491 protein-coding genes, 2 tRNA genes, 2 other RNA genes, 1 pseudogene, 4 riboswitches and 4 other annotated features (2 of these 504 running past the window's edge) are annotated in these 461,373 nt (G+C 33.2%); of the genes and pseudogenes, 360 read left to right on the top strand and 136 right to left on the bottom strand.

The annotated features are described in order from the left end of the window. The 7 genes from pnpS to HT586_RS08635 all read left to right on the top strand — a co-directional run. Positions 1-29, top strand: the final stretch of a protein-coding gene (gene pnpS / locus HT586_RS08665; RefSeq protein WP_238999218.1) for a two-component system histidine kinase PnpS. 1,660 nt of this gene lie to the left of the window's left edge; only the last 29 of its 1,689 coding nucleotides appear in the window; its start codon lies beyond the left edge, outside the window; its stop codon occupies positions 27-29. Positions 30-259: 230 nt separating this feature from the next. Further along, positions 260-2,881 carry a DNA polymerase I gene (polA, locus tag HT586_RS08660; protein WP_203545604.1) on the top strand — a complete coding sequence of 874 codons (2,622 nt, stop codon included), beginning with the start codon at positions 260-262 and terminating at the stop codon, positions 2,879-2,881. Positions 2,882-2,889: 8 nt separating this feature from the next. Beyond that, entirely contained in the window at positions 2,890-3,807 is a 918-nt protein-coding gene (gene mutM, locus HT586_RS08655) for a DNA-formamidopyrimidine glycosylase (protein WP_096076178.1), read from the top strand. Next, positions 3,795-4,403, top strand: coding sequence for a dephospho-CoA kinase (coaE, locus tag HT586_RS08650; RefSeq protein WP_203545603.1), 609 nt, complete (start codon positions 3,795-3,797; stop codon positions 4,401-4,403). The genes mutM and coaE overlap by 13 nt, the downstream gene beginning before the upstream one ends. A gap of 119 nt (positions 4,404-4,522) precedes the next feature. Next, positions 4,523-5,533 (top strand): glyceraldehyde-3-phosphate dehydrogenase, encoded by a 1,011-nt coding sequence (locus HT586_RS08645; protein WP_111744677.1) that lies wholly within the window; start codon positions 4,523-4,525, stop codon positions 5,531-5,533. Between the two features lie 177 nt (positions 5,534-5,710). Next, positions 5,711-6,031 (top strand): DMT family transporter, encoded by a 321-nt coding sequence (locus HT586_RS08640; protein WP_203545602.1) that lies wholly within the window; start codon positions 5,711-5,713, stop codon positions 6,029-6,031. Further along, positions 6,031-6,345, top strand: a complete 315-nt coding sequence (locus tag HT586_RS08635) for a DMT family transporter (protein ID WP_188017635.1) — start codon at positions 6,031-6,033, stop codon at positions 6,343-6,345. The genes HT586_RS08640 and HT586_RS08635 overlap by 1 nt, the downstream gene beginning before the upstream one ends. 42 nt (positions 6,346-6,387) lie before the next feature. On the opposite strand, the gene HT586_RS08630 is transcribed toward HT586_RS08635, so the two are convergent. Further along, positions 6,388-7,098 carry an SGNH/GDSL hydrolase family protein gene (locus tag HT586_RS08630; RefSeq protein WP_133353435.1) on the bottom strand — a complete coding sequence of 237 codons (711 nt, stop codon included), beginning with the start codon at positions 7,096-7,098 and terminating at the stop codon, positions 6,388-6,390. 131 nt (positions 7,099-7,229) lie between these two features. Here HT586_RS08630 and nrdR point away from each other — a divergent pair, with 131 nt between their 5' ends. The 20 genes from nrdR to HT586_RS08530 all read left to right on the top strand — a co-directional run bounded on the left by nrdR (position 7,230) and on the right by HT586_RS08530 (position 26,399). Then, the gene (gene nrdR, locus HT586_RS08625) at positions 7,230-7,694 is read left to right on the top strand and encodes a transcriptional regulator NrdR (RefSeq protein WP_096076184.1); all 465 of its coding nucleotides are present in this window, start codon (positions 7,230-7,232) and stop codon (positions 7,692-7,694) included. An 8-nt stretch (positions 7,695-7,702) separates the two neighbouring features. Continuing rightward, a complete protein-coding gene (gene dnaB, locus HT586_RS08620) occupies positions 7,703-9,058 on the top strand; it encodes a replicative helicase loading/DNA remodeling protein DnaB (protein WP_133353434.1) in 1,356 nt (451 codons plus the stop codon). Continuing rightward, positions 9,058-9,978: a primosomal protein DnaI gene (gene dnaI, locus HT586_RS08615; protein ID WP_165958590.1), complete on the top strand. Its 921-nt coding sequence runs from the start codon at positions 9,058-9,060 to the stop codon at positions 9,976-9,978. Before dnaB ends, dnaI begins: the two co-directional genes overlap by 1 nt. 348 nt (positions 9,979-10,326) lie before the next feature. After that, complete coding sequence (gene thrS, locus HT586_RS08610; RefSeq protein ID WP_203545601.1) at positions 10,327-12,255, top strand: threonine--tRNA ligase; 1,929 nt, start codon at positions 10,327-10,329, stop codon at positions 12,253-12,255. Between the two features lie 123 nt (positions 12,256-12,378). Next, positions 12,379-12,549: riboswitch (Lysine riboswitch) on the top strand. Positions 12,550-12,623: 74 nt separating this feature from the next. Beyond that, the gene (locus HT586_RS08605) at positions 12,624-14,114 is read left to right on the top strand and encodes an amino acid permease (RefSeq protein ID WP_096076188.1); all 1,491 of its coding nucleotides are present in this window, start codon (positions 12,624-12,626) and stop codon (positions 14,112-14,114) included. Between the two features lie 37 nt (positions 14,115-14,151). After that, positions 14,152-14,277, top strand: a sequence feature (ribosomal protein L20 leader region). An 18-nt stretch (positions 14,278-14,295) separates the two neighbouring features. Next, entirely contained in the window at positions 14,296-14,832 is a 537-nt protein-coding gene (infC, locus tag HT586_RS08600) for a translation initiation factor IF-3 (protein WP_096076189.1), read from the top strand. A 12-nt stretch (positions 14,833-14,844) separates the two neighbouring features. Then, positions 14,845-15,045 (top strand): 50S ribosomal protein L35, encoded by a 201-nt coding sequence (rpmI, locus tag HT586_RS08595; protein ID WP_012657249.1) that lies wholly within the window; start codon positions 14,845-14,847, stop codon positions 15,043-15,045. A 30-nt stretch (positions 15,046-15,075) separates the two neighbouring features. Beyond that, a complete protein-coding gene (gene rplT / locus HT586_RS08590) occupies positions 15,076-15,435 on the top strand; it encodes a 50S ribosomal protein L20 (RefSeq protein WP_096076190.1) in 360 nt (119 codons plus the stop codon). Positions 15,436-15,705: 270 nt separating this feature from the next. Next, positions 15,706-16,437 carry a sirohydrochlorin chelatase gene (locus tag HT586_RS08585; RefSeq protein WP_203545600.1) on the top strand — a complete coding sequence of 244 codons (732 nt, stop codon included), beginning with the start codon at positions 15,706-15,708 and terminating at the stop codon, positions 16,435-16,437. Then, complete coding sequence (locus HT586_RS08580) at positions 16,418-16,843, top strand: precorrin-2 dehydrogenase/sirohydrochlorin ferrochelatase family protein (RefSeq protein ID WP_157742163.1); 426 nt, start codon at positions 16,418-16,420, stop codon at positions 16,841-16,843. The genes HT586_RS08585 and HT586_RS08580 overlap by 20 nt, the downstream gene beginning before the upstream one ends. Positions 16,844-16,871: 28 nt before the next feature. After that, positions 16,872-19,274, top strand: a complete 2,403-nt coding sequence (nirB, locus tag HT586_RS08575; RefSeq protein ID WP_111744687.1) for a nitrite reductase large subunit NirB — start codon at positions 16,872-16,874, stop codon at positions 19,272-19,274. Between the two features lie 2 nt (positions 19,275-19,276). Continuing rightward, entirely contained in the window at positions 19,277-19,591 is a 315-nt protein-coding gene (locus HT586_RS08570; protein WP_096078070.1) for a nitrite reductase (NAD(P)H) small subunit, read from the top strand. After that, positions 19,579-20,601: a uroporphyrinogen-III C-methyltransferase gene (cobA, locus tag HT586_RS08565; RefSeq protein ID WP_203545599.1), complete on the top strand. Its 1,023-nt coding sequence runs from the start codon at positions 19,579-19,581 to the stop codon at positions 20,599-20,601. The genes HT586_RS08570 and cobA overlap by 13 nt, the downstream gene beginning before the upstream one ends. A gap of 31 nt (positions 20,602-20,632) precedes the next feature. After that, on the top strand, positions 20,633-21,997 hold the full coding sequence (locus HT586_RS08560) for a hypothetical protein (protein WP_203545598.1): 1,365 nt from the start codon (positions 20,633-20,635) through the stop codon (positions 21,995-21,997). A gap of 103 nt (positions 21,998-22,100) precedes the next feature. After that, entirely contained in the window at positions 22,101-22,733 is a 633-nt protein-coding gene (locus HT586_RS08555; RefSeq protein ID WP_188017642.1) for an MOSC domain-containing protein, read from the top strand. Between the two features lie 74 nt (positions 22,734-22,807). Next, positions 22,808-24,013 carry a DUF819 family protein gene (locus HT586_RS08550; protein ID WP_203545597.1) on the top strand — a complete coding sequence of 402 codons (1,206 nt, stop codon included), beginning with the start codon at positions 22,808-22,810 and terminating at the stop codon, positions 24,011-24,013. Positions 24,014-24,068: 55 nt separating this feature from the next. Further along, on the top strand, positions 24,069-25,136 hold the full coding sequence (locus HT586_RS08545; protein ID WP_203545596.1) for a M42 family metallopeptidase: 1,068 nt from the start codon (positions 24,069-24,071) through the stop codon (positions 25,134-25,136). Positions 25,137-25,194: 58 nt separating this feature from the next. Next, positions 25,195-25,398 (top strand): hypothetical protein, encoded by a 204-nt coding sequence (locus HT586_RS08540; RefSeq protein WP_203545595.1) that lies wholly within the window; start codon positions 25,195-25,197, stop codon positions 25,396-25,398. 37 nt (positions 25,399-25,435) lie between these two features. Further along, positions 25,436-25,843: a hypothetical protein gene (locus HT586_RS08535; protein ID WP_203545594.1), complete on the top strand. Its 408-nt coding sequence runs from the start codon at positions 25,436-25,438 to the stop codon at positions 25,841-25,843. Positions 25,844-25,859: 16 nt separating this feature from the next. Further along, positions 25,860-26,399 carry a histidine phosphatase family protein gene (locus HT586_RS08530; protein ID WP_203545593.1) on the top strand — a complete coding sequence of 180 codons (540 nt, stop codon included), beginning with the start codon at positions 25,860-25,862 and terminating at the stop codon, positions 26,397-26,399. Positions 26,400-26,629: 230 nt separating this feature from the next. Here HT586_RS08530 and HT586_RS08525 read toward each other — a convergent pair whose 3' ends face one another. Beyond that, entirely contained in the window at positions 26,630-28,276 is a 1,647-nt protein-coding gene (locus HT586_RS08525) for an alpha-keto acid decarboxylase family protein (protein ID WP_203545592.1), read from the bottom strand. A 138-nt stretch (positions 28,277-28,414) separates the two neighbouring features. Between HT586_RS08525 and HT586_RS08520 the strand changes: the two genes are divergently transcribed. The 9 genes from HT586_RS08520 (at position 28,415) to HT586_RS08480 (ending at position 36,167) form a co-directional block, all read left to right on the top strand. Beyond that, a complete protein-coding gene (locus tag HT586_RS08520; protein WP_203545591.1) occupies positions 28,415-28,858 on the top strand; it encodes a MarR family winged helix-turn-helix transcriptional regulator in 444 nt (147 codons plus the stop codon). A 30-nt stretch (positions 28,859-28,888) separates the two neighbouring features. Then, the gene (locus HT586_RS08515) at positions 28,889-29,626 is read left to right on the top strand and encodes a TrmH family RNA methyltransferase (RefSeq protein WP_203545590.1); all 738 of its coding nucleotides are present in this window, start codon (positions 28,889-28,891) and stop codon (positions 29,624-29,626) included. A 25-nt stretch (positions 29,627-29,651) separates the two neighbouring features. Continuing rightward, positions 29,652-30,017, top strand: coding sequence for a hypothetical protein (locus HT586_RS08510; protein ID WP_096076209.1), 366 nt, complete (start codon positions 29,652-29,654; stop codon positions 30,015-30,017). Positions 30,018-30,124: 107 nt separating this feature from the next. Next, positions 30,125-30,613: a hypothetical protein gene (locus HT586_RS08505; RefSeq protein WP_203545589.1), complete on the top strand. Its 489-nt coding sequence runs from the start codon at positions 30,125-30,127 to the stop codon at positions 30,611-30,613. After that, positions 30,613-31,146 carry a hypothetical protein gene (locus HT586_RS08500; protein WP_203545588.1) on the top strand — a complete coding sequence of 178 codons (534 nt, stop codon included), beginning with the start codon at positions 30,613-30,615 and terminating at the stop codon, positions 31,144-31,146. The genes HT586_RS08505 and HT586_RS08500 overlap by 1 nt, the downstream gene beginning before the upstream one ends. Next, positions 31,130-31,336 carry a hypothetical protein gene (locus HT586_RS08495; RefSeq protein ID WP_133353413.1) on the top strand — a complete coding sequence of 69 codons (207 nt, stop codon included), beginning with the start codon at positions 31,130-31,132 and terminating at the stop codon, positions 31,334-31,336. The genes HT586_RS08500 and HT586_RS08495 overlap by 17 nt, the downstream gene beginning before the upstream one ends. A 45-nt stretch (positions 31,337-31,381) precedes the next feature. Next, positions 31,382-31,577, top strand: a binding site (T-box leader). A gap of 51 nt (positions 31,578-31,628) precedes the next feature. Beyond that, the gene (pheS, locus tag HT586_RS08490; RefSeq protein ID WP_203546567.1) at positions 31,629-32,699 is read left to right on the top strand and encodes a phenylalanine--tRNA ligase subunit alpha; all 1,071 of its coding nucleotides are present in this window, start codon (positions 31,629-31,631) and stop codon (positions 32,697-32,699) included. Next, entirely contained in the window at positions 32,686-35,088 is a 2,403-nt protein-coding gene (pheT, locus tag HT586_RS08485; protein WP_203545587.1) for a phenylalanine--tRNA ligase subunit beta, read from the top strand. Before pheS ends, pheT begins: the two co-directional genes overlap by 14 nt. Before the next feature lie 86 nt (positions 35,089-35,174). Next, complete coding sequence (locus HT586_RS08480; protein WP_203545586.1) at positions 35,175-36,167, top strand: nuclease-related domain-containing protein; 993 nt, start codon at positions 35,175-35,177, stop codon at positions 36,165-36,167. Positions 36,168-36,651: 484 nt separating this feature from the next. Here HT586_RS08480 and rnhC read toward each other — a convergent pair whose 3' ends face one another. Next, positions 36,652-37,584 (bottom strand): ribonuclease HIII, encoded by a 933-nt coding sequence (rnhC, locus tag HT586_RS08475; protein WP_188017656.1) that lies wholly within the window; start codon positions 37,582-37,584, stop codon positions 36,652-36,654. 107 nt (positions 37,585-37,691) lie between these two features. On the opposite strand from rnhC, the gene zapA reads away from it, so the two are divergent. The 9 genes from zapA (at position 37,692) to sdhB (ending at position 48,445) form a co-directional block, all read left to right on the top strand. Further along, the gene (gene zapA / locus HT586_RS08470) at positions 37,692-37,967 is read left to right on the top strand and encodes a cell division protein ZapA (protein WP_096076217.1); all 276 of its coding nucleotides are present in this window, start codon (positions 37,692-37,694) and stop codon (positions 37,965-37,967) included. Next, complete coding sequence (locus HT586_RS08465) at positions 37,960-38,511, top strand: CvpA family protein (protein ID WP_133353410.1); 552 nt, start codon at positions 37,960-37,962, stop codon at positions 38,509-38,511. The genes zapA and HT586_RS08465 overlap by 8 nt, the downstream gene beginning before the upstream one ends. A 45-nt stretch (positions 38,512-38,556) precedes the next feature. Beyond that, the gene (polX, locus tag HT586_RS08460) at positions 38,557-40,263 is read left to right on the top strand and encodes a DNA polymerase/3'-5' exonuclease PolX (protein ID WP_238999216.1); all 1,707 of its coding nucleotides are present in this window, start codon (positions 38,557-38,559) and stop codon (positions 40,261-40,263) included. A 5-nt stretch (positions 40,264-40,268) separates the two neighbouring features. Continuing rightward, positions 40,269-42,605 carry an endonuclease MutS2 gene (locus HT586_RS08455; RefSeq protein ID WP_203545584.1) on the top strand — a complete coding sequence of 779 codons (2,337 nt, stop codon included), beginning with the start codon at positions 40,269-40,271 and terminating at the stop codon, positions 42,603-42,605. Positions 42,606-42,823: 218 nt separating this feature from the next. Next, entirely contained in the window at positions 42,824-43,138 is a 315-nt protein-coding gene (gene trxA, locus HT586_RS08450; RefSeq protein ID WP_096076221.1) for a thioredoxin, read from the top strand. A gap of 104 nt (positions 43,139-43,242) precedes the next feature. Next, positions 43,243-45,054 (top strand): excinuclease ABC subunit UvrC, encoded by a 1,812-nt coding sequence (gene uvrC / locus HT586_RS08445; protein ID WP_096076222.1) that lies wholly within the window; start codon positions 43,243-43,245, stop codon positions 45,052-45,054. A gap of 219 nt (positions 45,055-45,273) precedes the next feature. Then, positions 45,274-45,885, top strand: coding sequence for a succinate dehydrogenase cytochrome b558 subunit (locus HT586_RS08440; RefSeq protein ID WP_096076223.1), 612 nt, complete (start codon positions 45,274-45,276; stop codon positions 45,883-45,885). Between the two features lie 29 nt (positions 45,886-45,914). Beyond that, positions 45,915-47,678 carry a succinate dehydrogenase flavoprotein subunit gene (sdhA, locus tag HT586_RS08435; protein ID WP_203545583.1) on the top strand — a complete coding sequence of 588 codons (1,764 nt, stop codon included), beginning with the start codon at positions 45,915-45,917 and terminating at the stop codon, positions 47,676-47,678. A 2-nt stretch (positions 47,679-47,680) separates the two neighbouring features. Further along, positions 47,681-48,445, top strand: coding sequence for a succinate dehydrogenase iron-sulfur subunit (sdhB, locus tag HT586_RS08430; protein WP_096076225.1), 765 nt, complete (start codon positions 47,681-47,683; stop codon positions 48,443-48,445). Between the two features lie 217 nt (positions 48,446-48,662). On the opposite strand, the gene HT586_RS08425 is transcribed toward sdhB, so the two are convergent. Further along, a protein-coding gene (locus tag HT586_RS08425) for an IS3 family transposase (protein ID WP_203546551.1) occupies positions 48,663-49,810 on the bottom strand; the annotation gives its coding sequence in 2 pieces (ribosomal slippage) (positions 48,663-49,540 and positions 49,540-49,810; 1,149 coding nt in all). Between the two features lie 159 nt (positions 49,811-49,969). On the opposite strand from HT586_RS08425, the gene HT586_RS08420 reads away from it, so the two are divergent. The 5 genes from HT586_RS08420 to HT586_RS08400 all read left to right on the top strand — a co-directional run bounded on the left by HT586_RS08420 (position 49,970) and on the right by HT586_RS08400 (position 52,548). Then, positions 49,970-50,404 (top strand): MarR family winged helix-turn-helix transcriptional regulator, encoded by a 435-nt coding sequence (locus HT586_RS08420; protein WP_133353407.1) that lies wholly within the window; start codon positions 49,970-49,972, stop codon positions 50,402-50,404. Further along, positions 50,404-51,210 (top strand): glutamate racemase, encoded by an 807-nt coding sequence (gene racE / locus HT586_RS08415; protein WP_133353406.1) that lies wholly within the window; start codon positions 50,404-50,406, stop codon positions 51,208-51,210. The genes HT586_RS08420 and racE overlap by 1 nt, the downstream gene beginning before the upstream one ends. Beyond that, positions 51,207-51,791, top strand: a complete 585-nt coding sequence (locus HT586_RS08410; protein ID WP_203545582.1) for an XTP/dITP diphosphatase — start codon at positions 51,207-51,209, stop codon at positions 51,789-51,791. The genes racE and HT586_RS08410 overlap by 4 nt, the downstream gene beginning before the upstream one ends. Further along, positions 51,791-52,294: a YfcE family phosphodiesterase gene (locus HT586_RS08405; protein WP_203545581.1), complete on the top strand. Its 504-nt coding sequence runs from the start codon at positions 51,791-51,793 to the stop codon at positions 52,292-52,294. Before HT586_RS08410 ends, HT586_RS08405 begins: the two co-directional genes overlap by 1 nt. 180 nt (positions 52,295-52,474) lie before the next feature. Further along, positions 52,475-52,548 (top strand) — tRNA-Arg (locus tag HT586_RS08400). Between the two features lie 20 nt (positions 52,549-52,568). Here the strand turns inward: HT586_RS08400 and HT586_RS08395 are convergent. Beyond that, positions 52,569-53,306, bottom strand: coding sequence for an NAD-dependent protein deacylase (locus HT586_RS08395; RefSeq protein WP_133353388.1), 738 nt, complete (start codon positions 53,304-53,306; stop codon positions 52,569-52,571). 208 nt (positions 53,307-53,514) lie between these two features. Between HT586_RS08395 and HT586_RS08390 the strand changes: the two genes are divergently transcribed. The 51 genes from HT586_RS08390 (at position 53,515) to HT586_RS08140 (ending at position 107,359) form a co-directional block, all read left to right on the top strand. Further along, a complete protein-coding gene (locus HT586_RS08390) occupies positions 53,515-54,135 on the top strand; it encodes an NUDIX domain-containing protein (RefSeq protein WP_096076232.1) in 621 nt (206 codons plus the stop codon). A gap of 1 nt (position 54,136) precedes the next feature. Beyond that, the gene (locus HT586_RS08385; RefSeq protein ID WP_096076233.1) at positions 54,137-55,096 is read left to right on the top strand and encodes a hypothetical protein; all 960 of its coding nucleotides are present in this window, start codon (positions 54,137-54,139) and stop codon (positions 55,094-55,096) included. A 157-nt stretch (positions 55,097-55,253) separates the two neighbouring features. Further along, on the top strand, positions 55,254-56,537 hold the full coding sequence (gene tig / locus HT586_RS08380; protein WP_188017667.1) for a trigger factor: 1,284 nt from the start codon (positions 55,254-55,256) through the stop codon (positions 56,535-56,537). A gap of 208 nt (positions 56,538-56,745) precedes the next feature. Further along, positions 56,746-58,002, top strand: a complete 1,257-nt coding sequence (clpX, locus tag HT586_RS08375) for an ATP-dependent Clp protease ATP-binding subunit ClpX (protein ID WP_096076235.1) — start codon at positions 56,746-56,748, stop codon at positions 58,000-58,002. A gap of 106 nt (positions 58,003-58,108) precedes the next feature. After that, positions 58,109-58,699 carry a ribosome biogenesis GTP-binding protein YihA/YsxC gene (gene yihA / locus HT586_RS08370; RefSeq protein ID WP_096076236.1) on the top strand — a complete coding sequence of 197 codons (591 nt, stop codon included), beginning with the start codon at positions 58,109-58,111 and terminating at the stop codon, positions 58,697-58,699. A gap of 97 nt (positions 58,700-58,796) precedes the next feature. Further along, positions 58,797-60,137, top strand: a complete 1,341-nt coding sequence (gene hemA / locus HT586_RS08365) for a glutamyl-tRNA reductase (protein ID WP_133353385.1) — start codon at positions 58,797-58,799, stop codon at positions 60,135-60,137. A gap of 8 nt (positions 60,138-60,145) precedes the next feature. Continuing rightward, positions 60,146-60,979: a cytochrome c biogenesis protein CcsA gene (gene ccsA / locus HT586_RS08360; protein WP_096076238.1), complete on the top strand. Its 834-nt coding sequence runs from the start codon at positions 60,146-60,148 to the stop codon at positions 60,977-60,979. A gap of 15 nt (positions 60,980-60,994) precedes the next feature. Then, positions 60,995-61,927: a hydroxymethylbilane synthase gene (hemC, locus tag HT586_RS08355; protein ID WP_096076239.1), complete on the top strand. Its 933-nt coding sequence runs from the start codon at positions 60,995-60,997 to the stop codon at positions 61,925-61,927. A gap of 12 nt (positions 61,928-61,939) precedes the next feature. Further along, a complete protein-coding gene (locus HT586_RS08350) occupies positions 61,940-62,623 on the top strand; it encodes a uroporphyrinogen-III synthase (RefSeq protein WP_157742166.1) in 684 nt (227 codons plus the stop codon). After that, complete coding sequence (hemB, locus tag HT586_RS08345) at positions 62,623-63,606, top strand: porphobilinogen synthase (RefSeq protein WP_133353384.1); 984 nt, start codon at positions 62,623-62,625, stop codon at positions 63,604-63,606. Before HT586_RS08350 ends, hemB begins: the two co-directional genes overlap by 1 nt. A 1-nt stretch (position 63,607) precedes the next feature. After that, the gene (hemL, locus tag HT586_RS08340; RefSeq protein WP_096076242.1) at positions 63,608-64,894 is read left to right on the top strand and encodes a glutamate-1-semialdehyde 2,1-aminomutase; all 1,287 of its coding nucleotides are present in this window, start codon (positions 63,608-63,610) and stop codon (positions 64,892-64,894) included. Positions 64,895-65,210: 316 nt separating this feature from the next. After that, positions 65,211-65,666 carry a hypothetical protein gene (locus HT586_RS08335; protein ID WP_096076243.1) on the top strand — a complete coding sequence of 152 codons (456 nt, stop codon included), beginning with the start codon at positions 65,211-65,213 and terminating at the stop codon, positions 65,664-65,666. Positions 65,667-65,786: 120 nt separating this feature from the next. Further along, positions 65,787-66,863 carry an AbrB family transcriptional regulator gene (locus tag HT586_RS08330; protein ID WP_133353383.1) on the top strand — a complete coding sequence of 359 codons (1,077 nt, stop codon included), beginning with the start codon at positions 65,787-65,789 and terminating at the stop codon, positions 66,861-66,863. Between the two features lie 35 nt (positions 66,864-66,898). Continuing rightward, positions 66,899-67,098, top strand: a binding site (T-box leader). Between the two features lie 52 nt (positions 67,099-67,150). Beyond that, on the top strand, positions 67,151-69,784 hold the full coding sequence (locus tag HT586_RS08325; protein WP_096076245.1) for a valine--tRNA ligase: 2,634 nt from the start codon (positions 67,151-67,153) through the stop codon (positions 69,782-69,784). Between the two features lie 4 nt (positions 69,785-69,788). After that, complete coding sequence (locus HT586_RS08320; protein WP_096076246.1) at positions 69,789-71,051, top strand: bifunctional folylpolyglutamate synthase/dihydrofolate synthase; 1,263 nt, start codon at positions 69,789-69,791, stop codon at positions 71,049-71,051. A gap of 98 nt (positions 71,052-71,149) precedes the next feature. Next, positions 71,150-72,535, top strand: coding sequence for a YfcC family protein (locus HT586_RS08315; RefSeq protein ID WP_096076247.1), 1,386 nt, complete (start codon positions 71,150-71,152; stop codon positions 72,533-72,535). 93 nt (positions 72,536-72,628) lie between these two features. Continuing rightward, positions 72,629-73,456 (top strand): prepilin peptidase, encoded by an 828-nt coding sequence (locus HT586_RS12615; RefSeq protein ID WP_133353382.1) that lies wholly within the window; start codon positions 72,629-72,631, stop codon positions 73,454-73,456. Then, the gene (gene radC, locus HT586_RS08305; protein ID WP_133353381.1) at positions 73,456-74,127 is read left to right on the top strand and encodes a RadC family protein; all 672 of its coding nucleotides are present in this window, start codon (positions 73,456-73,458) and stop codon (positions 74,125-74,127) included. Before HT586_RS12615 ends, radC begins: the two co-directional genes overlap by 1 nt. Beyond that, the gene (locus HT586_RS08300) at positions 74,127-74,489 is read left to right on the top strand and encodes a hypothetical protein (RefSeq protein WP_096076250.1); all 363 of its coding nucleotides are present in this window, start codon (positions 74,127-74,129) and stop codon (positions 74,487-74,489) included. The genes radC and HT586_RS08300 overlap by 1 nt, the downstream gene beginning before the upstream one ends. Positions 74,490-74,833: 344 nt before the next feature. Beyond that, complete coding sequence (locus HT586_RS08295) at positions 74,834-76,570, top strand: ABC transporter ATP-binding protein (protein WP_096076251.1); 1,737 nt, start codon at positions 74,834-74,836, stop codon at positions 76,568-76,570. After that, positions 76,571-78,310, top strand: a complete 1,740-nt coding sequence (locus HT586_RS08290; RefSeq protein WP_096076252.1) for an ABC transporter ATP-binding protein — start codon at positions 76,571-76,573, stop codon at positions 78,308-78,310. Positions 78,311-78,323: 13 nt separating this feature from the next. Continuing rightward, positions 78,324-78,803, top strand: a complete 480-nt coding sequence (locus HT586_RS08285) for a GNAT family N-acetyltransferase (RefSeq protein WP_165958578.1) — start codon at positions 78,324-78,326, stop codon at positions 78,801-78,803. Positions 78,804-78,854: 51 nt separating this feature from the next. Beyond that, positions 78,855-79,271 (top strand): DUF4930 family protein, encoded by a 417-nt coding sequence (locus HT586_RS08280; protein ID WP_188017676.1) that lies wholly within the window; start codon positions 78,855-78,857, stop codon positions 79,269-79,271. Between the two features lie 293 nt (positions 79,272-79,564). Further along, positions 79,565-80,551 (top strand): glycoside hydrolase family 3 protein, encoded by a 987-nt coding sequence (locus HT586_RS08275; RefSeq protein ID WP_203545580.1) that lies wholly within the window; start codon positions 79,565-79,567, stop codon positions 80,549-80,551. A gap of 23 nt (positions 80,552-80,574) precedes the next feature. After that, positions 80,575-81,444 carry a rod shape-determining protein MreC gene (gene mreC / locus HT586_RS08270; RefSeq protein WP_232508224.1) on the top strand — a complete coding sequence of 290 codons (870 nt, stop codon included), beginning with the start codon at positions 80,575-80,577 and terminating at the stop codon, positions 81,442-81,444. Next, a complete protein-coding gene (mreD, locus tag HT586_RS08265; protein WP_203545579.1) occupies positions 81,444-81,947 on the top strand; it encodes a rod shape-determining protein MreD in 504 nt (167 codons plus the stop codon). Before mreC ends, mreD begins: the two co-directional genes overlap by 1 nt. A gap of 54 nt (positions 81,948-82,001) precedes the next feature. Beyond that, positions 82,002-82,074, top strand: a sequence feature (ribosomal protein L21 leader region). Positions 82,075-82,087: 13 nt separating this feature from the next. Further along, the gene (rplU, locus tag HT586_RS08260; RefSeq protein WP_096076258.1) at positions 82,088-82,396 is read left to right on the top strand and encodes a 50S ribosomal protein L21; all 309 of its coding nucleotides are present in this window, start codon (positions 82,088-82,090) and stop codon (positions 82,394-82,396) included. Further along, on the top strand, positions 82,396-82,716 hold the full coding sequence (locus tag HT586_RS08255; protein ID WP_096076259.1) for a ribosomal-processing cysteine protease Prp: 321 nt from the start codon (positions 82,396-82,398) through the stop codon (positions 82,714-82,716). The genes rplU and HT586_RS08255 overlap by 1 nt, the downstream gene beginning before the upstream one ends. A 10-nt stretch (positions 82,717-82,726) precedes the next feature. Then, positions 82,727-83,011: a 50S ribosomal protein L27 gene (gene rpmA / locus HT586_RS08250; protein WP_096076260.1), complete on the top strand. Its 285-nt coding sequence runs from the start codon at positions 82,727-82,729 to the stop codon at positions 83,009-83,011. Between the two features lie 107 nt (positions 83,012-83,118). Then, positions 83,119-83,601 (top strand): Spo0B domain-containing protein, encoded by a 483-nt coding sequence (locus tag HT586_RS08245; RefSeq protein ID WP_096076261.1) that lies wholly within the window; start codon positions 83,119-83,121, stop codon positions 83,599-83,601. An 11-nt stretch (positions 83,602-83,612) separates the two neighbouring features. Next, on the top strand, positions 83,613-84,902 hold the full coding sequence (obgE, locus tag HT586_RS08240) for a GTPase ObgE (protein ID WP_096076262.1): 1,290 nt from the start codon (positions 83,613-83,615) through the stop codon (positions 84,900-84,902). Positions 84,903-84,913: 11 nt separating this feature from the next. After that, a complete protein-coding gene (locus HT586_RS08235; RefSeq protein ID WP_099580096.1) occupies positions 84,914-85,363 on the top strand; it encodes an ACT domain-containing protein in 450 nt (149 codons plus the stop codon). Between the two features lie 9 nt (positions 85,364-85,372). Beyond that, on the top strand, positions 85,373-85,963 hold the full coding sequence (gene ruvA, locus HT586_RS08230) for a Holliday junction branch migration protein RuvA (RefSeq protein ID WP_096076264.1): 591 nt from the start codon (positions 85,373-85,375) through the stop codon (positions 85,961-85,963). Between the two features lie 14 nt (positions 85,964-85,977). After that, positions 85,978-86,991, top strand: coding sequence for a Holliday junction branch migration DNA helicase RuvB (gene ruvB, locus HT586_RS08225; protein ID WP_096076265.1), 1,014 nt, complete (start codon positions 85,978-85,980; stop codon positions 86,989-86,991). 2 nt (positions 86,992-86,993) lie between these two features. Then, positions 86,994-88,016 carry a tRNA preQ1(34) S-adenosylmethionine ribosyltransferase-isomerase QueA gene (gene queA, locus HT586_RS08220; protein WP_203545578.1) on the top strand — a complete coding sequence of 341 codons (1,023 nt, stop codon included), beginning with the start codon at positions 86,994-86,996 and terminating at the stop codon, positions 88,014-88,016. Positions 88,017-88,029: 13 nt separating this feature from the next. Further along, positions 88,030-89,169: a tRNA guanosine(34) transglycosylase Tgt gene (tgt, locus tag HT586_RS08215; RefSeq protein WP_203545577.1), complete on the top strand. Its 1,140-nt coding sequence runs from the start codon at positions 88,030-88,032 to the stop codon at positions 89,167-89,169. Between the two features lie 10 nt (positions 89,170-89,179). Further along, a complete protein-coding gene (yajC, locus tag HT586_RS08210) occupies positions 89,180-89,452 on the top strand; it encodes a preprotein translocase subunit YajC (RefSeq protein WP_379875001.1) in 273 nt (90 codons plus the stop codon). A gap of 179 nt (positions 89,453-89,631) precedes the next feature. After that, positions 89,632-91,923: a protein translocase subunit SecDF gene (gene secDF, locus HT586_RS08205; protein ID WP_188017683.1), complete on the top strand. Its 2,292-nt coding sequence runs from the start codon at positions 89,632-89,634 to the stop codon at positions 91,921-91,923. A 110-nt stretch (positions 91,924-92,033) separates the two neighbouring features. After that, complete coding sequence (locus tag HT586_RS08200) at positions 92,034-93,137, top strand: mandelate racemase/muconate lactonizing enzyme family protein (RefSeq protein ID WP_203545576.1); 1,104 nt, start codon at positions 92,034-92,036, stop codon at positions 93,135-93,137. Between the two features lie 69 nt (positions 93,138-93,206). After that, positions 93,207-94,319, top strand: a complete 1,113-nt coding sequence (locus HT586_RS08195; protein WP_096076270.1) for an amidohydrolase — start codon at positions 93,207-93,209, stop codon at positions 94,317-94,319. A gap of 66 nt (positions 94,320-94,385) precedes the next feature. Next, a complete protein-coding gene (gene recJ, locus HT586_RS08190) occupies positions 94,386-96,635 on the top strand; it encodes a single-stranded-DNA-specific exonuclease RecJ (RefSeq protein ID WP_188017237.1) in 2,250 nt (749 codons plus the stop codon). 40 nt (positions 96,636-96,675) lie between these two features. Next, positions 96,676-97,197, top strand: a complete 522-nt coding sequence (locus HT586_RS08185; RefSeq protein ID WP_096076272.1) for an adenine phosphoribosyltransferase — start codon at positions 96,676-96,678, stop codon at positions 97,195-97,197. A 119-nt stretch (positions 97,198-97,316) separates the two neighbouring features. Further along, positions 97,317-99,506, top strand: coding sequence for a RelA/SpoT family protein (locus tag HT586_RS08180; protein ID WP_203545575.1), 2,190 nt, complete (start codon positions 97,317-97,319; stop codon positions 99,504-99,506). Positions 99,507-99,516: 10 nt separating this feature from the next. Beyond that, a complete protein-coding gene (gene dtd, locus HT586_RS08175; protein WP_133353370.1) occupies positions 99,517-99,969 on the top strand; it encodes a D-aminoacyl-tRNA deacylase in 453 nt (150 codons plus the stop codon). Beyond that, a complete protein-coding gene (locus tag HT586_RS08170; RefSeq protein ID WP_133353369.1) occupies positions 99,966-100,826 on the top strand; it encodes an N-acetylmuramoyl-L-alanine amidase in 861 nt (286 codons plus the stop codon). Before dtd ends, HT586_RS08170 begins: the two co-directional genes overlap by 4 nt. Before the next feature lie 303 nt (positions 100,827-101,129). Next, positions 101,130-102,392, top strand: a complete 1,263-nt coding sequence (gene hisS / locus HT586_RS08165) for a histidine--tRNA ligase (protein ID WP_133353368.1) — start codon at positions 101,130-101,132, stop codon at positions 102,390-102,392. Between the two features lies 1 nt (position 102,393). Beyond that, positions 102,394-104,199: an aspartate--tRNA ligase gene (gene aspS, locus HT586_RS08160; protein ID WP_203545574.1), complete on the top strand. Its 1,806-nt coding sequence runs from the start codon at positions 102,394-102,396 to the stop codon at positions 104,197-104,199. A gap of 41 nt (positions 104,200-104,240) precedes the next feature. Continuing rightward, a non-coding RNA gene (gene ssrS / locus HT586_RS08155) (6S RNA) lies at positions 104,241-104,431 on the top strand. Positions 104,432-104,533: 102 nt separating this feature from the next. Next, positions 104,534-105,298 carry a tRNA threonylcarbamoyladenosine dehydratase gene (locus tag HT586_RS08150; protein WP_111744811.1) on the top strand — a complete coding sequence of 255 codons (765 nt, stop codon included), beginning with the start codon at positions 104,534-104,536 and terminating at the stop codon, positions 105,296-105,298. A 149-nt stretch (positions 105,299-105,447) separates the two neighbouring features. Further along, a complete protein-coding gene (locus HT586_RS08145; protein WP_203545573.1) occupies positions 105,448-106,377 on the top strand; it encodes an ABC transporter ATP-binding protein in 930 nt (309 codons plus the stop codon). Then, a complete protein-coding gene (locus HT586_RS08140) occupies positions 106,370-107,359 on the top strand; it encodes a DUF2705 family protein (protein ID WP_203545572.1) in 990 nt (329 codons plus the stop codon). The genes HT586_RS08145 and HT586_RS08140 overlap by 8 nt, the downstream gene beginning before the upstream one ends. 22 nt (positions 107,360-107,381) lie before the next feature. On the opposite strand, the gene HT586_RS08135 is transcribed toward HT586_RS08140, so the two are convergent. Continuing rightward, the gene (locus HT586_RS08135) at positions 107,382-108,629 is read right to left on the bottom strand and encodes a replication-associated recombination protein A (RefSeq protein WP_133353486.1); all 1,248 of its coding nucleotides are present in this window, start codon (positions 108,627-108,629) and stop codon (positions 107,382-107,384) included. Positions 108,630-108,734: 105 nt separating this feature from the next. On the opposite strand from HT586_RS08135, the gene cymR reads away from it, so the two are divergent. Together cymR and HT586_RS08125 are read left to right on the top strand one after the other, a co-directional pair. Continuing rightward, entirely contained in the window at positions 108,735-109,154 is a 420-nt protein-coding gene (gene cymR / locus HT586_RS08130) for a cysteine metabolism transcriptional regulator CymR (protein WP_096076281.1), read from the top strand. Positions 109,155-109,241: 87 nt separating this feature from the next. Further along, positions 109,242-110,794 (top strand): IS3 family transposase gene (locus HT586_RS08125; RefSeq protein ID WP_238999212.1). Its coding sequence is split into 2 segments (ribosomal slippage): positions 109,242-109,916 and positions 109,919-110,794, totalling 1,551 coding nucleotides; the frame shifts between segments, so codons are not numbered across the junction. Positions 110,795-110,847: 53 nt separating this feature from the next. Here the strand turns inward: HT586_RS08125 and HT586_RS08120 are convergent. Next, positions 110,848-111,849 (bottom strand): LLM class flavin-dependent oxidoreductase, encoded by a 1,002-nt coding sequence (locus HT586_RS08120; RefSeq protein WP_096076282.1) that lies wholly within the window; start codon positions 111,847-111,849, stop codon positions 110,848-110,850. A 332-nt stretch (positions 111,850-112,181) separates the two neighbouring features. On the opposite strand from HT586_RS08120, the gene HT586_RS08115 reads away from it, so the two are divergent. The 29 genes from HT586_RS08115 (at position 112,182) to HT586_RS07975 (ending at position 137,935) form a co-directional block, all read left to right on the top strand. Next, positions 112,182-113,321 carry a cysteine desulfurase family protein gene (locus HT586_RS08115; RefSeq protein ID WP_203545571.1) on the top strand — a complete coding sequence of 380 codons (1,140 nt, stop codon included), beginning with the start codon at positions 112,182-112,184 and terminating at the stop codon, positions 113,319-113,321. Between the two features lie 6 nt (positions 113,322-113,327). Continuing rightward, positions 113,328-114,446 carry a tRNA 2-thiouridine(34) synthase MnmA gene (gene mnmA / locus HT586_RS08110; protein WP_188017243.1) on the top strand — a complete coding sequence of 373 codons (1,119 nt, stop codon included), beginning with the start codon at positions 113,328-113,330 and terminating at the stop codon, positions 114,444-114,446. Positions 114,447-114,524: 78 nt separating this feature from the next. Then, positions 114,525-115,184 (top strand): tetratricopeptide repeat protein, encoded by a 660-nt coding sequence (locus HT586_RS08105; protein ID WP_096076285.1) that lies wholly within the window; start codon positions 114,525-114,527, stop codon positions 115,182-115,184. A gap of 2 nt (positions 115,185-115,186) precedes the next feature. After that, positions 115,187-117,607 carry an SF1B family DNA helicase RecD2 gene (recD2, locus tag HT586_RS08100; RefSeq protein WP_188017244.1) on the top strand — a complete coding sequence of 807 codons (2,421 nt, stop codon included), beginning with the start codon at positions 115,187-115,189 and terminating at the stop codon, positions 117,605-117,607. A 250-nt stretch (positions 117,608-117,857) separates the two neighbouring features. Continuing rightward, the gene (gene alaS, locus HT586_RS08095; protein ID WP_203545570.1) at positions 117,858-120,482 is read left to right on the top strand and encodes an alanine--tRNA ligase; all 2,625 of its coding nucleotides are present in this window, start codon (positions 117,858-117,860) and stop codon (positions 120,480-120,482) included. A gap of 61 nt (positions 120,483-120,543) precedes the next feature. Then, positions 120,544-120,813 carry an IreB family regulatory phosphoprotein gene (locus tag HT586_RS08090; RefSeq protein WP_096076288.1) on the top strand — a complete coding sequence of 90 codons (270 nt, stop codon included), beginning with the start codon at positions 120,544-120,546 and terminating at the stop codon, positions 120,811-120,813. Beyond that, positions 120,806-121,225 carry a Holliday junction resolvase RuvX gene (gene ruvX, locus HT586_RS08085; RefSeq protein ID WP_203545569.1) on the top strand — a complete coding sequence of 140 codons (420 nt, stop codon included), beginning with the start codon at positions 120,806-120,808 and terminating at the stop codon, positions 121,223-121,225. Before HT586_RS08090 ends, ruvX begins: the two co-directional genes overlap by 8 nt. A gap of 14 nt (positions 121,226-121,239) precedes the next feature. Next, positions 121,240-121,569: a DUF1292 domain-containing protein gene (locus HT586_RS08080; protein WP_096076290.1), complete on the top strand. Its 330-nt coding sequence runs from the start codon at positions 121,240-121,242 to the stop codon at positions 121,567-121,569. An 18-nt stretch (positions 121,570-121,587) separates the two neighbouring features. Continuing rightward, the gene (mltG, locus tag HT586_RS08075) at positions 121,588-122,721 is read left to right on the top strand and encodes an endolytic transglycosylase MltG (protein ID WP_238999210.1); all 1,134 of its coding nucleotides are present in this window, start codon (positions 121,588-121,590) and stop codon (positions 122,719-122,721) included. A 153-nt stretch (positions 122,722-122,874) separates the two neighbouring features. Next, complete coding sequence (locus tag HT586_RS08070; protein ID WP_096076291.1) at positions 122,875-123,501, top strand: O-methyltransferase; 627 nt, start codon at positions 122,875-122,877, stop codon at positions 123,499-123,501. Positions 123,502-123,512: 11 nt separating this feature from the next. Next, positions 123,513-124,436 carry a peptidase U32 family protein gene (locus tag HT586_RS08065; RefSeq protein ID WP_096076292.1) on the top strand — a complete coding sequence of 308 codons (924 nt, stop codon included), beginning with the start codon at positions 123,513-123,515 and terminating at the stop codon, positions 124,434-124,436. Positions 124,437-124,447: 11 nt separating this feature from the next. Then, a complete protein-coding gene (locus HT586_RS08060; RefSeq protein WP_203545568.1) occupies positions 124,448-125,707 on the top strand; it encodes a peptidase U32 family protein in 1,260 nt (419 codons plus the stop codon). After that, positions 125,707-126,330: a uridine kinase gene (udk, locus tag HT586_RS08055; RefSeq protein WP_203545567.1), complete on the top strand. Its 624-nt coding sequence runs from the start codon at positions 125,707-125,709 to the stop codon at positions 126,328-126,330. The genes HT586_RS08060 and udk overlap by 1 nt, the downstream gene beginning before the upstream one ends. A gap of 19 nt (positions 126,331-126,349) precedes the next feature. Then, the gene (gene greA / locus HT586_RS08050; RefSeq protein WP_099578553.1) at positions 126,350-126,826 is read left to right on the top strand and encodes a transcription elongation factor GreA; all 477 of its coding nucleotides are present in this window, start codon (positions 126,350-126,352) and stop codon (positions 126,824-126,826) included. A gap of 60 nt (positions 126,827-126,886) precedes the next feature. Further along, positions 126,887-127,579 (top strand): 5'-methylthioadenosine/S-adenosylhomocysteine nucleosidase, encoded by a 693-nt coding sequence (mtnN, locus tag HT586_RS08045; RefSeq protein WP_203545566.1) that lies wholly within the window; start codon positions 126,887-126,889, stop codon positions 127,577-127,579. A 211-nt stretch (positions 127,580-127,790) separates the two neighbouring features. After that, positions 127,791-128,315, top strand: coding sequence for a YqeG family HAD IIIA-type phosphatase (locus tag HT586_RS08040; protein ID WP_203545565.1), 525 nt, complete (start codon positions 127,791-127,793; stop codon positions 128,313-128,315). Between the two features lie 148 nt (positions 128,316-128,463). Next, a complete protein-coding gene (locus HT586_RS08035) occupies positions 128,464-128,769 on the top strand; it encodes a hypothetical protein (RefSeq protein WP_096076298.1) in 306 nt (101 codons plus the stop codon). After that, positions 128,735-129,583, top strand: coding sequence for a prohibitin family protein (locus HT586_RS08030; protein ID WP_203545564.1), 849 nt, complete (start codon positions 128,735-128,737; stop codon positions 129,581-129,583). Before HT586_RS08035 ends, HT586_RS08030 begins: the two co-directional genes overlap by 35 nt. Before the next feature lie 128 nt (positions 129,584-129,711). Continuing rightward, positions 129,712-129,782 (top strand) — tRNA-Gly (locus HT586_RS08025). A 111-nt stretch (positions 129,783-129,893) separates the two neighbouring features. Next, the gene (gene yqeH, locus HT586_RS08020) at positions 129,894-130,991 is read left to right on the top strand and encodes a ribosome biogenesis GTPase YqeH (protein WP_203545563.1); all 1,098 of its coding nucleotides are present in this window, start codon (positions 129,894-129,896) and stop codon (positions 130,989-130,991) included. 13 nt (positions 130,992-131,004) lie between these two features. Continuing rightward, positions 131,005-131,808 carry a shikimate dehydrogenase gene (aroE, locus tag HT586_RS08015; protein ID WP_203545562.1) on the top strand — a complete coding sequence of 268 codons (804 nt, stop codon included), beginning with the start codon at positions 131,005-131,007 and terminating at the stop codon, positions 131,806-131,808. After that, entirely contained in the window at positions 131,802-132,095 is a 294-nt protein-coding gene (yhbY, locus tag HT586_RS08010) for a ribosome assembly RNA-binding protein YhbY (RefSeq protein WP_203545561.1), read from the top strand. The genes aroE and yhbY overlap by 7 nt, the downstream gene beginning before the upstream one ends. Next, on the top strand, positions 132,092-132,667 hold the full coding sequence (nadD, locus tag HT586_RS08005) for a nicotinate (nicotinamide) nucleotide adenylyltransferase (protein ID WP_203545560.1): 576 nt from the start codon (positions 132,092-132,094) through the stop codon (positions 132,665-132,667). The genes yhbY and nadD overlap by 4 nt, the downstream gene beginning before the upstream one ends. After that, positions 132,648-133,211, top strand: coding sequence for a bis(5'-nucleosyl)-tetraphosphatase (symmetrical) YqeK (yqeK, locus tag HT586_RS08000; protein WP_096076304.1), 564 nt, complete (start codon positions 132,648-132,650; stop codon positions 133,209-133,211). Before nadD ends, yqeK begins: the two co-directional genes overlap by 20 nt. An 18-nt stretch (positions 133,212-133,229) precedes the next feature. Beyond that, on the top strand, positions 133,230-133,583 hold the full coding sequence (gene rsfS, locus HT586_RS07995) for a ribosome silencing factor (protein ID WP_096076305.1): 354 nt from the start codon (positions 133,230-133,232) through the stop codon (positions 133,581-133,583). Continuing rightward, complete coding sequence (locus tag HT586_RS07990; protein WP_203545559.1) at positions 133,583-134,323, top strand: class I SAM-dependent DNA methyltransferase; 741 nt, start codon at positions 133,583-133,585, stop codon at positions 134,321-134,323. Before rsfS ends, HT586_RS07990 begins: the two co-directional genes overlap by 1 nt. 68 nt (positions 134,324-134,391) lie before the next feature. Further along, complete coding sequence (locus tag HT586_RS07985; RefSeq protein ID WP_203545558.1) at positions 134,392-135,075, top strand: helix-hairpin-helix domain-containing protein; 684 nt, start codon at positions 134,392-134,394, stop codon at positions 135,073-135,075. 79 nt (positions 135,076-135,154) lie between these two features. Beyond that, positions 135,155-135,616, top strand: a complete 462-nt coding sequence (locus tag HT586_RS07980) for a ComE operon protein 2 (RefSeq protein WP_203545557.1) — start codon at positions 135,155-135,157, stop codon at positions 135,614-135,616. A gap of 15 nt (positions 135,617-135,631) precedes the next feature. Further along, positions 135,632-137,935, top strand: a complete 2,304-nt coding sequence (locus HT586_RS07975) for a DNA internalization-related competence protein ComEC/Rec2 (protein WP_203545556.1) — start codon at positions 135,632-135,634, stop codon at positions 137,933-137,935. A gap of 29 nt (positions 137,936-137,964) precedes the next feature. Here HT586_RS07975 and HT586_RS07970 read toward each other — a convergent pair whose 3' ends face one another. Continuing rightward, positions 137,965-138,099, bottom strand: coding sequence for a YqzM family protein (locus HT586_RS07970; RefSeq protein WP_096076310.1), 135 nt, complete (start codon positions 138,097-138,099; stop codon positions 137,965-137,967). Between the two features lie 94 nt (positions 138,100-138,193). Here HT586_RS07970 and holA point away from each other — a divergent pair, with 94 nt between their 5' ends. After that, complete coding sequence (gene holA / locus HT586_RS07965; protein ID WP_203546565.1) at positions 138,194-139,165, top strand: DNA polymerase III subunit delta; 972 nt, start codon at positions 138,194-138,196, stop codon at positions 139,163-139,165. A gap of 48 nt (positions 139,166-139,213) precedes the next feature. Here holA and HT586_RS07960 read toward each other — a convergent pair whose 3' ends face one another. From HT586_RS07960 to rpsT, 4 genes are all read right to left on the bottom strand, one after another. Then, on the bottom strand, positions 139,214-140,077 hold the full coding sequence (locus HT586_RS07960) for an IS3 family transposase (protein ID WP_232618444.1): 864 nt from the start codon (positions 140,075-140,077) through the stop codon (positions 139,214-139,216). Positions 140,078-140,088: 11 nt separating this feature from the next. Continuing rightward, a complete protein-coding gene (locus tag HT586_RS07955; protein WP_203545555.1) occupies positions 140,089-140,616 on the bottom strand; it encodes a helix-turn-helix domain-containing protein in 528 nt (175 codons plus the stop codon). Positions 140,617-140,760: 144 nt separating this feature from the next. Then, a complete protein-coding gene (locus HT586_RS07950) occupies positions 140,761-142,059 on the bottom strand; it encodes an IS1182 family transposase (RefSeq protein ID WP_111744502.1) in 1,299 nt (432 codons plus the stop codon). A gap of 175 nt (positions 142,060-142,234) precedes the next feature. Beyond that, the gene (rpsT, locus tag HT586_RS07945; protein WP_096076311.1) at positions 142,235-142,483 is read right to left on the bottom strand and encodes a 30S ribosomal protein S20; all 249 of its coding nucleotides are present in this window, start codon (positions 142,481-142,483) and stop codon (positions 142,235-142,237) included. A 175-nt stretch (positions 142,484-142,658) separates the two neighbouring features. Here rpsT and lepA point away from each other — a divergent pair, with 175 nt between their 5' ends. From lepA to recO, 20 genes are all read left to right on the top strand, one after another. After that, complete coding sequence (lepA, locus tag HT586_RS07940) at positions 142,659-144,482, top strand: translation elongation factor 4 (RefSeq protein ID WP_203545554.1); 1,824 nt, start codon at positions 142,659-142,661, stop codon at positions 144,480-144,482. Between the two features lie 60 nt (positions 144,483-144,542). Then, positions 144,543-145,658: a radical SAM family heme chaperone HemW gene (hemW, locus tag HT586_RS07935; protein WP_203545553.1), complete on the top strand. Its 1,116-nt coding sequence runs from the start codon at positions 144,543-144,545 to the stop codon at positions 145,656-145,658. 124 nt (positions 145,659-145,782) lie between these two features. Next, positions 145,783-146,730, top strand: a complete 948-nt coding sequence (gene hrcA / locus HT586_RS07930) for a heat-inducible transcriptional repressor HrcA (RefSeq protein WP_096076314.1) — start codon at positions 145,783-145,785, stop codon at positions 146,728-146,730. Between the two features lie 13 nt (positions 146,731-146,743). Beyond that, positions 146,744-147,325, top strand: a complete 582-nt coding sequence (gene grpE / locus HT586_RS07925) for a nucleotide exchange factor GrpE (RefSeq protein WP_188017257.1) — start codon at positions 146,744-146,746, stop codon at positions 147,323-147,325. A gap of 70 nt (positions 147,326-147,395) precedes the next feature. Beyond that, entirely contained in the window at positions 147,396-149,222 is a 1,827-nt protein-coding gene (gene dnaK, locus HT586_RS07920) for a molecular chaperone DnaK (RefSeq protein ID WP_096076316.1), read from the top strand. A gap of 91 nt (positions 149,223-149,313) precedes the next feature. Next, positions 149,314-150,432 (top strand): molecular chaperone DnaJ, encoded by a 1,119-nt coding sequence (gene dnaJ / locus HT586_RS07915; protein ID WP_096076317.1) that lies wholly within the window; start codon positions 149,314-149,316, stop codon positions 150,430-150,432. A gap of 2 nt (positions 150,433-150,434) precedes the next feature. Next, the gene (gene prmA / locus HT586_RS07910; protein WP_203545552.1) at positions 150,435-151,370 is read left to right on the top strand and encodes a 50S ribosomal protein L11 methyltransferase; all 936 of its coding nucleotides are present in this window, start codon (positions 150,435-150,437) and stop codon (positions 151,368-151,370) included. Between the two features lies 1 nt (position 151,371). Further along, positions 151,372-152,109: a 16S rRNA (uracil(1498)-N(3))-methyltransferase gene (locus HT586_RS07905; protein ID WP_203545551.1), complete on the top strand. Its 738-nt coding sequence runs from the start codon at positions 151,372-151,374 to the stop codon at positions 152,107-152,109. Between the two features lie 136 nt (positions 152,110-152,245). Beyond that, positions 152,246-153,601, top strand: a complete 1,356-nt coding sequence (mtaB, locus tag HT586_RS07900) for a tRNA (N(6)-L-threonylcarbamoyladenosine(37)-C(2))-methylthiotransferase MtaB (protein ID WP_203545550.1) — start codon at positions 152,246-152,248, stop codon at positions 153,599-153,601. A 118-nt stretch (positions 153,602-153,719) separates the two neighbouring features. Next, on the top strand, positions 153,720-153,896 hold the full coding sequence (rpsU, locus tag HT586_RS07895; protein WP_041636032.1) for a 30S ribosomal protein S21: 177 nt from the start codon (positions 153,720-153,722) through the stop codon (positions 153,894-153,896). A gap of 174 nt (positions 153,897-154,070) precedes the next feature. Beyond that, positions 154,071-154,703 carry an NfeD family protein gene (locus HT586_RS07890; RefSeq protein ID WP_096076321.1) on the top strand — a complete coding sequence of 211 codons (633 nt, stop codon included), beginning with the start codon at positions 154,071-154,073 and terminating at the stop codon, positions 154,701-154,703. Positions 154,704-154,718: 15 nt separating this feature from the next. Then, a complete protein-coding gene (floA, locus tag HT586_RS07885) occupies positions 154,719-155,711 on the top strand; it encodes a flotillin-like protein FloA (protein WP_096076322.1) in 993 nt (330 codons plus the stop codon). Positions 155,712-155,722: 11 nt separating this feature from the next. Next, complete coding sequence (locus HT586_RS07880) at positions 155,723-156,304, top strand: hypothetical protein (RefSeq protein WP_096076323.1); 582 nt, start codon at positions 155,723-155,725, stop codon at positions 156,302-156,304. Positions 156,305-156,382: 78 nt separating this feature from the next. Then, the gene (locus tag HT586_RS07875) at positions 156,383-156,811 is read left to right on the top strand and encodes a PH domain-containing protein (RefSeq protein ID WP_096076324.1); all 429 of its coding nucleotides are present in this window, start codon (positions 156,383-156,385) and stop codon (positions 156,809-156,811) included. A gap of 66 nt (positions 156,812-156,877) precedes the next feature. Beyond that, a complete protein-coding gene (locus HT586_RS07870) occupies positions 156,878-157,822 on the top strand; it encodes a PhoH family protein (RefSeq protein WP_111744838.1) in 945 nt (314 codons plus the stop codon). Beyond that, complete coding sequence (gene ybeY / locus HT586_RS07865; protein ID WP_096076326.1) at positions 157,822-158,286, top strand: rRNA maturation RNase YbeY; 465 nt, start codon at positions 157,822-157,824, stop codon at positions 158,284-158,286. Before HT586_RS07870 ends, ybeY begins: the two co-directional genes overlap by 1 nt. A gap of 2 nt (positions 158,287-158,288) precedes the next feature. Next, the gene (locus tag HT586_RS07860; RefSeq protein WP_096076327.1) at positions 158,289-158,633 is read left to right on the top strand and encodes a diacylglycerol kinase family protein; all 345 of its coding nucleotides are present in this window, start codon (positions 158,289-158,291) and stop codon (positions 158,631-158,633) included. 10 nt (positions 158,634-158,643) lie between these two features. Continuing rightward, positions 158,644-159,057, top strand: coding sequence for a cytidine deaminase (cdd, locus tag HT586_RS07855; protein WP_096076328.1), 414 nt, complete (start codon positions 158,644-158,646; stop codon positions 159,055-159,057). After that, complete coding sequence (era, locus tag HT586_RS07850) at positions 159,047-159,949, top strand: GTPase Era (RefSeq protein WP_203545549.1); 903 nt, start codon at positions 159,047-159,049, stop codon at positions 159,947-159,949. The genes cdd and era overlap by 11 nt, the downstream gene beginning before the upstream one ends. Continuing rightward, the gene (gene recO / locus HT586_RS07845) at positions 159,949-160,701 is read left to right on the top strand and encodes a DNA repair protein RecO (RefSeq protein ID WP_203545548.1); all 753 of its coding nucleotides are present in this window, start codon (positions 159,949-159,951) and stop codon (positions 160,699-160,701) included. Before era ends, recO begins: the two co-directional genes overlap by 1 nt. A 43-nt stretch (positions 160,702-160,744) precedes the next feature. Here recO and HT586_RS07840 read toward each other — a convergent pair whose 3' ends face one another. After that, positions 160,745-162,133: a glycine--tRNA ligase gene (locus tag HT586_RS07840; protein ID WP_096076331.1), complete on the bottom strand. Its 1,389-nt coding sequence runs from the start codon at positions 162,131-162,133 to the stop codon at positions 160,745-160,747. A 270-nt stretch (positions 162,134-162,403) separates the two neighbouring features. Here HT586_RS07840 and ccpN point away from each other — a divergent pair, with 270 nt between their 5' ends. The 7 genes from ccpN (at position 162,404) to HT586_RS07805 (ending at position 169,048) form a co-directional block, all read left to right on the top strand. Continuing rightward, positions 162,404-163,051, top strand: coding sequence for a transcriptional regulator CcpN (gene ccpN / locus HT586_RS07835; protein WP_096076332.1), 648 nt, complete (start codon positions 162,404-162,406; stop codon positions 163,049-163,051). 14 nt (positions 163,052-163,065) lie between these two features. Beyond that, entirely contained in the window at positions 163,066-163,875 is an 810-nt protein-coding gene (locus tag HT586_RS07830) for a pyruvate, water dikinase regulatory protein (protein ID WP_096076333.1), read from the top strand. A 23-nt stretch (positions 163,876-163,898) separates the two neighbouring features. Further along, positions 163,899-165,659, top strand: a complete 1,761-nt coding sequence (gene dnaG, locus HT586_RS07825; RefSeq protein ID WP_203545547.1) for a DNA primase — start codon at positions 163,899-163,901, stop codon at positions 165,657-165,659. Between the two features lie 20 nt (positions 165,660-165,679). Continuing rightward, positions 165,680-166,783: an RNA polymerase sigma factor RpoD gene (gene rpoD, locus HT586_RS07820; RefSeq protein WP_096076335.1), complete on the top strand. Its 1,104-nt coding sequence runs from the start codon at positions 165,680-165,682 to the stop codon at positions 166,781-166,783. A 93-nt stretch (positions 166,784-166,876) separates the two neighbouring features. Beyond that, positions 166,877-167,227, top strand: a complete 351-nt coding sequence (locus tag HT586_RS07815) for a c-type cytochrome (RefSeq protein WP_111744846.1) — start codon at positions 166,877-166,879, stop codon at positions 167,225-167,227. A 56-nt stretch (positions 167,228-167,283) separates the two neighbouring features. Beyond that, entirely contained in the window at positions 167,284-167,973 is a 690-nt protein-coding gene (locus tag HT586_RS07810; protein ID WP_203545546.1) for a tRNA (adenine(22)-N(1))-methyltransferase, read from the top strand. Then, positions 167,963-169,048: a Nif3-like dinuclear metal center hexameric protein gene (locus tag HT586_RS07805; RefSeq protein ID WP_203545545.1), complete on the top strand. Its 1,086-nt coding sequence runs from the start codon at positions 167,963-167,965 to the stop codon at positions 169,046-169,048. The genes HT586_RS07810 and HT586_RS07805 overlap by 11 nt, the downstream gene beginning before the upstream one ends. 172 nt (positions 169,049-169,220) lie before the next feature. Here HT586_RS07805 and HT586_RS07800 read toward each other — a convergent pair whose 3' ends face one another. Continuing rightward, complete coding sequence (locus tag HT586_RS07800) at positions 169,221-170,189, bottom strand: 4-hydroxy-3-methylbut-2-enyl diphosphate reductase (RefSeq protein ID WP_203545544.1); 969 nt, start codon at positions 170,187-170,189, stop codon at positions 169,221-169,223. Between the two features lie 146 nt (positions 170,190-170,335). On the opposite strand from HT586_RS07800, the gene HT586_RS07795 reads away from it, so the two are divergent. The 5 genes from HT586_RS07795 (at position 170,336) to HT586_RS07775 (ending at position 174,647) form a co-directional block, all read left to right on the top strand. After that, on the top strand, positions 170,336-171,664 hold the full coding sequence (locus HT586_RS07795) for a DEAD/DEAH box helicase (protein WP_203545543.1): 1,329 nt from the start codon (positions 170,336-170,338) through the stop codon (positions 171,662-171,664). Positions 171,665-171,673: 9 nt separating this feature from the next. Continuing rightward, entirely contained in the window at positions 171,674-172,570 is an 897-nt protein-coding gene (locus tag HT586_RS07790) for a deoxyribonuclease IV (RefSeq protein WP_096076341.1), read from the top strand. A gap of 64 nt (positions 172,571-172,634) precedes the next feature. After that, positions 172,635-173,402, top strand: a complete 768-nt coding sequence (locus HT586_RS07785) for a metal ABC transporter ATP-binding protein (RefSeq protein ID WP_238999207.1) — start codon at positions 172,635-172,637, stop codon at positions 173,400-173,402. Next, on the top strand, positions 173,399-174,250 hold the full coding sequence (locus tag HT586_RS07780; protein WP_096076343.1) for a metal ABC transporter permease: 852 nt from the start codon (positions 173,399-173,401) through the stop codon (positions 174,248-174,250). Before HT586_RS07785 ends, HT586_RS07780 begins: the two co-directional genes overlap by 4 nt. Then, positions 174,240-174,647, top strand: a complete 408-nt coding sequence (locus HT586_RS07775) for a Fur family transcriptional regulator (RefSeq protein ID WP_096076344.1) — start codon at positions 174,240-174,242, stop codon at positions 174,645-174,647. The genes HT586_RS07780 and HT586_RS07775 overlap by 11 nt, the downstream gene beginning before the upstream one ends. A gap of 16 nt (positions 174,648-174,663) precedes the next feature. On the opposite strand, the gene HT586_RS07770 is transcribed toward HT586_RS07775, so the two are convergent. From HT586_RS07770 to HT586_RS07760, 3 genes are all read right to left on the bottom strand, one after another. Further along, complete coding sequence (locus tag HT586_RS07770) at positions 174,664-175,254, bottom strand: LNS2 domain-containing protein (RefSeq protein WP_203545542.1); 591 nt, start codon at positions 175,252-175,254, stop codon at positions 174,664-174,666. Beyond that, entirely contained in the window at positions 175,247-176,362 is a 1,116-nt protein-coding gene (ispG, locus tag HT586_RS07765; RefSeq protein ID WP_188017483.1) for a flavodoxin-dependent (E)-4-hydroxy-3-methylbut-2-enyl-diphosphate synthase, read from the bottom strand. Before ispG ends, HT586_RS07770 begins: the two co-directional genes overlap by 8 nt. Positions 176,363-176,458: 96 nt before the next feature. After that, positions 176,459-177,193, bottom strand: coding sequence for a DUF1189 family protein (locus tag HT586_RS07760; protein WP_203545541.1), 735 nt, complete (start codon positions 177,191-177,193; stop codon positions 176,459-176,461). Positions 177,194-177,350: 157 nt separating this feature from the next. Between HT586_RS07760 and HT586_RS07755 the strand changes: the two genes are divergently transcribed. The 13 genes from HT586_RS07755 (at position 177,351) to HT586_RS07695 (ending at position 188,627) form a co-directional block, all read left to right on the top strand. Then, positions 177,351-177,950, top strand: coding sequence for a superoxide dismutase (locus tag HT586_RS07755; protein WP_096076348.1), 600 nt, complete (start codon positions 177,351-177,353; stop codon positions 177,948-177,950). Positions 177,951-178,138: 188 nt separating this feature from the next. Beyond that, positions 178,139-180,217 (top strand): peptidoglycan D,D-transpeptidase FtsI family protein, encoded by a 2,079-nt coding sequence (locus HT586_RS07750; RefSeq protein WP_203546563.1) that lies wholly within the window; start codon positions 178,139-178,141, stop codon positions 180,215-180,217. 178 nt (positions 180,218-180,395) lie between these two features. Next, positions 180,396-181,367 carry a PstS family phosphate ABC transporter substrate-binding protein gene (locus tag HT586_RS07745; protein WP_096076349.1) on the top strand — a complete coding sequence of 324 codons (972 nt, stop codon included), beginning with the start codon at positions 180,396-180,398 and terminating at the stop codon, positions 181,365-181,367. Positions 181,368-181,451: 84 nt separating this feature from the next. After that, on the top strand, positions 181,452-182,384 hold the full coding sequence (pstC, locus tag HT586_RS07740; protein WP_096076350.1) for a phosphate ABC transporter permease subunit PstC: 933 nt from the start codon (positions 181,452-181,454) through the stop codon (positions 182,382-182,384). Position 182,385: 1 nt separating this feature from the next. After that, on the top strand, positions 182,386-183,279 hold the full coding sequence (gene pstA, locus HT586_RS07735) for a phosphate ABC transporter permease PstA (RefSeq protein WP_111715180.1): 894 nt from the start codon (positions 182,386-182,388) through the stop codon (positions 183,277-183,279). A gap of 25 nt (positions 183,280-183,304) precedes the next feature. Then, entirely contained in the window at positions 183,305-184,204 is a 900-nt protein-coding gene (pstB, locus tag HT586_RS07730; protein ID WP_219497453.1) for a phosphate ABC transporter ATP-binding protein PstB, read from the top strand. Then, positions 184,197-184,835 carry a phosphate signaling complex protein PhoU gene (gene phoU, locus HT586_RS07725; RefSeq protein WP_096076352.1) on the top strand — a complete coding sequence of 213 codons (639 nt, stop codon included), beginning with the start codon at positions 184,197-184,199 and terminating at the stop codon, positions 184,833-184,835. The genes pstB and phoU overlap by 8 nt, the downstream gene beginning before the upstream one ends. A gap of 88 nt (positions 184,836-184,923) precedes the next feature. Continuing rightward, the gene (gene rpmG, locus HT586_RS07720; protein WP_096076353.1) at positions 184,924-185,073 is read left to right on the top strand and encodes a 50S ribosomal protein L33; all 150 of its coding nucleotides are present in this window, start codon (positions 184,924-184,926) and stop codon (positions 185,071-185,073) included. A gap of 91 nt (positions 185,074-185,164) precedes the next feature. Beyond that, positions 185,165-185,731, top strand: coding sequence for a 5-formyltetrahydrofolate cyclo-ligase (locus tag HT586_RS07715; protein ID WP_203545540.1), 567 nt, complete (start codon positions 185,165-185,167; stop codon positions 185,729-185,731). After that, the gene (locus HT586_RS07710) at positions 185,728-187,152 is read left to right on the top strand and encodes a rhomboid family intramembrane serine protease (protein ID WP_203545539.1); all 1,425 of its coding nucleotides are present in this window, start codon (positions 185,728-185,730) and stop codon (positions 187,150-187,152) included. Before HT586_RS07715 ends, HT586_RS07710 begins: the two co-directional genes overlap by 4 nt. A gap of 4 nt (positions 187,153-187,156) precedes the next feature. Continuing rightward, entirely contained in the window at positions 187,157-187,348 is a 192-nt protein-coding gene (locus HT586_RS07705) for a YqgQ family protein (RefSeq protein ID WP_096076356.1), read from the top strand. Next, complete coding sequence (locus tag HT586_RS07700; RefSeq protein ID WP_203545538.1) at positions 187,345-188,316, top strand: ROK family glucokinase; 972 nt, start codon at positions 187,345-187,347, stop codon at positions 188,314-188,316. Before HT586_RS07705 ends, HT586_RS07700 begins: the two co-directional genes overlap by 4 nt. Next, positions 188,316-188,627: an MTH1187 family thiamine-binding protein gene (locus HT586_RS07695; protein ID WP_188017274.1), complete on the top strand. Its 312-nt coding sequence runs from the start codon at positions 188,316-188,318 to the stop codon at positions 188,625-188,627. Before HT586_RS07700 ends, HT586_RS07695 begins: the two co-directional genes overlap by 1 nt. Before the next feature lie 36 nt (positions 188,628-188,663). On the opposite strand, the gene HT586_RS07690 is transcribed toward HT586_RS07695, so the two are convergent. Continuing rightward, positions 188,664-188,903, bottom strand: a complete 240-nt coding sequence (locus tag HT586_RS07690) for a DUF2759 domain-containing protein (RefSeq protein ID WP_188017275.1) — start codon at positions 188,901-188,903, stop codon at positions 188,664-188,666. A gap of 92 nt (positions 188,904-188,995) precedes the next feature. Here HT586_RS07690 and HT586_RS07685 point away from each other — a divergent pair, with 92 nt between their 5' ends. After that, entirely contained in the window at positions 188,996-189,625 is a 630-nt protein-coding gene (locus HT586_RS07685; protein WP_133353337.1) for an MBL fold metallo-hydrolase, read from the top strand. Between the two features lie 25 nt (positions 189,626-189,650). Here the strand turns inward: HT586_RS07685 and HT586_RS07680 are convergent, their stop codons facing one another. Beyond that, positions 189,651-189,899 (bottom strand): DUF2626 domain-containing protein, encoded by a 249-nt coding sequence (locus HT586_RS07680; RefSeq protein WP_099578437.1) that lies wholly within the window; start codon positions 189,897-189,899, stop codon positions 189,651-189,653. A 209-nt stretch (positions 189,900-190,108) separates the two neighbouring features. On the opposite strand from HT586_RS07680, the gene comGA reads away from it, so the two are divergent. From comGA to gcvPB, 9 genes are all read left to right on the top strand, one after another. Further along, positions 190,109-191,077: a competence type IV pilus ATPase ComGA gene (comGA, locus tag HT586_RS07675; RefSeq protein WP_188017276.1), complete on the top strand. Its 969-nt coding sequence runs from the start codon at positions 190,109-190,111 to the stop codon at positions 191,075-191,077. Further along, positions 191,064-192,101: a competence type IV pilus assembly protein ComGB gene (gene comGB / locus HT586_RS07670; RefSeq protein WP_203545537.1), complete on the top strand. Its 1,038-nt coding sequence runs from the start codon at positions 191,064-191,066 to the stop codon at positions 192,099-192,101. The genes comGA and comGB overlap by 14 nt, the downstream gene beginning before the upstream one ends. An 11-nt stretch (positions 192,102-192,112) precedes the next feature. Beyond that, complete coding sequence (gene comGC / locus HT586_RS07665; RefSeq protein ID WP_096076364.1) at positions 192,113-192,472, top strand: competence type IV pilus major pilin ComGC; 360 nt, start codon at positions 192,113-192,115, stop codon at positions 192,470-192,472. Continuing rightward, positions 192,438-192,890, top strand: coding sequence for a hypothetical protein (locus HT586_RS07660; protein WP_203545536.1), 453 nt, complete (start codon positions 192,438-192,440; stop codon positions 192,888-192,890). Before comGC ends, HT586_RS07660 begins: the two co-directional genes overlap by 35 nt. Before the next feature lie 179 nt (positions 192,891-193,069). Beyond that, a complete protein-coding gene (locus HT586_RS07655) occupies positions 193,070-193,516 on the top strand; it encodes a competence type IV pilus minor pilin ComGF (RefSeq protein ID WP_188017278.1) in 447 nt (148 codons plus the stop codon). A 180-nt stretch (positions 193,517-193,696) separates the two neighbouring features. Beyond that, on the top strand, positions 193,697-194,203 hold the full coding sequence (locus tag HT586_RS07650; RefSeq protein ID WP_188017279.1) for a shikimate kinase: 507 nt from the start codon (positions 193,697-193,699) through the stop codon (positions 194,201-194,203). Next, positions 194,190-194,273, top strand: a riboswitch (glycine riboswitch). Its footprint overlaps the gene before it by 14 nt. Before the next feature lie 66 nt (positions 194,274-194,339). Further along, positions 194,340-195,425 (top strand): glycine cleavage system aminomethyltransferase GcvT, encoded by a 1,086-nt coding sequence (gcvT, locus tag HT586_RS07645; RefSeq protein ID WP_203546562.1) that lies wholly within the window; start codon positions 194,340-194,342, stop codon positions 195,423-195,425. A gap of 12 nt (positions 195,426-195,437) precedes the next feature. Then, positions 195,438-196,781, top strand: coding sequence for an aminomethyl-transferring glycine dehydrogenase subunit GcvPA (gene gcvPA / locus HT586_RS07640; RefSeq protein ID WP_096076368.1), 1,344 nt, complete (start codon positions 195,438-195,440; stop codon positions 196,779-196,781). After that, positions 196,774-198,243, top strand: coding sequence for an aminomethyl-transferring glycine dehydrogenase subunit GcvPB (gene gcvPB, locus HT586_RS07635; RefSeq protein ID WP_096076369.1), 1,470 nt, complete (start codon positions 196,774-196,776; stop codon positions 198,241-198,243). The genes gcvPA and gcvPB overlap by 8 nt, the downstream gene beginning before the upstream one ends. 104 nt (positions 198,244-198,347) lie before the next feature. On the opposite strand, the gene HT586_RS07630 is transcribed toward gcvPB, so the two are convergent. After that, complete coding sequence (locus tag HT586_RS07630; protein ID WP_096076370.1) at positions 198,348-198,731, bottom strand: rhodanese-like domain-containing protein; 384 nt, start codon at positions 198,729-198,731, stop codon at positions 198,348-198,350. Positions 198,732-198,852: 121 nt separating this feature from the next. Here HT586_RS07630 and HT586_RS07625 point away from each other — a divergent pair, with 121 nt between their 5' ends. After that, positions 198,853-199,695, top strand: coding sequence for a lipoate--protein ligase family protein (locus HT586_RS07625; RefSeq protein WP_203545535.1), 843 nt, complete (start codon positions 198,853-198,855; stop codon positions 199,693-199,695). Positions 199,696-199,783: 88 nt separating this feature from the next. On the opposite strand, the gene HT586_RS07620 is transcribed toward HT586_RS07625, so the two are convergent. Together HT586_RS07620 and HT586_RS07615 are read right to left on the bottom strand one after the other, a co-directional pair. Beyond that, complete coding sequence (locus tag HT586_RS07620; RefSeq protein ID WP_203545534.1) at positions 199,784-200,374, bottom strand: hypothetical protein; 591 nt, start codon at positions 200,372-200,374, stop codon at positions 199,784-199,786. Between the two features lie 251 nt (positions 200,375-200,625). Continuing rightward, positions 200,626-200,874, bottom strand: a complete 249-nt coding sequence (locus HT586_RS07615; RefSeq protein WP_257790039.1) for a DUF4372 domain-containing protein — start codon at positions 200,872-200,874, stop codon at positions 200,626-200,628. A gap of 184 nt (positions 200,875-201,058) precedes the next feature. Here HT586_RS07615 and HT586_RS07610 point away from each other — a divergent pair, with 184 nt between their 5' ends. From HT586_RS07610 to HT586_RS07535, 16 genes are all read left to right on the top strand, one after another. After that, positions 201,059-202,114 carry a M24 family metallopeptidase gene (locus HT586_RS07610; RefSeq protein ID WP_203545533.1) on the top strand — a complete coding sequence of 352 codons (1,056 nt, stop codon included), beginning with the start codon at positions 201,059-201,061 and terminating at the stop codon, positions 202,112-202,114. 24 nt (positions 202,115-202,138) lie between these two features. Then, on the top strand, positions 202,139-202,696 hold the full coding sequence (gene efp, locus HT586_RS07605; protein WP_096076375.1) for an elongation factor P: 558 nt from the start codon (positions 202,139-202,141) through the stop codon (positions 202,694-202,696). A gap of 127 nt (positions 202,697-202,823) precedes the next feature. Further along, positions 202,824-203,303 (top strand): acetyl-CoA carboxylase biotin carboxyl carrier protein, encoded by a 480-nt coding sequence (gene accB / locus HT586_RS07600; protein WP_096076376.1) that lies wholly within the window; start codon positions 202,824-202,826, stop codon positions 203,301-203,303. A 1-nt stretch (position 203,304) separates the two neighbouring features. Further along, positions 203,305-204,651 carry an acetyl-CoA carboxylase biotin carboxylase subunit gene (gene accC / locus HT586_RS07595; protein WP_203545532.1) on the top strand — a complete coding sequence of 449 codons (1,347 nt, stop codon included), beginning with the start codon at positions 203,305-203,307 and terminating at the stop codon, positions 204,649-204,651. A 163-nt stretch (positions 204,652-204,814) separates the two neighbouring features. Further along, the gene (locus tag HT586_RS07590; protein WP_111744502.1) at positions 204,815-206,113 is read left to right on the top strand and encodes an IS1182 family transposase; all 1,299 of its coding nucleotides are present in this window, start codon (positions 204,815-204,817) and stop codon (positions 206,111-206,113) included. Between the two features lie 181 nt (positions 206,114-206,294). Continuing rightward, positions 206,295-206,642 (top strand): Asp23/Gls24 family envelope stress response protein, encoded by a 348-nt coding sequence (locus HT586_RS07585; protein WP_203545531.1) that lies wholly within the window; start codon positions 206,295-206,297, stop codon positions 206,640-206,642. A gap of 44 nt (positions 206,643-206,686) precedes the next feature. Next, positions 206,687-207,079: a transcription antitermination factor NusB gene (nusB, locus tag HT586_RS07580; protein ID WP_203545530.1), complete on the top strand. Its 393-nt coding sequence runs from the start codon at positions 206,687-206,689 to the stop codon at positions 207,077-207,079. Positions 207,080-207,086: 7 nt separating this feature from the next. Then, the gene (xseA, locus tag HT586_RS07575) at positions 207,087-208,412 is read left to right on the top strand and encodes an exodeoxyribonuclease VII large subunit (RefSeq protein WP_203545529.1); all 1,326 of its coding nucleotides are present in this window, start codon (positions 207,087-207,089) and stop codon (positions 208,410-208,412) included. Positions 208,413-208,427: 15 nt separating this feature from the next. Then, on the top strand, positions 208,428-208,622 hold the full coding sequence (gene xseB / locus HT586_RS07570) for an exodeoxyribonuclease VII small subunit (RefSeq protein WP_379875025.1): 195 nt from the start codon (positions 208,428-208,430) through the stop codon (positions 208,620-208,622). Then, the gene (locus tag HT586_RS07565) at positions 208,615-209,475 is read left to right on the top strand and encodes a polyprenyl synthetase family protein (RefSeq protein ID WP_203545528.1); all 861 of its coding nucleotides are present in this window, start codon (positions 208,615-208,617) and stop codon (positions 209,473-209,475) included. Before xseB ends, HT586_RS07565 begins: the two co-directional genes overlap by 8 nt. A gap of 94 nt (positions 209,476-209,569) precedes the next feature. Then, on the top strand, positions 209,570-211,456 hold the full coding sequence (dxs, locus tag HT586_RS07560; RefSeq protein ID WP_096076383.1) for a 1-deoxy-D-xylulose-5-phosphate synthase: 1,887 nt from the start codon (positions 209,570-209,572) through the stop codon (positions 211,454-211,456). Continuing rightward, positions 211,443-212,276 (top strand): TlyA family RNA methyltransferase, encoded by an 834-nt coding sequence (locus HT586_RS07555; RefSeq protein ID WP_133353249.1) that lies wholly within the window; start codon positions 211,443-211,445, stop codon positions 212,274-212,276. Before dxs ends, HT586_RS07555 begins: the two co-directional genes overlap by 14 nt. 97 nt (positions 212,277-212,373) lie before the next feature. Next, entirely contained in the window at positions 212,374-212,826 is a 453-nt protein-coding gene (gene ahrC / locus HT586_RS07550; RefSeq protein WP_096076385.1) for a transcriptional regulator AhrC/ArgR, read from the top strand. Between the two features lie 14 nt (positions 212,827-212,840). Beyond that, positions 212,841-214,508 carry a DNA repair protein RecN gene (gene recN, locus HT586_RS07545; protein WP_203545527.1) on the top strand — a complete coding sequence of 556 codons (1,668 nt, stop codon included), beginning with the start codon at positions 212,841-212,843 and terminating at the stop codon, positions 214,506-214,508. Between the two features lie 16 nt (positions 214,509-214,524). Continuing rightward, positions 214,525-215,217: a response regulator gene (locus HT586_RS07540; RefSeq protein ID WP_096076387.1), complete on the top strand. Its 693-nt coding sequence runs from the start codon at positions 214,525-214,527 to the stop codon at positions 215,215-215,217. Continuing rightward, entirely contained in the window at positions 215,210-215,944 is a 735-nt protein-coding gene (locus HT586_RS07535) for a glycerophosphodiester phosphodiesterase family protein (RefSeq protein WP_203545526.1), read from the top strand. The genes HT586_RS07540 and HT586_RS07535 overlap by 8 nt, the downstream gene beginning before the upstream one ends. A 31-nt stretch (positions 215,945-215,975) precedes the next feature. Here the strand turns inward: HT586_RS07535 and HT586_RS07530 are convergent, their stop codons facing one another. Then, a complete protein-coding gene (locus HT586_RS07530; RefSeq protein WP_096076389.1) occupies positions 215,976-216,227 on the bottom strand; it encodes a DUF2627 domain-containing protein in 252 nt (83 codons plus the stop codon). 317 nt (positions 216,228-216,544) lie between these two features. On the opposite strand from HT586_RS07530, the gene HT586_RS07525 reads away from it, so the two are divergent. Next, on the top strand, positions 216,545-217,645 hold the full coding sequence (locus HT586_RS07525; protein WP_203545525.1) for a Glu/Leu/Phe/Val dehydrogenase dimerization domain-containing protein: 1,101 nt from the start codon (positions 216,545-216,547) through the stop codon (positions 217,643-217,645). A gap of 54 nt (positions 217,646-217,699) precedes the next feature. On the opposite strand, the gene HT586_RS12610 is transcribed toward HT586_RS07525, so the two are convergent. Both HT586_RS12610 and HT586_RS07515 read right to left on the bottom strand, forming a co-directional pair. Then, positions 217,700-218,008, bottom strand: a complete 309-nt coding sequence (locus HT586_RS12610) for a DUF418 domain-containing protein (RefSeq protein ID WP_407943986.1) — start codon at positions 218,006-218,008, stop codon at positions 217,700-217,702. An 837-nt stretch (positions 218,009-218,845) separates the two neighbouring features. After that, on the bottom strand, positions 218,846-219,280 hold the full coding sequence (locus HT586_RS07515) for a LytTR family DNA-binding domain-containing protein (protein ID WP_203545523.1): 435 nt from the start codon (positions 219,278-219,280) through the stop codon (positions 218,846-218,848). 176 nt (positions 219,281-219,456) lie between these two features. On the opposite strand from HT586_RS07515, the gene HT586_RS07510 reads away from it, so the two are divergent. After that, positions 219,457-219,966, top strand: a complete 510-nt coding sequence (locus HT586_RS07510) for a GrpB family protein (RefSeq protein ID WP_203545522.1) — start codon at positions 219,457-219,459, stop codon at positions 219,964-219,966. 27 nt (positions 219,967-219,993) lie between these two features. Here HT586_RS07510 and HT586_RS07505 read toward each other — a convergent pair whose 3' ends face one another. The 3 genes from HT586_RS07505 to HT586_RS07495 are packed head-to-tail and all read right to left on the bottom strand — an operon-like array spanning position 219,994 to position 220,840. Next, positions 219,994-220,179 (bottom strand): helix-turn-helix transcriptional regulator, encoded by a 186-nt coding sequence (locus HT586_RS07505; protein WP_133446754.1) that lies wholly within the window; start codon positions 220,177-220,179, stop codon positions 219,994-219,996. Between the two features lie 6 nt (positions 220,180-220,185). Then, entirely contained in the window at positions 220,186-220,515 is a 330-nt protein-coding gene (locus tag HT586_RS07500; RefSeq protein ID WP_203545521.1) for a hypothetical protein, read from the bottom strand. Positions 220,516-220,528: 13 nt separating this feature from the next. Then, entirely contained in the window at positions 220,529-220,840 is a 312-nt protein-coding gene (locus HT586_RS07495; RefSeq protein WP_203545520.1) for a hypothetical protein, read from the bottom strand. 176 nt (positions 220,841-221,016) lie between these two features. Between HT586_RS07495 and HT586_RS07490 the strand changes: the two genes are divergently transcribed. The 5 genes from HT586_RS07490 to HT586_RS07470 all read left to right on the top strand — a co-directional run bounded on the left by HT586_RS07490 (position 221,017) and on the right by HT586_RS07470 (position 223,995). After that, a complete protein-coding gene (locus HT586_RS07490) occupies positions 221,017-221,766 on the top strand; it encodes a nucleoside phosphorylase (RefSeq protein ID WP_203545519.1) in 750 nt (249 codons plus the stop codon). 294 nt (positions 221,767-222,060) lie between these two features. Next, positions 222,061-222,486 carry a hypothetical protein gene (locus HT586_RS07485; protein WP_096076397.1) on the top strand — a complete coding sequence of 142 codons (426 nt, stop codon included), beginning with the start codon at positions 222,061-222,063 and terminating at the stop codon, positions 222,484-222,486. Between the two features lie 459 nt (positions 222,487-222,945). Beyond that, positions 222,946-223,344, top strand: a complete 399-nt coding sequence (locus HT586_RS07480) for a GNAT family N-acetyltransferase (RefSeq protein ID WP_203545518.1) — start codon at positions 222,946-222,948, stop codon at positions 223,342-223,344. 79 nt (positions 223,345-223,423) lie between these two features. Next, positions 223,424-223,666, top strand: a complete 243-nt coding sequence (locus tag HT586_RS07475) for an AbrB/MazE/SpoVT family DNA-binding domain-containing protein (protein WP_164942242.1) — start codon at positions 223,424-223,426, stop codon at positions 223,664-223,666. After that, entirely contained in the window at positions 223,660-223,995 is a 336-nt protein-coding gene (locus tag HT586_RS07470) for a type II toxin-antitoxin system PemK/MazF family toxin (protein WP_203545517.1), read from the top strand. The genes HT586_RS07475 and HT586_RS07470 overlap by 7 nt, the downstream gene beginning before the upstream one ends. A 120-nt stretch (positions 223,996-224,115) precedes the next feature. On the opposite strand, the pseudogene metG reads toward HT586_RS07470, so the two are convergent. Then, positions 224,116-225,753: pseudogene (gene metG, locus HT586_RS07465) on the bottom strand (methionine--tRNA ligase). A 605-nt stretch (positions 225,754-226,358) separates the two neighbouring features. Here metG and HT586_RS07460 point away from each other — a divergent pair. Beyond that, positions 226,359-226,988 (top strand): FusB/FusC family EF-G-binding protein, encoded by a 630-nt coding sequence (locus tag HT586_RS07460; protein ID WP_203545516.1) that lies wholly within the window; start codon positions 226,359-226,361, stop codon positions 226,986-226,988. 282 nt (positions 226,989-227,270) lie between these two features. Here the strand turns inward: HT586_RS07460 and HT586_RS07455 are convergent, their stop codons facing one another. After that, positions 227,271-228,557, bottom strand: a complete 1,287-nt coding sequence (locus tag HT586_RS07455) for an RtcB family protein (RefSeq protein WP_203545515.1) — start codon at positions 228,555-228,557, stop codon at positions 227,271-227,273. Between the two features lie 457 nt (positions 228,558-229,014). Between HT586_RS07455 and HT586_RS07450 the strand changes: the two genes are divergently transcribed. The 4 genes from HT586_RS07450 (at position 229,015) to HT586_RS07435 (ending at position 232,297) form a co-directional block, all read left to right on the top strand. After that, positions 229,015-229,686: a type 1 glutamine amidotransferase domain-containing protein gene (locus HT586_RS07450; RefSeq protein WP_203545514.1), complete on the top strand. Its 672-nt coding sequence runs from the start codon at positions 229,015-229,017 to the stop codon at positions 229,684-229,686. A gap of 154 nt (positions 229,687-229,840) precedes the next feature. Beyond that, complete coding sequence (locus HT586_RS07445) at positions 229,841-230,755, top strand: hypothetical protein (protein WP_203545513.1); 915 nt, start codon at positions 229,841-229,843, stop codon at positions 230,753-230,755. 14 nt (positions 230,756-230,769) lie between these two features. Further along, positions 230,770-230,979, top strand: a complete 210-nt coding sequence (locus HT586_RS07440) for a hypothetical protein (protein WP_203545512.1) — start codon at positions 230,770-230,772, stop codon at positions 230,977-230,979. A gap of 145 nt (positions 230,980-231,124) precedes the next feature. Further along, complete coding sequence (locus HT586_RS07435; protein WP_203545511.1) at positions 231,125-232,297, top strand: MFS transporter; 1,173 nt, start codon at positions 231,125-231,127, stop codon at positions 232,295-232,297. Positions 232,298-232,307: 10 nt separating this feature from the next. Here the strand turns inward: HT586_RS07435 and HT586_RS07430 are convergent, their stop codons facing one another. After that, positions 232,308-232,796, bottom strand: a complete 489-nt coding sequence (locus HT586_RS07430) for a CHAP domain-containing protein (protein WP_203545510.1) — start codon at positions 232,794-232,796, stop codon at positions 232,308-232,310. Continuing rightward, the gene (locus tag HT586_RS07425; protein ID WP_407943972.1) at positions 232,793-233,278 is read right to left on the bottom strand and encodes a GNAT family N-acetyltransferase; all 486 of its coding nucleotides are present in this window, start codon (positions 233,276-233,278) and stop codon (positions 232,793-232,795) included. The genes HT586_RS07430 and HT586_RS07425 overlap by 4 nt, the downstream gene beginning before the upstream one ends. Positions 233,279-233,622: 344 nt before the next feature. Here HT586_RS07425 and HT586_RS07420 point away from each other — a divergent pair, with 344 nt between their 5' ends. Together HT586_RS07420 and HT586_RS07415 are read left to right on the top strand one after the other, a co-directional pair. After that, positions 233,623-234,060, top strand: coding sequence for a BrxA/BrxB family bacilliredoxin (locus HT586_RS07420; RefSeq protein ID WP_111744886.1), 438 nt, complete (start codon positions 233,623-233,625; stop codon positions 234,058-234,060). Positions 234,061-234,067: 7 nt separating this feature from the next. Continuing rightward, a complete protein-coding gene (locus HT586_RS07415) occupies positions 234,068-235,036 on the top strand; it encodes an aromatic acid exporter family protein (protein WP_096076407.1) in 969 nt (322 codons plus the stop codon). A 48-nt stretch (positions 235,037-235,084) separates the two neighbouring features. Here the strand turns inward: HT586_RS07415 and HT586_RS07410 are convergent, their stop codons facing one another. From HT586_RS07410 to prli42, 3 genes are all read right to left on the bottom strand, one after another. Next, the gene (locus tag HT586_RS07410; RefSeq protein WP_232618444.1) at positions 235,085-235,948 is read right to left on the bottom strand and encodes an IS3 family transposase; all 864 of its coding nucleotides are present in this window, start codon (positions 235,946-235,948) and stop codon (positions 235,085-235,087) included. Between the two features lie 11 nt (positions 235,949-235,959). Further along, positions 235,960-236,487, bottom strand: coding sequence for a helix-turn-helix domain-containing protein (locus tag HT586_RS07405; RefSeq protein ID WP_203545509.1), 528 nt, complete (start codon positions 236,485-236,487; stop codon positions 235,960-235,962). A gap of 61 nt (positions 236,488-236,548) precedes the next feature. Continuing rightward, positions 236,549-236,650 (bottom strand): stressosome-associated protein Prli42, encoded by a 102-nt coding sequence (gene prli42 / locus HT586_RS07400; protein WP_157742174.1) that lies wholly within the window; start codon positions 236,648-236,650, stop codon positions 236,549-236,551. Between the two features lie 126 nt (positions 236,651-236,776). Between prli42 and HT586_RS07395 the strand changes: the two genes are divergently transcribed. Beyond that, positions 236,777-237,880 carry a M20/M25/M40 family metallo-hydrolase gene (locus tag HT586_RS07395; protein WP_203545508.1) on the top strand — a complete coding sequence of 368 codons (1,104 nt, stop codon included), beginning with the start codon at positions 236,777-236,779 and terminating at the stop codon, positions 237,878-237,880. A gap of 60 nt (positions 237,881-237,940) precedes the next feature. Further along, positions 237,941-239,344, top strand: a complete 1,404-nt coding sequence (gene gndA, locus HT586_RS07390; protein WP_096076409.1) for an NADP-dependent phosphogluconate dehydrogenase — start codon at positions 237,941-237,943, stop codon at positions 239,342-239,344. A 48-nt stretch (positions 239,345-239,392) separates the two neighbouring features. Here the strand turns inward: gndA and HT586_RS07385 are convergent, their stop codons facing one another. From HT586_RS07385 to zwf, 4 genes are all read right to left on the bottom strand, one after another. Continuing rightward, complete coding sequence (locus HT586_RS07385; protein WP_203545507.1) at positions 239,393-240,229, bottom strand: effector binding domain-containing protein; 837 nt, start codon at positions 240,227-240,229, stop codon at positions 239,393-239,395. A 25-nt stretch (positions 240,230-240,254) separates the two neighbouring features. Continuing rightward, entirely contained in the window at positions 240,255-240,890 is a 636-nt protein-coding gene (locus HT586_RS07380) for a hypothetical protein (RefSeq protein ID WP_133353232.1), read from the bottom strand. Between the two features lie 310 nt (positions 240,891-241,200). Further along, positions 241,201-242,409, bottom strand: coding sequence for an IS110 family RNA-guided transposase (locus HT586_RS07375; protein WP_238999205.1), 1,209 nt, complete (start codon positions 242,407-242,409; stop codon positions 241,201-241,203). A 296-nt stretch (positions 242,410-242,705) separates the two neighbouring features. Next, positions 242,706-244,184, bottom strand: coding sequence for a glucose-6-phosphate dehydrogenase (gene zwf, locus HT586_RS07370; protein ID WP_096076412.1), 1,479 nt, complete (start codon positions 244,182-244,184; stop codon positions 242,706-242,708). Positions 244,185-244,292: 108 nt separating this feature from the next. Here zwf and rnz point away from each other — a divergent pair, with 108 nt between their 5' ends. Next, on the top strand, positions 244,293-245,213 hold the full coding sequence (rnz, locus tag HT586_RS07365) for a ribonuclease Z (protein ID WP_096076413.1): 921 nt from the start codon (positions 244,293-244,295) through the stop codon (positions 245,211-245,213). Positions 245,214-245,290: 77 nt separating this feature from the next. Here the strand turns inward: rnz and proC are convergent, their stop codons facing one another. After that, positions 245,291-246,094, bottom strand: a complete 804-nt coding sequence (proC, locus tag HT586_RS07360) for a pyrroline-5-carboxylate reductase (protein ID WP_096076414.1) — start codon at positions 246,092-246,094, stop codon at positions 245,291-245,293. A 106-nt stretch (positions 246,095-246,200) separates the two neighbouring features. Here proC and HT586_RS07355 point away from each other — a divergent pair, with 106 nt between their 5' ends. After that, on the top strand, positions 246,201-246,956 hold the full coding sequence (locus HT586_RS07355) for an SDR family NAD(P)-dependent oxidoreductase (RefSeq protein ID WP_203545506.1): 756 nt from the start codon (positions 246,201-246,203) through the stop codon (positions 246,954-246,956). Between the two features lie 33 nt (positions 246,957-246,989). Here HT586_RS07355 and HT586_RS07350 read toward each other — a convergent pair whose 3' ends face one another. Both HT586_RS07350 and HT586_RS07345 read right to left on the bottom strand, forming a co-directional pair. Continuing rightward, positions 246,990-247,979: an alpha/beta hydrolase gene (locus HT586_RS07350; RefSeq protein WP_096076416.1), complete on the bottom strand. Its 990-nt coding sequence runs from the start codon at positions 247,977-247,979 to the stop codon at positions 246,990-246,992. Continuing rightward, positions 247,976-248,893: an aldo/keto reductase gene (locus tag HT586_RS07345; protein ID WP_133353229.1), complete on the bottom strand. Its 918-nt coding sequence runs from the start codon at positions 248,891-248,893 to the stop codon at positions 247,976-247,978. The genes HT586_RS07350 and HT586_RS07345 overlap by 4 nt, the downstream gene beginning before the upstream one ends. 64 nt (positions 248,894-248,957) lie before the next feature. On the opposite strand from HT586_RS07345, the gene HT586_RS07340 reads away from it, so the two are divergent. From HT586_RS07340 to xerD, 3 genes are all read left to right on the top strand, one after another. Next, entirely contained in the window at positions 248,958-249,491 is a 534-nt protein-coding gene (locus HT586_RS07340; protein ID WP_096076418.1) for an NUDIX hydrolase, read from the top strand. 103 nt (positions 249,492-249,594) lie between these two features. Then, positions 249,595-250,074, top strand: a complete 480-nt coding sequence (gene fur / locus HT586_RS07335; RefSeq protein WP_096076419.1) for a ferric iron uptake transcriptional regulator — start codon at positions 249,595-249,597, stop codon at positions 250,072-250,074. 92 nt (positions 250,075-250,166) lie between these two features. After that, entirely contained in the window at positions 250,167-251,054 is an 888-nt protein-coding gene (gene xerD, locus HT586_RS07330) for a site-specific tyrosine recombinase XerD (protein WP_188017316.1), read from the top strand. 162 nt (positions 251,055-251,216) lie between these two features. Here the strand turns inward: xerD and HT586_RS07325 are convergent, their stop codons facing one another. Beyond that, on the bottom strand, positions 251,217-251,726 hold the full coding sequence (locus HT586_RS07325) for a DUF309 domain-containing protein (RefSeq protein WP_203545505.1): 510 nt from the start codon (positions 251,724-251,726) through the stop codon (positions 251,217-251,219). Between the two features lie 29 nt (positions 251,727-251,755). Between HT586_RS07325 and HT586_RS07320 the strand changes: the two genes are divergently transcribed. The 9 genes from HT586_RS07320 (at position 251,756) to HT586_RS07280 (ending at position 260,472) form a co-directional block, all read left to right on the top strand. Next, positions 251,756-252,481: a segregation and condensation protein A gene (locus tag HT586_RS07320; RefSeq protein WP_188017317.1), complete on the top strand. Its 726-nt coding sequence runs from the start codon at positions 251,756-251,758 to the stop codon at positions 252,479-252,481. Continuing rightward, complete coding sequence (gene scpB, locus HT586_RS07315; RefSeq protein ID WP_111744901.1) at positions 252,471-253,016, top strand: SMC-Scp complex subunit ScpB; 546 nt, start codon at positions 252,471-252,473, stop codon at positions 253,014-253,016. Before HT586_RS07320 ends, scpB begins: the two co-directional genes overlap by 11 nt. Position 253,017: 1 nt before the next feature. Next, positions 253,018-253,755, top strand: coding sequence for a pseudouridine synthase (locus HT586_RS07310; protein ID WP_096076424.1), 738 nt, complete (start codon positions 253,018-253,020; stop codon positions 253,753-253,755). 80 nt (positions 253,756-253,835) lie between these two features. After that, positions 253,836-254,366, top strand: coding sequence for a thiol-disulfide oxidoreductase ResA (gene resA, locus HT586_RS07305; protein WP_096076425.1), 531 nt, complete (start codon positions 253,836-253,838; stop codon positions 254,364-254,366). 13 nt (positions 254,367-254,379) lie between these two features. Then, complete coding sequence (gene resB, locus HT586_RS07300) at positions 254,380-256,017, top strand: cytochrome c biogenesis protein ResB (RefSeq protein WP_133353225.1); 1,638 nt, start codon at positions 254,380-254,382, stop codon at positions 256,015-256,017. Next, positions 256,010-257,218 carry a c-type cytochrome biogenesis protein CcsB gene (ccsB, locus tag HT586_RS07295; RefSeq protein ID WP_203545504.1) on the top strand — a complete coding sequence of 403 codons (1,209 nt, stop codon included), beginning with the start codon at positions 256,010-256,012 and terminating at the stop codon, positions 257,216-257,218. Before resB ends, ccsB begins: the two co-directional genes overlap by 8 nt. An 18-nt stretch (positions 257,219-257,236) precedes the next feature. Beyond that, positions 257,237-257,944, top strand: a complete 708-nt coding sequence (locus tag HT586_RS07290) for a response regulator transcription factor (protein ID WP_096076428.1) — start codon at positions 257,237-257,239, stop codon at positions 257,942-257,944. Continuing rightward, positions 257,944-259,692, top strand: coding sequence for an ATP-binding protein (locus HT586_RS07285; protein ID WP_096076429.1), 1,749 nt, complete (start codon positions 257,944-257,946; stop codon positions 259,690-259,692). Before HT586_RS07290 ends, HT586_RS07285 begins: the two co-directional genes overlap by 1 nt. 38 nt (positions 259,693-259,730) lie before the next feature. Further along, positions 259,731-259,849, top strand: a riboswitch (FMN riboswitch). A 59-nt stretch (positions 259,850-259,908) separates the two neighbouring features. Next, the gene (locus HT586_RS07280; protein ID WP_096076430.1) at positions 259,909-260,472 is read left to right on the top strand and encodes an ECF transporter S component; all 564 of its coding nucleotides are present in this window, start codon (positions 259,909-259,911) and stop codon (positions 260,470-260,472) included. Between the two features lie 66 nt (positions 260,473-260,538). Here the strand turns inward: HT586_RS07280 and HT586_RS07275 are convergent, their stop codons facing one another. Next, positions 260,539-260,790, bottom strand: a complete 252-nt coding sequence (locus HT586_RS07275; protein WP_096076431.1) for a ferredoxin — start codon at positions 260,788-260,790, stop codon at positions 260,539-260,541. Positions 260,791-260,896: 106 nt separating this feature from the next. Here HT586_RS07275 and HT586_RS07270 point away from each other — a divergent pair, with 106 nt between their 5' ends. From HT586_RS07270 to HT586_RS07250, 5 genes are all read left to right on the top strand, one after another. Continuing rightward, entirely contained in the window at positions 260,897-261,850 is a 954-nt protein-coding gene (locus HT586_RS07270; protein ID WP_203545503.1) for a helix-turn-helix domain-containing protein, read from the top strand. Continuing rightward, positions 261,847-263,277 carry a RecQ family ATP-dependent DNA helicase gene (locus HT586_RS07265; RefSeq protein WP_203545502.1) on the top strand — a complete coding sequence of 477 codons (1,431 nt, stop codon included), beginning with the start codon at positions 261,847-261,849 and terminating at the stop codon, positions 263,275-263,277. The genes HT586_RS07270 and HT586_RS07265 overlap by 4 nt, the downstream gene beginning before the upstream one ends. A 62-nt stretch (positions 263,278-263,339) precedes the next feature. Continuing rightward, complete coding sequence (locus HT586_RS07260; protein ID WP_203545501.1) at positions 263,340-264,509, top strand: LysM peptidoglycan-binding domain-containing protein; 1,170 nt, start codon at positions 263,340-263,342, stop codon at positions 264,507-264,509. Between the two features lie 23 nt (positions 264,510-264,532). Further along, the gene (locus HT586_RS07255; RefSeq protein ID WP_096076435.1) at positions 264,533-265,174 is read left to right on the top strand and encodes a CBS domain-containing protein; all 642 of its coding nucleotides are present in this window, start codon (positions 264,533-264,535) and stop codon (positions 265,172-265,174) included. A gap of 51 nt (positions 265,175-265,225) precedes the next feature. Beyond that, on the top strand, positions 265,226-266,200 hold the full coding sequence (locus HT586_RS07250; RefSeq protein ID WP_096076436.1) for a YpdA family putative bacillithiol disulfide reductase: 975 nt from the start codon (positions 265,226-265,228) through the stop codon (positions 266,198-266,200). A gap of 24 nt (positions 266,201-266,224) precedes the next feature. Here HT586_RS07250 and HT586_RS07245 read toward each other — a convergent pair whose 3' ends face one another. Continuing rightward, positions 266,225-267,187, bottom strand: coding sequence for an asparaginase (locus HT586_RS07245; protein ID WP_096076437.1), 963 nt, complete (start codon positions 267,185-267,187; stop codon positions 266,225-266,227). Positions 267,188-267,262: 75 nt separating this feature from the next. On the opposite strand from HT586_RS07245, the gene cmk reads away from it, so the two are divergent. From cmk to HT586_RS12415, 12 genes are all read left to right on the top strand, one after another. After that, positions 267,263-267,919 carry a (d)CMP kinase gene (gene cmk, locus HT586_RS07240; protein ID WP_096076438.1) on the top strand — a complete coding sequence of 219 codons (657 nt, stop codon included), beginning with the start codon at positions 267,263-267,265 and terminating at the stop codon, positions 267,917-267,919. A gap of 81 nt (positions 267,920-268,000) precedes the next feature. Further along, on the top strand, positions 268,001-269,161 hold the full coding sequence (gene rpsA / locus HT586_RS07235; RefSeq protein WP_203545500.1) for a 30S ribosomal protein S1: 1,161 nt from the start codon (positions 268,001-268,003) through the stop codon (positions 269,159-269,161). Between the two features lie 127 nt (positions 269,162-269,288). Further along, complete coding sequence (der, locus tag HT586_RS07230) at positions 269,289-270,599, top strand: ribosome biogenesis GTPase Der (protein WP_203545499.1); 1,311 nt, start codon at positions 269,289-269,291, stop codon at positions 270,597-270,599. A 12-nt stretch (positions 270,600-270,611) separates the two neighbouring features. Continuing rightward, entirely contained in the window at positions 270,612-271,610 is a 999-nt protein-coding gene (locus tag HT586_RS07225; RefSeq protein WP_133353220.1) for an NAD(P)H-dependent glycerol-3-phosphate dehydrogenase, read from the top strand. Between the two features lie 9 nt (positions 271,611-271,619). Next, positions 271,620-271,826: a DUF2768 family protein gene (locus tag HT586_RS07220; RefSeq protein ID WP_096076442.1), complete on the top strand. Its 207-nt coding sequence runs from the start codon at positions 271,620-271,622 to the stop codon at positions 271,824-271,826. After that, positions 271,819-272,532, top strand: a complete 714-nt coding sequence (locus HT586_RS07215; protein ID WP_096076443.1) for a hypothetical protein — start codon at positions 271,819-271,821, stop codon at positions 272,530-272,532. The genes HT586_RS07220 and HT586_RS07215 overlap by 8 nt, the downstream gene beginning before the upstream one ends. 120 nt (positions 272,533-272,652) lie before the next feature. After that, positions 272,653-272,925 carry an HU family DNA-binding protein gene (locus tag HT586_RS07210; RefSeq protein ID WP_096076444.1) on the top strand — a complete coding sequence of 91 codons (273 nt, stop codon included), beginning with the start codon at positions 272,653-272,655 and terminating at the stop codon, positions 272,923-272,925. Between the two features lie 118 nt (positions 272,926-273,043). Then, positions 273,044-273,439, top strand: a complete 396-nt coding sequence (locus HT586_RS07205) for a hypothetical protein (protein ID WP_203545498.1) — start codon at positions 273,044-273,046, stop codon at positions 273,437-273,439. 40 nt (positions 273,440-273,479) lie between these two features. Further along, positions 273,480-274,187: a demethylmenaquinone methyltransferase gene (locus tag HT586_RS07200; RefSeq protein WP_096078079.1), complete on the top strand. Its 708-nt coding sequence runs from the start codon at positions 273,480-273,482 to the stop codon at positions 274,185-274,187. Between the two features lie 21 nt (positions 274,188-274,208). Then, the gene (gene hexs-b / locus HT586_RS07195; protein WP_232508226.1) at positions 274,209-275,180 is read left to right on the top strand and encodes a hexaprenyl-diphosphate synthase large subunit; all 972 of its coding nucleotides are present in this window, start codon (positions 274,209-274,211) and stop codon (positions 275,178-275,180) included. 72 nt (positions 275,181-275,252) lie between these two features. Further along, positions 275,253-275,699 (top strand): nucleoside-diphosphate kinase, encoded by a 447-nt coding sequence (gene ndk, locus HT586_RS07190; RefSeq protein ID WP_111744917.1) that lies wholly within the window; start codon positions 275,253-275,255, stop codon positions 275,697-275,699. Between the two features lie 146 nt (positions 275,700-275,845). Beyond that, positions 275,846-277,441 (top strand): SNIPE associated domain-containing protein, encoded by a 1,596-nt coding sequence (locus HT586_RS12415; protein ID WP_238999204.1) that lies wholly within the window; start codon positions 275,846-275,848, stop codon positions 277,439-277,441. Between the two features lie 168 nt (positions 277,442-277,609). Here the strand turns inward: HT586_RS12415 and HT586_RS07180 are convergent, their stop codons facing one another. From HT586_RS07180 to HT586_RS07170, 3 genes are all read right to left on the bottom strand, one after another. Next, positions 277,610-278,251 carry a hypothetical protein gene (locus tag HT586_RS07180; RefSeq protein ID WP_203545497.1) on the bottom strand — a complete coding sequence of 214 codons (642 nt, stop codon included), beginning with the start codon at positions 278,249-278,251 and terminating at the stop codon, positions 277,610-277,612. Positions 278,252-278,908: 657 nt separating this feature from the next. Next, complete coding sequence (locus HT586_RS07175) at positions 278,909-280,159, bottom strand: tyrosine-type recombinase/integrase (RefSeq protein ID WP_203545496.1); 1,251 nt, start codon at positions 280,157-280,159, stop codon at positions 278,909-278,911. Between the two features lie 28 nt (positions 280,160-280,187). After that, entirely contained in the window at positions 280,188-281,009 is an 822-nt protein-coding gene (locus HT586_RS07170; protein WP_238999203.1) for a helix-turn-helix domain-containing protein, read from the bottom strand. Positions 281,010-281,163: 154 nt separating this feature from the next. Between HT586_RS07170 and HT586_RS07165 the strand changes: the two genes are divergently transcribed. The 29 genes from HT586_RS07165 to HT586_RS07025 all read left to right on the top strand — a co-directional run bounded on the left by HT586_RS07165 (position 281,164) and on the right by HT586_RS07025 (position 301,162). Beyond that, positions 281,164-281,385, top strand: a complete 222-nt coding sequence (locus HT586_RS07165; RefSeq protein WP_203545495.1) for a helix-turn-helix transcriptional regulator — start codon at positions 281,164-281,166, stop codon at positions 281,383-281,385. A gap of 13 nt (positions 281,386-281,398) precedes the next feature. Then, positions 281,399-281,563 (top strand): hypothetical protein, encoded by a 165-nt coding sequence (locus HT586_RS07160; RefSeq protein ID WP_203545494.1) that lies wholly within the window; start codon positions 281,399-281,401, stop codon positions 281,561-281,563. Continuing rightward, positions 281,564-281,833, top strand: coding sequence for a helix-turn-helix domain-containing protein (locus tag HT586_RS07155; protein WP_203545493.1), 270 nt, complete (start codon positions 281,564-281,566; stop codon positions 281,831-281,833). It abuts the gene before it with no gap. A gap of 15 nt (positions 281,834-281,848) precedes the next feature. After that, complete coding sequence (locus tag HT586_RS07150) at positions 281,849-282,076, top strand: type II toxin-antitoxin system toxin TscT (protein WP_203545492.1); 228 nt, start codon at positions 281,849-281,851, stop codon at positions 282,074-282,076. Positions 282,077-282,153: 77 nt separating this feature from the next. Then, positions 282,154-282,426, top strand: a complete 273-nt coding sequence (locus HT586_RS07145) for a hypothetical protein (protein ID WP_203545491.1) — start codon at positions 282,154-282,156, stop codon at positions 282,424-282,426. 166 nt (positions 282,427-282,592) lie between these two features. Beyond that, entirely contained in the window at positions 282,593-283,528 is a 936-nt protein-coding gene (locus HT586_RS07140) for a DnaD domain-containing protein (RefSeq protein WP_203545490.1), read from the top strand. Positions 283,529-283,542: 14 nt separating this feature from the next. Further along, a complete protein-coding gene (locus HT586_RS07135) occupies positions 283,543-284,355 on the top strand; it encodes an ATP-binding protein (RefSeq protein WP_203545489.1) in 813 nt (270 codons plus the stop codon). 127 nt (positions 284,356-284,482) lie between these two features. After that, complete coding sequence (locus HT586_RS07130; RefSeq protein WP_203545488.1) at positions 284,483-284,755, top strand: hypothetical protein; 273 nt, start codon at positions 284,483-284,485, stop codon at positions 284,753-284,755. 154 nt (positions 284,756-284,909) lie between these two features. After that, positions 284,910-285,350, top strand: a complete 441-nt coding sequence (locus HT586_RS07125) for an ArpU family phage packaging/lysis transcriptional regulator (protein WP_203545487.1) — start codon at positions 284,910-284,912, stop codon at positions 285,348-285,350. Beyond that, complete coding sequence (locus HT586_RS07120) at positions 285,347-285,895, top strand: tyrosine-type recombinase/integrase (RefSeq protein ID WP_203545486.1); 549 nt, start codon at positions 285,347-285,349, stop codon at positions 285,893-285,895. The genes HT586_RS07125 and HT586_RS07120 overlap by 4 nt, the downstream gene beginning before the upstream one ends. Positions 285,896-286,469: 574 nt before the next feature. Continuing rightward, complete coding sequence (locus HT586_RS07115; protein ID WP_203545485.1) at positions 286,470-287,381, top strand: hypothetical protein; 912 nt, start codon at positions 286,470-286,472, stop codon at positions 287,379-287,381. Between the two features lie 732 nt (positions 287,382-288,113). Further along, positions 288,114-288,809: a hypothetical protein gene (locus HT586_RS07110; protein WP_203545484.1), complete on the top strand. Its 696-nt coding sequence runs from the start codon at positions 288,114-288,116 to the stop codon at positions 288,807-288,809. Beyond that, positions 288,802-289,188: a hypothetical protein gene (locus HT586_RS07105; RefSeq protein WP_203545483.1), complete on the top strand. Its 387-nt coding sequence runs from the start codon at positions 288,802-288,804 to the stop codon at positions 289,186-289,188. Before HT586_RS07110 ends, HT586_RS07105 begins: the two co-directional genes overlap by 8 nt. Positions 289,189-289,212: 24 nt before the next feature. Next, a complete protein-coding gene (locus HT586_RS07100) occupies positions 289,213-289,881 on the top strand; it encodes a head maturation protease, ClpP-related (RefSeq protein WP_203545482.1) in 669 nt (222 codons plus the stop codon). Between the two features lie 96 nt (positions 289,882-289,977). Further along, positions 289,978-290,199, top strand: coding sequence for a hypothetical protein (locus HT586_RS07095; protein WP_203545481.1), 222 nt, complete (start codon positions 289,978-289,980; stop codon positions 290,197-290,199). A gap of 114 nt (positions 290,200-290,313) precedes the next feature. Beyond that, a complete protein-coding gene (locus HT586_RS07090) occupies positions 290,314-290,853 on the top strand; it encodes a pathogenicity island protein (protein ID WP_203545480.1) in 540 nt (179 codons plus the stop codon). Then, positions 290,850-291,197 (top strand): hypothetical protein, encoded by a 348-nt coding sequence (locus HT586_RS07085; protein ID WP_203545479.1) that lies wholly within the window; start codon positions 290,850-290,852, stop codon positions 291,195-291,197. The genes HT586_RS07090 and HT586_RS07085 overlap by 4 nt, the downstream gene beginning before the upstream one ends. Then, positions 291,194-291,523 (top strand): hypothetical protein, encoded by a 330-nt coding sequence (locus HT586_RS07080; protein ID WP_203545478.1) that lies wholly within the window; start codon positions 291,194-291,196, stop codon positions 291,521-291,523. The genes HT586_RS07085 and HT586_RS07080 overlap by 4 nt, the downstream gene beginning before the upstream one ends. Positions 291,524-291,887: 364 nt before the next feature. After that, positions 291,888-293,045, top strand: a complete 1,158-nt coding sequence (gene aroC / locus HT586_RS07075) for a chorismate synthase (RefSeq protein ID WP_203545477.1) — start codon at positions 291,888-291,890, stop codon at positions 293,043-293,045. Beyond that, positions 293,046-294,170 carry a 3-dehydroquinate synthase gene (locus tag HT586_RS07070; RefSeq protein ID WP_096076449.1) on the top strand — a complete coding sequence of 375 codons (1,125 nt, stop codon included), beginning with the start codon at positions 293,046-293,048 and terminating at the stop codon, positions 294,168-294,170. Next, positions 294,157-295,464 (top strand): 3-phosphoshikimate 1-carboxyvinyltransferase, encoded by a 1,308-nt coding sequence (gene aroA / locus HT586_RS07065; protein ID WP_188017344.1) that lies wholly within the window; start codon positions 294,157-294,159, stop codon positions 295,462-295,464. The genes HT586_RS07070 and aroA overlap by 14 nt, the downstream gene beginning before the upstream one ends. After that, positions 295,464-296,678: a tetratricopeptide repeat protein gene (locus HT586_RS07060; protein WP_133353215.1), complete on the top strand. Its 1,215-nt coding sequence runs from the start codon at positions 295,464-295,466 to the stop codon at positions 296,676-296,678. The genes aroA and HT586_RS07060 overlap by 1 nt, the downstream gene beginning before the upstream one ends. Next, positions 296,678-297,235 carry a YpiB family protein gene (locus HT586_RS07055; protein WP_203545476.1) on the top strand — a complete coding sequence of 186 codons (558 nt, stop codon included), beginning with the start codon at positions 296,678-296,680 and terminating at the stop codon, positions 297,233-297,235. Before HT586_RS07060 ends, HT586_RS07055 begins: the two co-directional genes overlap by 1 nt. Next, complete coding sequence (locus HT586_RS07050; protein ID WP_111744940.1) at positions 297,225-297,650, top strand: DUF2487 family protein; 426 nt, start codon at positions 297,225-297,227, stop codon at positions 297,648-297,650. Before HT586_RS07055 ends, HT586_RS07050 begins: the two co-directional genes overlap by 11 nt. A 118-nt stretch (positions 297,651-297,768) precedes the next feature. Next, complete coding sequence (locus HT586_RS07045; protein ID WP_099578198.1) at positions 297,769-298,272, top strand: QcrA and Rieske domain-containing protein; 504 nt, start codon at positions 297,769-297,771, stop codon at positions 298,270-298,272. A gap of 11 nt (positions 298,273-298,283) precedes the next feature. Then, complete coding sequence (gene qcrB / locus HT586_RS07040; protein WP_086042577.1) at positions 298,284-298,958, top strand: menaquinol-cytochrome c reductase cytochrome b subunit; 675 nt, start codon at positions 298,284-298,286, stop codon at positions 298,956-298,958. A gap of 32 nt (positions 298,959-298,990) precedes the next feature. Continuing rightward, a complete protein-coding gene (locus HT586_RS07035) occupies positions 298,991-299,779 on the top strand; it encodes a menaquinol-cytochrome c reductase cytochrome b/c subunit (RefSeq protein WP_111744942.1) in 789 nt (262 codons plus the stop codon). 48 nt (positions 299,780-299,827) lie between these two features. Next, entirely contained in the window at positions 299,828-300,412 is a 585-nt protein-coding gene (locus HT586_RS07030; RefSeq protein WP_407943971.1) for a DUF1405 domain-containing protein, read from the top strand. Positions 300,413-300,466: 54 nt separating this feature from the next. Further along, on the top strand, positions 300,467-301,162 hold the full coding sequence (locus tag HT586_RS07025) for a zinc metallopeptidase (RefSeq protein WP_096076457.1): 696 nt from the start codon (positions 300,467-300,469) through the stop codon (positions 301,160-301,162). Positions 301,163-301,275: 113 nt separating this feature from the next. On the opposite strand, the gene HT586_RS07020 is transcribed toward HT586_RS07025, so the two are convergent. Beyond that, on the bottom strand, positions 301,276-302,154 hold the full coding sequence (locus HT586_RS07020; RefSeq protein WP_203545474.1) for a YitT family protein: 879 nt from the start codon (positions 302,152-302,154) through the stop codon (positions 301,276-301,278). A 60-nt stretch (positions 302,155-302,214) separates the two neighbouring features. On the opposite strand from HT586_RS07020, the gene HT586_RS07015 reads away from it, so the two are divergent. The 11 genes from HT586_RS07015 (at position 302,215) to HT586_RS06965 (ending at position 313,123) form a co-directional block, all read left to right on the top strand. Beyond that, positions 302,215-302,541 (top strand): nucleotide pyrophosphohydrolase, encoded by a 327-nt coding sequence (locus HT586_RS07015; RefSeq protein ID WP_096076459.1) that lies wholly within the window; start codon positions 302,215-302,217, stop codon positions 302,539-302,541. Next, positions 302,538-302,906 carry a methylglyoxal synthase gene (gene mgsA, locus HT586_RS07010; RefSeq protein ID WP_096076460.1) on the top strand — a complete coding sequence of 123 codons (369 nt, stop codon included), beginning with the start codon at positions 302,538-302,540 and terminating at the stop codon, positions 302,904-302,906. The genes HT586_RS07015 and mgsA overlap by 4 nt, the downstream gene beginning before the upstream one ends. Positions 302,907-302,915: 9 nt before the next feature. Then, positions 302,916-304,037, top strand: a complete 1,122-nt coding sequence (gene bshA / locus HT586_RS07005) for an N-acetyl-alpha-D-glucosaminyl L-malate synthase BshA (RefSeq protein WP_096076461.1) — start codon at positions 302,916-302,918, stop codon at positions 304,035-304,037. 19 nt (positions 304,038-304,056) lie between these two features. Further along, a complete protein-coding gene (locus tag HT586_RS07000) occupies positions 304,057-305,280 on the top strand; it encodes a CCA tRNA nucleotidyltransferase (RefSeq protein WP_203545473.1) in 1,224 nt (407 codons plus the stop codon). Continuing rightward, positions 305,273-306,241: a biotin--[acetyl-CoA-carboxylase] ligase gene (locus tag HT586_RS06995; protein ID WP_096076463.1), complete on the top strand. Its 969-nt coding sequence runs from the start codon at positions 305,273-305,275 to the stop codon at positions 306,239-306,241. The genes HT586_RS07000 and HT586_RS06995 overlap by 8 nt, the downstream gene beginning before the upstream one ends. Before the next feature lie 9 nt (positions 306,242-306,250). Next, on the top strand, positions 306,251-308,845 hold the full coding sequence (locus HT586_RS06990) for a helicase C-terminal domain-containing protein (protein ID WP_096076464.1): 2,595 nt from the start codon (positions 306,251-306,253) through the stop codon (positions 308,843-308,845). Positions 308,846-308,918: 73 nt separating this feature from the next. Beyond that, a complete protein-coding gene (locus HT586_RS06985; RefSeq protein ID WP_133353211.1) occupies positions 308,919-310,103 on the top strand; it encodes a pyridoxal phosphate-dependent aminotransferase in 1,185 nt (394 codons plus the stop codon). A gap of 2 nt (positions 310,104-310,105) precedes the next feature. Next, complete coding sequence (gene asnS, locus HT586_RS06980; RefSeq protein WP_133353210.1) at positions 310,106-311,401, top strand: asparagine--tRNA ligase; 1,296 nt, start codon at positions 310,106-310,108, stop codon at positions 311,399-311,401. Positions 311,402-311,488: 87 nt separating this feature from the next. Then, positions 311,489-312,166, top strand: a complete 678-nt coding sequence (locus HT586_RS06975; RefSeq protein ID WP_096076467.1) for a DnaD domain protein — start codon at positions 311,489-311,491, stop codon at positions 312,164-312,166. Then, positions 312,156-312,809 (top strand): endonuclease III, encoded by a 654-nt coding sequence (nth, locus tag HT586_RS06970; RefSeq protein WP_188017352.1) that lies wholly within the window; start codon positions 312,156-312,158, stop codon positions 312,807-312,809. The genes HT586_RS06975 and nth overlap by 11 nt, the downstream gene beginning before the upstream one ends. Continuing rightward, positions 312,806-313,123 (top strand): YpoC family protein, encoded by a 318-nt coding sequence (locus HT586_RS06965; protein WP_096076469.1) that lies wholly within the window; start codon positions 312,806-312,808, stop codon positions 313,121-313,123. Before nth ends, HT586_RS06965 begins: the two co-directional genes overlap by 4 nt. 21 nt (positions 313,124-313,144) lie before the next feature. Here the strand turns inward: HT586_RS06965 and HT586_RS06960 are convergent, their stop codons facing one another. Both HT586_RS06960 and recU read right to left on the bottom strand, forming a co-directional pair. After that, on the bottom strand, positions 313,145-315,604 hold the full coding sequence (locus HT586_RS06960) for a transglycosylase domain-containing protein (RefSeq protein WP_238999202.1): 2,460 nt from the start codon (positions 315,602-315,604) through the stop codon (positions 313,145-313,147). A 25-nt stretch (positions 315,605-315,629) separates the two neighbouring features. Then, a complete protein-coding gene (gene recU / locus HT586_RS06955) occupies positions 315,630-316,232 on the bottom strand; it encodes a Holliday junction resolvase RecU (RefSeq protein ID WP_096076470.1) in 603 nt (200 codons plus the stop codon). A gap of 76 nt (positions 316,233-316,308) precedes the next feature. Between recU and HT586_RS06950 the strand changes: the two genes are divergently transcribed. The 6 genes from HT586_RS06950 (at position 316,309) to HT586_RS06925 (ending at position 320,356) form a co-directional block, all read left to right on the top strand. Next, complete coding sequence (locus HT586_RS06950; RefSeq protein WP_096076471.1) at positions 316,309-316,647, top strand: DUF1798 family protein; 339 nt, start codon at positions 316,309-316,311, stop codon at positions 316,645-316,647. Positions 316,648-316,657: 10 nt separating this feature from the next. Then, positions 316,658-317,209 carry an SLOG family protein gene (locus HT586_RS06945; RefSeq protein ID WP_203545472.1) on the top strand — a complete coding sequence of 184 codons (552 nt, stop codon included), beginning with the start codon at positions 316,658-316,660 and terminating at the stop codon, positions 317,207-317,209. A 10-nt stretch (positions 317,210-317,219) separates the two neighbouring features. Further along, positions 317,220-317,534, top strand: coding sequence for a cell division regulator GpsB (gene gpsB, locus HT586_RS06940; RefSeq protein ID WP_099578161.1), 315 nt, complete (start codon positions 317,220-317,222; stop codon positions 317,532-317,534). A 52-nt stretch (positions 317,535-317,586) separates the two neighbouring features. Continuing rightward, an RNA gene (gene rnpB / locus HT586_RS06935) (RNase P RNA component class B) lies at positions 317,587-317,953 on the top strand. Between the two features lie 130 nt (positions 317,954-318,083). Then, positions 318,084-319,202, top strand: coding sequence for a THUMP domain-containing class I SAM-dependent RNA methyltransferase (locus HT586_RS06930; protein ID WP_111744955.1), 1,119 nt, complete (start codon positions 318,084-318,086; stop codon positions 319,200-319,202). A 143-nt stretch (positions 319,203-319,345) separates the two neighbouring features. Continuing rightward, positions 319,346-320,356, top strand: coding sequence for an MsnO8 family LLM class oxidoreductase (locus tag HT586_RS06925; RefSeq protein WP_238999201.1), 1,011 nt, complete (start codon positions 319,346-319,348; stop codon positions 320,354-320,356). A 41-nt stretch (positions 320,357-320,397) separates the two neighbouring features. On the opposite strand, the gene HT586_RS06920 is transcribed toward HT586_RS06925, so the two are convergent. The 3 genes from HT586_RS06920 to HT586_RS06910 all read right to left on the bottom strand — a co-directional run bounded on the left by HT586_RS06920 (position 320,398) and on the right by HT586_RS06910 (position 322,781). Further along, positions 320,398-322,053: a b(o/a)3-type cytochrome-c oxidase subunit 1 gene (locus HT586_RS06920; RefSeq protein ID WP_203546557.1), complete on the bottom strand. Its 1,656-nt coding sequence runs from the start codon at positions 322,051-322,053 to the stop codon at positions 320,398-320,400. 68 nt (positions 322,054-322,121) lie between these two features. Beyond that, on the bottom strand, positions 322,122-322,601 hold the full coding sequence (locus tag HT586_RS06915) for a cupredoxin domain-containing protein (RefSeq protein ID WP_198337217.1): 480 nt from the start codon (positions 322,599-322,601) through the stop codon (positions 322,122-322,124). A gap of 12 nt (positions 322,602-322,613) precedes the next feature. Further along, positions 322,614-322,781: a cytochrome c oxidase subunit 2A gene (locus HT586_RS06910; protein WP_096076475.1), complete on the bottom strand. Its 168-nt coding sequence runs from the start codon at positions 322,779-322,781 to the stop codon at positions 322,614-322,616. Positions 322,782-322,916: 135 nt separating this feature from the next. Here HT586_RS06910 and HT586_RS06905 point away from each other — a divergent pair, with 135 nt between their 5' ends. From HT586_RS06905 to HT586_RS06890, 4 genes are all read left to right on the top strand, one after another. Beyond that, complete coding sequence (locus HT586_RS06905) at positions 322,917-326,312, top strand: dynamin family protein (protein ID WP_203545471.1); 3,396 nt, start codon at positions 322,917-322,919, stop codon at positions 326,310-326,312. A gap of 2 nt (positions 326,313-326,314) precedes the next feature. Beyond that, a complete protein-coding gene (locus HT586_RS06900) occupies positions 326,315-327,211 on the top strand; it encodes a sulfurtransferase (protein ID WP_203545470.1) in 897 nt (298 codons plus the stop codon). Then, complete coding sequence (locus tag HT586_RS06895) at positions 327,208-328,080, top strand: 5'-3' exonuclease (protein WP_203545469.1); 873 nt, start codon at positions 327,208-327,210, stop codon at positions 328,078-328,080. Before HT586_RS06900 ends, HT586_RS06895 begins: the two co-directional genes overlap by 4 nt. A gap of 116 nt (positions 328,081-328,196) precedes the next feature. Then, complete coding sequence (locus HT586_RS06890) at positions 328,197-328,373, top strand: hypothetical protein (protein WP_157742179.1); 177 nt, start codon at positions 328,197-328,199, stop codon at positions 328,371-328,373. A 269-nt stretch (positions 328,374-328,642) separates the two neighbouring features. On the opposite strand, the gene HT586_RS06885 is transcribed toward HT586_RS06890, so the two are convergent. Further along, on the bottom strand, positions 328,643-329,167 hold the full coding sequence (locus tag HT586_RS06885; RefSeq protein ID WP_096076479.1) for a hypothetical protein: 525 nt from the start codon (positions 329,165-329,167) through the stop codon (positions 328,643-328,645). Between the two features lie 196 nt (positions 329,168-329,363). Here HT586_RS06885 and HT586_RS06880 point away from each other — a divergent pair, with 196 nt between their 5' ends. Continuing rightward, positions 329,364-330,302 (top strand): Fic family protein, encoded by a 939-nt coding sequence (locus HT586_RS06880; RefSeq protein WP_188017360.1) that lies wholly within the window; start codon positions 329,364-329,366, stop codon positions 330,300-330,302. Positions 330,303-330,332: 30 nt separating this feature from the next. After that, positions 330,333-331,109: an HAD family hydrolase gene (locus tag HT586_RS06875; RefSeq protein WP_203545468.1), complete on the top strand. Its 777-nt coding sequence runs from the start codon at positions 330,333-330,335 to the stop codon at positions 331,107-331,109. Positions 331,110-331,115: 6 nt separating this feature from the next. On the opposite strand, the gene HT586_RS06870 is transcribed toward HT586_RS06875, so the two are convergent. Both HT586_RS06870 and HT586_RS06865 read right to left on the bottom strand, forming a co-directional pair. Continuing rightward, positions 331,116-331,505, bottom strand: a complete 390-nt coding sequence (locus HT586_RS06870) for a ribonuclease HI family protein (protein WP_096076482.1) — start codon at positions 331,503-331,505, stop codon at positions 331,116-331,118. A gap of 44 nt (positions 331,506-331,549) precedes the next feature. Continuing rightward, positions 331,550-332,233, bottom strand: coding sequence for a queuosine precursor transporter (locus HT586_RS06865; RefSeq protein WP_133353204.1), 684 nt, complete (start codon positions 332,231-332,233; stop codon positions 331,550-331,552). A gap of 134 nt (positions 332,234-332,367) precedes the next feature. Between HT586_RS06865 and HT586_RS06860 the strand changes: the two genes are divergently transcribed. From HT586_RS06860 to brnQ, 26 genes are all read left to right on the top strand, one after another. Beyond that, positions 332,368-332,550, top strand: a complete 183-nt coding sequence (locus HT586_RS06860) for a zinc-finger domain-containing protein (RefSeq protein ID WP_096076484.1) — start codon at positions 332,368-332,370, stop codon at positions 332,548-332,550. 9 nt (positions 332,551-332,559) lie between these two features. Further along, complete coding sequence (locus HT586_RS06855; protein ID WP_203545467.1) at positions 332,560-333,675, top strand: conserved virulence factor C family protein; 1,116 nt, start codon at positions 332,560-332,562, stop codon at positions 333,673-333,675. Position 333,676: 1 nt separating this feature from the next. After that, positions 333,677-334,111 (top strand): BrxA/BrxB family bacilliredoxin, encoded by a 435-nt coding sequence (locus HT586_RS06850; RefSeq protein ID WP_096076486.1) that lies wholly within the window; start codon positions 333,677-333,679, stop codon positions 334,109-334,111. Further along, the gene (locus tag HT586_RS06845) at positions 334,098-334,907 is read left to right on the top strand and encodes a class I SAM-dependent methyltransferase (protein WP_096076487.1); all 810 of its coding nucleotides are present in this window, start codon (positions 334,098-334,100) and stop codon (positions 334,905-334,907) included. Before HT586_RS06850 ends, HT586_RS06845 begins: the two co-directional genes overlap by 14 nt. Positions 334,908-335,141: 234 nt before the next feature. Further along, entirely contained in the window at positions 335,142-336,095 is a 954-nt protein-coding gene (locus HT586_RS06840) for a thymidylate synthase (RefSeq protein ID WP_111744967.1), read from the top strand. A gap of 8 nt (positions 336,096-336,103) precedes the next feature. Further along, positions 336,104-336,586: a dihydrofolate reductase gene (locus HT586_RS06835; protein WP_096076489.1), complete on the top strand. Its 483-nt coding sequence runs from the start codon at positions 336,104-336,106 to the stop codon at positions 336,584-336,586. Then, positions 336,583-337,302, top strand: coding sequence for a lysophospholipid acyltransferase family protein (locus tag HT586_RS06830; protein WP_111744968.1), 720 nt, complete (start codon positions 336,583-336,585; stop codon positions 337,300-337,302). Before HT586_RS06835 ends, HT586_RS06830 begins: the two co-directional genes overlap by 4 nt. A 21-nt stretch (positions 337,303-337,323) precedes the next feature. Then, on the top strand, positions 337,324-338,169 hold the full coding sequence (locus HT586_RS06825) for a DegV family protein (protein ID WP_111744969.1): 846 nt from the start codon (positions 337,324-337,326) through the stop codon (positions 338,167-338,169). Continuing rightward, positions 338,162-338,713, top strand: coding sequence for a DUF2140 family protein (locus HT586_RS06820; protein WP_219497430.1), 552 nt, complete (start codon positions 338,162-338,164; stop codon positions 338,711-338,713). The genes HT586_RS06825 and HT586_RS06820 overlap by 8 nt, the downstream gene beginning before the upstream one ends. A 4-nt stretch (positions 338,714-338,717) precedes the next feature. Next, positions 338,718-339,245 carry a peptide-methionine (S)-S-oxide reductase MsrA gene (gene msrA, locus HT586_RS06815; protein WP_203545466.1) on the top strand — a complete coding sequence of 176 codons (528 nt, stop codon included), beginning with the start codon at positions 338,718-338,720 and terminating at the stop codon, positions 339,243-339,245. Beyond that, positions 339,238-339,663, top strand: a complete 426-nt coding sequence (msrB, locus tag HT586_RS06810) for a peptide-methionine (R)-S-oxide reductase MsrB (protein ID WP_188017367.1) — start codon at positions 339,238-339,240, stop codon at positions 339,661-339,663. The genes msrA (HT586_RS06815) and msrB overlap by 8 nt, the downstream gene beginning before the upstream one ends. A gap of 61 nt (positions 339,664-339,724) precedes the next feature. Beyond that, the gene (locus HT586_RS06805; RefSeq protein ID WP_133353198.1) at positions 339,725-340,225 is read left to right on the top strand and encodes a PTS sugar transporter subunit IIA; all 501 of its coding nucleotides are present in this window, start codon (positions 339,725-339,727) and stop codon (positions 340,223-340,225) included. Continuing rightward, positions 340,225-340,446 (top strand): YozE family protein, encoded by a 222-nt coding sequence (locus HT586_RS06800; protein WP_096076496.1) that lies wholly within the window; start codon positions 340,225-340,227, stop codon positions 340,444-340,446. Before HT586_RS06805 ends, HT586_RS06800 begins: the two co-directional genes overlap by 1 nt. A gap of 80 nt (positions 340,447-340,526) precedes the next feature. Then, positions 340,527-342,008, top strand: a complete 1,482-nt coding sequence (locus HT586_RS06795; RefSeq protein WP_203545465.1) for a S41 family peptidase — start codon at positions 340,527-340,529, stop codon at positions 342,006-342,008. A gap of 13 nt (positions 342,009-342,021) precedes the next feature. Beyond that, a complete protein-coding gene (locus tag HT586_RS06790; protein WP_133353196.1) occupies positions 342,022-343,086 on the top strand; it encodes an undecaprenyldiphospho-muramoylpentapeptide beta-N-acetylglucosaminyltransferase in 1,065 nt (354 codons plus the stop codon). A 10-nt stretch (positions 343,087-343,096) separates the two neighbouring features. Then, the gene (locus HT586_RS06785) at positions 343,097-343,717 is read left to right on the top strand and encodes a phosphatase PAP2 family protein (protein WP_096076499.1); all 621 of its coding nucleotides are present in this window, start codon (positions 343,097-343,099) and stop codon (positions 343,715-343,717) included. Between the two features lie 220 nt (positions 343,718-343,937). Continuing rightward, complete coding sequence (locus HT586_RS06780; protein WP_096076500.1) at positions 343,938-344,537, top strand: GNAT family N-acetyltransferase; 600 nt, start codon at positions 343,938-343,940, stop codon at positions 344,535-344,537. 18 nt (positions 344,538-344,555) lie between these two features. Beyond that, positions 344,556-345,236 (top strand): response regulator transcription factor, encoded by a 681-nt coding sequence (locus HT586_RS06775; protein WP_133353194.1) that lies wholly within the window; start codon positions 344,556-344,558, stop codon positions 345,234-345,236. Continuing rightward, entirely contained in the window at positions 345,233-346,609 is a 1,377-nt protein-coding gene (locus HT586_RS06770) for a HAMP domain-containing sensor histidine kinase (RefSeq protein ID WP_203545464.1), read from the top strand. The genes HT586_RS06775 and HT586_RS06770 overlap by 4 nt, the downstream gene beginning before the upstream one ends. Before the next feature lie 94 nt (positions 346,610-346,703). Next, on the top strand, positions 346,704-349,490 hold the full coding sequence (locus HT586_RS06765; protein ID WP_203545463.1) for a 2-oxoglutarate dehydrogenase E1 component: 2,787 nt from the start codon (positions 346,704-346,706) through the stop codon (positions 349,488-349,490). Positions 349,491-349,504: 14 nt separating this feature from the next. Continuing rightward, positions 349,505-350,782, top strand: coding sequence for a 2-oxoglutarate dehydrogenase complex dihydrolipoyllysine-residue succinyltransferase (gene odhB / locus HT586_RS06760; RefSeq protein WP_188017370.1), 1,278 nt, complete (start codon positions 349,505-349,507; stop codon positions 350,780-350,782). A gap of 81 nt (positions 350,783-350,863) precedes the next feature. Then, positions 350,864-351,826 carry a ring-cleaving dioxygenase gene (locus HT586_RS06755; RefSeq protein ID WP_203545462.1) on the top strand — a complete coding sequence of 321 codons (963 nt, stop codon included), beginning with the start codon at positions 350,864-350,866 and terminating at the stop codon, positions 351,824-351,826. Positions 351,827-351,844: 18 nt separating this feature from the next. Further along, complete coding sequence (locus HT586_RS06750; RefSeq protein ID WP_111744981.1) at positions 351,845-352,048, top strand: DUF6501 family protein; 204 nt, start codon at positions 351,845-351,847, stop codon at positions 352,046-352,048. Between the two features lie 173 nt (positions 352,049-352,221). Beyond that, complete coding sequence (locus tag HT586_RS06745; protein ID WP_096076507.1) at positions 352,222-353,004, top strand: ATP-binding protein; 783 nt, start codon at positions 352,222-352,224, stop codon at positions 353,002-353,004. Next, on the top strand, positions 353,004-354,845 hold the full coding sequence (locus tag HT586_RS06740; protein ID WP_203545461.1) for a vWA domain-containing protein: 1,842 nt from the start codon (positions 353,004-353,006) through the stop codon (positions 354,843-354,845). The genes HT586_RS06745 and HT586_RS06740 overlap by 1 nt, the downstream gene beginning before the upstream one ends. 117 nt (positions 354,846-354,962) lie before the next feature. Beyond that, positions 354,963-356,291, top strand: coding sequence for a branched-chain amino acid transport system II carrier protein (gene brnQ, locus HT586_RS06735; RefSeq protein WP_203545460.1), 1,329 nt, complete (start codon positions 354,963-354,965; stop codon positions 356,289-356,291). A gap of 41 nt (positions 356,292-356,332) precedes the next feature. Here brnQ and HT586_RS06730 read toward each other — a convergent pair whose 3' ends face one another. The 3 genes from HT586_RS06730 to HT586_RS06720 are packed head-to-tail and all read right to left on the bottom strand — an operon-like array spanning position 356,333 to position 358,544. Beyond that, positions 356,333-357,493, bottom strand: a complete 1,161-nt coding sequence (locus HT586_RS06730; protein WP_096076510.1) for a toxic anion resistance protein — start codon at positions 357,491-357,493, stop codon at positions 356,333-356,335. Further along, positions 357,486-358,256 carry a 5-bromo-4-chloroindolyl phosphate hydrolysis family protein gene (locus tag HT586_RS06725; RefSeq protein ID WP_096076511.1) on the bottom strand — a complete coding sequence of 257 codons (771 nt, stop codon included), beginning with the start codon at positions 358,254-358,256 and terminating at the stop codon, positions 357,486-357,488. Before HT586_RS06725 ends, HT586_RS06730 begins: the two co-directional genes overlap by 8 nt. A 21-nt stretch (positions 358,257-358,277) precedes the next feature. After that, positions 358,278-358,544, bottom strand: a complete 267-nt coding sequence (locus HT586_RS06720) for an acylphosphatase (protein WP_096076512.1) — start codon at positions 358,542-358,544, stop codon at positions 358,278-358,280. 127 nt (positions 358,545-358,671) lie between these two features. On the opposite strand from HT586_RS06720, the gene HT586_RS06715 reads away from it, so the two are divergent. Together HT586_RS06715 and cspA are read left to right on the top strand one after the other, a co-directional pair. Next, complete coding sequence (locus HT586_RS06715) at positions 358,672-358,968, top strand: DUF1033 family protein (protein WP_096076513.1); 297 nt, start codon at positions 358,672-358,674, stop codon at positions 358,966-358,968. Positions 358,969-359,220: 252 nt separating this feature from the next. Continuing rightward, positions 359,221-359,421, top strand: coding sequence for a cold shock protein CspA (gene cspA, locus HT586_RS06710; RefSeq protein WP_016912585.1), 201 nt, complete (start codon positions 359,221-359,223; stop codon positions 359,419-359,421). A gap of 73 nt (positions 359,422-359,494) precedes the next feature. On the opposite strand, the gene lysA is transcribed toward cspA, so the two are convergent. The 9 genes from lysA to HT586_RS06665 all read right to left on the bottom strand — a co-directional run bounded on the left by lysA (position 359,495) and on the right by HT586_RS06665 (position 369,794). Then, complete coding sequence (gene lysA / locus HT586_RS06705; protein WP_203545459.1) at positions 359,495-360,766, bottom strand: diaminopimelate decarboxylase; 1,272 nt, start codon at positions 360,764-360,766, stop codon at positions 359,495-359,497. Continuing rightward, positions 360,763-361,827, bottom strand: coding sequence for an alanine racemase (locus tag HT586_RS06700; protein WP_203545458.1), 1,065 nt, complete (start codon positions 361,825-361,827; stop codon positions 360,763-360,765). Before HT586_RS06700 ends, lysA begins: the two co-directional genes overlap by 4 nt. Further along, a complete protein-coding gene (locus HT586_RS06695) occupies positions 361,817-362,968 on the bottom strand; it encodes a M20 metallopeptidase family protein (protein WP_203545457.1) in 1,152 nt (383 codons plus the stop codon). The genes HT586_RS06700 and HT586_RS06695 overlap by 11 nt, the downstream gene beginning before the upstream one ends. Before the next feature lie 54 nt (positions 362,969-363,022). After that, positions 363,023-363,739 (bottom strand): 2,3,4,5-tetrahydropyridine-2,6-dicarboxylate N-acetyltransferase, encoded by a 717-nt coding sequence (gene dapD / locus HT586_RS06690; RefSeq protein WP_407943970.1) that lies wholly within the window; start codon positions 363,737-363,739, stop codon positions 363,023-363,025. 57 nt (positions 363,740-363,796) lie between these two features. Continuing rightward, positions 363,797-364,522, bottom strand: coding sequence for a 4-hydroxy-tetrahydrodipicolinate reductase (gene dapB, locus HT586_RS06685; protein WP_133353184.1), 726 nt, complete (start codon positions 364,520-364,522; stop codon positions 363,797-363,799). Next, a complete protein-coding gene (dapA, locus tag HT586_RS06680; RefSeq protein ID WP_133353183.1) occupies positions 364,523-365,410 on the bottom strand; it encodes a 4-hydroxy-tetrahydrodipicolinate synthase in 888 nt (295 codons plus the stop codon). A gap of 64 nt (positions 365,411-365,474) precedes the next feature. Continuing rightward, complete coding sequence (locus HT586_RS06675; RefSeq protein WP_096076520.1) at positions 365,475-366,461, bottom strand: aspartate-semialdehyde dehydrogenase; 987 nt, start codon at positions 366,459-366,461, stop codon at positions 365,475-365,477. 104 nt (positions 366,462-366,565) lie between these two features. Continuing rightward, positions 366,566-367,804 (bottom strand): aspartate kinase, encoded by a 1,239-nt coding sequence (locus HT586_RS06670; protein ID WP_238999352.1) that lies wholly within the window; start codon positions 367,802-367,804, stop codon positions 366,566-366,568. Between the two features lie 76 nt (positions 367,805-367,880). Next, a riboswitch (Lysine riboswitch) is annotated at positions 367,881-368,054 on the bottom strand. 144 nt (positions 368,055-368,198) lie between these two features. After that, complete coding sequence (locus HT586_RS06665) at positions 368,199-369,794, bottom strand: ABC-F family ATP-binding cassette domain-containing protein (protein ID WP_096076521.1); 1,596 nt, start codon at positions 369,792-369,794, stop codon at positions 368,199-368,201. A gap of 176 nt (positions 369,795-369,970) precedes the next feature. Here HT586_RS06665 and HT586_RS06660 point away from each other — a divergent pair, with 176 nt between their 5' ends. Then, entirely contained in the window at positions 369,971-370,837 is an 867-nt protein-coding gene (locus tag HT586_RS06660) for a CvfB family protein (RefSeq protein WP_096076522.1), read from the top strand. 60 nt (positions 370,838-370,897) lie between these two features. Here the strand turns inward: HT586_RS06660 and HT586_RS06655 are convergent, their stop codons facing one another. Further along, the gene (locus HT586_RS06655) at positions 370,898-371,605 is read right to left on the bottom strand and encodes an SDR family oxidoreductase (RefSeq protein ID WP_198337219.1); all 708 of its coding nucleotides are present in this window, start codon (positions 371,603-371,605) and stop codon (positions 370,898-370,900) included. A gap of 72 nt (positions 371,606-371,677) precedes the next feature. Further along, positions 371,678-373,492, bottom strand: a complete 1,815-nt coding sequence (pepF, locus tag HT586_RS06650) for an oligoendopeptidase F (protein ID WP_203545456.1) — start codon at positions 373,490-373,492, stop codon at positions 371,678-371,680. Positions 373,493-373,709: 217 nt separating this feature from the next. Between pepF and HT586_RS06645 the strand changes: the two genes are divergently transcribed. The 3 genes from HT586_RS06645 to HT586_RS06635 all read left to right on the top strand — a co-directional run bounded on the left by HT586_RS06645 (position 373,710) and on the right by HT586_RS06635 (position 377,165). Next, complete coding sequence (locus HT586_RS06645) at positions 373,710-374,810, top strand: IS30 family transposase (protein WP_203546518.1); 1,101 nt, start codon at positions 373,710-373,712, stop codon at positions 374,808-374,810. Between the two features lie 212 nt (positions 374,811-375,022). Continuing rightward, on the top strand, positions 375,023-375,394 hold the full coding sequence (locus tag HT586_RS06640) for a hypothetical protein (protein ID WP_203546556.1): 372 nt from the start codon (positions 375,023-375,025) through the stop codon (positions 375,392-375,394). Positions 375,395-375,560: 166 nt separating this feature from the next. Beyond that, positions 375,561-377,165 (top strand): choice-of-anchor I family protein, encoded by a 1,605-nt coding sequence (locus HT586_RS06635; protein WP_203545455.1) that lies wholly within the window; start codon positions 375,561-375,563, stop codon positions 377,163-377,165. Positions 377,166-377,393: 228 nt separating this feature from the next. Here the strand turns inward: HT586_RS06635 and HT586_RS06630 are convergent, their stop codons facing one another. Both HT586_RS06630 and HT586_RS06625 read right to left on the bottom strand, forming a co-directional pair. Beyond that, positions 377,394-378,755: an aminoacyltransferase gene (locus HT586_RS06630; protein WP_203545454.1), complete on the bottom strand. Its 1,362-nt coding sequence runs from the start codon at positions 378,753-378,755 to the stop codon at positions 377,394-377,396. Positions 378,756-378,775: 20 nt separating this feature from the next. Next, complete coding sequence (locus HT586_RS06625) at positions 378,776-380,029, bottom strand: aminoacyltransferase (protein ID WP_203545453.1); 1,254 nt, start codon at positions 380,027-380,029, stop codon at positions 378,776-378,778. 291 nt (positions 380,030-380,320) lie between these two features. On the opposite strand from HT586_RS06625, the gene HT586_RS06620 reads away from it, so the two are divergent. Next, positions 380,321-380,989 carry a sigma-70 family RNA polymerase sigma factor gene (locus tag HT586_RS06620; protein ID WP_203545452.1) on the top strand — a complete coding sequence of 223 codons (669 nt, stop codon included), beginning with the start codon at positions 380,321-380,323 and terminating at the stop codon, positions 380,987-380,989. Continuing rightward, positions 380,983-381,351 carry a hypothetical protein gene (locus HT586_RS06615; RefSeq protein WP_238999198.1) on the top strand — a complete coding sequence of 123 codons (369 nt, stop codon included), beginning with the start codon at positions 380,983-380,985 and terminating at the stop codon, positions 381,349-381,351. The genes HT586_RS06620 and HT586_RS06615 overlap by 7 nt, the downstream gene beginning before the upstream one ends. A gap of 34 nt (positions 381,352-381,385) precedes the next feature. On the opposite strand, the gene HT586_RS06610 is transcribed toward HT586_RS06615, so the two are convergent. The 3 genes from HT586_RS06610 to HT586_RS06600 form a co-directional block, all read right to left on the bottom strand. Next, the gene (locus HT586_RS06610; RefSeq protein WP_188017388.1) at positions 381,386-382,042 is read right to left on the bottom strand and encodes a type 1 glutamine amidotransferase domain-containing protein; all 657 of its coding nucleotides are present in this window, start codon (positions 382,040-382,042) and stop codon (positions 381,386-381,388) included. 109 nt (positions 382,043-382,151) lie between these two features. Beyond that, positions 382,152-383,192, bottom strand: coding sequence for a M42 family metallopeptidase (locus tag HT586_RS06605; RefSeq protein WP_203545451.1), 1,041 nt, complete (start codon positions 383,190-383,192; stop codon positions 382,152-382,154). A 153-nt stretch (positions 383,193-383,345) separates the two neighbouring features. Then, the gene (locus HT586_RS06600; RefSeq protein WP_188017390.1) at positions 383,346-384,575 is read right to left on the bottom strand and encodes an MDR family MFS transporter; all 1,230 of its coding nucleotides are present in this window, start codon (positions 384,573-384,575) and stop codon (positions 383,346-383,348) included. Between the two features lie 87 nt (positions 384,576-384,662). On the opposite strand from HT586_RS06600, the gene HT586_RS06595 reads away from it, so the two are divergent. After that, positions 384,663-386,267 (top strand): ABC transporter substrate-binding protein, encoded by a 1,605-nt coding sequence (locus HT586_RS06595; protein WP_203545450.1) that lies wholly within the window; start codon positions 384,663-384,665, stop codon positions 386,265-386,267. A gap of 80 nt (positions 386,268-386,347) precedes the next feature. Here HT586_RS06595 and HT586_RS06590 read toward each other — a convergent pair whose 3' ends face one another. The 13 genes from HT586_RS06590 to HT586_RS06535 form a co-directional block, all read right to left on the bottom strand. Beyond that, positions 386,348-386,647 (bottom strand): DUF4298 domain-containing protein, encoded by a 300-nt coding sequence (locus tag HT586_RS06590; protein ID WP_203545449.1) that lies wholly within the window; start codon positions 386,645-386,647, stop codon positions 386,348-386,350. Between the two features lie 132 nt (positions 386,648-386,779). Continuing rightward, positions 386,780-388,042, bottom strand: coding sequence for a Y-family DNA polymerase (locus HT586_RS06585; RefSeq protein WP_203545448.1), 1,263 nt, complete (start codon positions 388,040-388,042; stop codon positions 386,780-386,782). 240 nt (positions 388,043-388,282) lie between these two features. Beyond that, on the bottom strand, positions 388,283-388,720 hold the full coding sequence (gene aac(6'), locus HT586_RS06580) for an aminoglycoside 6'-N-acetyltransferase (protein WP_096076539.1): 438 nt from the start codon (positions 388,718-388,720) through the stop codon (positions 388,283-388,285). Next, positions 388,717-389,247 carry a GNAT family N-acetyltransferase gene (locus HT586_RS06575; RefSeq protein ID WP_157742182.1) on the bottom strand — a complete coding sequence of 177 codons (531 nt, stop codon included), beginning with the start codon at positions 389,245-389,247 and terminating at the stop codon, positions 388,717-388,719. Before HT586_RS06575 ends, aac(6') begins: the two co-directional genes overlap by 4 nt. A 127-nt stretch (positions 389,248-389,374) precedes the next feature. Beyond that, the gene (locus HT586_RS06570; protein WP_203545447.1) at positions 389,375-390,475 is read right to left on the bottom strand and encodes a DUF1648 domain-containing protein; all 1,101 of its coding nucleotides are present in this window, start codon (positions 390,473-390,475) and stop codon (positions 389,375-389,377) included. After that, complete coding sequence (locus tag HT586_RS06565) at positions 390,475-390,843, bottom strand: GntR family transcriptional regulator (protein ID WP_203545446.1); 369 nt, start codon at positions 390,841-390,843, stop codon at positions 390,475-390,477. The genes HT586_RS06570 and HT586_RS06565 overlap by 1 nt, the downstream gene beginning before the upstream one ends. A 96-nt stretch (positions 390,844-390,939) precedes the next feature. Further along, positions 390,940-391,407, bottom strand: a complete 468-nt coding sequence (locus HT586_RS06560; protein ID WP_203545445.1) for a hypothetical protein — start codon at positions 391,405-391,407, stop codon at positions 390,940-390,942. 122 nt (positions 391,408-391,529) lie between these two features. Then, positions 391,530-393,143: a ribosomal protection-like ABC-F family protein gene (abc-f, locus tag HT586_RS06555; RefSeq protein ID WP_203545444.1), complete on the bottom strand. Its 1,614-nt coding sequence runs from the start codon at positions 393,141-393,143 to the stop codon at positions 391,530-391,532. A gap of 36 nt (positions 393,144-393,179) precedes the next feature. After that, complete coding sequence (locus tag HT586_RS12520; RefSeq protein WP_262492331.1) at positions 393,180-393,305, bottom strand: hypothetical protein; 126 nt, start codon at positions 393,303-393,305, stop codon at positions 393,180-393,182. 256 nt (positions 393,306-393,561) lie between these two features. After that, on the bottom strand, positions 393,562-394,329 hold the full coding sequence (locus HT586_RS06550; protein ID WP_203545443.1) for a hypothetical protein: 768 nt from the start codon (positions 394,327-394,329) through the stop codon (positions 393,562-393,564). A gap of 5 nt (positions 394,330-394,334) precedes the next feature. Then, on the bottom strand, positions 394,335-394,820 hold the full coding sequence (locus HT586_RS06545; RefSeq protein ID WP_203545442.1) for an NUDIX hydrolase: 486 nt from the start codon (positions 394,818-394,820) through the stop codon (positions 394,335-394,337). Positions 394,821-394,902: 82 nt separating this feature from the next. Then, positions 394,903-395,742, bottom strand: a complete 840-nt coding sequence (locus HT586_RS06540; RefSeq protein WP_203545441.1) for an aminoglycoside phosphotransferase family protein — start codon at positions 395,740-395,742, stop codon at positions 394,903-394,905. Between the two features lie 9 nt (positions 395,743-395,751). Then, the gene (locus HT586_RS06535) at positions 395,752-396,492 is read right to left on the bottom strand and encodes a hypothetical protein (protein ID WP_203545440.1); all 741 of its coding nucleotides are present in this window, start codon (positions 396,490-396,492) and stop codon (positions 395,752-395,754) included. A gap of 82 nt (positions 396,493-396,574) precedes the next feature. Between HT586_RS06535 and HT586_RS06530 the strand changes: the two genes are divergently transcribed. Beyond that, positions 396,575-397,021 (top strand): GNAT family N-acetyltransferase, encoded by a 447-nt coding sequence (locus HT586_RS06530; protein ID WP_203545439.1) that lies wholly within the window; start codon positions 396,575-396,577, stop codon positions 397,019-397,021. A 36-nt stretch (positions 397,022-397,057) separates the two neighbouring features. On the opposite strand, the gene HT586_RS06525 is transcribed toward HT586_RS06530, so the two are convergent. The 4 genes from HT586_RS06525 to HT586_RS06510 form a co-directional block, all read right to left on the bottom strand. Further along, positions 397,058-397,285 (bottom strand): hypothetical protein, encoded by a 228-nt coding sequence (locus tag HT586_RS06525; protein WP_203545438.1) that lies wholly within the window; start codon positions 397,283-397,285, stop codon positions 397,058-397,060. A 92-nt stretch (positions 397,286-397,377) separates the two neighbouring features. Beyond that, positions 397,378-398,625 (bottom strand): ATP-binding protein, encoded by a 1,248-nt coding sequence (locus HT586_RS06520; protein ID WP_203545437.1) that lies wholly within the window; start codon positions 398,623-398,625, stop codon positions 397,378-397,380. A gap of 103 nt (positions 398,626-398,728) precedes the next feature. Next, positions 398,729-399,535: a DUF4240 domain-containing protein gene (locus HT586_RS06515; protein ID WP_111745020.1), complete on the bottom strand. Its 807-nt coding sequence runs from the start codon at positions 399,533-399,535 to the stop codon at positions 398,729-398,731. A gap of 44 nt (positions 399,536-399,579) precedes the next feature. After that, positions 399,580-400,773 (bottom strand): S41 family peptidase, encoded by a 1,194-nt coding sequence (locus HT586_RS06510; protein WP_203545436.1) that lies wholly within the window; start codon positions 400,771-400,773, stop codon positions 399,580-399,582. Positions 400,774-401,085: 312 nt separating this feature from the next. Between HT586_RS06510 and HT586_RS06505 the strand changes: the two genes are divergently transcribed. Next, the gene (locus HT586_RS06505) at positions 401,086-401,457 is read left to right on the top strand and encodes a VOC family protein (RefSeq protein WP_203545435.1); all 372 of its coding nucleotides are present in this window, start codon (positions 401,086-401,088) and stop codon (positions 401,455-401,457) included. Positions 401,458-401,507: 50 nt separating this feature from the next. Here the strand turns inward: HT586_RS06505 and HT586_RS06500 are convergent, their stop codons facing one another. Both HT586_RS06500 and HT586_RS06495 read right to left on the bottom strand, forming a co-directional pair. Next, the gene (locus tag HT586_RS06500) at positions 401,508-402,245 is read right to left on the bottom strand and encodes a class I SAM-dependent methyltransferase (protein ID WP_203545434.1); all 738 of its coding nucleotides are present in this window, start codon (positions 402,243-402,245) and stop codon (positions 401,508-401,510) included. A 374-nt stretch (positions 402,246-402,619) separates the two neighbouring features. Next, complete coding sequence (locus HT586_RS06495; protein WP_203545433.1) at positions 402,620-402,880, bottom strand: NUDIX domain-containing protein; 261 nt, start codon at positions 402,878-402,880, stop codon at positions 402,620-402,622. Between the two features lie 92 nt (positions 402,881-402,972). Here HT586_RS06495 and HT586_RS06490 point away from each other — a divergent pair, with 92 nt between their 5' ends. Further along, on the top strand, positions 402,973-403,167 hold the full coding sequence (locus HT586_RS06490) for a hypothetical protein (protein WP_203545432.1): 195 nt from the start codon (positions 402,973-402,975) through the stop codon (positions 403,165-403,167). After that, positions 403,140-403,478 carry a DUF402 domain-containing protein gene (locus tag HT586_RS12410; protein WP_203546554.1) on the top strand — a complete coding sequence of 113 codons (339 nt, stop codon included), beginning with the start codon at positions 403,140-403,142 and terminating at the stop codon, positions 403,476-403,478. Before HT586_RS06490 ends, HT586_RS12410 begins: the two co-directional genes overlap by 28 nt. A 51-nt stretch (positions 403,479-403,529) precedes the next feature. Here the strand turns inward: HT586_RS12410 and HT586_RS06480 are convergent, their stop codons facing one another. Beyond that, positions 403,530-404,474: a LacI family DNA-binding transcriptional regulator gene (locus tag HT586_RS06480; protein WP_203545431.1), complete on the bottom strand. Its 945-nt coding sequence runs from the start codon at positions 404,472-404,474 to the stop codon at positions 403,530-403,532. Between the two features lie 241 nt (positions 404,475-404,715). Beyond that, positions 404,716-405,108: a sporulation protein gene (locus HT586_RS06475; protein WP_203545430.1), complete on the bottom strand. Its 393-nt coding sequence runs from the start codon at positions 405,106-405,108 to the stop codon at positions 404,716-404,718. A gap of 218 nt (positions 405,109-405,326) precedes the next feature. Here HT586_RS06475 and HT586_RS06470 point away from each other — a divergent pair, with 218 nt between their 5' ends. After that, positions 405,327-406,331 carry a cation diffusion facilitator family transporter gene (locus HT586_RS06470; RefSeq protein WP_096076573.1) on the top strand — a complete coding sequence of 335 codons (1,005 nt, stop codon included), beginning with the start codon at positions 405,327-405,329 and terminating at the stop codon, positions 406,329-406,331. Positions 406,332-406,343: 12 nt separating this feature from the next. Continuing rightward, positions 406,344-406,529: a 2-hydroxymuconate tautomerase gene (locus HT586_RS06465; protein ID WP_096076574.1), complete on the top strand. Its 186-nt coding sequence runs from the start codon at positions 406,344-406,346 to the stop codon at positions 406,527-406,529. Positions 406,530-406,572: 43 nt separating this feature from the next. Here HT586_RS06465 and imm48 read toward each other — a convergent pair whose 3' ends face one another. Together imm48 and HT586_RS06455 are read right to left on the bottom strand one after the other, a co-directional pair. After that, positions 406,573-407,025 (bottom strand): Imm48 family immunity protein, encoded by a 453-nt coding sequence (imm48, locus tag HT586_RS06460; protein WP_096076575.1) that lies wholly within the window; start codon positions 407,023-407,025, stop codon positions 406,573-406,575. Between the two features lie 86 nt (positions 407,026-407,111). Next, positions 407,112-408,053 carry an LCP family protein gene (locus tag HT586_RS06455; protein ID WP_096076576.1) on the bottom strand — a complete coding sequence of 314 codons (942 nt, stop codon included), beginning with the start codon at positions 408,051-408,053 and terminating at the stop codon, positions 407,112-407,114. Positions 408,054-408,173: 120 nt separating this feature from the next. Between HT586_RS06455 and msrA (HT586_RS06450) the strand changes: the two genes are divergently transcribed. Beyond that, the gene (msrA, locus tag HT586_RS06450) at positions 408,174-408,689 is read left to right on the top strand and encodes a peptide-methionine (S)-S-oxide reductase MsrA (protein WP_188017499.1); all 516 of its coding nucleotides are present in this window, start codon (positions 408,174-408,176) and stop codon (positions 408,687-408,689) included. On the opposite strand, the gene mprF is transcribed toward msrA (HT586_RS06450), so the two are convergent. The 4 genes from mprF to glcT form a co-directional block, all read right to left on the bottom strand. Then, positions 408,686-411,229, bottom strand: a complete 2,544-nt coding sequence (gene mprF, locus HT586_RS06445; protein ID WP_203545429.1) for a bifunctional lysylphosphatidylglycerol flippase/synthetase MprF — start codon at positions 411,227-411,229, stop codon at positions 408,686-408,688. The genes msrA (HT586_RS06450) and mprF overlap by 4 nt on opposite strands. A 123-nt stretch (positions 411,230-411,352) precedes the next feature. After that, positions 411,353-412,510, bottom strand: coding sequence for an AI-2E family transporter (locus HT586_RS06440; RefSeq protein WP_096076579.1), 1,158 nt, complete (start codon positions 412,508-412,510; stop codon positions 411,353-411,355). Between the two features lie 170 nt (positions 412,511-412,680). Next, positions 412,681-414,735: a glucose-specific PTS transporter subunit IIBC gene (ptsG, locus tag HT586_RS06435; RefSeq protein WP_203545428.1), complete on the bottom strand. Its 2,055-nt coding sequence runs from the start codon at positions 414,733-414,735 to the stop codon at positions 412,681-412,683. 182 nt (positions 414,736-414,917) lie between these two features. After that, the gene (glcT, locus tag HT586_RS06430; protein WP_203545427.1) at positions 414,918-415,772 is read right to left on the bottom strand and encodes a glucose PTS transporter transcription antiterminator GlcT; all 855 of its coding nucleotides are present in this window, start codon (positions 415,770-415,772) and stop codon (positions 414,918-414,920) included. A 129-nt stretch (positions 415,773-415,901) separates the two neighbouring features. On the opposite strand from glcT, the gene HT586_RS06425 reads away from it, so the two are divergent. After that, positions 415,902-416,876 (top strand): DUF1002 domain-containing protein, encoded by a 975-nt coding sequence (locus HT586_RS06425; protein WP_203545426.1) that lies wholly within the window; start codon positions 415,902-415,904, stop codon positions 416,874-416,876. A gap of 80 nt (positions 416,877-416,956) precedes the next feature. Here the strand turns inward: HT586_RS06425 and alsT are convergent, their stop codons facing one another. From alsT to parE, 3 genes are all read right to left on the bottom strand, one after another. Further along, positions 416,957-418,456: a glutamine transporter AlsT gene (alsT, locus tag HT586_RS06420; protein ID WP_203545425.1), complete on the bottom strand. Its 1,500-nt coding sequence runs from the start codon at positions 418,454-418,456 to the stop codon at positions 416,957-416,959. 148 nt (positions 418,457-418,604) lie between these two features. Continuing rightward, positions 418,605-421,016: a DNA topoisomerase IV subunit A gene (parC, locus tag HT586_RS06415; RefSeq protein WP_203545424.1), complete on the bottom strand. Its 2,412-nt coding sequence runs from the start codon at positions 421,014-421,016 to the stop codon at positions 418,605-418,607. Continuing rightward, entirely contained in the window at positions 421,016-423,034 is a 2,019-nt protein-coding gene (gene parE / locus HT586_RS06410; RefSeq protein ID WP_238999196.1) for a DNA topoisomerase IV subunit B, read from the bottom strand. Before parE ends, parC begins: the two co-directional genes overlap by 1 nt. A 306-nt stretch (positions 423,035-423,340) precedes the next feature. On the opposite strand from parE, the gene plsY reads away from it, so the two are divergent. Beyond that, complete coding sequence (plsY, locus tag HT586_RS06405; RefSeq protein WP_203545423.1) at positions 423,341-423,928, top strand: glycerol-3-phosphate 1-O-acyltransferase PlsY; 588 nt, start codon at positions 423,341-423,343, stop codon at positions 423,926-423,928. Positions 423,929-424,007: 79 nt separating this feature from the next. Here the strand turns inward: plsY and HT586_RS06400 are convergent, their stop codons facing one another. The 3 genes from HT586_RS06400 to HT586_RS06390 all read right to left on the bottom strand — a co-directional run bounded on the left by HT586_RS06400 (position 424,008) and on the right by HT586_RS06390 (position 428,966). Continuing rightward, complete coding sequence (locus HT586_RS06400) at positions 424,008-424,439, bottom strand: acyl-CoA thioesterase (protein ID WP_096076586.1); 432 nt, start codon at positions 424,437-424,439, stop codon at positions 424,008-424,010. 101 nt (positions 424,440-424,540) lie between these two features. Further along, positions 424,541-427,249: an aconitate hydratase AcnA gene (gene acnA, locus HT586_RS06395; protein ID WP_203545422.1), complete on the bottom strand. Its 2,709-nt coding sequence runs from the start codon at positions 427,247-427,249 to the stop codon at positions 424,541-424,543. Between the two features lie 163 nt (positions 427,250-427,412). Next, positions 427,413-428,966 carry a glycine betaine uptake BCCT transporter gene (locus tag HT586_RS06390; protein ID WP_096076588.1) on the bottom strand — a complete coding sequence of 518 codons (1,554 nt, stop codon included), beginning with the start codon at positions 428,964-428,966 and terminating at the stop codon, positions 427,413-427,415. 255 nt (positions 428,967-429,221) lie between these two features. On the opposite strand from HT586_RS06390, the gene mscL reads away from it, so the two are divergent. Next, positions 429,222-429,590: a large conductance mechanosensitive channel protein MscL gene (gene mscL / locus HT586_RS06385; RefSeq protein WP_096076589.1), complete on the top strand. Its 369-nt coding sequence runs from the start codon at positions 429,222-429,224 to the stop codon at positions 429,588-429,590. Between the two features lie 44 nt (positions 429,591-429,634). Here mscL and HT586_RS06380 read toward each other — a convergent pair whose 3' ends face one another. The 5 genes from HT586_RS06380 to HT586_RS06360 all read right to left on the bottom strand — a co-directional run bounded on the left by HT586_RS06380 (position 429,635) and on the right by HT586_RS06360 (position 435,135). Next, positions 429,635-430,261, bottom strand: coding sequence for an SCO family protein (locus HT586_RS06380; RefSeq protein ID WP_096076590.1), 627 nt, complete (start codon positions 430,259-430,261; stop codon positions 429,635-429,637). A 109-nt stretch (positions 430,262-430,370) separates the two neighbouring features. Then, positions 430,371-433,478: an AAA family ATPase gene (locus tag HT586_RS06375; protein WP_203545421.1), complete on the bottom strand. Its 3,108-nt coding sequence runs from the start codon at positions 433,476-433,478 to the stop codon at positions 430,371-430,373. Beyond that, complete coding sequence (locus HT586_RS06370) at positions 433,468-434,583, bottom strand: exonuclease SbcCD subunit D (RefSeq protein WP_165958638.1); 1,116 nt, start codon at positions 434,581-434,583, stop codon at positions 433,468-433,470. The genes HT586_RS06375 and HT586_RS06370 overlap by 11 nt, the downstream gene beginning before the upstream one ends. 101 nt (positions 434,584-434,684) lie before the next feature. After that, positions 434,685-434,909 (bottom strand): DUF2922 domain-containing protein, encoded by a 225-nt coding sequence (locus HT586_RS06365; protein ID WP_133354115.1) that lies wholly within the window; start codon positions 434,907-434,909, stop codon positions 434,685-434,687. Between the two features lie 22 nt (positions 434,910-434,931). Further along, on the bottom strand, positions 434,932-435,135 hold the full coding sequence (locus tag HT586_RS06360; protein WP_096076594.1) for a DUF1659 domain-containing protein: 204 nt from the start codon (positions 435,133-435,135) through the stop codon (positions 434,932-434,934). Between the two features lie 94 nt (positions 435,136-435,229). On the opposite strand from HT586_RS06360, the gene HT586_RS06355 reads away from it, so the two are divergent. Then, positions 435,230-435,727 carry a DUF2621 domain-containing protein gene (locus tag HT586_RS06355; RefSeq protein WP_096076595.1) on the top strand — a complete coding sequence of 166 codons (498 nt, stop codon included), beginning with the start codon at positions 435,230-435,232 and terminating at the stop codon, positions 435,725-435,727. 39 nt (positions 435,728-435,766) lie between these two features. Here the strand turns inward: HT586_RS06355 and HT586_RS06350 are convergent, their stop codons facing one another. Continuing rightward, the gene (locus tag HT586_RS06350) at positions 435,767-436,234 is read right to left on the bottom strand and encodes a CcdC family protein (RefSeq protein ID WP_096076596.1); all 468 of its coding nucleotides are present in this window, start codon (positions 436,232-436,234) and stop codon (positions 435,767-435,769) included. A gap of 14 nt (positions 436,235-436,248) precedes the next feature. Continuing rightward, entirely contained in the window at positions 436,249-436,923 is a 675-nt protein-coding gene (locus HT586_RS06345; protein WP_096076597.1) for a cytochrome c biogenesis CcdA family protein, read from the bottom strand. Positions 436,924-437,120: 197 nt separating this feature from the next. Here HT586_RS06345 and HT586_RS06340 point away from each other — a divergent pair, with 197 nt between their 5' ends. Continuing rightward, positions 437,121-437,852: a hypothetical protein gene (locus HT586_RS06340; RefSeq protein WP_203545420.1), complete on the top strand. Its 732-nt coding sequence runs from the start codon at positions 437,121-437,123 to the stop codon at positions 437,850-437,852. Between the two features lie 62 nt (positions 437,853-437,914). Here HT586_RS06340 and HT586_RS06335 read toward each other — a convergent pair whose 3' ends face one another. The 4 genes from HT586_RS06335 to HT586_RS06320 form a co-directional block, all read right to left on the bottom strand. Next, positions 437,915-438,145 carry a YneF family protein gene (locus HT586_RS06335; RefSeq protein WP_096076599.1) on the bottom strand — a complete coding sequence of 77 codons (231 nt, stop codon included), beginning with the start codon at positions 438,143-438,145 and terminating at the stop codon, positions 437,915-437,917. Positions 438,146-438,269: 124 nt separating this feature from the next. Further along, the gene (gene tkt / locus HT586_RS06330; protein WP_203545419.1) at positions 438,270-440,252 is read right to left on the bottom strand and encodes a transketolase; all 1,983 of its coding nucleotides are present in this window, start codon (positions 440,250-440,252) and stop codon (positions 438,270-438,272) included. A 76-nt stretch (positions 440,253-440,328) separates the two neighbouring features. Further along, positions 440,329-440,565 carry a DUF896 domain-containing protein gene (locus HT586_RS06325; RefSeq protein ID WP_096076601.1) on the bottom strand — a complete coding sequence of 79 codons (237 nt, stop codon included), beginning with the start codon at positions 440,563-440,565 and terminating at the stop codon, positions 440,329-440,331. Positions 440,566-440,653: 88 nt separating this feature from the next. After that, entirely contained in the window at positions 440,654-440,875 is a 222-nt protein-coding gene (locus HT586_RS06320) for a hypothetical protein (RefSeq protein ID WP_188017458.1), read from the bottom strand. Between the two features lie 145 nt (positions 440,876-441,020). Between HT586_RS06320 and lexA the strand changes: the two genes are divergently transcribed. Together lexA and HT586_RS06310 are read left to right on the top strand one after the other, a co-directional pair. Continuing rightward, positions 441,021-441,638, top strand: coding sequence for a transcriptional repressor LexA (gene lexA / locus HT586_RS06315; protein WP_096076603.1), 618 nt, complete (start codon positions 441,021-441,023; stop codon positions 441,636-441,638). Between the two features lie 407 nt (positions 441,639-442,045). Beyond that, positions 442,046-442,255, top strand: a complete 210-nt coding sequence (locus tag HT586_RS06310; protein WP_111745052.1) for a PspC domain-containing protein — start codon at positions 442,046-442,048, stop codon at positions 442,253-442,255. 86 nt (positions 442,256-442,341) lie between these two features. Here HT586_RS06310 and HT586_RS06305 read toward each other — a convergent pair whose 3' ends face one another. Beyond that, the gene (locus tag HT586_RS06305; protein ID WP_203545418.1) at positions 442,342-442,497 is read right to left on the bottom strand and encodes a hypothetical protein; all 156 of its coding nucleotides are present in this window, start codon (positions 442,495-442,497) and stop codon (positions 442,342-442,344) included. 152 nt (positions 442,498-442,649) lie between these two features. On the opposite strand from HT586_RS06305, the gene HT586_RS06300 reads away from it, so the two are divergent. Continuing rightward, positions 442,650-443,426, top strand: a complete 777-nt coding sequence (locus tag HT586_RS06300; protein ID WP_203545417.1) for a metal-binding protein ZinT — start codon at positions 442,650-442,652, stop codon at positions 443,424-443,426. Between the two features lie 42 nt (positions 443,427-443,468). On the opposite strand, the gene HT586_RS06295 is transcribed toward HT586_RS06300, so the two are convergent. The 7 genes from HT586_RS06295 to HT586_RS06265 all read right to left on the bottom strand — a co-directional run bounded on the left by HT586_RS06295 (position 443,469) and on the right by HT586_RS06265 (position 448,345). Continuing rightward, a complete protein-coding gene (locus HT586_RS06295; RefSeq protein WP_096076606.1) occupies positions 443,469-443,720 on the bottom strand; it encodes a hypothetical protein in 252 nt (83 codons plus the stop codon). A gap of 20 nt (positions 443,721-443,740) precedes the next feature. Beyond that, entirely contained in the window at positions 443,741-444,121 is a 381-nt protein-coding gene (locus HT586_RS06290) for a VOC family protein (RefSeq protein ID WP_096076607.1), read from the bottom strand. Between the two features lie 20 nt (positions 444,122-444,141). Beyond that, entirely contained in the window at positions 444,142-444,558 is a 417-nt protein-coding gene (locus HT586_RS06285; protein WP_203545416.1) for a hypothetical protein, read from the bottom strand. Between the two features lie 31 nt (positions 444,559-444,589). Then, on the bottom strand, positions 444,590-445,600 hold the full coding sequence (locus HT586_RS06280; protein WP_096076609.1) for a CAP domain-containing protein: 1,011 nt from the start codon (positions 445,598-445,600) through the stop codon (positions 444,590-444,592). An 83-nt stretch (positions 445,601-445,683) separates the two neighbouring features. Beyond that, positions 445,684-446,667 (bottom strand): GMP reductase, encoded by a 984-nt coding sequence (gene guaC, locus HT586_RS06275; RefSeq protein WP_203545415.1) that lies wholly within the window; start codon positions 446,665-446,667, stop codon positions 445,684-445,686. 186 nt (positions 446,668-446,853) lie between these two features. Further along, positions 446,854-447,123: a 30S ribosomal protein S14 gene (gene rpsN / locus HT586_RS06270; protein ID WP_111745058.1), complete on the bottom strand. Its 270-nt coding sequence runs from the start codon at positions 447,121-447,123 to the stop codon at positions 446,854-446,856. 271 nt (positions 447,124-447,394) lie between these two features. Beyond that, on the bottom strand, positions 447,395-448,345 hold the full coding sequence (locus HT586_RS06265; protein WP_203545414.1) for a metal ABC transporter solute-binding protein, Zn/Mn family: 951 nt from the start codon (positions 448,343-448,345) through the stop codon (positions 447,395-447,397). Between the two features lie 267 nt (positions 448,346-448,612). Between HT586_RS06265 and HT586_RS06260 the strand changes: the two genes are divergently transcribed. Then, positions 448,613-449,821 carry a GTP-binding protein gene (locus tag HT586_RS06260; protein ID WP_269152230.1) on the top strand — a complete coding sequence of 403 codons (1,209 nt, stop codon included), beginning with the start codon at positions 448,613-448,615 and terminating at the stop codon, positions 449,819-449,821. Between the two features lie 21 nt (positions 449,822-449,842). Then, positions 449,843-449,992: a 50S ribosomal protein L33 gene (rpmG, locus tag HT586_RS06255; protein ID WP_096076614.1), complete on the top strand. Its 150-nt coding sequence runs from the start codon at positions 449,843-449,845 to the stop codon at positions 449,990-449,992. Positions 449,993-450,574: 582 nt separating this feature from the next. Here rpmG (HT586_RS06255) and HT586_RS06250 read toward each other — a convergent pair. Then, positions 450,575-452,053, bottom strand: a complete 1,479-nt coding sequence (locus tag HT586_RS06250; RefSeq protein WP_203545413.1) for a catalase — start codon at positions 452,051-452,053, stop codon at positions 450,575-450,577. A 263-nt stretch (positions 452,054-452,316) separates the two neighbouring features. On the opposite strand from HT586_RS06250, the gene HT586_RS06245 reads away from it, so the two are divergent. Together HT586_RS06245 and HT586_RS06240 are read left to right on the top strand one after the other, a co-directional pair. Continuing rightward, positions 452,317-453,756, top strand: a complete 1,440-nt coding sequence (locus HT586_RS06245) for an amino acid permease (RefSeq protein ID WP_203545412.1) — start codon at positions 452,317-452,319, stop codon at positions 453,754-453,756. Between the two features lie 75 nt (positions 453,757-453,831). Beyond that, positions 453,832-454,149, top strand: coding sequence for a hypothetical protein (locus HT586_RS06240; protein WP_096076617.1), 318 nt, complete (start codon positions 453,832-453,834; stop codon positions 454,147-454,149). A 26-nt stretch (positions 454,150-454,175) separates the two neighbouring features. On the opposite strand, the gene panD is transcribed toward HT586_RS06240, so the two are convergent. The 3 genes from panD to panB are packed head-to-tail and all read right to left on the bottom strand — an operon-like array spanning position 454,176 to position 456,238. Beyond that, positions 454,176-454,559 (bottom strand): aspartate 1-decarboxylase, encoded by a 384-nt coding sequence (panD, locus tag HT586_RS06235; protein WP_096076618.1) that lies wholly within the window; start codon positions 454,557-454,559, stop codon positions 454,176-454,178. Beyond that, positions 454,560-455,414, bottom strand: a complete 855-nt coding sequence (gene panC / locus HT586_RS06230; protein WP_096076619.1) for a pantoate--beta-alanine ligase — start codon at positions 455,412-455,414, stop codon at positions 454,560-454,562. Between the two features lie 2 nt (positions 455,415-455,416). Continuing rightward, complete coding sequence (gene panB / locus HT586_RS06225; RefSeq protein ID WP_203545411.1) at positions 455,417-456,238, bottom strand: 3-methyl-2-oxobutanoate hydroxymethyltransferase; 822 nt, start codon at positions 456,236-456,238, stop codon at positions 455,417-455,419. A 112-nt stretch (positions 456,239-456,350) separates the two neighbouring features. On the opposite strand from panB, the gene HT586_RS06220 reads away from it, so the two are divergent. Beyond that, positions 456,351-457,214 (top strand): oxidoreductase, encoded by an 864-nt coding sequence (locus HT586_RS06220; RefSeq protein ID WP_133354104.1) that lies wholly within the window; start codon positions 456,351-456,353, stop codon positions 457,212-457,214. A 102-nt stretch (positions 457,215-457,316) separates the two neighbouring features. Then, positions 457,317-458,464 (top strand): IS3 family transposase gene (locus HT586_RS06215; protein ID WP_203546551.1). Its coding sequence is split into 2 segments (ribosomal slippage): positions 457,317-457,587 and positions 457,587-458,464, totalling 1,149 coding nucleotides; the frame shifts between segments, so codons are not numbered across the junction. Between the two features lie 73 nt (positions 458,465-458,537). Here HT586_RS06215 and HT586_RS06210 read toward each other — a convergent pair. The 4 genes in view from HT586_RS06210 to HT586_RS06195 are tightly spaced (at most 47 nt apart) and all read right to left on the bottom strand, a layout consistent with a single transcriptional unit that may run on beyond the window. Next, entirely contained in the window at positions 458,538-459,338 is an 801-nt protein-coding gene (locus tag HT586_RS06210) for a Cof-type HAD-IIB family hydrolase (protein WP_096076622.1), read from the bottom strand. Between the two features lie 47 nt (positions 459,339-459,385). Beyond that, positions 459,386-460,270: a homoserine kinase gene (gene thrB, locus HT586_RS06205; RefSeq protein WP_203545410.1), complete on the bottom strand. Its 885-nt coding sequence runs from the start codon at positions 460,268-460,270 to the stop codon at positions 459,386-459,388. Further along, complete coding sequence (gene thrC, locus HT586_RS06200; protein ID WP_203545409.1) at positions 460,271-461,332, bottom strand: threonine synthase; 1,062 nt, start codon at positions 461,330-461,332, stop codon at positions 460,271-460,273. 1 nt (position 461,333) lies between these two features. Beyond that, positions 461,334-461,373, bottom strand: partial view of a homoserine dehydrogenase gene (locus tag HT586_RS06195; protein WP_203545408.1) — the final stretch only. It continues 1,196 nt past the right edge of the window; the window shows 40 of its 1,236 coding nt (coding positions 1,197-1,236); the start codon falls outside the window, past its right edge; the stop codon is at positions 461,334-461,336.

Below are 461,373 nucleotides of genomic sequence, written 5' to 3'. Positions count from 1 at the left end.
GAGTGATTTTAAAACAACATTTATATTAATGTTTCATTTTACAACTTGAAACTTTACTTCATATTTACTTCATCTTTACATTAAATTAACAATGTTCAACTATAATTGCACATAGACCCCTTCATTTTAGAAGAAGATAAACACAAGTGATTCTGAAGCAATCACTTGTGTTTTTTTATTTTCAAAATGCTGTTCCTTTAAATATGTCCTGAATTCAAGATGTGATAGACTATAAGAGACATACGATGGAGGTAGAAGAATGAAAGAAAAACTAATATTAATTGATGGAAATAGTATCGCGTTTCGTGCCTTTTATGCATTACCATTACTAAAGAATTCATCAGAGTTACATACGAATGCAATTTATGGTTTTACGTTAATTTTAGAAAAGTTAATTAAAGAAGAAAAACCAACGCATTTCTTAATCGCATTTGATGCAGGTAAGACAACATTTAGACATGCAACGTTTGGAGAATATAAAGGAGGACGTCAGAAGACACCTCAGGAATTAAGTGAGCAATTCCCGCACATCAGAAGACTTGCAGAAGCTTACCAAATAAAGCATTACGAATTAGATAATTACGAAGCAGACGACATTATCGGGACACTTTCAAAAGAAGCAGCCGAACAAAAGATGGAAACAATTATCGTAACCGGTGACCGAGATTTAACGCAGCTAGTCAATGATTATGTAACCGTTTATTACACTAAAAAAGGTGTTACAGACATTGATAAATATACACCACAATTCATTCACGAAAAATATGGATTTGGTGCTGAGAAAATTATCGATCTTAAAGGCTTAATGGGTGATAAGTCGGATAATATCCCTGGCGTACCTGGTGTCGGAGAAAAGACTGCGATTAAATTGTTATTAGAATATGATACGGTTGAAGGTGTAATTGCGAACTTAGATAAGATTACTGCGAAGAAACTCAATGAAAATCTTACAAATCATCAAGAGGATGCTGTCATGAGTAAACAGCTTGCAACAATTGAGACGAATGCACCGATAGAAGTATCTTTAGCTGATACAGTAATCCCGGATAAAGATGAAACGAAAAAAATTGAACTGTTCAGAGAATTAGAATTCAAACAAATGCTGGAAAATCTAGATACAACAAGTCAAATTGAGAGTAGTAAAGCAATCGAAATTAATAACGATTATCAGTCATTTGAATTCAAAGCGATCGATGCAATTGCCTTACACTTGAAATGCTATCAGGACAATTATTTGAAGAATGAAATATTAGGATTAGGTATTATGTACAATGACGAAACATTTGTTGTACAACCCGAAGATATTACGAAGAATAAGTCATTTATCATATTGCTGGGAGACGAAAATGTAAAAAAACATGTGTATGATGCGAAAGCAGTTAAAGTAATGTTCGAACGATTATCAATAAATATTGAAGGTATCGCCTTTGATACGATGCTGGCCAATTATTTATTGAATCCATCATCTACAGTGGTTGATGTCGCACAACTCGGACATGATTTTGGATTAAACTATGTGGAGTCTGATGATCATATTTTCGGTAAAGGTGCGAAAGCGCATGTACCTGACAGAGAAATTTTGAATCAGCACATCGCAAATGAAGTGCATCTTATAAATGACGTAACACCTATGATTATAGAAAAGCTCATTGCGCATGAACAACTCGCGCTACATGACGAACTTGAATTACCACTTGCCCTTGTGCTTGCAAAGATGGAACTTCAAGGTATTAAAGTGAATAAAGAGACATTAATTGAGATGCAGGGTGAAATACAAGAAAGATTAGATGCGTTAACAGAAAGTATCTATAATCATGCCGGCAAATCATTTAATGTTAACTCACCGAAACAACTTGGTGTGATTCTATTTGAAGAGTTAAAGTTACCGATAATTAAAAAGACGAAGACAGGTTACTCAACGGCAGTAGATGTATTAGAAAAGTTACAAGGTAGTCATGCGATTATCGATGATATTTTAGTATATCGTACATTATCTAAACTACAGTCAACGTACGTTGAAGGGTTACAACGATTAATAGGTGATGATGAGAAAATTCATACACGCTTTAATCAGGTTATCGCACAAACTGGTCGTCTATCTTCAATAGATCCGAACCTGCAGAATATACCGGTTAGATTAGACGAAGGTAGAAAGATTAGAAAAGCTTTCGTTCCGAGTGGAGATGACATGGTAATCTTTGCTGCCGATTATTCTCAAATTGAATTGCGTGTCCTTGCTCACATTACAGAAGATGCGAGTATGATGGAAGCATTTACACATGGTATTGATATTCATACGAAGACAGCGATGGAAGTTTTTGATGTTGAAAAAGATGAGGTAGACAGCAATATGCGTCGTCAGGCAAAAGCTGTTAATTTCGGTATTGTTTACGGCATTAGTGATTATGGACTAAGTCAAAGTTTAGGTATAACACGAAAAGCTGCACAACAATTTATCGATGATTATCTGGATAGCTTCCCAAAAGTGAAACAATACATGGATGATATTATTCAGAAAGCAAAGCAGGATGGTTACGTTACAACAATTATGCAGCGTAGAAGATATATTCCTGATATTACAAGTAAGAACTTTAATTTAAGAGGATTTGCTGAAAGAACTGCGATGAACACGCCAATCCAGGGAAGTGCAGCAGATATTATTAAACTAGCGATGGTACAGTTTGATAAAGCGCTGAAAGAGACAAACTTTAAAGCGAAGATGTTATTACAAGTACACGATGAATTGATCTTTGAAGTTCCAAAAGATGAAATAGATGTGTTTAGTCTATTTGTAAAAGATATTATGGAGCATGCAATTGAACTTAATGTACCACTTGAAGTAGAATATGATTCTGGTGAAAGTTGGTATGAAGCAAAGTAGGTGGAAAGATGCCGGAACTACCGGAAGTCGAACATGTGGTAAGAGGTTTAAGACCGCATGTGTTAAATAAAGAAATAATAAACGTAGCATTCTCAGAAGCGGTTAAACGCGGTAAAGCACAAGGTAAAGAAACGATTATTAAACAAATTGAGCTGGATGATTTTAATACCATAGTGCGTAATACTGTAATTGAAAGCATAAACCGCAGAAGTAAATACATTATTTTTGAATTAATGAAACAAAGAAGCCATTTCTTAGAGCAAGTACAAGTAATAGAGCAGGAACAAACATCTAAAATATATTTAGTCGGCCATTTAGGAATGGCCGGCGCTTTCTTTGTGAAAAGTAGTATTGAGGAAATTCCCATTCCAAATTATAAGAAACATTGGCATGTCCAGTTTGAATTGTCAGATGGACAAAAGATGATCTATTCAGATATCAGGCGTTTTGGAGAATTTAAAATATTAGATGAAGCAGCTTTTATAAACTTTAATCAGGCTATTGCGCCAGAACCTTTTGAAAATAACGCAATGGCACATTTCATACAGCAATCGAAACTAAAGAAATATATGAATAAACCGATTAAACAGGTCATTATGGATCATGGTGTTATAAGCGGATGTGGCAATATATATGCATGTGAAGCATTATATTTAGCAGGTATTTTACCGACTCATATTACACACACATTATCGACTCAGAAAAAGAAGAAACTCTTTTCAGCGATTGTGGACGTATTGAATAAAGGTATCGAATATGGAGGGTCAAGTATTTCTGACTACCGCAATGTAGAAGGTGAAAGTGGCAATATGCAAAGTAAATTTAATGTATATGGCTTAAAGCAATGTAAGATATGTAATAGTGATATAACGACACAAGTGATTGCAACAAGAAATACGCATTTCTGCGAAAAATGTCAAAAGTAGGTGTGAATGTGACAGTTATAGGTTTAACAGGTGGTATAGCAAGTGGGAAGTCGACAGTCGCAAAATATTTAGCTTACAATGGATTCATCATTGTTGATGCAGATATTGCAAGTCGCAAAGCAGTCGAAGCAGGATCATCTGGATTAGAAGAAATTAGAACAGTATTTGGAGATGGAGTAATACAGGAAGATGGAACGTTAAATAGAAAAGCACTCGGTGAGATAATCTTTAAAGATAAAAATCAACGAGAAAAGTTAAATGCGATCGTTCATCCCCGTGTAAGAGATATTATGGAGGCAGAAAAAGAAGCGGGACTAGCACTAGGTAAACTCGTAGTAATGGACATACCATTACTCTTTGAAAATAAATTAGAGCATACAGTTGATGAAGTTTGGGTGGTTTATGTTCCAAAAGAAGTTCAGATAGAACGATTAATGGCACGTAATCAGCTTTCACTGGAAGAAGCTGAGTCAAGAGTAGCATCACAACTATCAATAGAAGAAAAGAAACAAAGAGCTGATAAAGTCATTGATAATAGTGATAGCTTACAATCACTGTATCAGCAACTTGAGTTACTTATTCAAAGTTATATATAGACATTAATTTTAAGAAAATTATGAAAATAATTTTCTTAAAGAAAACGCTTCCTTAACGTTATCATTGTGCTATACTAATGAAAGAGATTAGTATAACACATTGCGGAGGAGAAGATATGATGAAAACAAGAGTAGCGATTAATGGGTTAGGAAGAATTGGAAGAATGGTGTTCCGTGCAGCACTATTAAATGATAATTTAGAAGTAGTTGCGATCAACGCGAGCTATCCTCCAGAAACACTAGCACATTTAACTAAGTACGACACTACTCATGGTAAGTTTGAATTAGATGTAGAACCTGGTGACAATGCTTTAATCGTTAATGGTAAGGAAATTAAATTAGTTTCTGAACGTAATCCAGAATTATTACCATGGAAAGAGTTAAATATTGATATTGTTATCGAAGCAACTGGTAAATTTAATGATGCTGAGAAAGCGTCAGCACATATTAAAGCAGGTGCGAAGAAAGTATTATTAACAGCTCCAGGTAAAGGAAATGTTCAAACAATCGTTCGCGGTGTGAACTGTGCACAATTAGATGTAGATACATATGATGTTATTTCAAATGCTTCATGTACTACAAACTGCTTAGCGCCAGTAGCGAAAGTGTTAAATGATAAATTCGGAATTAAGAACGGATTAATGACGACAGTTCATGCGTATACTAATGACCAGAAGAACTTAGACAATCCACATAAAGATTTACGCCGTGCACGTGCATGTGCTCAAAGCATTATCCCAACTTCTACAGGTGCAGCGAAAGCTTTAGCTTTAGTATTACCTGAATTAAAAGGTAAATTACATGGAATGGCGTTACGTGTACCTACAACTAATGTATCATTAGTAGACTTAGTTGTAGATTTAGAGAAAGAAGTAACTGTTGAAGAAGTAAATGCAGCGCTTAAAGCATCTGCTGACAATGAACTTAAAGGTATTTTAGATGTAACTTATGAGCCGTTAGTATCAGTAGACTTTAATACAAATCCACATAGCTCAATTGTTGATGGATTATCTACTATCGTTATGGAAGGATCTAAAGTGAAAGTATTATCATGGTACGATAATGAGTGGGGTTACTCAACGCGAGTTGTAGAATTAGCGGTATTAATGGGTGAAAAATTAGCGAAATAATATAGATGATAAGACATCTCTCTTAATTGAGAGGTGTTTTTATTTTGGATAAAAAGTTAAAATGTTGAAAAGGTTTGTTTTTGGATATGCCTTATTAGGCCCTGGAAAATTCCTCTCTTAAAATAAAAATACGTATATGTTATACTATTCACTATTATGTTGATAGTGAGGTATGTTATGAACTGGATTAAAATTATCGTTGCGGCGATTTTTGAGATGTGCTGGGTAATTGGTCTAGCCCATGCTGATAATTGGTATGAATGGATGCTTACTGTTATCAGTGTTTCAATCAGTTTCTATTTATTGCTCAATGCATCGAAATATTTACCGGTTGGAACAAGCTATGCTGTGTTCGTTGGTCTAGGTGCAACGTTAGTAACGATTGCAGATGTAGTATTTTTCAATGAACCAATAGGCGTTGAGAAAGTTATATTAATAAGTGTATTAATTATCGGTGTCATCGGTCTTAAGATGGCAACACCAGAGGAGGCGAAGTAATGTATTGGTTAATTTTAGTACTTGCCGGTATCTTTGAAATGCTAGGTGTTGTCGTGATTAATATGTATTCAAACACACATCAAAAGCGTTATGTTTTATTGCTGATATTTACATTTGCATGTAGTCTTTATTTTCTTTCCGTTGCGTTAATTGCAATTCCGATGAGTACTGCATATGCTATATGGACCGGTATTGGTGCAGTAGGTGGAGCAATTGTAGGGATTTTGTTTTACGGAGAATCGAAAAATGTATTACGTTTATTTTTTATGGGCTTAATTTTAGCAAGTACCATTGGATTGAAGTTGTTCCATTAAAAATAAAGTGTCACATACCGTATTTGGTGTGTGACACTTTTTTTATCTTTGCTTTAATTGTATCGGATAAATATCGGTAAACGTTTCTTCAATGACTTTTGACATAATGTCGTAGCCGAATACATGTGGATGTAGTCCGTCATCTGTAAGTTCGTTGCGTAAATAGTCGATGTCATCTTTAGTTTCAGTCATCTGTTTATAGTAATCGATAAATAATGCGTCATGTTCTGTACATAGTTGTTTGATTTCGTTATTTATTATCTGAACAAGTTTTGAGCGCGTTATAAATCCTTCTAACTTAGGTCGGTTCGTTGATGTTAGTGTAGTGACTGCAATATTTATGTTATTTTCATTTGCCATTACAATCATTGCTTCGATGTCTTCAAGGATACGTGTCTTAATTTGTTGCTGGTTGTCATTACTTTGATCAACGTCGAGCGCTTTCGTATTATTAATGCCAATCGATAAGACGATCCAATCTGGTTTCAACTGGATACTATCTGCTGTAAATCGGTCGCGTACCCATTGCGTACGATCGTTTCCAATGCCACGGTTAATCATTCGTTTGCCATTGTTTAATTGCAGGTAGCTTTCTATATCCCAGTAATCAGTTATTGAATCACCGATAAAGACGATTCCTACAGGGTCGTTATGATAAAGTATCACTTCATTTCTATGATTAAAGCTTTCTCGTAATTTATTTACGGGATGTCCTTCTTCTAACTTTGGTAAATGGATGTAATTCGGTCTCATCAGTTTTCTCCTTTGAATTTGAAAGATTTATATGTTGTTTATTATATACCTAGAACAGTGTAATCTTATGGATTTTTAATTGTTTCGTATTCATGTATAATTAAATAATAATAAAAAAAGGGGTGATTGTCTTGAAATGTCCAAAATGTGGTTTTAATCAGTCGAAGGTGATTGATTCACGACATGCAGACGATTTGACTGCAATCAGAAGACGTAGAGAATGTGAAGATTGTGGTACACGTTTTACTACTTTCGAAAGAATTGAATTACAGCCATTAATCGTCGTAAAAAAAGACGGCACAAGACAAGCATTCAACCGTGATAAGGTGTTGCATGGTTTAGTCCGTGCATGTGAAAAGCGACCTGTTGCTTTTGAATCACTTGAAAAAATTACGACAGATGTTGAGACTGCTTTACGTGAAAAAGGTAAGACGGAAGTGTCTTCGGTTGATATCGGTGAATTGGTGATGGAGCATTTAATGACTTTAGATCAGGTTTCCTATGTAAGGTTTGCGTCTGTCTATAAAGAATTTAAAGATGTCGATCAGTTATTACGTACAATGAGCGGTCTATTGAACGATAAAGATAAGAAGTAGGTGTCAGCATGCAGCATTATTTTACGGAATTAAACGGCACGGATCAGTTTACCGTCACGACAAACTATATAAGTACACATCTCACTGAAGATGTTCTTAAGACACTTTATACACCTTTAATTGGTATTGAATGTGTCGGTGTCTATCAGTTCTTAAGTCAGTTTTTAAATGACTATAACCAGGTTAGTAACGATTACACACATTATATTTTCTTAAGTGAGCTGAAGATGAATTTGAGTCATTTCGAAGTGATTCGCAAACGGCTTGAAGCAATTGGTTTACTTAAGACGTATATGAGAATAGATGATAGCAATCAGAAGTTTATCTATAAATTAATCAGTCCTGTAATGCCTGCACAATTTTTTAATGACCCGATGCTTTCTGTGTTCTTATATCAGCAGGTGGGTAAGCATCGTTATCAAGTGTTGAAGAGTAGATATTTTACAAATAATATAGATTATGATGGTTATCGGGATATTTCAAGTAAATATATGGACGTATTTGGTACGCCGAAATCTCCTGAACCAGTTGTATTCGAATATAATAGTGAGATTATTAAACAAAGTGACCCATATGGGATTCCTATTCATCACCAGACATTTGATTTTGATATGCTTGAAACATTGCTGGCACAGAATTTAATCACAAGTGAACAGTTACCTAAGAAGACGCGTGATTTAATTTCTCAGCTTGCTGCATTATATGATATTGCACCTACAGAAATGCGTCAGATTATCTTGAAGTCACTTACAAGCAATCAAACGATTTCTCATGAAGAGTTACGTAAAAATGCACGTGATTTCTATAAGATAGAACACGATGGTGCACTACCAACTTTACAGTTTCAGGAACAGTCAGATAATATAAAGCCTGAAGATAAGGAAGCGAGCACTCTACTGAACTGGTTTGAAAAGCTGGATACCACTAGTCCAATCGACATGCTGACTTCATTTAGTAAATCAGAACCGACCTTAAAGCAGAAACGCATGATTGAATCTATTTTAGAACGTGAACAACTGCCATATGGCGTATTTAATATTCTTATTCAATATGTATTGTTTACAAAGGATATGAAACTCCCGCAGGCGTATATTGAAGAGATAGCCTCTAACTGGAAGAAACAAAATCTAAAAACAAGTCAGGAAGCTTATCATTTTGTAAAATCAATGGATAAGAAACGTACGGAACGTAAAGATAAATCAAGTAGACCGAAACAATATTTACCGCCTTCTAAAGAGATGACACCTAAATGGTTAACGGATGAACCGATAGCAAGCAATAAAATTGATGAAAATGTCGATCTGGAAGCGGAACGTCGTAAGTTACAGCAAGAACTCAATCAATTATGGGAGGAGGATAAATGATGAAACCAATGGGCTCAATATTAAACGCTAACAGTGAAATCTTTAAGCGTATTGAAAAGATTAAAAAAGAAACGATAAAAGATCCTGAAATAAGTGCGTTTATTGCTGCTAATCATGTTACCGAGCAGATGATAGATAATGATTTATCTGTCCTCCAGGAATATAAAGATTCTTCAATTATGTGTCAGGATTGTGCATCTTATGGCCAGTGTAAGAACTTTGTCCCTGGTCACACGCCTGAACTATATATTGAAAATAATCACATTAAAATCAGACATTTGCCATGCCCTTCTAAGCTTGCTTATGATGAAGAACAGAAGATGAAACAGTTTATAACGGCAATTCATATGCCAAAAGATGTCCTGAATGCAAAGCTTGCAGATATTTATCTCGATGATAAAACGAGAATTGATATTGTCAGACGTGCGGGGCTAGTATGCAGAGATATCGCAAAGAATGTCGATACGAAAGGGATGTATATCCATGGACCATTCGGTACTGGAAAATCATTCATTTTAGGTGCAATCGCAAATGAATTGAAAGAGCGTCATATTTATACGACGTTAATGTACTTCCCGGAATTTATCCGTGAATTAAAATCGGGCTTTAACGATGGTACATATACGGAGAGATTAAATCGAGTAAAGAATACGCCTGTTCTGATGCTCGATGATATCGGTGCAGAAGATTTAACACCATGGGTACGCGATGAAGTGTTAGGACCGATATTAAATTATCGTATGATGAATAATATGCCGACATTCTTTAGCTCAAACTTTGATTTTAAAGAACTAAGTCATCATTTATCAATAACGAAACAAGGTGCAGAACAGACGAAGGCGCGACGTATTATGGAGCGTATCGAAACATTAAGTGATGAATATATGTTATCAGGGAAAAATTATCGACGTGAAAAATAAGTTTGAAAATTACAATAATAGGTGTATAATATACATTAACAAACAACAAAACTAAATTCGTTCATATATTAATTTAATGAATCAATTTTATATATTAATATTGTAAGGATACGATAGTCTATCATTAATTTTTTAGAGAGCTGATGGTGCTGAGAATCAGTAATTAAGATAGATTGTTACTCCCTTATAGGTATGACAACTAATCATTGTCCGGCTCAAGACCGTTATCTTATGCAGAGTTGCTGAGTGATCAGTAATTAGGGTGGTACCACGAATTGACTTCGTCCCTTTTTGGGATGGGGTCTTTTTTTGTTGTTTAAAATAATATAAAAAAGTGAGGCGTTTTGAATGGGTGAAATTAATGTTAAATTTCCAGATGGTAATGTAAAAAGTTTTGAGGCTGGCGTTACAACTGAGGATATTGCAGGTTCAATCAGTCCTGGTTTAAAGAAGAAAGCTTTAGCAGGAAAATTTAATGGACAGATGGTAGATCTATCAACGGCACTTGAAACAGATGGAGACATCGAAATCATTACGCCTGAGTCTCCTGAAGGTATAGAAGTATTACGTCATTCCACTGCACATTTAATGGCACAAGCGTTAAAGCGTATGTATGGTAGTGTACATTTCGGTGTAGGTCCTGTTATTGAAGAAGGATTCTATTACGATGTAGATACTGAACATAAAATTTCAAGCGAAGATTTACCTGAAATTGAAAAAACAATGCGTCAAATTGTCGGTGAAAACATTAAGATTGAACGTCGTGTTGTAAGTCGTGATGAAGCAAAGCAAATTTTTGCCGATGATCCGTACAAACAGGAATTAATCGATGCGATTCCAGCTGATGAAAATGTAACGATCTATTCTCAAGGTGAATTCACTGACCTTTGCCGCGGTGTACATGTGCCATCAACTGCTAAAATTAAAGAATTTAAATTATTATCTACAGCTGGTGCTTACTGGAGAGGTGATGCGAACAATAAGATGTTACAACGTATCTACGGTACAGCGTTCTTCGATAAAAAAGCATTGAAAGAACATCTTCAGGTTTTAGAAGAGCGTAAAGAACGTGATCACAGAAAGATTGGTAAAGAATTAGAATTATTCACTACAAATCAACTTGTCGGTCCTGGATTACCATTATGGTTACCAAATGGTGCTACAATTCGTCGTGAATTAGAACGCTATATCGTTGATAAAGAAGTTGCGTTAGGTTATGACCACGTGTATACACCAGTTATGGGTTCAGTTGATCTTTATAAAACTTCTGGACACTGGGATCATTATCAGGAGGACATGTTCCCGGTTATGGAGATGGACAATGAGCAAATGGTATTGCGTCCGATGAACTGTCCACACCATATGATGGTCTATAAAAATAAACCACATTCATACCGTGAGTTACCAATTCGTATTGCTGAACTTGGTACAATGCACAGATATGAAGCAAGTGGTGCTGTAAGTGGATTACAACGTGTACGTGGTATGACTTTAAATGATGCACATATCTTCGTTCGTCCGGATCAGATTAAAGATGAATTTATCCGTGTTGTGCAACTTGTGATAGATGTATATAAAGACTTCAAATTTAAAGATTATAAATTCCGTCTAAGTTATAGAGATCCTGAAGATACTGAAAAGTATTTCCAGGATGATGAAATGTGGGAGAAAGCACAATCAATGCTTAGAGAAGCGGTTGATGAAATGGGCTTAGATTACGAAGAAGCACCAGGAGAAGCTGCATTCTACGGTCCAAAACTCGACGTACAGGTTAAAACTGCGTTAGGTAAAGAAGAAACTTTATCAACAGTTCAATTAGACTTCTTATTACCGGAACGTTTCGATTTAGAATACATTGGTAATGACGGCGAGAAACACCGTCCGGTAGTTATTCACCGTGGTGTTATCTCAACAATGGAACGATTTGTTGCTTTCTTAACAGAAGAATATAAAGGTGCATATCCTATTTGGCTTGCTCCAAATCAATTAGAAATTATTCCTGTGTCTAACGAAGTGCATTATGACTATGCGCGTAAATTATATGATGAGTTAAAATCTCAAGGTGTTCGTTGTCATATTGATGACCGAAATGAAAAGATGGGCTACAAAATTCGTGAAGCACAAATGCATAAAGTGCCATATCAAGTAGTTGTTGGAGATAAAGAAGTAGAGAATAATGAAGTAAACCTTCGTCAATATGGTTCTAAAGATTCTAAAACTTTAGATCGCGACGAGTTTATCTGGAATTTAGTAGATGAGATTCGTCTAAAAAAATAATGATTTGATTTTTTATGAGTCTATGTTTTAAAGAAAAATCATCATTTAATGTTTTAACGTGTTAAAAAAGAGGTTGAAATAATAATTTATGTCATGTATATTAGTAACTAACTTAATATTCCTCGTTGAGGTAGAGGTTGCACTGTTTATGAGTAGATGATGGATATGTCATACACATAAACGAAGTTTATCGAAAGGAAGCAGTGCCGAAGGAATAATGTGTATGAACATTATATCCTGGGCTAACATTGAACAAGTGTTAGACTGTCACATCTGTGATGCGCTACTTAATTTTGATGATTATACTTTCAAATGAGTACGCGTATCATACGTGTGCTCATTTTTTATTTTTGAAAGGAAGTCAATATATGCAAAGTACGAATGGAGTACAAAGAAAATTGAAACAGCGCCATATTTCGATGATCGCTATTGGTGGCTGTATCGGAACAGGTTTATTTATGACCTCTGGAGGAGCGATACGTGATGCTGGCCCAGGTGGTGCGTTACTTGCGTTTACGATTATTGGTATTATGGTATTTTTCTTAATGACAAGTCTTGGTGAAATGGCAACATATTTACCGATTTCAGGTTCATTTTCTACCTATGCAACACGCTTCGTAGATCCATCTCTTGGATTTGCGCTTGGCTGGAATTATTGGTTTAACTGGGTGATTACAGTTGCAGCAGATGTTAGTATTGCTGCGAGCGTCATAAAGTACTGGGCACCGATGGATTTCTTACCGGGTTGGGCATGGAGCTTAGTGTTTTTAGCAATTATTTTATTTTTAAATACATTGTCAGTTCGAGTTTATGGTGAAAGTGAATATTGGTTTGCGATTATAAAAGTTGCTACTGTTATATTATTTTTAATCATCGGATTACTAACAATCGTTGGAATTTTAGGTGGCAAGTTTATCGGTTTTGATAACTTCACGACAGGTGATGCTCCATTTGTCGGTCATGGTTTAACAGGGTCTTTCTTAACGATTCTTGGCGTATTCTTAGTAGCCGGATTTAGTTTCCAGGGTACAGAACTTGTTGGTATTACAGCAGGTGAATCAGAAGAGCCGGAAAAAACTATTCCGAAAGCGATTAAACAAGTTTTCTGGAGAATTTTAATTTTTTACATTCTTTCTATTTTAGTCATCGGATTAATCATTCCTTACACTAATCCTAACTTAATGGGTGGAGATAGTGTTGCGAAGTCACCATTTACGTTAGTATTTGAAAATGCTGGCCTTGCATTTGCAGCATCCTTTATGAATGCTGTTATCTTAACATCTATTCTATCAGCGGGTAATAGTGGTATGTATGCTTCAACGCGTATGTTATATGCGATGGGTAAAGATGGATTAGCATCACGTAAATTCTCAGAAACAAATCGCAAAGGCGTTCCTATTCCGAGTTTACTTGCAACGTTTGTTGTGGTGGTAATCATCTTCTTAGTAGAACGTGTTGCCAGTGGTGCTTACGAATATATCGTGGCAGCAAGTGGTTTAACAGGATTTATCGCCTGGCTTGGTATTGCAATTAGTCATTATCGATTCAGAAGAGCGTTTTATGCTCAGAACAAAGATATATCAGTATTAAAATATAAAGCGATGTGGTTCCCATTCGGTCCGATATTTGCATTTGTTCTTTGTTTATTTGTAATTATCGGTCAGGATACGGATTTAATTTTAGGTGGTAAATTCGATCTAAATGGTTTCTTGATTACTTATATGGGGATTCCAATTTTCTTAGCGTTCTATTTCTACCATAAACTGAAATATAAAACGCGTAAGATTCCTTTAACTGAAGTTGATTTATCTCAAGATACAGATATGAGTGAATATGAAAAAATAGATGTTGACTTATAAATATTAGCCTGTTATACTTAAGTCTGTTGAATACGAAACGGACAAGTAGAAGCATCCCGCTTCTCGCCCTGAAGACGCAAAGAGCAGTTACAGGGTTAAATAACATGGTTAGACATGTCTATTTTTTAGCGGGTGCATTATGCATTCGCTTTTTTGTTTGTCTTCGTAAATCAAATAGGAGGTGTCAACCATAGCTAAAGATCAAACTCAAATCAATGACAAAATTCGTGCGAGAGAACTTCGTTTAATCGGTCATGATGGTGAACAACTTGGCGTTAAAACTAAGTTCGAAGCAATTGAAATTGCAGAACGTGTTAACCTTGATGTCGTGTTAGTTGCTCCAAATGCGAAACCACCAGTAGCCAAAATTATGGATTACGGTAAATTCAAATTTGAACAACAAAAGAAAGAAAAAGAAGCACGTAAAAATCAAAAAGTTGTTGTCGTTAAAGAAATTAGATTAAGTCCAACGATTGAAGATCATGATTTTAATACGAAACTTAAAAATGCTCGTAAATTCTTAGAAAAGCATGACAAAGTTAAAGTATCAATCAGATTCCGTGGTCGTGCAATCACGCATAAAGAATTTGGTCAACGTGTGTTAGAGAAATTTGCAGAAGAATGTAAAGATCTTGCGACAGTTGAACAAAGACCAAAGATGGATGGCCGCTCAATGTTCTTAATGTTAGCGCCAATCGTCGACAAAAAACAAAACTAGGAGGAACAAAACATGCCTAAAATGAAAACTCACCGTGGTGGAGCTAAACGTGTTAAAAGAACTGGTTCAGGAAAATTAAAACGTTCAAGAGCTTACACTTCACACTTATTCGCAAACAAATCAACTAAACAAAAACGTGGACTTCGTAAAGCGTCATTAGTATCTAAAGGCGATCAAAAACGAGTAGCACAAATGTTAACTTACGTAAAATAATAAAATTAGAAACACTGAGGAGGAATTATAATGCCACGAGTTAAAGGTGGAACAGTTACACGCGCGCGTCGTAAACGTACAATCAAATTAGCTAAAGGTTACTTTGGTTCAAAACATACATTATATAAAGTAGCAAAACAACAAGTAATGAAATCAGGTCAATATGCATATCGTGACCGTCGTCAAAAGAAACGTGATTTCCGTAAATTATGGATCGCACGTATCAACGCAGCTGCGCGTCAAAATGACATCAGCTACAGCCGTTTAATGAACGGATTAAAAGTTGCTGGAATCGATATTAACCGTAAAATGTTATCAGAAATCGCTATCACTGACGAAAAAGCATTCGCTGAAATCGTTAGCCAAGCTAAAGCAGCTTTAAACAAATAATAAGATATTAATCTTAAAAAATCTCTAAGTTATGATGACTTAGAGATTTTTTTATGGCCATTTTTAATATAAAAAAGGGAGGGTAAATCGGTGGAGATATATAAACTAAGAAAATAATAAATCTAAAAGTAAAAAAGTATAGACATATTTCTTATTAAGTTACTTGCAAAAAAATTTATATAGGGAAATCCCTATTCATATATACATGTGAACATATTCACAACTAAATAAGCTATAATATAAATGTATCTTTTATTGAGGGGGACGCACATGAAAGGAATCATATATATCGCACATGGATCAAAGATGCCTGATAAAAATCAACTTTTCAGAGAATTTGTAGATAATATAATATCAAAGCGACCTGAAACAGTACAGCAGTTAGCTTTTCTCGAAAAAGATGACGAGAATGTACCAATTATTACACGCCGTATGGTAGATGCTGGTGTCACAGAATTTTTAGTGATGCCGATGCTCTTATTTCCAGCAATGCATGCAAGAGAAGATATTCCGGCACAGCTTAATGATGTATTAAAGGATTATCCACAAATAACATACCACATTGCAGATTGTTTCGGAGATGAACCAAGTGTCTACAAGGTGTGTGAGCACATCATTTCTGAATTTAATGATGCAACGATATTGATTACAGCACATGGTAATAAAAGATTTACTGAACCAGATGAACGTCTTACGAATATGGTGGAAGTAATGCAGCAGACGTCAGGTCAGAACTTAGTACCGGCAATGTTATATGGTGATTTAAGTTTTGAAGAAAAACTGAAGACAATGGATAAGCAAGACAAGATTATCATTATGCCATATTTCTTGTTCGATGGTCATCTTGTGCGTAAGATTAAAAGACTGAGTCAGCCTTTCATAGAAGCAGGGTACGATATATCTTTTACTGAAACACTGGATTTAGATTTTGCAATGACACAAGGTGTATTAAATAAACTGACACAACTTGAGGAGGATGCATATGTATCCCGTCATGCTTAATTTAGAAGGCAAAAAGATTCTGATTGTCGGTGGGGGCAGAATTGCTAAACGCAAAGTAAACGGCTTACAAGGTGAAGGAGCATATATTACTGTCCTGGCACCAGAGATTGATGCTGAAATAGCGTCAATGAATGTTGAATGTATTCCATATCCATTTACAAAACAGGATATTAGTCAATATGACATCGTGTTTATTGCAACAAATGATGAAGTTGTTAATATGCAGGTCATGGAATGTGTGCATGATAATCAGCTTATTAATGATTGTTCGAATAAAAGCAACTCAAATTTCTTTAATGTAGCCTCTTTTAAACATGATGATATGCGAATTATGATTTCAAGCGATGGTGCAAGCCCGGAAAAAAGTAAAGTACTCAAACAGAAAATTAAAGATTTATTAAAATAAATGAACGAATGTGCAGAGGAGAAATAATATGAAACAACAATTAGTTATGATTGGTAATGGTATGGCAGGGATTCGTACAATTGAAGAAATTTTAGAGCGCAATCCAGATCTTTTTGAAATAACAGTTATCGGTGAAGAACCATATCCAAACTATAACCGTATTATGCTTTCTAATATTTTACAGAAGAAGATGGATATTCAGGAAACAATTCTAAATGATTATGAATGGTATAAAGAACAAGGCATCACATTAATCAATGATGATAAAGCTGAAACAATCGACAGAGCAAATAAGACAGTAACAACGAAAAAAGGCATCACAGTTTCATATGATAAATTAATCATCGCAACAGGATCAACTGCTTTCATGTTACCGATTGATGGTGTGAAACTTGAAGGTGTTATCGGGTGGAGAACGATTAAAGATACAGAATACATTATCGAACATGCGCGTCACTACAAAAAAGCAGTCGTAATTGGCGGTGGATTGCTTGGATTAGAATGTGCACGTGGATTAATAGACCAGGGCATGGATGTTACTGTTGTACATTTAGGTGAATGGTTAATGGAAATGCAGTTAGATCGTAAAGCAGGAGAAATGTTAAAAGCTGATTTAGAGAAACAAGGTATGAAGTTTAAATTACAAGGAAACACTCAGGAAATTATCGGTAAAGACCGTGTTGAAGCGATTCGTTTGAGTGATGGTTCAGTGATTGAAACAGATTTAGTTGTAATGGCTGTTGGTATTCGTCCGGTAACAAAACAAGCACGAGCTGCTGAACTTGAAATCGGTCGTGGTATCGTTGTTAATGATTTTATGCAGACAAGTGATCCGGATGTATACGCGGTTGGTGAATGTGCTGAACATAACTCAAAGGTTTATGGTTTAGTAGCACCACTTTACGAACAAGGTAAGGTATTAGCAGACCATATCACAGGCAATCCAACAGATGGATATCACGGATCAACTACATTTACGTCACTTAAAGTATCTGGCTGTGATCTATTCTCTGCCGGTAAGATTTATGAAGGTGAAAAGACACGCGGTATTGAAGTATTTAACGGTTTAGATAATGTCTATAAAAAAGTATTCGTAGAAGAAGGAAAAGTTGTAGGGGCTGTACTTTACGGGGATACTGAAGAAGGTAACCGTTTCTACAATATGATGAAAAAAGAAGAAGCAATCGAAGAATTTACATTAGTGTCACTATTGCATAAAGCTGGTGAAGTTGATGCGATCAGTGTGGAAACGATGGCTGACGATGAAACAATTTGTGGATGTAACGGTATTTCTAAAGGACAAATCGTTAAAGCTGTACATGAAAAAGGATTAACTACAGTAGCTGAAGTTACAGCACATACTAAAGCGGGTGGATCATGTGGTAAATGTAAAGGACAAATCGCTGATTTACTCGTTCATACTTTAGGTGATAAATTTGAAGCGGGTGGTCCAACAGGAATTTGTGGATGTACAGAACTTTCACGTGACCAGATTGTGACTCAAATTCGTGCAAAAGGTTTAAAAACTTCTAAAGAAGTACGTCACGTATTAGGATTTAAAAACTTAGGTGGATGTCCGAAATGTCGTCCGGCAGTCAACTACTACTTAAATATGTGCTGGCCACATGAGCATGAAGATGAAAAAGATTCACGTTATGCAAATGAACGTTTCCATGCGAACATTCAAAATGATGGTACTTTCTCTGTCATTCCACAGATGCAAGGTGGGGTAACAAATCCTGATCAGTTAATTAAATTAGGTGAAGTTGCGAAGAAATATGATGTACCGTTAGTGAAGATCACTGGTGCACAGCGTATCGGTTTATATGGTATTAAAAAAGAAGAATTACCTCAAGTGTGGGAAGATCTAGGCATGCGTTCAGCATCTGCTTACGGTAAAAAACTACGTTCTGTTAAATCATGTGTCGGTAAAGAATTCTGTCGATTTGGTACACAGTTAACGACACAACTTGCCATACGTCTAGAATCAACATTTGAATATATTGATACACCACATAAATTTAAAATTGGGGTATCAGGTTGTCCGCGTAGCTGTGTAGAATCTGGTGTGAAAGATTTCGGTGTTATCGGTGTTGAGAATGGCTTCCAGATCTTTGTTGGCGGTAACGGTGGTACGGAAGTTAAAGCAGCAACATTGCTTACAACTGTAGCAACTGAAGACGATGTGATTCAATTATGTGGTGCGATGATGCAATACTACCGAGAAACAGGTATTTATGGTGAACGTACTGCACCATGGATGGAGCGTTTAGGATTCGACCAGGTGAAAGATGTATTACTTGATGAAGCCAAACAAAAAGAATTATTTGAACGTTTAATGGATGCTAATAAAGCACGTCAGGAAGAGCCGTGGAAAGCGATTGCATCAGACGAAGAGAAACGAAAAATGTATGAAGTGGAGCGCGTATAGTCATGGAAAAAATCAAATTATTCAATGTATCTGAACTAGAACCTCAAATCGGTAAGAAAGTATTTGTTAAAGATGAAGAAATCGGTATTTTCTTATTAGAATCTGGAGAAATTAAAGCAATCGGAAATCGTTGCCCTCATAAAAATGGTCCTTTAACAGAAGGTACGGTAAGTGAACATTACGTATTCTGTCCGCTGCATGACAGAAAGATTGATTTAAATGATGGCCAGGTGCAGGCACCTGATGAAGCAGATGGATGTGTCGCAACTTATAAAGTTGAAGTTGATAACGGTGAGATATTCATATGGATAGATTAGGAAAGGTCATTTTTATAGGAGCTGGACCAGGTGATCCTGGTCTTGTTTCTTATAAAGCTATCAGAAGAATTAAGACTGCAGATGTCATTATATATGATCGACTAGTCAATCCGATACTTTTACAGCTTTCTAAACCTGATTGCGAACTTATTTATGTTGGAAAAAATCCAGATGTTAAATATAAAGCACAGAATGAAATTAATCGTATCATTAATGAGAAAGCAGCATTAGGATCAACAGTAGTGCGTCTTAAAGGTGGAGATCCTGGTATATTTGGCCGACTTTCTGAAGAAGTAGATAGTTTAGAAAAGAAATATAAATATGAAGTTATTCCTGGTATAACAAGTGCCAGTGCAGCTGCACTCTATTCAGGATTTCCATTAACTGATCGCGCGCATGCGCCACATGTTACTTTCTCAACAGGTCATCTGCAAAAAGATAGTATGCGTGAAATTGATTTTCAGGCACTAGCTAAAGGTGGGACACTAGCGCTTTATATGGGGATGAAAGCTTTACCTGAAATTGTCTCTGTCCTTTCAAAAGATATGGATGCACATTTAAAGGTAGCTGTTATCGGAAATGCAAGTTATGGTTATCAAAAGACGGTGATAGGAGATTTATCTACAATAAACGATCTTGTTATAGAACATAAAGTTACACATCCGGCAATGATCATTATCGGTGATGTAGTAAATGTACGTGACGATTTATCATGGTTTGAACAATTACCTGAGTTCGGATTAAGAAAACTATTCGTTTCACAAAACGACATCGACAAAGAAGAAATACTGGACATGTATGACCAAGGTGGATTTTATTATGCAATCGACCAGTTAAGCGATGATCGTATACAAAGTAAGTATTTCAATATCCATTCTGAAATATTATCGTTTCATAGTTTTGATGAATTCATAACAGACTCACTCGAGTCAATAAGTTTACTGGAAAATAGATACAATATAAAAATCAATCCGTCAAAGGTTAAATTAAGTGAAAGCTTGAACGATTAGTTCAAGCTTTTTTAAATCAAGGAGTTATCTAATGACAATCAATGTAGAGAAGTTTATAGAGATATTACCGAACTTAAACAACACAGAAAATGTATATTTAAGTCTTTTAGCTGAACGTGGCTTAAACATTAATCGAGATAGTATTCAAACAGAAGTCGTTTTACCGAACCTGGTCGAAGCAGACATTATTCCTGCTACAAATGGTGCGATGTTCTTTATGCCGATTGAAATGATCAATATCTACAATCAACATGAATTAAATAGTGAATTTCCTGAAATAAAACCACCATCGGAAGAAGAAATCGAAAATGAAAGCGCAGCGTTTGAAACGAACATTGCGCAATATAATGAACAGATGAAGATGGAAGAAGAAATCGATACAATGATTCAAACGCATGGAAACAAATCTTTAAGAGAACATTTAAATCATTTTGCGTTTGAAGATTTAAAAGCAATCGCCATGTTTTATCAATTGGATATTAAAGATGACAAGCAAACCCAAATTAATATCATTAATGAATTATTTTTCAAAGATTTCACGATGCTAGAAAAAATGCTGAAATATATGGATTACGAGCTGCTGTTAAATATCGAGAATGCACTACAATTTGACTATGATAATTTTACATATATGAAAGGTGCAACTAAAGAAATTTTTCTATATGCACCTACATTTAACGAAATATTATTTTTACCGATTGATGTCGCAAAGCATATAAAAGCATTTAAAAAACATAAGGGTTACTTAAATCAAGAAATCGAAAAAATAAAGTTTTATCGAGGAATCTTTAATATTTATGGCTTTGTACGTATTGATATAATGCAGCAAGCCTATCAAAAACTTTATCAGGAAGTATTAACAAGAGATACAATAGTAAAAGACATTCAAACTTTCTTTCCTAATCTTGTTCCGAATATAAAGGGAAACTGGATTAAGCATGAATTGTATTCACATCAGCAATTAAATTTAGATGAAATGTTCAGTAATATGGAATACTATATACCGCAATCAAAAGAAGCGGTATATAAATATATATTAAACGCATATGTTGAACCAAGTAATAATACACGTGAACTGAAAATAGAATTAAAACGCAATATGAAAGGTGAAGTAATTTACAATCAACAAATTGAAGCACTTTTTTCCGAGATTATTGAGACATTTCGTGTGACTGATAGTTTTGAAACTGCATTTGAATTTATAGCTGATCTCGGCGCGAAGAATATGATTAGTATTGTACCGACTGAAAAGTTAACGAAGCTGTTAAAAGAAGTATACACTGAAGTTAGGTTATGGCGTTTGGGTGGTAAGAAAGTAAGTGAAATGCCAGAGTTTAAACATATTAAAATACAGGTTGTTCAGAAGAAAAGTAAGAAGAAAAAGAAGAGGAAATAGGGATTTTATGAAATAAAAGCTGCTCAATTGAGTGGCTGTTTATTATTTACTTATGTATTTGATAATAATACACTTGAAGTAATACAAAATTAGAGGTGAGCGTATGCATTATGAATTAAAAAGAATTTGTATCGGTGGTATAGAAAAGATTGATGTAAACGGTAAAGAGAAGAAAACTGCTTATTATAAATATCCTATCGAAAATGCAGTACAACTCACTGTTATGGGGTTTGTCGGAGATCAACATGTTTATAAAGGTCATGGTGGTGTAAATAAAGCGGTCTGTTTATATGATTATAAAGATTATGATTTATGGTCAGATTACATGGATATAGATACAGAATTTAGTTTGTTCGGTGAGAATATTACGACTGTTGGACTAGATAAAGATACGATTTGTATTGGCGATACGTTTAAACTTGGAGAGGCACTTATTCAAGTGACTGAAGGACGTGGGCCATGTAATACGATTGCACAGGTTCACAATGTACCGAATATTGTAAAGATGATGGCTGCAAGTCGAGCAACAGGGTGTTACTTTAGAGTACTTGTTGAAGGCGTAGTTGCACCAAATAGCAGGTTAGAACTTATGAAGAAAGATGAAACTAGATTGACGTTACATGAGTTTAATGAATTAGTATACGGTGATAAGAAGAACAAAGCTTTGATTGAAAAAGCATTAAAAGTTGATGCTTTACCTGCTGAACATAAAGAAAAGTTTGCGAAACGTTTATAATAAATGATTACCTCTTCAATAATATAGAATATTCTGATAAATTAGAAGTATAATACTTATTGAGGAGGTAAACGATGAAGACACTTTTTGCATCAGACGATGTCATGATGTTATGGGCAATCATTGTAATATTCAGCAGTCTAAGTATTTATCTTGAATTAAAATACAAATGGGCTGCCAAAATTTCAGGGGCTATTATCGCCTTAATCTTTGCACTGTTACTTTCAAACTTTAAAGTGATACCTACAGAGTCCGTTGTTTATGATCAAGTATGGGGTTTCATTATTCCGTTAGCTTTACCGTTATTATTATTTCAAATTGATATTAAAGCAATTTGGAAAGAAAGCGGTCGATTACTCGGTATTTTTTTATTAAGTTCTGTAGGAACGGTAGCTGGAACTTTTGCTGCATTCTTTTTATTAAAAGAACATATCCCTTATCTCGATAAACTGAGTGCGATGATGAGTGCGAGCTATATTGGTGGGGGCGTGAATTTTGCTGCGATGGCATTAAAGTTTAATCCACCTAAAGATGTAATTTCAGCTGCAGTAGTTGCAGATAACTTAATGACAGCGCTATTTATTTTGACATTAATGGCGATTCCTACAATACGATTCTTTAGAAATAAATTTAATACGCCGCACATTGATGAAGTAGAAGGAACTCAAATTGCAGGGCGGGATGATTATTTCAGTCGTAAAGAAATTTCGTTACTCGATATTGCGTTAAATTTTGGTGCAGCATTCTTTATTGTGGCTATATCATTTAAACTGTCAGCATTTATGACTGATATTTTGCCGAAAGCTGATGGCAATATTTTATATGAAATGTTTACAAGTCTTGTAACAGATAAATATTTAATCTTAACGACGTTTACTTTTGTTTTGCTATTACTATTCCCTAAATTCTTCAAACAGTTAAATGGTAGTAATGAATTTGGAACATTTCTCATTTATCTCTTCTTCTTCGTATTAGGAATTCCAGCTTCAATACCTTTAATTATCCAGACAGCACCATTGCTGTTATTATTTGTATTTATTATTGCGATGCTGAATCTTGTTATGAGTTTAGTTGCCGGTAAATTAATTGGAGCAGACTTAGAGGAAATTTTATTGGCAAGTAATGCTAATATAGGTGGGCCGACAACTGCAGCAGCGTTAGCTATAGCTAAAGGGTGGCATAAATTAATCGGACCGATACTCGTTGTAGGGACACTAGGTTATATTATTGGGAATTATATCGGAACAGCGATTGGTATATTTTTAGGACAATATATGTAATAATATCCTATAATGAGATAAAATATAAGTTTACGGTGGAATAGGAGATGTATTTATGGACAAGCAACTAGCACTACTTAAACAAATGACCGACTGTAATGCACCGGCTGGATTTGAACTGCCGATGACACAATTAATGCAGCAATTATTTGAAACGATTAACGTTGAAACGGTACGTGATAACACTGGCAGTATATTTGGTGTTCGTAAAGCGAACAGTGAACACGCTATCATGTTATTAGGTCATCTGGATGAAATCGGCTTTATGGTTACTGAGATCACTGAACGAGGCTTTATAAAATTTACAAGTCTCGGATACTGGTCGCCGATAGTGATGACAAGTCAGAAAGTAACGATTCACACGAAAGATAGAGATATAAGAGGGGTAATCGGAGGGAAGCCGCCACACGTGTTAAGTACTGAAGAGAGAACTAAAGTAAATCTAGAAAACATGTTTATAGATATCGGGACAGCTTCAAAAGAAGAAACAATAGCAGCAGGGATTAAAGTTGGAGATTGTGTAACACCATATACTGAATTTGAAGTGATGGAAAACCCAAATTATTTGTTAGCAAAAGCATTTGATAATCGCTTTGGATGTGCACTTGCCTACGAAGTTGTTAAAAATGTTACATCACCAAAGATTAATTTGTACTCCGGGGCCGTAACACAAGAAGAAACGTTGTCTCGAGGTGCAAAGACTGCAGCAAACTTAGTAAAGCCAAGTCTCGCGATTGCAATGGATGTATGTTTCTGTTCATTAACGCCTGGTATGGAGGATGCAGGTAATGCAAAGATGGGTGACGGACCAGTTATTATACTAGCTGATGCATGGAATATCGCGCATGTTGCATTGAAACAATATATTATTGATGTCGCAAAAGACCACAATATTGCAATACAGTTCGATCACTTAACAGGTGGCTACACAGATGCAGGACACGTCGCACAAAGTAACACAGGCGTCCCAGCTGTAACAATCGCTGTACCAACACGTTATATTCATAGTAATGTGTCTATGATGAACCGAGAAGATTATACCAGTGCAGTGAAATTGATGACAGCTGTTGTTGAAGGACTGGATGATGCATTAGTGGATAAGATTATAGGGCAAACATACTAATACTGTATAAATTTGGTTGTTTATGATAAGATGATAAAAAACAACTAAGGTGGTAATTATGAAAGCATTTACTAAAGGTCTAACAGTAATTATCATGCTGTCATTAATAATGATAATATCTTTAGTAGCAACTAAAAGATATTTTAATCAGCAGGAAATTGACATATTGGTTGAAGGCGCAGAAGCACGCGGCGTTGATTATGAGGTAATCATTACAAACGAGCTCACAAAAGCCTATAAATTTGAAGCGAAATCATCATAATACCTACTGAGAAGTGGGTATTTTTTTGGAGGAGAGAATGAGATTAAAGAAGTTAAGAGGAAAGAAAAGGTTATTTAACAGGATAGCGCAAAGTACTATCGATGATGAGCAAATGAAGATATTAAACTATATTAATATTTATATACCTCAGTTTGTATCTGTATTTGATATGTATCATAATGATAAAGTACTTTATTCTTTTTATAAGACAATGATAATTAAAGCACAGAAAGATTTCTCGGAATATAAGAACGTATTATATATTAATGAGACGTATCCAATGAATTCACAATTAATAATACAGGTTGAGGATTATTATAAGGTTGATGGAAAAGAAGAAGCTGTAGATAAAAAAAGATACATTCTCGCCTTGGAAACAAATTTTAATATAAAATTTGTTAGTTACAAAATAGAAGATGAAATCATTTTAATAGCCAGAATATAAGAGAGGCGTAATTTAAATGCACAGAGTATATTTTATTAGACACTCCATTCGAGATATTTCGTATAAACATGATAAAAGTGCACCATTGACTGAAGATGGTGTGGTACTTGCTCAAGGTTTGATTGAGATTTTTAAGGATAAAGAAATCGCAGGGATTTTTTCTAGCCCTTATAAACGTGCATTGGATACAGTCACGCCGATTGCTGAAAATAAAGATTTGAAGATTGAGGTAGTAGATAATTTTTATGAGCGTACGGTTGGTGATTGGATCGATAATTTCTCGGAATTTGCAGAACGTCAGTGGAAGGATTTTGATTATAAACTTGAGAACGGGGAATCATTGAAGGAAGTTAGACAAAGAATTGTGCCGGCGTTTGAAGATCTGATTAAAGGGAGCGAGGGTGACTTAATTATTTGTGGTCATGGTACTTCTTTTTCAGTACTGTTTAATCATCTGACTGAAGGAGCGTTTGGTTATAAAGATTTCTGTGAAATGAACATGCCAGATGTATTTGAATATGAAATTGGTGGAAAAGCAGTGGTCAAATATATATAATATGTTGTAATAAATTTGAAAATGTTGCGCATAATGTGTGAGTTGCGTACAGCAGTTGTAATTTATTTCAAATTCTTGCGCACTCTTGTTAGACTCTGTGCAGAATTTGTAAATTAAAGTAAACAGTTGCACACAATCAAAACAAACTGGGCATACATCTCCATATAATGGTATCCATAACCAAAGAAATCCCCGTCTCCTCATATATATGAGTGAACGGGGGTTAAATATTATGCTTTTTTATTTGCTTCTGCAAATGCTTTAGAGATATCGATTAATTTTTTCGGTGCATCTTGGACTGCCATATGGATTTCAACGAAATGTAAGTGATCTTTATCTGCTTTAATTTTATCCATTACAGCTTTCAATTCGTTCGAAGTTTTCGCGTCGTGTACAACAACTTCATCTTTTGCACCAAATGTTTCTGGTAACTGTTTATAGTTCCACATTTTAATATCATTATATGGTTCTTCCATACCGTGAATTAATCTTTCTACAGTATAACCGTCGTTATTGATAACAAAGATGATAGGTTTAATGCCTGTGCGAATCATCGTTGATAATGCTTGAACTGTTAATTGTAAAGAACCGTCTCCAATCAGTAATAGGTTACGACGGTTTACATCGGCATGTTGGCTCCCAAGTAATGCTGGGAAAGTATAACCGATTGATCCCCATAATGGTTGTCCGATATATTGATTGCCTTTGTATAATGATAAATCATATGCGCCAAAGAATGATGTTCCTTGTTCGGCAAGTAAGATATCATCTTTTTCTAAGAAGGCATTGACTAATTTAAAATAGTTTTCCTGAACTAACGGTTCATCATTTAATACATAATCCATCTCAGAGCGTTTAAATTTAGGATAGTCCGCAGTGTTTTTATAGTCTAATGTCAATAATCCATCTACTAAATCGATGATTGACACGTCATCACTTACAACGCTACCAGCTTTAAAGTCATTTTGATTCATGAAGATAACGTCGTTAACGTCAAATTCATAGCTGAATCCAGCAGTAGCTGAGTCAGTTAATTTTGCTCCTAAATTAATAATACAATCTGAGTTATTTACATAGTTACGTACATTTTCCTCAGCAATTTTTCCGTCAAAGATACCTAAATATTTATCGTTTTCTTCATTAAAAGCTGATTTACCGAGTGATAATTGAGCTACCGGAATATTTGTTAAGTCTGCAAGTTGTTCTAATTTATCGTGTAGATCAAAAGAATTAATTTCATGACCTACAATAAATACTGGTTGGTTTGCTTTTGATAATCTTTCTTTAACTGCTTCGATATACAGTGATACGTCTTTTGCTGCGTGCTGATAAGCAACTGGAGCATCTGTTATTTCAATTTCAGTTAACGCAACATCTATCGGTAAATGAATATGAACAGGACGACGTTCACGAATAGCTGCATTGATTACGCGTGGAATTTCTGTCTGAGCATTCTCAACTGTTAAAGTTGTTGTTGCACATGTAATGTGTTCATACATTTTAGAATAAGCATCAAACACACCTTCACCTAATGAATGATGAACGTATCGTCCTTCTTGTTGAGCGATACTTGATGGTCCACCAGCAATCTTTACAACAGGTACGCGCTCGGCATAACTTCCGGCAATACCATTGACCGCACTTAATTCACCTACACCAAAAGTGGTACTCACCGCAGCTAATCCTTTAACACGTGCATAACCATCTGCTGCATATGCTGCGTTTAATTCATTCGTGTTACCAATCCATTCAATTTTGTCATGTCGTACAACATCATCTAAAAAGGCTAATGTAAAGTCACCGGGCACTCCAAACATTTTATCTACGCCGTTTACTGCTAATGTATCTAATAATAATTGACCGATTCTTTGTTTCATCAATATTCTCCCCTTCTATTAATAATTCTTTCTTAAATATAATATGCGGAAAATAATAAGTCAATACCATTGACCTATTAATTGAAATAAGTGCAATAGTGGGTATAATAAAAGATAAGTATATTAAAGGAGAATACAATGACACCGGATCGTGACAATGAACATTTACTATTTTATTTTGCCTATAAGACGTATATCACCACAGCTGACGAGATTATAGAACAATATGGTATGCAGCGACAACATCACCGTTTTCTGTTTTTCATTTGTACGAAACCGGGGATCACACAAAAAGAATTACTTCAAGTTCTTGAAATTTCTAAGCAAGGTTCACACAATACATTAAAAGTATTAAAAGAAAAAGCGCTCATTAAAGAAAAACCAGCAAGTAATGATAAGCGACTGAAAGAATTATATCCCACGCCATCAGGTTATGCTTTAATTGAGAAGTTAAATCAAGCACAAAGTGATTTGATGGATGAAATATTTTCAGAACATGGTTATGACTGGCATAAAGTCATGGAAGGTTTATCACAAAAAAGAGAAGGATTTAGTATCATTATGCATGAAAAAGAGTCATAATAAGAAAAGAAAAAATAAGCGAGGTAACGTATGGAACTTATAGAATCAGTAAACAATCTTAAAATTAAACAGATTGCAAAATTACATGCGAGAAAAGATCGTAAGAAAACAGGTCAATTTTTACTTGAAGGATTTCATTTAGTAGAGGAAGCTGCAAAAAGTAATATTGATATTGAAATAATCTTGACAGTTAATCCTGATAAGTTGACTGAAGTGATGGTTCAGAATAGTAAACAGCAATACGAAATAACATTTAAGATTGCAGAGAAATTATCTCAAACAGAAGCACCTCAAGGTATATATGCAGTATGTAATATGCCAACAATCGACGATGTTACATTGAACCGTGCAGTTTATCTGGATCGCATTCAGGATCCCGGCAATGTCGGCACAATTATTCGTACCGCTGATGCAGCAGGTATGGATGCTGTAATTATTGCGAAAGGTACAGTAGATATTTATAACGATAAAGTGTTACGTGCCTCACAAGGCAGTGTCTTTCATATTCCAGTCATAGAAATGGACTTTGAAGAGGCAAGACAAAAAGTGAATGGTAAAGTTATGGGGACAAGTCTTGAAAATTCAGTAGACTATCATCAAGTTGAAAAAGCTGATTCATTTTTATTAGTACTTGGTAATGAAGGACAAGGTGTAGAACAGGCAATACTTGATCAAACGGATATAAATCTTTATGTACCGATACACGGTAAAGCTGAAAGTTTAAATGTAGCAGTATGCGCGGGTATATTAATGTATCACTTGATTTAACATAAAAATAGAGAGGAGTGTGGGCATGGCGTATTTTCATCTTTTAGCGGCATGGAGTAATCAGGACATGGAGCAAATTAAAAAAATTATATCTCATGATATTAAAGCAACTCTTATCAATAATGAATGTGAAGAAATTGTAATGGATTATGACGGATTAATTGGTTTATTACAACAACGGTTTGAATCCAATCAGGAGTGGGATTTTGAAGTCATCTATAATGCACAGAAAAGTGAGTACAGTATTGTAGTAGTTGAAATCACGCGTGAAAATAAACGACATGAGTTATTTGAAGATAAATCTTTATGTACATTTTTCTTCAATAAAGGTGCGCATGATAATAATTTAGTAAGACTCGATATGGTGATGGGGATTAAGCATACGATATAACTCTTCAGTTTGAAGGGTTATTTTTTTGTATATTTTATTTAATTGTAACAAAATGGATAAAATAAATTGTAATAAAATGTTATTATTGGTATAAGGAGTTGGTGTGAATGAAGGAAGAGATACAATTTTACTTTAAACATTTTTTTGATTTTGATACTAGTGTAACTAAAGCTAGATATAAGAAACAAAATACGATCTGTTTAATTATTATTCTAATACTCGCAATTCCGGCATACTTTTTATTTATTAAATTTTATGATGAGCTCTCTTTCAATGAATTAATAAAAATGGAAGATAAGGCATATGAGCAGTATAAAATGAATCAAGGCATATTTTATGTTGTCTTTGCTGGCTTATTTTTTCTGTTGATTCATATCATTCAACTATCAAATGAAATACATCGTTATAATGCACGAGACAAAAATTGGAGAAAGCCAATTTTGTATTTACTGATATTATATCTAATTTATATTGTAGTAAACCTCATATTATTTCTGAACAGACAACCTGAATTAATGAGATCAACTTTTGGTATTTTAATATTGTCTCAGTTTTTATGGATTGGAAATGATGAATTTATGGAAGGTGAAACATAATGATCACACAATTAAAAAGAGAACTAGCATTTTACTTCGCCACCCTCTTCGATACAAAATACAAGATGGGTGTTAAGCAATATCGTAACCAAAGACTTTATATTTCTGTACTAACATTTATTCCGCTTGCATTTTTTTTAATCTATGTCTTCTTTTTTAATGATACTTTTATACAGTCAGATGCATATTACGATTTGCCGATTAAAGAACAAGATCGTTTGAGTTCGTTAGACGATTTCAAGTTTTCTCTGTTATTTACTCTGGCCGTGATAATGATGAAAGTCATTCAATTGCCCTTTGAAATTAAACGTGCTAATTTCAAAAATATCAATTGGGTAATTAGAATCCTCATTCTGGTTATTGGATTTAGTTTTATCATTTTCTGGAGTTTTTATCGATACCATCAAGGTAAAGTAGCTTTTACACACGAGATTATCTTTTTTGTAGTGATGATAAATCTTGTGTTTGGTAATAATTCTTATGAAACAGAAGAAGAAAAGGAGCTGTATAAAATACATGGAGAACATTTATAACTTCCTGCTACTATTTAACGCGTCTACAAGTGTAGAATGGGGTACGTTATTATTTACTTTAGCTCCATTTCTAATGTTTATAGGTATTATTTCACTTCTCATATATTTTTCTCGACGTTATAAAAAGATTAATGAACTAGAACACCGCATACGAGATTTGGAAAAGCGTGATAAACGCAATGATTTATAGGTTGAATATAATTTTTTTATTGATTATAATAAGTATTAATGAAATAAAGAACCGATAAAAAGACGTAATATGTGGAAGTGTTCAGAGAACTATCGTTTGGTGAGAGATAGTCATCGATACATATTTTTTCATCTTTTTGGTTGCTTAATAAGAAGTTAAGCCGGTAGATACCGTTATCATCAACAAGTGTGCACATTTGTGCAAATTTGGGTGGTACCGCGGAATTCTTTTCGTCCCTTATTCAGGGATGGGAAGGATTTTTTTGTTTCTAAAAATTTAAGGAGGCATCATGATGGAGTTAAAGGATAAATTACAAGCATTGAAAGAAGAAGCTGTTCAAAAAGTACAGTCGATTTCTGAGAAAAAAGAATTACAGGATATTAAAGTATCTTACTTAGGTAAAAAAGGTGTCATCACTAGTTTAATGAAAGAAATGAAGTCATTGCCCAATGAAGAGAAACCCATGTTTGGTCAACTAGTAAACGATGCACGTCAAACGGTTGAAAAAGCGATTGCTGAAGTTGAAGAAAAGATACAACGTGATTTAATTAATCGTAAATTAGCAAGTGAAACAGTTGATATCACGTTGCCTCGAAAAGAATTAACAAGCGGTGCGAGTCATCCATTAAATCGAATTATTGAAGATATTGAGGATTTATTTGTTGGTTTAGGATATGAAGTTGTTGAAGGATATGAAGTAGAAAGTGATTATTATAACTTTGAAGCTTTAAACTTACCGAAATCTCACCCGGCGCGTGATATGCAGGATAGTTTCTATATTTCTGAAGAAGTATTAATGCGTACACACACGTCTCCTGTTCAAGCTCGAACGTTAGAATCACGTAAGGGTGAAGGACCAGTAAAGATTATTTGTCCGGGTAAAGTATACCGTCGTGATTCAGATGATGCTACGCATTCACATCAGTTTACACAAATCGAAGGTTTAGTTGTTGATGAGAATATTAAAATGAGTGATTTAAAAGGAACGTTAGAATACTTCGCCAAGAAGATGTTCGGTGAAGATCGTGAAATCCGTTTACGTCCAAGCTTTTTCCCATTTACTGAGCCTTCAGTAGAAGTGGATATTTCTTGTTTCAAATGTAAAGGTAAAGGTTGTAACGTATGTAAAGGAACAGGCTGGATTGAGATTTTAGGTGCGGGTATGGTGCATCCGAACGTATTAGAGATGGCAGGATTTGATTCTAAGAAATACTCTGGTTTCGCATTTGGAATGGGTCCTGACCGTATCGCGATGTTGAAATATGGTATTGAAGATATTCGTCATTTCTATACAAATGATTTACGATTTGTAACACAGTTCTTACGTGCTGAAGATGGAGGTAATGTTGATGTTAGTAAGTAAAGAATGGTTAAGTGACTACGTTAAAGTTGATTTACCGGTAGAAGAGCTTGCTGAGAAAATTACGCGAAGCGGTATTGAAATTGAAGAAATTATTGATTACAAAAAGGATATTAAAAATTTAGTTGTCGGTTATGTCGAGTCAAAAGAGAAACATCCTGATGCTGACAAATTAAATGTATGCCAGGTTAATGTTGGTGAGGAAACATTACAAATCGTATGTGGTGCACCAAACGTTGATGCAGGACAGCATGTCATCGTTTGTTTACCGGGTGGGCGTTTACCAGGTGGCATTAAAATTAAAAAAGCAAAATTACGTGGCATTGAATCAAACGGTATGATTTGTTCATTAGGTGAACTAGGTATACCTTCAAACTTAGTGCCGGATGCATATTCTGAAGGTATCTATGTATTTACAGGTGATGTTAAACCTGGACAGGATGCTTTGGAAGCATTGGATTTAAACGATGAGGTGATGGAACTAGGTCTTACACCAAATCGTAGTGACTGTATGTCTATGATTGGTACAGCATTTGAAACAAGTGCATTATATGAAGAAGACTTATCATTCCCGATTTCTGAAATTAATGAAGTTACGGAAGCAGCAAGTGATTACATTTCTATTCATATTGATAACGTGCAGGCGAGTCCTTATTATGCAGCACGTATTGTCAAAAATGTAAAAATAGGACCATCTCCAGAATACATTCAAAGTCGTTTAATTAAAGCAGGTATTCGTCCGATTAATAATGTCGTGGATGTATCAAACTATGTGATGCTTGAATTTGGTCAACCTTTACATATGTTTGATTACGACCAGATCGGCTCTAAAGAAATTTTAGTGCGTTATGCTAATGATGATGAAGTGATGACGACGTTAGATGATCAGGAACGTAAATTATTATCATCAGATATTGTAATTACGAACGGTGAAAAACCAGTAGCATTAGCCGGTGTGATGGGTGGAGATTTCTCAGAAGTTACTGATAATACAGTGAACGTGTTAATCGAATCAGCGATGTTTGCACCACTTAATATTCGTAAAACAGCTGGTCGCTTAAACTTACGCTCTGAATCTTCAAGCCGCTTTGAAAAAGGTGTAGCAGCTGAATTTGTTGAAGATGCGTTAAACCGTGCAGCTTATCTCTTACAGGAAAATGCGCAAGGTGAAGTATTAAGCGGTATCGTATCAGCTGGCACATTACCTGCATTAACAAGAAATGTAGAAATTACAACGGAAGATATTAACCGTTTAATCGGATTCGAAATTTCAACCACTGAAATTAAAAATATTTTTGAGCGTCTTGGCTTTGAATCTAAAGTGGATGGCGATGCATTTAGCGTTGTTGTACCAAGTCGTCGAGGCGATATCACAATTAAAGAAGATTTAGTTGAAGAGGTTGCTCGTATTTATGGTTATGATGCTTTGCCAGCAACATTACCTGTGACAAAGACGAATAAACAAGTTGGACTTACAGATTATCAGGCGAAACGTCGTGCTGTGAAATCATTATTACAAGGTTTAGGGTTAAATCAAGCAATTACGTATGCATTAGTTTCAAAAGAAAAGGCACAACAGTTTGCATTGAAACAAGCAGATACTGTTAAGTTACTTATGCCGATGAGTGCTGATCATGCTGAATTACGTCAGTCATTAATTCCACATTTAGTTGATGTTGTCATTTATAATAATGCTCGTCAAATGAAGAATGTGGCATTTTATGAAGTAGGAAACACGTTCTTTAAAGTTGAAGGTGAAGAATTACCATCTGAAGAGGAGCATATTGCGGGTATTATCACAGGAGAAGTAACGCCAAGTTATCATCAAGGTAAAAAAGAAACCGTTGATTTCTTCCATGTAAAAGGAATTGTTGAAGCAATCAGTGAACGTTTAGGTATTAAGTTTGAATATCGTCGTTCTGATGAGACTTTATTACACCCTGGACGTAGTGCTGATATATTTGTCGATGATAAAAAGGTTGGTATCATTGGACAATTGCATCCTTCATTTGAATCAGATAACGACCTAAAAGAAACGTATATTTTTGAACTTGATTTAAAAGCTTTATTAAATGATGTTCAAGGTCAGATTATCTATAACATGATTCCGAAGTTCCCTGGAACAAATAGAGATATTGCATTAGAAGTTGAGCGTTCATTAGATACTGGTGAATTAATTAAAGTGATTGAAGCAGCTGATAGTAAGTTACTGCAATCAGCAAAAGTATTTGATGTTTATGAAGGCGAACATATTGCTTCGGACAAGAAATCTGTGGCAATACGTTTAGAGTTCTTAAATCCTGAACAAACCTTAACAGATGAAGATATCAAACCGATTTATGACAAAGTATTAGAAAACTTAACGGCAACAGGTGCTAAGTTAAGAGGATAATATTTGTTAAGAGGTCATCATTTACGATGGCCTCTTTTTATTGTGTTTTTTAAGAAGGATGTTGTATATTTATTTTGTGTTAACATATGTTAAATGAGGTGAAAGCTTTGTTTTTGAAGACACGGATTTTAAATCAATATGAGCGTTATATTTTAGAAGTTGCTGGACGTTTTGAAATGGATGATTTTGATAAAGAAAATTTATTTACTTCTGAGAAAGGGTTGCTTGGTGAAGAACAATTTTATGAGCGGATCAAAGATTGTAGTGGAGGAGCTAAGTTGTGGGATATGCGACTTAGATTAAACGGTCAATCACAGTATGATTTTATTATTATATCAAATGGGAAGATTATGCATTTTGATACGAAATATTATGAAGGACAATATAATTATGTTGATGGTAATTTTATAAGTGAAAATGGCTATGTCATTCATAATCCTATAGCATTGCAAACAAAACAACATATGAGATTATTGCGATTTGTAGATAAAATGGGATTTGGTTATCAAGTATTGAGTTTTATAATTTTTGTTGGTGAAGAATTTAATGTAAGTGGGTTTAATGGTGATAAAAGAATATTATTTGATAAAGACATTAATCGAATTGTAGAAAATTTAAACCAGCGTGAAGTAACATCAGAAGAATTGGGAATTGCACGAATTTTTGTTGACCACTATGATCATAAAGGAAGAAGTCCACGTATACATTACTATCCATTTAGTGAAATGAAAAAGGGTGTAAAGTGTCCGAAATGTCGCGAATTTTTACCAAGCGTTCCAAAGACCGCGAAAAAAGTGAAGTGTACATGTGGTTGTGAAATGACTAAGAAAGAGCTTGTACGTCTTGCATTTGATGCAATATATGTTTTGAAAAATAGTGGCGTTACAGTTAGAGATGTTGTTCAATTTACTGGGGTGGGTAAGACTTTAGTTAAAGAAGTGCTCGGGAAAGAACATCACAAATTGGGAACTTTTAAAGATAGTAAATATTTACCTCACAAAGTTGATGATTTTCTTATTAGAGAAAATGAAATTGAATATACAAAAAAGAAATATGATGAAGAATTTTATGTTTTGTAGTTTTTAACGAAAGAATAAATTACAATGCGGCTGTAAAAGAAAAATACAGTCGCGTACTCAACAAAAGAACAGTGAATGAAAAAGGTTGCGGCTGTAAAAGAAAAATACAGTCGCGTACTCAACAAAAGTACAGTGAATGAAAAAGGATGCGGCTGTAAAAGAAAAATACAGTCGCGTACTCAACAAAAGAACAGCGAATTAAAAGGGATGCGGCTGTAAAAGAAAAATACAGCCGCTTCCTCAACAAAAGAACAGCGAACGAAAAAGGATGCAGCTGTAAAAGAAAAATACAGCCGCTTCCTCAACAAAAGAACAGCGAACGAAAAAGGATGCGGCTGTAAAAGAAAAATAGAACCGCTTCCTCCAATGATAATCTCATTTCCTGCGTCTATCGATTAGATTCACTTTGATATACCACAATAAATACACAAATACTAATAACCCTAACGTCATGTATAAGTAATCCATCATCATATTTTCACTCCTATTTTTTCTTATTGACTAAACTTAATGCTTTCTCGCGATTTTTAAAGTCTTTTTTTGTAATACTGTCTAAATAAGCAATTCCTTTTCTTTCAATTATCTTTGCTGCTTCTAAATCAACTTTAGCTCCGGCACCTTTTGTAATGTGTATTCCAGTCTCACGGATAATCTGATCGTAATACTTAACAAAAGCGTATCTCGCAATAATGGAACTTGCTGCAATCGCGATTGATTTTGATTCTCCTTTTGTTTCGAAGCGGGTTTTCTCGCGTTCCGGAATTGCAGTCAACGCATAATTCTCATACACGCCCTGCACAGCAAACTGGTCAATCACTATATAATCGAGTGGTGCGCCATCAATTTTCTTCAATACATTCGTAATCGCCTGGTTATGTAACACTGCTTTCATCTTAACTTGTGACCATCCAATCGCTTTTCGTTCATTATATTTAGGATTATCTAATACTAACAATGAATGAGGGATAATCGGGATGATTTGTTCTGCAAGTGCAATGATCTTATCATCCTTTAAATTTTTAGAATCCATAACGCCAAGCACTTTTAATATTTCTGCATTCTTCTTAGAAACATAACTTGCCACTACAGTCATTGGGCCGAAGAAATCTCCTGATCCTGCTTCGTCACTGCCGATGCAGTTAAACGAATCATAAATTATGGTTTTACCGGCAACTTTCTTTTTTGATTCACTACTGCCAGCCAATTTAATCCCTGCATTTCCAAGTAACTTTATCGCAAGCGTTTCACTGGTACTGCCCTGAACCATAAATTTATTTGAATTATAAATTGTTACTGTATGACCTTCAATTTTCTTACGATATTTGGAACCCGCTGGTAAATTGCTATCGCTCTCTGGTAGTAAACTGATTATTTTACTTGCTGATTTTTCATCTAATTGGTAAACATTCGAGCTCATAAATATGTCACTCCGTATTTTTTTCTTCACTTATATGTTTTTATTGTATAACTTCCTCTAAAAATGGTAACATAAACAGTAATAAAAGACGATGTTGGAGTGATTTTATGGGAGAATTTAAAAATCGTATCACTGTAACAATATATGACCAACATTATACGATTATTGGTGAAGATGAGCCGAGTCATATCCGACACGTGGCTAGTCTCGTAGATGACCGAATCAATGAAATTGCCCGTATGAGCGCTGGACTTGATACTTCACGTAAAGCAGTGCTGGCGGCGGTAAATATAATGGATGATTATGTGAAGTTACAAGAAGAGTACGAAATCTTAAAACAAAAGTTAATCAATATAGAAAGAATAGGCGAACAAAATGATTAATTTATTATTATTATTTTTCTTGATCCTTGGTACTGTGATTGGATTAAGAAGAGGTTTTATATTACAATCATTGCATTTACTGGGGACGATTGGTTCACTGATTATTGCCCGTATGTATTATGCAGAACTTGCAAAACATCTTGTACTCATCATTCCTTTTCCATCAGCAGAAGGTAATTATAAATCTGAATTTTTAAATATGGTTACGAATGAAATGACATTTTATAATGTCGTGAGTTTTATAATCATTTTCTTTATGAGTAAAGTGATTTTACAGATTGTTGCAACAGTCTTTGATTATATTTCGCAGTTACCACTGCTTAAACAATTAAATGCATCACTAGGTGCGGTGTTAGGTTTTATCGAATGTTATCTGCTGTTATTCATCGTACTATTTTTATTTTCGATGTTGCCAAATGGCTGGATTCAGGAACATTTACAAGGTAGTTTTATTTCTAACTTTATCGTTAACTATACACCTTTCTTAAGTGGCATTGCTAAATCATGGTGGGAAAATATCGGTTTGATTCAAATATTCAAATAAAGTCATAGGCAAAAGTGTCTATGACTTTTATTATGGAGGATGAACATGTTAAATAAAAAAGATTATATAAAGCAGCTTGAAACAATTGCTACGTATCTCGAATTATCAGGTGAAAATCCATTTAAAATCTCTGCTTATCGTAAAGCTGCGGCAAATATCGAAACTTTTCAGGGAGATATTAACACGCTTCAAAATTTCACAGAAATTAAAGGTGTTGGTAAAGGTGTAGCTGAAGTACTGGATGACATCAAGCAGAACGGTGAATCTTCACTATTATTAACTTTGAAAGAATCAATCCCGCAAGGATTGATTCAGATGCTGAAAATTCGTAATCTAGGTGCTAAAAAAATTGTGAAGATTAATGATGCACTGGGTATCGATGATATCGAACAATTGAAGCAGGCATGCATCGATAATAAGATAAGTGAACTGCCGGGATTCGGTAAAAAAAGTGAAGAAAATATATTAAAAGGTATCGAAGAGATGCTTACGATGACTGAAAAGTTAAGCATTTATCAAATGCATCAATTTACACAGATGATTGATGCGTATCTCGCTGAGTCAAAAGATATATTACAATTTGATGCAACGGGAAGTTTCAGAAGGAAAAAAGAATTCTCGAGTGATATTGATTACATCATTAATACAACTGATAGAAAAGCAGTTTCAAAATATATAAGTGAAGCACCATTTATTAAAGAGATTGAGCTTCAAGGTAATGAAAAAATTACGGTGCAGATTGAGCGTGATGATTTAGTGACGACAGCGGATTTCAGATATACAGATACAATAGGCTATGCACATATGCTTCAGCATTTCACTGGCAGTAAGGATCATAATATTCGTATCAGACAGTTAGCTAAAGCAAAGCATGAAAAGATTAATGAATATGGTATTACAAAACAAGATGGGTCACTTATTCAATATGCAACAGAAAATGAAATCTACCGTCACTTTAATGTCAACTATATTCCGCCCGAAATGCGCACAGATGGTTCAGAATTTGATATTCAAAATCTTGATGAAATTATCACTTTAAATGACATTAAGGGTGATATTCATATGCATACGACTTACAGCGATGGTGCGCATTCTATCGAACAGATGATTGAACGTGCAATTGAAAAGGGGTATGAATACATCGCAATTACTGATCACTCAAAAAGTTTATTTGTAGCAAATGGTTTATCTGAAGAGCGTTTGCTTGAGCAAAATGGATTGATTAAGTCTTTGAATAAACAATATAATGAGATAGACATATATTCAGGTATTGAAATGGATATATTAGGTGACGGCTCGATGGATTATAATGATGATATATTAAAAGAACTCGACTATGTTATCGGTGCGATACATCAATCGCTCACACAATCTGAAGAGGATATTATGAAACGACTTAAAAATGCCTGCGAAAATCCATATGTCAGACATATTGCACACCCAACTGGAAGATTAATCGGTAAAAGACACGGGTATGCTGTGAATATTGAACAATTGATCCAAATGGCGAAAGAAACAAATACAGTACTTGAACTAAACGCACATCCAATGCGCTTAGATTTATCAGCGGATATATTAAGACAATATCAGGATTTACAATTAACCATTAATACGGATGCACATGCGATTAACCAACTTGATTTAATGCCTTATGGCGTAGGTACGGCAATTAAAGGTCGTGTGAAGAAAAATCAGGTTATCAATACGATGGACCGTGCAACGTTTAAAGAATGGGTAACAAAAGGGAAGTAACATTTATGAATAAAAAAGCATTAAATATTTTAGAATACGATAAAATAATAGAACGTGTTGTTGAGTTTTCTCAAAATGAACTGTCTTCACATATTTTACAAGCTACACATCCAACGTCAAACATTGATGAAGTACGTGAAATGATGACGCACCTGGAAGAAGCCCGTGTCATAGAGATGGGACAAAGTGAACCGGGTATGAGCATGCTTTCTGATATTGAAGGACTTGTGCGACGTGCTGTCATCGGTTCGGTCTTATCTGTAATCGAACTCAATAAAATTAAAAATAACATTAAAGTCATTAATCGATACAAAACTTATATCTTTAATCAATTTGAAGAGCGCGAATTAGAGATTCCTCTCATTTACAATCAATTAAAACAATTACCAACGATAACAGAACTAGCCGAATCTATTCAGGCGAAGTGTGATGAAACGAGTCTATATGACAATGCATCCCCAGAACTTGCTCAAATTCGTCAGGAAATGAATCGTATCAATCGTAAAATCAAAGAAAAATTAGAACAAATTGTGCGTAGTTCAAACAATCAAAAGAAATTATCTGATGCAATTGTCACTGTTCGTAATGGTCGACAAGTTATCCCTGTGAGAAGCGAATACAAACAGGATTTTCCTGGAATCGTCCATGATACATCATCAAGTGGTCAGACATTCTATATTGAACCGAATAGTATCGTTCAGCTGTCAACAGAATTAAACAGTGTAACACATAGGGAAAACGAAGAAGTAGAACGTATTCTTTATGAACTGACAAACGAAGTAGCAGAGTATGATAATGCATTAACATATTCGACCAAGGTATTAGCTGATTTTGATGTCAATCTTGCCAAAGCGAAATACGGAAACCGCAATAAGATGGTTATGCCTAATATCGCTGAAGAACGCACAATCGATTTGCCACAAGCATGGCATCCGATGTTACCAAAAGAGACAGTTGTTAAAAATAATATTGTATTCTATCCTGATATCCACACGGTGATCATAACCGGTCCGAATACAGGTGGTAAAACAGTAACGTTAAAGACTGTCGGACTAGTTATTCTAATGGCACAAAGTGGTATGATGATTCCTGCATTTGAAGGAGCAACGATAAGTATCTTTGATGAAGTATTCTGTGATATAGGTGATGAACAGTCTATCGAACAGTCACTTTCAACATTCTCAAGTCATATGACCAATATTGTATCGATATTAGAAAATATGACTGAGCAAAGCTTTGTTATGTTTGACGAACTGGGTGCAGGTACGGATCCTGCTGAAGGAGCAGCACTTGCGATGAGTATACTTGATCGTTGTTTAAGTCGCGGTGTTATGACGATGGCAACGACACATTATCCTGAACTTAAAGCATACAGTTACAACCGTGACCATGTTATGAATGCGAGTGTAGAGTTTGATGTAGAGACATTAAGTCCGACGTATCGTTTGTTGATGGGTATTCCAGGTAAGAGTAACGCTTTCGATATCGCTAAAAAACTTGGACTTGATCTTTCAATTATCAAAGAAGCACGTCAAATGATCAATATGGATAATAAAGAAATCGATAATATGATTGCCTCATTAGAGAAGAATGCAAAGCAAATTGAAGATGATAGAGCGCTGACTGAAACATTAAAGATTGAAGCTCAGAACTTACACAAAGATTTAAATAAGGCCTTCTCAAATTACGAAAAACAAAAAGAAAACTTAATTGAAAATGCAAAGCAGCAAGCGAATGATATCGTTAAAAAAGCCGAAAAAGAAGCGGATGATTTATTAAAGCAACTGCGTAATCTAAAATCAAATGCGGATATTAAAGAGAATGAGTTGATAGAACAACGTTCAAAATTATCAGGTATGTATCACGAAACAAAGATTAAACAAAATAAAAAGTCGACTAAAGATGAAGTCATTACAAAAGGTGATCATGTAAAAGTTTTAAGCTATGGTCAAAAAGGTGTTATCTTAGATGTTGATGGTGAAGAAGCTGTAGTTCAGATGGGGATTATCAAGATGAAACTGCCATTAAATGAACTTGAAAAAGAAGCACCACCAAAACAAGAGAATCACCGCGTTGTACCACGTGCTAATCGTCAAACGATAAAAATGGAACTGGATCTTCGTGGTGAACGTTATGAAGATGCATTGTATAAAGTTGAACAGTATTTAGATCAGGCGATTCTATCAAATTATGAACAAGTGACGATTATTCACGGGAAAGGCACAGGCGCATTGCAAAAAGGTGTACAGCAATATTTAAAGAAATCTAAAGCTGTGAAATCATTTAGAGGTGGAATGCCTTCTGAAGGTGGCTTTGGTGTAACTGTAGTAGAGTTAAAATAATACAATGTGAGGCGATTGATTTGGATAACTTTGATATGTATAAACTTGCAAAAGTATTGATTGTTGTATCAATTTTAATGTTAATTGCGGGTGTCATATATTTATTTATTGCATTATAGGGTATAACTATAATAGAGTGAGCAAAAGTAGTGACCAACGAATTTTAATTTGCTATACTCCATTTATATTAATCAGAAATATTAGGAGGAAATTATATTATGGCTATTATTAAAGGAACTGATACAAACTTTGAAGAAAACATTAAAGAAGGTGTAACATTAGTAGACTTCTGGGCACCTTGGTGTGGACCTTGTAAAATGATCGCACCCGTTTTAGAAGATTTAGCGAAAGACGTTGAAGGTAAAGCAAACATCGTTAAAGTTGATGTTGATGAGAACCAGGAAACTGCTGCTAAATTTGAAGTTATGAGTATCCCAACGCTTATCGTATTCAAAGACGGTCAAGCAGTTGATAAAGTTGTTGGTTTCCAACCAAAAGAACAATTACAAGCTGTTTTAGAAAAACATTACTAAGATTAAGCTAAAAAATAATATTTTTAAGAGTGAAATCTTTTGATTTTGCTCTTTTTATTTTGGTGTGTTTTACTAGTGTTAAGTAAAGAAATGTGGTGAATGTTATGGAGGATTATGAATTAAATATTAAACGTAAACTAGCAGTGCTGCCGAATGAACCAGGTTGTTATCAGATGAAAGACAAGAATGGCCAAGTCATCTATGTCGGTAAAGCAAAAAATTTACGTAACCGTGTACGCTCGTATTTTTCCGGTGCACATGATGAAAAGACAACACGTCTCGTGTCAGAAATACGAGATTTTGAATTTATCGTAACGAATACAGAAATTGAATCGCTATTGTTAGAATTGACACTTATAAAGAAGTATTATCCGAGGTTTAATATTTTGTTAAAGGATGATAAAAGTTATCCTTTTATTAAAATTACGAACGAGAAACATCCAAGATTGTTAGTTACACGTACGGTAAAAAAAAATAGTGGTAAATATTTTGGACCTTATCCCAATGCTTATGCTGCACATGAAACTAAAAAATTATTAGACCGTATTATTCCACTACGTAAATGTAATCATCTACCGGATAAATTATGTTTATATTATCATATCGGACAATGTTTAGGACCATGTGTATATAATGTTGAAGAACAGCAGTATCGACATTACATTCAGGTTGTGACGGATTTTTTAAATGGTCAAGATACAGCAATTATTGATGACTTACGTGCAAAAATGAATGAACGTGCTGAAAATCTTCAGTTTGAAGAAGCAAAAGAATATCGAGACTTAATCTCTCATGTTGAGTCACTCATGTTTAAACAAAAGATGATGACGAGTGATATGACAACTAGAGACGTTTTCGGATATGCGGTTGACAAAGGTTGGATGTGCATACAGGTATTCTTTATTCGCCAGGGTAATCTCATAGAAAGAAAAGTGACGATGATTCCGTTGATTGATGATTCAAAGTCACATTTTTACAATTTTATCGGACAGTTTTATGGTTTAGCCGAAAATTTACTGCCGGCTGAAGTGCATGTACCTACTGGACTGGACGTAAATATGATTAAGTCAGTTGTAGATACAAAAGTCATTCAACCTCAGCGTGGTAAGAAAAAAGAGATGGTGGATCTTGCAGTTAAAAATGCGAAGATTGCTTTGTCAAATAAGTTTGAGATCATTGAACGTGACGAAGAAAGAACTGTAAAAGCGATTGAAGAACTTGGTAATGCAATGGGTATTGAAACACCGGTCCGTATTGAAGCCTTTGATAACTCAAATATTCAAGGTGTCGATCCAGTGGCTGCAATGGTATGTTTTGTTGATGGTAAACCAAGTAAACGGGATTATAGAAAATATAAAATCAAGACTGTAACAGGACCAGATGATTATGAAAGTATGAGAGAAGTCGTTCGTCGCCGTTATTCACGCGTGCTAAGAGAAAATTTACCCTTACCAGACTTAATCGTTGTCGATGGTGGTAAAGGGCATATGAGCAGTGTTATCGATGTGCTTGTTAACGAATTAAATCTAGATATTCCAGTTGCAGGTTTGAAGAAGAATGACAAACATATGACTGCTGAATTACTATACGGTGAAGACTTTGATATCATTCCATTAAATAAAAAGAGTCAAAGCTTCTACTTACTACAACGTATTCAGGATGAAGTCCATCGCTTTGCAATTACCTTCCATAGAAACACACGTAGAAAAACAGGTTTATCTTCACAACTAGATGCGATTGAAGGTATAGGTCCAAAGAGAAAACTAATGCTAATGAAACATTTCGGTTCAGTGCGTCGTATAAAAGAAGCATCCATTGAAGAAATAAATCAAATCGGAGTGCCTATTAAACTAGCGACAGAAATACACAATACTTTAAATTCAGAGCAGGAAAACGTTGAACATCACAGTGAATAATAAAGAATAATATTAAATTAAAATGTTTGTGAAATTACTTAATTGAGAATCATTTTCATACCCCACAGAACGTTAAAGAGTGGTACAATGATGATGAAAATTAAATTTCACAAACTTTTTTTTATACGAAATTGTAATCGGTTTCTTGATTTACCGTTTGAACAGGCGTATTATTGAATTTGTGAATTTACTTAAAAAGATGTGTAGGGGGGACTTCACTTGGCAAGCTCAGAAAAATCATTTGCATTACGTAGGTTACATTCTTTACTTGGTGTGATTCCATTAGGTGTATTCTTAATTCAGCACTTAGTGATCAACCACTTTGCAGTAAACAGTCCGGAAGCTTTTAATAATGCTTCAGACTTTATGTGGAATTTACCATTTAAGATTGTATTAGAAACACTTGTTATTTATTTACCAATTTTATTCCATGCAATCTATGGTGTGTATATCGCATTTACTTCTAAAAATAATGTGACACATTATTCGACGTTTAGAAACTGGATGTTCTTGTTACAACGTATTACAGGTATTATCGCTTTTATCTTTATCGCGATTCACGTTTGGCAAACACGTGTTCAGGCAGCATTAGGACATCACATTAATTACGATATGATGGCTGATTTATTCAATAGTCCGATTAATGTTATTGGATACGTTATTGGTATTGTAAGTGTTATCTTCCACTTCTCAAATGGATTATGGTCATTTGCAGTAAGTTGGGGTATCACACAGTCAGATCGTTCACAAAAAATTATGGCTTATGTGTCATTAGGTGCATTTTTAGTCATTACTTTCATCGGATTACGCGCGTTATTTGCATTTATGTAGGATAAGAAATTTAAGGGAGTGACAATATAATGGCAAAAAGTAATATCATTGTTGTCGGCGGTGGATTAGCCGGATTAATGGCAACAATTAAAGCAGCAGAGGCAGGTACAAGTGTTGATCTTTTCTCATTAGTACCCGTTAAACGTTCTCACTCAGTGTGTGCACAAGGCGGTATTAATGGTGCAGTAAATACGAAAGGCGAAGGTGACTCACCTTTAATTCACTTTGATGATACAGTATATGGTGGAGATTTCTTAGCAAACCAACCACCTGTTAAAGCGATGACAGCAGCAGCGCCTGGTATCATCCATTTATTAGACCGTATGGGTGTTATGTTCAACAGAACACCCGAAGGATTACTTGATTTCCGTCGTTTCGGTGGAACGTTATATCACCGTACAGCATTTGCTGGTGCGACAACAGGACAACAATTATTATATGCATTAGACGAGCAGGTACGTAAATTTGAAGTCGAAGGTTTAGTTACGAAGTATGAAGGATGGGAATTCTTGGGCGCAGTTATTGATGACGAAGGCGCTGCACGTGGTATCGTTGCTCAAAACTTAACAACTTCTGAAATTAAATCATTTGGTTCAGATGCAGTTATTATGGCGACTGGTGGTCCTGGTATTATCTTTGGTAAGTCTACAAACTCTATGATTAATACAGGATCTGCAGCTTCTGTTGTCTATCAACAAGGTGCAATCTATGCCAATGGTGAATTCATTCAAATTCACCCGACAGCAATTCCTGGTGATGATAAATTACGTTTAATGAGTGAATCAGCACGTGGTGAAGGTGGTCGTGTTTGGACTTATAAAGACGGTAAACCTTGGTACTTCTTAGAAGAGAAATATCCTGACTATGGTAACTTAGTACCTCGTGATATCGCAACGCGTGAAATCTTTGACGTATGTGTGAACCAAAAATTAGGTATCAATGGTGAGAACATGGTATACCTTGATTTAAGTCATAAAGATGCACATGAATTAGACGTTAAATTAGGTGGAATCATCGAAATTTACGAAAAATTCACTGGTGATGACCCTCGTAAAGTGCCGATGAAGATTTTCCCTGCAGTGCATTATTCAATGGGTGGAATCTGGGTAGATTACGATCAGATGACGAACATTCCAGGATTATTTGCAGCAGGTGAATGTGATTACTCTCAACACGGTGGTAACCGTCTAGGTGCGAACTCTTTATTATCTGCAATATACGGCGGTATGGTAGCAGGTCCAAATGCTATTAAATATATTAAAGCGCTAGATAAATCATATACAGATTTACCGGATGATATTTATACACGTAAAGTTGAAGAAGAGCAACAACGTTTCGATGGTTTATTAAATATGAAAGGTTCTGAGAATGCATATAAACTGCATAAAGAACTTGGTGAAATTATGACGGCAAACGTAACAGTTGTACGTCATAACGACCGATTATTAGAAACAGATAAGAAAATTATAGAATTAATGGAACGTTACCATGATATTGATATGGAAGACACTGCGTTATGGAGTAACCAGGCAGTATTCTTTACACGTCAATTATGGAACATGTTAGTGTTAGCACGCGTTATGACAATTGGTGCGTATAATCGTAATGAATCACGTGGTGCACATTACAAACCTGAATTCCCTGAACGTAATGACGAAGAGTGGTTAAAAACAACGATGGCTAAGTTTAAAGGCGCTAAAGAAGCACCTGAATTCTACTATGAGCCAGTTGATGTTAGCTTAATCCCACCACGTGTACGTGACTATTCTAAGAAGTCAAAAGGAGGTAAATAATCATGGCAGAAAAAACGATTAAACTGATTATTACACGTCAAAAAGATCAAAATTCTAAGCCTTATGATGAAACATTTGTGATTCCTTACCGTCCAAATATGAACGTTATTGCTGCGTTGATGGAAATTCAACGTAATCCAGTAAATGAACGTGGTGAAAAAACGACACCTGTAACATGGGATATGAACTGTCTTGAAGAAGTTTGTGGCGCATGTTCAATGGTAGTCAACGGAAAAGCACGTCAATCTTGTTCAACAATTATTGATACATTAGAGCAACCAATTCGTTTAGCACCTATGGCAACATTCCCTGTTATTCGTGACTTACAAGTTGATCGTACGAAAATGTTCGATAACTTAAAACGTGTTAAAGCATGGGTTCCAATTGATGGGACATATGACTTAGGACCAGGACCACGTATGCCAGAGAAGAAACGTCAGACAGCATACGAGTTATCAAAATGTATGACATGTGGTGTATGTTTAGAAGTATGTCCGAACGTGAATGCTAATTCGAAATTTATGGGTGCACAAGCTATTTCACAAGTACGTTTATTCAACCTACATCCAACAGGTAGCATGAATAAGGATGAAAGACTCCATGCGTTAATGGAAGAAGGCGGATTAGCAGAATGTGGTAACTCACAAAACTGTGTCAGAAGCTGTCCAAAAGGCATTCCTTTAACAACGTCAATCGCTGCGATGAACCGTGAAGCAACATTCCAGATGTTCAAATCGTTCTTTGGTTCAGATCATCAGGTAAACTAAGAGGCTATCTACAAAGCGTTAAGTCTCAAGTAAACTGGAAACAAACACAAGAAATCGATCTTTGATTTTAGGGTATTTACGTTTTTGTCGAGAGGGCTGAAAGTGAGATGCCGTTTCAGAAAAGAGGCTATCGAACTTGCGTTTTGCCCTTATAAAAGGTTTTGAGATTCTTAGGTGCTGAACCCTTAATTTGAGACATAACAAAAAAGCATCTCAATTAGGCTGCTTGTTTTCGATATTCTATCGGAGATAAGTAGCCTAATTTTTGTTGAATTCTATTTTCATTATAATTCTTGATGTATTTCTTTACAATTTCTTTTACAATGTAATTAGAGCTATTTCGCTCACTGTTTAAATAGAATGTTTCAGACTTTAGCGAGGAATGGAAACATTCAATACAGGCATTATCAGCAGGTGTCGCTTTTCGCGACATTGATCTGATAATGTCTTTTTCTTTGCATTCATCATAATAATCTTTAGAGCTATAAACACTTCCTTGGTCGCTATGTAAGATGCATCCCTTCGGGAGTTCTATTTGATTTAGTGTATCTAAAACAAACTTCGTGTCTTGTTTATCGTTTATTGTGTAAGCGATGATTTCCCCATTATATAAATCCATAATCGATGATAAATAAAGCATTGTATTACCAAATGGTAAATATGTTATGTCTGTTACCAACTTTGTTAAAGGTTTATCGGTTTTAAAATTGCGATTTAAGATATTATCTGTAATATAGTATGGCTTGCCCAATTTTTGTTCCTTTTTAGCTCTAGCTCTGCAATTCCAATTATTTTTTTGCATTATTCTTTGAACACGCTTATGATTTATTGGCTGTTCAGAATCACGATTAATTATGTTACAAATTTTTCGATAACCGTAGGTAAAATTATTATCTTTGCATATTTGCCCAATCTTTTTCTCGAGATGATAATTTCTATTAGAAGCATGATTTCTCCATCTGTAAAATGTTGAACGTGCTACTTGTAGTGCAGATAACAATATTTCTAAGCCATATTCACTTCTTAATGATTCAACCAATTCTACTACAATCTCTGGTACCAACTCCTTTGTAATTCCTTGTACTTTTTTAAGACATCTAACTCCGCATCTTTCCTTCTTATTTCTAATTTTAATTGTTCAATCTCATCGAGTTCTTGAATTCCCTTAGAATAACTATATTGTTTTCCAACTTGTTGATCGAATCGATGTGTTTCTCCATTTCTGTACCATCTCCACCATGTTTCAACTTGGGTTTTATTTCTAATATTTAATTCATCCATTATTTCTTTTGTACTTAAGCCAGCGGCTTTGAGTTGAACACATTTCCATTTAACATCACTTGAATATGAAACTCTTTTCATAATAAAAACACTCCTATCAAATTCATTTTAATATGAATTCAACAAGAGTGCTTTTTTATTTTGTCTCACTAAATGGGGTCAGTTCCCTTAATTCTCAAAACCTTTTTTTATTTGTACATTATTTGATATGATAAGTTTAAAGGTGAATAGAGGTGTAGCGCAGTGGATCAATCAATCGTCACATTAGAATATGAGTTAAGATGGCTAGCTGAAATTATAAAAAATGAAGGCCGTAGTGAATTGAAAAAACACGAAATTACAGAAACGCAGTTTATTGCAATTCAGTGGATTAAAGAAGCAAGTCCCTTAAATATCGGAACACTAGCAAAACACATGAATTTAGCAGTTTCATCCACTTCCGAACTTGTTGATGCGCTTAGTAACAATGGATTTGCAGAGCGTGTTAAACAAACTGATGATAAACGTAAAGTAAGTATTCAACTTACTGAAAAAGGTGAATCGGTAATCGAAGCGGTTATCATTAAAAGACAAAAATTTTTGAAGAAGATTGTAGAAGAGAGTATGATTGATACAATACCAATATTTAAGGAACAAATACATAAGTTGTACAGTGCAACAGAAGAAGGTGGAAAGTAGTGTCAGCTCCAATTGGTGTAATTGATTCTGGCGTAGGTGGTTTGACAGTGGCTAAAGAAATTATGCGTCAGCTGCCAAATGAATCAATTTGTTATTTAGGTGATGTCAGTCGTTGTCCTTATGGACCAAGACCTCCTGAGCAAGTTAAAGATTTTACCATTCAACTTGCTGAATTTCTATTAACGAAACATATAAAAATGCTCGTAATTGCATGTAATACAGCGACTGCTGTGGCTTTAGAACCATTGCAGAAAATGCTTTCTATACCTGTAATCGGTGTAATAGAACCAGGCGCACGTACTGCAATCATGACGACAACAAACAATCATGTGCTTGTACTAGGTACTGAGGGGACAGTTAAGTCAGAAGCGTATCGTGATAAGATAAAATCCATCAATCCTAAAATAGAAGTCAATGGTGTAAGTTGTCCGGACTTTGTGCCATTAGTTGAGCAGGTAAGATATAAAGATCCTACAATATCGAATATCGTCATTCATAAAACATTGCGCGATTGGCGTCATGATAAGAGTGATACAGTCATCTTAGGATGTACACATTATCCGTTATTACAGGATTATATTGAAAAGTATTTTGAAGGTGAAAAGAAAGTAATTTCATCTGGATTAGAAACGGCGAGGGAAGTAAGTGCATTACTTACATTTAGTCAGGAACATGCGAAATATAATGAAACGCCACATCATGAATTTTATGTTAATGGGCCAACTGAGAAATTCGCCCGTATCGCTAAAGAATGGTTAAACGATGAAAACTTAAAAATACAATCAATACATTTGGAGGATATATGAAAGATATCGTAATCGCAACTGGTAATCAAGGCAAAATCAATGATTTTAAACATATCTTTAAAGACTATAATGTTGTAGGTATAAAAAGTTTGATTCCAGACTTCGATGTAGAAGAAACGGGAACAACATTTGAAGAAAATGCTGCGTTGAAGTCAGAATACGGAGCAAAAGTGTTAAATAAAATTGTTATTAGTGATGACTCAGGATTAGAAGTTGATGCACTTGATAATGCACCTGGCGTGTATTCAGCGCGTTATTCAGGGGAAGATGCTACTGATGAGAAGAATCTTGAGCTTGTGCTTAAAAATATGCAGGATATAGATGAACGTCAGGCAAGATTTGTATGTGTGATTGCAGTCAGTATACCCGGCAAAGAGACACGCACCTTCCGAGGCGAAGTAGAAGGAGAATTACTACATGAACCTAAAGGTGAAAATGGATTTGGTTATGATCCGATATTTTATGTTGAAAGCAAAGGTAAGACGACAGCAGAAATGACTGGAGAAGAAAAAGCACAAATCTCACATAGAGGTAAAGCAATACAAAAAATGCTGGAATCTGGAATAATTGAGGAGGCGTAATGATGAAATGGGTTGTTGTGAGTGATAATCATTCCATGAAAAATATATTAACCGATATTGTATCAATTCATGATGATGCAGATGTCTATATTCATCTTGGTGATTCAGAATTTGATTATAATGATGTTGAATTAAAGCCTTATATTAAAATAAAAGGAAACTGTGATTACGGAAAGGATTTTCATGATACATTTGAATTACAGCAAGATGATATTAATGCATTTTTAACGCATGGACATCTTTATCAAGTTGGTAATGGACGTGAACGTTTGGCTAGTGTTGCACGTGATGCAGATTGTCAAATCGCTTTGTATGGTCACCTGCATGTAAAGCGTGTTGAAGTCGTTGAAGGTGTAGTATGCATTAATCCAGGCTCTATCGCACAGTCAAGAAGTCAGGAAGAAGAAACATATGCTGTTTTAACTTTTGATGAAAGTGATCAAATGGTTACTTTCTTTAATCAGCAGCATGAGATTGTTGGTAAAGAGATATTAATTTTTTAGAGTGTCAATTGAACGATAAAAATTAAGATAACAGTGATGCTATCTTAATTTTTGTTGTTATATTAGAATAAATGTGTAAATATACTTTATTTATTATGGTTATAAATTAATTTCCTTACTAAATGTTATTGACTTTATAGTCTGAAATTGATTATAATTAATCTTGTCTTAAAAAATTAAGTCCTGGTAGCTCAGCTGGATAGAGCAACGGCCTTCTAAGCCGTCGGTCGGGGGTTCGAATCCCTCCCAGGACGCTAAAAAACCGCTAATTCATTTAGCGGTTTTCTTTTTGTATTTTTTTAAATACATTACTGATACTGTCTTCAAAAACGATGGCATCTTCTCTTACAGATCTCAGTGGTATTTTATTGATTACAACGAGATATTTGCCATGAAACAAATCTACAAACCCAGCTGCTGGATAAACTGAAAGAGAAGTTCCGGCAACGATCAGCATATCTGCTGAACTGATTGCCTGAATTGCACTTTCTATCGTATTAGCATCTAGCGCTTCTTCATACATAACGATGTCAGGACGTACGATGCCACCATCTTTAGGACATCTTGGTATACCTTGCTCATCCAGAATAAGATCTTCTAGTGAATAATTTTCGTTGCATGCTAAGCAATAGTTATTGATCAGTGTCCCGTGTAATTCAAGCACTTTTGATGAACCTGCGAGTTGGTGTAATCCATCGATATTTTGAGTGACGACAGTTACGTCTTTACCGCTATCTTCAAGTGTTCGGAGGAAAGTATGTGCAAGGTTCGGTTGTGCATCAGCATATACTAATTTATCGAAGTGAAAATCAAAGTATTGTTTAGGGTATCGTTTAAAGAATGAATGAGAAATAATTTGTTCAGGTGAAAATTCTGAATTAGTTTCCTGCATAAATATTCCATTAGCAGATCTGAAGTCTGGTATGCCACTTTCAGTTGATACGCCAGCTCCTCCGAAGAAAACGATTTTTTTACTATCATTTAATGCTTGTTTAAATTGTTGGATACTCATTATTCTTCTCCTTTCGTCAATATATTAATTTTATCATGACGCGTCATTGTGCTCAATTTTGCAACTTTGTATGAATTCAGATATAATCAACATTTGTGAGTTTAGTAATCGTTTCGAAATGTTATCTCATTATAATAGGAATAAATATATTTGAGTTAGCATAGAAATTTGGTTAAAATTTAACTAAGACAGATTTAAGGAGTATTGTATGAATAAATTTGATGAACAAATAATAGTGGTGAATCGTGAAACCATCTTTAATCATGAGAAAAATCATTTTAATGGCTTTATTTCTATAGAAGATCAAAAGGCGTTAGAAATTTATGAAACACTATCTAAATACGAAGTGAAACGTCGTGGTGATATGGAAGAGGATCCTTCATATAAACAATTGATTTCATATTGTATCCTCGAAAATGAAAACGATGAGATATTAGTATATGAACGTTTAACAGGTGGTGGTGAAGCGCGTCTTCATGGATTAAGCTCAATTGGTATCGGCGGTCATATGAATCAGCTAGATGATACTCAGATTGAAGGGGTGTTACTAGATAATGCTGCACGTGAATTAGAAGAAGAAGTAGGCGTTAAAGATGTTAACCCACTAAATTTAAATTTAATCGGTTTTATTAACGATGATGACAATGAAGTAGGCCGTGTACATATCGGTTTAGTATTTAAACTAAAGGTTAAGGCGTCTGAAGTTTATGTGAATGAAACAGATACTTTAAAGATAGAATGGAAACCGGAAAATACTTTAATGCAGGGTGCTGAATATGAATCATGGTCACGCATTATAATAGAATCTATATATAATGTAGGTCATTAGTATGTCTGATATTATTATCTTTCCGAAGTTGCAAGGAAATTTAATGAAACAGATAAAAGCAGCAATGAAGCGTGCAGATTATGAAACAGCATATGATTTATTCAATGATTATGAAAAGCATTTCGAGTTAACTGAAGACGAGCATCTTATAAAACTGGATTGTCTTTATCAGTTAGAGAGTTTCCTTGAATTACGTGAAGAATCTAGTATATTGCTTAATCAAGGTCATTACGCATATTCAACAATTGTTCCATATTTTATAGAAAGTTTATTAAAATTGAAACAATATAAAACGGTGATTGAGTTAATTGAAGGGCTGCGTAGTGAAGATGTTGATCACAAACTGATAGTGTCGCTTATGCCTTTTTATGATGAGGCGAATCATCAGTTGAATAAAAGAAATGATGCACATTTAAAGTTTATACAGACTTTTAAAGATAATGATTACAATAAGCAACTGGAATTGATCATGGAATTAATAGAATCTGAAGATTTCCGTTTTCAGTTGAGCTTTGTTCAGCTGTTAGAATATAATGAAATACATCCTGTAATTAGCAGTATGATGATAGAGTATTTATTGTTATCAAACTTTAAGGGTGAAGTTAAATTTTCTAAGCTTAATATTGATACTAGAGTCAATATTTCGAATTTAAACACGATGGTCCATTCATCATTCATGTCTGAAGTTGTTGGTGAAGTTAAAGCATACTATGAGAACAATAGTCCGAATATCGTTGAAGTTATTGTAGAAACGATGAAATTACACAATGCTGTGATGCATCCAATTCATTTTCAGACATATTTTAATAGCAATTCACAAACTGTGGCCGATGCATATATAGTGATGTTTAATAGACTATTTAATATTGAAGACAGTTCGATAGAATTGTCTGATACACAAGTTGAAGATATAATTGAAGCTATTAATTTACTGGAAAATTATAATATGATACATGAATAGATATATAGATAGATGTAAGTATTATTATGCTATTGATAAAAAAATATAAAAAATGATATTATAATTTGTAATTTCAGCTAAAAATGTTGAAGCAAGATGGTTATATGCTATAATTAATGAGTTGAAAAAATTTTAGAAAAACGTGGAGGAATTACACATGTCAGCAAAATGGGAAAAACAAGAAGGTAATGAAGGATTATTAACAGTAACAGTTCCTGAAGAGGAAGTTAAAGCTGGATTAGATAAAGCATTCGCTAAAGTTGTTAAACAAGTTAACGTACCAGGTTTCCGTAAAGGTAAAATGCCTCGTCAAATGTTCGAACAACGTTTCGGTGTTGAATCATTATTCCAGGATGCATTAGATATCATCTTACCGGATGCATATGCTAACGCAATCGATGAAGTAGGTATAAACCCAGTCGATCGTCCTGAAATTGATGTAGAACAAATGGAAAAAGGTAAAGAATTAATCTTTACTGCTAAAGTTACTGTAGAACCTGAAGTTGAATTAGGTGATTATAAAGGTCTTGAAGTAGAAAAATTTGAGGCTGAAGTAACTGAAGAAGAATTAAACGAAGCAATCAATGCTGATTTAGCACGTAAAGCGGAATTAGTTGTTAAAGAAGAAGGCGAAGTTGCTGAAGGCGACGTTGTTAACTTAGACTTTGATGGTTATGTTAATGAAGAAGCATTTGAAGGCGGAAAAGCTGAAGGATACGATTTAGAAATCGGTTCAGGTCAATTTATTCCTGGATTCGAAGAGCAATTAGTTGGAATGAAAGTTGGCGATGAAAAAGACGTTAACGTTACATTCCCTGAAGAATACCATGCTGAAGAATTAGCAGGTAAAGAAGCTGTATTTAAAGTGAAGATCAACGAAGTTAAATCTAAAGAAGTACCTGAATTAGACGATGAAATGGCTAAAGAATTAGATGAGTCAGTTGATTCAGTTGATGCTTACAAAACTAAATATAAAGCAGATTTAGAAGAACAAAAGAAATTACAAGCTGAAAACGATACGAAAGAAAGCTTAGTAATGCAAGCAGTTGAAAATGCTAAAGTAGATATCCCTGAAGCAATGATCAACACAGAATTAGATCGTATGATGCAAGAATTTGAACAACGTATTGCACAACAAGGTTTAAATTTAGAATTATACTTCCAGTTCTCAGGTCAAACTGAAGAGCAATTAAAAGAGAGCATGAAAGCTGATGCTGAACAACGTGTTAAAACGAACTTAACTTTAGCTGCGATTGCTAATGCTGAAAATATTGAAGTAAGTGACGCTGATGTTGACGCTGAATTATCAAAAATGAGCGAACAATTCGGTATGTCAGTTGAAGATATTAAAGCTGCATTAGGTAATGGAGCAATCTTAAAAGACGATCTTCGTATCCAAAAAGCAATTGACGTTTTAGTTTCTGAATCTAAAACTAAATAATAAGTAGTATTGTATAAAGTTTAACTATTAATATAATCAGAAACCGAACAAACCGTAAAATCGCTTTTGATTTTTATGTTTGTTCGGTTTTGTTATGATAATAATTGGTTTAATTTATAGTTATTTAAAAAGCAGATGATTTTAGAATTAAAAGTTTGCAAACAACAGGAAACTTTAGTATATTCTTTAAAAGATAGGGGTGTTAAGTGTGTCTAAATTTAATGAAGAAGAGAACTTAAAATGCTCATTCTGTGGTAAGGATCAAGATCAGGTTAAGAAACTTGTAGCAGGTAGTGGTGTTTACATTTGTAATGAATGTATCGAATTATGTTCTGAAATCGTTGCTGAAGAACTTAAAACGATTGAACATGAAGAAATCACTGAAATTCCTAAACCACATGAAATGTTAGCTTTATTAGATGAATATGTAATTGGTCAGACAAAAGCGAAAAAAGCGCTGTCTGTTGCAGTATATAATCATTATAAACGTATTTTTAAACCGATGGATGAAGAAGAAGTGGAGTTACAAAAAAGTAATATCGCTTTAATTGGTCCAACGGGTTCAGGTAAAACGTTACTTGCACAAACTTTAGCACGTTCATTAAATGTACCATTTGCAATTGCAGATGCAACAAGTTTAACAGAAGCGGGTTATGTAGGTGAGGACGTTGAAAATATTTTACTACGTTTAATTCAGGCGGCTGATTTTGATATTGAACGTGCTGAAAAAGGGATAATCTATGTCGATGAAATCGATAAGATTGCACGTAAATCAGAAAATACATCGATTACGCGCGATGTAAGTGGTGAAGGTGTGCAACAAGCATTACTTAAAATTTTAGAAGGTACTGTTGCAAGCGTTCCGCCACAAGGGGGTAGAAAACACCCTAACCAGGAGTTTATCCAGATTGATACGACGAATATTCTATTTATTTTAGGTGGAGCGTTTGATGGTATTGATGAAGTGATTAAACGTCGTCTTGGTGAAAAAGTAATTGGATTTACTGGAATTAAAGAGAAAGATTTTGATGATGCGACGCTTTTATCTCAAATTAAACCAGAAGATTTGCAAAGCTATGGATTGATACCGGAATTTATCGGTCGTATTCCTGTAGTAGCTAACTTGGAACAACTTGATGTAGAAGCACTGAAAAGCATTTTAACTCAACCTAAGAACGCATTAGTGAAACAATATACTAAAATGCTTGCTTTAGATGAAGTTGAATTAGAGTTTACTGAGGGAGCTTTAACAGCGATTAGTCAGTTAGCAATTGAAAGAAAAACAGGTGCTCGTGGATTACGTTCAATTATTGAAGAGTCTATGATGGACGTAATGTTTGATATTCCTTCACTAGAAAATGTTAAACGCGTTGTTATTACAGAAGCTGCTATAAAAGATAATGCTGCACCAGAAATGTATGATGCAGATAATAATTTAATTAATGATATTGTAACTTCAGCATAAAACCTGCCTTTATGGCGGGTTTTTTACTATTTATAAATCAATTATCATATATTTATTAAAAAATCGTGTATAATAGTAAGACGTAAATGAAGAACAGGAGAAAGTCATGAATATAAATCCAAATAATGTAGAAATATTAATCAGCGCAGTAAAACCTGAACAGTATCCAGATACAGGTTTACCGGAAGTTGCTTTAGCAGGACGTTCTAATGTGGGAAAATCATCTTTTATTAATACGATGATTGGCCGTAAGAGCATGGCACGTATTTCTTCGAAACCAGGTAAGACACAGACATTAAATTTCTTTAAGATTGATGACAAATTAGTCTTTGTTGATGTACCGGGATATGGGTATGCAAAAGTTTCTAAAACAGAGCGTGAACGATGGGGAAAGATGATTGAGACATATATAACGACGCGCGAGTCTTTAGCGGTAGTGATTCAACTTGTTGATATACGTCATAACCCTAGTGAAGATGACAGATTGATGTACGACTTTTTAAAACATTACGAAATACCAACAATCGTTATTGCTACGAAAGAGGATAAGATTCCTAAAGGTAAGGTTCAAAAACATCTAAAAATAATTAAACAAGATCTTGATATGGATCCGGATGATACACTCATCAGCTATTCTTCATTGAGTAATGCTAAGAATGATTTAATCCTTAATGCAATTGATAAGTACTTAAAATAATTTGTGAAATTTTAGTGACGAATATTTATATAGAGTGAATAAAATATAAAAGAAATGTTAATATAGAAGTAATGGCAAAAAAATGGGGGCGGAATACATGCATATCGTTGTTGTGAGTGTGAATCACAAAACAGCTGATGTGAGTTTGAGGGAGAAACTTACATTTTCAGATGAAACGATTGAACGTGCACATAGTGCGTTAATTAATCAAAAATCAGTGTTAGAAGGTGTAATCCTTTCAACATGTAATAGAACTGAAATCTATGCTGTTGTTGATCAGGTGCATACAGGTAGATATTATATAAAATCATTTTTATCTGAATGGTTTGATGTGGATTTAGACATCGTTAAATCAGTGACAGATGTAAAAGTTGGACATGCTGCAATTTACCATCTGTTTAAAGTAATTACAGGGCTAGATTCAATTGTACTAGGTGAAACTCAAATTTTAGGTCAAGTGAGAGATAGCTTCTTACTTGCACAAACAGAAGGTACAACAGGTACGATTTTTAATCGTTTATTTAAAGATGCAATTACGCTTGCAAAGCGTTCACATGCTGAAACAGATATTTCTTCAAAAGCAGTATCTGTTTCTTATGCAGCAGTGGAATTATCGAAGAAAGTTTTAGGTACATTAGAAAACAAAAAAATCTTAATCATCGGTGCGGGAGAAATGGCTGAGCTTGCATTAGAGAACTTAGTAGGTTCTGGTGCAGCAGAGATTACCGTAATTAATCGTACAGCAGAAAAAGCAATTTCTCTAGCAGATAAATACGGTGGTAGTCAAAAATCTATGGAAGAATTACAATGTGCATTAATTGAAAATGATATTGTTATTTCTTCTACAAGTGCTCAGGATTTTATTATTACGAAACCGATGATGCATGATTTAATGAAGATGCGCAATAATCGTTCAATCGTGTTAATTGATATTGCAGTGCCACGTGACATTGATCCTGCTGTTAATGATATTGATCTTATCTTTAATTATGACGTTGATGATTTAAAAGGATTAGTAGATGCAAATTTAGCTGAGCGTCAAAAAGCAGCAAATATTATTGAGACGATGATTGATACACAGGTTGAAGAATTTATTGCCTGGATTAATATGCTAGGTGTTGTACCTGTCATTACTGCATTACGAGAAAAAGCACTTCGTATTCAGGAAACAACGATGGAAAGTATCGATCGTAAAATGCCTGACTTAACAGACCGTGAAAGAAAAGTGATTTCTAAACATATGAAGAGTATTATTAATCAAATGTTAAAAGATCCAATTTCACAGGCAAAAGAAATTAGTGGTTCTGATAATAGAGAAGCAGAACTTCAGTTTTTCCAGGATATATTTAATATTTCAAATGAAGTTGAAAGTTTAAATCAAAATGTGACGATGGTACATCGTACGGTAGAGAGCTTTACGTTAAGTCCTAAACACTAGGTGATAAAATGAATGAATTATTATTAATGCGGTTACATGAAGCAATACTTATTCTATATATGATAAGTATTGCTTGTTATTTCTTTGACTTTGTAGAGAAGTCGCGCCGACTTAAACGTTATGGATATTTATTATTGCTTAGCGTATTTCTTCTGCAGTCATCTTCAATTATCTTATTTATTTTTATTGTAGGACGTATTCCAATTGAAACGATCAATGAAGGTTTCTATTTTTTTACGTGGCTCATAATTTTGATATCATTAATATTATCTAAAGTAATTCGAACAGAGTTTTTTATCTTTTTGATGAATTTAATAGGATTCGTGTTTATGATGATTCATACATTTCAGCCTTTAGATCTTTCTACAGGAACAACTGTATCACATATGATGAATGAATTATTGTGGATACATGTAACGCTTGCTATTGTGTCTTATGTTATGTTTTTAATTGCTGCATTACATGCCGTGTTATACTTAACACAAATGCATCAATTAAAACAAAAGAAATTTAATCATAAATTTTTTAGGATAGGTGATCTAGAGAGCTTAAGTCGATTTGTACAAGTTTTTTCAATTATAGGATGCGTCATGCTATTGATTTCATTAATATTAGGTATTTATTGGGGCATTACTTTTGAAGGGAAATCAATATGGGTCGACTCTAAAGTATTAGGTTCGCTGTTATTACTTATCGGATATTCCGTATATATATTTTTACATCAAAAAAACAAGTTAATGATGCATAGATTGATGGATTTTAATATCGTGTTATTCTTATTATTACTCATCAATTATTTAATCGTTTCTCGTTTTTCAGGATTCCATCAGTTATTTTATTAATCTTTGGAGGCTATTATGAAAAAATTTATCGTTGGTTCTAGAAGAAGTCAGCTTGCACTTACTCAAAGCAAGCAGTTTATCGCTAAACTTAAAGAAAAGAATCCAGGCGTTGAAATAGAAATTAAAGAGATTGTGACTAAAGGCGACCAGATTGTTAATGTGCAATTATCTAAAGTTGGTGGAAAAGGATTGTTCGTTAAAGAAATTGAAGCTGCTCTTTATAATAAAGAAATTGATTTTGCGATTCACTCTTTAAAAGATGTGCCGAGTGAGTTACCGGAAGGTCTTACATTAGGATGTATTCCAGATAGAGAAGATGCACGAGATGCATTTATTTCTAAAGGACACATTAAATTATCAGAGTTAAAAGAAGGTGCGATTGTAGGGACATCATCTTTGCGTCGTGGCGCTCAAATCTTAAATTTATATCCACATCTTAAGATTGAATGGATTCGCGGAAATATTGATACACGTCTTAGAAAGCTAGAAACTGAAAATTTTGACGCAATTATTTTAGCTGCAGCTGGACTTAACCGTATGGGGTGGGGTGAAGATATTGTAACAGAATATCTTGATCCTGAAACGATGCTGCCTGCTATTGGACAAGGTGCTTTAGGTATCGAATGCCGTATTGATGATTTAGAAACGCTTTCATTACTAGCTACCGTTCACAACAGCGAGACTGAAGTATGTACACAGGCAGAGCGCGAATTTTTAAAACTTATGGATGGCAGCTGTCAAGTACCGATTGCGGGACATGCAGTAATGTCTAATGATAAAATCACATTTACCGGATTGATTATGTCTACTGACGGCAAAGAAAAATATAAAGTAACTGAAGCAGGTACTGATCCTGTAGTATTAGGTGCTAAAGTAGCTGAGGCCATGCAACGAAATGGCGCACAGAAGATTATCGAAACTTTGAATAATACGCCAAAATCAAACTAGAGGATGGTAAACATGAAGCCAATTGTATTGATGACAGATAGTAAATTGTATAAGGATGAGCGTGTCGAAATCATTCACCTACCGTTTATCGGTGTTGAACCTCTTCCTGTACAACCTACACGTCAGCATTATGATTGGCTTATTTTTACAAGTAAAAATGCAGTGGAAATCTTTTTTAAACTGTATGCACATGTTACTTTTGATAATATCGCTGCGATAGGAATAAAAACAAAAGAACATATTGAGCATTACAATCATAAAGTAGTATTTATACCCTCTAAATTTAATCAGGAAAGTTTTATCGATGAAATGGATAATATATTTTGTCACAGTACAGTGTGTTTACCTATTTCAACAGAAGCGAGACCGAAAATGTATGATGCATTGAAATCTTTGGCGGATGTGGATAGAATTGATTTATATCGACCAGTAAAAATAGATGAAAATATCAATTTGGCTTTGCAATTGATTGAAACACATCAGGTAGACTGGATAACATTCATGTCGCCGTCTAGTGTCAATGCGTATGGAAAACAGTCTAAAAATCATAATCTATCGTTTATGGCAATTGGTCATGTGACGAGCAGTGCATTAAATCAATTAAATATTGAGCATTATGTAAGTCAAATTGAAACGAAGAAGAGTATGATTGATACGATATTGAATATAGAAAATAACAGAAAAGGTGGATTATAATGAATTTTGATAGACACAGACGTTTACGTTCTTCAATAAATATGAGAAACATGGTGAGAGAAACGAGTATTGCGAAAAGAGATCTAATTTATCCAATATTCGTCGTTGAAAAAGATGACGTAAAAAATGAAATTGCTTCTATGCCAGGGATTTACCAGTGGAGTTTAAACATTGTTGAAGAAGAAATTAAAAATGCATATGATTCAGGTATTCGTGCAATTATGTTCTTTGGTATTCCGAATCATAAAGATGAATGTGGTGCAGGTGCATTTGATGATGACGGTGTTATACAGAAGGCAACACGTTTAGCGAAGTCATTATATCCGGATTTACTTATATTAGCTGATACTTGTTTGTGTGAATATACAGACCATGGTCATTGTGGTGTGCTCGATGATCATACACATGACGTCATCAATGATGAAACGTTGCCATTGCTTGTAAAGACAGCAGTTTCTCAGGCGAAAGCAGGTGCAGATATTATTGCACCAAGTAATATGATGGATGGATTCGTTGCTGAAATTCGTAAAGGTTTAGATGAAGCTGGCTTTATTAATATCCCGATTATGAGTTATGGCATTAAATATGCATCAGCATTTTACGGTCCATTCCGTGATGCAGCTGAAAGTACGCCTAGTCATGGTGATAGAAAGACATATCAAATGGATCCGGCAAATCGTCTTGAAGCATTACGTGAACTGCAAAGTGATGAAAAAGAAGGTTGTGACATGATGATCGTTAAACCAGCATTGAGTTATTTAGATATTATCCGTGACGTACGTAATAATAGTAATCTTCCGATTGTTGCATATAATGTCAGCGGAGAATATTCAATGACAAAAGCTGCTGCAGCAAATGGCTGGATTGATGAAGAACGCGTTGTAATGGAACAGATGCTTTCAATGAAACGTGCAGGTGCAGATATGATCATTACTTATTTTGCGAAAGATATTTGTTATTACATCGAAAAAGGAGACTACTAAAATGAAATTTAACAAATCACATGATGCATTCAAGTCAGCTGTAGAATTAATGCCTGGAGGCGTTAACAGCCCTGTTCGAGCATTTAAAAGTGTAGATATGGATCCAATATTTATGGATCACGGAAAAGGATCTAAAATTTATGATATCGATGGCAATGAATATATCGATTATGTATTAAGCTGGGGACCATTAATCTTAGGACATGCCGATGATAAAGTAACAGATGAACTTCAAAAGGCTATCTTGAAAGGTAGTAGCTTTGGGGCACCTACAACGTTAGAAAATGAAATGGCGAAACTTGTCATTGAACGCGTGCCATCAGTTGAGATGGTACGTATGGTATCAAGCGGAACTGAAGCAACACTTGCTGCACTTCGTTTAGCACGCGGATATACCGGAAAAAATAAAATATTAAAATTTATCGGATGTTATCACGGACATAGCGATTCATTATTAATTAAAGCAGGATCAGGAGTAGCAACGCTTGGCTTACCAGACTCACCAGGAGTACCTAAAGGAACTGCTGAAAATACGATTACAGTACATTACAATGATCTGGACGCAGTACAAGTTGCTTTTGAGAAATATGGTGATGATATTGCATGTATTATTGTTGAACCAGTAGCTGGAAATATGGGGGTTGTACCTCCAGTTGAAGGATTTTTACAAGGATTGCGCGATATTACAACACAATACGGTGCTTTACTTATCTTTGATGAAGTTATGACAGGTTTTAGAGTAGACTACAATTGTGCACAAGGATATTTCGATGTCACACCTGATTTAACGTGTCTTGGAAAAGTTATAGGTGGAGGACTGCCTGTTGGCGCTTTTGGTGGTAAACGTGAAATTATGGAGCACATCGCACCAGCAGGTAGTATATATCAGGCAGGAACTTTAAGTGGTAATCCATTAGCTATGACAGGTGGATATTATACATTAAGTCAATTAACTAAAGAGAGCTATGCTCACTTCAATCAATTAGGTGATCAGTTAGAAAAAGGATTGTATGAGGTGTTTAATAAACATAACGTACCGATTACCGTAAATAGAGCTGGCAGTATGATCGGATACTTTTTAAATGAAGAAAAAGTAACGAACTTTGAAATTGCTTCGAAATCAGATTTAAAACGATTTGCTGCTATGTATAAAGAAATGGCAAATAACGGTGTATTTCTTCCGCCTTCACAATTTGAAGGTATGTTTATGTCTACACAACATACGAGCGAAGATATCAATAAGACGTTAAATGCATTTGATATGTCATTATCTAAGTTAAAAAAGTAAGAAATAGAAATAAATATTTTTTTCAAGAAGAACAATAATCGATTGTAATTGATTATTGTTCTTTTTTATTTTTATTGTGAATTACAATAATATAGTACAACTTATTTTATTAAATATATTGAAAATTTCTTTCGGATATCTGTTCTGATCAATTTTTGATAAATAAATATTCTAGTATAAAAGCTTGATATTACTGTGTTTTTAAGAAATTAGAAAATTTTTTTAAATATAAATGTTTATAACTATGTTATTAAGGTTATCTTAATTATGTAATTAATTTTCTATTACTTAAAAATAAATTGTGGAGGTAGTTATCATGTCAAACAATAGAAACGATAACAACAAAAATAATCAAGACAGAGATGTAATTTATAATTCAGAAACAGATCGTAACAGAACTCACGTTACACATCAAGCAGACGGCGACACTTACAAAGATGGCCGTAAAGTTAGTGAAGGTGAACATCATGATAAGGTTGTAGTTGAAGAAGGTGACAGTGTTCGTCATGATCACATCGAACGTGAACCTAAGAAGAAAAGCCCATGGGCATGGTTATTACCATTATTATTACTAGCATTATTAGCAATCTTAGCTTTAAGTTTCTGTAATAATAAAGATGATGATGATAAAGACAAAACAGATTCAGAAACTAAAACAGAAGAAAAAGCGACAACAGAAGAAGTAGAAACTACTGAAGATGCTACAACTGAAGAAGCTTCAATCAAAAAATTCGATCTTGCAACAATCACAAATTTTGATTTAGCTGCATAATGATAACTAATAGGACTCAATATGAGTCCTATTTTTTGTGTTATAAGCAATTAATATGTTTTATTTTATTTTCTTCTATATATTAATAGTAACAAAGGTTATTTTAACGTATTAAATTTGATGGAAGTGTTTTTTATGAGTTATATATTACTATTTTTAATGAGCATTATTTTCAGTTTGATTTTAGATCAGATAGGTATGATACTACCATGGTTATTTGGACCGATCTTAGCTACTATAATTCTCAGGAAATTTACCTCATTAACATATAGGTGGCCTAAGTGGCTTGGAGACATAGGTCTATATATATTAGGTGCACAAATAGGTGTGTCTTTTACAAAAGAGATATTTGTAGATATCGCGGGTGATTTCCTGTCTGTTATATTTTTAAGTGTAATGATTTTATTGAGTGCTATAATGATTTCATTTGTTTTTAAACGCATTGTTAATTGTACAACTGAAACTGCTTTACTGGCGTCCATTCCAGGTGCATTAAATCAAATGATCGTTATGGCAGAAGAAAATAAAAATGCCAACATCTTAGTTGTAACACTTGCACAAACGTCTCGTTTACTGTTCGTAATTATGATTGTGCCGTTTATTTCTAGTATGACTTCAGACAATCATGAACGTTATCAAATTAATAAAGCAAAGCAAGTATTTGAAGTATTAACGCTTGATCAAATTGTAATGATTGTTGCGATGATTGCTGCAGGTATATATATTTTAAAGCTTATCCATTTTCCTGTGCCAGATATGTTAGGTCCGACATTTGCTATTTTAATCTGGAATTTAAGTACGGGATTAAATTTTACTGTTCCGATGTCATTGATAAACTTTGCACAATTATTGTTTGGTGTACGTATTGGACTGCAAATGTATGATTTATCTAGTCAGATAAATAAAAGATTGTTTATAGGGATTTTTATTCAAAATATATTACTTATTATTTGTGCCATTTTTTTGAGTATCGTTATCAATATTTTTACAGATCATAACTTTAACGATGTATTCTTAAGTGCAGCGCCAGGAGGTATGGCACAGATAATCGTAGTCGCACTTGAGACAGGGGCAAATGTTGCGATGATATCAAGCTATCATATTTTTAGGATCTTTCTTATCTTATTAATTGTAGCGCCAATTATGTCCTGGTACTTAACGCATAGACTGAATAGTGATATAGGCAGTGCTGATTGACAGTTAAATGATAATCTTATACAATATGTTTAACTAAATATTCCTACAGGAAGAGTAGTTAGATGGATATCCAAGAGAGTGCATGGACGGTGGAAATGCATATTGAAATTTAGCGAAGGTAGCCTGACTTGAATGTACTTTGAACTTAAGTAGAGGTACACGTGCGAGAGCGTTAATCGAAACGAGTGCAGCGTAAGCTGAATTTAGGTGGTACCACGGTTATCCCGTCCTAGTGTTATAGGACGGGATTTTTTTGCAGGAAATTTTGGACAATATATATTGGAGGAATGACCATGGATACAAAATACAATCCACAGCAAGTAGAACAAGGACGATACCAGGAATGGTTAGATAAAGGTTTATTTAAAGCAACTGAAGACGATGACAAGAAGCCGTTTACTATAGTGATTCCGCCACCGAATGTTACAGGTAAATTGCATATTGGGCATGCATGGGATACTACTTTACAAGATATTATTACGCGTATAAAACGCATGCAGGGTTATAATACATTATACTTACCAGGAATGGACCATGCAGGAATAGCGACACAGGCCAAAGTTGAAGCGAAGTTACGTGAAGAAGGTATTTCACGTCATGATATTGGTCGTGCAAAATTTTTAGAACATACGATGGATTGGAAAGAAGAATATGCAGGTTTTATTCGTGATCAATGGGCGAAACTTGGATTAGGATTAGATTATTCTCGTGAACGCTTCACTTTAGATGAAGGATTAAGTGAAGCGGTTAAAGAAGTTTTCGTTAAAATGTATGATAAAGGTTTAATCTACCGTGGCGAGCGTATTATTAACTGGGATCCAGCAGCGCGAACTGCATTAAGTGATATCGAAGTAATACATGAGGAAGTTGAAGGCGCATTCTATCATATAAAATATCCATATGCAGAAGGTGAGGGATTTATTGAAATTGCAACAACACGTCCTGAAACATTACTAGGTGATACTGCTGTTGTTGTACATCCAGAAGATGAACGATATAAAGATGTAATCGGTAAAACAGTTATCTTGCCAATCGTTGAACGTGAGTTACCTATTTTAGGTGATGATTATGTAGAGATGGATTTTGGTAGTGGTGCAATGAAAGTTACTCCAGCGCATGATCCAAATGACTTTGAAATCGGTAATCGTCATAATCTGGAACGCATCAATGTAATGAATGAAGACGGTACGATGAACGAATTAGCTGGTAAATATGCTGGTATGGACCGCTTTGAATGTCGTAAGGCGCTTGTGCAAGACTTACAGGATGCTGGTCTGATGATTAAAATTGAGAAACATATGCATCAGGTTGGTCATAGTGAAAGAAGCGGCGCGATTGTAGAACCTTATCTTTCAAAACAATGGTTCGTAAAAATGGCTCCTTTAGCAGAACAATCATTAAATTTTCAAAAGACAGATGAAAAAATTGAATTTGTTCCGCCACGTTTTGAAGGAACATTTAACCGCTGGATGGAGGGTATCCATGATTGGTGTATATCACGTCAGTTATGGTGGGGACATCAAATTCCTGCATGGTATCACAATGAAACAGGAGAATTATACGTAGGTAAAGAAGCACCTGTTGATAGTGAAAACTGGACACAGGATGAAGATGTTCTAGATACTTGGTTCTCAAGTGCATTATGGCCTTTCTCTACTCTTGGCTGGCCAAATGTGGATGCTGAAGATTTCAAACGTTTCTATCCGACTAATGTGCTTGTTACAGGTTATGATATTATCTTCTTCTGGGTTGCACGTATGATCTTCCAGGGTATTGAATTTACAGAGACGAAACCTTTTAATGAAGTATTGATTCATGGGCTAGTACGTGCTGAAGATGGCCGTAAAATGAGTAAATCATTAGGCAACGGTGTAGATCCAATGGACGTTATTGAACAATATGGTGCTGATAGCTTACGCTACTTCTTAGCAACGGGATCAACACCTGGTCAGGATTTACGTTATTCTACAGAAAAGATTGAAGCAACCTGGAACTTCATCAATAAAATATGGAATGCTTCACGATTCAGTATTATGAATATCGGTGATGATTTTAAATCTAGTGATATTAAATTAGATGGTAAAAAATCTCTTGCTGATGAATGGATTTTAACACGTCTAAATGAAACGATTGAAGAAGTAACACGTTTAGCAGATAAGTATGAGTTTGGTGAAGTTGGCCGAGTACTATATAACTTTATCTGGGACGAATTCTGTGACTGGTATATTGAAATGAGTAAAATACCGATGAACGGTGAAGATGAAGAAGCAAAACAAATGACGCGTTCGATTTTAGCATATACTTTAGATTCAATTATGCGTATGATGCACCCGTTTATGCCATTCGTTACAGAAAGCATCTGGCAGAACTTACCTGTTGAAGGTGACTCTATCGTTACAGCAAGCTGGCCGGTAGTGCGTCCTGAGCTTTCGAATATTGAAAGTAAGAAATCAATGGAACAGCTTATGGAAATTATTCGTGCCGTGAGAAATACGCGCAATGAAGTGAATACGCCAATGAGTAAACAAATTCCGATGATGATTAAGACGAATAATCAGGCAACGACTGAACGCCTTGAAACAGAGAGACCTTTTATCGAGCGTTTCTGTAATCCAAGTGAACTTACCATCAGCACCGAAGTTGATATGCCTGAAGAAGTGATGACTACAGCTGTAACAGGTGGATTGGTTATCTTACCATTAGAAGGTTTAATCGACATGGACAAAGAAATTGAACGATTAGAAAAAGAATTGAAGAAATGGGCTTCAGAGTTAGACCGTGTAAATAAAAAGTTAAGTAATGAAAAGTTCGTATCTAAAGCACCTGAGAAAATTATAAACGAAGAAAAAGAAAAACAAGCACTTTATACAGAAAAATATGAAAGTGTTCAAGCACGATTAAATCAATTGAACAGGAAGTAATCATATGAATTATTTAGAGAGCTTATATTGGATTCATGAGCGTTATAAATTTGGAATTAAGCCGGGTATTAAACGTATGGAATGGATGCTTGAACGATTAGATCATCCTGAAAGAAATATTAATGGTATTCATGTCGTTGGTACAAATGGTAAAGGTTCAACGGTTAGTTATTTAAAGAATGCATTGATTGAAAATAATTATTCTGTAGGAACCTTTACATCACCTTATATAGAAACTTTCAATGAACGTATCAGTCTTAATGGCATACCAATTACGAATGATGAAATCGTTGAGCTTGTTAGTATCGTAAAGCCCATTAGTGAAATGCTGGACGCTGAAACAGATTTAGGAGTAGCGACGGAATTTGAAATAATTACGATGATGATGTTTGTGTATTTCGGTCAAATTCATCCAGTGGATTTTGTGATTGTAGAAGCTGGTTTAGGAGCTAAGAATGACTCGACCAACGTGTTCATGCCTATCATGACCATCTTAACAAGTATCGGGTTAGATCATACTAATATTATCGGAGATTCTTATCTGGATATTGCGAAAGAAAAAGCTGGTGTGATAAAGGCCGGCGTGCCTTTCGTCTATGCAGCCAAAAACGATGAAGCAAAGGCGTATTTAAATTCAGTCGTCGAAGAAAAGCACGTAAAAGGTATAAAGCTGGAACGTGATATTCAATGTATCTCAAACGGTAAGGAATTTACGTTCAGATATAAAGACTATGAACTAGAAAATATTGAGCTGAAGATGATCGGTACGCATCAACAGGAAAATGCTTCACTTGCGATTGCGACATTATTAGAGATGTTTGATCGTGGAATGATTATGCTTAATTTCAATAAAATGATCGATGCGATTGAAGATACAACGTGGACTGGTCGCATTGAGACTGTTCGGGAGAATCCAACTATTATTCTTGATGGTGCACATAATAAAGAATCTATTGATGTATTAGTAGATACTATGAAAACATATTATCCTGATCGACGAATCGATGTGCTATTCTCAGCAATTGATGGGAAACCAATCGGCAAGATGCTAAAAGCTCTGGAATCAATTGCCGATACATTTTACGTGACAACATTTGATTTCCCGAAAGCATTACCGGTTGACACCATTTATGAGAATGTAGAGCATGAAAAGAAAGTTAAAATTAAAGACTATGCAGATTTTATTAAGTCGTACGATGGAGACTTATTGCTTGTTACAGGAAGTTTATATTTTATCAGTGCGGTAAAAGATAAATTAAAAAAATAATTAATACATTTTTGACAAAGAGTCTATTTATAGATTCTTTGTTTTTTTATGCAGAAATTTCAGAAAATAGGGAATGATATTTTAAAGGAGGAATTTATATGGAAAAAAAGTTAAAAATGCCCCATACGTATTTTTTATTGCTATTGATTGTCTGTGTCGCTGCAGTACTGACTTATATTATTCCTGCAGGTGAATTTGATAGAAAAGTGGTAGATAAACAAAATATAGTTGTAAATGGTTCTTACCATGAAGTGGCCCAATCTCCGGCACAACCTATTGAAATATTTAGAGCTGTTCCACAAGGTTTAATTGAAGGGGCAGAAATTATTTTTTACATATTTATTGTTGGTGGGGCATTTGGTGTTATTCATCGCACAGATGCTATTACAACAGGTGTTAATTCTTTGATGAACCGAATTGGAAAACATGGTAAATGGTTGATTCCAATGACTATGATTATTTTCAGTATATTAGGATTTTCAATTGGGCTGAGTGAAGAAACGATAATTTTTGTACCGATAGGCATCGCACTTGCGACAGCACTTGGTTATGATGCGATGGTGGGTGCGAGTATGATAGCATTAGGTGCAGGGATAGGATTCCTGGGAGGGATGATAAACCCTTTTACAGTAGGAATTGCACAGAAGATTGCAGAAGTAAAATTATTTTCTGGTTGGGGTTTTAGAACAGTAGTATATTTACTTGTCCTTATTTCTGGAATTGCATATGTTATGTTATATGCAAGAAAAGTAAAAAATGATCCAGGAAAAAGTTTGTTACATGATATTAATGTTGAAGAACGAAGTACAATGAGTGAGGATGTTTTAAATACAAAGTTTGATTCATTTAGAAAGCGACATGCGATTATATTAATATTGCTTACAATAACGATTATTATAAATGTGTACGGTATCTTTAAATATGAATGGTTCTTGTCACAAATGAGTGCAAACTTCTTATTGATGGGAATCGTTGCTGGTCTCATCGGAGGTTTAGGTTTAAACGGTACATTTGATGCATTACTTGAAGGGATGAAAGATATTTTATTTGGTGCTATTATTGTAGGATTTGCAAAAGCAATTGTCGTTGTTCTGACGTCAGGAAAAATAATCGATACAATTGTATTCTATATGACTGATTTTATTGATCATCTTCCGACAGCATTTTCAGTCATAGCGATGTTCATCACACAGTTAGTATTAAATTTCTTTATTCCTTCTGGATCAGGTCAAGCAATGACTACTATGCCGATTATGGTACCAATCAGTGATTTACTCGGGATTAACCGACAAGTCGCTGTACTTGCATTCCAATATGGTGATGCAATCAGTAACAACATCATCCCGACATCTGCTTCTTTGATGGGGTTACTTGCGGTAGCAGGTATTCCGTATTCAAAATGGTTAAAATTTGTCTGGAAGATTTCATTGATCTGGGCTGTAATTTGTCTGTCAAGTTTAATTGTATATACTTATTTTTTCTAGTATTAATATTTGCTTCAAAATCAAAATTCTGTATTTATTTTCTGCAGAATTTTGATTTTGAAGCTTTTTATTTTATTATTCGTGTAAATTTTAATGCAATTATTAAATTGCTGCATTTTTACAACAATTTATTTTTGTTCTATATTAGTCGTGACATTTATTAAAGGAGGAGAAGAAAGTGGATACAAGTTTTATATGATCATCTGGTTTACTTTAGGGTCTTGCATTGGTTCATTTATGCTTTGTCTGACTTATGAAACGGACTGTTTGTGTCGGAGATCAAGGTGTGACCAATGTCATCACAATCTTTCATGGATGGATTTAATACCTGTATATTCATTCTTATTGAATTGGGGTCGGTGCAGATATTGCAATTGTAAATTATCTAGTAAATATTTAATTTGCGAAATATTAACTGGGCTGGCGCTTGTTCATTTAAGTTTGAATCAGCAATTCAATATTGATTTATTAGCTACAATCGCAATCATGCTTATTCCATTATCAATATATGATACTGAACATTTAAAAATACCTAATATGATGCTAATTTTATTATTTTTTACGCTAATGCTGATTAATCTAAAAGATATGTTAATCTATCAAATATATTTTTCCTATGATGTCTTTCTATTTAAACTACTAATTTTTATTCTACTTCATATATTTTTCTTTCTCTCAAAGTGTATTGGTTATGGAGATATTAAATTATTTTCAATACTTCTTCTATTCTTGCCTATTCCATTTTTTATATCGTTATTTTTTATTACATATTTAATAGGAGGTCTTAGTTGTATCATCTTTTTAAGTTATAAAACCGGGCTTAAAAAAGTACCACTTGTCCCTTTTATAACGACATCATTTTTTGTAGTACTACTATTATATGAACAAATCAAAATATTGTACTTTGGAGGATTTGTCTGATGATTGATATTCCATTAGATATTGATAAACCAAGAGAGCGACTAATGATCTATGGTGCCGATAAGTTAACAAACCAGGAACTGTTATCATTGATTATCGGCACTGGTGTACGCGATGAATCTGTATACCAAGTTTCAGAAAATTTATTAAATCAAGTAGATAATATAAAGGATTTGAGATATTTAACCTTGCAGGAACTTACACAAGTTAAAGGTATCGGTGACAAAAAAGCAGCAACAATGCTTGCTGTAATTGAACTGGCACAGCGTATGCATACACATTCTCTGGAACAGAGGATTAAGATTAAATCGCCTCAATGTGTAGCAGATTTATTGATGGAACGCATGCGATATTTTACTCAGGAGCATTTTATAGTATTGATGTTAAATACAAAGAATTACGTCATACATGAGCATACAATCTTTATCGGATCATTAAATGCATCCATCGTTCATCCGCGTGAAATATTTCGAGAAGCCATTAAAAGAAGTGCGGCGAATATCATTGCAGTTCATAATCATCCATCAGGTTGTGCAGAACCGAGTTATGAAGATATTGAAGCGACACGAAGACTCGTAAGTGTCGGAGAACTCGTCGGTATTGATTTACTGGATCATATTATTATCGGAGATGGCACTTTTGTCAGTATTAAAGAAAGGGGACAATTATAATGGGTCTGGATATGTATATCTACTTAAAAGATAAATCTACTGCAGAAATGATTGAATTCTCTTATTTTAGAAAATTTAACGCGTTACACGGATACTTTGATATCAAATATAACCTGGATAATCCATGTAGTATTGAGATTGCAGAGGATGATCTGACGAATCTCCTGTTTAAGGTCAATGCCATACGAATGAATGCTAATGTTGCACCTAAAGCATTACCGGTGTATTACGGACCTTTTTTTGGGAGTTATGACTATGGCTATATTTACTTTGAATATATCGATCAGCTATATAAAGATTTAAAGCGTTTGTTACAGGTTGACCGGAAGAAATATGATATATACTATCAGGCAGATTATTAGATTTTGTAAATTTATTGTTAATTTTGTTCGTAAAACGAAATTTATTTGTATGAACTATTGAAATTTTCAGAAGATTAATTTATGATTAAAACAACTGATAAAGAAAGGAGGAAAATACAATGAACTACGTTAGACGACAGCATGGTTATTTATCATCAATTTTATATTTTCCTTCTGCATACAAATCAAAAATAGCGATATAATCTTCTCATCGATATTAATTATGGAAATGATTATGTAAAGATTTTTGATTGTCTGTGGGAGTTAATCCCACTCTAAAAATGTGCACATGCTCATCATATGAGTATGTGTATTTTTTTATGAGTGAACAAGGAGTGTGACACATGTTAGATGTTTTATTTAAGTTAGGATGGTTTTTTAAGCAGGAAAAAAAGAGATATATTTTTGCGGTAATCTTACTCCTTTGTGCGAATGTTACAGAAATCATTCCGCCTTGGTTAATTGGTAAAACGATTGATTACGTCAATTTAAAAACGTTAACTCAAGATACATTTAAATGGATATTAGTCGTATTTACTGTAACGCTAGTGTTGAGTTATTTAATCAATTACTTATGGCGATATCTTTTGTTTAATGGTTCACAATTGCTAGAAAGTATGATGCGCAAGAAAATTATGGCAAAGTTTTTAACAATGAGTCCGAGTTTTTACGAAAAGAATAGAACTGGAGACCTTATGGCAAAGGCAACAAATGATTTGAGTGCCATTCGTCAAACAGTTGGTTTTGGTATTTTGACATTAATCGATAGTACAACATATATGGTAACAATTATTGCGATGATGGCTCTTGCGATTTCATGGAAATTGACGTTAGCAGCGCTTATTCCTTTACCATTTTTAGCATATATTGAACAACGTCTCGGGAAAAAGATTCATGAACGTTACACTGTGAGTCAGGATGCATTCGGTGATATGAATGACAGTGTACTGGAATCGATAGAAGGCGTCAGGGTAACACGTGCTTTTGCACAGGAAGAACATTTAGATATTCATTTTAAACATATGACGACTGATGTGGTTAACAAATTTATTCACGTAGAAAAATTAGATGCTCTATTCAAACCGATTACGATAATTGTTACATCGTTAAGTTTTATGATAGGTCTCGGTTATGGTAGCTATCTTGTTAATCAAGGTGAAATTACAGTCGGTGATTTAATTGCCTTCAATGTTTATTTAAATATGCTTGTGTGGCCGATGTTTGCAATTGGGTTATTATTTAATATTATGCAACGTGGTAATGCATCGTTAGACCGTGTAATGGAGACATTAAATACTGAAGATGTCATGGAAGATCCGATTGATGCTTCAATTCCAAAGGATCATCACGTTTCCTTTGATGCTGTAACTTTCCAGTATCCAACAAGTGAAGAAGAAAATTTAAAGGATATTGATATAGAGGTTAAGGTAGGCGAAACATTAGGTATTGTCGGTCCAACGGGAAGTGGTAAGACGACTTTAATCAAGCAGATTTTAAAAGAATATCCGATGGGAGAAGGGAATATTTCTATCGGTAATTTAAGCGTGAAAGATTTATCCAAGTATGAAGTCCGTAATAAGATAGGCTATGTTTCTCAGGAAAATATATTATTCTCAAGAACAGTAAAAGAAAATATTAAGTTTGGTAAAGAGGATGCGACGGACGCTGAAATTGCAGAAGCAATTCGTCTTGCCAATTTCACTAAAGATGTTGAGAGACTTCCTCAAGGGTTAGAAACGCTCGTTGGAGAAAAAGGAATCGCAATTTCAGGTGGACAAAAACAACGTATTTCTATTGCCCGTGCGATGATAAAAAATCCGGATATATTAATATTAGATGATTCATTAAGTGCTGTAGATGCAAAAACGGAGACAGCGATCATAGAAAATATTCAGGCTTCAAGAAGCGGGAAGACTACAATTATATCAACGCATCGACTTTCAGCTGTACAACACGCAGATTTAATTGTGGTATTAGATCGCGGAAAAATTATCGAGCGTGGTACTCATGAAGCACTGATTGCGAACAATGGCTGGTACAGGTCGCAATTCGATCGTCAACAGTTAGGAGGTGTCTCTTAAATGTCGACTACTAAACGTTTATATTTAGAGGCTAAGAAAGAGAAAACTTTATTTATCATAGGTTTTATCATATTATTCTTTGCTGTCATTATGGAGCTTATTGGTCCTGTCATCGGGATGTATATTATCGATCACCATATCAAGACGGCAACAGAAGGTATTATTAATATGCAGCCGATATTTTTATTGTTAGCAGTATATTTCATCATTGCAATTATCTATGCGATATTAAGTTACTATCAAACAATCTATTTCCAGACAGCCGGTTCAAATGTTATCAAACACTTACGTACAAGTTTATTCAGTCATATACAGAAACTTCCGATTAAGTTTTTTGATAATTTACCAGCTGGAAAAGTTGTAGCTCGTATCACCAATGATACACAGACAATATTAGAGTTGTTCACAGTGATGCTTCCAACATATATTGCTGGTATGACAAATATCGTCGGAATTATTGCAGTAATATTTTACTTTAATGTTAAAGTTGGATTACTGGCACTTATTGTAGTGCCACTATTATTTGGCTGGTTATTAATTTACCGTAAAATCAGCGATAAATATAATAATATCGTTCGTGAACGTAACAGTGATATGAATGCCATGTTAAATGAATCAATAAATGGTATGACAATCATTCAAGCATTTAATCAGGAAGAGAAGATTCAGCAGGAATTTAATCAGTTGAATGAAGAATATTTAAAGAATTACAGCAAGATTATTCAACTTGATTCTATTACGAGTCATAACCTTATGGGTACGATTCGTTCATTCGTATTTTTAGTGATGATTTACATATTCGGACAATCATTCTTAAGTGCTGAAGCAACACTTACTGCGGGTATGATGTATATATTGGTTGATTATTTAACTCGTCTATTTAATCCAATGTTCAATATGGTTAATCAGCTCAGCGTTTTAGAACAGGCACGTGTGTCAAGTAATCGTGTTTTTGAAATGATGGATGAAACAGCAGAAGTTCAGGAAAATAAAATCATGACGCAGTGTGAGGGCCATGTGAAATTTGAAGATGTATCATTCGGATATAAACCTAACGAACTTGTATTAAGAAATATTAATATCGATGCTTTACCTGGTGAGACGATTGGTCTCGTTGGTCATACCGGTTCAGGGAAAAGTTCAATTATGAATCTTCTCTTCAGATTTTATGATCCGACCACGGGTCGCATAACAATTGATGGTATTGATACAACGTCTGTTACTAAACAATCAATGCGTCAATTTATGGGTATCGTATTGCAGGATCCGTATCTTTATTCAGGAACGATTCTTTCAAACATCACTTTAAATGATCCTAAAATTACTCGAGAGATGGCGATTGATGCACTGGAACGCGTGGGTGGATATAGAGTGTTACAGTCACTAGAAAATGGCATTGACACAGAAGTAGTAGAACGTGGATCGACGCTTTCAAGTGGTCAACGCCAGTTAATATCATTTGCAAGGGCGCTGGCATTCAATCCTAAAATATTAATATTAGATGAAGCGACTGCTAGTATTGATTCAGAAACAGAATCTGTCATTCAGCAAGCGATGGATGTGTTAAAAGAAGGCCGAACAACATTTATTATTGCACACCGATTATCTACCATTAAACATGCTGATGAAATTATTGTTCTGGATAAAGGGGAAATCATCGAACGTGGTACACATGATATATTAGTCGAAAAAGGCGATGTTTATGCTAAAATGTATGCATTGCAATCAGGTGGGAAATAATCGAGGTGTAAATATGTATAATATTATTCCGATGCATCGAACTGCTGCTGAAGAAATAAGCATATGGGATTTTGGCAAAGGATATGAATTTTATAACATAGAAGAAGATCCGTATGTTATAGAGACATTTTTGAATGGTCATTATTATATTGTCTATAAAAATGATGAAATTTTTGGCTTTTTCTGTGATGGTGAAAGTGCGAGAATCAATGAAACATATCCTGAAGATGATGATATCTTAGATGTTGGATTCGCATTAAACCCGCATTGGATCAGTCAAAAAATGGGTGAGCAGCTATTAAATATTATGTTCCAGTATTATCATGCTCTTTATGACGTTCATATATTTCGGTTAACGGTAGCTTCATTCAATGTAAGAGGTATTAAACTATATGAAAGAATGGGATTTTACGAAGTAAATACGTTTTACGAAACGATTGATAATGAAAATATTAAATTTATAGTAATGTGCTATAATCAATCCCAAGACTGATGAAACTTTTTCTAAATAACGTTAAGATTGTATCAGAAAGTAGGGGATACAATGTTTAAGTTAATCAGAAGACTTATTAAAATAAGTCTACTTGTAGTTATAAGTGTTATGATATATTTTATCTTTGTCACTAATCCATTTAATGGTGAGGCAAATCAAGCAGTAAATGAACCTGTTCAAAATGCATCGACGTATACTTTAGAAGATAATGTGCTATTTAGAAATATTCCATTATCCCAGGTGAAGAATGCATTTAATTTTATGGATAAGCAGGAATTTATGGATGTATCCGGATTAACTCGAATGGGTTATAATGATGAATACTTAATTGGTCAGCGTGGCAGTGACTTTATCATGTATCGATTTGGTGAAAATAAAGTATCTGTATTTCAATCAGAAAATGATTTATATCATGCTCTAAGTGAACGTCAGCAATCTATTGATATGAAAGATAAAAGTTTTTATTAAAGGTTAGAGATTCTAAAGGGTCTGGAGATAAAATTTATTTCCGGACCTTTATTTTGTTTTTCTAATAATTTTGTTTATAATAAATACGGTATATGTAGTAACATCAATCATTTTGACTGGATGGAGTTGTTTTTTTGTTTTATTTTAATAAACCAATCCGCATCATATTTTTAGCTATTGTTTGTCTCCTATTATCATCATGTAATCAACAATATAGTTCTAAGTCACAGTACAGTACTCCGACTATAAAACCGCTAAATCAAGTTTCGCTCTTGCCGTATATAATGAGTAAAATGACATTAGAACAAAAGATTGCGCAGCAATTTATTTTAGGCTTTCACGGCACGACATATAATAATGTGTTGGAAGAATATAATCAGCTGAATATTGGCGGGGTGATTTTATTTGCCCGAAATATCCAGTCAGTTGAACAAACAAGACTGCTTAATCAAACAATTTACGACCAAAATAAAGGTGTTCCGATGTTTATAGCGGTGGATCAGGAGGGTGGACGTGTGAATCGTTTCCCCGCGGGCATTCAGAATGTTGAACCTGCATTTCAAATTCGTAGCAGTGGTGATCCGCGCGTTGCCTATGACAAAGGTGAATACATTGGAAGACGATTAAATGCATTAGGGTTCAATGTAGACTTTGCACCATCTTTAGATATTTGGAGTAATCCCGCAAATAAAGTAATCGGGGATCGTAGTTTTGGTACGACTTATCAGGACGTCATAAAGTATGGATTACCTTTTAATAGAGGAATTAATGATCAGGATGTTATTACGAGTGCGAAACACTTTCCTGGGCATGGTGATACTTTTACTGATAGTCATGAATCTTTGCCGGTAAGTCATCTGACAGAGAAACGTTTATTTGATAGTGAGTTACAACCATTTAAGGCAGCGATTAAGGATGATATCGATATGATTATGGTCAGCCACATATTATTCCCGGCAGTTGATGTAAACGCCCCGAGTTCAATGAGTAAAGCTATGGTTACAGATATACTTAAGCAAAAATTAGGCTATAAAGGTGTCATAGTTACCGACGATCTGGCCATGGGTGCTGTTATTAAAAATTACACACGAGAGCAGGCATTAATTAATGCAATAAATGCCGGTGAAACATGTTTATTGATTGGTTCAGATATTGGTGATATTCGCTATCAGATAGAATTTATTAAATCACAAGTGAAATCCGGTAAGATAGATGAGAAAATTATTGATGAAAATGTTCAAAAAATACTCAAGTTAAAGCAAAAATATGGTATCGTATAATATATTAAAGTCATTTTAATGAGGTGTTAAGTTTGCCCAATTTTTATAAGAGAAATAAATTAGTTTTCTTTCTTTTTGGACTTATCATATTTATGGTTCTGGTTGGATTTTCACTGAGAGAAAGAGAAACAACGACAGTTGAATCATTTGTAGGAGATACGACCGCCATCGGTCAAAGAATCGTGTCATATCCTGCAATGTTTGTTACAGGTAATTTCGGTAATCTCATTAATATGTGGGATGCAAATGAAGAAAACAAAAAGCTGAAAGAAAAGATAAAAAGTTTTGCTCAAGTTGAAGCTGATAATTATCGTCTAGAAAAAGAAAATCAGGAACTAAGACAAGCATTAAAAACGGATAGTATTTCAGAATATGATCCGGTGATTTCTACGATAATCGCTAGAAATCAGGATCAATGGATGAATACTTTTATCGTAAATAAAGGTAAATCATCTGGCATACGTGAAAATATGGCTGTGCTTACAAGTGAAGGCTTAGTAGGACGTATAAAGAAGGTTAACAGTTATTCTTCACAAATAGAATTAATCACTTCTAGTATAAAATCTAGTAAGATTAGTGTTACATTACAGCAAGAAGGTCAGGATATATTTGGTATGATTGATCATTTTGATGAAAGTAAGAATTTACTTGTCTTATCTGATATAGATAATAATGTGAAAGTTAAACTTGGAACAAAAGTAGTTACAAGTGGACTTGGCGGTCAATTCCCTAAAGGCATCTTAATTGGGGAAGTAAAGAAAGTTGAAAATGATGAATTTGGATTGAGTCAAATTGCATATGTGGAAACGCAAGCTGATATTAATGAACTCACACAAGTTTATGTTGCTAAAAAAAGTCCTAAAGTGATTTCATTAGAAGGAAGTGGCGAGTAATGCAGCTTGTGATTATGCCGCTTATTGCGCTCATATTGTTTTACATTGATTCATTAATCAACTCAATTTGGCCGGTCACTATTTTCAATGTTGATTATTATTTTAAAGCACATTTATTATTTATGTATTTGTTGATAATAACGGTATACAAAAATCCGAAAGTAGCATTGATACTAGGTGTGTTATTTGGAATCATTTTAGATATTTATTTTGGCACAATCTATGGTATATATCTATTCGGTTTTATCATTGCTATACTTCTTATGAATCAATTATTTAAAGTCTTCTACAAAGATTTAAAGATGATGATTGTATTGTTCTTAGGATTTATCTTTCTGTTTGAAAACTTTTATTACATTGTCTTTGCAATTCTTGGAATCGCACATATCAATTATTTTTTATTTTTGTGGACACATGTTTTATCGTCGTTACTTATCAACTTCATTTTAATACTAGTCGTCTTTCCATTTATCCTGAAATTACTTGATAAGTATATGAAATAATGATTGACGTCGCATGTTTAAAATGATAATATATTGAAGTTGAGTAGTTTCAAAAGCTACATACAACCGCACAACTTTAGGTTTCAAGTGAGCAATCCACCTGAAGATGGCGTGACTTAAATAAAATAGGAGGTGCAAGTATGTTTGCAATTATTGAAACTGGTGGGAAACAATTAAAAGTTGAACAAGGTCAAGAAATCTGGGTTGAGAAATTAGACGCAGAAGCTGGTTCAACATTCACGTTTGATCAAGTATTAATGGTTGGTGGAGATTCAGTTAAAGTAGGTTCACCTGTAGTTGAAGGTGCTACTGTTACAGCGAAAGTTGAAAAACACGGTCGCGGTAAAAAAATCACTGTATTCAAATACAAACCAAAGAAAAACTACAAACGTAAACAAGGTCATCGTCAACCTTACACTAAATTAGTTATCGAAGCGATTAACGCGTAATGATTAACGTTACTATCTTAGTAAATGATGAAGGTCAAGTGACTCAGTTTACTATGGAAGGACATGCAGATAGTGCACCACACGGACAGGATCTTGTTTGTGCAGGCGCTTCAGCAATCGTCTTTGGTAGTATGAATGCAGTGATTGGTTTGACAGATGAACGACCGGACATTGATTATGCGGATGATGGTGGTTACTTTACTGCAAGGGTCGTTGACCTGAACAATAAAGAAGCACAACTGATTATACAATCAATGCTCGTGTCATTACAGACGATTGAAGCTGAATACGGACAATATATTAAACTAAACTATAAGTGAGGTGTAACTCATGTTAAAATTAAACTTACAATTCTTCGCATCGAAAAAAGGGGTAGGTTCTACACGTAACGGACGTGACTCTGAATCAAAACGTTTAGGTGCTAAACGTGCGGATGGTCAATTCGTAACAGGTGGTTCTATTTTATACCGTCAACGCGGTACTAAAATTTATCCAGGTGAAAACGTTGGACGTGGTGGCGATGATACTTTATTCGCTAAAATCGACGGCGTTGTTAAATTTGAACGTTTCGGACGCGACAAAAAGAAAGTTTCAGTATACGCTGAAGCAAAATAATTAGATGATTAGGGACTGAGACATAACCATGTCTCAGTTCTTTTTTCATTTGTTTACCTCAGTCGTACAATTATTTAATCCATGATATAATGTGAGCAGGTGATTTAATGCATAATATTGAAACTTATATGAAAACTAAACATGATCTTGCAAACCAATTGCAGTTGTTAGATGCTTATTTTACATTTGGCCAAGTAGATAAAGCAGAGCGCTTATCTAAAAACATCGTTGCACAATTTAGGGATGAACAACAATTCCTAAAATTAAGTTGTCCCAAATCCATACAGTATTACGTCGATACTACATTAGATGAACGTTTGTTTGAATGGGCATTTGAAATTGAGCTTCTAACCAGTGCAATTGGCAATTATGATGAAACATTAAAAACGTTTATTCAAACATGTATAATGGATTACAAAAATAGAGTTGATACTAAATCATTAGTTACAATGAGTTTATTTGAGACAGATGATGAGATTGAATGTATTTTCGCATTAACAGGCAATATTAAAGACACGTCAAATGTATTATCAAACTGTGCATTGGCGAATGACGAAATTATCGAATACAAGTTAGAAATAAGAAAATAAGAGGTGTTTATATGTTTATAGATCAGGTCAAGATTAATTTAAAAGCAGGAGACGGTGGTAACGGTATCGTTGCCTATCGTCGTGAAAAATATGTGCCATTAGGTGGACCTGCTGGAGGAGATGGTGGTAAAGGGGCCTCTATTATATTCCAGGTAGATGAAGGTTTACGTACATTATTAGATTTCCGTTTCCAACGTATGTTCAAAGCTGAAAAAGGTGAGAATGGTCAGACAAGCAACATGCATGGAAGAGGAGCAAAAGATTTAATATTAAAAGTACCACCTGGCACGATTGTTAAAAACGCTGAAACCGGAGAAATTATTGCAGATTTAGTGTTACACGAACAAAGTGCAGTAGTAGCCAAAGGTGGACGTGGTGGACGTGGTAATTCACGATTTGCATCAGCAAGTAACCCTGCACCAGACTTCTGTGAAAATGGTGAACCAGGTGAAGAATTAGAAGTTTCTTTAGAACTTAAATTATTAGCCGACGTTGGTTTAGTTGGTTATCCAAGTGTTGGAAAATCAACGTTGCTTTCAATTGTTTCTAAAGCGAAGCCAAAAATTGGTGCTTATCATTTTACTACAATTAAACCCAATTTAGGTGTTGTACAAACAAAAGATAACCGTAGTTTTGTAATGGCTGATTTACCTGGTCTAATAGAAGGTGCTTCTGAGGGTGTTGGTTTAGGGCATCAATTCTTAAAGCACGTTGAACGTACACGCGTTATTATTCATATTATTGATATGGGACGTACGGATGGTCGTGATCCATATCAAGACTACGTTACTATCAATAAAGAGTTAGAAAACTATAATAAGAAATTAGCACGACGCCCACAAATTGTCGTTGCAAACAAGATGGATATGCCAAATGCGGATGAATATTTAGCAGAATTCAAAGAAAAAATGGGTGATGATGTTGAAATTATTGAATTAAGCGCAGCAACTTACCAAAACATAGATACGTTATTATATCGAGCAGCAGACTTATTAGATGCAACGAAAGATGTTGATTATGACATTGATGAAGAAGATACTGCAGTTCACCGTGTAATGTATAAACATGAAAAATCTGCAGATCACTTTGAAATTACACGAGCAGATGATGGTGCTTATGTTGTTAGTGGTGACTCAATCGAACGTTTATTCAAGATGACAGACTTCACACGTGATGCATCTGTGCGTCGTTTCGCACGTCAAATGCGTACGATGGGTATCGACGACGCATTACGTGAACGTGGCTGTAAAAATGGAGACATCGTTCGAATTATGCGCGGTGAGTTTGAATTTGTAGAGTAGCAGGTGAAGATATGACGGATCAAAATAAAAAGTTTTATTTAATTCGCGAAGACGTATTGCCTGAATCAGTAAAGAAAACTTTATTAATTAAAGATTTACTTGATAAAAATCCAAAGCTATCAATATTTGATGCAGTAAAAACATACGATTTATCCAGAAGTGCTTTTTATAAATATAAAGATACGATTTTTCCGGTTGATGAAAAAACACGGGAACGTAATATTACAATGATGGTCCAGGTAGACGATAAAGTTGGTTTGTTAAGTCGTATATTAGAATTTATTGCAAGTGAGAATGGGTCTGTGCTAACAATACACCAGACAATTCCAATTAAGGATAAAGCAACGATTACAATTTCTTTAAATGCAACAAATATGGATTTAACGATTAACGAACTGATTGAAAAGATTGAAGCACTCGATTATGTTAATCAAGTGCAGCTACTTGGTATGAGTTTATAGGAGGGTACGATGTACGCTTATTTAGAAGGACAATTAAATGAAATTTTACCAACACATCTCGTTGTTGGCGTGAACGGTATAGGATATGAATGTCATGTACCAAATCCTTATCGCTTTCAAAAACATTTAAATAAAGATTTTAAATTATATACGCAGCTGGTTGTTCGTGAAGATGCACATACGCTATATGGTTTCGATTCAATGGAAGAAAAACAGTTGTTTTTATCTTTAAATAAAGTAACTGGTATAGGTCCAAAGTCTGCTTTAGCAATATTAGCATCAAGCTCACCAAAAGAAATTAAAAATGCGATTGAAAGTGAAAATGATAGTTATTTAATCAAGTTTCCTGGCATCGGTAAGAAGACAGCACGTCAAATGATACTTGATTTAAAAGGCAAATTGATTATTACGGATGAGACAGAAGTATTTAAAGAAATCACTGAGCAGAAGACTGAAGTTATCGAAGAAGCACTTCTTGCTTTAGAAGCCTTAGGTTACACAAAACGTGAACTTCAAAAAGTTGAAAAAGTATTAAAACAAGAGCAGCTTGCAACAGTTGATGAAAATGTCAAACGTGCCTTTCAAATGCTTATTTCATAAAGGAGTTGAAATGATTGGATGACAGAATTATAGATGATACGCTTTTAAACTCAGAGGAATTTCATGATGAATTAAGTTTGCGTCCGACAAAACTTTCCCAGTATATAGGCCAGGAAAAAATAAAACATAATCTGGATGTATTTATTCAAGCTGCAAAATTGCGTAATGAATCACTAGATCATGTGTTGTTATATGGTCCGCCTGGACTTGGTAAGACAACGCTCGCTACAATTGTGGCGAATGAACTCGATGTAAATATTAGGACGACTTCAGGACCGTCAATAGAACGTCCGGGAGATTTAGCAGCAATTCTTTCAAGTTTAAATGCAGGCGATGTTCTTTTTATCGATGAAATTCATCGCCTAAGTCGCGTAGTTGAAGAAGTATTATATCCTGCAATGGAAGACTTTATGTTAGATATCGTAGTAGGTAAAGGCGAAGAGGCTAGAAGTATACGTATTGAATTACCACCTTTCACTTTAATTGGTGCTACAACACGTGCCGGAAGCCTATCAGCACCTTTACGCGACCGTTTTGGTGTGCATTTAAGACTTGATTATTATTCTATAGATGATTTATCTCAAGTTGTGAGCCGTACAGCTGATGTGTTTGATGTAGCAATTGATGATGCATCAGTCACAGAACTTGCCATGCGTAGCCGTGGTACACCTCGTATAGCTAATCGTTTATTACGACGAGTGCGCGATTTTGCACAAGTTAAAAATGATGGTCATATTGATTTTGAAATTACATCAAATGCCTTGAATTTATTGCAGGTTGATGCCTATGGATTAGATCATATCGATCATAAAATATTAATGGCTATCATTGAAAGGTATAACGGTGGCCCGGTAGGTCTCGATACGATAGCTGTGTCTATCGGTGAAGAACGTATGACACTTGAAGATGTTTATGAACCCTATTTAATACAAAAAGGCTTTTTAGAACGTACGCAACGCGGACGTGTAGCCACACCGCTTGCTTATAAACATTTTAATATTCCGTTTGATAACGAAAAGAGGAAATAAAGTTGGATGTAAATGAATTTAATTTTGAATTACCAGAAAGATTAATTGCACAAACGCCTTTGCTTGATCGTACAGCAAGTCGATTACTCGCTTTAAATAAAATGACCGGAGAGATTACGCATACACATTTTAAATCGATAATCGATTATTTAAATGAAGGTGATATGCTTGTTCTTAATGATACAAAAGTAATGCCGGCGCGTCTTTTTGGCGTTAAAAGTGATACAGGTGCAAAAATAGAAATGTTGATGCTTACTGAACATGATAATGGTTGGGAAGTTTTGATTAAACCCGCTAAGCGCGTTCAAATCGGAACAGAAGTATCCTTTGGGGATGGTAAGATTATAGCGACATGTGTCGATATGCTTGAGCAGGGCGGTCGTATCATGCAGCTAAAGTATGATGGGATTTTACAGGAACGACTTGATGAATTAGGTTTAATGCCGCTACCACCTTATATAAAGGAAACACTAGATGATCAAGATCGTTATCAAACAGTCTATGCAAAAGCTGTTGGCTCTGCTGCAGCACCTACGGCTGGTCTTCACTTTACAAAAGAATTATTAGCAGCAATAGAAGAAAAAGGCGTTAACATTACATATATCACATTGCATGTCGGTTTAGGGACGTTCCGACCGGTGAGTGTTGATTCGATTGAAGATCATGATATGCACAGTGAATACTACGAGATGACTGCAGAAACTGCACAATTGTTAAATCGTACAAAAGCGAGTGGTAAACGTATTATCTCTGTAGGTACTACTTCAACACGAACACTAGAGACAATTGCAGATGAAAAAGGTCACTTTGAAGCACAAAGTGGATGGACAGATATCTTCATCTATCCAGGATATAAATTTAAAGCGATAGATGCAATGATAACAAACTTCCATTTACCTAAATCTACACTTGTAATGTTAGTATCAAGCTTAGCAACAAAAGAAATTATATTAAATGCATATCATGAAGCAGTTAAAGAAGAATATCGCTTCTTTAGTTTCGGAGATGCGATGTTGATTTATTAAAAGGAGAACATTTATGCCAGCAGTAACTTATGAACATATAAAAACTTGTAAACAATCTGGAGCGCGTCTTGGTATTGTCCATACACCACACGGTTCTTTTGAAACACCGATGTTTATGCCAGTTGGAACGCAAGCGACAGTAAAAACGATGAGTCCGGAAGAATTAAAAGCAATGAATGCAAAAATCATTCTAAGTAATACATATCACTTATGGCTTCGACCTGGGAGTGATATCATTCGCGAAGCGGGTGGATTACACAAATTTATGAACTGGGATAGACCCATCTTAACAGATAGCGGTGGCTTTCAGGTATTTAGTTTAAGTGATATGCGTAAGATTGAAGAAGAAGGTGTACATTTCAGACACCATCTAAACGGCTCTAAATTATTCCTGAGTCCTGAAAAAGCAATGCATATTCAAAATGATTTAGGATCAGATATTATGATGGCATTTGATGAATGTCCGCCGATGCCTGCTACGTATGAGTATGTAAAAGCGAGTATCGAAAGAACAAGTCGTTGGGCTGAACGCTGTTTAGAAGCGCATCAAAGACCAAATGATCAGGCATTATTCGGTATTATTCAGGGTGGAGAGTACGAGGATTTACGTACACAATCAGCTAAAGATTTAGTTTCATTAGATTTTCCGGGATACGCGATAGGCGGTTTATCTGTAGGTGAACCTAAACCAATCATGTATAGAATGTTAGAGCATACGACACCGCTCATGCCATTTGATAAACCACGTTACTTAATGGGTGTTGGATCTCCGGATGCACTCATTGAAGGCGCAATTCGTGGTATTGATATGTTTGACTGTGTTTTACCAACACGAATTGCACGTAATGGTACTTGTATGACAAGTAATGGTCGTGTGGTTGTAAAGAACGCCAAATACGAACGTGATTATACGCCACTTGATGAAAATTGTGATTGTTACACTTGCAAAAATTATACGAAAGCATATATTCGTCACTTAATTAAAGCTGATGAGACTTTTGGAATTCGTTTAACAACAATCCATAATTTACATTTCTTATTGAATATGATGGAACAGGTAAGAGAAGCAATTCGTAATGACCGTCTACTTGATTTCAAGGAAGAATTCTTTGAAGCATACGGTTTAAATGTTGAAAATCCAAAAAACTTTTAGGAGGTAAATGATGTCACCAGAAATGCAGGCAATTATCGTACAAATATTACCGTTGATCGTATTATTATTTGTGGCATATTTTTTAATGATTAGACCACAGCAAAAAAGAACGAAAGAACAACAGGAACTACTTAGAAACTTAAAAAGAGGCGACAAAGTTGCTACTATCGGTGGATTACAAGGTACAGTGAAATCAGTTGATGCACACTTTGTAACGATCATTGTCAATAACAAAGGTACAGAAATGACTTTTGATAAGATGGCAATCAAAAAAGCTAAGTAAAAGTATGGGTTATTAAAATTAATCGCGTAATAAATCAAATAAAAAATCCTATTAAATTAAATATTTTTATATATTTATCAAATTTTACACATCTTTAATATCGTTTTAAGTTAAGGTTATGTTATTATTTATTACATTGGTAAAATGTGTTTTTAAATTTGAGTTTTTGAGGTGGAACTGTGAAAAAGCGTAGCAGATTAATAGCGTTACTGTTATTAACAATACTGTTGTTTAGCTCAATGGGTGTAACAGTAAAAGGTATTATGGAGAAAGTAAATCTGGGTTTAGATTTACAAGGTGGTTTTGAAGTACTTTATAAAGTTGATAAACTAGATAAAAACGACAAAATCGATAGTGAAGTAGTTAAGGCAACGAGTAAGACACTTGAATCGCGTGTCAATGTTTTAGGGGTATCAGAACCTAAAATTCAGATAGAAAATAATGACAGAATTCGTGTTCAACTTGCCGGTGTTAAAAATCAAAATGAAGCACGAGAGATTTTATCTACAAGTGCGAACCTTACGATTCGTGACGCTAATGATAAATTACTTCTTTCAGGTAAAGATTTAGTACAAGGTGGTGCTAAACAAGCATTTGATCAGAATAGTAATGCACCTGTTGTTACCTTAAAATTAACATCAGCGAAAAAATTTGCTGATGTTACACGTAAGATTTCAAAACAGAACCCAAATATAATGGTTATCTGGATGGACTTTGAAGAAGGTAAAGATAGCTATAAAAAAGAAGCTAAGCGGGAACAGGCTGGAAAAGAACCTAAATACGTGAGTGCTGCCGGAGTTTCACAGGAAATCAATTCGCAAAATGTTGAGATTTCAGGTGGATTCCAGGGTGAAGAAGGATTAATACGTGCAAAACAAATTGCTGACTTATTAAACTCAGGTTCACTACCAGTTAAACTTACAGAAGTTTATTCAACTTCTGTTGGTGCTCAGTTTGGGCAAGATGCGTTACATGATACAATGTTAGCATCTGCAGTCGGAGTAGGATTAATTTTCTTATTTATGATTTTCTATTACCGTTTACCAGGTATATTAGCTGTCATCTCTTTATCTGCTTATATTTGGTTAACGATGGTAGCATTTAATATGATCCATGGTGTACTTACATTACCGGGTATTGCAGCGTTAGTGTTAGGTGTAGGTATGGCTGTTGATGCCAATATCATCATGTATGAACGTATTAAAGATGAATTGAAGATTGGCCGTAGCATAAAACAGGCATTTAAAAAAGGATCTAGCTCATCATTTTTAACGATACTCGATGCCAACTTAACAACAGTACTTGCTGCTTTAGTATTATTCTTCTTAGGAACAAGTAGTGTTAAAGGTTTTGCGACAATGCTGTTACTAGGTATCTTAATGATCTTTATTACACAAGTATTCTTTACACGTCTATTATTGAGTCTTACTGTAAATTCAGGATTCTTTGATAAGAAATTTAGTTTCTTCGGTGTGAACGGTAAACAGCGTCATCACCTTTCAGAAGGCATCGATGTACATGATCTAAAGACACGCTGGGATCGTATTAATTTCGTAAAACTTGCAAAACCTTTACTTGCAGCATCATTAGCCTCTATTATTATCGGAAGTATTATCATTGCCTTAATGGGATTAAATTTAGGCATCGACTTTAAATCGGGATCACGTGTAGATGTGAAGAGCGATCAAGTGATAAAAGTAGACGACGTTAAAACATCATTGAAATCTTTAGATTTAGAAACTGATAATATTATTGTTAATTCTGATACAAATAAAACAGCTGTAATCCAATTCAAAGATCCATTGACTAAAAATCAAATTAGAGATTTAAAATCTGACTTTGATAAGAAATTCGGGCATGAGCCGAATGTAAATACTGTTTCTAGTGAAATTGGTAAAGAATTAGCTAAAAATGCGATTAAATCTGTAATCATTGCATCTATCGGTATCATCATCTATGTAACATTCCGATTTGAATGGAGAATGGGTTTAACATCTGTACTTTCTCTATTACACGATGCGTTTTTAATCATTGCGTTCTTTAGTATTTTCAGAATAGAAGTGGATGTCACATTTATCGCAGCGATTCTGACAATTATCGGTTACTCAATCAACGATACAATCGTAACTTTTGACCGTGTACGTGAGAACCTGCATAAAATGAAAGTCATTACACGTCCAGAACAGATTGATGACATCGTTAATAGTTCAATTCGACAAACATTAACGCGTTCAATCAATACGGTATTAACTGTAATTATCGTTGTTGTTGCTTTGATGTTACTTGGAGCATCTAGTATCTTTAACTTCTCACTTGCATTGCTTGTAGGATTAATTTCCGGAGTGTTTAGTTCGATCTTTATTGCCGTACCACTTTGGGGTATCTTAAAGAAACGTCAATTAAAAGCAAATGGTGGACGTCTAACAGTTTATGAAGAAAAGAAAGCTAATGATGAAAAGATATATGTATAATAAAAAAGAAAAATCATGTCTATACATGATTTTTCTTTTTTTTGTTTAAAATTCACAAATTACATTAAATTTTTATTATGATTAAGATATCAGTCATTTGGAGGAGAATTATGAAAATCACAAAGATTATTGGCCACTATATTCAACTACCGTTAAAAGAACCATTTATAATTAATTATGCAACATATGATAGCATGCACTCAGTAATTGTAGAAATACATACTGACACCGGCATTATAGGATTTGGAGAAGGTGTTGCTGATGAGCATGTTACTGGTGAAAGTGCTGCGGGTATTTTTGCAAATCTTACAATGATTGCACCTAAACTTATCGGAGAAGATCCGTTAAATATTGAAGCCATTCATTTAAAGCTCGATGAAATGATTTTAGGCAATCCTGCATTAAAGGCAAGTATAGATATTGCATTATATGATATTTTAGGTAAACATGCTAATTTGCCAATTTATCAGCTCCTTGGAGGAAAAACAGTTGAAAGACTGGATTACGCAAAAGTATTAAGTGTAAAAAATATTGAAGAAACAAAAAAAGATATTGATACATTACTTGAATCTGGGTATAAAGTGATTAAAGTTAAACTTGGTGGTAACATATTTGATGATATTCTGAAACTGAAACAGATATTAGAGTATATTAAAGAAACAGATGCAATCGTTCGTGTTGACTGCAATCAAGCCTGGTCTAATCCTAAGGCGATTATTCAGGCTTTGAAATCTATAGATGATCCGAAATTGAAATGGATTGAACAACCATTGAAGTATAATGATATTGAAGGTATGAAATATTTATATGAAAATATGAATGTGTGCTTAATGGCGGATGAAATGATTAAAGATATACATGATTTAGCAAGACTCTCTACGCCACATTTTGATTTATTGAATGTAAAACTAATGAAGTGTGGCGGTATTCACAACGCTGTAAAATTAATTCGTTTCGCTGAAGGTTTAGGTATTGAATGTCAAATTGGTTCAATGGTGGAATCATCTATTGGCAGCGCTGCAGGTTACCATACAGCGATGGCGTTAAATAATGTCAAATCAACTGAATTAACTGGACCTTTACTCTTCAGTCAGGATGTCGGTGACTTGAAATATAATATTCCTTATGTTGATTTAGGTGATGCACCAGGATTAGGCATTACAATAAATAAAGCAGCATTAGCAGCATTAACAGTTAAAAAATTTGAAGTATAATTTAATTAATAGATAAAAGTAATAAAATTAAAAAAATAATTTTAAACAATTTTTATAAAGGGGATTAACATGGATAATACTGATTTTCATGATAGGATATTAGATATTAATCGTGAACTGAATTTAAGAGCTGAAGTAAGTTGGGATGAAGAGAAAACAACAAAATATATAGAAAAGTTATTTAGAGATGAATACGAAGTACATCGATTTAATAAAACTGGATTATACATTAAAGTACCTGGAGAAATTGATAAGACTGTCGCATTTAGAAGTGATATCGATGCATTACCATACAACTTTGAAGATGGATTGAAAGTAATCCATGCATGTGGTCATGATGCGCATATGACAACTTTGATTGGTCTGTTGTTTAAATTGAAGCTAACAAATTATAAACCTAAATATAACTTATTGTTTATCTTCCAGCCTGCTGAAGAAGCTGGAAGTGGTGCTAAATATGTATTAGAACACGATATTTTAAATGATGTTGAATATATGTTCGGTATGCATGTCAGACCAAAAAATGAATTGAAAGGAAATGAATTTTCGAGCAGTATCCAGCATGGAGCAAGCGCAACACTTCACGTAGATATAACAACGACGGAAGGTCATGCGGGTCGTCCATGGGAATCTATCAATAGCATTGATATTGCAATGGCGTTAAATCAAAAAATTAAAGCGCTGAACAATGAAAAAGACAGATCTTTTTCTGTTAAGATGACGACGTTTGAAACGCTTGGAGGGACTCATAATACGATTCCGGGCACAGTAAATTGTGTATTTGATGTTAGGGCACAATACAACGATAAGATGGCTTCTTTACAGGAAAATATTGATAGAATCTGCGAGATGATTAAAGGTCAATATGATTGTACACTAAAATATTGCTATTCAAGTAATACTGTTGCAGCAGAAGTAAGTGATGAGGCTAGAAATATATTAACAGAAGTACTTCGTGAACAGCAGCATGATTATATAGAAACGATTGTAACACCTGGTGCTGAAGATTTTCATACGTACTCAAACACGCTGCCTGAGATTAAAACGACGATGCTCGGTATTGGATGTAATATGAATCATGGATTACATCATCCCGAAATGAAATACGACAAAGAATCAATATTTACTGCGATAAATATTTATTATGATGTGATAAAAAAACTAGATAAAAAAGTAAGTTAAATTGGAGGCATTCATTTTCTAAAATGAATGCCTTCATGTATAATTCTAGATTGTAGGGGGATTGTTATGAAGAAAATGAAATGGCAAGTGTCAAGGATAGAAAATACAATTCCTGATGACTTAATCAAGAAATATAAAATTTCTAGTATCAATCAGAAAATATTAAATGCACGAAATATCGTAACAGATGAACAGCTCAATGATGTCTTTTCTGAAGGTAGTATTCATGACCCGTTTTTAATGTTTGATATGGAAAAAGCAATATCGAGAATAAAAGTAGCAATTGAAAACGGTGAACCGATTCTCGTTTATGGTGATTATGATGCAGATGGTGTGACAAGTACAACAGTTCTTGTCAAAACGCTGGAATCGATGGGCGCTTTAGTTGGCTGGTATATTCCTAATCGATTTACAGAAGGATATGGTCCAAATGAAGATGCATTTCGTCAGGCAGCAGATGAAGGTGTTAAATTAATTATTACCGTTGATAATGGTATTCAAGGCCATCATGAAGTGGATGTTGCCAATGCACTGGGTATGGACGTTATAATAACAGACCATCATGAAATTGGTGAAACATTACCAAACGCATATGCAATCATACATCCGATGCATCCAGATGGCAACTATCCTTTCGAACACTTAGCAGGCGTAGGTGTAGCTTATAAGTTGAGTCATGCTTTACTTGGTGAACAAAACGAACAATATTTGGCATTCGTAGCGATTGGAACGATAAGTGACCTCGTTTCCATGACTGGAGAAAATAGAGCGATGGTTAAGCGTGGGTTAAAATTGCTTAATAAAATGCCACCTGTAGGTGTTGCAGCATTGTTAAAACAAGCTGGTTACTCTGGTTTGATTGATGAGGAAACTATTGGATTTACTATCGGCCCTAGATTAAATGCTGTCGGACGACTGGACGATGCAAGAATTGCTGCTGAACTTTTACAGCTGGATGACGCTGAGGAAGCGGAATGGATGGCCGAACAAGTTGATAGTTTTAATGTTGAACGTAAAGCTATCGTAGAGTCAATTACGCAGGAAGCAATGATTGAAGCTGAAGAGAAAATCAGTAATGGCAATCGTTTTCTAGTCCTTGCAAAAGAGCATTGGAATGAGGGTGTCCTTGGTATAGTTGCGAGTCGTATCGTTGAAAAATATAATCTGCCGGCCATAGTCTTAAATATAGATTATGTGAATGACTACGCAAAGGGTTCAGCACGGAGCGTTGAGCAGATTTCAATGTATGAAAGTCTTGACCAGGCGCGGGAATTGATTACTAAGTTTGGTGGCCATCATATGGCAGCTGGTTTGACGTTACCAATCGATCATATTGAACAGTTAGAACGTAGTATCAATCATTATTTGGAAAGCGTATTAGACGGTGAACCGATAACTTCCCAATTAAATATAGATACTGTTATTGATATGGATGATATTACAGTAAAAAATATTAGTGATATAGAATTATTAAGACCATTTGGAACAGATTTTAAAGCACCGGTAATAGGTTTATATGACCAGACGATTAGTGAGATAAAACAAATTGGACAAAATGCAGCACATTTAAAGTTTAAAACAATGTCAGATTTGAATTGTTTAATGTGGAAACAAGGTGAATTAATCAAAGAGTTTCCTTCAGGAGCTGTTATTAATTTAGCAGGTGCACTGCAACTCAATGAATGGAATGGCAATATTTCGCCACAAATGATTGTACAGGCAATGCAATCTGATGAAATTAAAATGATTGATTTTCGCAATGCGCATCCGAGGAAATTTGCATTTTTAAAAGATGAACAAGTTGCCTATGTTATTCATCCAGGTCAGCAAAAAATTAACGAAAATTACTATTATTATGGCGAATCTGTATTTGGACATGATAAAATAGTATTTAGAGATATCCCTCATAATTATGACAGTTTCAAAAAAACATTTGATACAATTGATGCAGATACTATCTATTTAATTTTTCATAAGAAAAATCAAATTTACTTCGAAGGTATGCCTAGTATTGAAAAATTCAAATTATTATTTAAATGTTTTAAGATGAAGCCGGTCATCGATTTAAAGACAGATGGTGGTTATCTTATTGATTTACTGAAGGTGAAGCCTGATACTTTACTATTTATGTTAGAAGTATACAAAGATTTAAACTTTATTTATCAATCTGAATTAACATATCATTTAAATGAAACGATTAAAAAGGCTGAAATACAGTCGTCTGAAACGTATAAAAAAAGATTAAATGCTTTAAAAATAGAACAGACTTTCCTGTTCTCAACATTTGACAGTTTTAAACAACAAATTATGAAATAATATTTAAAAAATAAATGAATTTTATTGTGGAGGCACAAAGATGGATTTAAAAAAGCATATTGCAGAAGTGAAAGACTGGCCAAAAGAAGGTATTAGCTTTAAAGATATTACAACTTTGATGGATAATGGTGAGGCATATGCCTATGCTACAGATCAGATTGTTAATTTCGCACGTGAAAAAGAAATTGATATCGTAGTTGGACCAGAAGCACGTGGGTTTATAATCGGATGTCCAGTTGCTTATGCAATGAACATTGGCTTTGCACCTGTTAGAAAAGAAGGTAAATTACCAAGGGAAGTTATTCGTTATGAATATGATCTTGAATATGGTAGTAACGTGTTAACGATGCATAAAGATGCGATTAAACCAGGTCAACGTGTATTAATAACAGATGATTTACTAGCAACAGGTGGAACGATTGAAGCAACGATTAAATTAATTGAGCAATTAGGTGGAATTGTTGCAGGTATTGCCTTTATTATAGATTTAAAATATTTAAACGGTATGCAGAAGTTAGAAGGGTACGATGTTTTAACATTGGTAGAGTATGAAGAGGAATAATAATCGTTTACCGAAAAAGATTGAGTAGCAATAAATTGACTCAGTCTTTTTTATATTTCATTTAAAAATAAGTCATAATATAGTATTATTAATACATTATATAAAGAGGTGGTGATAGAATGAACAATGAATATCCATATACAAAAGATGATGTTCTTGAGATGACAAAAGCATATTTATCTGAAGAGGACTATCAATTCGTTGTTAAAAGCTATCAACTTGCCGAAAAAGCTCATACAGGTCAATTTAGAAAAAATGGTTTACCGTACATTATGCATCCCATTCAGGTAGCTGGTATATTAGCTGAGATGAAATTAGATGGGCCGACAATAGTTGCTGGATTCTTACACGATGTTGTGGAAGATACACCATATACGTATGAGGATTTAAAGGCAATGTTTAACGAAGAAGTTGCATATATCGTAGATGGCGTTACAAAGTTAGAAAAAGTGAAATATCGTTCAAAAGCAGAACAACAGGCAGAAAACCATCGTAAATTGTTTATTGCTATCGCAAAAGATGTGCGTGTCATATTAGTTAAACTCGCTGACAGATTACATAATATGCGTACATTAAAAGCAATGCCTCACGAAAAACAAGTACGTATTGCTAAAGAAACTTTAGAAATTTATGCGCCTCTTGCACATCGCCTTGGAATTAATACGATTAAATGGGAGTTAGAAGATATTTCTTTACGATATATTGACAGTATTCAATATTTTAGAATCGTCCATTTAATGAAGAAGAAACGTAGTGAACGAGAAGCATACATAGAAAATGCCATTGAAAATATCCGTAAGGAAATGGGGATTACAGGTATCCGAGGAGAAATTACCGGTCGTCCTAAACATATCTATAGCATCTATCGTAAGATGGTTAAACAAAAGAAACACTTTGACCAGATTTTTGATTTATTAGCGATTCGTGTATTAGTGGACTCAATTAAAGATTGTTATGCTGTTTTAGGTTTAGTTCATACGCTATGGAAACCGATGCCCGGAAGATTCAAAGATTATATTGCGATGCCAAAACCTAATATGTATCAGTCACTTCATACTACAGTTGTAGGTCCAAATGGTGATCCATTGGAAATACAGATAAGAACTCATGAAATGCATGAAATAGCAGAACATGGTGTAGCAGCACACTGGGCGTATAAAGAAGGAAAGACGCTGGTCAATCCAGATGAAGCGAAAAATTTAAGTAAGATGAGCTGGATGACAGAAATTGAAGAAACGGACTCTACATCACCGGATGCTGAAGCATTTATGGAATCACTGAAGTATGATCTTCAGTCAGATAAAGTATATGTATTTACACCGGAAAGTGATGTTGTAGAATTACCTTTTGGCGCTGTTCCGATTGATTTTGCATATGCAGTACATAGTGAAGTCGGAAACAAAATGATCGGTGCGAAAGTAAATGGTAAAATCGTTCCGATTGATTATGAACTTAAAACTGGTGACATCATTGAGATTAGAACTTCAAAACATTCTTATGGACCAAGTCGAGACTGGCTGAAAATCTGTAAGTCAGCAAGCGCTAAAAGTAAGATAAAAAGTTTCTTTAAGAAGCAGGATCGTTCTAGCAATGTAGAAAAAGGAAAGTTCATGATTGAAGCAGAACTAAAAGAGCAACGCATAAATATTGAAGAAGTAATGATTGAAGAAAATATAGCCGTCGTTATAGATAAATATAATTTCACTTCAATAGATGATATATATGCGGCTGTTGGATTCGGTGGATTAACTGCATCAGCTGTAGTTAATAAATTAACTGAACGACACCGTATCAAAGAAAAAGAACAAAGGTTAAATCAAGTACAGGAAGTTAATAAAAAGTTAAATGTTAAACGTGATATTCAGACAGAAACCGGTGTTTATGTTGAAGGCATGGATAATATGCTGATTAAATTGTCTAAATGTTGTAACCCTATACCTGGAGATGAAATCGTTGGCTATATTACGAAAGGACATGGGGTAAAAGTCCATCGTACCGAATGCCCGAATGTTGTAAATGAAACTGAGCGTTTAATAGATGTCGAATGGGTAAAATCTTCAGAAAATAAAACTTATCAAGTTGATTTAGAAATCACAGCGTATGATCGACTTGGCTTACTAAACGAAGTATTACAAGCAGTAAATGCTACGAAGACAACATTAACACAAGTTTCTGGTAAAGCTGATATCGATAAAAATGCTAAGATTAATATTAGTATTATGGTGAAGAATGTCAGTGAATTGATGCGCGTTGTTGAAAAGATTAAACAATTGAGTGATATATACACAGTAACTAGGATATTAAATTGAGGTGTCAAACATGCGTGTAATATTACAAAAAGTAAAACAAGCTTCTGTTAAGTCAGGAGATTATTATCAATCGATTGATCAAGGTTACTGTTTATTAGTTGGCATAGGTGAACATACAACAGAAGAAGATTTGAAAGTAGTCGCTAAGAAAATTGCTAATACCCGTATTTTTGAAGATGAACAGGGAAAGATGAATTTATCAATTAACGACGTTGGTGGCAAGATATTGTCGATATCACAATTTACATTATATGCAAATATCAAAAAAGGTAATCGTCCAAGTTTTACAGATGCCAAGTCACCTGAAATAGCAAAAGAGATGTATGAAAAGTTCAATGAAATACTAAGAGGACATCAACTCGAAGTTTTTTCTGGTGTATTTGGAGAAATGATGGATATTGCATTAATAAATGATGGTCCTGTTACGATTATTTTTGAGAGCGTTGAGGGGAAGATACAATGAAAAAGATTGATTTAAGACCCATCCAACGTTCAAGGGTTTTAAGACTAATGATTTTAGCGCTCGTTACAATATTACTGATTGTCTTATTATTTTGGCTGTTTACGAAGCAGAATAATAAACCAACAACATTATCAATGATTGAAGACGGCGCACTAAGAACTGGACCACAAGCTTTTTATCCTATTATTTTTGATGTTAAGAAGGGTGAACATTTTGATATCATAAAGCATACCGGGAAATGGTATTACGTTGATAACGGTGAGAAAAAGGGTTGGATTGCAGGGTGGCACACAAACCTCAATATAAAAAAAGATAAGATTGCTGGAGCTAATCCTTTTAAAGGCAAAGTCATCATGATAGATCCTGGTCATGGTGGAAATGATCAAGGTGCTTCAAGTAAAGACGGGACGATAGAGAAAGTGATTACTCTGAAGACAAGTTTAATGCTTAAAGAGAAGTTAGAAGAAGAAGGTGCGACTGTTTTAATGACAAGAAACGGTGATGAATATATAAAGCTAAAAAATAGAAAAGGTGCTGCAGATGTATTTATCAGCATTCATGCAGATGCTCTAGAAGCATCTAGTCCACATGGTTTAACCGTTTACTATCATCATGATAATCAGAAGGTGCTTGCAGACACATTACATATGGCGATTAAACAAAAAGCACTGTTATCTGATCGTGGTGTTCGTCAGGAAAACTTCCAGGTGATACGCCAAACGAAGACACCTGCAGTTTTATTAGAATTGGGTTATATCAGTAATCCTACCGATGAAAAACTAATGAATGATAAAGTATATCGTCAAATTATTACGACGAGTATGGTTGATGGTCTGCGTAATTACTTTTTATATTAACTTGACTTTAGTAGATTAACTTAGTAATATAAACCTATTCAAACTTAACAAATGCCGTTTTAGTCTATCATTTATAGGAAATTTATTGAATAGAGACATCTATCCTGCTGAAATTAGATGATAAATTCTTATAAGATGTAACAATAGATGAGGCTGTGATATGAAAGTATCACCGATTTACATGCGTTAAATGTACTAGAGTGGGTACATTTGTACCAATTAGGGTGGCAACACGGAAAATTTTACGTCCCTTATGCATTATTTATGATGCATAAGGGACTTATTTTTTTAGGAGGAAAATATATGATTAATATACCAAGAGGAACACAGGATATTTTACCGACAGAAACTCCAAAATGGCGATATATTGAAGATAGATTACATGCAATAGCTGCATCGTTTAACTATAAAGAAATTCGAACACCAATATTTGAATCAACTGATTTATTTGCAAGAGGTGTCGGTGATACGACAGACATTGTACAAAAAGAAATGTATACGTTTAAGGATAAAGGTGATCGAAGCATTACATTACGTCCTGAAGGCACAGCAGCTGTTGTCAGAAGCTATATCGAGAATAAAATGAATGGTGATGCGAATCAACCGGTTAAATTATATTATAATGGTCCAATGTTCCGCTATGAACGCAAGCAAAAAGGACGTTATCGTCAATTCGTTCAATTTGGTGTAGAAGCAATAGGAGCAGAAAATCCTGCCATGGATGCTGAAGTTATTCACATGGTGTATTCAATCTATAAATCATTTGGCTTACAACACGTAAAAATTGTATTAAATTCAATCGGTGATCTGGAAAGCCGTAACATTTATAAAGAGGCATTAGTTAAACATTTCGAACCACATATCGAGCATTTCTGTAATGATTGTAAAAATCGATTACACACAAATCCAATGCGCATTCTTGATTGTAAAGTTGACCGTGATCAACCATCAGTTAAAAATGCACCAAAAATAACGGAGTTCTTAAATGATTATTCTTTAAATTACTACAACGAAGTTAAACGTTATTTAGATATTTTAGAAATTCCTTATGTAGAGGACGCAAATTTAGTGCGTGGCTTAGACTACTATACTCATACTGCATTTGAAGTAATGAGTGATGCTGAAGGATTTGGTGCAATTACGACATTATGTGGCGGTGGCCGCTACAATGGATTATTAGAAATGCTAGAAGGTCCGAAAGAAACGGGTATTGGATTTGCTCTAAGTATTGAACGTCTGTTACTTGCAATCGAAGCAGAAGGTATTGAGCTTGAAACCGAAGAAGCTATCGACCTTTATATTGTTACAATGCCTGAAACAGTGGATGCCGGTATTAAGATTTTAGCGGATTTACGTAACAACGGTATTAAAGCTGATATCGACTATTTAAACCGTAAAATGAAAGGACAAATGAAACAGGCTGACCGTATTCATGCCAAAAATACGATAGTGCTTGGTTCAAATGAACTTGAAAGCGGTAAGATAAATGTGAAATCGATGAAAACTGGTGAAAGTACCGAAATTGAGATTGAAAAACTAGCATCATTTATAAAAGGAGAAAAATAACATGGATAAAAGAACGACATACTGTGGGTTAGTTACAGAAGAATATATAGGACAAGAAGTTGTACTCAAAGGATGGGTACAAAAAAGACGAGATTTAGGTGGATTAATTTTCATTGATTTACGTGATAGAGAAGGTATCGTGCAAGTTGTATTCAATCCAGATTTCTCTCAAGATGCATTAGCAATAGCAGAAACGATTCGTTCTGAGTACGTTGTTGAAGTAAGAGGAAAAGTAACGGAGCGAGATGCAGCTGTTGTAAATCCAAAAATCAAAACTGGAAAAATTGAAGTTCGGGTTGCTGAAGTTAACATCATCAATAAATCTGAGACACCCCCATTCCAAATCGAAGCAGAAACTGATATTTCTGAGGATATCCGTTTAAAATATCGTTACTTAGATTTACGTCGTGAACCACTTGCGAATACGTTTAAGATGCGCCATCAAATTACACGTGCTGTTCGTAACTATTTGGATGAATCAGGATTTTATGAAGTTGAGACGCCAGTACTTACAAAGTCAACACCAGAAGGAGCACGTGACTATCTAGTACCTTCACGTGTGCAGGAAGGTAAATTCTTTGCATTGCCCCAATCACCACAAATATTTAAACAGTTATTGATGATCGGTGGATTCGATAAATACTATCAAATCGTTAAATGTTTCCGAGATGAAGATTTACGTGCGGACCGTCAACCTGAATTTACTCAAATCGATATCGAGATGAGTTTCGTTGATCAGGAAGATGTGATGACGATGAATGAAGGTATGCTTGCACGAATTATGAAGGACGTGAAAGGGATTGACATTACTACACCATTCCCGCGTATGACATATGCAGAAGCAATGCGCGATTACGGAATTGATAAGCCTGACACACGTTTCGATATGAAATTAAAAACATTAAATGACTTAGCATCAAAAATGGACTTTAAAGTATTTAGTGAAGCAGTGAAAAACGGTGGTGCGGTAAAAGCAATCGTCGTAAAAGGCGCTGCTGATAAATATTCAAGAAAAGATATTGATGCTTTACAAGACTTCGCAAAAATATATGGTGCAAAAGGGCTTGCCTGGGTAAAAGTTGTAGAAGATGGATTAAATGGACCCATTGCTAAATTCTTTGATGAAGCAATAACAGCTGAATTAGTTGAACTTACTGATGCTGAAACTGGAGATTTAGTATTATTTGTCGCTGATAAATTATCGGTAGTAAATGCGAGTCTTGCAAACTTACGTAACAAATTAGGTAAAGATTTAGGATTGATTGACGAAAATAAATTTAATTTCTTATGGGTGACAGATTGGCCACTATTTGAATATGACGAAGCGTTAGATCGTTACTTTGCGGCACATCATCCATTTACTGCACCAAAACCTGAGCATTTAGATTTATTGAAGTCTAATCCTGGAGCTGCTGAAGCAAATGCTTATGATGTAGTATTAAATGGTTATGAATTAGGTGGAGGATCAATTCGTATCCATGATCAGGAAGTTCAGGCACAAATGTTTGAAGCATTAGGATTTACGAAAGAAGAAGCGGAAGAACAATTTGGTTTCTTGATGAATGCATTTAAATTCGGTGCACCACCACATGGCGGTATTGCTCTTGGATTAGACAGAATGGTGATGTTACTTGCAGGACGTTCTAACTTGCGTGACGTCATTGCATTCCCTAAAACAGCTTCTGCAACTGATCTTCTTACTGAAGCACCAAGTGCAGTTGAAACAGCACAATTAGATGATTTACACATAGCATTAAACATTAAGGAAACTGCTAACGCAGAAGAAGAAAAAGAAGATACGAAATAGTTGCAAATAAATAAATATGTGATATTATATAGTCATAAGATAGGTGTCTGAAGAGTTCGATGTTTGTTTATTCTATTTTGACCTAACACTTTTTTGATCGGGAGTCTAATAGGTTTTCTTTTAGCGCACACGCCTCAAATGGAGGACTTGCAAAATTAGAAACGGGACACCCACCTGTTTATAACAGGCCAAAATGATCAACACTTAAAACGACGGCTCACTTGGATACTATCCGTAAGGCGAGAGACTTTTGTCTCTCGTCTTTTTTTGTAATGATTAAAGCTTACTAATATGATAGGATATATTTATTGACAATAATGAATGGAGAAATGAAATGAAACATCAATTTTCAAGAAATGAACTTGCTTATGGTAAAGAAGGTTTAGAAGCACTAAAAAACAAGACAGTAATGATATTAGGAGTAGGTGGGGTCGGTTCTTTTGCGGCTGAAGCCCTTGCAAGAACAAATATTGGACACATTATCCTGATTGATAAAGATGACGTGGACATTACCAATGTTAACCGTCAAATACATGCGTTAACTACAACAGTTGGTCAGTCAAAAGTCACATTAATGGAAGAACGTATTAAACTCATTAATCCTGAATGTAAAGTTACGCCGCTTCATATGTTCTATACAGATGAAACATATGAGGAGATCTTTAAATATGATATTGATTATGTTGTAGATGCGAGTGATACGATTATGTATAAAATTCACTTGATGAAAGAATGTTTGAAACGTAACATTAAAATGATTTCAAGTATGGGTGCTGCAAACAAAACTGACCCAACACGTTTTAAAATAGTTGATATTTCTAAAACACATACAGATCCTATGGCGAAAGTTATTCGTACAAAATTAAAGAAAGATCGTATTCATAAAGGTATTCCAGTCGTATTTAGTGATGAAAGCCCAATCGTGATTCGTGAAGATGTAAAAGCATATGTTGGTAATGCCGATGCATCTGTCCGTAAGGCGCAAATGCCACCATCAAGTAATGCATTCGTGCCAAGTGTGGTAGGGTTAATCTGTGCCAGCTGGGTTGTCAATGATATATTAAAAGATTTTCCTGTGACACGTGTGAAAGATAGATAATAGTTTCTCTTAAAAAAGCTGAAGTAAAATCAATGATGATTTCACTTCAGCTTTTTGTATGATTCAACCTTAAATTTACCTTAAAAGTTGTTGCCAAAAAGTAAATGACTGGATTTATCATGTATGATAAATATAACGGAGGTGTAAAAATGGAAGAAAATCAATTTAGTTTACAGGTTAGCAATTTAAATAAGACGATTAACAAAAGGCAGATTATTAAAGATTTAAACTTTGATGTAAAAAAGGGTGAAGTATTTGGCTTTTTAGGTCCGAATGGTGCTGGTAAAACAACCACTATTCGAATGATTGTTGGCCTTACAACACCTACTTCTAGAGATGTTAAAGTTTTTGGACGTTCGGTACTAACGAATCGTAGTGAAGTCATGAAAGATATCGGTGCAATCGTTGAGAATCCTGAATTATATCCATTTTTATCTGGTTTAGAGAATTTAAAGCAATTTGCACGCATGCAGACTGGTATTTCAAAAGAAGATATTGATCGTGTTGTCAAGTTAGTTGGGCTTGAAAATCGAATTAAAGAAAAAGTTGGTCGTTATTCATTAGGTATGCGACAACGATTAGGTTTAGCACAAGCTTTACTGCATAAACCTAAAATATTGATTTTAGACGAACCGACCAATGGATTAGATCCTTCGGGTATACGTGAAATTCGTGATTATATTAAAAAGCTAGCACGAGAAGAAAATATGTCAGTCATTGTATCAAGTCATTTAATGAGCGAAATGGAACTCATGTGTGATCGATTTGGGATTATCAAGAATGGACAGATGATTCGTATTGAAGAAGTCAACACAGTAGTAACTGCAAGTGATGTTGTAAAACATGATTTTGATGTTTATCCAATCGATCAGGCAGTTAAATTCTTAAATGAAAAAGGTGTGCCATTTAAACTGAACAATGACTTGCTTTCAATAGATATTGCTTCAAAAGATGTACCGCAACTCATACGTGATTTAGTAAGCACTGATATTGATATCTATGGTGTAACAAAAGAAAAACTTTCACTTGAAGATCGCTTCATGGCATTAACAAAAGAAGGAGGCGGTAGCATTGTTTAAGTTAGTAGTTAATGAATATAATAAGTATTTTAATCGGCTTGGTACATATATTATGCTGGGTATTATTGTTGCATTTATGATTTTAGGTGTAGTGTTGAACATGCAGTTTGCGAGCAGTATTGATAATAAGACTTATTCGGATAACTGGAAATCAGAAGTTAAAGAAGATATTTCGAAATATCAGAAACGATTAGCAGAAATCGCTAAAAAACCAGAAGATAAGAAATCTATGAAAGAATTTACGGATGAAATGACTTTAGGTGACCGAGTAGCTGAATTACAATTCTATCTGAAAAAAGATGTTCAACCACCAGCAAAGAATAATTTTTATCAGACACTCATAGATACAAATGGTTTTATTTCATTTGTTACAATCATGCTGATTATTATCTGCAGCAGTTTAATGTCACGTGAACATCAGCAAGGGACAATTAAGTTGTTATTAATTCGTCCTGCATCTAGATTAAAGATTTTCTTTTCTAAATTTATCTTTGCAATATTAGCATCACTTATATTTTTAGTCTTTACTTATGTAATGACAGCTATAATTGCTTTATTTACAACAAAGATGAACCCAACAACTGAACTGGCTGTACAAGGCAATAAAGGTTATAAGATGATCAATGTATTTGAGTTATTAGGACAACAAATTTTTTCCAACTTTATTTATATTATTACTTTCGCTATCGTCGCTTATGCTTTATCAGTTATTTTTAAGAATACTGCTTTAAGCTTAGGTGTAACTTTTGCGTTAATGTTCTTCGGGGATTTAATCATTATGTTCCTGCAAGGTAAAACGAAGCTGATTGAATTTTTATGGCCGGCTAACTGGAACTTATCTCAGTACTTACCGAATAATCCAGCAGAACTAGCAGATAAAGATTTATCATTTGGCTTTAGTTTAACGTATGATATTGTAATATTAATAATTATAACAGCAGTTGCAGCGTGGATCTTTAATAAAAGAGATGTAGCAAACTAATAAACAGGCATTGAGTAATGACTCAATGCCTGTTTTGTTGTTGTTTAATATTATCATAAATTTGTTTGAATTGTTGTTCTGCTTTACTAGTGCGCTTTGGTACATAGTATTGCTTTTTCTTTAGTGTATCCGGTAAATACTGTTGAGCGATAAACCCTGATTCAGCACTATGAGGATATTGATATCCCACACCATTACCTAAATCTTTCGCACCTTGATAGTGGGCATCTTTTAAGTGTTTTGGTATGGCACCGATTTTACCGCTTCGTACGTCAGATAATGCAGCGTCAATTGCTGAGATACCAGAATTTGATTTCGGTGATAAACAAAGTTCGATGACAGCTTGCGCAAGTGGTATGCGTGCTTCGGGAAATCCAAGTCGTTCAGCAGATTCAATCGCAGCAAGCGTTCTTGAGCCTGCTGAAGGAGATGCGAGTCCGATATCTTCGTAACTGATGACAAGTAAACGTCTGGCTATCGTCGGTAAGTCTCCTCCCTCAATGAGGCGCGCAAGATAATGCAGTGCCGCATCAACATCACTACCACGAATAGATTTTTGGAAAGCACTCATCAAGTCATAGTGCATATCACCGTCTTTATCGAATTGAAAACTGGATTTTTGTAAACAATCTTTCGCATCTTTTAATGTGATTTTTATTGGATTTTTAGTTTCAGCTGAAAGGATTGCCAGTTCTAATGCATTTAAGCTCGTTCTAATGTCGCCTTGCGCACTTTGCACGAAATGATTGATTGCTGCTTCATCAATTTCGATATCTTCATTGCCATAACCTTTTTCCTTATCGTTTATCGCTCGAAGTAGGGCAGTATTAATATCGATTTCTGTTAAAGGATAAAGCTCAAATATTTGTGTTCTTGATCTTATCGCAGGATTGATTGCATGATATGGATTGCTTGTTGTTGCACCGATTAATATAATTTGACCATTTTCGAGATGAGGCAACAGAAAATCCTGTTTCCCTTTATCTAATCGATGAATTTCATCTAAAAGGAGAATAACCTGACCACTCATTTTAGCTTCTTCAGCTATCATCTGCATATCTTTTTTTGTATTGGTTACTGCGTTTAATTGTCTGAATTTCACTGCTGTACTGCCAGCAATCGCTTTGGCAATACTAGTTTTACCTACACCCGGAGGTCCGTAAAGAATCATAGAAGAAAGTCTTTTAGCATTGACCATTCTACGTATAATTCCTTGTTCACCTACAAGATGCTGCTGTCCAATGACTTCATCAATAGAAGAAGGACGCATTCTATATGCTAAAGGTTCCAATATATTCACTCCTTTAATAAAAGTGTACCTTATTCTATGTCAAAATGTGATAAAATTGATTTATTGAAAAGGGGCGTAATAATTATGAAAATTTCAACTAAAGGTAGATACGGTTTAACTTTGATGATATCTCTTGCTAAACGATATCAGACGAAACCAGTATCATTAAAAATTATCGCTGAAGAAAATAATCTCAGTGATCTGTATTTAGAACAACTTGTAGGTCCGTTAAGAAATGCTGGTCTCATTAAAAGCGTACGAGGTGCAAAAGGTGGTTATATGTTAATGAAAGCCCCTAAAGAAGTGACAGCAGCAGATATTATCCGTTTACTTGAAGGACCAATTACACCTGTAGAAGGTATTGAAGATGAACCCCCAGCTCAAAAGCAATTGTGGATTGATATTCGCGACGCTGTAAAAAAAGTGCTGGATGAAACGACTCTGGAAGATTTAATGAACTATAAAGAAGATGATATTATCGAAGGATACATGTTCTATATTTAGAAATAATCAAAAAAATAGTTATCGCATTGATATGCTCCCTATAAAGTAGACACTTAAAAAGTGAAAACTTTATAGGGAGTTTTTAATTTGAGAAAAAAGAAAATTACACTTGATAAATATCAACAAATCTTCGATTTGTATGAAGACGGAAATTCATTTAGCAGTATCATAAATAAGTTTGGTTTGGATATTAATAAAGTTACACTCGCAGCTGAATATAGAAGATACTTAGAACATGGTATTCACTCTCTTAAATCAAGAAAAAATAATCATTCATATACCTCGGAATTTAAAAAAAGTGTTATTCATGAGTATATTCAAACGGGCAAATCATTTCAAACATTAGCAGCAGAATATAACATTCCATCTCATGAAACTATACGTAAGTGGGTAATAAAGTATACTGAAGGAAAAGAGAATAAAACTTATTCTCCAAAACCGGAGGTATATAATATGAAAGCTAGAAAAACTACTTTAGAAGAGCGTATTGAAATCGTAAATTATTGTATAAGTAACGAATTTGATTACAAAAGTACTGCTGAGAATTTCAAAGTGAAATATTCTCAGGTTTATAGCTGGGTGAAAAAATATAATGAACATGGTGAAACAGGACTTATAGATGGACGTGGAAAAGGAAAACCTACAGAAACATTGAGTACTGAGGAACAATTGAAATTGAAATTAAAAGCATTAGAATCAAGAAATCAATTTCTAGAACTAGAGAATGAAGCTTTAAAAAAGAGAAAACAAATCGAAAGGCAGTTGATGAATCAAAAGTTAAACAATTAGCATCATATAAAACTGTAACTGAACTAAAAGAAAGATATCCTATTAAATGGATATGTGATGCTCTAGGTATTTCAAGATCAAGTTATTACAAATGGTTAAATAGAATAATTCCAAGCACTGAAATTGAAAATGAAAATTTAAAGAATGAAATTCTTCGAATATACAACTTGTCTGGTGGTACTTACGGTTACAGAAGAATTTATATCTATTTAAGACTATTTACTGAATATCAGGTTAACCATAAAAAAGTACAACGAATCACTCAAAAATATAATATTAAAGCTTTGATCCGCCAGAAAAAGAAAAAATACATCCGTAGTACTCCAGAAACAACTGCTTTAAATGTGTTAAATAGAGATTTTCAACAAAACGAGCCAAATAAAGTATGGTTAACAGATGTGACAGAGTTCAAATTAAGAAACGGCAAAAAAGTATACCTTAGTGCAATCTATGATTTAGGTTCTAAAAAGATTGTGAGTTATGAAGTTTCACGAAGAAATGATAATCCATTAGTTTTTAATACATTTAATAAAGCTAAAAAAGAAAATGAGACTGAAGATATTATTTTTCACAGTGATAGAGGGTTTCAGTACACAAGTAGAAATTTTAATAAAAAACTGAAAGAAGCTAAAATGATACAAAGTATGTCTAGAGTTAGCAGATGCATAGACAATGGCCCAATGGAAGGGTTTTGGGGTTTATTAAAATCGGAGATTTTTAAAAGTAAAAAATATATTTTTGAGGATTTTGATCAAGCTAAAAAAGAGATTAGAAAGTATATTAAATTTTTTAATGGCGATCGTATTTCATTAAAAATGGCTGCGCTAATACAAGCGCAGCCGAGTAACTAAGTTTTATTTTTTTAAGTGTCTACTTGACAGGGTGATGTTCAAATTTGCGATAACTATTTTTCTTCTGTAATTTCTTTTAACCATCTGAAACTTTGATATTGCTTATCAAGATCATATATATAACTTACGACAATGAATTCGTCAACGTTGAATTCATCTTGAAAAGCTTGTAATTTTTGTTTTACAGTTTCTTTAGAACCTACAAAACCAGTTTGAGTACGAGATAATGCCATTTGTTTTTCTTGTGGACTCCAAATTGCATCCATATCTTTTACTGGTGGCTGCAGCGGTTGTCTTGTATTTCGGATGATACTTAAGAAAAATTGATGCGTGGAAGTCGCCAGGTAATCAGCTTCTTCATCGGTTTCGCCGATAATCACATTCGTACCGACTATAACATAAGGTTTGTCTAGATATTCAGACTTCTGGAAAAGATTGCGATAAATTGCGATTGCTTCTTTCATCTGTTCCGGTGCAAAGTGTCCGGCAAACGCATAAGGTAAACCGAGACGTGCAGCAAGGTGTGCTGAATCTGTTGAAGAACCAAGCACAAATATAGGTACATTTGTGTCAGCACCAGGATAAGCTTTTACAAATCCTTGTTTTTCTTCAGGTCCAAAATACTTTAACAATTCCTGAATTTCTTCAGGGAAAGTATATACACTATCGTGACGATCACGACGAAGAGCACTCGCAGTCATCATATCCGTACCTGGTGCACGACCTAACCCTAGATTTAAACGATCAGGATAAATAGTAGCCATTGTACCAAACTGTTCAGCTACAACGAGTGGTGCATGGTTAGGTAACATGATTCCACCTGAACCAACCTGTATTGATTTTGTATGTTGAAGCACATGATTAATAAGCACTACTGTTGCTGAACTCACAAGACTCGGTGTATTATGGTGCTCAGCAATCCAGTATCGGTTATAACCTAGTTCTTCAGCCAGTTGAGCCAGTGATACCACCTGATCGATTGCATCCTTGTTTGTATCGCCTTTTCTTACTGGCGCTAAATTCAAGATAGAAATAGGAATATTGAGATTAGACATATAATTAACTCCTTTTAATATAGTACCGATAGTTTATCACTTAGGTCGGGAATTATGATAATTATATGCTTGTTGATAGTGGATGAAATTTTAGCGGCATCGTAGTAATGATAGTTCTGATAGCGCCACAGCTAAAAATTATTGCGAATTAATTTATATTTTTCTATTTTGTATAGAATAAACTATCTATTTTATATATAGTTGAAAATCGTTAAAGTATTTTTCAAAATGAGATTCTTTACAATTTTTACAATTAAGTTAATTAGATAGTTTTTTTTCATAAAGGGTGTTAAGATAAGTTATTGAAAAATTTGAAAGGATGTTCATAAATCATGAAGGTATATGCAGACTATGCAGCAACTACTAATGTTGCGCCGGAAGTTGTATCTGAAATAACTGAAGTATTAAGTGATCACTTTGGTAATGCTTCGTCAATACATCATATCGGGCGTGATGGTCGTCGGATTTTAGATCTGGCACGTATGAAAATTGCAAATATAATGAACGCATCACCAAGAGAAATTATCTTTACTAGTGGCGCTACTGAATCGAATAATCTGGCGATTAAAGGTATTGCATACCAGAATCAGCATAAAGGTAAACATTTGATTACCTCTTCTATTGAGCATCATTCTGTATTACACGTCTTTGAGCAACTTGAAAAAGAAGGGTATGAAGTCACATATTTGCCTGTGGATGCACAAGGCTTTGTAACAGTTGATAAATTGAAAGATGCACTTCGTGAAGATACGATATTAGTTTCTATTATGTTTGGTAACAACGAAGTTGGTACAGTTCAATCAGTTGACGAAATTGCTGAACTATTAAAAGAGCATCAGGCAATATTTCATACTGATGGCGTTCAGACGATTGGTCATATGCCGATCGATTTAAAGTCACTAAATGTAGATTTATTTACCCTCACTGCACATAAGTTCTATGGCCCAAAAGGTGTGGGTTTACTATATGTGAAAGATAAGACGCCATTACAATTTCAGCAGCTTGGAGGCGCACAGGAGACTAAACGTCGTGCGGGTACAGAAAATATCGCTTATATCTGCGGTATGGCAAAAGCATTAGAAATTGCTACAGATAATATTGAACAATCAAGTTTAAAATTGATACAATTGAAACAACATTTTATTAACGCGCTTCAGTCTTACGATATTCCGTTTGAATTGAATGGCGATATAAATGCATCATTACCTCACATCACTAATCTTTATTTTCCATTCAGCGATGTTGAGAAAATGCTTACAATCCTTGATATGAATGGTGTTTATGTATCAAGTGGTTCTGCATGTACTGCTGGTAGTATAGAACCGAGTCATGTACTTACTGCAATGTTTGGTGAACATCCACGTACAAAACAGTCGATACGATTTAGTTTTTCACATCAAATGACAGAAGAAGATATTGATTATATTGCATTACAAATTAAAAAAATTTATGAAATGAATAGAAATGAGTAGATAAGAATGACGAATGAAAAAACTAAAGTAGTAGTTGGAATGAGTGGTGGCGTTGATAGCTCAGTAACTGCGTTATTACTAAAAGAACAAGGCTATGACGTTATCGGTATATTTATGAAAAATTGGGATGACACTGATGAATTTGGTGTATGTACTGCCACCGAGGATTATGAAGATGTTATCCGTGTTTGTAATCAAATCGGCATCCCTTATTATGCAGTAAATTTCGAAAAAGAATATTGGGATAAAGTATTTACATATTTTCTCGATGAATATAAAAAAGGCAGAACACCAAATCCGGATGTAATGTGTAATAAAGAGATTAAGTTTAAGGCATTTCTGGATCATGCATTAGCATTAGGTGCTGATTATGTCGCTACAGGACATTATGCTCAAATACGTCGTAACGATGACAGTACCGTTGAAATGTTACGTGGAGTTGATAACAACAAGGATCAAACTTACTTCTTAAACCAGTTATCACAAGAACAATTACAACATGTAATGTTTCCTTTAGGGCATCTGCAAAAACCAGAAGTACGTGAAATCGCTATTAACAATAACTTAGCAACTGCTAAAAAGAAAGATTCTACAGGTATCTGTTTTATTGGAGAACGTAACTTCAAAACGTTTTTAAGCGGTTATCTTCCTGCCCAAAACGGTAAAATGATGACTTTAGATGGCATTGAAATGGGAGAACACTCAGGATTAATGTACTATACCATTGGACAACGTCATGGGCTAGGTATCGGTGGAGATGGAGATCCATGGTTTGTTGTCGGTAAAAATTTAAAAGAAAATGTATTGTATGTTGAACAAGGATTTGACCACGATGCTTTGTATAGTGACTACTTGATTGCATCTGACGTCTCATTTATCAATGATATTGATTTGTCTAATGGATTTGAATGTACTGCTAAATTCAGATATCGTCAAAAGGATACGAAGGTTACCGTTGAACGTATTGATGACAATACGATTAAAGTGATTTTTGCTGAACCCGTGAGAGCAATTACACCTGGTCAGGCAGTTGTATTCTATCAGGACGAGGTTTGTCTTGGTGGTGCAACGATTGATGAAGTATTTAAAAATTCTGGTCAGTTAACATATGTGGTAACACAATAAATTTCAAAGGAGACAGCAATGTCTTCTTTTTTATTTTTTGATATAATAATACAATGAATATAATAGAGGAGAACGCTAATGAATGACGAACGCTTAATGCAACTGATTGAAACAAAACAATATGAAGAGGCACTAAAAATACTAATAGAAGCAATTGATGAAGAACCTGAAGAAGTGACACATTATATTAATATGGGAACGATTCTTCTGGATTCAAATCAACCGATTGAAGCGGAACGTTTCTTTCAAAAAGCTATTACTGTAGACCCGACTCATGGTGGTGCATACTATGGTCTGGCTAATATATATTACAATGCGGATCGATTTGAAGAAGCGATGAAACTGTATCATAAAGCCATTGAAAATGGACTGGAAGATGGTGATACATACTATATGCTAGGTATGTCATTTGTTAATCTAAGTGATTTCGCGTCAGCATTACCATTTTTAATGCGTGCACATGAACTCAAACCGGATGACACTGAGATAACATTCCAATATGGTCTTGTGATGTGTCAGATGAATATGTTTGAAGAAGCATCAAAGACTTTAGAGCGTGTATTAAGTGATAATCCAGATCATACAGACGCGATTTATAATAAGGCACTTGCAGATTATATGATGACAGAAAATATCGATGCAGCGATTGTTGAATTTGAGCGTGTTATTGACATTCAGCCTGATCATCTGCTAGCTGGCCATGCACTGAAAACATTTAAAGCAATGAAGGAGGAATAAACTTGGAGAACGCCACTTTATTTGATCAATCTTATGTTAAAGGCACTATTATCCGTATACTTTTTCAGAATAACGATAACTTTTATACGGTATTAAAAGCCGAGGTAATCGATACAAATGAAGATTTTGATGATGAAGTGACGGTTACAGGTTTCCTGCCTCAAATTGCAGAGGGTGACACTTATACATTTACCGGAAAGATTATGTTACACGCTAAGTACGGGAAACAATTGCAGGCAGAGAAATTTGAGAAGGATTTACCACAGTCAAAAGACGGCATCATTCATTATCTTTCCAGCGACCTATTTAAAGGTGTCGGCAAAAAAACAGCACGTACAATTGTTGAAATACTTGGCGAAGATGCACTAAATATTATTTTAGATGATAAAAGCAGTCTGGACCAGATTCCGAAATTATCGCAAGATAAAAAAGATTTAATTTACAATACAATCAATGAAAATCAAGCGATTGAGAAAGTAATGATTCAATTAAATGATTGGGGCTTTGGCCCTCAGCTTGCAATGAAAATCTATCAGTTTTACAAAGACGATACGATAAGAGTAATAAATGAATCACCTTATCAATTAGTGATGGATATCGAAGGTATAGGTTTTAACAAAGCTGATGAATTAGCCCGTCATATCGGTATAGATAACAATCATCCTGAACGATTAAAAGCAGCATTAGTTTATGGTATGGAGCAGGCGTCATTACAGAATGGTCATACTTACATTCCGGATCAGATTTTACTCGAGACAAGCTTCAATCTATTAACTAAGAATGGTTCTGAAGTTAACCCCGATGCATTAGTAGATGCATTAACTGAACTTTGCGAAGAGAAGAAATTACTTGTCGAACATGAAAAAAATATTTATATACCTAGTTTATTTTATTCTGAAACAAAGACCGTTCAAATATTACACCGATTAATGAATCATCAAGATCAACTTAAGCAGTTTGAGCAATCTGAAATAATGCTTGCTATTGGAGAGATTGAACAGTTATTTGAAGTGTCATATGCAGAAAAACAGAAGGATGCTCTATTGCAGGCGATGCATAGTAAACTGATGATTTTATCTGGTGGTCCTGGTACTGGGAAAACAACGGTTGTTAGAGGTATTGTGACACTTTATGCAGAGCTGCATGGATTAAGTCTTGACTATAATGATTATGATGGGCAGGACTTTCCGGTAGTTGTTGCAGCACCAACAGGTCGTGCATCGAAACGACTCTATGAATCCACTGGATTGGAAGCAACTACGATTCATAGACTTATCGGTTGGACCCGAGATAATAAGCCGGATGATATTCTGGAAAATGAAATTACTGCAAAGCTTATCATTATTGATGAGATGTCTATGGTTGACACGTGGTTAATGTTTCAATTGATGAAAGCAGTACCAAATGACGCTCAGATCATTTTTGTAGGTGATCAGGATCAGTTGCCATCCGTAGGTCCAGGACAAGTATTTAAAGATTTAATAGAGTCTCAAATTATTCCTCAGATTGAATTGAATGAAGTTTATCGTCAGCAGGAAGGATCTTCTATCGTTGAACTGGCACATCAGATTAAGCGAAATGAACCATTCGATATCACAAAACGATACAGTGATAGAAGTTTTATTCCATGTCAAACGGATCAAATTCCAGAAGTTATCGAGAAAATCGTTACATCAGCTGTTAATAAAGGTTACGATATGCGGGACATTCAGGTGCTCGCGCCAATTTATCGAGGTAATGCAGGGATTCGTGCATTAAATAAAGTTTTACAGAAAATATTAAATCCACCAGAAGATAAAAAGCGAGAAATGGAATTTGGTGATGTTGTCTTTAGAAATCACGATAAAGTTTTACAGCTTGTTAACCGACCTGAAGATGGTGTATTTAACGGAGACATCGGAGAAATCGTAGGTATCTTTAAAGCAGCAGAAAATGCACTGAATAAGGATGTCGTCATTGTAGATTATGATGGGAATGAAGTAACGTATACAAAAGCTGATTTAATTGAAATTACCCATGCATATTGTTGTTCGATTCATAAAGCTCAAGGGTCAGAATTTCCGATTGTCATTATGCCTGTTGTCAATCAGTACTATAGAATGCTGCAGAAAAATATATTATATACAGGATTAACACGTGCGAAACAGTCACTTATCTTTTGCGGTGATGTTAATGCCTTTAATGATGGTATAAAAAGATTAGGAAATGCCAGATTCACTTCTTTTTATCAATTTTTAATGGATTATTTTAGCACAGATGATCAGAAAGACATTGTAAAACGCGATGCAAATGCCCATGAAATTATACATGATGAAGGATTAAATAGCTTGCCAATTCAAGTTGGTGAAATGACCGAAGAGAATATGTATCTCATTTCACCGATGATTAATATGGGAGACATATCTCCCTATGATTATGTTTAAGTTGACGGTAAGCATGTGATTCAATTATAATTTAACTAATTCAAATTTAAAGCTGAGTAGGTAATCCCTCAAGACCTAGAGACATATCGGTTGGTGAAAGATATGCTTGATATTACTGAAGCTACTTTATCTTATGATTACGAATATTAATCGAGTGATGACTTTGTCATAACTAGGGTGGTACCGCGAACACGTTCGTCCCTTTTTTAGGGATAACGTGTATTTTTTTATTTTAAAGGAGAAGATAATAATGAAACGATTAACTGCAGCAGAAATTAGACAAATGTATTTAGACTTTTTCGTAGAGAAAGGACATATGATTGAGCCTTCAGCACCATTAGTACCGATAGATGACGACACACTTCTATGGATTAACTCAGGTGTAGCAACACTTAAGAAATACTTCGATGGGCGTGTTATTCCAAAAAATCCACGTATCACAAATGCACAAAAATCAATCCGTACAAATGATATTGAAAATGTAGGATTTACGGCACGTCACCATACATTCTTTGAAATGTTAGGGAATTTCTCTATTGGTGATTACTTTAAGAAAGAAGCAATTGAATTTGCATGGGAATTTTTAACGAGTGAGCGCTGGATGGCGATTGAACCAGAAAAATTATACGTTACAATTCATCCGGAAGATACTGAAGCGTATGATTTCTGGGTTAATGATATCGGTTTAACTGATGACCGTATTACACGTATTGAAGGAAACTTCTGGGATATCGGAGAAGGTCCGAGTGGTCCGAATACTGAAATTTTCTATGATCGTGGAGAGAGCTATGGCCAAGATGATCCTGCAGAAGAAATGTATCCAGGTGGAGAGAACGAGCGTTATTTAGAAGTATGGAACTTAGTATTCTCTGAGTTCAACCATAACCCTGATCACACATATTCACCTCTTCCAAAGCAAAACATAGATACAGGGATGGGTTTAGAGCGTATGGCTTCTATTTCACAAGATGTTCCGACAAACTATGATACAGATTTATTTATGCCGATTATAGAAGCAACAGAACAAATTTCAGGAAAAAAATATCGTACTAATAAAGAAGATGATATTGCTTTCAAAGTGATTGCAGACCATATCCGTACAGTAAGCTTTGCAATTGGTGATGGTGCACTACCATCAAATGAAGGGCGTGGATATGTATTACGTCGTTTACTACGTCGTGCAGTTCGTTTCGCTCAGAAATTAAATATTAATAAACCTTTCATGTATGAGCTTGTTGATATCGTAGCAAGCATTATGAAACCATATTATCCAGATGTAGATAAAAATAAAGATTTCATTAAAAAAGTAATTAAATCTGAAGAAGATAGATTCCATGAAACACTTGAAGAAGGTTTAGTACATTTCAATGCATTAAAAGAAGCTGCACAAAATTCAGATAAACGATTAAAAGGCGAAGATGTATTCAAATTGTATGATACATTCGGTTTCCCTGTTGAATTAACTGAAGAATTAGCTGAAGAAGCAGGTATTGCAGTTGATCATGAAGGATTTGAAATGGCTATGGAAGCACAGCGTACACGTGCGCGTGAATCAAGACAAAAGACGCAAAGTATGCAGGTTCAAAATGAAGTGTTATCGAATATTAAAATTGACAGTAAATTCGTTGGTTATGATACTTTAACAAATGAAACAGAAGTAGTAGCGATTGTTGAAAACGGTGAAAGTGTAGATGCTTCAAAAGAAGATACAATACAGTTTATCCTTTCTGAGACACCATTTTATGCTGTAAGTGGTGGACAAATTGCTGATACAGGTATTGTTTCAAATGAAGATTTTGAGATTGAGGTTACTGATGTTACAAAGGCCCCAAATGGTCAAAATCTGCACACAGGAACAGTTCGTTTCGGTAAAGTAACTGTTGGTACTAAAGTGAAGGCGCAAGTAGATCCAAACTTCAGAACATTTGTAATTAAAAACCATAGTGCGACACATTTAATGCATCAGGCATTGAAAGATGTTTTAGGCACACATGTTAATCAGGCTGGTTCATTAGTAACACCAGAACGACTTCGCTTTGACTTTTCTCATTTCGGTCCAGTTACATATGAAGAAATAGAAAAAATAGAACGTATCGTAAATGAAAAAATATGGGCAAATCTACCGGTTGAAATTAATGAAATGTTGATAAAAGAAGCAAAAGAAAAAGGTGCGATGGCTTTATTCGGTGAAAAATATGGTGATATCGTTCGTGTTGTTGAAATGAGTGATTATTCAATTGAGCTATGTGGTGGTGTGCATGTACGCAACACAGGAGAAATAGGATTATTCAAGATTGTTTCTGAATCTGGTACAGGTGCTGGCGTACGTCGAATTGAAGCAGTAACAAGCAAAGCAGCATTTGAATATTTATCAACGTATCAAGATACAGTGAATGATATTTTACCAAAAGTGAAAGTAAAACAGAAAGAACAATTAACTGGAAAGATTGATGAATTAACTGCTACAATCCGTAGTCAGGAAAAAACAATCACTGAATTGAATAAAACAGTAGCATCTCTTAAGATGGGTGACATTACAGAACAAGTTAAAGAAATTAACGGACTTAAGTTATTAGCAGTGGAAGTAGATGCAGAAGACAATAAAATGCTGCGTGAACTTATGGATGACTATAGATCAAAATTACAGGATGCAGTTATCTTTATTGCTGCAGCAAATGACAAGTTAAATTATATGGCGAGTGTACCAAAAGACAAAACTTCACAAGTGAAAGCTGGAGACATTATAAAAGGTGTTGCAAATGCAACTGGCGGTAAAGGTGGCGGCCGTCCTGATTCTGCGCAAGGTGCAGCAAATGATCCAGCTGGTATTACAACAGCATTACAATTTGTGAAGGATTATATTAATACATTGTAATTAAAAATTGTTTTATAGTATGATATTATTGTATAAATGTCATACAAAGGAGTGTATTGCAGTGGAAAATTTCGATAAAACAATGAAGTTCAACATTGATGAACTGCCGAAAGAAGAAGTAAGAACTGTATTATTGAATGTTTATAATACTTTAGAAGAAAGAGGATATAGCCCGATCAATCAAATCGTTGGTTATCTATTATCTGGAGATCCAGCTTATATTCCAAGACATAATGATGCCAGAAATCAAATCCGACGTTTAGATCGTGATGATATTATGGAACAACTTGTATCAAACTATATTCAAACTGAGAAAAAAGGTAATGAATAAAGTTATTGGTTTAGATGTTGGTTCTAAAACGATTGGTGTTGCATTAAGTGATGCCATGGGTTGGACTGCACAAGGTCTTACTACACTCCGCATCGATGAAGTAAATGAAGAGTTTGGGATAGCCGAACTCAAAAAGATCATAGATGAAAATAATGTTGATACAGCCGTTATTGGATTACCTAAAAATATGAATAATTCAGTAGGGCCAAGGGGAGAAGCATCAATTCGATTTAGTGAAATGTTGAAAGCAGTTTGTCCTGATATTAAAATAGTAATGTGGGACGAACGTTTATCGACAGTTGGTGCTGAAAGAACACTGTTAGAAGCGGATGTTTCACGCAAGAAAAGAAAGCAGGTCATTGATAAGATGGCTGCAGTTTTCATATTACAAGGGTATTTAAATTCAAAATAAAAAGGATGATTAAAATGACAGAAGAAATGAACAATCAGGAATTAAATGAAGCGACATTAGATATCAACAATGAAGAAGAGTTATTAACTTTATTTGATGAAGAAGGCAACGAGGTTTTATACCGTAAACTTGTTAGTTTCTTCCACCCAGGATTTGAGAAAGAATATGTTATCTTAGCTGAAGAAGGTTCAGATGAGGAGGAAGAAATCGAATTAATTCCAATGATCAATGTACCTGATAGCGAAGGAGAAGGCGGGAAATTAATTCCTATAGAAACAGATGAAGAGTGGGATATGATTGAAGAATTCGTAAACACTAACTTTGATGAAGAAGAAGAGCTTTAATCTTAAAGGAGTTTGATTATGTCGAATAGAAACAAAGAAATTAGAGATTCAAAATCTTTCTCTAAACTTCTTTCTTCTATCATTATCGGAATTATTATTATAGGCGTGTGTATTTTAGCAGTTGGTAGTTATTTTTATATTAGCTCTAGCCAAAAGCCACTGAATCCAGACGATAAGTCTACTACTAAGATAGAAATATTACCTGGTGAGTCTGCAACGATGATTGGAGAAAAATTAGAAAAAGAAAAGATCATTAAAAGTAGTACGATGTTTAAATATTATTTAAAGTTTAATAATATTTCTAATTTCCAGGCAGGAAATTATGAATTATCGCCTTCTATGACATTTAAGCAGATTTCGAAAAGTCTTCAAAAAGGTGAAGTTTACATTCCAGTAGTCTTTAAGATGAATATTCCTGAAGGTATTACAATCGATCAGATCGGTGAGATTGTTGAAAAGAAAACTTCAATTAATAAAGCGGATTTTGTTAAAAAAGTAAATCATCCTGCTTTCATTAAAAAGATGCAGAAGAAACATCCGAAGTTAATTACAAAAGAGATATTTAACAAAGACATAAAAGTACCTTTAGAGGGTTATTTATATCCGGCGACGTATGATTTTACAGAAAAGAATCCAACGACTGAAGAAATCGTTGATAAGATGCTTACAGCGACTGAAGAAAATGCATTTCCGTTATGGGATAAGTATGGTGGCATTTTATTGACAGAAGCTGGTACGGAAAAACGTTTAACGTTCCATGAATTCCTGACATTCTCATCATTAGTGGAAAGAGAAGCTACAGGACTAACAGATCGAGCGAAAATTGCATCAGTATTTATTAATCGTATGGAAGCAAACCCTGCGATGCCACTGCAGACAGACCCCACAGTATTATATGCGCTAGGTCGTCATAAAGCTGTTACATATGAAGCAGATTTGAAAGTTCAATCACCTTATAACACGTACATCAATACAGGTTTACCACCTGGACCGATTGCAACAAGTGGTAAAGAATCAATGGAGAGTGTCTTAAATCCTGCAAAGACAGATTATTTATACTTCTTAGCAGCAAAAGACGGTAAGAACTATTTCTCTAAAACATATGAAGAGCATTTACAACTTAAAGATAAACATATTGATAGTCAGCAATAAGAATAGGATATTTCTCCTATTCTTTTTTGATTTTATTATGTTGTAATTTTACTATTACAATTTTGGTTGTTTTATGGTACAATATCATGAAAATATAAAACACTACTACCAGCCGATGTGGTTGGTAATTTTTTCGTTAAAGGATTGTTTTAATTGATTAAAGAAGAGACATATATCAGTAAATTAAATCCAGTCAGTACAATCGATGGTTTAATTGAAGTTGCAAAAGAAAATGATGTGCCAATTATGGACAAAATATCAGTAGAATTCGTCAAACAGTTGATTCGTATACATCATGCAAAGTCAGTGTTAGAAATCGGTACAGCAATCGGATATAGTGCATTACATTTTGCATCTGTAAGTGAGAATATTCATATCACCACGATTGAGCGCAATGCAACAATGTATCAATATGCTTTAAAGCATATTGAACAATATAAAAAAGCTCACCAAATTCGCCCGATTTTTAAAGATGCACTTGAAGCATTTGATGAGGTGAGCGACAAAGAATATGATATATTATTTATCGATGCTGCAAAAGCGCAATCATTAAAATTTTTTGAGTTATACAGTCCGCTTGTTAAAAAAGGCGGCTTAATTATTACTGATAATATTTTATACCACGATTTTGTAGGCAATATTGAAATTGTGCGCAGTAGAAATATAAAACAGATGGTGCGCAAAATCGAAAAATATAATACTTGGTTAAGTGAAAATACAGCTTATGATACGAATTTTATCGATATTGGAGATGGAATGAGTATTTCAGTGAAAAAATAAAGGAGTACATTATGACAGAATTATTAGTAACACCTAAATCTTTATCTCACATAAGTGAATTAATTGAAGCAGGTGCAGATGCATTTGTTATCGGAGAAGAACAATTTGGATTACGTCTGGCGGGAGAATTTAAACGTGAAGATTTAAAAGCTGCAATTGATATAATTCATCAACATAATAAGAAAGCTTATGTTGCAGTAAACGGTATTTTTCATAATGAACATTTAGATGCAGTTGAAGAATATATGAAATTTTTACATGTTGTAAAACCAGACGCAATTTTATTTGGAGATCCTGCAATTGTAATGTATGAAAGAGAACTAGGCAATACGATACCTTTACAATGGAATCAGGAAACATTAGTAACGAATTATTTCCAGGTGAACTACTGGGGACAACGTGGTGCAAACCGAGCGGTACTTGCACGTGAGTTATCTCTTGATGAAGTATTAAACATTAAAGCGCATAGTGATGTTGCTATTGAAGTGCAAGTCCATGGCATGACATGTATGTTCCAATCGAAACGTAGTTTGCTAGGTAATTATTTTATGTATCAGGATAAAGTAATGAAAATTGAAAATCGTGAAATTAAAGATGCAATGTTACTTTATGATGAAGAACGTAATAATAAATATCCAATTTTTGAAGATAGTAATGGCACACATATTATGAGTCCAAATGACATTTGCGTTATCGAAGAATTAGAAGAATTAATTGAAGCAGGTATTGATTCATTTAAAATAGATGGCGTATTACATTCAGAGGAATATATTACGACAGTGACAAAAGCATATCGACAAGCGCTTGACCTTTATAATGAAGATGTAGAAGCATATGAAGATGCTAAATTTGATCTTGTAGATATGATTGAAGAAATTCAACCAGAACATCGCCCACTGGATCAAGGATTCTTATTTAAACAAACTGTATATTAAGGAATGATTTGATGAAAACGGAATTAGAAATTAAAAAACCAAAACAAATAATAAAGAAACCAGAATTATTAGCGCCTGCAGGTAACCTTGAAAAATTGAAAATTGCCGTACATTACGGTGCAGATGCAGTATTTCTTGGTGGCCAAGAATACGGATTACGTTCAAACGCTGACAATTTCACGATTGAAGAAATTAAAGAGGGCGTAGACTTTGCGAATAAATATGGTGCTAAAATTTATATTACGACCAATATTATCGCCCATGATGAAAATATGGATGGTTTAGAAGATTATCTTATCGCCCTAGAAGGGGCTGGAGCGACAGGGATTATCGTAGCAGATCCGCTAATCATTGAAACATGTAAACGTGTTGCGCCTAAACTTGAAATTCATCTTTCGACACAACAATCATTATCAAACGTGAAAGCTGTTGAATACTGGAAGTCAGAAGGTTTAGAACGTGTTGTGCTTGCTCGTGAAACAAGTGCTGAAGAAATTAAAGAAATGAAAGAAAAAATTGATATTGAGATTGAAGCGTTCATTCACGGTGCAATGTGTATCGCTTATTCTGGACGTTGTACATTAAGTAACCATATGACAGCACGTGACTCAAATCGTGGCGGATGTTGTCAAAGTTGTCGCTGGGATTATGATTTATTAACAGTAGATGATGGTGAACTTGATGTTGTTTATGATGGAGAGGCAACACCTTTTGCAATGAGTCCAAAAGATTTAAAGCTTGTTGAATCAATTCCGAAGATGATTGATATCGGTGTAGATTCATTGAAGATAGAAGGTCGTATGAAATCAATTCATTATATCGCTACAGTTGTATCTGTTTATCGCAAAGTAATCGATGCGTATTGTGCAGACCCTGAAAATTTCAAGATTGATCCGCAATGGTTAATTGAATTAGATAAATGTGCCAATCGTGATACAGCAAGTGCATTCTTTGAAGGAGTCCCTGGTTTTGAAGAGCAAATGTTTGGTCATGAACAGTCAAAAAAAACACCTTTTGATTTCTGTGGTTTAGTGTTAGACTATTCTGAAGAAACACAAATTGCTACAATTCAGCAACGTAACAACTTCAAACCAGGACAGGAAATTGAATTCTTTGGTCCTGAAATAGAAAACTTTAAACAAGTAATCGATGTTATATATGATGAAGAGGGAACAGAATTAGATGCAGCACGTCATCCTCTTCAAATTGTACAAATTAAAGTAAAACATCCAGTCTATCCAATGAATATGATGAGGAAGGAACTGAATTAATGGCGCATACGACAATCATCGGTATTGCGGGAGGTTCTGGTTCAGGTAAGACATCAGTAACTTCTAAAATACTTAAAAATTTAGAAGGCTATAGTGTAGCTTTAATCGAGCAGGATTATTATTATAGAAATCAGGATCATCTTAGTTTTGAAGAACGTTTAAAGACCAATTATGATCATCCTTTAGCATTTGATAATGATTTACTTATTCAAAATTTAATTGATTTGCGTAATGGTGAGACTGTAAAAGTTCCGACATATGATTACACAAATCATACAAGAAGTAAGAAAACGATTACATTTGAGCCAAAAGATGTTATTATAGTAGAAGGCATTTTTGCTTTAGAAAATGAAACACTTCGTGATTTAATGGATGTTAAGATTTATGTTGATACGGATGCAGATCTTCGTATTTTAAGAAGACTGATGAGAGATATAGAAGAGCGTGGTCGAACAATGGAGTCAGTTATTGATCAATATTTAACTGTTGTTAGACCGATGCATAATCAATTCATTGAACCAACGAAACGATATGCTGACATTATTATACCTGAAGGTGGCAGTAATGCAGTTGCTATCGATATTATGACAACAAAAATACAATCATTAATTCGAGTGAATTAGTAGAAAGAAGGATTTATCCATGGAAATGCAAAAAGAATACCCAATGACGAAAGAAGGATTTGAAAAGTTAGAAGTTGAATTAGAACATTTAAAAACAGTAAGACGACCTGAAGTCGTTGAAAAAATTAAAGTTGCTCGTAGTTTTGGTGACCTTTCTGAAAACTCAGAATACGATGCAGCTAAAGATGAACAAGGCTTTGTTGAACAGGAAATTACTAAAATTGAAATGATGTTACGTCATGCAGTTATTATTGAAGATGATGGTTCAAAATCAGAAGTTCAATTAGGAAGAACAGTAACATTTACTGAAGTGCCTGGTAATGAAGAAGAATCATATAAAATTGTAGGTTCTGCTGAAGCTGATCCTTTTGAAGGTAAAATTTCAAATGAATCTCCAATTGCTAAAGCATTACTTGGTAAAAAAGTTGGCGATGAAGTAAACGTTCCATTACCAAACGGCAATGAAATGCGTGTTAAAATCGTTGAAATCAGCTAATATATTATATATACATTAAAGTAGATCTTATGATCTACTTTTTATTTAGGAGGAATTCGTGTGATTGGAATTATCGGAGCAATGCAGGAAGAAATTGAAATTTTAAAGGGTAATATGCAGGAACTGCAAACTGAAAAAATTGCCCATGTTGAAATCTATAAAGGGCATTTATATGGTAAAGATGTTGTATTAATGCAAAGTGGTATCGGTAAAGTTAATGCTGCAATCTGTGCAACACTGCTTATCCAGAATTATCAACCGGAGATGATTATTAATACAGGTAGTGCAGGTGGCTTAGGTGCTTCTTTAGCAGTTGGTGATATTGTTATTAGTCAAAGCGTACTTCATCATGATGTTGTTGCGACTGCTTTTGGCTATGAATTAGGGCAAGTACCAGGTATGCCTGCACGATATCTAGCTGATGAAAAATTAATTGAATATACACAACAGGCAATTGAAAAAAATAATCTTAAAGCACATATTGGACTTATCGTTTCAGGTGATAGTTTCATTGGATCATCAGAACAAAAGAAAGCAATCATAACAAACTTTAATGAAAGCCTTGCAGTTGAGATGGAAGCAGCTGCAGTGGCACAAACATGTCATCAATTTGAGGTTCCGTTTATTATTACACGTGCCATTTCTGACCTTGCAAATGGTGAAGCAGAGATGAGTTTTGAAGAGTTCTTAAAAGTGGCTTGCGTATCAAGTTCTAAAATTGTAAAATCATTAATAGAGACATTACCAGCTTAAGGGGATAGGAGGCGCACGTTATGTTATTTATTATGGCATTATCAGTAATTGCAACTGCAATTATCGGATTTTTAATTTACACAGGTACTGAAGTAGATTACGCTCCAAATCAAGAAATCGAATAATGCATTGTACCCCAATCCTTATTGGATTGGGGTTATTGATTGTATACCAGGGTATAACAAAGCAATATAAAATTTAGAGGTGACTTATGGGATTATTTCAAAAATATTTATTACCAAGTAAATATGCAAAGTCAATATTTGAAATCACACCAGAAGAATTATCAGGACGTGGTGTAAAAGCGATTATTACTGATCTGGATAATACACTTGTTGGCTGGGATGTTACATTGGCAACACCTGAAGTGATTGACTGGTTTAATAGTATGCGTGAACACAACATTAAAGTTACAATTGTTTCAAATAATAATCAGGCACGCGTGGCAACATTTGCTACACCATTAGAAGTAGATTATATTTTTAACGCACGCAAGCCTATGGGACAAGCATTTAAGAAAGCCTGTGTCGCAATGGGAGTACAACCTGAAGAAACTGTAGTTATCGGTGATCAGATGATGACGGATGTACTTGCGGCTAATTCTAATGGATTTTATTCAATTATGGTGGTTCCAGTGAAATCTAATGATGAATGGAAAACACGTGTCAACAGAATGATTGAACGCAAGTTTTTAGCATATTTTAAGAAAAAAGGTTTAATTAACTGGGATAACTAAACATCTATATATACTAGCAGAGACAAATCGATTGTCTCTTTTTTCTTTGATAACCTTAAATTTACCTTAAAAATATCAATTTATTATTTTTAAACAACATATAATGGTAAAATAGATGTAACACTTCTTTATATAGAGGGGGATTTATTTGAAACTATTTCTTATATGGTTATTTATTTTAGTAATCGTGCTGATAGTTCTTTATTTTGTGTTAAGTCGTCTTTATGATTATTTTAGCCATAGAGAAGCAAAAGAACAGATTGAACAACAAAATATCGAAAATTTACGCAAATATGAATTGAATCAGGCTGCATTAAAAAGTAAAAAGAAAATGCTTGAAAGTGAAATATTTGCAAAGACTGGTATGATTGGTGACATAGCAGAAATAAAGCATTTAGAAAAGGAGCTGGAAGAAGTTAATGAACTCATCGACAGAATCAGTAAAGACAATTAGACCTAATAACAGAAAACCAATCAATAGAAAGTCGTTATTTTTGACGAGTATTCTCGGGATATTGTTATTATTAGGCATTATGTTAGCATTTATGTCTATAGAAAAAGTACCTCAAGGATACCAAGCGGTCATCTATTCAGTCAGCGGTGTTAAAGAAGAGACTAAACCTGCGGGCTGGCACTTTATATTTCCGTTAGACAAAGCTGTACATTACCCAATTCGTACGCAGACGAAAGAATACACAGATTTAAATGTAGCCACTAGTGACGGTAAAAATTTAAATATGGATATTAGTGTTAACTATCATGTGGATCCTACAAAAGTTGTGAAGATCTTTAATAAATTTGGTAACGCTGATATTACAGGACTTGAAAATGGGTTCCTGCGAACGCGTGTATTAGATGGTTTACGCCAATCAGTTGCTAAATTCTCAGTTATTGAGACGTTCGGTGTAAAAACAGGAGAAATTAAGAAAAATACGTTAGAACAGTTACAGCAAAACTTAACAGATCAAGGATTTATTGTTGAAGACATTGCGATTTCCAGCCCAAAAGCTGATAAAGCAACACAAGCTGCAATTGACGAACGTGTAAAAGCGAATCAGGAATTAGAAAGAGCAAAGACAGATAGAGCAATCGCTGAGCAAAATGCTGAGAAAAAACAAATTGAGGCAGAAGGTCAGGCTAAAGCCAATGCTATATTAGAAAAATCTTTGACAGATAAAATCATTCGTAAACAAATGATTGATAAATGGGACGGTAAGCAACCGATTACGATTGGTGGAGAAGGCGTTATCGTTGATCTGAATAAGTAGTCATTTTGAGTTCGGGTATTTCCTGAACTCTTAATTTGTATTACATATACTAAAATCAACGCATAAGTTTATTTATTCTTTACAAAAATGATAATATTCGTTATTATATTTATACGAATTTAATATATGCGGGTGTAGTTTAGTGGTAAAACCTCAGCCTTCCAAGCTGATGTTGTCGGTTCGATTCCGATCACCCGCTTAATCTGGGTCGTGCATACTCGCACAACCCTTTTATTTTGTCTTACAATACTTAGTAGACGTTATGTGCTAAAATAGATATATTGATAAATATTTTCAGGAGGAACATTATTTGAGTAATGAAATGAAATGTATTGGTTGTGGTGCAATCTTGCAGTCAACAGACCAATCAAAGCCAGGCTACGTTCCAAATTCAAGTTTGGGCAAAGAGGATGTTATTTGTAAACGTTGCTTTAGATTAAAACACTATAATGAGATACAGGATGTGCATTTAACAAGTGATGATTTCTTAACCATGCTAAATGCCTTAAGTGATAAAGATGGTATTATCGTTAATGTGATCGATGTATTTGATTTTCAGGGGTCATGGATCAATGGTTTAAAGCGAATCGTTGGAAATAAAAAGGTCATAATTGCGGCGAATAAAATGGACTTATTACCGAAATTAATTAATAAACGTCGTGTAAAATTATGGATAGAAAAACAGGCGAAAGATTTAGGTATGAAAGCTGAGGATGTAGTGCTCATATCTGCACAAAAGAATCATGGTATCGATGAATTATTAGAATCAATTGAAACACACCGTGCGGGAAAAGATGTTTATGTGGTTGGGACGACAAATGTCGGTAAATCAACTTTAATCAATAAGTTAATTGAAACAAGCGTCGGTGAAAAGAATGTCATTACGACCTCTCATTTTCCAGGTACAACGTTAGATTTAATTGATATTCCTTTAGATGAACATTCATTTATGTATGATACACCTGGTATTATCCAGGCACATCAAATGACACATTATGTAAGTGATAAAGAGTTAAAAGTCATAATGCCGAAGGATGAAATTAAACCACGTAACTTTCAGTTGAACGAAGGTCAAACATTATTTTTAGGTGGACTTGTTCGCGTTGATTACTTAACAGGTGGTCGTCGAAGCTTAAACTGTTTTGTTTCGAATATGCTTAATATACATCGAACGAAGCAGGAGAATGCTGAATCGCTATGGCACCGCCAAATAGGGGAGTTGCTATCGCCTCCAGGAACAAAAGATTTTGATTTTGATAATGTCAAAAGAACTACACTATCCATTAAAGAAGATAAACAAGATATTATTATTTCTGGTCTAGGGTTTATAACTGTAGAAAAAGGTGCAGTTATAGATGTATATGCACCGAAACAAGTCGATGTATATTTAAGACCAAGTATTCTATAAAGTAGGTGGCGAAATGAATTTTGCAGTCATTGGCCATCCCATCCGTCATTCGTTATCTCCAGTTATGCATCATGCAAATTTTAAAGCTTTAGGAAGAAATGATGAATACAGTGCTTTAGATATTGATCCGAAACATTTTCATCATGTTAAAGATATTATCGCGCAAAATCATTTAGACGGGTTTAATGTTACAATTCCGTTTAAAGTTGATATTATGGCATATTGTGATGTCATAGATGATGCTGCACAAATGATTGGTGCAGTAAACACTGTGCACATTAAGGATGGAAAATGGATAGGGTATAATACGGATGGAATAGGGTATTTATCAAGCATAGATCATGTTCTAAAAGATAATATGAATATATTAATTTTAGGTGCCGGTGGAGCAAGTCGGGCAATTAGTTATACGATGATGCAAAATCATCAGGTTACGGTTGCTAACCGTACGCTAAAGCGTATTGAATCGTGGCCGTTCAAAGTTAACGGTATGACGTATAACGCACTTAATGACTTATCAATTTATGATTTAGTCATCAATACTACACCTGTAGGAATGACCGGATTTGATGAGGTGCCGTTGATTCGATGCCAGGAATTAAAACAATCGTGTGTAGTAAGTGATATTATTTATACACCGGAAAAGACAGCATTTTTAAAAGAAGCAGCATTACAAGATTTAAAAATAATAAATGGATTAGGTATGTTTGTGATGCAAGGGGCTAAAAGCTTTGAGTTATGGACGGGACTAAAAGCTGCTTCACACGCAATGAGCGAAGCAGTGCAAACAACCTTGAAAGGAAGAAATAAATGTTAACAGGAAAACAAAAAAGATTTTTACGAGCAGAAGCACACCATCTTGATCCCATCTTTCAAATTGGAAAAGGTGGCATCAGTGATAATTTAATTGAACAGCTAAATGATGTGCTTGAAAAAAGAGAGCTAATTAAAGTAAGTGTACTGCAAAATAATGATGATGACAAACAAGAACTTGCTGAAATAATTGCTCGACGTGTATATGGTGAACTTGTACAGGTTATTGGGTCAACAATTATTTTATATAAACCATCAGTAAATAATAAGAAGATTGAATTACCACGATGAAAATAATTGTCTATGGCGGTTCATTTGATCCGGTTCACATCGGACATTTAACTGTGGCAAATGAAGTGTTTCATCAGGAGCAGCCAGATATTTTCATATTCATACCTACAGGACATAGCCCTTTAAAGAAAAGTGGTGCACATACGACTAATAATGCCCGTATTTCGATGCTGAAACTAGCTATTGATTACTTAGGTTTTGGAGAAATTGATACTGTAGAGATGCATCGGGAAGGTAAAAGCTATACGTATGACACAATGCGATATTTGCAGGATAAATATCCAGGTGCAGACATATCGATAATCATCGGTACTGATCAGTATATTTCTATAGCACAATGGTATGAAATTGAAAAATTAAAAGAAATGGTTCGGTTTATAGTGGTTAACCGAGATGTTGATACACAAGACTTGCCTGAACCATTTCAAGCTTTTATTATACCTAGAATGGATATCAGTTCTACAATGATTCGTAATCGAATGGCACAAAACAAGACAATAAGATGTTTTGTAATAGATACGATTGAGCGATTGATTAGAAAGGAACATCTATATGAAACAGAAGAAAGCTAGAAAACTTGTTGAAGAGAAACTACCTAAGAAAAGATATGAGCACTCAATTCGCGTTGCAGAAACTGCATTAAAAATGGCTGAGATTTTCAATGGTGATCAGGATACTGTTGAAATGGCCGGTATTTTGCATGATTATGCTAAATACGATGAATTGAGTAAGTTATACCAGGCAGTAACGAAATATAATCTCGATAATGATCTATTGTCATATAACTCAGAAATTTTACATGGTCCGGTAGCTGCTGCATACATGATGGATAAGCATGAGATAGATTCAGAGATATATAACGCGATTTATTATCATACTACAGGACGCGCCGGAATGGGTTTAAACGAAAAAATTATCTTTATTAGTGATTATATTGAACCTGGACGTACTCAACCTGGTGTGGAAGATATTCGTAACATTGTTTTTGAAGAAAAGAATTTAGATAAAGCAATTTATGAAATATCTAAACGTACAGCATTATATTTAATTGAAAATGATAAACCGATATATCCTAAAACGATAGAATGTTTAAATTATTATAATTTACAGAAGTAAAAGAAAAGGAATGATTGAATGGAAAAAGAAGCATTATTGGAACTTGCGTTTAACGCATGCGATAACAAAAGAGCAGAAGATATTATTGGAATTAATGTAGCGAATGTTACAGGTATTACGGACTATTTCGTAATTTGTGAAGGGAATAGTGACCGTCAGGTACAGGCAATTGCACGTGAAGTAAAAGATGAAGCCCAAAAACATGGTATCGAAGTCAATCGACTTGAAGGTTTTAATGAAGCACGTTGGATTTTAGTTGATCTAGGGGATGTTGTAGTGCATGTATTTCATCACGAAGAACGTGACTATTATAACTTAGAGAAGTTATATCGTGATCAGGAAATTATTGAGTATATGCCGGAGCAAGTTTAATGTCTTACGGTCAGTTTGCATCAATCTATGATCAGTTTATGTATGATCAGCCATATGATAGATGGCTTGAAGTGATACGACCATATTTGAAAGATAATGTGTTAGATTTAGCAACAGGCACGGGTGCTTTAATTGATTTAATGCCACCCACTATTAAAGTGACAGGTGTCGATCTAAGTGAAGAGATGTTAGCAATTGCTGCATCAAAACGAAGTGATGCGACCTTAATTGCTCAAGATATGACAAAGCTAGAACTCAATCAAAAATTTCAATTAATTACTTGTCTATGTGACAGTTTAAATTATTTAGCTGAACCAGAAGATATACAGGAAACGTTTCAACGTGTTTTTGAACATCTGGAGGAAGATGGTATCTTTATTTTTGATGTACATAGCACAGCTAAATTTGAAGCCTATTTTGATAACCAGACATATAGTGACGAACTTGAAGGGATGTTATATATTTGGCATGCTGTTCAAGGTGAAGTACCGTTTTCTGTTTATCATGATTTGACTTTCTTTATCAAAGATAATGAGAAAGATATTTATCATCGTTTTGATGAACAGCATTATCAGAGAACATATGAAATTGATGAATATAAAGTGATGTTAGGACAGATTGGTTTTGAGATTATCACTATATTTGCAGATTTTGATCCGGATTTTGTTGTGGATACAAATGACGAAGCATATTTTGATCGTGTATTTTTTGTTGTAAAGAAGAAAGAAAAGATGAAATAATATTTAATTTGTGACAAATAAAATATTTTTAAGCACTTCTACAGATAATAATGTGGAGGTGTTTTTTTATGTATTTAGAATTGATAAAAACATGGATAGACAAAAATAAGATGTCCAGTCTATTTATAGGAATTATTATTATGCTTAGTGTCGTAGTCATCTTTCAAAATAATGACCAATCAAAGAAAGTGCGTGATAAGACTTCGTTAAGTCATTTTGCACAAATGGATGTTAAAGAAACAAAAGCATCTTTAATACCTGTAGACCAGCAATCTAAATTGACGAATGATAAGCAGCAAGTTATTACGGAAGTAAAAGTAGATATTAAAGGTGCTGTAAAATTCAGCGGTGTATATCCTGCAAAATCAAATCAAGTGGTCAATGATATTGTCAACCTGGCAATCCCCCTTAAAAACGCTGACCTTGATGCAGTAAATCTAGCTGCACCTATTAAGGATGCAATGGTAGTCTATATACCATTTAAAGGTGAAGTGAAGCAGGATAAATTTTCGATGTATCAACAAGCAGGAACACATAATAGTAATGCGCAAAATGATAAAAAAGTAATTAATATAAACACATCTGAACAAAGCGCTTTAGAAGAAATTCCTGGAATAGGGCCGAAAAAAGCTCAGGAAATTATTCAGTATCGCGAAACAAATGGTGGCTTTAAATCAATAGAAGAAATTAAAGAGATAAAAGGAATAGGGGATAAAACGTTTGAAAATTTAAAGGATTATATATCTATTTAAATGTCTGTACAAATTTAGTTCACCTTGAATAAAATATGAATAAATATTACAATGAGTTCAAAAAGACATAGGTGATGTTATGGAAAGAATTCAATGGAAAGAATATTTTATGGCACAATCACAATTATTAGCATTACGCTCAACGTGTACACGTTTAAGTGTTGGGGCAACAATCGTAAAAGATAATCGAGTAATTGCAGGTGGATATAATGGTTCTGTATCGGGGGAAGTACATTGTATCGATGAAGGATGTTACATAGAGAATGGTCATTGTATTCGTACAATTCATGCTGAAATGAATGCGTTATTACAATGTTCAAAAATGGGTGTCTCAACTGAAGATGCTGATATTTATGTGACACACTTCCCGTGTATGCATTGCACGAAATCAATTATTCAGGCAGGTATAAAGAAAATATATTATGCGAATGATTATAAGAATCATCCTTATGCAATTGAGCTGTTAAAAAAGGCTAATATAGATACTGAAAAGATTGAATTCAATCCTAAACATGTAGCAAGCTATTTTGAACAAATGTAAAGATAGGAGGTAGTCTTGGGAGTAGTTGTTGTATTACTTGTATTAGCAGGAATACTTTCATCTTATTCTATCGTTATTACATGCTTTTTAATAATAATTTCCTGTATTATCATGTTTCAAAAGCAGCTACAAAAATGGTTATTAATTTTTTCGGCTGCATTTTTAATTGCGTTTTATTTTTATAATATGTATGATTTTAAACGTGAAAAACTGCCATTTGAATTTGAGCCGAAAGTCATTACAACAGGTAAGTTCAGATTTTCAGATGATTTAAAAATTGATGGCAATTTACTGATGGGGTCATTAACAGTACAACAAGAAGAATATCAATTTTTCTACAAGATAAAGAATGAAATTGAAAAAGAACGATTACAAATAATGCAATTAACATTTCTAAATTGTTCAGCTCAAATGAGTCTTCAGCACATTCTACCAAATACAAATTTTACGGGTTTCCATTATGATGCCCATCTCTATTATGCACATAAAAAAGGTAGTTTAAAGCTAACAAACATTGACTGGAAAAATTGTTCTTATCAAGATTTAAATATCATTGAACATATTCAGAAATATAGAAAAGATATTGCTTTAGCAATGTATCAATCCAATATAGTGCATAAGGGTTATTTAATCGCTTTAACGTTAGGTGATACATCGTACTTAAATAAAGATGAGATGACTGTACTTAAAACACTAGGTATTTATCATCTTTATGCCATCAGTGGAAGTCACGTTGCACTTATATCAGTACAGTTATATTTTGTTTTACGGAGATTAAGTGTTCCATTAATAGTGTGTAAAATGATTTTGCTAATGTTGTTACCTATGTATATGATTTTTACAGGTAGCCAACCATCTGTGTGGAGATCAACGATTTTTATATTGCTTATCTTATTTAATCCAGGTCGAAGGACGCAGCTCACCGATCTTTTATCGCTCACATTTATACTAAATTTAATATATGATCCTTTTACAGTTTATGATATTGGATTTCAACTATCATATGTTATATGTTTTAGTTTCTTGTTTATCTTACCGTTATATAATGAAAAATCAAAACTTTTTCAATTTTTCCTCAGTAACTTTATCTCACAATTAGCAACAATTCCAATTCTTTTCTATCATTTTAATAACAACTATTTAATTGGTATGTTGACAAATATTTTTTTCATACCACTATTTACTTTTGTTATCTTTCCGATTTGTACGCTAATCCTATTATTATTTATGTTAAACATCCATATTAATTGGTTAAATCAATTGGTAGATGATTCTTTTATATTGAATGACTTGTTAACAAAATTTTTTACGCAGTTTTCTAGAGTCGAAATTATATTAGAACAACAGCATATATTCATTTATGTATTGATGTTTATTGCTTTATCGTTACTATTTAGCAAATTAAAAAGTTATAAAGGTATAAGCATTGCATTGTTGCTATTTTTACTAATATTTACCAATAAAAATATTAAAGAAAATAATAATTATGTTCACTTTTTGGACGTTGGGCAAGGTGATGCAATCATACTGGAGCTAGGTAGAAAGACGATAATGATTGATACAGGAGGAAAGCTGGATTTTAGCAAACCTTGGGAAAGACGCAGCAATGCACAAAGTATAAGTGATAAGGTTACGCTCCCCTTTTTAAAATATAGAGGTATTTCTAAAATTGACGCGCTTATTTTGACCCATCCTGATGCTGATCATTTTGGAGAATCTGAAAACTTAATAATGGCTGGGATGATTGAGCGCATTATTTTAAATCCTAAAGCACATGGCAGTGAAAAGTATAAGAAGGTAATTCGTTTAGCACAATTAAAGGGTATAGCATTGATTGATGTGAATAATTATTTACATGAAGCGCATATTCAGTTCGTGCATCAAAATGAAAATAATAACAAGAATGTATCTTTAAGATTTTTATCTGCAGGGCAAACTGGAGAAGAGAATGATGATAGTATCGTTTTGTTTTTAAAACACGATAAACCCGGTAGAAATATACTATTTTTAGGTGATTTAAGCAAAGACTATGAAGATGAAATCTTAAGTCAGATTGATGATGCTATAGATATAGTGAAAATTGGTCATCATGGAAGCAGAACGAGCACAAGTGAAACTTTAATTAGGCGACACCCTAAAATTGCAATTTTTTCTGCAGGACGGCATAATCGATTTAAACATCCTCATACTGAAACTGTAACTGCTTTAATCAATAACGATATCAAAATTTTTAATACACAGAAAGATGGAAGAATATCTTTTGATTTAGATAGAGGAACTGTTCAGACGCAGTACGAATCATTGTTTAAGGATAAATAAAAAAAGCGGTGATGCCACCGCTTTAAAAATTATTTCGCTACTAAGTCGAAAATTTGAGCAATAATATAAATTGTTGCGAATCCGCCAAAGCCAATTAAAAATGCATAGCCTGAGTCTTGAACGTCATTGTTTTTTGATTGTGTATTTTTTTCGAAATGATTCATGTCATAAACCCCCTACTTTTCTATCTATTTAAGTATATGATAATGAACAGAAAAAAGCTATAATGAAATTAAGATTTTTACGTTGGGAGTGCTCATATTGAGTCACATTTATTTAGTTTATGGTAGTACAAAACCTTTAGTAGAAGAAAAAGTGGATAAAATTATCCATCAATATATCGTGGAACTAGACGACTTTAACTTTAGCCGATATGATATGCAGGAAACTCCATTTGAAGTGATTGCAGAAGATGCGATGACCTTACCATTTTTAAGTGATCAGAAAGTAATCGTGATCAACAATAGTTTTATTTTTACAGGTGAAAAATTAAAAATTGCTCATGAAATTAATTTAGATAAAGTTGTGGATTTTCTCGAAAAATATGAGGGGCCAAATATTGTCATTTTTAAAGTGCTACAGGATAAGTTAGATGAGCGAAAGAAGATTGTTAAACGTATCAAGAAATTGCATACAATTGAGAAAATTGAACCGCTAGATGAAAATGGAATGAAACAGCTTATTAAAAAGCGTTTCAATGAACAGTTTAAAGATATTAAAGCGGATGCATTAGAAGAGATGATACATCTAACGGGACTTAATTACAGTAACGTTGTAAAAGAGATGGACAAATTAGTATTATTTATTGGAGATAATCCAGTCATTACGAAGAAAGATGTTACTGAAGTAGTTAGCAGAAGTCTAGAGCAAAATGTCTTTTTACTCACTGATTATATCGCTAAAGGTGATAAGAAAAGAGCGGTTCATTTATTGAAAGATTTGATTAATATGAAAGAAGAACCGATTAAACTCCTGGCTCTGATAAGTAGTCAGTATCGATTGTTCTATCAGGTGAAGATATTATCACAAAAAGGATTTAGTGAAGCACAGATTGCAAAACAAGTAAAAGTTCATCCTTATCGAGTGAAACTAGCATTACGTAAAGTAAGGACAACGGATTTAAAACAACTACTAAATATTATTAAAGAATGCGGTGATACAGACTTTGCTTTAAAATCTAGTTATCTAGATAAAGTGCTAATTTTAGAATTGTTTATTTTAAAAATATAAAAAAGCGACCCTCAGGTCTGTAGTGAACCCAAAAAGTTGAACTTTTTATTAAGCTACTTTCATTAAAGCAAGATTTCTGTATTCTACAGGAGTCTTGCTTTTTAATTTTCTCTTCTTTCTGACTAAATTATAATACTCCATATAGTCAATAATCTCCTCTTCTAGTTCATCATAAGAATCAAATGTTTCTCCATAAAACATTTCTTGTTTTAAAATACCAAAGAAATTCTCCATCGGAGAATTATCAAGACAATTACCTTTTCTAGACATGCTTTGAATAATTCTATTCTTTTTCAAAGTTTGTACCCAAGATTTATGCTGATATTGCCACCCTTGATCGGAATGGATTGTAGTTCTATAGGGAAGGTCTGGAATTACATTAATTGCTTTTAACAATGATTCCATAACGAATTCCAATGTTGGACGCTTACTAATTGAATAAGAAATAATCTCTTTCGAACATACATCAAAAATTGTTGACAGATATAGCTTAGTTCCATTTTTAATGTTGAATTGTGTTACATCAGTAAGTAATTTTTGATATGGGCGATTAGTTACGAATCTACGATTCAATTTATTCTTAGCTGTTTTGCCAACTTTCCCTTTGTACGACTTATATGTTCTATTTCTATGCTTAAACTTTGTACAAAGTAAATTATTTTCTCTCATTATTCTAAGAACTTTTTTATGGTTAACTACAAAACCTAACTCTCTTAGTTCGTCGGTTACTGTACGATAACCTATCCTATTTTTATGTTTGTTAATGATTTCTTTAATCAAAGTAATTAAATAATTGTCTTTATGTTTAGTGACACTAAGTCGTAATTTCCAATAATGGTATACACTTTTCGCTATCATAGCTACTGATAATATTTCTTTTAACTTATAGTTAGATTCATTCCTTAACTCAATAATAGCAGCTACTATTTCTTTGTTTGATTTTTTCGAGCTAAGGATTGTAACTTTTTTTCGAGAGCAATTGCGATTTCTAATCTCCTGTTTTCCTCACGTAAGCGTATTAATTCTTGTCGTTCACTTTCGTTTAAACTAGTGTTATCAACCTTTTTATTTTTCATAGTTTTAGACGCACGACCCTTCGGTTTTGATTCTAAACCTAGGATACCATATTGATTGTATTTCATCTGCCACTGAGCTATTAAAGTAGGATTAGTAATATCAAAGATTCTAGCAGTTTCTTTATATGAAAGTTGATTAGTAATTCTATACTGAATGATTCTTAATTTTTCATCTGTTGAATATTTCTTTCTGGTCATACTGGATATAAGACCGTCAATACCGAAGGTATCAAATTGGTAAGTCCATGTTTTTAGTTGTGAAGGAACGATATCATATTTGTTACTTAATGAATCATAACCCATATTTCCTTCTTTATATTCTTTGATTAGTTTTAATTTAAAATCAAGATCATGCTTTTTATTCAAAATAAACACCCCTAAAGTTGAATTTTAAGGTTCAACTTTAGGGGTGCACTTCAGTCGCTTCAGACTGAAGACAAACTCACAATTCTAAAAGTGAGTTTGTCTTTTTTCTTCGAAAAATATTGTTATTTTAAAGAAATTAGCAAAATATCCAGCTTAACCTGCTAGATAATTTGCTAATTTCTTTAAATTCATGCATGCGAAAATAAGCGTGGTCTCCATGGTGACTTTTTGAATTCCTTTGTACTTAGTCCATCGCAAACCATGCTGTTCTTTAGCATCAGCAAAACGTCTTTCTATTGTTTGACTACGCAATTTATATATAGCTTTTATAGTATCTATGAATCTCAAGTCATCAACAATATCAAGATATTGTTGCCATATATGTCTTGTAACGATTTTTTTCTGTTCTTTACTCTTAGTACATTTATTAAGTAAAGGACAATCCTTACATTTATTTGGATTAGAAATATACAAACGATAACCATCGCTGTCTGTTCTTTGATATTTCAACATTTGATTATTAGGGCAAATATAACAATCATAGTATTCGTCATATATAAATTCATTTTTATTCATTAAGTCCTTCGGACCCATGGGACGTTTATATGGCATAGCTGGTAGAATTTCTTTATCTAATAAATACTTAGCATTATGAGGTGTTTTATATCCAGAATCCACAGCAACATATCTCGGTAGTAGTTTTTTACTTTCAAGCCTGTCAATCATAGGTACTAACTGTGTACTATCATGAACATTACCAGGAGTTAAATGAAAATCAACGATATAACCATACTTATCGCAGCATGTATGCGCACTATAGGCAAATTGTTTTTCTCTTTCACTTTTAACATAGTAACCAGCATCGGGATCATTATTACTTATTTTTATTACTTTAAGATTCTCCTCCTTTCTTGAAGCTAGAGGCTTTTTTCCTTCAGATTCTCTAATAGAATTGATATCTTCAATAAGCTCTTGTTCATAATGTTTAGCAGTCTTCTGTATTTCTTGTTTAATAAATTTCTTCTTGTTGGCATTGGCCTTAATATGCGTTGAATCAATAAATAGTGAAGTATTATCTACGAAGTTATTATCTATAGCAATTTTGAGAATACGAGAAAAGATTTCTTCGAAAATCTGATTATCATAAAATCGTCTAGAATAGTTCTTACCGAAGGTAGAAAAATGAGGTACTTTATCGTTAACGCCTAAACCGAGATACCATTTGTACGCAAAATTAGTTTCAATCTCTTTAATTGTCTGGCGCATTGATTTGATACCAAAAAGGTGTTGTATTAATACAATTTTTATTAATACAACCGGATCAATACTTGGACGGCCATTATCTGTAGAATACTTTTCTTCTACTAAATCATATACAAAGGATAAATCGAATACTTTATCAACTTTTCTTAGAAGATGATTTTCTGGTACAAGGTCTTCTAATGAATACATTTCAAATTGACTGCGAATGATATTAATATCTTCAGACTTACTTCTCTTAATCAAGTAAAACACCACCGTTCAATGATATATCTATATTTTATCAAAAAAAGACTGTAAACTTCATCTCCGAAGGAGACTTTGTCTACAGTCTGAAGCGACCCTCAGGTCGCTTTATTTATTAGTATTATTTGTTACGCATAACTTGTGATTTTAAACGGTCAGCTTTGTTAGCGTGGATTAAGTTGCTTTTCGCAGCTTTATCAATCTTTTTAACAGCTACTTGTACTAATTCTGATTTATTGTCAGCGTTGTTTTCAATTGCCGCTTTTGCATTTTTCACAGCAGAACGCATATCATTCTTTTGAGAAATGTTTGCTTGTTGTGCTTTATTGTTAGTTGTAACACGTTTGATTGCAGATTTAATGTTTGGCATAATGTCACCTCCTAGAAATGTCTTGCACTTAAAATGGATATTTTGATTGCAACAAGAAATATTTTATCAAATTCAGACAGTATATGCAATCTATATTTTTAAAACTCATTGAACAACTGTATAAGAGTTGTTATAATCAAATATACGTACAATTTAAGAAAGTTGGGCAAAAAAGATGAATAATGAACAGCGTTTAAGCCGTCAGGAAAAAATAAGAAACTTCTCTATTATTGCGCATATCGATCATGGTAAATCGACCTTAGCAGATAGAATTTTAGAAAATACAAAATCTGTTGCTTCACGAGAGATGAAATCTCAATTGCTGGATTCTATGGATTTAGAGCGTGAACGCGGAATAACAATTAAACTGAACGCAGTACAATTAAATTATACAGCAAAAGATGGAGAGACATATATTTTCCATTTAATAGATACACCTGGACACGTCGATTTCACCTATGAAGTATCACGAAGTTTAGCGGCATGTGAAGGAGCTATATTGGTAGTTGATGCAGCCCAAGGTATCGAAGCACAGACATTAGCGAACGTTTATTTAGCTTTAGATAATGATTTAGAATTATTACCTGTTATTAATAAAATTGATTTACCTGCTGCTGAACCTGAACGCGTGCGTCAGGAAATTGAAGATGTGATTGGTTTAGATGCAAGTGAAGCGGTACTTGCTTCAGCTAAGGCAAATATCGGTATAGAAGAAATCTTAGAACAAATCGTTGAGAAAGTTCCGGCACCTATGGGTGATCCTGAAGCACCATTAAAAGCTTTAATCTTTGATAGTGCTTTTGATGCCTATCGTGGTGTTATCTCATCAATTCGTATTATTGATGGGACTGTTAAAGCTGGCGATAAAATTAAAATGATGTCTACTGGTAAAACATTTGATGTGGTAGAAGTTGGAATCAATACACCGAAACAATTCCCTGTTTCTGAATTAACTGTGGGTGATGTAGGTTATATTACGGCTTCAATTAAGAATGTTGCAGATTCAAGTGTCGGGGATACAATTACATTAGCTGATAATCCAGCAGCAGAACCATTACAGGGTTATAAAAAGATGAATCCAATGGTGTTCTGTGGTATCTATCCAATTGATACTGGACGATACAATGATTTAAGAGAAGCTTTAGAGAAACTTCAATTAAATGATGCTTCTTTAGAATTTGAAGCTGAAACTTCTCAAGCTTTAGGATTTGGTTTTCGTGTCGGTTTCTTAGGATTATTGCATATGGAAATTATTCAGGAACGTATTGAACGTGAATTCGGTATCGAGTTAATTGCAACTGCACCGTCTGTAATTTATAAATGTGAGATGACAGATAAGAGTGAAGTAATTGTTGATAATCCCTCAAAAATGCCAGATCCACAAAAGATTGATAAAATTTATGAACCATATGTAAAAGCGAGTATTATGGTGCCGAACGATTACGTCGGTTCTGTGATGGAATTATGCCAAAGAAAACGCGGTAATTTCCAGACGATGGACTATATGGACGATATTCGCGTAAATATTATCTATGAAATTCCATTATCAGAAGTCGTATTCGATTTTTTCGATCAATTAAAATCAAATACAAAAGGTTATGCCTCTTTTGATTATGAGTTAATTGGCTATCAGGAAAGTCGCCTAGTGAAGATGGATATCTTACTCAATGGTGAAAGTGTCGATGCTTTAAGTTTCATCGTGCATAGAGACTTTGCCTACGAACGTGGTAAAGTAATCGTAGAGAAACTAAAAACGCTTATTCCGCGTCAACAATTCGAAGTACCAGTTCAAGCCGCAATCGGACAAAAAATCGTTGCTCGTACTAATATTAAATCAATTGGTAAAAACGTACTAGCAAAATGTTACGGTGGGGATATCTCACGTAAACGTAAACTTTTAGAGAAGCAAAAAGCTGGTAAAGCAAAGATGAAGGCAGTTGGTTCTGTGGAAATTCCACAAGATGCATTCCTAGCTGTGTTAAAAATGGACGAAGAATAGTAAAAAAACACGATTGATTCTTTCAAAGAGCAATCGTGTTTTAATTTTGGAGGTGCCGGCATGAGAAGTTTATATATTCATATTCCATTTTGCAATCGTATCTGTACATATTGCGATTTTAATAAATTTTTAATAAAGAACCAACCTGTCGATGCATATTTAGATGCACTTATTAAAGAGCTTGGAATGATTAGTGAGAAGGAAATTTATACTGTCTTTATCGGAGGTGGGACGCCCACTGCATTATCTAGCATGCAATTAGAAAGATTGCTTAAATTTATTACAGAAAGATTCAACATAATTAGTGAGTTTACTGTAGAAGCAAATCCGGATGAATTAACAACCGATAAAATTGCTATTATGAAACGATACGGAGTTAATCGATTATCGTTAGGCGTACAAACGTTTAATAATCGTTTGTTGAAATCACTTGGCAGAACACATGTTGAAAGTGATATAAAACGTGCCGTAGATGATGCGAACCGTTTAGGTATTGAATCAGTAAGTATCGATCTAATGTATCACTTACCGACTCAGACACTTGAAGAATGTCAGTACGATTTAGAACAAGCTGTGCAACTTAATATTAATCATATTTCGAGTTATTCGCTCATATTAGAACCCAAAACTCAATTTTATAACCTTTATAAAAAAGGTATGCTGCAAATGCCCGATGAGTTACTCGCACAGGATATGTATGAATATACAATGAAATTCTTAGCAGAACATGGTTTTCATCAATATGAAATTTCGAATTATGCTAAAGGAGACTTTGAATCAATGCATAACAAAGTCTACTGGGAAAATAAAGAGTATTATGGAGCAGGAGCTGGCAGTCATGGATACATTGACGGGAACCGTTACTATAACGTTATACCTGTACCACATTATATTAAGGCGATGAAAAATGGAAGTGCTGTTAAAGAGGTTATTCCTGTAAACATTGAAGCTTCGATGGAAGAATTTATGTTCTTAGGATTAAGATTAAACAAAGGAATCAACATCGATGATTTCGAGAAAAGATATGCTAGAAGTTTTAATGATGTATTTGGCACTGTTGTTCAAAGTTTGCTAAAAGAAGGTCAAATCATGATAGAAAATAATAATGTAAAACTTACTGATGAAGGCAGAATGCGTGGTAACGATGTCTTTGAAAAGTTCTTATTAACTGTGTAAAATCACGGTTTTTAAGAACTTTTTTTCATTAATAATTTTTTAGGTGTTATATGTTGACATACTTTGACCAATTTGATAAATTGTAATTAGCACTCGAAGTGATAGAGTGCTAACGAGGTGAAATATGCTAACAGATAGACAATTACATTTATTAAACGTAATTGTTGAGGATTTTGTTGATAGTGGATCACCTATCGGTTCAAAGAAACTGATTGAGCAACATAATTTAAATGTTAGTCCTGCAACAATTAGAGCTGAGATGAAGCGACTAGAAGACCATGGTTTAATTGAAAAAATGCATTCTTCTAGTGGTAGAATCCCTTCAGAAGCAGGATACAAATTTTATGTTGAAGCGTTGCAAAATGAATTTCCTTATGAAGAGAATTTTTTTATTGATCAGACAAACTTTGTCGATTTTAGAATGCTCGCTAAGGATATAGCGATGGATACTCAATATCTATCAATTGCAACGACAACTGAAATCGATAAACGATCAATTTCACAAATTCATTTGACGTATTTAACACCGACAAATTTGGTATTAATTATTGTCTATGAAAATGGTAATGTTGAACATCAACAAATTTCATGGCAAGTACGTTTAACGAGACAAGAGATTGAGCGCATGAACAATTATCTAAATCAGAATTTACTTGCAATTATTGAAGGTAATATTCATTTAGATGTAAATCATCAAGGTTTTAAACAGTTACCACTCTCACATTTAAAGTCTGAAATCGTTAAGAAGGCTCATACTACGTCACATACTATTTATTTTGAAGGTAGAGAGTATTTATATGAAATTATAGATTCAGATAATTTAAATGCTGTAAAAGAAACTTTAAAATTGATTGATTCTGATGACTTACCGGGTATATTAAGTCAGGTTGATTCTGATCATATTCAGGTAACTTTAGGTCAGGAAATTGATAAAAACTTAGAAGGCATCTCAATTGTAACTTCACCGATTCATCTTCATAATATGAATGGTAAGATTGCGGTCATTGGACCGACACAAATGAGTTACCGAAAAGTCTTTAATAAATTAGCAAGTATTAATCACTTGTTATAAGGAGGTAAATATCTTGTCTGAAAAACATGAAGAACAAGTATATGAAAAAACTGATCAAACAGATGAGTCGAATGAAACAGTTGAACAGGATATGACAGAAAAAGTTGCACCAGAAGCACCTGTTGAAGCTTCTGAAGAAGAAACAACTGATGAACTCACTGAAACAAAACAATTATTAGAAGCAGCTGAAGAGAAATATTTACGTCTTTATGCTGAATTTGAAAACTATAAAAAACGTACTCGTGCAGAATTAGATACAGAAAGAACGTATCGTGCGCAAAGTGTACTGCGTGACATTTTACCAGCAATTGATAATATTGAACGCGCACTTGCACAAAAAGGTGAAAGTGAAGAATTTAAATCTTTACATAAAGGTGTAGAGATGGTTTATGAAAGTCTGCTGAGTTCATTGAAAGATAATGGCCTTGAAGTGATTGAAGCACTTGACAAGCCATTTGATCCGAATTTACATCAAGCTGTAATGCAGGAGCAGGATCAAGATAAAGCATCAGGCATTGTTTTAGATGAGCTTCAAAAAGGTTATAAATTGAAAGAACGTGTTTTACGACCTTCGATGGTTAAAGTAAACGAGTAATTGTTTATTAAATAATCATTTAATAAACAATTTTCAAAATTAATTTTTAAAATAATGGAGGAATTATATAATGAGTAAAGTAATTGGTATTGACTTAGGAACAACAAATTCATGTGTATCTGTATTAGAAGGTGGCGAACCTAAAGTTATCGCTAACCCTGAAGGTAACCGTACTACACCATCTGTAGTAGCATTTAAAAATGGTGAAACACAAGTTGGGGAAGTTGCAAAACGTCAAGCAATCACTAACCCAAACACAATCATCTCAATCAAACGTCATATGGGTACAGACTATAAAGAAAATATTGATGGCAAACAATATTCACCACAAGAAATTTCAGCAATGATCTTACAAAATTTAAAAGCGACTGCAGAAAGCTATTTAGGTGAAAAAGTATCTAAAGCGGTTATTACTGTTCCAGCTTATTTCAACGATGCAGAACGTCAGGCAACAAAAGATGCTGGTAAAATCGCTGGATTAGAAGTTGAACGTATTATCAACGAACCTACTGCTGCAGCACTTGCATACGGTTTAGATAAAACTGATAAAGAACAAAAAGTATTAGTATTTGACTTAGGTGGCGGTACGTTTGACGTATCTATCTTAGAACTTGGAGACGGTGTATTTGAAGTGTTATCTACTGCTGGTGATAACCGTTTAGGTGGAGATGACTTTGACCAGGTAATCATAGACTTCTTAGTTGCAGAATTCAAAAAAGAAAATGGATTAGATTTATCAAATGATAAAATGGCTATGCAACGTTTGAAAGATGCTGCTGAAAAAGCGAAGAAAGATTTATCAGGTGTATCTTCAACTCAAATCTCATTACCGTTCATCTCAGCTGGAGAAGCTGGACCATTACACTTAGAAGTTACTTTATCACGTGCGAAATTTGAAGACTTATCTCGTGAGTTAGTTGAACGTACAATGGGGCCAACTCGTCAAGCAATGAAAGACGCTGGATTATCAAATTCAGATATCGACGAAGTATTATTAGTTGGTGGATCTACACGTATCCCAGCAGTACAAGAAGCAATTAAAAAAGAATTAGGCAAAGAACCAAATAAAGGTGTTAACCCTGATGAAGTAGTAGCGATGGGCGCTGCAATTCAAGGTGGTGTACTAACTGGAGATGTTCAGGATATTGTATTATTAGACGTAACACCATTATCTCTAGGTATTGAAACAATGGGTGGCGTTTCTACGGTATTAATTGAACGTAACACAACAATACCGACATCTAAATCACAAGTATTCTCTACAGCAGCAGATAACCAGCCTGCAGTTGATATTCACGTACTACAAGGTGAGCGTCAAATGGCAGCAGATAACAAAACATTAGGTCGCTTCCAGTTAACTGATATTCCACCAGCACCACGTGGTATGCCTCAAATCGAAGTAACATTTGATATCGATAAAAATGGTATCGTTAACGTTACAGCGAAAGATTTAGGTACTCAAAAAGAACAAAAAATTACTATTCAGTCTTCATCTTCATTAAGTGACGAAGAAATCGATCGCATGGTTAAAGATGCAGAAGCAAACGCTGAAGCGGATAAAAAACGTCGTGAAGAAGTAGATTTACGTAATGAAGCTGATCAATTAGTATTTGCTACTGATAAAGCGATTAAAGATTTAGAAGGTAAAGTGGACGCTGCTGAAGTTGAAAAAGCAGAATCTGCAAAAGAAGAACTTAAAAAAGCTTTAGAAGGCAATGATATTGAAGATATTAAAGCGAAAAAAGATAGTTTAAATGAAATCGTTCAGGCATTATCTATGAAATTATATGAAGAGATGGCTGCACAACAAGGTGCAGAAGGTGCTCAAAACACAAATCCTGAAGATGATGTAGTAGATGCAGACTTTACTGAAGTTAAAGATGACGATAAAAAATAATAAGTAATAACATAAAGTCAAAGTCAATTTATTGACTTTGGCTTTTTCTTTCAGCATATTTAACTAAGTAGTTAGAAAAGGAGAATGAAAAGTGGCGAAAAGAGATTATTATGAAGTCCTAGGTTTACAAAAAGGTGCTTCTAAAGAAGAAATTAAACGTGCATATAAAAAACTTTCAAAAAAATATCATCCGGACATCAATAAAGAAGAAGATGCAGATGTAAAGTTCAAAGAAATTGCAGAAGCTTATGAAGTATTAAGTGACGATCAGAAGAAAGCACAGTATGATCAATTTGGTCACGCAGGTATGGGTCAAGGTGCTGGATTTGGTGGTCAGGACTTTGGCGGTTTCGGTGGATTTGAAGATATCTTCAGTTCGTTCTTTGGCGGTGGTGCCAGACGCGATCCTAATGCCCCTCAAAAAGGTGATGACTTACAATATCAGATGAATATATCATTTGAAGAAGCGGTATTTGGCGCTGAAAAAGAAATTTCAGTTAAAAAAGAAGTAACTTGTGAGACATGTGATGGCAGCGGTGCAAAACCTGGAACTGAAGTACATACTTGTAAAACGTGTCACGGGCGTGGTAATGTACAGGTGGAACAAAATACACCGTTTGGTCGTGTAAGAACTGAACGACCATGTCATGATTGTGGTGGTACGGGTAAAACATTTGATGAAAAATGTCATGATTGTGGCGGCACAGGTCGAGTAATTAAAACCGTTAAAATTAAAGTCACTGTGCCAGCTGGTGTTGATACTGGACAACAAATCCGTTTAGCTAATCAAGGTGAGCCGGGTATTAATGGTGGTCCTGCTGGTGATCTATATGTCGTATTCAAAGTTGCTGACCATGCTCATTTTGAACGTGCAGGGGAAGATATTTTCTATACATTAAACTTATCAATTGCTCAAGCGGCACTTGGTGATGAAGTGGAAGTGCCTACGTTGGAAGGAAAAGCGAAGATTACAATTCCATCAGGTACTCAAACTGGTAAACGTTTCAGATTAAAAGAAAAAGGCATTCAAAATGTACACGGCTATGGTAAGGGCGACTTATATGTCACTGTCAATGTAGTAACACCTGTGAAGATGACAAATAGACAAGCGGAATTATTAAGAGAATTTGCTGAAATAGATGGTACGGAAATTAACGAACAACCTTCAAACTTTTTCGATAAAACAAAACGCTTCTTTAAAGGGGAATAATAATGAACTATAAAGAAATAACATTGATGATTAACCATGAGCTTGAACCATTTATTGCAGATATATTAAATGAAGTTGGTGCAAATGGTGTCGTTATAGAAGATAGTTTAGAACTTGTTAAAGGTCGTATTGAAACGTACGGTGAAATCTATGAGTTAAATCCAGATGATTACCCAGAATCTGATGTACGTGTAAAAGTGTATTTTAGTGAATTAGATTATTCTGATGCAATCATTGATGAAATCAAAGAAAAAATTAATGGATTACAGGATGTTGAAGTTACAAGATTAGAAATTACTACTGATGAGGTTCAGGAAGAAGACTGGGCAAATGAATGGAAAAATCATTTTCATGCATTTAAAGCTTCAGAAAGATTTGTTGTTGTACCAAGCTGGGAAAATTATGAGAACCAAAACGATGACGAGTTTATCATTAAGCTTGATCCGGGCATGGCATTTGGTACAGGCGATCATGCTACAACATCGATGTGTTTAAAATTAATAGAGAAATATGTTCAACCAAATCAATCTGTTATTGATGTCGGTACTGGTTCAGGCATTTTAAGTATAGCAGCGCATCAATTAGGTGCTGCACCCATTAAAGCGTTAGATCTGGATAGTGTGGCAGTACGTGTTGCTGTGGATAACTTTGAAAAAAATGATTGTGCGGATGCGATTCAAGCGGAACCAGGTAACTTATTAAAAGGTGAAAGTGAAAAACGTGATGTCATTTTTGCAAATATATTAGCGCATATCGTAGATTTAATGATTGATGATAGCTTTGCATTATTAAATGACAATGGTCTACTGATCACTTCAGGTATCATTTTAGAAAAAGAAGAAATGATCGTTGAACATTTGGAACGCGTTGGTTATAAGATAGAAGAAATTATGCGTGAAAATGGCTGGATTGCGATTGCCGCTAGAAAAGAGGCATAACATGCAGCGTTATTTTGTAAATACTGAAGCTGAAAATAATAAAAGCTATGCAATTATCGATAAAGAGGATGTACATCATATAAAGAATGTGATGCGTCAAACTGCTGGAAGTAAAATCATCATTAATTTTATCAATGCTAGTTTTATAAGTGAAATTACTGCTATTGATAATCAAATTACAGTAATAACCCGTGAACAGTTAGAGCTGAATACAGAATTACCTGTACAAGTTACGATCGCAAGCGGTTTTTTAAAGAACGATAAATATGAATGGATGATTCAAAAAGCGACTGAACTCGGTGCGTATCGCTTCCTGCCCTTTATATCTGATCATACTGTGATTAAGCTGGATGAAAAGAAAATGATAAAAAAGGTAGAAAGATTTCAGAAAATAATAAAGGAGGCAGCAGAACAAAGTTATCGTCAGATTATACCTGAAATTAAAGTTGTAAAGAATAGTAATGCTTTAGCTGCATTATTAGATGATTATGATATTGTACTCGTTGCTTACGAAGAATCTGCTAAAAATGATGAAACGTCTGTGCTCAATCAAACATTAAAAAGATTAGAATCTGGCACGAAGGTAATCGTTATCTTTGGGCCGGAAGGTGGATTGAGTGAAACAGAAATTAAACAATTTAATGCACCCACAATTGGTTTAGGACCTAGAATACTACGTGCAGAAACTGCCCCACTATATTTACTGAGCGCGATAGGTTATCATATTGAACTATCATAAAAATTTATTATAAAAGACAGTGTGATGGACATTGCATCCCACTGTCTTTTATAATGATTAGATTGAAATTCCTATCAATTAATGTTATTTTTATATAATGTGATTTATTGAACGAAAATAAAATGAGGTGAAATAAATGGCAACTGTTGCCTTCCATACTTTAGGATGTAAAGTAAACCATTATGAAACTGAAGCCATCTGGCAATTATTTAAAGAAGCATCATATGAGCGTGTAGATTTTGAAACAAATGCAGACGTTTATGTGATTAATACTTGTACCGTGACAAACACTGGGGATAAGAAAAGTCGTCAGGTTATTCGTCGTGCCATCAGACGTAATCCGGAAGCGGTTATCTGTGTAACTGGTTGTTATGCTCAAACATCGTCAGCTGAAATTATGGACATTGCGGGTGTTGATATCGTTGTCGGTACACAAGATCGAAATAAGATGTTACCGTATATTGAACAGTTTAGAAATGAAAGACAACCGATTAACGGTGTCACAAATATCATGAAGAATCGTACGTACGAAGAGCTAGACGTACCATATTTTACTGATAGAACACGTGCATCACTGAAGATTCAGGAAGGCTGTAATAACTTCTGTACATTCTGTATCATCCCATGGGCAAGAGGATTGATGCGTTCAAGAGACCCGAAAGAAGTCGTAAGACAAGCAACACAGCTTGTTCAATCTGGTTATCAGGAAATTGTCTTAACAGGTATCCATACAGGTGGCTATGGTGAAGATTTAAAAGATTATAATTTAGCACAACTGCTTCGAGATTTAGAAACGATTGATGGATTAAAACGTATCCGTATCTCATCTATTGAAGCAAGTCAATTAACGGATGAAGTGATTGATGTCATCGATAAAAGTGAAAAGGTTGTACGTCACTTACATATTCCACTACAATCTGGGAGCGATACAGTATTAAAACGTATGCGTCGTAAATATACGATGGAACACTTCTCAGAAAGATTAAGAAAATTACATGCAATTATGCCTGGACTTGCTGTGACAAGCGACGTCATTGTTGGATTCCCTGGTGAAACAGAAGAGGAATTCCAGGAAACATATGATTTTATTCAGGAACATGGTTTTTCTGAACTGCATGTTTTTCCATATTCAATGAGAACAGGTACACCAGCAGCGCGTATGACGGATCAAATTGATGAGAATGTGAAAAATGAACGCGTACATCACTTAATTAGTCTGTCAGATCAGCTTGCTAAAGAATATGCTAGCAGATTTGAAGGTGAAGTATTAGAAGTTATTCCTGAAGAGAAAGCAAGCGTTGAAAAAATGCTGGTCGGTTACACAGATAATTACTTAAAAGTACAATTTGAAGCTGACGAAAGCTTAATCGGTGAACTTGTAAAAGTTAAGATAACTGAAGCCGGCTATCCGATGAATAAAGGACAATTTGTTAAAGTAATCCCTAATATATATAAAAAGACAGAAGAAAATAAGGAACTTACTGTAAATTAAAAAATGAGTGTTGACCGTAGATTGATAATCTATTATAATATTTTAGTACATAGAAATATTTATTTAAATAAATCTATGTTTAATATGTTCCGTTGATATTTGGAGGGAGGGAAATTAAATGTCTAAAACTGTAGTTCGTAAAAACGAATCAATCGAAGATGCTTTACGTCGTTTCAAACGTACTGTTTCAAAAAATGGTACAATTCAAGAAGTTCGTAAACGTGAATTCTACGAAAAACCAAGTGTTAAACGTAAAAAGAAATCAGAAGCAGCACGTAAACGTAAATTTAAATAATAATTGCTCCCTCAAATATTATTTATAGATAGGCACGCCACATTTGTGGTGTGTTTTTTTTATATAGTTTAAAAACATATACCTTAAGGGCTACCTTAAATTTACCTTAAAAAAACTAATAATTTACAGACTATTAAATTATTTAAGTTATAATATAAGTAAGGAGGTGTTTGATTGGAAATCAGTACGTATGATGGTGTGATTTTATTGCTCATGATTATTATGGTATCTACAGGTCTGTGGCAATTGTATTCACCGAAGTTAGGTATTTCAGGCATCATCAGCAGTATTGCTGCAATTAGTTTTCTCGGACTAAATTTATTTAATAATCAGATGGAAGCATTATCTATAATTTTGTTTTTAGGTGGTATTATTTTAGTAGTCCTGGAGCTGTTTGTTGTGGGAGCGATATTAGGTATTATAGGTATGTTAAGCATTATTGCTAGTTTCTTACTGATTGGTGATAACGTCGCTAAAATGGGTGTCTTTGTAGCGATTTGTTTAATTATTGCAATTGTAGAATGGGTGATCTTAGTGAAATTTTTAAAGAAGACGATACCGATTTTCTCTCAAGTTGTCCTCCATGATTCAACGAATAAAGAGTCAGGATATACATCTCATGATGACAGAAGCCATCTTGTTGGACAAACAGCAACTACATTAACGGAATTACGTCCTTCAGGTATTATTATTCATCAAGGGAAACGTATTGATGCGGTAAGTGATGGTGCATTTATTAAACGTGAGAAAGAAGTTCGTATTATTGAAGTGGAAGGCACAAGAGTTGTAGTAACAGAAATAAAATAAACAGGAGTGAATTTTATGGCAGGATTAATAACAATCGGTATTATCGCATTTGTAGTTCTTATTCTTTTAATGATTTTATTTTCATTTGTACCCGTTGGTTTATGGATTTCAGCATTAGCTGCAGGGGTTAAAGTTAACATCGGTACATTAGTTGGGATGCGCTTACGTCGTGTATCGCCAAGACGTGTAATCGATCCTTTAATTAAAGCGCATAAAGCCGGATTACATTTAACGACAAATCAATTAGAGTCACATTATCTAGCTGGTGGGAATGTTGACCGCGTTGTTGATGCAATCATCGCAGCACAACGAGCTGATATTAATTTACCGTTTGAACGTGGTGCAGCAATTGACTTAGCAGGTCGTGATGTATTAGAAGCAGTTCAAATGTCAGTTAACCCTAAAGTAATTGAAACACCATTTATTGCGGGTGTTGCGATGAACGGTATTGAAGTGAAAGCCAAAGCAAGAATCACAGTACGTGCAAATATTGAGCGTCTAGTCGGTGGTGCTGGGGAAGAAACAATTGTTGCTCGTGTTGGTGAAGGGATTGTCTCAACAATTGGTTCTAGTGCATCACATACCTCTGTATTAGAAAATCCGGATATGATATCTCAAACTGTATTAGGTAAAGGATTAGATAGCGGTACAGCGTTTGAAATCCTATCGATTGATATCGCAGACGTAGATATCGGTAAGAACATTGGTGCAGACTTACAGACTGAACAAGCATTAGCGGATAAAAATATTGCACAGGCAAAAGCAGAGGAACGTCGTGCAATGGCCGTAGCTCAAGAACAAGAGATGAAGGCGAAAGTTCAGGAAATGAGAGCAAAAGTTGTTGAAGCTGAAGCTGAAGTACCATTGGCAATGGCACAAGCTTTAAAATCCGGAAATATCGGAGTTATGGATTATTATAACCTAAAGAATATTGAATCAGACACTGGGATGAGAAATTCTATAAATAAGATGACTGATCCAAATAGCAGTGACACGCCTAAAAAATAAAGGGTGATTAGATGAGTACGGGATTTATTGTGTTTATTATCTTTACAGTTATTAGCATTGTTTCATCAATAAATGAGAATGCTAATAAACAAAAAGCGAAACAAGTAAAACGTCCGATATCGAGTAAGCAACAAGTGAATTCTAAAAATGTATTTTCTCAGTTACAGAAATCAATGGGTAATTTAGAAAAAGAGTTTACCGATTTCAAAAAGAACCCGGAAGCGAAATTAAAAGAAATTGAACAACGCATTGAAAAAGGTAATAAGCAAACGCGAAATGTAGAACAACAAGTAAAAAATAAAATAGCAGAAGCGAAAGACCAAGAGCGTCCAATAGAACGTTCTGCTGCTAAGAAAATTCAGGCATTCGAAGAAAAGATACAGACAAAGGAAACGCTATCACTAGCTGAGCGTATAGCAACAATTGAAGCTGATTCCCATCTGTCACCAAGACAGAAAATGAATCGCATCAATATGATACGGATGGAAGATGATATTGATAGAGCAAGCTCACTTGTAGATTTCACACCCGAAAATACACTTAAAGGGATTATATATAGTGAAATACTAGGTCCTCCAAAAGCAAGAAGATAATAACTATGATGCGCAAAATAATTTGCGTATCATAGTTATTTTTTTAAATTTTTTGATAAAATAAAAGAGGGTGATAATATGATCTATAAAAGTCGTAACAACAATTTCCAGAAAGTAATGGTCTTCATCGTTAGCATTTTAATAATATTAGCGTGCTTTATGAATTTTTTGACGAGTGGGATTGCTTCAATTGTTATCGGAATATTATTAATCTATATTATCTTGCATGAATATTATGCTATAGAAAATCACACCTTAGTTATTAAAAAGGGTTTTGAAACAAACAAGATTAACATACTGAACATTGATTTATTAAATATTATACACATTAGAAATATGACGTATATTGAAATTGTAAGTAAGAATAAAAAGATTGTTGTAAAACCTGTAGAAACCAATCAATTTATAAAGCATCTCATTAGCATCAATCCATATATACACGTACAAAATCTGAATAAATCAACTAAACAGGTTGTAAAGCCTGTTATGAATGAGTCTGTTCAGTGATAATTAATTGTTTGTTCTGCATGAGTTTGATAAAGTTAAATTAATATTACTTAAAGGAGTTTTTGAATGTCTCAAATTATCCGCTTCGATAATATCAATGAAGCTCAAGCGTTGCTTGGTAACCAAGATGAACACCTGAAGTTTTTAGAAGAATCATTTGATGTTGAGATTCATACAAGAGGTCAGGAATTAACAATATATGGTGAAGATGAGAAAGTAGTCGTTGCAGAAAGCGTAGTAAAAAGTCTGTTAACTGTTATCCGTAAAGGTACTTCCATTTCTTTACGTGACGTTCAGTCAGCGGTACAGATGGCAACGAATGGTACCTTGCAGTATTTAAGTGACCTATACGATGAAGAAATCACGAAAGATGCTTTCGGTAAACCGATTCGTGCTAAGACGATGGGACAACGTCTGTATATACGCCATATCAAACATAACGATCTCGTATTTGGAATCGGTCCGGCAGGCACAGGTAAGACATTTTTAGCTGTTGTTATGGCTGCACAAGCGTTAAGAAATGGCAAAGTGAAGCGCATCGTTCTGACGCGTCCTGCTGTTGAAGCAGGAGAATCATTAGGATTTCTGCCTGGAGATTTAAAAGAGAAAGTTGATCCATATTTAAGACCTTTGTATGATGGATTACACTTTGTATTAGGTGCTGAACATACGGCACGTTTAATGGAACGTGGTGTTATTGAAATTGCACCGCTTGCATATATGCGTGGTAGAACTTTAGAAGATGCTTTTGTTATCTTAGATGAAGCACAGAATACAACGCATGCTCAGATGAAGATGTTTTTAACACGTCTAGGTTTTGGTTCAAAGATGGTTATAACAGGCGATGAAACACAGATTGATTTACCAAAAGGTGTAAAGAGTGGCTTAGTGGAAGCTGTTCAGAGGTTGGGTAAAGTAAGTGGTATAGAAGTGCATCATTTTGATGCTGCCGATGTTGTGAGACATCCATTAGTTGGTAAAATTATTAATGCATATGAAGGTGATGAATAATGTTAACAGTTGATTTTATAGATGATGACGAAATGATTGCTGCAGATCACTTATCAGAAATTGAAAAGTTATTGCAATTTGCTGCACAACAAGAAGGTATTGATGAAGAAGCTGAAGTCGCTGTATCTTTTGTTGATGAAGATGAAATACAAAGTATCAATAAAGAATATCGTGATAAAGATAGTGTTACAGATGTCATAAGCTTTGCTTTAGAAGAGGGTGAAGATGAAGATTTTGAAATGCCGGATGCGCCTCGTGTTTTAGGTGACATTATTATTTGTGTTAAACGTGCAGAAGAGCAGGCAGAAGAATATGGTCACTCTTTTGAACGTGAATTAGGATTCCTATCAGTTCATGGACTATTACATCTTTTAGGATATGATCATATGAATGAAGCAGATGAGAAAAAAATGTTTGGACGCCAGGATGAAATATTAAATGCTTACGGCTTAACGAGAGAATAAGGATGAAACGATTTTTATATCCAGTGCAAGGTTTCATAACGTTGTTAAAAAAAGATATTAATTTTGTTATTCATTTAATTGCCGCGGTATTAGTAACTATCTTTTCATTTTATTTTCAAATTACAAAAGTAGAATGGATGTTTGTGATTATTGCGATTTTTTCTGTATTGTTTATGGAGGTGATAAATACTTCAGTAGAATATGTCGTGGACCTTGTCACAGAAGATTATCATGAACTAGCAAAGCATGCTAAAGATACAGCCGCGTCTGCAGTTTTATTATCATCAATCATGAGTGCTATTATCGGAATAATCATTTTCATACCTTATATAATCAAATTATTTTAGGAGGAATATTATGGAATTTAAAAATGAATGGCTGGATGGTGTTAAGACAGCACGAGAAAAAGCATATACACCGTATTCAAATTTTAAAGTGGGTGCATTTTTAATCGCTAAAGATGGTACGACATTTGATGGATGTAATGTTGAGAATGCAGCATATGGTGATTGTATCTGTGCAGAACGTACTGCACTTGTTTCAGCAATAGCTCAAGGGTATAAACCAGGAGATTTTGAAGCGTTGGTTGTTACAACTGACACACCAACACCTTCATCTCCGTGTGGCTCATGCAGACAAGTAATTAAAGAGCTATGCGAAGATGAAATGCCAGTATACTTAACAAATATTAAAGGTGATGTGATCAAACGTACCGTAGATGATTTATTACCGTTAGGATTTTCAGGAAGGGACTTAGAAGATGTCAAATAATTTTAAATCAGGATTTGTAGCGATAATTGGTAGACCCAATGTGGGAAAATCAACTTTTATGAATAAAGTGCTTGGACAAAAAGTTGCAATTATGTCAGACAAAGCACAGACTACAAGAAACAAAGTTCAAGGTGTACTTACAACAGAACAATCTCAAATCATATTCATCGATACGCCAGGCATTCATAAACCAAAACATGTATTAGGTGATTATATGATGAAAATCGCTAAAAATACATTACGAGAAGTAGATGCGATATTATTTATGGTAAATGTTGAAGAAAGTTTAGGGCGTGGTGATGAATTTATCATTGAGCTATTAAAATCAAACAAGACACCGATTTTCTTAGTCTTAAATAAGATTGACAAGATTCATCCAGATCAACTGATTAAAGAAATTGAAAAATATAAGGACTTGTTACCATTCGCTGAAGTAGTGCCAATTTCAGCACTACAAGGAAATAATGTTGATCGATTAGTGGAAGTGATTGAAGGTTATATGCCGGAAGGACCGATGTATTATCCGAAAGATACAATTTCAGATCATCCGGAAGAATTTATCATAGCAGAATTAATTCGTGAAAAGGCCCTGCATTTAACAAGTCAGGAAATCCCCCATGCCATCGGTGTTCAAGTTGAAAAGATGACACGTGTTTCTGATGACCAGGTAGATATTGAGGCGACTATATATATCGAACGTGATTCTCAAAAAGGAATTATTATTGGAAAGAAAGGTTCAATGTTAAAGCAAATTGGTCAAAATGCACGTAAAGATATCGAAATGTTACTAGGTTCTAAAGTTTATTTAGAACTTTGGGTGAAAGTACAAAAAGATTGGCGTAATAAACCGAACTTTATTCGTCAAATCGGTTATAGAGAAGATGAATATTAATGCTTAAAAAGTCTGTTGGTATTGTTATCAGGAGAGTAGAATATGGTGATAATCATTTGATTATCACTTTTTTAAATGAAGCAGGTATAAAAGTAGCAGTGATGGCTAGAAATGCGCGTAAATCAACAAAGTATGGTGCAGGTTTAGATTTGTTCTATGAAAATCTATTTATCTTTTCACAATTTAAAGGAATGGGAACGCTTAGTTCTGTAGACATAATAGAAAGTCATTATTCAATTCGTAGTGACATAATGAAGTTAACTTATGCACAATATATTGTTGAGATAATAGATAGAGGTCTCGATGATGATACATCTAATAAACAAGTGTTTCAGTTGTTGAAATTTGGTCTGGATAGGATTTCGGAGGGAGATAATGAGGCATTAATTGCATTATTTGTTTCACTCAAAATGATGTCGCTCTATGGGTATGAACCCAACTTTAAATACAGTGCACATGACGGTGCATTGGACCATAAAGATTTTGTTGCATATTCGTTTAAATATAATAGTGTCGTGACAAAGTTCGGATTAATAGATGACCCTCATGCTATCCGTATATCAAATAAAGCATTGTATTTGCTATATCTACTCAATGAAGTACCTCTGGATAAAGTAAGCGGGATGAAAATTAGTGACGAAGTAGTCCGAGAGATGGAATCACTTGTCTTTAAAATGTACGATGAATTTGTAGGCGTATTTTTGAAATCTCGTAAAATTATTGAACAGTTAAATCAGATGAATCAACAATAAAAAGCACTCATGAATGGTAATCATGGGTGCTTTAAAAATTTAATTAGAACTTAATTTTTTCTTCTAAGAATGATTTTACTTCACTGATAGGCATACGTACTTGTTCCATTGTGTCACGGTCACGTATTGTTACTTGATTATCCTCTAATGAATCGAAGTCAAATGTAATACAGAATGGTGTACCGATTTCATCTTGACGTCTATAACGTTTACCGATAGATTGACTTTCATCAAAGTCAATTGCAAAGTATGCGCTTAATTCTTCGTATACTTTCATAGCATCAGCTGACAATTTCTTACTTAATGGAAGGATTGCTGCCTTATAAGGTGCTAATGCAGGGTGGAAACGTAAAACTGTACGTTTGTCATCACCTTCTAAAACTTCTTCATCATACGCATCACATAAGAATGCTAATGTTACACGGTCTGCACCTAATGATGGTTCAATAACGTAAGGTACATATTTTTCACCTGTTTCCTGATCGTGATATTTGAAGTCATCATTTGATGCATTCATATGAGCTGTTAAGTCAAAATCAGTACGGCTTGCAATTCCCCATAATTCACCCCAACCGAATGGGAATTTATATTCGATATCTGTTGTAGCATTTGAGTAGTGAGATAATTCATCTTCGTCATGGTCGCGTAATTTTGTATTTTCTTCTTTAATGCCTAGATCTTTTAACCATTTAGCTGAAAATTCTTTCCAGTAAGTCTGCCATTCGATTTCAGTACCAGGCTTACAGAAGAATTCTAATTCCATTTGTTCAAACTCACGTGTGCGGAAAATAAAGTTTCCTGGAGTAATCTCATTACGGAATGATTTACCGATTTGAGCAATACCAAACGGTAATTTCTTACGCATAGAACGTTGCACGTTCTTGTAGTTCACGAAAATACCTTGTGCTGTTTCAGGGCGTAAGAATATTTCATTAGTAGAAGATTCAGTAACCCCCTGGAATGTTTTGAACATTAAGTTAAACTGACGAATTTCCGTCCAGTTTGATGTACCTGATTCTGGACATACAATTCCTTTTTCGTCAATAAACTGCTTCATTTCATCAAAACTCATACCATCGGCAATAAAGTGCTCGTCACCTTGAGCATGCATGTAGTCTTCAATTAATTTATCCGCACGATAACGAATTTTTGAGTCTTTATTATCGATCATAGGGTCGTTGAAGTTTGATAAGTGTCCACTTGCTTCCCATGTTTTTGGATTCATTAAGATTGCTGCATCTAATCCAACATTATAAGGTGATTGCTGAACAAATTTTTGCCACCATGCACGTTTCACATTATTTTTTAGTTCTACACCAAGAGGACCGTAATCCCATGTGTTTGCTAACCCTCCGTAAATTTCACTACCAGGAAATACAAATCCACGATGTTTTGCAAGATTAACGATTGTTTCCATTTTGTTTTCAGTCATGTTGATATCCTCCATTTATTTTTGAGTAAACAAAAAGTCCCAAGGCAAATAGATTGCCTTGGGACGAGTATATATACCCGCGGTTCCACCCAAATTAGTGTTTACTCGCTTTTAATTATTAACAATGTAAATGTACGCCAATTTATTGTTAAGCTTTCACCATCCTTAACTCGCTTAATTAAAATATAACATGAAAATTAATTAACCTCAATTGTTATGCAGTACATTTGTAAATTTAATTATGAGTAGGTATAATAAAATAAATAAAGTATGTCTACTATTGGGGTGATTGTCATAGAGTTAAATAAAAGACAAGAAAAGATTTTACAAATTGTAAAAAATAATGGCCCCATCACCGGTGAGAAGATTGCTGAGAAATTGAGTCTAACACGTGCTACTTTACGTCCGGATCTTGCAATTTTAACGATGGCTGGATATTTAGATGCACGTCCTCGTGTCGGTTACTTTTATACAGGGAAATCCAGTACTCAATTACTTTCAGAATCGATTAAGAAGTTTCGGGTTAAAGATTTTCAGTCTGTACCTATTGTTATTCATGAAGATTCAAGTACATATGAAGCAATCTGTGCAATGTTCCTGGATGATGTAGGAACTTTGTTTGTAACAAATAAAGAAAATCATCTTGTCGGTGTATGTTCCAGAAAGGATTTACTCCGTGCATCGATGGGGGGACAAGAAATTCATACGACACCGATTCATGTTTATATGACGCGAGTCCCAAATGTCTCTGTATGTTATAAAGATGACTTATTATTTTATGCCGCCAAACAAATTATCGATAAGCAAATAGATTCAATTCCAGTTGTTGTTGAAAAAGACGGACATTATGAAGTTACCGGTCGTATTAGTAAAACTACTATAACGAGAGCATTTGTTTCTCTAATCGAAGATGAATAAGGAGAATTTATTGTATGAATGAAATGAGATTAATTATTGCATCAGATTCAGTTGGTGAAACAGCAGAACTCGTTACAAAAGCATGTATTTCTCAGTTTAATATGTTAAATAATGTTGTAGATACAATTCGTCTGCCATATATTGAAACACATGAAAATATCAATGAAGTAATTGGGCTGGCTAAAGAACTGAAATCTATCGTTGTATACACTTTAGTTAAGCCGAATGTCAGAGCTTATATGCAGTCAGAATTAGCCAAACATAATATCAAAAGCGTAGATTTAATGGGTCCTTTAATGGGGCTATTAGAAGAAACGCTTGAAGAAAAACCGTTAAATGAGCCTGGGATGGTACATAAACTAGATGAAGATTATTTTAAGAAGATAGAAGCGATTGAATTCGCTGTAAAATATGATGACGGTCGAGATCCGCGTGGACTTTCTAAAGCTGATATCGTCTTAATCGGTGTTTCACGTACTTCAAAGACACCATTAAGTCAGTATTTGGCTCATAAAAGATTTAAAGTAATGAATGTACCCTTAGTACCGGAAGTTGATCCGCCTGATCAGTTATTTGAAATCGATCCTAAAAAATGTATCGCATTAAAAATTGATCCTGAGAAATTGAATAAAATCCGAATTGAACGCTTAGCTCAACTTGGACTAAAAAATGATGCGAATTATGCGAAAGATCAACGTATTTTAGAAGAACTGAAATACTTTGAAGAGATTGTCTCAAGAATTAATTGTGAAGTTATTGATGTTTCGAATAAAGCAATTGAAGAGACAGCGAATGAAATCATTAAAATAATTACTAGAAATTAATATGGGTATGATGAGGTGGAAGTTTGCAAATCGATCCAAAAATAATTAATGAAATACGGGAAAAAAATGATATTTTAGATGTTGTAAGTCAATATGTTAAATTAGAAAAAAGGGGACGTAACTATATCGGTTTATGTCCCTTTCATGATGAAAAAACGCCATCATTTTCAGTTTCTGTTGAAAAACAGATTTGTCATTGTTTCGGATGTAAAAAGGGTGGTAATGTTTTTCAGTTTATAGAACAAATTGAAAATGTTTCGTTTATAGAAGCTGTTAAAATATTAGGCGAAAATGTCGATATTAAGATAGATGCTGAACGTGATAAACCAGCAGTTGAAAATGACCATACGAAAATGGTTGAAATGCATAACTTATTAAATGATTATTATCATTATGTATTAAAAGCGATTGAAGAAGCTGAACCAGCTTTAGAATATCTTCATAAACGTGGACTAGATGACGAAATGATTGCCAAAGAAAAAATTGGTTTCAGTCCGAATGTAAGTCATTTTGCATTAGATTTTCTAAAAAAACGTGGATATGATGAATCACTTGCATATGAAGCGGGTCTTTTAAGCAGAAATGAGGAAAATTTCAGTTATTTTGACCGTTTTCGTAATCGTATTATGTTTCCGATACGAAATGTACGAGGAGATACAGTTGGCTTCTCTGCACGTAGTTTTGATGGTAGTGAACCTAAATATTTAAATAGTCCTGAAACACCGATATTTCAAAAAAGAAATATCCTTTATCATATTGACGTTGCACGTAAACCGATTAGAGAATCAGATGAAGTTATTTTACTTGAAGGTTTTATGGATGTATTAAAACTTAGTGAAGTAGGTATTCATAATGCAGTAGCAACAATGGGTACAGCATTAAGTAGAGAACATGTAATTTCACTGAAAAAACTCGCACAAAATATTACGTTAATGTTTGATGGAGATCGAGCAGGTATTGAAGCGACACTAAAATCAGGAAAGACATTACTTTCAGAAGGATTAAATGTATTTGTAGTTCCGATTCACAAGGGAAAAGATCCGGATGAGATGATCAGAGATTTAGGGAAAAATCAGTTCTTAGAATACTTTCAAACACATAAAATAAATTATTTAAGCTTTTATATGCAATATTATCAGAATGAAATAAAGAATAATGATTTAGCATATGAAAAACATTTGAATAATATTATTCAAGATGCTAAACTTATGAATTCTGAAGTATTACAGAAAAAAGTATTGCATGAAGCAAGTGATTTGTTTAAAGTAGATTTTGACAGTTTAAAATATCAAGTACAAAAAAATCAGAAAAAGCGTCCGTTTAATCAGATTAATGTTGGTATCAAACAAGAAACATTAAACAAGATAGAGACTGCTGAACGTGTTGTACTGAAGCATTTTATGACAGATAAATATTTATTCACGCAATATAAAGATGCTCTGCCTGCTCATAATTTCTCAAATGCATACCATAGAGTGATTTATGAGGCGTTAATAGGGTATTACAATAATGAAGACCAATTTAATCTCAGTCAATTCATCACACATATTCCTCAGGATATTCATGAGGTATGCTTATCAATTGACAGCATGTTGGTTAATTCTGAACCCACTACAGATGAAATAAATGATTATGTATACGTTTTTAATGAGGAGCAGCATGAATTATCACATGTGAATCAACTGAAACAAGCTTTAAAAGATGCAATTGCTATAGGTGATATGGAAACACGCGATAATATTGTGAGAGAAATCATACAATATCAAAGATCAAAAAAGCACTAGACATACTGGGAGGTTTTAATATGGCTGCAAAGAAATCCGATGCGACAACAAAAATCGCAGAATTATTAACATTAGAACAAGTAAAAACACAATTACTTGAGACAGGTAAGAAGAATGGACATTTAAGTCACGAAGAAATAGCTGATAAATTACAAAATTTTGAGATGGATTCTGATCAGATGGATGAATTTTTTGAAGCGATTGCCGAAAATGACATCACTTTAATCAATGAAAAAGATGCAAATGATACTGATGATAAGATCAATCTTAATGATTTATCTGCGCCTCCAGGTGTTAAAATTAACGATCCTGTTCGTATGTATTTAAAAGAAATTGGACGCGTTAATTTATTAAGTGCTGAAGAAGAAATTGAACTTGCTAAACGTATTGAGCAGGGGGATGAAGAAGCGAAAGCACGACTTGCAGAAGCAAACTTACGTCTTGTTGTAAGTATTGCAAAACGTTATGTAGGACGTGGTATGTTATTCCTTGATCTAATTCAGGAAGGGAACATGGGTCTTATTAAAGCTGTAGAAAAGTTTGATTTTACGAAAGGATTTAAATTCTCAACTTACGCTACATGGTGGATTCGTCAGGCAATCACGCGTGCGATTGCTGACCAGGCAAGAACAATTCGTATACCAGTGCATATGGTAGAAACGATAAACAAGTTAATACGTGTACAACGTCAATTACTTCAGGACTTAGGACGTGATCCTTCCCCGGAAGAAATTGGAGAAGAAATGGATTTACCACCTGAAAAAGTTCGTGAAATCTTAAAGATAGCACAAGAGCCAGTTTCACTTGAAACACCGATCGGTGAAGAAGATGACAGTCACTTAGGTGATTTTATTGAAGATCAGGACGCACAAAGTCCAGCTGATCATGCTGCATATGAGTTATTAAAAGAACAATTAGAAGATGTATTAGATACATTAACAGATCGTGAAGAAAATGTTTTAAGATTACGATTTGGTTTAGATGATGGACGTACCCGTACGCTTGAAGAAGTAGGAAAAGTGTTCGGTGTAACGAGAGAACGTATACGTCAAATTGAAGCAAAAGCTTTACGTAAATTACGTCATCCGTCAAGAAGTAAACGTCTTAAAGATTTTATGGATTAAAATTTCAATTTAAATTGTGAAAAGTCTTTGACAATCACTGTTTTTAATATAAAATAGATATGTATATGGTGAAATTAAAGGGAGGTAAATTGAATGAATCGTAATCCAGTAATTCCGTTTTTACTTATTATGCTTATGGGCGTAGGCTTAATCTTCTTTATGTCTGCACATGGTGCGAACAAAGCTGAAGAAGAGGGTGAAGGTGGAGCTAAAACTGAACAAAAGTTTGATGCTAAAACTTTTGCAAAAGATAACTGTACGTCATGTCATGGTCAAAACTTAGAAGGTGGAATGGGTCCTAAATTAGCTGGTCTTTCTATGAAACCAGATGATGCTAAGAAAATTATCCGTGAAGGTAAAGGCGCTATGCCAGCTCATGACGCTTCAAAAATTTCTGATAAAGATTTAGATACTTTAGTTAAGTATTTAAAAGACGCAAAATAATAAACAATTAAAATCTTTTGCCAAGTGCAAAAGATTTTTTTTTGAAAGGATATAAAATGATACCATTAAACAAAAGATTAAAAACAGTCGCTCAATATATACAGCATGAACGTTTAGCTGATATTGGTTCTGATCACGCTTATTTGCCTCTGTATGCATTAGAAAATAATCTGATTAAATGTGCCGTAGCTGGAGAAGTTGTAGCTGGACCGTTCGAAGCTGCAGTTCAGAATGTTAAAAAGTATAATGCTTCATCTTCTATCGACGTACGTCTTGGTAATGGATTAGAAGTCATTAAACCGGGTGAAGTAGATGTAATTACTATTTGTGGGATGGGTGGTCCACTTATTGCAGACATCATTACATCGGGTAAAGATAAATTAGGCAATCATCCACGTCTAATACTGCAAAGTAACATTCATACAGAAGCAGCTCGTCATGCACTTGTTTCACTTGGTTATGAAATCATTGCTGAAGAGATAATGAAAGAAAAAAAGCATACTTACGAAATTATCGTTGCAGAATATGCCACTGAACAAGTGAATTATACGCAAAAAGCACTGAAATTTGGTCCAATTCTTTTACAAAATAAAAATGAAGTGTTTGTCGAAAAGTGGAATAGAGAATATCAGCATTTAATGAAAGTATTATCAGCGATAGAACACGATCCTATTCATGGACAAAAACATGAACAGCTAAAAGAAGAAATCTCATTGTTAAGAGAGGTGTTAGGTTATGTTGATTAGAGAGTTATTAAATCAAATTAATCAGGAGATACCACTGCATACTGCAGAAAATTGGGATAATGTAGGTCTTCTTATTGGAGATGAAGCAACTGAAGTATCCGGCATAATAACAGCGCTTGACTGTACATTAGAAGTTGTACAGGAAGCTAAAGAAAAAAATATAAATACAATAATTTGCCATCATCCATTGATTTTTAGTGGTATAAAATCAATTCTACATTCAGGTTATGGAGAAGTAATCAGATGCTTAATAAAGAACGATATGCAATTGATTGCACTACATACGAATTTAGATGCACATCCTAAAGGTGTTAGTGCGATGATTGCTGAGCGTCTGGAATTAAATGATATAGAAATATTATTACCTGAACAAAAATCGATTCAAAAACTCCAGATTTTTGTTCCTTTAGCTTGTGCTGAACAATTTAAATCAGCGTTGGCAGAAGTAGGTGCTGGACAAATTGGTGATTATGATCACTGTTTCTTTTCAGTAAAAGGAACAGGCGAATTTCGTGCATTAGAAAATGCTAACCCATTTGTCGGTAATAAAGGTGAAATCCATCAGGAAGAAGAAATGAAGATTGAATGTGTCTTTGAATCATCTTTGAAATCTGATGTATTAGAAGTGATAAAAACACATCATCCTTATGAAACACCTGCTTTTGATATTTGGTCATTTGATGTCCAGGCTGAATATGGTACTGGTGTGAAAGCAGCCTTGAAGGAACCTATGTCATTATCTGATTTTGCAAAAAATGCAAAAGAAAAATTAAATTTGGATGTGATTAAGATGATTGGTGAAGATAAAGTTATTAACACAGTAGGAATAATTGGTGGTTCAGGAATGGATTACATGAATGAAGTTAAGCGAGCGGGTGTTGATGTATTTATTACAGGTGATATTAAGTATCACGAAGCACATGATTTGATAATGGCAGAACTAGCTGCGCTTGATATCACACATTATGCTGAGCATGTTATGAAAGAAGGACTCAGTGCACTTTTATCAACTTTTATCAAAGATATAAATATCGTTGTTTCACAAATAGATACGAATCCATTTAAAGTGTTATAAAATAGCTAGGCTCTAGCAGGAGTGTTCTGCCACAAGCAAAAACCGAACAAAACTAATAAATCACGCTTTGATTTATAGTTTTTGTTCGGTTTTTGACGTAGGGGCAACTTCTGTTCCGCTGTTAAAGCTGTTAAACAGAAGAGAGTTAAGACTTATGACTCACCCTATTAAATTAATCTAATATTTTTACAGGTGTTGCATTTTTAATCTTAGGTAATATCTTTTCTGTCGGTACGCCTGACTTTTCTGGTATCGGTTGAATATTTAGTGGGTCATAAGATTTAATATAATCGATGACCTCTTTTACGATTGGTGTTGGTGTTGAAGCGCCAGCAGTTACAGCAATCGTTGATTTTCCCTGAAGCCATTCAAGTTTTAATTCACTAATGTCAGAAATACGGTAAGCTTCAGTATGAGCGATTTCTTTAGATACTTGTGCTAAACGGTTAGAGTTATTGCTTTTTGGGTCACCAACCACGATTAATACGTCTGCCTGTCCTGCTTGATTTGCTACAGCTTCCTGGCGTACTTGTGTCGCTAAACAAATTTCTCTATGAACCTCAATATGTGGATATTTTTTTTGAAGTTCGTCCATAAGATGTTTTACATCCCATTGACTCATTGTTGTTTGATTTGTAACGATAAGTTTTTTATTTTTTAAATCTGCATCAAGATTATCGATATCATTGATATTTTCCACGAGATGTACGATTTCCGGAGCAACACCAACAGCTCCTTCAGGTTCAGGATGACCTTTTTTTCCGATATAGATAACATGATATCCTTCCGCTTTTTTCTTGCGAATCAATGTATGTGTATTTTCAACATCCGGACAAGTTGCATCAATGCATACAAGTCCTTTTTCTTTAGCACGGCGTTTCACCTCTGGACTCACACCATGAGCAGTAAATATAACGGTACCTTCATTAATTTTTTCTAATATTTCTAATCTGTTCGGTCCATCGAGTGTGATGATACCATCGCTTTCGAAAGCATCAGTCACATGTTTATTATGCACGATCATACCTAAAATATATATTGGACGTGGTAATGTTTTATCAAGTGAAGCATTGCGTGCAATCACCATGGCATCAACGACACCGTAACAATATCCACGAGGTGTTATTTTAATAATTTCCATCGCATTTTCCTCCTATTAATCTGCTTAATAAATAGTATAACAAACTTTTAAAGAGGATTAGAATATTTTAATTTTAACAATGATTGCTTTCTTTTTCGTATTCTTTCCTATATAATACATGAGATGAACATAAAAGGAGGATTATGATGGACAAACACCCATTTGAGTTATTTGAACTTGCACCATATTTAGTAGAAGCGGTGGAAGATTTAAATTTCAACCAGCCCACAGAAATCCAGAGAAGAGTTATTCCTAAATTAAAAAAAGAAACGCACTTAATTGGACAATCACAAACAGGTACAGGAAAATCACATGCATTTTTACTACCGTTGATCAATAAAATCAATAAAGAGGTACAGCATCCTCAAATTATTATTCTTGCACCGACTAGAGAGCTTGCAAAGCAATTATATGATGCAGCAGAGCATTTAATTTCATTTACAGATGATATTAAAGCAGGACTATATATTGGAGGCACAGATAAGAATAAAGATATTCAAAAATCAAAAGTGCAGCCACAAATAGTTATCGGTACACCAAATCGAATAAAAGATTTAGCAGAAGAAAATGTATTACATATTCATTTAGCAAGAGCAGTTGTAATCGACGAAGCAGATTTAATGATTGATTTAGGATTCTTGCCGACAGTCGATAAGATTGCTGCAAATGTATCCCGTGAAGCACAAATAGCAGTATTTTCTGCGACGATACCAAAAGCTTTACACCCATTTTTAAATAAATACTTATCTAAGCCAGAATTTATTGAGATTGAGCCTGACGAAAAGACAAATAAAAATATTACTTTTTATCTTGTACCTACAAAAAGTAACGATCGTAAAGAACAGTTGACTAAAATTATGTCTACTATTAATCCTTATTTAGCAATTATTTTTGCCAATAGTCGTGAACGTGCGGATGAAGTAGCAGAATATTTACAGGATCAAGGTTTAAAGGTAGGCGTTATTCATGGCGGTCTTGCACCACGTGAGCGTACACAACAAATGAAACGTGTGAAAAATCTTGAATATCAATATGTTGTTGCGAGTGATCTAGCGAGTCGGGGGATTGATATCGATGGTGTTAGTCATGTTATCAATTATGATATTCCACGTGATATAGCCTTCTTTACTCATCGTGTTGGACGAACTGGCCGAGGAAATTATACAGGAGTTGCAATTACGATCTACACGCCTGATGAAGAAGATTTAATCAACCAGATTGAGAAACGTGGCTTCTCATTTATTCATAGCGATGTTAAAAATGGTGAACTCGTTGAAATTAAAGATCGAACTGAGCGTCAATCACGTAAGAAAAAAGAAGATAATATTGAACAGAACCTAAAACATAAACTTAAAGGTAAGAAAAAAGTGAAGCCGGGTTATAAGAAGAAATTCCGATATGAATTGGATAAGTTAAAACGTAATGAGAAAAAGGCCCATTCTAAACGTACGAATAGAGAGAATAAAAAAAGGTAGGGAATTAACATGCTAATTGGATCTCATGTATCAATGAGCGGTAAAAAAATGCTGCTAGCTGCAGCAGAAGAAGCAGCGAGTTACAATGCTTCCACATTTATGATATATACAGGTGCGCCTCAAAACACACGTCGTAAACCGATAGAGGATTTAAACATAGATGCAGGTCTAGCATTTATGAAAGAAAATAATTTATCTAACATTGTTGTGCATGCACCTTATATCATCAACATTGCTAACACTGTAAAACCTGAAGTATTTGAACTGGGTGTAGAGTTTCTACAAAAAGAGATTGAACGTACAGAAGCAATTGGCGCAAAAGATATCGTGCTTCATCCTGGTGCACATGTTGGCGCTGGCGAAGAAGCTGGCATCAAGAAAATTATTGAAGGTTTAAATGAAGTTTTATCTAACAATAATAATGTTCGTATTGCTTTAGAAACGATGGCAGGTAAAGGTTCTGAATGTGGTAAATCATTTGAAGAACTTGCTGAAATTATTTCAGGTGTAAAGAATAATGAACGTTTATCAGTGTGTTTTGATACTTGTCATACTCATGATGCTGGTTATGATATTGTCAATGATTTTGATGGTGTTCTGGAAGAGTTTGATAAAATTATCGGTCTAGATAGAATTAAGGTCATACATGTTAATGATTCAAAGAACGTTCAGGGCGCACGTAAAGATCGTCATGAAAATTTTGGATTTGGTAACATTGGTTTTGATGCATTATCAAAAATTGTTTATCATGAAGTCTTTAAAGATGTACCTAAGATTTTAGAAACACCATACGTTCAAGTTGGCGATGATAAAAAAAATAAAAAGCCACCGTATAAATTTGAAATTGAAATGATTAAAAATAATCAGTTTGATTCGGATTTACTAGAAAAAATTATTCATCAATAAAATTTAAAACAGGGATTAATCTTTGATTAATGCTTGTTTTTTATCTCAAAAAGGACTGAAGCGATTGGAGCCAATATTTGAAATTCGAAATGTATCGTATCGATATCCAGGTAAAGTAGCATTATCAGATATTAACATCAGTATCTATCCAGGAGATTTTCTGGCGATTGTAGGACCAAATGGATCCGGAAAGTCAACATTGTTAAAATTAATTCTAGGTATTTTAAAAATACAATCAGGCAGCATTTATATGAATGGAAGGAATATGAAATTACAAAAAAAACTGACTGGTATCGGTTATGTTTCTCAAAAAGCAAACGCGAGCAGTGGTGGTTTTCCGGCTACAGTATTTGAAGTTGTAAGAAGTGGTTTAATTCAAATTAAACCGTTATTTAAAAAATTTAATAAACAGGATGAACAAAAAGTTGAAGCGATACTGGAACGATTAAATATTACGCATTTAAAGGATAAAAATATATCTCAGCTTTCTGGTGGTCAGCAGCAACGTGTATTTATCGCGCGTGCACTCATATCAAATCCATCTGTATTAGTGCTTGATGAGCCGACTGTTGGTATTGATGCAAAACATGTAGAACAGTTCTATGAATTGCTCGCTCAACTTAAAGCAGAAGGTATCACAATTCTATTAGTAACGCATGATATAGGTGTAGTTGTTGATACAGCCACTCAAGTTGCCTGTCTCAACCAGCATCTGCATTTTCACGGGACAACACATCAATTTAAATCATTAGATGAAGTTGAAATCTCTAAGATTTATGGTCATCCTGTACAGTTTGTTGACCATAATCATAGTAGGGAGTGTTGTCATTGAGCTTAATAGAAGCGTTATGGGAATTTGATTTTATTCGCTATTCATTTCTGAGTGGGATGCTGATAGGTATTCTTGCCCCATTAATCGGGACATTTATTGTAGTACGTCGTCTTTCATTAATTGCAGATGCGTTAAGTCACGTTACACTCGGTGGTATTGCATTTGGCATGCTTTTATCAAAACTGATTGCAGTTACAATTAATCCGGTTTGGACTGGGATATTATTCTCAATCACAGGCTCTCTTTTAATTGAGAAACTTCGTTCTTTATATAAACATTATCAGGAGTTAGCAATACCGATAATCATGAGTTTTGGAATTGGATTGAGTGTTATTTTTATTTCATTTGCGGATGGATTTAATCAGGACCTATTTGGCTATTTATTCGGAAGTATCAGTGCAGTAACTTTAAATGATGTATTTATTATTTTAGCAATCTTTATATTAGTACTTATATTTATCTTTGTGTTGTATAAGGAACTCTTTATACTATCTTTCGATGAAGAATATGCAGCGATTATCGGTGTACCGAAGTATGTTCATATTTTGTTTATGCTGATGACTGCGCTTGTAATTTCTGCATCGATGCGTGTCGTTGGCATTCTTTTAGTAAGTAGTTTAATCACACTGCCTGTAGCAAGTGCCATGCGTTTTGCAAAAGGATATAAACAACTCATGCTGTGGAGTGGTGTGATAGGCGAATTATCGGTCTTAATTGGCCTTGTTATTGCATTTTATCTAGATATATCTCCAGGTGGTGTAATTGTAATGCTGCTAGTATTAGTGTTGCTTTTTGCCCTTGCTATCAGTAATATGAATGAAAAAGGAGGTATTTCAAATGAATACTGATGATGCGATTAAAGTTTTAAAAGATAATGGACATAAATATACTGACAAACGTCGTGATATGATAAGTATGTTACATGATACAAGTAAATACCTTAATGCAAAACAAATGCAGGAAGAACTAAATGAGAAATATCCTGGCATTTCATTTGATACAATATATAGAAATTTAAATTTATTTGATGAATTAAATATAATCGAAGTGACAGAACTTGATGGTGAAAAGAAATTTAGATTATCATGTACGACACATCATCATCACCATTTTATATGTGAAAAATGTGGTGAAACACGTGTCGTTGAATTTTGTCCAATTGCAACATTTGAAGCGGAACTTGATAATGTTGAAATTCATAGTCATAAAATTGAACTATATGGATTATGTGAGCGTTGCAAATAAGAAAAGGAGAAGACAGTTAACTGTCTTCTCCTTTTCTTATTGGAAATTGTTTTTTAATTAAAGTATCTAATTCCAGCCAGGATTTTACTCGTGTAACACCAGCTGGTAATTCACTTTGATTATAAGGTGTATCAAATAAATACACTGGAATGTTTAATGCGTTGTGAATTTCAATCGCATTATCAAGTTTATCCTCAAAAAATGCATCAACATTAAGACGTCTTGCTGTTTCTATCTTTTCATGTGAACCTGTAAGTTCGATGTGATGATAGGGCACATTGTGTGTTTTAAACCAGTCAATTGTTAATTCGTGTAAGTATGAATGTCTGGCACTGATAAAGATCAGTTGATAATAATTAGCCCAATTCATTAAGACATGATCTGCATCATTATGAACAGGTGAATACTTATATATTTCATGTTCATTATCTTTAAACCATTGATAAATTTCTGATTCAGGAATATTAAGTACATTAGATAAGTCATATTCAGTAATATCTTCATATTTAAAATATTTATTAAAAGATCTTTGAAGATAAGGTACTAAAGCAGTAGGGCATGTTACAGTACCATCAATATCTATGCCCATACGAAACTTTCTATTCATTTACTGCCTGCGCTTGATTTAATTTTTCTTCAGCTTGCTTTTTAAAGTATTCCTCAGCTAATTTATCAATTTCAATCTTCAGTTCTTCTACCATCGTTTCCTCTGGAACTTTTCTGACTGTTTTACCTTTCATAAATAACAAGCCTTCACCACGTGCACCGGCAATACCGATATCTGCTTCACGTGCTTCACCCGGACCATTAACTGCACAACCCAATACAGCAACTTTTAACGGTGCTTTAATCGTTGAAATGTATTCTTCTACTTCATTTGCAATAGAAATTAGATCTATTTCAATACGTCCACAAGTAGGACAAGATATTAAAGTAGCTGCATTGCTTGCTAATCCAAATGATTTTAATAATTCTCTAGCTACTTTAACTTCTTCAACAGGATCAGCAGATAAAGAGATACGAAGTGTATTTCCGATACCTAAACTCATGATTGCACCAAGCCCTGCTGCAGATTTAACTGTTCCAGCAAATAATGTACCACTTTCAGTAATACCTAAATGTAATGGGTAATCAAAGGCTTGCGCAGCTTTTGTGTAGGCCTCTATTGCTAAGTTAACATCACTTGCTTTCATCGATACGATGATATCATGGAAATCCAGGTCTTCTAAAATTTTTATATGATGTAATGCACTTTCAACCATACCATCTGCAGTTGGATAACCGTATTTTTTTATGATATGTTTTTCAAGCGATCCGGCATTAACACCAATACGGATTGGTATACCTTTTGCTTTACATGCTTTTACAACTTCCTCTACCTTTTCACGACGCCCAATATTACCTGGATTGATACGAATTTTATCAGCGCCACCTTCGATAGCAAGTAAAGCTAATTTATAATCAAAATGAATGTCCACAACAAGTGGGATATTAATTTGTTTTTTAATTTCTGCAATTGCCAGTGCATCTTCTTCTTTTGGACAAGCTACACGTACAATTTGGCAACCTGCTTCTTCAAGACGCTTAATTTCTGCAACTGTCGCTTCAACGTCATGTGTTTTCGTTGTCGTCATACTTTGTATGATAAGCTCATCACTTCCACCAATTGTAAGATCTCCAACCTTCACTGGACGTGTATTTCTTCTATGTGTGATTTCAGGCATTTATAAAACTCCTTTAATTTTAAGTATGAATAATGTCATAACATATTTATTATATAGAATAATAACATTAAATTGTATTGTTTTGTTTTAAGATTCAAACTTTGCTCTTTTACGAGGTAAATAATGAACAGTTACTAATATGAGGACTGCGAGCACTGTCCATGAGCACATGATGAAAAACATATTGTATTTTAAATTCAATAAGCCAAAAAATAAAATAATTGAAGGCAGTGTTAATAAAAATGTTGTTATTTTAAGCCAGTTCATAAATCTGGATTTTCTTTTGAATAACACTGATATAACATGTGCAACTATACTGATAAAAATAATTTTTATGACAGTAGTGATAAATTGAATGAAAATCAGAAAACCGATAAAGATCGACAGATAAAAGTAACTAGACGCAGTATACGTTTTTAAAAAAGAAATGAAAGTCGTTTTATCATAAAACATCGGCAAATTTAAATATGACAAGAAGGTTGATTCATCTACTTGTATGCCGTATTTCTGAAACGACATGACATGATTTTCCGGTGATTGTTTTTTATTTGAAAATAAAATTTTATAAGGTGGGACATCGATTGTTTTTTCTTCTTTCAAGACAAGTACATTATCTTTAATTTTAAAGTCAGGTATTTCATGCTGTTTATTTTCCACCATCTGATTTGCAACATTAATGGCATTGTAAAAATTAATACTATTTGGAATAGAGAAAAGAATTGCAATGATTAATATATGTAAAAAAATATATCTGAGCTTTACTGTTCTGAACAAAGAATATTGTTTAGGTTTCATTAACCTTTTCAAGTGCTTAAAATACAAATTATTTCCTCCTAGAATTCTTTAAATGATTGGAGATAAGACAACACTATTATTCTATCAAAAATATTCATTTTGATATATAAGCAAAGTAGTTGAGAACGCTATCTTAAGTTGATATGATAAATATGTACTTAAAACTTAAGGAGGATGATTAATTATGGCTTTTGAATTACCACAATTACCATATGCATATGATGCATTAGAACCACACATCGATAAAGAAACTATGGAGATTCACCATACGAAACACCATAATACTTACGTTACTAACTTAAATGCTGCAGTAGAGGGAACTGAATTTGCAGATCTTTCTATCGAAGATTTAATGAAAAAAATTAACGAAGTACCTGCTGACAAGAAAACAGCTGTAGTAAATAATGGTGGTGGACACTATAATCACTCATTATTCTGGACTTTACTTGCAACAGGTAAAGAAGCTACTGGTGAAGTAGTTGATGCAATCAATGCTAAGTTCGGTTCTTTAGACGCTTTTAAAGAAGAATTTGCTAAAGCAGCAACTACACGTTTTGGTTCTGGTTGGGCTTGGTTAGTAGTAAACAATGGAGAATTAGAAGTAGTTTCTACACCAAACCAAGAGAATCCTTTAATGGAAGGTAAAACACCTATCTTAGGTTTAGATGTTTGGGAGCATGCTTATTACTTAAACTATCAAAATAAACGTCCTGACTATATTGCAGCATTCTGGAATGTAGTAAACTGGGAAAAAGTAAACGAATTATATTTAGCTGCTAAATAGTAGTTAATCATAATTCTTAAGCGTTAAGAGACATTTCATCTGAAATGTCTCTTTATTTTTGTTTTTATATCAAAAATATAGAAAATATGTGTTAATTCATATATTATTAAAAGATAAATGGTAGTGATGGGGGATTTCCTTTGAAACGTGTTAAACAAGAATCAAATGAACTAAAACAAAAACGACTGATGAACCGCAGAATCAGCGTTATCTTTATGGCAATTGTTTCATTATTAATCATCCTGGTTCTTAGATTAGGATACCTTCAGATTGTTAAAGGTGAAACTTATAAAAAAGCTGTAGATAATAATGAAAATATAGAAGTAAATGAATCAGTGCCTCGAGGGAGAATATATGATCGAAACGGTAAACTGTTGGTTGATAATACTTCGAAAAAAGCAATTACATACACACGTGATCGTATGACAAGTCGTAGTGAGATGCTTGATACTGCAAAAAAATTACATAAATTGATGTCTATGCCTACAGATGCTTTGACTTTAAGGGATAAGCAGGATTTCTTTATACTGACTCATAAAGATGAAGTGGATCAATTGATGAAGAAAGAATTACAATTATTTGATACAGGTGAAATTTCTCAGGAAGAATATAATGAAGCGGTCTATAAAAAATTAACAGTAGCGAAATTGAAATCAATGTCACAAGATGAATTAGAAGTAGCATCAATTTTTCGTGAAATGAGCAGTGGAAGTCAGTTAAGTCCTCAAATTATTAGAAACGACAATGTGACAGAAAAAGAATATGCATTAGTTTCTCAGAATTTAAGTGAATTACCTGGTGTGAATACTACAATGGATTGGGATAGAAAATATCTTTATGGTAAGACATTACGTACAATGTTTGGAAATGTTTCATCAAAAGAAGAAGGATTACCTAAAGAATTAGTAGACTATTATTTGTCTAAAGGTTATTCACGTAATGATAGAGTAGGACAAAGTTATCTTGAATTTCAATACGAAAATGTTTTACGAGGCAAAAAGAAAAAGATGCGTTATTTAACTGATAAATCAGGAAAAATCATTAATTCTGAAGTGATTTCTGAAGGATCGAGAGGTAATGATCTGGTTTTATCAATAGATATTGATCTGCAGCTTAAAGTTGAAAAATTAGTAGATGAACACATTCAAATTTTACGTTCAATGAATGCAAAATCGATGGATAAAGTATTAGTGGTCGTACAAGATCCTAATAACGGCGATATTCTTGCATTAGCTGGAAGACAAATTGATAAGAACGGTAAGATAACAGATTATCATTACGGAACATTTACATCTCAATATGCAGTTGGGTCTACAGTAAAAGGTGCTACAATACTTACTGGATATAGTAATAATGCTATAAGTATTGGAGAGGATATGATTGACCAACCTTTAGTATTTAAAGGTGGTGTAGAAAAGCGGTCATATTTTAACCCGACTGGCAAAATAGAGATTAATGATAAAGAAGCATTGATGCACTCATCAAACGTTTATATGTTTAAAACAGCATTAAAGATGGCAGGTTTAAATTATTCTAATAATATGTCATTACCTGGAGATATAACAGAGGTAGGATTAAAACTAAGAAAAGGATTAAATCAATTTGGATTAGGCGTTAAAACAGGTATTGATTTACCAAATGAGGTGACAGGTCAAACAGGTACACTGAAGAATAATCCTGGTAATTACCTGGATTTAGCAATCGGACAATATGATACATATACGCCATTACAACTTTCTCAATATGTCTCAACGATTGCTAATGATGGTTACCGTATACAGCCACATCTAGTGAAAGAAGTTCGTGCAGCTTCAAAGACTGATAAAATAGGACCAATTAAAGAAAGTATTAAAGGAAAAGTGCTGAACCGAATTAATAATTCACAAGATGAAATTGATCAGGTGAAAGATGGGTTCGATATGGCATTTAATAACGAACTTGGTACAGGTTATAAAAGTTTTGCTAATACAATAGTAAAAAGTGCAGGAAAAACCGGAACAGCAGAAGTATTCCAGGATGGTAAATCACGCGTAAATTCTACGTATATCGGCTATGCTCCTATGGATAAACCAAGCATGAGTTTCGCTATTATCTATACGAATCAACCTGTCCCACCACCATGGTTACCTGGTGGAGATTTGGGAAGAGATATTATAAATGAATATTTTAAAGATAAAGCGGGTAAGAAAACAAAAGTGATAGAAACAGGTTCTTCGGGTGTACAAAGTGCAATATCAAATGGTGCTGAACAGAATAATACTGAATAATTAATCTATTAAAAAATAAGATTTCTTGAGTAAAAGGCAATGCAATGATGCATTGTCTTTTTTTCTTTACATAAAATTTACATTACATTCATCTTGAATTAACAATCTTACACTATAGTAAGTAGTGTAATAAACAAATACAAATTATTCGTCTATTCAATTAGGAGGACTTTCAAAAATGAAAAAATGGCAATTAGTAGGTTCAACAACTGTTTTAGGTACTGCATTATTATTAGGTGCTTGTGGTGGAGCAGCTGACAAGAAAGAAGATAATGCTTCTGAAGATAAAGGTGCTAGTACTGATACAGCAGCTAAAGATATTGAAGGTAAAGTAGCTGGAGACGGTTCATCGACTGTTGCACCAGTAACTGAAAAAATTAATGAAGAATTCAATGCTGAATATCCTAATGTTGAGGTTGCTATCGGAACATCAGGTACTGGTGGTGGTTTTGAGAAATTCATCGCTGGAGAAACTGACTTCTCTAACGCATCTCGTGATATTAAAGATGAAGAGAAAAAAGCTTTAGAAGATAAAAAAATTGAATATACTGAATTTAAAATCGCTTCAGATGGATTAACTGTTGCTGTAAATAAAGATAATGATTTTGTAGATTACTTAACATTTGAAGAGTTAGCTAAGATTTACTCTGGAAAAGCTAAAACTTGGAAAGATGTTCGTGCTGACTTCCCAGCTGAAGAAATTAAAGCATTCTCACCTGACCAATCACATGGTACTTATGACTTCTTTAGTGAAGAAGTATTAGATGAAGGTGAAATTAAAGCTGAGAAAAATGCTGATACTAACGTAATCGTTAAATCAGTACAAGATAATAAAACTGGTATCGGTTTCTTCGGATATAATTTCTATCAAGAAAACAAAGATAACTTAAAAGCTGTTAAGATTCAAAAAGAAGGTAAAGGTGAGGGTGTAGAAGCGACTGAAGAATCAGTTAAAGATGGTTCTTATCCATTAAGTCGTCCATTATTCATCTATGCTAAAAATGATTCTTTAAAAGAAAACAAGGCATTTAAAGAGTTTATGAAATTTGCTTTAGAAAAAGCAAAAGATGCTTCAACTGAATCTGGATATGTTGCATTAGAAGATGCAGAATATGAAAAATCTTTAAAAACATTAGAAGGTATTAAATAATTATTAACTTAATAATTATTAGAATATGAAATTTTTTTAAGGGACGAAATTTTTCGTCCCTTTTAAAATGAAGGAGTCTAAACTATGGAAAATAAAATTTCTGTACAAGATTTAATTGCTCAAAATAAGAGTAAAGGATCTTCAAAAAACATCATTGAAAAAATAATTCCAACAATTTTAGCTATCATTGCTTCAATTTCAATTTTAACGACAATTGGAATCCTCATTACATTATTAACTGAAACAATTACGTTCTTTACACGTGTTTCGTTTGCAGACTTTTTCCTTGAAAAAGAATGGAATGCATTTGGTCAAGATCCGAAATTCGGTATTATTTCATTAATTTTAGGAACTTTAAAAGTAACTTTAATCGCAACTCTTTTTGCTGTTCCGGTTGGATTAGGTGCTGCATTGTATTTAAGTGAATATGCAAGTGATCGTGCGAGAAGAATTATTAAACCTATTTTAGAAATATTAGCAGGTATCCCTACTATCGTTTATGGTTTCTTTGCTTTAACATTCGTTACACCGTTATTACGTTCAGTATGGCCAGACTTAGGAAGTTTTAATGCAATCAGTCCGGGATTAGTAATTGGTATTATGATCGTACCGATGATTGCTTCATTATCTGAAGATGCAATGAGTGCTGTACCACAGGCAATTCGTGAAGGTGCATTAGGTTTAGGATCAACGAAATTAGAAACTGCTATTAAAGTAGTTTTCCCTGCAGCATTATCTGGGATTTTAGCTTCTATCGTGTTAGCAGTATCACGTGCAATCGGGGAAACAATGATCGTATCACTTGCAGCTGGTAGTTCACCTGAATTCTCTTTAGATTTCACGAACTCATTACAAACGATGACAGCATTTATCGTGCAGGTTGCGACTGGAGATGCTACATTTGGATCAGATATATACTACAGTATCTATGCAGTAGGATTTACATTATTCGTATTTACATTAATTATGAACTTCATTTCACAATGGGTTACTAAACGATTCAGAGAGGAGTATTAATATGGAATTAATTAATCATGAAACAGTTGAAAAGAAACTCTCTGGCAGACTGTCTAAAAATAAAATTGTTAAATTTCTTTTCTTCCTATGTACAATGATCGGTTTAGTTGTACTGGCGATTTTATTATTTGATATTATTCGTAAAGGTGCAGGGTATTTAACACCTCAGTTCTTTACAAACTTCTCATCTACAACACCAGAAAAAGCAGGTATTAAAGGTGCTTTAATCGGAACATTATGGCTAATGATGACAATTGCACCAATCGCAGTAACCTTAGGTGTAGCTACGGCTATCTACATGGAAGAGTATGCAAAGGATAATGCTTTTACTAGATTTATTAAAGTCAATATCGCTAACTTAGCATCTGTACCATCAGTGGTATTTGGTTTATTAGGATTAACGTTATTCGTACGTGGTGCGGGTATTGAATCACTTTCACTTGGAAAGTCGGTATTAGCGGCAGCACTTACAATGTCATTAATGATTTTACCGGTTATCATCGTTTCGAGTCAGGAAGCGATTAGAGCAGTACCTAATGCAATTCGTGAAGCTTCATTAGGATTAGGTGGAACGAAATGGCAGACAATTACAAACGTTGTATTACCAGCTTCTATTCCTGGTATTTTAACGGGTACAATTTTAGCTTTATCTCGTGCCATTGGTGAGACTGCACCATTAGTAGTAATCGGTATTCCAACTATCTTCATGAAAACACCTGATAGTATTATGGATAGATTCCAGGCGTTACCAATGCAGATCTTTACATGGGCTAAATTACCGAAAGCTGAATTCCAGTTTGTGTCTTCAGCTGCGATAATCGTGTTATTAATCATGTTAATTGCCATGAACTCAATTGCAATTTTTATCCGTAATAAATATCAGAAAAAATTCTAGTTTTTAATTTGAGAGGGGTCTTATAATGAATAACAACGTAAAAGTTTCAAATGACGTAAAGAATAATGAAAAAGTTATCGTTACAACTGAAACAGTAAACAATACAGGTAGTAAAAATGTAAAAAAAGAACGTAATATCGTAACAGGTCAAACACCAAATCCAACAAATCGTAATATTGTTTATCAAACAAAAAATTTAGATTTATGGTATGGTGATCATCATGCTTTACAAAATATCAATTTAGATATTTTAGAAAATGAAGTTACAGCAATTATCGGACCATCAGGTTGTGGTAAGTCAACTTATATCAAAACTTTAAATCGTATGATTGAATTAATCCCAAGCGTAAGAACTTCTGGAGAAATTCTTTACCGTGGAGATAATATCTTCGATAAAAGTTATAAAGTAGAACATCTAAGAACTAGAGTAGGTATGGTCTTCCAAAAGCCTAACCCATTTCCAAAATCTATCTATGATAACATTACTTATGGGCCAAGAATCCATGGTATCACTGATAAAAAAATCTTAGATGAGATCGTTGAAAAATCACTTCGTGGTGCTGCGATTTGGGATGAAACAAAAGATAGATTAGATAAAAATGCATATGGCTTATCGGGTGGACAACAACAACGTATTTGTATCGCTCGTTGTTTAGCAATCGAACCAGATGTTATTTTAATGGATGAGCCTACATCTGCATTAGATCCAATTTCAACTCTAAAAGTCGAAGAGTTAGTTCAGGAAATAAAAAATCAATATTCAATCATTATCGTTACTCATAACATGCAGCAAGCTGCTCGTATTTCAGACAAAACAGCATTCTTCTTAAATGGTTATGTAAACGAGTATGATACAACGGATAAGATTTTCTCTAACCCAGCTGACGAACAAACAGAACGTTATATTTCAGGAAGGTTTGGTTGATATGAGAGAAATATATGAAGAAAGTTTACAACATTTAGAAGAAAGTGTTTTAAAACTTGCCGATGAAGTTTATAGAACTATTGAAAAAAGTATTAATGTACTAAGTGATGATGAAAAAACTGTTGCTAGAGAAATTATTGAACATGATCAGGTTATTAATGCTATGGAAAGTGATATAGAGGACCAGATAATCAGTTTAATTACTAAACAGCAACCCATCGCTACAGACTTAAGAATGATTTTATCATCTAGTAAAGTATCTTCAGAACTTGAAAGAATGGGAGATAATGCAGCAAATATCGCTAAGATTCGTAAAAGAGTAAAATTTGAAGATGAATATATTTTGATGCGTCTTAAAACAATGGGAAAACTTAGTATGCTAATGCTAGCTGATCTTAAAGAAGCACACAAAAATAATGATGTGAATTTAGTTAAAGAAATTATTGAGAGAGATAATGATATTGATGATTTATATAAAGAAATTATTAATAGTGCATATTTAATCGACAATGATCCATATATCTCTGGTCAAGCGCATTTAGCTGGTCGTTACCTAGAAAGAATTGGTGATCACATCACGAATATCGCTGAAAGTGTTTATTTTACGATTACTGGTGAAAGATTTAACTAATTCATAAATTAGTACTAGATAATTAATGCGACACATGTTATTATAGAAAAGTCGTATGGATATTTAGAAACGTGAGGAGGGAACAACTATGCGCGTTAATGTTACTTTAGCTTGTACTGAATGTGGTGAAAGAAACTACATCACTAAAAAAAATAAACGTAATAACCCAGAACGTATTGAAATGTCAAAATACTGTGCAAGAGATAATAAAAAAACTTTACACAGAGAAACTAAATAATTTTTTGAGCAGACATGAATTTTCATGTCTGTTTTTTTTATGTGCATTCCATTCTTTATGCTATATTATATAATATAAATGAGGTGAGAAAATGACGATTAAATCAGATAAAAAAGAATTACGATTAGCGATACTTTCGCAGTTAAAGCATAACCAAAATAAAACTGAAAAAGAAGATTCGATAATACATACTTTTATTAATGAAGATGTATTTAGAAATGCGAATTCAATTGGTATCACGATGAGTATGAATCATGAATTAGATACGAGAGGGTTAATTGATTATGCAGCAGGTCTTGGTAAAAAAGTATACGTTCCATATTGTGACTATAAAACGAAACAAATGCACTTTGTTAGATATACTTCACAAAAGGACATTGTAAAGGATTCATTTGGCATAGATATAATGAATCATCAGGAGGAAAGTGGTGCGCAGCCGGAACTAATTGTCGTTCCTGGTGTTGTATTTAATGAAGATGGTTATCGTATAGGATACGGTGGGGGATACTTTGATAAATTTTTAAGTCAATATACTGGGCAAACAATAAGTTTAATCTTTGAACTTCAACTCGGTGAAGTATTAATTGAACCACATGATATTCCAGTTTCAATGCTTATTACTGAGAAAAGAATAATAATTAATGAGGGCAATCAATGATAACAGAGAAGTTGATATGGAAAAACATCTATGAATTTATAAAGTATACAGATTATGATTTTATTACAACTTCAGATACCTTAGATGATATATGGTTGTATAGTCGTAGTAAAAAAACATTGAAACGGTTAATATTAAACAAACAAACAGCACAATCAACGATGTTTATGGTTCAGAAAATTATGGATCATCATGATGAAATTGAAAGTTTAGTTACGTATCCGATTGATTGTTATGAAATAATACTCATTGATCAGGAAATTCAAATGAATGAGATGCCTTTAAATATTAAAGTGATTTCATGTCCGGATTCTCAGTCAGTAAAACAAACACTAAATACACCTTTTAAAGCGATATCGAGTAAAACTAAGCCACAATCAGTATCGTGGTATCAAAATAGAGTGATTAAAAATAACCCGATTGATACTGCTATGATTAAGTTCACACCTCTTACATACCTATTAATTGTGATAAATATTATCAGTTTTATCGTCATGAATATATGGCACATGACAAATAAGGTTGACACGTTAGTAGAAAAAGGTGGGTTAACGCATTTTAATTTTGTTCATGGTGATTATTACAGAGTGATATCATCAATGTTTCTACATTTTGATTATCAGCATTTATTGTTTAATATGATGTCGCTATTTATTCTCGGTAAAATTATAGAATATTTATATCTAAATTGGCAGTATCTTCTGATTTATATTTGTGGTGGTATTATAGGTAATTTAGTTTCTCTTGCATTTGATACGACTTCTATATCTGTTGGAGCCAGTGGCGCAATTTGTGCGTTGATGGGCGCAGCATTAGCGCATATCATCTTTAGTGGGAAATTTGATAAAAAATTTATTATGCAAATATTAATAGGTAGTATTATCTATCTCGCAGCATGTTCTTTATTTGCCAATGTTAATAACTATGCCCATTTTGGTGGTTTATTTGGTGGATTGTTTATTGCAATGCTTATACATTTATATAAAATTAAAAGGCAGTATTTTAAATGGATGAGTGCTGGTCTAGGTATTATAGTAATTTTATTACTCTTTAATATTTTTTCTGAAAAGGAACATCATATTTATAATGAATTTGCTGCACAGGCCATCGCTGCAGGTAATGATCAGGATGCGAAGGAAATCCTTACTACTACAATTCAAAAAGGTTATGATAATGACGAAACATATGTATATTATGGTTTACTGAAAACCAAACAGGAAAGTTTATCAAACGGTATCGCTGAATGGAAAAAAGGTCTAACGAAATTTCCTGATAGCGATAAATTAAACTATCAGATGGCATTAGCTATGCGTGCAATGGATGATTATGATAGCGCTAATAAATATTTGAACAAGGCAATTCAACGCAATAGAATATCTTCTTATATAAAACTTCAAAAAGAATTTAAAGAATTCAGGTGAAACAATGCATTCATTTTACGATGTACAACAGTTACTTAAACAATTTGGTATTATTATATATTTTAAAGATGAAAAAGATACCATTGAAATGATGAATCAAGAGATAAAATCATTACATGATGCTGGCATTATTACGAATGAACAGTTTGTGCAGGCACGTTTAATATTAAACCAGAGAAAGATGGGAAAAATATGATTATTTTAGCTGCGGATATTGGAGGTACAACCTGTAAGTTAGGTGTACTTGATGAAACATTAGAAATACTACATAAATGGGAGATTCCGACGAAGACTGAAAATAACGGTGAAAGCATATTGAAGAATGTTTATGATTCATTTGTTGTTAACGCAAAACATAAAAATTACAAAATGGAAGATGTTCTCGGTATAGGTTTAGGGATTCCTGGCCCAATTGATTTTAAAACGGGTGTTGTTAATGGTGCGATTAATTTAAACTGGCATGGAAAGATCAATATTAAAGAACAATTTGAAAAGTTAAGTGGATTACCGGTCTATGTTGATAACGACGCTAATGTAGCAACTTTAGGAGAAAAATTTAAAGGTGCCGGACAGAATGAACCTGATGTTATATGCGTGACGCTCGGTACAGGTGTCGGCGGCGGTATAATAAGTAATAATGAACTTGTCCATGGTCACAATGGTTCTGGTGGGGAGCTCGGTCATTTTAAGGTCGATTTTAAAGAAAGATTCCAATGTAACTGTGGAAAGAAAGGTTGTTTAGAAACAGTTGCGAGTGCAACAGGCGTTGTTAATCTGTCTTATCATTACTATGCCGAACTACAATTTCAGACAGTAATTGAAGATGCGATAAAAAATAGAACGCTACAGGCTAAAATGGTTTTTGATGCTGCAAAAGCTGGAGATGAATTTGCGACATATGTTATAAAGAAAGTTGCGAGAAATTTAGCATATGCATTGAGTATATTCAGTGTTGTAACGAATCCTAAATACATCATCATTGGTGGTGGTGTATCTAAAGCTGGTAATTTCTTAGTTCAGCATATTGAAGATGTTTATCGTGAAATAACATTTACCCCTGCAACTCAAGGTACTAAAATTGTAACTGCGACTTTGGGCAATGATGCTGGAATTATTGGTGCTGCAGGTTTGATCAAACAATATGTGAAAAAGGAGCAAGTTTAATGGCGATAATTGATGTAGTAGTAATTCCTTTGGATGGTAAGTCGATAAGTGTGAGTAAGTATATCGCAGAAATTCAAGTAATATTAGAAGAATTAAAGCAGCAGGGCAAAATCGATTATATGTTAACACCAATGAGTACATTGATCGAAGGAGAACTACACGAATGTCTCATGGCTCTTGAAGCAATACATGAGTCTCCATTTAATCAGGGGTTAGATCGTGTATGTACAAATATTAGAATTGATGACAGGAGAGATAAAAAACGAAAGATGATTGAAAAGATAGATGCAGTAAATAAACATCTGAAATAAAAAATAAAACCAGGACAGAATGTCCTGGTTTTATTTTTAGTGATGTAAAATTGGATATCCGTATGTGAAGATTGTTGCTAGTGAAAAGAATCCAAATGATAAAGTAGCTAATAAGCCAAAGATAATGCCTAATACATTTTTAGATTTAACAGCACTTAATAAAGCTTTGATTGATAGGAAAAATACTGCTAACATTAAAAGTGAAAAGATATTTACACCAATATGAATTTTTGTACCAAAGATTTCAAATAATTCGCCTGTGTTAATAAACGGCATAACATAACCCCCATGAAATTACTTTTATTATCATTAATATTGTATAATTAATAAATAACTTTGTCGAGTACATTTTTTAGGAGGAGCTACTTATGGATAAAATTAAATTACCTTTAGGTCAAATACAAACAAATTGTTATATTATACATAATGATTCAGAAATATTGATTTTTGATCCAGGAGATGAACCAGAAAAGATTATAGATGCTATTCTACCACTAGAGAAGAAAGTAATCGCTGTTATTCTCACACATACACATTTTGATCATATCGGGGCAGTAGATGCGATATGTGAGCGATTTAATGTGCCGGTCTATGTTTCGGAAGAAGAGCAGTACTGGTTAACTGATACAATTAAAAATGGTTCTGAAAAATTTAAACAGTATGGTTTAGAACCAGTTATTGCAAAGACAAAGCCTTTAAAAATGAAACTTGGAAAGCAAACAATCGGTTCGTTTACGCTCGATGTTCGTCATACACCAGGACACTCACCAGGCAGTCAATCTTTTATCTTTGACAACTTTGCAATAGTAGGGGATACATTATTCAAAGAAAGTATCGGTCGTACAGATTTATACGAAGGGAACACACAACAATTACTAAATAGTATTGATCAACAGCTCATGACTCTAGACGAGCAAATGATTATTTGTCCAGGACATGGTGCATATACTACAATTCAACATGAGATGGATCACAATCCATTTTTAAATGGGTATTAAAAAAAACCTTCCGTAAAGGAAGGTTTTATTCGTGATGGCCAAAACTTGGCTCTAATAAGAAAGTTGAATAGTATGTGAATCCTACGAAACATACTACTAAGTATGCTGCAAAAATATACATATACATTCTTTCAGTTAATTTTAAGTAACCTAATAATACAAAAAATCCAGTTTGAGCAACGAAAATGAATGACATCATTGACATACCGCCAACGTAGAACATTACCGCAAATATCGCTGTCCAGAATCCTAAAGTTTTAAAAACTTTATCCATATGGTTATTCCCCCTATATTCAAACTCTTCATATCACTTATTATTATAAAGATAAGCATTTAATAAGTAAACCTCTAATTTTGTAAATTCAATGGAAATAATTGGATTCTCTCGAACGCTTTATAAGAAAATAAATTAATGAAATAAAAATTCTGATGTAAAAAAATAAAATCGAAGAAGTTCCCGATATTTATGTAGAGGAGGGATTTATGGAAAAACTATTACATACAATATTGGATGATGCAATTGCTAAAAAAACTTCAGATGTACACTTTATACCTGAAGTGAAGAATGTCATGATGAAATTCAGGATTGGAGGTAATATGTATGCCTATAATCAGTTAAATACCGAAGACTTCGAAAAATTATTATCATATGTAAAATTTATAACACATCTTGATGTTTCTGAAAAAAATAAAGCGCAGAGCGGTATACTGACCTATCAGAAGGACAAAATACTTTATAATATCAGGGCATCTACATTACCACATACGATTGGACAGGAAGCATGTGTGATGCGAATAATTCCAGCTTTATTTAGTCAAAATATTTCGATTGAACAGGAATTATTATCTTTGATGCATAAAGGAAGCGGATTAATTCTAATTAGTGGTCCTACTGGAAGCGGCAAAAGTACTTTAATGTACCAAATGTTAAATTATGCTGCACAAAATTTAAATAAACAGATTATATCGATTGAAGATCCTGTTGAACAGAGAATTCATGGTATGATTCAAATCAATGTGAATAGAAAAGCTAATATAACATATCAGAATGCAATAAAGGCTATTCTTCGCTGTGATCCGGATATTATTATGATAGGAGAGATCCGTGATATAGAAACTGCAAAACATGTCATCAATGCAAGTTTAAGTGGTCATCTTGTGCTGTCGACACTTCATGCAAATACATGTCTTGGCGCTATCCATCGATTGCTGGAAATGGGAATAACAAAAGTTGAACTTGAACAGTGTGTAGAAATAATCATTAATCAGCGATTAGTTAATACTACATCAGCGCGAACACGTATTTTTGAACAGTTGATTAAAGGCGATGTACGGGATTATTTAAATGATAGAAAGGTTCAGCATTATCATCCTTTATCTGAACAATTGCAAGTTTTGTACGACAAAGAAAAGATTACGCAGCTGGAGTATGAACGTTATGCTTTGGAATAGAAACAAATTAAAATTATATGAAGATGATTTTTTGATTCGCTTAAGTGAGATGACACAAAACGGCTTTACACAATATGAAGCAATTAAATTTTTATTTTCTCAATATGATGAAGTAAAATCTTCAGATAAGAAATTAGTATTATCTGCACTTGAACAAGGCCAACCTTTATCGCATTGTCTGAAGTTATTAAATTATAGTAATCATATCGTTATGCAGGTTCATTTCAGTGAATCATTTGGTAATGTTAACGAAACATTAAAACATTGCTATGCATATAATCTTTCAAAACGGAAACTGAAACAACAGTTTATAAAGACAATTCAATATCCGTTAGTACTTATCGTAATATTTATCACATTAATCATTACTGTTAATCATACAGTACTCCCACAGTTTAAAAATATGTATAGTTCAATGGGAGTGACTTTAAGTAAAGAACTCATAATCCTTACAAATATTCTATATACACTTCCGCAAATAATTATATATACATTGTTTCTTTTCATTTTTCTTACATTTTATTATTTTCTTATTTTTAAAAAATCCAATATTAAAAATCAACTTTCTACCATTAAAAAAATTCCGATTATTAATCAACTTTATCGTTTATTCATTACTTATCGTGTCAGTGCCGAACTTTCATTCTTTTTAAGTAATGGAGTCATGATGAAAAATGTTATCTCAATATTAGAAGGTCAAAATAATGATCAAACGTTAAGTTATATTGCAGCTTGCATTAACCAGGAATTGATTAAAGGTGAACCACTTCCTGATGCAGTATCTAAATTACAATTGTTTGAAAAGTCTATGATTCAATTTATGCAACATGGGGAGAAGAATTCGAAGTTAGACAGAGAACTTGAATATTATAGTGAGTATGTATTTAAAAAATTTGAACTAAAGATTTTCAAATTGATTAAAAGTATTCAGCCAATCATATTTATTGTTTTAGGATTATTAATTGTCGCAATGTATTTAGTTATTATATTACCGATGCTCCAGATGATGGAAGGCATCCAGTAGGAGGAAAAAGAATGTATCAATTTATTAAAACACATAGTAATAATTTTGCCCGAACTTTTAAAAATCAATTCAGAAAAAATGATGGATTTACATTAATTGAAATGTTGCTTGTTTTGCTTGTTATTTCAGTGCTAATTATTGTGATTATTCCAAACATCGCAAAACAATCTGATAACGTTCAGAATACGGGTTGTACAGCACAAGTGAAGATGGTACAAGGTCAGATAGAAGCATATAAGCTTCAGAATGGAAAGGCGCCAACTTCGATTAATGAACTTGTGCCGGAATTTTTAAAGGAAAATCAGGTGAAATGTAAAAATGGGGATCCTATCAATATTGAAAATGGAGAAGCGGTGGCACAAAAACAATAATGGATTTAGTTATATTGAATCATTACTTGTATTATCAATCATCGTTATCATCATAATCATAATTCCAGTTACAAAATTTGATGAAAATAAAGTGAAAGATGAAGAAATTAACGATGAAATTATTTCGCTTTTAAATTATTATCAGACGAAGTCTTATGAAACAGGTGAAGTCATAGTTGTATCGTTCCCTCCAAGGAGCGATACAATCTATATTCAATCCAAAGTTTTAGGGATTAATAGTAAATATATAATTAAGCAAGGTGAAATATATGAAGGTAATAGTATAGCAAATAGTGAAATCATTTTTAAGAATAATGGAGTTAGAAAAGGTGGTTCGATCAAATATTATATTGGTGAGACACTTTATCAAATCGTTGTACAATTACACAGGGGAAGAATACGAATTGAAAAAGTATGATGGGTTTATGCTGATTGATAGCCTGCTTTCTTTTTCGGTAGTCGCTTTAATTACTTTATCGTTATTGCCGATGTATTTCACGTTATCTCATACATATGAGCAAAAGAAAAAATCGTTGGAAATGTATCGAATAGTATATGTAGAAATAGTCATCAATGAAAGAGGTGGTTTCATTGAAGGTGACCAGATTTGTTATAAGAAAGATAAAGTATACTGCATTAAGAAGAAGTGACGGTTTTACGATGATTGAAATGATGATAAATTTATCGATTATTATAATGATTATGAGTATGTTACCGCTCATTTATATGAATATTTATCAATTAAGCGGTAAAAGTACCGATCATTTTGATGTTAATAATGCTATGTTTCAAAGAGATCTTTATGAAGAATTAAATAATGCTGACTATGTTGAAATAGTTAATAATCAGCTTTGGATATATGCTGGGGATGATATTATACAATATCTATATCATAAGCAGCGCATCATTAGAAAGCTCAACCAAGAAGGATATATTATAATGTTAGAAGGAGTAAAAAATGCACATTTTAAAATGGGTGATAATGCAGTATTCCTATCTATTGAACGCTTCAATAAACATACAATTACGTATCAAATCATCTGAAGGCTTTATCTTTCCATCTATGCTGATGTTATTAATGCTTACAATATTTTTTTTAAGTTACTTCAGTACAAGATACATGTTAAAATTTAATACACTAGATAATCTTGAGCATTATTATCTTAATGAAATTATTGAAGCTATTTCACAAAAGAAATAGCTTTTTTAAACAGGGGGTAAGTGATGGCAATTGTATTAATAGGATTTATGGGTGCAGGAAAGACAACCATTGGAGAATTGCTTTCTCGTAAAATGGATTTACCATTTATAGATTTGGATAAAGCGATAGTAGAAAAAGAAAATCTGTCGATTCCTGAAATATTCGAAAAATATGGAGCGTCTTATTTTCGTAAATTGGAACATGATGTATTAAAAACATACATAAACAAGAATATTATCATAGCAACTGGGGGAGGTATTATTGAAAATCCGAACAATTTGGAAATATTACAGAAAAATAATTTAAATATTTGGGTAGATACGAACATTGATACTGTGTATAATAGAATTGTTGGTGATACTAACCGTCCCAATGCTCAGAATAAATCGTTTGAAGAAATTAAAGAGTTGTACAACAGTAGAATTTCACGTTATAATGAAATCGCATACATCAAGGTCTATAATGAGCATGATGTAACTTTAAGTGTTCAGGAAATTCACAATCAAATAATGACGGATGATGAAAATTAGAGAGAATGAGTGATCATCGCCGAAGGGGCAAGCTATATAAACTCTCAGGCAAAAGGATAATTTTCGGACGTAACCTGAAGAAATCAACAGGATAGCATTTGCTATGCTGTTTTTTTATTATATTTTTAGGAGGATAATCATGACTGAATTAAAGAAAACACCATTGTATGACAAATACATTGAAGACGGTGCAAAAGTAATTGACTTCTCTGGGTGGGGTTTACCTGTTCAATTTTCTAGCATTAAAGAAGAGCACATTGCTGTTCGTGAAAATGTTGGAATGTTCGATGTAAGTCATATGGGTGAGATTATTGTTGAAGGTGAAAAAGCTGTAGAATATCTTCAAAGTGTTTTAACGAACGATATTACAAAGACAACTGATAGAAAAGCACAATATACAATGATCTGTAACGAAAATGGTGGCGTAATTGACGATTTAGTTGCTTACAAACTTGATGAAAACAAATATTTATTAGTAATAAATGCGGGTAATACAGACATCGATTTTGAATGGTTGCAAAAACATACCATTGATGGTGTAACTGTAACGAACGTATCGAAAGAATACGGACAAATTGCAGTTCAAGGTCCTAAAGCATTAGAAGTATTAAAATCACAAGTTAAAGAAGATATTGCATCATTAAAAATGTTTGAATTTATTCAAGATGTTGAAATCTTCGGTAAGAACGTTATCTTTAGTCAATCTGGTTATACTGGTGAGCACGGCTTTGAAATTTATTGTGCTGCAGAAGACACAGTTGCAATTTGGGAAGGTTTATTAGATTTAGGTGTTGTACCTTGTGGTTTAGGTGCGCGTGATACATTACGTTTAGAAGCAGCTTTACCATTACATGGACAAGATTTGTCTACCGACATTACACCTTATGAAGCTAAAATGGGCTTCAGCGTAAAATTAGATAAAGGCGATTTTATTGGTCGTGAAGTTCTTGCAAAACAAAAAGAAGAAGGTCTAACACGTAAATCAGCTGGATTAGAAATGTTAGAACGTGGAATCGCACGTACAGATTATGAAGTACAGGATAAAGATGGAAATAAAATTGGTTATGTTACTAGTGGTACTCAATCACCATCTACTGGTCGTTCAATTGCTTTAGCATTGGTTAATATCGATCAAACCGAAATTGGTAATGAAGTATATGTTCAAGTACGTAAAAAATTAGTACCAGCCAAAGTTGTAAAAACACCATTCCATAAAAATTAAGGGGTTGAAAAAATGAGTCATCGTTATATTCCGTTAACAGAAACTGATAAAAAAGAAATGATGGATACAATCGGTATCCAGTCTATCGACGAATTATTCCAGGATATTCCTGAACGCGTCCGCTTTCAAGGGGATTTAAATATTAAACCTCGTAAAGCAGAAACACCTTTATTAAAAGAATTATCTGCGCTTGCAAATAAAAATATTACAAGCGACACACACGCATCATTTTTAGGTGCTGGTGTCTATGATCATTATATTCCTACAGTAGTTGATCATGTTATTTCTCGTAGTGAATTCTATACAGCGTATACACCATATCAACCAGAAATCTCTCAAGGGGAATTACAGGCTATCTTTGAATTCCAGACGATGATTGCTGAACTAACAGGTATGGATTGCGCTAACTCATCTATGTATGATGGCGGAACATCTTTTGCTGAAGCGGCGATGTTAGCATGTGGACACACTAAAAAGAAAAAAATTATTGTATCTAAAGCAGTTAACGACCAATCACGTGCTGTTTTACAAACTTATGCAACGGGTCAACATTTAGAAGTTGTTGAAATCGATGTTAAAGATACTGTAACAGATTTAGATGCTTTAAAAGCAGCAATCGATGAAGATACTGCATGTGTTATGGTTCAATATCCAAACTTCTTTGGTAGTATTGAAGATTTAGAAACGATTAAATCTTACACAGAAGGTACAAAAGCATTATTCGTAGTATCAAGTAACCCTATGAGTTTAGCATTATTAACACCTCCTGGTGAATTTGGTGCTGACTTAGTTGTTGGTGATGCACAAGTATTTGGTATCCCGGCTCAACTTGGTGGACCACACTGTGGATATTTCGCGGCAACAAATAAATTAATGCGTAAAATGCCAGGTCGTTTAGTAGGTCAAACACAAGATAGTGAAGGTAACCGTGGTTTCGTATTAACTTTACAAGCACGTGAACAACATATCCGTCGTGATAAAGCGACTTCAAATATTTGTTCTAACCAGGCATTAAATGCATTAGCAGCATCTGTTGCAATGAGTGCATTAGGTAAAAACGGTGCCTACGAGATGGCGAACCAAAATTTACAAAAAGCTAACTACATGAAAGAAAAAATGATCGCTGAAGGTTTCACCGTATTAGCTGGTACAACTTTCAATGAATTCGTAGTTAAATTTAACGCACCAATCTCTGAAATCAATGAAAAATTATTAGAAGATGGATTTATTGGTGGTTATGATCTTGGTCAAGTGGATAGCAAGTATGAAAATCATATGTTAATCGCTGTTACCGAGTTACGTACGAAAGAAGAGATCGATATATTTATCGCGAAAGTAGGTGTGTTCAATGCTTAAAGGAAGCTCTCCATTAATTTTTGAACGTTCAAAAGAAGATCGTTTCAGTTATTCATTACCTGAATTAGAAGTTGAAAATAAAAAAGTTGAAGATATTTTAGATAGTAAGTTCATTCGTAAAGAACGCGCCATGTTACCAGAAATCGCTGAATTAGATTTAATGCGTCATTACACTGAATTATCTAATAAAAACCATGGTGTTGATTCTGGATTCTATCCACTTGGATCTTGTACGATGAAATACAATCCAAAAATCAACGAGAAAGTTGCTCGTATGGCTGGATTTGCAGCAGCGCATCCACTACAAGATGAAAAAACGATTCAAGGTTCGTTAGAAGTGATCTATGATTTACAAGAACACTTGAAAGAAATTACTGGTATGGATGAAGTTACGCTTCAACCTGCAGCAGGTGCACATGGTGAGTGGACTGCATTAATGATGATTCGTGCGTTCCACGAAGCAAATGGTGACCACAACCGTACAAAAGTAATCGTACCAGACTCAGCACATGGTACTAACCCGGCATCAGCAACAGTTGCTGGTTTTGAAACAGTTACAGTTAAATCAAACGAATTTGGATTAGTTGATATTGAAGATTTAAAACGTGTAGTTGGACCAGATACAGCGGCTATCATGTTAACAAACCCAAATACATTAGGTTTATTTGAAGAAGATATTTTAGAAATTCGTGAAATCGTTCATGCGGCCGGTGGTAAATTATACTATGATGGTGCAAACTTAAATGCAATCATGAGTAAAGTACGCCCTGGAGATATGGGATTTGATGCAGTTCACTTAAACTTACACAAAACGTTCACTGGACCACACGGTGGTGGCGGACCAGGTTCTGGACCAGTTGGTGTGAAAGCTGATTTAGTACCATTCTTACCAAAACCACATATTATTAAAACTGAAGATGGATTTAAATTTGATTATGACCGTGAACAATCTATCGGACGTGTTAAGCCATTCTACGGTAACTTTGGTATTTACTTACGTGCATACACGTATATCCGTACAATGGGACCAGACGGCTTAAAAGAAGCATCTGAAGTGGCTGTATTAAATGCGAACTACATGATGAGAAGATTACAAGACTACTTCGTATTACCATACGATCGTCATTGTAAGCATGAATTTGTAATCAGTGGTTCTAAACAGAAGAAACTTGGTGTGAGAACGTTAGATATGGCAAAACGTCTGTTAGACTTTAACTTCCATCCACCAACAATCTACTTCCCATTAAATGTTGAGGAATGTATGATGATTGAACCAACTGAAACTGAATCAAAAGAAACATTGGATTCATTCTGCGATACGATGATTCAAATTGCTAAAGAAGCAGAAGAGAATCCAGATATCGTATTAGAAGCGCCTCATGATACTGTTATCGGACGTCTTGATGAAACAATGGCAGCACGTAAACCAGTATTAAAATATTCAGGATCGATCGAAAAGTAATATTGAGTTTTAATATAAGCAAAGCATGAATTCATTCGTGCTTTGCTTATTTATATAAAAAATAAAAAAACGAGACAAATTTGTCCCGTCAAAAAATTATTAAATTATTTTTTCACTTTTAAATCATATTTCCAGTCTTTATAGCCATTTTTCAGCATATAAAGATTATTGTAGCCGTGTTTTTTCAGCATACGTGCTGCACGATAGCTTGAGATACCATTTGCATCTACAAAGTAGATCGGTTGATCTTTACGTAACCCAAGCATTCTCGTTCTGAATATTGTCATAGGAATGTTTCTTGCACCGTTAATATGTCCGTAATCATAATCTGCTTTTTCACGTAAATCGATGACCTGCGCTTTTCTTAAACCACTTTTAAAGTCATCTTGACTTAATTCTGTAACAGCTTTACGATTGATAGAGTAATTAATTAGAATGTAAACTAACAAGGCAAGAAGTACGATTCCTAAAATATACCACATCGTCATTTTAGTAGTCCTCCTTTTATAATCATAGATTTATTATAGTAATAAAATCATATGATTTCAAAGTTATTTTACATTTATTTTATTTTTATTTGATGTTATTACGTTGGGGAGTTTGATTGAGATGGAAAATAGTGAAAAAGAAGAATGGTTATTTATAAATACGAAGAAAAATGATCCTTATTTTAATATGGCTTTGGATGAAGCATTACTCAATTTTGTTTCAGAAGGCAAGCTGCCTCCTGTTATTCGATTTTATGGATGGAATCCTGCGACACTTTCAATCGGTTATTTTCAAAAATTAGAAAAAGAGATTGATATAGAAAAGGTAAAATCAAAAGGATATGGTTTAGTACGTCGTGCTACAGGCGGTCGTGGTGTACTACATGATAAAGAACTTACATATAGTGTTATCGTACCTGAAGCACATCCTGAAATGCCTAAGACTGTTACTGAAGCATATCGTGTTATTTCTCAAGGTCTGCTTGAAGGATTTATTGATTTAGGCTTTGATGCTTATTTTGCTGTTCCTAGAACAGAAGAACAACGCGCTAAACTGAAAGATCCTAGAAGTTCTGTCTGCTTCGATGCACCTAGTTGGTATGAACTGGTTGTAGAAGGTCGTAAAATTGCCGGTAGTGCACAAACCCGTCAAAAAGGTGTGATATTACAACACGGTTCTATTTTGCAGTCCATTGACGTTGACGAGCTTTTTGACTTATTCACATATCAAAATCCGAGACTTAAAGATAAAATGAAAAAAGCTTTTTATTCTAAGGCAGTCAGTATACAGGATCTAACAGATAAAGAAATAACGATAGAATTGATGGAAGAAGCATTCTTTAAAGGTTTTGAAAAAGGTTTAAATAAAAAATTAGTCCCTTTTGAAATGACCGATGAATTAAGAGATGAGACGAATCGTTTAATTGAAAAATATAAAAATGATGATTGGACGTATCGAAAATAATTATTCAAAGTTATACATTAATTATTTATAAAGAATATAATACAAAAAGAAAACTGGCACGATTCATACTGTGAATCATGCCGGTTTTTTATTGGAACTGTATTTCATTAAACTGATCGATTACTTTCTGTAAGGTAGCTTTTCCTTCTAAAACAAGCGTCTTATTCTTTTTATCATACCCTTTTTCAATCTTAGAAATCGCTTTTTTCATATTCTTGTTAGCATGTTGAATCTGGTCATGGATTTCTTCAAACGTTTTAGGCGGATTAGCTTTTTTAAATGGCGCTTCATATGTTTGAACCGCATCATCGATAGTTTGTTTTACATCAGATAAACGATCTGACACCAACGCATCTCCTTTCAGTTGATCAATCTTACTTTCTATGTCAGAGTATGTTTTAAATGCGGTTGCTAATTGAGTAGTGTAAGCTTTAAAGTTTTGCGTGTATAAGTCATTTGTTATAGTGTTACCACTTTTGGCTTGTTTGAGTTCGTTATCTATATTCTTTAATGTGTTATTTTTTGAAATATGTTTCATTTTCTCATTTTCAACTTTTTCTTTTAAATGTTCAACTTCTTTAGTTAAAGTATTCTTTTCTTTCGTAAGTTGTTCTGCTTCTGATGGTCCGCAAGCTGTTAGTAGTAGACTAGTAATAAATAGTAAAAATATTTTTTTCATTTTGTTACGCCTCAATTCAAATAGTGTCTTTATATATGTTAACATATATATAATATCATTAGTGTTGCATAAATAAAGATTGAAAATTCAGATATTAACTTTTCTTCGAAAATTTAAAATTTGAAAACACCTAAATAAAGGTAGTAATCATCCGTTTTTTTACTATATAATTTCCATTGGCAGAGCGTCAAAACATTTATGTTTTATGGTACATTCTCACTGATTCTTCGAATCTACAGATGGTTACTTTTCTATATAGAAGCTTTAAGTAACCGTGTAATTTGGAGTATGCTCTTAAAAATTTTCTGAAAGATTTGAGTTGATACTTCTGCTAACTTTCTACTTAATTGTGAATATAATAAAAGTTTTACAAATGACAGTGTATTCAGCTTCTTTGTATAATGATCTAAATTAAGTATTGTTACTTGTTTTGAAACTTTTTTAAAATCAATGGGAGACATCCATTGTTCAAATGATGATTTTTTAGTAAACTTATCTATAGGTTGTTTCCTTTATTGTTGGATTTGGATGAGTTTTACTACCTCCAACCATTATAAAGGAAATTTTTTTACATAAAATAAGTTTTTTGAAAATTCAATCCATAACTGAAGGTTAAGTTATTTTAATGCAACACTAGTGATATAATGTTATAAAAAAGCTTATATATAGAGAGGAAGTAATAAAATGAAATTTGAAAAAGTAAATCACTTGCTAGGCGAAAAATCTTTAGATGCTTTAATTATACTATCACATTATAACAGAAGATATTTATCAGGATTTACAGGTTCAAGCGGTGCTTTAATCATTTCCAGAGATAAGAAAATTTTAGTGACTGATTTTAGATATATTGAACAGGCTACTAACCAAGCTTCAGCTTTTGAAATTGTTAAACACAGTAAACCGATACTTTATGAAATTCGTATGTTAATAGAGACATATGGCTATAAATCTATTGGTTTTGAGGGAGATCTTATTACATATCAGCAACATCAAAGTTTATTAAGTAATCATTATGAACTTGTTAATGTTGCTGGGGAAGTAGAACGTATCCGAATGATAAAAGAACCGCACGAAATTGAAATTATCCAGAAAGCGGCAGATATTGCTGATGCTACTTTTGACTATATTTTAGAAATAACAAAACCTGGTATGACTGAAATGCAGATTAATAACTTAATGGAGATGAAAATGCGTGAACTAGGGGCATCTGGTTCTTCTTTCGATACAATAGTTGCTAGTGGTGTACGAGGAGCATTACCCCATGGTGTCGCTAGTGATAAGATGATTCAGTCTGGCGAGATGGTTACATTTGATTACGGTGCGATTTTCAACGGTTACATATCAGACATAACGCGTACGATTGCTGTTGGTGATCCAAGTGAAGAGATGGTTAAGATTTATAACATCGTATTAGAATCACAAATGAAAGCTTTAAATGAAATTACAATGGGTATGTCTGGAGTCGAGGCCGATAAAATTGCCAGAGATGTGATTGAATCTTACGGATACGGAGAAAATTTTGGACATTCATTAGGGCATGGTATAGGGCTTGAAGTGCATGAGGGACCAATGTTATCTTCAAAATCTCCTCATATTCTGGAAGAAAATATGTGTGTAACATTAGAACCTGGTATATATGTCGATGGTGTAGGTGGCGTACGTATAGAAGATGATGTTTTAGTAACAAAAAATGGACTAAAGCGCTTTACACATTCAACAAAAGACCTTATTATTTTATAAGAGAGCTAATTAGGAGGAAATTTAATGATTTCAGTAAACGATTTTAAGACAGGTTTAACAATTGAAGTAGATAACGGGATTTGGAGAGTTATTGAATTTCAACACGTAAAACCAGGTAAAGGCGCTGCATTCGTACGTTCAAAATTACGTAACTTACGTACTGGTGCAATTCAGGAAAAAACTTTCCGTGCTGGTGAAAAAGTAGGTAAAGCACAAATCGATAATAAACGTATGCAATATTTATATGCTTCAGGCGACCAACATGTATTCATGGATAATGAATCTTATGAACAATTAGAATTGCCGGAAAGCACGATTGAATACGAGTTAAAATTCTTAAAAGAAAATATGGAAGTTCATATTCAAATGTATGAAGGTGAAACGTTAGGTGTTGAATTACCAAACACTGTAACATTAGAAGTAACTGAAACAGAACCTGGTATTAAAGGTGATACAGCACAGGGTGCTACGAAACAGGCTACTGTTGAAACAGGTTATACTTTAAATGTACCTTTATTCGTTAACCAAGGTGATAAATTAATCATCAATACAACTGATGGTTCATATGTATCACGTGGATAAGCTTCAAAATTTTATCAAGACATGCATATTTTGCATGTCTTTTATTTTTTTCTTGTATTGGTCTGACCACTAGGATAAAATAAATTAGTAACTAGTCATAAAATCTTGTATAAAAAAGGGGTACATCATGAAATTTGAAGATATAAAGAAACTTGTAGATTTAATAGACACATCAAAAACATTAACTGAATTAAATTTAGAGCAGGATGAATATAAAATTGTGATTAAAAAAGAAAAAGAAATAGTACAGGCACCGATTACTTCAATGTATGAAGTACCATCAGCACAGGTTATGCATACACCGCAAATACAGTCACAGACACACGCTCAACCTCAAACAAACGCTATATCACCGGCAGAACATATAGATACTGGTAAGACGATTAATGCACCTATGGTTGGAACATTTTATAAATCACCTTCACCTGAAAGTGCGCCATACGTGAGTGTTGGGGATAAAGTCAATGCGGACAGTACAGTATGTATTCTGGAGGCAATGAAATTATTTAATGAAATTCAGGCTGAAATCTCAGGAGAGATTGTAGAAATTCTTGTTGAAGATGGACAAATGGTTGAATACGGACAACCGTTATTTAAGGTGAAATAATATGAAGAAAGTATTAGTCGCAAATCGTGGCGAGATAGCAGTAAGAATCATTCGTGCGTTAAAGGAGTTAAATATACAGTCAGTAGCTGTCTATTCTGAGGCAGACCGTGATGCCTTACATACTCAAATTGCAGATGAAGCTTATTGTATCGGACCGAAACAATCGAAAGATTCTTATTTAAATATCCCGAATATTTTAATGATCGCAAGCTCTACAGGTTGCGATGGTATTCATCCTGGTTATGGTTTTTTAGCTGAGAACGCAAATTTTGCAGAAATGTGCGAAGCATGTCAAATTAAATTTATCGGACCGAGTCACTATTCAATCTCTAAAATGGGAATCAAGGACGTAGCCAAGAAAGAAATGATAAAAGCAAATGTTCCTGTTGTTCCTGGAAGTGATGGATTATTAGAAAGTGTTGAAGATGCATTGACACTTGCGAATCAAATGGGTTATCCGGTTATCTTAAAAGCGACTGCTGGTGGTGGTGGCAAAGGGATACGTGTAGCAAGAAATGATGAAGAACTTCGCAATGGTTATATGATGACCGAACAGGAAGCTGCTACAGCTTTCGGTAATCCAGGGCTATATTTAGAGAAATTTATCGAGGAATTTCGTCATGTGGAAATCCAAATATTGGCTGATCAATACGGAAATGTAATACATCTCGGTGAGCGAGATTGTACCATCCAGCGTCGTATGCAAAAACTTGTAGAAGAATCACCTTCGCCTATATTAGATGATACAACGAGAACAGCAATGGGTCAGGCAGCAGTACGTGCAGCTGAAGCTGTAAATTACGAAGGTGCTGGTACCGTTGAATTTATCTATGATTTAGCAACGAAAGCATTTTACTTTATGGAAATGAATACACGCATTCAGGTTGAACATCCGGTGACTGAAATGGTGACAGGAATTGATCTGGTGAAATGGCAGATAAAAATTGCCTCAGGAGAAAGACTCACGACACAACAGGACGATGTTATGATGTCAGGTCATGCGATTGAACTCAGAATAAATGCAGAGAATCCATATAAAAATTTTATGCCATCTCCGGGTAAAATTACTCAATATGTTGTACCAGGTGGAAATGGTGTAAGAATAGATTCAGCGTGTTATACGAACTATATAATTCCACCTTTCTACGACTCGATGGTGGCTAAACTAATCGTATATCAACCAACACGTGCAGAAGCGATTGAATGTGCCAAACGTGCACTAGATGAATTTGTTGTAACGGGAGTTGATACGACGATACCTTTCCACCTTGCATTAATGGAAAATGATACTTTCAAATCTAATGACTATAGCACGAAATTTTTAGAACAAAATGAAATACTTTCATAAAAAAACGCATAAGCGTTTTTCAGACTGTAGACAAAGTCTCCTTCGGAGATGAAGTTTACAGTCTTTTTTTGATAAAATATAGATATATCATTGAACGGTGGTGTTTTACTTGATTAAGAGAAGTAAGTCTGAAGATATTAATATCATTCGCAGTCAATTTGAAATGTATTCATTAGAAGACCTTGTACCAGAAAATCATCTTCTAAGAAAAGTTGATAAAGTATTCGATTTATCCTTTGTATATGATTTAGTAGAAGAAAAGTATTCTACAGATAATGGCCGTCCAAGTATTGATCCGGTTGTATTAATAAAAATTGTATTAATACAACACCTTTTTGGTATCAAATCAATGCGCCAGACAATTAAAGAGATTGAAACTAATTTTGCGTACAAATGGTATCTCGGTTTAGGCGTTAACGATAAAGTACCTCATTTTTCTACCTTCGGTAAGAACTATTCTAGACGATTTTATGATAATCAGATTTTCGAAGAAATCTTTTCTCGTATTCTCAAAATTGCTATAGATAATAACTTCGTAGATAATACTTCACTATTTATTGATTCAACGCATATTAAGGCCAATGCCAACAAGAAGAAATTTATTAAACAAGAAATACAGAAGACTGCTAAACATTATGAACAAGAGCTTATTGAAGATATCAATTCTATTAGAGAATCTGAAGGAAAAAAGCCTCTAGCTTCAAGAAAGGAGGAGAATCTTAAAGTAATAAAAATAAGTAATAATGATCCCGATGCTGGTTACTATGTTAAAAGTGAAAGAGAAAAACAATTTGCCTATAGTGCGCATACATGCTGCGATAAGTATGGTTATATCGTTGATTTTCATTTAACTCCTGGTAATGTTCATGATAGTACACAGTTAGTACCTATGATTGACAGGCTTGAAAGTAAAAAACTACTACCGAGATATGTTGCTGTGGATTCTGGATATAAAACACCTCATAATGCTAAGTATTTATTAGATAAAGAAATTCTACCAGCTATGCCATATAAACGTCCCATGGGTCCGAAGGACTTAATGAATAAAAATGAATTTATATATGACGAATACTATGATTGTTATATTTGCCCTAATAATCAAATGTTGAAATATCAAAGAACAGACAGCGATGGTTATCGTTTGTATATTTCTAATCCAAATAAATGTAAGGATTGTCCTTTACTTAATAAATGTACTAAGAGTAAAGAACAGAAAAAAATCGTTACAAGACATATATGGCAACAATATCTTGATATTGTTGATGACTTGAGATTCATAGATACTATAAAAGCTATATATAAATTGCGTAGTCAAACAATAGAAAGACGTTTTGCTGATGCTAAAGAACAGCATGGTTTGCGATGGACTAAGTACAAAGGAATTCAAAAAGTCACCATGGAGACCACGCTTATTTTCGCATGCATGAATTTAAAGAAATTAGCAAATTATCTAGCAGGTTAAGCTGGATATTTTGCTAATTTCTTTAAAATAACAATATTTTTCGAAGAAAAAAGACAAACTCACTTTTAGAATTGTGAGTTTGTCTTCAGTCTGAAAAACGCATAAGCGTTTTTTTATTTAGCATTTAATATTATACTTAAAACATGTTATAGTATTAATATGAGATGGGAGGCATATATCAATGATTGAAACAAATAAAAAAGGCAATTTAGGTACTGTTGAAATTGCACCAAGTGTAATTGAAGTCATCGCTTCAATCGCTGTATCTGAAGTCAAAGGTGTATCACTTGTTCAAAAGAACAAATCTCTCGATAAATTAGGCGTTAAAAATCAAAAAGGTGTTAACGTAGAAGTTAAGGATGAAGATATCATTATCGATGCATTCTGTGCTTTCGACTATGGTACAAAAATCTCTAAGACGGCAACACAAGTACAGCAATCTATAAAAAATGCATTAGGTAATATGACTGCGATTAGTCCGAAACAAATCAATGTGCATATCGTTAATGTAAAATTTAAAGAAAATTAATTTAGAGGATGCTTGCATCCTCTAAATTTTTGAAGGAGAAACATATGTCAAGAACAGAATCAAGACAACATGCAGTACAAATATTATTTCAATTAGAAACAAAGGAACATGATATTACAATTGAAGAAGCAACAGCTTTTATTATTGAGCCTCCTCTAAAGGATGGATTTTGTGAATCAATCGTTCGTGGTGTGAAAGCTCATGAAACAGACATCGATGGTAAAATATCACCTCATCTTAAACAGTGGACGCTTGACCGTATCAATAAGATTGATCGAATTATTTTACGTATGAGTACTTATGAAATGCTATACACTGATGCACCGGAAAAAGTAGTTGTTAATGAAGCGGTAAATTTAGCGAAAACTTATAGCGATGATGACAGCTATAAATTTATCAACGGTGTTTTAAGTGAAATAATTAAAAATAAAGCGTAGTGATGATATGGAAAAGTATTTAACGGTAAGTGCGTTAAGTAAATATATAAAAGTAAAATTTGATAGAGATCCTTATTTACAGGAAGTCTATATAAAGGGTGAGCTTTCAAACTATAAACGTCATTCTAGTGGACATCATTATTTTGCATTAAAAGATGACGGTGCCATTATTCAATGTATGATGTTTAGTCGTGATGCGGGTAAATTATCTTTTACTCCTAAAGAGGGAGATAGTGTACTTATTACCGGACGTGTTTCATCATATGAGGCACGAGGCAACTATCAATTGTATGTTAATACAATGACGCTTGATGGTATTGGGTTATTATATGAGAAATTTGAACAACTTAAAAAGGAATTTCAGGAAAAAGGTTATTTTAATAGAGAACATAAACAGTCTTTACCAAAATATCCGAAGCATATTGCAGTACTTACAGCAAGCACAGGAGCGGCCGTACAGGATATACGGACTACTTTAAATAATAGATATCCATTGGCAGAAGTAACGTATATATCGACACTAGTACAAGGTGCAGGTGCTAAAGAAGATATCGTAAAAAATATTGAACAAGCAGATGCTATCGGTGTCGATGTAATCATTCTTGGACGTGGTGGGGGCTCAATTGAAGATTTATGGGCATTTAATGAAGCTGCTGTTGTTGAAGCCATATATAATGCACGTACACCTATCATTTCAGCAGTAGGGCATGAAACGGATACGACTTTATCAGATTTTGTAGCAGATTTACGTGCACCAACACCAACTGGAGCGGCTGTTCTTGCAACGCCTGACGTCCGTGAATTGGATGCGCAGATTAATAAAGCACGTGAATTCATGAATCATAAAATGAACAATATATTACGTCATCAAGTGCAGCACTTAAATCAGCTTGAGAATTATTATATTTTTAAGAATCCATATATGCTTGTTGAACAAAAAGTTCAGCGAATCGATGAAATTCAGAATAATATGAAGTACCTGGTGAATACGATGCTGCAACAACAAAAGCATCGTTCTTCAACTTTAACTCAGCATATTACACCTAAGACATTAGAGGATAAGGTAAAGCATTACCACAAAGAAATTGAAAATAAACAACATCAAATGGACAGAATAGTACAGTATTTGATGTCAATGAAACAAACAGCATTTCAATCTCGACTTGCACTGCTTAGCAGCTTAAGTCCAACAGAAACATTACTACGAGGATATAGTATTACGCGATATAACGATGCGATAGTGCGTTCTGTAGATGATGTGAAAATTGGTGATAAGTTAGAAGTTGAAATCAAGGATGGTAAACTAATCAGTGAAGTAATTGAAAAGAAATAACTAGGGGTGTCTTCCATGGCTAAAGATTTTGAAACGATGATGAACGAATTAGAAACGATTGTTAAACAACTTGATAATGAAAATGTTTCGCTTGAAAAATCCATTGAACTATATGAAGCAGGTGTCAAATTATCTAAAGCATGTCAGGATAAACTGAAAGAAGCTGAGCAGAAAATCGCTAAACTACAAGAGGCAGATACAAATGAATAAGGCATATATTGAAGCGATTAATAATGCAATCGATGAAAATTATCAGGAAAAAGCCGTATCATCACAATTAAATGAATCGATTATCTATTCGTTAAAAGCGGGAGGTAAACGTGTGCGCCCATTACTGTTAATGACAACGCTTGAAAGTCTGGGTGGTAATCCAGATGATGGGATAGCATTTGGTTTGGCAGTCGAAATGATACATACATATTCGTTGATTCATGATGATCTTCCTGCAATGGATGATGATGATTATCGCAGAGGCAAACTCACAAACCATAAAGTATATGGTGAAGCAACAGCTATTTTAGCAGGAGATGCCTTACTAACGGATAGTTTCCATCAAATAATATCAGGCAACTATTCAGACGCAACTAAAATAAAACTGATAACATTATTATCAGATGCTGCCGGGTCTAAAGGTATGGTCGCGGGACAGATGCTTGATATGGAAAGCGAAAATAAATCAATTGATATGATAACGCTTGAGACAATTCACCATCATAAAACAGGAGATTTAATTCACGCATCTATTTATGCTGCAGGTATTATACTAAATCTGAATGATGATATTTTATTGTCGCTAGATAAAGTAGGAAGAAATATTGGATTAATGTTTCAGATTAAAGATGATATATTAGATGTAGAAGGTGATTTCGAGTCAATCGGAAAAACTGTTGGAAGTGATGCAGAAAATGCAAAAAGCACATACGTCTCACTAATCGGTCTTGAAGCATCTAAACAAAGACTAAATGAAATCTATAATGAGACGATAGAAATTGTTGAGGACATTACATTAAATAAAGCACCACTCATAGCATTAATTGATTTTATTGTTGATAGAAATAAATAAAAGCCTGTATAAGGCTTTTTTTATTTTTCATGCATTCATAAACAATGATATAATAGGTAACATATTATAGTAAGAGAGATGTAGGTGGGAATTCATGGATGTATCGAAAATAAAAGATCCATCGTTTATTAAAAATTTAACAGATGATGAGTTAGTTGAATTAAGTGGTGATATTCGTCAGTTTCTTATAGAGAAATGCGCAATTACCGGAGGGCATATTGGGGCAAATTTAGGTGTTGTAGAATTAACAATCGCCATGCATAGAAGTTTTAACAGTCCTCAAGATAAACTTATCTTTGATGTAGGACATCAGGCATATATTCATAAAATATTAACTGGCCGTGGAGAGAAATTTGATACGTTACGCCAATATAAAGGTTTAAGTGGATTTCCGAAATTAAATGAAAGTCCGCATGATGTATGGGAAGCAGGACATTCTTCAACTTCACTCTCAGCAGCTATCGGCATGGCAAAAGCGCGTGATATTCTAGGTGAAGATTATGATGTTGTACCGATTATCGGAGATGGAGCTTTAACTGGTGGTATGGCACTTGAAGCTTTAAATCATATCGGACATGATAAAACTGATATGACAATCGTCTTAAATGATAATGAAATGAGTATTGCGCCTAACGTTGGTGCGATGCATAATATGTTTGGTCGATTACGCACGAATCAAAACTATAACCGTGCAAAAGTTGATATTGACGGTTTCTTAAGTAAATTACCGGGTGGACATAAACTAAGAGATTCAGCTGATCGTATTAAGGATAGTCTGAAATATCTTGTTGTAACAGGTGTATTCTTTGAGGAGCTTGGCATTAAATATGTCGGGCCAGTAGACGGGCATAATTTTAATGATCTTAAAGAAGCTTTCGAGACATCTAAACGTATTAACGGACCGGTTATCGTTCACGTTATTACTAAAAAAGGTAAAGGTTACCGACCGGCAGAAAACGATAAGATCGGGACATGGCATGGATTAGGACCATATAAATTAGAAACGGGCGAACAGGTAAAAGGTAGCTCAAAAGCACCAGCCTGGAGTCAAATCTTCAGCGACACGGTACAAAGTTTTGCAGAAAAAGATAAACATATTGTTGCGATTACACCGGCGATGCCAGTAGGTAGTAAGTTAACGAGGTTTCAGGCAGAATTACCGGATCAATTCTTTGACGTTGGTATAGCAGAACAGCATGCAGTGACGATGGCGGGTGGATTAGCTGCTAATGGCATGAAACCTTATGTGGCCATTTATTCAACATTTTTACAACGTGCTTATGATCAAATGCTGCATGACGTCGACCGTCAAAACTTACATGTAGTATTTGGAATTGACCGTTCAGGTCTTGTTGGAGCAGATGGTGAAACACATCAAGGAGTCTTTGATATACCTTTCTTAAGTCATATGCCGAATATTACGATTATGATGCCAAAAGATGAGAATGAAGCGCGTCATATGCTGCATAGTGCATTTTATGAATACACGGGCCCTATTGCGATACGTTATCCAAGAGGGAATGGTATTGGTGTGGATGTGGATGCTAACTTGCAACCCGTACCATATGGTAAATGGGAAACCCTTCATGATGGTGAGGATGTCGCAGTACTAAGTTTCGGACCGACATTACAACTTATTGAAGAAGTGCGTGATGAACTATTAAAAGAAGGCATCAATATTGAAGTGGTTAATGCACGATTTATTAAACCGCTAGATACAGACTATCTGGATAAAATTGCAAAGGAAAATAAAGCAATAATTACAGTTGAAGAGTCGATGTTGAGCGGTGGTTTTGGGTCATTAATCGTCAATTACTTCAATGATAGACATCAACATATAGATATTAAACGCATCGGAATTGACGATGAATATATTGAACATGGTGATGTAGAATTATTACTGAATGATATCGGGATTTCAAAAGCAAATATTATCAATGAAATAAAACAATCACTAAAGCGTAAACATGAAAAAAATTAGAATAGATGATTGGCTCGTTGAACATGACTATTATGAAACAAAAGATGCCGCTATGCGAGCAGTCATGGCAGGTCTCATTTTTAATGACAATATTCGTATTGACACTGCAGGTGAGAAAATTAATCCTATAACTGCAAAAATCCGCGTGAAAGATAAACGGAAAAAATATGTAAGTCGTGGCGGATATAAACTTGAAAAAGCAATTGAATATTTTGATTTAAATTTAATTGATGTCATTCATCTCGATATCGGATCTTCTACTGGTGGATTTACAGACTGTGCATTACAAAATGGTGCGCGTCATTCATATGCTTTGGATGTCGGTACGAATCAATTAGACTATCGTTTACGTGTTCATGATAAAGTTACAGTCATGGAACAGACAAATTTTAGATATGTGATGAAAGAACAGTTTGATCCTACACCGAATTTTATCACGATAGACGTAAGTTTTATTTCTTTATCAGTGATTTTCAATAAACTTGTTGAAATAGTAAAACCTGGTGCCACGATTGTTGCACTCATCAAGCCCCAATTTGAAGCAAGATATGAATATGTTGATAAAGGAATTGTTCATGATAAGGATGAACATATCCGGGTATTAGATGAAATGATTCAGCTTTGTAAGAAACTTAATATTCAAGTACACGGTATTACCTTTTCACCAATTACTGGTCAAAAAGGTAATATTGAATATTTATTACATGGTGAAGTTATTTCTGATAATGATGAAATTATTAATTCTGTTATCAATGATAAAAATCTGTCACAATCAACAGCAATGATTGTGGAACAAGCGTTTAACATATTAAATGATTAAACCACCGAGGTAAATTCGGTGGTTTTTTCGTATACAATAAATTGTATGTATGCTAAAATTATCTGTATAATTATACAGGTACAAGGGGGGCGTAGGTATGGCCAATAAAACTATCCGACAAATTAAAATCAGAGAGATCATCTCTAATCAACAAATAGAAACACAGGAAGATCTCGTTGAGAAATTAAATGAATATAATTTAAATGTAACACAAGCAACTATTTCTCGAGATATTAAAGAATTACAATTAATTAAAGTACCCACACCTAGTGGACAATATATTTACTCACTACCAAGAGACAGAAAATATCATCCGTTAGATAAATTAGGACGCTATTTAATGGATTCATTTGTTAAATTGGATAGTGCTGACAATTTACTTGTCTTAAAAACTTTACCAGGAAATGCACAGTCAATCGGTGCTATTTTAGATCAGTTAGAATGGGAAGAAGTGATCGGTACAATTTGTGGTGATGATACTTGCCTATTAATCTGTAAAGATAAAAAAGCAGCAGAAGTGATCACTGAACGTATTTTTAACATGCTTTAATTGGGGGATTTTATATGCTTTTGTCGTTATCTATTAAACAGTTTGCAATAATCGAGGCATTAGAAATTGAATTAAAAGATGGTTTAACTGTACTTAGTGGAGAAACTGGTGCAGGTAAGTCAATCATTATCGATGCAATCGGACAACTCATTGGTATTCGAGCAAGTCAGACTTTAGTGCGTCATGGTGAAAATAAGGCGATTGTTGAAGGTATATTTGATATAGACCATAATCCTCGAGTAAAGGATATGCTCATTGAAAAAGATATTCCATTAGATGATTTTATGTTGGTAAAACGTGAAATTTTAAAGACGGGTAAAAGTATATGTAAGATCAATAATCAGACCGTAACATTAACAGAATTAAAAAGTATCATGCAGGAGCTTTTGGATATTCATGGGCAACACGAAACACAGACCCTGTTAAAACCAAAATATCATCTGACATTATTAGATGATTATGCAAAAGGCAATTATGATACTTTACTGGCGGAGTATCAGATAACCTTTAAACAATATGTTGAGAAGACGAATGAGCTGAAAAACTTGCAGCAAAAAGATGAAGAGTTGTTGCAACGTTTAGATTTAATAAAATATCAACATAAAGAATTAAGTGAAAAGGAATTAATCGCCTCAGAAAAAGAAACGTTAACAGAAGAAATTAATCGACTGCAAAATTATGAGAAACTTAATGATGCTTTAACAAAATCAGTTAATCTATTAAGCGAAGAAAATCAAATATTAGATTTACTATTCAAATTTAACGCATCACTTAAAGAAGTGGATGAAATTATACCGAACAAGTTTAGTAAGACATTAGAGGAGTCGGAAGGTCTGTATTATATTTTAGATGATGCAAAACATGCATTGCATGATGCGATGTCTCAAAATGAATATGATGAGAATGAACTTAATCAGTTAGAGACGCGTATGAATGAAATACAATTTCTAGAACGTAAGTATGGAAAACCTTTAAATGAGCTGATACCTTTTATTGATGAGTTAGAAAAAGAAATTAATACGATTGAAAATATTGAAGAATCTACTACTCAATTGATGAAGGAAATTGAACAGACAAAATCAAAACTTCTGTCGTTAGGAAATGATTTAAGCAAAGCAAGACGTAAAGTAGCTCAAACACTACGCAATGAAATATTAGATGAAATTCATAATTTAGAGATGAAAAGTGCAAACTTTGAAATGGCATTTACTAAGACTGAACCAAGCGTAACCGGTATTGAATCTTTAGAATTTATGATTAGCCCAAATAAAGGCGAACCATTGAAACCAATGGAGAAAATAGCATCTGGTGGGGAACTAAGTCGTATGATGCTTGCTTTGAAAAGTATATTTGCAGAGTCGAAAGGTAAAACAGCAATTTTATTTGACGAAGTAGACACAGGTGTTTCTGGTAAAGTCGCTCAAAAAATGGCTGAGAAAATGTATGATATTTCACAGCATATACAAGTTATCTGTATTTCACATTTACCACAAGTTGCTGCAATTAGCGATCATCATCTTTATATCGAGAAAAAAGAACAAGATGACAGAACCACTACAAGAGTAACTGAACTCGATGGAGAATCACGCATAAAAGAAGTTGCAAGAATGATTTCAGGTGTTGAAGTGACGCCACTCACATTAGAACATGCTGCTGAATTAATCAATCAAAATAAGAAGTAAAAAAGGATGAAGAAGTATGGTGCTTAAAGTTGCAATTATTGAAGATTCAAGAGAACTCGCAGTAACAATAAAAACACATCTAGAAAAACATAATTTGCAGGTCGTCGGAATGTGTCATAACGGTAAGGATGCACTTAATATGATCAATGATGTTGAATTTGATTTACTGTTACTTGACCTGATATTGCCACATATCGATGGAATTACGCTGTTAAAAGAGCATATTCCAACGAATCATTCTTTTAAAATTATTTGCTTAAGTGCGTTTGGAAAAGATTCTGTGCTGTCAGAAGCAATGGATTCCGGAGCTGATTATTTCATTTTAAAGCCGATTAATTTTGATAATTTTGTCAATCGTATTTGTCAGATCTGTAATATTGATGAATCAGTCCTCAGACAAGATAAATTAGAACAGTTAGGATTTAAAGAAAAACATAAAGGTACGCGATATATACAGGATGCCATTGAAATATTATCTGCTAGAAGCGAACAAGAACGAGCGAAGAAAGTACACTTAACAATTGATTTATATCCAAAGATTGCAGAAAGAAACAATGTTAAGAATGCAAATGTAGAACGTTCTATACGACATGCAATTGAAAAAGCATGGGATAACGGTTTACAGGAAGTGTTTAGCAAACGTGGAAAATTAAATCGACCGACGAGTGGCGAACTAATCGATTACCTCTTGGAGGATTATCATGACTAAAGTAATTGGACACAGAGGGTATGCTGCACTTTATCCTGAAAATACGATGCTAAGCTTTAAAAAAGCTTATGAACATGGTGCAGATGGAATAGAGCTTGATATACATATGTCTGTCGATAAAGAAATTATTGTCATCCATGATCCATCCTTAAATCGTACAACCAATCAGAAAGGTCGAGTCAATCAATTAACATTAGATAAAATCAAAAATGCACGTATTAAGAATGGTTTATTTAAAATAACTGACGAACAAGTCCCAACGTTAAAAGAAGTGATGGACTGGATCATTACAACTGATATGACATTAAATATTGAAATAAAAGGTGTTACTGAAGGTGTGCTTGAAGATGGGCTACTCAAACTTTTAAGTCACTATGACATGAAAGAGCGTATTATCATATCAAGCTTTAATCTTGAAAGTCTTTTATATATAGAAAAGATTGATTCGAGTTATGAAACAGCACTACTTACAGATAAAGATTTGGGTGAGCCGTGGATATATTTGGAGTCACATGGCATTAAATCAGTGCATCCTTATGGAAAAAGTTATATGACCGATGCGAAAAGACAAGAAGTAGTACGATATAATTTACCAGCACGTGTCTACACGGTTAATCGCGCAAAAGAAATACAGTATTGGCTGGAAGAAGAAATCGATGCCATTATAACAGATGAAGTAGAAGTAGCGGTAAAATTAAAAAAAGATTATTTGTTAAAACAACATTGATAAAAATAAAAAACAAGAGAATCATCCATTATTAGGACTGATTCTCTTGTTTTTTATAAAATTTTTCTTGAGCACGTTTACTTTTCTTTTCGATATGAAGAATATAGCCGCCTACAAAACTAACACCAAGTACCATTAAGATAAGTCCGATTAAAAATTGCAGCCAAATAAAATGGAGTTCTGGGACAAGAATACCAAAAACAGCATCTCGCATCCATTTGATACCTAAACCTGCAAAATAAATTGGAATAACTAAAACAAGAAGTGCGATAATCTTTTTCATAAATTCACCTACCAATAGCATTATAACAAAAAAACATCATAATATTAATAATAAAAAAATTATTATATAAATATAATAAGAGATGAAAATGATGAATAAAAAAAGAATCTAAAATACGTTCAAATAGCATATTGGAAGCGCTTTAGTTTGTTGAAGTACATAAATATTCAATAGAATATAATAATAATATATCGGAAATCGAACTAAAATATACAGAAATAAATTTAATAATGAATATTTTTGTTTTATAAACATAATATTTAATGTAAAATAGGAAGTGTTAAAATAATAATTATTTTATGAAAAGGGGAAATAAAATGATTTTTAAGACTTTAGAACAATATGACTATGAGCAAGTTGTATTCTGCCAGGATAATGCAAGTGGATTAAAAGCGATTATCGCGATCCATGATTCAACACTTGGACCTGCGCTTGGTGGATGCAGAATGTGGCCATACGAAACAGAAGAAGAAGCAATTGAAGATGCATTACGTTTAGCACGTGGAATGACATATAAAAATGCAGCAGCAGGACTTAACTTAGGTGGCGCGAAAACAGTTGTTATCGGAGATCCTAAGAAAGATAAATCAGAAGCTTTATTTAGAGCATTAGGTCGTTATATTCAAAGTTTAAACGGACGATATATTACAGCTGAAGACGTTGGTACAACAGTTACTGATATGGACATTATTCATGAAGAAACTGACTTTGTCGTAGGATTATCAGAAAGCTACGGATCTAGTGGAAATCCTAGTCCGATGACAGCATTAGGAGTTTATCGTGCGATGAAACGTACGGCGAAAGAAGCATTCGGTGATGATAGTTTAGCAGGTAAGACAATTTCTGTACAAGGGGTAGGAAATGTATCTTATACTTTATGTAAATATTTACATGAAGAAGGTGCGAAATTAATCGTTACGGATATCTTCCAGGAATCAATTGATAGAGCGGTAAATGATTTTGGCGCAACAGCAGTGAAACCTGATGAAATTTACTCAGTTGAAGCGGATATCTTTGCACCATGTGCATTAGGTGCGATTCTTAATGATGACACAATTCCACAATTGAAAGTTAAAGCAGTATGTGGATCATCTAATAACCAGTTGAAAGACTTGGAAAGACACGCAGCAATGCTTAAAGAAAGAAACATTATCTATGCACCTGACTTTGTTGTAAACTCGGGTGGAGTTATTAATGTAGCTGATGAGTTAAACGGCTACAACCAAGATCGTGCAATGAAAAAAGTAAATGAAATCTATGACCAGATGGATAAAGTATTTGAAATCGCGAAACGCGATAACATTTCTACAGCATTAGCAGCAGAACGTTTAGCTGAAGAACGTATTGATCAAATGATGCGTGTACGTAGTACATTTAGTTTAAATGAACATTCTTTGATTTCTAGACGTAAAGGTTAATAAAGCAGGTATGCTCAGAATTTTGAGCATACCTGTTTTTAAATATCACTAAAATTAATTTTGTAATTTTCTTTTAGGGTGAAACGACCAATAAGTCACCACACGAATGATATATTCAAGCGGACCATATTTAAAATATATACTGCTCAATAAGATTTGTACCACAAAGAAAATTAAGGCAATGAAAACAGATAATACAAAATTGCTGTCACCAAATCGTCCAAACCCATGACTATAATAAATAAACCCATGGAAGATAGATTGGCTAATGTAATTAATGAGAGAAAGTTTTCCTACAAATTCAAATCCTCTGAATATCTTTACTTGCAGAAAACGATGATATAAATAATAGAACAAAGCAATATAACTAAAACTAAATCAAAAATAGCAGCCAGTGCTAATAATCCGATAATATCATTATTAGGATATATTTCAAAAAATGCTTTAAATACTAAGAAAAACGGCGTTAAAAAGATTAATATCTTTTTAGAATGTGTGCAGGTAGATTCAAAAAATTTATTTTTAGCAAAAATCATTCCAGTAATAAAGAATAGTATGTGAAAGAAAATAGAAATTGCGAGTAAACTAAATATATGATCATCCATAAATAAAAACGGATCTTCGGTTAAGTTAAAGAAATCGTTTCTCTCGCTTAATGAACCGGAAGAATTTAAGACCATTTCTTTATGGAGAGAATTAAATAATGTTAATAATTTATTGAGCAAAGGAGTGAGAAGATATACTCCTTTGCTTAATTTATTTATCACATTCAAAGTAAATAATTTAATAATTATAACCTTTTACTATTTTGAATTTCCATAATATATTTTTGATTTAAATAATCTGAATATAACTTGAAGATTACATAATGTAAAATCAAATTTATTACTGCGATTGCATATATATATGGATAAACTTGAGTAAACAGAAGACTAGAATACAGATAAATAGAACATAAAATAATGAATGTATTATCAGTTGAACATAGGATTACATTAAAAGTAGATTTAGTTGTTGAATATTTCCATAAATATGGATAAAGTACGCCAAAAGAAAGTCCAAATAAAATAGAAATTAAAATCAATCTCCAAAAGTAATTATAATGAACTGTGATATCTGTATTGAACAAAGATGTAATAGTCATTAACCAAATCAAGCTAAGAAATGAAGTTTGAAAGAAGTTTTGTATTAATTCTTTAATCATAATAACATCTCCTTTATTTCTCGTGAATAGTATCTGCTGACAATATATTCCTTATTAGAATTACTTATTATTAACAATCGTGATGCCTTATCTGAAGAGAATTGGTTGATATGTCTTAAATTAAACAACTGACTATTATTAATTTTAACTATTTTATATTGAGTAAAATCACTAAATTCTTTAATCCTACCTTTGATATAAAAAAGTGAATCATCAACTAAATTTACTTTGGACAAATGAGTAAAAGATTCAATAGATTCGATTTGATTTACTGATACTTTTATAGATTTATTAGTTTTAATATCAATCAATGTAATTTTAGCCTCAAAAAAATTGATCAGGTTATTTACAAGATTTTTGTTACTTTCGTGACTTTCTAAATGGATAACATCCTTATTAAGATGATTATTAAAGTTTACATTAAATTTCATATCAGGTTCCTCCTTATACTTAATGTATCATTAATTAGAAGTTTAGTAGACAAAGCTTTATTTAGTTGCATAATCTTCTATTTTGTTACTTCAATAAGAGAAAATTTAAGCATTTATTTTTGTTAAAGAATCAGATATAATGTTGAAAGTTTAAGTGTTAATTGAGGAGGAATTTTATGAAAGTAAGATTATCTGTTTATAATCCTAAGTGGAAAGATAGTTTTAAAAATGAATGTCTAATAATTTCTGATATGATTCCTGATGAAGTTGTAAGATTTGAACATTTTGGTAGTACATCGGTTCCTGGTATGAAAGCTAAACCTGTAATAGATATGAAGGTATTGGTTAAAGACATAAATCAAATTGATAGTTATAATTCGAAATTTATAAAAGAAGGATACGATGTGGCCGGAGAATGGGGAATCACAGGTAGAAGATTATTAAGAAAAGGTGGAGATGATAGAACGCATCATATACATATCTATCAAGAAGGTCATCCTGAGATATATCGACATTTAGCTGTTCGAGATTATTTACTTGAACATCCAGAGGAAGTAACGGCTTATAGTGATTTAAAGACAAAACTTGCACAATCATATGATGAAACACCTGAATATAGAAATGCTAAACGTGATTATGTTGTAGCATTGGAGAAGAGAGCTTTAAGTTATTTTAGAACAAAATAAAACGGAAATATAACTATATTTCCGTTTTTATGAAAATAACTCATCAACCGTGACATTCAAACACTTAGCTAATTTAAATGCGAGAGATAGGGTAGGATCATATTTATCATTTTCAATGGCATTGATCGTTTGTCTTGAAACGTTTGTTTTGTCACTAAGTTCAGCTTGTGACATACCAAGCTCTTTTCTTAACTCTTTGATTTTATTTTTCAAATAGCATCAACCTTTAGCACTATACTTACTTTTAGTATAAATCAAACTCATGAAAAATATAACTATAATTACTAGCAAATACGATACTTCAGGAAATTCAGGTAGAATAGCTTTTTCTGGATTTCCCAGTTTAAATATTTTTAATATGATACTTAATAATAACGCGTATACCACCCAAACTAACGTATTTGAAAAAACTTCTAATAATAATTTCGATGATCTTTCATCAATTTTGTTATTGTTACCCTCAATCATATCTTTAGGTAAAGCTTTTTTAATCACAAATCCCCATAGACCAGCAAATAAAAATATACATATAAAACCAAGTACTTTCATAACAATTTCTCCTTTAGACACTATATTTTTTGTTGATTCGAATGTAATTGAAAATAATTAAAATAGTAGCTAATGCTAAATTAATTAATTCTGGATATTCATTTAAATAATCAAATTTAATATTATTAAAATCTATGGTTTTCATAATTAAACTGAATATCCAGAAAGCAATAAGATAGGTTAAAGTTGTTGTAAATACTTCATTTCCTATTCTTTGAGTTCTTTCATCATATTCACTATGACCAGGTCCAAAATTTAAAAATTTAACGATAAACATAAAAGAAATGATTGTTAACAAAAATGCAAAACTTAGTTGAATAATCATAAATCAAACCTCCAAATGTAAAATGTTATTTACATTTATAATATAGCAAGTCATTCCTGAAATGTCAAAAGTATTTTACATTTATTTAAACCTTAATTGTGGACAAAATCATAAATTTGTCTATTTTTCTTCTCAAACAATATTGATATACTTTTGAAAAAATATGAGGTGATTTTATGATAATAGATGCTTTCGATAATAATTCGGAACCGATTGTTACTTTGAAAAGTTTTTATGGGGAACAGAAAAAGACATTAGATGTATGTATGATTATTTTATCTAAAAATATTTATGACAAAATTATTGATTTATATAACTGTGAAAAGATTGCTGAGATCCATGCTTGTAACGGTAGTTATCCAATATATAAATTTATTCATGATGGCAAAGATATTGGATTTTATTTAAGTGGCATTGGATCAACATTAGCGGCTCAATTTTGTATAGAAGCTAACTGGTTAACAGGTGCTACTCAGTTTATTATGTCAGGTTCAGCAGGTAGTCTAGATAAAGTAAAGACTAATCATAAATTTGTGATTCCGACGGAAAGTTATCGAGATGAAGGTATGTCTTATCACTACGCAAAAGCAAACGATTATATTGAAATTAATAATAGTAATAAAGTTGCAGAAATATTTGATATATTAGAATTACCCTATGTGCAAGGTAAGGTATGGACAACTGATGCTATGATGAGAGAAACTAAAAATAATGTTGAAGTGCGCAAAAACGATGGATGTATTGGAGTCGAAATGGAACTTGCAGGTGTTCAAGCTGTTAGTGACTTCCATGGGTTTGAACTCTATAACTTTTTGGCAACAGGTGATGTACTTGCAGAAAATGAATACGCGGTTGACGGCTTAAGTGACGCTAATCATAATATGGATAAATTCTTTATAGGTTTGGAAATAGCAAAGAGAATATAGATAGAATTAATAATAGTACATGATGGGTGAAATTATCATTAAATATAATGGAGAATTAAAAGGATAATGTTTAGTTATAAAAAACAAAGTTGAATGCGATTTTGAATTGATAGATTATCACATGAAAGATCTTTCTGATAAATGTAAATTTGCAACTTATATTATGGTTGATATACTAACAAATAATAAATTTTATATAAGTTCGATTAGGATAAATGAAGATGGATGGGAAATGAAAGTAATATAGAAAGGCTAATGAAATAAATATTAATCAGATGAGGTAGGTAGAATATTATGACTCTTACAAGAAATTTAAGACTTGCTAATTTAGAACGATGGTATATGTATCCTGGTAATGTATTTGAAGGTACAGAATATATGAATACATTTTTAGAAGTTTTTATATTTGAAGCAAATGAAATTTATATTTTAACAATTACAGATATCCCAAAAGATAGTTTCTTCAGTAATGGAGAATTAATTTCAGATATTGAGGGGTTGGCACATCATTTGGCAGTTGAAAAAGGATCGACACAACTTTTTGAGTTTCTTGATATTGATATCTCTAATTTTAAATTTAATCCAGATTCAGATGGTAACATAGAATATCAGACAAATGAATATAAAGATAAATATATTGAAAAATATTATAAAGAAATACTATATCAAAAATACCCTCAAATTAATGTGATTCATGAAAACACTACATTTAGTTATTGATAGAATTTCCTTTTAAATGTAAACAGAATTTAAAACTTTTGATTTATCATTTAGTTCATATTAAAATGTAAATGAAAAGAGGAGTGAAGCGAACACTCCCCTTGTAGATCCGTTTAGAAGGTGATTAGCCTTTATAATGATATCAAACCACTACCACTCAGCTTGGTCAGAGCTTATGAGTGGCTATTTTTTATCTTTTTTACTGACTTCTATGACACTCAGCACGATATCTGCAAAAAGTAGTGCAAATTTCAATGCTTCATAAATCGTCATGTCTATCCTTTCGTTGTTTTGAATCAGAGATAGCTCTGATTGGAAATAAAACTGAAGTGAAAATAAGTTAATACAACTTAGATATGATATAAGAGTTACTATCGAACAATTTATTAGAAAAGACATTTCAATATATGAAGTAAATACAATAGAAAAAATAATCAAAAAAATAATTGAGGTGGATTAATGTTTGAGATAAATGAAAGCTCACAAGCTACAAATGATTATATTCATCAGAAGATAAAAGAATATAATGAACCAAATTGGAGAGATAGAAAGTTGTTTAATTTTAATATCGAAGATAATGGTAAAGTTATTGCTGGTATTGTGGGGGAATCAACTTTTTCTACGATTGAGATTGAATTTTTATTTGTTGATGAATCATATAGAAAACATGGATTAGGCACAAAATTATTAACTTATGTAGAGGAAAAAGGTAGAAGAGAAGGGTTAAAGCATGTATATCTTAATACTTTTTCATTTCAAGCACCAAAATTTTATGAAAAACATGGATATAAATTATTGTTTAACATAGATAATTGCTACGGAGATATTGGACAATATTTTTATTGGAAAGATTTATAGAATTGTTTCGTAGTGTAATAAGTGACAAAAAATATCTTTCAGTATATACTATGTATATATTTTTTAAGAGGTGAATAAAATGCAGGTATCTCTACAACGATGGGGTAATAGTCAAGGCATAAGAATACCAAAATCAATAGTTAATGAAATGAATCTTGATAAAAATCAAAAATTTGATTTAACAATGCAAGATGAAAAAATTATTTTAACAAAGCAGCAGCAAAATGTCTCATTAATAAGAGAATTATTTGAAAACTATGAAACAGAAAATAAGCCAAGCGAATTTGATTGGGGTAAACCTAGAGGTAATGAAGTATGGTAGAGCAGGGTACTATCATCAAGCTAGATCTTAATCCTACAAAAGGCAAGGAACAAGCTGGATATCGTCCTGCATTAGTAATAAGTAATAAAGATTTTAATGAATTCACAAATTTAGTAATTTTATGTCCTATTTCTTCAACGTTAAATTCTTTTCCTTTGCATATTAATCTAGAAGACAACTTAATAACTAAAGGTAAAGTATTGTGTCAACATCCAAAAACAATTGATTTAAATGCAAGAGAATATAAAACAATTGAAAAGGTAAGCGATAAATTTATTAATAAAATTTATACTATTGTTTCAGCTTGTATTATGCCGACAAATCAATAAAAAGTGGGGTGCCGAGAACACTCCACTTGAGATTCATTTATACGGTGACTATTCTTAAAAGTAGTATCAAAATTACCACTCTACTCTGTCAAAGCTTAGGAGTGGTAATTTTTCGCAAACTTAGTTCATATTTTTGCTATTTAATTTTTCTATTTCTTCATCGATTTGCTTAACATCTATTCGTTCATATAATGGTGAAACAGATGCAAGTCTTTTTGGTAAAACCTCGATTACATGCCATTCTAATGTCTCTAATCCAAGCATATCTTTTAGTTTTTCTGCACTAAATGGGAGGAAGGGATTCAATAATTGACTTAAATTTTGAATAATAAATACACATGTAGCTAAAGTTTCATCACATTTTTCTTTTTCTTCTTTAAATGTAATCCATGGCTGTTGTTGGTCAAAGTATTTATTATATGTTCTTATAGATTCAAATATTAATTCTAACGCTTCTTTAATTTTAGCTTCTTCTATTAATTGCCCAACTTTTTGATAAAGTAAATGTAATTCATTTTTAATACTTTTATCAATTTCAGTTTGAGGGACTTCTAAATCATATGATTTTTCCAGAAACTTAAATGTTCTATTAACCAGATTACCAAATGCACCAAGAAGTTCACTGTTATGACTATAAATAAATTCTCTAAAAGAAAAATCTGCATCTCGAGATTCTGGTGCATTGATTGTAAAGAAATAGCGAATCGTATCAGGGTGATATCGTTCTATTAAATCCGGTATCTAGACTGCCCAATTCTGGCTGGTTGATATTTTTCGTTTTTCCAAAGTCATATATTCACTTGATACGATTGATTGTGGCAACCCATCAATATTTGCACCCATTAGAATTGATGGCCAAATTACGGTATGAAATGGTATATTGTCTTTTCCATGAATATAATAAGTTTTTGTTTCTTTCATCCAGAATTGTTGGTAATCCTGATTATTTAGTTTTCCCCATGCTTCTGATGCTGTTAAATATCCAGCTACTGCTTCAATCCAAACATATATCTTTTTATCTTCAAATCCTTTGATCGGCACATCAACACCATTAGGTAAATCACGTGTAACAGAACGATCAGGTATACCTTCATTTAAATATCTTTCAGTGAGTGCTAATGCATTTTGACGCCAGTGATATTTTGTACTTTTTTCTTTAAAATACTTTTCAAGTTGTTCCTGAAGCCTACTAAATTTGTAATATAAATGATTTGTTTCTCTAATTACAGGTTCGTTGCCACACAATTTACAACGCTTATTGATTAAATCTAGTGGATCGAGTATTACTGAACATTGATCACACTGATCACCTCGTGCTTTTACACCACAATTAGGACACTCACCTTCAACCAATCGATCAGGTAAAAACTGCTGATCATGTTCACAATACGCTTGCTCAATCGTTTTTTGATAGAGCATATCATTATCATATAATTTTAAGAATAATGACTTTACGCCGTTATGATGTTCGATTGAGTCTGTTCTAGTATATAAATCATAAGTAAAACCTAATTGAGTAAAGCAATGTTGAAATTCCTGATGATAAATATCTGCAATATCTCGAGTGGTCTTTCTTTCTTGTTTCGCACGTATTGCAATAGGTGTTCCGTTACAATCACTTCCAGACACATATAATACATCTTCACCAGTCTGTCTGTAATATCTCGCAATAATGTCTCCCGGTAATAATGCAGCAATGTGACCAATGTGCAAAGAACCATTTGCATACGGCCATGCTCCTCCAATAAATACTGTCATTCTAAATCTCCCCCTTATATTCCATAAAAAAAGTCCCAATCGCAAAAATGCGATTAGGACGATATATAATATTCGTGGTACCACCTAAGTTCGTATATTACTCACATAATATACCTCATAAAGTTAATAACTTTAATCCATTAACGCTGGATACGTCGCAATCTACTCATACAAACTTTCTTTGCGAAGCTTAGAGTCATCCTTTAATTCGTTACTTCTTTTCAGCTACCGAAGCTCTCTATTTTATGAATTAAATCTTCTCATCAATGCCGTTTTTTATTATTAGATATAATATATAAGATAATTGTGAAAATTACAATATTAATTTTTTATTATTCAAATTTTATAATGAGAATTATTTTTTTGACAATCAATAAAAAGAAATAGAATTTGAAATTGGTGAAACCCCAATTTCGGCAGACAATTTCAATCTGAAATTGGTAGATTCCCAATTTCGGTAGGCAAATTCAATCTGAAATTGGTAGAACCCCAATTTCGAACTAACATTTATTATCGAAATTGTAGATGCGCACATCAACTTTAATTTTTACTATCATTTTTATATTTATGCTATACTCAAATCATTAAAGTGAGGTATAGATATAATGATAAAATCATATGAATTTGCGCAAGTTATGAATAATGTGAATCAGTTACTTAAGATTTATAAAACAAATGATCCAACGACGAATAAAGCACAAAAAAATATTATATTAGACGAAATTCGAGCGATTTACATTGTGAATGGCATAGATGCTAGTGAGTCTATTACTAAACTTGATGATATTCGGCTTTCCAAGACGAAAGCTGCTATGATTCTTTCAGAAATGAAACAGTTTGTAGAACCTTTTGAAATGCCTTCAGCTAAACAAGTAGAGAAGTTATTCAAAAAGGTTAAAAAATTAAACACACCACCAAGTGATCAATATGATCTTCAGATGATGAGCTATCTTGGATGGAATGACCATTCTGCAAATCGTAAGTATATTGTCTATAAGGATGATAAGGGTGCTTTTCAGAGTGTCTACGGAGAACTAGCTCCAACCAAAGTGAAGGGATTTTGTTCGATTTGTCAGCATGAATCTGATGTTTCTTTATTCTTAAATAAGACAAAGGCGAATAGTGACGGAACATATACGAAAAAGGGTGACTATATTTGTCATGATAGTAATGTGTGTAATCAACATTTAGACGATATCGATAAACTATATCATTTCATACAAAAAATAAAGTAAGTGTCGTATAATGACACTTACTTTATTTTTTATTGGTACTTTTTTTAATAATGAGATAGATCGTTATTATATTGACAATTGTAAAAGCTACAAAGATTATTAGCGAAATAGTAACTGCAATTTTAACCCATAATTCATCGCTTATGCTTAGTGTACGAATATTAACTAAGACGAATGCAAGTGAGATAATGAGTGAAAGAACAGGGGGTACTAAATTCATTTTATCTAAATTTGGATTGTTATAGCTTAAATATTTGATAATAACATCTCCTAAATAAGTATTTACTTCTTCTTCTGCCACCATTTAGATGTTTCAATACCTTTATGATTATATACTGGTTTAATGATGTCAATAATTTCAACTGAGTCATGAATATGCTTAATTATATCATCAATCGGTTTATACGCATCAGGTGCTTCATCTAAAGTGTCTTCCACAACTGTACTACTATATATCCCTTCCATTTGCTTTTCAAATGTTTCTAAGTTGAGCGTCTGTTTAGCTTTTGAACGAGATAATACGCGTCCTGCACCATGTGGCGCAGAATAATTCCATTCTGGATTGCCTTTACCTTTTCCGATGATGATGCCATCACGCATATTGATTGGAATAACAACATCTCTATCAAGACTCGCATCACATGCACCTTTACGAATTAAATATTCTTTATCTTTTACCTCTATAAAATTGTGCGGTGAGTTTATGGTTTTTGCATTGTCCATATGTATTCCAAAGTAATTGAGAATAACGGCTGTCATCATTAAACGACTCGTTTCAGCGAAGCAGCATGCAGCTGTCATATCACCAATGTAATGCAATAAGCTTTCACCTTTAAGATAGCTAACTTCTTCATCATAATGATTTTCCTGATTCAGTTGTTTTACAAATTTTATCATCGGTTGAATAGCATGATGTTTATTCTGTTCTTTTAAGATGTTAATGATAGGTGCAACATCAATATTTTTGTGACTCTCTTTAGCTAAGTCCTGATAGTGTTTTTCTATCTTAGCTCCTAAGAAGCGGCTACCAGAATGAATCGTAAGGTAATATTCATCAGATTTGTTCTTTCCAATCTCAACAAAATGATTACCGCCGCCTAAAGTTCCGACTGAATTGATTAATTGAATCATATTTACATTTTGAAACAGTAAAGATGTTTGAATTTCTTTTAAATTATCTAAAATAATATCTGTAATTTCTTGAGGTATATTATTAAATACAGGATTTTTTAGTTCATTGGTTCTTGGATATGTTGAAATATTATCAGTTATATACTGATCAAGTTCAGGAAAGTTAATATTATCAAGTTTACCTAATGGATAACTCATCATCCCACAACCAATATCCACACCGATAAATGCAGGTGGAATCTTGGCATTAGATTTGTTCATTAGAATAGATGTACCAATCGCACAACCTTTTCCTTCATGTACATCAGGCATCATCACAATATTAGTGCCAGATAGAAAATCAAGGTTCGTCATATTCTGAACTCTATTTCTGGCAGCGTCTTCAATGTTATCTGTCATTATAACTGCATTTGTATATTTTCCGGTGATGTTTATCATTTTTATAACTCCGATCTTAAAAGTTCTTGTAACCATTTAATCATAAATGTAAAATATAGTCAAAATATGATATCTGGTGTAAATATTTGATAGATTAAATTAACATGGTAACTTATAATGGTATTAAATTACTTATTATCCATTTTAAAATAGGGGTGTATATTATGTATTCAATTTTTGAAAAATATCTCTTAAAGCATTTTTTATATGGCATTCTATTTGGATTTCTCTACGCGCTTTTGTTAAGTGATTATTTACCATTTTTTTATGGTGGAATTGAATATTTATCAGAAGCACCTTTAATCAATTTTTTTATAAATATACTACAAATGATTTTTACAATTGCTATTCTATACACTTTATTTGCTGTTTTGTATTATATGTATAAACCAAAAAAGTATTAATTACATATGAATATGGGTATATATATGTATATATTTTTTAGGAGTGAATTTAAATGAAAAAAATTATGATTATTAATACAAATACAGATCATTATAAAGGTTTAGAGGAAAAGACAGGTTTATGGTTAGGCGAGCTTGTTCATTTCTATGATTATTTTAAAGACAAAGAAGTTGAGATAGATTTATACAGTGTTAAAGGTGGTAAAGTACCGATTGATCCATTTAGTGTGAGTACTTTGATGTTAGATTATAAGACTAAAAACTATATGGAAGATCCTGAGTTTATGAAATTATTAGATAATACAAAGTCTATTCACGAAGCTGATGTAAGTGAATACGACGCAGTTTACTTCACTGGTGGACATGGTACTATGTTTGATTTTGTTGATAATGAAGATATTTCTCGAATTCTTAAAGAAATGGATAAAGACATGAAAGTGATATCATCTGTATGTCACGGGGCAGCAGCTTTACTAAACTTTGAGGAAAATCGTTTGAAAGATAAAGAGTTAACCGGATTCTCTAATCTAGAAGAACAAATAGTAAGAAAGACTAATAAAGTACCATTTCTATTAGAAGATGAGCTTAAGAAGAAAGGTGCGAATTATAAAAAAGCGGTATTACCAATGGCATCGAAAGTCGTGCATGATGGTAATATCATTACCGGACAAAATCCACAATCGCCAAAAGGTGTGGCTAAGAAAGTCTGGAATGCAATTCAGTAATTATTTTACGAAAGAATATATGTATTACCAATCTATCCAAAGTTTTGGATAGATTTTTTTATATATTTACTGTCATATTAAGTTAATTATATAATATATGTAATTAAGTGCTAAACTATGGTAATATCAATTTAAAATACGAGGAGGGATGAAGATGACTTTCACAAAACGTATAATAACTTCTATTATAATTATTTTTCTTATTGCTGCAGGCATATTGTATTCTGAATCACCAAAAGAAGAAGTTAATGCTAAACCGATAAAAGAGAGCATACTGATTAAACAATTGGAGAGTAACGAGTATGCGAGTGGTGAAGCTGCGATGAAAGATTTTAAAGAAAAACTTTTTCCTCATTCAAAGAGTGAAGGTATGGTTGTAAATCCAGATAAGGAATCAAATCCTAAATTTTATTCTATATTTGTTAGTAAGAAAGATAAAAATGACAAAGATAAAGATTACGCTTTTGGATATGCCATTCTTAATCCGAAAAATAAAAATTATAAACTGGACATAATAGCTACAGGTATCCAGTTAAAAGAAGGAATGACAGGTATAACAAAGAAAACAGTTATTGGAAACACTGTTTCAACATTTTATGCAGGGCATAACGAAGATGATAAACTTGAAAATTATGAATCTGGCGTGATTGATGAAGCAACAAATCTCACGGTTAAATTTACAGACCAGATTATACACAGTACAAAAAAACAAGATGATATTATTTCAATTGAATATATGGAAAGTCTGAATGCAATAGATAAAGCTGTAGTAACATTGTCTCCTCCATATAATCCTAAAAATCTTAAAGTTATGATTGCTGATTATGAGATGAATGGTAATCAATATGGTGCGGTAGCTGTTATTCACAACAGTGGTGGAGGGCGTATGGTAACACGTGTTGTTGATAATCTATTGATATCAAAGCATATGAAAACCTTTAATCAATCACTTAAAATTGATGGCCAACAATTAGATATCACGATAGGAAATGAAATTGTTGAATCATCCAAGAACAGTATTAAACAAGAAATAGGAAATGTAGGTTCGGTAACGATTAATATTAAATAATGAGGTGAAACAATATGAATTTTAGAGACAAACTATTTATTTTATTTTTAAATGCATGCTGGATGTTTTTCGTTTATTATTTGGTAAGAATTCACGACAATGAGTTTTTAAATTATTTACCGTTTATCATACCTTCAAGTTTAATTGTTATCTGTTTTATCATGTTGATTCAATTAAGAGATGAATCGACAAAAGATGTAAAAGTAAGAGAGTTTGAAGAGTAGTTTAATATTGATATCTTTATGTGTAAAAATCTTGTTATGCTAGATTTTACATATTAATAACTAAATCATCCCATTGACCGATAGCAATTAATCTGAATATTCTTGATAATTATTATTGGATAAAATAATAATGTGGAGAGAAAATATGTCTAGAATTTATTACAATATTCTTTTAATCCAGCTTTCATTTAGTGCTGGATTTATTTTTTATAATGTTTCAATTACATATTTCATTTATCAATTAACACAATCAACTTTTCTAGCAAGTTTAACAACATTTTTAAATCTCATTGCTAAAATGATAAGTAAGTTTTTTATTCAAAAATTCACTCAGAAATATACGATTAAACAAATATTATTAATAAATACATCTGCACAGATGATATTTTTATTATTGATGTTAGTGTTTATGAATTTAAAAGTATTATTAATCATATATATTCTTACTACTTTAATTTCTTTTTTTAATGGCATGTTCTATCCATTAAAAAACACTTTAATAAAAAATGTATTTGATGAAAATGAAGTCGCAAAAGTCATTGCAGGAATCTCTTCATTCGACCAGGCAATTATGTTTTCTGGATATATCATTGCAGGATGGATACTCGCAATGACAAATGTAGTTTTTGTTATGTCAATTACTCTTTTGTTTTTCGTTATTGCTTTTATTAACATTTTTATGATTCCAATTAATAAAAAAGAGTTGATTGAATTACAACATCGAACGACTACTAGTATAGTTGAAGGGTATCTATTATTGTTTAGTTTTCCTGTATTAAGGCAATTAACATTTATTGAATTTATTGAAGCCTTAATTGGGACAATTTGGATTGGTGCGATTCAATTAGCGTTTATAGAAGAGTTTTTGAATGAGGATACATCCTGGTGGGGTTACTTTAATGCTGCATACTTTGCAGGAACGATGATAGGAGCAATTGTAATATATAAATTTAAGAAGTTATCAACGCTAAATTTATATACCATTATCATTTGCCAAATCGTATATGTCATAACGGTCATAATTTTTGGTACTATAAAAATACCTGTTATTTCTGTTTTGCTAATTTTTATTATGGGACTCGTATTTCAAACTAAAGATATTTTGCAGGAAACACTAATCATTTCAAAGATCCCAAAAGAACATATCACTCTACTTACAGCATTTAAATCAACGATTATAGAATTTGGATATTTGATTTCAATTATATCAATTGGAGTTTACGCAGAAGTAGTTCCTATTCAGTGGGTGTATATCACTTCAGGGATAGTATATATGTTATGCATTTATTTAATGTTGAAATTGAAAAGATTACTTTGAAAAAATCACCTCAATCGACTTTAGATTGAGGTGACTTTTTTGGATTTATCTTAGGATGGATAATTTTATATCTCGATAGATCCTTCTTATAGATAATACGCTCTGTTATTTCATATGGCTGTGTATAATTCATCTCTGAAACTTTTACATTACCGTTTTGATATACATGCTCAATGTATGCTACATGACCTTGCGTGCCTCTTGGTGATTGAAGTAACGCACCTTTTCGTGGCGAATGGTTTACATTATATCCATCTTGTTTAGCAAGCTTCGCCCAATACTTTGCATCACGCCATGATCGTTCTATCATGTTGCCGTCTTTCTTTACTTTATCAAATACATAATAGGTACATTGACCTTTATCATAAGTGTTTATAGCCATCGGATCTGGCATAAGTTCAATGCGTAATGTGTTGTAGTTATCGATTATCCTATCTTGATTTATAAAAAGCAGAAATAATGATAATAATATAATGAAGAATGAGATTATTCTTTTCATAGTGATTTTATATACCAGCGATCCATTGCTGAATGGTCACTGCCTTCGATTGGTTGTTCTAATAATTGAAAGCCATACTTTTCATAGAGCATACATGCAACTTCTAGTTTACCCATTGTTTCTAAATAACAAGCTTTATAATGGTTTGATGCAAATGCTAATGCTTTATCCATTAATAGTTTAGAAATACCTTTCCCTTGTGAAGATTCTAAGAGATATAGTTTTTGAAGTTCACATATCGTCCCATCTTCACTGAATGGAGCAATGCCAACACCACCTAAAACTTCTCCATTTTGCTCTGCTATCCAGTATTGGGCATATTTACGTTCACCATAATATGATGATAGTTGTGCTAGTTCTGGGTCAAAGTATGCTGATCCAGGAATATCTAAGTTGAACGATTCAAGAGACGTTTGAATGATTTTATGGATGATGGGATTATCTTTTTGTTGGATTGGTCTGATTTGAATTGTATTAAGCATAAGGATACCTCCTTTAAGATTACTGTAAATAGTAATGAAGCCCGGTGTGTATGTCAATAAAATAGGGAGTCTCAATAATTAATCCTATATTTTATCCATTATACTTCGGTTATATATTATTGAGTAAGTATGCAAACGAATAATTGTAGTTATGTTTAAAGAAATAATACGCTGACTCATAAGTAAACGAACAATCGCTAATATAAAATAGTAGGTAATATGTTACCAGCAATCAATAACCTATATATTATCTACATCTTTTTATATTTCACGAATTAATCACTAGATTTAACGGTCTTTATTCGTTATGATAGTTGTATCAATTTAGAAGAGGTGTTATATCAATGGATATGAATTTTAATATGTTTATGGAAGATTTCGTAAACAATGCACGTCAGGAAATCGAAACTGCGGGTTACAAACAGTTAACAACGCCTGAAGCGGTTAAAGAAACGTTTGATAAACCTGGTACAACTTTTGTCATGGTCAACTCTGTTTGTGGTTGTGCTGGCGGTATTGCTCGTCCTGCTGCAGCACATGCATTACATTATGATAAATTACCTGATCAATTAGTAACTGTATTTGCTGGTCAGGATAAAGAAGCGACTGAAACAGCTCGTGATTACTTTGAAGGTTATCCACCAAGTAGTCCATCATTTGCTTTACTTAAAGATGGTAAGATTGTAAAAATGATCGAAAGACATGAAATAGAAGGTCACGATCCAATGAGTGTTATTACAAACATTCAAGCTTTATTTGAAGAGCATTGTGAGGAACGTTAATTCATTCATGAAGATTAAGCCTTATAAGATTGGTTCGCGTACGATTAAGACTGCTTTCGGTATGTCTCTCGGCGTAATCATCTGTAAGATGATGGGTCTCGAGAATTTCTCATCTGCTGCTATTTTAGTCGTTCTTTGTGTGAAGAATACAAAAGTAAAATCTTTAGAAGCTGCAAGTGCGAGATTTTTCTCGTGCTTGCTTGGTATTTTGTTTTCATATATTTTCTTTATGAATTTAGGCTTTAATCCGATTGTCCTCGGTATCCTCGTCTTACTGTTTATTCCTGTTACAGTAATGTTCGGTATACAAGAAGGTGTGGTCACAAGTATCGTTATCATTCTACATTGCTTTAATTCAGGTCATATTGACTGGGCATTAGCTGTTAATGAATTTCTATTACTTTGTGTAGGCATAGGCATCGCTTTAATTTTAAATCTTTATATGCCGAATCACAACAATACATTACATGGTTATAAACGTGCGATAGAGATGGAATTTCAGGTTATTGTCAGCCGATTGAGTGATGCGTTAAAGCATCCTGAAATTGTATTGAACACAAATGATATTGATAAGCTGCATGAAACGATTGAACGTGCGAAGTCACTTGCCTATATGGAAGTAGAGAATCATTTTTCACGTAATGATAATTCATATTATCATTATTTTGATATGCGTGAATCCCAACTTGAGCTTTTGGCACGTATGACACACCTGATTAATGAAATAAGCTGTAAAGATAAGCTACATATGCAGTGTAGCGGGTTGTTAGAGGATTTATCAAATAATATAACGAGCAATAATTTTACTGCAATAAGATTACATGATTTATATGAAATAATGCTGGATTTAGATAATTATCCATTACCGGATTCACATGAGCGATTGAAATCTCGTTCTGCCGCAATTCAGCTGCTTAAAGAAATAGAAAGTTATTTAATGATAAAATCTAAATTTGGCTCTTTAAAGATGTATTAAAAAAACGTTGAGAAGGTTTGTAGTGAACCCAAAAAGTTGAACTTTTTATTAAGCTACTTTCATTAAAGCAAGATTTCTGTATTCTACAGGAGTCTTGCTTTTTAATTTTCTCTTCTTTCTGACTAAATTATAATACTCCATATAGTCAATAATCTCCTCTTCTAGTTCATCATAAGAATCAAATGTTTCTCCATAAAACATTTCTTGTTTTAAAATACCAAAGAAATTCTCCATCGGAGAATTATCAAGACAATTACCTTTTCTAGACATGCTTTGAATAATTCTATTCTTTTTCAAAGTTTGTACCCAAGATTTATGCTGATATTGCCACCCTTGATCGGAATGGATTGTAGTTCTATAGGGAAGGTCTGGAATTACATTAATTGCTTTTAACAATGATTCCATAACGAATTCCAATGTTGGACGCTTACTAATTGAATAAGAAATAATCTCTTTCGAACATACATCAAAAATTGTTGACAGATATAGCTTAGTTCCATTTTTAATGTTGAATTGTGTTACATCAGTAAGTAATTTTTGATATGGGCGATTAGTTACGAATCTACGATTCAATTTATTCTTAGCTGTTTTGCCAACTTTCCCTTTGTACGACTTATATGTTCTATTTCTATGCTTAAACTTTGTACAAAGTAAATTATTTTCTCTCATTATTCTAAGAACTTTTTTATGGTTAACTACAAAACCTAACTCTCTTAGTTCGTCGGTTACTGTACGATAACCTATCCTATTTTTATGTTTGTTAATGATTTCTTTAATCAAAGTAATTAAATAATTGTCTTTATGTTTAGTGACACTAAGTCGTAATTTCCAATAATGGTATACACTTTTCGCTATCATAGCTACTGATAATATTTCTTTTAACTTATAGTTAGATTCATTCCTTAACTCAATAATAGCAGCTACTATTTCTTTGTTTGATTTTTTCGAGCTAAGGATTGTAACTTTTTTTCGAGAGCAATTGCGATTTCTAATCTCCTGTTTTCCTCACGTAAGCGTATTAATTCTTGTCGTTCACTTTCGTTTAAACTAGTGTTATCAACCTTTTTATTTTTCATAGTTTTAGACGCACGACCCTTCGGTTTTGATTCTAAACCTAGGATACCATATTGATTGTATTTCATCTGCCACTGAGCTATTAAAGTAGGATTAGTAATCTCAAAGATTCTAGCAGTTTCTTTATATGAAAGTTGATTAGTAATTCTATACTGAATGATTCTTAATTTTTCATCTGTTGAATATTTCTTTCTGGTCATACTGGATATAAGGCCGTCAATACCGAAGGTATCAAATTGGTAAGTCCATGTTTTTAGTTGTGAAGGAACGATATCATATTTGTTACTTAATGAATCATAACCCATATTTCCTTCTTTATATTCTTTGATTAGTTTTAATTTAAAATCAAGATCATGCTTTTTATTCAAAATAAGCACCCCTAAAGTTGAATTTTAAGGTTCAACTTTAGGGGTGCACTTCAGTTTTCTCAACGTTTTTTTACATATTAAGATATGGTAATACAGCGCTAAGCACTAATGCTGCAACGATTAATACAAGTAAGACGATAATAAAGACTTTGCGTGCTGTTTTGTTATTCATTCTGTACTTCCTTTCTTAAGAGCATTTTATTTATTATATCAAATAATCGATTTTACGTCTTATCCTTTATTGATGAACAGTTGTTTGGTACGATAAATATAAATAACATTTTAAGGAGTGTTGTAAATGAACCAGCAAAGATTAGTGGATACTTTTATTGAACTTGTAAAGATTGATAGCGAGAGTGGTAATGAACGTGAGATTGCAAATCATTTAAAAACATTATATTCAGAGCTTGGCTTTGAAGTCACTGAAGACGATACACAAAGTAAGACAGGTTTTGGTGCGGGCAATCTGATTATGAAATTAAAAGGCACAACAGATCAGGAGACAATATTACTTTCTTGTCATATGGATACTGTTACGCCTGGTAATGGCATTAATCCGATTATTACTGATAATGTTATTCATACAGATGGCTCTACGATTCTTGGTGCTGATGATAAAGCGGGGATTGCTGCAATGATTGAAGCGATTCGAACGATTAATGAAGAAAAAATCCCACATGGTGATATTGAAGTAGTTATTTCAGTTGGAGAAGAATCTCATTTAATTGGTGCTAGTGTATTAGATGGATCTAAATTAAATGCGAAACTAGGGTATGCACTGGATGCGGGTAGTGAAGTTGGTACAATTGTAAACCAGGCGCCATCAAATGCGACCCTTAATATTGAAATTACAGGTGTTACAGCACATGCTGGTGTAGCACCGGAAAACGGTGTAAGTGCGATAAACATCGCTTCTCGTGCACTAAGCAATATGAAGCTGGGTAGAATAGATGCAGAGACGACTGCTAATATCGGTACGATTGAAGGTGGTTCAAGAACGAATATCGTTGCTGAAAAATGTTATATTGTTGCAGAAGCGCGCAGTCTAGTTGATAGTAAAATGGAGGCACAAGTTGCACATATGAAAGAAGCAATTCTTACTGCAGCAGCAGAACTCGGTGGGAAAGCTGATGTAGAGGTTAAAGTAAATTATCCATCATTTAATATTGATAAATCAAGCAAAGTAATCGAGATTGCAAGTCAAGCAGCTGAACGTGTAGGTAGAACACCAGAAGTTGTACCAAACGGTGGAGGTAGTGATGCTAACTTTATTAACAAGTTTGTTCCGACTGTAGTATTAGCTGTCGGCTATCAGGATATTCATACGGTAAATGAAAAGATGCCGATTGATGAATTAAATAAATTAACTGAACAGGTAATTGAAATCATTAAGCTTGTTTAGTTCAAACATTATAGACATGTGCTATAATTATCATGAAAATTCATTTGAAAGAGGTATATTATGAGTAAACAACAAATAGGCGTTATTGGTTTGGCTGTAATGGGTAAAAATTTAGCATGGAATATAGAATCACGCGGGAATACTGTTTCGGTATTTAACCGTTCAAAGGAAAAAACTGAAGAGATGATGAAAGAATCAGTTGGTAAAAATATTTTCCCAACATACTCTCTAGAAGAATTCGTAAATAGCCTTGAAAAGCCACGTAAAATCATGATGATGGTTAAAGCTGGGGAAGCAACAGATGCAACAATCGAAAGCTTAATTCCATTATTAGATCAAGGCGATATTTTAATCGATGGTGGTAACACTAACTACAACGACACGATTCGTCGTAATGCATATCTTTCAGAAAAAGGATTCAATTTCATCGGTACGGGTGTTTCAGGTGGTGAAGAAGGTGCATTACATGGTCCTTCAATTATGCCAGGTGGTCAAAAAGAGGCATATGAACTTGTTAGACCTATTCTAGAATCTATTGCTGCTAAAGCTGAAGACGGTAAACCATGTGTTGCCTATATTGGTCCGGATGGTGCCGGTCATTATGTTAAAATGGTACACAACGGTATTGAATATGCAGATATGCAATTAATCGCTGAGAGTTATGATTTAATGAAAAATGTATTAGCTATGTCAAATGATGAAATCGCGGATACATTTAAATCATGGAATGAAGGCGAACTAGATAGCTACTTAATCGAAATCACAGCTGATATCTTTAAGAAATTAGATGAAGATGGTACGCCACTCGTTGAAAAAGTCATGGATAAAGCCGGACAAAAAGGTACAGGTAAATGGACTTCAATTAACGCATTAGACTTAGGTCAGCCATTAACGATAATCACTGAAAGTGTCTTTGCACGTTTCATCTCTAGTCAAAAAGACGAAAGAATTGTTGCAAGTGAAAATATCAATTCAAATAAAACAAATTTTGAAGGCGATAAAGCTGAATTCTTAGAAGCAATTCGTGAAGCACTATATATGAGTAAAATTTGTTGCTATGCACAAGGGTTCGCTCAAATGAGAGCAGCAAGTGAAGCTTATAACTGGAACTTACAGTTAGGTGATTTAGCAATGATCTGGCGTGAAGGTTGTATTATTCGTGCACAATTCTTACAAAAGATTAAAGAAGCATATGATAATAACACAGATTTACAAAACTTATTATTAGACCCATACTTCAAAGATGTTGTAGAAAAGTATCAAACTAGTTTACGTAAAGTTGCTGCGACTGCAATCACTACAGGTACACCAGCACCAAGTTTTGCAGCAGCAATTAATTATTTTGATTCTTACACATCAAAAGATTTACCTGCAAATTTAATACAGGCACAACGTGATTATTTCGGTGCGCACACTTATGAACGTAAAGATAAAGAAGGCGTATTCCATACAGACTGGAAATAATTATGTTGTATATCAAAAAGCTCGCAAGAATTTTCTCTTGCGAGCTTTTTATAATGTTGGTATCCAAAGTTCAACTTTATTGAAGCTATTATCAAAATCCATATCATCAGGAAAAATATAAATATACTGACTATTGCGTTCGTAGTGAATATTAAAGTCTACTTGTTTTTCAACAGATTGCCAAATTTCATTGAATACATAATCAAGCTTTCCACGAGATTCAAATTTAGCGTAATCACCGTTATAGATTTGTTTGCTTTCATAATCAAAAGTACGTTCTGACTTCACACCTACAAATATTTCTATATCATTTGCATTAGGTTGAACAACCACATAAATTTTTTTGTCTGAGCTAAATGATAATAATGATTTAGTTTCTTCTTTTTCTTTTAATTCATAGACGATATCCGGGATAAGAAAATGATTACCTAATTCATTAAATGAAACGATTTCTTGTATTCCTACAATTCTGAAACTATCCATCGTCTGCATTTTATAAGGCATCGGAGGCTTCGTCGTCACAGATAGCTGAATGTAGAGTCGTTCTACCATTCTTAATTGTTCAGGGTTACTTCTAACCTGAATCGGTGAAATTTGATGGTGTTCGCTAAAAGCAGTACTAAATTCATGTGCAGTCTGATAGCCAAATTGGTTTGCGATATCAACGAGACGGTAATTACCATTTAACAACTTTTTAGCGGCCTCGGTCATCTTACGATGATGTATATATTCTTCTATATTCATTCCGGCAATCATCGTAAATGTTTGATTTACATGCATCGGATTTTCATTTAAATATGTACCGATTGTTTCATATTGAAAAGGTTCAAATAAATGATCTTCAATATATACGATTGTTTTCTGCATTAAGTCAATATTATTCATAAGTCACATCTTCCTTAAAGTTGCTTTAAATAGATTTCGTGTATTCATAGATATTTATTTTTTCTGATGGATCATTATTTATATGTTGCAAAGGAATATGATATTTCAGATTGAAATGAATGATATCCTGTAAATATACTTCATATTCAGGTTTTGCATAATACAGAATGATATCACATTTTTCAATAGATGATGTCATTAAGTTTTCCATAACTTTTTGAAATACGAATACAGAAAAAGGATTGAAGAAAAATAAATGTGTCTCTTCACCATTAAATTGATACTGTAATGCATTAATATTTTGAGCAGTAACATCATTTTCTTGATGATGTAATAAGCTATAATTTTTAATGTTTTCAAGGCTTTTTAAGTATAGCTGCTTATTAAGTTCAATACCTATCGTTTTTATTTTGAATACATAATTAGTGAAGATTGGTACACGCATTAGTCCAGAGCCAAAATCTACTAATAATGCATCTTTAGTTATGTCTTCTTTCATCATGTTATATAATGATAATAAATCACGATAAATAGTTGGTTCGTACCGATTAGAATGATGATTTGTAAAAGTTTCAATATAAGGATTAGTCTTTATATTGAGCAATGTATCGAAATCCTGCTCTGTGTAAAGTTCAAAAGATGATCGTATAAATTTATTCATAATTCAAATATTAACACAATTATGGCACAATAAAAAGAGGGTGAGACATAAGTCTTAACCCTCTTCTGTTTAACAGCTTAAACGGCGGAACAGAAGTTGCCCCTACGACAAAAACCGAACAAAAACTATAAATCAAAGAGCGATTTATTAGTTTTGTCCGGTTTTTGCTTGTGGCAGAACACTTCTGTCCCAGCCTCTTCCTACGATTTGTCAACTACTTCGTAGTAGAATATATTAAAAAAATCATCACTAAATAAGCCTTTTTATTTATTAATTTTTTTTATATGATATTATGTATTTGAATAGATTGTCAATGTGGGGACATCTGATAATCGTATTCTTTATTGTTTACTACAAGATATTGAATTGTTTTTAGCAGCTTGTTTACACAAGCAATCACCGCAGTCTTATGGCCTTTGCCATTTGGCTGCTTTCTTAATTTATAATAATAGTCTACAAGATGATTTGAGTAATGTCTTTTTCCTCTTATAATATTCATTATGACAATATAAAATAATGCTCTGGCACGTCTGTTTCCTCTCTTATTTATCTTATCTTTATATTGAGTTTTTCCAGATTGATATCTTTTAATATCAATGCCTATATAAGCATTTAGCTCTTTATGGGATGAAAAAGATCTTATATCACCCAGTTCACCAATAATTAACATAGCCGTCAAATCTCCTATACCTGGAATAGAGGTAAGTATTTTAAACTCTTCGAGTTCTTTAGAAAGCTCCATTAAGCTCTGTTTAATCTTTTCTTGTCTTTTCATAAGTAACATCAAATCATTAACTAAAGCTATTAGTTTCTCGATGTAAAATGAGTTTTCCGATAGAGCTGGATAACTTTCATTAGCGAAGGAAATAAGCATTTCGGCATATTTTTCTTTTCTTTGTAAAGAGATATTTTTATCTGTACAAGCACCGATGATATTAATAAGATCAGGTATATTTATATTTTTTACATAGCTGGGGTGAGGAAATCTTTTGACTATTTCTAAAGCAAATTTTGAATATCTACTTTTGAATAATCTCTGAATTTCAGGAAAGGACATATCAAGTATCTGTATAATTGAAATTTTTAAATAAGACTGTTGATCATTAAGTTCTTCATACCATCTGGTCAATTCTCTTACTTTTATATATATGTCCTTAGAAAGATTTTTAGAAGGTCTTTTATTAAAGTTTTTTGCCAATAAAGCAAGTTTGTGTGCATCAGATTTATCAGTTTTCCAAGTTCTAAGTGTAGTTGTTAAAAATTTAGCTTCTAAAGGATTTATCATACAGTGTGGAATATGGTTTTCTTTACAAAAACGTTGGATAACTTTAGAGTATATCCCAGTCGATTCAAAGAGAAAATAAACACCTGCATACCCTTTAATATATTCATTTAATGCATCAAAACCATCTTTATTGTGAATTAATTCAAATTCTTTCTTAAATTCATTATTACAATAATGAGCTACATAACTTTTTCCTTTCCCCACGTCAATTCCAAAATATTCGATGTTAATCACTCCTATTTGGTTAAATTAAGAAGTTTTACTTCACTAGACCTTATTTTGTTCATTTTCCTATACACGATCTCAAAGGACCCAACATACTAAAATCGAATTAATAAGGAAAGTGAAGTTCTCCAGTTTATAATACGGATTCTATGATCCTAGAGGCTGGTCGGAGTACTTCTCTCTACTACTATTTCACAATTGTTAAAATTATGCCAACGGCATGAAAACAATAAAAAAGTAGCGAAGTTTATCTACCGTCGTAGATTACTTCGCTACTAATCTTAGTATGTTTTTTAAGATTTATATTATACGTCCCACCAGTGGAAGTTATCTCGACTTAATAACAGATCGCTTTTTACAGGGCCATTAGATCCAGCCTGATAATTCGGGAATGGAGCAGGATGTGCATCCCAGTATTCAGCAACAGTATCTACATAACTCCATGTTGCCTTTAATTCTTCCCAGTGTGTAAAGTTAGTGGCATCGCCTTTTAGACAATCATAAATTAATCCTTCATATGCATCGACAGTATTCATCTTATCTTGTGTCGTCATCGCATATGATAATTTAACTGGTTCAGTATCGATACCTTCGATATATTTACGTGCATTTAAATGAAGTTCTATTCCTTCATTAGGCTGAATATTTATGACAAGTAAATTGGAATCTAGCTGATTATCTTTTTGATAATATAGATTCATCGGCATTTCTTTAAATTCAACAACAACACGTATTTCTTTTTCCTTCATACGTTTACCGGTACGAATGTAGAAGGGAACACCAGCCCATCTAAAGTTATCGAGCATAACTTTAGCGGCAACAAATGTAGGTGTATTACTTTCTGGATTTACATTTTCTTCATCACGATATCGTTTTACTTTTTCACCGTTTATTTCACCGACATCATATTGTCCTCGAACGAAATAGCTTCTTACGTGTTCAGGCTGAATTTTACGGATAGAACGGAGTGCCTTTACTTTTTCATTTCTAATATCTTCAGATGATAATGAAATAGGAGGCTCCATTGCAAGAAGTGAAACAATTTGTAACATGTGATTTTGTACCATATCTTTTAAAGCGCCACTAGTATCGTAATAGCCACCACGGTCTTCAACACCTAAAATTTCTGAAGAAGTGACTTGAATATTTGAGATATATTTATTATTCCATAACGGTTCAAACATTGCATTGCTAAATCGAATTACTTCGATGTTCTGTACCATATCTTTACCAAGATAATGGTCAATTCGATAAATTTCCTCTTCTTTAAACGATTTTCTTAACTGATTATTTAGTTTTTCAGCAGAGGCGAGATCTTTACCGAAAGGCTTTTCAATAATTAATCGCTTAAATCCTTTTGTTTTTGTCAGTCCGCTAGATTTTAAGAAATCTGACACAGTACCAAAAAATTCTGGTGCCATTGCTAAATAGAATAGACGGTTACCATTTAAGTTATATTTTGCATCTAAAGATTCAGAGAGTGTTAGCAGCGCATCATAACTTTCTTTATTATTTACGTCATGAGACTGGTAATAAACATGTTCCATAAATTCATCGATTTTATGTGTATCTTTAACGAATTTTTCGATAGAAGATTTGATTTCTGCTCTGAATTTTTCATTTGTCCATTCACGTCGTCCAATACCAATGATTGCAACATGCTCATTCAAGTTATCTTGCTGATAAAGGTGGAATAACGATGGAAATAACTTGCGGTGACTTAAATCACCTGTTGCACCAAAAATTGTTATTAAACAGGGGATATTTTGCTTTTCAATTTCCAAAATAAATACCTCGATTCTATTAAAGTCTATTTTATTTTTTCATACAATGTCTAAAAAAACAAATAAAACATGCTATAATGACGTGATGAAATAAAAGGTGGTAGAAAAATGAAAATAACTTTTTTAGGAACGAGTGCAGGTTTACCAACTAAAGAAAGAAATACACAAACGATCATACTTTCTCTTGCACCGTTAAATAATACGTTCTGGTTATTTGATGCCGGTGAAGCTTGTCAGCATCAGATATTACATACAAATATTAAACTTGGAAAGCTGGATCATATATTTATTACACATCTGCATGGTGATCATATTTTTGGATTACCGGGTCTACTCACATCAAGAAGTTTTCAAGGTGGAGAAAATAAACCTTTAAAAGTATTTGGTCCAAAAGGAATTAAAGCATATATCGAAACGACACTGTTAATTTCAGGTTCTCACTTGAATTATCCGCTTGAAATCATCGAAATTGCTGATGGAGACGTCTTATATATCGATCAGATAAAGGTGAATGTAGGAATGTTAAAACATGGCATAGATTCATTTGGATATCGTATCCAGTTTCCAGACACAGAGGGTAATCTAATATCTGAAAAACTGATTGAAGCAGGCATTCAGCCGGGTCCAATTTATCAACAGTTTAAAACGCAGGAATTCGTTGAGGTAGATGGTATCATTTATGAAACGAAAAACTATCGAAATCCAAATAAACCTGGTAAGATTATTACGATATTTGGCGACACAATGCCCTGTGAGGCAGAAATAGATCTGGCAAATAATGCGGATGTTATAGTACATGAAAGTACTTATTTAGATGGTGATCTGGATTTGAGTCATAAATATTACCATAGTCATATTGATGACGTAGCAAAACTTGTTGCAGAATCGCATGCGAAAAAAGTATTGATTAATCATGTGAGTAATCGTTATGATTTACAGGATATTGCATTATTGAAAGATGTAATACAGCATAAATATCCGGAAATGGTATTTGAAATCGTGAAGGACTTTGATAATTTTGAAATATAAACAATGCGCGCTCAATTAGCTGAGCGCGCATTGTTAATTTGTTGTTATAGTTATTTATTATTATATATATATTTGTATTATTTTCCTAATTCTTTACTACGATTTAAAGCTTCATTCAAGCAATCTACAAAAATTTCTTCGATAGGGTGTTTCGCTAAAGCATCCAGTCCTGCCTTCGTTGTACCACCCTTTGAAGTGATATTTTCACGTAACTGATCAAGAGACAGTTCACTATTTTCAAGCATTCTTGCAGTACCGATAATCAATTTACGTACCGCAATATCAGTGTCTTCATGTGATAAGCCAAGTTGATTTGCAGCATTGATATACTGTTCATACATATAGTATAAAAAGGCAGGGCCACTACCTGTGATTGCGGTAACATCATGTAATGAATCTTCTTCAACTTCAATAGATGTTCCAAACGCATTGAGTAGATTGAATAACGTTTGTTTATCGCTTTCCTCGAAATTATCTGAGAAAGATATTCCAGTTACTGATTGTTGAACATGTGCATTAGTATTGGGCATGATACGTGCGACTGGATTTGATGTTTGAAGCTTAGTTTTGATTTGATTAATTGGTACGCCAGCCATCATTGAAACAAACTTATTATGTGTATTGTGATGAGGTTGAATACGCTCAACAAGTGAAACAAAGTCATGAGGCTTAACAGCTAAAAATACAAAATCAGCATTTGATAACAGTTCATTATCGTCATAGCTATATTGTGTATTTAATGTGCTGTTTAATCTTTTTAATTCTTCAATGTCACTTCTATTTGTTAGAAATATATCTTCACCTTTTACGGTATTACTTTCAATCAATCCTGTAAATATTGCGCTTGCCATATTACCTGAGCCGTAAAATACAATCTTCATGTCACATGCCTCCTGGAATCTTTGTTATTATTATTATAAGATTGTAATGGGTAAAACACAATTTTGACATAAAATAAATCATATTTATAGAAATGTGGTGCTTAGATTGATTGGCAAAAGAGCATTAATAACGGGTGCTACAAGTGGTGTTGGCTTAAAGATTACTGAATTATTATTAGCGCGTGGCGTTCATGTCACGGCTGTTGGCAGACGTATTGAACAATTAGATAGACTAAAAAAAGATTTTGACAGACTTAAGGTTTACAGTGTCGATATGATAGATTCAGAACATTTTTCTCATTTTATAAAAAGTATAGAAATCGAAGGCACATATGACTATTTAATTAATTGCGCTGGTTTTGCAGAATATGGTCCATTAATTAATCAAGATGACGACGTCATAGCAGATATGATATATGTCAATTTAACGCAGACCGTCATTCTTACGAAACATGTTTTACTTAAAATGAATCCAGGGGGAATGGTTGTCACGATTGGTAGTCTATCAAGTAAAGTAACTACGCCTTTTGGTGCAATATATGCCGCTTCAAAATCAGGTATAAATCAGGTGATGAACGCATTAAGGTTAGAACAAAGTCACATTCATTTTTTAACTGTTAATACCGGACCTGTCAATACACAATTTATTCAGAAAGCTAACAAAGGTAAACCGATGAATCAGTTAGCAGAGCGGGTACAGCTTGATGTTAAACAGTTAAGCATGCAAATAGTAAATGCCATGATCGATAGAAAAACGGAGCTTAATCTTCCGGTTTGGATGGATTCTGGATTGAAGATTTATGGCCTTGCACCGAGAAAGCTTGAAAAGATATTTAAAAAATATTTTATGACAAAAAAATAACAGGTGTAAGATACACTTGTTATTTTTTCATTGTTATTTCTTCTTTTTTATTTTATGTTTATCATTTGCTTTATTTTGCGCATTGCCAGGCTTCGGTGGCAATAAGTCAAATGTCGTTAAGAAATGTTCCACCTTGTTCTTATAGGAAATGGGATTGACATTATAACTTGCAGCATGTCCACCATGTTCTGGATACCAGCGCATCTTAGGCCCACGCTTTTTATTATAAAGATCAACCGAGTGCGTATAAGGAATAAATACATCTGGTTTAGAATGGATAAACAGGATAGGCTGTTCAACATTTTGGATGACATCTATCGGTGATACTTGTTTCAGGGAAAAATGTGTTCTCATTTTCAGTACTTGATTTAAGGCTGATAATACAATGCCACTTCCGAATGATGATTTCTGTTCTATGATTTGTGTCAATAATCGAGCAAAATTAGAAAATGCACAATCTGAAACATAGAATGCTGCTTCATTAGCTAATTCTCCAGCATAAAGTAATGTTGTAACTGCACCCATTGATTCACCATGGACACCGAAAGTAATGTCATAACCATATTGTTCTTTTAAAAAGGCGATAACAGATTCTAAATCTGTCTTTTCGTAATAGCCATATGTGCTGTGATTACCACCACTTTCCCCATGTCTGCGATGATCAAAGATAATACCATTAAACCCTAACTCATTAAACATATTTAAATATTTTATGCTCGTAATTTTATTTTCAGTAACACCATGACAGAATACCATCCAGTGCTTATGTTCATAGGGCTTTACAACAGTGGCACTTAAGTTGTAGCCATTGCGTGAAGGGATAGTAACATTAATCGGTTGCTTTGCGTTAAATGCTTCAACATCCAATCGTTTCGCCTTAATTTCACGTCGACGTATTACTTCAACGTCACGCAATTTAAAATTTAAGACATAGTTTGAAGCGACCAATCCAACGATGCTGGAAGTAATACCTGATGCGAGTGATACACCGAGTAACGTTCTTGTTAGTAGTTTATTGTTCATACTAAATGATCCTCGTAGTGTAAGTTTTTGAATGCTTCAACTATATTATTAAGTGACTGTTCATCTAATGGCTGCTCTGCTGCTGTAGTATATGCTTTAACATTTGCCTGTAACTGTTCAGCGCTCGATGCACCATTTACAATTGAAGCAACAGGATATGATGTTAAGTATTGATATACAGCCTGTTGTAACGGCGCAATTGTAGTAGCTTCATCAAGACTTTTTCTTAATTCTTCCTGACTTATACCTAGTGTACCCGTTTCAAATTTTTTATCTAATATTTCAGCATAATTATCTGTTAAAAGACCTTTCATCAATGGACCACGAGCCAAAACTCGCACATCTTTTGATTGGATAGATTCAATTAAATCCGTAGGACGATTGTCGATAATGTTAAATTGCATCATTATCGTATCAATATTACTATGCTTTAAATAATAATCAATGACATTTGGTCGAATAGAACTGATACCATATGCACGGATCAAGCCTTCTTCTTTCAGTTGCTCAAAAGTTTCTATGGTTTCATCCTTATTATCTTCAATCATGCCGCCATGCAGCATATATAAATCTAAATAATCTGTTTCAAGACGTTTTAGACTTTCATGTATACTTTGTGTAATATGGGCTTTAGAAGGATCCCAAACAACTTCATCATTTAACATATTAAATCGATTACCAACTTTTGATGCTAAAGTAATCTGATCACGTTTTTTAGAATGTTTAATGAAATGGCCGATATTTTTTTCGTTCTGTCCTTTTTGATATAGGTCAGCTGTATCTATGTATGTAATGCCGAGATCGACTGCCTGGTCGAGAATATATTGACTATCAAGTGCGTCTTGAGGCAGATTCATGGCACCGAAACCCATTTCAGAAAACTTTATACCACTTTTTGTTGTATTAAATTTCATGTCTTTCCCTCCATTCGTTATAATAAATATAGTTTAACATGTACAAAAAGGAGAGTGTATTAATATGGATCTAACAGAACGCACACTATCAAAAGAAACGATACTAGACGGGAAGGTGTTAACTGTCGAGAGACACCAGGTCGAATTACCCAATGGTAAGGAAAGTACAAGGGAAGTTGTACTGCACCCAGGAGCAGTTGCAGTGATTGCGATGAAACAGAATAAATTACTACTTGTTGAACAATTCAGAAAAGCACCTGAAGAAAATTTAATCGAGCTCCCTGCAGGTAAAGTTGACCCAGGGGAAGAACGACGTGACACTGCACTGCGTGAATTAGAAGAAGAAACAGGTTTTACTTCAAAGACGATGGAACTGGTTAATGAGTTTTATGTTTCACCCGGATTCTGTAATGAATTTATTTCTTTATTTGAAGCTGGGGAACTTATAGAATCTCATAATCTTGAAGCGGATGAAGACGAATTTGTATTGAAACACTGGTTGACATTAGAAGAGGCTAATAACTGGATAAAAACAGGGAAAATTAAAGATGCGAAGACGATAATAGCAATTCAATATTTGCTATTATCAATGAAATAATATTAGATTATAATAATTCTAAAAAAGACATTGTTTTTCTTGCTTTAATTCTCAATTACTGATATTTTATATATATCAATCGTAACCTTTAGGAGTGTTAGTAATGCAGGAGAGAATCAATAGAATAAAGGAGCAATTACATGATGCTTCTTATAAATTAACCCCTCAAAGGGAAGCGACAGTGACCGTATTATTAGAAAATGAAGCTGATCATTTGAGTGCAGAAGATGTTTTCCTAAAAGTAAAGGAACGTGCACCTGAAATTGGTCTCGCAACTGTATATCGTACATTAGAATTATTAGCTGAATTGAAGATTGTTGATAAGATTAATTTTGGAGATGGCGTTGCACGTTTTGATTTGAGAAAAGAAGGTGCAAAACACTTTCACCATCATCTTGTATGTATGAGTTGTGGAGATGTTGATGAAATAGAAGAAGATTTACTGGATGAAGTTGAAAAGAAAGTAGAATCGGATTATCATTTCTTAATAATGGATCATCGTTTAACTTTCCATGGTATTTGTAAAAAATGTGCTGACAAAGGCGTTCAACCTGAAGATCTTGATAAAAAAATAACAGAATAATTTGAAATGCAGATGAAATAATCATCTGTATTTTTTTATATTTTTAGTTGATTGTATAATTATTATGGTAAACTTAATGGTGAGGTGTTAATATGCAAACAATAATAGATGAATTTTTACATTTTATTATGATTGAAAAAGGACTAAGTAAAAATACAGTTGCAGCTTATCGTAGAGATTTAAACCATTATCAGGCTTTTTTGGAAGAGGAGAAAATTGGTAATATTGATAACATCGATAGATATACGATCACTTTATTTTTAGGATATTTAAAAGATCAGGGTAAATCTGCAAAAACTTTAGCACGGGTTTCAGCGACAATTAGAGGATTTCATCAGTTTGCTTTAAGAGAAAAATATGCGGTTAAAGATCCTACAGTCATTCTTGAAGCACCAAAATATGAACGCAATCTGCCGGATATTCTTTCTATAGAAGAGGTTGATAAATTTTTATCGACACCAGATACATCAAAGCTTACTGGAAAGCGTGATCAGGCAATGCTTGAACTGTTATATGCTACTGGTATGCGTGTATCAGAGCTAATTAATTTAAACGTAGATGATGTGAATACAATCATGGGTTTTGTTCGCGTATTCGGTAAAGGTAATAAAGAACGTATTATTCCTATTGGAGATAATATGATTAAATTGCTGGAGACGTATATACAGTCTACGCGTTATAAGATGCTTAAAAAAGAAATGACAGACAGTCTATTTCTAAATTTTCATGGTAAAAGACTCACACGCCAAGGATTCTGGAAGATAATGCGTCAAATTAAAGTTGAAGCTGGCATAGACAAGAAACTTACGCCACATACTTTACGTCATTCTTTTGCAACACATCTTCTAGAAAATGGTGCAGACCTACGTGCCGTACAGGAAATGTTAGGACATGCAGATATTTCAACAACGCAACTTTATACCCATATCAGCAAGAAACAAATAAGAGAAGTGTATAAAAATACACATCCTAGAGCATAAGGAGAAAATATGAGTAAACAAAGAGAAATTCATAGAAATCAGGAAAAATTTCAAAAAGAAAATGATAGAAAAAAACAGGTTATTGTGCCAGAGGACACGCATGAAACAGATACTCAGATCAATCAGGAGAATGATTCAAAGAAAAATAAGAATAACTGGATATTATTCGGTTTTATCGCCTTGATGTGTATCATCTGGGGTATCCTGTATTGGATATTTATTGTGTAAAGCCATGTTTCTCGCCTGGATGACTTCAGTTCTATCACGTAGTTTATGTTTATGAATGATTGCCTGAGTAGGTTCGTAATAATTTTTTATATCTATTGCTTCTATAACAGGTAGTGTGATGGGATAATAAGTTAAATCTTTTTGAATGTCAGTTATTTGCTCTATTAATATAGATATATCTAGATATTCAGATAAGAAAGTCTTATTTATTTTTAGCAACAGTATTGTTTTTTTTAGTAATGTATGAGTACCACGTTTATTGTGACGTCGTAGATGATACATTGCAGTAGCGAGCATAATTAATGCGACTTCAGGGTCTTGTTTAGTAAATTGTGATTTTTGTTTCCAGGCATCCTCCATGATTTCATGACATTCAAAATAATCACGATACACATGAAAATGAATGATATAATCCGAAAATGCTTGTTTAAATAATGCATGCATAAGAAATCCTCCAGAAGTAAGGTGAATATATGTACGAAGTAAAATTAGATTCATTTGAAGGCCCGTTAGATTTACTCCTTCACTTAATTCAGAAATATGAAATAGATATTTATGATATCTCAATGAAAGTGTTAACAGAACAATATATTAATTATATCAAAAATGTTGATGATCTTGATATTAATCAACATGGTGATTATTTGGTGATGGCGAGTGAGTTATTAAGAATAAAGAGCAAAACATTATTACCAGATACAAATGTAGATGAAAGTGAAAACATCGAAGATCCACGTGAAGATTTAATGCGACAATTATTAGAATATCAAAATTACCGTTTATATGCTGATATTTTAAAAACGAAAAAAGAGTCACATGAAAAATATTTTGTCAAACGTAGCAATGATTTATCCCATTTCGAGAATGCAAAACAAACACCGATACACATTGAACTTACCGATTTAATCACTGCATATCAGAAAGCAAAGCAACGTCGTAAAAAGATTGCTAGTGAATCTGTAAGTGTAGCCCGAGATACTTACTCCATGGAAGAAGCGATTGAGACAGTGACATATGCACTATCTCAAAAAGATAAAATTACTTTCGATGATTTTGTTTCATTTTCTGAAACAAAAACACAGATAGTAACATTGTTTCTGGCCATTCTGGAACTTATGAAAAATAATAAGATCAATGTTTATCAATCTAATGATTTTGGTGAAATAGAGATTGAAAGAGGAAAAAACTATGTCGAATGAAAAAATTAATATCATACTAGGTTTATTATATGCAGTTGGTGATGAAGGTATTGAAATTGAACAACTTGCAGAGATTATAGAACGCACACCATCACAATTATCTGATATTGTAAGCACATATAATCATGAAATTTTTGAAATTCAAAAGTTAGGATCTAAATACTTTCTGATGACCAATGAAACTTTGAATCCATACCTGGAAGATTTGGTTACTGCTACAAATGAAAAGAAATTAACACAGGCTTCACTCGAAACTTTAGCGATAATTGCATATAATCAACCTGTAACACGCCATGATATTGAAATGATGCGTGGTGTAAATAGTGATGGACCGGTCAAGACATTGATCGAAAGAGGTCTAGTAGAAAGTACAGAAGTGAATGGTGAGCGTGCTAGACAATTAGCAACGACAGAATTTTTTCTGATGACATTCGGACTTACATCTTTAGATGATTTACCGAGAGATGAGACGATGACAAGTGATGCAAGTGAAATGGAATTATTCTTTAAAAATTTAAATGAAGAGGATGAATAAAATGAGTGAACAATTAGAAAGATTACAGAAAGTCATCGCTAAAAGTGGTGTGACTTCACGTCGTAAAGCAGAAGTATTAATCTCAGAAGGTAAAGTCACTGTTAATGGTGAGACAGTAACTGAACTTGGTACGAAAGTAAGTCCTAGAGACCGTGTAGAAGTAGAAGGCATTCCTTTAGAAAATCCGGAAAAGATATATATATTATTCCACAAACCAACTGGTGTGATTACTAGTGTTTCTGATGATAAAGGTCGAACTGTTGTAACTGATTATTTTCCGCAACTAGACTTAAGAATATTTCCTGTAGGTCGTCTTGATTATGAGACAAGTGGTTTATTATTACTGACAAACGATGGTGACTTTGCCAATCAAATGACCCATCCTAAATACAAGATGAAGAAAAAATACGTAGCTAAATTAAAAGGATTTCTATTAAGAGAACAAGTTAAAGAATTGGAACGAGGTATCATGCTCGAAGACGGAAAAACAGCTCCGGCAATTGTGAAAGTAAAGTCACAGGACAAGCTGAAAGACACTACTTTAGTAGAGATTACAATTCATGAAGGTCGTAATCGTCAAGTGCGTCGTATGTTTGCCCATTTTGGTCACGAAGTTGTGAAATTATCTCGTATTGAATATGGACCGTTAACGCTTAAAGGATTAAATGCAGGGGATGCAAGAGAACTCACACCTCATGAAGTAAAAACTTTACGTAATATGAGTTTAAATAAATCATAAAATTCACATAGTTGCCACAGATAATAATTGCTTAAATGATATAATGTAATGTGACATTTTGAATAGAGAAGGGGTTAAGCATGGCGAAACAGCAAAAAAAATGGATTCAATATATGGTGACTTTCCTAATTTTGCTCGCAATAATTTTTATCATCTACGTTTCTGTGACGAAAGATGGCGAAAAGGTTGTGAAAATTGGTGATGATGCACCTGTGTTTGAATTGAAAACATTAGATGACAGTAAAGTTAATTTAAAGGATTATCGTGGCAAAGGTTTAGTACTTAATTTCTGGGGAACTTGGTGTGAACCTTGTTTAGAAGAGATGCCGGATTTAAACCGTGCACATAATGTGTACAAAAATCAAGGTGTAGAAGTATTAACAATTCACGTTAAGAACAGTCCACAACAAATTAAACAGTTCTTCAGTGCATTAGACGAAGAAGTAACTTTACCAGTTGGTTTAGATAATGGTGATGTAATGGAAGCATATAATGCGAATGATCTACCGAATACTTATATCATTGATAAAGATGGGAAGATTGTAGCACACCATAAAGGCCAAATGTCAAAAGAAGATATTCAGAAATATATGGAAATGGTTAAACCATAAAAGGAGGATGACGATGCAGGAACAATCGATTAAATGTGTTTGTGGTCATGTAAACCCTCCTGGTACTCAATTATGTCAAAACTGCGGACGTTTGATTAATGACAGCTATGATAAAAAGAAAACAACAGATGTCATGCGATATGACGGTCAAGCAGTGAGAAGTAAGACAAAGCATAAAACATTGCTGGATAAAGTATGGATATTTTTCAGTTCCGTTAAAGTTGGTGTGATATTACTTGTATTAACCGTTTTAGCATCTGCACTAGGGACAATGTTTCCTCAGGAATATTTTATTCCCGTAGGTGAAGATCCATCGACATTCTATAAAGATAAATACGGTACTTTAGGATATATCTATTATAAACTTGGATTAGATAACCTATATACATCTTGGTGGTATCTAATACTACTTGCGCTTGTAGCATTCTCAATTATTGCAGCAAGTATAGACCGAGGCATTCCATTACATAAATCGCTTACACGTCAGACTGTTAAGAAGCACCCAACGTACTTTAAACGTCAGAGGTTGACACTAGATGTACCGACAACGGTTGATCAGGCGGCTCTTGTAAATGCTTTAGAGCAGAGAAAATATAAAGTTAGAACTGACGGTACAGCAATATTAGCTGAAAAAGGCCGTTTAAGTCGTTATGGTCCATACATTAACCACACCGGGCTTATAATTTTGTTAGCAGGTGCAATGCTTCGATTTGTCCCGGCTTTATATGTGGATGAATTTGTTGGTGTTGCAGAAGGTGAGACAAAAAGTATCCCCGGCACAGAAAATACGTATTATATTAAAAATAATAAGTTTATTTTTGAACAATACGATGCAGAATCTATTTCAAACATTAATGGTAAATCAGCAGATGCCAGAATGAATAAAATTGCTAAAAATTATGAATCACAAGTTACAATATATGAAAATAAAGCTGATAAATCAGTTGTAGGTGCTGAACCGAAATTAGCACAAATCAAAGATGACAGTGTAAAAGTGAACCATCCAGTTAAATTTGCAAATTTTGCGTTATATCAGAATAGTTTCGATCAGTCTCAACTTAAAACAATGACATTTAAAGTTGAAGACATCAAGACAGGCAAACCTATCGGTAAAACATTTGAAGTTGCACTTGATAATCCCGGCAAACAATATAAGGTAAGTGATGATTTAACTGTGAATCTAAAAAACTATGCACCGGATTTCAATGGTATTGCGGATAATGGAACTTTATTAACAAGCTCCCCGATTCCAAATAATCCTGCATTCGTCTTTGGGGTTGAGGATAAAGGTAAACAATCAGAATATAGCCTACTAAAAATACGTTCTTCACAGGATATCACTAAAAATAATCAATATGCGGTAAAATTTGTGAGTGCGACGAATAAAACGATTACTTATTTAACAGTAAAGAAAGATTTAACGTTACCTATTCTATTTATTGGTTTTTCAATATTTTTAATAGGTCTTGCCATTGGATCTTATATTCACCACCGTCGTATCTGGATTGAAACGAAAGATGGATTTAAATTAGCAGCACATACAAATAGAAATTATTATGGGTATTCTAAAGACATTAACAGTATGTTAGAACCTTTCAATTTACCGAAAGTTAACGATAAATATGCGGATACGGAGGAAGAAAATGAATAGTGAAGCTTTATTAAATATCAGTAGTACTTCATTGTATGCTGCATTTATTTTATATTTAATCGCGATATTACCATTCTCAGCAAGTATTAAAGCGAAATCGAAGAAAAGTGAAAAAATTGCAGTAACCTTAACGATTATAGGGTTTATTATGCAGCTCGTATATTTTGTTACACGATGGATGGCGGCAGGACATGCCCCGGTAAGTAATATGTACGAATTCCTGACTATGTTCGGTATCATGATGGTCGGTGGATTTTTAGTACTATATTTCTTATATCATACGCCAATATTAGCATTGTTCTCATTGCCAATCGCTATGCTTTTAATTGTTTATGCGAGTATGTTCTCGCGTGATGTCTCACCACTTATTCCTGCATTACAAAGTAATTGGTTAGCGATTCATGTTATTACTGTAACAATCAGTTACGGTATTTTATCTGTAAGTTCAGTAGCAGGATTAATCTATTTATTACGTTATGTTGATGCGAATGAAAGGTCAAAAGATGCTTTTTGGTTAGAGGTTGTAATGTACTTCATAACCCTAGTGATAGCTTTTATATTAACAACAATCGTTATGAAAGGTATCGTTCATTATCAGGAAGATTATTATTACTATGATAAAAATGATAATAAGACAATTGCTGAATATCATTTACCTGGATTAGTGACATTTAAGGATAGTATTCCTGTTGAGAAAATTAAAGGCACGAAACAAGATTATAAAGAAGTTAAACGATTCGATACAGGGATTGAATTACCGCCTGTAATTAACGCTCAAAAATTAAATACAGTAGCATGGTCTATTATCATTGGTACAATTTTATATGGACTGTTAAGATTAGTGTTAAGAAAAACATTATTTGCTGTAGTTAAACCTTTAACGAATAAAGTATCGCTTCAGTTAATGGATGAAATTTGCTATAGATCAGTAATTATTGGTTTCCCATTATTTGCTTTAGGTGGCTTGTTATTTGCGAGTATATGGGCTCAAATTGCCTGGAGTAGGTTCTGGGGATGGGATCCTAAAGAGGTTTGGGCATTAATTACATTCTTATTCTATGCTATCTTCCTGCATTTACGTTTAGGTAGAGGCTGGGAAGGTAAGAAAAGTGCCTGGCTTGCAGTTGTAGGTATGGCAATCATTTTATTCAATGTGATTGCAGTAAACCTTATTATTGCAGGACTGCACTCATACGCTTAAATTAAAGGAGTAATCGACATGAAACATACGATATTGATCGTTGATGATGAAGACAGAATCAGAAAACTTGCCAAAATGTATCTTGAACGTGAAGGTTTTGAGACAGTAGAAGCAAGTGATGGTGAAACAGCTTTAGAACTCGCTTTAAACCAGAATTTTCATTGTATATTACTTGATATAATGCTGCCGGGAATGGACGGCATTGAAGTATGCAGAAGAATTCGTGAGGAAAAAACAACACCAATTATTATGCTAACAGCTAAAGGTGAAGAACATAATCGCGTTGAAGGATTTGAAATAGGGGCTGACGACTACATCGTTAAACCATTTTCGCCACGTGAAGTAGTATTACGTGTTAAAGCGATATTACGACGTGCACAGCCAACGATGTATTTAAAACAAGATTCACACGCGAAAGATTTAATCGTATTTGATTCTTTAGTGATTGATAATGATGCACATCGTGTTATGGCTGAAAATCAGGAAGTTAATTTGACACCAAAAGAATATGAATTATTATTATTTTTAGCAAAAAGTCCGGATAAAGTTTTTGACCGTGAACAATTACTGAAAGATGTTTGGCATTATGAGTTTTACGGAGATTTACGTACAGTAGATACTCATGTTAAACGTCTTCGAGAAAAATTAAATAAAGTTTCACCGAAAGCTGCTGATATGATTCACACTGTATGGGGTGTTGGTTATAAGTTTGAGGTGAAAGAATAATGCGCTATTTTAATAGCGTAGTAATTAAACTGTGGTTAACTATATTATTTATAGTGACTGCAGTTTTAATTATATTATCTGTTTCTTTAATGGGATTCTTTAATTCGTATTTGAAAAGCGAGTCTGGCCATACGCTTAAGCAGCAAGCTGAAAAAGCTGAGCTCGTATTAACGAGTCATCACGATCAAAGCGATGCATTAACTTATGTGAAAGAATTAATAGAAAATCCTGCAGGTATTATTATTGTTCAAAATAAATCGGACTTAGATGTAACATACGATGATCCACTCAAACAGCTAATGGTAGACGAAATCAAAGGAAATGACGCTTTTGATAAAGTTTTTGAGAAAGATGAATATGTTGTAAAAGATATTAAAGTAAATTACCAGGATAACAGACATGAATATATCCTTATCGGATACCCTTCTCAAGCTTTTAATTATAAAGACAGTGGGATATTTATCTATCAGGATACTAATTCAATGGATGATGCACAAAATTATATTACTTTTATTATTTTTATCGTGGCAATGTTATTATTGATACTTACTACTATCTTTGCATTTTTCTTATCCAATAAGATTACAAAACCATTGTTACTGTTAAAGACAGCTGCTTTTAATTTAGCAAGAGGTGAGCGTAACAATAAAATAGCTGTATATTCCAGAGATGAGATTGGTGAATTAGCACTTGCGTTTAATAAGATGGAGCAGGAGATAACATTAAATATCAGTAAAATATCCCAGGAACGTAATTTAAGGGATCGATTAATCAATGCAATGGAAGACGGTGTTTTAAGCTTTAATATGGATCTTGAAAAACAGCTTCAAAACCCGATGGCAGAGAGATTTTTAGATGATATTTCTCAGGAAGACACTGATATTTTAAGTAAACTCGTGAATCAGGTAATGCAATCTGATGAAACAATATATCATGAAATTTCTACATTTAATAAACATTATGTACTCATCATCTCGCCAGTCAAAAATACGACGCAGGGACAAAATAACGGTGCTGTCGCTATCATTCGTGATATGAGTGAAGAGAAAAAGATAGATATGATGAAACAACAGTTTATCGCAAATGTTTCTCATGAATTACGTACGCCAATCCAAATGTTACAAGGGTATACTGAAGCAATTTTAGATGGCATAGTCGTTGAAAAAGATGACGTGGATGAGTTTTTAAACATTATTTTAGATGAATCTAAACGATTAAACAGGCTGGTTAATGAGTTAATAAATGTTGCTCGTATTGACGCTGGAGAAACGACTTTAAATAAAGAAGTGATGGATATATCGCCTTTACTTGAAAAAAATATTCAGAACTTTAAGCAGAGTGCTATAGAACATGAAACAACATTGCAACTAGATTTAAAGCATACAAAAGAGGTAGTAATTGATTATGATAAGATATTCCAGGTCATTACAAATCTGCTGGACAATGCAATGCGTTATACAAAGAGTGGGGACACTATAAAAATTTCAACATACAATGATACAAACAACCTGTATATAAAAATTGCTGATACTGGAGTAGGTATTGCTAAAGAACATATCAATCATATATTTGATAGATTTTATAAAGTTGATCAGGCAAGAACACGAGGTAAGCACGGCACTGGATTAGGTTTATTTATCGTAAAAGCTATCATTGAAAAACATCATGGTGAAATTAAAGTTGAAAGTGAGCAAGGTGTTGGCACAACGTTCACTATTTCGATTCCGTTAGTTGACACGAAGCAGTAGTTTGGTACAATGATTTATGGCATATGCCAATAATACACATTCATCTTCGGGGTCGGTGAAATTCCGAGCCGGCGGTAAAAGCCCGCGACCTGCATTATGCAGCTGATTTGGTGTAATTCCAAAGCCGACAGTACAGTCTGGATGGGAGAAGATGGAGGTCAGAGTTTCGTCAAGTTAATTTGTCCTCCTGATTCAAAGATGAAGTAAGGAGAAATTATGACAAAATTGAATAGAACAAGAAGTCTGATACTGATCAGTTTATTAAGTGCGATTGCATTCATACTGATGTTTTTAAAGGTACCAGTACCTTTCTTGCCACCGTATTTAACGATTGATATCAGTGATTTACCTGCAATTATTGCGTTATTTACTGCTGGACCTGTAGCTGCAGTACTTATTGAGTTTATTAAGAACATACTCAACTTTGTAATGAACATGACAGATCCAGTTGGTCCTGTTGCTAACTTTTTAGCAGGGACATCGTTTATATTGACACTGTATGTGATTACAAAAGGAAGATTTAATAAGATAATACCAGCATTTATCAGTGCTACAATCGTAATGACGATTGTTATGAGTATGCTTAACTATTTCGTGTTATTACCAATGTATGGCATGATTATGAATTTAAATGATGTTGTCAAGAATATTCAGGTTATCGTAACAGCAGGTATAATTCCCTTTAATATGATTAAAGGATTATTGCTGACAATTCTCTTTTATATCATTGTTAAACCGTTAGTACCGTTACTTAAAAAACAAATGAAAATTAATAATTAATAGCATAGAACATAACTTGACAAAAAAGCTTGAAGTTCGAATTGAACTTCAAGCTTTTTTAAAATATTATTCAAATTTAAGTGCGTCGCCATCAAATGATTCATCTGCAACTTTAATTGAATCAGTTGGGCAACCTTCAAATGCATCGATCATATCTTCTTCTAATTCTTCCGGTATTTCCTGAGTACCTTTGTTATCATCTAAAATAACATAGGCAATACCTTCATCATCATAATCATATATATCAGGTGCCGCTGCACCACAAGCACCGCAAGCGATGCATGTATCCATATCAACGATCGTATATTTACCTGCCATATTTTTTCGCCTCCTCACACTTTCATGCTACACTAGTTATAACATACATAACTATTTTAGTGATAGTTAAGCACATTTTCAACAAAAATATTTCAAGGTGACAATAATGAAAACGATTAATCGGTATATAAAGACGCATTACCTAACAGATAAATCAGTCAAAAGTTTATGGAAATTATTGATTGGTGCGCGAACACAGCAGACTTATTTTGATGCAGTGATGCAAGATCTATTACCAGTTTATGAATTGTATCCAAATGTTTCATTTGAGGCTGTCACTCGGCTCGTTCATAATGATAATGATGTAAATTTTATTCAAAACAATGATCTGAAACTATATCCATACTTTTACTATGCAAGTGAGTTATCTTTTACATCCTTTGTTCTATTGCTTCAAACAGTTTCTGAATATCTCTATCATTCCTCTGACTATTTACCTAGTTCAAATCGTTTATTTATACAGCAGCAAGTAAAATATCTTTTTATGAAGATTAAAAAAGATGATGAATTTATTTTGTTAGCTCATGAAGTAGATGATTTGTCGCAGTTTATCTTTAAAGAGGCCGGTACCTGTTATTTTATACATTTTCTGCATGGTCATCAAATAAGACCTGATAGTTATGAACAAATATCTAAACAATTTAACTTAAGTATTGATGAGATAAAATCACAAATGATCCTCGAAAAGAATTTGATGCTTCATGCATTTAAGACACGCAAATATAAGTTATTAAGTTATCTGTATGTCAGAACGCCTTTACATATCAATACGAGTGATACTTATCAGCGTTTAATTAATGGTGACTCAATAGACACAATTCAGCGAAATAAATCAGTAAGAATACATACGATACAAGATCATATTATTGAAATATTGATTAAAGACTATCCACTTGATACTACATTTTATCTAGCAGAACAAGAATATATAGCCATTAAAGAAATGATAAAAAACAATCGCTTCGGGAAACTAAAGACATTATATGAACTTTCGCCAATAAAAGATTATTTTAAATTAAAAATCGCAATCGTAAAATATAAAATGGAGCAATGCAAATGAAAGCAATCAATAAAATTTTACAAGAGACCTTTGGTATAGAAAGCTTACGAGAAAATCAAATTAAAATTGTGCAAAAGATTCTTGAGGGGAGTGATGTATTAGCGCTTCTACCAACAGGTTCAGGGAAATCACTAACTTTCCAGTTACCAATGCTGATAAATAATAAAAAGACCATTGTAATATCACCATTAATTGCATTAATGGAAGATCAGGTTATGCAGCTTAAACAAAAAAAGATTAAAGCATGCTGTATACACAGTCAGTTAGATGATATGGACAAACAATTATTGTTATCTCATGTTGAAACATATGATTTTATATACTGTTCACCTGAATGGCTTGTTACAAATGGTCTGAATTATTTAAAGCACTATCCCTGTGAAGCTATCGTTATAGATGAAGCACATTGCATTTCGGAGTGGGGATTTGAATTCAGACCCCATTATTTGATGATTGATGAAATAGTATCATATTTTGATGCACAGGTTATTGCATTAACCGCCACTGCAAATGATCAAGTAATCTCAGATATTCAGCACGTTATTAAAAGGAAATTAACTGTAATGGATTATTTAACGGAGAGGGAGAATATCTTTTTATCCGTGGTAAATACAAATGATGATACAGACAAATTGTCCTTTATTTTAGAAGCTTTAAAAGCATCTGCTGCAACTGTAATTTATTTTTCTTCAAAGAAACAAGTCGAATACGTATATAGATATCTTTTAGCGCAAGGTATAATGGTGGAACGCTATCATGCAGATATGCAATATGAAGAAAGGATGTCCGTACAGCAGCGTTTTATGAATGATGAAATACAAGTGATTTGTGCAACGAATGCATTTGGTATGGGCGTTAATAAATCAAATATAAGAACAGTAATACATTATCATATGCCAAAATCAATTTTTCAGTTTATTCAGGAGATAGGTAGAGGAGGCAGAGATGGTGAATTATCACAATCTATTTTGTTGTATAGTCCTAACGATGAGATACTTCCATATCGACTCAATGAATTAAATGAATTGAGTGTGGCAGAAATAGATTTGTATTTTCAAGGTGCAGTACTATCTGAAGAAAAGCAAATATTGTTAAAAATTCTTTCGGAAAAGTATAATAGAAAAGAAGTAGTAGAAAAAATCAAGCATCACCAGCAAATGAAACGAACAGCATTGATACAGATGATGGAATATATACATGAAAAAAATTGTTTTACGCAAAAACTAAATTATTTCAGTTTAAACATGCAAAATGTAACGGATATACAAAGTATGGAGCAAGAAAAAAATAGTTTGAAATGTAAAAGTTGTGCGCAATGCAATGAACAAGTTAAAATCTCGTTTGAACAGCAAAATTATCATATTCAAAAAAAGTTCGGAAAAACGCTTCTAAATCAACTGTTTAATGATTTATATGTCTTTACTTAAGCAACATATTTTGTCTATAATAAGTATGTATTATTAAAATATTAATTGAGTGGGTGGATATTGTGTCAAGAGATAATTTCAAAGATGAATTTGAAAAAAGTAAACAGAAAATTGAACGTGAAAGTCATGAATTGACAGACCAAGATCAAACTGTTGAAAATAAAGCAGTTAATGAAGATAATGTGGATAGTGAACAATTAAATAAAGCTGAATCAAATGAAATATTTCCACCACGCGGGGCTTCAAGAAGAAATCGATCTCAGGAACGAAAAAATCGTGAAAAATCAATTCAACCCGATGAAAAAGTAACTTACGATGCACATACAGATAAAGATGCTGTTGAAACTAACGAAGAAGTGGTTAAAGAAAATAAAAAAAGAGATCGATCAATTATTGCATCAGCAACAGGTGTTGGTGGAAGCGTAGTTGGAAATGTTGCTTCTAATAAAACTGGTATCCATGGTAATAAGAACAATAAAAATACAGCTGAACAACTGTCAGAAAAAGAATCATCACAAAAAGAATCTAAGAATAATAATAAGAAAAAAGCTGCAGCAGGTGCTGCGGTAGTTGGTGCGGGTGCAACTGGTCCTGCCTCAAATGCAACAGCAGCAAATAAAAAGCAGCAGGACCATAAAAAGAGTGAAGACAAAAAAGAAGATGAGGGTAATGGAATGAAGAAGTATTTACCGTTTCTTGCAGCAATATTGTTATTGATCCCTATTATTATCTTATTAAGTAACTTTATTAATAATCAGGATGAAGGCAAACCTAAAACAGAAGAAGTTGTTGTTAACAAGGGTAAAGAAAATAAAGATAAAACTGCAGCAACTAAATCGACTGAAGAAAAATCAACAGAAGAAAAATCAACAGAAGAAAACACTAAAACAACTGAAGACGCAACAACTGAGAATGCAGTAGCAGAGAAAGAAAGTACAGAAGATACTACTGCAAATTCAAATAATAATGGTACTGCAACAAACAACACTGATACAGCAACAAATAGTAACAGTACAACTACAAATAATAATGCCGAAAATGCCACTTCAACTAATAGTACAGTGACTAATGGTGGTGCATCACATGTTGTTGGTGCAAAAGAAAACTTGTACCGTATCGCAATTAAATATTATGGCAGTGGCTCACCTGAAAACGTTGAAAAAATAAGAAGAGCAAATGCTATTTCAGGTAATAATCTTTCAGCTGGTCAAACATTAGTAATTCCAGAATAATTAAATACAAAGGGGATGGATTTATGTACTTAAAAACAATTATGATACCTAAAGAAAAATGCTACGTTGCAAATCCTAATGACACAATTAAAAGTGTTTTGGATAAATTAGAGCATCATGGTATTGACGGTATGCCTGTAGTAGAAGAAGGAAAATATTTAGGTACCGCTACAAAATATGAAATCTTTAGACATTTCTTCTTTATGAAAACGCCGAAATTACGTGATGAATTTGTTGAACAGACAAAAATTGGTGATATATTACCGTTAGATGAATACAGTGTAAATGATTCAACTTTCTTTGAAGAATCATTTTTAACTTTACAGGATTTTCCGATACTTAGTATTATTAATGACCGCAATGAATTTTTAGGTGTGGTCACGCGATATGATGTTATGGAACAATTTAAATCTGCATTTGGTATGAGTAAACCAGGTGTACGTATTGCGATTACTTCTATTGATGCAGAAGGACGAATTAAACGTCTAGCTTCAGCTTTATCTAAATTTAAATTAAATGCGATTTCGTTTGTTACATTTGATGAAACAGATAAAATGCATCGCAGAATGATTGTTAAAGTTGAAGACCATAAAAATATTAAGAAGTTTACTAAATATTTAAAACAAAATGGATTTAAAGTATTAGATATTCAGGAAGATAATTAATAAAAGAGGACTCTTTAGCCGGAGTCTCTTTTTTTTCGGAAGGTGAAACGAGTGTTTAAGATTGAAAGTATTATTATTGGAGCAGGTCCATGTGGATTATCTGCAAGTATAGAACAGAAAAAAGCTGGCATTGAAAATATTGTCATTGAAAAAGGAAATGTGGTTGAAGCAATCTATAATTATCCAACACATCAAACATTCTTCTCTACTAGTGAAAAGTTAGGGATCGGTGATGTACCCTTTATTGTAGAAGAGCATAAACCGAAAAGAAACCAGGCATTAGTATATTATCGCGCAGTGGTCAAGCATCATGATTTAACAATACATGCGAATGAAGAAGTGATTAAAGTTGAAAAGCTTCATGATAGTTTTGTTGTAAGTACGAGTAAAGCGACGTATGAATGTACATATCTTACAGTTGCGACTGGTTATTATGGTCAGCATAATACACTCGCTGTTCCAGGAAGTGACCTGCCAAAAGTGCACCATTATTTTAAAGAGGCACATCCATATTTTGATCAGGATGTATTAATCATCGGTGGAAAGAATTCAGCGATTGATGCTGCTATAGAACTAGAGAAAGCTGGTGCACGCGTCACTGCAGTGTATAGAGGAAGTACTTATTCTAAAAGTGTGAAACCGTGGATTTTACCGCTCTATGAATCTCTTGTTAATCATGAGAAAATCAAATTATATTTTGAAAGTCATATAACAAACATCGATGAATCAACTGTTTCGATTAATACGCCCGACGGTGAAATCAATATAAAAAACGATACAGTGTTTGCAATGATCGGTTATCATCCGGATTATGAATTTTTAGCATCAATGGGTATTGAACTTGTGACAAATGAATATGGTACTGCGCCATTTTATGATCGCGAAACAATGGAAACAAATGTCGAAAATCTGTATATAGCTGGTGTTATTGCAGCAGGTAATGATGCCAATACAATTTTTATCGAGAATGGAAAATTTCATGGTGGAATGATTGTAGAAAGTATTTTAGCTAAAAAGTCAAAATAAAAATAGGACAGCAATGTCCTATTTTTATTTGCTGAAATAAGTATTTAAATCATCTTGATTCAAATGATTGCTTAAAGCAATTAATAGTTTAAGTCTTGCTTTCTGACCGTTTAATCCATTCGAGAAAATAAGTCCTTTTTCTTTTAATTCATAGCCACCACCTTCATAGTGATATGTATTACTTGTAATGCCGTTAAAACAGCGAGATACAAGTACTACTGGAATTTCTGCATCAATCAGTTTATTGATGCCGGCTAAACTAGAAGGCGGTAAATTTCCCTGTCCTAGTGCTTCGATTACTAAGCCATCGTAGTTTTGATCTGCAAAGAATGAAAGTAATGCTTCATCAAGATCACTATGTGCTTTGATTAATCCAACTTTTTTTGTTTCATCTACTTTTACAAGTGGATGATTCAATATCGGTAAATGATGGAAATAAACATTATTTTTAGTGACGATACCGAGTGGTCCGTAATTAGGACTCTGGAAAGTACTCGTATTAGATGTGTGTGTTTTAGTGACGTTAGTTGCACTATGAATTTCATCGTTAAATACGACTAATACGCCTTTATTTTGACTTGCTTCGTGACATGCGACTTTTATCGCAGAAATATAGTTATATAATCCATCTGATCCAATCTCATTTGAAGAACGCATTGCACCAGTTAATATGACCGGAATACTCACATTCAGTGTTAAGTCCAGAAAATATGCAGTTTCTTCTAAAGTATCGGTTCCATGAGTGATTACGATACCATCATAATTCTCATTATAGATTTCCTGAATAATTTTCTTTCTAAGTTCATTCATGTGCTGAATGGTAATATGTGGTGAGGGCACTTGAAAAGGGTGGATTTCAGTAATATTAGCATAAGCATCTAACTGGATATTCGACATCGGATTGACTTCGTTTGTTGTAACGTATCCTTCCGTATTTTCCGACATACTGATTGTACCGCCAGTATGCATCACAAGAATATTTTTCATTTTTATCCTCCAAATATACAACGTATAACTACTATGATAAAATAATTAAGATTAAACGACAAGGTAGGTAATAAGATGAAAAAGATAAATATTGCAGTGGATGGTCCTGCTGCTGCTGGAAAAAGTACCATTGCAAAACTTGTCGCAGCTGAGCTTGGCATGGTTTATGTCGATACAGGTGCGATGTACCGTGCGATTACACTTGCGCATTTAGCACAACCTGTAATGGATTTAGAAACGCTCGTTCAAAATATCAATTTGAAAATCGTAAATGACAACGGTCAAAAAATTTATTTGAATGGTGAAGATGTTTCCGAACGCATTCGGGAAAATGATGTTACTTTGAATGTAAGTCATGTGGCAAGTCAAAAAGCTGTAAGAGAAAAATTAGTGGGTATTCAGCAGGAATTGACAGCTGCAAAAGGTGTTGTAATGGATGGACGAGATATCGGTACACATGTGATTCCTGATGCAGAACTTAAAGTATATATGATAGCTTCAGTTACTGAACGGGCTGAAAGAAGACTAATCGACAATCAGCAGCGTGGAATTGAAGCAAATTTCGAAGATCTCGTTAAAGATATAGAACGTCGTGATCATCTCGACATGACTCGGGAAATTTCACCTTTAGTTAAAGCGAATGACGCTATAGAGATTGATACAACTGGCATGACGATAGAAGCGGTGAAAGATAAAATCATTACATTAGCACGTGAAATTATTGAGAATTAAAGCGAATTTCTTGACTTTATCGTCAATTTATAAGAAGTTTATTATAAGCTATAAGCTGTAAACTTTGAGGAGGCGTCCCTAATGACAGAAGAATTTAACGAAAACATGATTTTAGAAATTAATGAAGGTGACAAAGTAAAAGGCACTGTTCAATCAGTTGAAGAGAAACATGTTGTATTGCAATTAGATGGTGCTAAATATGATGGAATTATTCCAATCAGCCAATTATCAAGCTTACGTGTTGAGAACGCGGAAGATGTTGTTAAAGTTGGCGATGAAATTGAAGCGTATGTGACTAAGATTGAAGATAAAGAAGAAGATGGTCACTACATCTTATCTAAACGTAAATTAGATGAATCTGAATCATTTGAAACTTTACAACAAAAATTTGAAAACGGTGAAACTTTAGAAGCTGAAGTTAAAGAAGCTGTTAAAGGTGGATTGGTTGTTGATGTTGGCTTACGTGGTTTTATCCCGGCATCATTAATTTCTACAAGCTATATTGAAGATTTCTCTGATTATGTTGGAAAAGTATTAACTTTAAAAATTGAAGAGTTAGATCAAGAAAAAAATAGAGTGATCTTAAACCATAAAGTGATTGAAGCTGAAGAAAATAAAGCTTTAAAATCAGAACGTCTGCAACAATTGGAAGTAGGTGCAGTTGTTGAAGGTGAAGTGCTACGTATGACAAACTTCGGTGCCTTCGTAGATATTGGCGATGTTGATGGATTAGTTCATATTTCTCAAATCACACATGACCATATTGATAAAGTAGAAGATGCATTATCAGTAGGTGATAAAGTTAAAGTTAAAATTTTAAGTGTTGATCCTGAAAATGAGCGTGTATCATTATCTATTAAAGCTGCATTACCTGGACCATTTGAAACAATTGATGAAAAATTCAAAGTTGGAGATGTGGTTGAAGGTGAAGTAATGCGTCTAGCGAACTTCGGTGCATTTGTTGAGATTGATAAAGGTTTACAAGGACTTGTTCATATTTCTCAAATCAGTCACGATCATATTGGAAATCCAAGTGAAGTATTAGAAGCTGGTCAAAAAGTAAAAGTTAAAATTTTAGATATTAATAAAGAAGAAAAACGTATCGGTTTATCTATTAAAGCAACTGAAGAACAAACTGAAGACTTTGATACTTCTTATTTAAATAATCAAACTATAACTGACGAAGACGCACCAACTTTAGGTGATGTTTTCGGAGATAAATTCAAAGGTTTAAATTTATAATATAGTTTTTAGATGTCGATATGTATACAGATTATACTGTATACATATCGGCATTTTTTATATCGATTTGATAAACACACTTTCTGTGTTAAAATAGAACAGATATTATTTGAGAGGAAGAACAAAATTGACAAAACCAACAATAGCGATTGTAGGCCGAGCGAATGTCGGCAAATCTACAATCTTCAATAGGATTATCGGAGAGCGTGTCTCAATAGTAGAAGATACGCCGGGGATTACGAGAGATAGAATTTATTCAAGCGGCGAGTGGTTAACACATGAGTTCAATATAATTGATACTGGTGGTATAGAACTTGGTGATGAACCTTTCCAGGAACAAATTCGTGCGCAAGCTGAGATTGCAATCGATGAAGCAGATGTCATTATTTTCATGGTTAATGGCCGCGATGGTATTACGATTGAGGATGAATTTGTAGCGAAATTATTATTTAAATCAAGTAAACCAGTGGTACTGGCAGTGAATAAAATTGATAATCCAGAAATGCGTACAGATATTTATGAGTTTTATTCTTTAGGATTTGGAGAACCTTTCCCGATTTCTGGTTCACACGGTTTAGGTATTGGTGATTTACTGGATGAAGCAAGTAAACATTTTCCTGAACAACCTGAAGAGGAATATGATGATAATGTCATTAAATTCTCTTTAATTGGTCGTCCAAATGTAGGTAAATCTAGTTTAATTAATGCAATATTAGGTGAAGAACGTGTAATCGTGTCACCTATTGCAGGTACAACGCGTGATGCAATTGACACGGTGTATACGTTTGAAGATCAGGAATACGTTATGATTGATACTGCTGGTATGCGAAAAAAAGGTAAAGTATATGAAACGACTGAACGTTATTCAGTTTTGAGAGCATTAAAAGCGATTGAAAGATCAAATGTTGTATTGGTAGTGCTTGATGCTGATACAGGTATTATCGAGCAGGATAAGAAAATTGCCGGCTATGCACATGAAGCGGGTAAAGCTGTAGTCATCGTTGTGAATAAATGGGATACAGTTGAAAAAGATTCTAAAACGATGAAGAAATTTGAAGACAAAGTAAGAGAGAACTTCCAATTTTTAGATTATGCGCGTATTGCATTCGTTTCTGCCTTAGAAGGCAAACGATTAAAAACGTTATTCCCGTTCATCAATGAAGCAGGTGAAAATCACCGTAAACGTGTTCAAAGTAGTACTTTGAATGAAGTTATAACAGATGCTGTTGCAATGAACCCAACGCCAACGCATAACGGCAGCCGATTAAGTATCTTCTATTCAACACAAGTCGCTATTGAACCACCGACATTTGTTGTTTTTGTAAATGATGTAGAAATGATGCATTTCTCTTATAAACGATTCCTTGAAAATAGAATAAGAGCAGCATTTGGATTTGAGGGCACACCAGTTCATATTATTGCCCGTAAACGAAACTAAGGGGTGTAATTAATGACAAACGTTTCTGTATTTGGTACCGGAAGCTGGGGAACAGCACTAGCAAATGTTCTCGCTGATAACGGTCATAATTGTTTGATGTGGGGTAAAACTGAAACAACAATTAGAGCATTAAATGAGCAGCATACGAATCATAAATATTTACCTGAGGCTCAATTGAATAAAAGTTTAAAAGCTACAACTGAGTTGAAACAAGCAGTGTTACATGCTGAAATATTAATTTTAGCTGTTCCGACAAAAGCGATACGTTCTGTAACGGCTCAAATCAATGAAGTAAGTGATGCACCAAAAATAATTATTCATGTTTCCAAAGGTATCGAGCCGTTAACTTTTAAACGTATCTCTGAAATGATTGAAGAGGAAATGGGTACTGCGTTATTAAAAGGGGTTGGAGTATTAAGTGGTCCAAGTCATGCAGAGGAAGTTGCTGTTAAACAACCGACGACGGTAGCAGTTGCATCAAAAGATATATCTGTTGCTCGTATTGCTCAGGATTTATTTATGAATGAATATTTCAGAGTGTATACAAATGATGATTTAATCGGCGTTGAAATCGGTGGTGCATTGAAAAATATTATTGCATTAGCAGCAGGTATCACAGATGGTTTAGGTTATGGTGATAATGCGAAAGCTGCACTTATGACACGTGGTTTAGCTGAAATCACAAGACTTGGTACAAGGATGGGGGCTGATCCAATGACATTTTTAGGTTTAGCCGGAATTGGAGATTTAATTGTAACATGTACATCTGTACATTCGCGTAACTGGAAGTGCGGGAACATGCTTGGTAAAGGAGCAACTCTTGATGAGGCTTTAGCTCAGATGGGAATGGTTGTTGAAGGTGTTAGAACTACTGAAGCAGCTTATGAAATGTCTAAAGCTTTTAATGTTGAAATGCCGATAACTACTGCGCTCTATAAATTATTATTTGAAGGATTAGATGTAAATACTGGTGTCATGGAACTGATGAGCCGAGAAAAAAAGAATGAATAGAGGGAAATTATGTTCAATATATCTAAAATGGACTTAATGTGGGTTTCTTTTTATTCATTAGGTCTTATGTTACTTGCTATGATGTTAATTTACGTAGCGCGTTTTAAAGTAAAAAATAAAATTTTAAATGTAATTGTTACAGGTTTAGCTTATATAGCACTTATTTTAAGTGCATTACTCATGTTTGTAGTGTTAGGCGGGTCGAGTCATGGGTAAAAGAATTTTTGGATTACTGGTTGCAGTATCATTTATCTTATCAGGCTGTATGTATCCGAAAGAGGAACTCGCTCAAAATCAAGTGGCGCCTGTTGATCAGTTAAAAATGGTTCAAAGTGCTGTCGATAGCTATCAAAAAGATAGCGGTGGTTTATTACCAATTAAAGAAAGAGATATGTCCTATGAAATTTACTTGAAACATCCTGTTGACTTTGAAAAATTAAAACCAAAATATTTATCTCAGTTACCAGGTAGTTCATTTGAAATGGGTGGCTACTATCAGTATGTTTTGATGGATGTTGAAAAAAATCCTACTGTTAAATTAATCGACTTAAGAACTTCTGAAGCTTTGAAAAATTTAAGAATACGACTTGAGACAAAATCTGATACGCTCGCTTTAGGTAAAAAAATTGGACCGAACCTTTATAAGATTGACTATAAAAAATATGGTCTGAAAAAGTATCCAACAGTAAAAAGTCCATATAGTGATGAAAGTTTACCGATTTATATTAATGGTGGAAATGAGTTTAAAATTGATTATGCAATTGACCTTGGCAAAAAGATTAATGAAAAAAATCTTAAGTTAGAAAAAGGTACTGATATCAGATACATTCTTTACAAGGATTCTCCAGTATTACCAGCATATTCTGTTCCTTATACAATAAATGAGAAAAATGAACCAATTTTCAGAACAGTTGAGCATTAAAATGAAAAATTTATTCATTTTTTTGTATTAATCGTTGCAGTGTCAACGTTTATTATGTTAAAGTCATTACAGAATGATACTTACGTATCATTTACATAACCTTTGGGGAGGTGAATTGACGTGAATAAAACAGACTTAATCAATGCGGTTTCAGAAAGTGCTAACTTAACTAAAAAAGAAGCAGGTTTAGCTGTTGATGCTGTTTTTGAATCAATTCAAAAATCATTATCAAATGGTGAGAAAGTACAATTAATCGGTTTTGGTAACTTTGAAGTTCGTGAACGTGCTGCTCGTAAGGGCCGTAACCCACAAACTGGTAAAGAAATCGATATTCCAGCTAGCAAAGTCCCAGCATTTAAAGCTGGTAAAGCATTAAAAGACGCAGTTAAATAATTGTGTTATAAAAAGCCCTATTAGGGCTTTTTATTTTTGTCATAATCAGTTTAATCTTGTTTAAATTTTCAAATATTAAGTTATAATAGAAAAAGAATAAGCGATAGAGGTATAGAAGATGAGCTTTTATGAAAGATTTCTAAATGATATTGACGAATTAAAGAAACGATATCCTTTTTTCGAAATGATTCCAGTTAATCCGGAAATATTAACACAGACGACAATGTTAGATGTTGATGATCAGACGAAATGTGCAATACTTGCGATTGATACAAGTATGCGTATGCAGGATTTGGTGGACGATAGCAATAAAGATAGATATGTGCTGTCAACTGATTTATTAAGCGCTTTGTTCTATCGTTATCTAGCATCTCCTTTTCAACAATATCGTTATCAGATACTTACTGACTGTGTCGCAAAACAGAATGAACTTAAGCAACAATTTTCTCATTCAAATGATCCTGCATTGAAAGAACAAATTGATAATATTTTTGTAATGCCTTTTATGGCTTAACTATACATAGATGAAAGTGGTGGCTCAAATGTCAAAACCAATGACAAGCGAAGAAAAAACTGAAATGGTACATAACGTCTTTCAAAACGTTTCAACAAAATATGATAAATTAAATGACATTATTAGTTTTAATCAACATAAAGCGTGGCGTAAATATACGATGAAGCAAATGAAAGTAAAAAAGGGTTCAAAAGCTTTAGATGTTTGTTGTGGTACAGGTGACTGGACAATTCAGATGGCTAATGCGGTAGGAACAAGCGGTCACGTTACCGGACTTGATTTTAGTGAGAACATGCTCGAAGTAGCAAAGACGAAAGTAAAGCGTTATGACAACATTGAACTGATTCATGGAAATGCCATGGATATGCCTTTTGAAGATAATCTATTTGATTATGTAACGATTGGATTCGGATTAAGAAACTTGCCGGACTTTGAGAAGGGCTTAGCTGAAATTTATCGTGTATTAAAACCAGGTGGCATGATTGTCGTTTTAGAAACAAGTCATCCGACCATGCCTGTTTTTAAAGAAGGATATACATTCTATTTCAAATACGTTATGCCATTATTCGGAAAAGTATTTGCAAAATCAATGAAAGAATACAGCTGGTTACAACAATCAGCTTTTGACTTCCCTGATAAATATACATTAGCAAAATTAATGGCAGGTGTGGGTTTCACCCATATTAAATTTAAAGGATTTACCGGTGGCGTTAGTGCTATGCATAGAGCTTACAAACCTAAGAAATAATAAAAGAAATGGATGATTGCAATGAGTTATAAGTCATATTTAAAACCACATATCACAAGAGTTGAACAACAATTAAATCAAGTTATTCATAGCAACTCTAATGTGATACAACAGGCAAGTATGCATACTTTGCAATCAGGCGGTAAACGGGTCAGACCGATGTTTGTCCTACTTACTGGTTTGATGGGTGATAATAAACATTATAACCATCTCCTAAATACCGCAGTAAGCTTAGAATTAATTCATATGGCAAGTTTGGTACATGATGATTACATTGATAATAGTGATAAACGTCGTGGCGTAATGAGTGTACATGCTGCATTTGATAAAGATATCGCACTTAGAACAGGTCACTTTTTACTGGCTAAAGCATTAACAAATATCAGTGATATTAATCATACAGATTTTCATAAAGTATTTAGTCAAACAATTCTTGAAGTATGTTTCGGGGAATTTGATCAGATGGCAGATCGATTCCAGTATCCTATATCCTTTACACAATACTTACGTCGTATTAATCGTAAAACAGCGATTTTAATTGAAGCAAGCTGTGTATTAGGTGCGATGAGTACAGAGGTTAACCGAGCATCATTATTCCATATTCGTAAATTTGGACATTATATCGGTATGAGCTATCAGATTATAGATGATATGCTGGATTATACAAGTGATGAAATAACATTAGGTAAGCCTGTTGCTAGCGATATTCGTAACGGTCATATTACATATCCATTAATGGCTGCTATAAATAATAAAGATAACTCTGAAAGATTAAAGTTAGAACAAACTATAATCAATCTGGAAAATGAACAAAACGAAGCGATATTTGAATTTATTATCAACAATGTAAGAACTTATGGCATTGAAGCTACAAAACGCTTAAGTAAACAGTATGCGGAAAAAGCAAAATATCATTTATATCAATTACCGGATAGCGATGAAAAAAAATACCTTCTGGAAATACATGAAAAAATGCTCTATCGCGTATATTAGGAATTGAAAGAAATCGCTTACAATGATAAAATATTCTAGGCTACACAAAAAACAATGAGGTAGGGATAAATAATGGAAAAAACTTTCTTAATGATTAAACCTGATGGCGTAGGACGAGGACTTGTAGGAGAAATCGTAAAACGCATCGAAAACAAAGGGATTAAAATTGTAGGTGCTAAATTAATGACAGTGTCTGAAGATTTAGCAAAGACACATTACGGAGAACATAGTGAAAAACCTTTCTTCGGAGAATTAGTTGATTTCATTACTTCTGGACCAGTTTTTGCAATGGTATTAGAAGGGGAGAATGTAGTGGAAATTGGACGTACATTAGTTGGTAAAACTAATCCTGCTGAAAGTGCACCAGGAACAATTCGCGGTGACTATGGTATGACAGTTGGTAAAAATATTATTCACGGTTCTGATTCAGTAGCATCAGCAGAAAAAGAAATCGCATTATGGTTCAAAGAAGAAGAAATTATAGATTACAATTTAGTAACAGCTACTTGGGTGTACTAATTATAATTTAGTTATTAAAATACTGTGGTTATAGGCTTTTTGAAAGCCTATAACTACTTTTTTAAAATTTTTAATTAAAAAAAGGGCAGAAAAAGGGCAAAGTTTTTAAAAAGTAACTAATCGGTCTTAAAAAAGGAGAAATTTTTTTGAAGAAATTTAATATGAAAGAGATATTTAAAATATCATATAAACAATCTGATTATTTAAAGACATTAGATAATGAAGATAAGAAAAAATTTAAAAAGCTACCTGAAGATGATAAAAATAGAATTGTATATGAATGGTTAGTAGAAACAGGTCAATGGGATAAAGAAAAAGTTAATGATAATCAAAATCGAAATGCTGAAATTAAAACTAATATTAATAATAATTCTATAACTGAGCCTAAAAAGAGTGGTTTATATACTTTTATTAGTATTGTTATAGTAATTTCTAGCTTATTAACGTTTGCTGAACCTACGTTCGCATTACTTACTTTAATATTAGTTATCATGTTACTTGTTAAATTTATAGGTGTTTCAAAGAAAGATGTTGAATATATACCTGATCTATATGATGTCAAACATAGTATTTACAATAGACAAGAAGAAAACAAAGTATTACAAACGGATAATGAAACTTTAGAAGAAAAAATACATAGCAATAAAAATATCTTAATTAAAATAGAAAAAGATATTGAGAACAAAAAGCATATTCTAAACGAAATTACTGAGCAAATTAAACCGAAACTTGAAGATTATAATTTTAATCTCTTATACCCTATTAATATGTTTGATGACATGTCATCATATGATATTAAAAACGAAATTAATGATTTGAATATGCAAGAAAAAAGAACATCTAATGTTAATGAAATAATTAATAATACTGACATTGATAATAAGAAACATGCTAAAAACCAATTAAAACAAATTATTACTTTGTTTAATGTCGAATGTGAGTTCTTATTTAATAAATTGACTTCAAATAATTTTGATACTACTTATAACAGGATTATTAAGAACTTTGAACAATTAAATAAGCTATTTGAAACAGATGGTGTTCATTTAGAAGATAGCTTTTTGCAAATTAAATTAAAAAAATTAGAACTATTTCACAGGTTACAAATAAAACTTCAAGAAGAGGCTGAAATTAGAAAAGAAGAAAGACTTAGAATAGCAGAAGAACAAAAAGCTGAAAGAGAACTCGAAAAGAAGAAGAATGAGATTGCTAAAGAGCAAAAACAATTTAATCAAGAGATTAGTAAATTAATGAAGTATTTGGCTTCATCAAGTGATGAGGTACAAAAGCAATTGTATGTAGATAAAATTAATGAATTAAATGGTAAAGTAGAACAATTAGAAGAAGATAAAAAAGATGTAGAAAATCGTTTGTTAAATACTCGTGCTGGATATGTATATGTAATTTCTAATATTGGTTCATTTGGTGAAAACGTACTTAAAATTGGTGTTACAAGACGTTTAGAACCTATGGATAGAATAAAGGAATTGGGTGATGCATCTGTACCATTCGAATTTGATGTTCATGCCTTAATATTCTCTGAAGATGCACCAAGTCTAGAGAACATATTACATAATCACTTTAGAGATAGAGAAGTAAATAAAGTAAATCATAGAAAAGAGTTCTTTAATGTTGATTTAGATGAAGTTGAAAAAGTTGTAAAAGAAAATCATAACAATACAGTTCAATTTATTAAAGAGCCGAAAGCTGAGCAATATAAAGAATCATTAAGGTATGTTTAGATAAAAGTGGAATCATTTTTATATATATTAAATCTTAATAAAAAAACACTTACTAGAGTGTAAGTGTTGGAGGTATGATGGCTGACAACAAACCAAAAACAAAATATTCCAATGGTGAAACTAGATCTTTAGGTACACCAAAACCTACTAGACCGAAGCCACCAGGTTCTAATCGATCATAATAAATTTTAGTTGTTTATCAAAATTAATAAGCGTTTTTGCACTTACATGCGAATTTTCATATATATATGACATCAAATTATTATAATTATTTAAATTCGTTTCACTATCAAATGGTACGATTGCTATTTCAAAATCATCTTTATAACTTTCATTTACATTATAATAGCTACCTGATTCAATAAAGTTATTTTGCAAGTCAAAAATAAATATGGACTTTGAATGATTAATATTGAAAAATCTTTCTCTTGTAGTTTCACTATAATTATTCGCATAACCCATATTGTTTCTTTGTACATTTAACAATTCATTGAATTTATCAAACCATTTTATAGGTATAACCATTGGCAGAATTATTGATAATAACAACGTTATAAATATGCTGAATAAAATTTTAGTATTTGATTTTATATCGAAATAGTTTAAGTAATCTACTAATAATGTAACTGTTAAAAATAATATATAATTAAGCATTGATAAAAATATTAAAGTTATATATTTATCTTTTTGATCATTGTTGCGTATATATATTTTACCTGTCTTAGCTAATATATTATAAGTTAGAAAACCTAATCCACCAGCAGAAATAAATATACTAAATATATCTATATTATTAATGGTAAGATTCATTTTTACCTCCTCAACTTTATACCTTTTTATTTTAAATTATAACAGGACCTATGCTCCAATTGTAGTATATGTATTATATGAATGTACCTATTTTAACCAACGAAATATTTCGTTGGTTATTTTTAATAAATAGATATTTATAATCATGTATACTTTGAATATGTACGGATATAGAGCTAACATTTATTATATACGTTTTAGCTTTTTAATGTATGAATGAATTAACGAAAATTACCATAACCATTAGTTCGTGTGTTTACAATAAAAATTTAGCTAACTAAAACAAAAATAAATTAGTACAATAATGTACCTATCTTTAGAATAACTGTTCTCTAAACAAAAACTTCCATTGAGCAAAGTCAAAAGGAGTAAACAATAAATGCACCCTAAAAAATTAGTACACCACATCTTTGTGTTGTATTATGAATTTTTATATATCCTAAAAATTCTAATCAAACTATTTTTTAAATGTTAAATGGGGTGCGTGTTTCACGATGTACTTAAATTTGCACAACATATTATAACCATATTGAAATAATAGCAAGGTGGTATTTTTTAATATCCTCAAATATGAGTGTATAAATAAATGCGTCCACATCTGGACGTATTTATTTATATTAATAACAGAAATAAAAAATGACCTATTAAATTACTAGATCATGATGTAAGTGATATTTCATCTAATTTTGTTATTAAATCTTTATCCATTTTTTCAGTAACATGTGAATATACCTGAAGTGTTGTTTTATGATCTGTATGTCCTACACGTTCCATAATGGCTTTTAACGATATACCTAACTGTGATAAAGTAGATATATGCGTATGACGTAATGTGTGAGTCGTTATACGCTTGTTTATTTTTTTAGGGTATTTATCATTCTCTTTTATATATTGTACTGTATCGGCTAATTTTTCGTTTATTTTGCTAGTATGTAATGGATTGCCTAAAGTGTTAGTAAAAATAAAACCACGATCATTATAATTATCTTCCCACTGCTTAGATTTCTTATTCTCAATAACAATCTTATTGAGTATCTCCATACTTCTTTTATTCAAACTAATTTTTCTATAACTTCCATCATTCTTAGTGGTATCTTTTTGACCAAATGCATTTTCTTTTTTATCAATATTCCATACTATAGAACCATTAATTAATAATTTATTATTTTTAAAATCAATGTTCTCTTGTTTAATCGCTAATAACTCGGCAATACGCATACCATTTAGAGCTTGAAACTCGACTATAAGGGGAATTATCATATTATTTCTTCTTTTGCTAGGATGTGTGTTTAAAGCGTTTAAATCATGCATAGCCTTAATTAATAATTTCAATTCATCTAATTCAAGATAATTGTTTCTCTTACTTTCTATATCTTCTATTGTTTTAGCTTTCTTTGGTACTTTAACATCATTTAAGAATGAAATGTCTTTCAATCCATATACGTTTGATACATGCTTAAATACACGATTTATTACTGATTTATAGCTTATAAGTGTCGAATGACTTAATTTTTGTTTGTGCCATTTAATAAACAAGTCTTGTATCTCTTGATATTTATAATTTTTTATTAAATCATCTTTGGGAACTAAAGATTTAATAGCATTTACAATACTTCTCTTCTCTAATATAGTGGTGTGTTTCATTCCTGATGTATTAGTATAAACTTCTAACCATGCATCACATGCAGTATGAAAGGTTAATGTAGTTAATGTTTTGTCCGATTTTTCATTAATCTTCTCTTTAATTTTTCTTTCTAAACGTAATAAAGCCTCTTTTTGTGATCGTTTATTATTTGTATTCATCACAACAGAAACACGTTTCCATTTTTCAGAAAGAGGGTCTTTGTATTTTTCATAATAACGATATTTAATATTACCGTTTTTATCGGTGAATTGTTCAGACCACATAATTTCCCTCCTTTATACTATATAACATTTATTCTTTAGATAATTTTGAAATTAATATTTCTTTTTCTTCATCATTTAAAAGATCTATAAGTTTAGTAATGTGTTTTAAATAATCATCTTTTTCTTGAATATCAATTATATAATGAGAAATTTCATGTAGATAAAAATTATACCTAGATTCTAATTCATTACTTATATACTCATAAAAGTTAATTGAGTTTAAGTAATGGTTTATATGATCTTCTACAAATCCGACATTTTTTAACTCATCTAATATGTTTTTTTCACAAAGGGCATTGAGTTTTAAAACATTAATATCATTGTGAATTGCTATTTCCTTGTTTATGAATAGATCAGTATCGAAAGAAACTTCATAATCAGATACTTTAAATTTTAAATTTAAAGTATAACCATTAATTTTCTTTCTTATTATCTTTAATAATTGATTATTAAAAATTTTATCGCTTTTTAAACGGTTATCTCTTTTTAAATCCTCAATTTCTACTCCAAATTTTTCTGCAATCTTAATTAGTGTGTCACCTTTTTTTACGGTATAAATTTTTTCGTAAATACTTTTCGTTTTTGAATTATCAGAAATGATATTTCTAAGCTCAGCATCCTTTAATTCATATGAATCAAATTTTAATTCATATGGTATATAAATCAATAATTCTTCTAATTTTATATTAAATAACTCACATAATTTTTCTATAGTTTGATATTTAATATTAGAATTTTCATTTCGAATTAATGACAAAAGAGTTGGTCTTGTTATTCCTGTGTTTTCTGCTATAAAACTTTGTGTATAATCTCTTTTTTTTATTAGTTCATTTAAAGTACAAATAATCATAATACACCTCCAAGTACTATTATGCATGTTCTGTTTTAACTTTTCTATATTTTTGTAAAAAAAAGTTGCGATATAGTTAAATTAATGTTTTAATGTAAATATAACGTTCAATAATTTAGATAAATGAATGAAATATTTACAAGGAGGATTATTGATGAAATATATAATTAAAGAAAATAACATTCGGAGTTTAATGCTTAAGAAAGGCTATAACCTTACAACTATAGCCAAAAAAATGAATGTAAGTTCAGCTTATATAAGTTTAATTATTAATGGGAAACGTTCTCCAAGTCCAATTCTAGCTAAAAAAATTTCGAAGTGTTTGGAAGTAAAAATTGAAGAAATTTTTGAAATTAATATAAAAAATAAATTGTAAAGGAGTTCTATTAATGAAATGTACATTGAAAATAATTATTTACTTATTAATCATCTACAGTATCAGTAATACGTTCACTAATTCAGTAAATGGCTTTATAGCATTAAGTTATTTTTCAATGCTGGGTGTGATTAGTTATGAAGTTATAAAAAACGACATTAGAAAGGGTGTGTTGTAAGTGAGTAAAGTCTTAAAAATTGAAGTACCTACTAAGGAAAAAACAATTATGGATCCAAAGGAGATTGCTATGAAAGATAAAAGATTCGCAAAGGTTAATACATTAGCTACACTTTATGACGTTTCATATAGCACTGTATATAGATGGTTAAATAGTTTGGATGAAACGAAATTCCCACATGTTTACGTTGAATTATCAAGTTCATTAAGACTAATTAACTTAGAAGAATTTGATAAGTATCTGTACAGTATGCATAAAAAATATTTATAAGAGGAGAAATGAATAATGAATATATTACTTGTATTAAAAGATGCAGGGTTAAGTTTAGATGTTACTTTAGAGAAATTCGAAGGGTTAGAAATATCAAACAGTCATTTGATAGAAGATTTTTTTGAAGGAAAGCAACCACAAACACGAGAAGATTTTTTATTTATTGGTAGAACATATCATGAGATGAAGTTGAGAGTTGAACAGATTAATGACCTTTTACGCTTATATAACAAATATTTATAAAAGAATGTTAAAGACATAGAGAAACTTATTAATTTATTATCAGATCAACAAAATAAAGATGAAGCGGAGTAAATGTTATGGATAACTTAATTGATATTAGATTTGAAATAAACCAAACAAAAATGAAAATGGATGCATTAAAAAGTATTGCATATCAAGATTTAGAAAGCGTTGAATCACTATTAAATTCTGAATGGGTACAAAAAAATAAAATATTAAATAAAACAATAGTTGAATCGAATGAAAAATTATATGTAATAGCTACATTAATTTCAGATATTAACAAGTCAGTTGAAAGTATACAAGATGCTATAAATGAAATTGAATGCAGTACCGACAAAATTTATTAAGGATAAAAGGAGTAGTAATTATGGATAATAGGGCATATAAAAAGGCTCTAACACCCTCATTCCCCAATGACATGTTAGAACCAAACATTCAAATAATTAAACATTTATATGCTCATTCTACCATATTTCTATTAGTTTTGACTATGGAAGTAAGGAGGGAGTGGCTGTGACAGGTTGGATAAGTCTCCATAGAACAATTGAAAACCACTGGTTATATGAAGAAGATAGAAAATTTTCAAAGTTTGAAGCATGGATTGATATTCTTTTAATGGTTAATCATACAGATAAAAAAGTTACATTAGGTAATGAATTAATAATTGTTAAAAGAGGCCAAAAAATAACTAGTATTCGTAAATTATGTGATAGATGGCAATGGTCAAATAATAAAGTAAAACACTTTTTAGATTTGTTACAAGAAGATGGAATGCTAAAAGTGAAAAGCGACACTAAAAAGACGGTTCTAACCGTTGTCAATTATGATGTTTATCAAAATCAAGATATTAAAAAGCGACACAATAGCGACACAAAAGAAACACAAAAGCATTTCAAAAGAGATACGAATGCATTTCAAAAGCATACAAACAATAATGTAAATAACGATTTAATAATGACTAATAATGATAATAATGTTGTTGTAGTAGATGTGAATGAGAATAAAAGTGATTTTAAAAAAACTGAATTAGAAAACAACGACAACAATCATACATTTCAGGAATTACTTAATTATTATCAAAACAATATTCAGATGTCACCACCACCAGCAGTACTTGAGAAATTAGGTAATGATTATGATGATTTTGGTTTTAACATTGTAAAATACGCAATTAATAAAAGTGCTATTAACAACAACCATAATTACAATTTCGTAGATTGGCTTTTAAAAGACTGGAATAAAAAAGGATTAAAGACGATTGAAGCAATAGAACAATACGAAAACAGTAAAAGCAATAATAAATTTAAAAGAAATAAACAAAAAGAGATGCAAAATAACTATCCAAATAAAAATCATCTTTCATTTGCTGAACTTGAAATGAAAAAGAGTAAATTTGGTATTAGTTCGTTTACTGATGAAGAACTTGAAGCATATGAAAGTTATTACTAAGGAGATTGATTGTTATGGTTAAAAAAATAGATGATCTAGTGAATGTGACAGATGAATTCGAGTTAAATAAAAGACTAGTTGAAAGTGGAAAAGTTGAAAGTATACTTATCGAAGTTAAATATAATGCAATATGTGAAGTATGTGGTGAAAAGTGTGATATAGCAATATTCGAAAATGAAAAAACAAGTAGAAATTGTAAATGTACTAGATCTAACTCTAATATTAAAACTAAAGAATATCAAAAACTTGATTATTACTGGTCAATATCAGAAATACCAGATAATTTAAAGGACGCAACCTTTGAACGTTTTGAAAAGGATTTATCTAAAAGAATATTAAATATGTATCAGGGTGTAAAATGGCATTGTAACAACTTATCAAAAGATAAAAAACATACATTAACTATATTAGGTTCAATGGGTACAGGAAAAACACATTTAGCAATTGCTGGTGCTAAACAGTTAAGAGAAAAAGGTTTATCAGTATATTTTCTATCATACTCAACCTTAATGAGAAAAATAAGAGAATCATTTGAAAAAGACAGTGAATTAAAGCAATCAAAAATATTTAGAGATATAAAAGACTGTAATGTATTTATTTTAGATGATATCGGAACAGGATCGAATACTGAATTTGAATTGAATACATTATTTGAAGTATTAAACCTTAGAGCAGGTAAAAGTAATATATACACAAGTAACTTAAGTGAAAAAGAATTTTCAATAAATAAAACGCTAATGAGAATAAAAAGTAGATTATTAGACAGAAATACTACAACAGTATTAAAAGTAATTGGTGATGATTATAGAACGCTCCCACCTTTCTAAGAATATTATTGTCATTTTAAATAATAACTATAGTATTTAAGTGATTTATTTATAGGATGAATGAAATATCATAAATTTAAAACGTAGCTAATAAGTGCCTTAAAATGCAAAATATGAGGTGTGTGAAATGAATAAAGAGGAAAGACGAGAATATCAAAGGAAGTATAGAAAAAAATACATATTTAAAGAAGAAAAAGCAAAACGATTAAAAAAATTAGATAAAGAAGTTAAATCAAAGCGTTTTGCTGAAATAGACCGTGATATTTTAGATGTAATCAAAGCAAGGAAAGAAAAAAGAATACTAAGTATGAATAAAGCAAGATTAAAACGAAGAAATGATCTGCAGAAAGATATATATCATGAACTTGAAGCGGACATAAAAAAAGGTATTAGCATTTAAGCTAACACCAAAGGGCTATAATTGTTTGATTTTATAGTCTCAACGAATGACGAGAATGAATATATATAAATTATAACAGTTTAAAGAATTACCGTATAGGGTGGCTCATTATTGGGTCACTCTTTTATTTAAAAGATATTAAAGAGGTGCTAAATTGAACAGTTTTAATACGATAGACAAGAAGAAAAGTAAAAAGAATGTTACTGATTTTTTGAAGATATACAAAGAGATATTGTATACATTCCCTTTAATTAATGAACCTGATCTAAATGAAAAATATCAGTTTATTCAACCTAGAACAGTAAATGAGTACAAATCAATAGATAAGCAACAAGTGCAGGAAGAAAGAGAAAAAATATTAAGTGATAGAGATACAGTATTAAACCAAGTACACAATGCAATTGATAAATTATTACCAGATGAGCGATATATTATCGTTACCCGTTATATCAAAGGAAATTATAAGGATGATTTTAATATTTATAGTGATTTAGGTATTGGTAGAACGAATTATTACAAAATAAAAGATAGAGCATTAATAAGAATGGCTTTAATGCTTGAATTAGAGAGTTATAAAGGAGGTGGTAATAAATGAACTTTGTAGAACCAATTAGAAACCCAGATATGATTTTAGCGATAGAGAGACACCTTAAAGAGCAAAATGAACGCAATTATATATTATTCTTAATTGGTGTATATTGTGGGCTTAGAATATCGGATATATTGCAATTAAGAGTGTCTAATGTACAGGGGAATGTAATTAAATTAAGAGAAAAGAAAACAGGTAAAGAACGTAAAATTCAGATCCATAGAAACTTGAAAAAGCCTTTGATGGAATATATAAAAGATAAACCTGCTGAGGAGTTTTTAATAAAGTCTAGAGAGGGTTATAACAAGCCTATTACTAGAGATATGGCTTATAAGATACTTAAAGGACTTACAGACTATATTGACATTGATTCAATAGGCACACATAGTATGAGGAAAACATTTGGGTATCATTATTACAAAGGCACTAAAGATGTTGCTACTTTACAAAAGATATTCAATCATAGTAGCGAGGCAATCACATTGAAGTATATTGGTATTACTCAAGATAACATTGATGAAGCAATGACTAACTTTGAATTTGTATATTAAGGACTATCTATATTTTAATTATCGAAACTTTCACCTAATGCATAGATTAATTGCTTTGTGTATTAGTTTTTTCTGATCCCAATTTGAGTTGAGTATTTATTGTAATACTAACTAAAGTAACGAATTGTTCATTATAGTTAAATGATTGTTTGATTTTTAATATGCTCAAATCTGAGCTTATTAAATTTTAAATAAAATATAGTTGTCACTAATCACAACGCAATAATGCGTTGTGATCTATATTGAATATATTTTAATTTATGAATACCTGAGGTAACGAATCGTTACTCCATGTACAAAACTCCATGATGAGTTACGACCTATGATGTATGTTACTTTAATATAACCTGACTTACACATTATATAAGTCAGGTATTTATATGTATTAATTACTTTAGTGATGTAAAGAGTTATTCATAATAAGGGTATGTATAATTGAAAATAAGAGAAATGAAAGAAGTGTTGATAATACAGGGGTTGTAGGTAGTTGGCGAGTTATACACAATATTAGATATGAATAACTCATAATGTATAATATAATAATATAATTAATTGAATAGAATAGGAGATAAAATTGATTGAACATATTATTTATTATTTTATAGAAACAGTAGAACTTGAAAATATTATGAATTATAACACTTTAAAAGATATAGGATTGCCTTTATTGAACATAGTTGCAGTAGCTTTAATATTCATACTTCAAGATGTTTTTAGAAGAAATGAAATAAAGATGAATAGGAAATATGAAAGTATAAATAATAGACCTATTTTTGTATTTGTTGAAAATGAATTAGATTTTTTTCAGTCTGAGGGAGATACAAATATTTTTGATATACGCTGGAAGTATCCTGATGATAAGTATGTTAAGCACAGTAGCAAAGTATATAAGCAGGATGAAGTAGATGAAAGAGTAGAAACTATATTTAATAAGAGTTATTTACGATTTAAAAACGTTGGTGATGGTGTAGCATATAATATTAAAATGGTTGTTCATCATATTGACTCAGTAAAGTATTATGAATATTTAGAAATTAAAGAGTTTCAAGTTGGGAAGTTTATACATAAAATAGAAAAAAAGAATAAGAAAGATGAGTATAATAATGATTTCTTATATTCATATAAAGATCAATATTCAGATAGAGAGATTATGAGAAGGTATACTTTTAATATAGGTAATAATCATTCAAAACTTCATAGAAGAATAGTTGCTCATAATGATACTTTTTCAATTAGATTTAATGATAGTGACAGGTCAATAATAAATTATTCATTGTTTAATATGCAAAGTAACATTAAGCCCTTTATAAAGGTAGAACTAAATTATGAAGACAAACATGGAAATAAATTTAAAGATGTTATTTATATAGCAATTGTACGAGATTCCATGAGAGATGTTCTTAGTGTTCAAACAGAAATACTTGCATCATTAGGAGAAGTTGATCCATATTATATTGATGAATATAGTCACTTTATCAATCAATAGAATATTTATTGTATGAATTTTCAGTAGTGTTATTATAATTTAGTAGTCCCGAAATGTCGGTTGAATTGATGCTTGAATTTTAGTATATCAAATAGTGATAGTATCGCAGTCAGATATATACATACTTAAAACTAACAATCATTATTACTGAAGCTTACTTAATAAATATATTTGTAACTACAGTTGTAATTGTTGTGGTTAATTTATAAAGTATTGGTGATAAATAAATAAGGTCACAGTCTTGAGTAATAACCTTAGTAGTTAGTTTGGATACGCAGGTGTTGTTATATACATGTTAAAGACATATCATAAAGTTATATCTGACAGGAATAATGTTCCGTTCAGATATAAAATTAATCTCACCACGATATTATCGTGTTCAGATATAAGTTTTCAAAAACTATGTAAACAAATATTATTAATATAACCCTTGCAATCAGCCTTATTTATATCATTTATTGATATTGATAGGGCTATTGTTTTATTAATTTTTACTGAACCCAAAATTGGGCTAAGTAAATATGCGTACAATTCGTGTACAAATTCTGTACAAAATAAAATCAAATTAAAAATAAAATAGAGGTATAGAATAAATTGTTTAACAAAAAATTTTGTTGAATGATTTTTATTTTATCCCCCCCTAGCTTAGGTTTGGGTTCCTGAATGAGTCATAGGAAACGGTGCAGGTCTCGATTCCGAGAAAAAACAGGAGTTTTTCGCACGTTAGGGGGGGTGTATAAAAAATATATGATTAAAAAAGGAGAAAACATGGACTTTAAAGGAATGTTTCAAAGGTTTGCAACAAAAGGATATAAAGGTATACCTGTTACAAAAGAGAATATTATTACAAAGAAAGAGAAAGCAACAGAGCATTTTGAAGAAACATTTAAAGTGTTAGATTTTTTAGATCGTGAAAAAATTAAAAAGAAATACACAATGGATTATGCAGATCAAATTGAAGTTTTTGAGAAGCATAAACATGAAGTCAAAACTGAAACTGAATTAGATTTTATTGAAGATAATATTAAGAAACTTAAAAGAAAAGTTAGGTTTAACGGTAATGTGACGGACATGTTAATACCTGATGATAAGATTGAAATAATCATTAATAATTATAAAGTCGAAGATAAAAAAGTCGAAAAAGTACAATTGTCTAAAAGAAAAGAAATTCAAAAAGTTAATTCAGAAATTCAAAAATTAATAGAAATAAAAGAAAAATTATCAAAAGAAGAACGTGAACTAGAGGTTATAAGAAATACTGCTTTAGTAGTATATGAATCAATGAAATTAGCTAAATCTCAAGACGGTGTTTTACAGTTGACGAGTCCTAGAGGTACACAGGCATTTACGACATTTGAAGTATTAAGAGGCTCTTATAAACCATATAAATACTATAATAAATCTTTAAAGGTGGATATTAATGAATAATAAAATTGCTAAATCAATCAATAGAACAATGTTACAAAAAGTTTATGATCCTAATAAACCAACCATTATTGTCAAATTAAAAAAACATAACTTTTCTCAAGCTTATAAAGATTATATTGATGAAAGGTCAAAATATGATAAATATTTTAAACGTAATTTCGATAAACCAATGATTCATACGTTTTATTATAACTTAGAAGATATTGATTTGGATTTCATTACTAACATCAATAATTACGATTTTACTACTTATAGCAGAAGTCTATTAACTAATTGGGTACGTGGTGAAGATTTTGATTATTATATTGAAAGTATTGAATTGAAAGAATATATCAATGAAACTGATGATTATACTTTAGATGATTTAATAGCACTATAATATCTAATAGAAAGGTATTTTAAAATGTATGGAATATATGATAACAAGAAAAATAGCTTTATTAATGTAATTAATGTTGAAGATACAGGATATATAGATATTTATGGTGAAATTAAACCTATTAATAATAAAGGTGATGATGAGACATCTGTTAGTGTTTACGGTTTTAATGAAGCAATAAAAAATTTAGGTGATGTAAGTAAAATTATTGTAAGTATAAATTCTATAGGTGGTGATGTCTTTGAGGGTATTACAATTCACAATATCCTTAAAAGACATAAGGCAAATATAACAGTCAATATTGAGGGCTATGCGTTAAGTATAGCCTCATTAATTGCAATGGCTGGTGATACTATCAATATGAGTGATAATTCATATATGATGATACATTGTGCTTCAACTATGGTAGCTGGTGACCCTAAAGAATTAAGAGAAATGGCTGAAACTCTAGATAAAATAGATGATATTATATGTAATTCATATTTTGATAAATCAAAAATATCAAAATTCGAATTAAAAAATATGATGAAAAAGGAAACATGGCTTAATGCTGAGGATTGTAAAAAATATGGCTTTATTGACAATATAACTACTGGTAAAAAAATAAGTGCTTGTGCTGATCATAAAAAGATAAATAAATATAGAAATGCACCATCAACATTAATTTCAAATCATAGTCGATATTATTTATAGTATGTAAAGGAGTACTTATTATTGATAACAAGAACTCGTTTTTAAACATATAAAGAATTTATTGAAAGAATAAGCATTCAAAGGGAGTATTTACTATTGATTACACCTTTAAATGAATATGCAAAAAGAGTTTTCAAACACGAAACTCAATGTAATGATTCAATTTATACAACCTTTCTTGATTATTCTAAGAAACGTCAAAAAGATGAAGATATAATTAAAAAACATACAGATGCATCTTTTTCTTTTACTGACAATTTAGATTATAATAAAGACTATAAGGTGGAAATAATAAAAGTTACAGAATTTAATAATTGATGCTTTGGTGACAAAAAACGAACCTATATATTAAAATTAAATAAATGTAGATTAGTACATAATAGTAAAACTCTCAATTTTTATTGGGAGTTTTTATTAATCGAGGTGATAATCGTGAAAGTTAAACGAGTTAAATATAATTATCATTACTATCATGATGGAAAAGTATTAACATGGCTATTATTGACTAGATATAACCCTGTATTCATCTCAACAAAAATAAGAGCTAAAGAAATGTTTATTAAAGATTTATATTATTTAAATCAATCTCATATAAATTATTGTGATATTAGAGGAGTTGCACCTGTTGCGTTTCCCGTAGATAAGTTAGTTTTATTGATCATTAGAGAGAAAGAAAAGTTAGAATACTACAAAAGTAAATCTACAGATAATATAAATCATTTAAAAAGGGTAATGTCACGGTATACACCATATGAACAAAAACAATTGATGCATTACTTATCAAGTAATGGTTCATATGTACCTGAAAAAGTAATTATAGAGAAATTGCAACGTGATTTATATCAAGTTGTTAACCCTATAAAACAATCAAAAATCAAGCAATTTAAGAGTCAATCAATGCATGTAATAGGTAAACACGTAAAAGAGGTTAAAGAGGCTCTAAATACAGAATTAGAGGTACTAACAATATGAATGAGAATGAAAGATTTAAAATATATCCTATTAATAAATATGATAAAGCAATTTTAGAATCACATATGAAAAAATATCATGATTTAATTAAGATTTATAAAAGTAGACCAAATAATATAAGTAATGCACAATATAAAAGAGTTTCATCAATAGTACTTGGTATTACAGAACTCTATAACACTCAATTAACTGTATTTGAACAAAATTTAATAAAATTAAGTTGGTGGCAGTGTGAGGATGAAAAAACAATCTGTAATGCACTTGGTAGCAGTGTTTTAACTGTTAAAGCCTTTCAAGAGAAAATACTTTGCTTAGTTGCCGATGCTACAGGTTATGTAAGATGAATTTTGAACGTAATATAGTAGATAAATGCATTAGAAATGTACATAAGATAAAGAGTATAGAACCTATTGATATAGAAATAGATGATTTTTTTAATATAAACATAGATGCAAACATTAATATAGAAGATCATGATCAGGATAATTTAATATTTTATAATGAAATTGAGGATGTAATATTTAATAAATGTTCCGAAAAAGAGGCATACATCGTATGGCTTTTAAGTCAGGGAAAGAGTTTTAATGAAATATCTAAAATATTTGGTATTACTTATGTGAGAACTAGGGCGATATATAATGAAGTACTCGATAAGATATGCATTAATTAGGAGGCTTATTTTAAGCCTCCTTTTTTGTGTTTCTACCATTTAAATAGAATTTTTTATAAATAACAAGAATAAATCAAAAAAAGGGCAGAAAAAGGGCAGATTTTCTTAAAACTCAGAAAGATGGTGCAAATTTTTTTGATTATATATCTATAAAAACCTTGTATATAAAGGCTTTTTAGACTCTTAGGAAATCAACGAAAAAATACCTTATTAGTAACAGCTGCTTGGGTGTACTAATTAATAAATTGACAGTTACCTATATAGGTAACTGTCTTTTTTTATTTGTATTTAAATATAATACATTGGAGAAACAAGCATATATTTGATAAGATTTAGTAATGATAAATATTAAGGAGCGATTATTTTGAGATTTTTAACAGCGGGAGAATCACATGGTCCTAAACTAACTGTCATTATAGAAGGCATGCCTTCTAACATGCAGCTTACAAGTGATATGATCAATCAGGAATTATTTAAACGTCAAGGTGGATATGGCCGAGGTCGACGTATGCAGATTGAAAAAGATACTGTAGAGATAACCTCTGGTGTAAGGCATGGTGTTACACTTGGTTCGCCGATTACTTTAGTGATAAAAAATGATGACCATAAACATTGGTTAAAGGTGATGGGTGTAAATCCAAAAGATGATATAGAACCCGTGAAACGTGTCATTACAAAACCACGTCCTGGACACGCTGATCTTGTCGGCGGTATGAAGTATCGTCACAGAGATTTACGAAACGTGCTTGAACGTTCAAGTGCACGTGAAACGGCTGCACGTGTTTCAGTTGGTGCGGTCTGTAAAGTGTTATTGAGTCAGCTGGGTATTGATATATTTTCCCGTGTCGTTGAAATTGGTGGTGCTAGAGATAACACCGATTATCCAATTCATACTATTAAAGAAAATAATGATACTAATGATGTGCGTTGTATTGATGACAATGTTGCACAACAGATGCGAGATATAATTGATCTGGCAAAATCAAATGGTGATTCAATTGGTGGTGAAGTGCAGGTTATTGTAGAAAACGTACCGGCAGGTTTAGGAAGCTATGTACATTACGATCGTAAATTAGATGGTAAAGTGGCACAATCTGTTATTAGCATTAATGCATTTAAAGCAGTGTCATTTGGTGCAGGCTATGATATGAAGCATTTACCTGGTAGTCAAGTGCAGGATCCCATTGGTTATGATAAGTCAGGATATTATCGCTTATCTAATCAGCTTGGAGGATTTGAAGGCGGGATGACCAATGGCATGCCAATTATCGTTAATGCTGTAATGAAGCCTATCCCAACACTATACAAACCGCTTGATTCAGTCGATATTAATACAAAGGAAGCATATAAAGCTTCTATAGAACGCAGTGATAGCTGTGCTGTGCCAGCAGCATCAATTGTTTGTGAACATGCTGTTGCTTTTGAGATCGCGAAAGAAATACTGGAGGAGTTTCAATCCAATGATTTAGCTCAATTACAGGATAATATTGAACGTCACAAAACTTATATTAAGGAGTTCTAGATGAAACTCATTACAAATTATCAGGTGGACCAAAAGGCGAAAAATTATGAGATTATTGTTTCAGAAAATGCATTGGAACTGGAATATGATCTAAATCATTATCACAAATGTTATGCATTAATTGATACTTATGTGTATAGTCTTCACAAAGCAAAGATAGATGCATTCATGAAAAGATATGATATTGAAAAAGTGTTGATTCCTTCAGGTGAAGCTGTAAAGACGATGCATCATTTTAATACAATGATAGAACTATTACTTGAAAAAAATATTAAACGTAATGATTGCTTGATTGCTATCGGTGGAGGGGCTACTGGAGATTTTACAGGATATGTTGCTGCAAGTTTATTACGTGGTATCTCGTTCATTCAGGTACCTACTACGATCTTAGCTCATGATGCTGCAATTGGAGGAAAGACAGGAATAAATTCTAAACATGGCAAGAACTTAATCGGTGCATTTAAACGACCTGATAGAGTGATATATGATATTTCTTTTTTAAATACTTTAAATGATGCTGAGCTTTTAAGTGGGTTTGCTGAAATCGTGAAGCACGTAATATTGAATGGGAATTACAAAGTAAATCAGATAAGTGATATCGTAAATGATGATTTATCAAGATTAATGCAGGCATTTAATAAACCGGACGATTTAAAAGATATGCATAAAATACAGACATGGATTACTTATGGCATTCAAACGAAACTGAATGTCGTAGAGCGTGATGAGTTAGAAAGTGGCGTACGAAAGTACTTAAATTTTGGACATACGTTAGGTCATGCTTTAGAATTTTCACACAAATTGCCACACGGCATTGCTGTTATGCATGGGATGATGTTTGCACTTATTTTAAGTGGATATGAAGAAAATGTAATCGAAAAGTTTTATCATTGGCTGATTCAGCTAGGGTTTCCAGAAGTAGAAGTGAAGGCATTTAAACATTATTACTCACTGCTCAGTAAAGATAAGAAAAATGAAACAGAAAGTATTAGTTTTGTTGTCATGAAACAACGACAAGGTCATTTAGAAGATGTGTTTTATTTGAAATCATTTGAACACGGCACATTAAAAAAGTCTTTTGAGCGCTGGGTTACTGTATTAAGGAGTTGTTATGGTGAAAAGTAAAGGATTAACAGGCGAGATAAAAGTACCTGGTGATAAGTCAATCACACATCGCGCAATTATCTTAGGTAGTTTATCCGAAGGAAAAATGAAAATCATAGACCCTTTATTAGGTGAAGATTGTTTGAGTACGATAAATATTTTTCGAAAGTTAGGCGTGGATATTCGGGTTAATGAAGTAAATAAAGAAATAATAATTAACGCGCAAGGTTATCGTAATTTTGTTGAGCCTACACAAGTGCTGGACACTGGTAATTCAGGCACAACTACACGGTTATTGTCTGGTGTACTTGCGGGGCTGCCATTTATGTCTGTGATGAGTGGTGATGATTCAATAGCGAAAAGACCGATGGATCGTGTCATTGAACCGTTGCGTTTAATGGGTGTGGATATTATTGGTAGTCAAAATAATAGTCGTACACCACTTGTTATCAATAGCATGAATAATGTTGTTAATATTAATGGGGTAACGTATGATATGCAGGTTAAAAGTGCGCAAGTAAAGTCAGCAATATTATTTGCAGGTTTGTATGCAAAAAGCGATGTTATGTTAAAAGAACAGGTGACTTCACGTAACCACACAGAACTCATGTTTCAACAGTTTGGCATTGAAGTTGAGAAACAAGATGATTATATCCACTTACCAGCGCATTCCATAGATAAGTTAGTAACTACTGATATACAAGTACCTGGTGATATTTCTTCTGCTGCATTCTTTATCGTAGCCGGTTTAATCATTCCCGGAAGTCATATTGTCATCAGAAATGTCGGAACAAATATGACACGTTCTGGTATTATTGAAGTTGTTAAGGCAATGGGTGGACAAATTTCTTTAAAATCTGTTTCTGACGGCGCGGAACCGATATGCGATATAGAGGTGAAATATACAGCCCAGTTAAATGCAACAGATGTTTATGGGGATATGATTCCAACATTAATTGATGAGATACCGATTATTGCATTATTGATGACACAGGCGCGTGGTAGAAGTGTAATACGTGATGCTGAAGAATTGAAGGTAAAGGAAACGAACAGAATAGACAAGGTAGTTGAAAGTTTGAATCAGCTCGGCTATCATATAGAAGCTACTGATGATGGTATGATAATTTATGGACAGGAAAAAGAATCGATGCAGAGCACGCGATTTTCATCTTTTAATGATCACCGTATCGGTATGTTGCTTGCTATTGCGAATTTATTAGAAACTGAAGAAATTGAAATTGATCATATTGATGCGGTTAATGTATCGTACCCATCATTTATGAATGATTTAAGACGATTACAAGGAGGAAACTAATGGATATTTATCAGATTATTGATCAGATTCATCTGCAAAATTTGGACAAACTGGACGAATCAATAGACGGTGCATTATTTACTGATGATCACGATGCTTTATTTCAGCTTGGGGATACACTATTACAATATGGACTTAATCCTCAAGGGTTGAAAGTATTTTCGCGATTATTTGAGCTGTATCCTGATGAACCAGATGTGATGGCTTATTATATCGAATGTTTAATTGACGATAATCAACACGATAAGGCGATAGAGATACTTCATAATACACCGCTTACGGTAGAACGATTAATGCTCGAGGCTGATATCTATCAACAGCAGGATATGCTTGAAGTAGCTATTGAAAAAGTGAAACAGGCATATGCGATGTCTAGTGAGGATCCAATTATAAGTTTTGCACTCGCTGAACTATATTATTTTGACGGTCAATATTTACCGGCAGTCCGAAGTTATGAGTATTTGATAAATAATGGAATTGACCGTGTCAATAATGTTAATATTCAATCACGCATAGCGGATTGTGTCTTACAATCAGGTGACTATGAAGAAGCGGTAGAATATTATGAAAAAATAGATGACAAGGATATGCTAAGTGATGATTATTTCAAGATGGCGATCAGTTATCAGAAAGCAGATCGAATAGAACGCAGTATTCAAACATTACAAACCTTATTAGATAAAGATCCGGATTATATGCAGGCTTATTTATTACTCGTAAACTTGTTAGAAAGCGAACGTAAATACAATGATGCAATCATAGTAGGACAAAAAGGTTTAAGTTTAAATGAGTTTTATAAAGAATTGCTTGTTGATACAGGCCGCATCATGATTAAGATGCATAATGAAAAGGGGGTTGAATATTTAATTCAGGCGTTAACAATAGATCCATCATATGTTGAAGCATCATTATTACTTGCTGATTACTATAGAGAAGAAGAAGCATATGAAGATCTTGTGAAATTATTTGCATATATAGACGAGGAAGATTTAGATCCAACAGTGATGTGGCATCTGGCTTTTAGTTATCAGCAATTAGAAAAAGATACAGAAGCGAAACATTTTTATGCCGAAAGCTATAATGTGCTAAAAGACAATACGCAATTCTTAACGGATTATTATAACTATGCACGTGAGATTGCAGATGTAAAACTTGCCGAACAATTGTATGCGTTAATACTTCAAATCGACCCGAATGCGGATATTGATGCTTAATGAATTACAATATCATTGATGAACGTAGTGGATTCATAAAGTATTTACTCAATCAATATGAAATTCATGATAAAAATACAGTGTGGTTACTTAATTTGATAAAAGATAAACCAAATATTTTAGAACATATACAATTTAAAAAAACGACACAACTAAAAGATCAGTTAATCATTTTTAATCAATTTAAAGTACATTTGATATTAAGTCATGGTATTTATACTGATAGTGATGTTATTTTCCATTATCTACTAAATAACGAAAAACAGTTATACGTGAATATATTATTTAGTGATTTGAAATACGATATTATATGTCAGCAGGAGTTAATGTATCAAATTGATTTTCTAGTGATGGATGAAAACGATTTAAACATTGATTATATTAAAATGAAAATAGATTTGTATGAAATATTCACAAATCCTAAGTTATATACTTATTTGATTGAACAGATTAACTACGCAATAGAAGACACTTTACTTACAAAAAATCAAATCCGTTTTGCAATGCTTACGCAATTAAAAATTGATTTAGAGAGGAAAAGAAAACATGTTATTTAATCATCAGGATCTAAAAACTTTGCAGGATCAACTTGAATATATAGACACTGCAATTATTCCGGTTGTACCGGTTGATTACTCAAAACATTTGATGGACATCGCTGATCATTATGAAATGATTCAATATGTAACGATGGGAGTAGAACAACAATTTAAAGGTCGTCTGTTAGTAGTTCCACCTATTCAGCTCATAGATGATATTAAAATCCTTGATACTATCGAATCACAATTACAAACATTCGGATTTAAGAATCTGGTATTTGTGGTACCACAAAAATTTAATCTTGAAAAAGAAAATGTGCATAAAATAAATATCTTACCTTTAGAAACATTAGATCATGAAATGAAACAGGAATTTGTCCAGGAGAATATCAAATCATTGATGAAATCAATTATTATTTTATGGAATAAATAATGACAATTTTATTACATAAATTGTGACATCTTATTGACCAAGCCACCTTAATAAGCTAAAATTGATATGTCCTAGTATATTTTATATAAAAGAATCGCGTTAGAGGGGGGAAAATTAAATGAGCCAACGTGTCACAAGACGCCAATTTTTAAACTATTCCTTAATGGGAGTTGGATCATTTATGGCTGCTGGTATGGTTATGCCATTGGGGCGTTTCGCATTAGATCCTGTTTTTAAATCTGGAGCTGCAGGAGATATGATTACGACTAGCCTTAAAGTTTCGGAAATCACTGAGGAACCAACGAAAGTGGATTTCAAATACGAACAAAAAGATGCATGGTATACGAGCGAAGTAACAGATTTTGCATGGGTTTATAAAGATGGGGAAAACATTATTGCAATGTCTCCAGTTTGTAAACATTTAGGTTGTACAGTAACATGGAACGGTGATAAATCAAACCCAAACCAATTCTTCTGTCCATGTCATAATGGTCGTTACGAAAAGAATGGGGCAAATGTTCCTGGTACACCACCACTTGGACCTTTAGATCAGTATGAAACTGGTGATAAAGGCGGTATGCTTACAATCGGTAAAAAACATCCAAATGAATTAGTGAAATAGGAGGGTAAAAAATGATCGATAAAATCTATGATTGGGTCGATGACAGACTTGATATTACACCAATCTGGCGCGATATCGCAGATCATGAGGTGCCTGAGCATGTTAACCCTGCTTATCACTTTTCTGCATTCGTTTATTGTTTTGGTGGTTTAACGTTTTTCATCACAGTAATTCAAGTATTATCAGGTATGTTCTTAACAATGTACTACGTACCAGATATCGTAAACGCATGGAAATCAGTTTATTATTTACAGCATGATGTTGCAGCAGGTGTAATTGTTCGTGGTATGCATCACTGGGGTGCAAGTTTAGTTGTAGTCATGATGTTCTTACATACGCTTCGTGTATTCTTTACAGGTAGTTATAAACAACCTCGTGAATTAAACTGGTTAGTCGGCGTATTAATTTTCTTCGTAATGTTAGGATTATCGTTTACAGGTTATCTATTACCATGGGATATGAAAGCATTATTTGCAACAAAAGTAGGTTTACAAATTGCAGAATCTGTACCGTTTATTGGTCCATGGGTTAAAACATTATTAGCCGGAGACCCACAAATTGTCGGTGCACAAACATTAACGCGATTCTTCGCTATTCATGTATTCTTCTTGCCTGCATGTTTATTCGCGTTGTTAGCAGCTCACTTTATCATGATCAGAAAACAAGGTATTTCGGGGCCACTATAAACACGAATACACTATAAAAGGAGGTAATATAGATGCATCGCGGAAAAGGTATGAAGTTTGTTGGTGATTCTCGTATTAAATCATATGAGAAACCAAAATTAAATCGAGATTATTCAGAATTTCCAGGTAAAACAGAAAGTTTCTGGCCTGATTTCTTATTAAAAGAATGGATGACGGGAGCAGTATTCCTAGTTGCATATTTATGTTTAACAGTTGCGCATCCATCTCCATTAGAACGTGTCGCAGATCCATCAGATACAGGTTACACACCATTACCTGACTGGTATTTCTTATTCTTATATCAAATTTTAAAATATACTTACGCATCAGGTCCATTTAATACATTTGGTGCAATTGTAATGCCAGGTATCGCTTTCGGTGCATTAATGTTAGCACCTTGGTTAGACAGAGGTCCTGAGCGTAAATGGACAAAACGTCCTTTAGCTTCTGGATTTATGTTACTTGCAGTTGCTATAATCTTCTATACAACATGGGAATCTTCTCATTACCATGATTGGAAACAACAAGCAGCGCAAGGTAAGATTGTATTCACTAACTTAGATAAGAAAGATCCAACGTACGAAAAGATTATTAAATCTAACTGTACAAGTTGTCATGGTGGAGAATTAACTGGTGGTTCAGGCCCTAACTTAGTTAAATCTCAATTACCTGCAGCTGCTGTTGAAGGTTTTGTTGAAAAAGGTAGTGGTGCAATGCCATCATTTAAAGATACTTTAACAAAAGAACAAATCAAAGAAGTTGGTAAATTTATCGAAGGTTTAGAAGAAACTGACGAAAGCGGTAAACCACTTAAGAAATAATAACTAAAGAATCATCCATGTGATGATTCTTTTTTTATGAGGTGCATGATGATAGATCAAATTTATTACTGGATTCAGAATAAAGTATTTCTTATCTTTATTATTTTGTGTAATCTTTTAGGAACGCTTTATGGCTATTACTGGTATACTGAACAACTTACTGACACGAAGTGGTATTTTATACCGTTTGTACCAGATAGTCCGACAGCCACTTTATTTTTAATTATTGCGCTTACAGCTATTTTATTTAAAAAACATTTACCGTTAATTGAATGCCTTGCATTTATCACACTTATTAAATATGGCATATGGGCAGTAGTGATGAATATATTTACTTTTATAGAATTAGGACAGGTAACAGCTATCGGTTTAATGCTCTGTATGTCACATGCTATTATGGCGGTGCAGGCACTTCTTTTCTTTCCATTATTCAAAATAAGATTAAAACATGTTTTACTTACTGCAATGTGGGTATTTCATAATGATGTCATAGATTATGTCTATATGCAGTATCCTATATATAGTATGTTGAATGAATACATTCAACATATTGGTTATTTTTCATATTGGTTATCCATATTATGTTTTGTGCTACTACTTTACATCATGGATAAGGACATAATATTTGATTAATTTTGACCTTTTTAATAAAATAAAACTAATCTAGTATAAGGAGGCAATACATTAATGAGTTATATCCTGTATTTTATTATCATAATGTTAGTACCGATGTATTTCCAATATAAAGTAAAGTCTACTTACAATAAATATAGTCGCGTACGTTCTACAAGTGGAAAATCTGGACAACAAGTAGCTGAAGAAATTTTAGCAGCAAACGGAATTACAGATGTTCGAGTTATTGAAGGTGAAGGATTCTTATCAGATCATTATGATCCTAATAAGAAAGTTGTAGTACTTAGTCCATCTAATTTTAGACAACCAAGTGTCGCTGGTACTGCAATTGCAGCACATGAAGTAGGTCATGCAATTCAACATGCAACAGGTTACGGAATGCTTAAAGTACGAAGTGCTTTAGTACCATTAGCAAATTTAGGTACTACATTTAGCTACATCCTTATCATGATTGGTGCAGTATTAACTGGTATGAGTCAACAAGGCGGTGGCCTTGGAACAATGGCTATCTGGGCTGGTGTTGTATTAATGTCATTTGCCGTATTATTCTCAATCGTTACATTACCGGTTGAGTTTGATGCAAGTAAGCGCGCGATGAACCAGATTGAAGCATTGCATATTGTTGATGAAGATGAATATCGTCATGCCAAAACTGTTTTATCTGCGGCAGCAATGACATATGTGGCAGCGACTGCAGTTGCTGTAGCTGAGTTTTTAAGATTCTTTATGATGGCAAGAAATTCAGATTAATAATGTTGAATCATTAAAAAACATATAATATATAAAACCGACCATATTCTATTAATCATCCGTTGATTTATAGAATATGGTCGGTTTTTATTATGTGTTTAATGATCTATATATTATCTTTCTAACGGTTTTTTAAATTCATCTAAAGTAAATCCTTCGCCTAATACGTCGTGTACATCTAGCAGTGATACAAAGGCATGGGGATCTATACTGTTAATGACTTGTTTTAGACGTGTGATTTCATTTCTTGGCACGACACAGTATACAATTGGACGGTCAGTTTTAGAATAATGTCCATGTGCTGAGATTAATGTAACACCACGTTCTAATACGTTACTGATTTCATCAGAAATTGCCTGATGTTGCTCAGAAATAATCATTGCACCTCGTGCAGAGTAACCTGAGTCCTGGATTGTATCGATGACGCGCGCTCCAACAAATACACAGACGAGTGTATACATTGTAATGCGAAAATCACCTAGTGTTAAATATGTTGCAAGAATAACGAGGCAATCGAATGCGAACATCGTTCTTCCCATCGGTACTTCGAAATATTTTTTCATAAGTCGGGCAAGGATATCAACACCACCGGTTGTTCCTCCGAATCGAAAGATAATGCCGAGACCTGCACCAATAAATACACCACCAAATAAGCTAGCGAGAAGTAAATCATCTTTTAAATTAATATGTAATGGATATTTTTCGCAAATACCAAGAAATAACGATACACTTAAAGTACCTATTAAGGTATAGATAAATGAAAGTTTCCCCAATAGTTTATATCCTACAAAGAAAAGTGGAATGTTAAAGATTAAATTCAATATAGCAGGGCTGAAATGAAATAAATGATATAATATTAAAGCAATACCGGTAAAACCACCTTCTGTCAGCGCGTTAGCCATATTAAAATTCACGATACCAAAACTAAAAATAAATGCACCTATAAGAATCATGATAATATTAATTAATTTTACTTGAAGCGTTTTTTGCATTTATTAACCCCCTTTATAAATTTAATTATACATAATAATGTTAATATTTTGGAGGTAATTATGAAATCATTATTAAAAATGCAGCAAGAAGTAGATGCATATATAAATCAATTTAAACCTGGCTATTTTTCACCAATGGAAAATATGGTGAGATTAACAGAAGAAGTCGGAGAATTGGCACGAGAAATTAATCATGTATATGGTCCAAAACAAAAGAAACTAAGTGAAAAAGAAAAAGAGATTGGATTAGAACTTGCTGATAATCTTTTTGTGTTAATTTGTCTTGCTAACTCAATGAATATTGATTTGACAGAAAGTTTTAATCAGACGATGGATAAATTTAATAATAGGGATAAAAATCGCTTTGAAAGGGTGGATAAGGAGTGAAGTTTGCTATTATCGCACATGATCAGAAAAAAGATGCGCTAGTTAAGTTTATTGAAGACCATATAGATGAATTTAGTAAACATGAGTTGTTTGCAACAGGCACAACTGGTCTACGTGTAATTGAAAGAACGGGTTTAAATGTAACAAGGTTTAAATCAGGGCCACTCGGTGGTGACCAGGAAATTGGTGCATTAGTAGCTAATAAAGCAATTGATGCAATCTTTTTCTTCCGTGATCCTTTGACTGCGCAACCTCATGAACCAGATGTCAGTGCATTGTTACGATTGTCTGATGTTTATGATGTACCGCTTGCTACAAATGAAGGTAGCGCTCTAGCAATTATTACGTATTTTGAGTCATTATAGGAGGTCATTATGAAGATAGGTATAACTTGTTACCCTACAATGGGTGGTTCGGGAATTATTGCAACTGAACTGGGAATAAAGATGGCAGAGAGAGGCCATGACGTTCATTTTATTACTTCTAACACCCCATTTAGAATACAGTTTCAAATGCCGAATATTACCATACATCAGGTTGATGTTAATCAATATTCAGTATTTCAGTATCCACCTTATGATATTACGCTGGCGACTAAAATTGCGGAAGTTATCAATGTGTATGACCTTGATGTTTTACATATGCATTATGCAGTACCACATGCAATTTGTGGTATTCTTGCACGTCAGATTGCCAGAAAAGATGTAGGTATTGTAACAACTTTACATGGTACAGATATTACGGTTCTTGGGTACGATTCAACATTAAAGGATGCCATAAAATTTGGTATCGAAGAAAGCGATATTGTCACAAGTGTGAGTAATGCATTAACACAGGAAACATATGATATTATTGCGCCAGATAAGGAAATCAATACAGTATACAACTTTATTAATGAAAAAGATTTTGAACCAATTGATAATAAAGCATTAAGAGCATGTTATGGTATCCCGGATGATTATAAAGTGTTGATCCATGTATCAAATTTTAGGAAAGTAAAACGCATTCAGGATGTTATTAAAACGTTTAGTTTAGTAAGAGCAAAGTTAAAGTCTAAGCTCATTTTATTAGGAGATGGTCCAGAACTATCGAAAATGAGAAGCTATGCAAAGAAACTAGGTGTTCTTGATGATGTCATGTTTTTAGGCAAACAGGATAAGGTAGCGAGCTATTATCAAATGTCTGATTTATTCTTATTGATGAGTGAAAAAGAAAGTTTTGGACTTGTATTGCTTGAAGCGATGCATTCGGGTGTTGTGTGTATCGGAACCACTGCTGGCGGTATACAGGAAGTCATTAAACATACTGAAACAGGATTTATTGTGGATGTAGGTGATACAGTTCAAGCAAGTGAATATGCCATTGACCTACTTACGAATGATAAATTATATTCAAAATTTCAGAAAGCGATGAAAGTTGATATTAATGAAAGATTCCATTCTACAATTATTACAGATCAATACGAAGCAATCTACCAATCTTTAGTAAAAAATTAATGTCAAAAATGGAGTAGTTATGAAATTAGAACTAGCATATTTAAATCATACAACACAGGCGTTGATAATTGCTGCAAATGAAGTCATCGGAGAATTAAAGCTGCATGGATATGAAGCGTACATTGTAGGCGGTGCTGTACGCAATCTATTGCTTAAAAAAGAAATAAATGATATCGATATAACTACAAATTGTCTGCCAGAAAATATCATCAAGATTTTTAGTAAGACTGTGCCTGTTGGTATTGATCATGGTACAGTCATCGTATTGAGGCAGGACTATCAGTTTGAGGTAACGACATTTCGAATAGACGGGGAATATATTGATCATCGACGTCCTGATCAGGTACAATTCGTTACCGATTTGAAATCTGATTTAGAACGTCGAGATTTTACAATCAATGCGCTAGCATTAAGTGAAACACACGAAATAATCGATTATTTTGATGGCCAAAAAGATTTGGGAAATAAAGAAATACGTGCAGTAGGTAATGCAGCTCATCGTTTCGAAGAAGATGCATTACGCATGATGCGCGCTATCCGATTTCAAAGTGTCCTGTATTTTAATATTGAAGAGAATACTCTGCTGGCTATTGAAAAACATGCTGCAACAATTGCTTTAGTTTCAATAGAGCGGATAGTTGTTGAGATGAAGAAACTATTGATGGGTAAAGGTGTTCATCAAGCATTACATATCTTTTATAAGACAATGTATAGTCATCTACCTTTTTTTAGAGATATAAAGGGGAATACGGCTTCTTATCAGGTACACTCACCTGTAGATTTTACCGTTTACATCGCATATATTATATATTGTGAATTAAAAGTAGATCAGGATTTAACATCTAAAATTTCTGATTTTAAACTATCAAATCAAGAGAAGAAACAAATAAAAGACTGTGTCTTAATTTTTGATTATTTTAATCAGCCTGATATGAGTTTAAAATCATTTGTATATCGATTTGATATAGACTTAATTCAAGATGTGTATCGTTTTATATTAAATGAAAAAATTATTTTTGATAATTTAGTAGATATAACATCAATTCAAAATGCTAAACAACAATTACCAATTCAGACACGAGATGAATTGCAAATTGATGGAAATGTACTAATGTCATATTTAAATAAAAAACCTGGTCCTTGGCTAAAAAGTATGATAAACAAAATTGAATTAGCAGTTATTGAAGGACGACTGAGCAATCGACAAGAAAAAATATTGGAGTGGGCAAAGAATCATGTCTAAATATAAACAGGATATACTTGAATATTTAATGATACATAAAGACGATTATGTTTCTGGACAAAAACTCGCTGAACAATTCAACGTGTCACGTACTGCGATATGGAAAGCAATTGAAGTTTTGAAGACACAAGGATATTCAGTTGAATCAATAAAGAACAAAGGATATCGCATTACTTCAGTTCCAGATCATTGGGATAGTGATTTATTATCATATGTATTAGCGGATTCAATATTTCAAAAACAATTTGTCTATGAAGAAGTAACTTCTACTCAGACTATAGCACACGAATTATTAATGGAAATTGATAAACCGTTACTTGTATTGAGCGAAATTCAGACAGCTGGTAAAGGGCGCTTTAAACGTCCATGGGCTTCTAAACGTGACACTGGGTTATGGATGAGTCTTGTCTTACATCCGAATATTAGCTATCAGCAAATTGCAACGTTTAATTTGTTTATTTCGATTGCAATCGCTGAAGCGATAAAAAATGTTACACATCTTGAACCAAAAATTAAATGGCCGAATGATGTATATATCAATGACAAGAAAGTTTGTGGTTTTTTAACAGAAATCAATGGAGATTCTGATGGTGTTCATACGATTATTTGCGGCATTGGTATAAATATAAATCATACAATCGAAGATTTTGATGCAACGATTAGAGATACTGCTACAAGTTTAAAACTTGAGTCTAAAACAGATACTGATCGCTATCTTTTTATCAAAACGTTAATAGATTCAATTGAACATTATTATGAAGCTTTTTTAACGCAACCATTTAAAGAGATAAAAAATATTTATAAAAGTTATTCTATGATTTGGGATAGAACGTTAAGGTATACTGAAGGTAATAAACAAATTTATGGCAAAGCTATCGATTTGAAAGACGATGGTGTACTCGTTGTGTTAGATGACACAGGTGAACGCCATCATTTCATAAGTGCAGATATAGAAGTGTAGGTGTAAAATATGGCATTAAAATATGCTATTGTAGATTTAGAAACAACAGGGAATAATCTGGAAGTGGATGAAATGATTCAGATTGGTGTTTGTATTATGCAAAACAATCGGATTATCGACACATTTGAATCATTTGTGCATACTACGCAACCGATTCCACCGTTTATTCAGTCATTAACAAAAATAAATAATGAAATGGTCGAACATGCGCCGACATTTCAAATGATCGCTCTTCAACTATATGAATTATTAGAAGGGTGTGTGTTTGTAGCACATAATGTTGATTTCGATTTAAATTTTTTAAGAAAATATTTTAATGAAAGTAATATATTCTATAAACCAAAGTACATTATTGATACTGTAGATGTATTTAAGATTGTATTTCCTCAAATGTCGAGGTATCAATTGTCTTATTTATCTGAGCAGCTAAATATAAAGTTAACAAATGCACATCGAGCAATTGACGATGCCAAAGCGACATGCGAAATATTGATGATTGCATTAGATCGATTACGTAATTTACCTAGTACTACTTTGAAATCATTATATAGCCAGGCGAAACAAATGCGCTATCATTTTGATGAAGTATTATTTGATCTGATACGAGATTATGAGCGTAGTTCTGTTGATTATAATACAGTGAACGGCATTAATTTTATCAAAAAAAATAGACAAGTGAATCCACTAAATATCGATGTATCTTTTGAAACATTTTTTGAACAGACGATACAATCACTTGATTTTATTTATAGAGAAGAGCAATATCAATTATCTTATGAAATTTATTTAAGTTTAAAACAACAAACTGAAATTACAATAGAAGCGGAACTTGGAAGCGGAAAAACATTAAGTTATTTAATTGCTGCCGCATATTTTATTGCGAAGACTAATCAATCAGTACTCGTGTCTACTTCGACGATAGCTCTACAAAATCAAATGATTGATTATGATATCGCACTTTTAAAACGTCAAGGATTAAAATTACCTTATCAAATTATTAAAAGTAAAAATCATTATTTAACAATTGAATTTGTGGATTATATTTTAAAGGATACAAAAATTAATCATGATATTTCCATATTAAAAATGCAGTTGATCATCTTTTTAATGAGTGGTAACGATGGTGATATCGAACAGCTGAATTTAAATGGTGGACGTAAAATATACTTTGAATTGATGCGCAGTCTCTATATACCTCAACAAAATGAAACTTATTTGTTTGATACTTATCCTGATACGGCGCATGTTGGAATCACAAATCATGCGCACCTTTTATCAAATCGAAAACTTAATGTGTTTGAAAACTATCATCATATTATTATTGATGAAGCACATCAAATACTCAATTACGCATTAAAATACACAACTTTTGAACTGAAATATCAGGATTTAAAATATTTAATATCTCAGACATTGCAGGAATTTGATACAAGTGCTATTAGTCACAAGCAAAAACTAAATGATTTGACATTTTTCCAATACGGGAGTATTAATAATGAATTACAGCAATTAAATGAAAAGTATGAACAGTTATTTGATTACCTGCTTACACATTATTATTCAGATCATATTATACAAGCTGAAATCAAGAAAGAAGATGAACCAGCTATTTTAATGCTTGAATTAATGCATACGCTATCAATGATTGCTTCTGCATCTAACATTACAAAAATCCAACGCAAAATGATTATTAACTTAAAAGAAAACTTTGAACGATGTTATAACAATATATTGGTACATGGTGAGCTGTATATAATGTTTAATAATCGCAATAAATCAGGCATTCATATTATTTTAAAAGAGCATAAAGTAAAAGAAGTAATTGAAAACTATATTTTAGATGCATTTGATTCGAAAATATTTATCTCCGGAACGATAAACTCAATTAATGAACATAACGTTTTATCAGACTTATTTATGGAGCGCAAGAAATATATAAAATTTGATGCGTCATTCGAAAAATATAAAGCACCTTTATATATACCTACAGATATACCGGCATTCAATTATCAGCAACAAGAAGAATATATAGAAAAATGTCTGGAATATATATTGATGTACTTAAACAATTACGATGGTAAAGCATTAATCTTACTAAATAGCTATCAACAGGTTGAAATTTTGAGAGACTATTTATATGAAACAGCGCTTGACCAAGTTATATTGACGCAAAATAGTGATGTTAATACAACGAAACTGAATCAGCAATTTAATCAATTAGAAAAAGGTGTACTGCTCGCTACGCAAACATTTTACGAAGGCATAGACTTTAAATATGACGGTGTAAAATGCGTAATGATTGTTTCTTTACCTTTTATGCATCCGAAAGATTTAAATATCGCATTGATGAAAGATGAAGTAAATGATGTATTTTTAGATTATCAAGTTCCTATCGCTGTCAATAAATTACACCAGGCTACGGGTCGTTTAATCCGGAACGAAAAAGATCGTGGTTGGATGATTTGTTTTGATAGAAGAATAGTAGATAGTCGCTATGCAACTAAATTCAGTCATATCCTTTCAAACTTTAACAAACAAGAGGGTAATATTGAAAATTTTGAGCAATTTATGTACGAACTCTACAAAAGTTTTTCGGAATTCTAGCTTTACCACTTAATAAATGACTTATTTATTGGTAAACTGTTCTTATAATGAATTCTGGGAGGAATGAGGAATCGTGGAATTATCTCAACGTGTACAAAAATTAACACCATCAACGACTTTAGCAATAACAGCTAAAGCAAATGAATTAAAAGCAAGTGGAAAACCAGTTATTGGTTTAGCAGCAGGTGAACCAGATTTTAATACACCTCAAAATATTATAGATAAAGCTTTTGAAGCGGTTCAAAATGGTGCAACGAAATACACCCCATCTGGTGGGATGAAACAACTTAAAGAAGCAATTCAAAAGAAATTAAAAGATGATAATAATTTAGATTATGCATTAAATGAAATTATGGTAGCAAGTGGTGCAAAACATGCACTTTACAATTTATTTCAGGCATTACTAGATGAGGGAGATGAAGTTATTGTCCCTATTCCTTATTGGGTTAGTTATCCTGAACAAGTTATATTAGCTGGCGGAAATGTTGTCTATGCAGAGAGTGACGAAACAACTGAATATAAAGTTACAATCGATACATTAAATAATGTTAAAACTGACAAAACAAAAGCACTTGTTTTAACATCTCCTAGTAACCCAAGTGGAATGGTTTACACGAAAGAAGAATTACAACAAATTGCGGATTGGGCAGTAGAAAATAATATTGTTGTTGTATCAGATGAAATTTATGAAACACTTGTATACGATGGTGAACATGTTAGTATCGCAAGCTTTAATGATGAAATCAAAGCATTAACAGTTGTTATCAATGGTGTTTCTAAGAGTCATTCTATGACAGGGTGGCGTATCGGTTATGCTTGTGGAGATGCAAAGTTAATTAAAGCAATGACAGATTTATCAAGTCACTCTACAAGTAATCCGACAACACCTTCTCAATGGGCAGCTGTTGAAGCATATAATGGTGATAAAACATTCCTAAATGAAATGAATGGTATTTTCAAAAGTCGTCTGGAAGAAATTTACCCTAAACTCTTGGAGATACCAGGTATTCAATGTATTAAACCAAAAGGTGCATTCTATTTATATCCTAATGTAAGTGAAACGGTGAAACTTTGCGGGTTTAATAATACAGAAGACTTTGTAACTGCATTATTAGAAGAAAAATTAGTTGCTGTAGTTCCAGGATCAGGTTTTGGTTCACCAAATAATATTCGTTTAAGCTATGCGACGGACTTAGATTCAATGCATGAAGCTATTAAACGTATTAAAGAATTCGTAGAAGAGAAAATGGAGAAATAATCATGACAAAAATAACAATTAATCAAGCAAGTAAATATGTAGGTCAAGAAGTAACAATCGGTTCATGGATTTTAAATAAACGATCAAGCGGCAAAATTGCATTCCTTCAGTTACGTGATGGTACTGGATTTATGCAGGCAGTAGTAGTAAAGGAATCGGTTGGTGAAGATTTATTTAAAGTTGCAAAAGGCATCACGCAGGAGACTTCATTATATATCACTGGCGTAATTAAAGAAGATGAACGTTCAGATTTCGGTTATGAAATGGAAGTGACAGGCATTGAAGTCATTCATGAATCAGTAGATTATCCAATTACACCAAAAGCGCATGGAACAGATTTCTTAATGGATCACCGCCATTTATGGTTACGTTCAAAACGTCAGCATGCGGTAATGAAAATTCGTAATGAGATTATTCGTGCGACATATGAATTCTTTAACGACAATGGATTTACAAAGATTGATCCACCAATTCTAACGGGTTCAGCACCTGAAGGGACAAGTGAACTATTTGCAACGAAATACTTTGAAGAAGATGCATTTTTAAGTCAATCAGGGCAACTTTATATGGAAGCTGCTGCAATGGCACACGGTAAAGTATTTTCATTCGGTCCTACATTCCGTGCAGAAAAATCTAAAACACGTCGACACTTAATCGAGTTCTGGATGATTGAACCTGAAATGGCATTTTACGAACATGAAGATAGCTTAGAAGTTCAGGAACAATATGTTTCATATATTGTTCAGTCAGTACTTAAGAACTGTCAGTTAGACTTAAAATTATTAGGACGTGACACTGAAAAATTAGAAAAAGTAAAAGCACCGTTTCCACGTATTACATATACTGATGCGATTGAATTCTTAAAAGAACAAGGATTTGATGATATTGAGTGGGGCGATGATTTCGGTGCACCGCATGAAACAGCAATTGCTAATCACTACGATTTACCTGTATTTATTTTAAATTATCCGACAGGAATTAAACCTTTCTATATGCAGCCTAATCCTGATGAAGAGGGAACAGTTAAATGTGCAGACTTAATCGCACCAGAAGGATACGGTGAAATTATTGGAGGTTCAGAACGTATTTGGGATCTTGAATTAATTCAATCACGTATTAAAGAACATGGTTTAGATCCGGCTGCGTATAGTTATTATACTGATTTACGTAAATACGGCAGTGTACCACACTCAGGTTTCGGATTAGGATTAGAACGAACAGTAGCATGGCTCTCAGGCGTAGAACACGTTCGTGAAACGAGTCCATTTCCACGCTTACTGAATCGTTTATATCCATAAAATTTAAGTTAATATAGATTAATAATATTAAATCGTATAGATATAATTTTATATCTGTACGATTTTTCTATCACCAAGGGGGAAACAATGAGTATATTTAAACAAGATGTCATCATTCCTCGTGTTCTTTTTGACCAATATCATCAACTTGGGATGAGTGAAACAGAACTCATCATGATCATGAAAATTATAGAATTATCAAATGAAAGTAGTTTACCATCGTTTGAAACGATAAGCAATGCGATGAGTGTTGACAAGTCACAAGTGATGTTGATATTACAGAACCTAATCAGCAAGGATTTTATAAAAATTGATGTAAAAAAATATGATGATGTGTCATTTGAAGAACGTTACGATTTAACACCATTAGAATCGCAATTATTAAGATTACAAGAAGAACAAGAAAAAATTAACGATGTCAATGTACGACAAACGAGCTTTAAAGAAATATTTGAACGCTTTGAAGCAACATTTGCACGTCCTTTAACACCAATAGAAATCGAAACGATTTCTCATTGGATAGATACAGATCAGCATTCTGCGCCACTTATTATTACAGCTTTAAACGAAGCAAGCAGTCATAATAAACTGAGTATTAAATACATCGATCGAATATTACTTAACTGGAAAAAACGTAATGTTAAGACGATTGATGAATCAAAAATAGTAAGTAATGAATATAAGCCGTCAAAAATGCTATCAAAAACTGTACCAGATATTCCTGTTTTTGATTGGGTGAATGGAGAGAATCCATATGATAAGTAAGAAGAAAACGTTAGAAATGTTAGATGTCATTGATGAAATGTTTCCTGATGCTGAATGTGAACTCGTTCATGACAATCCATTTGAGTTAACAATCGCTGTATTATTATCGGCACAATGTACAGATGTTCTGGTCAATAAAGTGACAAGAACGTTATTTCAAAAATACAAAACACCAGAAAATTATATAAATGTTCCGATTGAGGAGTTGATGGATGATATTCGCTCAATTGGTTTATATAAGAATAAAGCAAAAAATATTCAGGCATTATGCCGTATTTTGATTGATAAATATAACGGGGAAGTTCCGCAAACACAAGCTGAGCTGGTTGCTTTACCTGGAGTTGGTCAAAAGACTGCAAATGTAGTAGTATCTGTAGCATTTGGAATTCCTGCGCTTGCTGTCGATACGCATGTAGAACGTGTATCTAAGAGACTAGGTATATGTAAATGGAAAGATAATGTAAAGCAGGTTGAAGCAACATTATGTAATAAAATTCCTAGAGAACGATGGAACAAGACGCATCATCAATTAATTTTCTTTGGCCGATATCATTGTACAGCCCGCAATCCGAAATGTCTTGAATGTCCATTGTTAAAGGATTGCAGGGAAGGTAAGAAGCGTCATAAGGTGGTTGTATCATGAAAGAGAGAATGAGTGAACTGGAAGAAAAAATTAATCAACATAGTAAAAATAGAACATTGAATAGTATTGATGCAATAAAATTACTTGATGAATATTATGAAGGATTACTGTATTCAATGAGAGCATTAAATGATTTAGAACCAAATGCTGAACTTAAAGCTGATAGTATTCAAATAGGACCTTTAAATTTTATTGAACGTATAAAATATATTGAACAGCGTAAACATCATTTTATGGGTTATCAGCAGATGAAGACAATGTTTGTGGAGATCAATAAGTTAATTGCGATAAAAAACATAAAAAAGAAGCGATAACATCATTGTTTCGCTTCTTTTTTATTGTCCTAAACTTTGTGCAGCTCTTTCATTAGCTGCTTTTAAATCTGCAGCAGCTTTATCACTCGCTGCTTTTAAGTCTGCTGCTGCTTTATCACTCGCTGCTTTCAAGTCAGCGGCAGCTTTTTGATCAGCAGATTGGGTAGATGGAACAGTTTCAGCTGTTCTTCTTTCCATTGTAGTAGGTATATTTTCTGTTACAACCTCATTGGTGTTGTTTTTATTCTTGTCTTTTGAATTAGAAGTTTTTTTTTCAGAGTTGCTTGATGATTGGTTGTTGATTTGATTCTTTGCATCCTGTTCTGCCTGTTCTCCTTCTTCTAATGCTCTCTTAGCAGCTTCAGCAGCACGTTCATTATTATTACGTGCTGCCTCAGTTTGCTCATTTAAAGAACCTGTTGGAAAAGTTGTAGTTGAATTTGACTTTGTAGTAGATGAATTATCATTTTTTCCTGTTAAAACATCATTATTATCTTGTTGACCTTTTACTTTAACATCTGTACCAACTTTTTCAACTGAATCAGGCATTGCAAAATCCTGACCATCTATTGGACTGATTTCATTCATTACTTGTTTAAATAAAGATTTTGGTAATGCTTGCTCCTCTGGACCAACGAATGAATTAGCGCCACCTTCAGCAAGTTTAGTGAATCCCATCCAAACAGACATAGTATATCGTGGTGAATACCCTACAATCCAGACATCTTTTGCAGCATTGTCAGGTAAATTGTATTTTTCATACGTTTCATTGCCATACGTACCTGTTCCTGTTTTAGCTGCAAGTGTAAGTCCAGGAATACTAGAGCCATATGCAGTACCTAACGGTTCAAAAGAACCTTTTAGCATGTCAGTTACGATATATGCTGTATAATCTTCCATCGCTTTTTCAGAAACAGTATCAAACTTAATTGTTTCATCATCTTGCGTCACAACTTTTCGAATAGCATGCGCTTTGTTGTATGTACCACCATTACCAAAGGTAGAGAATGCACTTGCCATTTGAGTAGGAGAAAACTCAGAAGATGATCCACCTAAAGCTTCAGCAGGACCTAAGTCTTTTGACTTATATTCTAATCCAACATTTTTGGCAAATTCATAAGATGCATCATTACCAGCTTCTTTTTTTACTTCCTGGAAGATTTTTAATGCCGGTATATTTAAACTACGACGGATAGCATCACGCATTGTTACAACTCCGTGGTTTTGCGTATCGTAGTTTTTAAATTTGATACCATTGATATCATACTCTGATTCATCCTGTATTTTATGATTAGTTGCCCATTGTTCATTTTCAACAATTGGTCCATAACTTAAGAATGGTTTGATTGTAGAACCGACAGGATGTACATCTGTAGCTAAGTTTCTATCAACAACGTCTGTAAAATTACGTCCACCACTTATCGCTACAAGTGCACCTGTTTGTGTATCTACGATTGTTGATGCTGCTTGTTGATATTTATTTTTATAGATATTCATGTTATCAACATTGTTTTGCAGTGAAATCTGTGCATTATTGTCCATGTTCGTATAAATTTTTAGACCACTTGTTAGCACATCACTTAATGATTTACCTTGAAACTCTTTGTTACTTTTTAATTCCTGTTTAATCACATTTACATATGATGCATATTTTGGATCATTTTCTTCAATATTTTGACGTTGTGCAGCTGTTCTGGACACTAAATTTTTAGACAGGTCTTCAGCTTGCGCCTGTTCCATTTCAGCTTTAGAGATACGTTTATGACGATTCATTAAATATAAAACAGTATCTTTACGCTTTTCTGCAGCTTCTGGATGATCATATAGATTATAAGTATTTGGAACTTGTGGAAGTCCAGCTAAATAAGCAGACTCTGCAAGTGATAATTGATCTAAATCTTTATTAAAATAATACCTGGCTGCTGTTTTAACACCATAGATACCATCAGAATAATAAATTTTATTCATATACATTTCAAATATCTGATTTTTGTCATATTCTTGTTCTAATCGATAAGATAGATAAGCTTCCTGTGCTTTACGTTCTATAGATTTTTGATCTGTTAAGAAAGATCGTTTAACAACTTGTTGCGTTAAAGTCGAAGCACCTTGAGATCCAAATCCACCAGTAAAATTCTTAAATACTGCGCCGGTTAATCGTTTAAAGTCTAATGCACCATGTTCATAGAAACGATTGTCTTCAGTAGCAAGTACTGCATCTCGCATCGTATCAGGAATATCTGCAAACTTAACTTTTTCACGTTTTTGTCCCATATATAATATGGTTACTAAATTATTATCTTTATCATAAATTTTTGTCGGTAATTGATCACGTAATGCCGACTCGTTAAATTTTGGAGCATTGTATGCATAATATAGAAACAGTAGCATACCAGCAACGATCATCGTTGTAAATAATGCAACAAGCACTCCTACAACTTGTAAGATCGTTTTCTTTAAACTTTTTTTCTTTTTCACCATTCTTAAATCCTCTCTCTCATTAAACTTAAACAGAATATAGTGATTGTATTGCTTTCAAATAATCAATTCTAGGACGATAAGTATATGGTATAAATATACCATCTTTTTTAATTTCCTTTAACTGAATAGATTTCTTTTCGTCGTCATTGTATCTTTGCCAATAATAAAAAAATTTTTCGAACGGTAATAAATATACTTCTTCAAGACTCGAAAAGCAAATTAAAATAAAGACGATACCGCCATGTCGATACACTTGATGCATATGTGAGACTTGGTGCTGATGGATATTGATCAGTGGAAAACTCGTTTTATTTTGGGTAACTTTAGCTTCAAAATCAATATACTTTCCATTATAAATACCATTATAGTCTGTAGTTGATGCACGTCTGAAATAAGCCTCTTTGATAACAGCTCTCGAACGTTTTGGATAATCTACTTTTACGATTTGAATCGGTGTTGGTTTCTTATGTATAATTGCAAGATCATTTTGGAGATAATATCGATTGCTGTTGTCGATTTCATCTTCAAATTTCATCCCACGTTTTCCATATTCAATTTTACTATTATTTATAGTATTTGTAACTAAGTCTAAAGACTTAGAAGGCTTACCATTTGGATAATTGACCATTTTATTCATCCTAATTGTGATGTCTTAATTTTTCATATACAATGAGTTTAACACAACTTGTGAAAGGAGTAGTTAAATGTTACATAATTGTATTATAAGTTTAACTGAAAATATGCATCAGATTGATCAGTACTTTCATAGAGCGAAAAATGGTGAACTGTTTAACTTTGTTATTGATGTACAGCCATTCACTGAACAAGTAGATGTAAATTTAAATCAATTAAATAACTATAATGATGAAATATTATCTTTACCGCTGATGAATGAAAAGAAATTATCATTACTGATACTATATATCCGAGAGTTATCTGTCGATTGTTTTTTTGATAAGACGAGTAAAAAAATATTTATCGATAAATTCAAAGCAGTCAATCATGATCTTCAATATATAAAAAGAGTATTAGAAAAAGATTAAGGATATTGAAATGAATACTTTATATATAACTGGATATAAGCCATATGAGATTGGTATTTTTAAAAATAATCAGCCTGAAGTACGATATATAAAACTCTTCTTACAAGATAAAATTAAATCATATATTGAAGATGGTCTTGAATGGGTAATTATCCAGGGGAATTTAGGGACAGAATTATGGGCAGCTGAAGTAGTTATTCGTTTAAAAAAACAATATGATATAAAACTGGGAATTATTACGCCATTTCTAAAACACACAGAAAAATGGAATGAAGAAAATCAGCTTTATTATCAGCAGATTATCAGTAAAGCAGATTATATGAATAGTGTATTTCAGGATTCTTATAAAGGTGGATATATGTTTAGTCAGGCGAATCAGTTCATTTTGGGTAATACTGAAGGTACTTTATTGTTTTATGACGAAGAGCATGAAGCAAGTCCTAAATTCTTCAAAAGAACGCTCATTGATTTTATGGCAGAAAATCAATATACTATGGATAGTATCAGTTTTTTCGACTTATCTGAATTTATAGATGAATATATGAGAGAACAAGAAAATTAGAGGTGTTATTATGTCAGAAATGAATTTAAAATTATCGGCAAAAGATATTTATGAAAAAGAATTTGAAAGAACGATGGTTCGTGGATTTAAACCGGAAGATGTTGATAGTTTTCTTGATGAAGTGATTGAAGATTACCAGAAGATGGCTGACATGAACAATCAATTATTAAAGCTTTCAGATGAAAATTCAAAATTAAAACGTGAAATTGAAAACTTACGTATGCGTGTTGCAACTGGTAGAAGTGACCATCAACAACAAACCCCGAATAACTACGATCTATTAAAACGTATTTCTAATCTTGAAAAAGCAGTGTTTGGTAAATAATAGTCATCGCAATTCGATGCATTTGATGCTATAATTTAATAATGTTAAAAGATATCTCGGATAATCGCTATACATTGTATAGAGGAAAGTCCATGCTCACACATGCCTGAGATGGCTGTAGTGATCGTGCCTGGTGAAACAATAAGCCAGGGCATTAATTTGACGGCAGTGAATAGACCTAAGTCTCTGATATGGTCTGAGTAACTTGAAAGTGCCACAGTGACGTAGCTTTTCTAGAAATAGAAAAGGTGGAACGCGGTAAACCCCTCGAGTGAGCAATCCAAATTTGGTAGGAGCACTTTTCTAGCGGAAATGAACGTATAGAAGAGGTATGAAAATACAGACAGATGATTATCACCGGCGTACGAGAGTATCTAGGCTCATTTGCAGTACTAAGGAACAGAACATGGCTTACAGAGATATCTTTCTAGATGTCCTCCATTGATATGGGGGACTTTTTTTATTTATTGAACGTATGGAACATGTTACAATGAAATTAATAAACATTATATTCTACTATAAAAGTATTATGTAAACTTGGAGGAAATTATGTATCAATTACTAGCCACAACACCTATGGGGATGGAAGCTGTTGCAGCAAAAGAAGTTCAGGCCCTGGGATATGAAACAACAACAGAGAATGGACGTGTATTATATCACGGTGATGCACGCGCAATCGTTAAATCAAATCTTTGGCTACGCAGCGCAGATCGCGTTAAACTTGTTGTCGGTCGTTTCTATGCTACAACTTTCGAACAATTGTTTGATCAAACAAAAGATATACCTTGGGAAAATTTTATCAGTGAAAATGGAAGTTTTCCAGTACAGGGAAGAAGTTTGAAATCAAAGTTATTCAGTGTACCTGACTGCCAGGCAATTGTTAAGAAAGCAATTGTTGAACGTCTAAAAAAAGCACACAACCAGCAAGGATGGTTACGTGAAGATGGCGCATTATATAAAGTTGAAGTTGCAATTCTTAAAGATGAAGTATTACTTACAATCGATACATCAGGAGCCGGATTACATAAGCGTGGATACCGTCTCGCACAAGGTGAAGCACCAATGAAAGAAACGTTAGCAGCTGCACTTGTATTGTTATCTAACTGGAAAGGAGAAACACCATTGATTGATCCTTTCTGTGGTTCAGGAACAATTGCAATTGAAGCAGCAATGATAGCTCAAAATATTGCACCAGGATTTAACAGAGATTTTGTGAGTGAAAACTGGGATATCATTCCTGAAGGTATGTACGATGAAGAACGTGTTAAGGCAGAAGAAGTTGCTGAATATGATAAAGAAATATCGATTACAGCAAGTGATATTGATCCGAACATGGTTGAAATTGCTCATAATAATGCGATTGAAGTAGGCTTTGGAGATATAATTGAATTTAAACAAATGAATGTTCATGACCTTACATTAAACAGTGAAAAGGGTGCAATTGTCGGTAATCCGCCGTATGGTGAACGTATCGGTGAGAGAGCAGAAGTGGAAGCAATGTATAAGTATTTAGGAGAACTAATTGAAAAAAATCCAAAATGGTCACTATATATTTTGACAAGTTTGAAGACATTTGAAGTATTGGTAGGCAAAAAAGCGACTAAACGCCGAAAATTATTTAATGGATATATTGAATGTACGTATTATCAATACTGGGGCGAGAGATAGAAGAGGCTGTCGACCTTTAATTTTGAAGGAAATGTTGAAGTTTGACAATGTGCTTAATTATAAATGTAACCACACAAAGCATAATTATATGTTTTGTGTGGTTTTTTGTTTATGATATATATCAAAAAGAAGGTGAAAATATTGTGAAATTAAGTATTTTAGATCAAGTACCCATGTCGCGTGGAGAAACTCCAATGGATGCATTGTCACATACGATAGAACTTGTTCAATTTGCGGAAAAAATAAATTATAATCGTTATTTTGTTGCTGAACATCATAATACGACAGGATTAATTAGCAATTCACCAGAAATTCTTATGACAAGATTATTATCAGTAACGTCATCCATTAATATTGGTTCTGCGGGTATTCTTTTACCTCAATATAGCCCCTACAAGGTTGCGGAAAATGCAAACTTATTAGAAGCGTTGTTTCCTGGTCGTGTGACGATTGGCTTAGGAAATTCTCCAGGTGGAAGTGAAATCACGAGAAAAGCCTTGACAGATGGTAACGCCAGTAAGGTAAGAGCATACGATAGAATGCTAGAAGAGTTTTTAGGTTTCATGCGTAACACTTTGTCTTTAGAGCATCAATATCGAGGTGTTAAAGCCGGTCCGAGAATTGAAAAGCACCCAGAAATCTTTACGTTAGGGCTGACTGATAATGGTGCTAAAAGAGCAGCAAAATTAGGGATTGGTTTTGTATTCGGAAATTTTATCAGTGATAAATATCGAGACAGTGCAATAAAAATTTATCAGCAAGGATTTATTCCTAATGAATTTATGAAACGTCCATATACGATATTTTGTTCATTTATCATAGTTGTAAAAGATAATACTGAAAGAGAGATGCAAAGACGTATATTAGATCATTGGTTATTAAATGTTACAAAAGGAAGGGATACTGTTATCCCTTCAATTGAACAGGTTAATAAAAATGATTATAGTGAACAGGATTTACGTATCATTGAGAAGAACAGAGGACGTTATTTTATTGGAACAAAAGAAGATGTTAAGTATGAGATTAAAAATTTGTATGAAACGTATCGATTTGATGAACTGATGGTAATCAATAATACATTTGATTTTGCATTAAAAAAAGAAAGTTTTAAAGTAATTAAAGAAATAACAGATGAAATTAATAGCGAGGAATAATGAAAATAAAAAAACATCAAGCGAGCGCTTGATGTTTTATTTTACCAAAGTTTTCCTTCGCCCATTCCTTTAGCACCAGGAGGTGGATCCATGAACATTTGTCCAATAGGCACCGTGTAAGCTACTAAAATTAATGCGATGGTAACGATGATTAAGAATTTCCAGTTTTCTACGAATTTATAAGCAGGTGCTGCTTCATCCATTGCTACTGATACTGGGAATGCTTCATATCCTTTAGGAGCAAAGAATGCTAACTGAATGAATACGATAACTACTAAGATAATAGAGATAAATAAAATTGTACCTCCAACTGCTTGCATTACTTGGTAAGGAATCCATTCAGCTGCAATTTTTGATCCACCATATTCAGAGTAAGTAGAACGACGTGGCGCACCAAATAATCCGATATAGTGCATTGCACCAGACATGATTGACATACCAATTGCCCACATAACCCCTTGAATAATTGCTAATCTATTGATTGCTTTTGTCATTACACGACCTGTAGCATGTGGAATTAACCAGTACATTGTACCAAAGAACGTTAAGATAACTGCTGTTGCTACTGTTAAATGGAAGTGACCTGTAATCCAGATAGTATTATGTACTACTTGGTTCATTTGAGCTGAGGCGTTAACTAAACCGCCTGCACCACCAGGTATAAATGCTGCCATTCCGATGAATGGTAATACGAAACGTGCATCATTCCATGGTAAAGTTTTAATCCATCCAAATAATCCTTTAGAACCAACTTTACGTCCATATGCTTCAAATGTTGCAAATAAACTAAATGCAGTCATTAATGATGGAATTACAACCATAAATGTTAATACAACTTGAACATATTTCCAAGTAACATCAATACCAGGTTCAGTTAACTGATGGTGGATACCTACTGGAATTGAGAAGAATAAGAATAACATAAAACTCATTCGTGCTAAATTATCACTGAAAGCTTTAGCACCGATAATTTTTGGAACGACTGCATACCATGACATATATGCTGGTAATAACCAGAAATAAACTAATGCATGTCCAAAGTACCAGAATAATGTACGACTAAGTGAAACGTCGATACGTTCAACTAATCCTAATGACCAAGGAATCATTTGTAATAATACTGTTGCTGCAACACCGATAGAACATACAATCCACATAACATTGTTAATAACAGCCATGTAAGAAAGTAACGGTGATTTTTGACCTTTGTGCTCTTTTCTCCATTGTGCATAGCGCATGATTTGTCCTGCTGCAGAAATCCAGGAACCTACAACGACTAATGCCATACCTACATAGAAGATAACATGTGCTTTAAGTGGCGCATAGAATGTATATAATACAGTTGCTTTATTAAGTAATACCATTGTAGCTGCCATTGCAGTACCTAGTAACATTATCCAGAAACCTAACCAAACTAATTTTCTTTGTAAAGGAGATAACTTACCACAAGTTCTAATGATTGCAGCAGTCTGGAATCCCATAATAAAGAAAGTTGTTAAAACTAAAGCTAAAATAATACCGTGAACTGTTAAAATTTGATAATATCCGATACCAGCTGGTAATTTTAATTGTCCTGAACGTACTAATGTTTGTAGAAGACCAGCCAATCCTCCGATAATTAAACACACAATTGCTACATACATATGTGCCATAATTAATTTACCATCTTTACGGTCCATTTCTACACGTTCTGCCATTTCTTCAGCGTGATGGTTTCTATAAGTAGAGCGATCGTCAAATGCGCCGCTGTCTAATTTGAATGCGTTCATTTCTTATCTACCACCTTAATATTTGACTTCATGTCTGCATGACCAGTACCACAATATTCGTTACATAATAATAAGTATTCACCTTTTTTATCGAATGTTTTAACGAATGTTGAGATGTGTCCTGGCTCAATCATCATGTTAACGTTTGTTTGAGCAATTTCAAAACCGTGAACTACATCGCGACTTGTTGCGATAATTTTTACTTTTGCATCCTTTGGAATTTCAACTTCACCTGGGTTATAGTTAAATGCGGAAACTACGAATACTAATTCGTAATCCCAATCTTTACCTTCAACTTTATGTAATCCCGGTTTGCTGAATACTTCATCTTTATCAATCAATTCTGGGTCAATAAATTCTCGACCACTGGCAATTGGCTCATGACCGCTATGTATTGCAGAAACAAAAATAATACCTAAAAATAAAACAAGTGATCCCATACCTAATCCAAGCCAAATTTTCTCTAACTTATGCAAAATATTCCCCTCCTATACACGTTCCAAAAATAATATAAAAATTGCAAACCATGTTACTACAAACACAGCGCCTAAAAATAATACTGACGCCATTGTGCCTCTTAAATCTAAATCGTGATGAACTTCTTCATTGACCTGAATCGGATCATGTGATTGATTTAAATTTTTATCCTCTGCCATAATGAACACCCTTTCTTAATAGCTTTTCTTTCTTTATAATAATAGAGTACAAAGTTTATTAATGTGATAAATATCACACTTTTTTTTATTTTCGTTAAAAATTTCACAAATAAATATATATGAATGAGGTATGTTATGAAACATCATGAACAAATCAAGCAATTATATCAATTGAAAAAGGAAGTAGAGAAGTCAAACAATGTGATTTTAATTGAACAAATTAATGAAATTATTAAGAAAATGCATCAGGAACAAGTCGTTATTAGCTTTATCGGTCACTTTTCTTCTGGGAAATCATCTTTAATAAACCATATATTTAATGAGCATATTTTGCCGAGTTCACCAGTTCCTACTACTAGTAATACGGCTCAGATTATTATTAGTGATAAGGAAAATGTACGTATCAATCTTGATAATCATACATATAGTGATTTAAATCATTATGAAGATATAAAAAGAGTGAATACATTTAACCATAATATTGAATCTGTTGAGATTTATAAATCATCGCAACTTTTTGATATTGGTACCGTTATACAAGATACACCTGGCATTGATGCGACATTTAAAAACCATGAAGCAAGTACAATGAAATTTTTACTTATTAGTGATGTTGTTTTTTATACGGTTGAGTATAATCATGTTAATTCTGAAAAAAACTTTGATCAGATTAGAGCATTAAATCAATTAAATGTCCCGGTCGTGTTGATAATAAACCAGATTGATAAACATCAGGAAGAAGAATTATCATTTGAGGATTTTAAAACAGCTATATATGATAATATTGAACGTTGGCAACTAAAAATAGATCATATTTTATATACAACTATTTATGACGATCCTAATAATGAGATAGCTAAAGTTATTCCTTTAATGACGCGCTATGCACACAATGCAGAAACTAACAAAGATCGTTATTTTGAACGCATGATTGAATATATTGAATCGGCACAAATACATTATCTGAATGAAATTAAAACGAATCTACTTTCACTAATGAAAGTAGAAGAAGATGAAATAGATACTGCCTACCAGAAAGCAAGTGCTAATGTAGTAATGAATGCTGAACAGGCGATATTAACTGACGCAAATAACGCACAGTTATTGTTAAATGGTGTGAAAGATATTATTAAAAATGCTTATTTAATGCCATTTGAAATGCGCGAGAAAAATCGTGAGATGCTCGAAACATTTGCAGATAACTATAAAGTACCAGGACTATTTGGTAAAAAAGCAAAATTGCTAGCGATTCAGGATGAAAAAGTGGAAACAGTTGTTGTATCACTGAATGCACTGATTGAGAAACAAATTACATTTCAGCTTAAAGAATATTATGGTCAATTCTCAAAATACTTAAGTAATCCAAATATAATAAATGAACTTGTTTTTAAAATTTCACAAGATGATGTTAAGCAGTTAATTAAGCAACAAACATCTATCACAAATGATTATGTATTAATCTATTCAGAGGAATTAAAATTATTCATCGAACGCAAGATTGTTAACCAGCAAAAGAAATGGCATGATCAGTTCATAAAAAATATAAATATGTCTATTTTAAATACAGATAATGAGAATAGTGAAGAAACTGTGAAGTTTGATCAATATTTTGAGAATGAATCATTTTTAAAGTCAATCACTACTAAAAACTATTTACACTATTATATTCATGTTGATGAATCAGTGGATAAATTAATTGATAGAAAATATGTGACATTTGAAATGCGTGATGAAAAACCTACAGAAATTTCAAAAATTAATAAAATAGAGACCATTGAAAATGAGGATTTAAATTTAAGTAAATCAATACTTCAACATTTGTCTGATGTTACGTACTTCAAGACAGATATAGAGAAAATAAATGCACAAATTGAACGATTGAATAAAAATATAACTAAAATTGTTGTATTTGGGGCATTTAGTGCGGGTAAAAGTGCGATGATTAATGCGCTTTTGAAAGAAGAAATATTGATTTCTTCTCCGAATCCAACGACGGCTTCAATTACTGAGATTCAACATGGAGATAAGAATTATGTCACATTTAAGTTAGAAAAAGACATATTAAAATCTTTAAATGACATGATGTTAACGTCAACAATTGAAGTATCAACAATTAGTCAGTGGATTAAACGATTTAAAGGAAAACTTAATCAGTTAAATGCACAGAACAGAAATTTTGCAGAAGCGATTATTCAAAATTATGATTTATATGCACAGTATTTAGATAACCACACAACAATTGAAGTGAACGATGATGAAATAAAACAGTATACTGCTGTTGATGCACACGCAGTTTTTGTACAGAAGATAACCCTCGGCATCCAAAATGATTTTCTAAAAGATAAGATTATTATTGATTCACCAGGAACAGGTAGTACGAATAGCCGACATACAAAAGAAACAACTGAAATAATTGCTGATAGCGATTTGTTAATTTATGTTTCATATTACAATCACGTCTATACTGAAAAAGACAGAGCATTTCTATCTTATTTAAATGAAGTAGAAATCATAAACGAAGATAGTCAGAATTTCTTTGTTATTAATGCAGTAGATTTAGCAAAAGATGAACAGGAATTGAATTCAGTTGTCGATTATTTAACGCGTGAATTACAAACTTTAAAAATTGATGATCCAATTTATCCAGTTTCAAGTCGGAATGCATTAAAAGTTTATGACGAGAAATTTACTACCTTTAAAACTGCAATTGAAAAATTTGTAAATACAACAAGTAAACAACAGAAAATCAAGCAAATTAATCATCAGACTTCTGTTCTATACGAAAAAGCAAAAGTACTTGTAAGTAATTTTGATCAGTACGAAAATCAAATACAAATTAGAAATCAACGTTATTCGGAGTGGTTAACCTCTGGTCCAATCGATTTAACTGTAAAAGATAATGTAATACGTTCAGTAAAAGATATTTTGACAGAACAAACAACTTACCTTAAAGACAAGATGAAAATACAGCTGTATGACGTCCTAAAAGAAGAAATCAATACCTCTTCTGATTTGTCTATAGTACATCAAAGTTATTTACATGCTGTTCAGCAAAAGTTAAATGAAGACTTATATTTGATTATGCCGAGATTAAATAAGGGAGTACAGTTGAACTTCAATCAGGCAAGTCAAGTATTATCGAAGCAATTAGAACAACAAGAGATTTATGAAGATTTACAATATAAAGATCAATTACTAAATCCTAATGACGTAAGTATTAGTAAGCTAACTGATGAAATTCATATAATAAACTTAGGAAATATTAAGCAGAAGCAGTTGATGCATCAGACACTGAAAACTGAACTGTATGATGAAATACACGAGAAAACGATGCAAACTTTAATTAATGTAATTGAAATGTATGAAAATGAAATCTTGAAGCTTATTGACGACAATGCAATAAAATTGTCTAATTATATTGAAGAAAAAAATAAAATGATGCATCAAACAATGCGCGAAAAAATGCAGCAAAAAATTGACAATACTTTAAAAGAAGAAGTTTCAGAAGCGATTCAAAAAATAGAGGTGTAGTCATGAAAATATGGATAACAGAACAAGAAGCTTATAAACTGGTACAAAATAATGATGCAGTACTATTTGATTGTCGAGGCATAATGGACAACTTAGAACAAAGTATTCAAAACTATCAAGAGGAAAGAATTGAAGGTGCAGCGTATATTCATTCATTCTTAATGGGTAACAATCCAATATCAGGTGGACGACATCCATTACCTGATTTAAATGATTTCATTGATATTGTGGAATCATTTGCTCAGGGTAAGATGATAATAGGATACGATAATCGCAATAGTTTTTATGGCACTCGATTTGTATTTCTCTGTCATCTTGTAGGTCTTGAATGTCTTCTTATTCAGGAAGGATATGAAGATTTGAAACTGTTTAAGAAATCGACAAAAGATCCAATAGATGGAAAACAGCATGCTACATTAAAATTATATAAATGCACCGACAAAGAGTTTGAAATGGCGGTGGAAACATATGAGGAATTAGCAAATAGAGAATTAAACCAAAATTTTAATAAAGATATCATCACTTTCTGTAATAATATCCAATACATAATTAAGGCGCCTCAAGATGATGTCGTACTTATTGATGCACGTGCTCATGAACGCTATATTGGCGAAGTTGAACCGATGGATAAAATTGCTGGCCATATTCCGTCAGCAATCAATATTCCTTTTAGTGAAGTGTATGCAGATAGTGTGCCGAAAAATGACGAAGCACTAAGAAATGTCTTCAAAAATGTTTTAGGGAAAGAAAGCATTATTTATTGTGGTTCAGGCTTAAGCGCGACACCGTTATATGTCGGTTTAAAGACGTTAGACCAAAATGTAAAAGTATATGCAGGAAGTTATTCGGAGTGGGTGTCAAAATATCCAAATCAAATAGAAACTGGAGAACAAAAATGAACAATTTATTAATCGTTGATGGAATGGCTTTGCTTTTTCGTCACTTCTTTGCTACAAGTCTACACAAAAACTATATGAAAAATTCGCAAGGCATACCTACAAATGGGGTTCAAGGATTTGTAAGACATATTGTAAGTGCAATTCATGACACCGATGCCCATCATGTAATAGTCTGTTGGGATATGGGGGCTAAAACATTCAGAAACGAAATCGACCCTAACTATAAAGCCCATCGTCCAGCACCACAAGACGAGTTGATTCCTCAATTTGATATGGTGCAGGAAATCTCAAGACAACTCGGATTTCATAATATTGGCATACAAAATTTCGAAGCTGACGATGTCATTGGCACATTAGCACATGCACTAGATAACACATATGATATAAAAGTAATTAGTGGTGATCGTGATCTGCTGCAAATACTGGATGAGCATATTGAAGTATGGTTAACAAAAAAAGGATTTAATATTTACAATAAATATGATAAAGCTCGATTTATCGAAGAATATCAAATTGAGCCAAAGCAATTAATTGATGTAAAAGCGTTTATGGGTGATACTGCTGATGGATATCCTGGTGTAAAGGGTATTGGAGAAAAAACAGCACTTAAGTTAATTCAAACATATAGAAGTGTTGACGGTGTACTTGAACATATTGAAGAATTATCAAAAGGACAACAGAATAAAATCAATGAAGGAGTTGAAGCATTAAGATTGTCTCATCAACTCGCAGCAATACATACGGAAGTACCATTAAAGTTAGATGAAATCATCAGTGAAATGCCATATTCAGTTGATTTGGCGTCAATGATCGATATATGTAATCAATACGAATTAAAGGTTGCCAAAAATTTCATAGCGAAATTGTAATCCCAAGCCCTTTATGCAAAATATAATGCATAGAGGGTTTTATTATTTGTGACAATTGAAGACATATTACAAATTTACCATCAGCATTAGCTCCAGGAGGTTCAGTAGTATTTGATGTGCAAGATTCTTTTAAAGTACCATCTGATAAAGGTCAAAATATCAAATTCGTTGAAGTCGAAAATACTGTAACTACACCAACAACTGAAGAGCCAACAACTGAACAGGCAACTACTGAAAGACCAACGACAAAACCTTGTCCAAATGGTCGAATCTGGTGTCCAGGTAATTATTAATCAATGAAATTTTATGAAGAAAGAGGATTAGACAGTGTCTAATCCTCTTTTGAATAGTTGAAAGGCAAAACGAGCTATTCTGCGTTTTTGGTTTACACCCATCGAAAGTTAAATGATCACAAATTGAGTTCCGTAAACTTCGTATATGTAAGACGTAAATGTTAAGTAAAACGAAAAGCGGCTCCATTCGATGACTAAATAGGACTTTCTACCGGAAATAGATTAATTGAATATGATTAAACTTATTATATGATATCAAAATTAGATAATTATATTTGATTATTCAACGCAACTTCTATTGTATACTCATTATTAAAACGATCGATTAACATTGATTTATTGTTAGCAGAGGATTCTAATTGCTCTATGTAGCTACGAACGTACAGCTCATCGACAATACCTTCTTCAACGATTCCAACACCAGCGACTGCTTTAATTCGCTCCTGTCCATATCCAAATGAAATGTTATTTTCAAGCATGTTAACGATGTTTCTTTCGATTTTAAGAGACTCCAGGAGTTCTGATGGCGTGTATAATTTATCTTCAAATTCAATCTGAGCATTACAGTTCGCTCTATGTACGGCTGTTTTTAAGTTGGAGATATCAGACTTTAAACTCTCAATTAAGCCTATTGTTTCATGGACCGACGCATTCTTTTCTTCTGTAATGATACTTTTATTATTTAACGCGATTGGAACGCGAAACTCTGTTCTGAATTTTTCTGTTGCATTATCGAGTTGAGCACGTAATTTACTTGAGATGAATATTGCCTGTTGGATAGTTAAAGAAGTCATAATAATATCCTCCATTTTTTAGTAGTAGAAATATTATATAATAGTCATTTGGAATAATAAAGCAATATCCTTATAAATGTTATTATATTGCATACTTCTTATTATTTATTTTTATTGCTGCTTATTTTTTTACACTCTAATTTTTCTTTATTTTACTAGTCAATTGATATAAAATGACTGATAAAGAGGTGTATGTATGGTTGAATATAATTCAAATATTGTGAATTTAATGACTAAAATTCATGAGTACAAAGGTAAACAAATTATTTATTTACAATATAATACTGCCACATTAGAGAAACTTAAATTTTCAAGTTTATATCACAATGTGAAATATGGTTGCGCTTTATCGGGATATTCTGTATCTGATACAAAGTTATTACAGATACTACAGTTTAAAAAATCATTTAATAATGAAATTGAAGCGCAGATATGTGGATTTAGAGATGCATTGCTATATATTGTAGAGGATTATGAATTTATAGACATCAATTATGATTCACTTTGTGCAATGTATTTAGAGATGTCTATGGGAGACGACGAAACAATTACCAATATTACTGTAGCCCAAAAAGATGCTATCAAACAATTATGTTTACATTACAATAATGTAATAGATCTGCCTAATACAAATATACTCACAGAGATATTTCAATTTGTATTTGAATTCATTCATTCTAATCTTTTCTCTAATAATACGCATTTATTTTCACGTTTATTATTGAATTTGCTATTATATAAATCAAATATTTTAGTTACTCAGTATCAAAGTATAGATAAACTGATTTATGAAGACATTGTTGGTAGTAATAAAAGATTAAAGAAAAAGAATATTGATTATTTTCCTTTTGAAGATATACATGATTTTATGAATTATTATTTTTATAAAATAATTGAATCTTACGATGCTCTAGATTTTAATTTCCAATTAATATTAAATGAGAAAATAACGCCGCAGTATAGAGTACTGAATATTTTAAATCGATCCTTCGAGCCAATCGCGCGTAAGGATTTAGAGGTCATGCTGGCAGATATCAGTAGAAAAACAATTGAAAGGGCATTGGTACAGCTTCAAAAAGAAGACTTTATTATTAAAGTTGGTCAAGGAAAATCTACACAATATAAAGTGAAATAATGATTGTTTCACGTGAATAAGGATGATTTTATGAAAGTATTTGCAGTGGATATGGATGGCACATTTCTAGATAGTAATAATACTTATGACATGAAATATTTTGAAAGATTAAATACAGAATATAAAGATGAATTTAAGTTGATAGTAGCAAGTAGCAATACTATTTCTCATCTTAAAACATTTTTTAGGCAAAAAGATATATACTATATAGGTTCTAATGGTGCAGTCATTGATTTTGAAGAGAAAATAATTGATACACAATTTCTTGATACAACTGATATTAATCGTGTTTTAACGTATTTAAATAATATGCATATTTATTCGTATGTAGTTAGTACATTAGAAAAATCTTATGTAAACAAAGTTGCTGGAGAACAATTTATCAATCGAATGCAGCAATATTATAACGATTTAATTATAAATAATTTGAATGAAATAGATGGTATTACTAAAATCACAATTGAAATAAAAAGTGATGTGACAGAGTTGATGGCTCAGTTAAATGCTTTATGCCAGTCAAGCATTGCAGTTGATAGTGGTTTTAATTGTGTCGACATCATTCATAAAGGAATAAATAAAGCTGTTGCAATTAAAAAGGTGATGAATATATTGGGGGCAAAAATGCATGATTTATATGTCTTTGGCGATAGTGATAATGATATTGAAATGCTTAAGCTTACTGAAAATTCATTTGCAATGGCAAACGGAAATGAAGAAGTTAAATCAATCGCAAAGTATGAAATACCTAGTAATGACGAAAATGGTGTATTGATTACAATGGAGATGATATTAAAAAAAGAACTTTGAGCAATATTATAAATATCGCTGCAAAGTTCTTCTTGCTATAGTATCTGCATGTTTATTCTGATGTCTTGGTATCCAATTGATAATAATTAAATCAAAGTTTGGTTTCAACTGAAGATACTCTTGTAAATATGGTTTAAACAGTGATTGTTTCACATAATTTTTATCAATAGAATCTACAACAATTTTGGCGTCACTTTTTATTAGTAATGTTTTACAATCATTAGCTAAAGCTAGTTTCATGCCGATTATCAGACTTTGCCATTCGGCTATATGATTATCAACAGCACCTAAATATTCTCCATATTCAATCGTCTTATCATCAAGTTTGAGTACAATACCACATGCGCTATGAAGTGGATTCTGCTTTGTTGATGCATCAATAAATATTTGAGCCATATTTATACCTCATAATCCTATATTTTTTAAATCTTGCAAAACAATTATAATTGATTTGTTTTATGATATCTTTTTGCCCAGTAACCGAAAGGAATGTTTAAAATCGTTGAAGCTAATTTAAATAAATAAGTAGTTATAAAGATTTCAAAGACAATATTATTAGGCATTAAACCGGTAAATGCAATTATAGAAAATAATGCAGTATCAACAATTGAACTAAATATTGTACTTCCATATGCACGTACAATAAATGTTTTCTCTGATGAAAAATATTTTTTGATTAAATTAAATAAGTATACATCTACATATTGTCCGATAATATATGCAATGATTGATCCTAATACGATTCTAGGTACGACACCAAATAACGTCTGCAGGCTTTTTTGTGCGATATCTGTCTCTGTAGGTGTAAATTGTAAAGATATCGACATTAATATCGTCATGATAATAGCTGATGCAAATCCTAACCACACTGCTCTTTTCGCAACTTTACGCCCATATCTGTCATTTAATATATCTGTTGCTAAATAAATAGACGCAAATAATACATTCCCTAAAGTTGCAGTAATACCAAATAATTCAACAGACTTAGTTACTTGTATATTGGCAATTACTGTCCCAATCGCAACCCATACAAATAAACCTTCTTTTCCAAAGAAACGGTACATAAGTACCATACAAAAAAACGTTAATAAAAAGGCAACAACTGCCCATAATTCATTACTCATAGCAAACCTCTTTCTATAAAAATTCAACTTATGTATTATAGAGTGTATCTATTGAATTTGCAAGTTATCATTGACTAAACAAATGAGCATCAATTTTTTTGCAGTTTTGATATACTATTTTTTGAGGTGAGATAATGAACCTGCAACAAAAAGTTACTTTAAAACAAATCGATACTTTAACTGATCATTATTGTGAAGGATGTATACTTAAGTCTTACCACCGTAAAGTGTATGGTAAAACCTACGCACATCATTATTGTATAAAGAAATGTTCTGTAGGTATTGAAATAAAACAACTCGGCAATGTATTGCAGTAAGGAGATATCATGAAAATCATAAAAATTGAACCAACACCAAGTCCTAATACGTTAAAAATAACACTTAATTATAAAAAACAGGATATGAAAAGTAATACATATTCAACAGTACATGAAACTAATCCCGCATTTATCAATGCATTACTTCAAATAGAAGATGTAAAATCAATTTTTCATGTTATGGATTTTATTTCTGTTGATAAAACTCCGAAGTCTGATTGGGAAGTGGTATTACCACAAATTAAATCTGTTTTTGAAGAAGAGATTGATGTTCAGCAAGAAATAACAGTGGATAATGGTGAAAAGAAAGTTGAAGTACTTGAATTTAAAAGTATTCCTTATCAAATAAAAGTTACAGATAAAGATGGAGAATCACGTAAACAACTGGATGTGAGATTTATCGATGCGATGCTAGCTGCACAAAATGATGATGACAATGTTATTTTACTCCGTAAATGGATTGATTACGGTATAAGATATGGTGAAACAGAAGAAATCATCCAATCTATTAAAGAAGAAATTGATGCTAAATTTCCTGATGATGTTCTGACAGAATATATTGCAAAAGGTAAAGCAAATCAGTATATAGATACATCCAAGAAATTAGAAAAAATTACTTTGGATGAATATAATACGATTGAAGATTGGCAGGAGCGTTATCGAAAGATAGATCATTATCCGAATCCAGACTTATCTGATCTGCCATTTTTTGAAGCTGTGTTACTAGATGACAAGCCTCAGATTAGGCGTCTTGCTGTCGTATTTTTAGGTATGATAGAAGATAGAAAAGTATTACCCGCATTGCATAAAGCTATGAACGATAATAATTTAACTGTGCGCCGTACTGTAGGAGATACTTTAAGTGATCTTGGATTTAAAGAAAGTTTACCGATAATGCACGCAGCATTAAATGATAAACATCCAATTGTCAGATGGCGTGCAGCGATGTTTATCTTTGACGAAGGTGATGAAAGTAGTTTAACTTATTTAGAGCAACATTTAGAAGACCCTGCATTTGATGTCAAACTTCAAGTACAGATGGCTTACGAACGAATTAAAAATGGTGAAGCAGCTGTTGGTTCTGTTTGGAAACAAATTGCTAACCGTAACAAAGGAGAAGAATGAAATGAATGCTTATGAAGAATATATGAAATCACTTGCGAATGGAATGAGAAGTGAATTAACCAATCATGGTTTTGAATCGTTAGAAACAAGCGAAGCAGTTGATGGTTATTTTAATCAAGTGAAAGAAGATGAAACAACTTTTGTAGTTATTAATTCAGTATGTGGGTGTGCAGCAGGGTTAGCACGACCAGCAGCTGTTACAGTAGCTACACAAAATGAGAAGAAACCTAATCACTTAGTAACTGTGTTTGCAGGTCAGGACCGTGAAGCGACAGATAAAATGCGTGAATACGTAGCGCAAGCTCCGTCAAGTCCTTCAATGGCATTATTTAAAGGACAATCATTGGTTGGTTTTATTCCAAGAGAGCATATTGAAGGGCGACCTGTAGAAGAAATTTGTATGGATATTAAAGAATATTTTGATGATCACTGCTAAAATTAAACTGCGTATTACAACATGCGTAAAACCAGATAGTTTAATTTTGAAATATTTAGAAGATATTATTTCAGATATAAATTCATATTCAGAAGTAACCTATGAAGTAATCGATAGAAGGAAACTAACGATTAAAAATTTATTTGAAGATGATTTAACACCTGTGTTGGTAATTCAGCAAACAGGTGTTGCATTATATACTTCTGTTGAAAATAAGATTTTTTATCATGAAAATACGACACGCGTTAAGTATAAAGCTTATGTTAGCGGCAATCATGTACCTCCTCTCGTCGAACTTATTCATGATGAGTCTATCAATACTGACATCATCATCGATGCCACAACTGGTATGGCAAATGACTTAATATTAATGGCTCTAACGATGGAAGACAGCATATTTTATGCATTTGAAGACAATTTTTATATTCATTTTGCAATAAAATGGGGCGTACATTTTTATTTCAATGTGCTAGAGAAAAATAAACTAGAAACATCTCGCATACATTTTATTTATGGTAGCGTTGTAAATCATATCGGTATTCTGAATCAGTCACAAATCATCTATTTAGATCCAATGTATGAAGAAACTGTTGTGACGTCTAACATTGCTTCTTTAGTTAATGTAGTGAACCATGATATTGAAAGTGATCGTAAGCTATTAAATACGATATTTGAGCATTTCAGAGGGAAACTTATATTGCGTGCGCATTACAAATCCAGTTTAATTCGTGATTTTAAGTTTATCATGAATGTTAGAAAACAAACGAAGACACATTATGGTTATCGTTATATATGAATCATTGCACAATAAAAAGGCTTCGTAAATTCGAAGCCTTTTTATGATGTATAAATTATTCAGTTATACACATGCTGATCATATAGCATAATAATAAGAATAAACCTGAAACGACCATCATATCTGCGCCCATATATTTCACCCCTAGAATGTAAATCTCTAATATCTAATTCTTTAATTAATTGTTATATAAATGTATTATAAAGTATATAAGTAAAAATAGAAAGAGGTGACTTGATGAATTCATTCGATCAAGCTTATCACGATTTGTGTAGAAGAGTTTTAGAAACTGGTAAAAATAAAGATGATCGTACAAACACAGGAACGCTTTCTGTATTTGGTCATCAGATGCGCTTTGATTTATCAAAAGGATTTCCTTTGTTAACAACAAAAAAAGTTTCTTTTAAGCTTATCGCAACGGAGCTTATCTGGTTTATGAGAGGTGATACAAATATCAAGTATCTACTGGAATATAACAATAACATATGGAATGAATGGGCATTCTTAAAATGGATTGAAAGCGCTGATTATAATGGTCCGGACATGACGAACTTCGGACATCGCGCACTTGTAGATGAAAATTTTAATGAAGAATATAAAAAACAACTTAAAATTTTTAAAGATAAAATTTTAAACGATGATGCTTTTAGTAAAAAATATGGAGATTTAGGTAATGTTTACGGTAAACAGTGGCGTAATTTCGAAACGAAAAATGGTTCGACTGACCAGCTTATGGAAGTAATTGAAGGAATCAAACATAATCCAACGAGTAGACGCCATATTATCTCTGCCTGGAATCCAGGAGAGATAGACACGATGGCGTTACCACCATGTCATACTATGTTTCAGTTCTATGTTCAGGATAATAAATTATCATGTCAGTTATATCAACGAAGTGCAGATATATTCTTAGGTGTGCCTTTCAATATCGCTAGTTATAGTTTATTAACACACCTAATAGCTAAAGAATGCAATCTTGAAGTTGGTGAGTTTGTGCACACATTTGGTGATGCCCATATCTACTCAAATCATATCGATGCAGTAAATGAACAGCTATCAAGAGAGTCTTTTGAACCACCTACATTAAATATTAATACCGATAAATCAATCTTCGACATTGAATATGAAGATTTAGAAGTAATCAATTATCAAGCACATCCAGCGATAAAAGCACCTATTGCAGTATAAGGAGAATCATTATGTTATCAATTATTGTTTGTCACGATCAAAATAGAGTTATTGGCTTTGAAAATAAAATGCCATGGCATTTGCCGAATGATTTGAAACGCGTAAAAGCATTAACAACTGGGAACACTATTGTAATGGGTAGAAAGACTTATGAATCATTAGGTAAAGCTTTACCAAATCGACGTAATGTAGTCATTACGCGTGATGAATCATTTAAACCTAATGATGCAGATGTTATTCATTCACTGGAAGAAATCAATGCATTAGAAGGTCATGTATATATTTTTGGCGGACAAAATTTATATGAACAAACAATCGATATGGTTGAAGATATGTACATTACTGTAATCGAGAATAAATATCCAGGGGATGCTTTTTTTCCGGAATATACTTTCGAGGATTTTACAGTAGAATCGATTGAAGAAGGTGCACTAGATGAAAAGAATATTGTACCTCATCATTTTATGCATTTAGTGAGGAAAGAGAAATGATTAGATTAATAAGAACTGTAGGGACTATCATTGGGTATGCAGCTTTTGTTACACCGAAATTAAATGGTGTTAAACAATCATTAACCCAATTTGATACTGTCGCTGAACAAGACTTAGTAACAAATCAATATCCGAAAAGATGGGCCAGTAAAATATTAAGAACAGCCGGTGTGAAGGTTAATGTTCACGGCGACCAAAATTATCCCGAAAATGGTGTATTATTTATTTCAAACCATGAAGGTAATTTTGATATACCTGTGCTAATTTACGCGATTAATAAACCATTCGGTTTCGTATCAAAGGTGGAAGTAAAGAAAATACCGTTTCTACATAAATGGATGGATTTATTAAATTGTATCTATCTAGATAGAACGGATCGCCGTTCATCAATTCAAATGATTCGAGACGGTGTCGCATCATTAAAAGCGGGACATAGTATTATGATCTTTCCTGAAGGTACGCGTAGTAAGGGTAATGGCATGGCTGAGTTTAAAGCAGGTTCTTTTAAACTCGCTAAAAGTGCAGGTGTGCCGATTGTTCCTATTGCTATAAAGGGTACATCTGAACTGATGGAAAAATATAATAGTAAAAAAATTGTACCTGGTCAAGTGGATGTCACGATATTAGATGCAATTGAACCAGAAATATTCGATCGTTATTCTTTACAGGAAGTTGCCAATCTTGTACATGAGCGTATAGAATCAGTAATAAAATAACAACAGATATCGAGGGATAAAATGAGTAAAATAAAATTGATAGTGGATTCAACACATGATTTACCTCAACAATATTTAGATGACCATGGTATTGTGCAGGTACCTTTAAATATTGTGATGGATGGCAAGACATATATAGATCAGGAAGAAATTACATCTGAGGAATACTTGAAACAACTCGTTACTTTAAAAGATATTCCTAAAACAAGTCAGCCGCCTACAGGAAAGTTTGCTGAAATATATGAAAAATATATAGACGAAGGTTATGAAATATTAAGTCTGCATATGACGCATCGATTAAGTGGTACTGTAGGAAGTGCACAAACAGCTGCAGGTATGGTGAATGGTAAAGTGACTGTTGTAGATAGTGGGTTTATTGCACAATCATATGGATTTATCATTCAAAATGTGGCCGAACTTATTATCAAACATAAATCAATGGATGAAATTGTAGCTGCTATTGATACGATGAAGCATCAATCTCGCTTATTTTTGGTAATCAGTCAACTTGATTACTTAAGAAAAGGCGGACGTATCTCTCGTGGAAAAGGATTTATAGGTGGATTGATGAATTTAAAACCGGTAGCTGAAGTTATTGATGGAGAAATACAAGTGATACAAAATGCCCGCACGCAAAATGCAGTCGTTAAATTATTGACGAAAGAAGTAGCAAAAATGGCTGATGACTATAAATATTTACGTATTGGTATTTCACAAGCGGATGCAATGGATCTATTAGAGAAAATTAAAGCTTCTATTGAACAATACACAGACGAGAAAATTTCCATTAATACAACAACACCAATTGTGTCAACGCATACAGGTCCAGGTGCAATAGGATTGTCGGTTTTTGGATATAATGACTAAAGTGATAAAACACCCGGTTTGGTTTGTTTTATTTATTTTATTATTGTGCATTAATATTTATTCAATATTTTGGGCAAGACAAATATTTTCTGAACCTTTACAAATGAAATCTGTACCTACATTTGAGATGGATTCAAAGGATACGATGATTTTATCAGAAAATACAATTAAGCATTTTATTACAATGAATGATAAAAATACAAATATCAAATTTAAAGATCACTATATTTGGATTGATGCTAAATCGAAATTTATGACTTTAGACGTGCATACTAAAATAAAAACAACACCAAAGGTCATTGCACCTGGGGTTATTGCTTTAAATATAGAGCATATAGACATCGGCCGTCTTCCTTTATCAAAACAAAAAGCTTTGCGTATCGTTGATAAATATGGTAATTTACCTGAAGAAGTAACATTGGATGAAGAAAATAAGCGTTTCATCTATACTCTAGGTATACAAGAAATTGGCGATACAAAAATTTTACTGAAAAAAATTGATGATGAGAAAGCGTGGCACTTCGATTTAAAAATAAAGGAGTGATTAAATGAAATTAGCAACTTTAGCAGGTGGATGCTTTTGGTGTATGGTTAAACCATTTCACCAGTTTGATGGTATCTTATCAGTAGTTAGTGGTTATAGCGGTGGACACGTTGAAAATCCTACTTACGAAGCGGTTTGTACAAATACTACCGGTCACCGTGAGGCAGTTCAAATTTCTTATGATGAAAATATTATAAGTTACCAGGAAATTCTGGATATATACTTTAAAACTTTTGATCCTACTGATAATGAAGGACAATTCTTTGATAGAGGTGAAAGTTATACACCTGCAATATTCACTCATAATGAAGAACAACAACAAACTGCAGAGTCAGTGATTAAAAAGTTAAATGACGCTAAAGTATTTAAAAAACCGGTATCGACACCAATTATCCCTTATAAAAATTTTTATCCTGCTGAAGCATATCATCAGGATTATTATAAAAAAGCACCCTCTCATTATGCAGCTTATAGTGAGGGTTCTGGAAGAAATGGATTTATTAAATCACACTGGGGGGAACAGGATGCTTAAAAAAGAAATTAATGAATTAAATGAAATGGAATATTACGTTACAAAACAAAATGGAACAGAACCACCATTTGAAAATGAATACTGGAATCATTTTGAAAAAGGTATATACGTTGATAAGGTGAGTGGTAAACCGTTATTTACTTCTAACGATAAATTTGATTCTTCTTGTGGATGGCCATCTTTTTCAAAAGCAATTAGTGACGATGAAATTATTGAATTAGTTGATAAGTCTTATGGTATGACAAGAACAGAAGTCAGAACTGAACTTAGTGATATTCATCTTGGTCATGTATTTAACGATGGTCCAAAAGATAAAGGTGGATTAAGATACTGTATTAATTCAGCAAGTATTCAATTTATTCCATACGAGAAATTAGAAGCATTAGGTTATTCTGAGTATATAAAAGTATTAGATTAATATTTATTGGGTATGATAAACATAATTATCAAAATAAATTTGTATTAATGGAGGAATTATTATGTTCAAAAAAATGTTTGGTAAAGGTGAACAGGCTTCAAAACAAATAGAAATAAAAGCTCCTATTACAGGGAAGTATGTGGCAATAGAAGAAATTCCAGATCCAGTATTTGCCCAAAAGATGATGGGTGAAGGATTTGGTATTGAACCTTCAGAAGGAAAAGTCGTATCACCAATTGATGGTGAAATCGTAAATGTATTTCCGACAAAACATGCAATCGGTATTAAAGCAAACAATGGCCTGGAAGTTCTAATTCATGTTGGATTAGAAACGGTAGCGATGAACGGAGAAGGATTTGATGCATTGGTAAGTGCCGGCGATAAAGTAAAAGTAGGCGATGCTTTATTAGATTTTGATATTAATTTAATTCAGGAAAAGGCTTCTTCTATTATTTCACCGGTTATCATAACAAATTCTGATGTGATTGATCAGTTGGATACTTTAAATAGTGGAATACTTGCTTGTGGTGAAACAACTGTTTTATCAGTTGAAGTAAAATAATGAAGCAAATTTCTTTTTATCATTATGCATTAACTGAGCGCGGTGCAAAAAATGAATTCGGGATTTTTGCAGAAGCTGTGTTCAACGATTTAATGTTCCCTAAAGAAAATCTAGATTTTGAAAATTTATCAACATATATAGAAGAATATGGTTCTTCTGAAATGTCACTTTCTACATTTGATAAAATGTATGAAGCATATCAGGAATGGTTAAATTTTTAGCATGTATCATTTGATACGTGCTTTATTTTTTGTTTTTTTATATACTATTGAAATAAACTTAAATTAATTGGATGTGAAATATGTTGAACCATAACAAAAATGAATTTGATCAATCAAATGAAGAAAATGACAAGAAAATAAAAAGAAATTACGAAATCTCCCCTTTTAAATTTATAATGATGATTGTGTCGACCATCATTATTACTGCGGCTATTACTGCATTTTCAATCTTAAGTGGCAATGAAAAAATCATTACAGATGATTCACCGAAACGTAGTGAATTTGTAAAACTTTATCATGTTTATGATACTTTAAATAAGGATTATTATAAAGATGTAAAAAAAGAAGAACTTGTCGATGCTGCTATTAAAGGGATGGTAAGTGGATTAAAAGATCCTTATAGTGAATATATGACAGCGAAAGAACAAAGTGAATTTTCTGAATCGATGCAAGGTGATTTTCAAGGTATCGGAGCAGAAGTAGAACAAAAAGATGGTAAAATCTTAATTTCAAGTCCAATCAAAGGTGCACCGGCATATAAGGCTGGTATTAAACCAAATGATATCATCATAGCAATTAATAGTAAGACCATTGAAGGATGGAATACACAGCAAGTTGTAAATAAAATAAGAGGTAAAAAAGGAACAGATGTCGTTTTAACAATTAAACGTGGGTCGCTGGAACCATTTAAAGTAACGATAACACGTGATCGAATCCATATGGATAGCGTTACTTCAAAAATTACAAAAGATAAGACCGCTATTATTACGGTGACAAAATTCCAGGAAAAAACTTCAACAGAGTTTCATAATGCGCTGAAAATTATGGATGAAAAAGGGATGAAACGTTTAGTTATTGATTTGCGTAATAATCCAGGTGGATATCTAGATGAAGCTACTAAGATGGCGAACGAGTTTCTGGATAAAGGAGATACCATTTTATATACAGAAAATAGACAAGGCGATAAAAAGAATCTGACAACGAAAAATCCTGCTAATCCAATTACGAATGATTTGAACACTGTAATAATACTTAATGAAGGATCGGCGAGTGCTTCAGAAGTGTTTGCTGAAGCCCTGCGTGAAAATAACAAGGCAGAAATTGTTGGAACGAAATCATTCGGAAAAGGTATCGTTCAGACAGCAACGCCTTATAAAGATAAATCGATGTTGAAGTATACAAAAACGAAGTGGTTAACACCACAAGAAAACTGGATTCATAAAAAAGGGATAGTACCTGATGTTGAAGCGAAATTACCTGCATATACGAACGCACAAATATTAGATCCAGATACTGTACTGAGTGTTGGTGAAAAAGGGAATAATATTAAATCATTAGAGTTAGGTTTAAAAGCATTAGGATATAATCCTGGTAAAATAGATAATGTATTTGATAGCAAGACTGAACAGGCAATAATAGAATTTCAGACAGACAAAGATTTGAAGATCAATGGTCAATTCAGTGGAAAAACAACTGAAAAGTTTACTGAATTATTAATGAAAAAAGTTCAGTCAGATGATACACAGTTAAAAACAGCAATAAAAGAAGCAAAATCAAAATAATGGAGTGAAAAGAATGAAAATTGCATTTACTGGTGGGGGGACAATTGGACATGTCGCTGTTAATATGGCTCTAATTCCTAAAGCAGAAGCGCACAATATAGAGTGTATTTATATCGGTTCTAAAAATGGTATAGAAAAAGATGAAATTACAAAACGATTTCCAAACGTTAAATATTATGGCATCTCGAGTGGTAAATTACGTAGATATATCTCTGCAGAAAATATTAAGGATTTATTTAAAGTTCAAAAAGGTGTACTAGATGCTTTAAGTGTTTTAAAGAGAGAAAAACCGGATATCGTATTTTCAAAAGGTGGATTTGTTGCTGTTCCTGTTACGATTGCTGCAAAAATGCTTAATATCAAAACAATCATCCATGAATCTGATGTAACACCTGGTCTTGCAAATAAATTAGCGTTAAGATTTGCAAATAAACTTTATACAACCTTTGAAGAAACTTTGAAATATGTCCCAAAAGAAAAGTCAGATTACGTGGGTAGTATTATTCGTGATGATTTATTTTCCGGTGAAGCGTTAAATGCTTATCAAATTACACAATTCAATCGTGAAAAAAAAGTGATTATGATTATGGGTGGATCTCTTGGATCTAAATTAATAAATCAGACAGTTAGAGATAATCTCGATGTTTTATTAAAAAAATATCAAATTATTCACTTAGTTGGTCGTGGTAATTTAGATATATCTATCAAAAAAAGCGGCTATTACCAAAGAGAATTTGTATCTGAAGAATTAATGCATCTTTATAAGATTACGGATATTATGATTTCCCGTGCTGGTGCTAATGCGTTATTTGAATTTTTAGCCTTGCAGAAACCGATGATATTAATTCCACTTGGTTTAGATCAAAGCCGCGGAGACCAAATTGAGAATGCTAAAATCTTTAAAGATAAAGGTTTTGCTGAAGTCATTGAAGAGTCTGATTTAACGAGCCAGACCTTGATTGAAACGATTGAAAACGTTGAAGCAAAGTATGCGGACATGAAAAATAAAATGCATGCTGAACAGGTAATATATACAGCTGAAACTCTTTTAGATAAAATTATATTAGATGCAAAGTAGGAGAGATACCATGTCGAGAGCGAGAAGAATTACCTTAATATTAATCTTTAGTTTTATTTTTGGCGTAATAGCTTTTTTCCATGAATCAAGGGTAGGTAAGTGGATTGATAATGAAGTGTATGAATTTATATATTCTTCTGAAAGTTTTATTACAACTTCTATCATGCTCGGATTTACTAAAGTTGGTGAAGTCTGGGCAATGATAGCATTAAGTTTACTAGTAGTTGCATATCTTATGCTGAAAAAATTAAAGATAGAAGCATTGTTCTTTGCACTATCTATGATTTTATCAGGAACACTCAATCCTTTATTAAAGAACATTTTCGATAGAGAACGACCAACATTACTACGCTTAATCGATATTACTGGATTTAGCTTTCCGAGTGGTCATGCGATGGGTTCAACCGCATTTTTTGGAAGCCTGGCATATCTTTTTAGTAGAAGTGATAGTAAGTTAAAACCATATCTGATAGGTCTATGTGTGTTTACGATTATCATGATTTCTTCAAGTAGAGTGTATCTAGGTGTACATTATCCGACAGATATCATTGCCGGAATTGTAGGTGGTATTATTTGTATTCTTTTATCTCAAACAATTTTGCATAAAGTAATTGACAATCGTTCTCAATAAGTTATAATAGTTATTGAAAATGATTCTCAATTAAAGAGTTCCCCCTCTAGTAGATCATTTTCAATTAACCCCCAATATTTTGCCCATACACTCCTGACTTTGCCCAGTCAGGAGTTTTTTTCTTGATTTTTATTTCTTTGTAAATTTTAATCATAAACATATGAATTTTCTTAATTTCTTGATATGATTTTGCTATATCATAGAAAAAGAAGGTGCCACAGTGACAATTAACGTATTTGAATCTGTCGTGTTAGAGAATGAAAGAATCAAATTAATACCGATGCAAATTGAACATGCGAAAGACCTTCATGAAATCAACCATGAATCAATTTGGAGTTATATGTTATTTAAAGCGACAGATATGGATTTAATGGAACAATGGGTCATTGACGCGGTGCATTTAAGAGAAAAGATGAAATCTATTCCTTTTATCGTCGTAATGAAAGAAACGAATGAAGTAGTTGGTTCTACGCGAATAAAAGAGATAGATTATGATAATGATAGTTGTGAAATTGGAACGACCTGGTTTGGTGTGAAAGCACAAAAAACTTATGTGAATACAGATAGTAAGTTTTTACTTTTGGAATTTTGCTTTGAAACATTAAATATGGTACGTGTTCAAATTAGAGCAGATGAGCGCAATGAACGTTCTAATAGAGCAATAGAACGATTAGGTTTTCAAAAAGAAGGTGTTATTCGTAAAGAACGTAATCTAGACGGTGTAAGAAGAAATTTAATTATTTATTCAATCATTGATGATGAATGGCCAGATGTGAAAGAAAATATTAAACAAATTCAGGAAAAATACAACAAGAAATAGCTTTTAGGAGTTGGTTATTTGCATAGTATTTTAATTATAGAAGATGAGGAAAATTTAGCACGTTTTATTCAATTAGAATTAATGCATGAGAGTTATGAAGTAGGTGTTGTTTATGATGGTGAAGCAGGTCTCGAAGAAGCAATCAAGAATGATTATGATTGTATACTTTTAGATTTGATGTTACCTAAAATTAATGGTCTGGAAGTTTGCAGGAAACTTAGAAAAGTGAAAGATACTCCAGTTATAATAATTACTGCAAAAGGAAACACTTACGATAAAGTCATTGGTTTAGATTATGGTGCAGATGATTATATTGTTAAACCATTTGATATAGAAGAGTTGCTCGCACGAATAAGAGTAATCTTGCGTCGTCAACAGCAACCTAAGAAAGAGATTGTTGAAGAGAATATTTTACAAATTGATCAGATGAAGATCAATCTTGATGCATTCTCAGTTTCGATTGACGAAAAAGTACTTGAATTAACAAAGACTGAATTTGAATTGCTTAAGCTACTTGTAGAGAATAAAAAACTTGTACTGACAAGAGAGCAGATTCTGACAAGTGTCTGGGGCTATGAAAGTGAAGTTGAGACAAATGTAGTTGATGTGTACATAAGATATTTAAGAAATAAATTAAAACCATTTCAATACCATAAGCTAATAGAAACTGTCCGTGGCGTAGGTTATGTTATACGATGAAAACAAAAACACAATCATTACGCTCGAAATGGACTGTCTTAACAACGACACTGACATTTATCATATTTATGATTTTTAGTTTATTTATAATATTTTTAATCAGTACATACCAAAAAGAGCAGGAAGTAGAGGATTTAAGAAAAAGTGTCACAGATATTTCTAATCTGTTTGAAGAGAAAACAACAGGTGAAGTAACACAATCAGATATTTACCGTGCAATCAATAAAAATGAAAAAGTGTTTTTATATAATCTTGATGGAAATAGTATTTATGATGTCAGTACAAATTCAAGCTACGACTTTGATCTACCGGTAATAAAGACGAATGAACGCAGTCTTGTTCAGAAAAAAATTGGAGATAGACAATTTTTATTAATGTCAACGCCATTTCGTAATGAACATTATAACGGCTATATTACTGTTGCACGTTCTCTGGATGATTACTTTAATGTTATGCAATTTCTTATATTATTGTGTAGTTTCTTTGGGCTTACTGCATTATTTATGACAGCTTTAATCAGTTTTTTATTTTCTAATCAGATTACAAAGCCTATTCGTAGACTTTCTAGTAAGATGAATCAAATTAAAAGAGATGGCTTTCAGAATAAACTGCAGGTCTCTACAAGCTACTATGAAACAGATGATATGATTGACACATTTAATGAGATGATGAGTCAGCTGGAATCAAGTTTTGAACAGCAGAAACAGTTTGTAGAAGATGCAAGTCATGAACTTCGAACACCACTCCAGATCATTAATGGTCATTTAAATCTTATCCAAAGATGGGGGAAAAATAATCCCGAAATATTAGAAGAATCTCTCTCTATATCATTGGAGGAGATGAATCGTATTAATAAACTTGTTGAAGAGTTATTACTTTTATCGAAAGACTCAAATTTATTAGAGACAAAACAGATTGAAAATATTGATATCAATTCAGAAATTCAAGGTAGAATTCATTCAATACAACAACTAAAAGACGATTATATGTTTGAATATCATTCAACACATGAACAGATCAAGCTGAATATCAATCGGTTTCATTTTGAACAAATATTACTGATCTTTCTTGATAATGCGATGAAATATGATCAGATAAATAAACATATTGTGATTCGTACATCTTTGAAGAATAAATTAGTTCAGATTGAAATTATTGATAATGGAGAAGGTATTCCAAAAGAAGATATCCCGAATATATTTGATCGCTTTTATCGTGTTGATAAATCCAGAGCAAGAACAAAAGGTGGAAATGGTTTAGGTTTATCAATCGCTAAAAAGTTAATCGAAACATATAAAGGACAAGTGAAGATAGAAAGTGAAGTCAATCAATTTACAAAAGTTATAATACAATTTCCGATACGTTCAATATAATTCACAAAGATATGTTTTTCCCCTTTAATTTCGTGCTTTGCTTTGTTAAAATAGCTATGTAAACGTTTTATTTAATTAAATGGAGGGTGGAACCATGACAAAAGGTAAAAACCTAGATGAAGCACCACCTAGATTTGGAACGAACTTAGGTATTCTTTTAGAAATGTTCGATCAATATCTAGTGGATCCATCGTCGGTATCTGATGAGTTACAAATTTTATTTTCAAGTATTCAGGGGGGGCGACCAGCACTATCAGGGAATTTAAATAGTGTAGGTAATGCCGATACTGAGAAAGTTAAGCGTGTGTTAAAGTTAATTGATAATATTAGATTGTATGGACATCTTACAGCTGATATCTATCCATTATACCGTCCACATAGAGAAAATTTACCAGCATTAACACTTGAGGATTTTAATCTGTCGGAAGATGATTTAAAATCTTTGCCAGCTGGACTAATATCTGAACGTTATGCGCAACAATTTGACAATGCTTTAGAAGCAATCAATCATTTACAAGCTGCTTATCAAAGTACAATAGGTTTTGAAATCTCGCATATAAATGATGCAAATGAACGTGAATGGTTAATTGAACAAATCGAATCACGTGAGCATCATCAATTAAGTAAAGACGAAAAGATTAATCTATTAAAAAGTCTTGCACACGTAGAGGGCTTCGAAAAATATATCCATAAAAATTTCGTAGGAGCAAAACGTTTCTCAATTGAAGGTGTAGATGCTTTAGTACCAATGTTAGAGAATGTATTGCGTATTGCAAATAAAGAAAACATCAGAAACATTGAAATTGGTATGGCTCACCGTGGGCGATTAAATGTCTTGACACACATTTTAGAAAAGCCATACGAAATGATGTTATCTGAATTTATGCATACTGATCCTCTGAAATTCTTACCTGAAGATGGTTCGCTTGTTGTAACAAAGGGTTGGACGAATGATGTTAAATACCATTTAGGTGGTAAGAAGACAACAACGAAGTACGGTAACGAGCAAGTCGTTTCGCTTGCGAACAACCCATCTCACTTAGAAATTGTTGCACCAGTCGTTTTAGGTAAGACACGTGCAGTTCAGGAAGTAACGACTGACGTGAATAAACCAGAACAGGATTTCAATAAAGCATTAGCAGTATTAATTCATGGAGATGCAGCATTTCCTGGGCAAGGTATTAACTTTGAGAGTATGAATTTAAGCAATTTAGATGGTTACTCTGTTGGTGGTTCGCTGCATATTATTACAAATAACCGTGTAGGATTTACAACTGAGCCATATGATTCAAGATCTACTACGTATGCAACTGACGTTGCCAAAGGTTATGACTTACCGATTATTCATGTCAATGCTGATGATGTTGAAGCTTGTATGGAAGCGATTCACCTTGCAATGGCTTTCCGTCAAAAATTTCACAAAGATTTCGTAATTGATTTAGTAGGTTATCGTCGTTACGGTCATAATGAAATGGATGAACCAACGATTACGAACCCAATGTTATATAAAGAAGTAAAAGGACATCCAAGTATTGAAATTAAATACGGTAAAGAGCTTGTAGCAGAAGGTGTTATTACTGAAGATGAAATGAATGCAATTTTTGATGGTGTTACTGCTGAAATGCGTACTGCACATGATAAAATTGATAAGAGTACGAAAAATAATGACAGTGAAATGCTTGCACCTGTTGAAGTGACAGAAGGTTATGAAAGTGTGGAAACAGGTGTTTCATCTGATCGTTTGAGAAAACTAAATGAAGAAATGTTAAGTACTCCAGAGACATTTACAGTATTCAATAAGCTTCAAAAAATTCTTGAGCGTCGAAATGATCCGTTTACTAAAGATGGATTAATTGACTGGGGCCATGCTGAACTTTTAGCTTATGGAACAATCATTCAAGACGGAAAACCTGTAAGACATACGGGTCAGGATGCGGAGCGAGGAACATTTGCACATCGTCATGCGGTATTAAATGATGAAAATAATGGAGATAAGTATGTACCTTTGCAACACATTTCTGACGCAAAAGCATCTTTTGATATTCATAATTCTCCGTTATCAGAAGCTGCTGTTGTAGGTTTTGAATATGGCTACAATTTAGAAAATAATGATGCATTAGCAGTATGGGAAGCTCAGTATGGAGATTTTGCTAATATGGCACAAATGATTTTTGATAATTTTGTATCAAGTGCAAATGCTAAATGGGGAGAACGCAGTGGGTTAACCTTACTGCTTCCTCACGCATATGAAGGTCAAGGTCCGGAACACTCTTCTGCACGTTTAGAGCGTTTCTTACAGCTTGCCGGTGAAAATAACTGGACGGTAGCGAATGTGACTTCAACAGCAAACTATTTCCACTTATTACGTCGTCAGGCACATTATTTAAATACGTTACAGATGCGACCACTTGTATTAATGAGTCCAAAGAGCTTATTACGAAATAACTTCGTAGCAGATACGGTTGATAAGTTTACTGAAGGAAGCTTTAAACCTATTATTTCTGAAAGTTATAAAAAGACGAAAGTTAAGAAGTTGTTAATTGCAAGTGGAAAAGTCGCTATTGACTTATACACTGAATTGCAGAAAAATCCAAATGATACAATTCATTTAATTCGATTAGAACAATTGTATCCATTACCAAAGGATGAAATTCAAGCAATTATAAACGATTTACGTGGTTTAACTGAAATCGGATTTGTTCAGGAAGAACCTGAAAATCAAGGTGCGTGGCAATATGTTTATCCAGAATTACTGGATATGGCGCGAGGTATTGACATTAAGTATTATGGTCGTGTACGTCGTGCTGCACCATCTGAAGGCGATAATGAGATTCATAAACTTGTTCAAACAAAAATCATCAATGAAGCTTTAAACTTATAAGGGGGAAAATAAAAGTGGCAGAAATCAGAGTTCCAGAATTAGCAGAATCTATTACAGAAGGTACGATATCAACTTGGTTTAAACAAGTTGGAGATACAGTTGAAAAAGGCGAAAACATCGTTGAACTTGAAACAGATAAAGTTAACGTAGAAGTTATTTCTGAAGAAGCAGGCGTTATAACAGAAATAAAAGCACAAGAAGGAGATACAGTTGAAGTTGGATCAGTCATCGCAACTGTTGGTGAAGGTGGGGCAACATCAGCACCAGCAGAAAATAAATCACCTGAAGCTGCTCCAGCAACTTCTGAAAAAACAGAAGCAGCTGTAAATTCAGCTGAAACTTCAAAAAACGCTCCAGAATCACCTGAAGCTGTAACAACAAATGAAAAAAGCGGACGAATTGTAGCAACGCCGTCTGCCAGAAAGTATGCGCGTGAACATGGTATTGATTTAGCTTCAATTAATCCTCGCGACCCTAAAGGATTAATCAGAAGTCATGATGTACAGAATGCAGTTAATGCACCTGTGCAAGCTGAAAAACCAGCAGCTCCAGCACAGGAAAAACCTGCAAAACCTGAGAATCCTGCAAAACCTGTAATTCGTGAAAAAATGAGTCGCAGAAGAAAAACAATTGCTAATAAATTATTAGAAGTTTCTCAGAATACTGCAATGCTTACTACGTTTAACGAAATCGATATGACAAATGTTATGGATTTACGTAAACGTAAAAAAGATGCATTCCAGGAAAATCACGACGGTACACGTTTAGGTTTCATGTCATTCTTTACAAAAGCTGTTGTAGCAGCACTTAAAAAATATCCTGCTGTTAATGCTGAAATTGATGGAGACGATTTAATCTTAAAACAATTCTATGATATCGGTGTAGCTGTATCTACTGACGAAGGTTTAGTGGTACCTGTTGTACGTGATTGTGATAAGAAGAACTTTGCTGAAATCGAAGGTTCTATCTATGATTTAGCAATTAAAGCACGCGATAAAAAATTAGGTCTTGATGATATGATGGGTGGTTCATTTACAATCACTAACGGTGGTGTATTCGGTTCATTAATGTCTACACCTATTATCAATGGTACGCAAGCTGCTATTTTAGGTATGCACTCAATTGTGACGCGTCCAGTTGCAATTGATAAAGAACGCATGGAAAATCGTCCGATGATGTATGTCGCATTAAGTTATGATCACAGAATTATCGATGGTAAAGAAGCTGTAGGTTTCTTGAAAACTGTTAAAGAATTAATCGAAAATCCTGAAGATTTATTGTTAGAAAGCTAATTTATTATAAATAATTTACCCAGTAACTTATACACGTTATAATAAGTATAAGTTACTGGTTTTTTTATATTTGGAGGGGAAATGATGGATTTATTAGGATTACATCACGTCACTGCAATTACGAGTGATGCACAAAAGTGTTATGACTTTTATCATAATGTTCTAGGACTAAAGCTTGTTAAAAAGACAGTTAATCAAGATGCAATTGATACATATCATCTGTTTTTTGCTGATAATGAAGGTAGTCCCGGTACAGATGTGACTTTCTTTGATTTTAAAGATGCACCAAAGCATGTAGGTGGTGCAAATGATATATTCGCATTTACTTTACGCGTACCCACAGATTATAGTCTTTACTATTTCAAACAGCGTTTTGATGAAATGCAAATTAAATATGATACTGTCATTAAGTTAAATGGTAAATATGCTTTACCTTTCTATGATTTCGATGATCGTCTAATATATTTGATTTCTGATGAATTGAATAGTGGTATTCCATTGGGGAAACCAAATCCAGATAGTCCTGTAGAAAGTGTTCATCAGATATTAGGGTTGGGACCAGTATTACTTGCTGTAAAACACACGCTTGTTACAGCATCAGTTCTCACTCAAATATTAGGGATGAAACGAATCGATGAATATGAACATAAAGATTCATTAGACGCTGTTCACGTATTTACAATGGGTGATGGTGGTAACGGTGGAGAAGTACATCTTTTAAAACGTACTGGCCATTCTCAACAAGGTTACGGCGGTGTACATCATGTCGCGTTTAGATTAAGTGATGAGTTAAAATTACAAACGGCATTAAATAAATTGAATACAGGTAATATTCCTAACTCAGGGCTTGTTGATCGATTTTATTTTAAATCTTTATATTTTAGAGATATTTCAGGAATATTATTTGAACTTGCAACGGATGGGCCTGGATTTTCATCTGATGAACCAATTGATGCTTTAGGGGAATGTTTGAGTTTACCACCATTTTTAGAAGCACGTCGAAATGAAATTGAAAGTGCATTAAAACCAATACAAACAAAATAAAGATATGGAGTTGTTAATATGTTACATGAAGAATGGCAAGATAAGGCAGCAATTAAACAGGTAAAAGTAATTAATGTTGATGCTAAAAAGTATAAAGTGAGCGATATGCTTACTGTCGGTCAAGTATATGATGTTGTAAATGAAACTGAAGAATATTATCAGATACGAGACAACAGTGGCAAAGTTGGCGGATACTATAAAGAATATTTTGAAGAAGTTTAAAAATATTATTAGTACAGATTATAACTTCAGAAAAAGTATTATATTTATAATACTTTTTGTGACAAAATCGTCAAAACAGTTTATAACAAAACATTAGTACAATCATGTATAATATAGTTAATCAATAAAGAGGCATCTCATTGCCTCTTTTTATTTTGAAAGGGAGTACAATCATGCAAAAATATCAAAATAGTGACGTAACCATTTACGAGGACGCACTTGCAATGCTAAATTTACGTAAAAATGTACTATTAAAGGGTCCAACTGGATCAGGTAAAACGAAATTAGCAGAAACATTGAGTGTCGATATGGACCAGAAGATGAATAGTATTAACTGTTCAGTAGATTTAGATGCAGAGAGTTTATTAGGATATAAAACAATTGAAAATATCAAAGGTGAATCTAGAATTGTATTCGTTGATGGACCAGTTATTGAAGCAATGCGTGAAGGTAACATATTATACATTGATGAAATTAATATGGCTAAACCAGAAACGTTACCTATTTTAAACGGTGTGCTTGATTTTCGTAGAACAATAACGAATCCGTTTACTGGAGAAGTGATTAAAGCACATGATAATTTTAAAGTAATTGCAGCGATAAATGTTGGTTATGTAGGTACATTACCAATGAACGAAGCATTAAAAAATAGATTTGTTGTATTAGATTTACACTATATTAGTGGTGATGTCTTAAAACAAGTAATATTAGAACAAACCACATTACAAGATACAAAGATAATTGATCAGATTATAAAATTTAATCAGGATTTAGTAACGATGGCGAGTCAAGGTCAAATTAGTGAAGAAGCAAGTTCAGTTCGTGCTTTACTTGATTTCTGTGATTTAATACAAGCGATGCCTATAGAACGTGCAGCGAAACGTGCGATCATTGATAAGTTGGATGATGAGCGTGAACAAAATGCAATCATTAATGCGATGGAACTGAATTTTTAATGAGTGAAAAATTTATATTATTTAATGATGAGCGCGTGGATCCATCTTTAATAATGACTTTGACTGACTTAGCCCAACTATTACGTGAAGATGAGACAGTGAAAGTAAACTTCCAGAAGTTTGCTTATTTTGATCTTGCAGAAAATACAATTAATGTAGCATTTAAATGGAAACATAGAGAACGTGAAGAAGAAATGAAATTATTGAAGAGTGACACGATTTTACATGCTATAGGGTTTGATCATACGGACTTAGATGTTGTAGAAGAAGTACTAGATGAGCAATTTCGAGTAAAGAGTTTCTTTCAGCAGCTCTTTATGATGATTGATGAGTTCAGATTAATGCACTTAATCAGTAAAGAAAGACCTTTTACAAAGAAATTCTTTGATGTACGCATTCGAGCAAAATTAAAAGAGAATGAAAGTCAGATTAAATTTTATCAGACTAAGGCAATGCCCACTGATGAATTATTTTTACAAATTGAACATACATTACTGACAGATAACATCCTTTCATTTCATACCATGTTTTTTACGGAACTAGAATATAACATTCAGCTTGCCTTACAATCATTTTATGACTTAAAAAATACCGAAGATAGTGCGAATCTTGCAATAAGACTAATGCTGTTAATAGAACCAAATTTAACGAAAGATATGTTAAACGAATATTATCATATCCCGAAATTAGCATATATGAATGCTAAAGCTGCTAAAAAAGCGAATTTAGATAAAGCGAAACAAGACGTATCAGAAATGGATGAATCAGAATCAGTCCAGACAAAACAACGTGACATAGAAACTAAGAGTGGTGCTTATCTTGAGACTGAAGTGACTGAAGGTTCGAACAGTAATAATATTAAAGAAAATGATCGCGAAGGTGACGCTAGTGATGACATTACTGAGATGGTGATGGGGAAAGGTAAGACAAAACCGCCTCAGACAGACGCAGAAGGTAATGATATTAGTGATGTCGTTGGGGAAGAGAACATCAATACAAAGATAATTTGGAAAGAAACTGTGCAGGATGATAAAAGTCTAACAATATATAATGCATATAAAGAAGATGTATTAAAAGAAATAAAAACATTGGTTAATGTCATTAACAAAAGTGTTGATCACGAAGTCAATGCTAAACGTCAAGGTTTAAGTAAGGGTAAATTAAGCCGCAATCTTACACAATGGTTTCTAGATGATCGCAAACGCGTATTTTATAAAGAAGATCAGAAATCTTATAAATTAGATGCAACGTTTATGTTATTAATTGATGCCTCTTATAGCATGGAAGATAAACTAGAAGAAACAAAAAAGGGTATCGTGTTGTTTCATGAGACATTACAGCAATTATCGATAAGACACGAAATCATGGCTTTCTCTGAAGATGGATTTGAAGCGGATAAAAATATTCAGCCGAATATATTAGAACAAATCATTACTTATCAAAATTCCTTACAACATCAATATTCTCCAAATGTAGTAAGTTATAAGACCGGTGAGGATAATCGAGATGGTTTAGCGATTAGGATAGCTGGTAATATGTTAAAAGCACGTCAGGAAAAACAAAAATTTTTAATCGTCTTCTCAGATGGTGAACCATCAGCATTTGATTATGAATCAAATGGTATTATAGATACCCATGATGCAGTAGTTGCCTTACGTAAAGAAAATATTTATGTCATCAATATTTTCTTAAGCCAGACAAAAATCGATGAAAATACAATGGCAACAATAAAGAATATTTATAATGATTTCTGTATATTTGTGGAAGGTGTAGAAAAGTTGCCTAGTGTGATTCAGCCGCTTCTTAAAACTTTATTACTCCAAAGCATGAAACAATTTTAGGATAATTACACACACTTATTAACGGTGTGTGTATTTTTTTTAAATTTTCTGAAAAGTTGTAGACTTTATGCGTTTAAAGTGATACCATAATTAACATTAAAGTAAGGAGGTCATCCCATGAATAAGAATACTTGGGTCGTAGGTTTTATGTTATTTGCAATATTTTTTGGAGCGGGTAATTTAATTTTTCCGCCAAATTTAGGTTTTGCTAGTGGTCAGTTTTTCTGGCCGGCAATATTTGGTTTTATTTTAACAGGGGTAGGCTTACCTTTACTTGGTATTATCGTAGGATCTTTAGATGAATCAGGCTATAAAGGTGTACTTCACAGAATTAATCCAGTATTCGGAATCTTATTTCTGTCAGCAGTATATTTAACGATTGGACCATTATTTGCTATTCCGAGAACAGGTGCAACATCTTACGAAATGGCTGTATTACCATTTTTAAAGGCACCATCAGCAATGTCTTTATTGATTTTTACTATTGTTTTCTTTGGAATCACATTATGGTTAGCAATTAATCCATCGAAAATGGTAGATAGAGTAGGTGCAATATTAACACCACTATTACTTATTTCTATCATTGCATTAGTTGTTGTGAGTATCTTCTTGTTATCTGATACATCACCAGTGAAGGCACAGGCTGATGTTTATACGAATTTAAATACAAGTTTCTTTAGTGGATTTACAAGTGGTTATCAAACGATGGATGCTATTGCAGCGATTGCATTCTCAGTAATTGTTATCAATGCGATTAAAGAGAAAGGCATCTCGAAAGAGACAGGTCTATTTAAACAAACGATATTAGCTGGAATCATTGCAGCGATTGCATTAGGCTTTATTTATCTAACATTAGGCTGGATTGGTAGTCATTATCATTTATCAGCTGCACAGCTTTCAGAAATTAAGGACAATGAATCAGATTTAGGTACATATATACTAACGCATGTAGCTCATGATACGTTTGGCACCTTCGGAAAATTATTGATTGGTATCATTGTCAGCTTAGCTTGTTTAACAACCTCAACTGGTCTAGTTGTTGCTGTAAGTGAATATTTCAATGAGATATTCCCAAAAATCTCGTATAAAACGTATGCAATTGCATTTACTTTGTTCAGTTTTATTTTAGCAAACCAAGGTTTAAAAGCAGTAATTGAAAAATCTATTCCTGTGTTATTAATCTTGTATCCGATTGCTATGACTTTAGTGTTAATTATGTTAGTTGCTAAGTTTGTACCGACACCATTATTAGCATTTCAAATTCCGATTATATTAGTAACGATTGTTTCTGTTTTATCAGTAATAAGTTCTCAGTTTAAAGTGTTACCATTTATGAATGCATTACCTTTAAAAGCACAATCAATGGAATGGCTAATATTCGCTGTAGTTGGATATATCATCGGTTATGTATTAGGATTAAGACAAACTAAAATTGCATATAAATAAAAGAAGGAGGGTGAGACATAAGTCTCAGCCCTCTTCTTTCTTTATAAAGTTCTATTTTGCTGATCCTGTTGTAATTGTAGTAATTGCTGTTTTAAATCCTGTTCCATTTTGCCGAGTTCTATTTCAGCTGCACGTCGTTTTTCACTACCTTGCTGCTGGATTGTTAACGTTTCACGTATCGTATCAACGATGTTTTGTTGTGTGGTTTTTAAAGTATCTAATTCTACAATGCCACGTTCATTTTCTTCTGCTGTTCGTATTGTATTCATCTTAAGCATTTCTGAATTTTTAAGCAGTAGTTCGTTCGTTGTATTCGTAACCTGTTGTTGTGCTTTAGACGCTTTCTGCTGATGTAATAAACTCATGGCGATTGCCATCTGATTTTTCCATAATGGAATACTTGTTAGAATTGAACTTTGAATTTTCTCGGCTAGTGTTTGATTGACATCCTGAATCATTCTAATTTGTGGGGCAGATTGTAAAGTGATTTGACGTGATAATTTCAAATCATAGATACGTTTGTCTAAACGATTAAGGTAATGTCTAAGATCATTGACATCTTGTACAATCATCTGATCATTTGATGCTAATGCACGTTGCTCTAACTCAGGAAGCATTACGGTCTGAATTTCTTCACGTTTTTCTTCAGCAGCGATGATAAACATATCTAAAGCTTCAAAATATGCTTTGTTTTCTTCGTATAAGCGGTCTAACATATGTACATCTCTTAATAATACATCTTTAGAATTTTGAAGCTGTACTGATATACGATCGATTTGTCCTGAAACAGACTGATATCTAGAAATTAACTCATTGACTGATTTAGAAACGCGTTTAAATAATTTTTTAAACTTACTTTTTTCGACTTGTGAAATTTCATCTGGATCAACTTCTTTTAATTTTTTCATTAACTGATCAAGGCTGTCACCAATTGAACCTACATCTTTTTTTTGTACTTCATCTAATATTTGATGAGAAAATGTAGAAAGTTTTTGTTGTGCACTTGCTCCATATAACAATAAATTTTCATTATCAAGAGGTTTAATCTGATTTTTAATCTGATTGATTTTTTCACGTTTTTCAGGAGAAAGGGTTTCAGTTTGATATGTAGTTAAATTATTTTTCTTTTGTTCCGGTTGTAACATTGTATTGCTTTCAAATGGATTTGCAGTTAAATCATTGATTAACTCGTTTTCATTCATTTATATCTTTCCTTTCGTTGACATGTGCATATTGTTTAGAACGTTTAAAATTAACAGGCTTTTGTTCCTTATATTCTAAAGCCTGCTGTTTATTTGTAGTATGATTTATATTCTCACTTTTTGCATTGTCACTTTGTATCTGTATTTGATGACTTGTCTTTTGAATAGATGCGAGATCGATTTCAACTTTCATCTGTTCATAGTCACTTGAATTCAATGCTTTTAAGTCTGCTTGTAAAGTTCTTTTTAATTCGTCAAGCGTTAAGCGCGCATTATATAGCAACTGCTTATCTTCAGCTGTTTTATGGGGCATTCTTGATAAATATAAGAACTGATCTAATAAATTAACTGTATTATCTAAATGAGAAAAAAAGAAACTATCAACTTTAAAAAACTTTTTAGGATCTTTTTGTACTGATTTATAAATTGTGCGTGCTATTTTATTAATTTCATTTACATTACGAAAATCAGTGATAGAGCGTACTTTTTTATATTGAACTAATAATTGTTTGATTTTTGGTTCAGCAATCTTCATCTGCTGTCTGATATATTTATAGTCTTGTTTTGTAACACCCATCTCTTTTAAATATTTGTTACCTGTCGTCATCTGGATAGGGAAGAATGCACCTAAATAACCACCTGCCATAACGAGTGAGTCAAGCCACATATCAAGCTGAAAAAAATTCATGCTGATAAATCCTGTCAATAGTGCGATTGGTACTGCAAATATCGCACCAAAAATATACGATGCATTGTATTTCATCTCATCATTTCCTTTAAAATATTATATCGTTTTAAAATGTTTAAATTGCTGCTTTGGTATATCATTGATTTCATAAGATTGTACGCGAGACATCGGAGAAGCACCGCGAATAACCTTTTCCGTAAATATATCTAATTTTGAACTTTCTCCAGTTGCATAAATCTCAACATAATCATCTACATTCTGAACTGTTCCGGTGATATTATTATCTTTAGCATGTTGCGCTGTGAAGTATCGAAAGCCCACACCTTGTACACGTCCAAAAACTTTAATATGAATTGTCTTCATCTTACTTCACCTCTTACCACTATTATATGTAAAAAGACTCAAAACACCTAATAAATCGCATTTGTAAGACGATTTACTTGAAAATATGAAATAAACAGATGATAATAATTTTTATGAGGTGAAAAAGATGTATGAAATCATAACAATAAGAGCAGACTATGAAGGATGGTGGCTGTTTGAAGATTATCGTGAGAAAGCTACCGATATAAAAAGTTTTTCACAATTAGCTGAAGCAAGAAGCTATTATAATGAGCAATTAGTAATGTTAAGACAGCATTTTTGTAATGAATTAGTCGGAAAGTACGATATACATGCTTTTTATAACAATTGTGAAATCGAATTCTGTGAAGATTGCGATGATGATGTTCAAATTTTTCATAGTGTTTTATTTCTGGATAAAGGGGAAATATATCAATATCGTTGAAATAATAATAAATGCTATATAATTGATAAAAAAGATAAGTAAAATTTATTTATTATTACAGTAAAGTAAAATTTGTAAAGTGTTTAAATTTACAGAATATTGTATTGATTTATGATTATCGATATTTTATAATTATTTATAGCGATATGATTATTCCATATTACAAAGTAAATATATTAATTCACTTTTTATTTATTTTGTAATATGTGAATAATCACATATTGAATTAATATAGTGTGGAGGTTTCTAATTATGAAACAAGGTACAGTTAAATGGTTTAACGCAGAAAAAGGATTTGGATTCATCGAAATCGAAGGAGAAAACGACGTATTCGTTCACTTCTCAGCGATTAATCAAGAAGGGTACAAATCATTAGAAGAAGGACAAGCAGTAGAATTTGAAGTGGTTGAAGGCGATCGTGGACCACAAGCTGCAAACGTTGTAAAATTATAATTTTAATGCAATAAATTATATATGAACGTTAGAAAGACACCCTGGTTTTTCCAGGGTGTCTTTCTTTTACTTTTTAATGTACTTCGTTAGTAATTAAATGTTCAAGCGTCTGTCTTTTAATAACTTCACGTACGCCTTGCTCTGAAACAAAGACAACAGCAGGTTTAAGCATCTGATTATAATTAGATGACATTGAATAATGATATGCGCCCGTTGATTTCACACATAATGTATCACCACGCTTCGTTGAAACAGGAAGGGGGGTATTACGTGCGATAATATCACCAGATTCACATAACTTTCCTGCTACAGTAACATTTTCAGTTTGATTTTCTTCTCGATCTACTAATTCGAGTTCATATTGTGCATCATAAAGTGCAGTCCTGATATGATCGCTCATCCCACCATCGATAGATATATATTTATTTGTTTCAGGTATTGACTTTACTGTACCTACTTCATAAAGTGTTATTCCAGCTTCACCGACGATAGAACGTCCTGGTTCTAAAGAGATTTCTGGTATTTTATAATCAATTTCGTTACATGTATCAATTAACGTCTCAGTAATGGCTTTAATGCCATCTTCAATAGGATAACTGATATCTTCAGATGTATATTTTATACTGAATCCACCGCCGATATTTAATACCTTAATTTCAATATTATTTACTTTTAACCAATGAATAACGATTTGTATTGTTTCTATCGTTCCAGTTGATTCGAATATTTGAGAGCCAATATGAAAATGTATACCATAAAAGTCAATGTGGCTTGCTTCCTGAATGTGCTTTACGCCCTGTAATGCAAGGCCATGTTTTATACTTAATCCAAATTTACTATCTTCTTGTCCAGTCTGGATAAATTCATGTGTATGTGCTTCTACACCTGGATTTACGCGTAATACAGCTTTAACGGTACTATTCTTACGTTTAGCGATAGTGTTGATGCGTTCAATTTCATCGATTGCATCAATCACAAAGTATTCAACACCCGCTTCAATCGCATATTCAATTTCATGATCTGTCTTATTGTTACCGTGGAAATGAATTTTTTGTGGATCAAATTGAGCTGTAAGTGCAATATAAAGTTCACCTTCTGATACGACATCTAATCCCATATGTTCTTCCTGCAACAGTTTAAATAATTGAATAGATGTAAATGCTTTTGATGCATATGAAATCGTATAAGTTAATCCTGAGACTTGTAAAGCTTCATGGAAGCGTCTGCATTGATTACGGATTAATGATTCGTCATATACGAATAAGGGTGTACCATATTGTTCTTTTATATCTAGTAATGAATGGCCGTGTATTGTTAGTACGCCTTGTTCTCTTGTTAAATTCACTGTGTAACCTCCAGTAATAGTGTATTGTGATTGAGTGCAGAAAGCTGTTCAGAATTAGCGCCTACACCTAAAAATGTATATTCATCGATACGCATCTGTTCGTGATATAAATAAACGATATCATTCGGTTTTACGTGTTCATCGACTTCAACAAACATATGACTCATCATCAGCGCCTTAATAGGATACCGTCTGTTGTTGATCAGACAGTCATGCTTTGCGCGTGTTCTTAAAATACCGTCACCGTATCCAATGGCCACAACTGCTAATCGTGTATCTTTTTGTGCGGTAAATGCGAAACTATAGCCAGCGGACTGTCCGGCATTTATTTCACGAATCTGTATAACGTGGCTTGATATACGTAATGACTGTCTGGTAATAGATTCCGGTATATTCGAATAGGGACGAGAGCCATAAAGAATGATGCCAAGTCGTAAATGTGTATGTTGTGATAATAGACCATCTTCACGAACGTAGCTTGCACTGTTCTGTGCATGTATGACTTCAAATGAATGGAGCGGAGCCAAAGTGTTTACTACTTCTAACCAGTCCTTCTTTTCAGTTTCATAATCTGTAAATTCGAATTCATCGGCATATCCAAAATGTGTCCACAACGCTTTAATATCAATATCAGGATATTGTGCTTTAATGATTAATAGTGTTTCCTGCATTTCAGCAATTGATTTAAAACCTGAACGATGTAACAAATTCTCATATTCCATATGAAGCGGGATGCCATAAAGTTCATCTCTGTATTGCTCAAAAAATTTTGCTGATGGCAGTGTCATTTCAATGTTATATCGTCTTAAACTTTCGAAATCCGTGACTGGATTCATTAGGAAGATATTACAAGTATTATTATAGTTACGAATAGCAATTGCCTCTTCTAAGCTTGTCGTACTGAAATAATTAATACCACAAGCTGTCATGCAATCTAACGTAAATTCGAGGCCGTAATTATAAGCATTATTTTTAACGACAGCAATCACTGGATTATCTTTAATGACCTGTTTGATGTTGTCCGTAAACTGTGTTTGATTAATTTCCCATTTAGCACTCATCTTCGTAACCTCGAACAAGTGATAGGTAATAATTAATACCATTCAGTAATACTTTTTCATCAAAGTTAAATTGATTATGATGTAATCCATGTACATAGCCTTTTTGTTCATTTCTGCAACCGAGAAATACAAAGTAAGTTGGAGCTAGGCTGCTATAGAAAGAGAAATCTTCTCCGAATAAATAGGGTACATCTTTTTTTACACCGACAAGATTAGATTGTGCAATACTTTGTACAACTTTGTCTTCAAGAGACGAATCGTTGATTGTTGGAGGATATCCTTCAGAAAATTCTACATTGACCTCACAATGTGTTGTTAATGATACAGCTTGTGCGATATGTTCCATTTGCTGCTGGGTAATAATTAAATCATCTGCACGATATGTTCTGATTGTACCTTCTAGGTAACCACTGGAAGGTACAGTATTAATCGCTTCACCAGTATTAAACTTTCCGATGTGAATAATATTACGTTCTAGTCCTGGTAAATAGAACTGCTGGAGTGTACTCACTTGATTTAAGACTTGAATCAAAGCATTGCTTGCAGCATGGCCTTGCTCTTTATTTGCAACATGTGCACTTTTACCATTAATAAAGAATCGATATTCAGTCGCACTGGCTGTAATTTCATGACTTCTGTAAATCATTTCTCCTTCGGGATGATCAGGCATCATATGGATACCGTATATCGCTTTTATATTATATGCTTCAAAATTAAAGTTTTGTATCAGTAAATTAGCACCGGCATTTGCTTCTTCCGACGGTTGAAAGATGAACATGATATTGTGTGTTAAAGGCGTTTCCCTGCTCATTTTATTTACTGCTTCCATGAATGCAATTAGCATTGTTGTATGACCATCATGGCCACATGCGTGCATAACATGCGGTACTTTGGATTTGTATTCAATATCGTTTTGTTCTTCAATCGGCAGTGCATCAATATCAGCACGAAACGCGATTGTTTCATTTGAAGATCCCCTGATGACTGCAATAACACCTGTTTCAAGAGGGGTAAAGTATTCAATACCAAGCGATTGTATTCTTTTAATAATATATGCTGTTGTATGATGTTCTTCCAGGCCAAGTTCAGGATACTGATGTAAAGTACGTCGCGTATTGATAATGTTATCTAGGTTTATCATTGTTTCACCTTTCTACAGTAGAATGAAAGGCTGATACATGTATCAGCCTGGGTATTATTGATTTAATTGTCTTAAAGCACTTACGATTTCAATTTTAGAACCTTCAACTTCAGAAGCCTGCTTAATCACACGTGCAGGAGTTCCAGCTACAACGCTTCCTGCAGGAACATCTTCAGTAACGATAGCACCCGCTGCAACGACAGCACCACGACCAACACGAACACCTTCTAAAATTACGGCATTTGCACCGATTAATACATCATCTTCAATGATTACCGGTTGTGCGCTAGGGGGCTCGATAACGCCTGCCAGAACAGCGCCTGCTCCAACGTGAACGTTTTTACCAGTTGTTGCACGTCCTCCAAGTACAGCGTTCATATCAATCATCGTACCTTCACCGACAACTGCGCCAATATTAATTGTAGCACCCATCATAATAACAGCATTATCTTCGATGACAGCATGTTCACGGATAAAAGCACCAGGCTCAATACGTGCATTAATATTACGTTGATCAATTAATGGAATCGCTGAGTTACGGCGGTCATATTCAACTTCGATTTCACTGAATATTGATTGATTCTCAGTATAAAAAGCTTGAAAGTCAGCTAGATCTCCGAATATTGTTTTTGAGTGTACGCATCCAAATACTTTTAATGTTTCAGGGAATGCCACATCTTCAAAATTTCCGTTTGCATAAACTTTTACCGGCGTTTGCTTTTTTGAATTACTAATGTACTGAATAATTTCTTGTGCTGATAAGTCTCTCATAATAATCTCCTTTAAGATAATTTATTGATATGTTTTTAACTTTTTTATAAATATTCTTTATGATAAATTTTCAAATGTATAATAGCCATTTTGCTTATGGATAAGTTGCTCAGCTACTTCGATGGCACCATTTGCAAAGATGTCTTTACTTTGCGCACGGTGAATAATCTGTATTGTTTCATCAATGCCTGCAAAAAGCACTTCATGCTCACCTGTAATCGTACCACCACGTACTACGCTGATACCGATGTCATCATGTGCTCTTTCTTTATCTTCTAATGTACGGTCCGTGACAGGATTTAAAGATCTTTTCTCTTGAATTGCATCGAGTAGTTTAACGAGGGTACCGCTCGGACCATCAACTTTTTTGTTATGATGGCGCTCAATCAGTTCAATATCATAATCTTTTAATAATGGTACTGCATATTGGATGAGTTCAGTTAAGATATGCACGCCATAACTCATATTTGCACTAAAGAAAGTAGGCGTATGTTGTGCTTTAATTTTCAATGCTTTGATTATTGCTTCTTTTTCTCCGGTTGTAGCTATGACTAAAGGTATATTATATTTGCTCTGAATCAGTGGAAGTGTAATTTCCGGATTGGAAAAATCAATGATCACATCCGCTTCAGGGAATTCATCGTCCACATAATAGATAGCGTAGGGAAGCTGTCGCTCTGTCGTTCGTGACAAAATGATTCCCGTAATTTCATGTCCTTTATCTAATGCTAATTTAGCAACACGTTCGTTCATTGCACCAAAACCTGCTAATAATATTTTCAATTAGATCACCTGACTTCTAAAGTTGTCATAAACATTACTAATGTGCTGCTGTTCTTCATCTAACAAAGGTACAAGCGGTAAACGTACTTCACCATTTGCGTAACCGATATGTGTAACAAGTGCTTTAATCGGCATTGGGTTGATATCAACTTCCAGTGCATTAAGTAATGGTGCAATTGCATTAAACTTTTCTATTGCCAGGGCACGGTCATCATTATATGACGTATAAACTTCCTGAAATTCTTTTGGAATTGCATTTGCGATTACTGAAATAACGCCATCTCCACCGGCTTCATAGAAAGGTACGACAATATCGTCATTACCGCTATAAAGCATAAAATCATCAGGGATAATTGATTTAACTTTTGCAGTATAGTCAAGATCGTGTGTTGCATCTTTTAAAGCGTAGATATATGGATTTTGTGCTAATACTTCAACTGTTTCAGGTTCGATCGTCATATTCGTTCTTGCTGGTACATTATATAATACAACCGGTAATTCGACAGCGTTAGCAATAGCAGTAAAATGTTCAATTAAGCCTCTTTGGTTTGTTTTATTATAATATGGTGTAATGAGCATAATACCATCTGCTCCAAGTGATTTTACTTTTAATGAATGATCAATGCTTGCCTGCGTGTTATTTGTTCCTGTACCTACGATAATCGGAACACGTTGATTTGAAACACGTACAGCAATTTCTACCAGTTTTAATTTTTCTTCTTCTGTTAAAGTCGAACCTTCTCCTGTCGTACCATTAACAAATATCGCCTGAATATCATTATCGATAAGAAAATTAACATGACGTTCGAACGACTCGTAATCTACTTGTGAATTGATAAAAGGGGTCGTAATTGCTACTGCAGTACCTTTAAATTGTACTTGTGTCATATGAACACTCCTTGTTAATTTATGATGATTATTGTGCATTTTTTCGATAATTATTTATTATTTGCTATTTATTATTGTTCAAATGAATCTGTTCTAAAATTTGAACAGCATTTAGTGCTGCACCTTTTAGTAAATTATCTGCTGTACACCAAATATGGAATGAATTATCTAGCGTATCATCTTCTCTAATTCTTCCTACAAATACTTCATCTTTACCCGTTGTATTGATGGCTAGAGGGTATTCATTATTCGCAACATCATCGATAAGGACAACACCTTCTGTTTGTTCAAATAGATTACGTAAATCCTTTACTGTTGCTGGTTGCTCTAAAGTTACATTGATAGCAACAGAATGTGAATCCTGCACAGGAACACGTACACATGTTGCAGTAACTTTTAGATCCGGTAAATTTAATATTTTCTTTGTTTCATCAATCATCTTCTGTTCTTCTTTTGTATAGCCATTTTCTAAAAATACATCGATATGCGGTAATACATTATTGTAAATAGGGTGAGGGTAGTTCTTTGGTGCTTCACCTTTAGCGCCATTAATTAAATCGTTTCTACCGGCAACACCGCTACCAGACACCGCCTGATAAGTTGTATATGCCACACGCTTTAAACCATATTTATCTTGAAGCGGTTTTAAAGGGACGACTGACTGAATCGTTGAACAGTTTGGGTTTGCGATAATTTTTCTGTTTAATTGCGGGCTATTTACTTCCGGTACGATTAAATCAATATCTTCTTCCATTCTATATGCACTTGAATTATCTATAACAATACTTCCAGCTTGTTCGAACAGAGGAGAGAACTTTAAGCTCGTGCTACCTCCCGCACTCATTAATACAAAATCATACTTTTCATTCGCTTTTTCTTCAGTTAATTCTTCTGTAATATACGTTTTACCTTGATAAACAACTTCTTTATTTGCAGATCTTGCTGAAGTGAACAATGTCAGTTCATTGAACGGTATTGCTTTTCTTTCAAGTACTTCTAACATCTTTTGTCCTACTAAACCAGTTGCACCTACGACTGCGATTTTATACATTCCATACACTCCTTATGATTAATCAATTATTTACTTCTATGTTACGCATTTTCTTTAATGAGTTAAAGCATTTTAATAAAAATTAAAAAATAAAAATAAGAATATTAAACATTAAATTTTTTACATAATATTTGAACAGCTTGCTTTGCCTTCCCGGCATCTACTACTAATGAAATACTGATTTCACTTGTCGATACCTGGTAGTAAGCAATCTGCTCCTCGATTAAGGACATAAATACTTTTGATGCGACACCAGACATATCACGCATACCTGAACCGATGATCGATACTTTCGCATAGTTGTCTTTAATTTCATGGAGTAAGGCAGGGTATGAAGCAGTTAACTGATCAATAATTGCTTTAATCTGATATTGTTCTGTATTTTTCATCGTAAATGATAGCTGCATACCATCGATATTTACTGTCTGAGAAATCATATCGATATTGATCTGATTTTGTTCTAATAATTCGTAAAGTGAGGTTAATACTTTTGTATCGTGCATTGGATAAGATAAAGTTACGTAATTCATATCTTCATCTAATGCAATTCCTGTTACTGCTTTTCTTTCTATGATTTGTTTATTTGGCACAATCCATGTTCCTTTCTCTTCGGATAAAGTTTTTCCGGTATATATTTTAGTATTGTTATTATAAGCGATTTCAATACATCGTGTTTCAAGTACGCCAGCTCCGAGAGATGACAGTTCCATCATTTCTTCAAAACTTACATAGTCCATCTTCATTGTTTCTGGATATACTCTCGGGTCGGTACCAAATATTCCTGTTACGTCAGAATATATTTCACATGATGATTGAAGTGATGCTGCAAGTGCTACTGCTGTTGTATCACTTCCACCACGACCAAGTGTCGTTAACTCATCTTCATGATTGATACCTTGAAAGCCAGCTACAATAATAATATCTTTTGTCTTAAATAGTTCCTGTAATTTAGTCGTGTTAATAGTCTGAATCTTACTTTTTAGATGATGACCTTCAGTGCGTATTCCAGCTTGCGCTCCCGTTAAAGCAACGGATTCTACTGATAAATCATTTAATATGATTGAAAGATAAGCGATGGTTTGCTGCTCACCTGTGGTTAATAACATAGCAAGTGCACTTTCTTTTGGACGTTCTGTAAGTGACGCTGCATTTTTGAGTAGTGCATCCGTTGTCTTTCCCATCGCTGAAACAACGACGACGAGTTTTTCATTTTGTTCAACACGCTTTTTAAGATAATCAGCAATGTGCCTAATCTTATTAAAATCAGCAACAGAACTTCCGCCAAATTTTAATACTTTGATATTGTTCACTTTTTCTTCAGTCTGAATACTGTTTTCTGTTATCAATTTATTTCCTCCTGCAAGGGTCATCACCAACAAAAAAACAAGCCCAGAGACATCTGGACTTGTTGAATTTATATACAAGCGATGCACTCCATTATTTTTCAATAATGACAAATCCATAGCTCTTAACCTGTGGATCCAACATAGCATTCACTGCAATCAATACTATATTTCGGCATCTCACCCTTTCAGTAATTCATTTGCAGAATTACCATTACTTACTCATGATCGATGCGCCTCATCTGTTACATTTATTTAATTGATGTTTAATATACTACAGAAAGATTTTAATATTGTAAAGTGTTTTGAGAAAATTTAAAAATAATAGTTTATTTAACAATACTTAAAATCCAAAAAACGTGTATTCATAAAATGAATACACGCAAGAAAATATTTATTTAAGTACACCTTGTTCTTTTAAGTATTCTTCATAAGTAATTTCTTTAGAAAGGTTTGCATTTAAGTCAATAACACGATTGGCAATTGTGTTAATGAACTCAAAGTCATGAGAAGTAAAAATCAGTGAACCTTTAAATGCCTTTAAACCATCATTGACAGAAGTGATACTTTCTAAGTCTAAATGGTTTGTAGGCTCATCAAGTAATAATACGTTCGCTGATGATAACATCATCTTACTTAACATACATCTTACTTTTTCTCCTCCTGATAATACAGTTGCTTTTTTACGTACTTCTTCACCAGAGAATAACATGCGACCTAAGAATCCGCGTAAGAAAGTTTCCGTTTGTTCTTCAGGCGGTGCATACTGACGTAACCATTCTACTAAGTCGATATTTTTACCTTCAAAGAATTCTGAGTTATCTTTCGGTAAATAACTTTGTGACGTTGTCACACCCCATTTGTAAGAACCTTCATCCGGTTCCATCTCACCAGCTAAAATACGAAGTAGGGTAGTCTTAGCAATTTCAGAATCACCGACTAGTACTGCTTTATCGTTTGGATTCATCGTAAATGATAAGTTATCAATAACTTTTACGCCATCGATAGTTTTAGTTAAACCTTGAACTTGTAGTAACTCATTACCAATTTCACGTTCTGGTTTAAAGTTAACGAAAGGATATTTACGGCTAGATGGCTGGATGTCATCTAATTCAATCTTTTCTAACATTTTCTTACGGCTTGTTGCTTGTTTAGATTTAGAAGCATTTGCTGAGAATCGTGCAACGAAGTCCTGTAATTCTTTAATCTTTTCTTCTTTTTTCTTATTAGAGTCTTGTAACATTTGCTGTGCTAACTGACTTGATTGATACCAGAAGTCATAGTTCCCGACATAAATTTTAATTTTACCGTAGTCTAAATCAGCAATATGCGTACATACGTTATTTAAGAAATGACGGTCATGTGATACAACGATTACTGTGTTTTCAAAGTTAATCAAGAATTCCTCTAACCAGCTGATTGCAGGAATATCTAAACCGTTGGTAGGCTCATCGAGTAATAATACATCTGGCTCACCAAATAATGCTTGTGCTAAAAGAATCTTAACTTTCTGGTTATTTTCAAGTTCAGACATTTTCTTTTCGTGTAGATCATCTTTGATGCCAAGACCAGACAATAATACTTGTGCATCACTTTCAGCAGTCCAGCCGCCCATTTCACCAAACTCACCTTCAAGTTCAGCTGCACGCATACCATCTTCATCACTGAAGTCTGGTTTCATATAGATTTCATTCTTTTCTTTCATTACATTCCAAAGCTTTTCATTACCACGAAGTACAACATCAAGTACACGTTCATCTTCATAAGCGAAGTGGTCCTGTTTTAATATTGATAATCGTTCATCTTTTCCTAATGAAACATGACCTGATTGAGAGTCAAGCTCACCTGAAAGAATTTTTAGGAAAGTAGATTTTCCTGCACCGTTTGCTCCGATTAAACCGTAGCAGTTTCCGGGTGTGAATTTTATGTTTACATCTTCAAATAATTTTCTATCACCGAATCGTAAACTAACATTAGATACTTGTAACATTGAGTGGTCTCCTTTAATTTATAATCAGTATGATTATATCATAGTTTGATAAGAAATAGATATTACTGATTTCTCACTTACACAGATAGCTCTATTATACTGTTATTTCGGACGAATAGGTGAAAATGTGCTATAATGATTTATTGAAATAGGTATTTAACCTAAAGGAGAGACATATGGAGAACAAACAATTATCAGGAAGTATCGACTTTTTACGCGTCGATCGATTAGAAGGGTCTACGTATTACTTACTTGGACCGAATAGTGAAGTCGTAAAGTTAAATCAATCAGAAGTGTTAGAAGATGATGAATTAGAAATTGGCGAGGATTATTCTTTCTTCGTATATCCGGGGCGTACTGGAGATTTATTTGCAACTCAAAATATCCCCGACATTTCAACTGACCGTTATGACTGGGTGAAAGTGATTAAGAAAGATAGAGACGGGGTTACGGTAGATATCGGTATCCCACGTGAAATCGTTATTCCGTGGGAAGATCTACCGAAAGTAAAAGAAGTTTGGCCAGAAGCGGGAGATGAAGTATTTGCTTGTCTTCGCGTAGATAGAAACGATCAGTTATATGGACGTTTAGCAAGTGAAACGATGGTCGATGCAATGTTCACACCAGCACCAGAAGAGCTGTTACACAAGACGATCACAGCACATCCATACCGTTTATTACGTATCGGAACGTTTCTTTTATCTAAAGAGGGTTACAAGATATTCGTTCACGAATCAGAACGTAGAAGTGAACCCAGACTTGGTGAAGCAGTAGAGGTACGAATTATCGGACATAAAGAAGATGGAACTTTAAACGGTTCATTTTTACCACTTGCACATGAGCGCTTAGACGATGATTCAGAACAAATTCTAAAGTTATTAGAAGAATATGGTGGTGAACTGCCATTCTCTGATAAGTCAGATCCTGAAGCGATAAAAGAAGTTTTTAACATGAGTAAAGGTAGTTTTAAACGTGCGATTGGCCGCTTATATAAAAACAAACGCATCGTGATAGAAGCGGATAAAATTAAAGCAGTTGAATAATAAGTTTATATAATCATTACCAACATTGCCGGATACTTTAAGTATCCGGCAATGTTGGTTTTATTTATCATAATACCATCCTTGATCATTATGATAAATCATTTGTTTAGTCATACCACCATCAATGACAAATTCCTGTCCTGTAATAAATGTTGCGTTATCACTACATAAATAAAGTACCATTTGTGTAATATCATTCGGTACTCCGACGCGACCGGCAGGATGTTGTAAGTTATTGCTACCAGTAAATTCACTGTTTGTCGTATCGATCCATCCAGGTAATATCGCATTGACACGTGCTTTTTCTCTTAAACTTACAGCTAAGGCATGTGTTAACGCACTGATGCCACCTTTGGCAGCGGAATAGCTTTCTGTCTGTGGTTGGCTCATCAGTGATCTTGATGATGAGATATTTATAATAGAAGCATTATCATTTAGATAGGGCAGGGATTGCTGCACGATATAGAATGGTGCAGAGATGCCAACTTGCAATGCATAGTTAAATTCCTCTATCGTACAATCATTGATGCCTTTCATAATAGGAAGTGCATTATTGATAATATAGTCGATTTTCTTATGCTCACTGATAACCTGCCGAATGAATGCATCAATTACATTTGTATCTGATATATCACCCTGAAAGTAACATCCTGGCTGGATGTCAATATCACAGACGATGGCCTTGTTATTTCTAAACGTATCAGCAATGTGATTACCGATACCATGTGCTGCACCAGTTATAATGACAACTTTACCATTCATATTCATATAAACACCTCATTATTAAATATTTAAACAATTAACCGCATAATACAATGACTGTATTATGCGGTTGTTGTTTTATTTTTGCTGTTCAATTTCTTCAGTTAACTTTTCCAGTTCATCAATTAATGAACCAATGTAAGCTATCGTTTCTTTAAGCGGAGCATCAGTAGTAAGGTCGATACCAGCCATATTTGCAAGTTCAACCGGTGGTAATGAACCACCTTTCTTAAGTACTTCTGTCCATTCCTGTACAGCTGGTTCACCTTCATTAAGAATACGTTGAGACATAATCGTAGAGACAGTCAGTCCAGCTGAATACGTATAAGGATATAAGCCCATATAATAATGGGGTTGTCTCATCCAAGTCAGTTCAGCACCTTCAGTGATTTCTACTGCATCCCCCCAGAAATCTTCGATCACTTTACGTTTAATACCATTTAATATATCAGCAGTCATGGATTCACCTTTATCTACTAATAGATAAACTTCACGCTGATAAGCTGCTTCTAATAAATGCGTTACAAAATTGTGATAATAAGTACGAGATATAATCGAAGCGATTACCCAACGTTTAAATTTCGGATCATCTGATTCAGCCAATAAATAATTTGCCATCAGCATTTCATTCATCGTGCTAGGTGCTTCAACAAAGTATAATGAGCAGCTTTCATCAAATATATTTGTATTTTGGTGAGCAAGATGGAAGTGACCTGCATGACCTAATTCATGTGCCAGCACAAATACTTCTGTCATCTTTGAAGTCCATGAAATTAAGATAAATGGATTCACCTGATACGGGCTTGCACAGAATGCACCAGTTGACTTCCCTTTATTCTGTACGAAGTCAATCTGGCGTTTGTCATATGCATCATTTACCATCTGCATATAATCTTCACCCATAATCGAAAGAGCTTTTTTAATATAATCACGAGATTCTTCTACAGTAATTTCTGGTTCAAAGGTCTCATCTAAAGAAACCTTTAAATCTTCAAATTTCATTTGTTCTAAACCATTAACTTTTTGCAGTAACTTTGCATATCGGCGCATATGTGGTGCTAGTTCAGTCGTGATTAAATCGATTTGACGATTATATAATTCACGAGAAACATCTTGTGGATGTAATAAATAATCAATCACTGAATCATATCCTCGTAGTTCAGATTCGATTTTTTCCTGTTGAACGACCATATCGTAAGTTTTTGCTGTTGTATTTTCATATTTTTTTAACGTATCAGAAAATTTTCTAAATGCATTTCTGCGAATTTCTGTATCTGCATCAACTTCAAGTTCTCCCTCAAATGAAACGTAGCTCATCGGAATCTCTTTACCATGCGCAGAAAACGTTCCGAAATCAATATCCAGCATCTTAGTCGTATCATAAAGGTTATAAGGGGCGCTAAATACTGGTGAGAAAGATGCAAGTGTCTTTTCAACTTCTGGATGTAACTGATGCGGTTTACGCTCGATTAGTTTTTCAAGATAACGTTGATAAACCGGAGTCTCATCTTTTAACTTGTCTAATATCTCAGTATCTAGAGCAAGAATCTCTGACTCCACGAAAGTCAGTAAGCTTGCAATCGTACCATAACTATTAACATATTTACTGTATAATTTGCCTGAAGTATCATCTGTCTGGTCAACACTAAACAATAAGGAAGCGTAGCTACCTAAGTGATCCAGTTCTTTTTTAATTGCAGCATATTCATCTAAAGCTGATTGAATCTTACTAGTATCAGAAAGCGTCCCAGCGTATTCTTGATTGAATTTCTTCGTTCTTGCGATTGTTTTCTCAAGTTGAGCATAAAATGCATCATTTGAATCAAATAATGTAGATAAATCCCAAGTTTGTTCTACTGGAACTTCATTTCTTTTCGGTAAACTCATATACATTCTCCTTTAGTCATTAAAGACTCATCCATTATAGATGTTAATATTTTTATTATACGCTTTATTATGAATTTTTAGAAATCTTTTTAACAAAAGTGTTTTTGGGAAATTCTATAATCAAGTTAGCCACCTACGGTGTGCTTTAAAAAATAAAAAATGAGCCATGTGCATCCATGTTAATATTGTAGTTACCACAACAAACAATAAGGAATGAATGCAAATGACTCATCTAAATGGTACCACTAATCATGTTAAAGGAAAACACTTAACTGAATTTGAAAGATATCAAATTCAGGTTTTGAAGAGTGAAAATTATTCAAATCGTGCTATTGCTAAAATTTTGAATAGAGCACCTCAAACAATTAACAATGAGATCAATAGAGGAACTGTTAAACAAATTAAGCGCGTAGTTTCTAATGGTAAAGAATATTTTTATGATTATGAATGCTATTTCCCTGATGTTGCTCAACTTAAATATGAAACAAATCGTATGAATTCTTACAGGACTCCAAAACATCAGCTATCTCATGCTTTTATTGATTGGGCTGATAAGATGATGTTGAATAAAAAATGGTCTCCCGATGTCGTAGTTGCCTATGCTAAAAAGAATAATATTTTTTGTGATTCTATTATTCCTTGTGTTTCAACACTATATAACTGGATTGAAAGAGGAATTATGAAGACCTCTAATATCGACCTTATAGAGAAGATTTCACGAAAACCAAATACAAATAGAAGACCTAGTCGAAAAAATAAAAAAGTATTAGGAAAATCTATCGAAGATAGAAGTCATGAAATCAATTCTAGAGATGTCTTTGGTCATTGGGAAATAGATACTGTAATTGGTTCTAAACTTAAAAATGAAAAAGCGTTACTTACACTTGTTGAAAGACAGACACGATTTGAAATCATCGTTCCTATTAAAAGTAAAACTAATGATGCTGTCACATTAGCATTAAGTCAATTAAAAGATCAAATAGGTAATTCATTTTCACGAATATTCAAGTCTATTACTTCTGATAACGGATCAGAGTTCTGTGACCTTACAGAGACATTACCTGATACTGAAATATACTTTACGCACCCTTATTCATCATGGGAACGAGGTACTAAAGAAAACCACCATAAATTCATTAGAAGGATAATCCCTAAAGGAATCAGTATGGGATCAGTATCTGATGAGATAATTTATCGTATCCAAAACTGGATGAACAATTATCCCAGAAAAATTCTAGATTACGAAACACCTACATACCTGTTTCTGAAGTCACTAAAATCCGAAGGATTATTAAGTGAACCATTAAGTTACTATCTCTATTAATTTGGATGTTGTGGCTAACTTGCAATTGAAATTTTCGCAAAAGTGTTTTTCGTAAAATATTAAGTATTTTCTAAAGTTCTAAAGATTTCTTTAAATGATAAGAAATTTACCGAATATTGATTTTATATTTATAATTATAGGGTATAATAAGTTTTGTATTTTCTAAAATTGATAAAGGATAAGAGAGTGATAAAATGATGATATTAAATACGATAAACTTTTATGAAATTCCGAACTTTCTGTTCATCACTATTGTAGGGATGCTTGTTATCTCATTGATTTTCGGGTTGGCTTTAGGTAGATTTCTTTTTGCACCGATCATTACGTTTTTATTATTAGCAATTGTGGCGTTTATACTACCTAACTTTTACGATATTACTTACCAACCTTTACTTGGATATGCAGGCTTTTTAGCGGTTATTTCATTATTGCTAAGCATTTTATTCTGGTATATGACGAAAGATTATCGCAAGAACAGAAAGTTAAAACAAAAAGCAAAATTAGAAAAACGTAAATATGATGAAAATCAAAACCGTGCTGAGATGGAATCGGTAAAGCATCATGAAAACAAATTAAATCGTTAAAAGCTTAAAGAAGCGGTCAGGAAATCTCCTGACCGCTTTATTTTATATTGTAATCAAATATTTACATTTTATTAATAAATTTTATTCGTGGTTTACATCATTACATTAAAATTTAATTTGTACATATTAAATATCCTAAAGAATAAATTTTGAGGAGAACGTCATTATGAAAAATGTAGGCAAAGTTATTAGTACTTTAGCGTTAACATCATTACTAGCAACACCTATTGCTGATGCACAATCAGTAAACAATTATGGACCAAATAGCAAGATTAAAGTTTCTCAATTAGCTCGCTATGATTCAAAGACTGAATTCGGTGAAAGCGGTACTGAAATTGTAAGTTATGATCCACAATACAAACAAGCATACTCAATTAACGGTGCATTAAATGCAGTTGATATTATAGATATGTCTAAATTATCAAAAGGGAAATTCACATTAAAGAAACGTATCTTATTAAAAGACCTTGGTATTGAAGGTAGTGATATTACAAGTGTCGCAGTGAATAAGAAATATCACTATATCGCTATCAGTATTCCTGCAAAAGAAAAAACAGACAATGGACGCGTTGCATTTTTAGATAAAGACGGTAAATTAATCAGTAAGGTTACTGTTGGGGCATTGCCAGATATGTTAACTTTCACGCACGATAGCAAGAAATTAATCGTTACTAACGAAGGTGAACCGAATGATGCTTATACTGTTAATCCGGAAGGTTCTGTATCTTCAATTAAAGTCAATGCACTAGGTAAAGTAAAACAATCAGCAGTTAAGACAGTTAAATTCTCTAAAAAGATGATTCCAAGTAACTTACGTCATCTTGGCCGTACCGCTGAAGAAAGCTTCTTAAATCTTGAACCAGAATATGTAACGATAGATGATAAAAATGAATTTGCATATATTACGATTCAGGAGCGTAATGCGATCGCAAAGTTTGATCTTAAAAAAGATAAATTCGTAAAAGTAAGAGGATTAGGCTATAAATCATATTTAAAGCATACAATTGATGTTTCTGATAAAGATAAAAAGATTAATATGAAAAATTATCCGTTACTTGGTATGTATCAACCTGACGGTATTGCTCAAATGACGATAAAAGGTAAAACTTACTTATTAACAGCAAATGAAGGGGATTCACAGGATTACGAAGGATATAGTGAAGAAACTAGAATTGCAGATATCGCTGATCAATATGATTTAAATAGTAAATATTTAAAAGGTACAGATATTAAAGATTTAGAAGATGACAAGCATCTTGGACGTCTTAAAACAACAACTGCTCAAAGTTTTGTTAATAAAGAAGGTAAATTCACTGTTCCTGTAACATTTGGTGGACGTTCATTCTCAATTCGCAATGCGGGTAATTTAGGATTAGTGTACGATTCAGGATCAGATTTTGAATCAATTACTGCAAAAGCAAATAAAGATACATTCAATTCACATCAGGAAGAACTTGGTAAAATTGAATTTGACTCAAGAAGTGACGATAAAGGTCCAGAGCCAGAATCAGTTATAACTGGCGTTATCAATGGTAAAACGTATGCATTTATTGGTTTAGAAAGAACTGGTGGAATTATGGTTTATAACGTTTCAAATCCGAAGAAACCTGTATTTGAAACATATTTCAAAGCAAATGATAATGGCGATATTTCACCGGAAGGTTTAACATTTATCGATGCGAAACATTCTCCGACAAAACAACCGGTATTACTTGCAAGTCATGAAATGAGCGGAACAATTGCTGCTTATGAATTAACGGCTTTAAAGTAAATGTAATTAATTATTTATAATTGAAACATTTATACATTAATAATGGAAAGAATAGAAGATACTACGAAATAGGTAGTATCTTTTTCTTCTGCATACAACTTCCTATAATATATATTATGTAAACTAAAATATTGAATAAAGACATCATATAATACTATTTGACATTTATATTATATGATGTCTTATATTGTTCTTTAGATTATTTATTCCATTGTTATAACTTAATGATTAATTCGACTCACTAATTTTATCCGGTCCTTTTTGTAATACAATATTTTCTGTCGTTTCTAATTCATCTTCTGACTGATTATTTTTATTTTGTTTACGTTGTTTTAATTCACTTAATTTTAATCTCGTTTTTAATGCGGCTTGATATACAGCATATTTAGGTTTATTGATTGGCTTAATAAAGTCTCCAACAAGTTCTTCAATTTGAGCGTTAAATCCACGTTTAAATCGATATACGCCGTAATCTTCACCAGATTCACTGAAATCACCAGATACACCATAGAAGTTATAGCGATCAAATCCATGTTTAAAACAATAATTGATCATATACCAGTGCATTGCATATGGACCCATGAATTTATTATATTTCTCACTAGAACCGCCAGAGAAATAATTCACTTCGAAATGGTTTAAGAAAAACATACCAGCAGCTAAATTAAGAATTTTTCCATCAGTTTTACGTAATGTGCTCATATCCAGTAATTCTTCTTGCATGTGATTGATTTCACAATCTAACTGTTCAATTTTCTTCATCTGCTTATCAGATTTATTTTCATTTGCCATCATCTGATCACGTTTTGATTCAGATTCTGTAATATCATTCGATAATTTCTCAATATATTCATCAAGATCAATATATGCTAACGGTAATAGTACTTTATCGTCATAGTATTGATGGAATCCTTCAAAATAACGATCTGGACGAGCAATAAAACCAGCGCGTTGTTCCGTTTCACGATATAAATCTAAAAATACATCTAATTCTTCTTTACCAAGCAGTCGGATTTTCACGCCGTATTTTTGCGCTTTTTTCACATTACGTTTACGTTGTGAATCAAATTGTTTCATTATAGAGGCTGGCGTTTCATCTTGAAGGTATAATACACTCATCCATCTGACCTGTGTATCCATCGTATACCCTACTGAGAAACCGGTATGTTTATATCCAAGCGATTTTAACTGATTAATAATCGCGTCATTTGTGCCATATTCTTCTTTATAATTCACATCTTTATCGTATAATTTATATATCCAGTAAGGATCTAGTTTCACATATAAAGCTTGATGCGTTTTTAAATATGTATCAAGTGATTTGAAGTAAAAATCAACAAGCTCTGAATTCTTATAATCCATTACTGGACCACGGTTTGAATAATAGAAATAACTTCCGAATGTCGGTATTTTAGAAAATAGACTGGCAGCAATGACTTCGCCTTCTTCTTTAACACCTAGTAATACAACTGGATAACCGTCAGCTTCTCTATTCTTTATGTTTTCCTGCAGTTGAAAATAGTGACTCATTTCAGTTGTATTCCAAATAAAATCAGTATATTCTGCAACCGTCAACTCAGTGAATTCCATGAAAATCTTCCCTTCAAATCTTATTTACGTATTTTCTTCATCGTTTCGTATAATTTGTAAACCGGCTTATTGATTGGCAATACAAAATCTCCGATATATTCGATTACATCTGCGTTAAATCCTTTTTTAAATTTGATTACACCAGCGTCTTCTGCATCTTCCGTGAAGTCACCACTGATACCGTAGAAGTTATAACGATTAACCCCTGATTCCATTGCATACTTTATCATATCCCATTGTATTGCATAACTACCTGCGAAATGCCTGAATTCATTTGAAGTACCACCTGCAAGATAAACGACTTCAAATGGATTGATTAAATAGAATGCAGCAGCAATCGGTAAAGTATCACCATGTTTTTGCTGTAAAGCTTTTGCTTCAGCGAGCTTTTCTTTAATTGCTGTTAACTGATTTTCGCTTGTTGTAAGTACATTTTTCCATTTCTTCGCATCAGGCTTTTTCTCAAGTTCATTTTTAGCTTTATCGATTTGAGCTTTCACATCAACTTCTTCTGCAATGAGCTCAGGTATATATGTAGAAAAATCAATATAAGCGAGTGGCATTCTCACACGATCACCGAAATACTGTATTCGATTTTTATAGAATGCATCCTCTCTATCAACAAACTCTTTTTTTCCACTCGTATCATTCATAAACTGTCTGAAGATGTGCAGTTCGTCTATTGAGAGATCACGTACCTTTATACCGTTTTTAATCACTTTTTTGATATTACGTTTACGTAGGCTATCCATATTGTTCAATACTTCTTTTTCCGACAAACCTGCAGTATTTAGCACCGAATGCCAGCGAATTTGATGTATTGGATCGAAACCAGTCGTAAATCCTTGGTGTTTAAAGCCTAATGCTTTTAATTGTGTGAATATATCTTTTGTATCATAGCTTTCTATCACTTTGCCATCATGATCTCTCAGTTGATATGGTACATATGGATCGATTCTAAGATGAAGTGCTTTATGACGCTTTAAATAACGTTCTAATTCCTTGAAAAAGAATGTCACAAGCGCTTTATTGTGAAAGTCCATGACTGGACCACGATTTGAATAGAAGTATTTGAACGCCTTCATCACAGGTAAAGCGGTGAAAAGACCTGCTGCTATGATATTTTCATTATCATCTGTAACGCCTACGAGATGTACTTCAGCACCTTCAGCGATTTTCAAATCATAGTTAACTGCCATCTGCGTAAAATGGCTATATGACTGTTTATCTGTATAATCTCCGAAAGCTTCTCTTGATAAGTTTATAAATTTCATGATGATTCTCCTTATTCAAATGAACGCTATTGTTCATTAATCTCATGCATTATAATAACATAAAAGCGTCTATTTAATCACTTCATAGCGTTAATATTTCATCAATAAAGAAGATTTAAATGAAATTTACACTAATTTTGTCTAACATAAATTTATATTAAATATCTGTACATTACTTATGCTCTACTATCAACTTTATATTGTTACTTTAATCACTTCATGTATGCTATAATTCGGTTATATAAACGAAATTATAGTAATTCGTCTAAATAAACGAACTGGAGGTATAAGATGTTATCTTTATTCGTAATGGATGTTTCCGGAAGTACAAAGTTCGATAATACAGCGGCAATCAGTCACACATTAGTGCATTTAACTGAAGAAATTGAACAGTGGACAAAGGACGTATCGTTTAAATATATTAATTTTCGTATGGGTGATGAATTATTTTTTGTGAGCGATAGTCTGTCAGCAACCCTTTTTACAAGTTTCTATATTAAGTTGTTATGGCCCTATAAATCACAACCAATTAAATTCGGAATTGCTGCGAGTAATGAAGAAATACCTACCGGAAACCTTGAACATTGGAATGCACCTATCATTAAACAGGCACGTCGTAATTTAACGCAAATTAAACAGTCAGACATTACAGATTTTCATTTAACGATTGAAGAACAGGATGTTACGGTTATCAACAACGTATTATATCCATATTTAACTGAAATCGTTCATAATCATTCTGAAATGCAGCAACAAGTGCTGCTTCTCTCCTATGTATATGATCAGCAAAAAGAAATTGCGCAAGTCCTTGGTAAAAGTCTGTCAACAATATCAGAGCATTTAAAGCGAAGCCATAAAAAACAGTTAATGCTGATAGAAGCGGCGTTAACTCAACTTGATGATAACAATCACAACACATTGTATATCCAAAATACTTTTAAGGAGTACGCATTATGCTGAAAATTATTTTAATTGCGATATTTATACTGTTATTTATTATGTCAGGTCCTATTATTAAATGGGTTTTATCGGCCATGAGTGAAACAAAGACGAAGCAGTCAGATAACGTAGGATTAATGATCGGTTATATAGAAAGGTTACTGATCCTGATGTTTATCGCTTTTGGAGAATATACAGCAATTGGACTCGTTATCGCAAGTAAATCGATACTTCGGTTTAATGACCTTAAAGATGATAAACCAAATTACAATTTAGAGAAGATTGATAAGACAAGTGAATATATATTACTTGGGACGATGCTAAGTTTACTTATCGGTGTTGTACTCGGATTAATCTTAAGAAATCTCTTACTTATGAAATAAACCACATGAGGCATTACCCCATGTGGTTTATTTTTTATAGTACTTTTACAAATGCTTCTGCGACCTCGACACTTGATTGAGGATTTTGGCCGGTCACGAACTTCTTATCTGTTACAACGTGTGATGTAAAATTCTCACCCACGACAAAGCGGCCGCCTTGTTTTTCTAACTCTGATTGTAATGCAAATGGAACAACTTCATCTAGCTTCATCGCAATTTCCTCGTTATTCGTAAATCCAGTAAGTTTAACACCGTCAATTAAGTAGCTGCCATCTTTAAGTTTAGCACCAACAAATGCACTTGGACCATGACAAACAGCTCCGATTGCACGGCCATCTTCTTTATAGAATGCAAGGATGTTCTGCAAATCCGGATCATTAGGTAAATCATACATCGTACCATGTCCACCCGGAATAAATACGCCATCATAATTTTCAAATACAACGTCTCTCAATTTTAGAGAGTCGCCTAATTTCTTAACGACATCTGCATATGTCTTCGTTTCATCATTAGCTACAGAGTTTGGATCTAGTGGGATTGCGCCACCTTTAACTGAAGCAAAATCTACTGCGATATTATTTTTCTCAAAAATCTTGTATGGTGCTGCAGCTTCTTCTAACCATAGTCCTGTTGGTGTACCATCACTGAACTGCTCTTGATTTGTCAGTACCATTAATACTTTTTTTGTCATAAATAAAACACGCCCCTTCTTATATATTAACAACATTATAACGAAAAAGGACGTGTGTCTCAAAATATTAACCTTAAATTTATCAGAAAATTCTAAATTTATATTTATACTAGATTACATTGCTCAATACATATTGATAAATTAACTTTTCCGTATTTTCAAGTGAAGTTTTATGTGTACGTTCCATCGCATGGCTTGATTCAATACCAGCCCCAAATAGACCATGTTTAACATCATAACCAGCGCTCATTGCAGCACTTGCATCACTACCGTAATACGGATAAATATCAACTTTATAATCAATTTCATTATCTTTACAAAGCTGAACGAGATGTTGTTTCAATTGATAATGATAAGGACCTGAGCTATCTTTCGCACAAATTGATACCGTATATTCATCAGATGATTGTCCATCTCCTAATGCTCCCATATCAACAGCAATATATTCTACAACTTCATCCGGAACATTGGAGTTACCACCATAACCGATTTCTTCATTATTTGAGAAATAGAAATGTGTCGTATGTGGTAATTCTATATTTTCAGCTTTTAAATGACGTAACAGTTGAATAAGCATCGCCGCACTTGCTTTATCGTCTAAATGACGTGATTTAATAAATCCGGATTCTGTAATCTCGCATCTTGGATTGAACGTGATAAAATCTCCGACACTGATACCTAATTTTTCAGTATCTTCCTGAGACTTTACGATTTCATCAATACGAACTTCCATATGATCCTCATCACGTTTAATATCACCTGCATTACGATAAACATGGACGCTTGTTTCATGCAGACAGATTGTTCCCGTATACACTTTATCATTTGTATGAATTTCACAGTATTCACCTTCAACAGCATTCCATCTGAAACCACCAACCATTGATAAACGTAAACGACCACTCGGTAGAATCTCTTTAACCATTGCACCTAAAGTATCAACATGTGCTGTTAAGTATTTATGACGTGTATCATCTTTCCCGGGCACAGTAATCAATACCCCACCTTTATTGGTTTGTTCTACCTCATAGCCAATACTCTCTAACGTTTCTGTCACATATTCAATCGCTTTAAATGCGAAACCTGAAGGACCTGGAATATTTACTAAACGCTCAATCTCTTGCATCGTGCAATTTACATCTGGATACATTTACATTCTCCTTTTCAAATTTACTGATAATTTAATCTTATCTGATAATGAGGGGGAGTACAATGGTTGATAAGAAAAATACAAAAACTTTCAGTTAACTGAAAGTTTATTAAATTTTCTAAGGAATTATCAGTCTCCTGAAAGTTTTTATATCTATGTAATATTAATTTTTTTCATTTTAAACAAGCTATTCATCATGAGCGTTGCCCCTATTGTAACAATCACAAACACAACTACACTCATCGCATATGGGTTTAAATATGTACCAAGGATTAAAGATCCATTAGATAATAGCTGTGCGCCACTGAATGTGAATGAACTGAATGTATTATAGGTACCTCGTTTTTCTTTTGGTATTAGTGTCAGCATTTCAGCACTTTTAATCGGTGCAAATATCATTTCACCAAATGTAGCAATAAGCACAGCTATGATAATCAGCCACCACATATTTGCAGAAGTAAGTACTGCATATCCTATTGCATACATCAATAGTCCAAATCCTAGAATTCTACTTACTTTAAACTTCTCTAACCACTTACCAACTAATAAAGAAAATGTAATAACGGTAATTGTATTAACGAGGTTAATGATTGTAAACATTCTAACACCGGTAATTTCAAAGCCGGACAAGTAAATTGTGTCAAAGTTTTTATGTAATCTTACAGCAACGTAAGTACTTGTCATGAGCTCCACAGTTGCAATAAACATCGTACCGATTACCATTAATACGAATCGTTTATCTTTAACGACAGTCTGATATGCAATGAACAAATCTACAAATACATTTTTATGTTCTTTTTTACGGATAAAGCTGTTTGTTTCTTCAATATATTTCATATATAAGAAACTTAATAACAGTGCCACCATCGCTGAAGCAAAGAATAACCAGCTTTTATGTTCGTTATAGAATAGTCCACCGAGAAGTGCGCCTATTGCCAGTGATAAATTAATCAGCCAGTAATCCATCCGATATAATAATTTCTTATTTTCATCTGTTGCTGAATCCTGAACTAGTGCACTCATAGAAGGTCTGCGAAATGCACTAAATATGGTAAAGAGTATAAATGTCGTCATAAATAGATTAATCCATGAGTTGACAACGGTTAGCCACATAAATATTAGCGATAATGCTTCAGCAAATGAACCGAATATCAGCATCTTCTTTCTCGGGAATTGGTCGACTAAGTAACCTCCCCAAATATTACTGATAAACTGGACAAAGACGATTGATGCTAAAAACAATCCAGCGATTCTTGCATTCAGCTGATCAGTTAAATATAGTGCAATAAATGGTAGTGTCGCACTATAAGTACAGCGATTGACAAATGAACCCCACAATCTGAGTTGGATATTGATTGGTAAGTCACGAACTTTCATTTTCATTCCCCCTAACTTTCTACATATGATAAAGTAGACTTAATGATTTAAAAATGGACAATATTTTATTTTAGTCCACTTTTAGGAGGAGTTATGGAACAATTATTACTGTCATTCTATAATTTAAAGATTATAGCATTTCATCAATCGTCTGTCAGTGAACAGTTAAATGTGAGCCAGAAGCATTTATCCAGAAGTTTAAAAAGATGGCAGGATAGTGGTTATCTAACTTTTCAGAGTGCACGTGGTCGAGGGAATCAATCAACGGTTCAATGGTTCGTGGATATCGATACATTATATTTCAATAAGGTGAATGCAATGCTAACGCCATATCATTTGTCAGATGCTATTCAATATTTAACATGGGACTGGTCTATTCATCATAAACAGATGTTGATTACGAAAGCTAATCAATTACTCGGGGTATCTACAGCTGATGTAGACAAATTAGTCGTTAAGAAGCGCTACGCCCCACTCTATTCTCATCCTTTAGAAGTGGTTGATATCAATAGCTCAAATATATTAAGTAATATTTATGACACGTTAATCACTTATGATAAACATTCGAATCAATATCATTTTAAGATAGCACAGCATATCGATTTTTATGATGATCATGCAGTGATATATTTACGGAAGAATGTTTACTTTCATGATGGTACTCAAGTGACTGCTGAAGATATTAAGCGATGTCTGAGTCATGCGATAGCGTATCAGGAGACGAAAGTGTTATTAAGTCCAATTGTTTCAATTGAAGTGATTAATAAACTTACAGTTAAAGTATATTATCACGATTTTCCATATTTCAAAGACGTATTATGTAAGTTAAATCTTGCAATCTATAAGCAGGATAAGCAGCAAATTATTGGTACAGGATCATTTTATATCGCAATGAATAATGAATTTCAAACGACTTTAAAATCTTTTAATCAGTATTATGGCTATCAATCATATCTTGATGAAGTTGAATTAATCTATATACCGAAGCTTAAAGAAACTAACTTTACATTAAGTGATAGTGATACGTTCCAGCATATCGAAGTAACAGATGGTTTTTATTATGTGCTGTCACTCGCTCAAAATAAGTTATCAGATCTGCAGAAAGCAACGGTGCATTACTTATTTCAGCAGTCCGTTCATCATGTAAAAGATATACACACAAGTAAAGGAACCCCTTATATTCTGAAAGATCAGCCATTTTCGCTTAAATCATTAAATAAATTAGAAGATCATTTCTCTATAATAATTGTCTATCCGAGCTATATCGAAAAAAAGATGCTCCAGTATAAAAGATATTTAAAGCGATACAATATAGAAGCGGTATTAAAACCTATCGATATTATGACTTCCTTTAAAAGTGAAATAACAATTGAGGGGGATATCTATATCCACGGTATGTTCTTTAGTGAAGCGGAAACCTTTGAATACTTTACGATGCTCTATCAAAATAAAACGATGCATCACCATTTATCACAACAATATCCTCTGTTGAGTGATTATTATGCTACATATATCACAACAGATACTCGTGAGTGGAATGAACTGAATCATGCGATTAATCAGTCGTTATTTGAATCACATACACTCTACCCTATCTTCAACATTACTCAGGAAGTTAAAGTACCAAATAGCATTCATAATGCCAAAGTGACTACGGCAGGATTCTATAACTTTTCAGAGCTTGTGATTAAACGATAAAAAAACTTTCAGGTCCTGAAAGTTTTTTGTTTTTTTATAATATCTTAGTTATTTTTGTTTTATTTTTTCTTATCAAATCATTAATGCGTCTTCAATTGCTGTGTCGAAATTTCCAGCATTCTGATATTTAATGTATACTGTTCAGCAATTAAGTTATATACGCCGTCTTCAGACAATACACCAGTCGGGATATCCTGATACGTATCAGATTCATTTGATAAATCTACATCACGCATATACTCTTCGCTACCATAATAGTCTTTTAAGGCATTATAATCTGCGCTATTTGCTTTCAATTGATCTAATAACGCATTCATCTTTTCAACAATTTCACTTGTTTCATTTAAGACTTTCTCATAACGGATTACATCTTCTTTCATTGTATTCACCTCATATTGATAGATATATTAACAATTTATGTCTATTATACGTTTGATGGATGAATAATTCCAGAAATACAGGTTGGTTTTATGATTGATTATAGTGCTTGTGTTTATATTCACGATATCTGACTATGCCTTATGACCAGCGATAAGACCATTGCGCTTCATCGCCGTGCCTTGCTCTGTATACGATACTGCACGCAAGACACTATTCTTCCCAAAACGTATCTTTAGCTGGTCTACCGTCTTTTCCAGTCTCTCTTGTTTCTCACGTTCAAACTCATCGACAAAGAGTGATAACTGACGATCTTCCTCACGAATAAAGTTCGTAAGTGAAATATTTACTGTACGATACATACGCTTTTTATCACACAACTGCATCATAAATCCCCACACAACCTGAAAGATATCAGCGGTTAAATTCGTCCCTTCAGATAATGTGTAACTTTTATTTACTTTTCCTTCATCACTATAGCCAACAGTAAAAGAAATCGTACGTGCAATCATATTGTCGGCACGTAGTCTGAATGTTACTTCTTCAACATGTTCTAACACGACAGCTCGTAGTTCATCGAAACGGTAATCACGCATTAAAATCTGACTTTTATTAATAGAGGGTTTATAAATATGATGTTTCTCTCGGATTAAACTTGAATCAATTCCGTTTGCATGTAAATGCAGGTCTACTCCGATAATACCGAAATCGCGCTTTAAATAATGATGCGGATAATTAGCAAGCTGCCCAATCGTGAATATCCCCTTTTGATTGAGTTTCTTCTCGGTGCGACGATTAATTCCCCAGAACTTACTTAACGGCTCAATCGACCACATCTTTACCGGTACATCTTCGTAATGCCACTCAGCAATACCATCCGGTTGTGTCTTTGCTTCCATATCCAGTGCAATCTTGCTGAGTAAGACATTATCCCCTATTCCCACGGCACACTGAATTTGCGTCTTATCATAAATCTCCTGTTTAATCTTTAAGGCAAGCGCATACGGACTTTCTGCGTATAGTTTATAACTCTTTGTAACATCCATAAAAAATTCATCGATACTATATTGATGGTAATCCTCCGGTGCAACATATTGCAGTGAAATCTCAGCAATTTGACTGGCAACTTTCAGGTAAGTGTTCATCGAAGGATTGATAATATAAATATCAGAACGATGAGGTATTTCAAATAAACGTGAACCGGTCTTTATCCCCATTGCTTTTAGAGGTGGTGTAGCAGCAAGTACAACAGACCCCTGTCGTTTCGTATCAGCGACAACAGCGAGCTTTGTTGTCATAGGATCAAGTCCTTTCATGATGCAAGAAACACTCGCAAAGAAACTCTTCTGGTCAATACAGAGTACATTCCTTTTCTCACATAGACTGTAATCATACATATTAAGCACCCTCTTATAATCTTTGATGATACATTTATCATACCAGAACATACGTTCTATTTCAATAAAAATAGAACGTATGTTCTTATTTTTCAAGATATTAAAACAGAAATAAATAAACGGCTAATATGGGCTGCCACTCCATATTAGCCGCGAAAAAACATAAAAACCTACGAAAAAGTCCGGCAAATATGGAATACAACGCCACATTTGCCGGAACACATGCAATAAAAATATAAATTATTCTATTTTCTTTTTAAAACACACGATTCTATTTGTTTCTTCAAACCCTAATTTTTCATGCATTAAAATACTATCTATATTTGTTAACTCACAATCGCTAGCAAATTCAGTACACCCATTCTCTTTAGCAAACTGTTCGCAAGTTGTAATAAGTGCTCGTGCTATTCCACAATTTCTATATTCAGGTAAGACATAAATGCCTTCAAGAAAACCTACAGGGCTTGTTTCTGTCCCCTCAACATAATCAACACGCAAACTGACATGCGCAAAACCTACATCCAGATGATTGTCATGATACAGAAATACACGTTGATTATCATGATCGATTAAAGTCTTAAATTCATTTATTAAATCTTCATATATATTGTCCGGCCATAGTCTTAAAGCAAGGTTGGTTACGGTATCTAACTTTTCTAACGTCAAAGGTTGAATCATACAAACGTCTCCTTGATATCCACAATCCAAACAGCATAATGATCTCCTACATCCCAGTAATCTTTAAAGAAATACGTAGGTTGACCAAATTTACGCGTCCATGTGGCCATAGCTTTCTTATAACCACAATCAAAGCAGTACGAATCGACACCCTGCTCTTTCATAAACTGTGTTAAAAGCGTGATAAGTTGACTACCTATTCCTCTACTCTGATAATCAGGATGTATATATAATGTTCCCATCTCTTTTAATCCATCAACTTTATCTCCGACAAGCTCCTGGATCATTTGATTAGGTGTATAGAACCCAATAATTCCAACAACAACGTCGTCATCCTTAGCGACGATAAACATATCATCTGAACCATTAAAATAACGATTGATATAAGTCATCTTTTTATTAATTTCGCTATTAAGGTCTTCATCATCATCAACGCCATTGTTTAAAAATGTATGTGAAATAACATGTTTAAAGTAGCCTTTTAATTGATTAACGTCTTTGTATTGTAATTGTTCATATGAAATCATAAGCATCTCTCCTAATGATTTAATTGTTATCTTTATAATAATAGAAAACAGAATAAATAAAAAATGAAGTTAGCTTCAAATCTAACGAAATATTCGTAAAAAATGAAGTTAACTTCATATTAAAACATTATGAGAAAATTGTAATTACAATTAGCACAGCAATCGGTAATCCAAGTAAAATAGACGCTATAAACCAAGACATCGGTCTTGCCATATTTAATGTCATCCCCATTTCTGAAAGCTTAGGTACCCAGACATTCAGATCATCAGGATTATAGTAGAATAGTCCAAAGATATAATGTTCCTCATTGTAATATGGCGCTTTGTCTGAAGTGGCTATGGCTTGACGATACTTCTTGCTTTCCGAAATTTGTAAATAGATACAAGCTGCTGTAATTAAAAGCAGCATTCCAATCAGCATCATCATGATGCCATTCGGCAAATAATTATCATTATACACTGCAGGTCGAATAAAGATTAATATAAATAATAAGGTCATCGTAAATGAAATAAGGTGAATCATCATATTGTTAATCAGCTTAGAATTTTTTATAAAATTGATAGAAGCATCTTTGACAGCAGGATTTACAGTTGTATTGAAAAAGCTTGTCCCCTTTGAACTTGCCCAAAGTGATAATAATATGGCTAATCCAAGTAAGCCTGGAGAAAAAACGCTGAGGAAATTCTTTTGACTGAAATCATCAGCTACACCCTCAAAATTCCAATGTGTAGCGATCGTTTCAGGTATCTTATCATAATTTAGCGCAACAAATATAAATGCAGCAATAAATGCGATTAACTGCATTATAAATAGAACATTCGGAAGTGGCGAACTTTCTGTCATTAATCGCGTATCTGTCGCTTTCACTACTTTAATATCTTTCATCCAGTCTTCGCTTAACTTTACAGCTTTCAAATGATCATGAGCACTTTTATAGATAATAATTGCACCGATAATAAGAACGTGCAGCAATACAACAAAGCTTAATAAAGCTGCAGAATGATTGGCAACTAAATAAATTACTATAAATAAAAGTGCTACAGCAATGGCTAACATTAAAATTTGCTTTCTGTATTGTGCCTTTACCGTCTCAATTGCACCATTATCTGTTTCACTCTCAGGCACAAAGACACTAAATATTATATTACGACGAACGAAACGACCATTCAATAAGAACAATAAGCCGGTTAAAAACAATATGCTACTAAGTAATAAACCTTCCATCATTAACCCTCTCCCTCTTTAATTAATCTCAGTAAATCAGCTACATCCAGTTGTTTGCACTTCGCTTCATCAATAATCGGTTTCAAACGACTCATTAAATCTTCCCGTTCAACTTTTGTCGCAGCCTTTAAAGCATCAGGATGAATTATCGCTCCGGACTTCGGCTGCACAAGAATCAATTGTTTCTCCTCCAGATAATGATAAGCTTTGTTCACCGTATGCATATTAATCTGAAGACTCTTCGCAAATGCACGACCAGAAGGTAATGGATCATAAGGTACGACATTCCCTTCTGCAATATGATGAATCATTTGATTGGCAAGTTGTAAATAAACCGGTACACTACTCGTTTCATCAATCTCAATATACATTGAACCACCTCTCTGTTATACAAAGCATAGAACAGATTTAAAGGCAAAAATAAAAACCAATCTGTTATACATTTATTATAACAGATTGGTGTAGGATTACAAGTTGAAATGTTTCATGACTTCTTCGTGAGTATAGGTTACTTTATGGTTCAAATGCTCACGATAAGCAATATCAGCATCACGTGTATCCTGAATATCTTCCATATGACTTTGACATCTCTCAATCCATAGTTTTTCAAACGCTGCTTCTCCTAGAATGCGATGGGATAAGTCATTAATATGATCAATATTTTCTTGTTCACACCACTTTATACAATCCAGATATAATTGCATCTCTACTGATGTATTATCAATATCATAAATTTCAATCGGGATATCAATAACCCCTTTTTGAAAAGCAACGAAGCAACGTGTATGACCATCAACGATATAAAATTGATTGTCGTACTGAATTACTGAGATTATTGTATTTTTGACAGAAACATCATTCAGCCATTCACTTACCTCATCCACTTTACGTTGATTCAAATAGAGTTGAGTAAGCTTTAGATCATTAATATCCATGAAATAATCACATCCTATTAAGAGTGTAGTTCACTAATATAGTATCATGAATCGATTGAAATATTACTCATTTAATATGAAAATTAGAAACATCAAACCTAAATAAACATAAAGAGTTACGTTTATTCAGCTTTTTTCTGCTTCGCATAACTATAATTTCCTAAATACATGTTTACATTTTTATCTTCAATCCAATAAGTAACATCAAAAAACTTATCAAGAAAATATCTATCATGCGAAACAGCGATAATCGTTCCTTTGAATTTATCTAAAGCATCTTCTAATATTTCTTTAGATTCAATGTCTAAGTGGTTAGTAGGTTCATCGAGAATGAGTACATTAAAATCATTCGACATAATTTGTGCCCATCGTAAACGCATCTTCTCTCCACCACTTAAATCTTTCACTTTTTTAAATACGTCATAACCATAGAATAAATAGCCAGCGAGATGATTACGAGCCTCACCTTCTGTGACTGATGCGTATGCACGATACGCGTCTAAAACAGTATCATTGTCTTCAGTAAAATGATGTTGTGACAGATAACCAATCTTAATATTAGGTGCAATAATGATTTCGCCTTCATCAGGATTAACATCCTCTAACATCATTTTTATTAACGTACTTTTTCCTGTACCATTGGCTCCAACAATAGAAATCCTATCATTTCTTCTGATTTTCATATTTACATCTTCAAACAATATATCATCATACATTTTGGCAACATCAATTAAAGTGAACACATCTTTAGAAGATTTGTCTGCACTTTGAATATCAAGCTGCATTGTTTTAGCATCAATAATCGGTTTCTTTTTTATTTCTATTCTAGCCAAAGCTTTTTCCATACTTTTTGCGCGACGATGCATTGCGGCATTTGGTGGTACAGCTTGATTCGCCCATATTTTTAATTGTTTGATCTGTGCTTTCATCTTTTGAATTTTCTTCTGTTGATTTTTGTATTCTTCATACTCTCTTAAGATTCTATCTTCTTTTTCTTTTATGAAGTAAGAATAATTTCCGTGATAAATATGCAGTGCTTGTTGATCTATCTCTAATATTTTACTCACCGTCTCATCAAGAAAATAACGGTCATGAGAAATAATAATAACAGCACCTTTATAATTTTTAATAAATTGCGTTAACCATTCAATACTATCGATATCCAGATGATTTGTCGGTTCATCCAGTAGTAATAATTCCGGTGATTGAAGTAATAACATGGCTAAACCAACTTTAGTACGTTCTCCACCTGAAAGCTGAGACCAAAGTCTATCGGCCAATGGATTAATTTTGAGACCGTGCATTACAAAGTTGATTTTACTATCCTTTTCATAACCACCTAGTGCTTCAAACTTCTCTTGTATATTGGCATATTGAACTAAAATCTTTTCAAGATTATCAGGGTTACTTGCCATTTTTAATTCTAATGCTTTCATTTTCTTCTCTATTACATCAAGTTCAATAAAAGTTTGTGCTAAACATGAATAAACATCCATATCATCCGGGAATTTCGGGATTTGGCTCAAAATACCAACTTGTGTATCTTTTGATAAACTAATAAAACCACTATCAGGACGCTCTTCTCCTGAAATGAGTTTGAATAAGGTTGTTTTACCTTCACCATTTCTTCCGATAAGACCAATACGATCATTATCGTTAACTTCAAATTTGATATCCTCAAATATACGATCACCTGTAAAAGATTTTGATACTTGGGCTACGTTTAAAATATTCATTTTTTCTCTCCTCTAGTTTGGCTAGAGGAACCGTGTTTAGTATTCCTCTAGAAGTTGTACTTGCTTAAAAAAGGGCAGACTCCACCAATTTTTAATTTCAAACGCAAATTTCCCACGTACCGTTAAAACAAAACGCATACGCTTCGCAACTTCTAAAAACAATACCAGCACCTCCGTTCATAAAAATTAATTATATTATATAACAATTTTTAGAATATTTAAATATATATTTAGAAATAATAAGAACAAGCGATAATAAGCTAGTTCATTTTCAATTAAATCATTAAAATTAAATTTGTTTTCTCTAATCAATGTAAAATCTTTAAATAAGCCGTCTGAATTGTAGAAATTATTTTTAAACACATTAAAAATATCCTAGTCGTTTTCATTATAAAAGGTAGAATAGCTATTCATTAGACTATTCTACCTTAATTTTTTTATAAATTTTATAATTAACTTCTTCTCTTTTACTTTGAATCGTCTCAAATCGTTCTATTGTCCATGGTTCCCAGAATGTCTGTCCTTGCTTGTTAAAGACATATTTGTCATCAATCGCATAACATGCATGTGTTAGTATATTATCCTGATAGAAACAGATAACATCTCCACTATTAAATGAAGATTCCACTTCTTTGTATCCAAGACGGTTAAGGAAGAGCATAAAGGTTTCCTGATGCACCCACTGTTCTAATATAAATGGATTTTTAGTTAATGCATACAGTGTTGCCGACAAACAATTTGCGCCATGGTTTTCCGGAAATTTATTATGCAATGCAGTAAGATGAGATATTGAACTGAACTGCGTTATATCTGTTTTGCTAGGTTCATCATCGAACTGTTGGATAAAGCTTATTTGTTCTTTTTGAGAGAGCGTATCCCAATATGCTGAAGTTATTAATCTATCATCATTGATGAGCTGCGTGCCATTATCGATCATTTCTTGTTTCAATGCATCTTTAAATGTATTTTCTATGCTTTCATACCATCCTGGTTCGGCTACAATAACAAATTCATATGTCAGATGCCATGTTTGATACGTTGAATGGTTAACAACATTCGATAAACTACTGTTTTTCTTAAACTCTTCTTTCGGTACAACTAAAGTGTTTATTAAATTATGCTGCTGTTGATTTAAGAAAGCTTCTGATATAAAGAAAAGATCAAACTCGAACTTCAAATTACGCATGTTAACTACCCCACTTTAATATACTTACAATATCTATCCCATAAATCTGGTATTACTTCATCTAAATTTTGTTCAATTTCATTCGGACTGACCCACTTAACATCAACAACTTCTTCAGCCTGAAGATTAAATGTAATGTCATTGGTTGGTGATTCGTATAGATAAGTCTCAGTAATATAATGTGAATGCATGGTATAACCTTTGAATTGAATATCATCTAAAGGCGCAAATATACCTGCTTCCTCAAGTAACTCACGATGTGCAGCAAGGACACCATCTTCTCCTGCAACAGCAGATCCTCGACTACATTCCCATTTCAAACCAAGTGTTTTATCAGGATGACGTTGTGTAAGTAGCAAATCACCATTTGGTTTCTGTACCCAGATTTCTACTACTAAATGGTACAATCCATCAGGTACTGTAACGCCTCTTTCATGGAGGATACCAGTTTTTTGTCTATTCATATCTAGAAGTTCCCATATTTCACTCAAGTTTATCCCTCCAATGTTGTAATTCGTAATATTATTTATACCATTTTGGAATTACAATATTAAAATCTTCATAATACTTACGTTATACTTCAAACTCTTCTTTCATGACTTCTATTTCTTTGTCACCAAATGGGATTGCCCATGGTAATGAAGATAAGATATTCGTCGCGATATAAACAGATAATACTTCCCAAAAATCAATCGGTACTTTACCATCAAAATATCCATCGACGCGACCTCTACTAAATGTCTCACTCGTATTGACACACCAGCTGATACGATTGAATTCTTCAAATGATTCACCGATACTACATCTATCAAAATCAATAATCCATAGTTTACCTTTTTCATCAATGACCATATTCCCAACATGATAATCGCCGTGGTGGTAGACAACAGGTTTATCGATGATACGATTTTCATACTTTTCTATTACATTAAATAAACACTGATCATTATCATATTCATATTCACAGTTTAGATACATCGATTTCTTACGTTCGATTTTCTTTAGGAAAAAGTCACGCCATCCAAACTGATTTGCTCCAGGTATAGCATGAATGGCTTTCAATATTCTGCCAGCTTCAAGACCAAGTTCATATTGCTCTTCTAAAGTTAATGTCGGCAATATTTCTTTAGCTTCATGACCTTCAATCCATTGGTATAATAAATAATAATGATTATGATACTCGCCGTGTGATACTAATTGTTGCACAGGAAGTCCTAAGTCCATACACTGTTCAACTAAATAAATTTGCAATTTAATATCCTCTATTTCTTTAAAAGAAGAAAGACGTAATAGATATTTATCATCATGACTTGTAACAATATATTTTTGATCATCCGACCAGCGTTTGTTAAAGCTTTCTAACTTCACAAAATGAAAGCCTGGCAAGTAATCATTTAAATCATCAATATGCATGGCACCCTCCTATATATGTGTTTCAAAATAATGTGATAAAGATACCTTTCTTCCTTCCGTATCCCAATCATGATAAAGTTTAAATAAACGTGATACATCTCCATCTACATGCCTTACAAACTGAGTGATTTTAACAAAACTCATCCAGTAATGAAACATAATATATTCTTTTGGGTGCGAGTAAATATCATATGTAAAGTGTTCTAAAGGTAAGTCACCGAATTCATTTAAATAATATTCGTAAAGTGACTTTTCAAGATGAGATATGTCATCGAATAACTGTTCATCAAAAAAGAACTTTCTGGGAAGGTACGTCGCCATTCCTTCTTCAAACCACATATCTTCACACGTTGGATTCTCTTCATCGAATTCAGCAAGAAATAGATCAATATGATGCGCGAGTTCATGTCCTAATATTGCAAGCATCTCATCTTTAGTGTGTTCGGTATAATATGACGTGTATTTATCTTTTAAAGCTTCTGGAAGCAACGCTGTTAAATATTGTGCCCAGTAATCTTGGTCAGCACACATATAGATCGCTTCATCTCTCGTAAAAGCAGGTACTGGTTTTTCAAGTACCTCCTCCATCACAAAACGTGATGTCCAGAACACACCCTTTGGTACATCCTTTAACTGAAAATAATCTTCAAGATATTGTTGGAAATCATTTATTTGTGTATGGAAATATGTAATATCAGCATGATACTTATTTAGATCAGTAGCTTGTTCAAAAGTATAGATTGGTTTCATTAATATGCACCTTTCTGTGTTTATCATAAGAAAAAAATATATAATGACATTATACAGAAAATTCTTACAAAAAGGTGATTCGATGTTAAAACAAGTTTATGAAATTAACGATGAAATTTTAGCGTTATTGTTATTAGCAGACCCTTCGATTGAAATGATTAATAAATATATTAGTGAAAGTTCAATCTATATATTAGAGCAAAGCAAATTTACCGGTGTTGTTGTACTTAAAGAAGTAAGTGAATCAACGATGGAAATAATGAATATTGCAGTAAGTGAAGCTTATCAAGGAAAAGGTTATGGAAAGTTGATGCTAAAAGAAGCAGAAAAAATAACGAAGCATTCAGGATATAACAATTTAATCATTGCTACAGCCAACTCAAGTCTGAACCAACTCGCGTTATATCAAAAGTGTGGATTTAGACTTCATGAAATAAAAAAAGACTTCTTTATCAATAATTATAAAGAAGTCATAATTGAAAATGGTATAAGAGCGATGGATAAGATAATACTTAGCAAAAATATATAAAATCTAATTCATAAGATTTCAATTCTGCCATACAATCTAAAGATTATCCCATGTACTTTCAAAATCAAGAATTTCTTCATTTTTACGGTGTTTAATTTGATTTGTTATTCTCTTTTCCGATAAAAATAAAGTTTCCTGAATGGTATTCCAATCATCTTCACCGATTAAAACAGCTCCTTTTTCTCCAATTTCATTTGGCGCGATATATTTCTTTACTATCTTGATTAACAGATTTAATGATATTGAGAAATTCTTTTCTGGCATTATCAAATGTATAAATGTTCATATTTAAACCTCCGACATAATCTGTAATAACTATTAATCAGGAATTGTTATATACTCTACTCTCTATTGAATTAAATTCTATACTTTGTTCCACGACCTGTGCCGACTTTATAGACATATCCATTTTCACAAAGATGGTTAACTAAGCGGATGACCTTTGATTTATTGAAAGGCGTACGTTCTACTATTTCACTGCTTGAAAGCACATATCCAGAACCCAGTGTCTCCATAATGATACTTTCATCTTTTGTTACTTTTGGTAAAACATTTGTTACAGGAAGGATAATCTTAATACTTGTTTCTGAAACAAAAAATTGTGGCTTCACTTTATATTGGCTATAAGCAGATTTAATACGTTTAATACCTGTACCAAACATCTCAATATATCCTAATCTGAAAAATATATTAGCAAGAATAGGATTTCTTAATATTGAAACATTGTTTTCAAGATAATCGAACTCGCTAATCCCACTAGGCAATCCCCCTGGAGATGTAATTTCAATTTTATCTGGAAACATAGCAATATTAATATGGCTGTTAATATCCCAATGACGGTGAATAATTGCATTGGCTAAAGCTTCTCTAAATGCATCTTTCGGGATAATCTCGATTGAATTTCTATGCATCCCTGCTATCTTCTCGTATTCATAATAACGTTCAAATGAGTCAATAGCAGCTTGATAAGCTGAAAGGATTGAAATATTGGATAGACGGTTTCTATCAAGTATTTCATTTATAGAATGGCCAAAACGCGCGATATCAATGCATGGAAAATTATTACGATCAGCAACAATGGATGCTGCATTATTATATTTACCATTACTATCAATAATTCCTAAAGTTTTAAATAAATCATCGGATACTACATTAACATGAATTTTTTCCATCAATAATTTTGAAAGTGTATTGAAAGTAAGATCAGTTGATTTAACTTCAAGTGCTTCGAAAGATAAATTTGAACCTTCCAATACTAAACGCTTTAATTCTAGCTGGTCAACTTCAATTGTAGCAGTATCATTTCTTCGATATGCCTTACCTTTATATAAATATGGTTTATGAACGCCCTCTGTAACTTCTAAGCAAATCGTATTGTTTCTGTTAATTGAAAAAGTAAAGTGAGGACTAGGATTTATACTATCGTTAATTTTGTTTTCGATATCTAATATTGTTTTCTGAATGTTTTCAAACCCAATATATTCACCACTATCAGATACTCCAAATATTATTTGTCCACTACCATAATTCGCATAGGCACTCACAGTCTTTAAGAACTGATTTGATACTTTTTCTTTAAATTCAGTTGTTTTATTTTCAATCAACTAGACCACCTCTATATACATATTACACTAAACAAAAATGCAACGCAAAATTTTGCGTTGCATTTTTGTTGGTTTGTAAATAATAATGAATCAATTTAATTGCTTATTTCAATTCCAATAATTCTTGATAATCATAAGAATAATTAGCACGCTCAAGCGCTTCTTCTGTAATTTCTAGTAACTCCTCAAAACTATCTTCGACAAGATCTTCTTCAATAAATCCATCTTCTAATGTTTCATTATAATATTCCAGACCTTGAGCAATAATAAAACTTCTCGTATATAGAAAAGCATCATCTGAATTATATTTATTATTCTTTAAAGGTAGTTTTTCCAGTACTTCAAGATGCTTTGCTAAAGTATTATGGAAAGATATTATTTCTTCTCTAGGATATTTAGTTAATTTTTTGATTGCATATTGTTCATCAAGCTCGTCTGGGAAAAGGTGGTCAATCATTTTCCAAAATTTTGTATCATCCATTTGCATTTTATTGTTTATTTCGATTTCATCTTCTATACCATAAAACTTATCTTTTTCTTCTTCAATTTTTTCTGGCATATTATCCTCCATCCAATCCCAAAATGGATCTCTAGCATTCATTAGGAAATGTTCGTTATTTTTAGGGATATGAAAATCTATTTCTATATTTCCTATATATTCAAAATCGATACTTGAATCGTGATATTCCTCTGCCCAACTTATTGCGAATTCTGAAAATGGATTTTTAGTAGGATAAATTTGTTTTAATCTAGTATCAGTTAGTTTCGGTAAGGTAGTGTTGATATAGTCAGCAACATAATATTGCTTTGATTTTTCAACTGTTTTAATAATAACTAAACATGTATATAACCCGTAAGGTAGTTTTTCTACTAGAACATCACCGATTTTAAGTTTATCAAAATCATACATATTTAAATCTCCTTGTAAAAACGTTTTATTTTAATTACATTTTATCATTCTTTTAACATCTTAATCGCCTTTTCAAGTAAAACATCGCGTGATATATCTTCAGTAGTCCATGGAATTTCGATATCTGGTGTAATTCCTTTTAAAGCCATAGAGACACCATGATCTAAACCGTTATATCTTGAATAAGGACAAAGCAAGTCAAATTGGTCGTTTAAATAGAGATAACCACAATTTGAATAATCATTCATGCCTTTAGTAGCTCTTCCTATAACCGTCACAAATTCGCTATGTTTAACGGTCTCAACAAAATTGTCACCTGAACTCCCGCATCTTTCATTAGCGATTACAATAACTTTGATATCTTGAGCAATTCCGTCCAGTACAATCGGTTCAATATCATCGCTGAATTTGATCATACCTTTACCATAGTTATCAGACATTCTTTTGCGATATTCCTTAAACGCTTCCTTCGTCTCTCCCTCATCCATCTTCATCAAATCTTTATCCACTTTACTGATCATATAATCACAATATTTTTTTGTATAATTAAACGTTAATCCATAGTCGATATTTAATATATATCCAGGTGGAAAGATGTATTCTAACAATGGAAAATATGCAAAGTCACTGCCACCTCTATTATCACGCACATCGATAATAAATTTTTTACTCCGTTTAAGTAAGTTACTATTTTGTTTAATGAGTTCATGTAATGCATTAACATTTTTAAAATCAGGTAATCTGATAAATATATAATCATCATGCTTTTCTATTCTATATTCTTCATCATATAATTCATCATTAGACGCGATAAAGATATTTTTAACTTCTGCATTTTTTATAGTTACAGTTTTATGCTTAAGAAGAACATTATGCCATTCGTATCTTTCAGGATTTGGATCAAATAATAAATTTGCATCATTCTCAATTATATCTTGAATTGAGTGCTCACCTATTTTAATAATTTCACTACCAATTGTTATGTCTGGGTCGATAGATTTTACAACAAACAGCCGATTATTGTGGTTCTTACATAAAATTGATACTTTTTTTGTATTCAGTTTATCAATAATACGTAAATGAGGATCATGCAGTTTATTGAGCTGTTCAGTTACATCGGGAAAGAAATCATGAATATTTGAAAAATCCATTGATGCAATAATATCCTTTTTATCATTAAATCCGACATATTCTTCATTTAAATATTTATTTAATAAATTTAGTTCAGTTTTAAACATAAGCAACGCTCCTATCAGTAGAATAAACAGAATATTCAAATATAATTATATAACAATGAAGTTTAATCAGCACTATATAAAGTGATGAATTATGGTTATAAATAGCACTTATCGATCCTATTTGTAAGTGTATTAAACAAAATTAACTTTAAATTTTACTAGCAACTTTTAAAATGATTGATTACTTGTTGGATATTGATTTGATTACACATTATCTTTTACTTTAATAGCTAATTAACATTACATCGATTACAATAAAATAGAAATATCAAAAGCGCTCATCGTTTAAATAATGCGTGAGTTTATTAGGAGATGAATTTATTGAAGCAAGTCATGATTTATGTTGATGATTTAGACAGTGCGGTAAAATTCTGGACTGAAACGCTAGAGTTTGTAATCGTACAGGAAATGGAGTTACCCGAGAATTATAAAGCGGTTGAAATCGCACCTAATGTGAATGCTGAAACGTCTCTTACTTTATTTGATAAAGCATTCATTAAGAAATACAGCCCGGAAGTAACACTGGGTACGCCTTCATTAATGTTTAAAGAAACAAATTTCGATGTATTATACGAAAAGCTTAGAGCATTAAATTTAACTGGTCATGACATTGTTGATATGAACGGCGTACATGTATTTAACTTTCAAGATGGTCAAGGGAATTACTTCGCTGTAAGTGAATAAAACAAAGCCGACTGGTTAGTCGGCTATTCTTTCTTACGTTCTTTCATACATTACGACTTTTTCGCTTTTATCACTAAAAACGGTGGTCTATGATTTACTTTCATAATATGTTCCTCATCCCATAATTTTAACGACATTTCTGTATTGCCTGTATCAATTACTCGTTCAATAATGAATCCATTATCGATTATAGTATTCATCAATGTACCAATTGTGCGATGATAACGTATTACTTCAGTATCTAACCACCCTATCGGTCTCGCGCTTTCTTCAAAATAATGATCTAATTTATAGTGATTGAATCGACTCTCAACATGAGACCAATTTTCTTGTTGTTTCGTTGCTGTTGTTAACGGATGTTCCGTAGAAAATAGCAATATACCGTCATTTGCTAATAATTTATTTAATTTTTCCATTAGTAAATTGAAATCTTCAATATAATGAAAAGCCAGACTCGATACTATCGAATCAAATTTAATATCTGTTTCATATGAAAGTATATCAGTTACTACAAAAGATGCGTGTTCATCTTGAACACGTTCTTTTGCATAGTTAATCATGTTATTAGAAATATCTAAACCTACAATTTGCTCTGGATTTAATTCCAACATATATTGAATAAATTTCCCCATACCACACCCAATGTCTAATACCTTTTTTCCTTTTATATCTGGTAACTCTTCCTTCATAACTGGCATTTCGATCATCTCGTTATAACTTAATTTGTTGTTACGAATTTTTGTGTAACCTTTATAGAAATGCTCGTTATCATAAATATTTTGTGACATTTTATTCATCTCCTATTTATACTTGGGCCCAGTAATTATATTTTATAAAACTATATAAAAAAGAATAGACTTATATTATAAAAATATGTATGATGTATTATAGAAGTAGCAAAAATAATTTTACAATAATTTACATATATTTTAACAGCCATCGATTTTTCGATGGCTGTTTTTTTCTTATTCATGATTAATAATATGTTCAAAAATTTTATTCTCACCTAACAACTTGTCTTTTAATACGGCAGGTTGAAGATTAATCTTTTCGATTTCATTTAGTGGAAACCATCGATACGCCATATCTTCTCCATTTTCACATCCTATTATAGATATTCCTCTATTCCATAATGATTTGGAATGACAAAAATAGTAAATGCCTAGTTCATGGAATGACTTTTTTGTGAATGATATGTTTGTTCGATGAAAATAGCACTTTGTTCAATCTCTATGTCAGTAGAAAGTTCTTCAAATATCTCTCTTTTCAACGCTGTTCTAGAATCTTCAAGCATTTGAACTTTGCCACCCGGTGGTGTCCAGTAATGTTTGATATTTTGAAGTAAAATATGATTATTTTCTATAATTAAAGCTGAAGCTCTGTATTTGAAACGCTTATTATCTTTAGTAAATGTGATGTCCATATGTTACTCCTGTAATAATATAATTTTATTTAAAGAATTTTCTGATTAATATATCATATAATTAAATCAATATATTTACAACGGAGGTTTAAATGAAAGAATATAATGTTAATACATATAAATACGATCATACTATTCACTATTTGTGGAAATCTGAACTTATAGAGGAGAATGAATCATACATTCTTCTTAAATCTCTACCACCCAGAAAGCTTATTCATCATACACGTGGTCAAACATTTGTTTATGATAATGCTTCATATCAAAAAGTGACGGTTTTACATTAAATACTGATATTTATCGTAATGGTGATATTGAATACTACTGTAATATATGTTCTCTGCTTATATCAAAAGAGAATAATATAGATATTGTGGATTTAGATATTGATATGATTATCGATAAAGAAGGCAAATATTATTTTGTAGATGAAGACGAATTTGAAATTAAAAAAATAAAATATCAATATCCAGATAACTTAATAATAGAGGTAAGTCACTTGAAAGAAAAATTAGAATCTTTATATCGTTCTAAGGCGTTCCCTTTTGATGGTTTTCTATTAAAACATGTTGAAACTATAATTAATGATGTAAAATAGTAAATTCGGTTAAATAAACGAAATAAATTCTTTTCGCCTATTTAACCGAATTCAAGTTGACTTTCTAATAATTAATTTTGACGGTAATTCTTCTGATGTCGCCGAGTCAGACAGTATTAATTCGACACTACGTTCCCCCATTTGTAATAATGGCAGATCGATAATTGTTATGTTATTTACCTGTGATAGTTCGCCGTTTTCGTAGGATATGAGTGCAATGTCTTCTGGCACTTTAATGCCTTGATTTTGAAACTCTGCATATAGTCCTGCACAGTGTGCATCATTGGTCACTATTAACGCATCTGGTAAGTTCATTTGTTTCAGTATTCTTTGAGCGAGTTGTTTCCCTTCCGTTAAAGATAAACCACTGACATAGATAAATTGCTTGTATTGCATATCTTCAGGCAATGTCGCATACGCTTTTGTGCGTTCATTTGCACTAAATCCATTGTTTCTATGTACTGTGTACCCTATTTTTTTATAATCTTCACTCATGAGATGATTCAATGCTTTTTTCATTGCTTCGTATTGGTTGATAAATATATAAGGGAGATGATCATTCTTCTCCATGAGTACAATTGGGCCATATTCTTCATAGTCGCATATTGTTTCAATCGATAGTTGTTTCGTAATAAATATGATGCCATCAATTGATCGGTGTTTCAACATTTCTAATGCTTTAATTTCTTCGTCTTCATTATAGTGCGTTTCAATCACGATTATATGATAATGATGTGATGATGCCTGCTTAATTGCTCCTTCCAAAATTCTTAAATAATATGGGTTTGTAATCCATGGAAATACTACAGCAATTATTCTACTCTTCCCACGTGACAGATTTACTGCCAGGTGGTTGGGTATATAGTTTAATGTCTTCATTGCCTGCATGACTTTATTCCTTTTTTCTTCTGTTACGTACGGATGATGATTTATCACTCTGGATACAGTGGTTACTGACACACCTGCTTCCTTCGCGATATCACGAATATTTGACATGAAAAAATTCCCCCTTGCTATGAAACGAGTTTCATACATTACTATCAAGTTAAGAAAGAGGTGATTGTAATGTATGGCTGTTTATCACTGATTATTTTATGTGCCATCGAACTATTATTTGTAAGTATTGTACCAGAAGTTGATGATAAATATTAAGGCCTATCAAGGTATGTTTGAAGTTTAATTGAGAATAAAAATAGACAGGCTGCTATTTTTGATTTGCGTCCTATCTATAATGATATTAACTTGATTGCACACTTTCAAAGTAAATTTGATCTTCATCATAATAATCTACTGCATTATCTACAAACACGTGTGTTTTGATATAGAACTCATGGTTATAGTCTTCAATTTCATCATGTGTGTCTAGTATAAAGGGTGCTTCTTCTGTTCCGTCATGCTGTAGAATAACTTTTGATATGGGTAAATCGATTGTGTGGAAGTCGCTTGTTTCATCAGTATTTTCTTTTCTTTCGATTAAAATAAGTTCAATACGATTAATATCTTGCTCAGCTAAGTTTTCTAATTTTACGATACCAGCAATCTGTTCCTCAGGATGAAATGTTGTTTTCTTAACAAGTGTATCAACTTTTGCATCTCCAATTCCTATTGATGTAAGAAGTTCTTTAAACATGATATACCTCCTTATTGCGTATATGAATTTTTAATATAATCTCTCTTAAATTAAATTAATCGTACCATAATGCATGTTAGACTTAAAATAATATCCTTATTCTATTGAAATAATGTTTATTTCTTTTCAATTATGGTTACAGTTATACAACGATTATTAAGGTTTTTCACTTTAATTTCGGTTATAATATAATAATAAAATGAATAAAGGAGTTTTCTATGTCACGTTTATTTAATTTACTCAAAAAAGGTAGTAAGTCTTCATTAATTGCAGCAATCGTAAATTTTATTCTAGGTTGTTTAAAGTTCGGAGCTTACGTATTTACTGGTAACGTCGCTATGTTCGCTGAAATGATGCATTCATTCGGTGATGCTGCAAACCAATTATTCGTATGGGTTGGTTCAGCGGTTTCTAAGAAAGAACCGAACGAGAAATTCCCATTCGGTTATGGTCGTCTTGTGAATATCGTTTGTTTATTTGCAGTGATTATCGTAGCAATTTTAGCCTACGAGACAATTTTAGAAGGGATTCACCATATTCAGCATCCTGCTGCTGCGGGCGATCATAACCCTACGCACTTCTTAATCAACGTCGGTGTATTATTAATTGGTGTTGTATTAGAAAGTTCAGTATTATATAAAGCAGGTAAAGAAGTGTTGGAAGAAGTTCATAAACCAACTACTGGTCTTCACCCTTTCACTACAAGTTATGCCCATTTAGCTAAAGCTAAACCTGCGACGAAGTTAGTATTTATGGAAGACACAGTGGCAACAGGTGGTGGTGTTATCGCTTTAATCGCAGTTATTGTCTCTCGTTTTACAGGATTCACAATGATTGAAGGTATCGTATCAGTAATTATCGGTTTAGCGATGTTCTACGTTGTATTTAAAGTATTTATGGAGAATGCAGCTGGAGCTATCGGTCGTGCTGATGAAGATATGGAAGTTTATGCTTCTAAAATCATTTTAGAGCATCCTGAAATCTCTGATATTAAACGTTTAGTCGTTATGAAAGAAGGAGAAGATAAGCATATTGAAGCGACTGTGGAAACATTAGGTCATCAGTTTAATCTACGTGAATTATCTGCAATCAAGAAAGATTTAGTTACAAAGTTATTACAACAACCACACGTTACAGATGTCAATATCGAAATCATGGAAGATGACGGTACGGATGATTGGATCAGTGGTAAAGGATCATCCGTAAATATAGTCCATAAATAAGGAGAGAATTATATGCCATTTATTACAGTAGAATTACTAGAAGGTCGTTCAGAAGAACAGTTAAAGAAAATCGTTGAAGAAGTGACTGAGGTCGTAGCAACTAATGCGAATGCACCGAAAGAAAATATTCATGTATTTATTAAAGAATTGAAAAAAGATCGCTATGCAGTGGCTGGCAAATTAAAATCAGAATCGTAATTCAAAAAAGAAACCTGTTTGTCCTTAGCGGACAAGCAGGTTTTTATTGTTCATTCGGATTGATTCGTGCAGCCATATTAATGCGTTTCGGTGCCTGTTCAGGTTCTACAACTGCTTTAATATCATTTAATATCATCGTATAATCATTTTGGAAGTCGACAACGCGTCCCCCATCTAAATATTGATCAAGTCCTTTATGGATAATGATATAGATTGATTCATTTTCTTCTTTATTCGTACATGAAATAATATATTGTGTTAAAGCTTCAGCGTAATCAACTGGATAGCCGATAAATTCTGAGATTAATCTGACCATAACAACTTGTATTTCTTCTGCGCCAAAGTCATTTTTTTGTGCATAACCATTGAGTACACCGAAAGCATACGCCACCATTGCCTGATCATCTGCATCACTATGTTCATCGTATACTGGTGATGCTTGTAATGTATTAGCAACGTTCACTGCATACTGGTACATTGCTTCTAAATCATTCATTTGTATCCCTCCATTTAATTCATAATTTATTTTATCATTGTTATATTATGAATGCATATAATAAAAACTCAGTCTTCTGACTGAGTTTATTCCTCTAGGAATTTCTTAATAGCTGTTTTATTTTTCTCTTTATCAATTTCTAATACTGCGCCAGCTTCAGGATAACTCATCTGAGTATAACTATCTTTCACCGGAATGACTAACGTATTTGGATCCTTACTCCCTCTGATTACAAACGAAGTACCTGTTCTAAATATTTCTCCATCTGTCATATCTGTATTGATGTATCCTCTTGCGATACCAGCAAGTTTAGGTGTTTTCAAGATCACTGGAAGACTAACCATTTCTTTCTTTAATGCTCGTATTACTTGCTGTTGACGTCTAACACGACCAAAATCAGCTTCAGCATCATTTCTGAATCGTGCATAGCCTAATAACTCTTTACCATTTAAATTGTGCTTTCCTTCAGTTAGTGTTACGCCGATTTTTTCTGACATATCTTTTTCAACATCAATGGGTACACCGTTCGGTGATATTTCATCTACCATTGCAGAAAATCCTTTAAAATCAACAATGGCATAATGATCAATATCGATATCAAGATTCTGTTTAATCGTTTGTCTTAATAGTTCCGGTCCACCTAAAGTATAGGCTGTATTAATCTTATAATTTCTGTAACCTGGTATTTCAGCATAAATATCACGCATCACCGAAATAACTTTCATCTTTTTATTTAAGTAGTTATACTGGCCGATCATGATAGAGTCAGTTCTCGCAGATCCATCAACCGCTCGGTCCTGTCCTAATATTAATATATTAATCTTTCCATCTTTTTTATTCACACCGTTAAATTCATATTGTTCATGTTTCGGTGCATGTTTTTCAGCTTGTTTTAAGCCACTTTCATAACTTGATTTTATGTATAAAAAACATCCTAATAAAATACAAATAATAAATAATAATATAAACGGTAACTTACGAATACGACGCTTTTTTCGGCGACGTACAGGTGGCGTTTGTCCATCCATAATAAAACACCCTACTTTCCATTCTCCAGTATATTTAACTTATAAAAAATAAGACTAAATTGCAAGCAAATACCTATGGTAATTGTACATTATTATCGTAAAATAATTAAAAGGAGGTAGATTGAAATGAAAACGATATATTTTGCCGGAGGTTGCTTCTGGTGTATGGTAAAACCTTTTGATTCTTTTGATGGTATTGAAAGTGTAAAGAGTGGTTATATGGGTGGACATATTGAAAATCCAACCTATGAACAAGTGAAGACAGGAACGACAGATCATCTTGAAGTCGTTGAAATAATTTATGATGATGCTGTATTCTCATTTGATAAATTATTAGAGATATTCTTTGCTCAAATTGATCCGACAGATGCTTTCGGCCAATATATGGACAGAGGCACACAATATAGAACTGCTGTCTTCTATTCTGATGAAACACAAAAAGTGAAAACAAATGATTACATAGAAAGTATTCAAGATAGCTTTGATAAGCCGATTGTTACTGAAGTTCGTCCCGCTGAAGTGTTCTATTTAGCAGAAGATGAACATCAGGATTTCTATAAAAGAAACCCTGAACGTTACAAGCAGGAACAAATTGATCGTGAAAATTACATAAAGACACAAAAAAATCTGAGCTAACGCTCAGATTTTTTTGATCGATTGATGATTGAATTAATACGAATCATCTGAGTAATGAGTGAACTATCTTTTCGATAAACTAAGTATCTTGATTGCCAGTCAGGGTCAAACTTCTCCTTATATCGACGTAATCCTTTAAAACTATAAAGTCTTGAGATAGAATCAAATATCTTACCTGCTAGACGTTCTCTATAAAAAGCATGTTTATGACTGCCTACATTTGATAGTGGTGCCATTCCCATATTAAATGAATGATAGCCCTTCTCTTTCATTAATAGCATTGTATTTAAGTATAAACCATCCATCATTTGGAGTTCATTATCTTTCCAGCGTATCATGTCGACTGAAAATGAATTGTTATAATATGTTGGCATATATGATATAAAGCCAATAATTTCACTATCATTTCTAATAACTCCGATCGGTGCTTTATTTAAATAATCATGTTTAAACTGGCCTACCGAAAAATTCATTTCGTTACGTCCATCTAACCATTCATTAGAAACTTCTAGTAATTGAGCAATTAAACAATCATCAAAAGGAGGCTCTAGCACTTCATAGCGATATCCTTCTGTTTCAAATTTATTGACAGTAGCTCGAAATGCGCGTTTTTTCTTTCCGCTGATCGTAAAGTCTTCAAGTGGAATGACTGCTTCCTCACCTAGTTTAAAGAATATATTTCCGAAATCATGATACATCGGTAACAGATGAGATTGAACTTGATAGAATGCGACGTCATAACCATAATATTCCGTCTTATCATAGAACTGTGTCAGTAAACATTGGAAAGATCCCTTATTTCCTATTGGATCACCTAAAACGATAATACTATCATTTTTGAATTGGAACATGACAAATGCATCACGCTCATCATTCGTAAAAAATAATTTATCACCAGTGAATGCCAGATGACTCACAAAATTTCCGCCATAAGTCTGAATAATTTTGTCTATCTCCTCTGTTGACATTTGCATATCAATTTTAGTTTTAAATTTTTTATTGAAGAGATAAGAGAGTGTAAACGTCACACCTGCAAATAATACGATTAAAAGCAGGAAATAATATTTTAGTAAGTTACTATCGAAATCAATATTTTCTGAGCGAATCAAATCTTCTAATTGTAATGAAAGTAACCATCCGTTGATTGATAATAACACGATTGATGAAAGAATGGTTAATCCAGCTCTTTTTAATGTCATTGGTCTTCTAATCGAACTTACATTCCGATTGCCGATAAACAATAGTATTAACACAATAAATAGCCAGATATAAATGAGAAAGTTTCCATATGTCAGATATACGACAATCAGTAAAATACTTACTGCGACCATACTCATTACATGCGAGCGTCTTGTGTCATACATAATACCCTTAGCATTAATGATTAATATCAGCGCAGCCACTCCATATAATGCGGCTAGAAATAAATACGTATTATGTTTCACATCATAGATAGCTTCTATGATTACTAAGCCGTTACTTAAAAATAATAAGAGACCAGTAATACCAACAATAATTCCTAATGCAATTGCCGGAAGTTTTACAATTACGTCACGTAAAATGCTTAAAAACAAATTACTTGTCTCAATTGCTGGACCAACATATTTATGATCTTCAAAACGATCTTCAAATTGTTTTCTCGCCACACCTCTATACTCGAAAGTCGATAATGCAAGTGCAAGCAGGAATGGTACAAAGTAATAAACTACGCGATAAATAAGTAAAGCAAGTAATACTTGTTCTTCTGTAATTCCAATGGCTTTAAAACCTACAAGAATCATTAAGTCAAATGCACCAAATCCACCTGGTACGAGTGATATTAACCCTGCTAAAGCTGCTACAACAAATATGCCGATGACAACCTCAAATGGTACGGGATTACCAATACATTTAAAGATTAGGTACATTACGCCACTTGCTGCAATCCACTCCATTGCAGAGACTAAAGTAAATTTTAATCCTAATAATTTATCCTGATTGACCGGTTTTATAAATGTATATACTAAAAACACGGGTAAGAACAAAGCAGTGATAATTAATGCAATGTTATACCATGGGTAGTGATCAAAGGCATGCGTGTTATTAAATAAATTGAATATGATACCTAGACTTAAAATGCTCATTCCTGAAATCATTGATAATAACAATAAGGAGATTGCTTTAACTAAAGTTCTTTCGTCATCAGCATAATTTCTATAAACTAGTAATCGCAGTCCAGCACCAATTATGCCTCCGAATCCAATTACAGCGTTTAATGCATTCGCTATAAAACTTGTGTTCAATAACTTTTTCTTAGGAATTGATAAATTTAAATTTTTAGCCAATACAAAGTCATATAACGATAAAAACATTACAGCTAAAAACCCTGATATAATCAGACCAGCGAGTTCATAAGATTGCAACGATTTAAACGCAATATAGGTTGCTTTATAATCAATAGATGATAATTCACCGATTAATTTATAAAAAATAAAAACAAATAGAAAAGCTATAAATAATATTTTTAGTTTGTTTTGGTGGTTATTTAAAAATGTTTTCATACTTACCCACTTTCTATGTTAAAAAATGTATTTAAATATTGTTTATGTAAAAAAACGATAATACTATTGTACATGTAAATAACATTTTTGCAAAATCACAAAAAAATGAAGCATAAACAAGAGTTATGCTTCATTTTTATTAATCTCATATGGACCATGTGCATCCTGAAAATATTTATTATATCGTATTTTAAATTTATGGAAGAAAAATTGTACTAAAACTTTCATAATTGCGTATAGCGGAATGCCAAGAATAACACCGATTATACCCAACATATTCCCAGCACATAGCAGAACGAAGATAATTGTAAGTGGATGAATCTTCATCGTTTTACCCATAATACTTGGAGAAATAAAATGACCTTCTAAAAATTGTACCGCCATCCACACAACAGCTAACTTCAATAGCATAAGTGGTGAGTCAACAAGTGCGATGATGATTGCCGGACTGATGGCAATCATCGGTCCTAAATAAGGCACAACACTTGTAACTGCAGCAATACACGCTAAGATAAGTGCATATTCCAGTCCTATAATTTTATAACCGATAAACAGTAACACTCCTATACAAAAAGCAACAATCATTTGTCCCTGAATATATGAACCAACCTGGACATTCATCTTCTCCAGAATTTCATTGAAATCACTGCGATAGCGTGGGGGTAATAATTTGATCAAATAGCTTTTAAATTGTTTACCGTCTTTAAGTAAAAAGAATAATACAAAAGGAAATGTCATAATTACCACTGCTACACTAGCAATTGTGCCGATAATAGATTTTAAACGAGATGAAAAGCTACCAAGATAATCTCCTACTTTATTAGGAAGATCGCTTAAGTTCGTGTTCACCCACTTTTGAATGTCCTGCATATATGGAGCAATACGTGAATTAGATGCAATATCATTAAACTTATTAAGGATATGTTTCATATAATCCGGAAAGTTTGCTACAAGACTTAGTATTTGCTGTTCGATTAAAGGTATTAATACAGTAATAAGTATTGTAAAAACACCGATAATTAATAAAAACAAAATAATAATCGCATAAAGTCTTTTGACCCTATTGCGTTCCAGTAAATCTACGATTGGATTTAATAGATAAAAAAGTATAAAAGCTAAAATGATTGGGCCAATAATCGTATTAAAGATAATTAGAAGTGGTTTAAATACAAATGATACTTTAGCAAAAACAAAGATTAATATCCCTACTAAAATAAGGACACATAATGAAAAGATGAGATTTTTTCCACCTAAAAAACGCATAAATCGATTATCCTGCATGGATTTTTTCCTCCTTATATTTTTGTCTTAATTTTACTAAATAATTTAAAGTTTACATAATGAAGTTATTGTATTCTAAAAGGGTGAATATAATATCAAATTTAACCATAATTATCATAAAAAAGCAAATTAGGGACTAGCATGTGCTAGCCCCTAATTGTACTAAATGATTATTTGATATCTAAAATTACATCTCCAGCAACTGTGTGACCATATTTAATATTGTGCATTGATTTATCAGTTAAGTTTGTAAATATGATTGGTGTGATATCACTATCAGCATTTGCACGAATATAGTCTAAATCTACTTTTAATAAAGATTGACCTTTCGTTACATGATCGCCAGGTTTAACTAACATTTCAAAACCTGCACCTTTCAATCCAACTGTTTCTAAACCGAAATGAATTAGGACTTCAATACCATCATTACTTTCAAGACCAAGAGCGTGTTTTGTCGGGAAGTCCATCTTAACCTCACCGTCAAATGGTGCAACAACTAATCCTTCTTCTGGTTTAATCGCTACCCCGTCACCCATCATTTTTTGACTGAAAACTTGATCAGGAACCGTTGAAAGCTCTACAACTTCACCAGTAATTGGTGCAAAGATTGTTGTAGCATTATTTGTTGTAGCATTTGATGTTGCAGGAACAGCTTCTATTGTTTCCTCTGCTTTTACAGCACCTGGATCTTCGATATGCACTTGTTCCGGACGCGTAACTTCACCAGACATAATACGTGCCATTTCATGTTTAATCTGATCTGACTTTGGACCAAAGATAGCCTGCATGTTATTACCAACTTCTAATACACCTGCAGCACCTAAAGCTTTTAATTCTGGAACATCAACTTTAGATTTATCTTTAACTTCAACACGAAGACGTGTAATACATGCATCTAAATGTTTAATATTTTCTTTACCACCCATTGCATCTAACACACTGAAAGGTAATTCATCATTAGAAGTTACTTTATTCACAACCTCTTCATCTTCTCTACCAGGTGTTTTTAGATTCAATTTTACAATAAAGAATCTAAATACTGAGTAGTAAATAACTGCATATACTAATCCCACAGGAATTACTAACCACCAAGGTGTTCTTCCTTGTAAAATACCGAAAGTGAAGAAATCAATAAATCCTCCTGAGAACGTATAACCTAAATGTAAATCCATTAAATACAAGATTAAGAATGATAATCCATCTAATACTGCATGAATAAAAAATAATACTGGTGCAACAAATAAAAATGAAAATTCTAATGGCTCAGTAATACCTGTTAAGAAAGATGTTAAGGCTGCAGACGCCATTAAACCACCAACGAATTTTTTCTTTTCCGGTTTAGCAGTATGATATATTGCTAAAGCTGCTGCTGGTAAACCAAACATCATGACTGGGAATTCACCCTGCATAAATGCACCTGCTGTTAATGGGACTTTATCTTGAATTTGAGCCATGAAAATATTTAAATCACCATGAACAACTTTTCCTGCTGCATTTGTATATGTTCCAAATTCGAACCAGAATGGTGCATGGAAGATATGATGAAGACCAAACGGAATAAGTAATCGTTTAATCATACCAAATGCGAAGACTGCTAATGCTTTATTTTCTTCCATTAAGTAAAGTGATAAGCTATTCATTCCACTTTGTATTGCCGGCCAAATAAAGAACATTGCAATCCCTAGTATAAAAGCACTAAAAGCTGTAACGATTGGTACAAAGCGTTTTCCGGCAAAAAATCCTAAAAATGGCGGTAGTTGAATATTATAAAATTTATTGTATGCCCAAGCAGCTAAAATACCAATAATAATACCACCAAACACACCTGTTTGTAATGTTGGAATACCTAATACAGTAGCATAACCAGGACTAGAACCAACATTTTCAGCATTAATGCCTCCAATTTGTCCCATTGTAACGTTTAACACTAAGTAACCAACGAATGCTGCTATAGCTGCAACACCGTCACCACCAGCTAAACCAACAGCTACCCCGAGTGCAAAGAGCAGTGGCAAGTTATCAAAAATAATTCCACCTGCGGCTTGTAACATCGAAGCAACTTTGACGATAATGTCATTGCTTAAAAACGGGAAAAAATCAACTAATGATTCAGTTTGTAGAGCAGCACCGATACCTAGAAGTAAACCGGCTGCTGGCAAGATTGCTACCGGTAACATCAATGCTTTACCGATACGTTGTAATTGACCGAATAACGTTTTGAACATATTTTTTTCCTCCTAAAATGTTTTGTTTAGATTGTTATAGACTATGTAAAAAATATAATGAATACAAGTCTACATGCATCATCAAAGCTACATACATATTCACAAAATACAAAGCAAACAAAAAAGACATAAGTATATACTGGTCCCTTTGTACCAGTAATAACTCATGCCTGCTTTATCAGTTACACGTTATCTACTTCAGTATTAAATGCTTGAATATGCATTGTAAGATATACAAGCTCTGATTCATAAACAGGCTTGTTTAAATGCGTCTGCATCATCTTAACAATCTTTACAGCCGTATTGTAACACATTGGATATTGAACTTTCAATAGGTTTTCTAATTTTTTTTGTTCAGGCATACGTTCATCTGCCATCACACGTTGTACTGCAAAACTAATATGTCTAACAAATCTTGAATAAGCAATAGAATCCTTATTAATATTTACTTTCAAATCCTGTTCTATCATATGAATGGCTTTTGTAATGACTTCTGCCATCATATTCATATCACGAAGTGAATGATTATTTACGGAAGAATGAATATGTAATGCAATAAATCCTACTTCAGTTCTAGGAAAATTAACCTGAAGTCTATCATTTAACATTTGAACAACTTGTTCAGCAATTAAAAATTCTCTCTGATATAATGCTTCTGTTTCTTTTAAAAATGGATTTGCAACAAAAATACCATCTTTATAACGTTTTAAAGCAAATATGATATGATCTGTTAGTGATAAAATGATTTTATCGTCCATTTGTCCATCCGTTCGCTTATCAATAAATTCCACAATCTCAATTACTGTTGCAATGACATGGTCATCTGTTAACGTCATTAAATTTTTATAGCGTTCTTGTTCCTGTTCAGTTTTAAGTTCGAACATTTTTTCTATTTTATTTAGATCCTGATCACTTATTGGATGTCCGGCTTTCTTATTGAAGCCTATACCTTTTCCGATCAATACAACTTCTTTATTATTTTTAAGCGCAATTAATACGTTATTATTCAGAACTTTATCGACAATATATTGTCCCATATTAAATACCTCATTCCAAAGACCTATGTGTTCAATTTAGTTACATGGTAAAATAATGATAGCTACATAAATAGCAGCTATATTAAATATAGTGAAACTTAATATTAAATAAAAATTGGAGGGATTAAGTTGAAATTATACAAAAAGTTATTATTCATTTCAATAGCATTATTACTCATTGTAGTTCCATTTAAAAATGCTGATGCTGTTACTGAAGAAGCCTGGTCAGAAGCTGTAACTGTTTACGGTGCTGCCCTGGAACAAAATAGTGATCTGCAAAATAAAACTAAATCTTTACTTGGTACTGATGATAGTGATAAGACAACTTATGTTCATGCTGCAGATTTAACGAAATATTTAGGTTTACAATCAAACGACAGCGTTTTAAAATCCAGTATTCGTATCAAAAAATTATCAGCTGGTTCTGGTCTTTCTTTAAATATAAACCAATCAGCAGGTAAAATCACTAAAATTACCGAAGATACTTATAAAAACGCATTGCTCACTGCTGGTGTAACGGATGCTGAAGTTACAATTGCAGCGGCAGAAGATGTTACCGGTGAAAGTGCATTAGCTGGCGTATATAAAGCATTTGAAGCACAAGGTGAAACAATTGATACAGCACAAACGCAAGCCGCCCAAAATGAATTGAATTCAATTTCAAATATTAATGCAGAAAATGCTGGCAAAGAAGGCTTCTCTCAAGAACAATTAAATAAAGCAATCGCTGAAGCTAAAGCAGAAATTGCTAAGCAAGGTGCTAACTTAAATACAACTGAAATTAAAAATATCGTTGTTCAGAAGATTGAAAACAATGGTCTAAATAATATTATTTCAGACAACCAAATTAACATCATCGTTAACTTTATTAGTAACGCACAAAATTCTGGTGTATTCAGTGGAGAAAATAAAGATAAGTTTATCAATGGCGCAAAAGATTATGTCAATGAGATTAAAAATTCAGATGGCTTTAAACAAGCCGCTGATAAAGCGAAAGATATGGGGAAAAGCATTCAGGATTCACTTGAAAAAGAAGGCGTATGGGATAAATTTATGAACTTCATTCAATCGATTATCGATGCAATTATGGGACTATTTAAATAATGACATATTAAAAGAATCAGTGTATGATTTCATACGCTGATTCTTTTTGACTTTATTTATATAACTTTTTTACTATTTAATTATTTAATCTTTTTCATGTCAATATTATCCTGTTCAGAATGATATTTGTAAGGATTCTCTCCCCAAGTCTCCACAGATGATAAGTCTGCTTTTACATTTTTAGTCTTAAATACAGGGTTTAAACCTTTTTTACGTTGCTCATCATAATCTTTAGCAACTTCAAACACAACATGTGCTAATCCAATGATCGCAGTAATATTTAAGATAGCCATTAATCCCATAAATAAATCAGCAGTAGACCACACAGTTTCAACTTTAATTACAGCGCCGAAAAATACCATCAGTACTACTAACAATCTGAAGATAAACATAACTGTTTTATTTGTTGTTAAATATTCGATGTTTGATTGTCCGTAATAATAGTTACCTAATACAGATGAATAAGCGAATAAAAACACTGCAATTGTCAGGAATACTCCGCCAAATGAACCAATATGACTATTTAAAGCTGCTTGTGTTACTTCAATCCCTTGAGGTGCTTTATCACCAAACTCTAATCCACCATATAATAAGATCATTATCGCAGTTGCTGTACACACTAACATCGTATCGAAGAATACACCAAGTGATTGTATTAATCCTTGTTTAACCGGATGACTTACTGCTGCAGTAGCTGCTGCATTAGGAGCAGACCCCATACCTGCTTCGTTTGAGAATAACCCACGTTTAATTCCTTGCATGATGGTAAATCCTAATGCACCACCAAATGCTGGTTCTAATCCAAATGCACCTTTTACGATTTGCATAAGCATCGGTATAACGTCACCTATATGTGTGATTAATACAAACAATACGATAACGATATAAAGAATCGCCATTACAGGAACGATTGCTGTTGAAACGTTGGCAATCCAGCGCACTCCACCAAAGATGACAAGTGCCGTTATCACAGCTAAAAAGATTCCTGTCCAGAATGGATCAAAATTATATTGTTCTTTAAAACTAGCAGCAATCGTATTTGATTGTACCGTATTAAAAACAAATGCAAATGTTACTGTAATAAGAATGGCAAATGTTGTACCTAACCACTTTTGACCTAATCCATGCTCCATATAGTAAGCTGGCCCACCACGGAAACCACCTTTTTCATCTTTTACTTTATAAACTTGTGCGAGTGTCGCTTCAAAGAAAGCACTTGCAGCACCGAAGAATGCAATTACCCACATCCAGAATACTGCACCAGGTCCACCTAAGACAATTGCCGTTGCTACACCAGCGATATTACCAGTACCTACTCGGCTCGCTGCACTTATAGCAAACGCCTGAAAAGATGAAATACCTTTTTTCCCATCTTCGAGTGTTTCAGGTTTCTCACCGATTACCCTAAACATCTCTTTCAACCATCTAAACTGAATAAATCTTGAACTTAAACTAAAGAAGAACCCAGCGAGTAATAGTAATCCGATTAAAAATTCAGTCCATATCAAATCATTACCAGCAGTGACAATCGATTTAAACCACTCTGGTATCATTGCATCAAAATTTACATTCGAAAACATATAAAACCTCCATATCCTTTAATAAAAATAATACAAAGTTCATTTTATCATAGAATATGAAGGTTTCAATTTTTATTTTAATATATACAAAATTATTTACTATATAATAATTAACTATCAAACGACATTTAACAATTATCGTTACTGTTTATTCATCATCAAACATAAGATTAAATGTATCAATCTGTCCAAATTCTTTTTCATCTACGATAAAACTACCATTTGTATATCGGTCAGCGTTACGTATCGTTTTTGTATTTGACTGATATATTTCATTTGAAGAAGATAATGTAAAGTTTACATCATCGGTTATGATATATGCATTAACTACTTTATGCGGATTAGATTTGAGTTCTTTTAAGATAACAACGCCTCTATTCGCTCGTTTACTCTCTTCAAATAAACCTACTTTCATCTTTTTCATTGCTCCACGTTGCGTAGCAATAATGAGGTCACTCTCGGGATAAATTAATTCAGTTGAAATAACTTTATCATTATCTTTAAGATTAATTGATTTTACGCCCGCAGCTTTTATCCCGATATTATTGATTTCGGCTAATGAATAATGTAATGCAAAACCATTTTGAGTTACTACGAGAATATGTTCTTCACCAGTTACAGATTGTATTGCAATAACCTGATCATCATCTTTTAATTTCATACAGACAATCGGTCTTGAGAAACGCGTCACATTAAAATCATTAAGTAATGTTCTTTTGATCATTCCATTTTTTGTTGCTATCATAATACTTTGATCCTGATTGAAATCAGGAACATTGATCATTCCAACAACATGTTCATTTTGAGTAAGCGGAACAATTTGCGATATATGAGTACCAAGCTCTTTCCATCTCACATCAGGTAACTGATGAACAGGAATATAAATATAGTGTCCTAAGTTGGTAAACACAAGCAGTACATCCTGTAGATTACTTTCTTTATAATCCAGTATTGAATCTCCTTCTTTAGTACCAAGCTCATATAATCCACTCGCACCAAAACTTCTTGGAGAAGTACGTTTAATATAACCGTCTTTCGTAATACTTATAATCGTTTCTTCACTAGGTATTAAAATCTCTTTAGAAATCTTGATTTCCTGAATCTCATCTTCAATAACACTTAATCTAGGTTCACTAAACTCTTTTTGTACGGCTTTAAGTTCACGTTTAATCACCGACATTAAATGTTTTTTATCATTAATAATTTTCTCAAGTTTTTCTAAAGTAGCCTTTAATTCATCATGTTCATTTTCTAATTGTACAATATCAGTATTCGTTAGACGATATAACTGTAACATCACAATGGCTTCAGCTTGCGCTTCTGTAAAATCATATTTTGTTTTTAAATTTTCTTTTGCATCACTTTTGTTTTTAGACTGACGAATCGTTTCTATCACTTCATCTAATATCGACAATGCTTTAATGAGCCCTTCAACAATATGCATTCGTTTTTTAGCCTGTTCTAATTCAAATTGACTACGGCGTAAAATGACTTCTTGTTGATGCTTAATATAACTTTGTAACATTGCTTTGACACCCAAAAGACTTGGGCGTCTATCACTGATTGCTACCATATTAAAGTTATAAGCAACTTGTAAATCAGTATTTTTATATAGATAGTTTAATATACCTTCTGCATTTGCATCTTTCTTAAGTTCTACGGCGATTCTTAAACCATTTCTATCTGTTTCATCACGAACTTCAAGAATGCCTTCAATCTTCTTATCTGCTCTTAATTCATCAATACGTTTAACAAGTGTACTTTTATTCACTTCAAATGGTATTTCAGTGATTACAATCTCTTCTCTGCCACCGCGTAATTTTTCAATCTCAACTTTACCACGTACAATCGCTTTACCTTTGCCCGTTTCATATGCTTGTTTTATACCTGATTTACCTTGAATAATCCCACCTGTCGGAAAATCTGGCCCTGGCATGACTGTCATAATTTCTTCAGTAGTAACATTAGGATTATCGATAATCATTAATGTGGCATCGATTACTTCACTCAAATTATGTGGTGGAATATCAGTGGCATAACCTGCAGAGATACCCGTTGACCCATTGACTAATAGATTAGGATAATTTGCAGGTAAAACCATAGGCTCCATTGCAGTATCATCAAAGTTTTGTACCCAATCAACAGTATCCTGATTAATATTACGTAATAATACACTGGCAAGTTTTGATAACTTTGCTTCTGTATAACGCATAGCGGCAGGAGGATCATTATCTATACTACCGTTATTACCGTGCATTTCAACGAGAACATGACGTAACTTCCAGTCCTGACTCATACGGACCATGGCATCATAAACTGAAGTATCACCATGAGGATGATAATTACCGATAACGTTACCTACTGTTTTAGCACTTTTTCTAAAGTTTTTATCAAATGTATTACCTTCAGTGTGCATCGCAAATAAAATACGACGTTGTACTGGTTTTAGACCATCCCTGACATCCGGTATCGCACGATCCTGAATAATATATTTACTATAGCGTCCAAATCGATCACCAATAACATCTTCTAAAGGTAAGCTTTGTATATTTTCCTGCATTACGCTATACCTCCTTCAGATAAATCTACATCTTTAATTACAGCAACATCCTCTTCTTCTTCAAGCAACAATAATTCATCACTTTCAAGAATGCTGGCATCTTCCTGCATGCCAAATTCAACATTTTGTTCAATCCAGTCACGACGAGGTTCAACTTTATCACCCATTAATGTTGATACACGTTTCGCACTTCTTAATTCATCGTCAATTTCCACACGTATTAATGTACGGGTTTCAGGGTTCATCGTTGTATCCCATAGCTGATCAGCATTCATTTCACCTAAACCTTTATAACGCTGTAAAATAAATCCTTTTCCTACTTTTTTCTGCACATCTTTTAGTTCATCGTCCGTCCATGCATATTCAATCACTTCTGATTTACCTTTGCCTTTAGAAACTTTATATAAAGGCGGTAACGCTATATATACTTTTCCTGCTTCAATAAGAGGTCGCATATATTTAAAGAAGAATGTAAGTAATAATACCTGGATGTGCGCACCATCTGTATCTGCATCCGTCATTATAATCACTTTTTTGTAATTGCTATCTTCAATATTAAAGTCATTGCCGACACCTGCACCAATCGTATGAATAATGGTACTGATTTCTTCATTCTTTAGAATATCTTCAAGCTTAGCTTTCTCTGTATTAATTACTTTACCACGTAATGGCAATATGGCTTGAAATTTTCGGTCACGTCCTAGTTTAGCAGAACCACCGGCTGAGTCACCCTCTACTAAATATAGTTCATTTTTCTCTGTATTTTTACTTTGAGCAGGTGTTAATTTACCTGACAACAATGTTTCTTTACGTTTGTTCTTCTTACCATTTCGAGCCTCTTCACGTGCCTTTCGTGCAGCATCTCTTGCTTGTGCTGCTTTTACAGCTTTTTTCACTAGAACCTGGCTGAGCTTACCATTCTCTTCAAAATAATACGGTAGCTGTTCAGTGAGCATCGCATCTACAGCACTTCTTGCTTCGCTTGTCCCAAGTTTAGATTTCGTTTGACCTTCAAATTGTAATAAATGTTCAGGAATCTTAACAGAGATAATCGCAGTCATACCTTCACGAATATCATTACCATCTAGATTTTTATCTTTTTGTTTTAATTCGCCTATCTTTCTCGCATATTCATTAAACACACGAGTCATCGCAGTCTTCATACCCACTTCATGTGTTCCGCCATCTTTCGTACGTACGTTGTTAACAAAAGAAAGTATGGTCTCTGAATACTGATCATTATATTGGAAGGCAACTTCCACTTCAATTTCATTTGATGTACCATTGAAATGCGCTACTTCATGTAAGGTTTCTTTACCCTCATTAACGAATTTTACGAAATCACTTAAACCATCTTCAAAATAAAAATCATCGTGACGCTCCGGAAATACTCTATTATCCATAATCGAAATATGTAAGTCCTTCAATAAGAATGCTGATTCGCGTAAACGTTCGCTTAATGTTTCATAATTATATTTCGTCGTTTGTTTAAAAATAGAAGGATCCGGTTTAAAAGTAACACTTGTACCTGTCTTCTTAGATTTACCGATCTCTTCTAAAGTAGTTACAGGTACGCCACCATTTTCAAAACGTTGTTTAAAGATTTTCCCATTATTATGAATTGTAACTTCTAACCATTCACTTAACGCATTAACTACAGAAGCCCCTACACCGTGAAGACCACCAGTTGTTTTATATCCACCCTGTCCAAACTTACCACCTGCATGTAATACAGTAAATATAACCTCTGGTGTCGGTTTACCTGTCTTATGCAGACCTGTCGGCATCCCACGTCCATTATCTGTTACTGTTACAGAATCATCTTCATTCAAAATTACTTCTATTTTATTACCATGCCCATTTAATGCTTCATCGATAGAATTATCTAAAATTTCATACACAAGATGATGAAGCCCTCTCGTGTCAGTCGAACCGATATACATACCAGGTCTTTTTCTAACTGCTTCTAACCCTTCTAAAACTTGTATCGATTCATCATTATATTGATTTTTCGGCAAAATATTACCCCCTACAAACATACGTTCGTTTAATTTATACACATTCACTATTTTAACTAATCCCTATATTTTTGCAAGTATTTATACAAAAACATTAAAGTTTACATAATATATTTATAGTAGTAAATGGTTGTGCTCTATTCAACTTTATCATAAACATTATAAAAACGGTACGGGCTATCATAGATGAATTAAAATATAGCGATGGAATTTTAATAATTATTTTCTATTTCATCCGAATAAGCTATAATAAAAGTATAATTTTATGAATAACTATTAGTACCTGCTAATATAAGGAGAGATTTTATGATAATAGCGATGATGTTAATCGCAGCATATTTAATCGGTAGTATCCCTACTGGATTAATCATTGGTAAATTATTTTACAATATAGATATTAGGCAACATGGCAGTGGTAATTTAGGTGCAACGAATACATTTAGAATACTCGGTAAGAAAGCAGGAATATTTGTAACAATCTTTGATGTTTTAAAAGGTACAATTTCTGCATTGTTCCCAATGATATTCCACCAAAATATTCATCCAATCATTATCGGTGTTGTAGCTGTTATCGGTCATGTATTTCCAATATACTTAAAATTTAAAGGGGGTAAAGCTGTTGCCACAAGTGCGGGTGTTATACTTGGTACAAATCCAGTGCTTTTCTTAATAATAGCCATCATCTTCTTTACGTTATTATTTACAACTAAAATGGTATCACTAACAAGTATGCTTACAAGTATCGCAAATTTTATCGGCTCTCTGTTTTTTGAGGATAAGATTTTAATGGGTGTATCATTTCTGATTATGATTGTGATTATTGTAAGACATAAATCTAATATAGAACGTATTATGAATGGTACTGAATCTAAGCTTAACTTTAATAAGAAATAAGTCCAGGCAGTAAATGCTGAAATTAAATATAGGATTGCACCAAAAAAGCCGGGTCAACTTTGACTCGGCTTCTGTTTGTTTATTGTGCTTCTTCCATAGCAACAAATTCCTGATATTTAGCATGCCACTCAGGATAATAACGATCTAAACGTATTGGTCGATCACTACCTTTCTTCAGTACGACATGCGTCGTTTGTCCTTCGGCAGCAATCACCCCATTCTCTTTTATCACTTCGTATGCATAGACAGTTTTTAGTTTTGAATAAGAATGTATCCATGTTTTAATTGTTATCTTTTCAGGATACGTAATAGAACGTTTATATTTCACACTTACATCTAATACTGGTGAAATAAGATCATCTTTTTCCATATCAGCATAGCTGAATCCAGCTTTTTCAATAAAATCAGTTCTAGCAACTTCAAACCATATTAAATAATTTGCATGATAAACGACATCCATTTTATCTGTTTCTGCGTAACGTACTTCGATTTCTTTCTCTGTATAATACAAATTGGTCACCTTCTTAATAATGATAACTCTATTCTATCAAACATTTAGTACTTGATACTAAAAAAAGACCTATGAATATTTAATTCATAGGTCAAATATTTTTATTGTGTTAATTTATCTCTTAAAACCATTTGTAAAATGCCGCCATGACGATAGTAATCTAACTCTACTTCTGAGTCAAATCGTGCTAAAGCGTTGAATTCAACTATAGTGCCATCAGTTTTCACTGCAGTTACTTTCACTTCATCACGTGGTTTGATACCTTCGTTGATTTCAACAGAGAATGTTTCAGAACCATCTAATCCTAATTTATCAGCAGAATCACCTTTTAAGAATTGTAATGGCAATACACCCATCATCACTAAGTTAGAACGGTGAATACGTTCGTAACTTTGAGCGATAACTGTTTTAACGCCTAATAGGTTAGTCCCTTTTGCAGCCCAGTCACGACTAGAACCCATACCGTAATCATTTCCAGCTAATACGACTAATCCTTTGCCATCTGCCTGATATTTCATACAAGCATCGAAAATCGGCATTATTTCGCCCGTTGGCCAGTAAGTTGTAAATCCACCTTCAGTACCTGGTGCGATTTGGTTTTTAATACGGATATTTGCAAATGTACCACGCATCATAACTTCATGGTTACCACGACGAGAACCGTAAGAGTTGAAATCACGAATTTCAACACCATTTTCTCTTAAGTATTTTCCTGCTGGTGTATCTTTACCGATAGCACCTGCCGGAGAAATGTGGTCAGTTGTAACTGAATCACCAAATTTACCCATAACCGCTAAATCTTTAAGCGGTGCAATACTTCCTGGCTCTTTTGATAACCCCTGGAAGAATGTAGGATTTTGAATATACGTAGAAGTAGGATCAAAATCATATAATGGTTGATCAGTAGACTCAATTTGATTCCACATTTCGTTTGAATTAAAGACATTTTCATATTCTTTTCTGAATAATTCTGGTGTTACAACAGCATTAACTTCATTTTTAACTTCATCAATTGTTGGCCAGATATCTTTTAAGTAAACATCTTTGCCATCGTGTCCTTTACCGATCGGATCATTTTGTAAATCGATATCAACAGTACCCGCTAAAGCATAAGCCACAACAAGTTGCGGTGAAGCAAGGTAGTTTGCTTTCACTAACGGATGAATACGGCCTTCAAAGTTACGGTTACCTGATAATACAGACGTTACTAATAAATCTTCATTTGAAATTGTTTCTTCAATTTCAGGTAATAACGGTCCTGAGTTACCGATACATGTCGTACATCCGTACCCTACAGTATTAAAACCTAATTGATCAAGATATGTTTGTAATCCTGAATCTTCAAGATAACCCGTTACAACTTTAGATCCCGGTGCTAATGACGTTTTTACATAAGCTGGCACTTGTAATCCTTTTTCTACAGCTTTTTTAGCAACTAATCCAGCACCTAACATAACGTATGGGTTTGATGTATTCGTACAAGATGTAATCGCCGCAATTGCAATATCTCCCGTTTTCATTGTGATAGATTTACCATCAGCAAGTGTGGTTGATGCAGTCTTATCAAATTCTGCTTTATCTAATCCATGACCTTGATTACCTGCTTTTGCAGTAATAGATTTAACGAATTCTTTTTTCATATTGCTTAATTTAATCAAATCTTGTGGACGTTTAGGTCCAGATAATGATGCTTCAACCGTAGATAAATCAAGAGTTAATGTGTCAGTATATGTTGGATCTTCTTTATCTGTTGTAAAGAACATATCATTCTTCACTAAATATTCTTTAACGAGCTCAATATGTGCTTCATCGCGACCAGTTAAACGCATATAATTTAAAGCTTCTTCATCAACAGGGAAGAAACCACAAGTCGCACCATATTCAGGTGCCATATTGGCAATTGTCGCGCGGTCTGCAAGTGGTAAATTCACTACGCCCGGGCCAAAGAATTCAACAAATTTTCCTACTACACCTTTTTTACGTAATTCCTGCGTTACACGTAATGCTAAGTCAGTTGCAGTTGTACCTTCAGGAAGCTCTCCAGTAAGCTTAACTCCAATTACTTCTGGTACTGGGAAATATGATGGTTGACCAAGCATACCCGCTTCAGCCTCAATACCACCTACACCCCATCCAAGTACACCGATACCATTGATCATCGTTGTATGTGAGTCAGTACCTACTAATGTATCAGGGAAAGCAACTTGTTCACCATTTACGTCACGTACGTGAACAACGTTCGCTAAATATTCTAAGTTTACTTGATGTACGATACCTGTTGCTGGTGGAACTGCACGATAATTATCAAATGCTTTTGTCGCCCAGTTTAAGAATTGATATCGTTCTTTGTTACGTGCAAATTCTAACTCCATGTTGCGCTTTAGCGCAGTTTCATTACCATAAGCATCTACTTGTACCGAATGGTCAATTACTAAATCAACAGGTACTTCCGGATTAATTTTCGTAACATCTCCACCAACATCATCCATTGCTTTACGAAGTGATGCTAAGTCAACGACCGCAGGTACACCAGTAAAGTCCTGTAAAATAACACGTGACGGTTTAAACGGTACTTCAGCGTTTGGATCATTCTTTTTGCCCCATTTAACTAAATGCTTAATATGATCTTCATTAATTACACGACCATCATATTGACGTAACACTGATTCTAGTAATACACGAATAGAATAAGGTAAATTTTTAATTTCACCTAAACCTAATGATTCTAAAGATTTTAAACTATAAAACGTGTACAATTTACCATTTAATTCAAATGTCTGTTTAGCAGTTTGTTGTAAATTTGAATTCATTTTGCGTTCCCCCTAAAGATTATTAAAGCCTTTACATCCCTATTTTAATCAAAATAGATTGAGAAGTAAATATTATCACATTCCAAATAAGCTATACCGGTTTATAAGTTTTACTTATGATAAAAAGACAGTTCAAGTAAAATAACCTGAACTGCCTTTAAAATTATTTATTTTTCTGAGGATTAACTTCATTTGTTTTATTTCTAAATTTTTTATCCGGCTTTAATGTCAATCCAAGTCGCATTCTTTCTTTATTACCGTCTTTATACACTGATATTAACATCATCAACAAAACGAATGAGAATGGGAAGGCTGCAATGATCGCTGCACTTTGCAATGCTGACAGACCACCAGCATAAATAAGCACTAGTGCAATTAGAGACTGCGCAACACCCCAGATAATTTTAATATTATTCGCTGGTTCTAAAGAGCCATTTGTAGACTGCATCCCTAATACAAAGGTCGCAGAATCAGCAGACGTTATAAAGAATGTACAGATTAATGTTAAAGCAATAAGTGACAGACCCATCGCCATCGGTAAATGTTCAAAGACTGCAAACAACTGTGTTTCAACAACCATTTCACCAATTTTAGGAACATCCTTAAATACTTCAATACCTGTAACTCCGAATACACTAAACCACAGCGCACTAATAATTGTTGGTACGAGTAATACACCGATTAAAAATTCACGAATCGTTCTACCTTTTGACACACGTGCGATAAATATTCCGACAAATGGACTCCAGCTCATCCACCAGCCCCAATAATAAATTGTCCAGCTATTCATCCAGTCATGTTTATTTTTATCAAGTGGTGCAACATCAAAACTCATACCTAAGAAGTTTTGCAAGAGATTACCGATTGATGTTGAGAACATATTTAAAATTAATATGGTCGGTCCTAAAAATAAGACGGCGATTAATAATAAAGTAGCAATTGCAATATTTGCATTACTTAATATTTGTATCCCTTTTGATAGACCACTCCAGGCACTAGCAAGAAATAAAATCGTCACGATAAAAACAATGATCAACTTAACGTTAAACGTGTTTGGTACATCAAAAAGATAGTGTAAACCACCATTGATCTGCTGAGCACCCATACCTAATGAAACTGCAACCCCTACTACGGTTGCAAATACTGCAAGTACATCAATGATTGTTCCAATCCATCCATCAACTTTGTTACCTAATACAGGTCTAAGCGTTTTAGAAATTAATCCCGCTTCACCTTTTCTAAATTGAGCATATGCAAGCCCTAATGCTACTACACCATAAGTGGCCCATGCATGAAATCCCCAGTGAAAGAATGTATAGCGAAATGCATCTTTCATTGCTTCATCCGATTCTGGTTCAGCAACCGGTGAAGTAATAAAATGACTTAAAGGTTCAGATGCGCCATAAAATACTAAACCGATACCCATCCCTGCACTAAATAGCATTGCAAACCATGAAATTGTATTAAATTCTGGCTTGTCTGACGGTTTACCTAATTTTAATTTTCCGATTGGACTTAATATTAAGAAGAAACATGTAAAGACAAAAATCGAAGTTATCATGACATAGTACCAGCCAAAGTACTCAGATATCCATTGATTGATCTCTCCTGTCACTTCACTAAACTGTTTAGGAATCGTGACACCAAGTAAAACAGTTATTGCAACAAGTGTTATTGCAATGTAAAAAACTGATGTTAATTTTTTTCCTTCTTTCATTAAAAAACTCCTCTCTAATAATTATAAACAGTCTACAGTATAACAAAGAGAAAAGTTAATTTCAAATAAGTAAGTAACGAGAAAATATCACTTAATGTATAATTAATCGTTTTCATTATTATTTTAATGCTATCGAAAAATTTTATTTATTAAAAGAATATGAATTTTTAATTAAAATTTAGCAAATAAATAAATAGATATTGATTTTTCATATTTATGTATGTAAAATAGAATTATTATAGGAGGTGACTATACATGTCATTAATTAAAGAATTTAAAGAATTTGCGATTAAAGGAAATGTCCTGGATTTAGCAGTTGCAGTTGTTATTGGAGCAGCGTTTGGTAAAATCGTTTCTTCATTAGTAGCAGATGTTATCATGCCGATTATCGGTCTTATCTTTGGTGATACAGATTTCGCATCAAACTGGGCTTATAAAGGTATTAAATATGGTGTCTTCATTCAATCTATCGTTGATTTCTTAATCGTTGCAGCAGCCATCTTCTTATTCGTGAAATTAATCAATAAATTAACTCGCAAGAATGATGTTGAAGAAGTTGAAGAAGCAGTTGAAGAAAATACTGTGTTATTAACGGAAATTAGAGATTTATTACGTTCTAAATAATAATAGAAAAGAGATTGCAGATGCAATCTCTTTTTTTATATCTATTACTTCTTATAAGGTCCTTCTTTAATCATCGTCTTTACATCTTCAACAATTTCTGCCTTCGGAAATTTCTTATCTCCAGTATCTTTCCCTGCATAGTCCTTCATGATAACACCATTTTGATCTACTAAATAAAAAGATGTACCATGTGTTGCCTGGTCGTTGTCAGCAGTTGGTGGAACAACAATCGTTTTAAAATTCTCTTCTGCAAACTGACGGATAAACTTTTCATCATAATCAGTAATAGCAGTCCAGACATCTTTTGGTGGATTATACTGATTAATATATTTCTTAAGTTTTTCTGGGGTATCTTTCTTTGGATCTACACTAAAGCTTATAATTCCGTAGTCTTTAGATGATACACCCTCTTTTTTTAGTTCATCAGCAACTTTACTCATATTATAAGTCATCGGCGGACAAACGGTTTTACAGTTTGTAAATATAAAATCCACTAACCAGACTTTACCTTTTAAATCCTTCTCAGAAATTTGTTTACCTTCTTCATTTGTCCCTGAAAATTCAGTAATGGTATTCCCAAATAAAGACTTAGGTACTATTCTTGAATTACTACAAGCTGCAAAAATAAATAAAGTCGTTAAAATAATTGTAAAAATACGTAATTTTTTCATAAGTCCCTCCTATTTATCAAACATTAATATAACAAATAATAGGTGTTATGAGTATATGAATACAAAGAAAGTTTTGTCATAATTATTACAATTTTAAATAATGCAGAAATTATTGAATCATAAATGTTGCACTACTATCAAAACCATTCGACTCAATCTTTAAAATTGCAGGTATTCTTTCTTTCAGGAGCTGTACATGACTAATCATTCCAACGAGTTTACCTGAAGTCTGCAAATCGATTAATGCGTTAACTGCTACCTCTAATGTTTCATCATCCAACGTTCCAAAACCTTCATCGATAAATACAGATTCCAGATGAATCCCTCCAGAAATTTGCATCACAAAATCTGATAAACCTAATGCAAGGCATAAAGAAGCAATAAATGTCTCTCCTCCAGACAACGAAGAGATATTTCTCGTTTTATTCGCATTATAATCAAATACATCTATTACAAGTCCTTGTTTGCCACCACCTTTTTTTTCAGCACGACGTCGTAACTCATATCGATTACCCGTCATCTGTCTTAGGCGATTATTAGCTAAAAGTAATGTCTGTTCCAGATAATACATTAACACAAAAGTTTCAACATCAATCTTCTGAGCATTATTTCCATTTAAAGCATTGCTCAATAACACAAGTGATCGCACATCTTTCATTGTTGATTCATAATAAGTAAGTCTATCTTCAAGCTTAATAAACTGTTTTGTATAGTTCTGATATTTCTCCTGCATAGAACCGACATTTGAAATCAGATCATTTACCATTTCTCTCATTATTTCCAGTTCGTGATGTAAAGTATCCAGATTAGGAGATTCACGATTGTCAATAATCTGAGTTAATCGGTCTATTTCATTGGATAGTGTGAGTCGCTTATCATGGAAATCTTTTATTTCGTTCTCAAATTGTTCAATGATAACGCTAATCTTTTTATCAGTATACTTTACTTTAATTTCTTCAGGAATTTGATACTGTTCTATTCGTTCTTTGAAAAGCTGAATTGATTGAACGATTTCTTCTTTTTGTCTGTTCAAACTCTCAATACTCTGTTTGATAAGCAGTTTTTCTTTTTCAGCTTGTGCGATATTATCTCTACATTGTTCAAAGGCAGATTCATAAGTTGAGATTTCAGCGTTATAATTATTATATCGTTCGATAAACGTCATGTAATCATCTGTATTCGTATCCTGCAAAAACTTTGAAAAATCAGATTCATCTGCGTGATATTGTTTCTCGGACACAGTAACTTCCTCTTGAAGTAAGTTAAGTGATTCAACAAGTTGAACTGTTTCATCCTGTGCTGCGTCAAGCGATTGTAATTGCTCTTGATACTTTAAAGTAACATTCGTTAGTTCGTGAAGTTCATTATCTGCACGTTTTATCTGATGAGAAAGTTGCACGTATATAGCTTGTAACTGTTCATGAATTGCCAAATACTCTGCATTACCGATTGTTTCGATTGTTATATTATCAATCCAAACATTCAGCGCATTTATTTCTTCAATATTTAATTGAGATTTTTCTTCATCATAAATATTAGTAATTGAAGGTAGCAATTCTAATTCATTTATGTAAATTTCAATTGAGGTACTCACTTTTTGCTGACGTTGTTTTATTTGTTCTAGGTCTATTTGGTATTTATGTGCTTCTATATGTGATGTATCATCTAGATTGTGAATAACATTCCCACAAACCGGACATTTATCTCCAACATTTAATTGAGACTTGATGTTTTCTATTAGTTCAACATCCTGAACTTTCTCACTACTTTGTAAATCATTTAATTTACTTTTTAAAGACTTTATAGATTCATCGATATTTCGATATGTTTCCTTAGTTGTAAGTAAACGGTCTAATTGTTTTGTAATTTTTGATAATGTAGAAATTTGCATTTTAACTTTTGTCATCGTATTGTCAAGCGCTATGACTTTCGAATCATTTTTAAGTACTTGTGTATGAATCAGCTGTTTTTCTTTTTCGAAGTTCTGCGCATTCTTTAATTTTTCTTGTATTGATTCAATCTTATTTGTTAAAATGTTAATTTTTTCTTTATTTTTACTGATATCTTGCTGTAAATTTTTATATTTTGAATGTGTGTAACGCTCATTTTGGATAACATATTTTTTCTTTTCAGTTATATCATCATAACTTTGTTGAAATGCTTCTTGTTGCTTACGCAATACTTCCAATCTTTTTTCTGTTTTCTGAAATTGATTATTAAAGTGCTTTATGTTTTGTGATATCGTTTCTCTTTTCTCAACATGTGAGAATAAATCATTTTCAATCATCTTATAATGATCAAACTGAATAAGATGTTTTAAATCATTTTGTTTGTCATTAATATTTTTTTCGTTTTCCATTAAGTCAATACGTGCCGCTTCATGTTCCTTCAATTGCAAGATACTATCATTTAAGACTTCTGCAGCACTTACTTCTTTTTCTTTTTCTTTTAATAAATTTCGTTTGTTTTCAAGTGTTACTTTAAACTTCTCAGTTTCATCAGCCATCTTTATTAAGGCGGATTGAATAGTATCACGTTTATCTGTATATGTTATTTGCTCATTTTGATCTATTAACCCTTCGAACATGGCAAACTGAACACCTATTTCAGATTCTAATGCCAGCATTTCTTTTTGATCCTGCTGAACTTTTTCTCGCAGTTGTGAAGACAATTTTTGAATTTTCGTCGTATCGAAGAGTGTGCGTAAAATATCTGATTTTTCTTTAGAGCCCGAGACAAGTAATGATTTAAATTCACCTTGCGGTAATATAAATATTTTTCTAAATTGATGGGCATCCAGCTTTACGATATCTTTAATCTTTTCTTTTCCGGCAGTTAGTCCAGTTGCAAGTAATTTTTTTTCATTCTGAACGATTTCGTATACATTAAGCTGTGTTGGTTTCTTCGTCTTATTACCATTTTTTATAAAAGGTATATCTCGATATATTTCATATTGTTTGCCCTGCATATAGAATTTATAGATGACTTCTGTAGGCTCATCGTCCTGGGCATTTATATTCCTTAAATTAGATTCCTCACGATCACTCGTTGACGCGACACCAAATAATGCGTACATCATACCATCAAAAATCGTCGTTTTTCCAGCACCGGTCTTACCGCTGATTAGAAATAACTGATGATTTTGAAGGCTTTTAAAATCGATTGTTTCTTCCTTAAAAGGACCAAATGCTTTTAACTTTAATACGTTAGGTCTCATCTGTTTCACCCCCTGCTCTTAGCAATGTTTTAAGCGTATCAATTTGTTGATCATCTAACGTTTCATCAGTCATTTCTTGATAGAATGTCGCTATAAGATCCATTGTATTAAGATTTGTAACATCTTTACTCATCGTAATTGTACGCTTTTCTTTCAATATCGGTTTTAATTCGAGTAAATTCGGATAAATCAGCTTTAATTTGGCCATTGGTTCATTGACTGCTTCCATCTCGCTTAGTTCCAGTCTTAAATATGCATTCGGATTACATTCAAGCTGTAATTGCATTGCCTCATTATACGTTCCTTGTGCAACTTCCAAATCTCTTTCATATTTTAATGGCTTAAATAAAACCTCATTTTCATTTAAGTCAAATATTCTATAACCTTTACGCTGACCAATTTCAGAGAAAGAATAACGCATTATACTACCACTATAATATACTTTCTCGTCTTTTATCGCGTCTGGTGTATGCAGATGACCGAGCATCGTGTAGTCAAATCCATCAAATAATGATTTATTCACATGCTCAACAGTTCCGATAACAAGCTCTCTTTCAGACGCTGTAACTACGCCACCGGCAACAAAAAGATGACTGATTAAAATGTTTTTCTTATTCTTATCCATATTGTTTTCTATGTTCATAATTATCTTCTGATATGTATCCTGATGTGATCTTATCGATTCATCCCTAAAATACTGACGGGCATATGCCGGATCAATATAAGGTACTAAATAAAAGTGAATATCATCAATGATTACAGGTGTTAAACTATCGTCAATCGTTGTTGACAGATAATAGTGAAACTGCTTAAAATAATTTCTTGCATGACCTAAACGTTCAGCACCATCATGATTTCCACTTACAGCAAGTACAGGAATTTTTCTATCTACATTTACTGCAAGTAAGAATGACTCATACACTTGCATTGCTTCCTTTGATGGTATTGAACGATCATATATATCACCTGCAATCACTAGTACATCTATGCCTTCTTCATCAATTCTTTCTATGAGCTGACTTAAAATCATCTGTTGATCACTCAGTAAAGAAAATTGATTGATTGTTCGTCCAATATGTAAATCTGCGATATGCATTATCTTCATACTTTTCACCTCAGCTTTTATTATACAAAAAAAACACATCCCCGATATAGGGATGTGCCGATGGTGTATTCAACTTATATGCATTTATTAATATTCTATGATTACTTTTCCTCTGAATCAAAAAGAATAGTTTCAACTTTATCGACTAATTTTGCTGATTTTATCGAAACTGGCACGCCTGCTGTCGTAATAAAATATTTACTATTGACGATGCTTTCCATTACAGATAATACAGTTTCACGTGTTAAATCCTGTTTGGGCTGATTCACTGTAAATGTGTAGTTTTTTCCAGTATCCGTTAGAAAATTCATTTGTAAGCTCTTCATTATTTTTCCCCCTTTCTAATGATTAGATAACTGCTTTTGTTTCAACTTTATCAATCTTCACATAATCTTCACCAGTTAATTCAGTCATTAACATTGCAAAGTTTTGTAAATCACTATCAAGTAAATCCATACGCACTTGGTTAAAACGTCTCGTCTTAAATACTTCTTTACCATCATCTTTTACATCAGTGACATATAACAGATTTAATACAACTTCCTTTAACATGTTTTCACCTCCTTTACACTATATATATCGAAAAAAGATTATTAGATAGACACACATTTTTTAGTTCTATATAATGTGTTTAGAGGTGAACGACATGAACGACTGGTTTATGATATTTATTTTTTTATGGACAATTTTCTTTATTTCTATGCTGGCAATCGGTGGTTTCTTTATGTTCCGTAAATTTTTAAAGCGTATGCCCAAAGAAGATGGTAAAAGCGAGCTTGACTGGCAGGATTATTACATCAACAAAGCATTACATTTATGGGGAGATGATGCTAAAAGCTTACTCAATGAACTGGTTTCTCCTGTACCGGAACTATTTCGCGATGTTGCAAAAGAACGCATCGCTGGACGCATTTCAAAAATTGCGCTGGATGAACAAGCCGATAGTATTGAACTCGATCATATATTACGCGGATACATCATTGCTACACCTAAACGTGATCACCCTTTTATGAAAAAGAAACTGAATCAATTAGGAATCGATTATACGCCTTACGAAGATTACTTTAAGTATGCAGATGATGAGAAACAAAAATTCTCTATATTTGATCATTCGGAAATAGTAAAAACTGAAAAACAAAAATAAGCCGAGCAGTGAAAATTCACTACCCGGCTTTATTTTTTGTCAATCTTTAATTAAAGCACGTTCTAACTTTTTATACTTAAAATACATTGCAATTCGCCAAGGTACTATCATACTAAATGCCAGTAAGAAGAACATACCAGCTAATTCACCTGGATGAATCGTACTGCTTAAGTAAAATTTCATCACACTTCGAATAATTAATAGAGAAATTAAAATTAGCGGAAATAACTTCGAACGTTTCATATAGATTAAGTTATCTTTAACAACAAAGTTAGAAGTGTAGATTAAGAATATCGAAAAGAACATTCCGACTACAACCGCTTCTAATATTTCCATCGATGTCAATCTAAAGTATGGTACTACATACATCAATGCTCCCGTAGACATAAAAAAAGGTGGAAGAATAATCTTCTTTACATTTGTGGGATAATTTTGAGCCTTCATTCTAACGATAATAACTGCGGTACCCATAAATAATGCTACGAGCATCGAAATCACAAAATACATATCCATCCTTCTTTCTAACTAAAAAATTGGGTGATTGCTGTTAACTTATCAAAGAATAATAACAATCCCATAATAATCATCATTACCCCACCAATTTTAGTGATTGTCTGACTATATTTCTTTAATATATTAATTTTTGTGATAAAGAATGTCAATAAGAAAAATGGAATACAAAATCCAAGAACATAGGCAATCATATAAATCAGCGCTAACGATTGATTGACAGCCGCCATAGAAAAGATTGTTCCGATAATAGGTCCCATACACGGTGTCCAGCCTGCTGCAAATGCAATCCCTATCAGTAACGTTCCGATAAAGCCACTAGGTCTATTCTTAAATTCAAATTTGCGATCTTTCATTAAAAACTGTGGATTGAATATACCAAGTACCACTAATCCAAATATTATACATAGCAGACCACCTACCATACGTATCGTATTATCATACGACTGCAGAATATCTGAAACAAAACCTAAACCTACGCCTAAAGAAATATAGACGATAGAAAAACCAATTAAAAAGAATACGGTGTGTAACAAAGCTTTTTTATCCATTTTATTATCTTTTAGATCATTATAACTTACACCAGTAATATAAGATAAAAATGCAGGATAAATCGGCAGTACACACGGTGAAATAAAACTAAGTATACCTGCGCCGAAAGCAACGGCAATCGTAATATCCCCCATAATCAACCTCCATTCTCAATCATTTTATCAAATATTAGGGCAACTTATAGCCAAGATTTTGAACGAAATGTGACATTCATAGAATCTCGAGTCAATTTAATTCATATTTATCACACCAAACACATTAAACAATCAGAAGATTATCGTGTTCAAATTAAGAAAAAAATGCTATATTTACATTAACAGGAGGACTTGCTATGAAAAATAAATATCTCTTATTATCGATGACTTCACTTTTATCGGTATCCTTGTTAGCTGCGTGCGGAAAAGATGCACGTGATGAATCAGAAGTCAATAAAGCAAAAGTTGCATTTGAAACAAAAGAAAAAGAATCAACTGACGAAGAAAAAAAGGTAACAGATAAAAATAAATCTAAAGCTGCACTTGAAAAAATTAAAGCCGCAAAAGAACGTGGTAAAAATAAAAAGAAAAATAGTAAAAATGATATTGAACAAGCAGATAATAAAGATACTGCATCTAGTGATTCATCTGACGAATCACAATCAGAAAATAATGATAAAGCTGAAAAAGCTTCTTCTGAAGATAAAAACGATTCGAAAAGCGAAACTACTAAATCGTCTTCTAAGAAAAAATCGACTGCATCAAGTAGTTCAACATCATCAAGCAGTTCATCTGCCACTAATACGAGTTCAAACACAACAACATCTCGACCAGCAACAAGCACGTCTCAACCATCAGTGACACGACCTGCAACACAATCACCTACGACAAGACCATCAACACCGACAACGACTGTACGACCATCAACACCGTCAACTACAGCCCCAACGACGACGCGTCCAACAACACCAACTACTACACCGAGACCAACTCAACCGACGACGACTCAACCGGCTACAACACAACCTGCAACACCTGAGCCACCACCATCTAATGATGGTTTTATCGAACCAATGCCGGGTCAATAATAAAAAGCATGAGGAAATCCTCATGCTTTTTATTATTGACTGTAAAATAAATTACTGTCTTACTATTTTAAATTTTGATTCATATTGCGGTTCATCATTTGCATCATTTGGTTAATTTTCTTTTGTGAAGGTTTTTGACCCATTTGCATCATCATCATGCGTAACATTTCTTCATTGATCGGTGGATTTTTCTTTAAGTAATCCATCATGTATTTACGTGCTAAGAAGAAACCACCAGCTGCACCTGCTGCTAATGCTAAAATAATTAATAATATCCAAATCCAAGTATCCATTCACTTCACCCACTTTCTCATTCTTTTAAAAGTTTACTAGATATAAGTCTATTTTTCAATAGTTATTTATCAAGAATAAAGAAGACTGAACTGCTTCAGCCTTCTTGATCTTCTAATCTTTATATTATAAGTCTAAAATTTCTCTAACAACGTTATCTACTGTAAATCCGTATTTCTCCATTACGAGTTCTCCTGGAGCACTTGCACCAAATTTGTCTATACCAATTACTTTACCATCTAACCCCACATATTTATACCATGCAGCAGTGGCACCCATTTCAATTGCAACACGTTTTGTTAAATGTCTTGGCATTACTTCTTCTTTATAGTTATCATCCTGCAAATCAAATACACGTGTATTCGGTATTGAAACAACTTGTACTCCTTTACCTTGTGCTTCTAGGGCTTTTGCTGCTTCAACAGCAAGTCCAACTTCTGAACCTGTCGCAATCAGTAAATATTCAGGTGTCTCTGATTGATAAACTACATAAGCACCTCTACGCACACCTTTTTCTAATACATCTTCAGATACATCTGTAACGTCTAGGTTCTGACGTGTTAATACTAACGCTGTAGGTACATCTTTTGATTCCAATGCAATCTTCCAGGCGATGCGAGATTCATTACCATCTGCCGGGCGAATCACATTTAAGTTAGGTATTGCTCGTAATCCAGCTAATTGTTCAATTGGTTCATGTGTTGGACCATCTTCACCAACTGCTATGGAATCATGTGTAAATACGTACGTTACAGGTAATCCCATTAGCGCAGATAATCTTACAGCTGGTTTTAAATAGTCACTAAAGACGAAGAATGTCGCACCGTATACTTTTAATCCACCGTGAGTAGCCATTCCGTTTAAAGCAGCACCCATTGCAAATTCTCTGACACCGAACCAAATATTTTTACCTTCTGGAGATTCTGCTGAGAAATCTGCTGTATCTTTAACATTCGATTTATTTGATGATGCTAAGTCTGCAGACCCACCAAAGAATGATGGTACTGATTTAGCGATTGCTTGAATCATATCACCAGAAGTACTTCTTGTAGCAGCAGATTTACCTACTTCATATTTTGGCAATTCAGTATCATAACCTTCTGGAAGTTCACCTTTAATCGCTAACTCTAATTGAGCTGCAAGTTCTGGTTGCTTTTCTTTATATTCAGCAAATTTTTTATTCCATGCATCCTCAGCTTCATTTGCACGTTTTAACATCGTTTCATTAAAGATGTCATATACAAATTGTGGTACTTCAAATTTTAAGTTTGCATCTAATCCATATGTTTCAAATGCTAAAATTCTCTCTTCATTACCAAGTGGCGCACCATGCACACCATTTGTTCCCTGACGGTTTGGTGAACCATATCCGATGATTGTCTTAACTTCAATAATTGAAGGTTTGTCTGAAGATTTTGCTTGCGTAATAGCTTTATCAATCGCTTCACAGTCATTACCATCTTCAACTAAGATATGCTCCCAGCCATAAGCTTCAAAGCGACCTTTTACATCCTCAGAAAATGCTTTGTCAAGATCTCCATCTAAAGAAATGTCATTTGAATCGTATAAAGCAATCAGTTTATTTAATTTAAGATGACCTGCTAAACTGGCAGCTTCATGCGAAATACCTTCCATTAAATCTCCATCTGAAACTAATGCATACGTATAATGATCCACGATATCAATATCTTTGTTATACGTAGCAGCTAAATGCTTCTCTGCCATCGCAAAACCAACACTCATCGCAAAACCTTGTCCTAATGGTCCAGTTGTAATTTCCACACCTTCAGTATGACGGAATTCCGGATGACCTGGTGTTTTAGAATCCCATTGTCTAAAGTTTTTCAGTTCCTCTAGTGCTAATCCACCTGAAACATGCAATAAAGAATATAGTAATGCAGAGCCATGACCAGCAGAAAGTATAAATCTATCTCTATTAAAGAAATGCGTTGAGCTTGGATTAAAGTTCAGATGACGCGTCCATAATGTATAAGCAAATGGAGCAGCCCCCATCGGTAAACCAGGGTGACCAGAATTAGCAGCCTCAATCTGATCGATACTTAATGCTCTAATCGTGTCAATTGCAAGTTGATCTTCTTTTGAAAACATATTTATTTCTCCTTTATTTTGTATTTTATATTATTTAATATACTGCTTAATTATTGTTAACTCAATTTCTTAATTTTTAATCTCTTAAATTATTGTTTCTTTGAATTACTTTCACTTTCTCAGGCGTAACATCGTTGCCTTCAGGATCGATTACCTTTGCGTTCTCTATCGTTTTCTGGAAGCTATTTCGAAAAGTCTGAAGATATTCTTTACGTAATAACGTTTGCTCTCTGCCTTCTTCTTCAGTTAAACCTTCATTCTTCTTTTTTCGTGCCAATTCATTTATTCTATTCATTTTTTCTTGTTCTAACATATCCTCATTCCTTTCCATTTAAAGATACCAAAAAAAGCGCGTGAAACCAACTGGTCACACTCGCTTAAGTAAAAAATTATATGTACATTTAATTTACAACACCTAAAACCTCTCCATTTTGCACTGGATCATGTATCGTTTGTTCTGTATCATTACGAACATCATTTTGTTCGCTTATTTGTTCTGTAATACCTGGTGAAGTCTGTTCATAAATATAATGAGATTGCGTCATATATAAAAGGCCGAAGACTGTAATTACAATAAATAATAGTAAATACATCATAAATTCCTTTGAAATAGTAACTGTCATAGTTAATTCCTCCTAGAACGTTTGTTTGTATTTATACAATAACAGAACGTTTGTTCTATGTCAATAAAAACACGAACAAATGTTTGTTACATGCGAACGTATATGCTATAATACAAATAACACCAATGCTAAGGAGTGTTTATAAATGAGAGAACTAACTAAAAGGCAAGAAGAAATATATGAATATTTGAAACATGTTGTATCAACTAAAGGATATCCACCTAGTGTTCGAGAGATTGGAGAAGCGGTAGGTTTGGCTTCATCTTCAACAGTTCATGGACATCTTTCTCGATTAGAAGAAAAAGGATATATTAAAAGAGACCCAACTAAGCCACGAGCGATAGAAATTGTACAGGATGAAACGCCTGCTGATTATTCAGAAACAATTCACGTTCCGGTTATCGGTAAAGTAACTGCAGGTGTTCCTATTACTGCGATAGAGAACGTGGAAGAATATTTTCCCTTACCTGCTCACTTTACAAGTAGTCATAATAGTGACATCTTTATTTTAGATGTTGTAGGTGAAAGTATGATAGAAGCCGGCATATATGATAAAGATAAAGTGATTGTTAGAAGACAGTCTATTGCAGAGAACGGCGATATTATTGTGGCTATGACTGAAGAAGACGAAGCAACTGTTAAAAGATTCTATAAAGAAAATAATCGTTATCGATTACAACCGGAAAATAGTTCTATGGATCCAATCTATTTAGATTCTGTAACTGTTTTAGGAAAAGTAGTTGGATTGTTTAGAGAATTTTAAAAAACTAAGAGCGAATGACTATAGTCATTCGCTCTTAGTTTTGTTTATATTTGTTAAAACATTTGAATACTGATTTTCTATTAAGATTACTTACGTCCAATGATTTCTTTTACTTGTTCTAATATGTCTTTATGTTCTTTTGCTTTTGTTTCCATCGTACTATCCCCTTATCTCATTCTTATAATGAATATTCATTACAAAAGGCTTACTTAGAAAATATACCCAAAATGAAAAGAATCAAACATCGATGTATTGCTTTTTTATACAGGAAGTAGCAATTTGTATATACTTATCTACTAATATTTTACAACAAATATTAAAAATATACAAATATTTCACTTTTTCACTTCAGAAAATTTTATAACTTTCCTCATGCTTGATATAATAAAAGTAAGGAGGCGAATGACATGCAAAGAAAATTAGCACGTTCTACAACTGATAGATACTTAGCTGGCGTTTTAGGTGGTTTTGCTGAATATTTAAACATGGATTCAACACTACTCCGTGTTATCTTTATTCTTGTTTCATTCTTAACTGTGCATATCCCAACATTTACAATCTATCTTATTCTTGCACTATTTATGCCAAAAGACGTTGATGTTATTGATCGTTACTGATTAAATATTTATTAAATTAAACAAAGCTTAAGACAATGTGTATATTCACATGTCTTAAGCTTTTATTTTTGTGTTCATATTGATATTTACTTCCTCTTATTTAATATCGCCACAGCCCCAAATCCTAATACGAGTAATAATATTGTTAACTTATCATCAATAATCATTAGGCCATAACGACATATGAATAAAATGAAAGCATAAATAAACAAAACGAGTATCTTGATGTGATAATTAGACATTTCAACCCTTCTTTACTATATTATATGTTGTTCATCATACCATCTTTTCATAATTTAATTAACTTTTTGTTTAAATAGTAATAATTCCTATTTACAATTATATCGCTTTGCTTTAGTATTAAATCGTAATGATTACGAAAAGGAGAAATATTATGAAGCAAAGTATGTTAAAAGGTTTAGGAATCTTATCATTAGGCGTATTATTAGTAGGTTGTCAGGATGCTAACACTGAAAATGATAAAGAACAAGAACATAAAACTGAGACAACTTCTAACTTAACGAATGAGAAAACGACTTCAAAAGAGCATGCACATGATCATGAAAAAGAACAAAGCGAACATGCTCATGATCACGGTCATTCACATGGTGGTCACGAAATGACGAAAGAAGAAGAGAATATTTATAAGGGTATATTTAAGGATGAGCAAGTAAAAGATCGTCCATTAACAGATTGGGAAGGTGATTGGCAATCCGTATACCCTTATTTAAAAGATGGTACTTTAGATGAAGTTTTCGAACATAAAGCAGAAGAGGATGATTCAAAATCAGCTAAGGAATATAAAGCATACTATACAACAGGCTATAAGACTGATGTAACAAGAATTAACATCGGTGAAAAAGCTATATTATTTTACAAGGGAAAAGAAAAATCGACTGCGGAATACACATACGATGGTAAAGAAATTTTAAACTATGAAGCAGGCAACCGCGGTGTACGGTTTATCTTTGAAAAAGTGAGCGGTGATGATGCTGCACCACAATTTATACAATTTAGCGACCACATTATCGCACCTGAAAAAGCATTACACTATCATATATATATGGGTAATAATCGTGCACAGTTACTAAAAGAAATGAAAAATTGGCCAACATATTATCCAAGTGATTTAAAAGGCGAAGAAGTAAAAGAAGAAATGTTAGCTCATTAGTAAAAACCAGAAACTTATCATTTTAGGATAAGTTCCTGGTTTTTATTTTGCTATCCAGAAGTTGAATGTATGCATTGAAATAATTAATATCACAATTACGAGATTTAATCCAACAAATAACTTTCTATGTTTTACATTACCAAATAAAGCACTCATATATAATCCAAGTAAGGTTGTAACATACAAAAGCATCTGTACGTATAAATTTAACTGACCTCTTCCATGAATAAATGGTATAAATATCAATAAAAGTGAACTCATTAATAATAATAATATTACGATAAAACGATACATAATAATTCCTACCTTTATTTCTACATTACGATAACATTGAATAAATGATCATCTAAATCTGCAAACATTATGCCATAATAACCATTTTTCTTACCTGGAGGACTCAATACTTTCCCTCCATTTTGTGCTATTAAATTTGCTAATTCATCAACTGCTTCATTACTCTCCATATCAAAAGAAATGATCGTTTCGGGATAATCGGAGCTTCTTCTACTTTCACGTCCCATAAAACCTTCCAGTATATCTTTTCTAAATAAACAAATTACTTGCTTTCCAACCATTATTCCAGCTAATGTATCATCATTAGAACGTTCTTCATTAATCTCAAAACCAATATTTCTAAAAAATTCAGTTGATGCTTTTACATTTGCAACAGGTAAATTAATCCAGTATGATTTCATTTATTCTCCCTTTGCGCTTATTATTTATGTAAATTAATTAGTGGCACACTTGATTTTATCACTTGATTTGAAACAATTAAATGTTTTAACTCTTCTGCGATATCAAGTTGATCTAAATAGTCAAAGTCTAACCAGGCATATGGTGCGCGAACTTTAAATTCTTGTTTATTTTTAGCATTAAATACAAACGCTGTATCATTAGCCATCGTTTTCGAGAACCATGTCTTAAATTCTTTTTTCTCTTCAACGACAAACAATATCCCTCCAACTTTAATATCGTGGTTTAATTTACGTGCAAATTGTTCTGCAGTGCTCTTAATTGTTGATTGGCCGGATTTTACCACACTTGGTAATTTCATTTGTTTATTTCCGAAATCCTGTACTAATATTTTGTCTTCAGTTGTTATCAATAATGAAGCAGATATTTTTTCTTTCATTTGAAACTCCTTTTTAAAATAAATTATGTTCTTATTTATATTGCGTAATATAGTTTTCTACATAGAATGGTTGATTATTGTCGTTGAATGCTACTCCTACGCCTAAATTCATATAATCCTGTTTCAGAATATTTTTTCTATGACCTATACTATTCATCAATCCATGATGCGCTTCAATGGGTGAAACTTGACCGTATGCTATATTTTCACCAGCTACGCTATAATTTAAATTTGCCTTTTTAATACGGTCAAATGGTGTTTCATTCTGTTTATTTGTATGACTGAAATAATGATGTTCAGCCATATCTTTGGCATGTGTATTAGCAACTTTAGCAATTTCAGGATACACATTAAGTATTTGCTTACCAAACATTTTTCTTGTCGAATTTGTTAACTCAAAGTGTAACCTCGCATAATCCTTTTCTAAATTGTCATTTGGATAAGCATAATAATTTTTCTTTAACTGATCAATTGACTTATTAATAATTTTTATTCCACTTACTGTATTATTACGATACTTATCATAATAAATTGTAACAAAGTACTGTCCATCCTGATAAATCGCACTTTCTTTATTGTCTAAAGCAAGTTGATAATCTTTACCTTGAAAAACTTCCAACGGCTGACCTAGTTTTTTCTCAACATTTTCGCGTGTCAAACCGTACTTTAAACCTTTATCAGTTACTACCATATTCTGATTGGAATAGACACCACTCACCTTACCATTTAAATACATAACCAGCATAAAGTCATCATAATCTCTATGATAGACCGTCCAGTACTGTTGATATTCATTTAACAATTGCTCATGCGGCTCACCTAAAATACGGTTAACTTGTGATTGGGTCATCCCCATTTTAATTTTGCCGACATTCATATTTTTTGCTTTTTCCGGTTTCTCTGTAAGTAAATGATTATCTTTAATCAATGCACGTAATTCAGACTTCATATTCAAAATGATTTTATCGGGTAATTGAAGAAAGCTAAGCGGAAATATAAGTATAAATAAAATTACTAGGCAAAATGACAATATTTGCTTCATGTAACACCTCTATAAATTAAAAACATACACAGCGTGTATGTTTTTAATTATATCAAATTTAATTCTTTTTCTGTACGAATTGCTTAATAATCTGTATCTCCATTAAATATAGAGTTTCTCACAATAACATAATCTACCGTTGTTATTGCTTTAAGGTCTTTTCCACCTGCGTATGAAATGGATGATTGTAAATCCTGTTCCATTTCTATGAGTTTCTCTTTTAAGGAACCTTTACGTTCAACGAATAGCTTTTTACCTTCGACATTTTTACGAATGCCCTTTTGAAATTCTGATGCACTACCAAAATATTCTTTATAGTGTTTACCATCTTTTTCAATCGTTTCACCTGGTGATTCTTCATGCGCCGCAAGTAATGATCCAATCATCACCATAGAAGCACCAAAACGAATCGATTTAGCGATGTCGCCATGTGTACGAATGCCACCATCGGCAATTAACGGTTTACGCGCAGCTTTTGAACATAATCTTAATGCTGCAAGTTGCCATCCACCTGTTCCGAAGCCAGTTTTTATCTTTGTAATGCACACACGACCTGGTCCAATACCAACTTTAGTAGCATCTGCACCTGCATTTTCAAGTTCCCGAACTGCTTCTGGTGTACCAACGTTACCTGCAATTAAGAAAGTTTCCGGAATCAATCTTTTAATATGATGAATCATTTCAATCACCTGATCAGAATGACCATGTGCAATATCAATTGTGATATATTCAGGTACAATATTTTCATTGGCCAGTGTTTTAATAAAATCATATTCAGATGATTTTACACCTACAGAAATCGATGCATATAAACCTTTTTCGTGCATATTTTTGATAAATGGTAATCTTGCTGCCTCATCAAATCGATGCATAATATAAAAATAGCCATTTTGCGCAAACTTCTCAGCAAGTTCTTCATTGATAACTGTCTGCATATTTGCCGGTACAACTGGAATTCGAAAACGTAATGGACCAAACTGAATTGATGTATCACATTCAGAACGACTTTTTACGATACATTTATTAGGTATAAGTTGAATATCTTCATAATCAAATACATCCTGCATAAATAAAACCTCTAATCATTTGTTATATTTTGTGAATAATATAGAATTTTTCATTACTAAAACTTTATTATTATCATTTATCCAATAGAAACTTTACTACTGTTTAGAATAAAAGTAAAGTTGTATATAATGAAAAGACGAATGAATTAAATTAACTCATTCGTCTTTCTTCTTATTTTATATTAATTACCAGCTCGCTTTTTTCACGCCTGGAATTTGTCCTTTATGCGCTAGTTCTCGAAAAGCTATTCTAGATAATCCGAATTTACGATAAACACTTCTCGGTCTTCCAGTTACTTGGCAACGTGTAGTAAGTCTTGAAGGTGCTGAGTCTCTTGGTAATTTTTGAAGACCTTCGTAATCTCCTGCTGCTTTTAATGCTTCTCTTTTCCCTCTGTAATGTTCTACTAATGCTTGTCTTTTAGCTTCTTTTGCAATTTTTGATTTTTTAGCCATAATTTCTCCTTTAGTTTATATTTTTCTGATTTGCCATCCATAAGGATTAACAAAACTTTCCCACGCTTCATCGATTTCATTCGTTTTTTATAAACATGCATCAAGTTCTGCTGTTATTTTTTCATGTTCTAAATCTGTCCCGATTTACATGTCATAAATCGTAATTGTTACGATTAATAATATAGCATACCATTTTATACAAGTAAAACAAAAATTTGAGTTCGGTTATTCCGAACTCAAATTTTTATCTCTGACATACATTATAATTCTTTTACTTATTGTTAAGTGCCTTATCTAGGGATTCAATATTTATTTTCATAAGATCCTGATACGTTACATCTTTTTTGTCCCTATCTGTTAACACAGCCATATTGTGGAATGGAACAACAGTAGCATTCGTTTTATCTTTAATAATATCAACAGTTTTTGTTGTAATATTTTGTTCATAAAGTATTACTGTTGCTTTTGATTTATTGATAATATTAATCATATTAATAATATCACTTTGAGAAGGTTCTTCATTATTCATACCTGAAACACCTTCTTGTTTAAAGCCATAACGTTTCGCAAGATAACCTATTGAATCATGTGAAATAAATACACTATCCTGCTTTTTAGTTTTTGTAATTGTTTTTAACTGTTTATCAATTTCATTGATATCTTGAACTAGTTTTTCATAGTTTTTAATGTATTCTTTTTCGTGCTGTTTATCTTTTTTAATTAACCCATCCTTAATCACTTTTGCAAATGATTTATTCATTTCTGGATCAAGCCAAACATGTGGGTCATGTGCGCCATGGTCATGATCATGTTCATGTTCATGTTTCGCTTCATGATCATGATCATGTTCTTCACTTGCTAATAAATCATGCTCATCAATATCTTTTGCAAGTTGAACTGTCTTATCCTTTTTGTTAATTACCTTCGCTATTTTAGCACTCACCTGATCTAATTCATCACCTGAATAAAAGAAAAGATCGCTTTTAGCAATACGCATCGTATCTTTTTGTGTTGGTTCATAAGTGTGTATATCGATACCATTTGGATAGATACTCGATACAGTGACATGATCACCACCAATTTGATCTATCATACTTTTGAATGGAAAGACTGTAGTATAAACCTGTAGTTTATCGCCAGACTCTTTGTCACTACTTTTATTACCACATGCAGCCATCAATACTAATGTTGCAATTAATAATAATGAAAATAACTTCTTCATACGTTCATCTCCTATTTCGTAATCATTACGCTTTAACATTCTAAACCTTATTTTATAAGAAATCAATCACTAATTTTTTATTTTTTATCCCTATATCATTTTAATCCAATATATCAAGGTCTATATAAATACATTTTATTATAACAAGTAATATCTCCATTATATAGAAGAAAAAGTATTAAGAAAAATTTAATAAAAAAGCTTTACAAAAATTCATTCAGGGCGTATCATTATAAATCGTAAAGATTACGAATTAGAGGTAAGATTTTGAAAGTACCTATTACAGTATTAAGTGGTTTCTTAGGCAGTGGTAAAACGACGTTGCTCAATCATATCCTTACTAATAACGAAAATAAAAAAATCGGGGTAATTGTTAATGATATGAGCGAAGTGAATGTCGATGCTGACTTAGTACACATGTCACGTACAGACGAAAAAATGATACAACTTCAAAACGGTTGTATATGCTGCACATTAAGAGAAGATTTATTAATCGAAATTGATAAATTAGTTAAAAACAATCAGTTAGACTATATTGTTATTGAATCTACGGGTATTTCAGAACCTGTACCTGTTGCGCAAACATTAACTTTAAATGATGAAGTGCTCAATATTAATTTAGCTGATACGACTATTTTAGATACGATGGTAACCGTTGTAGATGCTAACCGTTTCTGGGATGATTATGCATCAGGCGATTCACTAATTGATCGAAAAATGGCGAACGACGAATCTGACACACGCGAAGTTATTGATTTATTAATCGATCAGATTGAATTTGCAAATGTTATTCTATTAAATAAATGTGACCTTGTACACATTGAAGATTTAAAAGAATTAGAAGCATTATTGCATCAATTGAATCCAGAAGCTAAAATTTATCGAACTGAAAATTCAAATATTGCACTAGATAACATCTTAAATACACGTCTATTTGATTTCGAAAAATCCAGTCAGGCAGCAGGCTGGATTAAAGAATTAAATGAAGAACACACACCAGAAACTGAAGAATATGGGATAGCTTCTTTCGTATATCGAAGACAACGCCCATTCCATCCTGAGAGATTTATGCATCTCCTAGAACATTTCTCATTAGATATAATTCGATCAAAAGGATTCTTTTGGCTTGCATCTCGAAATAATATGTGTGGATTGCTTTCTCAGGCAGGAAATTCATTGCAAATTCAAGGTGCTGGTGAATGGATAGCAACTTATAATGAAACTGATATCCAGGCTGAAATGATGGAAGACCCTACTTTAAAAGCAAGATTGCATAGTGAATATGGTGACCGTCAAACTGAGTTAGTATTCATTGGTATTGAGATGAATAAAGAACAAATTATTCAGGATTTAGATGATTGTCTGTTAACTGATGATGAGATGAAACAAGATTGGTCAACATTTAATGATCCGCTTCCACAGTTCACAGTTGCTGAACCAGTTGAAGCAGATGTTATTTATAAAAATATTAAATAAAATTTAAAGGAGCGTATAAAAATGAGAGTAAATGTAACTTTAGCTTGTACAGAATGTGGAGATCGTAACTATATCACAAAGAAAAATAAAAGAAATAATCCTGAGCGTATTGAATTAATGAAATACAGCCCAAGATTAAAAAAATACACTTTACATCGTGAAACAAAATAATTATCGTTAAACGTGCAATATTATTGTGTATATATATCAATACGACACAAGGCATCCGATAGTGGATGCCTATTTTATTTATATGTTTTGAGCATCACATGTCAATCATAATAATAGACATTTACTACGTAAGTGACTTCAATTCTCTTTTGACGACACTTACTCACAAACTTTTATCATTTTCACTACGTAAGTGACTTCAATTCTCTTTCGACGACACTTACTCACAAACTTTTATCATTTTCACTTCGTAAGTGACTTCAATTCTCTTTTGACGACACTTACTCAAACCCTTTTTTCATTTTCACTTCATAAGTGGCTTCAATTCTCTTTTGACGACACTTACTCACAAACTTTTATCATTTTCACTTCATAAGTGGCTTCAATTCTCTTTTGACGACACTTACTCACTATCTAATGTCATTTTCACTTCATAAGTGGCTTCAATTCTCTTTTGACGACACTTACTCACTATCTAATGTCATTTTCACTTCATAAGTGACTTCAATTCTCTTTTGACGACACATTCAATTGAAACAACAAAACCTGCACCCAAATTGGGTGCAGGCTTTAAAGATACTTTTATTCCACTGTTAAATCAACTTCATTTATATCAATATTCATGGCAGCTGCTACACCTTGTCCGTATAATGGATCTGCTTTATAGCAATGTCTAATATGACGATGTTTAATTGGTGTTGAAACATCTTTCATTTCATTAGCTGTATTGATAAATAAACGTTTCTGTTCTTCTGGAGATAAAATATTAAATAATCTTCCAGGTTGTTCGAAATAATTATCATCATCTTCTCTAAAGTTCCATTCGTATACTGCACTATCAACTGCTAGTGCAGGTTTTTTATACTTTGCATCATCCTGATGGTGTTGATACTGATTTGGATAATAATTTGTATGACTACCTAAATTACCATCTACACGCATTGCACCATCTCTCGAGAATGGACATCCACCTGTAACTGCTTTAGGCGCATTTACAGGAATTTGATGATGGTTAACACCTAAACGGTATCTTTGCGCATCACCATATGAGAATAATCTACCTTGTAACATTTTATCAGGTGAAAAATCTAAACCTGGGATAATATTTGTCGGAGCAAATGCAGCTTGTTCTACTTCAGCAAAATAATTCTCAGGGTTTCTATTTAATTCAAACTCTCCAACTGGTATTAATGGATACTCACCTTTATACCATACTTTTGTTAAGTCGAAAGGATTGTCTTTATGGTTGCTTGCTTGTTCCTCAGTCATCACTTGAATATACATTTTCCATTTAGGGAAATCTCCCGCTTCAATCGCATTGTATAAGTCACGTTGACTTGATTCACGATCTGTCGCAATAATTTGCACTGCTTCTTCTGAAGTTAAATTTTCAATGCCTTGCTCAGTTCTGAAATGGAATTTCACCCATACACGCTCTCCAGCATCGTTATACATACTGTAAGTATGAGAACCAAATCCATGCATATGACGGAAACCTTTAGGAATACCGCGGTCACTCATCAAGATTGTAACTTGATGTAAAGCTTCTGGTAATGAAGTCCAGAAATCCCAGTTACTTTCCGGATTGTGCATATTTGTTCTTGGATCTCTTTTAACAACGTGATTTAAACTAGCAAATAACTTAGGATCACGGAAGAAGAATACCGGCGTATTATTACCCACTAAATCCCAGTTACCTTCTTCAGTATAGAATTTAAGTGCAAATCCACGGATATCACGTTCTGCTTCAGCAGCACCACGTTCACCAGCAACTGTTGAGAATCGAGCAAACATTTGTGTTTGTTTACCAATTTCACTAAAAATCTTAGCATTTGTATACTTTGTGATATCATGCGTCACTGTAAATGTTCCGTATGCTCCACTTCCTTTTGCATGCATTCTTCTTTCAGGAATTACTTCACGATCGAAATGCGCCATCTGTTCTAAAAAGAAGATATCCTGCATTACTAAAGGACCACGAGGACCTGCTGTCATAGAGTTTTCTCTGTCTCCAACTGGTGCGCCAAACAACCCTCTTAACTGATTATTATTCTCTGTCATATAAATTTCCTCCTTGATAATAACGATTTGAAATCGCCTTATTTATAATTATTATAATCTAGATTATCTGATAAAGCAATTTAATTATTTCTTAAATTTATTACAGTTGAAAAAGCCGTCATTAAGTGCTCCTCTTATACTTTAATGCATAAAAGCATAAACGCATTAAAACTTTTACTTGATAAATTTAAAGAATAGCCATACAATATTAAACATATTATCATTTATATTTATAAATCAGCGAAAGAAAGTAAGGTGTTGTTATGGAAAAGAAACAGATGGATAGAGATTTAAAAACGCGTCATATATCAATGATTGCAATCGGAGGCTCTATTGGTACAGGTTTATTTATGGCAAGTGGTGCTGTAATTTCACAGGCAGGACCTGGTGGTGCAATCGTCGCATATGCAATTATCGGAATTATGATATATTTTCTGATGACAGCACTCGGAGAACTCGCTACATTTTATCCTGTATCTGGGGCATTTAATGCATATGCAAGTCGTTTTATTGATCCTGCTGCCGGGTTTACAGTAGGCTGGTTATATTGGATTATCTGGAGTTTAGTAACAAGTGTTGATATTTTAACTGCTTCACAAGTATTAAGTTACTGGCAAATTTTTGGAGGTCTTCATCCTTTTATATGGTGTCTTATATTTTTAGCTTTATTATTTGCATTAAATGCATTTTCAGTAAAATCATTTGGTGAAGCTGAATTCTGGTTCAGTATTATTAAAGTAGCGACGATTATTATCTTCTTAATTATGGGATTATTATTAATATTCGGTATTATCGGTGGAGAACCTATCGGATTTAAAAATTTCTCTATCGGAGATGCACCTTTCCATAACGGTATTCTTGGTTTGCTTGGTGTACTCGTTGTTGCTGGTTTCTCTTTTGGTGGTACTGAAGTAGTTGCTGTAACTGCAGGAGAATCAGAAAACCCACAAGAATCAATGCCGAAAGCAATCAAACAAGTTTTCTGGAGAATTTTATTATTCTACATCGGTTCAATATTTATTATCGCTTGTATTATTCCTTATACAGACCCGAGATTATTAAATCAAAATAGCGATGTTGCGATGAGCCCATTTACAATTATCTTTGAAAAAGTTGGGATTCTGTTTGCTGCTTCAGTTATGAATACAATTATTTTAACAGCAGTTTTAAGTGCTGGTAATTCAGGTTTATATGCAACGAGCAGATTACTCTTTTCTTTAAGTCAGGATGGTAAGGCTCCTCGTTTCTTAGGGAATTTAAATAAGAATAAAATGCCGTTCAATGCGTTATTTGTAACAACAACATTTATCATTATCATATTAATTTATGCCAATATAAATATGGGTGGTTATGGTAAGCTACTGAGCATGGTTGGTTCATTAATCTTAATTGTATGGGCAATCAGTATCATTAGTCATATACGTTTGCGTCAAGCAATAAAAGCACAAGGAAAAAGTGTTAATCAGTTGTTACCATTTAAAGCACCACTATATCCAGTCGGTCCGATAATTGTCCTTATAACCATCGCCTTTTTGATGATTGGTCAATCATTTGCTGATATTCAGGCAATGAACTGGGTTAAAGTGTTTGAATCATTCTTACCATTAATGGTTGCTTTAGCCGTATATTTCTCTTATAAAGTTATACGTAAAGTTAATGTTATCCCAGCACAAAAAATTAATTTAGAAGAACATCAGCTATAAAATCACCCCTTTACAATGTACTGTACATTGTAAAGGGTTTCTTTGTATAATTAAAGTAACAAAGGAGTGATTAGGATGAGTGCAGGACAAACGAACCTATTTGATAATGTATTAAAAACAGATGAAAAATTTGTTATCGTCGTACAAGGTGTCTACGAAAAGAATGGGCAAATCATCAAAAAAATATTAAGAGAATATTCAAGTTTAGATATTACTGCAATGCACCGTTTATTTGAACATTTAAAAGATACTTATCTCTCTGAACCATTTGAAGATCATATGGTATTTTATGATATTTCAGTATATACAAACGAAGATTATGCTGCTGACAATCTTTTCGCGCATACGAAACGACTACGTGGCAGCAATACATGGACTCATACGCCAAAATAAAGAGACGTCATAAGACGTCTCTTTATTTATAAAACGATTGTATGTGCAGTTTCATGCAGCAATGATTTAATCTTATTATTCTCATCCATCACCACTACTTTGGGTTCGTGATGTTTCAATTCTTCTTCGTTTAATTGTGCATAAGAAATAATGATAATAATATCATCAACTTGTACTAATCGGGCTGCCGCACCATTTAAACAAACAACGCCACTTCCTCTTTCTCCAGATATAACATACGTTTCAAGACGAGCACCGTTATTATTATTGACGATTTGTACTTTTTCATTTGGTAAAATGTCTACTGCATCCAATATGTCCTGATCAATGGTAATACTACCAACATAGTTTAAATTTGCTTCTGTAACGCGTGCACGGTGAATTTTACCGTTCATCATTGTTCTAATCACTTATTGTTCATCCTTTAAAATAATATTATCAATCAATCTTGCTTTACTATACTTTACAGCGAGTGAAATAAATACTTGTGACTCAATCATAGCAACTTGCTTAAGCTCAGGGTAACTATAAATGGCTACTTCATCAATAAAACCCGCTGTATGTTGTGATAAATATGTTTTAATCGCATTTTCAATCACTTCAACACTGCGCTCACCATTATCGTATAATGTCTTCGCAACTTTTAAACTTTGTGATAATGCGACCGCTTCTGTGCGCTCAGTTTCAGTTAAATAAACATTCCTTGAGCTTTTTGCCAACCCATCTGCTTCACGCACTATATCTATCCCTACGATTTCAACAGAATGATTCATCTCTGCAACCATTTGTTCAATAATCGCAAGTTGTTGCGCATCTTTTTTCCCGAAATACGCTTTATCTGGTAGAACAATATTAAAGAGTTTATTCACAACCGTTACGACACCATCGAAATGACCTGGTCGTTTCGCACCTTCTAATACTTGCGCCATCGCACCTACTGTCAGTTGTATTTGCAATGGTCTTGGATACATTTCTTCTGGTTCTGGCGCAAATACATAATCAATACCGTTCTCAGCTAAAAATGCTTGATCCTGATCAATTTGTCTTGGATAATCCTCATAATCTTCATTCGGGCCAAATTGTAATGGGTTCACAAAAATACTTGCAATGACAACATCGTTCTCACTTTGTGCACGTTTCATTAATGTCATATGACCTTTATGTAAGGCACCCATCGTAGGTACAAGTCCGATACTTTTATTTTCTTTTTTTAACGCCTTAACGATACTTTGCATTTCTTTTATCGTTGTTATTTTTTTAGTCAATTTTAAACCTCACCTTTATTTAATTCATCCATAATTTTAGCTTTGTATGTGTATTCCTCACTTGGGAATACGCCTGATTTTACTTCTTCATTAAATTGTTTTATGGCATCAACACCTCTAGAAAAGTCGCCATATACTTTTACGAATTTCGCACGGTGCTCTTGCTCATATTGCAAGACATCATGATACACAAGCACTTGCCCGTCCGTACCATTTCCTGCACCGATACCAATAATCGGAATGTTCACTGACTGACTAATTGTCTCAGCTAAGTCACTTGGAATCACTTCTAATACGATCATGATGGCACCTGCAGCCTCCATCGCTTTACAATCTTCAATGAGTTGTGTTGCGGCATCTTTAGTCTTCGCTTGTACACTATAACCCATAATACCAACAGATTGTGGCGTTAATCCTAAATGCGCGACAACTGGTATCCCAATTTGTTTACAACGTGCAACGAAATCTGTTAAATGTGCACCTTCTGCTTTAATTGCATTCGCATTTGTTGCTTGATATAACGTTAATGCATTATTCAAATCTTGTTCCATACTGATGCCGACACTACCTATCGGCATATCAACAATCACAAATGTATTCGGCGCACCACGACGCACTGCTCGTCCGTGATGAATCATGTCATCTAGTGTAACCTGTACTGTCGTATCATATCCTAACACTGTCATACCTAGACTATCTCCAACAAGTATCGTGTCAATACCTGCTTTTTCAACTTGTCTTGCACTTGGATAATCATACGCAGTCAGCATCGTAATCTTCTCACCGTTCTGTTTCATCTTGTATAAATCTTGAGTTGTTCTCAAATTCTTCACACCTTTTTTGATAGTATATACATTATAGTGTGTAAAGGAGTATGTGTATAGTTTAATATAATAATATATTAGTGAAATAATTTATTATACGAGGAGAATTATGATGAAGAATATAGCAATTATTGGTGCTGGTGCTGTCGGAAGTATTATCCTGCATCTCATATCAAACGATAAATCTCTTAATATCGATATATTTGCGACAAAAAACAGAGGCATCAACTTACAAATAGATAATAAAAAAATATCGTTACCCTACAATACACAAATGCTAATAGAATCATCTAAAAAATACGATGTCATATTTATTACAACAAAAGCATATACATTAAAAGACATCATACCCTATATTGATAATATAACGCACCCTGAAACAATTATTATCATTTGCCAGAATGGTTACTCTCAAACAGAGCGAATAACGCATCCTAACACCTTCCATGCAGTCGTCTATATTAGCGGACAGAAAAAAGATGATATCGTAATATATTTTAGAGATAATCGACTTGTATTGCCGAACGATGTGCATACAAAAAAACTGCAATCGATATTTCTAAATACAGACCTTGATATATCGATTAGCGATGATTATCTTCAACAAATCTGGTTTAAACTGCTTGTTAATCTCGGCATCAACTCAATGACGGCATTAACGAAAAATACCGCACAAATATTAAAAGTAGTGGAAGTTAATCAGGCTTTAATTCAGTTATTAAAAGAAGGTATCACAGTGGCAAATAAAGACGGATTGTCATTTAACGATGATACGATAGATGAAATAATCAGTATATATAAGGGCTATCCTGATCATATGGGCACATCTATGTATTATGATGTACTAGAAAATGCATTAACAGAATATGAGTTTATTCAGGGATATATTTATGAGCGTGCAAGACATCATCAATTAAGTACCCCTACACTAGACATCGTTTATGCACTATTAAAAGGGTATCAGTATAATCGATAAAAAAAATGCAGGTCATTATGGAACTGACCCCATTTAGTGAGACAAAATAAAAAAGCACTCTTGTTGAATTCATATTAAAATGAATTTGATAGGAGTGTTTTTATTATGAAAAGAGTTTCATATTCAAGTGATGTTAAATGGAAATGTGTTCAACTCAAAGCCGCTGGCTTAAGTACAAAAGAAATAATGGATGAATTAAATATTAGAAATAAAACCCAAGTTGAAACATGGTGGAGATGGTACAGAAATGGAGAAACACATCGATTCGATCAACAAGTTGGAAAACAATATAGTTATTCTAAGGGAATTCAAGAACTCGATGAGATTGAACAATTAAAATTAGAAATAAGAAGGAAAGATGCGGAGTTAGATGTCTTAAAAAAGTACAAGGAATTACAAAGGAGTTGGTACCAGAGATTGTAGTAGAATTGGTTGAATCATTAAGAAGTGAATATGGCTTAGAAATATTGTTATCTGCACTACAAGTAGCACGTTCAACATTTTACAGATGGAGAAATCATGCTTCTAATAGAAATTATCATCTCGAGAAAAAGATTGGGCAAATATGCAAAGATAATAATTTTACCTACGGTTATCGAAAAATTTGTAACATAATTAATCGTGATTCTGAACAGCCAATAAATCATAAGCGTGTTCAAAGAATAATGCAAAAAAATAATTGGAATTGCAGAGCTAGAGCTAAAAAGGAACAAAAATTGGGCAAGCCATACTATATTACAGATAATATCTTAAATCGCAATTTTAAAACCGATAAACCTTTAACAAAGTTGGTAACAGACATAACATATTTACCATTTGGTAATACAATGCTTTATTTATCATCGATTATGGATTTATATAATGGGGAAATCATCGCTTACACAATAAACGATAAACAAGACACGAAGTTTGTTTTAGATACACTAAATCAAATAGAACTCCCGAAGGGATGCATCTTACATAGCGACCAAGGAAGTGTTTATAGCTCTAAAGATTATTATGATGAATGCAAAGAAAAAGACATTATCAGATCAATGTCGCGAAAAGCGACACCTGCTGATAATGCCTGTATTGAATGTTTCCATTCCTCGCTAAAGTCTGAAACATTCTATTTAAACAGTGAGCGAAATAGCTCTAATTACATTGTAAAAGAAATTGTAAAGAAATACATCAAGAATTATAATGAAAATAGAATTCAACAAAAATTAGGCTACTTATCTCCGATAGAATATCGAAAACAAGCAGCCTAATTGAGATGCTTTTTTGTTATGTCTCAAATTAAGGGTTCAGCACCTTATTAATTTAATGACCTGCGTTTTTTTATTATAGATATTGTTTAACAATGCGTGCGATTCCATCCTGATTATGATCGTCTGTAATAACATCCGCGATTGCTTTAATATTGTCATTTGCATTACCCATCGCAACCCCAAGTCCTGCAAATTCAAGCATATCCTTATCGTTATTACTATCTCCGAAAGCCATAACCTCACTCGGTTTAATGTCTAACTTATCAACGAGCTGTTTTAAAACTTTACCTTTAGATACATCTTTATTCATAAACTCAAGGAAGAATGGTTTAGAAGTTGTAGCATGGATATCATCGTTAAATCTACCACCTATTGTCTCGTTCATCGCACTAATTTTATCGATGTCATCAACACCCATTAATTTCGGAACGTTACTTTGTACAAATGCTTTTAAGTTATCAACAGGTTGCATCGGAAGACCTGTTAATTCATGTTCAACATTCATATATTCATGTGTACCTTCGTAAACGATTGTGTTATCGATATATGTTAATACAAAGACATCACGCGCCTTTAAGTAATCATAAACTTCATCGAACGATGCTTTGCTGACATATGTCTCTGCAATACGTTCTCCTGTTTGCATATCTGTCACTTCAGCCCCATTATAACTTAAGATATATGATCCATATTCAGCAAGTTTCAATTGTTTCGCTGCATCAAGCATACCACCAGTTGGTCGGCCAGATGCAAGCACAACTTTGATACCTTTTTCCTGCGCTTCTATCAAGACATCTTTCGTTGAATCAAGAATAGTATTGTCAGATGTTAAAAGTGTATCATCCATATCTAAAACAATCATTTTATATAACATTTTCTTCACTCCAAATCATTTAATACAGTTATCGTATCATAAAATGGTTATTTTTCGTATGCAATAACACCATTAACATCTACTTGAATGTGTTTAACTTCACAATTTTGTAACTGATTGAGTTGTTTAAAGTTTTCATTGAAATGATCTGGGTGACATACGACGAAGATGGATGGACCTGCACCACTTAAAAATGCATAACAATCCCCGTTAATTGCTGCTCTCACCATTTCATAATGTGGTACTAAATGTTTGCGATATGGCTCATGGTAAACATCCTGCATCATCATTTGACCGGCAGTAACGTAATCTTTTGCGTACAATGCTGCAATAAGCATATTTCCAATTGCACCCGCTTCAACAGCTTTACTATATTGTAAGCTTTCAGGTAAGGCTACACGTGCTTCACTTGTTTTTAGTTCATAATCCGGAATAACCACCATAATTGGCCATTCAATAACAGGAACCTGCAATATTCTTGTAGTATTGAGATGCGCATTATAATAACCAACCACAACACCACCCAATACACTTGGTGCAACATTATCCGGATGGCCTTCAATTTCAGATAATAGACTTACTTTCTCCTCTTTCGACAAATTTAGTCCATAAAAGTAATCAATGATTTCAAGACTCGCAATTAATGCCGATCCTGAACTCCCTAACCCTCTTGCTAAAGGGATATCTGTATGCATTACAACAGAAAAGGCTTTAGTTTGTAAATTAAATTTCTCCATAAAATATGCACAGTATTTACGAATATAGTGTTCTTCATTATTTTCTAAATCTGCAAGTTCCTCACCAAAGTGCTGAATATCCCAAACATCATTTTCTGAAACTTCTAACTCTAAATATAGGTTAACCGCCATCCCCAATGAATCAAATCCTGGGCCTAAATTTGATGTAGATGCGGGCACTTTTATATATAACATTTAAATCACCGACTCTATATATTTTATTATTGCTGCTTCTTTATTCTTTAATACTTTAGGTTGAACTTCGATTGTATCTATCGCTGTTTGTGGGTCTTTCAGTCCGTTACCCGTCAATACTGCGACGATTCGTTTGCCTTTCGGAAGTTTACCTTCTTTATGCATCTTAATTAATCCAGCGATGCTTGCGTTACTACCAGGTTCTGCAAATACGCCTTCTTTACTCGTAATTAATTGATAAGCATCTAATATTTCTTCATCAGTAACTGCATCGATTAAGCCTGAAGATTCATCACGTGCATTTTCAGCTAGGATCCAGCTGGCAGGATTTCCTATTCGTATCGCAGTAGCAATTGTCTCCGGCTTATCAATGACATGGCCTTTAACAATAGGTGATGCCCCTTCAGCCTGAAAACCAAACATTTGTGGCAATGAAGTATTATGCTTCTCTGCATATTCTTTAAAACCTTTCCAGTATGCAGAAATATTTCCGGCATTACCTACTGGTATTGCCAAAATATCAGGTGATCCACCAAGTTGCTCTATCACTTCAAAAGCAGCAGTTTTTTGTCCTTCAAGACGATATGGATTAACTGAATTTACAAGTGCGATATCATCTCTTATTTCACTCACTTTTCTAACGATATTTAACGCTTCATCAAAGTTGCCTTCAATCGATACAATTTCGGCGCCATAAATAATAGCCTGTGCAAGTTTACCCATGGCAATCTTACCTTCAGGAATGACAACAACAGTCTTTAATCCAGCACGAGCTGCATAAGCTGCAGCAGATGCTGAAGTATTACCAGTCGATGCACAGATAACGATTTCCTTACCTTCTTCTTTCGCTTTTGCGACCGCCATTACCATACCTCTATCTTTAAAAGAACCCGTAGGATTAGCACCTTCTACTTTTACATACACTTCATTCTCTAATATTTCAGAAAGATATGGCATATGAATTAATGGCGTTCCTCCTTCATTCAATGTTAGTAATGCTGTATTTTCATTTATCGGTAAATAGGCTTTGTATTCTTCCAGTAATCCATTCCATCTTTTCATGCTAAACACCTTCGATTCTGTATATTTTGTATATTTCATTT

Origin of the sequence: Macrococcoides bohemicum (genome assembly GCF_016865215.1) — a bacterium.
Taxonomy (GTDB): domain Bacteria; phylum Bacillota; class Bacilli; order Staphylococcales; family Staphylococcaceae; genus Macrococcoides; species Macrococcoides bohemicum.
Note: the sequence above shows the minus strand (reverse complement) of the source record. Positions and strands in the feature narration are given on the sequence as shown.

Excerpts from the sequence above, each read along its gene's own strand:
- cymR (WP_096076281.1), top strand. The coding sequence starts at position 108,735 with ATGAAAATTTCAACTAAAGGTAGATACGGTTTAACTTTGATGATATCT.
- HT586_RS07685 (WP_133353337.1), top strand. The coding sequence starts at position 188,996 with ATGGATAAAATTAAATTACCTTTAGGTCAAATACAAACAAATTGTTAT.
- yqeK (WP_096076304.1), top strand. The coding sequence starts at position 132,648 with ATGAAACAGAAGAAAGCTAGAAAACTTGTTGAAGAGAAACTACCTAAG.
- prli42 (WP_157742174.1), bottom strand. The coding sequence starts at position 236,650 with ATGAATAACAAAACAGCACGCAAAGTCTTTATTATCGTCTTACTTGTA.
- HT586_RS07265 (WP_203545502.1), top strand. The coding sequence starts at position 261,847 with ATGAAAGCAATCAATAAAATTTTACAAGAGACCTTTGGTATAGAAAGC.
- HT586_RS07430 (WP_203545510.1), bottom strand. The coding sequence starts at position 232,796 with ATGAAAAGAATAATCTCATTCTTCATTATATTATTATCATTATTTCTG.
- HT586_RS07630 (WP_096076370.1), bottom strand. The coding sequence starts at position 198,731 with ATGACGATGTGGTATATTTTAGGAATCGTACTTCTTGCCTTGTTAGTT.
- pheT (WP_203545587.1), top strand. The coding sequence starts at position 32,686 with ATGTTAGTAAGTAAAGAATGGTTAAGTGACTACGTTAAAGTTGATTTA.
- ccsA (WP_096076238.1), top strand. The coding sequence starts at position 60,146 with ATGAATGAATTATTATTAATGCGGTTACATGAAGCAATACTTATTCTA.
- HT586_RS07680 (WP_099578437.1), bottom strand. The coding sequence starts at position 189,899 with ATGGATAAAGTTTTTAAAACTTTAGGATTCTGGACAGCGATATTTGCG.
- alaS (WP_203545570.1), top strand. The coding sequence starts at position 117,858 with ATGAAACGATTAACTGCAGCAGAAATTAGACAAATGTATTTAGACTTT.
- HT586_RS08330 (WP_133353383.1), top strand. The coding sequence starts at position 65,787 with ATGGAAGTGTTTTTTATGAGTTATATATTACTATTTTTAATGAGCATT.
- HT586_RS07165 (WP_203545495.1), top strand. The coding sequence starts at position 281,164 with ATGAAATATATAATTAAAGAAAATAACATTCGGAGTTTAATGCTTAAG.
- HT586_RS07510 (WP_203545522.1), top strand. The coding sequence starts at position 219,457 with ATGAAAGTAAGATTATCTGTTTATAATCCTAAGTGGAAAGATAGTTTT.
- HT586_RS08585 (WP_203545600.1), top strand. The coding sequence starts at position 15,706 with ATGAAAGGAATCATATATATCGCACATGGATCAAAGATGCCTGATAAA.
- thrB (WP_203545410.1), bottom strand. The coding sequence starts at position 460,270 with ATGTTATATATAAAAGTGCCCGCATCTACATCAAATTTAGGCCCAGGA.
- HT586_RS07015 (WP_096076459.1), top strand. The coding sequence starts at position 302,215 with ATGAAATCATTATTAAAAATGCAGCAAGAAGTAGATGCATATATAAAT.
- HT586_RS07055 (WP_203545476.1), top strand. The coding sequence starts at position 296,678 with ATGAATTACAATATCATTGATGAACGTAGTGGATTCATAAAGTATTTA.
- sdhB (WP_096076225.1), top strand. The coding sequence starts at position 47,681 with ATGGCAGAAAAAACGATTAAACTGATTATTACACGTCAAAAAGATCAA.
- HT586_RS07625 (WP_203545535.1), top strand. The coding sequence starts at position 198,853 with ATGGAAAATAGTGAAAAAGAAGAATGGTTATTTATAAATACGAAGAAA.
- recO (WP_203545548.1), top strand. The coding sequence starts at position 159,949 with ATGCTTAAAAAGTCTGTTGGTATTGTTATCAGGAGAGTAGAATATGGT.
- HT586_RS08495 (WP_133353413.1), top strand. The coding sequence starts at position 31,130 with ATGGAGAACATTTATAACTTCCTGCTACTATTTAACGCGTCTACAAGT.
- HT586_RS06240 (WP_096076617.1), top strand. The coding sequence starts at position 453,832 with ATGAGTGCAGGACAAACGAACCTATTTGATAATGTATTAAAAACAGAT.
- mnmA (WP_188017243.1), top strand. The coding sequence starts at position 113,328 with ATGACGAATGAAAAAACTAAAGTAGTAGTTGGAATGAGTGGTGGCGTT.
- HT586_RS08500 (WP_203545588.1), top strand. The coding sequence starts at position 30,613 with ATGATCACACAATTAAAAAGAGAACTAGCATTTTACTTCGCCACCCTC.
- thrC (WP_203545409.1), bottom strand. The coding sequence starts at position 461,332 with ATGAAAAGATGGAATGGATTACTGGAAGAATACAAAGCCTATTTACCG.
- HT586_RS08385 (WP_096076233.1), top strand. The coding sequence starts at position 54,137 with ATGTCTGATATTATTATCTTTCCGAAGTTGCAAGGAAATTTAATGAAA.
- HT586_RS06740 (WP_203545461.1), top strand. The coding sequence starts at position 353,004 with ATGAGTGAAAAATTTATATTATTTAATGATGAGCGCGTGGATCCATCT.
- aspS (WP_203545574.1), top strand. The coding sequence starts at position 102,394 with ATGGATAAAAGAACGACATACTGTGGGTTAGTTACAGAAGAATATATA.
- HT586_RS08235 (WP_099580096.1), top strand. The coding sequence starts at position 84,914 with ATGACGGATCAAAATAAAAAGTTTTATTTAATTCGCGAAGACGTATTG.
- HT586_RS08550 (WP_203545597.1), top strand. The coding sequence starts at position 22,808 with ATGAAGACACTTTTTGCATCAGACGATGTCATGATGTTATGGGCAATC.
- HT586_RS07325 (WP_203545505.1), bottom strand. The coding sequence starts at position 251,726 with ATGCATGCATTATTTAAACAAGCATTTTCGGATTATATCATTCATTTT.
- HT586_RS06675 (WP_096076520.1), bottom strand. The coding sequence starts at position 366,461 with ATGTATAAAATCGCAGTCGTAGGTGCAACTGGTTTAGTAGGACAAAAG.
- comGC (WP_096076364.1), top strand. The coding sequence starts at position 192,113 with ATGTATCAATTTATTAAAACACATAGTAATAATTTTGCCCGAACTTTT.
- rpsT (WP_096076311.1), bottom strand. The coding sequence starts at position 142,483 with ATGCCAAACATTAAATCTGCAATCAAACGTGTTACAACTAACAATAAA.
- HT586_RS06365 (WP_133354115.1), bottom strand. The coding sequence starts at position 434,909 with ATGAAGAGCTTACAAATGAATTTTCTAACGGATACTGGAAAAAACTAC.
- gndA (WP_096076409.1), top strand. The coding sequence starts at position 237,941 with ATGAGTAAACAACAAATAGGCGTTATTGGTTTGGCTGTAATGGGTAAA.
- HT586_RS08060 (WP_203545568.1), top strand. The coding sequence starts at position 124,448 with ATGAAAACGGAATTAGAAATTAAAAAACCAAAACAAATAATAAAGAAA.
- HT586_RS07470 (WP_203545517.1), top strand. The coding sequence starts at position 223,660 with ATGGTAGAGCAGGGTACTATCATCAAGCTAGATCTTAATCCTACAAAA.
- scpB (WP_111744901.1), top strand. The coding sequence starts at position 252,471 with ATGTCGAATGAAAAAATTAATATCATACTAGGTTTATTATATGCAGTT.
- HT586_RS06310 (WP_111745052.1), top strand. The coding sequence starts at position 442,046 with ATGCAAAGAAAATTAGCACGTTCTACAACTGATAGATACTTAGCTGGC.
- HT586_RS06320 (WP_188017458.1), bottom strand. The coding sequence starts at position 440,875 with ATGACAGTTACTATTTCAAAGGAATTTATGATGTATTTACTATTATTT.
- HT586_RS08320 (WP_096076246.1), top strand. The coding sequence starts at position 69,789 with ATGAATTATTTAGAGAGCTTATATTGGATTCATGAGCGTTATAAATTT.
- greA (WP_099578553.1), top strand. The coding sequence starts at position 126,350 with ATGGAAATGCAAAAAGAATACCCAATGACGAAAGAAGGATTTGAAAAG.
- HT586_RS06325 (WP_096076601.1), bottom strand. The coding sequence starts at position 440,565 with ATGTTAGAACAAGAAAAAATGAATAGAATAAATGAATTGGCACGAAAA.
- era (WP_203545549.1), top strand. The coding sequence starts at position 159,047 with ATGTCAAATAATTTTAAATCAGGATTTGTAGCGATAATTGGTAGACCC.
- HT586_RS06620 (WP_203545452.1), top strand. The coding sequence starts at position 380,321 with ATGTTATCTTTATTCGTAATGGATGTTTCCGGAAGTACAAAGTTCGAT.
- comGA (WP_188017276.1), top strand. The coding sequence starts at position 190,109 with ATGGAAAAACTATTACATACAATATTGGATGATGCAATTGCTAAAAAA.
- HT586_RS06785 (WP_096076499.1), top strand. The coding sequence starts at position 343,097 with ATGTCGAGAGCGAGAAGAATTACCTTAATATTAATCTTTAGTTTTATT.
- HT586_RS06535 (WP_203545440.1), bottom strand. The coding sequence starts at position 396,492 with ATGAAACCAATCTATACTTTTGAACAAGCTACTGATCTAAATAAGTAT.
- HT586_RS07160 (WP_203545494.1), top strand. The coding sequence starts at position 281,399 with ATGAAATGTACATTGAAAATAATTATTTACTTATTAATCATCTACAGT.
- HT586_RS07460 (WP_203545516.1), top strand. The coding sequence starts at position 226,359 with ATGATAAAATCATATGAATTTGCGCAAGTTATGAATAATGTGAATCAG.
- HT586_RS06930 (WP_111744955.1), top strand. The coding sequence starts at position 318,084 with ATGTATCAATTACTAGCCACAACACCTATGGGGATGGAAGCTGTTGCA.
- HT586_RS08120 (WP_096076282.1), bottom strand. The coding sequence starts at position 111,849 with ATGTCTAATCTCAATATTCCTATTTCTATCTTGAATTTAGCGCCAGTA.
- rpmA (WP_096076260.1), top strand. The coding sequence starts at position 82,727 with ATGTTAAAATTAAACTTACAATTCTTCGCATCGAAAAAAGGGGTAGGT.
- HT586_RS06525 (WP_203545438.1), bottom strand. The coding sequence starts at position 397,285 with ATGCCAGAAAAGAATTTCTCAATATCATTAAATCTGTTAATCAAGATA.
- dapD (WP_407943970.1), bottom strand. The coding sequence starts at position 363,739 with ATGAGAGACTTATCAGCACAAGAAATTATTCAGTACATTAGTAATTCA.
- HT586_RS07540 (WP_096076387.1), top strand. The coding sequence starts at position 214,525 with ATGGTGCTTAAAGTTGCAATTATTGAAGATTCAAGAGAACTCGCAGTA.
- polX (WP_238999216.1), top strand. The coding sequence starts at position 38,557 with ATGTTAAATAAAAAAGATTATATAAAGCAGCTTGAAACAATTGCTACG.
- HT586_RS06825 (WP_111744969.1), top strand. The coding sequence starts at position 337,324 with ATGAGTAAAATAAAATTGATAGTGGATTCAACACATGATTTACCTCAA.
- HT586_RS06860 (WP_096076484.1), top strand. The coding sequence starts at position 332,368 with ATGAACCTGCAACAAAAAGTTACTTTAAAACAAATCGATACTTTAACT.
- HT586_RS06390 (WP_096076588.1), bottom strand. The coding sequence starts at position 428,966 with ATGAAAGAAGGAAAAAAATTAACATCAGTTTTTTACATTGCAATAACA.
- HT586_RS07205 (WP_203545498.1), top strand. The coding sequence starts at position 273,044 with ATGAGCTTTTATGAAAGATTTCTAAATGATATTGACGAATTAAAGAAA.
- HT586_RS08505 (WP_203545589.1), top strand. The coding sequence starts at position 30,125 with ATGAAGGAAGAGATACAATTTTACTTTAAACATTTTTTTGATTTTGAT.
- HT586_RS08245 (WP_096076261.1), top strand. The coding sequence starts at position 83,119 with ATGCATAATATTGAAACTTATATGAAAACTAAACATGATCTTGCAAAC.
- HT586_RS06965 (WP_096076469.1), top strand. The coding sequence starts at position 312,806 with ATGAAAGAGAGAATGAGTGAACTGGAAGAAAAAATTAATCAACATAGT.
- HT586_RS06660 (WP_096076522.1), top strand. The coding sequence starts at position 369,971 with ATGGAGAACAAACAATTATCAGGAAGTATCGACTTTTTACGCGTCGAT.
- tkt (WP_203545419.1), bottom strand. The coding sequence starts at position 440,252 with ATGTTTTCAAAAGAAGATCAACTTGCAATTGACACGATTAGAGCATTA.
- HT586_RS06700 (WP_203545458.1), bottom strand. The coding sequence starts at position 361,827 with ATGAGTGCTAAATGGGAAATTAATCAAACACAGTTTACGGACAACATC.
- ruvA (WP_096076264.1), top strand. The coding sequence starts at position 85,373 with ATGTACGCTTATTTAGAAGGACAATTAAATGAAATTTTACCAACACAT.
- HT586_RS06855 (WP_203545467.1), top strand. The coding sequence starts at position 332,560 with ATGAAAATCATAAAAATTGAACCAACACCAAGTCCTAATACGTTAAAA.
- HT586_RS07425 (WP_407943972.1), bottom strand. The coding sequence starts at position 233,278 with ATGCTTAATACAATTCAAATCAGACCAATCCAACAAAAAGATAATCCC.
- HT586_RS06945 (WP_203545472.1), top strand. The coding sequence starts at position 316,658 with ATGAATACTTTATATATAACTGGATATAAGCCATATGAGATTGGTATT.
- HT586_RS07495 (WP_203545520.1), bottom strand. The coding sequence starts at position 220,840 with ATGATTATTCAACTAAGTTTTGCATTTTTGTTAACAATCATTTCTTTT.
- brnQ (WP_203545460.1), top strand. The coding sequence starts at position 354,963 with ATGAATAAGAATACTTGGGTCGTAGGTTTTATGTTATTTGCAATATTT.
- coaE (WP_203545603.1), top strand. The coding sequence starts at position 3,795 with ATGTCAAAAGTAGGTGTGAATGTGACAGTTATAGGTTTAACAGGTGGT.
- mreD (WP_203545579.1), top strand. The coding sequence starts at position 81,444 with ATGCAGCTTGTGATTATGCCGCTTATTGCGCTCATATTGTTTTACATT.
- recN (WP_203545527.1), top strand. The coding sequence starts at position 212,841 with ATGCTTTTGTCGTTATCTATTAAACAGTTTGCAATAATCGAGGCATTA.
- HT586_RS06975 (WP_096076467.1), top strand. The coding sequence starts at position 311,489 with ATGAGTATATTTAAACAAGATGTCATCATTCCTCGTGTTCTTTTTGAC.
- HT586_RS06790 (WP_133353196.1), top strand. The coding sequence starts at position 342,022 with ATGAAAATTGCATTTACTGGTGGGGGGACAATTGGACATGTCGCTGTT.
- sdhA (WP_203545583.1), top strand. The coding sequence starts at position 45,915 with ATGGCAAAAAGTAATATCATTGTTGTCGGCGGTGGATTAGCCGGATTA.
- yajC (WP_379875001.1), top strand. The coding sequence starts at position 89,180 with ATGTCACCAGAAATGCAGGCAATTATCGTACAAATATTACCGTTGATC.
- HT586_RS07035 (WP_111744942.1), top strand. The coding sequence starts at position 298,991 with ATGCATCGCGGAAAAGGTATGAAGTTTGTTGGTGATTCTCGTATTAAA.
- HT586_RS07750 (WP_203546563.1), top strand. The coding sequence starts at position 178,139 with ATGAACCGCAGAATCAGCGTTATCTTTATGGCAATTGTTTCATTATTA.
- HT586_RS08605 (WP_096076188.1), top strand. The coding sequence starts at position 12,624 with ATGCAAAGTACGAATGGAGTACAAAGAAAATTGAAACAGCGCCATATT.
- ruvX (WP_203545569.1), top strand. The coding sequence starts at position 120,806 with ATGAATAAAGTTATTGGTTTAGATGTTGGTTCTAAAACGATTGGTGTT.
- HT586_RS08325 (WP_096076245.1), top strand. The coding sequence starts at position 67,151 with ATGACCATGGATACAAAATACAATCCACAGCAAGTAGAACAAGGACGA.
- ptsG (WP_203545428.1), bottom strand. The coding sequence starts at position 414,735 with ATGTTCAAAACGTTATTCGGTCAATTACAACGTATCGGTAAAGCATTG.
- HT586_RS08480 (WP_203545586.1), top strand. The coding sequence starts at position 35,175 with ATGTTAAATGAGGTGAAAGCTTTGTTTTTGAAGACACGGATTTTAAAT.
- HT586_RS06380 (WP_096076590.1), bottom strand. The coding sequence starts at position 430,261 with ATGAAAAAATTACGTATTTTTACAATTATTTTAACGACTTTATTTATT.
- hexs-b (WP_232508226.1), top strand. The coding sequence starts at position 274,209 with ATGAGTTATAAGTCATATTTAAAACCACATATCACAAGAGTTGAACAA.
- HT586_RS12615 (WP_133353382.1), top strand. The coding sequence starts at position 72,629 with ATGCAATTATTAAATTGCTGCATTTTTACAACAATTTATTTTTGTTCT.
- HT586_RS08510 (WP_096076209.1), top strand. The coding sequence starts at position 29,652 with ATGGCGTATTTTCATCTTTTAGCGGCATGGAGTAATCAGGACATGGAG.
- HT586_RS07080 (WP_203545478.1), top strand. The coding sequence starts at position 291,194 with ATGAATTTTGAACGTAATATAGTAGATAAATGCATTAGAAATGTACAT.
- HT586_RS08030 (WP_203545564.1), top strand. The coding sequence starts at position 128,735 with ATGAACTCATCGACAGAATCAGTAAAGACAATTAGACCTAATAACAGA.
- rsfS (WP_096076305.1), top strand. The coding sequence starts at position 133,230 with ATGGAAAAAGAAGCATTATTGGAACTTGCGTTTAACGCATGCGATAAC.
- hisS (WP_133353368.1), top strand. The coding sequence starts at position 101,130 with ATGATTAATATACCAAGAGGAACACAGGATATTTTACCGACAGAAACT.
- recU (WP_096076470.1), bottom strand. The coding sequence starts at position 316,232 with ATGGTCAATTATCCAAATGGTAAGCCTTCTAAGTCTTTAGACTTAGTT.
- hemL (WP_096076242.1), top strand. The coding sequence starts at position 63,608 with ATGAAATTTAACAAATCACATGATGCATTCAAGTCAGCTGTAGAATTA.
- HT586_RS08540 (WP_203545595.1), top strand. The coding sequence starts at position 25,195 with ATGAAAGCATTTACTAAAGGTCTAACAGTAATTATCATGCTGTCATTA.
- HT586_RS08315 (WP_096076247.1), top strand. The coding sequence starts at position 71,150 with ATGGAAAAAAAGTTAAAAATGCCCCATACGTATTTTTTATTGCTATTG.
- resB (WP_133353225.1), top strand. The coding sequence starts at position 254,380 with ATGCAGGAACAATCGATTAAATGTGTTTGTGGTCATGTAAACCCTCCT.
- HT586_RS06290 (WP_096076607.1), bottom strand. The coding sequence starts at position 444,121 with ATGAAATCATACTGGATTAATTTACCTGTTGCAAATGTAAAAGCATCA.
- HT586_RS06540 (WP_203545441.1), bottom strand. The coding sequence starts at position 395,742 with ATGCATATTGATGATTTAAATGATTACTTGCCAGGCTTTCATTTTGTG.
- prmA (WP_203545552.1), top strand. The coding sequence starts at position 150,435 with ATGAACTATAAAGAAATAACATTGATGATTAACCATGAGCTTGAACCA.
- HT586_RS06530 (WP_203545439.1), top strand. The coding sequence starts at position 396,575 with ATGTTAAAACAAGTTTATGAAATTAACGATGAAATTTTAGCGTTATTG.
- HT586_RS06765 (WP_203545463.1), top strand. The coding sequence starts at position 346,704 with ATGACAAAAGGTAAAAACCTAGATGAAGCACCACCTAGATTTGGAACG.
- HT586_RS06595 (WP_203545450.1), top strand. The coding sequence starts at position 384,663 with ATGGAACAATTATTACTGTCATTCTATAATTTAAAGATTATAGCATTT.
- HT586_RS07435 (WP_203545511.1), top strand. The coding sequence starts at position 231,125 with ATGTCTAGAATTTATTACAATATTCTTTTAATCCAGCTTTCATTTAGT.
- HT586_RS06575 (WP_157742182.1), bottom strand. The coding sequence starts at position 389,247 with ATGATTTCATATGAACAATTACAATACAAAGACGTTAATCAATTAAAA.
- HT586_RS07870 (WP_111744838.1), top strand. The coding sequence starts at position 156,878 with ATGTCTCAAATTATCCGCTTCGATAATATCAATGAAGCTCAAGCGTTG.
- HT586_RS07485 (WP_096076397.1), top strand. The coding sequence starts at position 222,061 with ATGACTCTTACAAGAAATTTAAGACTTGCTAATTTAGAACGATGGTAT.
- pheS (WP_203546567.1), top strand. The coding sequence starts at position 31,629 with ATGGAGTTAAAGGATAAATTACAAGCATTGAAAGAAGAAGCTGTTCAA.
- rpmG (WP_096076353.1), top strand. The coding sequence starts at position 184,924 with ATGCGCGTTAATGTTACTTTAGCTTGTACTGAATGTGGTGAAAGAAAC.
- efp (WP_096076375.1), top strand. The coding sequence starts at position 202,139 with ATGATTTCAGTAAACGATTTTAAGACAGGTTTAACAATTGAAGTAGAT.
- HT586_RS07290 (WP_096076428.1), top strand. The coding sequence starts at position 257,237 with ATGAAACATACGATATTGATCGTTGATGATGAAGACAGAATCAGAAAA.
- HT586_RS07795 (WP_203545543.1), top strand. The coding sequence starts at position 170,336 with ATGGACAAACACCCATTTGAGTTATTTGAACTTGCACCATATTTAGTA.
- HT586_RS08570 (WP_096078070.1), top strand. The coding sequence starts at position 19,277 with ATGGAAAAAATCAAATTATTCAATGTATCTGAACTAGAACCTCAAATC.
- HT586_RS08200 (WP_203545576.1), top strand. The coding sequence starts at position 92,034 with ATGAAAATCACAAAGATTATTGGCCACTATATTCAACTACCGTTAAAA.
- resA (WP_096076425.1), top strand. The coding sequence starts at position 253,836 with ATGGCGAAACAGCAAAAAAAATGGATTCAATATATGGTGACTTTCCTA.
- HT586_RS06265 (WP_203545414.1), bottom strand. The coding sequence starts at position 448,345 with ATGAAGAAGTTATTTTCATTATTATTAATTGCAACATTAGTATTGATG.
- mutM (WP_096076178.1), top strand. The coding sequence starts at position 2,890 with ATGCCGGAACTACCGGAAGTCGAACATGTGGTAAGAGGTTTAAGACCG.
- HT586_RS06295 (WP_096076606.1), bottom strand. The coding sequence starts at position 443,720 with ATGTATCGTTTTATCGTAATATTATTATTATTAATGAGTTCACTTTTA.
- HT586_RS06695 (WP_203545457.1), bottom strand. The coding sequence starts at position 362,968 with ATGATAAACCTAGATAACATTATCAATACGCGACGTACTTTACATCAG.
- HT586_RS06440 (WP_096076579.1), bottom strand. The coding sequence starts at position 412,510 with ATGCAGGATAATCGATTTATGCGTTTTTTAGGTGGAAAAAATCTCATC.
- ybeY (WP_096076326.1), top strand. The coding sequence starts at position 157,822 with ATGTTAACAGTTGATTTTATAGATGATGACGAAATGATTGCTGCAGAT.
- HT586_RS07980 (WP_203545557.1), top strand. The coding sequence starts at position 135,155 with ATGGAAAGAATTCAATGGAAAGAATATTTTATGGCACAATCACAATTA.
- trxA (WP_096076221.1), top strand. The coding sequence starts at position 42,824 with ATGGCTATTATTAAAGGAACTGATACAAACTTTGAAGAAAACATTAAA.
- HT586_RS07245 (WP_096076437.1), bottom strand. The coding sequence starts at position 267,187 with ATGAAAAATATTCTTGTGATGCATACTGGCGGTACAATCAGTATGTCG.
- HT586_RS08455 (WP_203545584.1), top strand. The coding sequence starts at position 40,269 with ATGAATAAAAAAGCATTAAATATTTTAGAATACGATAAAATAATAGAA.
- HT586_RS07805 (WP_203545545.1), top strand. The coding sequence starts at position 167,963 with ATGTTGATTAGAGAGTTATTAAATCAAATTAATCAGGAGATACCACTG.
- parC (WP_203545424.1), bottom strand. The coding sequence starts at position 421,016 with ATGCAGGAAAATATACAAAGCTTACCTTTAGAAGATGTTATTGGTGAT.
- HT586_RS07755 (WP_096076348.1), top strand. The coding sequence starts at position 177,351 with ATGGCTTTTGAATTACCACAATTACCATATGCATATGATGCATTAGAA.
- rpsU (WP_041636032.1), top strand. The coding sequence starts at position 153,720 with ATGTCTAAAACTGTAGTTCGTAAAAACGAATCAATCGAAGATGCTTTA.
- rplU (WP_096076258.1), top strand. The coding sequence starts at position 82,088 with ATGTTTGCAATTATTGAAACTGGTGGGAAACAATTAAAAGTTGAACAA.
- rnhC (WP_188017656.1), bottom strand. The coding sequence starts at position 37,584 with ATGAGCTCGAATGTTTACCAATTAGATGAAAAATCAGCAAGTAAAATA.
- HT586_RS08180 (WP_203545575.1), top strand. The coding sequence starts at position 97,317 with ATGAACAATGAATATCCATATACAAAAGATGATGTTCTTGAGATGACA.
- HT586_RS08290 (WP_096076252.1), top strand. The coding sequence starts at position 76,571 with ATGTCGACTACTAAACGTTTATATTTAGAGGCTAAGAAAGAGAAAACT.
- HT586_RS07800 (WP_203545544.1), bottom strand. The coding sequence starts at position 170,189 with ATGGAAATTATTAAAATAACACCTCGTGGATATTGTTACGGTGTCGTT.
- HT586_RS07145 (WP_203545491.1), top strand. The coding sequence starts at position 282,154 with ATGGATAACTTAATTGATATTAGATTTGAAATAAACCAAACAAAAATG.
- HT586_RS07650 (WP_188017279.1), top strand. The coding sequence starts at position 193,697 with ATGGCAATTGTATTAATAGGATTTATGGGTGCAGGAAAGACAACCATT.
- HT586_RS07950 (WP_111744502.1), bottom strand. The coding sequence starts at position 142,059 with ATGTATTCATTAGAAGACCTTGTACCAGAAAATCATCTTCTAAGAAAA.
- HT586_RS07450 (WP_203545514.1), top strand. The coding sequence starts at position 229,015 with ATGAAAAAAATTATGATTATTAATACAAATACAGATCATTATAAAGGT.
- HT586_RS08145 (WP_203545573.1), top strand. The coding sequence starts at position 105,448 with ATGGAAGAAAATCAATTTAGTTTACAGGTTAGCAATTTAAATAAGACG.
- HT586_RS06335 (WP_096076599.1), bottom strand. The coding sequence starts at position 438,145 with ATGGATACTTGGATTTGGATATTATTAATTATTTTAGCATTAGCAGCA.
- HT586_RS06515 (WP_111745020.1), bottom strand. The coding sequence starts at position 399,535 with ATGTATGATTTTGATAAACTTAAAATCGGTGATGTTCTAGTAGAAAAA.
- HT586_RS08040 (WP_203545565.1), top strand. The coding sequence starts at position 127,791 with ATGGGATTATTTCAAAAATATTTATTACCAAGTAAATATGCAAAGTCA.
- HT586_RS07610 (WP_203545533.1), top strand. The coding sequence starts at position 201,059 with ATGAAATTTGAAAAAGTAAATCACTTGCTAGGCGAAAAATCTTTAGAT.
- HT586_RS06950 (WP_096076471.1), top strand. The coding sequence starts at position 316,309 with ATGTTACATAATTGTATTATAAGTTTAACTGAAAATATGCATCAGATT.
- HT586_RS08405 (WP_203545581.1), top strand. The coding sequence starts at position 51,791 with ATGATGAAATGGGTTGTTGTGAGTGATAATCATTCCATGAAAAATATA.
- HT586_RS08545 (WP_203545596.1), top strand. The coding sequence starts at position 24,069 with ATGGACAAGCAACTAGCACTACTTAAACAAATGACCGACTGTAATGCA.
- HT586_RS06755 (WP_203545462.1), top strand. The coding sequence starts at position 350,864 with ATGATGGATTTATTAGGATTACATCACGTCACTGCAATTACGAGTGAT.
- nth (WP_188017352.1), top strand. The coding sequence starts at position 312,156 with ATGATAAGTAAGAAGAAAACGTTAGAAATGTTAGATGTCATTGATGAA.
- rpmG (WP_096076614.1), top strand. The coding sequence starts at position 449,843 with ATGAGAGTAAATGTAACTTTAGCTTGTACAGAATGTGGAGATCGTAAC.
- msrB (WP_188017367.1), top strand. The coding sequence starts at position 339,238 with ATGCTTAAAAAAGAAATTAATGAATTAAATGAAATGGAATATTACGTT.
- zapA (WP_096076217.1), top strand. The coding sequence starts at position 37,692 with ATGGGAGAATTTAAAAATCGTATCACTGTAACAATATATGACCAACAT.
- HT586_RS06645 (WP_203546518.1), top strand. The coding sequence starts at position 373,710 with ATGACTCATCTAAATGGTACCACTAATCATGTTAAAGGAAAACACTTA.
- HT586_RS07515 (WP_203545523.1), bottom strand. The coding sequence starts at position 219,280 with ATGAAATTTAATGTAAACTTTAATAATCATCTTAATAAGGATGTTATC.
- HT586_RS07565 (WP_203545528.1), top strand. The coding sequence starts at position 208,615 with ATGAATAAGGCATATATTGAAGCGATTAATAATGCAATCGATGAAAAT.
- HT586_RS06605 (WP_203545451.1), bottom strand. The coding sequence starts at position 383,192 with ATGTATCCAGATGTAAATTGCACGATGCAAGAGATTGAGCGTTTAGTA.
- HT586_RS06505 (WP_203545435.1), top strand. The coding sequence starts at position 401,086 with ATGAATTTATTGAAGCAAGTCATGATTTATGTTGATGATTTAGACAGT.
- HT586_RS07255 (WP_096076435.1), top strand. The coding sequence starts at position 264,533 with ATGTACTTAAAAACAATTATGATACCTAAAGAAAAATGCTACGTTGCA.
- HT586_RS07225 (WP_133353220.1), top strand. The coding sequence starts at position 270,612 with ATGACAAACGTTTCTGTATTTGGTACCGGAAGCTGGGGAACAGCACTA.
- HT586_RS06585 (WP_203545448.1), bottom strand. The coding sequence starts at position 388,042 with ATGTATGATTACAGTCTATGTGAGAAAAGGAATGTACTCTGTATTGAC.
- lexA (WP_096076603.1), top strand. The coding sequence starts at position 441,021 with ATGAGAGAACTAACTAAAAGGCAAGAAGAAATATATGAATATTTGAAA.
- HT586_RS08645 (WP_111744677.1), top strand. The coding sequence starts at position 4,523 with ATGAAAACAAGAGTAGCGATTAATGGGTTAGGAAGAATTGGAAGAATG.
- HT586_RS07445 (WP_203545513.1), top strand. The coding sequence starts at position 229,841 with ATGACTTTCACAAAACGTATAATAACTTCTATTATAATTATTTTTCTT.
- HT586_RS07100 (WP_203545482.1), top strand. The coding sequence starts at position 289,213 with ATGTATGGAATATATGATAACAAGAAAAATAGCTTTATTAATGTAATT.
- HT586_RS08335 (WP_096076243.1), top strand. The coding sequence starts at position 65,211 with ATGTCAAACAATAGAAACGATAACAACAAAAATAATCAAGACAGAGAT.
- HT586_RS06345 (WP_096076597.1), bottom strand. The coding sequence starts at position 436,923 with ATGGGGGATATTACGATTGCCGTTGCTTTCGGCGCAGGTATACTTAGT.
- floA (WP_096076322.1), top strand. The coding sequence starts at position 154,719 with ATGGCAGGATTAATAACAATCGGTATTATCGCATTTGTAGTTCTTATT.
- HT586_RS07275 (WP_096076431.1), bottom strand. The coding sequence starts at position 260,790 with ATGGCAGGTAAATATACGATCGTTGATATGGATACATGCATCGCTTGC.
- HT586_RS06910 (WP_096076475.1), bottom strand. The coding sequence starts at position 322,781 with ATGGCAGAGGATAAAAATTTAAATCAATCACATGATCCGATTCAGGTC.
- HT586_RS07310 (WP_096076424.1), top strand. The coding sequence starts at position 253,018 with ATGAGTGAACAATTAGAAAGATTACAGAAAGTCATCGCTAAAAGTGGT.
- gpsB (WP_099578161.1), top strand. The coding sequence starts at position 317,220 with ATGTCAGAAATGAATTTAAAATTATCGGCAAAAGATATTTATGAAAAA.
- HT586_RS06340 (WP_203545420.1), top strand. The coding sequence starts at position 437,121 with ATGAAAAATAAATATCTCTTATTATCGATGACTTCACTTTTATCGGTA.
- HT586_RS08580 (WP_157742163.1), top strand. The coding sequence starts at position 16,418 with ATGTATCCCGTCATGCTTAATTTAGAAGGCAAAAAGATTCTGATTGTC.
- radC (WP_133353381.1), top strand. The coding sequence starts at position 73,456 with ATGATTGATATTCCATTAGATATTGATAAACCAAGAGAGCGACTAATG.
- HT586_RS08390 (WP_096076232.1), top strand. The coding sequence starts at position 53,515 with ATGAATAAATTTGATGAACAAATAATAGTGGTGAATCGTGAAACCATC.
- HT586_RS06730 (WP_096076510.1), bottom strand. The coding sequence starts at position 357,493 with ATGAATGAAAACGAGTTAATCAATGATTTAACTGCAAATCCATTTGAA.
- mscL (WP_096076589.1), top strand. The coding sequence starts at position 429,222 with ATGTCATTAATTAAAGAATTTAAAGAATTTGCGATTAAAGGAAATGTC.
- HT586_RS07875 (WP_096076324.1), top strand. The coding sequence starts at position 156,383 with ATGATCTATAAAAGTCGTAACAACAATTTCCAGAAAGTAATGGTCTTC.
- HT586_RS06220 (WP_133354104.1), top strand. The coding sequence starts at position 456,351 with ATGAAGAATATAGCAATTATTGGTGCTGGTGCTGTCGGAAGTATTATC.
- HT586_RS07380 (WP_133353232.1), bottom strand. The coding sequence starts at position 240,890 with ATGAATAAATTTATACGATCATCTTTTGAACTTTACACAGAGCAGGAT.
- HT586_RS06995 (WP_096076463.1), top strand. The coding sequence starts at position 305,273 with ATGTCTAAATATAAACAGGATATACTTGAATATTTAATGATACATAAA.
- hemC (WP_096076239.1), top strand. The coding sequence starts at position 60,995 with ATGAAAAAATTTATCGTTGGTTCTAGAAGAAGTCAGCTTGCACTTACT.
- HT586_RS07715 (WP_203545540.1), top strand. The coding sequence starts at position 185,165 with ATGACGATTAAATCAGATAAAAAAGAATTACGATTAGCGATACTTTCG.
- HT586_RS07990 (WP_203545559.1), top strand. The coding sequence starts at position 133,583 with ATGTCTTACGGTCAGTTTGCATCAATCTATGATCAGTTTATGTATGAT.
- HT586_RS08255 (WP_096076259.1), top strand. The coding sequence starts at position 82,396 with ATGATTAACGTTACTATCTTAGTAAATGATGAAGGTCAAGTGACTCAG.
- HT586_RS06510 (WP_203545436.1), bottom strand. The coding sequence starts at position 400,773 with ATGTTTAAAACTGAACTAAATTTATTAAATAAATATTTAAATGAAGAA.
- HT586_RS07690 (WP_188017275.1), bottom strand. The coding sequence starts at position 188,903 with ATGCCGTTTATTAACACAGGCGAATTATTTGAAATCTTTGGTACAAAA.
- HT586_RS07490 (WP_203545519.1), top strand. The coding sequence starts at position 221,017 with ATGATAATAGATGCTTTCGATAATAATTCGGAACCGATTGTTACTTTG.
- HT586_RS08555 (WP_188017642.1), top strand. The coding sequence starts at position 22,101 with ATGCATTATGAATTAAAAAGAATTTGTATCGGTGGTATAGAAAAGATT.
- HT586_RS07130 (WP_203545488.1), top strand. The coding sequence starts at position 284,483 with ATGAATAAAGAGGAAAGACGAGAATATCAAAGGAAGTATAGAAAAAAA.
- HT586_RS06590 (WP_203545449.1), bottom strand. The coding sequence starts at position 386,647 with ATGAAAGAAGATGTAATCCGTTATGAGAAAGTCTTAAATGAAACAAGT.
- rpoD (WP_096076335.1), top strand. The coding sequence starts at position 165,680 with ATGGCTGCAAAGAAATCCGATGCGACAACAAAAATCGCAGAATTATTA.
- msrA (WP_203545466.1), top strand. The coding sequence starts at position 338,718 with ATGAAATTAGCAACTTTAGCAGGTGGATGCTTTTGGTGTATGGTTAAA.
- HT586_RS08515 (WP_203545590.1), top strand. The coding sequence starts at position 28,889 with ATGGAACTTATAGAATCAGTAAACAATCTTAAAATTAAACAGATTGCA.
- yihA (WP_096076236.1), top strand. The coding sequence starts at position 58,109 with ATGAATATAAATCCAAATAATGTAGAAATATTAATCAGCGCAGTAAAA.
- HT586_RS06920 (WP_203546557.1), bottom strand. The coding sequence starts at position 322,053 with ATGGCAGAACGTGTAGAAATGGACCGTAAAGATGGTAAATTAATTATG.
- comGB (WP_203545537.1), top strand. The coding sequence starts at position 191,064 with ATGCTTTGGAATAGAAACAAATTAAAATTATATGAAGATGATTTTTTG.
- HT586_RS06600 (WP_188017390.1), bottom strand. The coding sequence starts at position 384,575 with ATGAAAATGAAAGTTCGTGACTTACCAATCAATATCCAACTCAGATTG.
- HT586_RS06665 (WP_096076521.1), bottom strand. The coding sequence starts at position 369,794 with ATGTTACAAGTATCTAATGTTAGTTTACGATTCGGTGATAGAAAATTA.
- HT586_RS06280 (WP_096076609.1), bottom strand. The coding sequence starts at position 445,600 with ATGAAGCAAATATTGTCATTTTGCCTAGTAATTTTATTTATACTTATA.
- HT586_RS08105 (WP_096076285.1), top strand. The coding sequence starts at position 114,525 with ATGAATGACGAACGCTTAATGCAACTGATTGAAACAAAACAATATGAA.
- nusB (WP_203545530.1), top strand. The coding sequence starts at position 206,687 with ATGTCAAGAACAGAATCAAGACAACATGCAGTACAAATATTATTTCAA.
- HT586_RS07220 (WP_096076442.1), top strand. The coding sequence starts at position 271,620 with ATGTTCAATATATCTAAAATGGACTTAATGTGGGTTTCTTTTTATTCA.
- mtaB (WP_203545550.1), top strand. The coding sequence starts at position 152,246 with ATGGCAACTGTTGCCTTCCATACTTTAGGATGTAAAGTAAACCATTAT.
- dnaB (WP_133353434.1), top strand. The coding sequence starts at position 7,703 with ATGCAGCATTATTTTACGGAATTAAACGGCACGGATCAGTTTACCGTC.
- pepF (WP_203545456.1), bottom strand. The coding sequence starts at position 373,492 with ATGTATATGAGTTTACCGAAAAGAAATGAAGTTCCAGTAGAACAAACT.
- HT586_RS06355 (WP_096076595.1), top strand. The coding sequence starts at position 435,230 with ATGAACGACTGGTTTATGATATTTATTTTTTTATGGACAATTTTCTTT.
- HT586_RS08065 (WP_096076292.1), top strand. The coding sequence starts at position 123,513 with ATGACAGAATTATTAGTAACACCTAAATCTTTATCTCACATAAGTGAA.
- HT586_RS07620 (WP_203545534.1), bottom strand. The coding sequence starts at position 200,374 with ATGAAAAAAATATTTTTACTATTTATTACTAGTCTACTACTAACAGCT.
- HT586_RS08115 (WP_203545571.1), top strand. The coding sequence starts at position 112,182 with ATGAAGGTATATGCAGACTATGCAGCAACTACTAATGTTGCGCCGGAA.
- HT586_RS07135 (WP_203545489.1), top strand. The coding sequence starts at position 283,543 with ATGGTTAAAAAAATAGATGATCTAGTGAATGTGACAGATGAATTCGAG.
- HT586_RS07840 (WP_096076331.1), bottom strand. The coding sequence starts at position 162,133 with ATGACTGAAAACAAAATGGAAACAATCGTTAATCTTGCAAAACATCGT.
- HT586_RS08520 (WP_203545591.1), top strand. The coding sequence starts at position 28,415 with ATGACACCGGATCGTGACAATGAACATTTACTATTTTATTTTGCCTAT.
- gcvPB (WP_096076369.1), top strand. The coding sequence starts at position 196,774 with ATGCTTAAAGGAAGCTCTCCATTAATTTTTGAACGTTCAAAAGAAGAT.
- HT586_RS07280 (WP_096076430.1), top strand. The coding sequence starts at position 259,909 with ATGACAAAATTGAATAGAACAAGAAGTCTGATACTGATCAGTTTATTA.
- polA (WP_203545604.1), top strand. The coding sequence starts at position 260 with ATGAAAGAAAAACTAATATTAATTGATGGAAATAGTATCGCGTTTCGT.
- HT586_RS08535 (WP_203545594.1), top strand. The coding sequence starts at position 25,436 with ATGAGATTAAAGAAGTTAAGAGGAAAGAAAAGGTTATTTAACAGGATA.
- accC (WP_203545532.1), top strand. The coding sequence starts at position 203,305 with ATGAAGAAAGTATTAGTCGCAAATCGTGGCGAGATAGCAGTAAGAATC.
- HT586_RS07830 (WP_096076333.1), top strand. The coding sequence starts at position 163,066 with ATGAATGAAATGAGATTAATTATTGCATCAGATTCAGTTGGTGAAACA.
- HT586_RS06360 (WP_096076594.1), bottom strand. The coding sequence starts at position 435,135 with ATGTTAAAGGAAGTTGTATTAAATCTGTTATATGTCACTGATGTAAAA.
- HT586_RS06490 (WP_203545432.1), top strand. The coding sequence starts at position 402,973 with ATGAAAGAATATAATGTTAATACATATAAATACGATCATACTATTCAC.
- rnz (WP_096076413.1), top strand. The coding sequence starts at position 244,293 with ATGAAAATAACTTTTTTAGGAACGAGTGCAGGTTTACCAACTAAAGAA.
- HT586_RS06905 (WP_203545471.1), top strand. The coding sequence starts at position 322,917 with ATGAAACATCATGAACAAATCAAGCAATTATATCAATTGAAAAAGGAA.
- aroA (WP_188017344.1), top strand. The coding sequence starts at position 294,157 with ATGGTGAAAAGTAAAGGATTAACAGGCGAGATAAAAGTACCTGGTGAT.
- HT586_RS07440 (WP_203545512.1), top strand. The coding sequence starts at position 230,770 with ATGAATTTTAGAGACAAACTATTTATTTTATTTTTAAATGCATGCTGG.
- HT586_RS07790 (WP_096076341.1), top strand. The coding sequence starts at position 171,674 with ATGCTAATTGGATCTCATGTATCAATGAGCGGTAAAAAAATGCTGCTA.
- hemB (WP_133353384.1), top strand. The coding sequence starts at position 62,623 with ATGAATTTTGATAGACACAGACGTTTACGTTCTTCAATAAATATGAGA.
- HT586_RS06770 (WP_203545464.1), top strand. The coding sequence starts at position 345,233 with ATGAAAACAAAAACACAATCATTACGCTCGAAATGGACTGTCTTAACA.
- HT586_RS07420 (WP_111744886.1), top strand. The coding sequence starts at position 233,623 with ATGGATATGAATTTTAATATGTTTATGGAAGATTTCGTAAACAATGCA.
- hemA (WP_133353385.1), top strand. The coding sequence starts at position 58,797 with ATGCATATCGTTGTTGTGAGTGTGAATCACAAAACAGCTGATGTGAGT.
- HT586_RS07320 (WP_188017317.1), top strand. The coding sequence starts at position 251,756 with ATGTACGAAGTAAAATTAGATTCATTTGAAGGCCCGTTAGATTTACTC.
- HT586_RS06715 (WP_096076513.1), top strand. The coding sequence starts at position 358,672 with ATGTATGAAATCATAACAATAAGAGCAGACTATGAAGGATGGTGGCTG.
- HT586_RS06210 (WP_096076622.1), bottom strand. The coding sequence starts at position 459,338 with ATGTTATATAAAATGATTGTTTTAGATATGGATGATACACTTTTAACA.
- HT586_RS08080 (WP_096076290.1), top strand. The coding sequence starts at position 121,240 with ATGACAGAAGAAATGAACAATCAGGAATTAAATGAAGCGACATTAGAT.
- HT586_RS06565 (WP_203545446.1), bottom strand. The coding sequence starts at position 390,843 with ATGTATATTGAGATTGATGAAACGAGTAGTGTACCGGTTTATTTACAA.
- rpmI (WP_012657249.1), top strand. The coding sequence starts at position 14,845 with ATGCCTAAAATGAAAACTCACCGTGGTGGAGCTAAACGTGTTAAAAGA.
- dtd (WP_133353370.1), top strand. The coding sequence starts at position 99,517 with ATGCGTGTAATATTACAAAAAGTAAAACAAGCTTCTGTTAAGTCAGGA.
- HT586_RS06245 (WP_203545412.1), top strand. The coding sequence starts at position 452,317 with ATGGAAAAGAAACAGATGGATAGAGATTTAAAAACGCGTCATATATCA.
- HT586_RS06285 (WP_203545416.1), bottom strand. The coding sequence starts at position 444,558 with ATGAAAGAAAAAATATCTGCTTCATTATTGATAACAACTGAAGACAAA.
- pstC (WP_096076350.1), top strand. The coding sequence starts at position 181,452 with ATGGAAAATAAAATTTCTGTACAAGATTTAATTGCTCAAAATAAGAGT.
- HT586_RS06570 (WP_203545447.1), bottom strand. The coding sequence starts at position 390,475 with ATGATGGAAGGTTTATTACTTAGTAGCATATTGTTTTTAACCGGCTTA.
- HT586_RS06560 (WP_203545445.1), bottom strand. The coding sequence starts at position 391,407 with ATGGATATTAATGATCTAAAGCTTACTCAACTCTATTTGAATCAACGT.
- HT586_RS08530 (WP_203545593.1), top strand. The coding sequence starts at position 25,860 with ATGCACAGAGTATATTTTATTAGACACTCCATTCGAGATATTTCGTAT.
- HT586_RS07415 (WP_096076407.1), top strand. The coding sequence starts at position 234,068 with ATGAAGATTAAGCCTTATAAGATTGGTTCGCGTACGATTAAGACTGCT.
- HT586_RS07085 (WP_203545479.1), top strand. The coding sequence starts at position 290,850 with ATGAATGAGAATGAAAGATTTAAAATATATCCTATTAATAAATATGAT.
- HT586_RS06805 (WP_133353198.1), top strand. The coding sequence starts at position 339,725 with ATGTTCAAAAAAATGTTTGGTAAAGGTGAACAGGCTTCAAAACAAATA.
- HT586_RS06865 (WP_133353204.1), bottom strand. The coding sequence starts at position 332,233 with ATGAGTAATGAATTATGGGCAGTTGTTGCCTTTTTATTAACGTTTTTT.
- guaC (WP_203545415.1), bottom strand. The coding sequence starts at position 446,667 with ATGCAGGATGTATTTGATTATGAAGATATTCAACTTATACCTAATAAA.
- HT586_RS06800 (WP_096076496.1), top strand. The coding sequence starts at position 340,225 with ATGAAGCAAATTTCTTTTTATCATTATGCATTAACTGAGCGCGGTGCA.
- tgt (WP_203545577.1), top strand. The coding sequence starts at position 88,030 with ATGCCAGCAGTAACTTATGAACATATAAAAACTTGTAAACAATCTGGA.
- HT586_RS07695 (WP_188017274.1), top strand. The coding sequence starts at position 188,316 with ATGGCGATAATTGATGTAGTAGTAATTCCTTTGGATGGTAAGTCGATA.
- HT586_RS07020 (WP_203545474.1), bottom strand. The coding sequence starts at position 302,154 with ATGCAAAAAACGCTTCAAGTAAAATTAATTAATATTATCATGATTCTT.
- imm48 (WP_096076575.1), bottom strand. The coding sequence starts at position 407,025 with ATGAATGATTTAGAAGCAATGTACCAGTATGCAGTGAACGTTGCTAAT.
- HT586_RS07455 (WP_203545515.1), bottom strand. The coding sequence starts at position 228,557 with ATGATAAACATCACCGGAAAATATACAAATGCAGTTATAATGACAGAT.
- cmk (WP_096076438.1), top strand. The coding sequence starts at position 267,263 with ATGAAAAAGATAAATATTGCAGTGGATGGTCCTGCTGCTGCTGGAAAA.
- ahrC (WP_096076385.1), top strand. The coding sequence starts at position 212,374 with ATGGCCAATAAAACTATCCGACAAATTAAAATCAGAGAGATCATCTCT.
- HT586_RS06375 (WP_203545421.1), bottom strand. The coding sequence starts at position 433,478 with ATGAGACCTAACGTATTAAAGTTAAAAGCATTTGGTCCTTTTAAGGAA.
- HT586_RS06495 (WP_203545433.1), bottom strand. The coding sequence starts at position 402,880 with ATGGACATCACATTTACTAAAGATAATAAGCGTTTCAAATACAGAGCT.
- HT586_RS06850 (WP_096076486.1), top strand. The coding sequence starts at position 333,677 with ATGAATGCTTATGAAGAATATATGAAATCACTTGCGAATGGAATGAGA.
- HT586_RS07480 (WP_203545518.1), top strand. The coding sequence starts at position 222,946 with ATGTTTGAGATAAATGAAAGCTCACAAGCTACAAATGATTATATTCAT.
- HT586_RS06305 (WP_203545418.1), bottom strand. The coding sequence starts at position 442,497 with ATGTCTAATTATCACATCAAGATACTCGTTTTGTTTATTTATGCTTTC.
- xseA (WP_203545529.1), top strand. The coding sequence starts at position 207,087 with ATGGAAAAGTATTTAACGGTAAGTGCGTTAAGTAAATATATAAAAGTA.
- HT586_RS08395 (WP_133353388.1), bottom strand. The coding sequence starts at position 53,306 with ATGAGTATCCAACAATTTAAACAAGCATTAAATGATAGTAAAAAAATC.
- hrcA (WP_096076314.1), top strand. The coding sequence starts at position 145,783 with ATGCTAACAGATAGACAATTACATTTATTAAACGTAATTGTTGAGGAT.
- HT586_RS07170 (WP_238999203.1), bottom strand. The coding sequence starts at position 281,009 with ATGATTATTTGTACTTTAAATGAACTAATAAAAAAAAGAGATTATACA.
- acnA (WP_203545422.1), bottom strand. The coding sequence starts at position 427,249 with ATGAATTCAAATTTACAACAAACTGCTAAACAGACATTTGAATTAAAT.
- ccsB (WP_203545504.1), top strand. The coding sequence starts at position 256,010 with ATGAATAGTGAAGCTTTATTAAATATCAGTAGTACTTCATTGTATGCT.
- nirB (WP_111744687.1), top strand. The coding sequence starts at position 16,872 with ATGAAACAACAATTAGTTATGATTGGTAATGGTATGGCAGGGATTCGT.
- rplT (WP_096076190.1), top strand. The coding sequence starts at position 15,076 with ATGCCACGAGTTAAAGGTGGAACAGTTACACGCGCGCGTCGTAAACGT.
- HT586_RS06875 (WP_203545468.1), top strand. The coding sequence starts at position 330,333 with ATGAAAGTATTTGCAGTGGATATGGATGGCACATTTCTAGATAGTAAT.
- HT586_RS08300 (WP_096076250.1), top strand. The coding sequence starts at position 74,127 with ATGGGTCTGGATATGTATATCTACTTAAAAGATAAATCTACTGCAGAA.
- HT586_RS07530 (WP_096076389.1), bottom strand. The coding sequence starts at position 216,227 with ATGAAAAAGATTATCGCACTTCTTGTTTTAGTTATTCCAATTTATTTT.
- mltG (WP_238999210.1), top strand. The coding sequence starts at position 121,588 with ATGTCGAATAGAAACAAAGAAATTAGAGATTCAAAATCTTTCTCTAAA.
- HT586_RS08170 (WP_133353369.1), top strand. The coding sequence starts at position 99,966 with ATGAAAAAGATTGATTTAAGACCCATCCAACGTTCAAGGGTTTTAAGA.
- yhbY (WP_203545561.1), top strand. The coding sequence starts at position 131,802 with ATGTTAACAGGAAAACAAAAAAGATTTTTACGAGCAGAAGCACACCAT.
- HT586_RS07105 (WP_203545483.1), top strand. The coding sequence starts at position 288,802 with ATGAATAATAAAATTGCTAAATCAATCAATAGAACAATGTTACAAAAA.
- alsT (WP_203545425.1), bottom strand. The coding sequence starts at position 418,456 with ATGTTTTCGAATGTAAATTTTGATGCAATGATACCAGAGTGGTTTAAA.
- HT586_RS07345 (WP_133353229.1), bottom strand. The coding sequence starts at position 248,893 with ATGAAATTTAATACAACAAAAAGTGGTATAAAGTTTTCTGAAATGGGT.
- HT586_RS07815 (WP_111744846.1), top strand. The coding sequence starts at position 166,877 with ATGAATCGTAATCCAGTAATTCCGTTTTTACTTATTATGCTTATGGGC.
- HT586_RS07970 (WP_096076310.1), bottom strand. The coding sequence starts at position 138,099 with ATGAATCATTTCGAAAAAAATACACAATCAAAAAACAATGACGTTCAA.
- HT586_RS08280 (WP_188017676.1), top strand. The coding sequence starts at position 78,855 with ATGTTTAAGTTAATCAGAAGACTTATTAAAATAAGTCTACTTGTAGTT.
- xseB (WP_379875025.1), top strand. The coding sequence starts at position 208,428 with ATGGCTAAAGATTTTGAAACGATGATGAACGAATTAGAAACGATTGTT.
- HT586_RS06350 (WP_096076596.1), bottom strand. The coding sequence starts at position 436,234 with ATGTATTTTGTGATTTCGATGCTCGTAGCATTATTTATGGGTACCGCA.
- accB (WP_096076376.1), top strand. The coding sequence starts at position 202,824 with ATGAAATTTGAAGATATAAAGAAACTTGTAGATTTAATAGACACATCA.
- cdd (WP_096076328.1), top strand. The coding sequence starts at position 158,644 with ATGGAATTTAAAAATGAATGGCTGGATGGTGTTAAGACAGCACGAGAA.
- obgE (WP_096076262.1), top strand. The coding sequence starts at position 83,613 with ATGTTTATAGATCAGGTCAAGATTAATTTAAAAGCAGGAGACGGTGGT.
- proC (WP_096076414.1), bottom strand. The coding sequence starts at position 246,094 with ATGAAGATTGTATTTTACGGCTCAGGTAATATGGCAAGCGCAATATTT.
- HT586_RS06550 (WP_203545443.1), bottom strand. The coding sequence starts at position 394,329 with ATGCGTAATTTGAAGTTCGAGTTTGATCTTTTCTTTATATCAGAAGCT.
- HT586_RS08350 (WP_157742166.1), top strand. The coding sequence starts at position 61,940 with ATGAAGCCAATTGTATTGATGACAGATAGTAAATTGTATAAGGATGAG.
- HT586_RS07030 (WP_407943971.1), top strand. The coding sequence starts at position 299,828 with ATGATAGATCAAATTTATTACTGGATTCAGAATAAAGTATTTCTTATC.
- HT586_RS07810 (WP_203545546.1), top strand. The coding sequence starts at position 167,284 with ATGATACCATTAAACAAAAGATTAAAAACAGTCGCTCAATATATACAG.
- HT586_RS07745 (WP_096076349.1), top strand. The coding sequence starts at position 180,396 with ATGAAAAAATGGCAATTAGTAGGTTCAACAACTGTTTTAGGTACTGCA.
- HT586_RS07535 (WP_203545526.1), top strand. The coding sequence starts at position 215,210 with ATGACTAAAGTAATTGGACACAGAGGGTATGCTGCACTTTATCCTGAA.
- HT586_RS06725 (WP_096076511.1), bottom strand. The coding sequence starts at position 358,256 with ATGAAATACAATGCATCGTATATTTTTGGTGCGATATTTGCAGTACCA.
- HT586_RS06250 (WP_203545413.1), bottom strand. The coding sequence starts at position 452,053 with ATGACAGAGAATAATAATCAGTTAAGAGGGTTGTTTGGCGCACCAGTT.
- pstA (WP_111715180.1), top strand. The coding sequence starts at position 182,386 with ATGGAATTAATTAATCATGAAACAGTTGAAAAGAAACTCTCTGGCAGA.
- HT586_RS07905 (WP_203545551.1), top strand. The coding sequence starts at position 151,372 with ATGCAGCGTTATTTTGTAAATACTGAAGCTGAAAATAATAAAAGCTAT.
- HT586_RS07060 (WP_133353215.1), top strand. The coding sequence starts at position 295,464 with ATGGATATTTATCAGATTATTGATCAGATTCATCTGCAAAATTTGGAC.
- HT586_RS07070 (WP_096076449.1), top strand. The coding sequence starts at position 293,046 with ATGAAACTCATTACAAATTATCAGGTGGACCAAAAGGCGAAAAATTAT.
- HT586_RS08135 (WP_133353486.1), bottom strand. The coding sequence starts at position 108,629 with ATGCGTCCTTCTTCTATTGATGAAGTCATTGGACAGCAGCATCTTGTA.
- HT586_RS08525 (WP_203545592.1), bottom strand. The coding sequence starts at position 28,276 with ATGAAACAAAGAATCGGTCAATTATTATTAGATACATTAGCAGTAAAC.
- HT586_RS07475 (WP_164942242.1), top strand. The coding sequence starts at position 223,424 with ATGCAGGTATCTCTACAACGATGGGGTAATAGTCAAGGCATAAGAATA.
- gcvPA (WP_096076368.1), top strand. The coding sequence starts at position 195,438 with ATGAGTCATCGTTATATTCCGTTAACAGAAACTGATAAAAAAGAAATG.
- HT586_RS07340 (WP_096076418.1), top strand. The coding sequence starts at position 248,958 with ATGGATCTAACAGAACGCACACTATCAAAAGAAACGATACTAGACGGG.
- HT586_RS07120 (WP_203545486.1), top strand. The coding sequence starts at position 285,347 with ATGAACTTTGTAGAACCAATTAGAAACCCAGATATGATTTTAGCGATA.
- HT586_RS06895 (WP_203545469.1), top strand. The coding sequence starts at position 327,208 with ATGAACAATTTATTAATCGTTGATGGAATGGCTTTGCTTTTTCGTCAC.
- HT586_RS08295 (WP_096076251.1), top strand. The coding sequence starts at position 74,834 with ATGTTAGATGTTTTATTTAAGTTAGGATGGTTTTTTAAGCAGGAAAAA.
- dapA (WP_133353183.1), bottom strand. The coding sequence starts at position 365,410 with ATGACACAAGTACAATTTAAAGGTACTGCAGTAGCAATTACGACCCCT.
- HT586_RS07180 (WP_203545497.1), bottom strand. The coding sequence starts at position 278,251 with ATGAATCTTACCATTAATAATATAGATATATTTAGTATATTTATTTCT.
- glcT (WP_203545427.1), bottom strand. The coding sequence starts at position 415,772 with ATGGGACAATATATTGTCGATAAAGTTCTGAATAATAACGTATTAATT.
- cobA (WP_203545599.1), top strand. The coding sequence starts at position 19,579 with ATGGATAGATTAGGAAAGGTCATTTTTATAGGAGCTGGACCAGGTGAT.
- HT586_RS06720 (WP_096076512.1), bottom strand. The coding sequence starts at position 358,544 with ATGAAGACAATTCATATTAAAGTTTTTGGACGTGTACAAGGTGTGGGC.
- HT586_RS06820 (WP_219497430.1), top strand. The coding sequence starts at position 338,162 with ATGACTAAAGTGATAAAACACCCGGTTTGGTTTGTTTTATTTATTTTA.
- HT586_RS06370 (WP_165958638.1), bottom strand. The coding sequence starts at position 434,583 with ATGAAGATAATGCATATCGCAGATTTACATATTGGACGAACAATCAAT.
- HT586_RS06635 (WP_203545455.1), top strand. The coding sequence starts at position 375,561 with ATGAAAAATGTAGGCAAAGTTATTAGTACTTTAGCGTTAACATCATTA.
- HT586_RS07585 (WP_203545531.1), top strand. The coding sequence starts at position 206,295 with ATGATTGAAACAAATAAAAAAGGCAATTTAGGTACTGTTGAAATTGCA.
- thrS (WP_203545601.1), top strand. The coding sequence starts at position 10,327 with ATGGGTGAAATTAATGTTAAATTTCCAGATGGTAATGTAAAAAGTTTT.
- HT586_RS07025 (WP_096076457.1), top strand. The coding sequence starts at position 300,467 with ATGAGTTATATCCTGTATTTTATTATCATAATGTTAGTACCGATGTAT.
- HT586_RS07175 (WP_203545496.1), bottom strand. The coding sequence starts at position 280,159 with ATGTGGTCTGAACAATTCACCGATAAAAACGGTAATATTAAATATCGT.
- HT586_RS07200 (WP_096078079.1), top strand. The coding sequence starts at position 273,480 with ATGACAAGCGAAGAAAAAACTGAAATGGTACATAACGTCTTTCAAAAC.
- nadD (WP_203545560.1), top strand. The coding sequence starts at position 132,092 with ATGAAAATAATTGTCTATGGCGGTTCATTTGATCCGGTTCACATCGGA.
- HT586_RS06745 (WP_096076507.1), top strand. The coding sequence starts at position 352,222 with ATGCAAAAATATCAAAATAGTGACGTAACCATTTACGAGGACGCACTT.
- HT586_RS08410 (WP_203545582.1), top strand. The coding sequence starts at position 51,207 with ATGAAAGATATCGTAATCGCAACTGGTAATCAAGGCAAAATCAATGAT.
- HT586_RS07555 (WP_133353249.1), top strand. The coding sequence starts at position 211,443 with ATGAAAAAAATTAGAATAGATGATTGGCTCGTTGAACATGACTATTAT.
- HT586_RS06610 (WP_188017388.1), bottom strand. The coding sequence starts at position 382,042 with ATGACAAAAAAAGTATTAATGGTACTGACAAATCAAGAGCAGTTCAGT.
- HT586_RS06615 (WP_238999198.1), top strand. The coding sequence starts at position 380,983 with ATGCTGAAAATTATTTTAATTGCGATATTTATACTGTTATTTATTATG.
- HT586_RS06795 (WP_203545465.1), top strand. The coding sequence starts at position 340,527 with ATGTTGAACCATAACAAAAATGAATTTGATCAATCAAATGAAGAAAAT.
- HT586_RS06830 (WP_111744968.1), top strand. The coding sequence starts at position 336,583 with ATGATTAGATTAATAAGAACTGTAGGGACTATCATTGGGTATGCAGCT.
- qcrB (WP_086042577.1), top strand. The coding sequence starts at position 298,284 with ATGATCGATAAAATCTATGATTGGGTCGATGACAGACTTGATATTACA.
- HT586_RS08465 (WP_133353410.1), top strand. The coding sequence starts at position 37,960 with ATGATTAATTTATTATTATTATTTTTCTTGATCCTTGGTACTGTGATT.
- HT586_RS07700 (WP_203545538.1), top strand. The coding sequence starts at position 187,345 with ATGATTATTTTAGCTGCGGATATTGGAGGTACAACCTGTAAGTTAGGT.
- HT586_RS06300 (WP_203545417.1), top strand. The coding sequence starts at position 442,650 with ATGAAGCAAAGTATGTTAAAAGGTTTAGGAATCTTATCATTAGGCGTA.
- HT586_RS06480 (WP_203545431.1), bottom strand. The coding sequence starts at position 404,474 with ATGTCAAATATTCGTGATATCGCGAAGGAAGCAGGTGTGTCAGTAACC.
- HT586_RS06500 (WP_203545434.1), bottom strand. The coding sequence starts at position 402,245 with ATGTCACAAAATATTTATGATAACGAGCATTTCTATAAAGGTTACACA.
- fur (WP_096076419.1), top strand. The coding sequence starts at position 249,595 with ATGCAGGAGAGAATCAATAGAATAAAGGAGCAATTACATGATGCTTCT.
- rpsA (WP_203545500.1), top strand. The coding sequence starts at position 268,001 with ATGACAGAAGAATTTAACGAAAACATGATTTTAGAAATTAATGAAGGT.
- dnaK (WP_096076316.1), top strand. The coding sequence starts at position 147,396 with ATGAGTAAAGTAATTGGTATTGACTTAGGAACAACAAATTCATGTGTA.
- HT586_RS07285 (WP_096076429.1), top strand. The coding sequence starts at position 257,944 with ATGCGCTATTTTAATAGCGTAGTAATTAAACTGTGGTTAACTATATTA.
- HT586_RS06990 (WP_096076464.1), top strand. The coding sequence starts at position 306,251 with ATGGCATTAAAATATGCTATTGTAGATTTAGAAACAACAGGGAATAAT.
- HT586_RS06960 (WP_238999202.1), bottom strand. The coding sequence starts at position 315,604 with ATGGTGAAAAAGAAAAAAAGTTTAAAGAAAACGATCTTACAAGTTGTA.
- xerD (WP_188017316.1), top strand. The coding sequence starts at position 250,167 with ATGCAAACAATAATAGATGAATTTTTACATTTTATTATGATTGAAAAA.
- HT586_RS08150 (WP_111744811.1), top strand. The coding sequence starts at position 104,534 with ATGAAACATCAATTTTCAAGAAATGAACTTGCTTATGGTAAAGAAGGT.
- dnaI (WP_165958590.1), top strand. The coding sequence starts at position 9,058 with ATGAAACCAATGGGCTCAATATTAAACGCTAACAGTGAAATCTTTAAG.
- cspA (WP_016912585.1), top strand. The coding sequence starts at position 359,221 with ATGAAACAAGGTACAGTTAAATGGTTTAACGCAGAAAAAGGATTTGGA.
- HT586_RS08285 (WP_165958578.1), top strand. The coding sequence starts at position 78,324 with ATGTATAATATTATTCCGATGCATCGAACTGCTGCTGAAGAAATAAGC.
- HT586_RS07770 (WP_203545542.1), bottom strand. The coding sequence starts at position 175,254 with ATGAATAGAAAGTTTCGTATGGGCATAGATATTGATGGTACTGTAACA.
- HT586_RS07270 (WP_203545503.1), top strand. The coding sequence starts at position 260,897 with ATGAAAACGATTAATCGGTATATAAAGACGCATTACCTAACAGATAAA.
- HT586_RS08630 (WP_133353435.1), bottom strand. The coding sequence starts at position 7,098 with ATGAGACCGAATTACATCCATTTACCAAAGTTAGAAGAAGGACATCCC.
- lepA (WP_203545554.1), top strand. The coding sequence starts at position 142,659 with ATGAATAATGAACAGCGTTTAAGCCGTCAGGAAAAAATAAGAAACTTC.
- ndk (WP_111744917.1), top strand. The coding sequence starts at position 275,253 with ATGGAAAAAACTTTCTTAATGATTAAACCTGATGGCGTAGGACGAGGA.
- HT586_RS06475 (WP_203545430.1), bottom strand. The coding sequence starts at position 405,108 with ATGTTTAAAGAACTTCTTACATCAATAGGAATTGGAGATGCAAAAGTT.
- HT586_RS06880 (WP_188017360.1), top strand. The coding sequence starts at position 329,364 with ATGGTTGAATATAATTCAAATATTGTGAATTTAATGACTAAAATTCAT.
- HT586_RS07985 (WP_203545558.1), top strand. The coding sequence starts at position 134,392 with ATGTATTTAGAATTGATAAAAACATGGATAGACAAAAATAAGATGTCC.
- uvrC (WP_096076222.1), top strand. The coding sequence starts at position 43,243 with ATGGAGGATTATGAATTAAATATTAAACGTAAACTAGCAGTGCTGCCG.
- mprF (WP_203545429.1), bottom strand. The coding sequence starts at position 411,229 with ATGAAAACATTTTTAAATAACCACCAAAACAAACTAAAAATATTATTT.
- HT586_RS07880 (WP_096076323.1), top strand. The coding sequence starts at position 155,723 with ATGAGTACGGGATTTATTGTGTTTATTATCTTTACAGTTATTAGCATT.
- recJ (WP_188017237.1), top strand. The coding sequence starts at position 94,386 with ATGAAGAAAATGAAATGGCAAGTGTCAAGGATAGAAAATACAATTCCT.
- HT586_RS08560 (WP_203545598.1), top strand. The coding sequence starts at position 20,633 with ATGACAATCAATGTAGAGAAGTTTATAGAGATATTACCGAACTTAAAC.
- bshA (WP_096076461.1), top strand. The coding sequence starts at position 302,916 with ATGAAGATAGGTATAACTTGTTACCCTACAATGGGTGGTTCGGGAATT.
- ccpN (WP_096076332.1), top strand. The coding sequence starts at position 162,404 with ATGTCTACTATTGGGGTGATTGTCATAGAGTTAAATAAAAGACAAGAA.
- HT586_RS07045 (WP_099578198.1), top strand. The coding sequence starts at position 297,769 with ATGAGCCAACGTGTCACAAGACGCCAATTTTTAAACTATTCCTTAATG.
- plsY (WP_203545423.1), top strand. The coding sequence starts at position 423,341 with ATGATAATAGCGATGATGTTAATCGCAGCATATTTAATCGGTAGTATC.
- HT586_RS07385 (WP_203545507.1), bottom strand. The coding sequence starts at position 240,229 with ATGAATAATATTGACTTAATGCAGAAAACAATCGTATATATTGAAGAT.
- HT586_RS07860 (WP_096076327.1), top strand. The coding sequence starts at position 158,289 with ATGAAACGATTTTTATATCCAGTGCAAGGTTTCATAACGTTGTTAAAA.
- HT586_RS06455 (WP_096076576.1), bottom strand. The coding sequence starts at position 408,053 with ATGGATGGACAAACGCCACCTGTACGTCGCCGAAAAAAGCGTCGTATT.
- HT586_RS06750 (WP_111744981.1), top strand. The coding sequence starts at position 351,845 with ATGTTACATGAAGAATGGCAAGATAAGGCAGCAATTAAACAGGTAAAA.
- HT586_RS06900 (WP_203545470.1), top strand. The coding sequence starts at position 326,315 with ATGAAAATATGGATAACAGAACAAGAAGCTTATAAACTGGTACAAAAT.
- HT586_RS07705 (WP_096076356.1), top strand. The coding sequence starts at position 187,157 with ATGCATTCATTTTACGATGTACAACAGTTACTTAAACAATTTGGTATT.
- abc-f (WP_203545444.1), bottom strand. The coding sequence starts at position 393,143 with ATGAATATTTTAAACGTAGCCCAAGTATCAAAATCTTTTACAGGTGAT.
- HT586_RS07590 (WP_111744502.1), top strand. The coding sequence starts at position 204,815 with ATGTATTCATTAGAAGACCTTGTACCAGAAAATCATCTTCTAAGAAAA.
- aroE (WP_203545562.1), top strand. The coding sequence starts at position 131,005 with ATGAATTTTGCAGTCATTGGCCATCCCATCCGTCATTCGTTATCTCCA.
- pstB (WP_219497453.1), top strand. The coding sequence starts at position 183,305 with ATGAATAACAACGTAAAAGTTTCAAATGACGTAAAGAATAATGAAAAA.
- HT586_RS06870 (WP_096076482.1), bottom strand. The coding sequence starts at position 331,505 with ATGGCTCAAATATTTATTGATGCATCAACAAAGCAGAATCCACTTCAT.
- HT586_RS07215 (WP_096076443.1), top strand. The coding sequence starts at position 271,819 with ATGGGTAAAAGAATTTTTGGATTACTGGTTGCAGTATCATTTATCTTA.
- HT586_RS07000 (WP_203545473.1), top strand. The coding sequence starts at position 304,057 with ATGAAATTAGAACTAGCATATTTAAATCATACAACACAGGCGTTGATA.
- HT586_RS08635 (WP_188017635.1), top strand. The coding sequence starts at position 6,031 with ATGTATTGGTTAATTTTAGTACTTGCCGGTATCTTTGAAATGCTAGGT.
- HT586_RS08185 (WP_096076272.1), top strand. The coding sequence starts at position 96,676 with ATGGATTTAAAAAAGCATATTGCAGAAGTGAAAGACTGGCCAAAAGAA.
- HT586_RS06625 (WP_203545453.1), bottom strand. The coding sequence starts at position 380,029 with ATGAAATTTATAAACTTATCAAGAGAAGCTTTCGGAGATTATACAGAT.
- HT586_RS07350 (WP_096076416.1), bottom strand. The coding sequence starts at position 247,979 with ATGAACAATAAACTACTAACAAGAACGTTACTCGGTGTATCACTCGCA.
- HT586_RS07150 (WP_203545492.1), top strand. The coding sequence starts at position 281,849 with ATGAATATATTACTTGTATTAAAAGATGCAGGGTTAAGTTTAGATGTT.
- HT586_RS06470 (WP_096076573.1), top strand. The coding sequence starts at position 405,327 with ATGTCACGTTTATTTAATTTACTCAAAAAAGGTAGTAAGTCTTCATTA.
- HT586_RS07500 (WP_203545521.1), bottom strand. The coding sequence starts at position 220,515 with ATGAAAGTACTTGGTTTTATATGTATATTTTTATTTGCTGGTCTATGG.
- HT586_RS08640 (WP_203545602.1), top strand. The coding sequence starts at position 5,711 with ATGAACTGGATTAAAATTATCGTTGCGGCGATTTTTGAGATGTGCTGG.
- tig (WP_188017667.1), top strand. The coding sequence starts at position 55,254 with ATGTCAGCAAAATGGGAAAAACAAGAAGGTAATGAAGGATTATTAACA.
- asnS (WP_133353210.1), top strand. The coding sequence starts at position 310,106 with ATGACAAAAATAACAATTAATCAAGCAAGTAAATATGTAGGTCAAGAA.
- HT586_RS06630 (WP_203545454.1), bottom strand. The coding sequence starts at position 378,755 with ATGGAATTCACTGAGTTGACGGTTGCAGAATATACTGATTTTATTTGG.
- HT586_RS07710 (WP_203545539.1), top strand. The coding sequence starts at position 185,728 with ATGATAACAGAGAAGTTGATATGGAAAAACATCTATGAATTTATAAAG.
- HT586_RS06845 (WP_096076487.1), top strand. The coding sequence starts at position 334,098 with ATGATCACTGCTAAAATTAAACTGCGTATTACAACATGCGTAAAACCA.
- hemW (WP_203545553.1), top strand. The coding sequence starts at position 144,543 with ATGAGAAGTTTATATATTCATATTCCATTTTGCAATCGTATCTGTACA.
- dxs (WP_096076383.1), top strand. The coding sequence starts at position 209,570 with ATGGATGTATCGAAAATAAAAGATCCATCGTTTATTAAAAATTTAACA.
- HT586_RS06465 (WP_096076574.1), top strand. The coding sequence starts at position 406,344 with ATGCCATTTATTACAGTAGAATTACTAGAAGGTCGTTCAGAAGAACAG.
- HT586_RS07050 (WP_111744940.1), top strand. The coding sequence starts at position 297,225 with ATGTTATTTAATCATCAGGATCTAAAAACTTTGCAGGATCAACTTGAA.
- rpsN (WP_111745058.1), bottom strand. The coding sequence starts at position 447,123 with ATGGCTAAAAAATCAAAAATTGCAAAAGAAGCTAAAAGACAAGCATTA.
- HT586_RS06655 (WP_198337219.1), bottom strand. The coding sequence starts at position 371,605 with ATGAATATGAATGGTAAAGTTGTCATTATAACTGGTGCAGCACATGGT.
- HT586_RS07775 (WP_096076344.1), top strand. The coding sequence starts at position 174,240 with ATGAATACTGATGATGCGATTAAAGTTTTAAAAGATAATGGACATAAA.
- HT586_RS07525 (WP_203545525.1), top strand. The coding sequence starts at position 216,545 with ATGATTTTTAAGACTTTAGAACAATATGACTATGAGCAAGTTGTATTC.
- HT586_RS08195 (WP_096076270.1), top strand. The coding sequence starts at position 93,207 with ATGGATAATACTGATTTTCATGATAGGATATTAGATATTAATCGTGAA.
- HT586_RS07395 (WP_203545508.1), top strand. The coding sequence starts at position 236,777 with ATGAACCAGCAAAGATTAGTGGATACTTTTATTGAACTTGTAAAGATT.
- udk (WP_203545567.1), top strand. The coding sequence starts at position 125,707 with ATGGCGCATACGACAATCATCGGTATTGCGGGAGGTTCTGGTTCAGGT.
- HT586_RS06885 (WP_096076479.1), bottom strand. The coding sequence starts at position 329,167 with ATGACTTCTTTAACTATCCAACAGGCAATATTCATCTCAAGTAAATTA.
- HT586_RS08275 (WP_203545580.1), top strand. The coding sequence starts at position 79,565 with ATGACATTAGAACAAAAGATTGCGCAGCAATTTATTTTAGGCTTTCAC.